The 455,661-nt window shown below is 59.5% G+C and carries 404 protein-coding genes, 1 other RNA gene and 6 pseudogenes (3 of these 411 cut by a window edge); 250 read left to right on the top strand and 161 right to left on the bottom strand.

What is annotated here, in order from left to right:
- The 5 genes from ACGSLL_RS08490 to ACGSLL_RS08470 form a co-directional block, all read right to left on the bottom strand.
- Positions 1 to 743 carry the 5' portion of a DUF2515 family protein gene (locus tag ACGSLL_RS08490; RefSeq protein WP_394504842.1) on the bottom strand. The gene continues 403 nt to the left of window position 1, outside the view, so the window shows 743 of its 1,146 coding nt (coding positions 1-743); its start codon is at positions 741 to 743; its stop codon lies off the left edge, out of view.
- Positions 744 to 760: 17 nt separating this feature from the next.
- Positions 761 to 1,258, bottom strand: a complete 498-nt coding sequence (locus tag ACGSLL_RS08485; RefSeq protein WP_394504840.1) for a PAAR domain-containing protein — start codon at positions 1,256 to 1,258, stop codon at positions 761 to 763.
- Between the two features lie 252 nt (positions 1,259 to 1,510).
- Positions 1,511 to 2,260: a TerC family protein gene (locus ACGSLL_RS08480; RefSeq protein WP_394504838.1), complete on the bottom strand. Its 750-nt coding sequence runs from the start codon at positions 2,258 to 2,260 to the stop codon at positions 1,511 to 1,513.
- Positions 2,261 to 2,345: 85 nt separating this feature from the next.
- On the bottom strand, positions 2,346 to 3,653 hold the full coding sequence (locus ACGSLL_RS08475; RefSeq protein ID WP_039757164.1) for a CitMHS family transporter: 1,308 nt from the start codon (positions 3,651 to 3,653) through the stop codon (positions 2,346 to 2,348).
- 396 nt (positions 3,654 to 4,049) lie between these two features.
- Positions 4,050 to 4,376, bottom strand: coding sequence for a DOPA 4,5-dioxygenase family protein (locus tag ACGSLL_RS08470; RefSeq protein WP_394504835.1), 327 nt, complete (start codon positions 4,374 to 4,376; stop codon positions 4,050 to 4,052).
- An 80-nt stretch (positions 4,377 to 4,456) separates the two neighbouring features.
- Between ACGSLL_RS08470 and ACGSLL_RS08465 the strand changes: the two genes are divergently transcribed.
- Entirely contained in the window at positions 4,457 to 5,119 is a 663-nt protein-coding gene (locus tag ACGSLL_RS08465; protein WP_258451049.1) for an NAD(P)-dependent oxidoreductase, read from the top strand.
- A 4-nt stretch (positions 5,120 to 5,123) separates the two neighbouring features.
- Here the strand turns inward: ACGSLL_RS08465 and ACGSLL_RS08460 are convergent, their stop codons facing one another.
- Positions 5,124 to 6,074 (bottom strand): choline sulfate utilization transcriptional regulator, encoded by a 951-nt coding sequence (locus ACGSLL_RS08460; protein ID WP_394504832.1) that lies wholly within the window; start codon positions 6,072 to 6,074, stop codon positions 5,124 to 5,126.
- A 114-nt stretch (positions 6,075 to 6,188) separates the two neighbouring features.
- Here ACGSLL_RS08460 and betC point away from each other — a divergent pair, with 114 nt between their 5' ends.
- The 3 genes from betC (at position 6,189) to ACGSLL_RS08445 (ending at position 10,378) form a co-directional block, all read left to right on the top strand.
- Positions 6,189 to 7,703, top strand: coding sequence for a choline-sulfatase (gene betC, locus ACGSLL_RS08455; protein WP_394504829.1), 1,515 nt, complete (start codon positions 6,189 to 6,191; stop codon positions 7,701 to 7,703).
- Positions 7,704 to 7,718: 15 nt separating this feature from the next.
- Positions 7,719 to 8,639: a choline ABC transporter substrate-binding protein gene (choX, locus tag ACGSLL_RS08450; RefSeq protein WP_394504827.1), complete on the top strand. Its 921-nt coding sequence runs from the start codon at positions 7,719 to 7,721 to the stop codon at positions 8,637 to 8,639.
- A gap of 170 nt (positions 8,640 to 8,809) precedes the next feature.
- Entirely contained in the window at positions 8,810 to 10,378 is a 1,569-nt protein-coding gene (locus ACGSLL_RS08445) for a SulP family inorganic anion transporter (RefSeq protein WP_394504825.1), read from the top strand.
- Positions 10,379 to 10,493: 115 nt separating this feature from the next.
- On the opposite strand, the gene aroE is transcribed toward ACGSLL_RS08445, so the two are convergent.
- Positions 10,494 to 11,315, bottom strand: coding sequence for a shikimate dehydrogenase (gene aroE / locus ACGSLL_RS08440; RefSeq protein WP_394504823.1), 822 nt, complete (start codon positions 11,313 to 11,315; stop codon positions 10,494 to 10,496).
- 9 nt (positions 11,316 to 11,324) lie between these two features.
- Positions 11,325 to 12,239 carry an oxygen-dependent coproporphyrinogen oxidase gene (gene hemF, locus ACGSLL_RS08435; protein ID WP_394504821.1) on the bottom strand — a complete coding sequence of 305 codons (915 nt, stop codon included), beginning with the start codon at positions 12,237 to 12,239 and terminating at the stop codon, positions 11,325 to 11,327.
- A gap of 153 nt (positions 12,240 to 12,392) precedes the next feature.
- Between hemF and ACGSLL_RS08430 the strand changes: the two genes are divergently transcribed.
- Positions 12,393 to 13,370, top strand: coding sequence for an NADPH:quinone reductase (locus tag ACGSLL_RS08430; RefSeq protein ID WP_394504819.1), 978 nt, complete (start codon positions 12,393 to 12,395; stop codon positions 13,368 to 13,370).
- A gap of 64 nt (positions 13,371 to 13,434) precedes the next feature.
- Here the strand turns inward: ACGSLL_RS08430 and ACGSLL_RS08425 are convergent, their stop codons facing one another.
- The 4 genes from ACGSLL_RS08425 to ACGSLL_RS08410 form a co-directional block, all read right to left on the bottom strand.
- Positions 13,435 to 14,109 carry a hypothetical protein gene (locus tag ACGSLL_RS08425; RefSeq protein ID WP_394504817.1) on the bottom strand — a complete coding sequence of 225 codons (675 nt, stop codon included), beginning with the start codon at positions 14,107 to 14,109 and terminating at the stop codon, positions 13,435 to 13,437.
- A 240-nt stretch (positions 14,110 to 14,349) separates the two neighbouring features.
- Positions 14,350 to 14,907, bottom strand: coding sequence for an L-threonylcarbamoyladenylate synthase (locus ACGSLL_RS08420; protein ID WP_394504815.1), 558 nt, complete (start codon positions 14,905 to 14,907; stop codon positions 14,350 to 14,352).
- Positions 14,908 to 14,961: 54 nt separating this feature from the next.
- Positions 14,962 to 16,062 carry a DNA-processing protein DprA gene (gene dprA, locus ACGSLL_RS08415; RefSeq protein WP_394504813.1) on the bottom strand — a complete coding sequence of 367 codons (1,101 nt, stop codon included), beginning with the start codon at positions 16,060 to 16,062 and terminating at the stop codon, positions 14,962 to 14,964.
- 80 nt (positions 16,063 to 16,142) lie between these two features.
- Complete coding sequence (locus tag ACGSLL_RS08410; RefSeq protein WP_394504811.1) at positions 16,143 to 17,168, bottom strand: LysM peptidoglycan-binding domain-containing protein; 1,026 nt, start codon at positions 17,166 to 17,168, stop codon at positions 16,143 to 16,145.
- 161 nt (positions 17,169 to 17,329) lie between these two features.
- On the opposite strand from ACGSLL_RS08410, the gene def reads away from it, so the two are divergent.
- The 5 genes from def to ACGSLL_RS08385 all read left to right on the top strand — a co-directional run bounded on the left by def (position 17,330) and on the right by ACGSLL_RS08385 (position 22,024).
- Positions 17,330 to 17,836: a peptide deformylase gene (gene def / locus ACGSLL_RS08405; RefSeq protein ID WP_090287876.1), complete on the top strand. Its 507-nt coding sequence runs from the start codon at positions 17,330 to 17,332 to the stop codon at positions 17,834 to 17,836.
- A 57-nt stretch (positions 17,837 to 17,893) separates the two neighbouring features.
- A complete protein-coding gene (fmt, locus tag ACGSLL_RS08400) occupies positions 17,894 to 18,853 on the top strand; it encodes a methionyl-tRNA formyltransferase (protein ID WP_394504808.1) in 960 nt (319 codons plus the stop codon).
- Positions 18,850 to 20,160, top strand: coding sequence for a 16S rRNA (cytosine(967)-C(5))-methyltransferase RsmB (rsmB, locus tag ACGSLL_RS08395; RefSeq protein ID WP_394504806.1), 1,311 nt, complete (start codon positions 18,850 to 18,852; stop codon positions 20,158 to 20,160). The genes fmt and rsmB overlap by 4 nt, the downstream gene beginning before the upstream one ends.
- A 22-nt stretch (positions 20,161 to 20,182) precedes the next feature.
- Entirely contained in the window at positions 20,183 to 21,559 is a 1,377-nt protein-coding gene (trkA, locus tag ACGSLL_RS08390; protein ID WP_090287869.1) for a Trk system potassium transporter TrkA, read from the top strand.
- Between the two features lie 150 nt (positions 21,560 to 21,709).
- Positions 21,710 to 22,024: a tetratricopeptide repeat protein gene (locus tag ACGSLL_RS08385; protein ID WP_206414377.1), complete on the top strand. Its 315-nt coding sequence runs from the start codon at positions 21,710 to 21,712 to the stop codon at positions 22,022 to 22,024.
- A 3-nt stretch (positions 22,025 to 22,027) separates the two neighbouring features.
- Here ACGSLL_RS08385 and ACGSLL_RS08380 read toward each other — a convergent pair whose 3' ends face one another.
- The 3 genes from ACGSLL_RS08380 to ACGSLL_RS08370 form a co-directional block, all read right to left on the bottom strand.
- Positions 22,028 to 22,267: a PilZ domain-containing protein gene (locus ACGSLL_RS08380; RefSeq protein ID WP_394504803.1), complete on the bottom strand. Its 240-nt coding sequence runs from the start codon at positions 22,265 to 22,267 to the stop codon at positions 22,028 to 22,030.
- A gap of 82 nt (positions 22,268 to 22,349) precedes the next feature.
- Entirely contained in the window at positions 22,350 to 23,237 is an 888-nt protein-coding gene (locus tag ACGSLL_RS08375; protein ID WP_394504801.1) for a lysophospholipid acyltransferase, read from the bottom strand.
- 41 nt (positions 23,238 to 23,278) lie between these two features.
- Positions 23,279 to 23,836, bottom strand: a complete 558-nt coding sequence (locus ACGSLL_RS08370) for a DNA-3-methyladenine glycosylase I (RefSeq protein WP_394504798.1) — start codon at positions 23,834 to 23,836, stop codon at positions 23,279 to 23,281.
- 81 nt (positions 23,837 to 23,917) lie between these two features.
- On the opposite strand from ACGSLL_RS08370, the gene glyQ reads away from it, so the two are divergent.
- From glyQ to ACGSLL_RS08350, 4 genes are all read left to right on the top strand, one after another.
- Positions 23,918 to 24,871, top strand: a complete 954-nt coding sequence (gene glyQ, locus ACGSLL_RS08365) for a glycine--tRNA ligase subunit alpha (RefSeq protein WP_003187265.1) — start codon at positions 23,918 to 23,920, stop codon at positions 24,869 to 24,871.
- Positions 24,868 to 26,922, top strand: coding sequence for a glycine--tRNA ligase subunit beta (gene glyS / locus ACGSLL_RS08360; RefSeq protein ID WP_394504795.1), 2,055 nt, complete (start codon positions 24,868 to 24,870; stop codon positions 26,920 to 26,922). The genes glyQ and glyS overlap by 4 nt, the downstream gene beginning before the upstream one ends.
- A gap of 4 nt (positions 26,923 to 26,926) precedes the next feature.
- The gene (gene gmhB / locus ACGSLL_RS08355; RefSeq protein WP_394504793.1) at positions 26,927 to 27,466 is read left to right on the top strand and encodes a D-glycero-beta-D-manno-heptose 1,7-bisphosphate 7-phosphatase; all 540 of its coding nucleotides are present in this window, start codon (positions 26,927 to 26,929) and stop codon (positions 27,464 to 27,466) included.
- An 83-nt stretch (positions 27,467 to 27,549) separates the two neighbouring features.
- Positions 27,550 to 28,329: a lysophospholipid acyltransferase family protein gene (locus ACGSLL_RS08350; protein ID WP_394504791.1), complete on the top strand. Its 780-nt coding sequence runs from the start codon at positions 27,550 to 27,552 to the stop codon at positions 28,327 to 28,329.
- Between the two features lie 168 nt (positions 28,330 to 28,497).
- On the opposite strand, the gene ACGSLL_RS08345 is transcribed toward ACGSLL_RS08350, so the two are convergent.
- Positions 28,498 to 30,030, bottom strand: coding sequence for a sensor histidine kinase (locus tag ACGSLL_RS08345; RefSeq protein ID WP_394504789.1), 1,533 nt, complete (start codon positions 30,028 to 30,030; stop codon positions 28,498 to 28,500).
- 159 nt (positions 30,031 to 30,189) lie between these two features.
- Here ACGSLL_RS08345 and ACGSLL_RS08340 point away from each other — a divergent pair, with 159 nt between their 5' ends.
- Positions 30,190 to 30,909, top strand: a complete 720-nt coding sequence (locus tag ACGSLL_RS08340; protein ID WP_394504787.1) for a response regulator transcription factor — start codon at positions 30,190 to 30,192, stop codon at positions 30,907 to 30,909.
- 89 nt (positions 30,910 to 30,998) lie between these two features.
- Here the strand turns inward: ACGSLL_RS08340 and gyrB are convergent, their stop codons facing one another.
- The 4 genes from gyrB to dnaA are packed head-to-tail and all read right to left on the bottom strand — an operon-like array spanning position 30,999 to position 37,206.
- Positions 30,999 to 33,416 (bottom strand): DNA topoisomerase (ATP-hydrolyzing) subunit B, encoded by a 2,418-nt coding sequence (gene gyrB / locus ACGSLL_RS08335; protein ID WP_208939133.1) that lies wholly within the window; start codon positions 33,414 to 33,416, stop codon positions 30,999 to 31,001.
- 5 nt (positions 33,417 to 33,421) lie between these two features.
- The gene (gene recF, locus ACGSLL_RS08330) at positions 33,422 to 34,525 is read right to left on the bottom strand and encodes a DNA replication/repair protein RecF (RefSeq protein ID WP_394504785.1); all 1,104 of its coding nucleotides are present in this window, start codon (positions 34,523 to 34,525) and stop codon (positions 33,422 to 33,424) included.
- Between the two features lie 14 nt (positions 34,526 to 34,539).
- Positions 34,540 to 35,643: a DNA polymerase III subunit beta gene (gene dnaN / locus ACGSLL_RS08325; RefSeq protein WP_186546224.1), complete on the bottom strand. Its 1,104-nt coding sequence runs from the start codon at positions 35,641 to 35,643 to the stop codon at positions 34,540 to 34,542.
- 39 nt (positions 35,644 to 35,682) lie between these two features.
- Positions 35,683 to 37,206 (bottom strand): chromosomal replication initiator protein DnaA, encoded by a 1,524-nt coding sequence (gene dnaA / locus ACGSLL_RS08320; RefSeq protein WP_394504782.1) that lies wholly within the window; start codon positions 37,204 to 37,206, stop codon positions 35,683 to 35,685.
- Between the two features lie 566 nt (positions 37,207 to 37,772).
- Here dnaA and rpmH point away from each other — a divergent pair.
- From rpmH to mnmE, 5 genes are all read left to right on the top strand, one after another.
- Complete coding sequence (gene rpmH, locus ACGSLL_RS08315; protein WP_003213577.1) at positions 37,773 to 37,907, top strand: 50S ribosomal protein L34; 135 nt, start codon at positions 37,773 to 37,775, stop codon at positions 37,905 to 37,907.
- A 16-nt stretch (positions 37,908 to 37,923) separates the two neighbouring features.
- Entirely contained in the window at positions 37,924 to 38,325 is a 402-nt protein-coding gene (gene rnpA, locus ACGSLL_RS08310) for a ribonuclease P protein component (RefSeq protein ID WP_197677837.1), read from the top strand.
- Entirely contained in the window at positions 38,318 to 38,563 is a 246-nt protein-coding gene (gene yidD, locus ACGSLL_RS08305; RefSeq protein WP_010465488.1) for a membrane protein insertion efficiency factor YidD, read from the top strand. Before rnpA ends, yidD begins: the two co-directional genes overlap by 8 nt.
- A 2-nt stretch (positions 38,564 to 38,565) precedes the next feature.
- Positions 38,566 to 40,248: a membrane protein insertase YidC gene (yidC, locus tag ACGSLL_RS08300; RefSeq protein ID WP_258451071.1), complete on the top strand. Its 1,683-nt coding sequence runs from the start codon at positions 38,566 to 38,568 to the stop codon at positions 40,246 to 40,248.
- Between the two features lie 81 nt (positions 40,249 to 40,329).
- The gene (gene mnmE / locus ACGSLL_RS08295; protein ID WP_394504776.1) at positions 40,330 to 41,700 is read left to right on the top strand and encodes a tRNA uridine-5-carboxymethylaminomethyl(34) synthesis GTPase MnmE; all 1,371 of its coding nucleotides are present in this window, start codon (positions 40,330 to 40,332) and stop codon (positions 41,698 to 41,700) included.
- A 42-nt stretch (positions 41,701 to 41,742) separates the two neighbouring features.
- Here the strand turns inward: mnmE and ACGSLL_RS08290 are convergent, their stop codons facing one another.
- From ACGSLL_RS08290 to ACGSLL_RS08280, 3 genes are all read right to left on the bottom strand, one after another.
- Entirely contained in the window at positions 41,743 to 44,178 is a 2,436-nt protein-coding gene (locus ACGSLL_RS08290; protein ID WP_394504774.1) for a TonB-dependent siderophore receptor, read from the bottom strand.
- Positions 44,179 to 44,300: 122 nt separating this feature from the next.
- Positions 44,301 to 45,248, bottom strand: coding sequence for a FecR domain-containing protein (locus ACGSLL_RS08285; protein WP_394504772.1), 948 nt, complete (start codon positions 45,246 to 45,248; stop codon positions 44,301 to 44,303).
- A complete protein-coding gene (locus ACGSLL_RS08280; protein WP_394504770.1) occupies positions 45,248 to 45,754 on the bottom strand; it encodes a sigma-70 family RNA polymerase sigma factor in 507 nt (168 codons plus the stop codon). Before ACGSLL_RS08280 ends, ACGSLL_RS08285 begins: the two co-directional genes overlap by 1 nt.
- A gap of 569 nt (positions 45,755 to 46,323) precedes the next feature.
- Here ACGSLL_RS08280 and mnmG point away from each other — a divergent pair.
- The 22 genes from mnmG (at position 46,324) to ACGSLL_RS08170 (ending at position 68,528) form a co-directional block, all read left to right on the top strand.
- The gene (gene mnmG / locus ACGSLL_RS08275; protein WP_394504768.1) at positions 46,324 to 48,222 is read left to right on the top strand and encodes a tRNA uridine-5-carboxymethylaminomethyl(34) synthesis enzyme MnmG; all 1,899 of its coding nucleotides are present in this window, start codon (positions 46,324 to 46,326) and stop codon (positions 48,220 to 48,222) included.
- Positions 48,219 to 48,863, top strand: a complete 645-nt coding sequence (rsmG, locus tag ACGSLL_RS08270) for a 16S rRNA (guanine(527)-N(7))-methyltransferase RsmG (RefSeq protein WP_394504766.1) — start codon at positions 48,219 to 48,221, stop codon at positions 48,861 to 48,863. The genes mnmG and rsmG overlap by 4 nt, the downstream gene beginning before the upstream one ends.
- Positions 48,864 to 48,881: 18 nt before the next feature.
- Positions 48,882 to 49,679 carry a ParA family protein gene (locus ACGSLL_RS08265; protein ID WP_203420125.1) on the top strand — a complete coding sequence of 266 codons (798 nt, stop codon included), beginning with the start codon at positions 48,882 to 48,884 and terminating at the stop codon, positions 49,677 to 49,679.
- Positions 49,680 to 49,688: 9 nt separating this feature from the next.
- Positions 49,689 to 50,561: a ParB/RepB/Spo0J family partition protein gene (locus ACGSLL_RS08260; RefSeq protein ID WP_394504764.1), complete on the top strand. Its 873-nt coding sequence runs from the start codon at positions 49,689 to 49,691 to the stop codon at positions 50,559 to 50,561.
- A 148-nt stretch (positions 50,562 to 50,709) separates the two neighbouring features.
- A complete protein-coding gene (locus ACGSLL_RS08255) occupies positions 50,710 to 51,117 on the top strand; it encodes a F0F1 ATP synthase subunit I (RefSeq protein WP_090287824.1) in 408 nt (135 codons plus the stop codon).
- Positions 51,118 to 51,133: 16 nt separating this feature from the next.
- Positions 51,134 to 52,003 (top strand): F0F1 ATP synthase subunit A, encoded by an 870-nt coding sequence (gene atpB / locus ACGSLL_RS08250; protein ID WP_042607991.1) that lies wholly within the window; start codon positions 51,134 to 51,136, stop codon positions 52,001 to 52,003.
- A 133-nt stretch (positions 52,004 to 52,136) separates the two neighbouring features.
- Positions 52,137 to 52,394: a F0F1 ATP synthase subunit C gene (gene atpE, locus ACGSLL_RS08245; RefSeq protein ID WP_003097235.1), complete on the top strand. Its 258-nt coding sequence runs from the start codon at positions 52,137 to 52,139 to the stop codon at positions 52,392 to 52,394.
- A 59-nt stretch (positions 52,395 to 52,453) separates the two neighbouring features.
- Entirely contained in the window at positions 52,454 to 52,924 is a 471-nt protein-coding gene (locus ACGSLL_RS08240; protein ID WP_016772403.1) for a F0F1 ATP synthase subunit B, read from the top strand.
- A gap of 12 nt (positions 52,925 to 52,936) precedes the next feature.
- Entirely contained in the window at positions 52,937 to 53,473 is a 537-nt protein-coding gene (locus tag ACGSLL_RS08235) for a F0F1 ATP synthase subunit delta (protein WP_016772404.1), read from the top strand.
- Between the two features lie 21 nt (positions 53,474 to 53,494).
- Positions 53,495 to 55,039: a F0F1 ATP synthase subunit alpha gene (gene atpA, locus ACGSLL_RS08230; RefSeq protein WP_016772405.1), complete on the top strand. Its 1,545-nt coding sequence runs from the start codon at positions 53,495 to 53,497 to the stop codon at positions 55,037 to 55,039.
- A gap of 50 nt (positions 55,040 to 55,089) precedes the next feature.
- On the top strand, positions 55,090 to 55,950 hold the full coding sequence (atpG, locus tag ACGSLL_RS08225) for a F0F1 ATP synthase subunit gamma (protein ID WP_007911960.1): 861 nt from the start codon (positions 55,090 to 55,092) through the stop codon (positions 55,948 to 55,950).
- Between the two features lie 27 nt (positions 55,951 to 55,977).
- A complete protein-coding gene (gene atpD / locus ACGSLL_RS08220) occupies positions 55,978 to 57,357 on the top strand; it encodes a F0F1 ATP synthase subunit beta (protein WP_090287822.1) in 1,380 nt (459 codons plus the stop codon).
- Positions 57,358 to 57,402: 45 nt separating this feature from the next.
- Positions 57,403 to 57,828, top strand: a complete 426-nt coding sequence (locus ACGSLL_RS08215; RefSeq protein ID WP_016772407.1) for a F0F1 ATP synthase subunit epsilon — start codon at positions 57,403 to 57,405, stop codon at positions 57,826 to 57,828.
- Between the two features lie 118 nt (positions 57,829 to 57,946).
- Positions 57,947 to 59,314 (top strand): bifunctional UDP-N-acetylglucosamine diphosphorylase/glucosamine-1-phosphate N-acetyltransferase GlmU, encoded by a 1,368-nt coding sequence (glmU, locus tag ACGSLL_RS08210; protein WP_394504758.1) that lies wholly within the window; start codon positions 57,947 to 57,949, stop codon positions 59,312 to 59,314.
- Between the two features lie 208 nt (positions 59,315 to 59,522).
- On the top strand, positions 59,523 to 60,299 hold the full coding sequence (locus tag ACGSLL_RS08205; RefSeq protein WP_208939146.1) for a DeoR/GlpR family DNA-binding transcription regulator: 777 nt from the start codon (positions 59,523 to 59,525) through the stop codon (positions 60,297 to 60,299).
- 2 nt (positions 60,300 to 60,301) lie between these two features.
- Positions 60,302 to 62,134, top strand: coding sequence for a glutamine--fructose-6-phosphate transaminase (isomerizing) (gene glmS, locus ACGSLL_RS08200; RefSeq protein ID WP_394504755.1), 1,833 nt, complete (start codon positions 60,302 to 60,304; stop codon positions 62,132 to 62,134).
- 192 nt (positions 62,135 to 62,326) lie between these two features.
- A complete protein-coding gene (locus tag ACGSLL_RS08195; RefSeq protein WP_394504753.1) occupies positions 62,327 to 62,512 on the top strand; it encodes a hypothetical protein in 186 nt (61 codons plus the stop codon).
- A 123-nt stretch (positions 62,513 to 62,635) separates the two neighbouring features.
- Positions 62,636 to 63,307 (top strand): cysteine hydrolase family protein, encoded by a 672-nt coding sequence (locus tag ACGSLL_RS08190; protein WP_394504751.1) that lies wholly within the window; start codon positions 62,636 to 62,638, stop codon positions 63,305 to 63,307.
- Between the two features lie 17 nt (positions 63,308 to 63,324).
- Entirely contained in the window at positions 63,325 to 64,686 is a 1,362-nt protein-coding gene (locus ACGSLL_RS08185) for a purine-cytosine permease family protein (RefSeq protein WP_394504749.1), read from the top strand.
- Between the two features lie 111 nt (positions 64,687 to 64,797).
- Complete coding sequence (locus ACGSLL_RS08180; RefSeq protein WP_394504747.1) at positions 64,798 to 65,724, top strand: LysR family transcriptional regulator; 927 nt, start codon at positions 64,798 to 64,800, stop codon at positions 65,722 to 65,724.
- Between the two features lie 103 nt (positions 65,725 to 65,827).
- Positions 65,828 to 66,454 carry a glutathione S-transferase family protein gene (locus ACGSLL_RS08175; RefSeq protein WP_394504744.1) on the top strand — a complete coding sequence of 209 codons (627 nt, stop codon included), beginning with the start codon at positions 65,828 to 65,830 and terminating at the stop codon, positions 66,452 to 66,454.
- 43 nt (positions 66,455 to 66,497) lie between these two features.
- Positions 66,498 to 68,528: a pyridoxamine 5'-phosphate oxidase family protein gene (locus tag ACGSLL_RS08170; protein WP_394504742.1), complete on the top strand. Its 2,031-nt coding sequence runs from the start codon at positions 66,498 to 66,500 to the stop codon at positions 68,526 to 68,528.
- A 96-nt stretch (positions 68,529 to 68,624) separates the two neighbouring features.
- On the opposite strand, the pseudogene ACGSLL_RS08165 reads toward ACGSLL_RS08170, so the two are convergent.
- A pseudogene (locus tag ACGSLL_RS08165) lies at positions 68,625 to 70,000 on the bottom strand (glycosyltransferase family 4 protein).
- A complete protein-coding gene (locus tag ACGSLL_RS08160; RefSeq protein WP_394504740.1) occupies positions 69,997 to 70,425 on the bottom strand; it encodes a hypothetical protein in 429 nt (142 codons plus the stop codon). The pseudogene ACGSLL_RS08165 and the gene ACGSLL_RS08160 overlap by 4 nt, the downstream one beginning before the upstream one ends.
- Positions 70,426 to 71,133: 708 nt before the next feature.
- Between ACGSLL_RS08160 and ACGSLL_RS08155 the strand changes: the two genes are divergently transcribed.
- From ACGSLL_RS08155 to ACGSLL_RS08130, 6 genes are all read left to right on the top strand, one after another.
- On the top strand, positions 71,134 to 72,759 hold the full coding sequence (locus ACGSLL_RS08155) for a glycosyltransferase (RefSeq protein WP_394504737.1): 1,626 nt from the start codon (positions 71,134 to 71,136) through the stop codon (positions 72,757 to 72,759).
- The gene (locus ACGSLL_RS08150; RefSeq protein WP_394504734.1) at positions 72,753 to 74,057 is read left to right on the top strand and encodes a glycosyltransferase; all 1,305 of its coding nucleotides are present in this window, start codon (positions 72,753 to 72,755) and stop codon (positions 74,055 to 74,057) included. The genes ACGSLL_RS08155 and ACGSLL_RS08150 overlap by 7 nt, the downstream gene beginning before the upstream one ends.
- 163 nt (positions 74,058 to 74,220) lie before the next feature.
- Positions 74,221 to 75,375 carry an acyltransferase family protein gene (locus tag ACGSLL_RS08145; RefSeq protein ID WP_394504732.1) on the top strand — a complete coding sequence of 385 codons (1,155 nt, stop codon included), beginning with the start codon at positions 74,221 to 74,223 and terminating at the stop codon, positions 75,373 to 75,375.
- Positions 75,369 to 76,199, top strand: a complete 831-nt coding sequence (locus tag ACGSLL_RS08140; protein ID WP_394504730.1) for a class I SAM-dependent methyltransferase — start codon at positions 75,369 to 75,371, stop codon at positions 76,197 to 76,199. Before ACGSLL_RS08145 ends, ACGSLL_RS08140 begins: the two co-directional genes overlap by 7 nt.
- A 76-nt stretch (positions 76,200 to 76,275) precedes the next feature.
- Positions 76,276 to 77,460, top strand: coding sequence for a DUF3142 domain-containing protein (locus ACGSLL_RS08135; protein WP_394504727.1), 1,185 nt, complete (start codon positions 76,276 to 76,278; stop codon positions 77,458 to 77,460).
- Positions 77,447 to 79,585 (top strand): hypothetical protein, encoded by a 2,139-nt coding sequence (locus ACGSLL_RS08130; RefSeq protein ID WP_394504725.1) that lies wholly within the window; start codon positions 77,447 to 77,449, stop codon positions 79,583 to 79,585. Before ACGSLL_RS08135 ends, ACGSLL_RS08130 begins: the two co-directional genes overlap by 14 nt.
- Here the strand turns inward: ACGSLL_RS08130 and ACGSLL_RS08125 are convergent.
- Complete coding sequence (locus ACGSLL_RS08125) at positions 79,582 to 80,211, bottom strand: LysE family translocator (RefSeq protein ID WP_394504722.1); 630 nt, start codon at positions 80,209 to 80,211, stop codon at positions 79,582 to 79,584. The genes ACGSLL_RS08130 and ACGSLL_RS08125 overlap by 4 nt on opposite strands.
- Before the next feature lie 144 nt (positions 80,212 to 80,355).
- Between ACGSLL_RS08125 and ACGSLL_RS08120 the strand changes: the two genes are divergently transcribed.
- A complete protein-coding gene (locus ACGSLL_RS08120; RefSeq protein WP_394504719.1) occupies positions 80,356 to 80,829 on the top strand; it encodes an Lrp/AsnC family transcriptional regulator in 474 nt (157 codons plus the stop codon).
- 86 nt (positions 80,830 to 80,915) lie between these two features.
- Here the strand turns inward: ACGSLL_RS08120 and lpdA are convergent, their stop codons facing one another.
- Positions 80,916 to 82,316, bottom strand: coding sequence for a dihydrolipoyl dehydrogenase (gene lpdA / locus ACGSLL_RS08115; protein ID WP_394504717.1), 1,401 nt, complete (start codon positions 82,314 to 82,316; stop codon positions 80,916 to 80,918).
- A 208-nt stretch (positions 82,317 to 82,524) separates the two neighbouring features.
- Between lpdA and hflK (ACGSLL_RS08110) the strand changes: the two genes are divergently transcribed.
- The 5 genes from hflK (ACGSLL_RS08110) (at position 82,525) to cfaB (ending at position 89,875) form a co-directional block, all read left to right on the top strand.
- On the top strand, positions 82,525 to 84,486 hold the full coding sequence (hflK, locus tag ACGSLL_RS08110; RefSeq protein WP_394504714.1) for a protease modulator HflK: 1,962 nt from the start codon (positions 82,525 to 82,527) through the stop codon (positions 84,484 to 84,486).
- Positions 84,483 to 85,529, top strand: a complete 1,047-nt coding sequence (hflC, locus tag ACGSLL_RS08105; RefSeq protein ID WP_394504712.1) for a protease modulator HflC — start codon at positions 84,483 to 84,485, stop codon at positions 85,527 to 85,529. The genes hflK (ACGSLL_RS08110) and hflC overlap by 4 nt, the downstream gene beginning before the upstream one ends.
- Complete coding sequence (gene hflK, locus ACGSLL_RS08100; protein ID WP_394504709.1) at positions 85,526 to 86,575, top strand: protease modulator HflK; 1,050 nt, start codon at positions 85,526 to 85,528, stop codon at positions 86,573 to 86,575. Before hflC ends, hflK (ACGSLL_RS08100) begins: the two co-directional genes overlap by 4 nt.
- A complete protein-coding gene (locus ACGSLL_RS08095) occupies positions 86,572 to 88,479 on the top strand; it encodes a heavy metal translocating P-type ATPase (RefSeq protein WP_394504707.1) in 1,908 nt (635 codons plus the stop codon). The genes hflK (ACGSLL_RS08100) and ACGSLL_RS08095 overlap by 4 nt, the downstream gene beginning before the upstream one ends.
- A gap of 208 nt (positions 88,480 to 88,687) precedes the next feature.
- Positions 88,688 to 89,875, top strand: coding sequence for a C17 cyclopropane fatty acid synthase CfaB (cfaB, locus tag ACGSLL_RS08090; protein ID WP_394504705.1), 1,188 nt, complete (start codon positions 88,688 to 88,690; stop codon positions 89,873 to 89,875).
- Between the two features lie 31 nt (positions 89,876 to 89,906).
- Here cfaB and cls read toward each other — a convergent pair whose 3' ends face one another.
- On the bottom strand, positions 89,907 to 91,346 hold the full coding sequence (gene cls, locus ACGSLL_RS08085) for a cardiolipin synthase (protein ID WP_394504703.1): 1,440 nt from the start codon (positions 91,344 to 91,346) through the stop codon (positions 89,907 to 89,909).
- Between the two features lie 131 nt (positions 91,347 to 91,477).
- On the opposite strand from cls, the gene ACGSLL_RS08080 reads away from it, so the two are divergent.
- Positions 91,478 to 91,996 (top strand): DUF3617 domain-containing protein, encoded by a 519-nt coding sequence (locus tag ACGSLL_RS08080; RefSeq protein ID WP_394504701.1) that lies wholly within the window; start codon positions 91,478 to 91,480, stop codon positions 91,994 to 91,996.
- Positions 91,997 to 92,005: 9 nt separating this feature from the next.
- On the opposite strand, the gene ACGSLL_RS08075 is transcribed toward ACGSLL_RS08080, so the two are convergent.
- From ACGSLL_RS08075 to ACGSLL_RS08055, 5 genes are all read right to left on the bottom strand, one after another.
- The gene (locus ACGSLL_RS08075) at positions 92,006 to 92,881 is read right to left on the bottom strand and encodes a metal ABC transporter substrate-binding protein (protein WP_394504699.1); all 876 of its coding nucleotides are present in this window, start codon (positions 92,879 to 92,881) and stop codon (positions 92,006 to 92,008) included.
- Positions 92,882 to 92,892: 11 nt separating this feature from the next.
- Positions 92,893 to 93,759 carry a metal ABC transporter permease gene (locus tag ACGSLL_RS08070; RefSeq protein ID WP_394504697.1) on the bottom strand — a complete coding sequence of 289 codons (867 nt, stop codon included), beginning with the start codon at positions 93,757 to 93,759 and terminating at the stop codon, positions 92,893 to 92,895.
- Positions 93,759 to 94,427, bottom strand: coding sequence for a metal ABC transporter ATP-binding protein (locus ACGSLL_RS08065; protein WP_394504695.1), 669 nt, complete (start codon positions 94,425 to 94,427; stop codon positions 93,759 to 93,761). Before ACGSLL_RS08065 ends, ACGSLL_RS08070 begins: the two co-directional genes overlap by 1 nt.
- Entirely contained in the window at positions 94,424 to 95,320 is an 897-nt protein-coding gene (gene folE2, locus ACGSLL_RS08060) for a GTP cyclohydrolase FolE2 (RefSeq protein ID WP_394505018.1), read from the bottom strand. Before folE2 ends, ACGSLL_RS08065 begins: the two co-directional genes overlap by 4 nt.
- Before the next feature lie 107 nt (positions 95,321 to 95,427).
- Positions 95,428 to 95,805 carry a glutamine synthetase gene (locus ACGSLL_RS08055; RefSeq protein WP_394504693.1) on the bottom strand — a complete coding sequence of 126 codons (378 nt, stop codon included), beginning with the start codon at positions 95,803 to 95,805 and terminating at the stop codon, positions 95,428 to 95,430.
- 184 nt (positions 95,806 to 95,989) lie between these two features.
- On the opposite strand from ACGSLL_RS08055, the gene zigA reads away from it, so the two are divergent.
- Positions 95,990 to 97,195, top strand: a complete 1,206-nt coding sequence (gene zigA / locus ACGSLL_RS08050) for a zinc metallochaperone GTPase ZigA (protein WP_394504691.1) — start codon at positions 95,990 to 95,992, stop codon at positions 97,193 to 97,195.
- Positions 97,195 to 97,833: a DUF1826 domain-containing protein gene (locus tag ACGSLL_RS08045; protein ID WP_394504689.1), complete on the top strand. Its 639-nt coding sequence runs from the start codon at positions 97,195 to 97,197 to the stop codon at positions 97,831 to 97,833. The genes zigA and ACGSLL_RS08045 overlap by 1 nt, the downstream gene beginning before the upstream one ends.
- A gap of 4 nt (positions 97,834 to 97,837) precedes the next feature.
- Here ACGSLL_RS08045 and ACGSLL_RS08040 read toward each other — a convergent pair whose 3' ends face one another.
- Positions 97,838 to 98,194 carry an NADH:ubiquinone oxidoreductase gene (locus tag ACGSLL_RS08040; protein WP_394505016.1) on the bottom strand — a complete coding sequence of 119 codons (357 nt, stop codon included), beginning with the start codon at positions 98,192 to 98,194 and terminating at the stop codon, positions 97,838 to 97,840.
- Between the two features lie 27 nt (positions 98,195 to 98,221).
- Between ACGSLL_RS08040 and ACGSLL_RS08035 the strand changes: the two genes are divergently transcribed.
- The gene (locus ACGSLL_RS08035; RefSeq protein WP_394504687.1) at positions 98,222 to 99,187 is read left to right on the top strand and encodes a CobW family GTP-binding protein; all 966 of its coding nucleotides are present in this window, start codon (positions 98,222 to 98,224) and stop codon (positions 99,185 to 99,187) included.
- A 6-nt stretch (positions 99,188 to 99,193) separates the two neighbouring features.
- Here ACGSLL_RS08035 and ACGSLL_RS08030 read toward each other — a convergent pair whose 3' ends face one another.
- The gene (locus tag ACGSLL_RS08030) at positions 99,194 to 99,607 is read right to left on the bottom strand and encodes a DUF3301 domain-containing protein (protein WP_394505014.1); all 414 of its coding nucleotides are present in this window, start codon (positions 99,605 to 99,607) and stop codon (positions 99,194 to 99,196) included.
- 117 nt (positions 99,608 to 99,724) lie between these two features.
- Between ACGSLL_RS08030 and pdxY the strand changes: the two genes are divergently transcribed.
- Positions 99,725 to 100,597 (top strand): pyridoxal kinase PdxY, encoded by an 873-nt coding sequence (gene pdxY / locus ACGSLL_RS08025; protein WP_394504685.1) that lies wholly within the window; start codon positions 99,725 to 99,727, stop codon positions 100,595 to 100,597.
- Between the two features lie 110 nt (positions 100,598 to 100,707).
- Here the strand turns inward: pdxY and ACGSLL_RS08020 are convergent, their stop codons facing one another.
- Positions 100,708 to 101,190 carry an acyl-CoA thioesterase gene (locus ACGSLL_RS08020; RefSeq protein ID WP_016772447.1) on the bottom strand — a complete coding sequence of 161 codons (483 nt, stop codon included), beginning with the start codon at positions 101,188 to 101,190 and terminating at the stop codon, positions 100,708 to 100,710.
- A gap of 278 nt (positions 101,191 to 101,468) precedes the next feature.
- Between ACGSLL_RS08020 and ACGSLL_RS08015 the strand changes: the two genes are divergently transcribed.
- Positions 101,469 to 103,232 (top strand): cation:proton antiporter, encoded by a 1,764-nt coding sequence (locus tag ACGSLL_RS08015; protein WP_090287714.1) that lies wholly within the window; start codon positions 101,469 to 101,471, stop codon positions 103,230 to 103,232.
- A gap of 21 nt (positions 103,233 to 103,253) precedes the next feature.
- Here the strand turns inward: ACGSLL_RS08015 and ACGSLL_RS08010 are convergent, their stop codons facing one another.
- From ACGSLL_RS08010 to uvrD, 3 genes are all read right to left on the bottom strand, one after another.
- Positions 103,254 to 103,661, bottom strand: a complete 408-nt coding sequence (locus ACGSLL_RS08010) for an SMI1/KNR4 family protein (protein WP_003187120.1) — start codon at positions 103,659 to 103,661, stop codon at positions 103,254 to 103,256.
- A 140-nt stretch (positions 103,662 to 103,801) separates the two neighbouring features.
- A complete protein-coding gene (locus ACGSLL_RS08005; RefSeq protein WP_203420076.1) occupies positions 103,802 to 104,677 on the bottom strand; it encodes a Tim44 domain-containing protein in 876 nt (291 codons plus the stop codon).
- Between the two features lie 297 nt (positions 104,678 to 104,974).
- On the bottom strand, positions 104,975 to 107,158 hold the full coding sequence (gene uvrD, locus ACGSLL_RS08000) for a DNA helicase II (RefSeq protein WP_394504681.1): 2,184 nt from the start codon (positions 107,156 to 107,158) through the stop codon (positions 104,975 to 104,977).
- 256 nt (positions 107,159 to 107,414) lie between these two features.
- Here uvrD and ACGSLL_RS07995 point away from each other — a divergent pair, with 256 nt between their 5' ends.
- From ACGSLL_RS07995 to ACGSLL_RS07985, 3 genes are all read left to right on the top strand, one after another.
- A complete protein-coding gene (locus ACGSLL_RS07995) occupies positions 107,415 to 110,285 on the top strand; it encodes an EAL domain-containing protein (RefSeq protein WP_394504679.1) in 2,871 nt (956 codons plus the stop codon).
- A 126-nt stretch (positions 110,286 to 110,411) separates the two neighbouring features.
- Positions 110,412 to 111,278, top strand: a complete 867-nt coding sequence (hexR, locus tag ACGSLL_RS07990; RefSeq protein WP_007962240.1) for a transcriptional regulator HexR — start codon at positions 110,412 to 110,414, stop codon at positions 111,276 to 111,278.
- Positions 111,279 to 111,503: 225 nt separating this feature from the next.
- Positions 111,504 to 111,707 (top strand): PA3496 family putative envelope integrity protein, encoded by a 204-nt coding sequence (locus ACGSLL_RS07985; protein ID WP_203420073.1) that lies wholly within the window; start codon positions 111,504 to 111,506, stop codon positions 111,705 to 111,707.
- Here ACGSLL_RS07985 and ACGSLL_RS07980 read toward each other — a convergent pair.
- Positions 111,649 to 112,611, bottom strand: coding sequence for a LysR family transcriptional regulator (locus tag ACGSLL_RS07980; RefSeq protein WP_258451118.1), 963 nt, complete (start codon positions 112,609 to 112,611; stop codon positions 111,649 to 111,651). The genes ACGSLL_RS07985 and ACGSLL_RS07980 overlap by 59 nt on opposite strands.
- A 189-nt stretch (positions 112,612 to 112,800) precedes the next feature.
- Here ACGSLL_RS07980 and ACGSLL_RS07975 point away from each other — a divergent pair, with 189 nt between their 5' ends.
- Positions 112,801 to 114,216, top strand: coding sequence for an acetyl-CoA carboxylase biotin carboxylase subunit (locus ACGSLL_RS07975; RefSeq protein WP_090287702.1), 1,416 nt, complete (start codon positions 112,801 to 112,803; stop codon positions 114,214 to 114,216).
- Between the two features lie 11 nt (positions 114,217 to 114,227).
- On the top strand, positions 114,228 to 116,036 hold the full coding sequence (gene oadA / locus ACGSLL_RS07970; protein ID WP_394504675.1) for a sodium-extruding oxaloacetate decarboxylase subunit alpha: 1,809 nt from the start codon (positions 114,228 to 114,230) through the stop codon (positions 116,034 to 116,036).
- 652 nt (positions 116,037 to 116,688) lie between these two features.
- On the opposite strand, the gene ACGSLL_RS07965 is transcribed toward oadA, so the two are convergent.
- Both ACGSLL_RS07965 and ACGSLL_RS07960 read right to left on the bottom strand, forming a co-directional pair.
- Positions 116,689 to 118,992 (bottom strand): autotransporter outer membrane beta-barrel domain-containing protein, encoded by a 2,304-nt coding sequence (locus tag ACGSLL_RS07965; protein ID WP_394504673.1) that lies wholly within the window; start codon positions 118,990 to 118,992, stop codon positions 116,689 to 116,691.
- Between the two features lie 202 nt (positions 118,993 to 119,194).
- Positions 119,195 to 122,149 (bottom strand): autotransporter outer membrane beta-barrel domain-containing protein, encoded by a 2,955-nt coding sequence (locus ACGSLL_RS07960; RefSeq protein ID WP_394504670.1) that lies wholly within the window; start codon positions 122,147 to 122,149, stop codon positions 119,195 to 119,197.
- Positions 122,150 to 122,379: 230 nt separating this feature from the next.
- Here ACGSLL_RS07960 and ACGSLL_RS07955 point away from each other — a divergent pair, with 230 nt between their 5' ends.
- The gene (locus tag ACGSLL_RS07955; protein WP_394504668.1) at positions 122,380 to 123,729 is read left to right on the top strand and encodes a HipA domain-containing protein; all 1,350 of its coding nucleotides are present in this window, start codon (positions 122,380 to 122,382) and stop codon (positions 123,727 to 123,729) included.
- Entirely contained in the window at positions 123,726 to 124,004 is a 279-nt protein-coding gene (locus ACGSLL_RS07950; RefSeq protein ID WP_093096715.1) for a helix-turn-helix domain-containing protein, read from the top strand. Before ACGSLL_RS07955 ends, ACGSLL_RS07950 begins: the two co-directional genes overlap by 4 nt.
- A gap of 30 nt (positions 124,005 to 124,034) precedes the next feature.
- Here ACGSLL_RS07950 and ACGSLL_RS07945 read toward each other — a convergent pair whose 3' ends face one another.
- Entirely contained in the window at positions 124,035 to 124,871 is an 837-nt protein-coding gene (locus tag ACGSLL_RS07945) for an amino acid ABC transporter permease (RefSeq protein WP_394504665.1), read from the bottom strand.
- Complete coding sequence (locus ACGSLL_RS07940) at positions 124,868 to 125,689, bottom strand: ABC transporter substrate-binding protein (protein ID WP_394504663.1); 822 nt, start codon at positions 125,687 to 125,689, stop codon at positions 124,868 to 124,870. Before ACGSLL_RS07940 ends, ACGSLL_RS07945 begins: the two co-directional genes overlap by 4 nt.
- Before the next feature lie 114 nt (positions 125,690 to 125,803).
- Between ACGSLL_RS07940 and ACGSLL_RS07935 the strand changes: the two genes are divergently transcribed.
- Positions 125,804 to 126,706 carry a homocysteine S-methyltransferase family protein gene (locus ACGSLL_RS07935; RefSeq protein ID WP_394504661.1) on the top strand — a complete coding sequence of 301 codons (903 nt, stop codon included), beginning with the start codon at positions 125,804 to 125,806 and terminating at the stop codon, positions 126,704 to 126,706.
- Positions 126,707 to 126,827: 121 nt separating this feature from the next.
- Here ACGSLL_RS07935 and ACGSLL_RS07930 read toward each other — a convergent pair whose 3' ends face one another.
- The 3 genes from ACGSLL_RS07930 to ACGSLL_RS07920 are packed head-to-tail and all read right to left on the bottom strand — an operon-like array spanning position 126,828 to position 128,591.
- Entirely contained in the window at positions 126,828 to 127,499 is a 672-nt protein-coding gene (locus ACGSLL_RS07930; protein ID WP_394504659.1) for a GNAT family N-acetyltransferase, read from the bottom strand.
- An 11-nt stretch (positions 127,500 to 127,510) separates the two neighbouring features.
- Complete coding sequence (locus ACGSLL_RS07925) at positions 127,511 to 127,957, bottom strand: GNAT family N-acetyltransferase (RefSeq protein ID WP_394504657.1); 447 nt, start codon at positions 127,955 to 127,957, stop codon at positions 127,511 to 127,513.
- 10 nt (positions 127,958 to 127,967) lie between these two features.
- Positions 127,968 to 128,591 (bottom strand): FMN-binding negative transcriptional regulator, encoded by a 624-nt coding sequence (locus ACGSLL_RS07920; protein ID WP_394504654.1) that lies wholly within the window; start codon positions 128,589 to 128,591, stop codon positions 127,968 to 127,970.
- Positions 128,592 to 128,683: 92 nt separating this feature from the next.
- Between ACGSLL_RS07920 and pdxR the strand changes: the two genes are divergently transcribed.
- A complete protein-coding gene (gene pdxR / locus ACGSLL_RS07915; protein ID WP_394504652.1) occupies positions 128,684 to 130,237 on the top strand; it encodes a MocR-like pyridoxine biosynthesis transcription factor PdxR in 1,554 nt (517 codons plus the stop codon).
- Here the strand turns inward: pdxR and ACGSLL_RS07910 are convergent.
- From ACGSLL_RS07910 to ACGSLL_RS07900, 3 genes are all read right to left on the bottom strand, one after another.
- Positions 130,194 to 134,801 (bottom strand): dermonecrotic toxin domain-containing protein, encoded by a 4,608-nt coding sequence (locus tag ACGSLL_RS07910; RefSeq protein ID WP_394504650.1) that lies wholly within the window; start codon positions 134,799 to 134,801, stop codon positions 130,194 to 130,196. The two genes, pdxR and ACGSLL_RS07910, sit on opposite strands and share 44 nt — an antisense overlap.
- 152 nt (positions 134,802 to 134,953) lie before the next feature.
- Positions 134,954 to 135,979, bottom strand: coding sequence for a histone deacetylase family protein (locus ACGSLL_RS07905; protein ID WP_394504648.1), 1,026 nt, complete (start codon positions 135,977 to 135,979; stop codon positions 134,954 to 134,956).
- A 134-nt stretch (positions 135,980 to 136,113) separates the two neighbouring features.
- Positions 136,114 to 137,109 (bottom strand): AraC family transcriptional regulator, encoded by a 996-nt coding sequence (locus ACGSLL_RS07900; protein ID WP_394504646.1) that lies wholly within the window; start codon positions 137,107 to 137,109, stop codon positions 136,114 to 136,116.
- A gap of 380 nt (positions 137,110 to 137,489) precedes the next feature.
- Here ACGSLL_RS07900 and ACGSLL_RS07895 point away from each other — a divergent pair, with 380 nt between their 5' ends.
- The gene (locus ACGSLL_RS07895) at positions 137,490 to 137,921 is read left to right on the top strand and encodes a hypothetical protein (protein ID WP_394504644.1); all 432 of its coding nucleotides are present in this window, start codon (positions 137,490 to 137,492) and stop codon (positions 137,919 to 137,921) included.
- 71 nt (positions 137,922 to 137,992) lie between these two features.
- On the opposite strand, the gene ACGSLL_RS07890 is transcribed toward ACGSLL_RS07895, so the two are convergent.
- The 3 genes from ACGSLL_RS07890 to ACGSLL_RS07880 all read right to left on the bottom strand — a co-directional run bounded on the left by ACGSLL_RS07890 (position 137,993) and on the right by ACGSLL_RS07880 (position 142,576).
- Entirely contained in the window at positions 137,993 to 138,997 is a 1,005-nt protein-coding gene (locus ACGSLL_RS07890; protein WP_394504642.1) for an asparaginase, read from the bottom strand.
- Between the two features lie 170 nt (positions 138,998 to 139,167).
- A complete protein-coding gene (locus tag ACGSLL_RS07885; protein ID WP_336356531.1) occupies positions 139,168 to 140,616 on the bottom strand; it encodes an alanine/glycine:cation symporter family protein in 1,449 nt (482 codons plus the stop codon).
- A 535-nt stretch (positions 140,617 to 141,151) separates the two neighbouring features.
- Positions 141,152 to 142,576 carry an aspartate ammonia-lyase gene (locus tag ACGSLL_RS07880; RefSeq protein ID WP_093096767.1) on the bottom strand — a complete coding sequence of 475 codons (1,425 nt, stop codon included), beginning with the start codon at positions 142,574 to 142,576 and terminating at the stop codon, positions 141,152 to 141,154.
- A gap of 180 nt (positions 142,577 to 142,756) precedes the next feature.
- On the opposite strand from ACGSLL_RS07880, the gene ACGSLL_RS07875 reads away from it, so the two are divergent.
- The 5 genes from ACGSLL_RS07875 to ACGSLL_RS07855 all read left to right on the top strand — a co-directional run bounded on the left by ACGSLL_RS07875 (position 142,757) and on the right by ACGSLL_RS07855 (position 146,573).
- Positions 142,757 to 143,665, top strand: a complete 909-nt coding sequence (locus ACGSLL_RS07875; protein ID WP_258451135.1) for a LysR substrate-binding domain-containing protein — start codon at positions 142,757 to 142,759, stop codon at positions 143,663 to 143,665.
- Between the two features lie 336 nt (positions 143,666 to 144,001).
- The gene (gene purE / locus ACGSLL_RS07870) at positions 144,002 to 144,493 is read left to right on the top strand and encodes a 5-(carboxyamino)imidazole ribonucleotide mutase (protein WP_007954291.1); all 492 of its coding nucleotides are present in this window, start codon (positions 144,002 to 144,004) and stop codon (positions 144,491 to 144,493) included.
- 10 nt (positions 144,494 to 144,503) lie between these two features.
- Positions 144,504 to 145,586, top strand: a complete 1,083-nt coding sequence (locus tag ACGSLL_RS07865; RefSeq protein ID WP_394504638.1) for a 5-(carboxyamino)imidazole ribonucleotide synthase — start codon at positions 144,504 to 144,506, stop codon at positions 145,584 to 145,586.
- A gap of 111 nt (positions 145,587 to 145,697) precedes the next feature.
- A complete protein-coding gene (locus ACGSLL_RS07860) occupies positions 145,698 to 145,943 on the top strand; it encodes a GlsB/YeaQ/YmgE family stress response membrane protein (RefSeq protein WP_208939209.1) in 246 nt (81 codons plus the stop codon).
- Positions 145,944 to 146,036: 93 nt separating this feature from the next.
- Positions 146,037 to 146,573 carry a DUF3299 domain-containing protein gene (locus tag ACGSLL_RS07855; RefSeq protein ID WP_394504636.1) on the top strand — a complete coding sequence of 179 codons (537 nt, stop codon included), beginning with the start codon at positions 146,037 to 146,039 and terminating at the stop codon, positions 146,571 to 146,573.
- Between the two features lie 126 nt (positions 146,574 to 146,699).
- On the opposite strand, the gene ACGSLL_RS07850 is transcribed toward ACGSLL_RS07855, so the two are convergent.
- Together ACGSLL_RS07850 and ACGSLL_RS07845 are read right to left on the bottom strand one after the other, a co-directional pair.
- Positions 146,700 to 147,599 carry a D-hexose-6-phosphate mutarotase gene (locus ACGSLL_RS07850; protein ID WP_394504634.1) on the bottom strand — a complete coding sequence of 300 codons (900 nt, stop codon included), beginning with the start codon at positions 147,597 to 147,599 and terminating at the stop codon, positions 146,700 to 146,702.
- A 57-nt stretch (positions 147,600 to 147,656) separates the two neighbouring features.
- Positions 147,657 to 148,061: an acyl-CoA thioesterase gene (locus ACGSLL_RS07845; protein WP_003229628.1), complete on the bottom strand. Its 405-nt coding sequence runs from the start codon at positions 148,059 to 148,061 to the stop codon at positions 147,657 to 147,659.
- 377 nt (positions 148,062 to 148,438) lie between these two features.
- On the opposite strand from ACGSLL_RS07845, the gene ACGSLL_RS07840 reads away from it, so the two are divergent.
- From ACGSLL_RS07840 to ACGSLL_RS07805, 8 genes are all read left to right on the top strand, one after another.
- Entirely contained in the window at positions 148,439 to 149,737 is a 1,299-nt protein-coding gene (locus ACGSLL_RS07840; protein WP_394504631.1) for an MFS transporter, read from the top strand.
- 239 nt (positions 149,738 to 149,976) lie between these two features.
- Positions 149,977 to 150,975: a phosphate ABC transporter substrate-binding protein PstS gene (locus tag ACGSLL_RS07835; protein ID WP_090287642.1), complete on the top strand. Its 999-nt coding sequence runs from the start codon at positions 149,977 to 149,979 to the stop codon at positions 150,973 to 150,975.
- Between the two features lie 412 nt (positions 150,976 to 151,387).
- Positions 151,388 to 153,421: an ABC transporter permease subunit gene (locus ACGSLL_RS07830; RefSeq protein ID WP_394505012.1), complete on the top strand. Its 2,034-nt coding sequence runs from the start codon at positions 151,388 to 151,390 to the stop codon at positions 153,419 to 153,421.
- A gap of 16 nt (positions 153,422 to 153,437) precedes the next feature.
- A complete protein-coding gene (pstA, locus tag ACGSLL_RS07825; protein WP_394504628.1) occupies positions 153,438 to 155,108 on the top strand; it encodes a phosphate ABC transporter permease PstA in 1,671 nt (556 codons plus the stop codon).
- A gap of 182 nt (positions 155,109 to 155,290) precedes the next feature.
- A complete protein-coding gene (gene pstB / locus ACGSLL_RS07820) occupies positions 155,291 to 156,124 on the top strand; it encodes a phosphate ABC transporter ATP-binding protein PstB (protein ID WP_090287634.1) in 834 nt (277 codons plus the stop codon).
- Positions 156,125 to 156,235: 111 nt separating this feature from the next.
- Complete coding sequence (phoU, locus tag ACGSLL_RS07815; RefSeq protein ID WP_394504624.1) at positions 156,236 to 156,997, top strand: phosphate signaling complex protein PhoU; 762 nt, start codon at positions 156,236 to 156,238, stop codon at positions 156,995 to 156,997.
- A 177-nt stretch (positions 156,998 to 157,174) separates the two neighbouring features.
- Entirely contained in the window at positions 157,175 to 158,131 is a 957-nt protein-coding gene (locus tag ACGSLL_RS07810; protein WP_394504622.1) for a response regulator, read from the top strand.
- A 207-nt stretch (positions 158,132 to 158,338) separates the two neighbouring features.
- Positions 158,339 to 159,235 carry a peptidoglycan DD-metalloendopeptidase family protein gene (locus tag ACGSLL_RS07805; protein ID WP_208939218.1) on the top strand — a complete coding sequence of 299 codons (897 nt, stop codon included), beginning with the start codon at positions 158,339 to 158,341 and terminating at the stop codon, positions 159,233 to 159,235.
- A gap of 72 nt (positions 159,236 to 159,307) precedes the next feature.
- On the opposite strand, the gene ACGSLL_RS07800 is transcribed toward ACGSLL_RS07805, so the two are convergent.
- From ACGSLL_RS07800 to phoB, 3 genes are all read right to left on the bottom strand, one after another.
- Positions 159,308 to 160,648, bottom strand: a complete 1,341-nt coding sequence (locus tag ACGSLL_RS07800) for a hemolysin family protein (RefSeq protein WP_394504620.1) — start codon at positions 160,646 to 160,648, stop codon at positions 159,308 to 159,310.
- A gap of 123 nt (positions 160,649 to 160,771) precedes the next feature.
- Complete coding sequence (gene phoR, locus ACGSLL_RS07795; RefSeq protein WP_394505010.1) at positions 160,772 to 162,058, bottom strand: phosphate regulon sensor histidine kinase PhoR; 1,287 nt, start codon at positions 162,056 to 162,058, stop codon at positions 160,772 to 160,774.
- Between the two features lie 138 nt (positions 162,059 to 162,196).
- Positions 162,197 to 162,886, bottom strand: coding sequence for a phosphate regulon transcriptional regulator PhoB (phoB, locus tag ACGSLL_RS07790; protein ID WP_007896474.1), 690 nt, complete (start codon positions 162,884 to 162,886; stop codon positions 162,197 to 162,199).
- Positions 162,887 to 163,037: 151 nt separating this feature from the next.
- On the opposite strand from phoB, the pseudogene ACGSLL_RS07785 reads away from it, so the two are divergent.
- Positions 163,038 to 163,412, top strand: a pseudogene (locus ACGSLL_RS07785) (COG4315 family predicted lipoprotein); the annotation flags it as partial.
- A 126-nt stretch (positions 163,413 to 163,538) separates the two neighbouring features.
- Here the strand turns inward: ACGSLL_RS07785 and ubiA are convergent.
- Together ubiA and ACGSLL_RS07775 are read right to left on the bottom strand one after the other, a co-directional pair.
- On the bottom strand, positions 163,539 to 164,429 hold the full coding sequence (ubiA, locus tag ACGSLL_RS07780) for a 4-hydroxybenzoate octaprenyltransferase (protein ID WP_394504617.1): 891 nt from the start codon (positions 164,427 to 164,429) through the stop codon (positions 163,539 to 163,541).
- Positions 164,429 to 164,989: a chorismate--pyruvate lyase family protein gene (locus ACGSLL_RS07775; RefSeq protein ID WP_394504615.1), complete on the bottom strand. Its 561-nt coding sequence runs from the start codon at positions 164,987 to 164,989 to the stop codon at positions 164,429 to 164,431. The genes ubiA and ACGSLL_RS07775 overlap by 1 nt, the downstream gene beginning before the upstream one ends.
- Before the next feature lie 200 nt (positions 164,990 to 165,189).
- Here ACGSLL_RS07775 and ACGSLL_RS07770 point away from each other — a divergent pair, with 200 nt between their 5' ends.
- The 33 genes from ACGSLL_RS07770 (at position 165,190) to ACGSLL_RS07610 (ending at position 202,877) form a co-directional block, all read left to right on the top strand.
- On the top strand, positions 165,190 to 165,357 hold the full coding sequence (locus tag ACGSLL_RS07770) for a rubredoxin (protein ID WP_003177199.1): 168 nt from the start codon (positions 165,190 to 165,192) through the stop codon (positions 165,355 to 165,357).
- A gap of 20 nt (positions 165,358 to 165,377) precedes the next feature.
- Positions 165,378 to 166,526: an NAD(P)/FAD-dependent oxidoreductase gene (locus ACGSLL_RS07765; protein WP_394504613.1), complete on the top strand. Its 1,149-nt coding sequence runs from the start codon at positions 165,378 to 165,380 to the stop codon at positions 166,524 to 166,526.
- Positions 166,527 to 166,716: 190 nt separating this feature from the next.
- Positions 166,717 to 166,992 carry an HU family DNA-binding protein gene (locus ACGSLL_RS07760; protein WP_003213368.1) on the top strand — a complete coding sequence of 92 codons (276 nt, stop codon included), beginning with the start codon at positions 166,717 to 166,719 and terminating at the stop codon, positions 166,990 to 166,992.
- Positions 166,993 to 167,634: 642 nt separating this feature from the next.
- A complete protein-coding gene (tssA, locus tag ACGSLL_RS07755) occupies positions 167,635 to 169,197 on the top strand; it encodes a type VI secretion system protein TssA (protein WP_394504610.1) in 1,563 nt (520 codons plus the stop codon).
- Positions 169,198 to 169,229: 32 nt separating this feature from the next.
- A complete protein-coding gene (gene tssB / locus ACGSLL_RS07750) occupies positions 169,230 to 169,733 on the top strand; it encodes a type VI secretion system contractile sheath small subunit (protein ID WP_003229587.1) in 504 nt (167 codons plus the stop codon).
- A gap of 25 nt (positions 169,734 to 169,758) precedes the next feature.
- Entirely contained in the window at positions 169,759 to 171,234 is a 1,476-nt protein-coding gene (gene tssC / locus ACGSLL_RS07745; protein ID WP_016772499.1) for a type VI secretion system contractile sheath large subunit, read from the top strand.
- Positions 171,235 to 171,243: 9 nt separating this feature from the next.
- On the top strand, positions 171,244 to 171,651 hold the full coding sequence (gene tssE / locus ACGSLL_RS07740; RefSeq protein ID WP_090287609.1) for a type VI secretion system baseplate subunit TssE: 408 nt from the start codon (positions 171,244 to 171,246) through the stop codon (positions 171,649 to 171,651).
- 11 nt (positions 171,652 to 171,662) lie between these two features.
- Complete coding sequence (locus ACGSLL_RS07735) at positions 171,663 to 172,187, top strand: PAAR domain-containing protein (RefSeq protein ID WP_083353839.1); 525 nt, start codon at positions 171,663 to 171,665, stop codon at positions 172,185 to 172,187.
- A 12-nt stretch (positions 172,188 to 172,199) separates the two neighbouring features.
- On the top strand, positions 172,200 to 173,129 hold the full coding sequence (locus ACGSLL_RS07730) for a DUF6402 family protein (RefSeq protein WP_394504605.1): 930 nt from the start codon (positions 172,200 to 172,202) through the stop codon (positions 173,127 to 173,129).
- Between the two features lie 52 nt (positions 173,130 to 173,181).
- Positions 173,182 to 173,595 carry a hypothetical protein gene (locus ACGSLL_RS07725; RefSeq protein WP_394504603.1) on the top strand — a complete coding sequence of 138 codons (414 nt, stop codon included), beginning with the start codon at positions 173,182 to 173,184 and terminating at the stop codon, positions 173,593 to 173,595.
- 7 nt (positions 173,596 to 173,602) lie between these two features.
- Entirely contained in the window at positions 173,603 to 174,025 is a 423-nt protein-coding gene (locus ACGSLL_RS07720; RefSeq protein ID WP_394504601.1) for a hypothetical protein, read from the top strand.
- Between the two features lie 69 nt (positions 174,026 to 174,094).
- A complete protein-coding gene (gene tssF / locus ACGSLL_RS07715; protein ID WP_093096845.1) occupies positions 174,095 to 175,882 on the top strand; it encodes a type VI secretion system baseplate subunit TssF in 1,788 nt (595 codons plus the stop codon).
- Entirely contained in the window at positions 175,846 to 176,853 is a 1,008-nt protein-coding gene (gene tssG / locus ACGSLL_RS07710) for a type VI secretion system baseplate subunit TssG (protein ID WP_090287595.1), read from the top strand. Before tssF ends, tssG begins: the two co-directional genes overlap by 37 nt.
- An 11-nt stretch (positions 176,854 to 176,864) precedes the next feature.
- Entirely contained in the window at positions 176,865 to 179,522 is a 2,658-nt protein-coding gene (gene tssH / locus ACGSLL_RS07705; RefSeq protein WP_394504597.1) for a type VI secretion system ATPase TssH, read from the top strand.
- 10 nt (positions 179,523 to 179,532) lie between these two features.
- A complete protein-coding gene (locus tag ACGSLL_RS07700; RefSeq protein WP_394504595.1) occupies positions 179,533 to 181,053 on the top strand; it encodes a sigma-54 interaction domain-containing protein in 1,521 nt (506 codons plus the stop codon).
- Between the two features lie 93 nt (positions 181,054 to 181,146).
- A complete protein-coding gene (locus ACGSLL_RS07695) occupies positions 181,147 to 181,287 on the top strand; it encodes a hypothetical protein (protein WP_003229566.1) in 141 nt (46 codons plus the stop codon).
- An 18-nt stretch (positions 181,288 to 181,305) separates the two neighbouring features.
- A complete protein-coding gene (tagH, locus tag ACGSLL_RS07690; protein WP_394504592.1) occupies positions 181,306 to 182,502 on the top strand; it encodes a type VI secretion system-associated FHA domain protein TagH in 1,197 nt (398 codons plus the stop codon).
- Between the two features lie 5 nt (positions 182,503 to 182,507).
- Positions 182,508 to 183,008, top strand: coding sequence for a type VI secretion system lipoprotein TssJ (tssJ, locus tag ACGSLL_RS07685; protein WP_394504590.1), 501 nt, complete (start codon positions 182,508 to 182,510; stop codon positions 183,006 to 183,008).
- Between the two features lie 2 nt (positions 183,009 to 183,010).
- Positions 183,011 to 184,342, top strand: coding sequence for a type VI secretion system baseplate subunit TssK (gene tssK / locus ACGSLL_RS07680; RefSeq protein ID WP_090287582.1), 1,332 nt, complete (start codon positions 183,011 to 183,013; stop codon positions 184,340 to 184,342).
- 5 nt (positions 184,343 to 184,347) lie between these two features.
- Positions 184,348 to 185,223: a type IVB secretion system protein IcmH/DotU gene (gene icmH, locus ACGSLL_RS07675; RefSeq protein WP_090287580.1), complete on the top strand. Its 876-nt coding sequence runs from the start codon at positions 184,348 to 184,350 to the stop codon at positions 185,221 to 185,223.
- Positions 185,224 to 185,236: 13 nt separating this feature from the next.
- On the top strand, positions 185,237 to 188,776 hold the full coding sequence (gene tssM, locus ACGSLL_RS07670) for a type VI secretion system membrane subunit TssM (RefSeq protein WP_394504586.1): 3,540 nt from the start codon (positions 185,237 to 185,239) through the stop codon (positions 188,774 to 188,776).
- A complete protein-coding gene (locus ACGSLL_RS07665; protein ID WP_093096874.1) occupies positions 188,776 to 189,504 on the top strand; it encodes a PP2C family protein-serine/threonine phosphatase in 729 nt (242 codons plus the stop codon). The genes tssM and ACGSLL_RS07665 overlap by 1 nt, the downstream gene beginning before the upstream one ends.
- Positions 189,501 to 190,502: a serine/threonine-protein kinase gene (locus ACGSLL_RS07660; protein WP_394504584.1), complete on the top strand. Its 1,002-nt coding sequence runs from the start codon at positions 189,501 to 189,503 to the stop codon at positions 190,500 to 190,502. Before ACGSLL_RS07665 ends, ACGSLL_RS07660 begins: the two co-directional genes overlap by 4 nt.
- Before the next feature lie 28 nt (positions 190,503 to 190,530).
- Positions 190,531 to 192,609: a type VI secretion system Vgr family protein gene (locus ACGSLL_RS07655; RefSeq protein ID WP_394504582.1), complete on the top strand. Its 2,079-nt coding sequence runs from the start codon at positions 190,531 to 190,533 to the stop codon at positions 192,607 to 192,609.
- An 11-nt stretch (positions 192,610 to 192,620) separates the two neighbouring features.
- Positions 192,621 to 193,427: a DUF4123 domain-containing protein gene (locus ACGSLL_RS07650; protein ID WP_394504580.1), complete on the top strand. Its 807-nt coding sequence runs from the start codon at positions 192,621 to 192,623 to the stop codon at positions 193,425 to 193,427.
- Positions 193,427 to 193,984: a DUF3304 domain-containing protein gene (locus ACGSLL_RS07645; RefSeq protein WP_394504578.1), complete on the top strand. Its 558-nt coding sequence runs from the start codon at positions 193,427 to 193,429 to the stop codon at positions 193,982 to 193,984. The genes ACGSLL_RS07650 and ACGSLL_RS07645 overlap by 1 nt, the downstream gene beginning before the upstream one ends.
- Positions 193,969 to 194,526 carry a DUF3304 domain-containing protein gene (locus ACGSLL_RS07640; protein ID WP_394504576.1) on the top strand — a complete coding sequence of 186 codons (558 nt, stop codon included), beginning with the start codon at positions 193,969 to 193,971 and terminating at the stop codon, positions 194,524 to 194,526. The genes ACGSLL_RS07645 and ACGSLL_RS07640 overlap by 16 nt, the downstream gene beginning before the upstream one ends.
- A gap of 53 nt (positions 194,527 to 194,579) precedes the next feature.
- Positions 194,580 to 195,200, top strand: coding sequence for a DUF3304 domain-containing protein (locus tag ACGSLL_RS07635; protein ID WP_394504574.1), 621 nt, complete (start codon positions 194,580 to 194,582; stop codon positions 195,198 to 195,200).
- Positions 195,185 to 197,815: a T6SS phospholipase effector Tle1-like catalytic domain-containing protein gene (locus tag ACGSLL_RS07630; RefSeq protein ID WP_394504572.1), complete on the top strand. Its 2,631-nt coding sequence runs from the start codon at positions 195,185 to 195,187 to the stop codon at positions 197,813 to 197,815. The genes ACGSLL_RS07635 and ACGSLL_RS07630 overlap by 16 nt, the downstream gene beginning before the upstream one ends.
- A gap of 409 nt (positions 197,816 to 198,224) precedes the next feature.
- On the top strand, positions 198,225 to 199,592 hold the full coding sequence (locus tag ACGSLL_RS07625; RefSeq protein ID WP_394504570.1) for a lysozyme inhibitor LprI family protein: 1,368 nt from the start codon (positions 198,225 to 198,227) through the stop codon (positions 199,590 to 199,592).
- Between the two features lie 139 nt (positions 199,593 to 199,731).
- Complete coding sequence (locus tag ACGSLL_RS07620) at positions 199,732 to 200,187, top strand: cell division protein (RefSeq protein ID WP_394504568.1); 456 nt, start codon at positions 199,732 to 199,734, stop codon at positions 200,185 to 200,187.
- 4 nt (positions 200,188 to 200,191) lie between these two features.
- A complete protein-coding gene (locus tag ACGSLL_RS07615) occupies positions 200,192 to 200,779 on the top strand; it encodes a lysozyme inhibitor LprI family protein (RefSeq protein WP_394504566.1) in 588 nt (195 codons plus the stop codon).
- Between the two features lie 748 nt (positions 200,780 to 201,527).
- The gene (locus ACGSLL_RS07610) at positions 201,528 to 202,877 is read left to right on the top strand and encodes an NHL repeat-containing protein (RefSeq protein ID WP_394504564.1); all 1,350 of its coding nucleotides are present in this window, start codon (positions 201,528 to 201,530) and stop codon (positions 202,875 to 202,877) included.
- A gap of 107 nt (positions 202,878 to 202,984) precedes the next feature.
- Here the strand turns inward: ACGSLL_RS07610 and ACGSLL_RS07605 are convergent, their stop codons facing one another.
- On the bottom strand, positions 202,985 to 203,356 hold the full coding sequence (locus ACGSLL_RS07605) for a DUF6124 family protein (protein ID WP_394504562.1): 372 nt from the start codon (positions 203,354 to 203,356) through the stop codon (positions 202,985 to 202,987).
- 584 nt (positions 203,357 to 203,940) lie between these two features.
- On the opposite strand from ACGSLL_RS07605, the gene ACGSLL_RS07600 reads away from it, so the two are divergent.
- The 3 genes from ACGSLL_RS07600 to ACGSLL_RS07590 all read left to right on the top strand — a co-directional run bounded on the left by ACGSLL_RS07600 (position 203,941) and on the right by ACGSLL_RS07590 (position 208,783).
- A complete protein-coding gene (locus tag ACGSLL_RS07600; RefSeq protein WP_394504560.1) occupies positions 203,941 to 204,324 on the top strand; it encodes a helicase in 384 nt (127 codons plus the stop codon).
- A gap of 189 nt (positions 204,325 to 204,513) precedes the next feature.
- Positions 204,514 to 207,162, top strand: a complete 2,649-nt coding sequence (locus ACGSLL_RS07595; RefSeq protein WP_394504558.1) for a hypothetical protein — start codon at positions 204,514 to 204,516, stop codon at positions 207,160 to 207,162.
- A 259-nt stretch (positions 207,163 to 207,421) separates the two neighbouring features.
- Entirely contained in the window at positions 207,422 to 208,783 is a 1,362-nt protein-coding gene (locus ACGSLL_RS07590) for an NHL repeat-containing protein (RefSeq protein ID WP_394504556.1), read from the top strand.
- 56 nt (positions 208,784 to 208,839) lie between these two features.
- On the opposite strand, the gene ACGSLL_RS07585 is transcribed toward ACGSLL_RS07590, so the two are convergent.
- The 6 genes from ACGSLL_RS07585 to exbB all read right to left on the bottom strand — a co-directional run bounded on the left by ACGSLL_RS07585 (position 208,840) and on the right by exbB (position 215,683).
- The gene (locus tag ACGSLL_RS07585) at positions 208,840 to 210,240 is read right to left on the bottom strand and encodes an aminoacyl-tRNA deacylase and HDOD domain-containing protein (protein ID WP_394504554.1); all 1,401 of its coding nucleotides are present in this window, start codon (positions 210,238 to 210,240) and stop codon (positions 208,840 to 208,842) included.
- A 79-nt stretch (positions 210,241 to 210,319) separates the two neighbouring features.
- Entirely contained in the window at positions 210,320 to 212,395 is a 2,076-nt protein-coding gene (recG, locus tag ACGSLL_RS07580) for an ATP-dependent DNA helicase RecG (protein ID WP_394504552.1), read from the bottom strand.
- Between the two features lie 9 nt (positions 212,396 to 212,404).
- Positions 212,405 to 213,334, bottom strand: coding sequence for a hydrogen peroxide-inducible genes activator (locus ACGSLL_RS07575; protein ID WP_024014805.1), 930 nt, complete (start codon positions 213,332 to 213,334; stop codon positions 212,405 to 212,407).
- A 217-nt stretch (positions 213,335 to 213,551) separates the two neighbouring features.
- Entirely contained in the window at positions 213,552 to 214,298 is a 747-nt protein-coding gene (locus ACGSLL_RS07570; protein WP_090287542.1) for a TonB family protein, read from the bottom strand.
- The gene (gene exbD / locus ACGSLL_RS07565; protein WP_090287539.1) at positions 214,295 to 214,723 is read right to left on the bottom strand and encodes a TonB system transport protein ExbD; all 429 of its coding nucleotides are present in this window, start codon (positions 214,721 to 214,723) and stop codon (positions 214,295 to 214,297) included. Before exbD ends, ACGSLL_RS07570 begins: the two co-directional genes overlap by 4 nt.
- 6 nt (positions 214,724 to 214,729) lie before the next feature.
- On the bottom strand, positions 214,730 to 215,683 hold the full coding sequence (gene exbB, locus ACGSLL_RS07560) for a tonB-system energizer ExbB (protein WP_394504548.1): 954 nt from the start codon (positions 215,681 to 215,683) through the stop codon (positions 214,730 to 214,732).
- 188 nt (positions 215,684 to 215,871) lie between these two features.
- On the opposite strand from exbB, the gene ACGSLL_RS07555 reads away from it, so the two are divergent.
- Complete coding sequence (locus ACGSLL_RS07555; protein WP_394504546.1) at positions 215,872 to 216,729, top strand: SDR family oxidoreductase; 858 nt, start codon at positions 215,872 to 215,874, stop codon at positions 216,727 to 216,729.
- 136 nt (positions 216,730 to 216,865) lie between these two features.
- Here ACGSLL_RS07555 and ACGSLL_RS07550 read toward each other — a convergent pair whose 3' ends face one another.
- The 6 genes from ACGSLL_RS07550 to ACGSLL_RS07525 form a co-directional block, all read right to left on the bottom strand.
- Positions 216,866 to 217,606, bottom strand: coding sequence for a putative periplasmic lipoprotein (locus ACGSLL_RS07550; protein ID WP_394504544.1), 741 nt, complete (start codon positions 217,604 to 217,606; stop codon positions 216,866 to 216,868).
- A 69-nt stretch (positions 217,607 to 217,675) separates the two neighbouring features.
- Positions 217,676 to 218,056, bottom strand: coding sequence for a RidA family protein (locus ACGSLL_RS07545; protein ID WP_003229509.1), 381 nt, complete (start codon positions 218,054 to 218,056; stop codon positions 217,676 to 217,678).
- Between the two features lie 27 nt (positions 218,057 to 218,083).
- A complete protein-coding gene (gene spoT / locus ACGSLL_RS07540) occupies positions 218,084 to 220,189 on the bottom strand; it encodes a bifunctional GTP diphosphokinase/guanosine-3',5'-bis pyrophosphate 3'-pyrophosphohydrolase (protein WP_007920338.1) in 2,106 nt (701 codons plus the stop codon).
- 57 nt (positions 220,190 to 220,246) lie between these two features.
- Entirely contained in the window at positions 220,247 to 220,510 is a 264-nt protein-coding gene (gene rpoZ, locus ACGSLL_RS07535) for a DNA-directed RNA polymerase subunit omega (RefSeq protein WP_039757363.1), read from the bottom strand.
- Between the two features lie 168 nt (positions 220,511 to 220,678).
- Complete coding sequence (gene gmk / locus ACGSLL_RS07530; RefSeq protein ID WP_039757364.1) at positions 220,679 to 221,299, bottom strand: guanylate kinase; 621 nt, start codon at positions 221,297 to 221,299, stop codon at positions 220,679 to 220,681.
- A 13-nt stretch (positions 221,300 to 221,312) separates the two neighbouring features.
- A complete protein-coding gene (locus tag ACGSLL_RS07525) occupies positions 221,313 to 222,176 on the bottom strand; it encodes a YicC/YloC family endoribonuclease (protein WP_394504540.1) in 864 nt (287 codons plus the stop codon).
- Between the two features lie 268 nt (positions 222,177 to 222,444).
- Here ACGSLL_RS07525 and rph point away from each other — a divergent pair, with 268 nt between their 5' ends.
- The 3 genes from rph to gltS all read left to right on the top strand — a co-directional run bounded on the left by rph (position 222,445) and on the right by gltS (position 225,140).
- Positions 222,445 to 223,167: a ribonuclease PH gene (gene rph, locus ACGSLL_RS07520; RefSeq protein WP_090287527.1), complete on the top strand. Its 723-nt coding sequence runs from the start codon at positions 222,445 to 222,447 to the stop codon at positions 223,165 to 223,167.
- Between the two features lie 28 nt (positions 223,168 to 223,195).
- Complete coding sequence (locus ACGSLL_RS07515) at positions 223,196 to 223,564, top strand: DUF4870 domain-containing protein (protein WP_203420003.1); 369 nt, start codon at positions 223,196 to 223,198, stop codon at positions 223,562 to 223,564.
- Positions 223,565 to 223,931: 367 nt separating this feature from the next.
- Positions 223,932 to 225,140, top strand: a complete 1,209-nt coding sequence (gene gltS / locus ACGSLL_RS07510; RefSeq protein WP_394504537.1) for a sodium/glutamate symporter — start codon at positions 223,932 to 223,934, stop codon at positions 225,138 to 225,140.
- A 76-nt stretch (positions 225,141 to 225,216) separates the two neighbouring features.
- Here gltS and ACGSLL_RS07505 read toward each other — a convergent pair whose 3' ends face one another.
- The gene (locus tag ACGSLL_RS07505; protein WP_007920349.1) at positions 225,217 to 225,996 is read right to left on the bottom strand and encodes an exodeoxyribonuclease III; all 780 of its coding nucleotides are present in this window, start codon (positions 225,994 to 225,996) and stop codon (positions 225,217 to 225,219) included.
- Positions 225,997 to 226,078: 82 nt separating this feature from the next.
- Between ACGSLL_RS07505 and pyrE the strand changes: the two genes are divergently transcribed.
- On the top strand, positions 226,079 to 226,723 hold the full coding sequence (gene pyrE / locus ACGSLL_RS07500) for an orotate phosphoribosyltransferase (RefSeq protein ID WP_007920351.1): 645 nt from the start codon (positions 226,079 to 226,081) through the stop codon (positions 226,721 to 226,723).
- 183 nt (positions 226,724 to 226,906) lie between these two features.
- Here pyrE and argB read toward each other — a convergent pair whose 3' ends face one another.
- The 4 genes and pseudogenes from argB to coaBC form a co-directional block, all read right to left on the bottom strand.
- Complete coding sequence (gene argB / locus ACGSLL_RS07495) at positions 226,907 to 227,812, bottom strand: acetylglutamate kinase (protein WP_016772548.1); 906 nt, start codon at positions 227,810 to 227,812, stop codon at positions 226,907 to 226,909.
- 17 nt (positions 227,813 to 227,829) lie between these two features.
- Positions 227,830 to 229,206: pseudogene (locus tag ACGSLL_RS07490) on the bottom strand (phosphomannomutase/phosphoglucomutase); the annotation flags it as partial.
- Between the two features lie 264 nt (positions 229,207 to 229,470).
- Complete coding sequence (dut, locus tag ACGSLL_RS07485; protein WP_208939256.1) at positions 229,471 to 229,926, bottom strand: dUTP diphosphatase; 456 nt, start codon at positions 229,924 to 229,926, stop codon at positions 229,471 to 229,473.
- A 5-nt stretch (positions 229,927 to 229,931) separates the two neighbouring features.
- Positions 229,932 to 231,140: a bifunctional phosphopantothenoylcysteine decarboxylase/phosphopantothenate--cysteine ligase CoaBC gene (coaBC, locus tag ACGSLL_RS07480; RefSeq protein WP_394505008.1), complete on the bottom strand. Its 1,209-nt coding sequence runs from the start codon at positions 231,138 to 231,140 to the stop codon at positions 229,932 to 229,934.
- Between the two features lie 132 nt (positions 231,141 to 231,272).
- Here coaBC and radC point away from each other — a divergent pair, with 132 nt between their 5' ends.
- Positions 231,273 to 231,947 (top strand): RadC family protein, encoded by a 675-nt coding sequence (gene radC, locus ACGSLL_RS07475; protein WP_090287512.1) that lies wholly within the window; start codon positions 231,273 to 231,275, stop codon positions 231,945 to 231,947.
- Between the two features lie 77 nt (positions 231,948 to 232,024).
- Here the strand turns inward: radC and ACGSLL_RS07470 are convergent, their stop codons facing one another.
- Positions 232,025 to 233,614 (bottom strand): ABC transporter substrate-binding protein, encoded by a 1,590-nt coding sequence (locus tag ACGSLL_RS07470; protein ID WP_394504534.1) that lies wholly within the window; start codon positions 233,612 to 233,614, stop codon positions 232,025 to 232,027.
- Positions 233,615 to 234,061: 447 nt separating this feature from the next.
- Between ACGSLL_RS07470 and rpmB the strand changes: the two genes are divergently transcribed.
- Together rpmB and rpmG are read left to right on the top strand one after the other, a co-directional pair.
- The gene (rpmB, locus tag ACGSLL_RS07465) at positions 234,062 to 234,295 is read left to right on the top strand and encodes a 50S ribosomal protein L28 (RefSeq protein ID WP_007920377.1); all 234 of its coding nucleotides are present in this window, start codon (positions 234,062 to 234,064) and stop codon (positions 234,293 to 234,295) included.
- Between the two features lie 11 nt (positions 234,296 to 234,306).
- The gene (gene rpmG / locus ACGSLL_RS07460) at positions 234,307 to 234,462 is read left to right on the top strand and encodes a 50S ribosomal protein L33 (RefSeq protein ID WP_003177274.1); all 156 of its coding nucleotides are present in this window, start codon (positions 234,307 to 234,309) and stop codon (positions 234,460 to 234,462) included.
- Positions 234,463 to 234,666: 204 nt separating this feature from the next.
- On the opposite strand, the gene ACGSLL_RS07455 is transcribed toward rpmG, so the two are convergent.
- Positions 234,667 to 235,029: a cupin domain-containing protein gene (locus tag ACGSLL_RS07455; protein ID WP_394504532.1), complete on the bottom strand. Its 363-nt coding sequence runs from the start codon at positions 235,027 to 235,029 to the stop codon at positions 234,667 to 234,669.
- 234 nt (positions 235,030 to 235,263) lie between these two features.
- On the opposite strand from ACGSLL_RS07455, the gene ACGSLL_RS07450 reads away from it, so the two are divergent.
- The gene (locus ACGSLL_RS07450) at positions 235,264 to 236,757 is read left to right on the top strand and encodes an aldehyde dehydrogenase (protein ID WP_090287506.1); all 1,494 of its coding nucleotides are present in this window, start codon (positions 235,264 to 235,266) and stop codon (positions 236,755 to 236,757) included.
- A gap of 187 nt (positions 236,758 to 236,944) precedes the next feature.
- Positions 236,945 to 238,090, top strand: a complete 1,146-nt coding sequence (locus ACGSLL_RS07445; protein WP_394504529.1) for an MFS transporter — start codon at positions 236,945 to 236,947, stop codon at positions 238,088 to 238,090.
- Positions 238,091 to 238,210: 120 nt separating this feature from the next.
- Here ACGSLL_RS07445 and ACGSLL_RS07440 read toward each other — a convergent pair whose 3' ends face one another.
- Together ACGSLL_RS07440 and ACGSLL_RS07435 are read right to left on the bottom strand one after the other, a co-directional pair.
- Positions 238,211 to 239,779: a phospholipase D family protein gene (locus tag ACGSLL_RS07440; protein WP_394504527.1), complete on the bottom strand. Its 1,569-nt coding sequence runs from the start codon at positions 239,777 to 239,779 to the stop codon at positions 238,211 to 238,213.
- 61 nt (positions 239,780 to 239,840) lie between these two features.
- Positions 239,841 to 241,262: an aminotransferase-like domain-containing protein gene (locus ACGSLL_RS07435; protein WP_394504525.1), complete on the bottom strand. Its 1,422-nt coding sequence runs from the start codon at positions 241,260 to 241,262 to the stop codon at positions 239,841 to 239,843.
- A 175-nt stretch (positions 241,263 to 241,437) separates the two neighbouring features.
- On the opposite strand from ACGSLL_RS07435, the gene ACGSLL_RS07430 reads away from it, so the two are divergent.
- A complete protein-coding gene (locus ACGSLL_RS07430) occupies positions 241,438 to 241,680 on the top strand; it encodes a DUF1127 domain-containing protein (RefSeq protein ID WP_394504523.1) in 243 nt (80 codons plus the stop codon).
- Positions 241,681 to 241,816: 136 nt separating this feature from the next.
- On the opposite strand, the gene ACGSLL_RS07425 is transcribed toward ACGSLL_RS07430, so the two are convergent.
- The gene (locus ACGSLL_RS07425; protein ID WP_394504521.1) at positions 241,817 to 243,127 is read right to left on the bottom strand and encodes an NAD(P)/FAD-dependent oxidoreductase; all 1,311 of its coding nucleotides are present in this window, start codon (positions 243,125 to 243,127) and stop codon (positions 241,817 to 241,819) included.
- 145 nt (positions 243,128 to 243,272) lie between these two features.
- Here ACGSLL_RS07425 and ACGSLL_RS07420 point away from each other — a divergent pair, with 145 nt between their 5' ends.
- Positions 243,273 to 243,626: a YkgJ family cysteine cluster protein gene (locus tag ACGSLL_RS07420; RefSeq protein WP_090287488.1), complete on the top strand. Its 354-nt coding sequence runs from the start codon at positions 243,273 to 243,275 to the stop codon at positions 243,624 to 243,626.
- Between the two features lie 114 nt (positions 243,627 to 243,740).
- Here ACGSLL_RS07420 and ACGSLL_RS07415 read toward each other — a convergent pair whose 3' ends face one another.
- Complete coding sequence (locus ACGSLL_RS07415; RefSeq protein ID WP_010465173.1) at positions 243,741 to 244,229, bottom strand: Lrp/AsnC ligand binding domain-containing protein; 489 nt, start codon at positions 244,227 to 244,229, stop codon at positions 243,741 to 243,743.
- 154 nt (positions 244,230 to 244,383) lie between these two features.
- Here ACGSLL_RS07415 and dadA point away from each other — a divergent pair, with 154 nt between their 5' ends.
- The 6 genes from dadA (at position 244,384) to ACGSLL_RS07385 (ending at position 250,729) form a co-directional block, all read left to right on the top strand.
- Positions 244,384 to 245,688 (top strand): D-amino acid dehydrogenase, encoded by a 1,305-nt coding sequence (dadA, locus tag ACGSLL_RS07410; RefSeq protein WP_394504518.1) that lies wholly within the window; start codon positions 244,384 to 244,386, stop codon positions 245,686 to 245,688.
- The gene (locus ACGSLL_RS07405; RefSeq protein WP_034152045.1) at positions 245,660 to 246,013 is read left to right on the top strand and encodes a RidA family protein; all 354 of its coding nucleotides are present in this window, start codon (positions 245,660 to 245,662) and stop codon (positions 246,011 to 246,013) included. The genes dadA and ACGSLL_RS07405 overlap by 29 nt, the downstream gene beginning before the upstream one ends.
- A 94-nt stretch (positions 246,014 to 246,107) precedes the next feature.
- The gene (gene alr / locus ACGSLL_RS07400; RefSeq protein WP_394504516.1) at positions 246,108 to 247,181 is read left to right on the top strand and encodes an alanine racemase; all 1,074 of its coding nucleotides are present in this window, start codon (positions 246,108 to 246,110) and stop codon (positions 247,179 to 247,181) included.
- Between the two features lie 88 nt (positions 247,182 to 247,269).
- Entirely contained in the window at positions 247,270 to 247,818 is a 549-nt protein-coding gene (locus ACGSLL_RS07395; protein ID WP_016772566.1) for a cupin domain-containing protein, read from the top strand.
- 183 nt (positions 247,819 to 248,001) lie between these two features.
- Positions 248,002 to 248,415, top strand: a complete 414-nt coding sequence (locus ACGSLL_RS07390) for a c-type cytochrome (protein ID WP_332764899.1) — start codon at positions 248,002 to 248,004, stop codon at positions 248,413 to 248,415.
- Positions 248,416 to 248,806: 391 nt separating this feature from the next.
- Entirely contained in the window at positions 248,807 to 250,729 is a 1,923-nt protein-coding gene (locus tag ACGSLL_RS07385; RefSeq protein WP_394504513.1) for an acetyl-CoA hydrolase/transferase C-terminal domain-containing protein, read from the top strand.
- A gap of 132 nt (positions 250,730 to 250,861) precedes the next feature.
- Here ACGSLL_RS07385 and ACGSLL_RS07380 read toward each other — a convergent pair whose 3' ends face one another.
- Positions 250,862 to 251,434: a xanthine phosphoribosyltransferase gene (locus tag ACGSLL_RS07380; RefSeq protein WP_203419986.1), complete on the bottom strand. Its 573-nt coding sequence runs from the start codon at positions 251,432 to 251,434 to the stop codon at positions 250,862 to 250,864.
- A gap of 57 nt (positions 251,435 to 251,491) precedes the next feature.
- Positions 251,492 to 253,501: a DNA helicase Rep gene (gene rep, locus ACGSLL_RS07375; RefSeq protein WP_103302574.1), complete on the bottom strand. Its 2,010-nt coding sequence runs from the start codon at positions 253,499 to 253,501 to the stop codon at positions 251,492 to 251,494.
- Between the two features lie 271 nt (positions 253,502 to 253,772).
- On the opposite strand from rep, the gene ACGSLL_RS07370 reads away from it, so the two are divergent.
- Positions 253,773 to 255,446 carry a putative bifunctional diguanylate cyclase/phosphodiesterase gene (locus ACGSLL_RS07370; RefSeq protein ID WP_394504510.1) on the top strand — a complete coding sequence of 558 codons (1,674 nt, stop codon included), beginning with the start codon at positions 253,773 to 253,775 and terminating at the stop codon, positions 255,444 to 255,446.
- A 127-nt stretch (positions 255,447 to 255,573) separates the two neighbouring features.
- Here ACGSLL_RS07370 and ACGSLL_RS07365 read toward each other — a convergent pair whose 3' ends face one another.
- The gene (locus ACGSLL_RS07365; protein WP_394504508.1) at positions 255,574 to 256,968 is read right to left on the bottom strand and encodes a NorM family multidrug efflux MATE transporter; all 1,395 of its coding nucleotides are present in this window, start codon (positions 256,966 to 256,968) and stop codon (positions 255,574 to 255,576) included.
- A 156-nt stretch (positions 256,969 to 257,124) separates the two neighbouring features.
- Between ACGSLL_RS07365 and ACGSLL_RS07360 the strand changes: the two genes are divergently transcribed.
- On the top strand, positions 257,125 to 258,045 hold the full coding sequence (locus ACGSLL_RS07360) for a LysR substrate-binding domain-containing protein (protein ID WP_203419982.1): 921 nt from the start codon (positions 257,125 to 257,127) through the stop codon (positions 258,043 to 258,045).
- A 189-nt stretch (positions 258,046 to 258,234) separates the two neighbouring features.
- A complete protein-coding gene (locus ACGSLL_RS07355; RefSeq protein ID WP_394504506.1) occupies positions 258,235 to 260,211 on the top strand; it encodes a methyl-accepting chemotaxis protein in 1,977 nt (658 codons plus the stop codon).
- 119 nt (positions 260,212 to 260,330) lie between these two features.
- Here the strand turns inward: ACGSLL_RS07355 and ACGSLL_RS07350 are convergent, their stop codons facing one another.
- The 11 genes and pseudogenes from ACGSLL_RS07350 to ACGSLL_RS07300 all read right to left on the bottom strand — a co-directional run bounded on the left by ACGSLL_RS07350 (position 260,331) and on the right by ACGSLL_RS07300 (position 276,701).
- Positions 260,331 to 261,725 carry a VWA domain-containing protein gene (locus ACGSLL_RS07350; protein WP_394504504.1) on the bottom strand — a complete coding sequence of 465 codons (1,395 nt, stop codon included), beginning with the start codon at positions 261,723 to 261,725 and terminating at the stop codon, positions 260,331 to 260,333.
- A gap of 57 nt (positions 261,726 to 261,782) precedes the next feature.
- On the bottom strand, positions 261,783 to 262,289 hold the full coding sequence (locus ACGSLL_RS07345) for a hypothetical protein (protein ID WP_394504502.1): 507 nt from the start codon (positions 262,287 to 262,289) through the stop codon (positions 261,783 to 261,785).
- A 4-nt stretch (positions 262,290 to 262,293) separates the two neighbouring features.
- A complete protein-coding gene (locus tag ACGSLL_RS07340; protein ID WP_394504500.1) occupies positions 262,294 to 263,025 on the bottom strand; it encodes a hypothetical protein in 732 nt (243 codons plus the stop codon).
- Positions 263,026 to 263,060: 35 nt separating this feature from the next.
- Positions 263,061 to 264,605, bottom strand: coding sequence for an SUMF1/EgtB/PvdO family nonheme iron enzyme (locus ACGSLL_RS07335; protein ID WP_394504497.1), 1,545 nt, complete (start codon positions 264,603 to 264,605; stop codon positions 263,061 to 263,063).
- The gene (locus ACGSLL_RS07330; protein WP_394504495.1) at positions 264,595 to 265,818 is read right to left on the bottom strand and encodes an ABC transporter permease; all 1,224 of its coding nucleotides are present in this window, start codon (positions 265,816 to 265,818) and stop codon (positions 264,595 to 264,597) included. The genes ACGSLL_RS07335 and ACGSLL_RS07330 overlap by 11 nt, the downstream gene beginning before the upstream one ends.
- Positions 265,802 to 266,443: pseudogene (locus ACGSLL_RS07325) on the bottom strand (ABC transporter ATP-binding protein); the annotation flags it as partial. The pseudogene ACGSLL_RS07325 and the gene ACGSLL_RS07330, both read right to left, overlap by 17 nt.
- An 85-nt stretch (positions 266,444 to 266,528) precedes the next feature.
- The gene (locus ACGSLL_RS07320) at positions 266,529 to 268,520 is read right to left on the bottom strand and encodes a vWA domain-containing protein (RefSeq protein ID WP_394505005.1); all 1,992 of its coding nucleotides are present in this window, start codon (positions 268,518 to 268,520) and stop codon (positions 266,529 to 266,531) included.
- The gene (locus ACGSLL_RS07315) at positions 268,520 to 269,533 is read right to left on the bottom strand and encodes a hypothetical protein (protein ID WP_394504493.1); all 1,014 of its coding nucleotides are present in this window, start codon (positions 269,531 to 269,533) and stop codon (positions 268,520 to 268,522) included. The genes ACGSLL_RS07320 and ACGSLL_RS07315 overlap by 1 nt, the downstream gene beginning before the upstream one ends.
- A gap of 3 nt (positions 269,534 to 269,536) precedes the next feature.
- Positions 269,537 to 272,251, bottom strand: coding sequence for a putative virulence factor (locus tag ACGSLL_RS07310; RefSeq protein WP_394504491.1), 2,715 nt, complete (start codon positions 272,249 to 272,251; stop codon positions 269,537 to 269,539).
- A complete protein-coding gene (locus ACGSLL_RS07305; protein WP_394504489.1) occupies positions 272,248 to 275,313 on the bottom strand; it encodes a virulence factor SrfB in 3,066 nt (1,021 codons plus the stop codon). Before ACGSLL_RS07305 ends, ACGSLL_RS07310 begins: the two co-directional genes overlap by 4 nt.
- 17 nt (positions 275,314 to 275,330) lie before the next feature.
- Positions 275,331 to 276,701: an SrfA family protein gene (locus ACGSLL_RS07300; protein WP_394504487.1), complete on the bottom strand. Its 1,371-nt coding sequence runs from the start codon at positions 276,699 to 276,701 to the stop codon at positions 275,331 to 275,333.
- Between the two features lie 267 nt (positions 276,702 to 276,968).
- Here ACGSLL_RS07300 and ACGSLL_RS07295 point away from each other — a divergent pair, with 267 nt between their 5' ends.
- Positions 276,969 to 278,183 (top strand): aldose 1-epimerase family protein, encoded by a 1,215-nt coding sequence (locus tag ACGSLL_RS07295; RefSeq protein WP_394504485.1) that lies wholly within the window; start codon positions 276,969 to 276,971, stop codon positions 278,181 to 278,183.
- Here the strand turns inward: ACGSLL_RS07295 and ACGSLL_RS07290 are convergent.
- Entirely contained in the window at positions 278,180 to 279,673 is a 1,494-nt protein-coding gene (locus ACGSLL_RS07290; RefSeq protein WP_394504483.1) for a YifB family Mg chelatase-like AAA ATPase, read from the bottom strand. The two genes, ACGSLL_RS07295 and ACGSLL_RS07290, sit on opposite strands and share 4 nt — an antisense overlap.
- A gap of 324 nt (positions 279,674 to 279,997) precedes the next feature.
- Here ACGSLL_RS07290 and ACGSLL_RS07285 point away from each other — a divergent pair, with 324 nt between their 5' ends.
- Both ACGSLL_RS07285 and ACGSLL_RS07280 read left to right on the top strand, forming a co-directional pair.
- Entirely contained in the window at positions 279,998 to 280,276 is a 279-nt protein-coding gene (locus tag ACGSLL_RS07285) for a type II toxin-antitoxin system RelE/ParE family toxin (protein WP_331693068.1), read from the top strand.
- A 7-nt stretch (positions 280,277 to 280,283) separates the two neighbouring features.
- Positions 280,284 to 280,589: a HigA family addiction module antitoxin gene (locus tag ACGSLL_RS07280; protein WP_394504480.1), complete on the top strand. Its 306-nt coding sequence runs from the start codon at positions 280,284 to 280,286 to the stop codon at positions 280,587 to 280,589.
- Positions 280,590 to 280,699: 110 nt separating this feature from the next.
- Here ACGSLL_RS07280 and ACGSLL_RS07275 read toward each other — a convergent pair whose 3' ends face one another.
- From ACGSLL_RS07275 to ACGSLL_RS07265, 3 genes are all read right to left on the bottom strand, one after another.
- Entirely contained in the window at positions 280,700 to 280,909 is a 210-nt protein-coding gene (locus tag ACGSLL_RS07275; RefSeq protein WP_394504478.1) for a hypothetical protein, read from the bottom strand.
- Complete coding sequence (locus ACGSLL_RS07270; protein ID WP_394504476.1) at positions 280,906 to 281,436, bottom strand: BRO-N domain-containing protein; 531 nt, start codon at positions 281,434 to 281,436, stop codon at positions 280,906 to 280,908. The genes ACGSLL_RS07275 and ACGSLL_RS07270 overlap by 4 nt, the downstream gene beginning before the upstream one ends.
- Positions 281,437 to 281,851: 415 nt before the next feature.
- Complete coding sequence (locus ACGSLL_RS07265) at positions 281,852 to 282,112, bottom strand: accessory factor UbiK family protein (RefSeq protein WP_007920416.1); 261 nt, start codon at positions 282,110 to 282,112, stop codon at positions 281,852 to 281,854.
- A 415-nt stretch (positions 282,113 to 282,527) separates the two neighbouring features.
- On the opposite strand from ACGSLL_RS07265, the gene glnK reads away from it, so the two are divergent.
- From glnK to cysC, 7 genes are all read left to right on the top strand, one after another.
- A complete protein-coding gene (glnK, locus tag ACGSLL_RS07260) occupies positions 282,528 to 282,866 on the top strand; it encodes a P-II family nitrogen regulator (RefSeq protein WP_002555808.1) in 339 nt (112 codons plus the stop codon).
- A gap of 36 nt (positions 282,867 to 282,902) precedes the next feature.
- A complete protein-coding gene (locus tag ACGSLL_RS07255; RefSeq protein WP_394504473.1) occupies positions 282,903 to 284,240 on the top strand; it encodes an ammonium transporter in 1,338 nt (445 codons plus the stop codon).
- 215 nt (positions 284,241 to 284,455) lie between these two features.
- Positions 284,456 to 284,881, top strand: a complete 426-nt coding sequence (locus ACGSLL_RS07250) for a secondary thiamine-phosphate synthase enzyme YjbQ (protein WP_394504471.1) — start codon at positions 284,456 to 284,458, stop codon at positions 284,879 to 284,881.
- Between the two features lie 102 nt (positions 284,882 to 284,983).
- Positions 284,984 to 285,310, top strand: coding sequence for a transcriptional regulator SutA (gene sutA / locus ACGSLL_RS07245; protein WP_394504469.1), 327 nt, complete (start codon positions 284,984 to 284,986; stop codon positions 285,308 to 285,310).
- 359 nt (positions 285,311 to 285,669) lie between these two features.
- Positions 285,670 to 287,550 (top strand): acyltransferase family protein, encoded by a 1,881-nt coding sequence (locus ACGSLL_RS07240; RefSeq protein WP_394504467.1) that lies wholly within the window; start codon positions 285,670 to 285,672, stop codon positions 287,548 to 287,550.
- Positions 287,551 to 287,716: 166 nt separating this feature from the next.
- Positions 287,717 to 289,369, top strand: coding sequence for a hypothetical protein (locus ACGSLL_RS07235; RefSeq protein ID WP_394504465.1), 1,653 nt, complete (start codon positions 287,717 to 287,719; stop codon positions 289,367 to 289,369).
- Between the two features lie 102 nt (positions 289,370 to 289,471).
- Positions 289,472 to 290,074, top strand: a complete 603-nt coding sequence (gene cysC, locus ACGSLL_RS07230; RefSeq protein WP_394504463.1) for an adenylyl-sulfate kinase — start codon at positions 289,472 to 289,474, stop codon at positions 290,072 to 290,074.
- A 73-nt stretch (positions 290,075 to 290,147) separates the two neighbouring features.
- Here cysC and ACGSLL_RS07225 read toward each other — a convergent pair whose 3' ends face one another.
- Genes ACGSLL_RS07225 through lptM form a run of 6 tightly spaced genes read right to left on the bottom strand, consistent with a single transcriptional unit; the run spans position 290,148 to position 294,769 of the window.
- Entirely contained in the window at positions 290,148 to 290,870 is a 723-nt protein-coding gene (locus ACGSLL_RS07225) for an HAD family hydrolase (RefSeq protein WP_394504461.1), read from the bottom strand.
- The gene (xerC, locus tag ACGSLL_RS07220; protein ID WP_394504459.1) at positions 290,867 to 291,766 is read right to left on the bottom strand and encodes a tyrosine recombinase XerC; all 900 of its coding nucleotides are present in this window, start codon (positions 291,764 to 291,766) and stop codon (positions 290,867 to 290,869) included. Before xerC ends, ACGSLL_RS07225 begins: the two co-directional genes overlap by 4 nt.
- Before the next feature lie 2 nt (positions 291,767 to 291,768).
- Positions 291,769 to 292,494 carry a DUF484 family protein gene (locus ACGSLL_RS07215; RefSeq protein WP_394504457.1) on the bottom strand — a complete coding sequence of 242 codons (726 nt, stop codon included), beginning with the start codon at positions 292,492 to 292,494 and terminating at the stop codon, positions 291,769 to 291,771.
- Positions 292,495 to 292,507: 13 nt separating this feature from the next.
- Positions 292,508 to 293,338 (bottom strand): diaminopimelate epimerase, encoded by an 831-nt coding sequence (dapF, locus tag ACGSLL_RS07210; protein ID WP_394504454.1) that lies wholly within the window; start codon positions 293,336 to 293,338, stop codon positions 292,508 to 292,510.
- A 3-nt stretch (positions 293,339 to 293,341) separates the two neighbouring features.
- Positions 293,342 to 294,589: a diaminopimelate decarboxylase gene (gene lysA, locus ACGSLL_RS07205; RefSeq protein WP_394504452.1), complete on the bottom strand. Its 1,248-nt coding sequence runs from the start codon at positions 294,587 to 294,589 to the stop codon at positions 293,342 to 293,344.
- Positions 294,590 to 294,598: 9 nt separating this feature from the next.
- Positions 294,599 to 294,769, bottom strand: coding sequence for an LPS translocon maturation chaperone LptM (lptM, locus tag ACGSLL_RS07200; RefSeq protein ID WP_090287444.1), 171 nt, complete (start codon positions 294,767 to 294,769; stop codon positions 294,599 to 294,601).
- A 306-nt stretch (positions 294,770 to 295,075) separates the two neighbouring features.
- Between lptM and cyaY the strand changes: the two genes are divergently transcribed.
- The 3 genes from cyaY (at position 295,076) to rnk (ending at position 296,182) form a co-directional block, all read left to right on the top strand.
- The gene (gene cyaY / locus ACGSLL_RS07195) at positions 295,076 to 295,408 is read left to right on the top strand and encodes an iron donor protein CyaY (RefSeq protein ID WP_077575013.1); all 333 of its coding nucleotides are present in this window, start codon (positions 295,076 to 295,078) and stop codon (positions 295,406 to 295,408) included.
- A gap of 3 nt (positions 295,409 to 295,411) precedes the next feature.
- Positions 295,412 to 295,636: a DUF1289 domain-containing protein gene (locus tag ACGSLL_RS07190; protein ID WP_394504449.1), complete on the top strand. Its 225-nt coding sequence runs from the start codon at positions 295,412 to 295,414 to the stop codon at positions 295,634 to 295,636.
- 126 nt (positions 295,637 to 295,762) lie between these two features.
- Positions 295,763 to 296,182 carry a nucleoside diphosphate kinase regulator gene (gene rnk, locus ACGSLL_RS07185; protein WP_394504447.1) on the top strand — a complete coding sequence of 140 codons (420 nt, stop codon included), beginning with the start codon at positions 295,763 to 295,765 and terminating at the stop codon, positions 296,180 to 296,182.
- An 8-nt stretch (positions 296,183 to 296,190) separates the two neighbouring features.
- Here rnk and ACGSLL_RS07180 read toward each other — a convergent pair whose 3' ends face one another.
- The 3 genes from ACGSLL_RS07180 to ACGSLL_RS07170 form a co-directional block, all read right to left on the bottom strand.
- Entirely contained in the window at positions 296,191 to 299,034 is a 2,844-nt protein-coding gene (locus ACGSLL_RS07180; protein ID WP_394504445.1) for a class I adenylate cyclase, read from the bottom strand.
- Between the two features lie 181 nt (positions 299,035 to 299,215).
- Positions 299,216 to 299,461, bottom strand: coding sequence for a TIGR02647 family protein (locus tag ACGSLL_RS07175; RefSeq protein WP_101161561.1), 246 nt, complete (start codon positions 299,459 to 299,461; stop codon positions 299,216 to 299,218).
- Between the two features lie 257 nt (positions 299,462 to 299,718).
- Positions 299,719 to 300,009 carry a hypothetical protein gene (locus ACGSLL_RS07170; RefSeq protein WP_258451189.1) on the bottom strand — a complete coding sequence of 97 codons (291 nt, stop codon included), beginning with the start codon at positions 300,007 to 300,009 and terminating at the stop codon, positions 299,719 to 299,721.
- A 124-nt stretch (positions 300,010 to 300,133) separates the two neighbouring features.
- On the opposite strand from ACGSLL_RS07170, the gene ACGSLL_RS07165 reads away from it, so the two are divergent.
- Positions 300,134 to 300,793 carry a glutathione S-transferase family protein gene (locus ACGSLL_RS07165; RefSeq protein ID WP_394504442.1) on the top strand — a complete coding sequence of 220 codons (660 nt, stop codon included), beginning with the start codon at positions 300,134 to 300,136 and terminating at the stop codon, positions 300,791 to 300,793.
- 129 nt (positions 300,794 to 300,922) lie between these two features.
- Here ACGSLL_RS07165 and argH read toward each other — a convergent pair whose 3' ends face one another.
- On the bottom strand, positions 300,923 to 302,317 hold the full coding sequence (argH, locus tag ACGSLL_RS07160) for an argininosuccinate lyase (protein WP_394504440.1): 1,395 nt from the start codon (positions 302,315 to 302,317) through the stop codon (positions 300,923 to 300,925).
- Positions 302,318 to 302,787: 470 nt separating this feature from the next.
- Here argH and ACGSLL_RS07155 point away from each other — a divergent pair, with 470 nt between their 5' ends.
- The 7 genes from ACGSLL_RS07155 to rsd all read left to right on the top strand — a co-directional run bounded on the left by ACGSLL_RS07155 (position 302,788) and on the right by rsd (position 309,184).
- Positions 302,788 to 303,534, top strand: a complete 747-nt coding sequence (locus tag ACGSLL_RS07155) for a LytR/AlgR family response regulator transcription factor (protein ID WP_394504438.1) — start codon at positions 302,788 to 302,790, stop codon at positions 303,532 to 303,534.
- A 138-nt stretch (positions 303,535 to 303,672) separates the two neighbouring features.
- Complete coding sequence (gene hemC / locus ACGSLL_RS07150) at positions 303,673 to 304,614, top strand: hydroxymethylbilane synthase (RefSeq protein ID WP_394504436.1); 942 nt, start codon at positions 303,673 to 303,675, stop codon at positions 304,612 to 304,614.
- Complete coding sequence (locus ACGSLL_RS07145) at positions 304,611 to 305,378, top strand: uroporphyrinogen-III synthase (RefSeq protein ID WP_394504434.1); 768 nt, start codon at positions 304,611 to 304,613, stop codon at positions 305,376 to 305,378. The genes hemC and ACGSLL_RS07145 overlap by 4 nt, the downstream gene beginning before the upstream one ends.
- A gap of 16 nt (positions 305,379 to 305,394) precedes the next feature.
- Positions 305,395 to 306,537: a uroporphyrinogen-III C-methyltransferase gene (locus tag ACGSLL_RS07140; RefSeq protein WP_394504432.1), complete on the top strand. Its 1,143-nt coding sequence runs from the start codon at positions 305,395 to 305,397 to the stop codon at positions 306,535 to 306,537.
- Complete coding sequence (locus ACGSLL_RS07135) at positions 306,534 to 307,772, top strand: heme biosynthesis protein HemY (protein ID WP_394504430.1); 1,239 nt, start codon at positions 306,534 to 306,536, stop codon at positions 307,770 to 307,772. The genes ACGSLL_RS07140 and ACGSLL_RS07135 overlap by 4 nt, the downstream gene beginning before the upstream one ends.
- A gap of 218 nt (positions 307,773 to 307,990) precedes the next feature.
- Entirely contained in the window at positions 307,991 to 308,542 is a 552-nt protein-coding gene (locus ACGSLL_RS07130) for a disulfide bond formation protein B (RefSeq protein ID WP_394504428.1), read from the top strand.
- A 183-nt stretch (positions 308,543 to 308,725) separates the two neighbouring features.
- On the top strand, positions 308,726 to 309,184 hold the full coding sequence (rsd, locus tag ACGSLL_RS07125) for a sigma D regulator (RefSeq protein WP_394504426.1): 459 nt from the start codon (positions 308,726 to 308,728) through the stop codon (positions 309,182 to 309,184).
- A gap of 61 nt (positions 309,185 to 309,245) precedes the next feature.
- Here the strand turns inward: rsd and ACGSLL_RS07120 are convergent, their stop codons facing one another.
- Positions 309,246 to 309,911: an FKBP-type peptidyl-prolyl cis-trans isomerase gene (locus ACGSLL_RS07120; RefSeq protein WP_394504424.1), complete on the bottom strand. Its 666-nt coding sequence runs from the start codon at positions 309,909 to 309,911 to the stop codon at positions 309,246 to 309,248.
- 192 nt (positions 309,912 to 310,103) lie between these two features.
- On the opposite strand from ACGSLL_RS07120, the gene ACGSLL_RS07115 reads away from it, so the two are divergent.
- On the top strand, positions 310,104 to 311,363 hold the full coding sequence (locus ACGSLL_RS07115; protein ID WP_394504422.1) for an AlgP family protein: 1,260 nt from the start codon (positions 310,104 to 310,106) through the stop codon (positions 311,361 to 311,363).
- Here the strand turns inward: ACGSLL_RS07115 and ACGSLL_RS07110 are convergent.
- Positions 311,360 to 311,821, bottom strand: coding sequence for a TIGR02444 family protein (locus ACGSLL_RS07110; protein ID WP_394504420.1), 462 nt, complete (start codon positions 311,819 to 311,821; stop codon positions 311,360 to 311,362). The genes ACGSLL_RS07115 and ACGSLL_RS07110 overlap by 4 nt on opposite strands.
- A gap of 50 nt (positions 311,822 to 311,871) precedes the next feature.
- On the opposite strand from ACGSLL_RS07110, the gene ACGSLL_RS07105 reads away from it, so the two are divergent.
- The 3 genes from ACGSLL_RS07105 to rhtB all read left to right on the top strand — a co-directional run bounded on the left by ACGSLL_RS07105 (position 311,872) and on the right by rhtB (position 315,190).
- Positions 311,872 to 313,782, top strand: coding sequence for an ATP-binding cassette domain-containing protein (locus ACGSLL_RS07105; RefSeq protein WP_394504418.1), 1,911 nt, complete (start codon positions 311,872 to 311,874; stop codon positions 313,780 to 313,782).
- Positions 313,782 to 314,363, top strand: a complete 582-nt coding sequence (locus ACGSLL_RS07100; RefSeq protein ID WP_093097147.1) for a mechanosensitive ion channel family protein — start codon at positions 313,782 to 313,784, stop codon at positions 314,361 to 314,363. Before ACGSLL_RS07105 ends, ACGSLL_RS07100 begins: the two co-directional genes overlap by 1 nt.
- A 194-nt stretch (positions 314,364 to 314,557) precedes the next feature.
- On the top strand, positions 314,558 to 315,190 hold the full coding sequence (gene rhtB / locus ACGSLL_RS07095; RefSeq protein ID WP_394504415.1) for a homoserine/homoserine lactone efflux protein: 633 nt from the start codon (positions 314,558 to 314,560) through the stop codon (positions 315,188 to 315,190).
- A gap of 85 nt (positions 315,191 to 315,275) precedes the next feature.
- Here rhtB and ACGSLL_RS07090 read toward each other — a convergent pair whose 3' ends face one another.
- The 4 genes from ACGSLL_RS07090 to ACGSLL_RS07075 form a co-directional block, all read right to left on the bottom strand.
- Complete coding sequence (locus ACGSLL_RS07090; RefSeq protein ID WP_394504413.1) at positions 315,276 to 316,019, bottom strand: penicillin-binding protein activator LpoB; 744 nt, start codon at positions 316,017 to 316,019, stop codon at positions 315,276 to 315,278.
- Between the two features lie 3 nt (positions 316,020 to 316,022).
- Positions 316,023 to 316,610, bottom strand: a complete 588-nt coding sequence (lpoB, locus tag ACGSLL_RS07085; RefSeq protein WP_394504411.1) for a penicillin-binding protein activator LpoB — start codon at positions 316,608 to 316,610, stop codon at positions 316,023 to 316,025.
- Between the two features lie 36 nt (positions 316,611 to 316,646).
- Positions 316,647 to 317,027 (bottom strand): YcfL family protein, encoded by a 381-nt coding sequence (locus tag ACGSLL_RS07080; RefSeq protein ID WP_394504409.1) that lies wholly within the window; start codon positions 317,025 to 317,027, stop codon positions 316,647 to 316,649.
- Between the two features lie 113 nt (positions 317,028 to 317,140).
- Positions 317,141 to 318,547, bottom strand: coding sequence for a COG3014 family protein (locus ACGSLL_RS07075; RefSeq protein WP_394505003.1), 1,407 nt, complete (start codon positions 318,545 to 318,547; stop codon positions 317,141 to 317,143).
- A 180-nt stretch (positions 318,548 to 318,727) separates the two neighbouring features.
- On the opposite strand from ACGSLL_RS07075, the gene ACGSLL_RS07070 reads away from it, so the two are divergent.
- Together ACGSLL_RS07070 and ACGSLL_RS07065 are read left to right on the top strand one after the other, a co-directional pair.
- Positions 318,728 to 320,626: an FTR1 family protein gene (locus ACGSLL_RS07070; RefSeq protein WP_394504407.1), complete on the top strand. Its 1,899-nt coding sequence runs from the start codon at positions 318,728 to 318,730 to the stop codon at positions 320,624 to 320,626.
- Between the two features lie 95 nt (positions 320,627 to 320,721).
- Positions 320,722 to 321,177 (top strand): YaiI/YqxD family protein, encoded by a 456-nt coding sequence (locus ACGSLL_RS07065; protein ID WP_394504405.1) that lies wholly within the window; start codon positions 320,722 to 320,724, stop codon positions 321,175 to 321,177.
- Positions 321,178 to 321,306: 129 nt separating this feature from the next.
- Here the strand turns inward: ACGSLL_RS07065 and elbB are convergent, their stop codons facing one another.
- On the bottom strand, positions 321,307 to 321,975 hold the full coding sequence (elbB, locus tag ACGSLL_RS07060) for an isoprenoid biosynthesis glyoxalase ElbB (RefSeq protein WP_394504403.1): 669 nt from the start codon (positions 321,973 to 321,975) through the stop codon (positions 321,307 to 321,309).
- Positions 321,976 to 322,141: 166 nt separating this feature from the next.
- On the bottom strand, positions 322,142 to 322,801 hold the full coding sequence (locus ACGSLL_RS07055) for a DedA family protein (protein WP_394504401.1): 660 nt from the start codon (positions 322,799 to 322,801) through the stop codon (positions 322,142 to 322,144).
- Positions 322,802 to 323,009: 208 nt separating this feature from the next.
- Here ACGSLL_RS07055 and hemB point away from each other — a divergent pair, with 208 nt between their 5' ends.
- Entirely contained in the window at positions 323,010 to 324,023 is a 1,014-nt protein-coding gene (gene hemB / locus ACGSLL_RS07050) for a porphobilinogen synthase (protein WP_394504399.1), read from the top strand.
- Between the two features lie 18 nt (positions 324,024 to 324,041).
- Positions 324,042 to 326,267: a polyphosphate kinase 1 gene (ppk1, locus tag ACGSLL_RS07045; RefSeq protein ID WP_394504397.1), complete on the top strand. Its 2,226-nt coding sequence runs from the start codon at positions 324,042 to 324,044 to the stop codon at positions 326,265 to 326,267.
- Positions 326,268 to 326,534: 267 nt separating this feature from the next.
- On the opposite strand, the gene ppx is transcribed toward ppk1, so the two are convergent.
- The 5 genes from ppx to ACGSLL_RS07020 all read right to left on the bottom strand — a co-directional run bounded on the left by ppx (position 326,535) and on the right by ACGSLL_RS07020 (position 331,092).
- The gene (ppx, locus tag ACGSLL_RS07040; protein WP_208939308.1) at positions 326,535 to 328,037 is read right to left on the bottom strand and encodes an exopolyphosphatase; all 1,503 of its coding nucleotides are present in this window, start codon (positions 328,035 to 328,037) and stop codon (positions 326,535 to 326,537) included.
- Between the two features lie 208 nt (positions 328,038 to 328,245).
- On the bottom strand, positions 328,246 to 328,983 hold the full coding sequence (locus ACGSLL_RS07035) for an amino acid ABC transporter ATP-binding protein (RefSeq protein WP_394504394.1): 738 nt from the start codon (positions 328,981 to 328,983) through the stop codon (positions 328,246 to 328,248).
- A complete protein-coding gene (locus ACGSLL_RS07030) occupies positions 328,970 to 329,620 on the bottom strand; it encodes an amino acid ABC transporter permease (RefSeq protein WP_394504392.1) in 651 nt (216 codons plus the stop codon). Before ACGSLL_RS07030 ends, ACGSLL_RS07035 begins: the two co-directional genes overlap by 14 nt.
- Positions 329,617 to 330,285, bottom strand: coding sequence for an amino acid ABC transporter permease (locus ACGSLL_RS07025; protein WP_394504390.1), 669 nt, complete (start codon positions 330,283 to 330,285; stop codon positions 329,617 to 329,619). Before ACGSLL_RS07025 ends, ACGSLL_RS07030 begins: the two co-directional genes overlap by 4 nt.
- A 21-nt stretch (positions 330,286 to 330,306) precedes the next feature.
- Positions 330,307 to 331,092: a transporter substrate-binding domain-containing protein gene (locus ACGSLL_RS07020; RefSeq protein ID WP_394504388.1), complete on the bottom strand. Its 786-nt coding sequence runs from the start codon at positions 331,090 to 331,092 to the stop codon at positions 330,307 to 330,309.
- Between the two features lie 257 nt (positions 331,093 to 331,349).
- On the opposite strand from ACGSLL_RS07020, the gene ACGSLL_RS07015 reads away from it, so the two are divergent.
- The 7 genes from ACGSLL_RS07015 to ACGSLL_RS06985 all read left to right on the top strand — a co-directional run bounded on the left by ACGSLL_RS07015 (position 331,350) and on the right by ACGSLL_RS06985 (position 339,496).
- On the top strand, positions 331,350 to 332,057 hold the full coding sequence (locus tag ACGSLL_RS07015; RefSeq protein WP_394504386.1) for a FadR/GntR family transcriptional regulator: 708 nt from the start codon (positions 331,350 to 331,352) through the stop codon (positions 332,055 to 332,057).
- Positions 332,058 to 332,178: 121 nt separating this feature from the next.
- Positions 332,179 to 332,508, top strand: coding sequence for a thioredoxin TrxA (trxA, locus tag ACGSLL_RS07010; protein WP_003206727.1), 330 nt, complete (start codon positions 332,179 to 332,181; stop codon positions 332,506 to 332,508).
- Positions 332,509 to 332,755: 247 nt separating this feature from the next.
- Positions 332,756 to 334,015 carry a transcription termination factor Rho gene (gene rho / locus ACGSLL_RS07005; protein ID WP_003229334.1) on the top strand — a complete coding sequence of 420 codons (1,260 nt, stop codon included), beginning with the start codon at positions 332,756 to 332,758 and terminating at the stop codon, positions 334,013 to 334,015.
- A 138-nt stretch (positions 334,016 to 334,153) separates the two neighbouring features.
- Entirely contained in the window at positions 334,154 to 336,115 is a 1,962-nt protein-coding gene (locus tag ACGSLL_RS07000) for an acyltransferase family protein (protein WP_394504382.1), read from the top strand.
- Positions 336,116 to 336,195: 80 nt separating this feature from the next.
- Positions 336,196 to 337,662 carry a 4-hydroxy-3-polyprenylbenzoate decarboxylase gene (gene ubiD / locus ACGSLL_RS06995; RefSeq protein ID WP_008081413.1) on the top strand — a complete coding sequence of 489 codons (1,467 nt, stop codon included), beginning with the start codon at positions 336,196 to 336,198 and terminating at the stop codon, positions 337,660 to 337,662.
- Entirely contained in the window at positions 337,662 to 338,630 is a 969-nt protein-coding gene (locus tag ACGSLL_RS06990) for a CDP-6-deoxy-delta-3,4-glucoseen reductase (RefSeq protein WP_093097221.1), read from the top strand. The genes ubiD and ACGSLL_RS06990 overlap by 1 nt, the downstream gene beginning before the upstream one ends.
- A 197-nt stretch (positions 338,631 to 338,827) precedes the next feature.
- Complete coding sequence (locus tag ACGSLL_RS06985) at positions 338,828 to 339,496, top strand: gamma-glutamylcyclotransferase (RefSeq protein ID WP_093097226.1); 669 nt, start codon at positions 338,828 to 338,830, stop codon at positions 339,494 to 339,496.
- Here the strand turns inward: ACGSLL_RS06985 and glpT are convergent.
- The gene (glpT, locus tag ACGSLL_RS06980; protein WP_024014747.1) at positions 339,472 to 340,821 is read right to left on the bottom strand and encodes a glycerol-3-phosphate transporter; all 1,350 of its coding nucleotides are present in this window, start codon (positions 340,819 to 340,821) and stop codon (positions 339,472 to 339,474) included. The two genes, ACGSLL_RS06985 and glpT, sit on opposite strands and share 25 nt — an antisense overlap.
- A 320-nt stretch (positions 340,822 to 341,141) precedes the next feature.
- Here glpT and ACGSLL_RS06975 point away from each other — a divergent pair, with 320 nt between their 5' ends.
- On the top strand, positions 341,142 to 341,747 hold the full coding sequence (locus tag ACGSLL_RS06975) for an energy transducer TonB (protein ID WP_394504378.1): 606 nt from the start codon (positions 341,142 to 341,144) through the stop codon (positions 341,745 to 341,747).
- A 57-nt stretch (positions 341,748 to 341,804) separates the two neighbouring features.
- On the opposite strand, the gene ACGSLL_RS06970 is transcribed toward ACGSLL_RS06975, so the two are convergent.
- A complete protein-coding gene (locus ACGSLL_RS06970) occupies positions 341,805 to 342,782 on the bottom strand; it encodes an NADPH:quinone oxidoreductase family protein (protein ID WP_394504376.1) in 978 nt (325 codons plus the stop codon).
- A gap of 150 nt (positions 342,783 to 342,932) precedes the next feature.
- Here ACGSLL_RS06970 and ACGSLL_RS06965 point away from each other — a divergent pair, with 150 nt between their 5' ends.
- Positions 342,933 to 343,340 carry a flagellar basal body-associated protein FliL gene (locus ACGSLL_RS06965; protein WP_056791694.1) on the top strand — a complete coding sequence of 136 codons (408 nt, stop codon included), beginning with the start codon at positions 342,933 to 342,935 and terminating at the stop codon, positions 343,338 to 343,340.
- Positions 343,341 to 343,480: 140 nt separating this feature from the next.
- Here ACGSLL_RS06965 and ACGSLL_RS06960 read toward each other — a convergent pair whose 3' ends face one another.
- Positions 343,481 to 343,933, bottom strand: a complete 453-nt coding sequence (locus ACGSLL_RS06960; RefSeq protein ID WP_394504373.1) for an EVE domain-containing protein — start codon at positions 343,931 to 343,933, stop codon at positions 343,481 to 343,483.
- 197 nt (positions 343,934 to 344,130) lie between these two features.
- On the opposite strand from ACGSLL_RS06960, the gene ACGSLL_RS06955 reads away from it, so the two are divergent.
- Positions 344,131 to 344,286, top strand: a complete 156-nt coding sequence (locus tag ACGSLL_RS06955) for a hypothetical protein (RefSeq protein WP_090287349.1) — start codon at positions 344,131 to 344,133, stop codon at positions 344,284 to 344,286.
- A 39-nt stretch (positions 344,287 to 344,325) separates the two neighbouring features.
- Here ACGSLL_RS06955 and ACGSLL_RS06950 read toward each other — a convergent pair whose 3' ends face one another.
- The 4 genes from ACGSLL_RS06950 to ACGSLL_RS06935 all read right to left on the bottom strand — a co-directional run bounded on the left by ACGSLL_RS06950 (position 344,326) and on the right by ACGSLL_RS06935 (position 345,740).
- Positions 344,326 to 344,928 (bottom strand): 5-formyltetrahydrofolate cyclo-ligase, encoded by a 603-nt coding sequence (locus ACGSLL_RS06950; protein WP_394504370.1) that lies wholly within the window; start codon positions 344,926 to 344,928, stop codon positions 344,326 to 344,328.
- A 79-nt stretch (positions 344,929 to 345,007) separates the two neighbouring features.
- A non-coding RNA gene (gene ssrS / locus ACGSLL_RS06945) (6S RNA) lies at positions 345,008 to 345,186 on the bottom strand.
- Positions 345,187 to 345,216: 30 nt separating this feature from the next.
- Positions 345,217 to 345,534: a cell division protein ZapA gene (locus tag ACGSLL_RS06940; RefSeq protein ID WP_016772632.1), complete on the bottom strand. Its 318-nt coding sequence runs from the start codon at positions 345,532 to 345,534 to the stop codon at positions 345,217 to 345,219.
- On the bottom strand, positions 345,531 to 345,740 hold the full coding sequence (locus ACGSLL_RS06935) for a TIGR02449 family protein (RefSeq protein WP_007911197.1): 210 nt from the start codon (positions 345,738 to 345,740) through the stop codon (positions 345,531 to 345,533). The genes ACGSLL_RS06940 and ACGSLL_RS06935 overlap by 4 nt, the downstream gene beginning before the upstream one ends.
- Before the next feature lie 130 nt (positions 345,741 to 345,870).
- Here ACGSLL_RS06935 and ACGSLL_RS06930 point away from each other — a divergent pair, with 130 nt between their 5' ends.
- The 10 genes from ACGSLL_RS06930 (at position 345,871) to gcvP (ending at position 358,481) form a co-directional block, all read left to right on the top strand.
- A complete protein-coding gene (locus tag ACGSLL_RS06930; RefSeq protein WP_394504367.1) occupies positions 345,871 to 346,431 on the top strand; it encodes a YecA/YgfB family protein in 561 nt (186 codons plus the stop codon).
- Positions 346,432 to 346,458: 27 nt separating this feature from the next.
- Entirely contained in the window at positions 346,459 to 347,793 is a 1,335-nt protein-coding gene (pepP, locus tag ACGSLL_RS06925; RefSeq protein WP_336356432.1) for a Xaa-Pro aminopeptidase, read from the top strand.
- Positions 347,790 to 348,977, top strand: a complete 1,188-nt coding sequence (ubiH, locus tag ACGSLL_RS06920; RefSeq protein ID WP_394504364.1) for a 2-octaprenyl-6-methoxyphenyl hydroxylase — start codon at positions 347,790 to 347,792, stop codon at positions 348,975 to 348,977. Before pepP ends, ubiH begins: the two co-directional genes overlap by 4 nt.
- Positions 348,970 to 349,455: a DUF4442 domain-containing protein gene (locus ACGSLL_RS06915; RefSeq protein ID WP_394504362.1), complete on the top strand. Its 486-nt coding sequence runs from the start codon at positions 348,970 to 348,972 to the stop codon at positions 349,453 to 349,455. Before ubiH ends, ACGSLL_RS06915 begins: the two co-directional genes overlap by 8 nt.
- 9 nt (positions 349,456 to 349,464) lie before the next feature.
- Positions 349,465 to 350,682: a 2-octaprenyl-3-methyl-6-methoxy-1,4-benzoquinol hydroxylase gene (locus ACGSLL_RS06910; protein ID WP_394505001.1), complete on the top strand. Its 1,218-nt coding sequence runs from the start codon at positions 349,465 to 349,467 to the stop codon at positions 350,680 to 350,682.
- Between the two features lie 220 nt (positions 350,683 to 350,902).
- Positions 350,903 to 351,907, top strand: coding sequence for an extracellular solute-binding protein (locus tag ACGSLL_RS06905; RefSeq protein WP_258451221.1), 1,005 nt, complete (start codon positions 350,903 to 350,905; stop codon positions 351,905 to 351,907).
- Between the two features lie 164 nt (positions 351,908 to 352,071).
- On the top strand, positions 352,072 to 353,688 hold the full coding sequence (locus ACGSLL_RS06900; RefSeq protein ID WP_394504359.1) for an ABC transporter permease: 1,617 nt from the start codon (positions 352,072 to 352,074) through the stop codon (positions 353,686 to 353,688).
- 155 nt (positions 353,689 to 353,843) lie between these two features.
- Positions 353,844 to 354,926, top strand: coding sequence for a glycine cleavage system aminomethyltransferase GcvT (gcvT, locus tag ACGSLL_RS06895; RefSeq protein ID WP_394504357.1), 1,083 nt, complete (start codon positions 353,844 to 353,846; stop codon positions 354,924 to 354,926).
- Positions 354,927 to 354,974: 48 nt separating this feature from the next.
- On the top strand, positions 354,975 to 355,358 hold the full coding sequence (gene gcvH, locus ACGSLL_RS06890; RefSeq protein ID WP_024014734.1) for a glycine cleavage system protein GcvH: 384 nt from the start codon (positions 354,975 to 354,977) through the stop codon (positions 355,356 to 355,358).
- A 249-nt stretch (positions 355,359 to 355,607) separates the two neighbouring features.
- A complete protein-coding gene (gene gcvP / locus ACGSLL_RS06885) occupies positions 355,608 to 358,481 on the top strand; it encodes an aminomethyl-transferring glycine dehydrogenase (protein WP_394504354.1) in 2,874 nt (957 codons plus the stop codon).
- A gap of 188 nt (positions 358,482 to 358,669) precedes the next feature.
- Here the strand turns inward: gcvP and ACGSLL_RS06880 are convergent, their stop codons facing one another.
- From ACGSLL_RS06880 to ACGSLL_RS06870, 3 genes are all read right to left on the bottom strand, one after another.
- A complete protein-coding gene (locus tag ACGSLL_RS06880; RefSeq protein ID WP_258451532.1) occupies positions 358,670 to 358,990 on the bottom strand; it encodes a DUF2388 domain-containing protein in 321 nt (106 codons plus the stop codon).
- 66 nt (positions 358,991 to 359,056) lie between these two features.
- Positions 359,057 to 360,841 (bottom strand): GspE/PulE family protein, encoded by a 1,785-nt coding sequence (locus ACGSLL_RS06875; protein ID WP_394504352.1) that lies wholly within the window; start codon positions 360,839 to 360,841, stop codon positions 359,057 to 359,059.
- 93 nt (positions 360,842 to 360,934) lie between these two features.
- Positions 360,935 to 361,273, bottom strand: coding sequence for a hypothetical protein (locus tag ACGSLL_RS06870; protein ID WP_394504350.1), 339 nt, complete (start codon positions 361,271 to 361,273; stop codon positions 360,935 to 360,937).
- A 125-nt stretch (positions 361,274 to 361,398) separates the two neighbouring features.
- Between ACGSLL_RS06870 and ACGSLL_RS06865 the strand changes: the two genes are divergently transcribed.
- A complete protein-coding gene (locus ACGSLL_RS06865; protein WP_258451226.1) occupies positions 361,399 to 361,869 on the top strand; it encodes an Lrp/AsnC family transcriptional regulator in 471 nt (156 codons plus the stop codon).
- A gap of 219 nt (positions 361,870 to 362,088) precedes the next feature.
- Here the strand turns inward: ACGSLL_RS06865 and ACGSLL_RS06860 are convergent, their stop codons facing one another.
- A complete protein-coding gene (locus ACGSLL_RS06860) occupies positions 362,089 to 363,459 on the bottom strand; it encodes a CYTH domain-containing protein (protein ID WP_394504347.1) in 1,371 nt (456 codons plus the stop codon).
- A 158-nt stretch (positions 363,460 to 363,617) separates the two neighbouring features.
- Here ACGSLL_RS06860 and argE point away from each other — a divergent pair, with 158 nt between their 5' ends.
- Together argE and argA are read left to right on the top strand one after the other, a co-directional pair.
- Complete coding sequence (argE, locus tag ACGSLL_RS06855; RefSeq protein ID WP_394504345.1) at positions 363,618 to 364,772, top strand: acetylornithine deacetylase; 1,155 nt, start codon at positions 363,618 to 363,620, stop codon at positions 364,770 to 364,772.
- Positions 364,773 to 365,038: 266 nt separating this feature from the next.
- A complete protein-coding gene (gene argA / locus ACGSLL_RS06850) occupies positions 365,039 to 366,340 on the top strand; it encodes an amino-acid N-acetyltransferase (protein WP_016772647.1) in 1,302 nt (433 codons plus the stop codon).
- Positions 366,341 to 366,422: 82 nt separating this feature from the next.
- Here the strand turns inward: argA and tauA are convergent, their stop codons facing one another.
- Positions 366,423 to 367,412, bottom strand: a complete 990-nt coding sequence (gene tauA, locus ACGSLL_RS06845) for a taurine ABC transporter substrate-binding protein (RefSeq protein ID WP_394504999.1) — start codon at positions 367,410 to 367,412, stop codon at positions 366,423 to 366,425.
- A gap of 364 nt (positions 367,413 to 367,776) precedes the next feature.
- On the opposite strand from tauA, the gene ACGSLL_RS06840 reads away from it, so the two are divergent.
- The 8 genes from ACGSLL_RS06840 (at position 367,777) to ACGSLL_RS06805 (ending at position 375,117) form a co-directional block, all read left to right on the top strand.
- On the top strand, positions 367,777 to 369,120 hold the full coding sequence (locus ACGSLL_RS06840; RefSeq protein WP_203419917.1) for an OprD family porin: 1,344 nt from the start codon (positions 367,777 to 367,779) through the stop codon (positions 369,118 to 369,120).
- Between the two features lie 297 nt (positions 369,121 to 369,417).
- Positions 369,418 to 370,056: a peroxiredoxin gene (locus tag ACGSLL_RS06835; protein WP_394504342.1), complete on the top strand. Its 639-nt coding sequence runs from the start codon at positions 369,418 to 369,420 to the stop codon at positions 370,054 to 370,056.
- Positions 370,057 to 370,368: 312 nt separating this feature from the next.
- Positions 370,369 to 370,962 (top strand): NADPH-dependent FMN reductase, encoded by a 594-nt coding sequence (gene ssuE, locus ACGSLL_RS06830; protein ID WP_394504339.1) that lies wholly within the window; start codon positions 370,369 to 370,371, stop codon positions 370,960 to 370,962.
- Between the two features lie 89 nt (positions 370,963 to 371,051).
- The gene (locus ACGSLL_RS06825; protein ID WP_394504337.1) at positions 371,052 to 372,026 is read left to right on the top strand and encodes a sulfonate ABC transporter substrate-binding protein; all 975 of its coding nucleotides are present in this window, start codon (positions 371,052 to 371,054) and stop codon (positions 372,024 to 372,026) included.
- A 25-nt stretch (positions 372,027 to 372,051) separates the two neighbouring features.
- Positions 372,052 to 373,200: an FMNH2-dependent alkanesulfonate monooxygenase gene (gene ssuD / locus ACGSLL_RS06820; protein WP_394504335.1), complete on the top strand. Its 1,149-nt coding sequence runs from the start codon at positions 372,052 to 372,054 to the stop codon at positions 373,198 to 373,200.
- Between the two features lie 9 nt (positions 373,201 to 373,209).
- On the top strand, positions 373,210 to 373,992 hold the full coding sequence (gene ssuC, locus ACGSLL_RS06815; RefSeq protein WP_394504332.1) for an aliphatic sulfonate ABC transporter permease SsuC: 783 nt from the start codon (positions 373,210 to 373,212) through the stop codon (positions 373,990 to 373,992).
- Positions 373,989 to 374,795 (top strand): aliphatic sulfonates ABC transporter ATP-binding protein, encoded by an 807-nt coding sequence (ssuB, locus tag ACGSLL_RS06810; protein WP_394504330.1) that lies wholly within the window; start codon positions 373,989 to 373,991, stop codon positions 374,793 to 374,795. Before ssuC ends, ssuB begins: the two co-directional genes overlap by 4 nt.
- 106 nt (positions 374,796 to 374,901) lie before the next feature.
- Positions 374,902 to 375,117, top strand: coding sequence for a TOBE domain-containing protein (locus tag ACGSLL_RS06805; RefSeq protein WP_003229256.1), 216 nt, complete (start codon positions 374,902 to 374,904; stop codon positions 375,115 to 375,117).
- Between the two features lie 160 nt (positions 375,118 to 375,277).
- Here ACGSLL_RS06805 and ACGSLL_RS06800 read toward each other — a convergent pair whose 3' ends face one another.
- Positions 375,278 to 375,910, bottom strand: a complete 633-nt coding sequence (locus tag ACGSLL_RS06800) for a TetR/AcrR family transcriptional regulator (protein WP_394504327.1) — start codon at positions 375,908 to 375,910, stop codon at positions 375,278 to 375,280.
- 213 nt (positions 375,911 to 376,123) lie between these two features.
- Complete coding sequence (locus ACGSLL_RS06795; RefSeq protein ID WP_016772657.1) at positions 376,124 to 377,500, bottom strand: glutamine synthetase family protein; 1,377 nt, start codon at positions 377,498 to 377,500, stop codon at positions 376,124 to 376,126.
- 278 nt (positions 377,501 to 377,778) lie between these two features.
- Between ACGSLL_RS06795 and ACGSLL_RS06790 the strand changes: the two genes are divergently transcribed.
- From ACGSLL_RS06790 to ACGSLL_RS06755, 8 genes are all read left to right on the top strand, one after another.
- Complete coding sequence (locus ACGSLL_RS06790) at positions 377,779 to 378,135, top strand: glutamine amidotransferase (protein ID WP_394504324.1); 357 nt, start codon at positions 377,779 to 377,781, stop codon at positions 378,133 to 378,135.
- A gap of 94 nt (positions 378,136 to 378,229) precedes the next feature.
- Positions 378,230 to 379,588: a glutamine synthetase family protein gene (locus ACGSLL_RS06785; protein ID WP_203419909.1), complete on the top strand. Its 1,359-nt coding sequence runs from the start codon at positions 378,230 to 378,232 to the stop codon at positions 379,586 to 379,588.
- 56 nt (positions 379,589 to 379,644) lie between these two features.
- Positions 379,645 to 381,009 (top strand): aspartate aminotransferase family protein, encoded by a 1,365-nt coding sequence (locus ACGSLL_RS06780; RefSeq protein ID WP_394504322.1) that lies wholly within the window; start codon positions 379,645 to 379,647, stop codon positions 381,007 to 381,009.
- 171 nt (positions 381,010 to 381,180) lie between these two features.
- On the top strand, positions 381,181 to 382,293 hold the full coding sequence (locus ACGSLL_RS06775; RefSeq protein WP_258451233.1) for a polyamine ABC transporter substrate-binding protein: 1,113 nt from the start codon (positions 381,181 to 381,183) through the stop codon (positions 382,291 to 382,293).
- 187 nt (positions 382,294 to 382,480) lie between these two features.
- Positions 382,481 to 383,578 (top strand): polyamine ABC transporter substrate-binding protein, encoded by a 1,098-nt coding sequence (locus ACGSLL_RS06770; protein ID WP_090287290.1) that lies wholly within the window; start codon positions 382,481 to 382,483, stop codon positions 383,576 to 383,578.
- A 63-nt stretch (positions 383,579 to 383,641) separates the two neighbouring features.
- Entirely contained in the window at positions 383,642 to 384,784 is a 1,143-nt protein-coding gene (locus ACGSLL_RS06765) for an ABC transporter ATP-binding protein (protein WP_203419905.1), read from the top strand.
- A 35-nt stretch (positions 384,785 to 384,819) separates the two neighbouring features.
- Complete coding sequence (locus ACGSLL_RS06760; RefSeq protein ID WP_172833310.1) at positions 384,820 to 385,701, top strand: ABC transporter permease subunit; 882 nt, start codon at positions 384,820 to 384,822, stop codon at positions 385,699 to 385,701.
- Positions 385,698 to 386,588: an ABC transporter permease subunit gene (locus tag ACGSLL_RS06755; protein WP_332764376.1), complete on the top strand. Its 891-nt coding sequence runs from the start codon at positions 385,698 to 385,700 to the stop codon at positions 386,586 to 386,588. Before ACGSLL_RS06760 ends, ACGSLL_RS06755 begins: the two co-directional genes overlap by 4 nt.
- Before the next feature lie 138 nt (positions 386,589 to 386,726).
- Here ACGSLL_RS06755 and ACGSLL_RS06750 read toward each other — a convergent pair whose 3' ends face one another.
- Positions 386,727 to 387,368: an HD domain-containing protein gene (locus tag ACGSLL_RS06750; protein WP_394504317.1), complete on the bottom strand. Its 642-nt coding sequence runs from the start codon at positions 387,366 to 387,368 to the stop codon at positions 386,727 to 386,729.
- Positions 387,369 to 387,680: 312 nt separating this feature from the next.
- Between ACGSLL_RS06750 and ACGSLL_RS06745 the strand changes: the two genes are divergently transcribed.
- The gene (locus ACGSLL_RS06745; RefSeq protein ID WP_394504315.1) at positions 387,681 to 388,646 is read left to right on the top strand and encodes a GlxA family transcriptional regulator; all 966 of its coding nucleotides are present in this window, start codon (positions 387,681 to 387,683) and stop codon (positions 388,644 to 388,646) included.
- A gap of 114 nt (positions 388,647 to 388,760) precedes the next feature.
- On the opposite strand, the gene ACGSLL_RS06740 is transcribed toward ACGSLL_RS06745, so the two are convergent.
- Together ACGSLL_RS06740 and ACGSLL_RS06735 are read right to left on the bottom strand one after the other, a co-directional pair.
- A complete protein-coding gene (locus tag ACGSLL_RS06740; RefSeq protein ID WP_394504313.1) occupies positions 388,761 to 391,172 on the bottom strand; it encodes a penicillin acylase family protein in 2,412 nt (803 codons plus the stop codon).
- 103 nt (positions 391,173 to 391,275) lie between these two features.
- Complete coding sequence (locus ACGSLL_RS06735) at positions 391,276 to 391,854, bottom strand: DUF6436 domain-containing protein (RefSeq protein ID WP_394504311.1); 579 nt, start codon at positions 391,852 to 391,854, stop codon at positions 391,276 to 391,278.
- A 97-nt stretch (positions 391,855 to 391,951) separates the two neighbouring features.
- Between ACGSLL_RS06735 and bipL the strand changes: the two genes are divergently transcribed.
- Entirely contained in the window at positions 391,952 to 392,899 is a 948-nt protein-coding gene (bipL, locus tag ACGSLL_RS06730; RefSeq protein WP_394504309.1) for a phospholipase BipL, read from the top strand.
- 130 nt (positions 392,900 to 393,029) lie between these two features.
- Here the strand turns inward: bipL and ACGSLL_RS06725 are convergent, their stop codons facing one another.
- The gene (locus ACGSLL_RS06725; protein ID WP_394504307.1) at positions 393,030 to 393,761 is read right to left on the bottom strand and encodes a DUF2059 domain-containing protein; all 732 of its coding nucleotides are present in this window, start codon (positions 393,759 to 393,761) and stop codon (positions 393,030 to 393,032) included.
- Between the two features lie 108 nt (positions 393,762 to 393,869).
- On the opposite strand from ACGSLL_RS06725, the gene ACGSLL_RS06720 reads away from it, so the two are divergent.
- Positions 393,870 to 394,502 carry a 2OG-Fe(II) oxygenase gene (locus ACGSLL_RS06720; protein WP_394504305.1) on the top strand — a complete coding sequence of 211 codons (633 nt, stop codon included), beginning with the start codon at positions 393,870 to 393,872 and terminating at the stop codon, positions 394,500 to 394,502.
- 1 nt (position 394,503) lies between these two features.
- Positions 394,504 to 394,989: a 2-thiouracil desulfurase family protein gene (locus tag ACGSLL_RS06715; protein WP_394504303.1), complete on the top strand. Its 486-nt coding sequence runs from the start codon at positions 394,504 to 394,506 to the stop codon at positions 394,987 to 394,989.
- 256 nt (positions 394,990 to 395,245) lie between these two features.
- On the opposite strand, the gene ACGSLL_RS06710 is transcribed toward ACGSLL_RS06715, so the two are convergent.
- Positions 395,246 to 395,809 (bottom strand): transporter substrate-binding domain-containing protein, encoded by a 564-nt coding sequence (locus ACGSLL_RS06710; RefSeq protein ID WP_394504301.1) that lies wholly within the window; start codon positions 395,807 to 395,809, stop codon positions 395,246 to 395,248.
- A gap of 135 nt (positions 395,810 to 395,944) precedes the next feature.
- Here ACGSLL_RS06710 and ACGSLL_RS06705 point away from each other — a divergent pair, with 135 nt between their 5' ends.
- Positions 395,945 to 396,370: a DUF4399 domain-containing protein gene (locus ACGSLL_RS06705; RefSeq protein ID WP_123417776.1), complete on the top strand. Its 426-nt coding sequence runs from the start codon at positions 395,945 to 395,947 to the stop codon at positions 396,368 to 396,370.
- 148 nt (positions 396,371 to 396,518) lie between these two features.
- Here the strand turns inward: ACGSLL_RS06705 and serA are convergent, their stop codons facing one another.
- Positions 396,519 to 397,748: a phosphoglycerate dehydrogenase gene (gene serA, locus ACGSLL_RS06700; protein ID WP_090287262.1), complete on the bottom strand. Its 1,230-nt coding sequence runs from the start codon at positions 397,746 to 397,748 to the stop codon at positions 396,519 to 396,521.
- A 204-nt stretch (positions 397,749 to 397,952) separates the two neighbouring features.
- Here serA and ACGSLL_RS06695 point away from each other — a divergent pair, with 204 nt between their 5' ends.
- The 4 genes from ACGSLL_RS06695 to ACGSLL_RS06680 all read left to right on the top strand — a co-directional run bounded on the left by ACGSLL_RS06695 (position 397,953) and on the right by ACGSLL_RS06680 (position 402,281).
- Entirely contained in the window at positions 397,953 to 399,347 is a 1,395-nt protein-coding gene (locus tag ACGSLL_RS06695) for an FAD-binding oxidoreductase (protein WP_394504298.1), read from the top strand.
- Positions 399,348 to 399,388: 41 nt separating this feature from the next.
- Positions 399,389 to 400,054, top strand: coding sequence for a fumarylacetoacetate hydrolase family protein (locus tag ACGSLL_RS06690; RefSeq protein ID WP_203419893.1), 666 nt, complete (start codon positions 399,389 to 399,391; stop codon positions 400,052 to 400,054).
- A 268-nt stretch (positions 400,055 to 400,322) separates the two neighbouring features.
- Positions 400,323 to 401,246, top strand: coding sequence for an SdiA-regulated domain-containing protein (locus tag ACGSLL_RS06685; RefSeq protein ID WP_394504295.1), 924 nt, complete (start codon positions 400,323 to 400,325; stop codon positions 401,244 to 401,246).
- A 117-nt stretch (positions 401,247 to 401,363) separates the two neighbouring features.
- Positions 401,364 to 402,281, top strand: coding sequence for an SdiA-regulated domain-containing protein (locus ACGSLL_RS06680; RefSeq protein ID WP_394504293.1), 918 nt, complete (start codon positions 401,364 to 401,366; stop codon positions 402,279 to 402,281).
- 144 nt (positions 402,282 to 402,425) lie between these two features.
- Here the strand turns inward: ACGSLL_RS06680 and rpiA are convergent, their stop codons facing one another.
- The gene (gene rpiA / locus ACGSLL_RS06675) at positions 402,426 to 403,100 is read right to left on the bottom strand and encodes a ribose-5-phosphate isomerase RpiA (protein WP_007913886.1); all 675 of its coding nucleotides are present in this window, start codon (positions 403,098 to 403,100) and stop codon (positions 402,426 to 402,428) included.
- Positions 403,101 to 403,246: 146 nt separating this feature from the next.
- Here rpiA and ilvA point away from each other — a divergent pair, with 146 nt between their 5' ends.
- Both ilvA and ACGSLL_RS06665 read left to right on the top strand, forming a co-directional pair.
- Entirely contained in the window at positions 403,247 to 404,761 is a 1,515-nt protein-coding gene (gene ilvA, locus ACGSLL_RS06670) for a threonine ammonia-lyase, biosynthetic (RefSeq protein WP_394504290.1), read from the top strand.
- Positions 404,762 to 404,801: 40 nt separating this feature from the next.
- The gene (locus ACGSLL_RS06665; protein ID WP_394504288.1) at positions 404,802 to 405,215 is read left to right on the top strand and encodes a DUF2269 family protein; all 414 of its coding nucleotides are present in this window, start codon (positions 404,802 to 404,804) and stop codon (positions 405,213 to 405,215) included.
- A gap of 104 nt (positions 405,216 to 405,319) precedes the next feature.
- Here the strand turns inward: ACGSLL_RS06665 and ACGSLL_RS06660 are convergent, their stop codons facing one another.
- Positions 405,320 to 405,976, bottom strand: a complete 657-nt coding sequence (locus ACGSLL_RS06660) for a histidinol-phosphatase (protein WP_394504286.1) — start codon at positions 405,974 to 405,976, stop codon at positions 405,320 to 405,322.
- 143 nt (positions 405,977 to 406,119) lie between these two features.
- On the opposite strand from ACGSLL_RS06660, the gene ACGSLL_RS06655 reads away from it, so the two are divergent.
- Both ACGSLL_RS06655 and ptsP read left to right on the top strand, forming a co-directional pair.
- Positions 406,120 to 406,599, top strand: a complete 480-nt coding sequence (locus ACGSLL_RS06655) for an RNA pyrophosphohydrolase (protein WP_003229203.1) — start codon at positions 406,120 to 406,122, stop codon at positions 406,597 to 406,599.
- 22 nt (positions 406,600 to 406,621) lie between these two features.
- Complete coding sequence (gene ptsP / locus ACGSLL_RS06650) at positions 406,622 to 408,901, top strand: phosphoenolpyruvate--protein phosphotransferase (protein WP_394504283.1); 2,280 nt, start codon at positions 406,622 to 406,624, stop codon at positions 408,899 to 408,901.
- 95 nt (positions 408,902 to 408,996) lie between these two features.
- Here ptsP and ACGSLL_RS06645 read toward each other — a convergent pair whose 3' ends face one another.
- A complete protein-coding gene (locus tag ACGSLL_RS06645) occupies positions 408,997 to 409,758 on the bottom strand; it encodes an NRDE family protein (protein ID WP_394504281.1) in 762 nt (253 codons plus the stop codon).
- A gap of 132 nt (positions 409,759 to 409,890) precedes the next feature.
- On the opposite strand from ACGSLL_RS06645, the gene ACGSLL_RS06640 reads away from it, so the two are divergent.
- The 9 genes from ACGSLL_RS06640 to ACGSLL_RS06600 all read left to right on the top strand — a co-directional run bounded on the left by ACGSLL_RS06640 (position 409,891) and on the right by ACGSLL_RS06600 (position 421,198).
- Positions 409,891 to 410,673, top strand: a complete 783-nt coding sequence (locus ACGSLL_RS06640) for a sulfite exporter TauE/SafE family protein (RefSeq protein WP_394504279.1) — start codon at positions 409,891 to 409,893, stop codon at positions 410,671 to 410,673.
- Between the two features lie 70 nt (positions 410,674 to 410,743).
- Positions 410,744 to 411,559, top strand: coding sequence for a prolipoprotein diacylglyceryl transferase (gene lgt / locus ACGSLL_RS06635; RefSeq protein WP_090287239.1), 816 nt, complete (start codon positions 410,744 to 410,746; stop codon positions 411,557 to 411,559).
- A 50-nt stretch (positions 411,560 to 411,609) separates the two neighbouring features.
- A complete protein-coding gene (thyA, locus tag ACGSLL_RS06630) occupies positions 411,610 to 412,314 on the top strand; it encodes a thymidylate synthase (protein ID WP_394504276.1) in 705 nt (234 codons plus the stop codon).
- Positions 412,315 to 412,404: 90 nt separating this feature from the next.
- Entirely contained in the window at positions 412,405 to 413,652 is a 1,248-nt protein-coding gene (locus tag ACGSLL_RS06625; RefSeq protein WP_394504274.1) for a tyrosine-type recombinase/integrase, read from the top strand.
- Positions 413,649 to 415,997: a site-specific integrase gene (locus ACGSLL_RS06620; RefSeq protein WP_394504272.1), complete on the top strand. Its 2,349-nt coding sequence runs from the start codon at positions 413,649 to 413,651 to the stop codon at positions 415,995 to 415,997. Before ACGSLL_RS06625 ends, ACGSLL_RS06620 begins: the two co-directional genes overlap by 4 nt.
- Positions 415,994 to 418,063 carry a tyrosine-type recombinase/integrase gene (locus ACGSLL_RS06615; protein WP_394504269.1) on the top strand — a complete coding sequence of 690 codons (2,070 nt, stop codon included), beginning with the start codon at positions 415,994 to 415,996 and terminating at the stop codon, positions 418,061 to 418,063. The genes ACGSLL_RS06620 and ACGSLL_RS06615 overlap by 4 nt, the downstream gene beginning before the upstream one ends.
- The gene (locus ACGSLL_RS06610; protein WP_394504267.1) at positions 418,060 to 418,566 is read left to right on the top strand and encodes a hypothetical protein; all 507 of its coding nucleotides are present in this window, start codon (positions 418,060 to 418,062) and stop codon (positions 418,564 to 418,566) included. Before ACGSLL_RS06615 ends, ACGSLL_RS06610 begins: the two co-directional genes overlap by 4 nt.
- Positions 418,563 to 419,396 carry a thymidylate synthase gene (locus ACGSLL_RS06605; protein WP_394504265.1) on the top strand — a complete coding sequence of 278 codons (834 nt, stop codon included), beginning with the start codon at positions 418,563 to 418,565 and terminating at the stop codon, positions 419,394 to 419,396. Before ACGSLL_RS06610 ends, ACGSLL_RS06605 begins: the two co-directional genes overlap by 4 nt.
- Before the next feature lie 98 nt (positions 419,397 to 419,494).
- Positions 419,495 to 421,198 (top strand): Shedu anti-phage system protein SduA domain-containing protein, encoded by a 1,704-nt coding sequence (locus ACGSLL_RS06600; protein WP_394504263.1) that lies wholly within the window; start codon positions 419,495 to 419,497, stop codon positions 421,196 to 421,198.
- A 146-nt stretch (positions 421,199 to 421,344) separates the two neighbouring features.
- On the opposite strand, the gene ACGSLL_RS06595 is transcribed toward ACGSLL_RS06600, so the two are convergent.
- The 3 genes from ACGSLL_RS06595 to ACGSLL_RS06585 form a co-directional block, all read right to left on the bottom strand.
- The gene (locus ACGSLL_RS06595; protein WP_394504261.1) at positions 421,345 to 421,962 is read right to left on the bottom strand and encodes a hypothetical protein; all 618 of its coding nucleotides are present in this window, start codon (positions 421,960 to 421,962) and stop codon (positions 421,345 to 421,347) included.
- Positions 421,963 to 421,972: 10 nt separating this feature from the next.
- Complete coding sequence (locus ACGSLL_RS06590) at positions 421,973 to 422,200, bottom strand: hypothetical protein (RefSeq protein WP_394504259.1); 228 nt, start codon at positions 422,198 to 422,200, stop codon at positions 421,973 to 421,975.
- Positions 422,201 to 422,294: 94 nt separating this feature from the next.
- Positions 422,295 to 422,771, bottom strand: coding sequence for a helix-turn-helix domain-containing protein (locus tag ACGSLL_RS06585; protein WP_394504257.1), 477 nt, complete (start codon positions 422,769 to 422,771; stop codon positions 422,295 to 422,297).
- A gap of 176 nt (positions 422,772 to 422,947) precedes the next feature.
- Here ACGSLL_RS06585 and ACGSLL_RS06580 point away from each other — a divergent pair, with 176 nt between their 5' ends.
- From ACGSLL_RS06580 to ACGSLL_RS06545, 8 genes and pseudogenes are all read left to right on the top strand, one after another.
- Positions 422,948 to 423,682 (top strand): metallophosphoesterase, encoded by a 735-nt coding sequence (locus ACGSLL_RS06580; protein ID WP_394504254.1) that lies wholly within the window; start codon positions 422,948 to 422,950, stop codon positions 423,680 to 423,682.
- A gap of 75 nt (positions 423,683 to 423,757) precedes the next feature.
- Positions 423,758 to 424,075 carry a hypothetical protein gene (locus tag ACGSLL_RS06575; RefSeq protein WP_394504252.1) on the top strand — a complete coding sequence of 106 codons (318 nt, stop codon included), beginning with the start codon at positions 423,758 to 423,760 and terminating at the stop codon, positions 424,073 to 424,075.
- A 98-nt stretch (positions 424,076 to 424,173) separates the two neighbouring features.
- Positions 424,174 to 424,671 (top strand): hypothetical protein, encoded by a 498-nt coding sequence (locus ACGSLL_RS06570; RefSeq protein ID WP_175385222.1) that lies wholly within the window; start codon positions 424,174 to 424,176, stop codon positions 424,669 to 424,671.
- 81 nt (positions 424,672 to 424,752) lie between these two features.
- Entirely contained in the window at positions 424,753 to 425,382 is a 630-nt protein-coding gene (locus ACGSLL_RS06565; RefSeq protein WP_394504250.1) for an HAD family hydrolase, read from the top strand.
- Positions 425,383 to 426,168: 786 nt separating this feature from the next.
- Positions 426,169 to 428,043, top strand: a complete 1,875-nt coding sequence (locus ACGSLL_RS06560) for an AAA family ATPase (protein WP_394504247.1) — start codon at positions 426,169 to 426,171, stop codon at positions 428,041 to 428,043.
- Between the two features lie 1,367 nt (positions 428,044 to 429,410).
- Positions 429,411 to 430,583 (top strand): hypothetical protein, encoded by a 1,173-nt coding sequence (locus ACGSLL_RS06555; protein WP_394504245.1) that lies wholly within the window; start codon positions 429,411 to 429,413, stop codon positions 430,581 to 430,583.
- Positions 430,584 to 430,900: 317 nt separating this feature from the next.
- Entirely contained in the window at positions 430,901 to 431,701 is an 801-nt protein-coding gene (locus tag ACGSLL_RS06550) for an isocitrate lyase/PEP mutase family protein (RefSeq protein WP_394504243.1), read from the top strand.
- A gap of 101 nt (positions 431,702 to 431,802) precedes the next feature.
- Positions 431,803 to 432,893: pseudogene (locus ACGSLL_RS06545) on the top strand (bifunctional transcriptional activator/DNA repair enzyme AdaA).
- A 169-nt stretch (positions 432,894 to 433,062) separates the two neighbouring features.
- Here the strand turns inward: ACGSLL_RS06545 and ACGSLL_RS06540 are convergent.
- Positions 433,063 to 433,428, bottom strand: a complete 366-nt coding sequence (locus ACGSLL_RS06540; RefSeq protein ID WP_394504241.1) for an NIPSNAP family protein — start codon at positions 433,426 to 433,428, stop codon at positions 433,063 to 433,065.
- Between the two features lie 396 nt (positions 433,429 to 433,824).
- Here ACGSLL_RS06540 and ACGSLL_RS06535 point away from each other — a divergent pair, with 396 nt between their 5' ends.
- Positions 433,825 to 434,538, top strand: coding sequence for a hypothetical protein (locus ACGSLL_RS06535; RefSeq protein ID WP_394504239.1), 714 nt, complete (start codon positions 433,825 to 433,827; stop codon positions 434,536 to 434,538).
- 345 nt (positions 434,539 to 434,883) lie between these two features.
- On the opposite strand, the gene ACGSLL_RS06530 is transcribed toward ACGSLL_RS06535, so the two are convergent.
- On the bottom strand, positions 434,884 to 435,465 hold the full coding sequence (locus tag ACGSLL_RS06530) for a hypothetical protein (RefSeq protein ID WP_394504237.1): 582 nt from the start codon (positions 435,463 to 435,465) through the stop codon (positions 434,884 to 434,886).
- Positions 435,466 to 435,837: 372 nt separating this feature from the next.
- On the opposite strand from ACGSLL_RS06530, the gene ACGSLL_RS06525 reads away from it, so the two are divergent.
- Complete coding sequence (locus tag ACGSLL_RS06525; RefSeq protein WP_394504235.1) at positions 435,838 to 436,503, top strand: hypothetical protein; 666 nt, start codon at positions 435,838 to 435,840, stop codon at positions 436,501 to 436,503.
- Between the two features lie 460 nt (positions 436,504 to 436,963).
- Here the strand turns inward: ACGSLL_RS06525 and ACGSLL_RS06520 are convergent, their stop codons facing one another.
- From ACGSLL_RS06520 to ACGSLL_RS06500, 5 genes are all read right to left on the bottom strand, one after another.
- Entirely contained in the window at positions 436,964 to 438,172 is a 1,209-nt protein-coding gene (locus ACGSLL_RS06520) for a HEPN/Toprim-associated domain-containing protein (RefSeq protein ID WP_394504233.1), read from the bottom strand.
- A gap of 269 nt (positions 438,173 to 438,441) precedes the next feature.
- Entirely contained in the window at positions 438,442 to 439,530 is a 1,089-nt protein-coding gene (locus ACGSLL_RS06515) for a UvrD-helicase domain-containing protein (protein WP_394504231.1), read from the bottom strand.
- Positions 439,523 to 441,121 (bottom strand): ATP-dependent nuclease, encoded by a 1,599-nt coding sequence (locus ACGSLL_RS06510; protein WP_394504229.1) that lies wholly within the window; start codon positions 441,119 to 441,121, stop codon positions 439,523 to 439,525. Before ACGSLL_RS06510 ends, ACGSLL_RS06515 begins: the two co-directional genes overlap by 8 nt.
- Before the next feature lie 101 nt (positions 441,122 to 441,222).
- Entirely contained in the window at positions 441,223 to 441,975 is a 753-nt protein-coding gene (locus ACGSLL_RS06505) for a hypothetical protein (protein WP_394504227.1), read from the bottom strand.
- Positions 441,972 to 442,235, bottom strand: a complete 264-nt coding sequence (locus ACGSLL_RS06500) for a hypothetical protein (protein ID WP_305386850.1) — start codon at positions 442,233 to 442,235, stop codon at positions 441,972 to 441,974. The genes ACGSLL_RS06505 and ACGSLL_RS06500 overlap by 4 nt, the downstream gene beginning before the upstream one ends.
- Positions 442,236 to 442,799: 564 nt before the next feature.
- Here ACGSLL_RS06500 and ACGSLL_RS06495 point away from each other — a divergent pair.
- On the top strand, positions 442,800 to 443,429 hold the full coding sequence (locus ACGSLL_RS06495; RefSeq protein WP_305386852.1) for a sce7726 family protein: 630 nt from the start codon (positions 442,800 to 442,802) through the stop codon (positions 443,427 to 443,429).
- Here the strand turns inward: ACGSLL_RS06495 and ACGSLL_RS06490 are convergent.
- Both ACGSLL_RS06490 and ACGSLL_RS06485 read right to left on the bottom strand, forming a co-directional pair.
- A complete protein-coding gene (locus tag ACGSLL_RS06490; RefSeq protein WP_305386853.1) occupies positions 443,426 to 444,490 on the bottom strand; it encodes a beta family protein in 1,065 nt (354 codons plus the stop codon). The genes ACGSLL_RS06495 and ACGSLL_RS06490 overlap by 4 nt on opposite strands.
- 249 nt (positions 444,491 to 444,739) lie before the next feature.
- Complete coding sequence (locus ACGSLL_RS06485) at positions 444,740 to 445,798, bottom strand: hypothetical protein (protein ID WP_394504224.1); 1,059 nt, start codon at positions 445,796 to 445,798, stop codon at positions 444,740 to 444,742.
- Between the two features lie 300 nt (positions 445,799 to 446,098).
- Between ACGSLL_RS06485 and ACGSLL_RS06480 the strand changes: the two are divergent.
- Positions 446,099 to 446,416: pseudogene (locus tag ACGSLL_RS06480) on the top strand (thymidylate synthase); the annotation flags it as partial.
- 125 nt (positions 446,417 to 446,541) lie between these two features.
- Here ACGSLL_RS06480 and cadR read toward each other — a convergent pair.
- Positions 446,542 to 446,991, bottom strand: coding sequence for a Cd(II)/Pb(II)-responsive transcriptional regulator (gene cadR, locus ACGSLL_RS06475; protein WP_093097372.1), 450 nt, complete (start codon positions 446,989 to 446,991; stop codon positions 446,542 to 446,544).
- Positions 446,992 to 447,075: 84 nt separating this feature from the next.
- On the opposite strand from cadR, the gene ACGSLL_RS06470 reads away from it, so the two are divergent.
- Positions 447,076 to 449,385, top strand: coding sequence for a heavy metal translocating P-type ATPase (locus ACGSLL_RS06470; RefSeq protein WP_394504222.1), 2,310 nt, complete (start codon positions 447,076 to 447,078; stop codon positions 449,383 to 449,385).
- A 16-nt stretch (positions 449,386 to 449,401) separates the two neighbouring features.
- The gene (locus tag ACGSLL_RS06465; protein WP_101161791.1) at positions 449,402 to 450,265 is read left to right on the top strand and encodes a LysR family transcriptional regulator; all 864 of its coding nucleotides are present in this window, start codon (positions 449,402 to 449,404) and stop codon (positions 450,263 to 450,265) included.
- A 234-nt stretch (positions 450,266 to 450,499) separates the two neighbouring features.
- Entirely contained in the window at positions 450,500 to 451,576 is a 1,077-nt protein-coding gene (locus ACGSLL_RS06460; RefSeq protein WP_394504219.1) for a putative 2-aminoethylphosphonate ABC transporter ATP-binding protein, read from the top strand.
- Positions 451,576 to 453,300 carry a putative 2-aminoethylphosphonate ABC transporter permease subunit gene (locus tag ACGSLL_RS06455; protein ID WP_394504217.1) on the top strand — a complete coding sequence of 575 codons (1,725 nt, stop codon included), beginning with the start codon at positions 451,576 to 451,578 and terminating at the stop codon, positions 453,298 to 453,300. The genes ACGSLL_RS06460 and ACGSLL_RS06455 overlap by 1 nt, the downstream gene beginning before the upstream one ends.
- A gap of 38 nt (positions 453,301 to 453,338) precedes the next feature.
- A complete protein-coding gene (locus ACGSLL_RS06450) occupies positions 453,339 to 454,364 on the top strand; it encodes a putative 2-aminoethylphosphonate ABC transporter substrate-binding protein (RefSeq protein WP_394504214.1) in 1,026 nt (341 codons plus the stop codon).
- A gap of 165 nt (positions 454,365 to 454,529) precedes the next feature.
- Positions 454,530 to 455,661, top strand: partial view of a TIGR03364 family FAD-dependent oxidoreductase gene (locus tag ACGSLL_RS06445; RefSeq protein ID WP_394504212.1) — the 5' portion only. The gene runs 2 nt beyond the window's last position; 1,132 of the gene's 1,134 nt are visible here — the first part of the coding sequence; the start codon lies at positions 454,530 to 454,532; the stop codon is cut by the window's right edge — 1 of its three bases falls inside, at position 455,661.
- Positions 455,660 to 455,661, top strand: a 2-nt sliver of a protein-coding gene (locus ACGSLL_RS06440) for a phosphonate degradation HD-domain oxygenase (RefSeq protein ID WP_394504210.1). 556 nt of this gene lie beyond the right edge of the window; just 2 of its 558 coding nucleotides fall inside the window; only part of the start codon is in view: it crosses the right edge, with 2 bases visible at positions 455,660 to 455,661; its stop codon lies beyond the right edge, outside the window. Before ACGSLL_RS06445 ends, ACGSLL_RS06440 begins: the two co-directional genes overlap by 4 nt.

Below are 455,661 nucleotides of genomic sequence, written 5' to 3'. Positions count from 1 at the left end.
TCACTGACTTGCGACTGCACCAGCCCAAACTCCACTTTGCTGGAAATAGGCCATAGCACTTCGCCTTTGAGTTTATTGCGCAGCGGGAGACACGCTTGCATCTCTTTGAATCCCCGCACCATAAAAAACCGGTGCAACGGATAAACGTCGAGAAACAGCGACGTATTACCCAGCGCCAACATCTCATAGACATAGTCCAGTTGCTGCTGAACCACTGAACGTGGGTTGTCGCCGAAGGTGATGTCCTCGGTCGGCATCGGATTGGCCGCCCGAGCTTTTTCCAGCTCCTGTTCCGCCTCGGGATTGGTCCTGCTGAACTTGAACCCAAAGCCTTCGAACAGGGTTTCCGATGGCGCGGTTCGGACCTTCTCCTGCGCAGCAATGGCGGTTTGCAGTTTGGTGGCGTGGATCAGCCCACACCCCACCTGCTTCGAAGCAAACGCCGCCAACCCTGCCCACTGAAAGCGGTTATCCGCCAACCACAATTGCGCGTAAGCAGCGTTGATCTTGCGGTTGCGGGCCTGTGGGTCGGCGATCAGGACCCCGCCGGGGGCGACCCATTCTTCGGCTTCCTTCTGGAAGCGCCGCCACAGGCAATTGCAGGTCAGCAGCGGGACTTCGACGCGGGTTTTCGGGTTGGGGCCGGCGGTGCTGGTTTCCCGTTTGCAAGTGGGCAGCTCACAGGTGCTGTCCCAGAGTTTTTTCATGTCCAGGTCGTCTGGCGCGATGCATTGTGCAGTCATTGTTTCGTCCTTGAAGGTCAGGCGGTCCAGCGTACAACGGCGAGATCGGGCTGCTGGGTCGCGACGCTCTGGGTCATGCCCTGCGCATTGGTCAGGCCTTTGACAATGCGCCCTTCGGCGGTTTCGATCTCGTAGCCTTGTTCGGCGATGGGTTCGCCGTTGCCAGCGCTGACGGCTCTGAATTCGACCAGAGGCTGGCCAATGATCGGCAACGGCGGCACGAACGGCGCAGGGGTGTGCGAGCTGCCGATGATCACGTTACCGGAGCCACCCACCACGACGCCGCCATGGCTGGCGGTGCTGTCGAGGGTCATGGCGTTCTTGCCGTTAATGAACACTGTCGACGAAAAGGCGCCGCTCAGCGCTTGGCCGCAGGTGCATTTGTCGCCGAGGCGGGCAGCGGCGAGGCCGTTGAAAAAGACGTTCCCCGAACCGCTGGCAATCGGGTTGGTGCCGTGACCGGGAAGCGGGCAAGTGGTCGGGTCCGTGACGCGCGCGGCGGGTTTTCCAGACATGAACGTTGCTTGTATGTCGTTGAGGCGAGCGGGGAAGCTAACGGCCAGAGCCTTGAGCGTCAACCGTTGTGCCCGGTAGCAACGGTGGTCCTGGATAGCGCCACAGTCGAAATGGCCTTGCCCAGAAACAACTGTGGGAGCGAGCCTGCTCGCGAAAGCGGTGTGTCAGTCGGCAACAACCTTGACTGATCTACCGCATTCGCGAGCAGGCGCGCTCCCACAGGGGAATTACCGGATTGTGCGCGTCAGGTGCTAGCGCAGTTTCACCGGATCCTGCTGCTTTTTCTTGCGTGCAATCGCGCCGCGCATCTTGATGTTGATCGATTCGACCGCCAGCGAGAACGCCATGGCGAAGTAGACGTAGCCTTTCGGTACATGCACGTCGAACGATTCAGCGATCAGCACGGTACCCACCACCAGCAGGAACGACAGCGCGAGCATCTTCAGCGACGGGTGCTTGTCGATGAATTCGCTGATCTTGCCCGAGGCCAGCATCATCACCAGCACCGCCACGATGATCGCTGCGACCATGACCGGCACGTGGGAAACCATGCCGACGGCGGTGATCACCGAGTCCAGCGAGAAGACGATGTCGATGATCGCGATCTGGATGATGGTGTAGAGGAAATTGCCGCCCTTGCCCGAAGGCGCGTCGTCGCTGTCCTCTTCGCCTTCCAGCGCGTGGTACATCTCCTGCGAGCTTTTCCAGAGCAGGAACAGGCCACCGAAGAACAGAATCAGGTCGCGGCCGGAAATGCCCTGGCCGAACACTTCGAACAGGTCGGCGGTGAGGCGCATGACCCAGGTAATCGACAGCAGCAACAGGATTCGCGTGACCATGGCCAAGGCCAGACCGAAGATCCGGGTGCGCTGCTGCATGTGCTTGGGCATGCGGCTGACCAGGATCGAAATCATGATGATGTTATCGATGCCGAGGACGATTTCCAGGGCGGTCAGGGTGAAGAAGGCAACCCAGATTTCGGGGTTGGTCAGCCATTCCATGTGTATTCCTTTGAGCAATTGTTAAACCGAAAAAGGCCCGGGCTTCAAACCGCGAAGCCAGGACCCGAATCGGTGAGTCTTGGGCTTATAGAGTGCTGAACACCGGGAAAGTCCCCAACAGCAGCGCAGCAATCAGAATGCAGATACACACCAGGATCGCCCATTTCAAGGTGAAACGCTGGTGATCACCGAAATCGATACCCGCCAGGGCCACCAACAGATAGGTCGACGGCACCAGCGGGCTCAGCAAGTGGACGGGCTGGCCGACGATCGAGGCACGGGCCATTTCCACTGCAGTGATCCCATAGTGACTGGCCGCTTCGGCCAGCACCGGCAACACGCCATAGTAGAACGCGTCGTTGGACATGAAGAAGGTGAACGGCATGCTCACCAGCGCCGTGATGACCGCCAGGTACGGGCCGAGGAAATCCGGAATCACCGCCAACAGGCTCTTCGACATCGCATCGACCATGCCGGTGCCGGACAGGATACCGGTGAAGATACCGGCGGCAAAGATCAGCCCGACCACTGCCAGCACACTGCCGGAATGCGCCGCGACGCGATCCTTCTGCATCTGCAGGCACGGGTAGTTGACGATCATCGCAATACTGAACGCCACCATGAACAGCACCGGCAGCGGCAGCAGGCCGCCGATCAGCGTGCACATCAGGCCGAAGGTCAACGCGGCGTTGAACCAGATCAGCTTTGGACGGCGGGCGTCCGGGAATTGCGAGACGCTGATTTCGCTGTGATCAATCTCGTCGCCAACCAGATGCAGCTCACCGAGGCGGGCACGTTCACGTTTACCGTAGAAGTAGGCAATCAGCAGGATCGCCACTACACCGGCAGCCATCGCCGGGATCATCGGCACGAAAATGTCCGACGGATCGACGTGCAGCGCACTCGCCGCACGAGCGGTCGGGCCGCCCCAAGGGGTCATGTTCATCACACCACCGGCGAGAATGATCAGACCGGCCATGATCCGCGGGCTCATGCCGATGCGGCTGTACAGCGGCAGCATCGCGGCCACGCAGATCATATAAGTGGTCGCGCCGTCACCATCGAGGGAAACGACGAGCGCCAGTACGGCGGTGCCGACCGAAACTTTCAACGGGTCGCCCTTGACCAGTTTGAGGATCTTGCGCACAGCCGGGTCGAACAGGCCGGAGTCGATCATCAGGGCGAAATACAGAATGGCAAACATCAGCATCACGCCGGTCGGCGCCAGCTTGGTGATGCCTTCGAGCATCATCGGGCCGATCTTCGGCGCAAAACCGCCGAACAGGGCAAACAGGATCGGGATGATGATCAGCGCGATCAGCGCGGACAGGCGCTTGGTCATGATCAGGAACATGAACGTGATGACCATGGCGAAGCCAAGGAATGTCAGCATGGGAAATACTCCAGGCGCAGCGCGGCGAGTTGGTTGAGCGGATCAGGCGCGATCAGCGCAGAACGACAAACACGAAACGTACGGGCGGAGTGACAGCGAAGAGGCGGGTTGCAGAGGACATCAGAATCACCATTGTTGTTGTTAAATGGGCCGGGGCGAGCGAGTCATCGCAGGCATGGGCCAACCGGTCTGTTGCCGGGAGTGGGGCGATCCTAATCGGGGAAGCTTTCAGCTACCTTTCGCGGGTCAAAGCTTTGAATGAACGGTCATGCGCTCGCGGAAGCGGACTGTGAGCCAATAAACACGGGGGAGGGCACTATCAAGCGCCACTCCTGGCACAGCAGCGGCTGCCATTGCCGACACATCCGCTGATGTTTGAGTTGCGACCAGCGCTGTTCAAAAAACCGACAGGTTCAACGGCCGCATCGCGCCCATCCAGATCGCATGGTCGCTGTGATCGAGCAAATCATTGCCGGTGTCGGGGTGCAGAAACACCACCAGGCCATGGCGGTTGAGCGCTAGCCACGGCAGGACATCGCCGAGCAACTCAGGGCCGAAGGCCAACTGGCAGCTCCAGTCCGGGTGCGGGCCGACCGGCCGTTCGTGGACGCGGCCCATTTTCAACGCAAACGTCTGCGCGGCTTCTTCGCACAAGGCGCGCGCCTGGTCGATGGTATCGGCGTCGAAATAGACGTGGGCGTGGTAACCCTTGATCGCGTGCATCGCAAATCCTCTGATCGGTTCGAACCCTCGGCGTTTTCCACCGTCACAGGCCATATGGGCCCAGAACAAGGAAAACAGCCATGAAGAATGCCGAAACCCCGGCGGTAAAAGTGGTGCTCTATGGTGCCATGAGTAGCCTGGGCAGCGCGTTGATGGCTGAGCTGCTGCGGCGCCAGCACGAAGTCATTGCCATTCTTGACGATCTCACCGCACTGGCGCCACGCCCGGGTTTGCGTACCAAAACCGGCGACCTGTTCGATCCGGAGCGGGTCAACCAGAGCGTGGCCGGCAGCACAGCGGTCATCTGTCTACTGGATGCGCCGGGGTTGCCGTTCAGCAGCGATCACGTCGAGCGCTCGGTGGTACTCGGCCCGGTCGAACAAGTGCTGGCGGTGGACGCGCTGGTCGATGGGCTGCAACTGGCCAGTGTTGCACGGCTGTTTCTGGTGGGTGATTTTGCCGTGCTCGACGAGGCGGACGTCGATGATCGCCTGCAACGCCACGCTGCGGAAGAAATTCGCGAGGCGCTGCAAAGCAGCTCGTTGCAATGGACACTGGTCAACGCGCCCCATGGAGTGGCGGGGCTGACCATCGAACATTTCAGTCAGGTCAGCGGCAATCTCGAGCCGGGCCTCGCCGAGCCGCTGGAGCGCTTGAATCGCGCGGCGGTGGGGATTGCCGACGAGTTAAGGCTGAATCTGCATATCGGCGAGCATGTGAATTTTGTCGCAGCATCGGACTAGCGTCTCAGATGGCGATCGAAGGCAGTGCCAGTCCGTTGAACGAGGCGGCACTGCTGGCCTGTTCGGCCATCAACCAGTCGACGAACAATTGAATCAGCGCGCCGCGACGTTTGCGTGGCGGCAGTACGACGTAATAACCAAGGCGTGACAGGGTGGTTTCGGCGAGTGGGCGACACAACAACCCTTGCGTCAGCAAGTTATCCACAAGGTGCCGCCAACCGATCGCCACACCCTGGCCGCCAATCGCCGCCTGGATCAACAGCGTGTAATTATCGAAACGCAATTGCCCCGGTGCCGGTGCGGTGGCGATGCCGAGTTCGCGAAACAGGCCACTCCAGTCGAACCAGTTGCTGCTGTTCTCACCGCGCAAGTGCAGCAGCGGAAACTCCAGCAACGCCTGCGCCGGCAGCGGTAGCGGGCGCCCCTTGAGCAACAGCGGGCTGCACACCGGAAACACTTCTTCGCTGAACAGCCAATGGCTTTCACCCTGTTTGAAACGCCCGTCACCAAACAGCACCGCCACATCGATATCGGTGCGCAGCATGTTGTGGTTGCGCTCGCTGGTCACCAGGCTGACGTCGATATGCGGGTTGGCCTCGTGAAAACGGTGCAGGCGTGGCATCAGCCAATACGCGGCGAAGGCAAAATCCGTGGCGACTTGCAGCACTTCGTGTTGCTGCTGCGTGCTGATCGCGCTTAACCCCGCATCGATATTTTGCAAGCCGAGGCTGACCTGCTCGAACAGGATGGCGCCGACCTCCGTCAGCTCAATACCTCGATAGATGCGATCGAACAAGCGCGTGCCGAGTTGTTCCTCCAGCCGTTTGATCTGCTGGCTGATCGCCGGTTGCGTGGTGCCGAGTTCGACCGCCGCGGCGGTGAAACTGCGATGTCGAGCGGCAGCCTCGAAGGCGCGCAACAGGTCGAGCGACAGGTCACCGAGGGCTTCATACATAAGCTGTGTTTATCCTAGTCATTGTCTGGCGCAGGCTTTACCGAACAGAGCATGGACTCCATGCTCGATTGCAGCAATGTCGCATAAATATTCACTATGGAATGCCGCGATCACATGAAGCGCAAGAACATTCTTTTCATCATGGCCGATCAAATGGCCGCGCCAATGTTGCCGTTCTACGGCCCGTCGCCGATCAAACTGCCGAATCTGTCGCGCCTCGCCGAACAAGGCGTGGTGTTCGATGCCGCTTATTGCAATAGTCCGCTGTGCGCGCCGTCGCGTTTCACCCTGGTCAGCGGCCAGTTGCCGAGCAAGATCGGCGCCTACGACAACGCTGCGGATTTTCCCGCTGACATCCCGACCTACGCCCACTACCTGCGCCGCCTCGGCTATCGCACCGCACTGTCGGGCAAGATGCATTTTTGCGGCCCAGACCAATTGCACGGCTATGAAGAGCGCCTGACCAGCGATATCTACCCGGCCGATTACGGTTGGGCCGTGAACTGGGATGAACCGGATGTACGGCCGACCTGGTATCACAACATGTCGTCGGTCCTGCAGGCCGGCCCCTGCGTACGTACCAACCAGCTCGATTTCGATGAAGAAGTGGTGTTCAAGGCTCAGCAATATCTGTTCGATCACATTCGCGAGGACGGCGAACAGCCGTTCTGCCTGACCGTTTCGATGACTCACCCCCACGACCCGTACACGATTCCCAAGGCCTTCTGGGATCTGTACGACGATGCCGACATCCCGCTGCCCGCGACGCCGGATCAGCACGAACTCGATCCACACTCGCAACGCCTGCTCAAGGTTTACGACCTGTGGGACGAACCCTTGCCTGTGGATAAGATTCGCGATGCGCGCCGCGCTTACTTCGGTGCGTGCAGCTATATCGACGCCAACGTCGGCAAACTGCTGCAAACCCTTGAAGATACCGGTTTGCTGGAAGACACCATCGTGGTGTTCTCCGGTGACCATGGCGACATGCTCGGCGAGAAGGGCCTCTGGTACAAAATGCACTGGTACGAGATGGCTGCCCGTGTGCCGCTACTGGTCAGCGCACCGGGGTTGTTCGATGCTGGCCGCGTCAGCGCCGCGGTGTCGACCGCCGACCTGCTGCCCACCTTCGTCGAACTGGCCGGAGGCACGCTCGAACCGGGCCTGCCGCTGGATGGCCGCTCGCTGGTTTCACACCTGCAAGGGCAGGGCGGTCACGATGAAGTGTTCGGCGAATACATGGCCGAAGGCACCGTCAGCCCGTTGATGATGATCCGTCGCGGCGCCTACAAATTCATCTACAGCGAAAGCGACCCTTGCCTACTCTTCGACGTAGACAACGATCCGCGTGAACTGGAAGAGCTCAGCCAGTCGCCGGCACATCGCCAATTGTTCGAAGACTTTCTCGCCGAAGCGCGGGCCAAATGGGACATTCCGACGATTCACGGCCAGGTGCTCGCCAGTCAGCGCCGCCGCCGTTTCGTCGCACAAGCCCTGACCCTCGGCAAGCTGAAGAGCTGGGATCACCAGCCGCTGGTTGACGCCAGTCAGCAGTACATGCGCAACCACATCGACCTTGATGATCTGGAACGCAAAGCACGTTATCCACAACCCTGCCAAAACCAATAATGTAAGGGGAAGTCCATGGGCAAGTTATCCATAGTCGTAACGGTTGGTCTGATCGCATTGAGCAGCGCTTCGGCGTTTGCCGAACAGAGCTGCGGCACGGTGAAAATGGCCGATCCGGGCTGGAGCGACATCGCGGCGACCAACGCCATCACCGGGTTCCTGCTCGACGGCATGGGTTACAAAGCGAAGATCGACACCCTCGCCGTGCCGATCACCTTTGGCGGTCTGAAGGACGGCCAGGTGGATGTGTTCATGGGCAACTGGATGCCGGCACAGCAAGGCTTCTACGACAAGTTCGTCGCCACCGGTGATGTCACGCAGCTGACGAAGAACCTCGAAGGCACCGAGTTCACCCTCGCCGTGCCGGATTACGTGTGGGACGCGGGTGTGCATGATTTTGCCGACCTGAACAAATACGCCGACAAGTTCGACCGCAAGATCTACGGCATTGGCTCCGGTGCGCCAGCGAACATTTCCCTGCAGGAGATCATCAAGAAAAATGACTTCGACATGGGCCAGTGGAAGCTGATCGAGTCCAGCGAACAGGCGATGCTGGCGGAAGTCTCGCGTGCGGTGAAGAAGCAGAAGTTCGTCACCTTCCTCGGCTGGACCCCACACCCGATGAACGTGCAGTTGAAAATGCATTACCTGAAGGGCGGCGAGAAGTACTTCGGCAGCACCGGCAGCGTTTATACGCTGACGCGCAAGGGTTACGCCGAGGCCTGCCCGAACGTGGGCAAGTTGCTGACCAACCTGGCGTTCACTCAAGAGATGGAAAACAGCATCATGGCCGAGGCGGTGAACAAGAAGATCAGCAATGCCGAGGCGGCGAAGGCGTGGATCAAGGCCAATCCGGCGGTGCTGGATAAATGGCTGGATGGGGTGAAGACGGCGGATGGCAAGGATGCGTTGGCGGCGGTGAAGGCCAAGCTTTGATTTAGCGCGCACAGATCGTTCCCACGCTCCGCGTGGGAATGCCTCAACGGACGCTCCGCGTTCGGCTTTGAATGGGACGCAGAGCGTCCCGGCTGCATTCCCATGCAGAGCGTGGGAATGATCGGCGTAAGGGCTGATACCCTTGTTTAAAATTTCATCTGCGAGGACCCATGGCCTTCCCCAGCCGCCACTCTCTCTTTCCTTTCCTCACCTGGCTGCCACGGCAAACCCGCGCCAGCGTCGGACGGGATCTGATCGTCGGGCTCAGCGGGGCGATTCTTGCGTTACCGCAGTCGATCGCCTACGCGCTGATCGCCGGCCTGCCGCCCGAGTACGGTCTGTATGCAGCGATTGTCCCGGTGCTGATTGCCTGTCTGTGGGGTTCGTCCTGGCATCTGATCTGCGGCCCGACGGCGGCGATTTCGATTGTGCTGTTTGCCAGCGTCAGCCCTTTGGCCGTCCCGGCATCGCAAGACTACATCACGCTGATTCTGTTGCTGACCGTGCTCGCCGGGATCTTCCAGTGGCTGCTCGGCTTGTTGCGCTTCGGCGCGCTGGTGAATTTCGTTTCGCATTCCGTGGTGCTGGGGTTCACCCTCGGCGCGGCGGTGGTGATTGCCATCGGTCAGTTGCCGAACCTGCTGGGGCTCGAGTTGCCAGCCAAAGCCACGGCGCTGGCGAGCCTGCTCGATCTGCTCCAGCAACTGCAGGCGGTGGATAAACCTTCGCTGGTAGTCGGCGTGGCCACGGTGCTGGTCGGCATCGTGCTCAAACGCTGGCTGCCGCGCTGGCCGACGCTGCTGATCACCCTCGTATTGGCCAGTTTGCTGGTCTGGCTGTGGCCGGCGATGTTCGGCCATGTACAACTGGTCAGCGCCTTTGTCGGGCGTTTGCCGCCGTTCAGTGCCTTGCCGCTGGACCTTGACCTGGTCTTGCGCCTGCTGCCAAGCGCGGTGGCAGTGGGCATGCTTGGCCTGGTCACCAGCCTGTCGATCGCGCGCTCGATTTCCGCGCGGTCGCAACAGTTACTTGATGCCAACCAGGAAGTCCGTGCGCAGGGTTTGTCGAATATCGTCGGCGCGTTTTTTTCTGGCTCGCTGTCCGCCGGCTCGTTTACCCGCTCAGGCCTGAGTTATGAGGCAGGCGCCTGCTCGCCCTTGGCCGGGGTGTTTTCGGCGCTGTGGGTGGCGCTGTTTGCGATGTTTGGCGCAGGGCTGATTGCGCACATTCCGATCCCGGCGATGGCCGGGAGCATTCTGCTGATTGCCTGGGGCCTGATTGACCATCGCGCCATTCGGGCATTGCTGCGGGTCAGCCGCGCCGAATTCGTGGTGATGGCCCTGACCTGCCTCGCCACGTTGCTGCTGGAATTGCAGACCGCCATTTATGCCGGTGTGCTGGCCTCGCTGTTCTTCTACCTCAAGCGCACCTCGCAACCACGGGTGCAACACTGGCGCGACGGCGAAGACGATGTGCTGCGGGTCGGCGGGTCGATCTTTTTCGGCGCCAGCCATTACCTGCAAGTGCGTCTGCAACGCATGCACGGCGAACGGGTGGTGATCGAAGCGCAGCAGATCAATTTCATCGACTATTCGGGGGTGGAAATGCTGCACCAGGAGGCGCGACGCCTGCTGCGCCAGAACCGCAGCCTGACCTTGCGTCGGGCGCGGCCGCAGGTGGTGGAGGAATTGCGCAAGCTCGAAGGGCCGGAGAAGTGCCCGATCAGGTTTGAAGATTGACTTCGAGAACACCGAATAACCTGTGGGAGCGAGCCTGCTCGCGAAGACGGTGGCACATCCGCAGTCGATGTGTCAGATAGACCGCTTTCGCGAGCAGGCTCGCTCCCACAGGGGACTATTGCGCGAGCTGGCGGCGCAGTTCGGCCAGCACCGGCGCCGTGTCCGGGCGCACACCGCGCCACAGGTAAAACGCCTCGGCCGCCTGCTCAGCCAGCATCCCCAGACCATCCATCGACAGCGCGGCGCCATGTTCACTGGCCCAACGGCAGAAGGCGGTCGGCTCCTTGCCGTACATCATGTCGTAGCACAGGGTCTTGCCCGGTTCGATCAGGCTTGCGGCAATCGGCGGCACGTCACCGGTGAGGCTGGCCGAGGTGGCGTTGATGATCACGTCGACCGACTCGCGCAACCAGTCGAAACCGCTGGCCGACACCGGACCCAGATCGCCAAATGACTCTGCCAGCAACTCGGCCTTGTCCACCGTGCGATTGGCAATGATCAGCGACACCGGTTTTTCTGCCAGCAGCGGCTCCAGCGCACCGCGCACTGCCCCCCCGGCGCCGAGCAGCAGGACGCGTTTACCTGTCAGGCTGAACCCGGCATTCACTGTCAGATCGCGCACCAGCCCGGCACCATCGGTGTTGTCGCCGAGCAGCGAGCCATCGGCCAGTTTGCTCAAGGTATTCACCGCGCCGGCGCGTTGCGCTCGGAGGGTCAGGCTATCGGCCAGGCGATAGGCGTCTTCCTTGAACGGCACAGTGACGTTGGCGCCGCGGCCTTCTTGGAAAAACGCCATGGCGCAGCCGGAAAAGTCATCAAGCGGCGCCAGCAAGGTGCGGTATTCAAGTTGCTCGCCGGTCTGCTGCGCGAACAGTTGGTGAATCAGCGGCGATTTGCTGTGGCCGATCGGGTTGCCGAAAACAACGTAGCGATCCATCAGGGCTCCTCAGGCTTCGGCGAGCCAGTCGCGATCTTGCAGGAAGTACTCGGTCAGGCGCGCTTCTTCGCTGCCGGGCTCGGCCTTCCAGTCGTAAGCCCAGCGCACTTGCGGCGGCAGGGACATCAGGATCGACTCGGTACGCCCACCCGATTGCAGCCCGAACAACGTGCCGCGGTCGTAAACCAGGTTGAACTCAACGTAACGGCCACGACGGAATTCCTGAAATTCACGCTGTTGGGCGGTGAATGGATCATTTTTGCGGCGCTGCACGATTGGCAGGTACGCCTCGATGTAGGCGTCGCCGATGGCGCGCATGAAGGCGAAGCTGGTGTCGAAGTCCCAGTCGTTCAGGTCATCGAAAAACAGCCCGCCAATGCCGCGCGGCTCATGACGATGCTTGATATGGAAATAGGTGTCGCACCAGGCCTTGTAACGCGGATACACGTCAGCACCGAACGGCGCACACGCCTGTTCGGCAACGCGGTGCCAATGAATGCAGTCTTGTTCATTGCCGTAATACGGGGTCAGGTCAAAACCGCCGCCGAACCACCAGACCGGCTCTTCACCTTCCTTCTCGGCGATGAAAAACCGCACGTTGGCGTGGGAGGTCGGTACATGCGGGTTATGCGGGTGGATCACCAGCGACACACCGAGTGCTTCAAAACCGCGGCCGGCCAGTTCCGGCCGGTGAGCGCTGGCCGAGGGTGGCAGGCCGCTGCCAAACACATGGGAAAAATTCACCCCGCCCTTTTCGATCAGCGTGCCGTTCTCCAGCACCCGGGTACGACCGCCACCGCCGGCGGGCCGGGTCCAGGCGTCTTCGACGAAGCGCGTGCCGCCGTCTTCGGCTTCCAGAGCGGCGCAGATGCGGTCTTGCAGGTCGAGCAGATAGGCCTTTACGGCGTCGGTGCGGGTCGTCATGGCTTCACCTTGAATCGGGCGGCGCTCTCCGCAGGCGGGGCGGCGCAAATGGGCGCGTAGCATACCATCGCACAACGGCCCGCCGCAGTTGACGAAGATCAAGCATGGGAGTTGGATAGGGGGCTTACAAAAAGCCCCAAGGAGAGCAGGCAGATGGCAAAGCGTATCCAGTTCCGCGCCCACGGCGGTCCCGAAGTGCTCGAATATGTTGATTACGAACCCGCTACACCCGGCCCGAATCAGGTGCGGGTGGCGAACAAGGCCATCGGCCTGAACTTCATCGACACCTATTTCCGCAGCGGCCTGTATCCGCCGCCTGCCTTGCCGTCCGGGCTGGGCGCTGAAGGCGCAGGCATCGTCGATGCAGTCGGCAGCGAAGTCACCCGGTTCAAGGTTGGCGATCGCGTGGCCTACGGCACCGGCCCGCTGGGTGCTTACAGCGAATTGCACGTGCTGCCGCAGGACAATCTGGTGCACCTGCCCGACGACATCAGTTTCGAGACGGCCGCCGGCGTCATGCTCAAGGGCCTGACCGTGCAGTATCTGCTGCGCCAGACGTACGAACTCAAGGGTGGCGAGACCATTCTGTTTCACGCTGCGGCCGGTGGCGTCGGCTCGCTCGCCTGTCAGTGGGCCAAGGCGCTCGGAGTGAAGCTGATCGGTACGGTCAGCTCCAAAGAAAAAGCTGAACTGGCCAAAGCCAATGGCGCCTGGGCGACGATCGATTACAGTCACGAAAACGTTGCCCAGCGCGTGCTGGAATTGACCGACGGCAAAAAAGTCCCGGTGGTGTATGACGGCGTCGGCAAGGACACATGGCTGACCTCCCTCGACAGCGCTGCGCCGCGGGGCCTGGTGGTGAGTTTCGGTAATGCTTCCGGCGCGGTTGACGGGGTGAACCTGGGCATTCTTTCCGCCAAAGGCTCGCTGTATGTCACCCGGCCGACCCTGGCGACTTACGCCAACAACGCCCAGAACCTGCAGCGCATGGCCGATGAGTTGTTCGAGATGATCACCAGCGGCAAGTTGAGGGTGGACATCAGCCAGCGTTATCCGCTGGCCGAGGCGGCAAAGGCGCAAACCGAACTGTCGGCGCGGCGCACTACCGGCTCCACCGTTCTGCTGCCCTGAAAACACCTCGACGTTTTGCCAGCCGGGGTTTGGCACCACGGCTGGCAAGACAACGCGAGCGCCTTCAGAAACCTGGCGGATGACACGCCAACGGTTTCTGCACCACACGGCTAACCATCGCCTGATCCGGCTGCTGCACCGCCGCGAGAATCTGCCGCCACTCGGCTGACAACACCCAGTAATCGCCGCGTGCGCGCTGATCGATGTGCAGGGCGTTGGAAGCGATCGGCATCAGGCCGAAGCGTTGGTAAAAGCGCAGCTGCTGCGACCTGCACAGTGCCGTGACGCCCTGATAGCCATTCCTGATCGCCCACTCGGCAGCGGCTGCCAACAGGCCGTTGACCGCTATGGGCAGTTGATGAGTCGAGTATGAGATCAAGCGGCTGAATTCGATATGCCGCGACAGCGCCACCGTGGGCGATACATGTTGCTGCGCCAGCAAGGCCCATTCGAAGGGCGCCGGAGTGGCCCGCAGTACCGCCAGCAACTGGTCGTGGCGGTACAGAAGAAAGTGCGTACTGCGCGACCTGATCGCCAGTTGCGTTTCGAGCAGCCGCGCACGTGAGGACAGCATGTAATGCTGCAGCCGCAGCCGAAATTGTCGATCGATGAATCGATCAAAGTCCTGGGTATCCGATCCCGCTTCAAGCGTCACGATACGGCAACCCTCGTGATGACTCTTTAACGTCGCCTGAAGCGTTTGCAGGTAATCCGTGAGTTGCAAATCCGTAGTGTCCATTCTTTCTCCGCAGTCCTTACTTATCGAAGTGTTTCGAGTGCAGGGAAAGGATGGTTGCTTTTGGCGATTCCGCCACGCCAGGAGGTCTGATAATCAGGTGGGAAAAGTCAATGAATGCGGGCAGTTGGCGAATTTTCTAACACGAGAGCAAGCCCATGTTGCAGGAAAAATCGCAGGCATGCGTAGTACTCCTCGCCATCAAGCCGAGGAGTACGCACATTCATATCGTTTGAAGTCGGGTCAGTCGGGACGAATGACCTTGCCGCTCGCCAGGTCGCGGATCACGCTGGGGTTCTTGCGCCCACCCAGTTGCCCGCCAAGCACCAGGTCGATTTGACCACGGAAATACTGCTCGACACGCAGGCGCGTACGCGCAGCCGGACGCCCCTGCGGGTTGGCAGAGGTGGAAATCAGCGGCCCGACCATGGAACACAGGTCGCGCACTTGCGGATGATCACTGACCCGCAATGCCACGGTGTCGTGGATACCGGTTACCCATTCGGGCAGCAAGCCCTGGTGCGGCACCAGCCAGGTATTCGGCCCCGGCCAGGTGCTGGCCATGCGGTCGATCCACTCCTGCGGGAAATCCTCGAACAGGAAGTCGAACTGGCGAATGTTGTCGGCGACCAGAATCAGCCCCTTGATCACCGAGCGGTTCTTGATCGCCAGCAGCCGGTCCACGGCCTCTTCATTCCACGGGTCGCAACCCAGCCCCCAGACGGCTTCGGTTGGATAGGCAATCACCGCCCCGGCGCGAATCTCTCGCGCGGCTTGTTGCACACGCCAACTGTTGACCATGAAAAACTCTCCGCAATCAGGTTTCGCGCAGTTTACCTATCCTGCATGTAAAACCTAGCGTGCCCTGGCCAACCAACGACCGTTTTCGCAGACCGCCCGGCCGTCCATTTCCAGCTCGGTCAGTGCTGCCAACACTTTGGGCAAGGCCCAGCCACAGCTATCGGCCAGCGCTTCGCTGGTGTGCGGAGCGGCGTGAAGCAGGGCGAGCAATGGATGATCGGCGTTCGCTGGATCTGTGGATGGCGACACATGCTGCCAACCGCGCAGGGCTTCGAGGATGTGTTCGATGGTTTCCACCAGCACCGCGCCATCACGAATCAACTGATGACAGCCGCGAGCACCCGGATGATGAATCGACCCGGGAATCGCATAAACCTCACGCCCCTGTTCCGCCGCCAGCCGCGCGGTAATCAATGAACCACTGGCGACGCTGGCCTCAACCACCAGCACCCCCAGCGACAAACCGCTGATGATCCGGTTACGCCGTGGAAAGTTGCTCGGGGTCGGCCCGGCGTCCAGCGGAAACTCGGAAAGCACGGCGCTGCCGGACGCCATCATCGCCTCGGCCAGCCCCCGGTTTCGCTGTGGATAAAAATTTTCCAGGCCCGTCCCGAGTACCCCGACGGTCAGCCCGCCAACGTCCAGCGCCGCCTGATGGGCAGCTGCATCGATGCCCAGTGCCAGCCCGCTGGTGATGACAAATCCGGCCCCGGCGAGGCTACGGGAAAACGCCGCGGCGGTATCCATGCCCGGACGCGAAGCGCGACGGCTTCCCACCATCGCCAGTTGCGGCTTTTCCAGAATCTGCGCCTCGCCGGCAACGAACAACAACGGTGGCGGATCCGGGATCTGCGCCAGCAGCGCCGGATAATCCGCCTGGTCCCACATCAGTAAATGCTGGCCCGGCTGCTCTAGCCAGCGCATTGCATGGCTGGCACCGTCGCGAACCGTGGGACAGCGCCGAGCCTCAGCGCACGCCGCCGGCAAACCCAGCGAACGCCAGGCGCCGGCCGGCGCACTGATGGCTTTGGAGGCCGAGCCGAAGGCTTCGAGCAATTTGGCGAAGCGCTTGGGACCGACATCCGGCAAGCGGTGCAGGCGCAAGCGTGCTTCCAGCTCCGCAGGGGAAACCGGTGTACAGACAGGAGACATCATGGATCATCCTTGATCGATATAAGGCCCGAACCTTTTGGTACAAGCTGTGGATAACTCTGTTGGTAACTTGTTGAGCAAGCTTACGGATTACGCACTTTGTCGAGCACCGCCAGCGAGCGCGATGCGTTGAGCACCAAGCCATAGCTGAGTTTGTCGTAGGTGCGGAACACCATCAGCAACCCGGCGCGTTCGTCGGGAATTTTCAGCGGCTGGCCGGTGATCCGGTCGCGCACGGTTTCGCCGGTTTTCATCACCACCAGCACGTTGCCCTCGGCGAGGCCGTCGCGTTTACCCTTGTTCAACGTGACCACGTCCATCGCGCCGATCTGCGTAACGCCGCGCGGTACGTCGATAATCACCCCGTTGATATCGCGGGCGGGGGCGCTGGGCATGAAGGTCGAATTGATCGAGCGTTCTTCGCCGCTGAACAAGCGGTCACCGAGGCGGACTTCCTGCGTGGTGCGTAGCAGCGCGAGGGTGGCGACGTCGCCCTCGGTGGCGACGATTTCACCGCCGCCAATGTCGTCGGCGTTGATCCCGAGAAATTCCTGGGTCTGCGGATCGGTGTAGACCTTGCCCTGGCGGAAGATGCCATACACCGGTTGTTCCGGGTCGAAATGGCCACGGGCGAAGATGCGGTCACCGGTGCCGCTGAGCACGCGCTCGGCGTCGCCAGCGACGATGTACGGCGCCTTGTCGAAATCTTCAGCCTTGTCGACGATGCGGTTGCTCAGCAGAAAACTGTTGATGGACTTCAGCGGAATGCTCGGAATCGCCTCGGCCACCGGGCTGGTGCGGATGCGTGGCGAGAGTCTGATGGTGCCGCGCGACTCGCCACGGTTGACAGTCAGTTGCGGCTGGCCGTTGACGTAGCTGAGCGTCAGCGTGTCGCCGGGATAGATCAGGTTGGGGTTATCGATCTGCGGATTGGCCCGCCACAGTTGCGGCCATTGCCAGGGCTCGCGCAGGTATTTGCCGGAAATGTCCCAGAGCGTGTCCCCTGAAACCACCGTGTATTGCTGTGGAAAACCTTCCCTGAGTTGCACTTGCCCTTGCGCCGCGCCGGCCGAAGCCAGAAGCAGCAGGGCGAGTAGTGTTTTCCTCATGCCGTGAATCCCTTTATCATATGCGTTCGCGTGAACCGTCAGAGCCCCCGTGGCTCGCTTGGGCAAACTGCACAAGCTACGCTTCACAACGGTAGCCTGCATCTTCGGACCTGCCAGGCCATCGACCCGACTTTACTCAACGTGTGCAGCAATCAAAGCCTATGGCCATTTTAAACATCCTCGAATTCCCGGACCCGCGTCTGCGCACTATCGCCAAGCCTGTGGCTGTAGTGGACGACGAAGTGCGTCAGTTGGTCGATGACATGTTTGAAACAATGTATGAAGCGCCGGGCATCGGCCTTGCCGCGACCCAGGTCAACGTGCACAAACGCATCGTGGTCATGGACCTTTCCGAAGACCGGACCGAGCCGCGGGTGTTCATCAACCCCGAGTTCGAACCGTTGACCGAAGACATGGACCAGTACCAGGAAGGCTGCCTCTCGGTACCCGGTTTCTACGAAAACGTCGATCGCCCGCAAAAGGTCAGGATCAAGGCGCTGGACCGCGACGGCAAGCCCTATGAGCTGATCGCCGAAGGCCTGCTCGCGGTGTGCATCCAGCACGAATGCGACCACCTCAACGGCAAATTGTTCGTCGACTACCTGTCCACGCTCAAACGCGACCGGATCAAGAAGAAGCTGGAAAAGCTGCACCGCCAGAACGCTTGATGCCCCTCTTCAAAGGCTTGCTGCGGCAAGCCTTTTTCATTTTATGAGACGCCCTTCATGACTGAGCCATTGCGCATCGTTTTTGCCGGCACCCCGGAATTCGCCGCCGAGCACCTCAAGGCCCTGCTGAACAGCCCGTACGAGATCGTCGCGGTGTACACCCAGCCGGATCGCCCGGCCGGTCGCGGGCAGAAACTGATGCCGAGCCCGGTCAAACAGCTCGCCCTGGAAAACCATATCCAGGTGTTGCAGCCGCCGACCTTGCGCAATGCCGATGCTCAAGCCGAACTGGCAGCATTGCAGCCGGACCTGATGGTGGTGGTCGCTTACGGCCTGATCCTGCCGCAAGCGGTGCTGGATATTCCGCGTCTGGGCTGCATCAACAGCCACGCCTCGCTGTTGCCACGCTGGCGCGGTGCGGCGCCGATTCAACGCGCCGTGGAACACGGTGATGCAGAAAGCGGCGTGACCGTGATGCGCATGGAGGCCGGGCTCGACACCGGACCGATGCTGCTCAAGGTCGTCACGCCGATCAGCGCCGACGACACCGGCGGCACTTTGCATGATCGCCTCGCCGAAATGGGCCCGCCCGCCGTGATCCAGGCCATTGCGGGTCTCGCCGCCGGCACCCTGGAAGGCGAAGTGCAGAACGACGCGCTCGCCACCTACGCGCACAAATTGAACAAGGATGAGGCACGCCTCGACTGGAGCCGTCCTGCGGTTGAACTGGAACGTCTGGTGCGTGCCTTCAATCCATGGCCGATCACCCACAGCACCCTCAACGGTGAAGCGCTGAAAGTGCTGGCGGCGAATCTCGCCGAAGGCAAAGGAGCGCCAGGTGAAATCCTCAGCGCCAGCAAGGACGGTCTGGTCGTTGCCTGCGGCGAACAAGCCCTGTGCCTGACCCGCCTGCAACTGCCCGGCGGCAAAGCGCTGAATTTCAGTGACCTGTTCAACAGCCGTCGCGAGAAATTCGCCGTCGGCACCGTGCTCGGTGCTGCGGTGGACGCTCAATGAACCCGCGTCTGGCCGCCGCCAAGGCACTTGCCGCCGTACTCAGCGGCAAGGCTTCGCTGAACAGTTCTCTGCCGACGCAACTGGACAAGGTCGAGGATCGCGATCGCGGTTTCACTCAGGATCTGGCCTTCGGCACTGCGCGCTGGCAGCCACGCCTGTCGGCATTGGCCGAGAAGCTGTTGCAGAAACCGTTCAAGGCCGCCGACGCTGATGTCGAGGCGTTGCTGCTGGTCGGTCTCTACCAATTGCTCTACACCCGCGTGCCGGCCCACGCCGCCATCGGCGAAACCGTCGGTTGCGCTGAAAAGTTGAAAAAACCCTGGGCCAAAGGCCTGCTCAACGCCGTGCTGCGCAATGCCCAGCGCGAAAGCGCAACGATTTTCGCCGAACTGGAACGCGACCCGGTGGTGCGCACGGCACACCCGCGCTGGCTGCAAAAGTCCCTCAAGGCGTTCTGGCCTGAGCAATGGGAAGCGATTTGCGCGGCAAACAACGCACATCCGCCGATGATCCTGCGGGTCAACCGCCGTCATCACAGCCGCGATGCCTACCTCGGCCTGCTGACTGAGGCCGGGATTGCCGCAACGCCCTGCGTGTACAGCCGCGACGGCATCGTCCTCGAAGCCGCTGCCGATGTCCGCAGCCTGCCGGGTTTCGCCGAGGGCTGGATCAGCGTGCAGGACGAAGCCGCGCAACTGGCCGCCGAACTGCTCGATCTGGCGCCGGGCCAACGCGTGCTCGACGCCTGCTGCGCGCCCGGCGGCAAGACTTGCCACATCCTCGAAGCCGAACCGGCGCTGGCCGGCGTGGTGGCGGTGGATCTGGAAGCCAAGCGTCTGGTGCGGGTCAAGGAAAACCTTGAACGCCTCGGCCTCAGCGCTGAGCTGATCGCTGCCGATGGTCGTGATACGGCGAAGTGGTGGGACGGCAAACCGTTCCAGCGCATCCTGCTCGACGCGCCGTGCTCGGCCACCGGGGTGATCCGCCGGCACCCGGACATCAAGCTGACGCGGCAACCCGACGACATCGCCGCCCTCGCGCAACTGCAGGGCGAGCTGCTCGACGCGATGTGGCAAACCCTCGAAGTCGGCGGCATCCTGCTCTACGCCACTTGCTCGACGCTGCCGACCGAAAATACTGAAGTGATCGCCGCGTTCCTCGAGCGTACGCCGGGAGCACGGGAGCTGGACCTGGCCACTGCGGCCGGCATCAAACAGCCCCATGGTCGCCAATTGCTGGCCCAGCAGGGCGGGCATGACGGGTTCTACTACGCCAAGCTGATCAAGATCACTGCCGCGCGCGGCTAAACGGATTCAACGGAGTGACTGGATGAAAATCATCATCCTCGGTGCAGGACAGGTCGGCGGTTCGCTGGCAGAACATCTGGCCAGCGAGGCCAACGACATCACCGTGGTGGACACCGACGGCGAGCGCCTGCGCGACCTCGGCGATCGCCTTGACATCCGCACCGTGCAGGGCCGTGGCTCGCTGCCTTCGGTATTGCGTCAGGCCGGCGCCGACGACGCCGACATGCTGGTCGCGGTGACCAACAGTGACGAGACCAACATGGTCGCCTGCCAGGTCGCGCACACGCTGTTCCACACCCCGACGAAAATCGCCCGGGTGCGCGAAGCGTCGTATCTCAATCGCGAAGAGCAACTGTTCCAGAACGAGGCGATTCCGGTCGACGTGTTGATCAGCCCCGAGCAGGTGGTGACCAACTACATCAAGCGCCTGATCCAGCATCCCGGCGCCTTGCAGGTGATCGACTTCGCCGAAGGCGCGGCGCAACTGGTGGCGGTGCGCGCCTATTACGGCGGGCCGCTGGTCGGCCAGCAACTGCGCCAGCTACGCGAACACATGCCGAACGTCGAAACCCGCGTCGCCGCGATTTTCCGCCGTGACCGGCCGATCCTGCCGCAGGGCGACACGGTGATCGAGGCCGACGACGAAGTGTTCTTCATCGCCGCCCGTGAGGATATTCGCGCGGTGATGAGCGAAATGCGCCGCCTCGACGAAACCTACAAGCGCATCGTCATCGCCGGCGGCGGGCAAATCGGCGAGCGCCTGGCTGAAGCCATCGAAAGCCGTTATCAGGTGAAGATCATCGAGATGAGCCCGGCGCGTTGCCGTTACCTCTCCGATACCCTCGACAGTACTGTGGTGCTGCAGGGCAGCGCTTCGGACCGCGACCTGCTGCTGGAAGAGAACATCGCCGACGCCGATATCTTCCTCGCCCTGACCAACGATGACGAAGCCAACATCATGTCTTCGCTGCTGGCCAAACGGCTCGGGGCGAAGAAGGTCATGACGATCATCAACAACCCGGCCTACGTCGATCTGATTCAGGGCGGCGATATCGATATCGCGATCAGCCCGCAACTGGCGACCATCGGCACCTTGCTGGCCCACGTGCGCCGTGGCGATATCGTCAGCGTGCACTCATTGCGCCGGGGGGCGGCGGAAGCCATCGAGGCGATCGCCCACGGCGATGCCAAGTCGAGCAAGGTCATCGGCAAACCGATCGAGAAAATCGGCCTGCCGCCGGGCACCACCATCGGCGCGGTGATCCGCAACGAACAGGTGATCATTGCCCACGACGACACGGTGATCGAAGCGGGTGACCATGTGATTCTGTTCCTTGTGGATAAAAAGCATATTCGCGATGTGGAGAAGTTGTTTCATGTGGGACTGAGCTTCTTCTGAAATTTGCGTTGACGGCACTGGCCCCTTCGCGAGCAGGCTCGCTCCCACATTTGGAATGCGTTTCCTCTGTGGGAGCGAGCCTGCTCGCGAAGGCGGCCCCGCAGGTTTGAAGATGGTCCTGACGCGCCACAGAAAAAAGGAGATCAACGGATGCTCGAATCCCTGGAAAAAATGCTCGCCAAGGGTGTGGATAACGCTCTGCTGCGCTTCGGCCTGGGCAAGGGTTATCTGGATCTGGGCGAAAATGCCAAGGCCGCCGAGCATTTTCAGCGCTGCGTGGCATTCGATCCGAAATACTCGGCGGCGTGGAAATTATTAGGCAAGGCTCAATTGGCGCTGGGCGATTCTGCTGCCGCGCGGCAAGCCTGGGAACAGGGCCTGGAAGCGGCCCGCGCCCATGGCGACAAGCAGGCGGAGAAGGAAATGTCGGTATTTCTGAAGAAGCTCGAGCGCCAGGCCCGATAGATCTTACAAATAGCGCAAGCCGATCCCTTCAGCATCCACCGTGACCACTTCCATACGCACTCGCGGCGCACCTGTGGGTAAGTCTTGCACCTGACCATACACCACCGCCCCCTTGGGCAACGACGCCAGACGCGGATGCTGAACGTAAACGCCGGTGGGCGACAGGTTGCGCGTCTGCCCGAGGCATTCGCCCAAGCTGTCGTGGGTGATCTTGATACGAAACGACTTGCGTTGTTCGGACATCTGCTGCGCCCTTGAATGAACGGTTGTGGATAACTTCGATGCTGAGGTTATCCACAGATCATGCCAATCTCGTCTATCGTGCTCAGTACCAGCGCGCTTCGCCCGGTGGACGTTTTTTGAAGCGTTTCATGCTCCACATGTACTGGCTTGGATACGCCGCAACGTAGCGTTCGACCACTTTGCTCATGGCCGCGCAAGACTCAGCGGTATCCGTGCTGTACATGGCTTCGGGCGCGGCTTCGAGGATCACTTTGTAGCCAGAGCCGTCGGGCAGTCGCAGGGCATGCAGGAACACGCCGATTGCTTTGCCGCCAGCGAGCATGTTCGGTACGAACTTGCTGGTCAGCGCCTGGGTGGCGAAGAACGGCACGAAGATCCCGGCGGATTCGGCCGGTTCCGGGTCAGCCGGAATGCCTACTGCACCACCTTTGCGCACTTCCTTGATAACGCTGAGGATGCCTTCCTTGGTTGATGCAGCGACTTTGTTGCCCAGTTGCACGCGCTGTTTGCGCAGCAACTCGTCCACCGCCTTGAGCTTGGGTGGGCGGTAGAAAATGATCGGTTTGCACTGGCTGCAATAGAAGTGGTTGAGCACTTCCCAGTTGCCCAGGTGGCTGGTGATGCCGACCACGCCTTTGCCCGAGGCCAGCGCCTCTTTCAATACGTCGAGGCCTTCGACTTCACGGACCAGATCGATCGAGCGCTGCGCCGGCCAGATCCACGCGCAGGCACTTTCGGTCAGCGACTTGCCGATGTCCTTCAGGCTCTGGCCGACCAGACGCTCGCGCTCGGCCGGGTCCATCTGCGGAAAACATTTGGCAAGGTTGATCCGCACCACATCGCGGGAACGGTTGGGGGTCTTCCACATGATCCAGCCGATCGCCGAACCCACGGCCTGCACCGCCCGCCATGGCAGCAGGGCAAACAGCCGCAGAGCGCCTACCAGCAAGGCGCCTTTAAACTTTTCCACAGGTCACTCCTGATCTTTGTGCTGTGCGCGAGGCGGGCATTCTAACCGGCGTTGACCAACTGCGCGTAGCGGTCGCAGTCCTGGGTGTGGTCCATGACCATGCCCGAGGCCTGCATCAACGCGTAGCAAATGGTCGGACCGACGAAGGTGAATCCGGCCTTTTTCAGGGCCTTGCTCATCGCCAGCGCTTCGGGGGTGATCGCCGGGACTTCGCTGCGATCCTTGAAATGATTGATGATCGGTTGGTCGCCAACGAACGACCAGAGCAACGCCACCGGGTCCTCCAGCGCCAGCCAGGCCTGGGCATTACGGCGGGCGGCGTTGAGTTTGAGGCGGTTGCGGATGATCCCCGGATCGAGCATCAATTCGTCGATTTCGGCGTCGCTCATTTGCGCTACACGCTGCACGTCGAAGCCGAACAGCACCTCGCGATAACGCTCGCGCTTGCGCAGCACGGTGATCCAGGACAGCCCGGCCTGGAACCCTTCGAGCAAAAGCAACTCGAACAAACCCTGCGCATCGCGTAGCGGCGTGCCCCACTCCTGATCGTGATAAGCCATGTACAGCGGATCTTCGGTACACCAAAAGCAGCGTGGCATAAGGCTCCAGGGGGCGTGCGCAGCAACGAATCGGGTATACTCCCGCTCTTTAAATCGCAGCCCAAGAAACAGGTGAATTTCGTGAGCCAGCCTACGCCAGCCGTGCGTACCTTCCAAGACTTGATCCTCGCGCTCCAGCAATACTGGGCCGAGCAAGGTTGTGTGGTACTTCAGCCCTACGATATGGAAGTAGGCGCCGGCACTTTCCACACCGCGACCTTCCTGCGCGCCATCGGCCCGGAAACCTGGAACGCCGCGTACGTGCAGCCAAGTCGCCGTCCGACTGACGGCCGCTACGGCGAAAACCCGAACCGTCTGCAGCATTACTACCAGTTCCAGGTCGTACTGAAGCCGAACCCGGACAACTTCCAGGAACTGTACCTGGGCTCGCTCAAGCATGTCGGCCTCGACCCGCTGGTCCACGACATCCGCTTCGTCGAAGACAACTGGGAATCGCCGACTCTCGGCGCCTGGGGTCTGGGCTGGGAAGTATGGCTCAACGGCATGGAAGTCACTCAGTTCACCTACTTCCAGCAAGCAGGCGGCATCGAGTGCTACCCGGTAACCGGCGAGATCACCTACGGTCTCGAGCGCCTGGCGATGTACCTGCAAGGCGTGGATTCGGTCTACGACCTGGTCTGGGCTGACGGTCCGTTCGGCAAAGTCACCTACGGCGACGTGTTCCACCAGAACGAGGTGGAACAGTCCACCTACAACTTCGAACACGCCAACGTCGACAAGCTGTTTGAACTGTTCGACTTCTATGAAAGCGAAGCCAAGCGCCTGATCGAACTCGACCAGCCGCTGCCGTTGCCGAGCTACGAAATGGTTCTGAAGGCCTCGCACACCTTCAACCTGCTGGATGCGCGCCGGGCGATCTCGGTGACCGCGCGTCAGCAATACATTCTGCGCGTACGCACCCTGGCGCGTTCCGTTGCGCAAGCCTACCTGCTGGCCCGCGCCAAGCTGGGCTTCCCGATGGCGACCCCGGACCTGCGTGACGAAGTACTGGCCAAGCTGGAGGCTGCACAATGAGTGCGCAAGATTTTCTGGTTGAACTGGGCACCGAAGAACTGCCACCCAAAGCCCTGAACACCCTGGCTGAGGCGTTCCTCGCCGGTATCGACAAGGGCCTGCAAGCCGCTGGCCTGAACTACGAGAGCAAAACCGTTTACGCCGCACCCCGGCGTCTGGCTGTGCTGATCACCGCCCTGGCCACTCAGCAGCCGGATCGCAGCATCAACCTCGACGGCCCGCCACGTCAGGCCGCATTCGACGCTGACGGCAATCCGACGCAGGCCGCGCTGGGCTTCGCCAAGAAGTGTGGCGTGGAGCTGAGCGAGATCGATCAGAGCGGACCGAAACTGCGCTACAGCCAGAACATCGCCGGCAAGCCGACCGCGAGCCTGCTGCCGACCATCGTCGAAGATTCGCTGAACGACCTGCCAATCCCGAAACGCATGCGTTGGGGTGCACGCAAGGAAGAGTTCGTACGTCCGACGCAATGGCTGGTAATGCTGCTCGGTGACCAGGTCATCGACTGCACGATCCTTGCGCAGAAGGCTGGCCGTGACTCCCGTGGCCACCGTTTCCACCATCCGGAAAACGTGCGCATCGGTTCGCCCTCGAGCTACCTCGCCGACCTGCGTGCCGCCTACGTACTGGCCGATGCCAACGAGCGTCGCGAGATCATCAGCAAGCGCACCGAAGAACTGGCGACCCGCCAGGAAGGCACCGCGATCGTACCGCCGGCGCTGCTCGACGAAGTGACTGCGCTGGTCGAGTGGCCAGTGCCGCTGGTGTGCTCGTTCGAGGAACGCTTCCTCGACGTGCCGCAAGAAGCGCTGATCACCACCATGCAGGACAACCAGAAGTATTTCTGCCTGCTGGATGCCGACGGCAAGTTGCTGCCACGTTTCATCACTGTGGCCAACATCGAGAGCAAAGACCCGCAGCAGATCATCGCCGGTAACGAGAAAGTGGTTCGCCCACGTCTGACCGACGCCGAGTTCTTCTTCAAGCAAGACAAGAAGCAGAAGCTCGAAGACTTCAACCTACGCCTGCAGAACGTGGTGTTCCAGGAAAAACTCGGCAGCGTCTACGACAAGGCCGAGCGCGTCTCGAAACTGGCGGCGTACATCGCCGCGCGCATCGGCGGCAACGCTTCGTGGGCGGCCCGTGCCGGCCTGCTGTCGAAGTGCGACCTGGCCACCGAAATGGTCGGCGAGTTCCCGGAGATGCAAGGCGTCGCCGGTTACTACTACGCCCTCAATGACGGCGAGCCGCAGGACGTCGCGCTGGCATTGAACGAGCAGTACATGCCACGCGGTGCCGGTGCGGAACTGCCGGCGACCCTGACCGGTGCAGCGGTGGCGATCGCCGACAAGCTCGACACGCTGGTCGGCATCTTCGGTATCGGCATGCTGCCGACCGGCAGCAAAGACCCGTACGCCCTGCGCCGTGCGGCACTCGGCGTGCTGCGCATCCTGATCGAGAAACAACTGGATCTGGACCTGAACGACGCCGTGGCTTTCGCGGTGAACGCGTTCGGCGCCAAGGTCAAGGCTGCCGGCCTCAACGAAGCGGTGCTGGAGTTCATTTTCGACCGTCTGCGTGCGCGTTACGAAGACGAAGGCGTCGATGTTGCCACCTATCTGTCGGTGCGTGCCCTGAAGCCGGGCTCGGCGCTGGATTTCGACCAGCGTGTGCAAGCGGTGCAGGCATTCCGCAAACTGCCGGAAGCGGCAGCGCTGGCGGCCGTCAACAAGCGTGTATCGAACCTGTTGAGCAAGGTCGAAGGTTCGGTGCCGACCGAGGTGCAAGCCAAGTACTTCGACAACGCCAACGAGTTCTCGCTGTACTCGGCGATCCAGCAAGCGGATCAGGCGGTGCAGCCAATGGCCGCGGCGCGTCAGTACAACGAAACACTGGCACGCCTGGCGGCATTGCGTGAGCCGGTGGATGCGTTCTTCGACGCTGTGATGGTCAATGCCGACGACGCCAATGTGCGGGCCAACCGTTACGCGCTGCTGGCGCGTCTGCGCGGTCTGTTCCTCGGCGTTGCCGACATTTCGCTGCTGGGTTGAGGGATTGCTGTTGAAACTGCTGATTCTCGATCGGGACGGGGTGATCAATTACGACTCCGACGCTTACATCAAATCGGTGCAAGAGTGGATTCCCATTCCTGGCTCGATCGAAGCGATTGCGCAGTTGAGCAAGGCCGGCTGGACGGTGGCAGTGGCCACCAACCAGTCGGGCATTGCTCGCGGCTATTACGACCTCGCCACCCTCGAGGCCATGCACGCGCGCCTGCGCGAGCTGGTCGCGGAGCAGGGCGGCGAAGTCGGGCTGATCGTGTATTGCCCGCATGGGCCGGACGAAGGCTGCGATTGCCGCAAACCGAAACCGGGCATGCTGAAAACCATCGCCGCGCATTACCAGGTGCCGTTGACCAACGTCTGGTTCGTCGGCGACAGCCTTGGTGACCTGGAGGCTGCCAAAGCCGTCGATTCACAGCCAGTTTTGGTAAAGACCGGGAAAGGCGAAAAGACTCAGGGCAAAACCCTGCCGGTTGGCACTCTGATTTTTGACGATCTGGCGGCGATTGCCGCAGAACTTATCCACAACTAGAGTACTTCTGAATTTCCTGGCCAGGGATTGCTCGGGAGTGCGCTTGAACAGTCGGGCATTGCCCCGTAACGGTAACCGTCGCCATGTCGATACTGCGGGCCTTCAGAATCTTTGTTTTCTATCTGCTGCTGGGCACAACAGCGTTGCTGTGGTGCAGCCTGAGCTTTTTCATCGCGCCGTTTCTGTCCTTCAAGGCGCGCTATCGTTTCATCAACGTGTACTGGTGCCGTTGCGCCCTGTGGCTGACCAAGGTGTTCCTTGGCATCCGCTACGAAATCAAAGGCGCGGAAAACGTGCCTGACCGGCCCTGCGTGATTCAATCGAACCACCAGAGCACATGGGAGACGTTCTTTCTCTCGGCTTATTTCTCGCCATTGAGCCAAGTGCTCAAGCGCGAACTGCTGTACGTGCCGTTCTTCGGCTGGGCCATGGCCATGCTGCGGCCGATCGCGATCGATCGCGACAACCCGAAAGCCGCTCTCAAGCAAGTCGCGGCCAAGGGCGATGAGCTGCTCAAGGACAACGTCTGGGTGCTGATCTTCCCAGAAGGAACGCGGGTGCCTTACGGCACTATCGGCAAATTCTCGCGTAGCGGCAGTGCGCTGGCGGTGAATGCGGCGCTTCCGGTGCTGCCGATTGCGCACAATGCCGGGAAATTCTGGCCGAAAGTTGGCTGGGGCAAGAAGTCCGGGGTGATCACCGTGGTGATCGGCGAACCTATGTACGCCGAAGGCACTGGCCCCCGCGCGATTGCCGAGCTGAACGACCGGGTCCAGGCCTGGAATGAAAAGACGCAGCAGGAAATGGGCTCGCTGCCGCCGACGCCGCAAGCGCCGGTGACCAATGAGCAAGTGCCTGCCTGACATTTTGTGGATAACCTGTGTACGGTTTACTTTAAAACGCCATCAAGTTCGATGTAATACGTTGATTTAAAATGGTTTTTTTTACGATCGCCTAACATCGAAAACCGTGCATAAGTTTATTTTCGATGTAAAAAAACCGCCTGATATAGCCGGTTTTTTTGTGCCTGTTTATTCGGCAATCAACGGTAAATGCAACAGGAACGTGGTGCCTCGGTCGATCACGCTGTGGCATTCAATGCTGCCGCCGTGGTGATCGATCACCGCTTTGACCATCGACAGGCCCAGCCCTATGCCATCAATGCCCTGCGCGGAGGAAAAGCGCCGGTATTGGCTGAACAGTTCAGGCAATTCCTCCTCGGCGATCCCCTTGCCCTGATCGATCATTTCGCAACGCAGCCATTGCTCGTGGCAACTGACACGTAAATGAACCGCAGAACCTGCCGGGCTGTATTTGATCGCGTTTTCCAACAGGTTGAACAACGCGCGGGTCAGCAAGCCTTGATCAGCCATGACCAGGCGTTCCTGAGATTGCTCATCCATGGCATGCCGCAGTTCGATACGTTTTTGCTGAGCGATGGGCAGCGCTTGATCGAGCACGTCCAGCACCAGCATCGCAAACAGGCTTGGCTGAAACTGATAGGCCTCGGACTCCGCCCGTGCCAATAGAACGAAGCCGTCCGTCAGGTCCAGTGCGCGGCGGACCTGACGTTCGATCTGCTCGAACAGTGGCGAATCGACGCCGGCCTGATGGCGATGCACGTCGAGCAGCGCCAGGATGGCTGAATGGGGCGCACGCAAATCATGGGAGAGGAAGCGTAGCAAAACACTGCGTTGTTCTTCGGCAGCGCGTTCGGCGCTGAGATCGGTGAGGCTGAGCAGCCAACCAATGGGCGTATCGCCGTCGGCCGTCAGCAATGCCGCACGCTCCAGACGCAGGCTGCGCTCCTTGTGATCGCGAAATTCCAGCAGCGGCATAGCTGACAATGGCGGGCGCGGCATTGTGGATAATTCCGGGTAGCCCAGGCCGGCCAACTGATCGAGCACATCGTTGCCCACCAGATTGTTTTCGAATAGCTCGCGCGCTTTGCGGTTACCCAACAGAATTTGCCCCTTGGGGTCGCTGATCAGCGTGGCGACCGGCAGGTATTCGAGGCCATCGGCGATGAAGCGCCGGGTATCTCGAGTTCGGCTCATGGCTTGTTCCAGCGCCATGATCTGGCCCTGCAAGCGATCGGTACCGTTGAACTGCGAACGCCGCCGCTCCGGAAACACCTTTGGCTCGCTGTCCAACCGCGCCAGTTCCCAACCGAAGTAGGTCAGCACCACACTCAGGCGTCGCCAGTTCCAGATAAGATAACCGAACAACATGCCCAGCACGGTCGGCGTCGGCGACCACCAGCGTTGCGCCTGCGCCAGAGCGGCACTGAGCAACAGTGCGCAGGCCATGCCCGTCAGGGTGATCCACAACGCCCAGCGCGGGCGCCATAACAATACACCGAGAACGGCGGCCACCAGCCCGACCGATAACGACGCGCCCGTCGTCGGCGAGATCCCCTGCAAACTGGTCTGCGCGTGATAGGACAGCATCCCAGTCAGCGGTAACAGCACCAGGCTTATCCACAGCCATTCGCGTACCAACTGGCGAAACAGTCGTTGCACCTGACTCGGTATTCGGCTCTCGCGCCGACGATTATTGTTCATGGGAAGAGAGCAGGGTGAATGGTTTCATGGGCCACTGGTCTGAGACGTAGATCCGAAGAATCATAGCGGACGTCATGGACGAGGGTCGCTTACTTTCACCGCACTGGCCAAGCGACTACAGTTGACGCCAACTGCCCAAGCAACAAGGAGCCACCGCGTATGCGTGTTGCAATACTGGATGACGAACCCGCCGAATTGCGCCGGGTCGAGCAAACCCTGCAACAGATGGCTGAAGCTGGCGAACAACCGTGGTCGCTGCACAGCTTCGAGCGCGGTGAAGACCTGCTGCGGCAACTGCGCCGGGAAACCTTCGACCTGCTGATCCTTGACTGGCAACTGCCCGACCTCACCGGCCTCGCGCTGCTGCGCTGGACCCGCGAACACATGGATGCGCCTCCAGCGGCGATCATGCTGACCAGTCGCGATGGCGAGAGCGATATCGTTCAGGCGTTGAACGCCGGCGCCGATGACTATGTGAGCAAGCCATTTCGGCCAAATGAACTGAAAGCGCGAGTCGCAGCGGTACTGCGTCGGCATAGCCAGCCACGTGCCGCTGCCAACGAAGTGCTGAGCTTCAATGACCTGACTTTTGATGATGCCGAACTGACCGTCACCCGCGAGGGCAAGCCTATCCTCATGACTGAGCGCGAGTATCGGCTCGCCCGGTGCCTGTTCAGTAATCTGGGTAGACCGTTGTCGCGGGATTATCTCTATGAGCGATTTTGGCCACATGAAGAGATGGCCTCGTCACGACCGCTCGATACGCATATCTATCGGTTGAGGAACAAGCTTGGGCTGACCGCGGATCGGGGTTGGCAGTTGTTGACGATTTATGGGTATGGGTATCGGTTGGAGAGTGTGACATCTGCTGTCGAGTGAACCAGTGCGAGCCAGAAGACGCACCAGGCGTATGGAAATAAAAAAGGCCAACGCAATGCGTTGGCCTTTTTCGTTGACGTCAACCGGGATCAGAAATCCAGATTGGACACCGCCAATGCATTGCTCTCGATGAAGTCTCGACGAGGTTCGACCGCATCACCCATCAGGGTGTTGAAGATCTGGTCCGCACCGATGGCGTCTTCGATGGTGACTTTCAGCATGCGGCGCACGCTTGGGTCCATGGTGGTTTCCCACAGCTGATCCGGGTTCATTTCGCCCAGACCTTTGTATCGCTGGATGGTGTGGCGCTTGGTGCTTTCGGCCATCAGCCAGTCGAGGGCTTCCTTGAACTCGGTGACGGCTTTCTTGCGTTCACCACGCTGGATGTACGCGCCCTCGTCGAGCAGGGTGCTCAATTGAGCGCCAAGGGTGACGACGGTCTTGTAGTCGTTGCTGCCGAAGAAGTCGCGGTTGAACGTGACGTAGTTGGACAGGCCGTGGGAGATCAGTTCGACCTCCGGCAGCCACACACCGCGTTCGCGGTCTTCACGCAGACTGGCCTTGTAGACCAGGCCGGACTTCTCATTGGTGCGCAGACGAACTTCGTACTGAGCCAGCCAATCTTGCATCGCTGCATGGTCACCCAACGTCTCCAGGCTCACCGCAGGCAGGTAGATGAAGTGCTCGGTCAGTTCCTGCGGGTACAGGCGCGACAGGCGTTTGAGGGTCTTCATCACCATGCGGAAGTCGTTGACCAGACGCTCGAGCGCTTCGCCGGAAATACCCGGTGCGTCTTCGTTCAAATGCAGGCTCGCATCTTCCAGGGCCGACTGCGTCATGTACTCTTCCATGGCGTCGTCGTCTTTGATGTATTGCTCTTGCTTGCCTTTCTTGACCTTGTACAGCGGCGGCTGGGCGATGTAGATGTAGCCGCGCTCGATCAGCTCCGGCAACTGACGGAAGAAGAAGGTCAGCAGCAGGGTACGGATGTGCGAACCGTCGACGTCAGCATCGGTCATGATGATGATGTTGTGATAGCGCAACTTGTCGATGTTGTACTCTTCGCGGCCGATGCCGCAGCCCAACGCAGTGATCAAGGTGCCCACTTCCTGGGACGAGATCATCTTGTCGAAACGGGCTTTCTCGACGTTGAGGATCTTGCCCTTCAACGGCAGGATCGCCTGGGTCTTGCGGTTACGTCCCTGCTTGGCAGAGCCGCCCGCGGAGTCACCTTCCACCAGGTACAGTTCGGACAGCGCCGGGTCTTTTTCCTGGCAGTCAGCGAGTTTGCCCGGCAGGCCGGCGATGTCCAGCGCGCCTTTGCGGCGGGTCATCTCACGCGCCTTGCGCGCCGCTTCACGGGCACGGGCGGCGTCGATCATCTTGCCGACCACCAGTTTGGCTTCGTTCGGGTTTTCCAGGAGGAAGTCGGAGAAGTATTTGCCCATCTCCTGCTCGACCGCGGTCTTCACTTCGGAAGACACCAGCTTGTCTTTGGTCTGCGAGCTGAACTTCGGATCCGGCACTTTCACCGAGATGATCGCAGTCAGGCCTTCACGGGCATCATCGCCGGTGGTGGCGACTTTGTGTTTCTTCGCCAGACCTTCCTGTTCGATGTAATTGTTGAGGTTACGCGTCAGCGCCGAACGGAAGCCCACCAGGTGAGTACCGCCATCGCGTTGCGGAATGTTGTTGGTGAAGCACAACAGATTCTCGTTGAAGCTGTCGTTCCACTGCAGGGCAACTTCCACGCCGATGCCGTCTTCGCGCTGGATGTTGAAGTGGAACACCTGATTGACCGCGGTCTTGTTGGTGTTCAGGTATTCAACGAACGCGCGCAGGCCGCCTTCGTACTTGAACAATTCTTCCTTGCCGCTGCGCTCGTCCTTGAGGACGATGCCGACACCGGAGTTGAGGAAGGACAGTTCACGAATGCGCTTGGCGAGGATGTCCCAACTGAAGTGGATGTTCTTGAAGGTTTCGCTGGAAGCCTTGAAGTGGATCTGGGTGCCGGTGGTTTCGCTGTCGCCAACGATGGCCATCGGTGCCTGAGGTACGCCGTGGACGTAGGTCTGTTCCCAGATCTTGCCGCTGCGGCGAACGGTCAGGACCAGCTCTTCGGACAGTGCGTTTACTACCGACACACCTACACCGTGCAAACCGCCGGATACTTTGTAGGAGTTATCGTCGAATTTACCACCAGCGTGGAGGACGGTCATGATGACCTCGGCGGCGGAAACGCCTTCCTCTTTATGCACGTCTACCGGGATGCCACGACCGTTGTCTTTTACGGTGATGGATTCATCCGGGTGAATGATGATGCTGATGTCGTCGCAATGGCCGGCGAGGGCTTCGTCGATCGAGTTGTCGACCACCTCGAACACCATGTGGTGCAGACCGCTGCCATCGTCGGTGTCACCAATGTACATACCGGGACGTTTGCGCACGGCATCCAGGCCTTTCAGCACTTTAATGCTCGATGAGTCGTACGTATTTTCTTCGCTCAATGCCTTCACTCCCGATGGTCGTGGGTCTGGGTGATACGGCCCTGTTCCACGTGGAACAAAGCGACTGGCGTTTCCGTCTGCCAGCCTTCCCTCAATAATTCGTGATCTACACAGGTAATGAACACCTGGCAGCGTAAGTCTTCCAGCAAGCGGCAAAGCGCGCGGCGATGGCTCTCGTCCAGCTCGGACGGCAAGTCATCCACCAGATAAATACACTGACCGCGGCGGGCCTGGCTGACCAGGTGCCCTTGGGCAATCCGCAGTGCGCAGACCACCAACTTCTGCTGACCCCGGGACAATATGTCCGCGGCATTGTGTGCGCCCAATCTAAGACGCAAATCAGCGCGTTGCGGTCCGGCCTGGGTATGGCCCATCTGCTGGTCCCGTTGCACGGAACCGGCAAGTACGGCGCTCAACTCGCGGTCTTTGTCCCAGCCTCGGTAATAGCTGAGCGTCAAACCCTCGAGCTCAACCAGTTCGCTCAAGGTCTGTTCGAAGACCGGTTTCAAGGCGGTGATGTAAGCGCGGCGGTATTCATCAATTTCAGCGCTGGCCTGGCACAGTTCTCTGTCCCAAACCGCTTGCGAAACGGCGTCAAGTGTACCATGCCGCAGCCAGGAGTTTCTCTGGCGCAAAGCCTTCTGCAAACGCTGCCAAGTCGCCATGAACCGCGGCTCGACGTGGAACACACCCCAATCGAGGAACTGCCGGCGAATCTTTGGCGCACCTTCGAGCAAGCGAAAGCTGTCGGGGTTGATCAACTGCAGCGGCAGGATTTCAGCCAGTTGCGCAGCGCTACGGGCGTTCTGCCCATCGATGCGAATCTGGAACTCGCCTTGGCGATCGCGAGAAATCCCCAGCGCACTGTGCCCGCTTTCGGCCAATTCAACCTGACCAAATACCGTACAGGCGAGCTGCTCGTACTGGATGACCGGCAACAAGCGCGTGCTACGAAACGAACGGGCAAGCCCCAGCAGATGAATGGCTTCCAGAACACTGGTTTTGCCGCTGCCGTTGGCGCCGTAAAGAATGTTGATGCGGGGGGAGGGGGAGAAGGTCACCGGGTGCAGATTGCGCACCGCGGTGACCGAAACACGACTTAACGACATTCAGAATCAGCTGATTACAGACGCATCGGCATGACAACGTAAGCCGAGTCGTCATTGTCGGACTCTTGCACCAGCGCACTGCTGTTGGAGTCGGACAGGATCAGGCGAACCTGCTCGGTGGTCATCACGCCCAATACGTCGAGCAGGTAACTGACGTTGAAGCCGATTTCCAGCGAGCCGCCGTTGTATTCAACGCCCACTTCTTCTTCCGCTTCTTCCTGTTCCGGGTTGTTGGCCTGGATCTTCAACTGACCGCTGGCCAGTTGCAGACGGATACCGCGGTACTTCTCGTTGGACAGAATCGCGGTACGGCTGAACGCTTCACGCAGAGCCTGGCGATCGCCCAGTACCAGCTTGTCGCCACCCTTGGGCAGCACGCGCTCGTAATCCGGGAATTTGCCGTCGACCAGTTTCGAAGTGAAGGTGAATTCGCCGGTGGTCGCGCGGATATGGTGCTGACCGAGAACGATGCTGACATTGCCGTCAGGCTCGGTGAGCAGACGCGCCAGTTCGAGGATACCCTTGCGCGGCACGATCACCTGGTGGCGATCTGGCTGACCGATATCGGCCTGCATCGAGCACATCGCCAGACGGTGACCGTCGGTTGCCACCGCGCGGATGATGCCAGCGGACACTTCCAGCAACATGCCGTTGAGGTAGTAGCGCACGTCCTGCTGGGCCATGGCGAAGCTCGTACGTTCGATCAGACGACGCAGTTTGCTTTGCTCAAGGCTGCAGGTCAGCGAGCCCGGACCTTCTTCAACGGTCGGGAAATCGTTGGCTGGGAGGGTCGACAGGGTGAAACGGCTACGGCCGGCCTTCACCACCAACTTCTGCTCGTCGACCTTGATGTCGATCAGCGCATCGTTGGGCAGGCTTTTGCAGATGTCCATCAGCTTGCGCGCAGGCACGGTGATGGAACCTGTTTCGGCTGGCTCCTCGAGTTGCACGCGACCAACCAGCTCGACCTCAAGGTCGGTACCGGTCAGCGACAATTGCTGGCCTTCGACAACCAGCAGCACGTTGGAAAGTACCGGCAAGGTCTGTCGGCGCTCGACAACGCCTGCGACCAGTTGCAGGGGTTTCAACAGGGCTTCGCGTTGAATGGTGAAATGCATGGTCTAGTCCCTTGCCTTAATAAGCTGCGCTGGTGTTCATCAAGTGGTCAGTGTACGCAGCAGGTTCTTGTAGTCCTCGCGGATGTCCGCGTCGGATTCCTTAAGCTCGTTGATCTTGCGGCAGGCGTGCAATACGGTCGTGTGGTCGCGGCCGCCAAACACATCGCCGATTTCCGGCAGGCTGTGGTTGGTCAGTTCCTTGGACAACGCCATGGCCACCTGACGCGGGCGCGCTACCGAACGCGAACGGCGCTTGGACAGCAGATCGGAGATCTTGATCTTGTAATACTCGGCGACCGTGCGCTGAATGTTATCCACAGAGACCAGTTTGTCCTGCAGCGCCAACAGGTCTTTCAGGGATTCGCGAATCAGCTCGATGGTGATGTCGCGGCCCATGAAGTGCGAGTGGGCGATCACGCGTTTCAGCGCGCCTTCCAGCTCACGGACGTTGGAGCGAATACGCTGGGCGATGAAGAACGCCGCGTCGTGCGGCAACTCGACTTTGGCCTGGTCAGCCTTCTTCATCAAGATGGCCACGCGAGTTTCCAGCTCCGGCGGCTCGACGGCGACCGTCAGACCCCAGCCGAAACGCGACTTGAGGCGCTCTTCAAGACCCTCGATTTCCTTCGGGTAGCGGTCACTGGTGAGAATGACCTGCTGGCCACCTTCAAGCAGGGCGTTGAAGGTGTGGAAGAACTCTTCCTGCGAGCGCTCTTTGCGGGCGAAGAATTGAATGTCATCGATCAGCAATGCGTCCACCGATCGGTAGAAACGCTTGAACTCGTTGATGGCGTTCAGTTGCAGCGCCTTGACCATATCGGCCACGAAACGCTCGGAATGCAGGTACACGACCTTGGCATTCGGGTTCTTCTTTAATAGATGGTTACCCACCGCGTGCATCAAGTGGGTTTTACCCAGGCCGACGCCGCCATAAAGGAAGAGCGGGTTATAGCCATGCTTGGGGTTGTCCGCGACCTGCCACGCCGCCGCACGGGCGAGCTGGTTGGACTTACCTTCGACAAAGTTCTCAAAGGTGAAGGTGCGGTTCAGATAACTGGTGTGCTTGAGCGCACCCTCAACCTGCACGGTGCGCTGTTCGGCGCGAACCGGGGCTTGTTGCGACGCAGCACCGGCCATCGGATCGAAGCTGTCGCGAGACGGCTCTTCACTGATTTCCTCGGTTTTCTGCGTTGCACGCTTGGTCGACGCAGGCGCCGGAACAGGGGCCGCCGCGTTGGCAGGCGCTGCATTCGCCTGTGCCTGAGAAACCTGCGCCGCAGCGAGCGGTGCATTGGGGGCGGCCCGCGGAGCCGAGCTGCGTTTGCTGCCGATTAACAAGGACAGCGCCGGCGCCATGCCATTGCCGTGCTCATCCAGCAGTTCCATGACCCGGCCCAGGTACTTTTCGTTGACCCAGTCCAGCACGAAACGGTTCGGTGCGTAGACGCGCAACTCGTCGCCTTCGGCTTCGACCTGTAGTGGACGGATCCAGGTGTTGAATTGTTGGGCAGGCAGCTCCTCGCGCAAAAGCTCCACGCACTGCTGCCAAAGTTCCACTGACACGGATATCCCCTAAGTTGAAAGCCGGTGAGGCAAAAACAAGCGGCCATTGTAGCGGCGAGCCGTCCACTTATCCACACGCAGGTTGCCCGGCATTCATCAATTATCAGCTGGCAAGAACGCTAGAAGGCGACCAACGGTGTGTGAATAAGCTCTGTGGATAACCTGCCTTGAGGGCACTGGACAACTGGGGGTTGAACTCGGTGGATAACCTCACTGTGGATAACAGACCCTTTCACGCACAGGTTATCCGACAGCGCAGCACAGGCTGAACACGGTTTTCCACTGTAGTTGTCATTCTCTGTACATCAGATAAATAAAGGCGTCATGGCACTTATCCACAGAGTGGCCGCCCTCTAGCTTTAACAAGCTTTACAAAAAAGCTTTAAATAATTCCCTTCTTTATTTTTATGTCTGGCGAACAGTCTTTCAGACAGAAACGCCTTGGAGATCTATTTATAAGGAAACGCTGGTTGGAAATTGACCTGAAGGCTTGCTTTCTCTAGAATCCCCGGTCTCTTAAAACGGGGGCCATTCCGGCCCGTTGTGGACGAACCAGGTAACACGACATGAAACGTACTTTCCAACCAAGCACTATCAAACGCGCTCGTACCCACGGTTTCCGTGCTCGCATGGCTACCAAGAACGGCCGCGCAGTCCTGTCGCGTCGTCGCGCCAAAGGTCGTGCGCGTCTGGCAGTTTGATAATCCGGTACTGGAGGTGAGTCAGGACTTCAGTCGGGAAAAGCGTCTGCTTACCCCCCGGCATTTCAAGGCAGTCTTTGACTCCCCTACCGGCAAGGTTCCGGGGAAAAATCTCCTGCTCCTTGCACGCGACAACGATCTTGATCACCCCCGTCTCGGGCTGGTTATCGGGAAAAAGAGCGTCAAGCTCTCCGTTGAGCGCAATCGCCTCAAACGTTTGATGCGCGAATCGTTCCGTCTGCACCAGGATTCACTGGTCGGCTGGGACATCGTTATCGTCGCGCGCAAAGGTCTGGGCGATGTAGAAAACCCCGAATTGATTCAGCATTTCGGCAAACTCTGGAAGCGTCTGGCTCGTAACAAGCCGGTTCCGGCAGTCAAAACCGAAACTGTAGGGGTAGACAGTCCAGATGCGTAAACTGGCCCTCGTTCCGATCCAGTTTTATCGCTATGCCATTAGTCCTTTGATGGCCAGCCACTGTCGTTTCTACCCCAGTTGTTCCTGCTACGCGTATGAAGCCATTGAAAATCATGGCCTTCTGCGCGGTGGCTGGCTGACCTTTCGTCGTTTAGGTCGCTGTCATCCGTGGAATCCCGGTGGTTATGACCCGGTTCCGCCTATCCCTACCTCCCGTTCTTCTTCGATGGCCGAGTAATCATGGATATCAAACGCACGATCCTGATCGTCGCCCTGGCAATCGTGGCCTACGTTATGGTCCTTAAATGGAACCAGGACTACGGTCAGGCTGCCTTGCCGACTCAGAATGTTGCTTCCAGTACGACTACATCCGGTTTGCCGGACACCGCCACTGGCACCAATGCTGCCGCCAGTGACGATATTCCGCGTGCCGCCAGCGATACCAGTGCGCCTGCCGAAACGCCGGTAGCCGCCAGCAAGGATCTGATCCAGATCAAAACCGACGTGCTCGATCTCGCAATCGACCCACAAGGTGGTGATGTCGCTCAATTGACCTTGCCTCTGTATCCGCGTCGTCAGGATCGTCCTGATGTGCCGTTCCAGCTGTTCGATAACGGCGGCGAACGTGTTTATCTGGCCCAAAGCGGTCTGATCGGCACCAATGGCCCGGATGCAAATCCGGCCGGTCGTCCGGTCTACTCCTCGGAGAAGAAGACCTACCAACTGGCTGATGGTCAGGATCAACTCGTCGTTGACCTGAAATTCAGCAAGGATGGCGTCAACTACATCAAGCGTTTCACGCTGAAACGCGGCCTGTATGACGTAGCCGTTTCCTACATTGTGGATAACCAGAGCGCTCAGCCCTGGAATGGCGCGATGTTCGCTCAGCTCAAACGCGACGCGAGCGCGGACCCTTCGTCCACAACAGCGACTGGTACCGCGACTTACCTGGGCGCTGCCCTGTGGACAAGTTCGGAGCCGTACAAGAAAGTGTCCATGAAGGACATGGACAAGGCGCAGCTCAAAGAAACCGTCACCGGTGGCTGGGTAGCCTGGCTGCAACACTACTTCGTGACTGCGTGGATCCCGGCCAAGGGCGAAAACAACATCGTCCAGACCCGTAAAGACAGCAAAGGCAACTACATCATCGGTTACACCGGTCCTACGTTGACTGCTGCTCCGGGTGCCAAGGTTGAAACCAGCGCTGTGCTATACGCCGGTCCGAAAAGCCAGGCTGTGTTGAAAGAGTTGTCCCCAGGTCTGGAACTGACCGTCGACTACGGCATCCTGTGGTTCATTGCCCAGCCGATCTTCTGGCTGCTGCAACATATCCACGCGATCGTCGGTAACTGGGGCTGGTCGATCATCTTCCTGACCATGCTGATCAAAGGGATCTTCTTCCCGTTGTCGGCTGCCAGCTACAAATCGATGGCGCGCATGCGTGCCGTTGCGCCGAAACTGGCTGCGCTGAAAGAGCAACATGGCGACGACCGGCAGAAAATGTCGCAAGCCATGATGGAGTTGTACAAGAAAGAGAAGATCAATCCGCTGGGCGGCTGCTTGCCAATCCTCGTGCAGATGCCGGTTTTCCTTTCGCTGTACTGGGTTCTGCTGGAAAGCGTGGAGATGCGTCAAGCGCCGTTCATGCTGTGGATCACCGACCTGTCGATCAAGGATCCGTTCTTCATTCTGCCGATCATCATGGGCGCGACCATGTTCATCCAGCAGCAGCTGAACCCTACACCTCCGGATCCGATGCAGGCGAAGGTCATGAAAATGATGCCAATCATCTTCACCTTCTTCTTCCTGTGGTTCCCTGCGGGTCTGGTGCTGTACTGGGTTGTGAACAACTGCCTGTCGATTGCACAACAGTGGTACATCACGCGTAAGATCGAAGCGGCGACGAAAAAAGCCGAGGCGTAACTTGCACTGTGGATAACACCACTCAAAACGCCCCCTAGTGGGGCGTTTTGCTATCTGCCACTTTTGTCTGGATGCCGCTTTATGAGCACACCCCGTGAAACCATCGCCGCCGTCGCCACCGCACAAGGTCGCGGCGGCGTAGGCATCGTTCGCATTTCCGGGCCGTTGGCCAGCGTGGCGGCGAAAGCCATCAGCGGTCGCGAACTGAAACCGCGTTTCGCCCATTACGGGCCGTTTTTCAGTAACGACCAGCAAGTGCTGGACGAGGGCTTGGCGCTGTATTTCCCGGGGCCAAACTCGTTCACCGGCGAAGACGTGCTAGAACTGCAGGGTCACGGTGGCCCGATCGTTCTCGATATGCTGCTCAAGCGTTGCCTGGAACTGGGTTGCCGCTTGGCGCGTCCTGGGGAATTCAGTGAACGCGCGTTTCTCAACGACAAGCTCGACCTGGCCCAAGCCGAGGCGATTGCCGATCTGATCGAAGCCAGTTCTGCTCAAGCCGCACGCAATGCCCTGCGTTCATTGCAGGGAGCATTTTCCCAACGTGTGCATAACCTGACTGAGCAACTGATCGGTCTGCGCATCTACGTTGAAGCCGCTATCGACTTTCCGGAAGAGGAAATCGACTTTCTTGCCGATGGCCATGTGCTGAGCATGCTCGACAAAGTGCGCAACGAGTTATCCACAGTACTTCGCGAGGCCGGGCAAGGTGCCTTACTGCGTGACGGCATGACAGTGGTGATCGCCGGTCGACCCAATGCCGGCAAATCCAGCCTGTTGAACGCGCTGGCCGGTCGGGAAGCCGCCATCGTCACCGAGATCGCTGGCACCACCCGGGATATCCTGCGCGAACATATCCACATCGATGGCATGCCGCTGCACGTTGTGGACACTGCCGGTCTGCGTGATACCGATGACCATGTGGAAAAGATCGGCGTCGAGCGGGCATTGAAGGCGATCGGTGAAGCTGATCGCGTGTTGTTAGTGGTTGATGCGACCGCACCGGAAGCGCTGGACCCGTTTGCCCTGTGGCCAGAATTCCTCGAAACCCGGCCTGATCCGGCCAAAGTCACGCTGATTCGCAATAAAGCCGATCTGACTGGGGAGGCAATTGCTCTGGAAACCAGTGAAGACGGCCATGTGACCATCAGTCTGAGTGCCAAATCTGCCGGTGAAGGCCTGGATTTGCTGCGTGACCATCTCAAAGCCTGCATGGGTTACGAGCAGACATCGGAAAGCAGTTTCAGTGCGCGACGTCGGCATCTCGAAGCCCTGCGCCATGCCAGCACCGCACTGGAACACGGCCGCGCCCAGCTGACATTGGCCGGCGCCGGCGAATTGCTCGCCGAAGATTTGCGCCAGGCCCAGCACGCGCTGGGTGAAATCACCGGGGCGTTCAGTTCCGATGACTTGTTGGGACGGATCTTTTCCAGCTTCTGTATCGGTAAATAAAGGACGGGCCTGTGGACAATTTATCCACAGGCCTGATTCTTTTTACCAGTTGTAAGACACCGTACCGAGCATGGTGCGGTCTTCGCCCCAATAGCAGCGCCCGGCATCGTTGCAGCCTGATACATAGTCCTTGGCGAAAAGATTTTTCGCGTTGAGATCCACGCTCCAGTGGCTATCGATCTGATAACCGATCGCGGCATCGACCAAGGTGACATCGCCGGCATCCAGCTTGCCGTAGAGAGACGGCGAGGTGTAAGCGAACGCACTGTCGAAATAACGCACACCGCCGGCCACGTACAGGCCTTTCAGATCACCGTCGAGGAAGCGGTATTTGGCCCAGACCGACGCCTGATTGCGCGGCACGCCGGTCATCTGATGACCTTTGACCAGTGAGGTTGCTGCATCTTTGGTAATGCGTGCATCGGTGTAGGTATAAGCAGCCGTAACATTCAGGTTTTGGGTCAGATTGCTGTTGAGCTCCAGCTCGACACCTTTGGAACGGCTTTCGCCCACCTGGCGATAGCTCGACGTCGTCGAGTCGAAGTAGGTGTCGTCTTTTTTGCGCAGGTCATACACCGAAGCGGTAAATGCCGTATCCCAGCCGATCGGCTCGTACTTCAGGCCCACTTCGTATTGGATGCTGGTGATCGGGTCAAGCGGTGCGCCGGCGTTGGAAATCTGCTGCACCGGCACGAACGAAGTGGAATAGCTGACATAAGGCGTCATGCCGTTGTCGAACTGATACATCACGCCGCCCTGATAGGTGAACTTCTTGTCCTCGGAGCTGATGTTACTGCCCTTGGCCACCTTGTCGCGGAAATCACTGTCGACCCAGTCCTGCCGGCCACCGAGCAAAAACAGCCAATGGTCGTACTTGCTTTGGATCTGAGCATAAACACCTTTCATCTGTTGCTCGAGCAAGGTGTTTTGCACCGCAATCGGCGTGGTCGGGTCGCGCAGATAAACCGGGTTATACACATCGATCGGCCCGATGATGCCGGCGTTCCAGTTCTGATTGAACGAGGTGCGGTCGTAGCTTGCGCCGAACAGCACGGTGTTCTCCAGCCCCCCGACCTGGAACTTGCCTTCCAGTTGGTTATCCAGCGAATACACCATCGACTTGTTGAAGCGATCATACGCGGTCATGTTCAACCGCGTGCCGAACCCGCCGTTATTAAGGTTGCCCGGCCAGGTTTCATGCCGAGTGATGCGCGACTGCATATAGCGCGAATTCTGGCGGAACTGCCAGTCATCGTTGAACGAGTGGCTGAACTCATAACCGGTGCTCCAGGTTTCCCGTTCGAAGGTGTTCCAGTCCGGATCGCCGAGCATCGTGTCTTTGGATAACTGCCCGTTGGGGTTGCTCAGCAATGTCCCGGCCGCCGGCAGGCCAAGTTCCATGTTGGTGTGATCCTTCTGGTAGTTAGCCAGCAGCGTCAGCGTATTGAAATCGTCGAAGTTCAGGGTCAGCGAAGGGGCAATGTAGATTCGGTCATCCGGGACGTGATCGGTCTGGGTGTCGGACTTGCGCCCGAGCATCACCACACGTCCGAGAATATTGCCGGTGTCGTTGAGCGGCCCCGACACATCTACACCGATCTGCCGGCGATTGTTCGAGCCATAGCCCAGTTGCACTTCGCCCTGAGGCACAGCGGTCGGACGTTTACTGACCAGATTGACCAGACCGCCGGGAGCGTTTTCGCCATACAGCAGCGATGACGGACCGCGGAACACTTCGACTCGCTCCAGTCCGTAAGGCTCAGTGCTGGTGTCATAGCGATTGCCCTGTACGCGTAGTCCATCGCGCAGCAAACCGTAGCCGTAATCGGTGGCGTTGAAACCGCGAATGAAAAACAGGTCTCCCGCCAGACTGTCGCCTGCCGCAAATGGTGGGGCAAAAATGCCAGGGACGTAACCAAGCACTTCGGTGAGTGTCTGAGATTTCTGATCTTTCATGCGCTGGGCGGTGACGACAGACACAGAGCGCGGCGTTTCTGACAGCGGCGTACTGGTTTTCGTACCGATCCGGCTGTTCTGCGCCTTGTAGCCGACGTCGGCGGCGTAATCCAGGTCCATCGGGTTGGCCAACTGAGCGTTGATATTGGTCGGGGCCAGTTCCAGCGAATCAGCGCTTGGCAACGCTTGCAGAATGTAGCTGCCTGGCGCCTGCGGCGCGGCTTGCAGTCCTGAACCTTGCAATAGCTGAGCGAAGCCCTGTTCGACGCTGAAATTGCCGTTCAGTCCGGCACTGGATAACTGACTGGTCTGTTGCGGCGAGAACGACAGAATCACATTCGCCGCGGAGGCGAACTGGCTGAGGGCGTTATCCAGAGGGCCAGCGGCAATGGCATAACGCTGAGTGCTGCTCGCTGCGGCTGCGCCAAAGGGCATCACCAGACAAGACGCGGCGCTGGCCATCAATAGGCTGTAAGCGAGACAGTGGTAGGAGAAGCGCTGGCGATACGTAGGAAGACGCATGTGTGGATAAGCCCTGAAGGTGGCGACGAGCCGCGTTTATCGCGATTACCTGTAGGGCCGGTTCAGGGCAAAAAAAGATAACCCCGGTTTCGATTTATTTTTTTTCCCAGGTCTGGTATCGATCAAGCGCGGTGGCTGAGCGAGACCCAGTAACGGGTGAAGTAACGCACGTTGATCGGCAACGAAGCCTGTAGATTGGCCAAAACGGCGTCAGTGGAATCAAGTCGGAATGTGCCGGACACGCGAAGATTCCTGGCACCACCGTCGCAATGTAGAACACCGCGGCGATAGCGTTGCAGTTCTTCGATCACATCGCCCAACCGGGCATCAAGCACGATCAACTGGCCGTTGATCCACGCCACTTGCGCTGAGCTGAACGGCTGAATGAAACCGATATGCCGACGATCGAAATCTGCACCTTCACCTGCCTGCAAGATTCTCGCAGACGCTGAAACATCAGCGGGCTGAATACCGACCCGGTCTTCGAGCACGCCCACTCGGGTTGCGCCCGGTAACTGATGAACCGAAAACCGCGTGCCCAGCGCTTGAACCCGGCCATCATCGGTTTCGACAAAAAACGGCCGTGGATCGCCGAGCTTGCCGGTTTGAATCAGGATCTCGCCCGCGCGCAGGCGAATCAGCCGTTGTGTCGCATTGAAAGACACATCGATCGCGGTGTCGGTATTGAGCTGAATGTGGCTGCCGTCGACCAATGTCAGGCTGCGACGCTGGCCGACTCCGGTTTGGTAGTCGGCCCAGACATTCCCCAAGGATGTGTGTTGCTGAACATTCCAGCCGACGAACCCGGTACCCGCAGCGAGCAGCAACAACTTCAACACCTGGCGTCGTTGCTGCCGGCTATTCAGGGCGCGGCGTTTCAGATCCTGCGGCAAGGTGCCGAGGTTGCGCTGCAGTTGTTCCACTTGGTTCCATGCCGCCAGATGCGCAGGATCGCTATCTATCCACAGCTGCCAGGCGTTTTTTTCGGCCAGCGTTGGCGGCTCTGCCTGAAACTGCACATACCAGCTGGCGGCCGCTTCGAAAACCTCACGGTCGGGTGCGATGGCCATCAATGCTGCGCCATGATCAGGGCACATTCCGTCAGGGCGCGAATCATGTGCTTCTTCACCGTTGTCAGCGAAACCTGCAATTGCACGGCAATCTGTTGATAAGTCAGGCCTTCAATCTGAGAAAGCATGAAGATTCGTTGGGTTCGCGCACCTAGGCCTGCCAAGGCTTTATCCACAGCCATCAGGGTTTCGAAGATCAGCGCTCGATCTTCTTCACTGATTGCGCTGGCTTCAGGCCTGGTTGCGAGAGCCTGCAGGTAAGCGTTCTCGATGGCGCTTCTTCGATATCGATCAATCACCAGGCCGCGCGCAATGGTAGTCAGATAATCCCTTGGCTCGCGGATATGCGCCGCGTTGCGCGCAGCCAGAACCCGCACAAACGTGTCATGCGCGACGTCAGCCGCATCGCAGGCATCATTTAATCTGCCCTTGAGCCAACCGTAGAGCCACGAATGGTGTTGCTCGTAGATTTGCTCGATCGCAGCGGTATGGGCGAGTAGGGGCATGGGAGAAAGTGGTGAGTTAATGATAATGCCTATTATTAGCCCCTGTTACGTTCTCTCACAATAGCCCTTTCACTTCCTCCCCAATGGTTGCATGAGCGTCACTGCTATCTCGGTGGTGCCTTTTTAGCGTTCTGTATCCATCGTTTGGACGTTTTCTGTGGATTAAGCCCTGTGAATAACTGCCACTAAGGTCGGTTGATAACAGGGCTTCAAAACTGGATATAAACCCCTCTGTGGATAACCAACCCTTTCATCCACAGGCTTACAAGGCTTATCCAACGCCCTTATTGGCACATGAGCACAGGGTTTTGAATCTCTGTACAGCATATAAATAAAGGTCTGTAGAGATCTATCCACAGAAAACAGGGTCAGTAAGAATAAACATAAAAACAAAGGTTTTATAAATTTCTCTCTTTTTTATTCTTTTAACCGCAAGTTCTCCACAGCTGGTTAAATTTTGTGCAGAGGGTTCTTTAGGAAGGGCGAAGTCCCTATACTTGTCGACCAGGTCCAGAAACCTGAGCTCAACTATTTCCTGAATGACCTATTAAGCAGGCACGAGGTGCGTGGTGGATTTCCCTTCCCGTTTTGAAGTGATCGTCATCGGCGGCGGTCATGCCGGTACCGAGGCAGCACTGGCCTCAGCACGTATGGGGGCAAAAACCCTGTTGCTGACGCATAACGTGGAAACCCTCGGTGCCATGAGTTGCAACCCGGCCATCGGTGGCATTGGCAAAAGCCATCTGGTCAAGGAAATCGACGCCCTCGGCGGCGCGATGGCCATGGCTACTGATTTGGGTGGTATCCAGTTTCGCGTGTTGAACAGCCGTAAAGGCCCGGCCGTTCGGGCGACCCGCGCGCAAGCCGACCGCATTCTGTACAAAGCTGCTGTCCGCGAAATCCTGGAAAACCAGCCGAACCTGTGGATATTTCAACAAGCGGCGGATGACCTGATCGTCGAGCAGGAACAGGTCCGTGGTGTTGTCACGCAAATGGGTCTGCGGTTTCTCGCCGACTCCGTGGTGTTGACCACCGGTACGTTCCTAGGTGGACTTATCCACATCGGTCTGCAGAATTTCTCGGGCGGTCGCGCCGGTGATCCGCCGTCGATCGCGCTGGCGCACCGTTTGCGTGAACTGCCTCTGCGCGTCGGCCGCTTGAAAACCGGCACCCCGCCGCGTATCGACGGCAAGTCTGTGGATTTCTCGGTAATGACCGAGCAGCCCGGCGATACGCCGATCCCGGTGATGTCGTTCATGGGCAACAAGGAACAGCATCCACGCCAGGTCAGCTGCTGGATTACCCACACCAACGCCCGCACCCACGAAATCATCGCGGCGAACCTCGATCGTTCGCCGATGTATTCCGCCGCCGGCGAAATCGAGGGCATCGGCCCACGTTACTGCCCGTCGATCGAAGACAAGATCCATCGCTTTGCCGACAAGGAAAGCCATCAGGTGTTCATCGAACCGGAAGGACTGACCACCCATGAGCTGTACCCGAACGGGATATCCACAAGCTTGCCGTTCGATGTGCAATTGCAGATCGTGCAATCGATCCGCGGCATGGAAAACGCGCACATCGTGCGTCCAGGTTATGCGATCGAGTACGACTACTTCGATCCTCGCGACCTCAAGTACAGCCTCGAGACCAAGGTTATTGGCGGCCTGTTCTTTGCCGGTCAGATCAACGGCACTACCGGTTACGAAGAAGCTGGTGCACAAGGTTTGCTCGCTGGCGCCAACGCGGCGCTGCTCGCCAAGGGCAAAGAAGCCTGGTGCCCGCGCCGCGATGAAGCGTACATCGGTGTGTTGGTCGATGACTTGATCACATTGGGTACCCAAGAGCCGTACCGCATGTTCACTTCCCGCGCCGAGTACCGCCTGATCCTGCGTGAGGACAACGCCGACCTGCGTTTGACCGAAAAAGGCCGCGAGCTCGGTCTGGTCGATGACGCGCGTTGGGCGGCGTTCTGCAAGAAGCGCGAAAGCATCGATCTGGAAGAACAGCGCCTGAAAAGCACCTGGGTGCGCCCGAACACGCAACAGGGCGATGCGATTGCCGAGAAATTCGGCACGCCGTTGACCCACGAATACAACTTGCTCAATCTGCTGAGCCGCCCGGAAATCGACTATGCGGGTCTGGTCGAGGTGACCGGCAACGGCGCCGACGATCCGCAAGTCGCCGAGCAGGTCGAAATCAGGACCAAATACGCCGGTTACATCGATCGTCAACAGGATGAAATCGCCCGTTTGCGCGCAAGTGAAGACACGAAACTGCCTGTGGATATCGAATACACCAACATTTCCGGCCTCTCCAAGGAGATCCAGAGCAAGCTCGGCGCGACTCGTCCCGAGACGCTCGGGCAGGCTTCGCGGATCCCGGGCGTGACCCCGGCAGCCATTTCGCTGTTGATGATTCATTTGAAAAAACGCGGCGCGGGCCGTCAGTTGGAGCAAAGCGCTTGAGTTCTAAGGTCACTTCGCAACATGCCGAAGAGTTATCCACAGGGGCCCGCGCGCTCGGTGTCAATCTCACTGAAACCCAACACGACTTGCTGCTGGGTTATCTGGCTCTGTTGATCAAATGGAACCAGGCCTACAACCTGACCGCTGTGCGCGATCCGGACGAAATGGTTTCTCGTCATTTGCTCGATAGTCTGAGCGTGATGTCGTTCATCGAAAACGGCCGCTGGCTCGACGTCGGCAGCGGCGGCGGTATGCCGGGAATCCCGTTGGCGATCCTGTTTCCGGATTCGCAAGTGTCCTGCCTGGACAGCAACGGCAAGAAAACCCGCTTCCTGACTCAGGTCAAACTCGAACTCAAACTGGATAATCTGCAAGTTATCCACAGTCGTGTTGAGGCGTTCCAGCCCGCGCAGCCGTTCACCGGGATCATTTCCCGGGCGTTCAGCAGCATGGAGAACTTCAGTAACTGGACTCGCCACCTGGGCTATGCCGATACACGCTGGCTGGCAATGAAGGGCGTTCATCCGGCCGATGAGCTGGTAGCATTGCCGGCAGACTTCAAACTCGATAGCGAACACGCCCTGGCCGTACCCGGTTGCCAAGGCCAACGCCATCTGCTGATACTGCGCCGCACGGCATGATTGGGAACACAAGCAAGAATGGCTAAGGTATTCGCGATAGCGAACCAGAAGGGTGGTGTGGGCAAGACCACCACCTGTATCAACCTCGCAGCATCGCTGGTCGCGACCAAGCGCCGGGTGCTGCTGATCGATCTCGATCCACAGGGCAACGCCACCATGGGTAGCGGTGTGGATAAACATGGCCTGGAAAATTCGGTCTACGACCTGCTGATCGGTGAATGCGATCTGGGTCAGGCCATGCATTTTTCCGAACATGGCGGTTATCAGCTGCTGCCGGCCAACCGCGATCTGACCGCGGCCGAAGTGGTGCTGCTGGAAATGCAGATGAAGGAAAGCCGTCTGCGCAGCGCGCTGGCGCCGATCCGCGACAACTACGATTACATTTTGATCGACTGCCCGCCGTCGCTGTCGATGCTCACGCTGAACGCGCTGGTCGCCTCCGACGGGGTAATTATCCCCATGCAATGCGAGTATTTCGCGCTCGAAGGCTTGAGCGACCTTGTGGATAACATCAAGCGCATCGCGGAACTGCTCAACCCGAACCTGAAAGTCGAGGGGCTGTTGCGGACCATGTATGACCCGCGCCTGAGCCTGATGAACGACGTGTCGGCACAGCTCAAGGAGCACTTCGGCGAGCAGCTGTACGACACAGTGATTCCGCGCAACATCCGTCTGGCCGAAGCGCCGAGCTACGGCATGCCGGCGCTGGCGTACGACAAGCAATCGCGCGGCGCGCTGGCCTATCTGGCACTGGCGGGCGAGATGGTTCGCCGTCAGCGCAAAAATTCACGCATCGCCGCTGCCCAGCCAACTTAAGGAAACCTCATGGCCGTCAAGAAACGAGGTCTCGGACGTGGACTGGATGCACTGCTGAGCGGTCCGACGGTCAGCGCCCTGGAAGAACAGGCCGCGCAGGCTGATACCCGGGAATTGCAGCATTTGCCGCTGGACCTGCTTCAGCGCGGCAAATACCAGCCGCGTCGGGACATGGATCCGCAGGCGCTGGAAGAACTGGCGTCATCGATCAAGGCTCAAGGCGTAATGCAACCGATCGTGGTGCGCCCGATTGGCGAGGGTCGCTTCGAGATCATTGCCGGTGAGCGTCGTTGGCGTGCCAGCCAGCAGGCCGGGCAGGAAACCATTCCGGCCATGGTTCGCGATGTGCCCGATGAAACCGCGATCGCCATTGCGCTGATCGAGAACATCCAGCGCGAAGACCTTAGCCCGATTGAAGAAGCCGTCGCTCTGCAGCGTTTGCAGCAGGAATTCCAGCTGACTCAGCAGCAGGTGGCCGAGGCTGTGGGTAAGTCCCGCGTGACTGTGGCTAACCTGTTGCGACTTATTGCGTTGCCGGAAGTCATCAAGACCATGCTATCCCACGGCGATCTGGAAATGGGCCACGCCCGTGCCTTGCTCGGTCTGCCGGACCATCAGCAGGTCGAAGGGGCGCGACATGTTGTCGCACGAGGGCTGACCGTGCGCCAAACTGAGGCGCTGGTTCGCCAGTGGTTGAGTGGCAAACCGGAGCCTGTCGAAGCCGCCAAACCCGATCCGGACATTGCTCGCCTCGAGCAGCGACTGGCCGAGCGCCTAGGCTCTGCGGTGCAGATTCGCCACGGCAAGAAGGGCAAAGGCCAATTGGTGATTGGTTACAACTCGCTCGATGAGCTTCAAGGTGTGCTCGCACACATCCGCTGAAACATTTCCTCATGTAGCGCGCAGTCGGAAATCACTACCTGACAGTTGAATAGGGGCAGAACCGCCCCTATACTCTGCGCGCATTTTGTCGGCACAAATTATGCCAAGTTAGTGAATTCTGGCAGCCGACCATTGGAGAGCAAACGTGATGGAAACCCGCAAGCCAAACCGCCTGCCGTTCCATCGCCTGGCGGTTTTTCCGGTGCTGATGGCTCAATTTGTCGTTTTGCTGATTGCCGCGTTGGCGCTCTGGCAATGGCATGGAGTCGTTGCCGGATACTCGGGACTTTGCGGAGGCCTGATAGCCTTGCTGCCCAATGTTTATTTCGCTCACAGGGCATTTCGGTTTTCCGGCGCCCGAGCAGCCCAGTCCATCGTCCGGTCTTTTTATGCCGGCGAGGCAGGCAAACTGATTTTGACGGCAGTGCTGTTTGCACTGGTGTTCGCAGGTGTGAAGCCACTGGCGCCGATCGCAGTATTCGGCGTGTTCGTGCTGACGCAGTCGGTCAGCTGGTTCGCTCCCCTGCTGATGAGAACAAGACTTTCGAGACCTTAGGGCGTTTGAGGCAACCATGGCAGAAACAACCGCTTCGGGCTATATCCAGCACCACTTGCAGAACCTGACCTTCGGTCAGCTACCCAACGGCGGCTGGGGCTTTGCCCACACCGCAGCAGAGGCCAAGGAAATGGGCTTCTGGGCTTTCCACGTCGATACCCTCGGCTGGTCGGTCGCGTTGGGTCTGATCTTCGTGCTTCTTTTCCGCATGGCGGCAAAGAAAGCGACTTCGGGTCAGCCGGGTGCTTTGCAGAACTTCGTTGAAGTATTGGTCGAATTCGTCGATGGCAGCGTGAAAGACAGCTTCCATGGCCGTAGCCCGGTGATCGCACCGCTGGCACTGACCATCTTCGTCTGGGTGTTCCTGATGAACGCCGTCGATCTGGTACCGGTCGACTGGATTCCTCAGCTGGCCATCCTGATCTCCGGCGACCACCACATCCCGTTCCGCGCCGTGTCGACCACCGACCCGAACGCGACCCTGGGCATGGCGTTCTCGGTGTTTGCGCTGATCATTTTCTACAGCATCAAGGTCAAGGGCATCGGCGGCTTCATCGGCGAACTGACCCTACACCCGTTCGGCAGCAAGAACATCTTTGTTCAAGCGCTGCTGATCCCGGTGAACTTCCTGCTGGAATTCGTGACCCTGATCGCCAAGCCGATCTCTCTGGCTCTGCGTCTGTTCGGCAACATGTATGCCGGCGAGCTGGTGTTCATTCTGATCGCTGTGATGTTCGGCAGCGGCCTGCTCTGGCTGAGCGGCCTGGGCGTTGTTCTGCAGTGGGCGTGGGCAGTGTTCCACATCCTGATCATCACGCTGCAGGCGTTCATCTTCATGATGCTGACCATCGTCTATCTGTCGATGGCGCACGAAGAAAACCATTAAGACCAGTCTCGACTAGTCTGATGTCCCTCCCGGTCAAACGGGAGGGGGCTCTTCACAGGGCACCTGAAACGATTTGTTTTACCGCTTTAATCTAAAAAACCTAAACCATACGACGTAAAAGTCGGGAGGAAAGATGGAAACTGTAGTTGGTCTAACCGCTATCGCTGTTGCACTGTTGATCGGCCTGGGCGCACTGGGTACCGCAATTGGTTTCGGCCTGCTGGGCGGCAAGTTCCTGGAAGGCGCAGCGCGTCAGCCAGAAATGGTTCCAATGCTGCAAGTTAAAATGTTCATCGTTGCCGGTCTGCTCGACGCCGTAACCATGATCGGTGTTGGTATCGCTCTGTTCTTCACCTTTGCGAACCCGTTCGTTGGTCAGATCGCTGGCTGATTACCCGGAGTCTTCCGAGTAATCTGGTGTGATGGACAACGTAACTGCGAGGTGTTGGCGTGAACATTAATGCGACCCTGATTGGCCAGTCCGTTGCGTTCCTGATTTTTGTACTGTTCTGCATGAAGTATGTATGGCCTCCGGTCATCGCTGCTCTGCACGAACGTCAAAAGAAGATCGCTGATGGTCTGGACGCTGCCAGCCGTGCAGCTCGCGACCTGGAGTTGGCCCAAGAAAAAGCGGGTCAGCAACTGCGCGAAGCGAAAGCTCAGGCAGCTGAAATCATCGAGCAAGCCAAGAAACGCGGTAACCAGATCGTCGAAGAGGCTGTTGAAAAAGCCCGTATCGACGCTGACCGTGTGAAGGTTCAGGCTCAAGCCGAGATCGAACAGGAACTGAACAGCGTCAAAGACAAGCTGCGTGCCCAAGTGGGCTTGCTGGCTGTTGGCGGCGCCGAGAAGATCCTGGGTGCCACAATCGATCAAAACGCGCACGCAGAGCTGGTTAACCAACTGGCTGCTGAAATCTAAGCGAGGGCGATCATGGCAGAACTGACCACGTTGGCCCGACCTTACGCTAAGGCGGCCTTCGAGCACGCTCAGGCCCACCAGCAACTGGCCAATTGGTCAGCCATGCTCGGCCTGGCAGCAGCGGTGTCGCAAGACGACACCCTGCAGCGCGTGCTCAAGGCCCCGCGACTGACGAGCGCAGAAAAGGCCGCCACGTTCATTGACGTGTGCGGCGACAAGTTTGATGAAAAAGCACGCAACTTCATCAACGTCGTTGCCGAAAACGACCGTCTCCTGCTTCTGCCGGAGATCGCCGCTCTGTTCGACCTGTACAAGGCCGAACAAGAGAAATCGGTAGACGTTGAAGTGACCAGTGCTTTCGCATTGAACCAAGAACAGCAAGACAAACTCGCCAAGGTTCTCAGTGCACGACTCAACCGGGAAGTGCGCCTGCAAGTTGCGGAGGACGCTGCCTTGATTGGTGGTGTCGTGATCCGCGCCGGCGACCTGGTTATCGATGGCTCGATTCGCGGCAAAATCGCGAAACTTGCCGAAGCATTGAAATCTTGAGTTTGAAGGGGCAGCAGAGCAATGCAGCAACTCAATCCTTCCGAAATAAGTGAAATTATCAAGGGCCGCATCGACAAGCTCGATGTGACCTCCCAAGCCCGTAACGAAGGCACTGTCGTCAGCGTATCTGACGGCATCGTGCGGATTCACGGTCTGGCCGACGTCATGTACGGCGAGATGATCGAGTTTCCGGGCGGCGTCTACGGTATGGCCCTCAACCTGGAGCAGGACTCCGTAGGTGCCGTGGTATTGGGCTCCTACCAGTCGCTGGCTGAAGGCATGAGCGCCAAGTGCACCGGCCGCATCCTCGAAGTTCCTGTTGGTAAGGAATTGCTGGGCCGCGTAGTCGATGCACTGGGTAACCCTGTTGACGGCAAAGGTCCACTGGGCAACACCGAGACCGACGCGGTCGAGAAAGTTGCTCCAGGCGTGATCTGGCGTAAGTCGGTAGACCAGCCTGTACAGACTGGCTACAAGGCTGTCGATGCCATGATCCCTGTCGGCCGTGGCCAGCGTGAGCTGATCATCGGCGACCGTCAGATCGGCAAGACCGCTCTGGCAATCGACGCGATCATCAACCAGAAAGACAGCGGCATTTTCTGCGTCTACGTAGCCATCGGTCAGAAGCAATCGACCATCGCCAACGTGGTTCGCAAGCTGGAAGAAAACGGCGCCCTGGCCAACACGATCATCGTGGCTGCCAGTGCTTCGGAATCTCCTGCGCTGCAGTTCCTGGCACCGTACTCCGGTTGCACCATGGGTGAATTCTTCCGCGACCGCGGTGAAGACGCGCTGATCGTTTATGACGATCTGTCCAAGCAGGCAGTGGCTTACCGCCAGATTTCCCTGTTGCTGCGCCGTCCACCAGGCCGTGAAGCTTACCCAGGCGACGTGTTCTATCTCCACTCCCGTCTGCTGGAGCGTGCATCGCGCGTTTCCGAAGAATACGTCGAGAAGTTCACCAACGGCGCAGTGACCGGCAAAACCGGTTCCCTGACCGCACTGCCGATCATCGAAACCCAGGCTGGCGACGTTTCCGCGTTCGTTCCGACCAACGTGATTTCCATCACCGACGGTCAGATCTTCCTGGAATCGGCCATGTTCAACTCGGGCATCCGCCCTGCAGTGAACGCCGGTGTTTCGGTATCCCGTGTGGGTGGTGCCGCTCAGACCAAGATCATCAAGAAGCTCTCCGGTGGTATCCGTACCGCTCTGGCTCAGTACCGTGAACTGGCGGCATTCGCCCAGTTCGCTTCTGACCTGGACGAAGCGACCCGCAAGCAACTTGAGCATGGTCAGCGCGTTACCGAGCTGATGAAGCAGAAGCAATACGCACCAATGTCGATCGCTGACATGGCGCTGTCGCTGTATGCCGCTGAGCGTGGGTTCCTGACTGACATTGAAATCGCCAAGGTCGGCAGCTTCGAACAAGCGCTGATTGCTTTCTTCAACCGCGATCACGCCGATTTGATGGCGAAGATCAACGTTAAAGGTGACTTCAATGACGAAATCGACGCTGGCATGAAAGCCGGTATCGAGAAGTTCAAGGCCACCCAAACCTGGTAAGCCGCAGCGGGAGCCGCGAGGCTCCCGCTTGCTAACCTGATAGGTGTTACATGGCAGGCGCAAAAGAGATTCGCAGTAAGATTGCGAGCATCAAAAGCACGCAAAAGATTACCAGCGCCATGGAAAAAGTGGCGGTCAGCAAAATGCGCAAGGCACAAATGCGCATGGCTGCTAGCCGTCCTTATGCGGAGCGTATCCGCCAGGTAATTGGGCATCTGGCCAACGCCAACCCGGAATACCGCCACCCGTTCATGATCGACCGCGAAATCAAGCGCGTCGGTTATGTCGTCGTGAGCAGTGACCGTGGTCTGTGCGGCGGCTTGAACACCAACCTGTTCAAGGCCCTGGTCAAGGACATGGCGGTAAACCGCGAAAACGGCGTCGAGATTGATCTGTGTGTCGTTGGTAGCAAGGGTGCGGCCTTTTTCCGCAACTTCGGCGGTAACGTCGTTGCAGCTATCAGCCACCTGGGTGAAGAGCCGTCGATCAATGATCTGATCGGCAGCGTCAAGGTGATGCTGGATGCCTACCTGGACGGCCGTATTGACCGCTTGTCCGTGGTGTCCAACAAGTTCATCAACACCATGACGCAACAGCCTACCGTGGAGCAGTTGATTCCACTGGTGGCCACCCCGGATCAGGATCTCAAGCACCACTGGGACTATCTCTACGAACCGGACGCCAAAGAGCTGCTTGACGGCTTGATGGTCCGTTACGTCGAGTCGCAGGTCTACCAGGCGGTGGTCGAGAACAACGCGGCTGAACAAGCTGCGCGGATGATCGCGATGAAGAACGCTACCGACAACGCCGGTGATTTGATCAGCGATTTGCAGCTGATCTACAACAAGGCGCGTCAGGCTGCGATCACCCAAGAGATCTCGGAAATCGTCGGCGGCGCTGCCGCGGTTTAACGGTTCAAATATTCAGAGGATCCAGCTATGAGTAGCGGACGTATCGTTCAAATCATCGGCGCCGTTATCGACGTGGAATTTCCACGCGACAGCGTACCGAGCATCTACAACGCGCTGACTGTACAAAGCGCGGCCGCAACCACTCTGGAAGTTCAGCAGCAGCTGGGCGACGGCGTGGTTCGTACCATTGCGATGGGTTCCACCGAGGGCTTGAAGCGCGGTCTGGAAGTCAGCGACTCTGGCGCAGCCATCTCCGTACCGGTCGGTAAAGCGACCCTGGGCCGGATCATGGACGTCCTCGGCAACCCGATCGACGAAGCTGGCCCGATCGACACCGAAGAACGCTGGGGCATTCACCGTCCTGCGCCTTCCTTCGCGGAACAAGCGGGCGGCAACGACCTGCTGGAAACCGGCATCAAGGTTATCGACCTGGTTTGCCCGTTCGCCAAGGGCGGTAAAGTCGGTCTGTTCGGTGGTGCCGGTGTAGGCAAAACCGTAAACATGATGGAACTGATCCGTAACATCGCCATCGAGCACAGCGGTTATTCCGTGTTCGCCGGTGTGGGTGAGCGTACTCGTGAGGGTAACGACTTCTACCACGAGATGAAGGATTCCAACGTTCTGGACAAAGTGGCACTGGTTTACGGTCAGATGAACGAGCCGCCGGGAAACCGTCTGCGCGTAGCCCTGACCGGCCTGACCATGGCCGAGAAGTTCCGTGACGAAGGTAACGACGTTCTGCTGTTCGTCGACAACATCTATCGTTACACCCTGGCCGGTACTGAAGTATCCGCACTGCTGGGCCGTATGCCTTCGGCAGTAGGTTACCAGCCGACCCTGGCTGAAGAGATGGGCGTTCTGCAGGAACGTATCACTTCGACCAAGGAAGGTTCGATCACTTCGATCCAGGCGGTATACGTACCGGCGGATGACTTGACCGACCCGTCGCCAGCGACCACCTTCGCCCACCTGGACGCCACCGTCGTTCTGTCCCGTGACATCGCTTCCCTGGGTATCTACCCGGCGGTAGACCCACTGGATTCGACTTCGCGCCAGCTGGACCCGAACGTGATCGGCCAGGACCACTACGACACCGCTCGCGGCGTTCAGTACGTTCTGCAACGTTACAAAGAACTGAAGGACATCATTGCGATCCTGGGTATGGACGAGCTGTCGGAAGCCGACAAGCAGTTGGTAAACCGTGCTCGTAAGATCCAGCGCTTCTTGTCGCAGCCGTTCTTCGTGGCTGAAGTCTTCACCGGTGCTTCGGGTAAATACGTTTCCCTGAAAGACACCATTGCTGGCTTCAAAGGCATCCTCAACGGTGACTACGACCACCTGCCAGAACAAGCGTTCTACATGGTTGGCGGCATCGAAGAAGCGATCGAGAAAGCCAAGAAACTGTAATCCCGGCGCCCGGCAACGGGCGCTAATTTAGGTTGAGGCAATCAGATGGCTATGACAGTCCATTGCGATATCGTCAGCGCGGAAGGGGAAATCTTTTCCGGCCTGGTCGAGATGGTGATTGCGCACGGTGCACTGGGTGATCTTGGTATCGCTCTGGGTCACGCGCCGCTGATCACTAATCTCAAGCCGGGTCCGATCCGCCTGATCAAGCAAGGCGGGGAAGCCGAGGTGTTCTACATCTCCGGTGGTTTCCTCGAGGTTCAGCCGAACATGGTCAAGGTGCTTGCCGATACTGTGCAACGTGCCGCCGACCTGGATGAAGCTCAGGCTCAGGCAGCGCTCAAGGCTGCCGAGAATGCCCTGAACGAAAAAGGCGCGGACTTCGATTACGGCGCCGCCGCCACACGTCTGGCCGAGGCTGCAGCCCAGCTGCGCACCGTCCAGCAGATCCGCAAGAAGTTTGGCGGTTAATCCGTCAGCCGCTTGTTGTGCGATTGATAAAAAAGGGTAGCCTCGGCTACCCTTTTTTCTTTTCCGAATTCCCGAAACCCGGTCGCAGTCGCTGACCACCCAGGATTGGTAGCCAGTCATGTCTCTTGAAATCGTTATCCTCGCGGCCGGCCAAGGCACCCGCATGCGTTCGGCCCTGCCGAAGGTGCTGCACCCGATTGCCGGCGATTCCATGCTGGGCCATGTTATCCACAGCGCCCGTCAGCTCGACCCACAGCGCATTCATGTGGTGATCGGGCACGGTGCCGATGTGGTGCGTGAACGTCTGGCGGCCGATGATCTGAATTTCGTCCTGCAGGACCAGCAGCTCGGTACCGGCCACGCCACGGCGCAAGCGGTGCCTTTCATTACCGCCGACACAGTGCTGATCCTTTACGGTGACGTGCCCCTGATCGAAGTCGAAACCCTGCAGCGTTTGCTCAAGCACATTGTCCCGGGCCAGATGGGTTTGCTCACCGTCGAACTCGACGATCCGACCGGTTATGGTCGCATCGTTCGTGATGCTGATGGCAAGGTTGCCGCCATCGTTGAGCATAAAGACGCCAGCGAAGCCCAGCGCACGATTACCGAAGGCAACACCGGCATTCTCGCCGTGCCGGGCAATCGCCTCGCCGACTGGATGAGTCGTCTGTCGAACAACAACGCCCAGGGTGAGTACTACCTGACCGACGTGATCGAAATGGCGGTCAGCGATGGTCTGGTGGTGGCCACCGAACAACCACATGACCCGATGGAAGTGCAGGGCGCCAACGATCGCAAGCAACTGTCCGAACTGGAGCGTCACTATCAGCTGCGCGCCGGCCGTCGTTTGATGGCACAAGGCGTGACCCTGCGTGATCCGGCACGTTTTGATGTACGTGGTGAAGTCACCGTCGGTCGTGACGTGCTGATCGATATCAACGTGATCCTCGAAGGCAAGGTAGTGATCGAAGATGACGTGGTCATCGGCCCGAATTGCGTGATCAAGGACAGTACCCTGCGCAAAGGTGTGGTGATCAAAGCCAACAGCCACATCGAAGGCGCGATTCTCGGCGAAGGCAGCGATGCCGGCCCGTTCGCGCGTCTGCGTCCTGGCACTGTGCTTGAAGCGCGTGCGCATGTGGGTAACTTCGTCGAGTTGAAAAACGCCCACATGGGTGAGGGTGCGAAAGCGGGACACCTGACCTATCTGGGCGATGCCGAAATCGGTGCACGCACTAACATCGGCGCCGGCACCATCACCTGCAACTACGACGGCGCCAACAAGTGGAAAACCGTGTTGGGTGCGGATGTGTTCATCGGCTCCAACAATTCGCTGGTTGCGCCTGTGGATATCTCCGACGGTGCAACCACGGCGGCCGGTTCTACGATCACGCAGAATGTGGATAACGCGCAGTTGGCCGTAGGTCGTGCGCGACAGAAAAACATCGACGGCTGGAAGCGGCCGGAGAAAATCAAGAAATCCTGAGTTATCCACAGTCCTCTTTGTGGGAGCGAGCCCGCTCGCGAAAGCGTTTGATCAGGTGTAGCGATTAGCCTGAGTGACCCCTTCGCGAGCATGCTCGCTCCGATACGAATCGCTTCATTTTCTGAATTTTTCTCGCGACAGCTTGACGGCATTGTTTCGATAGGTTTTGATTGCTTACGTTATCTTTCGAATCGAAACATAAGCCGCCATGTCGAAACGCAACACGCCCCAGCGCCGCCACAACATCCTCGCCTTGCTAACTGAGCGGGGCGAAGTCAGTGTGGATGAATTGGCCAAGCGCTTCGAAACCTCCGAAGTTACGATTCGCAAGGATCTGGCTGCGCTCGAAAGTCACGGTCTGTTGCTGCGCCGTTACGGCGGAGCGATCAGCATGCCGCAGGAACTGGTCGCAGAAACTGCGCAGAGCGTCTCCAGATACAAACAGGCGATTGCTCGCGCCGCGGTGAAACGCATCCGCGAACATGCACGGATCATTATCGACAGCGGCAGTACCACCGCCGCCATGATTCCCGAACTCGGCCAGCAGCCGGGGCTGGTGGTGATGACCAACTCCCTGCACGTCGCCAATGCCTTGAGCGAGCTTGAACACGAGCCCGTACTGCTGATGACCGGCGGCACCTGGGATCCGCATTCGGAATCCTTCCAGGGTCAGGTCGCCGAGCAGGTACTACGCTCCTACGACTTCGATCAGTTGTTCATTGGCGCCGATGGCATCGATCTGGTGCGCGGGACGACCACCTTCAATGAACTGCTCGGCCTGAGCCGGGTGATGGCTGAAGTGGCACGCGAAGTTATCGTTATGGTTGAGGCCGACAAGATCGGCCGCAAGATTCCCAACCTGGAGCTGCCGTGGAGCAGCGTCCATACCCTCATTACCGATGATCGCCTGCCCGATGAGGCCCGCGATCACCTTCAGGCCCGCGGTATCACCGTGATTATTGCGGCTGTCAGTCAGGAGAAATAAACATGTGTGGAATCGTCGGCGCAGTGGCTGAACGTAATATCACTGCCATCTTGCTCGAAGGCCTCAAGCGCCTCGAGTATCGCGGCTATGACAGCGCGGGTGTTGCGGTGTACACCAACGACGCCACCCTCGAGCGCGTGCGTCGCCCGGGCAAGGTCAGTGAGCTCGAAGCGGCGCTGGCCGAACAGCCACTGGTCGGCCGTCTCGGCATCGCCCACACGCGCTGGGCGACTCACGGCGCGCCGTGCGAACGCAACGCCCACCCGCATTTCTCCGGTGACATTGCGGTGGTGCACAACGGCATCATCGAAAACCACGAATCGCTGCGCGAACAACTGAAAGCGCTCGGTTATGTGTTCACTTCCGACACCGACACCGAAGTCATTGCCCACCTGCTCACCGAAAAGCTCAAGCAGCAGCCGGATTTGAGCGCTGCGCTCAAAGCCACCGTCAAGGAACTGCACGGCGCTTACGGTCTGGCCGTGATCAATGCGCAGCAACCGGATCGTCTGGTCGCTGCGCGCAGTGGTAGTCCGTTGGTGATCGGCTTGGGTCTGGGCGAGAACTTCCTCGCCTCCGATCAACTGGCGTTGCGTCAGGTCACCGACCGCTTCATGTACCTGGAAGAGGGCGATATCGCCGAAATTCAGCGCGACAGCGTGCAGATCTGGGACGTCGACGGTAACGCCGTCGAGCGTCAGACTGTGCAGTACACCGATGGTGCCGAGGCCGCCGACAAAGGCGAATTCCGCCACTACATGCTCAAGGAAATCCACGAGCAGCCAGCGGTGGTGCAGCGCACCCTCGAGGGCCGCCTGAGCAATGATCAGGTGCTGGTGCAGGCTTTCGGCCCGCAAGCCGCCGAGCTGTTTGCAAAAGTACGCAATGTGCAGATCGTCGCCTGCGGCACCAGTTATCACGCCGGCATGGTTGCGCGGTACTGGCTGGAAGAACTGGCCGGCATCCCGTGCCAGGTCGAAGTCGCCAGCGAATTCCGCTACCGCAAAGTGGTGGTGCAACCGGATACGCTGTTCGTGACCATCTCGCAATCGGGCGAAACCGCCGACACCCTGGCCGCGCTGCGCAACGCCAAGGAACTCGGCTTCCTCGCCAGCCTGGCGATCTGCAACGTCGGCATCAGTTCGCTGGTGCGCGAATCCGACCTGACCCTGCTGACCCAGGCCGGCCGCGAAATCGGCGTCGCCTCGACCAAAGCCTTCACCACGCAATTGGTCGGCCTGCTGCTGCTGACCCTGTCGCTGGGCCAGGTTCGCGGGACTTTGGCCAAAGGCGTTGAAGCCACGTTGGTCGAAGAACTGCGTCGCCTGCCAACCCGTCTGGGCGAAGCCTTGGCGATGGACAGCACCGTCGAAAAAATCGCTGAACTGTTCGCCGAGAAGAACCACACCCTGTTCCTCGGTCGCGGTGCGCAATTCCCGGTGGCGATGGAAGGTGCCTTGAAACTCAAGGAAATCTCCTACATCCACGCCGAAGCCTACCCGGCCGGCGAGCTCAAACACGGCCCGCTCGCGCTGGTGGATAACGACATGCCGGTGGTCACCGTTGCGCCGAACAACGAACTGCTGGAAAAACTCAAATCCAACCTGCAGGAAGTGCGCGCCCGTGGCGGTGAACTGATCGTCTTCGCCGATGAAAAAGCGGCGATGACCAACGGCGAAGGCACCCACGTGGTACAGATGCCGCACATTCACGACATCCTCTCACCGATCCTTTACACGATCCCGCTGCAGTTGCTGTCGTACTACGTCGCGGTGCTCAAGGGCACGGACGTGGATCAGCCGCGTAATCTGGCGAAGTCGGTGACGGTGGAATAACACGCACGTTTGGCACGACGGGTAGCAAGTCGTACGCCGTAGACGTTACTGCTGGTATCACCATATTACGGTATACCACAGTGACGTCTTTTACATTCAGTTTGTCTGTGACTGAAAGCCCCTTTCCAGAGGGGGTTAGCGGTTGGCTTGGAATTTGCTGGCAAGGGATAACGTCTCGAAGAGTACCTTGCGATGATCATCTTCCCGTCAGCCTTGGCTAATGCACACAACAGGCGTGCCTGTTCTGCCAGTGCGTTGCCAAGCGACGCGATGAAAGGTTATCTGCGCCGATCCCCCGCACCGTCACAGGTCGAGCTCAAACGCATGCCCGCGTGCGTGGCCGCCAAGCAGAACGGCTTCTGGCAGCCCGTCAACTGATCCCTCCTGGCGAGCATCCGCCTCGCTTCCCCCCAGCGCCTTATCAAAGGCCGCTGAACTCTTTTGATACCTCCACGGTGAGCATATTGGCCCACCGGGGGTAGTTGCAGCCGGAAAAAACCGATGAGCAAAGATACTGCCTTACTGATTATCGACCTGCAAAAGGAAGATTGCTTCGCACTTGAGCGTTTTGACCACGTCGTCGAGAACGCGGCCGCATTGACAGACAACGCACGAACATTGGGAATTTCGCTGTTTTACACCCGCCACATCAATGAAGCCCATGGGGCGGACTTGATGCTTGGCGAGCCAGTGGACAACTCAGGCCAACCCACCTCGTACCTCGACGGCACTCGCGCGATCGAGATTCTCGATGCGCTTGCCCCGTTTGAGGGTGACATCGTGCTCGACAAGTATCGCTATAGCGCGTTTCACGGAACCCGTCTGGCGCAAATGCTCAAGCGCAGGGATATCAAAAACCTGATCGTGATCGGTGTCTTGACTGACGTGTGCGTGATGACCAGCGTGTTCGATGCCTACCAACACGACTTCAACATCACCATCGTCAGTGATGCCTGCACGGCCACGACCCTGGCGGCGCACTATTCTGCGTTGTTCATTCTCTCCAATTGGGTATACGGCCTGAAAATCGTAACCACAGCGCAGTTGCTCAAGCGTTGGCGGGGTCAGCCAGCGACCTGCCTGGTGACTGAAAAACCCGACCACCTTGCCTTCCAGCCCGAAGCGTTTGTCGAGGCCATTCAGCGCCTTGAAAACAGCCTAGATGAACGTTGATTGGAGCGATGACCATCATGAAAGTTGAAAACAGAAGCATCGATTTCGTTCCCGAAGACGAGCGCTACGGTAAGCCTCGTTCCTTGTTCTTTGTATGGTTCGGCGCGAACGCCAACATCACGACCATCGCAGCCGGTGTATTGCCGGTCAGTCTGGGGCTCAATCTGTTCTGGAGTGTGGTTTCCATCCTGCTCGGATCGCTGATCGGTGCGATCTTCATGGCTTCGCATTCCGCTCAAGGGCCAAGGCTCGGTATTCCGCAGATGATTCAAAGCCGGGCGCAGTTTGGTGTGTTCGGGGCGATTGTTCCATTGCTGTTCGTCATGCTGATCTACCTCGGTTTTTTTGTCAGCAACACGCTGCTGGCCGCCCAGGCCATCGCCAAGGCCAGCCCGTTGAGCAATGGCACCAATATCGTGCTGCTCGGCGTCGTGTGCTTTCTGGTAGCGCTGTTCGGGTACCAACTGATTCATCGCTTCCAGAAACTCCTGTCAATGGTCTCGATTGTTGTCTTCAGTATCGCGAGCTACTTCGCCCTGACGATGTCGATCGAACCCGGGCAATGGACGACTCAGGGATTTGGCTGGGTAAGCTTTCTGGCTTGCGTGAGCATTTCAGTCACCTGGCAGTTGTCCTATGCGCCGTATGTGGCTGACTATTCACGCTACTTGCCCACCGAAACGTCGAGTCGCCAAGTCTTCTGGTACAGCTACCTGGGGACTGTGGTTGGTGGAAGCTGGATGATGATCCTCGGGGCGGTAATGGCCAAAGGCATGTCCGGGTTCGCTGACAATGTCGGTCTGAATCTGGTCACCGTGCTTGGCGGCGGCACCTTGCTGACGTTTGCGTTTGTGCTCTACGGCCAGGTAGCCATTAACGTCTTCAACCTCTACGGCGCGTTCATGTCGACGGTGACGGTGATTGAACCTTATGCGGCCATGAAGGTGACGCCGCGTGTAAGGGCTGGCTTTATGCTGGTCATCTGCGCAACGGCAACAGGCTTGTGTACGCTGGCCCAGGATGATTTTTTGCAGTTTTTTCTCAACTTCATTTTCTTCATGAGCTACTTCCTTATTCCCTGGACAGCGATCAACCTGGTGGACTACTACGTGCTGCGTAAAGGGGTTTATCGGATTGCGGATATCTTTGATCCGAATGGGATTTACGGAAGAGTCAACTGGATAGCCGTCAGCATTTTCATTGTGACGATCATCCTTGAAATCCCGTTCATGAGTACCACGCTCTATGTCGGCCCGATAGCTACAAAACTGGGCGGCGTCGATCTGGCGTGGGCTGTCGGCCTGATTTTCCCTGCGATCGCCTACTGCACACTGATGCGTCGACGGCAGACGGTAGTTTCAGCGTCGGCGAAAGCCTGAGTAACGGGCTGTTTGCCGCGAACGCTCTTATCGTGTAATCCAGCACAAGGAAATCGCAGCTTCGGCTGCGATTTTGCCAGGTGACTTCCGATATCCGAACCGGGGAATCCCATGGACCGCTTCCAGGAAATGCACATCTTCACCACCATCGCCCAAGAGCAGGGCTTCTCCGCCGCTGCGCGGCGGCTGGGGTTGTCGGCGGCGAGTGTGACGCGGGCGGTGGCGGCGCTGGAGTTGCGGATCGGTACGCAGTTGCTGGTACGGACCACGCGCAGCGTGCATCTGACCGAAGCCGGTCAGCGTTATCTGGAGGACTGTCGGCGGATTCTGCTGGAGGTGCAGGAGGCTGAGGATTCGGCGGCGGGCAGTCATGCGCAGCCGCGCGGGCAATTGACGGTGACGGCGCCGGTGTTGTTCGGCGAGCTGTTCGTTACGCCGCTGATGGCGGCCTATCTGGCGCAATATCCGGACGTTACGATCAATGCGCTGTTGCTCGATCGGGTGGTGAGCATGGTCGAGGAGGGCATTGATGTGGCGGTGCGTATCGGTGAACTGCCGGACAGCAGTCAGCACGCGATCCGCGTCGGTGAGGTGCGGCGGGTAGTGTGTGGTTCGCCGCAATACCTGGCGCAGCATGGTCGGCCGCAACATCCGCAGGCGCTGTGCGAGATGCCAGTGGTGGCGACGTCGGCGGTCGGGCAGTTGCGCAACTGGCCGTTTCTGGAACACGGCGAGCCGTTGTTCGTGCGCCCCGAGCCGCGACTGGTGGTGACCGCCAATCAGGCGGCGATCACAGCGGCCTGTCTGGGTCTGGGACTGACACGAGTGTTGTCCTATCAAGTGGCGAGCAAGGTCGCAGCCGGCGAACTGGAGATCGTCCTCGCCGACTTCGAGTTGCCCGCATTACCCATTCACGTTGTGTATCAGGGCGGGCGCAAGGCAGCGGCGCGGGTGCGCAGCTTTGTCGATTTCACCGTGCAGGCCTTGCGCGAGCATCCGTCTCTGCAGAACGCAGCGTTATTGCAGCCAGTGAAATAATTGATTGCGGTTGCTGGTTATTCTGTTGTTTTACCGATCCGTGGAAGATCGCTGCCATCGGTGACGTCAATTCAGACGACACCCTCACCCAGCGGAGTCGACCATGCAAGCGATCAAACTCTACAACTTCCCGCGTTCCGGCCATGCCCACCGTGTCGAGCTGATGTTGTCCCTGTTGCAGTTGCCGACCGAGCTGATTTTCGTCGACCTGGCGAAAGGCGAGCACAAGCAGCCGGCCTATCTGGCGATCAACAGTTTTGGCCAGGTGCCGGCCATTGATGACGGCGGCGTGGTGCTCGCCGACTCCAACGCGATTCTGGTGTACCTGGCGCAAAAGTACGGCAACGGGCGCTGGTTGCCGGCCGACCCGGTCGGTGCGGCGCGCGTGCAGCGCTGGTTGTCCGCCGCCGCTGGCCCGATTGCTTTTGGCCCCGCGGCCGCGCGATTGGTGACAGTGTTTGGCGCCCAGTTGAACGCTGAAGAAGCAATCGCACGTGCGCACAACCTGCTCAAGGTTATGGACGTCGAGTTGGGCCAAAGCGCTTTCCTGGCCGGCGACGAACCGAGCATTGCCGACGTATCCGCCTACAGCTATATCGCCCACGCACCAGAAGGCAACGTCTCGCTGGATGATTACGGCAACGTGCGCGCCTGGCTGGCCTGGGTCGAAGCCTTGCCCGGTTTCGTCGGCATGCCGCGCACGATTGCCGGTCTGCAAACCTCAGCCTGACAGGCGCAACCGCACTGCGCCGCTGGCGCAGGGGAGAATCGTGATGGAACGTTCACCTTGGCACGTCGGCGAGCAGCAGTTGCAGGCCCATGTAGGGGTGGCCGAACGCATGGAGGCGTTTGGGCGCAAAGTCATTCGCAGCTGGATGCCCGATCAACACCGCGAGTTCTACCGGCAATTGCCATTCATGCTGCTCGGCGCGGTCGATGCGCAAGGGCGGCCGTGGGCCAGTGTATTGGAGGGCGAGCCGGGCTTCGCCGATTCGCCGGATCCTGAGCATCTGCATTTCACCCGCCGGCCGGCCGCTGACGACCCGGCGCAACTGCGCGACGGCGAGCCGATCGGTCTGCTGGGTATCGAACTGCACACGCGGCGACGCAACCGGCTCAACGGGCATGTCGGCAACCTGACGGCTGACGGCTTCGAACTGAGCGTCGACCAGGCGTTCGGCAACTGCCCGCAATACATTCAGTTGCGCCAGTTTCAGCGTGTGCCGCTGAGCGATCCGCAGACGCGCCCGGCTCAGCATCTGAACAGTCTGGATGAGGCCGCTCGCGCACTGATCGCCGGCGCCGATACGTTTTTCGTCGCCAGCTATGCCGACGTCGACGGTCAGCGCTCGGTGGACGTTTCGCATCGCGGTGGTCAGGCCGGTTTCGTGCGCATCGAAGGCAATCGCCTGACCATCCCGGATTTTGCCGGCAATCTGCACTTCAACACCTTGGGCAATCTGCTGCTCAACCCCAGGGCTGGCTTGCTGTTCATCGACTTTTCCACAGGCGATCTGCTGCAACTGAGCGGGCGCACCGAGATCCTTCTTGAAGACCCGCAGATCGAAGCGTTTCAAGGCGCGGAACGGTTGTGGACGTTCGAGGTGGAACAGGTCGTGCGGCGTCCGGCGGCGTTGGCGTTGCGCTGGCGCTTCGACGGCATGTCGCCGACCAGCCTGCTCACCGGCAGTTGGGCCGAAGCGGACGCGCGTTTGCAGGCCCAGGCACTGGGTAATCAATGGCGGCCGCTTCGAGTGGCGAAGATCGAAGCGGAGAGTCGTCATATTCGCTCGATTTATCTGGAGCCGGTCGATGGCGCCGGGCTGCCGGTATTTCTCGCCGGCCAGCATTTGCCGCTGCGTTTTATCTTGGACGGCGAAGTGCATATCCGCACCTATAGTTTGTCTAGTGCACCGTCGGACGGTTTCTACCGCATCAGCGTCAAACGTGAAGGCCTGATTTCATCGCACCTGCACCAGCAGATACAGGTCGGCGATGTGCTGGAAGCGCGGGCGCCGCAAGGGCACTTCACCGTAGCGCCGCTGGCACAACGGCCGTTGGTGTTATTGGCAGCGGGCGTCGGGATCACGCCGTTGCTGTCGATGCTGCGCGAGGTGGTCTACCAAGGACTGCGCACGCGCGGGATCCGCCCGACGTTATTGCTGCAAAGTTCGCGCAGCCTCGCCGATCAGCCGTTTCGTCAGGAGCTGGACCGCTTGCTCGAGCGCTCCGGTGAGGCCGTGCGGGTCCTGCGCTTGCTCAGCCAGCCGGAGGCCGATGCGCGCGAGGGTGAGGATTTCGATCTGACCGGGCGCATCGACGGCGCCGTGCTGCGCAATCTGCTCGATGTCGACGATTTCGATCAGATCGACTTCGTGCTCTGTGGTCCCGGCAGTTTTACTCAGGGGTTATACGACGTCCTTCGTGAATTGGATGTGCGTGACGCGCAGATTCATGCGGAAACCTTTGGCCCGTCGACCTTGAAGCGCCAGGCTGATGCGGATGCGATCGTCGTCGAACAACCGCCAGCGGCGACCACGTCGGTTGCGGTGGTGTTCGAGCGCTCGGCAAAGGAGGCGCGTTGGCAGCCAGAAAGCGGCAGTCTGCTCGATCTCGCTGAAAGTCGTGGATTGCGACCTGAGTTCAGTTGCCGCGGCGGTTCGTGTGGCACCTGCAAGACCCGTTTGGTCAGTGGCGCGGTGAATTATCCACAGGCGCCAGCGGAGATTCCCGAACCGGGGCAGGTGCTGATTTGCTGTGCGGTGCCGGCGCAGAGTGCGCAGCCGCTGGTGCTGGAGCTCTGATCAAGCCCTGCCGGCGTGATCCTCCACGGATCGCTGCGCTGCGGCAGCGCGAGTTAATGGCCGATGTTGGAGCGCGGAGCCTGGAGGACTTGGGCCTCAGGAGCAACGCGCATGCTGATTCTCGCCACAGGCAGCGGTGCGTTCAGATTTCGTACGATGCGCTCCACCAGTTGCGCGCTCGCGTCCCGCCAGCTAAGCCAGTGCCAGTGTTGGAGATCCAGCGGCGCCGGAAAGATCGCGGAACGTTCCATACCGGTCACCAGATCAGTCAGACTCTGCGGGTTCGTCAGGTCGAAGTAAGCCATGTAATCGCCGCCAATTTCGTGGAACACCGGAATGTCGCTGCCCATGGCCGGCAATCCGCGTTGCATGGCTTCCACCAACGGCAGACCGAAACCTTCGACATGCGAAGGGAATACCAGCGCGGTGGCATGAGAGTAAGCATATTCAAGGCTTTTGTCGGACAGTGCGTTGTACATGAACAGGTGTCGGTTCAGTTCAGCATGCTTTTGAATGCGTTCGATCAGTGCTTCGCACTTCCAGCCGATCTTGCCGACAATGCACAACCTGGCTTTCGACCCGCCAGCCCAGGCACGTTCGAACGCATCGAGCAGGTACGCATGATTTTTGCGCGGCTCAATGGTGCTGACCATGAGGAATACCGGTTCAGCTGTACGGAACAGCCGTTGCAGGTCGCGATCGACTGCGGTGTCGGCTTCGCTCAGGTCCAGTTCGGAGCCCAAATGAAAGTAGTCGAACCAGCGCTGGCCCACCTGGTGCGCACCGATCCGGCGCTGCATCTCCTCGCGCACCTGATCGCGAATCGTCGTCGAGATCGCGACATAACCGTCGGCTGTTCGTGCAATCCAGTCGAACCAGTCGTTGAACACCCGGACCAGCCCCGCGTCGCAAAACTGCGGATGGGTCAGCGGAATCAGGTCATAGATGACTGAAACGATGCCAACGCCATCGCGCTTGAGTTGTTCGGCAAGGGGAAAAAAATTGGCGTGCCAAGAGGAATCGAGCAGCACCAGTTGATCGCCGGCACGGTGGGCCAGCGGCACGCAGCGCCTGGGAATGGGGTTGCGTTCTATCTCGCGATCCAGCAGGCGCATCGGCAAGCTGTAGCAGACGAATGCCGTGAGCCGGCAGGCGACATACAGAACCCGACGGGTAAAATGCGAGCGGTTGAACGGCCAGCGCCGCTCAAGGGTGCGGTGACGCAACCAGAAAACGTTGGCCCATTGCTCCAGCTTCACCCGCCAGCTTTTCAAATCGATCTTCGGCGGTTTGAGCGGCGCCAGCCTTTTCACTTCATAAAGGCCCCCATCGATCATCACCACGGGGATGCATTCAACGTTGTCATCGGCGGCCGGTAAACGCTGGATGACGTTGCGCACCACCCGCTGGATCCCTGAATTGTCATCGGGATGTTCGAAAACGTAAGTGCACTCTATCAACAGGCGGGTCATCGCAAGCTCTCCGTGTCAGGCAACTGGAGGAGGGTGTAACTGGCACGGGTCATGTCGGTCTGCGATGGCAGCCAGGCGCAGTCGGCGAAGTCTTCCTGGCGATCGTTGATCACCTGAAAGCTCAACCCGTAGTCGCGCCATTCGACATGGCGATCCGGGGGCGAGTCCTGTCGCAACCGGCACAGGGCTACCGAATCGTTATCCTTGACCGCAAAGCCGAGAATCAATTGCGATGCGACACCTGTTTTCGGTAGTGCCGGACAGGGCGCGATCCTGTCGCCAGCGTCGAAAAAATCACCACTCACGGCAATGTCGCCGACTTTCGGTTGCAGCGCTTGCCGCTCGGTGATCGGCAGAGCGCCGTCGCCGACCTGACCGTAGAAATGGGCGCAGCTGACACCGGAGGAAGGAGCCCGCGAAGCCATGGACCTTGAGCGCGTGTACCAAATTCACGGGGGCTGAACAGCTTGATTTGCGGGGCGCGCGCCTGATCGTGAAAGGTTCTGGAAACGAAGGTGTGCCCGGTCAGATGAATCTTCGCGTCGGGCGTCTGTGGCCACAGATCACTCAGGCTTCGCGCATCCACAAGGTCATGAGGTACTGCGGCAGGCAGCAACTCCCACGCCAGATCGGGCGTGGCCAGACGAGACTGGGGAGAGTGTCCCACGAGGCCCGTAAAGCCCGCGACAAACAGACGGTTTTTCAAGCAATGACCCCTTGGTCTTGAACTTGCGCCGCATTCCCACAGGCTTTAAGGAGACGTCTGTCAGACCGATGGAAAAACCGGATGAAAGACGGGCGAAGTTCGATGTTGTAGTTGTTTGTGCCCAATCTGTGCCAATTGCGCGGCAATTTCAACAGGGCAAACCGTGACCGGTCAGTTCTCGTCAGCGTAGCCGAATTTATTCTTGGCGGACGGTTCCCGGAGGCCTGATGGATGTGTTTAGAATGGCCCTCGGCGCCATTCCCCAGGTTCGCCCGGGAGATCGCGCGACGGGGTGAAGCCAACCACTAAAACAAGAACGAAGACGTGTTCGAGGAGGCGGGCCAGCGGCGGCATGATGCTGACTGGGACCACTGCCCGGCCGTCACAGCATGGGGTTGCCGGGACGGCTGCTTCATTGTGGGATGCCATGAATTTCATTCTCTACTCGGACGTCAACGATCGCTCCATCAGTCAAAGCCTGGGGCGGCCGGAATACAGCTACTACTTCGTACTCAAGGCCTATCGTCCAGTGCTGGAAAGCCTTGGCCAGGTGCATGTGGTGGCCTCGCCTGACGACGTCGATCCGCTGTATCTGCAATTGCGCCAGGCCGGCCAGGACTGCCTGTTCCTGTCTTTTGCGCCGCCGCACAAGACCCCGACCGACCTGCAATGTCCGATGGTCTGCGTGATTGCCTGGGAGTTCGACTCGATCCCCAGCGAATTCGCGACCGGCGATGAGCGCCAGGACTGGCGCCAGATGCTCGCGCGCCATGGCCGGGTGGTTACGCTTTCCACCCACACCGCGCAGGCAATCCGCCGCAGCCTCGGTGAAGATTTTCCGGTACTGGTGTTGCCCACGCCGCTGTGGGAGCGCTTTGCTCAAGTGCGCCAGAGTTACCCCAGTGTCCCGGTAAACCCGGGCAGCACCTTGCAGATCAAGGGTTGCATCATCGACAGCCGCGCATTGGGCTTGTCTGCCGACGGTCTGATTGCGCCGATCCACAATGAACAGGAACTGGAAATCCGCGGCCTCGCTGAGCAACCCGATGAGCCGCCGCAACCCGAACAACTGTCCCGGCTGACCCTTCGGCGAAGGCTTTTGATCAGCAAACATTATCTGCGTGAAGGCTTCCGGGCGCTGACTACGCGCTCCGAGCACAGGCTACCGTTTCTGCTCAAGCACAATTTGTTGCAGTGGTATCGCGAAGCGGTCAGCGATCTGGTCCCGGAGACCTTTCGACGCAAGCTCGCCGGATTGCGCAAACCCGCAGCTGAAATCCTCCCGGTGACGGTTGCACAAGCGTTGGAGCAGGCCGAACACCCGCAAGCCGTACTGCCCGACACCAATGCCCAGGTACAGATCGACGTCAGCGGCGTGGTGTACGTCAGCGTGTTCAACCCCGAGGATGGGCGCAAGAACTGGCATCACCTCATCACTGCGTTCTGCTGGGCCATGCGCGATGTCGAAGATGCCACGCTGGTGCTGAAAATTACCCAGCACGATCTGTCGACCTACTACGTTCATCTGATCACGTTGCTCTCGCAACTGTCGCCGTTTGCCTGTCGGGTAGTGGTGCTGCACGGCTATCTGGAGGACGAAGAGTTTGCCCGCCTGTATGGCGCTGCCAGTTTCTACGTCAACGCATCGCGCTGCGAAGGTTTGTGTCTGCCGTTGATGGAGTTCATGTCCTGCGCACGGCCGGTGATTGCGCCTGACCACACCGCCATGAGCGATTACATCGACGAACGTGTCGGTTTCATCGTCAAGTCCAGCCGCGAGCCGACCATCTGGCCGGAAGACGTGCGCATCCTCTATCGCACCCTGCGCCATCGCCCTGACTGGGGCTCTTTGAAAGCCGCTTACGAGGACAGCTACGCCATGGCCAAACGTCGTCCAGAGGCTTATCAGGCGATGGCGGCCGCGGCCAGTGAACGCATGCGCGAATACTGCGGTTTCAGCTCTGTACAGCAGCGCGCGAAGACGTTTTTCGACTTGCAGGCGCCGGATGAAATCGCGCCTGTGGCGTTCAAGAGCGGGGCGACCTCATGCTGATCATCATTCATTCGGAAACCAACAAGAGCAATATCCAGCAGAACCTGGGGCGGCCCGAGTACAGCTATTACTTCGTGCTCAAGGAGTTCCGCCCGGTGCTGGAACGGATAGGTCAGGTGATCGAAGTCAGCAACCCCGACGAACTGGTCGATCGCTTGTATTTCGACTGCCTGAGTCGCGGCGAAGACTGCGTTTTCCTGTCGTTTTCGCCGCCACATCGCACACCGATTCATTACGCCTGCCCGACCATTCCGGTGTTCGCGTGGGAATTCAGCACCATCCCCACCGAGAGCTGGCAGGGTGAGTCGCGCCATGACTGGCGCGTGGTCCTGCAGGCGTGTGGGCGGTCGATCACCCATTCGACATTCACCGTCGACGCCGTGCGCGACGTGATGGGCGCCGACTATCCAGTGCTCGCGATTCCCGCCCCGGTGTGGGACCGTTTCGCCGCGCGCGGCGAGGCGTTGCTCAAGCGCCCGGTGGTCGAGGGCGTTACGCTCAATATTCGCGGGTTGCTGATCGACAGTTGCGAAGCCGATCTGCGCCCGTATGGCCCACCGGACTTGTGCGAAGGCATACCGATATCCTTTGACGCACCGGCGCAGGATTGCCCGTTGCATCTGCAGGGCGTGGTCTACACCTCGGTATTCAACCCTTACGACGGACGCAAGAACTGGCAGGACATGATCAGCGCGTTCTGCACCACGTTTCGCGAGGTCAGCGATGCGACCCTGGTGCTCAAACTGACTCACCATGACATCGCCAACGCGCTGACCGACATGCTGCACCACCTGTACAAGAATCAGTTCTACAAGTGCCGGATCGTGCTGATCCACGGCTACCTGGCTGACGCCGACTACGAGGCGCTGGTGCAGGCCACCAGTTACGTGGTCAACAGTTCCTACGGCGAAGGCCAATGCTTGCCGCTGATGGAGTTCATGTCCTGCGGCAAACCGGCGATTGCCCCGGTGAACACGGCGATGGCCGATTACGTGACTGGCGATAACGCATTTCTGGTCGATTTCACCGAGGAACTCACGGCCTGGCCGCATGATCCGCGCGCGGCCTACCGCACCTTGCGTTACATCACCGACTGGGACTCGTTGTGCGTGGCCTACCGCGACAGCTACGAGGTGGCGAAAAGCGACACGCAGCGTTATGCCAATATGTCCGCTGCGGCAGTGCGGAGCCTGCAACGTTTCTGTAGCCAGGCCAGCACCGAGCAGCGCTTGCGCACCTTTCTCGAACTGCCGCAGCCAGCCAGCGGGCTGTTGCCCGCGCCCGTATCGCTGGCATGATTGGGCGACTGCTCGCGCGGTGGCTGCCGACATGCGCGGCGCAGCATATGGCTGAGCCGTCAGCAACGCTATCGCCTCGCTACGACAGCCGCGAATTGCTCCGCTTCCTGTCCGGAAGCCAGGTGATCGTCGCTCGTAACCCATTGCACGCCGGCAACGCGCCATGAGTGGCAAACGCATCATGGATATCGAAGTACTGCGCGCCATCGCGGTACTCGGCGTGCTGTTTCATCATTTGCAGGGCAGTCTGTTTACCGATGCCGTGCCGCTGCTGACACAAATTCACGCCTGGGCGCAGCCGTGGTGGGGCGTCGATCTGTTTTTCGCCATCTCCGGTTTTGTCATCGCGCGCAGCCTGATCCCGGCCTTGCAAGACTGCGCCAGTCGCCAGGAGCTCTGGCAGCAGACGCGCAACTTCTGGTTGCGCCGCGCCTTTCGTTTGTTGCCGTCGGCCTGGCTGTGGCTGGCGCTGATGTTGCTGGCGTGCCTGTTCGTCAATCGTTCGGGAGCGTTCGGTACGCTGTCGGCTAACTTGCAAGCGACGCTGGCCGGGGTCTTTCAATACGCCAACTTTCGCTTTGCCGACAGCTTCTTTCGCTATGAATACGGCAGCAGTTTCGTCTACTGGAGCCTGGCGCTGGAGGAGCAGTTCTACCTGCTGTTTCCGCTGTTGATCGTGCTCTGTCGCAAGCATCTGGTGTGGGTGTTGCTGGCGCTGGTCGCGGTACAGGTGTTCACGATGCGCACGCCGTTGTTGATGGTCGTGCGTACCGATGCGCTGGCCCTCGGCGTGCTGCTGGCGATGTGGAGTGGGCAACCGGGTTATCAGCGCTGGCGACCGGAGGTGCTAAGCCGGCCGTGGCTGGGGATAGGCGCGTTGATCCTGATCGCTGCGCTGCTGAGTTTCATGGCCACCGACCGTTTCACTTTCGCCTGGTATCGCATCGGTTCGATCGCCGTGCTCAGCGCGGTTCTGGTGTGGATCGCCTCGTACGATCGAAACTACCTGATGCCGGCCGGTGCGCTGCAGCGCCTGCTGGGATGGATCGGCAGCCGTTCCTATGGCATCTATCTGATCCACATTCCGGTCTATCAACTGGTGCGAGAGCTGATCTTTCGTTTGCAAAGCGCCGGTCTGCCCAGCCCCGCCGGCCACCCGGTCCTGACGCTGCTGATTGCCTTTGGCCTGATCGTGCTGCTCAGTGAACTGAATTACCGTCTGGTCGAAATGCCTATGCGCAACCGCGGTGCCGCAATGCTGCAACGCCTCGGCACCGCGCGATCCGCCGCACCTGCCTCTGGAGCCACCTCATGCTGAGCCTGTTGAAAAAACTCACGGCGATGGCGACGCCAGCCCCGGCGCCGACGCAACCTGTTGCACCGGTCGCCAGCAAAGTCGATCCGTACGCGCTCGGCTTGTACGATGCCAAGCTCAGTGGCTGGTTCAACCAGGAGACTAACGAGCTGTTCAAGGGCTTTGAGGTGTCTGCTCAAGACACCTTGCTCGACGTCGGCTGTGGCGACGGCGGCAACGTGCATTTTTGCGGCATGCGCGGGGCGAAGATCATCATCGCCGACATTGATGCTGCCAAGGTCGATGCGACCCGTCAGCGTCTGAGCGATACCCCGGCGCGCGAGGTTGAATGCCATGTCACCGATTGCAACCCGCTGCCGATTGCCGATGCGACGGCTACGCGCGTGGTATCTACCGAGGTGATCGAACACGTCGACGATCCCGCGCAGTTTCTCGCCGAGCTGGTGCGCGTCGGCAAATCGGGTGCGTTGTACCTGTTGAGCGTGCCGCATCCCAGCTCCGAAAACTTGCAGAAAGATATCGCCGCGGCGGAGTATTTCCAGAAGCCCCACCACATCCGCATCCTAAGCGAAGAGCAGTTCAAAACGCTGGTCAGCGACGCGGGGCTGGAGATCATCAGTCACAGCCAGTACGGTTTTTACTGGTCGATGTGGATGCTGCTGTTCTGGGAGGCGAAAGTCGACTTGAGCAATCCGGACCATCCGTTGCTCAACCACTGGGCCGAAACCTGGCAAGCGCTGATGGCTTCGCCGCGTGGCGCACAGATCAAGCAGGCGCTGGATGCGGTCGTAGCGAAAAGCCAGGTGATAATCGCGCGCAAGCCCTGACCGACATTCCAAGGAGTGAGCCTGCTCCATGGGTTTTGTGTAACCTTGCGGCCTCGTTCTCAAGGATCTGCAAGGTATGCGGCGTCTCGTCGGCCTATGTATTTTGATGCTGCTGTCTGCCTGCAAACCGCAGGATGCGCCGCCCCTCGACCAGCAACTGTATGTCTGGCAACGCCAGTGGACACCCGCCCACGAGGCGGCGCTGCGTGACAGCCGCGCTGATTTTTCGACGCTGCGGGTGCTGGCGCTGCAAGCCTTCCCGAACGTGGGATGGAGCCGGGCGCGGATCGATGCGCCGTTGCTGAAGGCCGATGGCCGGGCGTTGATTGCGGTGATACGGCTCGACGGCCAACTCAAGGCGCTGGACCAGCAACAGGTCACCGCTCAGATTCTGCAGGTGCTTGCCGATTGGCAGGCGCAAGGCCTGACAGTGAGCGGCATCGAGATCGATCACGATGCCGGTATCGCGCGCTTGCCGGCCTATGCTGATTTCCTTGACCAGTTGCGCTCGGCATTGCCGCCGACGTTGCCGCTGAGCATCACCGCGCTGCCGGCCTGGCTCGACAGTCCGCAACTGCCCGCACTGCTGCAAACTGTCGACAGCAGCGTGCTGCAAGTGCATGCGGTCAGCGATCCTCGGCGCGGTCTGTTCAATCCCGAGCAGGCGTTGAAATGGGTCAACGCCTGGGCGCGCGTGACTGATAAGCCGTTCTATCTGGCGCTGCCGGCCTATGGCGTGGCGTTGTTACCGGATGACGGTGGTGCTCCGGTGGTGGAAAGCGAGGTGCAACTGGAGCGGGGCGGTCAGCGGCGAGAACTCCTTGCCGATCCGCTGCAATTGAGCCAGCTCGCTCAATCGTTTCGCGACGATACCCCAAAAAATCTGGCCGGACTGATCTGGTTCCGCCTGCCGCTGGCCAATGATCGCCGCGCCTGGAGCCTGACCACGCTGGCTGCGGTTGCCCGTGGCGAGCAACTGGTCAGTCGCCTGGGCGTGACATTCAGCGAACACGCCGGTCTCTACGACATTCAGCTCGAAAATTCCGGCAACCTCGACAGCGCCTGGCCTGCGCAAATCACCCTGAAGGCAAAAAACTGCGAGGGCGCCGATGCGCTCGCCGGTTACTCGTTGCAACAAAGTGCCGATCTGCTTACCTTCACCCGCCTGCGCGACGGCCGCTTGCCAGCGGGCGGACGACGCGCCATCGGTTGGGCGCGTTGCGCCAATATTGATCAAGGAGGTTCGCATGTTGTCCCGTAACTGGCCGCGTCATCTGCTTTGCCTGAGCCTCAGCCTGCCGCTGGGTTCGGCGCTGGCCTGCGGGCCGGATTTCCCGATGCGCCTGCTCGACGATCGCGGTCAGACCCTGGCCGATCTGCCCGAAGGCAATTTCAATTTCGAACTCAGTCGCCTTGGCAAAACCATTGCCGGACTGAAGAACGCAACCGCCGTCACGCACAATCCCAACGACCTCTACGGTGAAGAAAACGCTGCCGCCGTCGCTCGCGAACAAGCCGAGCAGGCAGGCCTGAGCGCCGAGCAGCAAGCCTTGGTCAAACAACTGCGCGGTTTGACCGATGCACAGCAGGTCGAGGTGCAGGGTTCCAGTCTGCCTGCGGAAATCCGTTGGTACGTCGCTGGCGCCGTAGCCTTTGCGACCGGTGATCATCAACAGGCGATCGAATACTTCAACAAAGTGCTGGCACTACCGGCCGATCAACGTCCGTTGCGCAGCACTTGGGCGGCGTATTCGCTGGGCCGCTCATGGCTGGCGACGAGCGCTGAGGCCACTGATGCGGTTTCCGCACAGGAGCAGGCGCGCGCGGCGTACCGTCAGGCGCGGCAGTTGAGCATCGATGGCTTCAGCGATCCGCTGGAACTGGGCGTGGCCAGCCTTGGCGAAGAGGCGCGGGTGTTGCGCAGCGCCGGTGACTGGAGCGGCGCCATCGAACTGTATGAAGCGCAGAACCTGCACGGTTCGGCGGTGGGCTACACCTCGCTCAAGCAAGTGATGAACGAATTGGCGGAGCTGCCCGAAGATCAACTGGCAAAACTGCTTGAGCATAAAGCGGTGCAGCAACTGGTCACGGCATCGCTGGTCAGCCGCCAGGGCTGGTCATTCGGCGATCAGCCGCCGAACGAAAAGAAACTGGTGAAGCTGCTGCAAAACATCACCCGTGGCAGCCTCGACAATGCTGATCGTCTGGCGGCGATCAGTTATCAACAGGGGGATTACGCGGGCGCCAAAGCCTTTCTGAAAAATGCTGGAGACGGCGGACTGGCCTGGTGGTTGCGGGCCAAACTGGCCGTGCGTGACGGCGACAGGAATGCCGCTGCGGCGGCGTATGCCAAAGCCGCGCAAGCCTTTCCGCAGACCGAGGACTGGGGTTACCGACGCACTCCAGACTGGGCCTTTGAGAGCGTGCAGCCGAAGTGCCGGGTCGAGGGCGAAAGCGCGATCCTCGCGTTGCAGCGCGGCGAGTACCTGCAAGCCTTCGTGCAGTTGTATCGCAGCAACAGCGTCTATTGGTTCGATGCCGCGACTGTCGCCGAACGCGTGCTGACGGTTGATGAGCTGAAACGCTACGTCGACGAAAACGTCCCTGCGCCGCCCGCGTTGACCCAGCAGGAGCGCGACAACTATGTGCCGCTGCCGGTGGCGGCCAACCTGCGCAATCTGCTCGGTCGGCGCCTGCTGCGCGAAGGCCATTACCAGGAGGCGGTGGCTTATTTCGACAACCCGGACCTGCAGAACAAGGCGCGCCTGTACGGCGAACAACGTCTGAAGGCTGACGCCGCGTGGTGGCCGACCCAACGTGCCAGTGCCTTGTACAACGCCGCGTGGACAGCCCGCGAATGGGGCATGGACATTCTCGGCTACGAAATGGCCCCGGACTACGCCACCTTCGGCGGCAACTACAGCCTGGAAAGTGCTGAGCTGAAGGTCGGCCCGCTGATGTCCGAAGCGGAAGTGCAACGCCAGCGGGCCAGCGCTGCGCAGCCGGACCAGCGTTACCACTATCGTTTTGTCGCCACCGAATTGGCCGGTCGCGCTGCCGATAATCTGCCGCACAGCAGTCAGGCCTTTGCCGCTGTTCTGTGCAATGCGGCCGGCTGGAACAGCAGCCTGCAAGACCAGAGCGCGCTGTATCAGCGTTACGTCAAGCAAGGCCCGTACGTGCCTTGGGCGGTGGACTTTGGCAATCAATGTCCATACCCGGATTTTGAAAACGCCGACAAGCGTTACGTGACTCAAGTCACCGATGCCGTACGTTCGTCGCTGCGGCCGTACAAGTGGCCGGTGCAGATCGGCGCGCTGGGGCTGGTGGTCGCTGCGGCGTTGCTGCTGATCAGCCGCCGCCGGCGCAAGGCGGGTAAAGGCTAGGCCTGCTGGACAAAGGTCAGGCGCACGGCGAAGCCGATCAACAGGCTGCCGAACAGCCACTGCTGCACGCGCTGGGCCGTTGGATGATGTTGTAACCAACGACCCAGCGCGGCCCCGGTCAAGGCATAAGCGCTGTCGAACATAAAGCCGATGCCGACCAACAATGCGCCAAGCACGGCGAACTGGCTGAGCACCGGCGTACCGTCATTGACGATGAATTGCGGCAACAGCACCGAGCAGAACAGCAACGCCTTGGGGTTGAGCAGGTTGGTCAGCAGGCCTCGGCGAATGGCCGTGCGCCATTGCCCGTTTCGATCGGCGCCTGCTTCAGCGTTCAGCGGCGGCAGCAAGGTGCTGCGCATGCAGTGCAGGCCGATCCATAGCAGATACGCCGCGCCGGCCAGGCGCACCACCTCGAAGGTCCACGGCGCTGCCTTGAACAGCGCCGCCAATCCCAATGCGGCGAGCGCTACATGGCAAGCGCGAGCGCCGCCCAAACCAATGGCGGTGGCCAGTGCCGGGCCGCGACCCTGACGGGCGCCGGTCTGCAGCAACAGAATCATGTCCGGGCCGGGCAGTAAAAGAACCACAGCCAAAGCCAGGAAAAACAGCCAGAGATTGGTCATGTTGCAGCCCTTGCGCAGCGGATTCGGTGGGCCAATTCTAGAGCCGAAGGCGGGCGCAGGTGCTTGCGTAGTCAGCTTCAAAAGCGCTCAGTTTTGGCATAACCTGCTGGCTTTCCACGCCAAAACCATCGGGATCTGCCAACCATGAAACTCGACGCTTTCGATCGCAAGATTCTCGCCGCGCTGCAACGCAACGGCCGCCTGAGCAATGTCGAGCTGGCGGAGGAAATCGGCCTGTCGGCCTCGCCATGCCTGCGCCGGGTGCGCATGCTGGAGGAGGCGGGGGTGATTCGCGGGTATCAGGCCAACATTGATCGCGATGAAGTCGGGCTGGGGCTGACGGTGTTTGTCGGGGTCAAGGTCGAGCGGCACAACGAAGAACGGGCCAATGCGTTCTATGCCGCGGTCACCGCATTGCCGGAAGTGATTTCCGCGTTTCTGGTGTCGGGCGAGTCGGATTTTCTGCTGCAAGTGGTGGTACCGGATCTGCGTGCCTACGACCGTTTTGTCAGCAGTCATCTGCTGAAACTGCCGGGAGTCAGCGACATTCGCAGCAACTTCGCAATTCACACGGTTAAGACGCCCGGGCCTTTGCCGCTGGGGCATCTGCCGGTTTGAGAATGGAGTGCCTTCATCGCTGGCGGGGCTAACTCCCACGACATTCACGGTGGGAGCCAGCCTGCTGGCGATAGCCCGTTCAGCGCTTACATCTGCGTCGCCATCCCCTCAACATTCATCGCCGCCTGGCGCAACGCCTCGGAGCGGGTCGGGTGTGGGTGACAGGTCAGGGCAATGTCTTCAGCCGAGGCGCTGAATTCCATCGCCACGCAAAACTCGCCAATCATCTCGCTGACGCTCGGGCCGACCAGATGCACGCCAAGCACTTCATCGGTGCGCTCGTCGGCGAGGACTTTGGCAAAGCCCTCCGTTTCGTGATTGATCTTCGCCCGACTGTTGGCGGTGAAGGGGAATTTGCCGACCTTGTAAGCGCGACCTTCAGCTTTCAGTTGCTCCTCGGTTTTGCCGACGCTGGCCAGTTCCGGTTTGGTGTAGATCACGTTGGGAATCAGCTCGTAATTGACCTCGCCGGCCTTGCCAAGGATCTGCTCGACACAGGCCATGGCTTCGTCTTCGGCCTTGTGCGCGAGCATCGGCCCGGACGTCACGTCGCCGATCACCCAAACGCCGGGAGCCTCGGTGCGGTGTTGTTTGTTGGTGAGCATGCCGCGCTTGTCGGTGCTCAAGCCGACGTTTTCCAGGCCCAGACCGTGCGTGTAGGGGCGACGACCGATAGCCACCAACACGTAATCGGCCTCCAGCGACTCGGCGCTGCCGCCGGCGGCGGGCTCGACAGTGAGTTGCACGCCGCTGGCGGAGGGCGTGGCGCCGGTGACTTTCGAGCCCAGTTTGAAGCTGATGCCCTGCTTGCTCAGCGCGCGTTGTAGGGTTTTACCGGCCTCAGCGTCGACACCGGGGCAGATGCGGTCGAGGTATTCGATCACCGTCACTTGCGCGCCCAAGCGTCGCCAGACTGAGCCAAGTTCCAGACCGATCACGCCGGCACCGATGACCACCAGGTGGCGGGGCACTTCACTCAAGGACAACGCGCCGGTGGAATCGAGGATGCGCTGGTTGTCGATCTCGACGCCGGGCAGGGGAGTGGGCTCTGAACCGGTAGCGATGATGATGTCTTTCGCGGTCAGTTCGAGCTTGCTGCCTTGATGATCAGTCACGCTGACTTTGCCGGGACCGTCGATGTGGCCCCAGCCCTTGATCCAGTCGACTTTGTTTTTGCGAAAGAGAAACTCGATGCCCTTGGTCAGGCCAGCGACGCTTTCGTCTTTCTGTTTCATCATTTGCGCCAGGTTCAGCGTCGGTTTGACCTCAATGCCGAGGTTGGCGAATTCCGCACCCATCGCCGCGTCGTACAGTTCCGAGGCGTGCAGCAAGGCTTTTGACGGCATGCAGCCGACATTAAGGCAGGTGCCGCCGAGCGTTGCGCGCCCTTCCACACACGCAGCCTTGAGGCCCAACTGACCGGCGCGAATCGCCGCGTTATAGCCACCGGGGCCACCACCCAGAATTACCACGTCATAGTTGCTCATGCGCTTGCTCCTGATCGATGGATGCGGACCGCTAACGTTAGCTACCCGTTAAAATTATGGGCGTAATATGTGCGCGTTCTAACATTTCGGTCAAGGCTTCAGGTAACCGACAGGTCCGGCCTCTTTGAATAAACGCGAGTGGACGAATATTTCACGCTTTTTGTTATATCGTAACGACACGAACGCGGGCCAATCAGTTTGGGGTGATATGCAAGTCGATCTGCAGGTTGAGGGCACGCAAGTGGCCGGACTGCCACGGTTCCAGCAGGCGGCCGTTCAGGGCCGGCGGCTACGGCGTTGGGCGCTGGGTCTTGGTGGGCTGGCGGGGGCGGGCGTGGTGCTGGCGCTGTTTGTCGGGTTGTTCGCGCCGCAGTCATTGTGGCAACCGTTGTTGCTCAATCAAAGTGCCGCGTTGCTGGTGTTGGTCGCAGGCTTGCAATCGGCCTGGTGGCTGACGCAATGGCGTACACGCGCGATCAATCCAATGCCCCCAACCGCGCTTGCAGACGAAGAACTCGCGGCACCGGAAGGCTGGTACGAGCGATTGCTCGATCGCCTGAGCCAGCGAGGTCTGCATCTGCTCGGCCAGATTGGCGCGGCGACGTTGTGGTTGGCCGGCTGGGCGTTGCTGACGATGCTCAGCGTTGATCAAGCGTGGAACCTGACATTGCCGAGCGCGGCGATGGGCCTGTCCGCCACCGTGGCGGCAGCGCTGGGGTTGCTGTTGGCGTTCGGTTTGCTGGTGTTCGAACGGCAACTGGCCCAAGAACACCCGGTGCAATGGCCGGAAGCAGGGTCATTGGCGCAACTGACGCGGGTGGCGATCATCACGCTGATATTGAGCGCGCTGTGCTTGTTGTTCGCGGGCGAAAACGCTGTGTGGCCGGTGCGTGTCGCCGTGCTGGTCGGATTATTGCCGGGTCTGGTCGCGGTGGAGTTTTTATTGCGTGCCGTGCTGTCGCTGTTCAGCCCACGCCGCGAGCAGCTCGAACCGACGCTGCTGGCACGCAGCTTTGTCGCCGACATGCTGCGCTGGCCGCCGCAACCCTTGCTCGCCTTACAGCACGAAATGCACAACCGTTTTGGCATCGATCTGCGGCAGATCTGGGCGTTCAGTTTTATGCGCCGGGCATTGTTGCCGGTGTTAGCGTTGGTGGCGGTGGTGGGGTGGCTACTCACCGGCATTCATGAAATTCCCTTGCAGGGCCGGGGTATCTACGAACGTTTCGGCAAACCGGTGCAAGTGTTCGGCCCCGGTTTACAGGTGGGTTTGCCTTGGCCGCTGGGGCGCGTGCTGAGCGTTGAAAACGGCGTGGTGCATGAGCTGGCGACCAGCGTCGGCGAGAACCCGGCACCGCTGCAAGCCGACCCTGCCGAAGGGCCGGCGCCGGCCACAGCCAACCGCTTGTGGGACGCCAGTCACGTCAACGACAAGTCGCAGGTCATTGCCAGCCGTCGCGGTGAGCAGCAGAGCTTCCAGATCGTCAACATGGACGTGCGGTTCGTCTATCGCATCGGCTTGAGCGATCAGGCCGCGCTGGCCGCCACCTATAACAGTGCCGATGTGCCGACGCTGATTCGCAGCACCGCCAGCCGGATTCTGGTGCACGACTTTGCCTCGCGTACGCTGGACGGTTTGCTCGGTGAGGACCGCGTCGACCTGGCCGGGGAGATCGGTCGCGCGGTGCAGGGCGATCTGAATGCACTCAGTAGCGGCGTGGAGATTCTCGCCACGGTGGTGGAGGCGATTCATCCGCCGGCTGGTGCGGCCAATGCCTATCACAGCGTGCAAGCTGCGCAGATCGGTGCGCAGGCGTTGATTGCCCGTGAGCGGGGTGCCGCTGCACAGGCGAGTAACCAGGCGCAATTGCAGGCCAGTCTTGCGCGTGATCTCGCCACTGCTAGCGCGCGGGAAATCGGTGCCACCGCGCAGGCAGCGGATTCGAAATTCAACGCCGAACAGAAAGCCTACGCAAATGCCGGTCAGGCCTTTGTACTTGAGCAATATTTCAGTCAGCTCAGCCAAGGCCTGAGCAAGGCGCGGCTGCTGATCCTTGACCACCGACTGGGCGGCACGACCAACGCACCGACCATCGATTTGCGCAATTTCACGCTGCCGGCTGACCCGACGCCCGCGCGCACCAACGCTCAACCAGGAGTTGCCCATTGAGCCAGTCGCCTACTCACGATTCGCACGACCACAGCGGCCACGATCACGGCCATGGCGGGCACCACCACCATCACGGGCATCACCATCACCACCACGGCGCGCCGCAAGAGGCTGGGCCGTTTCCGTGGCGGCGCATGGGTTGGGCAGCGTTGCTGGTCATATTCGCGGTTGCAGCGGCGAGCCTGGTGCAAGTGCGCTCCGGCGAAGCGACTGTGATCACGCGCTTCGGCAATCCCTCGCGCGTCTTGCTTGACCCGGGCCTGAGCTGGCGCTGGCCGGCGCCGTTTGAAGCGGCGATCCCGGTAGACCTGCGTTTGCGTACCACCTCCAGCGGTTTGCAGGATGTCGGTACTCGTGACGGCCTGCGCATTATCGTGCAGGCCTACGTGGCGTGGCAGGTGCAGGGCGACGCGGACAATGTGCAGCGTTTCATGCGCGCCGTGCAGAACCAGCCGGACGAAGCCGCGCGGCAGATTCGCACCTTCGTCGGCTCGGCGCTGGAAACCACGGCGAGCAGTTTTGACCTGGCGAGTCTGGTCAATACCGATGCCAGCCAGGTGCGCATCGGCGACTTCGAGGCGCAGTTGCGTCGACAGATCGATCAGCAATTACTTGCGACTTACGGCGTTCGCGTCGTGCAAGTCGGCATTGAGCGGTTGACCTTGCCATCCGTCACACTCACCGCCACGGTCGATCGGATGCGCGCAGAGCGTGAAACCATCGCCACCGAACGCACAGCGATCGGTAAACGTGAAGCGGCGCAAATCCGATCCGCCGCCGAACGTGATGCGCGCATCGTGCAGGCTGATGCGACGGTAAAAGCTGCCGACATCGAAGCGCAATCCCGCGTCGAAGCGGCGCAAATTTATGGCCGCGCCTACGCCAGTTCGCCGCAGCTATACAACCTGCTGCGCTCGCTCGATACGCTCGGCACCATCGTCACGCCGGAAACCAAACTGGTTTTGCGAACCGATGCAGCACCGTTTCGTGTGTTGGTTGACGGGCCACCAGCGCTCGACAACAAAGCCGGATTGCAGCCATGACTGATGACGTTCCACGTGGAACACAAACATTGAATGGTCCCTGGATTCAGGCCGGGCGCTTGGCATTTCTTGCCTTGTATGCGGTGACGGTATTGGCCGCACTGGCTTGGGCGTTTTCCAATGTGCGGCAAATCGATCCGCAGAATCGCGCTGTGGTATTGCATTTCGGTGCGCTGGATCGTGTTCAGAATGCCGGCCTGCTATGGGCCTGGCCGCAGCCTTTCGAACAGGTGATCCTGCTGCCGGCAGCGGATCGGGTGATCGAGCGGCGCGTGGAAAACCTGTTGCGCAGCGATGAAGCATTGAAGGCAGATCGCGGCGCTTCGTTTGCCACGCCGTTGAGCGATGCGTTGGCGGGCTCGGGTTATTTATTGACCGGTGACGCCGGTGTCGTGCAACTGGATGTGCGGGTGTTCTACAAGGTCAGTGATCCGTACGATTTCGTCCTGCAGGGCAATCACGTGTTGCCGGCGCTGGATCGGCTGGTGACGCGCAGTGCGCTGGCACTGACCGCCGCGCGTGATCTGGACACCATTCTGGTTGCACGTCCGGAGCTCATCGGTGCGGACAGCCAGGCCGCCGAGCGCCGTGAGCGGTTGCGCGGTGATCTGGTCCGCGCGATCAATCAGCGCCTGGCTGAACTTAAAGCAGGCGGGCAGGGCATTGGCGTCGAAGTAGCGCGGGTCGATGTGCAATCGAGTCTGCCCGAGCCGGCGGTGAGCGCTTTCAATGCGGTTCTGACCGCCAGCCAGCAGGCCGATAAAGCCGTCGCCAACGCGCGTACCGAGGCCGAAAAACTTACCCAGACTGCAAATGAACAGGCGGACCGGGCACTGCAGATTGCCCACGCCCAGGCCGGCGAACGGTTGGCCAAAGCGTCGGCAGATACTGCCACGGTCGCGAGCCTGGCCAAGAATGCCGACCCGCAGTTGCTCTTGCGCCTGTACCGCGAGCGCATGCCAAAGATTCTCGGCCAGGCCGGCTCGGTGACCACGGTCAACCCGAAAGACGATTCCCGCCTGATCATTCAGGGAGCCAGCCAATGACTGCGACTACCGCCACGCCGAGCCTGTTGTCTTCGGCCGAACAACGCCGCGCCGCGCGGCAACTCACCCTGGCCATGCTTGCACTCGGTTTGCTCGGGCTCGGCCTGATCTGGCGTTGGTGGCTGCCGGAGCAATCCGGGGTCAGCCAATTGCTGTTGGGCTTTGCGTCATTAATGGTTGGGGTGTCGGTGATGCGCTCGGCGTGGTACAGCCTGCGCTATCCGAGCCTGCATGGCATTACCGATCAATTGATTGCACTGGCCATGCTTGGCGCTTGGGCAACAGGCGATCTGCTTACAGCGGCGTTGCTGCCGATCATCATGATCTTCGGCCATGTGCTGGAGGAACGCAGTGTCATTGGTTCGCAGGAAGCGATTCACGCCTTAGGGCAACTCACGCGCAGCCATGCGCGCAAAATCCAGGCGGACGGCTCGGTCATCGAAGTCGACAACGGCACCCTCAAACCGGGCGATACCGTTGAGGTGCGGGCCGGTGATCGCGTGCCAGCGGATGGCCGGGTTCTCTCCGGTCAGGCGAGCCTTGATACAGCGTCGATCACTGGCGAATCCGTGCCGGTCGAGGCGGGCGCCGGCATGAGCGTATTTGGCGGTGCGATCAACCTCGACGGATTGTTGCGCATCGAAGTGACGCGCACCGGTGACGAGTCGACGTTGGGCAAAGTCATCGCCCTGATGCAGAACGCCGAACGCTCGAAACCGCCGATCACCCGGCTGCTTGAACGTTACGCCGGCAGCTACATGATCCTGGTATTGCTGCTGGCCGCTGTGACCTGGTTCATCACCAACGATGCGCAAGCGATGCTCGCAGTGCTGGTTGCCGCTTGCCCATGCGCACTGGTGTTGTCGGCACCCGCCACGGCGATTGCCGGCGTCGCGGTGGCGGCGCGTCACGGGATATTGATCCGCAGCTCGGCGTTCCTTGAAGAGCTGGCCGATCTGACTTCCTTGGTGGTCGACAAGACCGGGACGCTGACCTACGGCACCTTGCGTCTGCAATCGATCGACGGCGCAGCAGCGGGGCATGCGGCGGCGAAGGCGTTGGCGGCCAGCCTCGGCGCAGCCAGCAGTCATCCGGTAAGCCGCGCCTTGGCCGGCCTCGTCAGCGCGCAAGATTATCTGCCCTTAAGCGAGATCCAGGAGCGGCAGGGTCTGGGTGTTGTCGCCATGACCGCGAAGGGCGAAGCGGCGCTCGGGCGCCCGGAGCTGTTCGCGCAGCTGGGCATCAGCACCACGCCAGTCCCAGACCACGATGGGCCGATTGCCGGGCTGGCCTTGGACGGTGAGTTTCTCGCCTGGCTGTTGTTGGCTGACAGCGTCAAACCAGAGGCACGCTTTGCTCTCAGTGAGTTGCGTGAGTTGGGTCTTGGCCGGCAGTTGTTGTTGACCGGTGATCGTCAAAGTGTCGCGAACACGCTGGCGCAGGAGGTCGGCTTGCACGAGGTCGAAGCGCAAGCCTTGCCGGAAGACAAGCTCAATCGTGTGCTCAAGGAAATCGACAGCGGCTTCCGGCCAATGGTCGTCGGTGACGGCATCAACGATTCGCTCGCACTCAAGGCCGGTGTGGTTGGCGTGGCGATGGGCGCGGGCGGTGCGGACATCGCACTGGCCTCGGCCGATATCGTGCTGATCGGCAGCGATTTGCGCCGGCTCGGTACTTGTGTGCGGCTGAGCCGTCAGTGCCGCAGAACATTACAGGTCAATGTGATCATTGGCTTGGGCTGGACGCTGGCAATCGTCATGTTCGCGGCATTTGGCTGGCTCGGTGCAGCCGGAGCGATGATCGCTGCACTGCTGCACAATCTGAGTACCTTGCTGGTGCTCGGCAACGCCGGCCGCTTGCTGCGGTTTCAGGAACCGTTGACGAAAATGAATGATGAGCTTTGAAACGATTTGTAACGAACTGCCGGCCAAGTTAGCAGTCATTGGAAAAGAGGGCGCTCCATTTCAAGCCGTCATCGGCTGGAAGTCGTGGGTGCAGGATGGCCTGTTGGAGCGTCTGCGACGATAGTTACGGCTTATCACTTCGATAGCCTGCTATTTTTCCGCGATGGTCTACCCTCAGATCTGACGTCTGAAACAAGGGGGGATTTCCATGCTCGCGCAACTTCCACCGGCCTTACAGAACCTGCAGCTTCCGCTTCGCCTGCGACTCTGGGACGGCCATGAATTCAATCTGGGGCCGACGCCCAGCGTCACCATCGTGGTCAAGGACCCACAGATGGTCACCCAGTTCACCCATCCAAGCCTCGATGCGCTGGGAGCGGCATTCGTTGAAGGCAAACTTGAACTGGAGGGCTCGATCAGCGAGGTCATCCGCGTCTGCGATGAGCTGAGCAGCGCATTGCTCGACGAAGAGGAAGGCAGTCAGCCGGTGCGTGCAGTGCACGACAAGGAAACCGACGCCAAGGCCATCTCTTATCATTACGACCTTTCCAATGCCTTCTACCAGCTGTGGCTCGACAGTGACATGGTCTATTCCTGCGCCTATTTCGAGACCGGCAGCGAAACCCTCGAGCAGGCGCAGCAGGCCAAATTCCGCCATCTGTGCCGCAAGCTGCGCCTGCAGCCGGGCGAGTATCTGCTGGATGTCGGCTGCGGCTGGGGTGGCCTGGCGCGATTCGCCGCACGGGAATTCGGCGCCAAGGTTTTCGGCATCACGCTGAGCCAGGAGCAACTGAAGCTGGCGCGCGAGCGGGTCAAGGCTGAGGGACTGGAAGATCAGATCGAACTGCAACTGCTCGATTATCGTGATCTGCCTCAGGACGGGCGCTTCGACAAGGTCGTCAGTGTCGGCATGTTCGAACACGTCGGCCACGCCAATCTCGCCGAATACTGCAAAACCCTGTTTGGCGCGGTGAAGGAGGGTGGCCTGGTGATGAACCATGGCATCACCGCCAAGCACACCGATGGCCGGCCAGTAGGACGCGGCGCCGGCGATTTCATCGAGAAGTATGTTTTCCCCAATGGCGAGCTGCCGCACCTGGCAATGATCTCCGCCGAGATCAGCGAAGCCGGGCTGGAAATTGTCGATGTGGAAAGCCTGCGCCTGCATTACGCGCGTACGCTGGACCATTGGAGCGAGCGTCTGGAGGACAACCTCGAAGCCGCTGGCAAACTGGTGCCGGATCAGGCGCTGCGTATCTGGCGTCTGTATCTGGCCGGCTGCGCTTATGCGTTTGCCCGTGGCTGGATCAATCTGCACCAGATCCTTGCGGTCAAAGCGCACGCCGATGGCAGCCATGAACTGCCGTGGACTCGCGACGACATCTATAACCCGTGAAAGTCAAAGGCGTCCTCGCGCGTGGACGTCTTTACAGAATCGGTGAGATCAGCCGGGCGATCCGCATGCCGACTTGTTGCAGGCGGTGGATTTCCCGGCTCTCTTCCTTGGCGATTTCGTAAGCCTGGGCGAAGTCCGCTTCGAGCATGTGTTCCACGCTGGCAGCGAAGGCGCTGTCGACGGTCAGCAGCATGACCTCGAAATTCAACCGGAACGAGCGGTTGTCCAGATTGGCGCTGCCGATCGCGCTGATCTCGCTGTCGATCAACACGACTTTCTGATGCAGGAATCCGGGCTCATAACGGAACACCCGCACGCCTGCGCGCACCGCTTCAAACGCATACAGACTGGAAGCTGCATAGACGATGCGATGGTCTGCGCGCGACGGTAGCAGCAAGCGCACATCGACGCCGCGCAGCACCGCCAGTCGCAGTGCGGCGAATACCGCTTCATCCGGGATGAAATAAGGGCTGGTGATCCATACCCGCTCGGTGGCGGCATGGATCGCCTCGACAAAAAACAACGAGCAGGTTTCATAGGCATCGGCCGGGCCGCTGGCGAGCAACTGGCAGAGCACACCATCCTCCGGGTACGCGTCCGGCAGGATCAGCGGCGGCAGGGAGCGCGCCGCCCAGAACCAGTCTTCGGCGAAGGATTCCTGCATGCTCGCCACGACTGGGCCACGGACTTGCACATGGGTATCGCGCCACGGTGCCAGCGGTGGTTTCTCGCCCATGTACTCGTCGCCGACGTTGTGCCCGCCGACAAAACCGACGATGCCGTCGACCACGACGATCTTGCGGTGATTACGAAAGTTGACCTGGAAGCGGTTGAGCCAGCCACTGCGGGTGGCGAATGCTTTCACCGCAACGCCGCCGTCGCGCAATGCCTGCACATAACTGTGTGGCAGGGCGTGGCTGCCGATGCGGTCGTAGAGCAGATGTATCGTCACGCCTTCGGCGGCCTTTTTCAGCAGCAAATCGCGCAAGCGTTGTCCGAGCCGATCGTCGTGGATGATGAAAAACTGCACCAGCACCGCTTGTTTGGCCTGCTCGACCGCACTGAAAATTGCCTCGAACGTTGCCGCACCGTTTACCAGCAGCTGCACTTCATTGTTGGCCAGACACGGCATGCGTCCGAGTTTTGGCATGGCGCGTAAGGATGCGTACGCATTGGAGGCGCGTGCAGCGAGGGCTTCCTCGACCCATGGGCGCCAGTTCAATTCCGAGATGGCCACACGCATCTGTTCGTTGGCCTGGCGCCGCGCCTTGATGTAGCCGTCGAAGGTGCTGCGACCGAACACCAGATACGGAATAAGCGTGAGGTAAGGAATGAAGATCAGCGACAATGCCCAGGCAATCGAACCTTGCGCGGTGCGCACGGTGAGTACCGCATGTATCGCGGCGATCGATCCGAGGGTGTGAATCAGCGCGATCAGATAACCGAAAATGTGCGGTCCAAAATAATCCATGGGGCAACCTTGCTCCGGAAGATGCAATGCTTAACAGACCATGTTCTGCGGTGAATGTCGCTATTTAATTGGCCCATGAACCGAAGCAACCGGCCGGCGTCTAACGGCCACAACTGATCAGGAGTTTGTCGATGAACGTTCGTCTGCTGGGTATGGCGCTGGGCCTGGGTTTGGCATTGCCGGTGGTTGCGCAAGCGCAGATGTTGCAGCCTGGGCTGTGGGAAATGACCTCGAGCAATTTGAAAGTCGACGATCAAGCGATGGATGTGCAGTCGATTCTCGGCCAGATTCAAGGCCAGATCACGCCGCAACAGCGAGCGGCGCTGGAGAAGAACGGCATCAACATCGGCGGTAAGGGCATTCGTGCCTGCCTCACGCCGCAGCAAGTGGCGACCAACGATATCCCACTGGCCGACCCACAATCGGGCTGCAAACAGCAGATCACCGAGCGCTCCGGCAATCAGTGGAAATTCCGTTTCAGTTGCCCGAAAGCGCAGGGCACCGGGGTCGCGACCTTCCTCAGTGATCGGGAATTCACCACCGTGGCCAATGGCACGTTCAACGCGATCGGGATCAACCAGAAGGGCAGTCTGGAAACCCGCGCGGTGTGGCTGGGTCAGGATTGCGGGACGGTAAAGCCCCGCGCTTGATGCCTCGCCTCAGGGCTGGCGCAACGCCTCGTACAGCGTGTTGAGGTTGTACTCGAACAGGCCGGTGAAGGTGCTCGCCGGCCCGCTCGCGGCGAGCGCGTCCGAGTACAACGTGCCGCCAATATGCGCGCCGCTCTCTTCGGCGATCTGCTTGAGCAGGCGCACGTCCTTGATGTTTTCCATGAACACCGCTTTGACCTTGGCCTGACGGATCTGGGTAATCAGCGCGGCAACCTCAGCGGCTGACGGCTCGCGCTCGGTGGACAAACCTTGAGGCGCGATGAAGTCGATGCCGTAGGCCTGACCGAGGTAACCGAACGCATCGTGGCTGGTGACGATCTTGCGGTTGCCCGCAGGCAGCGAACCCAGTTTGCTTTTGGCTTCGGCGAGCAGGGCGTAGATCTGCTTCAGATAGGTTTGGCTGTTGCGCTCGTAGTCGACCTTGTTCGCCGGGTCAGCCGCTATCAACGCCTTGGTGATGTTGGCGATGTACAGCTCGGCGTTGGCCAGATTGTGCCAGGCATGCGGATCGGGAACGGTTTCGCCATCCTCATCCAGTGATCGCGGAATGACCCCGCGGCTGGCAGTGATCAGCGTTGCCTGGGTGGCGGTGCTGGTGACCAGGCGATCCAGCCATGGCTCGAAACCCAGTCCGTTTTTAATGATCAGTCTCGCTTTGAGCAGCGCTTTGGCATCATCCGGCGTTGGCTCGTAAGTGTGTGCGTCGGCATCTGGACCGACCATGCTGGTGATCTGCACATGGTCGCCGCCAATCTGGTGAACCATGTCGGCGAGGATGCTGAAGCTGGTAACTACGGGCATTTTTTCCGCCGCCGACAATGACATCGACAGCAACAAGCTAAACAGCACGAGTAGGGCGCGCATCGGGAAACACCTCATTGGGATGTGAGCAAAGGCGGACGGCGCAGCAGACCATGGACCGGCCCGACGATCACCGAGAACAGATAACCGGCGCCAGCGACCAATACGATCGCCGGACCGCTGGGCAGCGAGTAATAGAACGACAGTAGCAATCCCAGCCACACCGACAGGCAGCCGATCACGGCCGCAACGGTAATCAGGATCGGCAGGCGGCGGCTCCAGAATCGCGAAGCCGCAGCGGGCAGCATCATCAGGCCGACCACCATCAAGGCGCCGATGGCCTGGAAGCCGATGACCAGGTTGAGCACCACCAAGGTCAGGAATACTCCGTGCGCCAGCGGGCCGAGACGGCTGACGGTTCGCAGGAACAGTGGATCAAGGGTGTCGAGTACCAGCGGTTTATAGATCAGCACCATGGCGATCAGGCTGCACACCGAGACCCACAGCATGCCTTGCAAGGTGGATCCGTCGACGGCCAAGGCTGAACCGAACAGCAGATGCAGAAGGTCGAGGCGCTTTCCGGCGATACCCAGAATCAGCACGCCGCTGGCCAGTGAGATCGGGTAGATCGCGGCGAGGCTGGCGTCCTCGCGCAAGCCTGTGCGCCGAGTAATCCAGGCCGCCAGTCCGGCCATGCCCAAACCTGCGCCGAGGCCGCCGAAGGTCAGCGCCGGTAAACTGAGCCCGGCGAACCAGAAGCCCAGCGCAGCGCCGGGCAAAATTCCATGGGCGACCGCATCGCCGATCAGGCTCATGCGCCGCAGAATCAGGAACACCCCTAGCGGCGCCGTGCTGCAGGCCAGCACCAAGCCGCCGAGCAGCGCTCGACGCATGAACACGAATTCGTGGAACGGTTGCCAGAGTTGGCTGACGGCGAGCATCAGGCCACCTGCGTGTGTGGCGTTTGTGCAATCAGCTCCGCGCTCGCCGCCAATCGGCACTCGCGGTGCTTGATCAGCAACGTGCTGGGAATGTGCTGGCGTACCGCCGCGAGGTCATGACACACCACCAGGAGCGTCCGGCCTTCCCCGTGCCAAGCGTGGATATGCTGCCAGAGCAGTTGCTGACCGAGCTCATCGAGTGCCGCATGGGGCTCATCGAGCAGCAACACGGGTGCGTCGGTCAGGCTCAAGCGCGCGAGTAGAGCGCGTTGCAACTCCCCGCCGGATAACGCCATCAGCGGACGCTGTTCGAGTCCGTGCAAGTGCCAGTTTTCCAGTGCGGCTTGTAGCCGTTGCGCGCGCAGTTGCGTTGATAACCGACGGCCCCAGAATCCCGCCGCCACCAGTTCTTGCAAATTGATTGGAAACTGACGATCGAGATGCTGCTGTTGCGGAAGAAAAGACACTCCGCTTTGCCGTGGAACACCGAGAGCGACCTTGCCTGCAAGTGGCTTTTGCAGGCCGGCGATGACTTTGAGCAGACTGCTTTTCCCGCAGCCATTGGCACCGATGATTGCTGTGAGTGAGCCACTGGCGAGCTGCAGGTTCAGCGGCGAAGTCAGCGGTTGGCCCGGAGCCCCCCAGCTCAATGATTGGCAACGAATCATGCCGACTCCCGCTGCCATTTGCTTTCGGCGACGGCATCGTGCGCATGCAGGCTTTCGGCATGGACAACGCGCAAATGGAACGCGCTGACCCCACGGATGCGGCGTAGCGCCAGATTCAAGCGGCGAGCGGCGTCTTCGCAAAACATCAGATTCTGACCATTGGCGAGGGCGAAGGCTTGCTCGTCGGCGCGCTTCACGGCGGTCTGCACGGCTGTGCCGAGCGCAGCTTCGGCAGCGTTGATGATCGAAATCAGAGGCAACTCGTCGATGGATTCATCGAGATGAAGATGCAGTTGTGCGGTACTGCGCTGGCTATGAGGCGTGGCGACGATGCCGCGAGTAGAACCGAGCCATGCCAGCACATCGGCGTGTTGCAACGGCTGGTTGGCAAAGTCATTGATGAATTGTTGCTGGATCAGTTGTCTGGCTAATGCTGCCGAACAGGGACAGGTCGAGGAATAGGGCAATTCAAGTTTTAGTTCCACGTGGAACACTTGCTTTTTAAGCGTGGCGGCAACGCTGATTGGATAGGCTTTCCAGCCGGCCAATGGGCTGATCAGCGCAGGGCGTTTCAACAGCAATTCAGTATGCAGCCGGAGATAAGCGCAGTTAGATAAGCCTTCATGGCTATCGAGAAATTGGCTAAGTACTCGACGCAGTAAAGAAGGCGAAAGCTCCTTCTGTTCAAGTGCATCCAGTGCCAGGTACAAGCGCGACATATGAATGCCCCGCGCTTCGCCATCATCGAGGCTTACCCCAGCGTCTGCCTTGGCGCTCAACGGCTTTCCTTGCAGGATGATCGGCAAAGCGATGCCCTGCATGCCTACCCATTCAAGCGGCAAATTTTCGCGCAGCGCCTCTGCGGCTATATCCGGCATTGTCATTGAGTTCATGTTTGTAAAACCGTCGATTTGAACGAATCGAATGTTACAGTATAACAATGCGCGCGCCATTGCTTGTTTCATGAATGAATTTTTACCGAAGCAAAAAACACGCGTGCTCAGCACCCGGTAATTCGGCTACAGGTGAATTTTGAGCTCCCTCCGCCCGAGCTCGAAAAACGATTGATCGTGGTCCAGCCCACTCGACGGGTGTAACCCACCCAAGCCTCTCCGTTCGAAGCGATCCCTGTGAAAAAGGTGAGCTGGCCGAAGCGACTGTTAGTTTGCGCCCAATAGCGATGCCCGTCTTTTTCAAAGCCGCGTAAATAGAGCGTGTTGCCCAGGGTGTTCACGCTGTAACTGTTGCCGTCCGCGTCCGCGCAAGCCAAAAGATTTGCACTGCGTGTGCAGGTAGCAGGTGACCCTGGCTGCGCAAGGATGCTTATTGCAGGCAGCAGAGCGCAGCTCAGCACAACGCCACGCAGCGCGTTTTTCATCATGGTTCGTGTCAAGCGCGAGCACCTCAGGCGAAACAAAAGCTGGTTTGTTTTATGTGTTATAACATAACATAAAACGGCACCTGCCCCGGTCCATGATTTTGGTTTTTCAGATGCTTACGTGGAGCGATGGGTGAACAGCAATGGGAATGCGCCAATTGCTCACAGAAGACAGGATTATCCAATGTCAGAAAAACTGCCCGTCACCGTTCTTTCAGGATTTCTGGGCGCCGGAAAAAGTACGCTTTTGAATTACGTACTACGTAATCGAAACGGAATGCGCGTAGCTGTCATCGTCAATGATATGAGCGAGATCAACATTGATGGCAGCGAAGTCCAGCGTGATGTCAGCCTTAACCGCGCTGAAGAAAAAATAGTCGAAATGAGCAACGGCTGTATCTGCTGTACGTTGCGCGAGGACCTGCTTGAAGAAGTCAGCAAGCTCGCCGGCGAAAACCGCTTCGATTATCTGCTCATCGAGTCCACCGGCATTTCCGAGCCGCTGCCCGTAGCGGAAACGTTCACCTTTCGCGATGAACATGGCCAAAGCCTGTGCGATATCGCCCGTCTCGACACCATGGTGACGGTGGTCGACGGCGTGAATTTCCTCGCCGATTACCAGGCGGCAGAAAGCCTGGCTTCTCGCGGTGAAATACTGGGTGAGGAGGACGAACGCTCGATCACCGACCTGCTAATCGAGCAAATCGAATTCGCCGACGTGCTGTTGATCAGCAAGATCGATCTGATCAGCCAGCCTGAACGCGAAGAATTGATTGCCATCCTCAAGCGCCTCAATGCTCAGGCCGAAATCATCCCGATGGTGATGGGCGAGGTGCCGCTGGAGAAACTGCTGAACACCGGCCGTTTCGACTTCGAAAAAGCCGCGCAAGCGCCAGGTTGGCTCAAGGAGCTACGCGGCGAACACATCCCAGAAACCGATGAGTACGGCATCGCTTCGACGGCGTACCGCGCTCGGCGGCCTTTTCACCCGCAGCGCTTCTTCGACTTCATCAACCGCCCGTGGCGAAACGGTAAATTGCTGCGCTCCAAAGGTTTTTTCTGGCTGGCAAGCAAACCTACAGACGCCGGGAGCTGGTCGCAGGCCGGTGGCTTGATGCGCCACGGTTTTGCCGGGCGCTGGTGGCGGTTCGTACCGAAAGACCAATGGCCACAGGATCAGGAAAGCAGCTCAGCCATCCTGGAAAACTGGACGCCGAGCGTAGGAGATTGCCGCCAGGAGCTGGTATTCATTGGCCAAAACATCGATTTCCCACAGCTGACTGCCGAGCTGGATGCCTGCTTGCTCAACGATGATGAAATGGCGCTTGGTAGCGAAGGCTGGCGATCGCTCGCGGACCCATTCGGTCCGTGGTACGAAGAGGCTGCCTGATGCCTGCAATCCAGAGGCTAAAAAACCGTCATCAGCACCACGGCCCGACCCCGCAAGCGCTGACACGAATTCTCGAAGATGACGTCAATCTGGCCGCCTGGCAGCGACAATTGCCGTTGCACATCAGCCAGTTTGCCGATGTCCTGCTGTCGCTTAACCAGCCTTTGGCACAGTCGCTGTGTCTGGAATTGCCCGAAGAAGACGCCGAGCCGGATCTCATCGGGCTGGCTGCGGAGTTTCGCGATGTACAAGGTTACGAAAGCTTTATCGCTGATATGCAATGGCTGGTCAGTGCCTTTGCCTGCCTGCTCGGCGCGCGGCGGATCGGCCTGCGCCTGCGGACTCTGGACAAAGCCATGTGCCCGCGCTTCCACGTTGATCACGTACCGGTGCGGCTGATTACGACCTACGCCGGCGTCGGCAGCCAATGGCTTGCGGAGGGTGCGATGGATCGCCGTCAACTCGGCCAGGCCAACGCCGAACCCCAGGCGGATATTCAGCAACTCAACAGCGGCGACGTTGCGTTATTGAAGGGCGAGAAATGGCATGGCAATGAAGGTTTCGGCTTGATCCACCGCTCGCCGCAACCGCCACCGGGCGAGCGCCGCTTGATATTGACCCTCGACTGGCTCGGCTGATAGTTCAAGGCTTGAGCCACGACCCCTGGCTCTGAGTTTCGCAATACGGCTTAAGGTACGCCGCATCAGTGGCCACACCGTAATAGTGGATGTCCTGGCGATAGGGCATATTGGCAACTTGCGCGTTGCTGCACACGCCAAACGCACCGCTCGGGCACTGATCGACATATTGCACTTGGACTTTTTGCCCGGCCAGGGTCGGCTGGCAGAAGCCGTCATTGAACAGTTTCTCGGGAATGTTGCGGTTTTGCTGACAGACTTTGACGTCAAGCCGCTCGCCCTGACTGTGCACCACACAGGCTTGGGCCCACGCTTCGCTCGACAGCAGCGCCAACAGCAACGACCATCCCATCCAACGCATCATCCAATCTCCGAAAAACTTGCCGCCATGTTGCAGAACATTCCCACCCATGTCATTGCTGGCCCTTTGGGCGCTGGCAAAACCAGTCTGATTCGTCAGCTCATGGCCCAGCGTCCAGCAGGTGAGCGTTGGGCGGTACTGATCAATGAATTCGGCCAGATCGGCCTGGATGCCGCGTTGCTGAGCCGCGACGCAGCGGGCACCGACCTGGCCGAAGTCGCCGGCGGCTGTGTGTGTTGCGTCAACGGTGCGCCATTCCAGATTGGCCTCGCTCGGTTGCTGCGCAAGGCGCAGCCGGATCGCTTGTTCATCGAACCGTCCGGGCTGGGCCATCCGCTGCAGTTGCTCAGGCAGTTGAGCGAGGCGCCGTGGCAAGGTGTATTGGCGGTGCAGCCAAGTGTGCTGGTGCTCGATGCTCGGGCACTGCATGCAGGACAAGCACTGCCAGCAGCGCAACAACAGGCGTTGAGCAGTACCGGTATGGTTTTGATGAACAAAGCCGAAGGCCTTGATGAGGACGAACGGCAGAAAATCGCCAGACAGTTGCCGCCGGTCAGGCTGATCTGGACCAGCCAGGCGCAATTGTCTTTGGGTGATCTGCCGGGCTTGTCCACGCAAGCGATGAGCGGCGCAAATAACTTGCGCATGCCTGAAGGGCCGACGCAGCTTCCGGCAGTCTGGAGCGATCCGACCGTGCCGATCTGCCTGAGTCAAGCGCAAGAGGGCGGCTGGAGCATCGGTTGGCGCTGGCATCCGCACCAGACGTTCGACAAACAGCGTGTCGCAGATTGGCTGAAGGGCCTTCACTGGAAGCGGGCGAAACTGGTGATCCACAGCGCAGATGGCTGGGTGTCGGCGAATGTGCTGGATAACGCCAGTCTCGAATGGCAAACCAGCGAATGGCGCAAAGACTCGCGAATCGAGCTGATCTTTGCTGAGCTACAAAATATCGATCAATTGCAGGCGGGATTGGCGCGGTGTCGGCTGCTGTAAGTCAGCTCACGGCTTCCACTTGGTGTGTTCCTGGCGCCACTGACTCAGCTCGATCACTTCGGCGCGCGGCTTGGTGACTTCCACCACTGGCGGGGTATCGTCAAACGGTGCGGGGTAGGGCGCCAGTTCGATCTGCGCACTGTGCGCACCAAACTGAGTGATGGTGCCGTTGTGCCGGGTTTCGCCGGTCACGGTGAACTCGAAGTTGTAGACCCGCGCCAGGCGCCGTCGACCGCTGGCATCCTTGATCAGGCCGATCTTCTTCAACGCGACGTTGCCGTCGAGCAATTCGACGCCGACGTTGGTGCAATGTTGCTTGACCCGCTCCAGCGCGCGCTCGCGCAAGCCGTGGTTATGCCACAACCAGGCGCCGGCAGCGGCGAACAGCATCAGCACGAAGATGTTTTCCAGGGTCAGCATCAACATCGAACTCCAAAAGATGGCGTCAGCTTAACTGTGTCGCCGGTCTGTCGTACAGGCTGCGTTTCGTCGCATACTGCGCGGCTTGAATTTCAATCGTTTTACGGAATGACCCGAATGAAACGTACGCCTCATCTGCTCGCCATCCAGTCCCACGTGGTGTTCGGCCACGCCGGCAACAGCGCCGCGGTTTTTCCGATGCAGCGGGTCGGCGTCAACGTCTGGCCGCTCAACACCGTGCAGTTTTCCAACCACACCCAATATGGGCAGTGGGCGGGTGAAGTGCTGGCGCCGCAGCAGATTCCCGCGCTGATCGAAGGGATTGCCGCCATTGGTGAACTGGGCAACTGCGACGCCGTGCTCTCCGGCTACCTCGGCAGCGCCGCGCAGGGACGGGCGATTCTCAGCGGCGTGGCGCGCATCAAAGCGGTCAATCCGAAGATGCTGTATTTGTGTGACCCGGTGATGGGGCATCCGGAGAAAGGCTGCAGCGTGCCGACCGAGGTCAGTGATTTCCTGCTGGATGAGGCGGCAGCGGTGGCGGACATCATGTGCCCGAACCAGTTGGAGCTGGACAGCTTTTCCGGGCGCAAGCCGCAGTCGTTGTTCGATTGCCTGGCGATGGCGCGGGCGCTGCTGGCGCGCGGGCCGAAAGCGGTGCTGGTCAAGCATCTCGACTATCCGGGCAAACCGGCCGATGGCTTCGAAATGTTACTGGTGACAGCTGAGGGCAGTTGGCACCTGCGCCGTCCACTGCTGGCGTTTCCGCGTCAGCCGGTGGGCGTGGGCGATCTGACCTCCGGGCTGTTTCTGGCGCGAGTGCTGTTGGGCGACAGTCTGCTCGCCGCGTTCGAGTTCACCGCAGCGTCGGTGCATGAGGTGCTGCTGGAGACTCAGGCGTGTGCCAGCTACGAGTTGCAACTGGTGCGGGCGCAGGACCGGATTGCGCATCCGCGGGTGAAGTTCGAAGCGACGGCGATCAGTTTCTAAGACCGCGTCGCCTTTATTCGCGAGCAGGCCCGCTCCCACAGGAAATGCATTCCAAATGTGGGAGCGAGCCTGCTCGCGAAAGCTATCTAACCAGCAATATCAAAGGATGATCAGGCGTCGCCCTTGATCTCCTGATAACGCTTTTCCAGCTCCTGACGAATCTGCCGACGTTGCTGTGCCTGCATGAAACGACGCTTGTCTTCGCTGTTCTGCGGTTGCAGTGGCGGTACGGCGGCGGGTTTGCGCTGGTCGTCCACGGCCACCATGGTGAAGAAACAGCTGTTGGTGTGACGCACCGAGCGCTCGCGGATGTTTTCGGTGACCACTTTGATACCGACTTCCATCGAGGTATTGCCGGTGTAATTGACCGACGCGAGGAAGGTCACCAGCTCGCCGACATGGATCGGCTCACGGAAAATCACCTGGTCCACCGACAGGGTCACCACGTAGCGGCCGGCATAACGGCTGGCGCAGGCGTAGGCCACTTCGTCGAGGTATTTGAGCAGCGTACCGCCGTGGACATTGCCAGAGAAGTTGGCCATATCGGGGGTCATCAGTACCGTCATCGACAGCTGGGCGTTTCCGGGTTCCATAACGTTCTCACGGGTCAAGGCGGGTGGCTGAAAGCACCTCTGCGGGTGCCTGGTCGCTTATCGAAAGCACCGTTATCGGGACGCCGGGCGCAGGCTCGTCGTCACGCCGGAATCGATCTGTTTCCTTATATTGCACCGGCTTTCAGAAAGAAGTCGCGGTGTTAACCTGCAAAAGCCCTGCCCAAGGGCAATTCCTACAGCCGAAGCGGATTTTTACCCAGCCTGCGCAGATGCTTCTGACGTCTGTCCGCGGCCTCGTCATCAAGGAGCCCCACACCATGCATGCCATCAGTTTCATTCAGGATCTGGCAGTGATCATGTTGGTCGCAGGTGTGGTGACCGTACTGTTTCACCGTTTCAAGCAGCCAGTGGTGCTCGGCTACATCGTTGCTGGCTTCATCATCGGCCCGCATACCCCACCGTTCGGCCTGATCCACGACGAAGACACCATCAAGACCCTCGCCGAGCTGGGGGTGATCTTCCTGATGTTCTGCCTCGGGCTGGAGTTCAGCCTGCGCAAGCTGTTCAAGGTTGGCGCCACAGCGTTCATCGCGGCGTTTCTCGAAATCATCCTGATGATCTGGATTGGCTATGAAATCGGTCGCTGGTTCGACTGGAACACCATGGACTCGCTGTTCCTCGGCGCGATCCTGGCGATTTCCTCGACCACCATCATCGTCAAAGCCCTCAACGATCTGAAGATGAAGAACGAGCGCTTCGCGCAGTTGATCTTCGGCGTACTGATCGTAGAAGACATCCTCGGCATCGGCATCATCGCGTTGCTGTCGAGCATTGCGGTCAGCGGTACGGTGAGTTCGGGCGAGGTGTTTTCCACTGTCGGCAAGCTGTCGCTGTTCATGATCGTTGCGCTGGTCATCGGCATCCTGCTGGTGCCGCGCCTGCTGGCCTATGTGGCGAAATTTGACAGCAACGAGATGTTGCTGATCACCGTGCTGGGCCTGTGTTTCGGCTTCTGCCTGCTGGTGGTGAAACTTGAATACAGCATGGTCCTCGGCGCCTTCCTCATTGGCGCGATCATGGCCGAGTCGCGGCAATTGCTGAAGATCGAACGGCTGGTCGAGCCGGTGCGTGATCTGTTCAGCGCAATCTTCTTTGTCGCCATCGGCCTGATGCTCGACCCGATGATTCTGCTCGAATACGCCTGGCCGATTGCGGTGATCACCGTGGCCGTAGTGCTGGGCAAAATGCTGTCCTGCGGCCTCGGTGCTTTTATCGCTGGCAATGACGGACGTACCTCACTACGAGTGGGCATGGGTCTGTCACAGATCGGCGAATTTTCCTTCATCATCGCCGCACTGGGCATGACGTTGCAGGTCACCAGCCATTTCCTCTATCCGGTGGCCGTGGCGGTGTCGGTGATTACCACGTTGCTGACGCCGTATCTGATTCGCGCGGCCGATCCGCTGTCGATCAAGTTGTCCGCCGCCATGCCCAAGCGTCTCGGTCGGGTGCTGGGCATGTACGGTGAATGGCTGCGCAGCATTCAGCCGCAAGGCGAGGGCGCGATGCTGGCGTCGATGATCCGGCGGATTCTGTTGCAGGTGGGAGTCAATCTGGCGCTGGTGATCGCGATTTTCATCGCCGGGGCTTACTTCGCCGAGCGTCTGTCCGTATGGCTGCAGGATTGGATCGGTGATCCGAGCTGGCAGAAGGCGTTGATCTGGGGCGGCGCGTTGCTGGTGTCGCTGCCGTTCCTGATCGCTGCTTATCGCAAGCTCAAGGCGCTATCGATGCTGTTGGCGGAGATGGGGGTCAAGCCGGAGATGGCCGGGCGGCACACGCAGCGAGTGCGCCGGGTGATCGCCGAAGTGATCCCGATTCTCTCGCTGCTGGTGATTTTCCTTCTGCTGGCAGCCTTGTCGGCCAGTATCCTGCCGACCAACAAGTTGCTGGTGCTGATTGCCGTGGTCGCGGCTGCCGTGGCGGCGCTGCTCTGGCGCTGGTTCATCCGCGTACACACGCGGATGCAGGTGGCGCTGCTGGAAACCCTCGACAATCACAAAGAGTCGTCAGGGCATTAAGCCGCCGGGGCGGCTGGCCGATCAGCTTTCCAGCCAGACGTCCCGCGCCCAGTGCCACACCGATTCCCAGGTTTCTTCGGCAATCAGTTCTTCTTCGGCCTGCCAAAGCACCACGGTGCCGTCTTCTTCGACGCAGTAATAGTCATCGCCGTCCTGACAGATCGGGATCAGGCTGCGATCAACCCCTGCATCCCATGCGTTGGCTGCGACATCCGGCAGATAGGTGTGGGATTGCGGGTCGGTGACGGTGACCGGTTCGAGACTGCCATAGACCACATCGCTGACGGTCAGCAAAAATTCCCTGAAGACAAAGGGAATGTCGATGAACAGTTGTTCTTCGATTTCGACCAGCAGGTCTTCGTCAGGCAATTCCAGGGGAACCGGTACGGGTTCGTTGGCTTCGCGTAGTTGTTCGATGATTTCTTCCACGTCCGGGGATCCTCTTGCTTGAATGGCGCGGTTTATAGGGGCCGGTTTATACAGTAGCTCGCTATAGATGCAACTGCGAAATAGAAAACCCCAGCCGAGGCTGGGGTTTTTTATTACCGCAAGTGGAGCACAGCAGGCAATCAGCCGTTCTGGCGGATACCGGCGACCAGCCAAGGCTGGTTGTCGCCCTGCGGACGTTCCATGTTCCAGCTTTCGCTGAACACTTCGCCTTGGTCGAAGCGCGAGGTCTTCGATACGCCGGTGAAGGTCAGAGTGGCAATGGTCTTGTCGGCGCGATCATCGACGCCGTCCAACTGAACTTGCAGATTGTCGATGTAGGTCGACTGGAAGCCATCACCCAGGTCGGCGCGCTCACGCTTGAGGAACTCAAGCATTTGCGGGGTCACGAACTCGGCGATCTTGTCCATTTCGTTTGCGTCCCAGTGCTGCTGCAGCGACTGGAAGTGGCTGCGCGCAGCTTCAAGGAAGCGCTGTTCGTTGAACCAGGCCGGTGCGTTGATCACCGGGCGGGCAGCGGCCGGAGCGGCCGAACCACCGAAGATCGAACCCATGGCAGCAGGCTTCTGTTCGAACACTTCGCGCTGCATTGGCGCGCCAGCCGGAGCGAACTGCTCCTGCTGCTTGCGACGACGGGCGGCAATGAAGCGGAAAATCACGAACGCGATCAGCGCCATGATCAGGATGTCGAAGATCTGCATGCCCTGGAACCCGCCGCCCATGAACATGGAAGCGAGCAGGCCACCGGCGGCGATACCGGCCAGAGGGCCGAGCCACTTGGAAGCACCGCCGGCCTTGGCCGCAGCGCCCGCAGCACCGGCAGCGCCAGCGGTCGCAGCCGCGCCGCCCACGCCTGGAGAAGAAGGAGCCATCTGGCTGGTCTGGTGCGTCGGCGCAGCGCCGGCGCTTTTGCCACCACCAAAGCGCTTGGCGTTGGCGTCGAGGCTCATCGTCAGGCCGATGCACAACGCCATGGCGATGCTAAGAAAACGTTTCATAAAGGGTATTCCCGTTTTGTGGAGACACGCGCGCCATGTTGCACAGCTGAAGTGTTACTGGCTAGCGAGAGAGTGTTTCCGGCTTTTGCCTGACAGGTTGCGTTCAGCTTGGCGAGGCAATCAGCCGATGTACTTTTGTGTGTAGGAAAAGGCGATAGGTTCAGAGGGATTGATGTGCCGGCGCCGCATACCCTGTGGGAGCGAGCCTGCTCGCGAAAGCTGCACCGCGGTCTATCAGATCAACCGCGGTGATTTCATTCGCGAGCAGGCTCGCTCCCACAGAAAAGCGAATCGGCGTCAGATCGCTTCAAGCTTGGCGTAGCCGAGCATCAGCCACTTGCTGCCTTCGCCGAAGTTCACCTGCACCCGGGCCTGCGCGCCGGAGCCTTCGAAGTTGAGGATCACGCCTTCACCGAAGATCGAATGGCGCACGGCCTGTCCAAGGACAAAACCGGTCTCCGGTATCTCGCTGCCGCTGAACAGGTTGCTGCCGCTCATTGACTGGTTGCCGCCGAAGGGGCGGCTGACGCTGTTCGACAAACGCACTTCCTGAATCAGACCTTTCGGCACTTCACGGACGAAACGCGACACCTTGTTGTAGGTCTCGCTGCCGTACAGGCGGCGGGTTTCCGCGTAAGTCATCACCAGATTCTGCATCGCCCGGGTGATACCCACATAGGCCAGACGCCGTTCTTCTTCAAGACGCCCCGGTTCTTCGAGGCTCATCTTGTGCGGGAACAGGCCTTCTTCCATGCCCACGAGAAACACGTAAGGGAATTCCAGGCCTTTGGCGCTGTGCAGGGTCATCAACTGAATGCTGTCTTCGTGTTCGTCGGCCTGGGTGTCGCCGGCTTCCAGCGATGCATGGCCGAGGAATGCCGCCAACGGCGTCAGCTCTTCGTCTTCTTCGGTGTTTTCGAAGTTGCGCGCGGCGCTGACCAATTCTTCAAGGTTTTCTACCCGAGCCTGACCTTTTTCGCCTTTTTCCGCTTCGTGGTAGGCGATCAGGCCGGACTGCTCGATGACGGTCTGGGTCATCAAGTGCAACGGCATCTCGGCGCACTTGGCGGCGAGGTTTTCGATCAGTTCGATAAATGCACCGAGCGCACTGGCGGCGCGACCGGTCAGGCCTTTGTTGGCGACCAGCTGGCGCATCGCTTCCCACATCGACACATCGCTGTGCCGGGCGTGCTCGCGAATGGCTTCGACGGTTTTCTCACCGATGCCGCGGGCTGGCACGTTGATCACTCGCTCCAGTGCCGCATCGTTGCCGCGACCTTCGAGCAAGCGCAGGTAGGCCATGGCGTTCTTGATTTCGGCGCGTTCGAAAAAGCGCTGGCCGCCGTAGATACGGTACGGAATGCGCTCGCGCAGCAAGGCTTCTTCGAGCACCCGCGACTGGGCGTTGGAGCGGTACAGGATCGCGATTTCGCTGCGTGCCAGGCCGGTCTTTAGCGCGCTTTCGATGGTTTCGACAACGTAGCGTGCTTCGTCGTGTTCGTTGAATGCGGCGTACAGGTTGATCGCTTCACCATCGCCGCCGTCGGTCCACAGTTCTTTGCCCAGGCGCCCGGTGTTGTTGGCAATCAGCGCGTTGGCCGCCTTGAGAATGCCGGCGGTGGAGCGGTAGTTCTGCTCCAGACGAATGGTCTCGGAATCCGGGAAGTCGGACGAGTACTGGTGGATGTTCTCGATCTTTGCGCCACGCCAGCCGTAAATCGACTGGTCGTCGTCGCCGACCACCATCAGGCTGTCGCCGCCCTTGCCGAGCAGGCGCAACCAGGCGTACTGCACTGCGTTGGTGTCCTGAAACTCGTCGACCAGAATGTGCCGGAAGCGCTTCTGATAGTGCGCCAGCAGGCCCGGATGATCGCGCCACAGGTCGAGGGCGCGCAGCAGCAATTCGGAGAAATCGATGACCCCGGCGCGCTGGCACGCCGCCTCGTAGGCTTCGTAAATGCCACGCATGGTCGCCAGGTACAGATCGCCGCTGGCCTGAATGTGTTGCGGCCGCAGACCTTCGTCTTTCTGCCCATTGATGAACCACTGTGCCTGACGCGCTGGCCAGCGTTGCTCATCCAGCCCCAGCTCGCGGATCACTCGCTTGACCAAGCGTTGCTGGTCGTCGCTGTCGAGAATCTGGAAGGTCTGGCTCAGGCCGGCTTCCTGCCAGTGCGCCCGCAGCAAGCGGTGCGCCAGGCCGTGGAAGGTGCCGACCCACATGCCCGCCGGGTTGATGCCCAGCAACTGCTCGATGCGGTGACGCATCTCGGCAGCAGCCTTGTTGGTGAAGGTCACCGACAGGATGGAGTGGGGCGAGGCGTTTTCGACCTGGATCAACCAGGCGATACGGTGCACCAGCACTCGGGTTTTACCGGAGCCAGCACCGGCCAGGACCAACTGACGGCCAACAGGGGCCGCTACGGCCTGGCGTTGGGCATCGTTGAGGGAGTTCAGCAGAAGGGAGAGATCATCGCGCATCGGGGCATTCTAGGGTGCGCCGCAGGCCCGGGCAAACCGCGTGTTGCATTAGCCGATGAAAGTGCTGCCGATGACGACCGGTCGGTCACCGCTGCAGGCTTCGGCCCGCCTCGCTTGAGCGATTGCAACGGTGCCGGGACAAGGGCAAGTTTCGGCGCAATTGTGACCTGCAGCAGTTTGGCAACCGGAGCGGCTTGTGTATGCTCCGTCGACGTTTCGGGCGCAGGCCCTCCTTATAAGAACAAGAACGTTGCCCATGATCCTCAGCGCCGAACTGTCGGGACCCTCTGTGGAACCCCGGGTCATCCGCAAGCATTATGCCGTCGAAATGGCGGTCGAGCGCACGCGTCTGCTGTATCAGGGCTCGTTGTTGCCGACGCTGTTCATGTTGATCAATGGCCTGGTCTGTGCGGCGTTGCTCTGGAGCCCGCAGCGTTACTTTGTGGTCAGCATCTGGCTGGTGTGGCTGTTGTCGCTGGTCGCGCTGCGCGTCATCCAGGTCGCGGCGTTCGATTCGGCGATACCGGATCGCCAGGCCCAGCCGATCTGGCGGCGCATGTTTCTGCTCGGTTCGACCATGACCGGCCTGACGCTCGCCGGTGCTGGTATCGCGCTGGTGCCCGCCGACAACTTCATGCAACAAGCCTGGGTGTTCGGCCTGATCGGCGCGGCGACCCTGTCGGCCAGTGTCGCTTACGCCGTAAGTCTGCCGGCATTCCTGTCTTTCACCTTGCCCTGCCTGCTGCCAGCGATCGGCTACCTGTTCTGGGGTGGCGATGAGCAGGCGCGGGGTTGGGGCTGGCTCGGCTTGATCCTGCTCGGCTCGCTGAGCGTGGTCGCCTGGCAGGTCAATCGGCTGATCGATCGCGGTTTGCTGCGACGCTTCCAGAATCAGCACCTGATCGAGCACTTGCAGCAGACCCAGGTACGCGGCGAGCAGCTCAATCAGGAGTTGGCCAGGGAAATCGAGCAGCGCCGCTGTGCCGAGGGCAAGCTGCGCGAGGCTCAGGTCGAACTCGAAGATCGCGTCGCCCAGCGCAGCCGCGAACTGGACGCGGCCAATCAGGCCCTGAGCAAAAGCGAGGCGCGTCTGGCGCTGGCGTTGAAGGCCAGCGAGCTGGGGCTGTGGGACTGGAACCTGCAGACCGACGAAGTCCATCACACGCAACTTCAGGAGCTGTTCGGCCTCGCCCCGGAATACGTCACCGCGCTGCTGCGCGATCTCAAGCCACGCTTGCATCCCGAAGATCTGCCGACGCTCAAGTACGCGTTGATCGAGCATCTGAAGGGGCGCAGCGAGGACTACCAGATTGAATATCGCGTGCGTCACGGCGACGGCCATTGGGTCTGGATCGAAGACCGTGGCCGTGCGGTAGAGCGCAGCGCCAATGGGCGAGTGATCCGCATGGTCGGTACCCGCCGCGACATCAGCGCCAGCAAGCGTCTGGAAGAGCAGCAACGGCTCGCGGCGACGGTGTTCGAAGCGGCCAGCGAAGGTATTGTGATTCTCGACCCGAACTATGCGCTGATTGCGATCAACCAGGCCTTTAGCCGGGTCACCGGCTATGACATCGACGACATGCTCGGGCGCAACGTCGTCGAGCTGCCGTGCAGTCGTGATGCCCGCCGACATTACGGGGTGATTCGACACGCGCTGGAACAGCACGGCAGCTGGCAGGGCGAACTGGTGGAAACGCGCAAGAACGGCGAGCTGTATCCGCAGTGGCTGCAATTGAATGCCGTGCGTGACAATCGGGGCAATGTCAGCCATATCGTCGGCTTCTTCGCCGATCTGTCGGCGCGGCGCGAATCCGAAGAGCGCATGCGTTATCTGACCCACTATGACGAGCTCACCGGTCTGGCCAACCGCTCGCTGTTTCGCGAACGCCTGCACGAAGCGCATCAGCGCTCGCGGCAGAGCCGGCGCAGCCTGGCCCTGCTGCACATCAACCTGGACCGCTTCAAGCTGCTTAACGATAGCCTCGGGCATGAGGTCGCGGACCAGTTGCTGCAGAAAATGGCACGGCGGCTGGTCAACGCCTTGCCGGAAGCCGACACGATTGCGCGCTTGTCCGGTGATGAATTTGCGGTGCTGTTCGATGCCTACGGCAGCCTGTCGAGCCTGGCCCGCGTCGCTACGCGCTTGTCATCGAAGCTGCGTTTGCCGCTGACGGTGGAAGGGCACGAACTGGTGGTCAGCGCTTCGATGGGCATCAGTCTGCTGCCGGACAATGCCCGCGAGATTTCCACGCTGGTCAGCCAATCGAACATGGCCATGCAGCACGCCAAGCATCTGGGCGGCGACAACTTCCAGTTCTACACCGACAGTTTGCAGGCCAGCACCCTCGAGCGCCTGCAGTTGGAAAACCATCTGCGCCGGGCCATCGAAGAGCAGCAGCTGAGTGTTTTCTATCAACCCAAACTGTGCCTGCAAACCGGCCGCCTGAACGCGGCGGAAGCGCTGGTGCGCTGGGAGCATCCGAGCATGGGTCAGGTGCCGCCGGCCGACTTCATCGGACTGGCCGAGGAAACCGGGCTGATCGGGCCGATTGGCGAGTTCGTCCTGCGCCAGGCGTGCTGGCAGGCCTGCGAATGGCAGCGGCAGGGGCTGGCACCGATCCGCGTGTCGGTGAACCTGTCGGTGCACCAATTGCGCCAGGGCAAACTGGTCAGCCTGGTGCGGCAGGTACTCGAGGAAACGGGGCTGGCGCCGCATTGCCTGGAGCTGGAACTCACCGAAAGTCAGTTGCTCGACAGCGTCGAGCACATCATCGCGACGTTCCAGCAACTGCGCGATCTGGGCGTGAAACTGGCGATTGACGATTTCGGTACCGGCTATTCGTCGCTGAGTTATCTCAAGCGCATTCCGGTGGATTACGTGAAGATCGATCAAGCGTTCATCCGGGGGTTGGGCGAGGGCAGCGAGGACGCGGCGATTACTCGCGCGATCATTGCCATGGCCCATGGCTTGTCACTGAAAGTCGTCGCCGAGGGCGTCGAGTGCCCGGAACAACTGGAGTTCCTGCGCAGCGAAGGTTGTGACGAAGTGCAGGGTTATCTGGTCAGTCGTCCGGTAAATGCCGGCGCGCTGGCCGCTCTTTTGCGCGAACAGGAAAAACCGCTTTAAGGGCTACATGCAGGTCATCGCGCCAAATAGCGGGACATTGAGTTACGCATTGAGCAGGCAAAATGCCCATTCATGTAGTATAACTACAAGCTTGCTACATCCTTGCCCACAAGAAGAGTCCAGCCCTTGAATCTGCTGCAACACATTGCCCAGTCACGTCACCTGTTACGCAAGTCGGAGCTCAAGGTCGCCGACCACGTGCTGCTTGACCCTGCGGCGGTGATGCACAGTTCCATGGCCGATCTGGCCCACAGCGTCGGCATCAGCGAACCGACCATCGTGCGCTTCTGCCGCGCCATCGGTTGTTCCGGTTTTCAGGATCTGAAACTGAAACTGGCGCAAAGCCTGGCTGCCGGTGCCAGTTTCGGCCAGTTCGCGATCCACGAAGACGACTCGGTCGCCGATTACAGTCTGAAAATTTTCGACACTACGCTGCACACGCTGATGGAGGTTCGCGAGAAGCTCGATCCGGTGGAATTGCAGCGCGCGGTGACGTTGATGTCGCAGGCGCAGCGTGTCGAGTTCTATGGCTTTGGCGCGTCTGGCGCAGTGGCGGCGGACGCTCAACACAAGTTTTTCCGCCTGCTGCTGACCGCGGCGGCGTATTCCGACCCGCACATGCAGGCGATGTCGGCGGTGACCCTGAAGCCGACTGATGTGGCGATCTGCATTTCCCAGTCGGGGCGCTCCAAGGATCTGCTGATTACCGCCAACCTCGTTCGCGAAAGCGGCGCCTCGTTGATCACCCTGTGCCCGAGCCAGACACCGCTGGCCGAGCTGTCGACAGTCAATCTGGCGATTGACGTGCACGAAGACACGGAAATCTACACGCCGCTGACCTCACGCATCGCCCACCTGGTGGTGATCGATGTGCTGGCGATGGGCGTGGCCATGGCGCGCGGGCCGAGCCTGGTCAATCACCTCAAGAGCGTGAAGCGCAGTTTGCGCAGCTTGCGCTTGTCGCCCAAAGCGGTGAAAGCCCTTGATGACTGAAGTCATCCAGGGTCGTTCCGACCTTGATCGCGGGCAGGCTCGCTCCCACAGGGACTTCCTGTAGGCATCACACTTGGCTCCAATGTGGGAGCGAGCCTGCTCGCGAAGGCGTCCTCAACAACACTGAAAATCCGAAACTTTCATCAGTCTGTAACCCCTGCGCAGCCAAACCGTCATCCCCCGCGCCTATCGTGAAACTCCCGTACTCGCCTTGGGAGAATCGAAATGGCTCAGCCCTACGAAGAACGCAACAGCGCCGCGAAAACCCGTCGTCAGCAGGAAGACCAGCGCCGCATGGAATTCCGCCGCGCCATCGAAGATCGCTTCGAACTTCGCCAGCTTCAAGCCGAGATCGGCGATTTTCCCGAGATCAATCTCTGGCAGGCAGCGCCCGCAGCTTCCCGTCGAAACGCTCAACCAGCGCGCTGATCTGCGCACGCTCGCTGCGGATAAACGCCAGGAAGGCGTGCGCCACCGGTGACAGGCGTTTGGCTTTGGCCTGCACCAGACACCAGCTACGCAGCAGCGGCAATTCCTCGACCGGCAGCTCGACGAGCCCGCCGGTCGCCAGCTCCAGGTTCAGGGCGTGACGCGTCAACAGCGCCACGCCCAGACCCGCCAGCACGCACTCGCGCTGAGCCTCGGCTGAGGCCACTTCCTGAGTCTGGGTGAAGTGCACGCGTTTCTCTTTGAAATATTCTTCGCACGCCAGTCGCGTGCCCGATCCCGGCTCGCGGATCAGCAATGTATAGGGTTCAAGATCCTGCAGGCGCAGCGGGCCCAAGTGCGCCAACGGATGATCGGGCCGTGCGACCGCAACAATCGGATTGTTGAGAAAAGGCAGGAATTCCAGGCCCATGTCCTGTGGCACCATCGACATGATCACCAGATCATCGCGGTTGTCCGACAGCCGGCGAATGACCTGACCCCGGTTGACCACGGTCAGTTGAAGGTTGACCTCCGGGTGCTGGCGCTTGAATGCCGCGAACAGGTGCGGGACGAAATATTTGGCGCTGGATTCCACCGCCAGTTTCAACTGACCCTGCAGCGAGCCCTGCATGTCCGACAGTTGCATATCGAGGTTTTCCAAGCGCCCGAAAATGTCGCGGCTGGCGCGCTGCAGCGCTTCGGCGGCCTCGGTCATGTAGAGTTTTTTGCCGACATAGTCGAACAAGGGCTGGCCAATCAGCTCTTCCAGCTGACGAATCTGTAGGCTGACGGCCGGTTGTGTGAGAGACATTTCGTCAGCTGCGCGGCTATAGGAACGCAGATCACACACTTCGTTGAAGATCTGCAACTGACGCAATGTCATACGCATCAAGGACTTACGCATTTTTGCAGGCTCTGAGATTCGGTCGATGTTTCAACTATAAGTCTTTACTTATGCCTGACCCAATTTTTATTCATTTTTGTTAATCCCTTGCGAGCGCTAGTGTGGACCTGCGACCGAATTGAAACATTTGGTCACGCGTCGACCTGGGTCTAGCAGGTCGTGGTGCCACCGGCTCAAGGGAACCTCCAAGTGATAACAAAGATCCTGATCGCCAACCGTGGTGAGATTGCCGTACGAATCGTACGAGCCTGCGCCGAGATGGGCATTCGCTCGGTAGCGATTTTTTCCGACGCCGACCGGCATGCCTTGCATGTGAAGCGTGCGGACGAAGCTCACAGCATCGGCGCCGAACCATTGGCCGGTTACCTCAACCCGCGCAAGCTGGTTAACCTGGCCGTTGAAACCGGCTGCGATGCGCTGCACCCGGGCTACGGCTTCCTGTCGGAGAACGCCGAACTGGCGGAGATCTGCGCCGAACGCGGGATCAAATTCATCGGCCCGTCGGCGGAAGTCATCCGGCGCATGGGCGACAAGACCGAAGCGCGCCGCAGCATGATCAAGGCCGGCGTGCCGGTCACGCCGGGCACCGAAGGCAATGTCTCGGGCATTGAAGAAGCCCTGGCCGAAGGCGACCGCATCGGTTACCCGGTCATGCTCAAGGCCACTTCCGGCGGTGGCGGTCGCGGTATCCGTCGCTGCAACAGCCGCGAAGAACTCGAACAGAATTTCCCCCGGGTCATTTCCGAAGCCACCAAGGCCTTCGGCTCGGCGGAAGTGTTCCTGGAAAAATGCATCGTCAATCCCAAGCACATCGAAGCGCAGATTCTGGGCGACAGCTTCGGCAACGTCGTGCACCTGTTCGAGCGTGACTGCTCGATCCAGCGCCGCAACCAGAAGCTCATCGAAATCGCGCCGAGCCCGCAGCTGACTCCGGAACAGCGTGCCTACATCGGCGATCTGTCGGTGCGCGCGGCCAAGGCCGTGGGCTACGAGAACGCCGGCACCGTGGAGTTCCTGCTCGCCGAGGGCGAGGTGTACTTCATGGAGATGAATACCCGCGTGCAGGTGGAGCACACCATCACCGAAGAAATCACCGGCATCGATATCGTTCGCGAGCAGATCCGCATCGCTTCCGGCCTGCCGCTTTCGGTGAAGCAGGAAGACATCCAGCACCGCGGTTTCGCCTTGCAGTTCCGTATCAACGCCGAAGATCCGAAAAACAACTTCCTGCCGAGCTTCGGCAAGATCACCCGCTACTACGCGCCCGGTGGTCCGGGCGTGCGCACCGACACGGCGATCTACACCGGTTACACCATTCCGCCGTTCTACGACTCGATGTGCCTGAAACTGGTGGTCTGGGCATTGACTTGGGAAGAGGCGATGGACCGTGGCTTGCGCGCGCTGGACGACATGCGTCTGCAAGGGGTGAAGACCACTGCTGCCTACTACCAGGAAATCCTGCGCAACCCGGAATTCCGCAGCGGCCAGTTCAATACCAGCTTCGTTGAAAGCCACCCGGAACTGACCAACTACTCGATCAAGCGCAAACCCGAAGAGCTGGCCCTGGCCATCGCCGCCGCCATCGCCGCCCACGCAGGCCTGTGAGGAATACAAGAATGAGCAAGAAGATCTTCGTTACTGACACCATCCTGCGCGACGCTCACCAATCGCTGCTCGCCACCCGCATGCGCACCGAGGACATGCTGCCGATCTGCGACAAGCTCGACAAAGTCGGCTACTGGTCGCTGGAATGCTGGGGCGGTGCGACGTTCGACGCCTGTGTACGCTTTTTGAAAGAAGATCCGTGGGAGCGTCTGCGCCAACTGCGCGCGGCGCTGCCTAACACGCGTCTGCAAATGCTCCTGCGCGGGCAGAACCTGCTGGGCTACCGCCATTACAGCGACGACGTGGTCCAGGCCTTCGTCGCCAAAGCCGCAGAAAACGGCATCGACGTATTCCGTATCTTCGACGCCATGAACGACGTGCGTAACCTGCGCGTGGCCATCGAAGCGGTAAAGGCTGCCGGCAAACATGCGCAGGGCACCATTGCCTACACCACCAGCCCGGTGCACACCATCGACGCGTTCGTGGCGCAGGCCAGGCAAATGGAAGCCATGGGTTGCGACTCGGTGGCGATCAAGGACATGGCCGGTCTGTTGACTCCGTACGCCACGGGCGAATTGGTCCGCGCACTGAAAGCCGAACAGTCGCTGCCGGTATTCATCCACTCCCACGACACCGCAGGCCTGGCGGCCATGTGTCAGCTGAAGGCGATCGAAAACGGCGCCGATCACATCGACACTGCGATCTCCAGCTTCGCCTCCGGCACCAGCCACCCGGGCACCGAGTCGATGGTCGCGGCGCTCAAGGGCACCGAATTCGATACCGGCCTGAACCTGGAACTGCTGCAAGAGATCGGCCTGTACTTCTACGCCGTGCGCAAGAAGTACCACCAGTTTGAAAGCGAATTCACCGCAGTCGATACCCGTGTGCAGGTCAACCAGGTTCCGGGCGGGATGATTTCCAACCTGGCTAACCAGTTGAAAGAGCAGGGCGCCTTGAATCGCATGGGCGAAGTGCTGGCGGAAATTCCGCGGGTGCGTGAAGACCTCGGCTTCCCGCCGCTGGTGACCCCGACTTCGCAGATCGTTGGTACCCAGGCGTTTTTCAACGTGTTGGCAGGCGAACGTTACAAGACCATCACCAATGAAGTGAAGCTTTACCTGCAAGGCGGTTATGGCAAGGCTCCGGGTGTGGTCAACGAAAAACTGCGCCGTCAGGCGATCGGCAGCGAAGACGTCATCGACGTACGCCCTGCCGATCTGCTCAAGCCGGAGATGGCCAAGCTGCGAGCCGATATCGGCGCTCTGGCGACCTCGGAAGAAGACGTGCTGACCTTCGCCATGTTCCCGGACATTGGCCGCAAGTTCCTCGAAGAGCGTGCCGCCGGCACCCTGACGCCGGAAGTGCTGTTGCCGATTCCTGAGGCGGGCGCTGTTGCCTCGGCAGGTGGTGAGGGTGTGCCGACCGAGTTCGTCATTGATGTGCACGGGGAAACCTATCGCGTCGATATCACCGGTGTGGGCGTCAAGGCTGAGGGCAAGCGTCACTTCTATCTGTCGATCGATGGCATGCCGGAAGAGGTGGTGTTTGAACCGCTCAATGAGTTTGTCAGTGGTGGCAGCAGCAAGCGCAAGCAGGCGTCGGCGCCGGGGCATGTCAGCACGACCATGCCGGGCAATATCGTCGATGTGCTGGTCAAGGAGGGCGACACCGTCAAGGCGGGTCAGGCGGTGCTGATTACCGAGGCGATGAAGATGGAGACCGAGGTTCAGGCGGCGATTGCCGGGAAGGTCGCTGCGATTCATGTGGTCAAGGGCGATCGGGTGAATCCGGGTGAGATTTTGATTGAGATCGAAGGGTGATTTAGCGCTTTGATGTGATGGTTTTAACCTCGGGGGGGCATGTGCTCCCCTTTTTTTTGCTGGTTGCCTTGGCGGCTTGTGGGCCGACCAGGTTCTTGGGGTTTTGGGTGAATATCCGTTGTTTCGGGTGTTGCGGCTGGCGGTTTCGCCCTTACGGCGAGTCCCTTTTTCAGACGCCAAAAAGGAACCAAAAGGCTTTGCTCCTACGTACGGCCCTCGCAGGCTCGGGTCCCTTCGCTGCGGGATCGCTCCGGGCGCAGCGGCTACGGTTTGCTTCGCTGCACCTACTTCCGCTGTGTCTGGCTGCGCCAGACGGTCGCTGCGCTCCCACGCCCGGATCAATCCCTCCACTCAGCCTTCCGATGTCGCCGGTTAGGCAAGATCAAGATCAAAAGCACGCGAGCTAACGCTCATTGTTGAGTGGTTAGAAGCGGGTGGTTGGCTTTGGATCTGGGTGTATTCGCCCCTCTCCCCAGCCCTCTCCCTAGGGAGAGGGAGCCGATCTGTGTTGGCTTTGAAATCGTGTACGACTCGGTATTTCGCGTCGGCGCAGTTTTTGTATCCACCGCGGTCAGTCCCCTCTCCCTTCGGGAGAGGGCTAGGGTGAGGGGCTTTTTACTGAATCACTGCATTCAGGCTGATCAACTATCCATCAAAACGCCATGCGCCACTGTCCCATCACGCCGTGTGTCCGGCTGTCATTGCCCGCTTCGGCTGTGAGGCTGACGCCGACGGTGTGGTTGGCGGCGAGGCCGAGGTCGAGTCCGGTGTCGAGGGACAGGCTGTTGCGGTCCAGTGCGGCGCCGGCGATTTCGAAGCGTTTGCCGCCTTTGATCAGTTGTTGGCGGGTGTCGTTGTCGATTTCGCCGAAGGTGTGTTTCCAGCCGGCGCTGAAGCGCGGAGTCAGGCTCATGCCGTTGTCCAGGCGGGTGGTGTGGGCGGTGCGCAGGCCGAAGGTGCTGCTGAGGTTGTCGCGGGTTTGTCCGAACACTTTCAGGGCTGCGTCGCCGCCTTTCTCGCGGTAGCTGTCGCGCTGGTAGCGTTGATAGCCGAGGCTGGCGAAGGGTTCGAGGGTGGCGTTGTGGCGGCCGAAGTTGTAGCCGAGTTCGGCGAAGGCTTGCTGGGTGTTGGCGTTGTAGTTGCCCTGCAGACGATCACTGAAGCCATTGAAGGCGACACGGCGTTTGCTGCTGCCTTCGTGGCTGGCGTGCGTTGCACCGAGGCGCAATGCCAACGGGCCGTCCTGGCGCACGGCGTAGGCGCCGAGGTGCCAGCTGTCGAGGTCGCCGTCGTAGTGGCGGGCGTCGAGTCGGGTTTGCGATTTACCGCCGATCAGCCCGACATGCCATTGCTCATCGAGCCGCCAGTCGGCGCCCAGGACCAGGCCTTGGGTAGCGTGCTTGAGGGTGCTGTCGGCATCGCGATCGACCTTGCCGCCATGGCCGAGCGCCTGAATCCATACCCGGCCGGTGTCGGCAGCGGCGGATGCCTGGCGAGGCGAGTTGGCAGATGTGTACATCGAATCGGGATGATTGCCCAGTTGCTGCATCGCTGAGAGCATGCTGGCGCTCACGGGCGTGATGCTGCTCAGTGTGGCTTTGGCGAGGTTGGCGTTGCTGCCGGCGGCAAGTTGTTCGAGGGCGATGGGGGCGGTGGTTTTGTCGCTGGCGATTAATGCCGTGACGGCGGTGTTAACGGGCTTGGTAGCTTGTGGCTCCGCCGGAACCGAGGTAGAAACACGGGCGACCATTGATGGCGTGGCAGACCCTGCTTCAACAATGCTGTCAGCGACCGAACGGCTGTTACGGTTTTTTGCGAGGTTCACCAGCGCTACGTCGTTACGGGTGTATTTCAGGTTCACCTTGTGCTCTTCATAGGACAAGGTCGGAGTCATAAAGGCGAGGTTGGTGGTGACCTCGCCGAACTCTCCTTCAATTCGGTTGGCGGTCAGAATCAGGTGTTCCGTGTTGTTCGCATAGTTCCCGGGCGCTCCGTGAACCTGAACCTGAGCGCCTCCCAATATCGCGGTGCCGTTGACAACCACAGGGTCTGATCCGCTTTCAGCCGTCACACCATAGGAAAAGACTGCGTCTTCGCTGAACTCAAGGTCGCCTTGTATATCCGGGGCTCCGTACAGCCGAGTCGCCGCCAGCGATCCGGCTACATACAGGTTGGCAACCTGGCCAGAGCCACCGAACACAGCGCCTTTGTCTACCGTAACTCCGCCAATTGATCCGGAGTTGACCAAGGCCGCTCCCGCTTTGATGTCGGCGTCTCCGTCGAATGCATGGCTGAGTGTCCAAAGGCCACGCGCTACACGCAGGCTTGAAAAGTTGCGCGTCTGGCCTATTTCACCGCCTTCTGTTGCATTGAGTTGCAGGCCGTTAATGCCAGCACCGCCGTCCAGGCGTCCACTCCAGCGAGCGCCGTTGTTGATCACCAGTAAATCGTCACCCGCGCCCAGTTGTACGGATACTTCATTAGCGCTTTCAACCGCAGAGGAAAGAAATGAAGCGGCCGTCGTGTAGGCGTACATGTCCCGGTCAAAAGGATCAACCAGGTCGAATTCGGCATCATCCTGTTCCTCCAGTGCAATTTCGGGGAACTCGAGATCTGCATAAAAAGCCTCATCGAACTCAAGCGTAGCCATAGGCCTTGTCGCCGTTTCGGTCAGAGGTGCATCAGTAATCTGCAGAGCAGGCGCAGAGGTATGTTCGAGCGGTCCAATAAATTCCTTGATCGCAAAGAGATCGTCGATCGGCCCATTCATATCAACTGCAAGGGTCGGCGCAACTGTCTTGGGTGCCTTGGGTTTTTTTACTCGCGGTTTGCTGCGTTCCGTTTCTGCAGTGACCGGTGTTTCCAGCTGTTGTGCAATCGAGGCCTCTACGCATCCGATTGCCAGTGCAATCGCCAGAGCCAGATGTTTAGGTTTGCATGGGTATTGAGCGGGCATTGAGTCGAGCCTCTTTTACAGGAGACTCAACTCTATGGATGCCCTCAAAAATCCGCTGTCGGCTGCGTCCCGTACGCGTGCAGGCGACGTCGGAGCGTATCGGAAGAAAAAGTCCGGCAGATTCGAAACCGGACATCTTTTACCCAGTGTGATCGGCGCTTTTTCCTACAGCCAGGCTGGGCTGCCATGGCGGTCGAGGTGCTTAAAAGCTCATCTGCCATTGCCCGATCAGCCCGTGGTTACGGCTGTTGCTGCCGATCTCGCCGCTGTAACCCAAACCCAGCGAATGCCGTGCCGAGACCCCAACATCCAGCCCGGCTTCCAGCATCAGGCTGTCACGATCCAGCGCGCTGCCCTCGACATTGAACGCCGTGCCGCCGGTTACAAATGCCTGGCGCGTCGAGCTGCTGACGTCGCCATAGGTGTGTTTCCAGCCGAGGGCCATGCGTGGGGTGACGCTCATGCCGTTGTCCAGGCTGCTCAAGTGCGCCAGGCGCAGACCGAGCGTGCTGCTGAAATTATCTTGGGTCTGAGTGTCGACTTGCAGCGCCGCGGCGCCACCTTTTTCCTGATAGCGGTCGCGGTGGTAGCGCTGGTAGCCGACGCTGGCAAACGGTTCGGCGCTGAGCCGGCCGCTGCCCATGGCGTAGCCGAGTTCGGCGAAGGCTTGTTGGCTGTCGGCGTCGTAGTCGCCTTTCGGACGATCACTGAAACCGTCGAACGCAATGTGGCGCTGGCTCTCGCTTTGATGAGCGCTGTACGCCGCCCCGAGGCGCACGGCGAGCGGGCCGTTCTGATGCAGCGCATAAACACCGGCGTGCCAGCTGTTGACCTCGCCATCGACGCCGCTGGCATCCAGATCGGTTTGCGAATAACCGCCGAGAACGCCCACGCGCCAGGCCGGGCTCAGCGCCCAGTCGGCACCGAGCAAGCTGCCCTTGGTGCGCTGCTCCAGACCAGCGCTGCCGTGTTCGCCATCAAGCTTGCCGTAACCGCCGATGCCTTGCAGCCAGAGCCGGCCGCGCGCGTTCGGATCATTGAGATTGCGTGCCGCCGCTGGCACGCCACTGGCGGCCAGCACCGGTGTGTCGCGCTGATCGAGACCGACCAGCAAACCCGGCGCCGCCATCTGCTGCATCGCTGCGAGCATGCTGCTGCCGACCTGACTGCTGGCGCTGAGCGTGGCGCTGGTCAGACTGGCATTGCTGGCGCCGGCCAGTTGTTCGATTGCCGCACCGGCAGTGCTTTGCGTGGTGTTGAGCAAGGCGTTGTACAGCGCATTGTTTTTGCCGATCGAGGCCAGGCTGTTGGCGGCATTGTTGCCATTGGCAGTCGTGGCCAACTCATTGAAGGCTACATCGTTGCGGGTGTAGGTCAGGTCGACCTGAGTCGGCGTGTAGGCGAGGGTTGGCGTCAGGAACGCGTAGTCACTGCTGACCTCGCCGAAGGTGCCGTTGACCTGCGCAGCTTGCAGCACGGTGTAGTGACTTTGCCAAGGGTAGCTGCCGCTGCCGGGATTCACCGCGAGCGTCGCGCCGTTGAGGTTGGCGATACCGCCGACCACTACCGGCGCGCTGCTGCCATCAGCGTTGACGCCGTAGGCGAGGGTGGCAGTGCTGGCCATGTTCAAGTCGCGAACAATGGTCGCGCGCCCCAGGCTGGTGTCGGTGCGCAGGGTGCCGTTGACGTTGAGACTGCCTACCGAGCCGCCACCGGCATAGGCGCCGCCGGCATCGACAGTCAGGGTGCCGGCGATACCGCCGTGGTTGATCAGGGTGGCGCCATTGCGCACCGCGCCGCCATCGCTGAAATCACCGCTGCCGTTCAGCGTCCAGGCGCCTTGGCGGACCTCCAGCCACTCGAAGTTGCGGCTGGCGCCGAAATCGCCACCGAGCGCATCGTCCATGACCACCTGATCGGTGCCGCTGCCGCCGTCGACGATGCCAATGAAGCGGCTGGCGTTGCGCAGCGTCAGGCGGTCATCGCCGCCGCCCAGATCCAGCGCCAGGCCATTGCTGCCGCTTATGGTGCCACCGTTGATGACACTGTCGGCGAAATCGCCGACGAACTTCACGCCAAAACCGTTCAGGCCCTCGATGCGACCGAAGTTTTCCAGCGTGGTCGCGGCCAGCCCCGAATTACCGCTGCCGTCGTCGACCAGAATCGCGCTGTCGGCACCGCTGATCAGCGCGCCGCTGGCGTTGAGAATGGAGCCGCCACCCAAAGCGATGCCTTCGCTGCCATTGGCAAAGCCGGCCTTGTCCACACCCCCGGCGCCGACGCCTCGAATGGTGCCGTAGTTTTCGATGTGGGCGAGGTTGTCGATGTCCACGCCATCACCGTCGCCGTTCGCTTGCAGGCCCGAGTACGCACCGGTGATGGTGCCATGGTTGATCACCGTGCCATCGCCATCGGAGCCAAACCCGGATCCGTTGCGCCCAGTAATCTGCCCGTAGTTGATCAAAGTTGCGCCGAGGTCGGTGGTGATGCCATGACGGCCACCGGAAATCACCCCGTAGTTGCTGATCGTCACGCCGCTGGCAGTATCGATGTCGACGCCGTCGAACTTCTCGTCGGCATTGTGCGAATCGCCGGTGGAGATCTCACCGTAGTTGGTGAGGGACGCGTTGGCGCCGGTTTTCATACCGTCGCTGGCCTCGCCGCGAATCAGCCCGCCGGCGCGATTGATAATGGTGGTCTTCACCGCCTCGCTGCGCAGCGCGTCGAGATCCAGGCCTTGGCCAGTGGTCGAACGAATCACCCCGCTGTTGTCGATCAACAGGCTGCCGCTGACGAAGTTGCTGTCGATGCGCAAGGCATCGTTGGCACCGAGAATCTGCCCGCCACTGCGGTTGTAGATCGCGTAATTGCGCGCCTTGCTCTCATCGCCACTGCTGTCGATGGCGCGGCCACCGCTGGAGACGATCTTGCCGGCGTTATCGATCACCACACCGGCACCGCTGGTGCTGTCTTTGAGGCTCACGGCCTTGCCGCTGTTGGTGATACTGCCCGGCGCCGAAATCGTCAGCGTGTCGCTGCCGCCCAGCGTTTGCGAGGCGGTGGTGGCGGTGTCGATCTGCACGGTTTTACCGTGAGCAGCAGTGGCGGTGATCAGCAGGGCAATGGCGAGAGACAGGCGCTGTGGCGGAAACGGCATGAAGGGACGGCCTTTTTCTTATGGACGGGCCGTCCTGTATAGCGAGGGGTTTTTACAGAATGATGTCGGAGGCAATCTGCATTATTTTGCGCGCCATCTAAGCTGGCGACGTCATGATCTCCATTTTATTGCAGTTTCTGCGTCCCCAATTGCTTCTGAAATGCACTATATTGCGTTCACAGACAAAAAAACGCTGAAGTAAATGCATCTAAATGCAGACAGGCGAAACCATGTACAACCTGACATTACAGATTTTCACAGCCGGTATCTGGCACGACGCGATGGCTCTGAGCTTCGATGATCCTGAAAAGGGTTTCGCGAGTCGCTGCAGCTTCGGCTATGAGACGGACTACCTCGCAGAAAACATCGACGCCATAGGCTCGCCTTTCTCCAGCGCGGTGAGTGCTCTGTATCCGCTGGACTGGAACGGTCGGCGCTCCGAGACACCGGCATTTGTCCACGACATTGCCCCCGCAGGCGCAGCCAAGCGGTTCCTGCTTGCACGTCTGGGACAGGAAAAACCGGCGGATATCAGCGCCGATCTGTATCTGCTCGGGCGCAGCACCCCGGCACCCATCGGCAACATGCGCATCAAGGAGTCTGCTGCGGCTGTGGATGAACGCAAGCCTATCGGCTTCAAGCGTGAAGACGTCATTCACCGTGACCAGCGCTTTCTTGAGTATGCCTACGAATTGGGCGCGGCAATCGGTGGTGCTACCGGGGCAGGTGGGGAAGCGCCGAAATTATTGCTGGTCGAAAATCACGCGGGTCTGTTGTACCCCGACGCGGTATTGAGTGATGAGGACGTCACACAGCATTGGTTCGTGAAGTTTGCCCGCAACCGAGGTGGGCTGACCGATCAGGACATCCTGCGTAGCGAATTCCATTACTACAAGGCGCTGCAGACGCTGGGCATCGACACGATCGCGGAGAAAGGTCTGGCACTGGAGGAGGCAAACAAACCGAGTTTGTGGATGCACCGCTTCGACCGTAGTGTCGAGGACGGCGAAGTCAGCCGTTTTGCTGTCGAGTCGATTTATTCGCTGGCGCAGGTGACGACACCGGGCAGCGCAATGAACCATCTGGAGGTTATCCGTCTGCTAGCCGGTCTCTGGCGTACAGCGGGGCAAGCCAGCCAGATCCCTGACCTTGTCCTGGATTATTTGCGTCGGGACCTGATCAACAAGATCCTCGGTAACTCGGATAACCATGGTCGCAATACCGCAATCATTCGCGAGGCAAACGCCTTTTGCCTGGCGCCGATTTATGACCTGGCGCCGATGGTCATGGACGATGAAGGCGTGACCCGTACGACGAAATGGCCAAGAGAGCTGGAGAGGGCGGGAGACATCGATTGGCGAGGCGTGTGCCGCGCACTGGTGGATATTGCCGAGCCAGGCGCCCCGTCGGCAGTGAGTGACGAGTCAATGCTGTTTGAGCGCTTGCGCCAAGAGGCTCAACGCCTGTCGGCGCTGCCGGATATTCTGGCTGACAGCGGTCTGCCAGCCAGAACAATGAACCATCCCGGCGTCCACCTGAAAAATCTGCAGCAACGCTTGAATGATTGGGGATTGAAATGAGCCTGTCTGTGGCTGAGCGCACGGCGCTCATCGAAAGCATCCAGCAAGCCCTGGCCCAAGGCACGCTGGACATCGGCGAAGCCGTGCGTCGACTACGGGTGGAAGTGACCGGTTTGCATCAGACCCAGTTCGCGCGGATGTGCAAGATCTCGGTGCGGACGCTGGTGCATATCGAGCATGGCGAAGGCAATCAGACACTCAAATCGTTGAATGCCGTGTTTCGTCCGTTTGGCATGAAGATGGGGGTGGTGCGGATTCGCCAGGACAACAGCTGAGCCCCCCACGCCGAACTGGGGCTTGCTGTTTCAACTGCGCCGCACGTACGCCTTGCCGTAATGCCGCTCCATCTTCGCCTGGATCAATTCCAGCCCGATCGACATCAGCCAGTAGATGATCGCCGCGGTGGTGAGCATTTCGATGTAGCGATAGCTTGAACGGCCGTACGACTGGGCGAGGAACATCACTTCCCAGACGCCCATCACCGAAATCAGTGACGAGTCCTTGAGCATCGAAATGAACTGATTGGTGGTCGGCGGGATGATGGTGCGCATGGCCTGGGGCAGGGTGATGCGCCAGAAGATCACCGTTTCACGCATGCCTAGCGCCAGCGATGCTTCGCGTTGGCCGTGGTCGACGCCGAGGATGCCGGCGCGAAAGATCTCGCTGAGGTAGGCGCCATAGTTCAGCGACAGGGCGATGATGCCCGCGACGATCGCACCGGGGACGAGGCCCAGTTGCGGCAGGCCGAGGTAGATCAGCAGGATCTGGATCAGCAGCGGTGTGCCGCGAAAGAACGAGGTGTAGAAACTGGCGATGCCGAACGCCACGGCGCTGCTCGACAGACGCGCCAGTGCCGTGACGAAGCCCAGCAGCGACGAAGCGACAATCGAGCACAAACACAGAAACAGCGTCAGCGCCGCGCCTTGCAGAAAGCCGTTGGGTGCCAGGTGCAGGCCCACCAGGTTAGGCAGCTTGTCGAGGATGATCGAGAACTTCAGGTCGAAGCTCAGAAAGAATCCGGCGAACAGGCAGAACAGTGCGGCCCAGGTCAGGTACAGCCGTGTGCGAAAACCGAACAGGCGCTGCAGGCGTGTTTCAGCCACCGGTTGTGGTGGCTGTGGCGGTGTCGGAAAAGAAGTCATTGACTGATATCGGCGCCGATCCATTTCTGCGACAACTGGCTCAGGGTGCCGTCCTGCTTGAGCTGCGCGAACACCTCACGGACTTTCGCGTCCCACTGCGCATCGCCCTTTTCGATGGCCACCGAATTCGGCTCGGAGTAAAGCGCCGCGCCGGCCAATTTGAAGCGTTTGTCCTGATTCAAGCGTGGCTGCGCAGTGACCAGGTTGGTGAGGATTGCATCAAGGCGCACGCCGGCGCCGAGCCCCAGATCCTGAAACGCGACGTTGTCGGTGTCGTAGGGGGCGATCTGCACATCCTCGAACGGATACTGCAGCTGCGTGTCTTCGGCACCTTCGATGACCAGGTTCTTGTTCAGGTAGCTTTCGTAACTGGAGGCGCTGGTCAGGCCGATTTTCTTGCCGCTCAGGTCCTTGGCGCTGTGAATCCGCTCATCCTTGGCGTTGACCACGATCACCGCTGGCGAGGCGTAGTACTCGACCGGGAAATCGAAGACTTCGGCGCGGGCCTTGCTCGGTGTCATCGAGCAGATGCAGATGTCGTAACGCCCGCTCCAGCGCCCGGCCGCAATGACATCCCAGGATGGCGTCTCCAGGCGCAGTTTGACGCCCAGTTTGTCGGCGACGGCTTTGGCGACATCGACGTCGAAACCGTCGAGCTGGTTCTGCTCATTGAGAAACGAAAACGGTGGATAGCTTTCCATCAGCACGCCGACCAGTTCTTTGTTCTGCTCGACGCGATCCAGAGTGGCGCCGGCAAGAGCTTGTGTCGAAGCGGCGAGCAGGGTCAGGCCCAGAGCCAGTAATGGTTGCAGTTTCACGGGCGATCCCTGAGCAAAAAAAGAGGTTGTCATTAACCGAATGGTGAGCATTAAATAGTTATAACAAAGACTCTGGTAGTGAGTTTTTTTCATAAGCATATGAGTGAAAAGCATATGGGCGCAGCAAGCACAGTGATTCTCGATGGCGGCATGGGCCGTGAGTTGCAGCGCGCCGGGGCGCCGTTTCGCCAGCCTGAATGGTCGGCGCTGGCGTTGAGCGAAGCACCGCAAGCGGTCGAAGCGGTGCATGCGGCCTACATTGCCAGCGGCGCCAATGTGATCACCACCAACAGTTATGCCGTGGTGCCGTTCCATATTGGCGAAGCGCGCTTCGCCGCGGAAGGGCAGGGGCTCGCGGCGCTGGCCGGTGAACTGGCGCAACGCGCGGTGCACGCCTCGGGCCAGTCCGTGCGCGTGGCGGGTTCATTGCCGCCGCTGTTTGGCTCCTATCGCCCGGATCTGTTCGAGGCCTCGCGAGTCAGCGAGTTGCTGACGCCATTGGTTCAGGGCCTGGCGCCGCACGTGAATTTGTGGCTGGCGGAAACCCAGAGTTCGACCGTTGAAGCCCGAGCCATCCACGCCGGATTACCGAAGGATGGCAAGGCGTTCTGGCTGTCGTTTACCTTGAAAGACGAAGACTCCGACGAGGTGCCGCGCCTGCGTTCCGGTGAGCCGGTCGCTGAAGCGGCGGCGGTGGCGGCTGAACTGGGCGTCGAGACGCTGCTGTTCAATTGCAGTCAGCCGGAAGTGATTGGCGCAGCGATTGACGCGGCGCGAGCGACCTTCGAGCGTCTCGGGGTGAGCATCCATATCGGCGCCTACGCCAATGCGTTTCCGCCACAGCCCAAGGAAGCCACAGCCAACGATGGGCTCGACCCGTTGCGCGAAGACCTCGACCCGCCGGGTTATCTGCAATGGGCGAGGGATTGGCAGCAGCGCGGCGCCAGCCATTTGGGCGGTTGCTGTGGCATCGGCCCGGAACACATCGCGGTGCTGGCGCAGCAACTGCCTCGTTGAGCCATAACTAACCAATTGTGGGAGCGAGCCTGCTCGCGAAAGCGCTGGGTCAGTCGATGCAAAGATGACTGATCCGCCGTCTTCGCGAGCAGGCTCGCTCTCACTGGGGCGCCTGTGAAGACTAGGTTCGGCACTCGGCCAGACCTTTGACCTGACCGGTCGGCGTCTGATTGTCATCGCTCAACCAGCGTTCGAAGCCTGCGCCAATCGCCGGCCATTCCGAATCCAGAATCGAATACCACGCGGTATCGCGGTTCTGGCCTTTGACCACCATATGCTGGCGGAACACCCCTTCGAAGCTGAACCCCAAACGCTCGGCCGCGTATCTGGAGCGGGCGTTGCCGTTGTTGCATTTCCATTCGAGACGGCGATAACCGAGCTCAAAGGCGTATTGGCCCAGCAGATAAACCGCTTCGGTGCTTTTCGGCGAGCGCTGCATTGGCGCACCGAACGTGACGTGGCCGATTTCGATACGGCCCTGCGCCGGAACGATTGACATCAGGCTGAGAATGCCCTGCACCTGACCGGTTTTACGGTCGATGACGCTGAAGAAATACGGGTCGCTGTTGGCCGCGTGATTGTTCAGCCAATCGTTGAATGCGCTGAGCTCGGGAAACGGACCGTACGGCAAATAGTCCCAGAGTTTCGGGTCGGCACCGGGCCCTTCGAGGGCGGCGTACAGCTCATCGGCATGCCGCGCCGGGTCAAGTTTTTCCAGGCGGATGAAGCGGCCTTCGAGAAGGGTGGCGGTGGGGGCGGGGACGCCTTTCCAGTCAGCGAGTGAAGCGGTCATGGGCGCATCTCCTAAAGGGCTTTGCGAAACTGGATGAAGCCCGGGCGTTCGGCGATCCGTTCGTAGAGCTGGATCGCGGTGGCGTTGGTTTCGTGGGTCAACCAATGGACTTTGCCACAGCCGTCGGCTTTGGCAGTGGCGTAGACGTGTTCGATCAGCAGCCGGCCGACGCCAGTGCCACGGGTTTCAGGGACCACCAGCAAGTCTTGCAGGTAGCAGGAGTTTTCGATGCTCCAGTTCGAACGGTGATAGATGTAATGCACCATGCCCACCGCCTTGCCGTCGGCCCAGGCCAACGCGGCATGGGTGGGTTCGTTCGGATCGAGAAAGCGCTGCCAGGTGCTTTGCGTCACCGTGTCCGGCAGTTCGGTGTTGTAGAACCGCAGGTAGGCCTGCCACAGCGGCAGCCACGCGGCATGGTCGGCGGCGCTGACCGGGCGAATGTCGATCTGACTCATGGTGATTTCCTTAACGCATCAAGCGGGCGAGGGTTTGATCATTGGCGTCCGGGCTGGCAGCGAGGCCGTCGCGCACACCGGCAATGTCTTCGGCACTGCGGTTCTGGCTGAGCTTGCGTTTGCCTTCGAGACGCTCGATCGGAATGGCGAAACCGACGATGGCCTTGAGCATGCCGTCGATGTAATCGGCCGGTGCGTCGGCGACGGCCCAGGGTTGCGCCCGCCCGGCTTCGTGGCGGTCGGTGAGAGTGCTGACGATGTCGAGCAGGCGCCCGCCATCGCTGAAGGTCTCGGCATGCCCGTAGGCGTGGACGGCGATGTAATTCCAGGTCGGCACGACTTTGCCGTGCTCGGCCTTGCTGGGGTAGAAGCCCGGGCTGACGTAGGCGTCGGCGCCGGCAAAGATCAACATGGCTTCGGCACCGTCGCGCAAGTCTTTCCACTGCGGGTTGGCCTTGGCCAGATGCCCGTACAGCGTGCCGTATTCGCCTTGTTCGCGATGCAGCAACACCGGCACGTGGCTGGCCTGCAGGCCGTTTTCACCATGGCTGACGAGAATGGCGAGGCGGGTGGCGAGGATCAATTCGTGCAATTGGGACAGATCTTCGATGGCAAAAGCGCGAGGTGTGTACATGGACAGAATTTCCTTGGCGAATGCCTGCATCCTAGGCAGGCTATTGGTCTGTTGTAAGAGCCATTGCCGGCCAATTTCATAGGTCCATTGTCATGCCTGATTCAGCGCCGTTGTCCATGCCGTTCAATCCGGCCGGTATCGAACTCGATCGCCGGCAGGGGCTGAGCCGTCAGCTTTATCAGGCTTTGCGCCTACGGGTTCTGGACGGGCGCCTGGCGAGCGGCACGCGGTTGCCGGCCAGTCGCGATCTGGCGGCGGCGCTGGGCATTTCGCGCAACAGCGTGGTGCGCGCTTACGATCAGCTGTATGCCGAAGGCTTTATTGAAGGGCGCGTGGGCGACGGTACTTATGTCGCGCAATTGGTGCCTGCGGCAACGCCGTCGAAAAAACTATCCACAAAACTGTCCACAGGGTTTTCAACAGGCTTACCCACAGCCTTATCCACAAATTGGCTGGATTTACCTGTGGTTTCATCCAGTGAAGTTATCCACAGCAGCAGTTTTTCGCGCATCGAAAGCAATCATTTGCCGCGACCGCCGAGTGGTCCGCCCCGGGCATTTCGGGTCGGTGTGCCGGCGTTCGATCTGTTTCCGTTTGACGTGTGGGCCAAGCTGAATGCGGCTTTCTGGCGCAAGCCGGACCTGGAGCAGTTGTGCTACGGCGATCCTTCTGGTGACCAGCGTCTGCGCGCGATGATCGCTGCGTACCTGCGCAGCTCACGCGGCATGCAGTGCTCCGCTGAACAAATTGTGATCACCAGCGGTGCACAACAGGGCATCAGCCTTTGTGCACAGTTGCTGGTGGAGCCGGGCGACAGTGTCGCGATCGAAAATCCGGGTTACCGCGCAGCCGGTCACGCCTTCGCCGTGGCAGGCGCTCGATTGCAGGGGATCGCCGTGGACGCAGAGGGCATGGACAGTTCGGCGTTGGCGGCGAGCGGTAACTGTCGCGTGGCTTACGTGACGCCCTCCCACCAGTACCCGACCGGCGTGGTGATGAGCCTGGCGCGGCGCCTCGAACTGTTGGCCTGGGCCGAGCGCAGCCAGGCCTGGATCGTCGAGGATGACTATGACGGCGAGTACCGTTACACCGGAGCGCCGCTGGCACCGTTGGCGGCACTCGACCGCCAGGGGCGCGTGCTGTATGTCGGCACGTTCGGCAAGGTCGCGTTCCCGGCATTGCGCCTCGGTTATCTGGTGCTGCCGCCAGCATTGGTGAATGCCTTCTCGCAACGCCGCGCGGTGGACGTCCGGCACTCCGAGGTGAGTACCCAAGCGGTGATGGCTGAATTCATGGCGGCCGGGCATTTTCAGCGGCATATCCGGCGCATGCGTCGGGCCGCATTGAGCCGGCGCAATACGCTGTTCGACGGCTGGCCGCGTGAGATTGAAGGCGTGGGCGAATTGCCCGCCGTCTCGGCCGGGCTGCATTTGACCGTGGCCGTCGATAGCCTCGAACGCGAGCGGCAATTGATTGAACAAGCTGCCCGCGTCGAGGTGGAGATCAATGCCTTGAGCGGTTACTGGCTAGCGGACTCCAGCACCCCGGCGGATCAGCGTGCCGGGCTGGTGCTGGGTTTTGCCGCTGTGCCGGAACCTGCGATCAAAGCGGCGCTGATCCGCTTGCGACAGGCGTGGCGGGCGTAGAAAACAGTGCCAGCGCAGACGTGCTGGAAATGTTGCTGCGATGGATATCGATCAGTGCCTGGTCACCGAGCAAGCGTGGCTCATAAGCGCCGCGCATAAACCGCTGCCCGACAGTTTTCATGTGGCCAGGGGGGAACGGTGCTGCGGGTGCCTGCGCGCTGCTGTAATGGAAATGTGCATAACACAACGCCTTGTGGGTCTTGACGTCGCGTATTTCATATTCATCGAGAAAATCCGGGGTCTTGCCCTTGATGCGATGACGAATCACCGTCTGGGCAATTGTGACTTCCCCCTGGTCTTTGAGCCATTGAACGCCAGCGGCTGTCGGCGCTTGTTGCTTGACCATACTGATGCGCGTTCGGGTGCCTTTCTCTATCAGGCCGTTGGCCGCCTCGTCCAGTTGGTGGCCGAGCGCCTCGGTCGGTTTTTTCAGATCGGCGGTCAGGTTGCTGGCAGTCAAGGCTTCATCGATGGCCGCGTTCGCTGCGCGCAACACAGCAGCGTGGTTGTGATATTGCTCCTCGGCTTCGACAGGAATGCGCTGACCTCGTTTGAGCCGAGCCTCGACCCCTCGGTGAAAAGCGGCGAGACCGTCGATCAGCGCCTGGCCCTCACGCATACTCTTTTTCAAATCAGGGCTGGCCTGGGGCGGTGCAGGTCTGACGGTGCGCTGTTCGACCCAGACACCGGGTGATTGCTCTTCGAATGTGGCGATGACGCCGGTCAGGGTGGTGCGTATTTCCACCAGACCGGTGTCCTCACCGTCGAGGCTCTTCTTGCGTTCGCCGACCAGCGTGCCCTGTGATCGGGTCTTGATGATCCGTCGCGTTGATGTCGCGGCGGATGGTGGCCGTGACGGGCCGGGCATCGGTTCCAGCAAATGTTTGAAGCGCAGCAGTTCCACCAGTTTTGCGTCGGCACGGGCCTTGAATTCGTTGACGCGTTTACGCACCAGTTGCAGGCGCTCGGTATTGATCTGCTCGGAGTGGTCAATGAGCAGATCGCCAAAGCGCTGATCGACGGAAGTGAACCGTTCGGCCGCCGTGCTCAGCACATCGATGCGCTCGCGCAAGTTGTCGAGGCTTTCGTCAGCGGTCAGGTTCAGCGTGCTCTGGATATTCAGCGCCGCCTCTTCGACCAAAGTGCTCAGCGCCTGGTACACGTTGGTGTGGGTAACGGTGTCGCCTGGCTTGACGCAGATCTCCTGACCGAGGCTGATCTGTAACAGCTTCAGGTCGTTGAGATCGTAGCCGGGCAATGCATCACGATAGGACTTGATGACCTCGACTGCGTCGTTGCCGATCAGTGTCAGCTCATCGAAACGGTTCTGGGCCAACTCCATTTTGTCGATGATGGCCTGGGTCTGATCGGTCATCTTCTCGAAGGTCTGCACAAACGCTTCAGCCTCGAAACGGGACTCCTCCGCCAGCATGGCCTGGATGGTTTCCAGGCTGGACTGAAAATCCTTCGAATGCAGTTCAAGCCATTCCTGGCCGAGAAACAAACGCATTTCCAGTCGCTCCTTCATCACCGTGCGGTAATTGGGAATGGGTTGCTTTTGATTCAACGCCTTGATCTGTTCGATGTTCTTGCCGTACGCCTGGTTTTGCGCGTCGAGCGTCGCCAGATAACGCTCGCGAGCCGCTGTGCGAGTCGCCGGTAACGCCTCAAGGAACGCGGTGTGGTCGGCGTTGCGCTGTTGTCGCTTGGTGTCCATGGTCTTGTCGAAAGCGCTGATTTCGGCGGTCAGCTGTCGCGCGCCCATTTTGTTGACCTTTTGCAATGCCTCAAGGGCGCTGTCGAGTCCGCCACCGCGCAGGCGCAAGCGCAGGTCAATCACCCATTCGCCGTTGGCCGTGCGGCTGATGAGCGGCCCGATCCGCGCGGCTTTCTGACGCGAGTCGATAATCTGGACATCGCCGTGCTCATTGATCGTGACTTCGAACCAGCGCTTGCCGACAGCGGCAAACCATTGTTTCTGGCGCGGATAGAGGTGCCGGTATGCACCTTCGCTGGCAGCCATGCCAATGCCCCTGGGTTTGGCGATCTGAAAACTGTCGAGCACCGCCGTCAACGCAACGGGCGAACGTTTCAGTGGGGTGAAGCGGTTGACCGATATTTCATGGCTGATCGGCAATGCGCCATCGACGACATCAGGCAACTGCGCGGGTTTGCTGGTGGGTAGCTCGACTGTGGGTGTGGTTGTTGGCGGTTGTTCCTCGATGATCGACTCACTGTGCGGCCGATCGCCAACCGCCGCACGATGGGCCAGGACCATGCCCAGCGCCAGCAATATATCGGCAAGCGCGGCCCAGGCGGTCTTGCCGGATTGCTGATTGGCCACGTCGCTGATTTCTTGCAGATCATCCATGATCTGCCAGACCCATGCCGCTGCACCGAGGCTGCGGCCCAGGAACGGCAACGCTGCATTGAACAGCAGCCAGCCGCCGTGTTTCAGCGTCGCCCAGCGCGCCTCGGCATCGGACACCGATTGGCGATCGGCCTGAGTAATGACCGCCTGAACATTGCGCTCGTGCAGTGTCGCCAGCAGCGGGGTTGCAATGGTCGCCTTTGCCAGCGCGACGGCGCCGGACATGTCGAGGGCCGTGGTGGGATTGACCAGCAACTGCGGAATTGTCCATACCGAAGGCAGGCTGGCGGTGAACACGAACTGGCTGTAATTGAAGCGCACGTCATCCGCCAGCCAGGCCAGTACTGACTCGCGCAACTCATGCGAATGCTGGATCTGGTAGAGCAAGTTGGCGTGAGAAGGAAATTGCATCAAGGCCATTTCGAACAGCGGCCGGTAGAGCACGCACGGCCCTTTGCTCACCTCGCGTGGGCCGATGATGAACATGTTTTCAACGGTGTCTGCCTTGGCGCTGGAGCGATGGGCGATGAATGCCAACGGACGGATGACGATTTCATCGCGGTCGACGTACCGTTCATCCTCCGTGCTGGCCAGCGCAGCAACGACATAGCGATAACCCTGCTCGGTGATGCCGGCCTTGCCTTGTATCTTGTGTTGCAGCGCCAGTAGCGGCAGCTCGATGGGCAGTTGGCTGGTGTAGAGTCCTTGCAGCGCTGTGGCCTGCTCGCTGTCGTCGATCAGCAATTTCTGCAGGTGCGCGGGGTAGGTTTTGCCGATATCGACGCTGCCCACCAGTTGTTCCAGATAACTGGCGGTCATCCATTGCGGCACGGCACTGCCATCCTGGTAACCCACGGTCTTGTTGCCAATCGGCTGTCCCGCAAGATTCTGCAACGCCAGCTCGACCAGCGACAGCGTGTGGGTCTGGGTATTGCCCGGCAAGACGAACGTGCCCCAGACCACCAGGCTGGTGATGGTGATTTGAATGTCTTCAATCTTCACTTCCCCGGCCTTCGGATGGTCCTTGAGCATCTGTTGTTTCAGGGCATTGAGGGTGAACGCGTGCAGGCTGGCGACTTCGCTCTGGAAGGTTTTTCCCAGGTTGGTATGTTGTACGGTGGCCAGGTCCAACAGATGTCGGCTGTAGCGGGTTTGATCGGCTGCCGGTGCGTTGTCCAGCCACGCAGGCAACATCGGCCGCAGGAGCTCCATATGCGGTTTCAAACGCGGCGTCGGTGCGTGCGGATTACCCGCCGTTCCGGCATGCGGATAGCTATTGCGCAGGCTGGCGCCCTGAAAAAAATTGATCGAGCCCAAGGCGTCTGCTTCCAGAGCAATCAGCGCACACGCCTGGTAATCGAAGAAGTCGCCCTGCGGCTCGACCAGTCGCCATTTCAGATCGGTGCTCGCGGCGGCGTCCCAATAGCGGCGCGGCAAGGACTCGCCGAGCTCTTCCAGCGACTCGAAGTTTCTGAAACCGTGAATCACCGAATGGGTCATGATCACGATGCGCTTGTCATCGTTGCCAATCAGTACCGCGGTGTCGAGCAAGGTCAGATGTTGCTGCGTATCGCCTTCGCCTTGGTCCACATCGATCAGGCAGGCGCGGGTCTTGTATTTGTCGTTGGGCAGTCGTCCGGCCTTGTCGGGATGGTGAGAAACCGCTGCAACCATGGCCTGCTGAACGGTGTCCCGGTCAGGGGCCGCGTCGCTGGTCCACAGATTGCGCAGGGCTTGCGACATCTGTTGCCAGCGTGGCTGGCCGGGGTAAGTGAAGTCGTCCCAGTAACGCACGTGCTGCTCCTTGTAGGCGATGAACAGCAACGGTGCCAATTGATTGAGCAACAGGCCGATGGCACTGATCTTGACCGGTAACTGAACGGCGGATCGCTGGTCGGGCTGCAAGGTCAGGTAATGTTCGCCGTCGAGGTAGGTCACGGTGGTGCCGGAAAGCGCCAGACGCACCAGGGTGTCAGTCAACGATTCGACGAGATGGCGGCCGGGGACCACTTGATCGGCCTGAAGGTGCCATGTGGGTCTGACGACCATGCTCGACTGCGGGTCGATATCCTGATCCGGGTAAAGTTTTTTCAAGGCTGGGCGTAAGGTTTTCGAGGCGACTTCTCCCAGTGACGGGCCGGTGACCAGTTGCGTAACGACATCGACAGCGCTGGGCGAGGGGATTTCAGACATGGGCAACTCCTGCTCTGATGGCCGCGCGCCGGAAGGGCGGCGGTGCCGGGCAAGGTAGCGGGGGGCGGCGCAGGGTCTGCGGTAGATACCTATCGCGGGGCAAAAAAAGACCCGCGCCGGCGGGTCGTTTGTCGTGGAAGACTGCCGGGTTTTTATTGCTCGAAACCTTCCAGCACGTTCACCGCATTGATGCCGATTTCTTCCACGGCATAGCCACCTTCCATGACGAACAGGGTCGGCTTGCCAAGGGCGGCGATGCGTTTGCCCATGGCCAGGTAATCGGGGCTGTCGAGCTTGAATTGCGAGATCGGGTCGTCCTTGAAGGTGTCGACGCCAAGCGACACGACGATGATGTCGGCGCCATAACGCTCGATTTCCCCGCAGGCCTGCTCCAGCGCGGCGCTCCAAACATCCCAGCCGGAACCGGCCGGTAATGGATAATTGAAGTTGAAGCCTTCACCGGCACCTTCGCCTCGTTCGTCGTCATAGCCGAGGAAGAACGGAAACTCCGCTTCCGGGTGGCCGTGGATCGAGGTGAAGAGTACGTCGCTGCGCTGATAGAAAATCGATTGGGTGCCGTTGCCGTGATGGTAATCGACGTCAAGGATCGCGACCTTCTGGTGGCCCTGATCGAGAAAAGCCTGCGCGGCGATGGCGGCGTTGTTGAGGTAGCAATAACCGCCCATCAGGTCGCTGGCGGCGTGGTGCCCTGGTGGCCGGCACAACGCGAAGGCCGCGCGTGCGCCACGCTGGATTTCTGCTTGCGCGGTCAGGGCCACTTGCGCCGCACTGTACGCCGCTTGCCAGGTGCCGGCAGTGATTGGCGCGCCGCCATCGAAACTGTAATAACCGAGCTGGCCATGCAGGCTGGTCGGCTTGATCGCGCGCAGTGTGCGCGCCGGCCAGGTGTACGGCAGCAAATCGCCGTCGGTATTGAATTCGGTCCAGCGCGCCCAGGCACCTTTGAAGAACTCCAGATAATCGCGGTCGTGGATGCGTGCGATCGGCTCCAGACCGAAATCCTGCGGTGCTTCGACCGGGCCGAGACTCTGGCTTTTCACTCGCTGCAAAACGTGGTCGGCGCGTGAAGGCATCTCGAAGCAGGGTTTGAGCTGTCCATCGATGAGCTCGCAGCGGCCATGGTGCAGGTGGTGATCGTCCGAGTAGATCGTCAGCATTTGTTGTTCTCCGCAAGGCTGGTTCGGTGGCCTTCAGTGTTGCGGGGCGAGGTGAAACGGAGAACGGCAGGAAAGGCCAAAAGGGGATGCATCTGGCCAAAAGCTGTGTCCGCAATTCGCCCCCACACGGGCATTCAGTGTGGGCGGAACTGACTCGGTGCGACACCGCTCCAGCGCACAAACGCATGGCGGAAACTTGCGGTCTCGCTGAACCCCAAAGTCTCGGCGATGCGGTAGATCGGCAACTGATCCTCACACAGCATCTGCTTGGCCCGCTCGAAACGCAGCTCATCGAGCAGTTCCTGATAGCTGCTGCCCATGTCCTTGAGATGCCGGCGAAGGGTACGCGGCGAGCATTTCATCTGCTGTGCCAGACCCTCCAGGCCCGGTGCCGCATTTAACTGCGCGCTGAGCAACTGCCGAATCCGCCCGAGCCAGGCCTGGCGTCCGGTGAATTCAAGGTTCTGCTTGCGACAGCGCTCAGCCATGGTTTGATGGGTGATGCTGTCGGCCAATGGCAATGGTTGATCCAGCCATTGGCGCTCGAATGCGAACGCGTTGTCCTTGGCGCCGAAGTGCAGCGGCGCATCGAAGTGCTCAGCGTAACTGTCACGGTAGTCCGGCGCGGCATGTTCGAAACGTGTAGCCAGAAGTGGCAATGGATGCCCAAGCAGGTCATCACAGATGAGTTTCAGCGATACCAGACAGAACTCGGCATTGAACACCGCCATCGCCGGGCTTTCACGATAATCAGCGGCGGCGAACCAGATGCGTTCGCCATCATCTTCAAGGCTCAATTCAAAAAGTGTTCCCAGCAGCGCCGGATAACGGATCGCCAGACGCAGTGCGTCACCAAAGGTGGCACAGGTGAGCAGGGCGTAACCGAGCATGCCGTAGCAGGAAACATGCATGCGTCGGCCCAGTTCCAGGCCAATGTCACGCTTGAGCGCGACCGCGTTGGCGCAGACCTGCATCTCCTGATTGGTGGTAATGCGCGTGTCGGCACGCTGCAAATCTGCCGCGGTGATGCCGCTGCCGGCCAGCAACGCCTCGCTCGACAAGCCTTCGGCCTTGAAGGTGTTGAGGATCAGTGAGACCGCATTGAGGGTGGTGAGGTGGGAGTGAAGCATAGGAGGTTTTCCGAACTTGGATGGGATACCACAGCAATTTATGTGCCGCTCAAAATTGTAATATCGAAAATATATCGAAAGTTAAACTTTCATCCACTGGATAGAGATAATAAATTTAAAATTTATTATTTTTAAGGTAACGATAGAGCTTTAAGTGATACGAGCAGAACAAGACGCATGCCAATTTTAAAATTTAAGCTGCGCTTGGTCTACTGTCAGAAATTACAGTTTTTGGCTCGATATTGACCGTTTGTCGAATGTTTTTATTTGTAAGTGTTTTTTTTGACAGCTTCATATGTCGGGTCTAGTTTGCCAGTGGCTGTTGCAGTTTTTTCAGTAAATATGAACTTTGACTTAATGTATCGCCAAGGAGCTTTAAAATGAGCCATTCACAAGCTAAAGAATTTTCGCTGGAATTATTCAAAGGCAGCAAGAAAGCACTTCAAGGCCAAATCACTGTTGAGGTTGACGGTCAAAAGCAAACATTTCCTGTCATTCACGCTGAAGTCCGTACAAATGATATTGTTTTGGACTTCGATATGAGCGGCGGAGATCCGGACCGCAATAATATTATTGGCGTGGTAATCGGCAAAGATTATTTGAATATGAAAGTGGAATTTGTAAGGCACGGCGACCCTGCTTATTTATTGTTTCAGGATTCTGTGCAAGAGTGGGTGGCGACAAAGGGCTGGATTCGAGTGGAATGGCGAGAGGGCAGTAAAGAAATCGCTGGATTGCTGGATAATGTGCAGGGCGACAGAGACGATAACTCCAAACTCACCGCCGGAAAGTTTGAAGTTACATTGAATTGATTGTTTAAACCTTCCTGCATTCATTTGCAGGAAGGTTTATTTATGACCAGAGGTGTACTGGCCAGCGCTGTTCAGACAAGCTCGCCACACAGGTCGAGCTCAACCAGTTGACGAACTTCCTGTGTGTCAAGCCCTGCCCCCAGCAATCCATGCAACTTGCCAAACGCCGCTTCCCGGGTCATGCCACCGCCGGACAATACGCCGACACCGCGCAGACGACTGCCCGCTTCGTAGACATCCAGCTCAACACCGCCTTCATGGCACTGTGTCACGGCTACGACCACCACATCGTTGTTCTGTGCGCGGCCAAGGCTGGCGAGGAATTGCGGATTGTCGCTCGGCCCGGTGCCGCTGCCGTAGCACTCCAGCACCAGACCTTTAATGCCGCTATCGAGCAGGCCGTCGAGAATATCGGCGCTGATGCCGGGAAACAGCGGCAGAACGGCAACCTGGGCCAGTTGTTTTGGCTGGTTGTAGTTGAGCGCGGCAGGCATCGAAGTGGCTTTGACGCCGCCACCCTGACGCTCCAGACGTTTGAACGGATGCCGCCCGAAGCTGCGCACTTTGGCGCAACGGGTCGGCGCCAGCAGTTCGCCGTGGAAGTACAAATGCACGCCGGGGGCCAGGCCCTGGCCGAGCGCGACCAGTGCGCCACTGAGGTTTTCCCAGGCATCGCTGTCGGTAACGCCGGCGGGCAGCATCGAGCCGGTGAAGCACACGCGAGCCTGCAGGCCGAGCAACTGGAAACTCATCGCCGCCGCGCTGTACGCCAGCGTGTCGGTGCCATGCAGGATCAATACGCTGTCGCAACCCTGCACGTCGACGGCATCGACCACCGCTTCGCGCAGTTGCTGCCAATAGGCCGGGGTCATGTTGGCGCTGTCGATCAGCGGCGACATCTCGCGAAAGCGCCACTGCGGCACGACCAGCTCCGGCTGGCTGTGCAGATAGTCACGCATGCGCGCTTCGAAACCGGACGCCGGGGCCAGACCGTTGGCGCTGGCCTGCATGCCGATGGTGCCACCGGTGTAAAGCACCATGACGTGTTGGGCAGCGGGATAAGTCGACGAATTCATGGGATTCTCCGAAACGATGAGGGCCCTGTGGGAGCGAGCCTGCTCGCGAAAGCGATGTGTCAGTCAGCCTTGTATCAACTGACGGATAGCATTCGCGAGCAGGCTCACTCCTACAAGTTATTGCACCACAATAACTGACGGGCGCAGGGGATGCGCCCGTCATTCACCGGTCAGCGTTGCGCTGCAGGTACGCCTTGCGGCTCGGCTTCGGTCTTGCCCGCAGCTGCCGGCGGGTTGGCCGGCCAGGCGTTGCGATCCAGATCCAGATCGAGGAACTTGCTCGAGTCGAACACGGGCTGTTTGACGCCGGCGCGGCGCTGCTCGTCGTAGTCGCGCATGACGCGCATGCCGACCTTGAACAGCATGGCCAGGGCCACCAGGTTAACGAACGCCAGACAGGTCATGGTGATGTCGGCAAAGGCGAACACGGTCGTGAGGTCCTGCATCGAACCCCACACCACCAGCGCCAGCACCAGACCGCGGAAAATCATCAGTGCGGCGCGGTTGCGGGTGAGGAATTGCAGGCTGTTCTCGCCCAGATAGTAGTTGTAGAGAATGCACGTGAAGACGAACAGCGACAGGGCGACGCTGACGAACATGCGACCCCAGTCACCGACCACCGCGGCCAGCGAGTTCTGAGTCAGGACAATGCCGTCACCTTCGAAGCCCGGGGTGTAGAAACCCGACAGCAGGATCAGCAGCGCGGTGCAGGTGCAGATCACGAAGGTGTCCAGGAACACGCTGAAGGCCTGAACCACGCCCTGCGCGCCCGGGTGCTTGACGGCCGCCACGGCGGCGACGTTCGGCGCACTGCCGAGGCCCGCTTCGTTGGCGAATACGCCACGCTTCACACCCATGACAATCGCGCTGCCGAGCAGGCCGGCAAAGGCCGGGTCGAGACCGAAGGCGCTTTTGAAGATGGTTTCCAGCATCGCTGGCACGTGTTCGATCTGGGTGCCGATCACGTACAGGGTCACGCCGATATAGGCCAGCGTCTTGATCGGTACCAGCAGGTCGGACACCGAAGCGATGCGCTTGATGCCACCGATGAAGGTGATAGCCAGCAGCACGGCCAGAACGATACCGGTGTGTTGTGGATTGAACTCAAAGGCGTTCTGCAGTGAATGCGTCACGGTGTAGGACTGCAGACCAATGAAAGCGAAGCCATAGGTGACCAGCAGCAGGATGGAGAACACCACCGCCATGCCTTTGAGCTTGAGGCCGTGCTGGATGTAGTACGCAGGGCCGCCACGGTACAGACCGTCACCATCGGCGCGCTTGTAGACCTGGGCGAGGGTGCATTCGAAGAAGCTGCTGGACATGCCGACCAGCGCGGTCACCCACATCCAGAACACCGCACCCGGACCACCGAGGGTCACGGCGATGCCGACACCGGCGATGTTGCCGGCACCGACGCGGCCGGCGAGGCTGAGCATCAAGGCCTGGAACGAGCTGAGCTGCCCGGCGCTGCCTTTGAGGCTGTCGCGGAACACCGCGAACATGTGGAAAAAGTGGCGCAGTTGAACGAAACGCGAGCGAATCGTGAAGTAGCTACCGAGCCCGACAATGAGCACGATCAGTACTTTCCCTGAGAGGAAGTCGTTAATGACTTCGAGCATGGATTTTTCCTCGCTGTTTTTTGTGAGAGCAAATGCTGGATCGGAGAAACATCGTGTTACACCGCGGTGCGCACGGCACAACGGGTGAGGCGAAGGTTTCGTCCCGGATCCATATCGCGGGTTTTGTTATTAGTTCGGGTTTCGCATGGGTTATGGCCTCGTTACTGACGACCGCTCACGCGAAGAGGGGCGGCACTATACCGATCAGTGGCGCGCCCGTCTGCACGGTTGTGGTGCAAGCGACGAAACGAAGCGTTGAAACACCCGGCGTTACCGGCGCCGGGCTTATGCAGGGACTGAGCTTCTGTGGGAGCGAGCCTGCTCGCGAAAGCGTTGTGTCAGACAACGCAATGGCGCCTGACAAGGCGCGTTCGCGAGCAGGCTCGCTCCCACATTGTTCAGTCCCGAGGCATTCGGGGTCTCAGGGTCAAACAGTTAAAAAAAAGGGCTCGGGGACCAGGTCCCCAAGCCCTCAAAAGGTGAGAGGTGTCTAGTCCCTCGACCTGGTGAGCGGTGCTACAAGTTACGTGTCGGTTCAGGCTTTGAGCGGAACCAGACGCGGGGCAATCATGTTTTCCGGACGCAGGATGTCGGCGAGCATGGCTTCGTCGAGCAGGCCTTCTTCGCGTACCAGTTCCAGCACGCCGCGGCCGCTTTCAAGGGCGAGGCCGGCGATGCGCGTGGCGTTTTTGTAGCCGATGTACGGGTTCAGTGCGGTGACCAGACCGATCGAGTGTTCGACCAGTTCGCGGCAACGCGCTTCGTTGGCGGTGATGCCGACGATGCAGTGCTCGCGCAGCATGTCCATGGCGCGTTGCAGCAGGCGGATCGAGTCGAAGATCTTGAAGGCGATCAGCGGCTCCATCACGTTCAGTTGCAGTTGGCCGCCTTCGGCTGCCATGGTCAGCGCCAGATCGTTACCGATGACCTGGAACGCCACCTGGTTTACCGCTTCCGGGATCACCGGGTTGACCTTGCCGGGCATGATCGAGCTGCCTGGCTGACGCGCCGGCAGGTTGATTTCGTTGATGCCGGTGCGCGGACCGCTGGACAGCAGGCGCAGGTCGTTGCAGATCTTCGACAGCTTGACCGCGGTGCGCTTGAGCATCCCGGAGAACAGCACGAAGGCGCCCATGTCGGATGTCGCTTCGATCAGGTCGGCCGCCGGCACCAGCGGTTGACCGCTGATCAGCGCCAGACGCTGTACTGCCAGCGCTTGATAACGCGGGTCGGCGTTGATGCCGGTACCGATCGCAGTGCCGCCCAGGTTCACTTCGGTGAGCAGTTCCGGGGCCAGCGTCTTCAGACGGGCCAGGTCTTCGCCCATGGTGGTGGCGAAGGCACGGAATTCCTGACCGAGGGTCATCGGCACGGCGTCCTGCAGTTGGGTACGGCCCATTTTCAGGACGTGATCGAACTCTTTGCCCTTGGCCGCGAACGCCTGGATCAAGCTGTCGAGGCTGGCCAGCAGAGTGTCGTGACCGAGCAGCAGACCCAGGCGGATGGCCGTCGGGTAAGCGTCGTTGGTCGACTGCGCCATGTTCACGTCGTCGTTCGGGTGCAGGTACTGATACTCGCCTTTCTGGTGACCCATTGCTTCAAGCGCAATGTTGGCGATCACTTCGTTGGCGTTCATGTTAGTGGACGTACCGGCGCCACCTTGAATCATGTCGACCACGAACTCTTCGTGGAAATCACCGCGGATCAATCGGGCGCAGGCTTCGCTGATGGCAGCGTGCTTGGCTTCGCTCAGGTGACCCAACTCGCGGTTGGCGTCAGCGGCGGCCTGTTTGACCATCGCCAGGCCCACAACCAGTTTCGGGTAATGCGAAATCGGAACGCCGGAGAGACGGAAGTTATTCACCGCTCGCAGGGTCTGGATGCCGTAATACGCTTGCGCCGGTACGTCGAGGGCGCCAAGCAGGTCGGTTTCTGTGCGGAAAGATGCAGCGGAGGACATGATGGAAATCATCTCGATAAGGACCCGGTCTGTGCCGGAACGCTGCGAATGCTAGGCTTGTGGGGATTTTTGGGCCAATGCTGTTAAGCGCTGGCCTATGCACATTCGGCATAATGTCGATGTGACGCCGCTGGTGCGGCAAACGTGTGACCTGTTTTGGTGCGTGTCCGGGAGGACGTGATGAATCTGGAAAGCAAATGGCTCGAGGACTTCAGTGCTCTGGCCGCCACCCGCAGCTTCTCGCAGGCGGCCGAACGGCGTTTCGTGACCCAGCCGGCGTTCAGTCGGCGGATCCGCAGCCTTGAAGCTGCCCTGGGCCTGACGCTGGTCAATCGCTCGCGTACGCCGGTCGAGCTGACGGCGGCGGGGCAGCTGTTTCTGGTGACCGCACGCACCGTGGTCGAACAGCTCGGTGAAGTGCTGCGCCATCTGCATCATCTGGAAGGCGGGCAGGGCGAAGTCATTCAAGTCGCGGCGGCGCACTCGCTGGCGTTGGGGTTCTTCCCGCGCTGGATCGCGCAGTTGCGCAATGAAGGCTTGAATATCGCCACGCGGCTGGTGGCGACCAACGTCGGCGACGCGGTGCACGCCTTGCGCGAGGGCGGTTGCGATTTGATGCTGGCGTTCTACGACCCGGATTCGGCGATGCAGATGGACCCGGAAATCTTCCCGTCGCTGCATCTGGGCCAGACCGAAATGCTCCCGGTGTGCGCAGCGGATGCCGAGGGCAAGCCGTTGTTCGATCTGGAGGGCGAGGCGAGTGTGCCGCTGCTGGCCTACAGCGCTGGCGCGTTTCTCGGGCGCTCGGTGAACGGTCTGCTGCGCCAGCGCCAGTTGCGCTTCACCACGATCTACGAAACCGCCATGGCCGACAGCCTGAAAAGCATGGCGCTGGAAGGCCTCGGCATTGCCTGGGTGCCACAACTGAGCGTGCGCGCCGAACTGGCTCGCGGCGAACTGGTGGTCTGCGGCGGCCCGCAATGGCATGTGCCGCTGGAGATTCGCCTGTATCGCTGCGCCCTGGTGCGCAAGGCCAATGTGCGGCTGCTGTGGCGCAAGCTTGAGGGCGGCGCCGCACAAAGCACCTGAAGCCTGATGAAGACCAAATGTGGGAGCGAGCCTGCTCGCGAAGGCGTCGTGTCAACAAAATTGATGGCGACTGATTCAACGCTTTCGCGAGCAGGCTCGCTCCCACAGAAGGGGATTTGCGGTGTTCTGTCGCTGACCTTAAGGTCAACAAAACCGGGCTTTTGCGGCAGAAGACAGATGGTCGCGCGGGGGGCTGTTTATTGCTTTCTTTGCGGTATACTGCGCGGCCTTCGGCCGGCACGTCCGGCCATTTTTCGTACAATCAAGCCACGCAACCTGCGTGGCTTGTTGTTTTATGACGCGCCTGCGGGCGCTCCTGAGAGAAGAGGCGCGACGATGAGTGCACTGGTTGGCGTGATCATGGGCTCCAAGTCCGATTGGTCCACCCTTAGCCACACCGCCGATATGCTGGAAAAGCTCGGCATCCCGTACGAGGTCAAAGTGGTCTCTGCCCACCGCACCCCGGATCTGCTGTTCCAGTACGCCGAAGAGGCTGAAGGCCGTGGCATCGAGGTGATCATTGCCGGTGCCGGTGGCGCTGCCCACCTGCCGGGCATGTGTGCGGCCAAGACCCACCTGCCGGTACTGGGCGTGCCGGTGCAGTCGGCCATGCTCTCGGGCGTCGATTCGCTGCTGTCGATCGTGCAGATGCCAGCAGGCATTCCGGTCGCCACCCTGGCTATCGGCAAGGCCGGCGCGATCAACGCAGCCCTGCTCTCGGCGAGCATTCTCGGCGCCAAGCATCCGCAGTTCCACGCGGTACTGAAAACCTTCCGTGCCGAGCAGACAGACAGCGTCCTGGACAATCCAGACCCACGTATTGCCTGAGGTTGTTGAGATGAAGATCGGTGTAATCGGTGGCGGCCAGTTGGGTCGCATGTTGGCCCTGGCGGGTACTCCGCTGGGGATGAACTTCGCTTTTCTCGACCCTGCGCCGGACGCCTGTGCCGCCGCGCTGGGCGAACACCTGCGGGCCGATTACGGCGATCAGGATCATCTGCGCCAACTGGCCGATGAAGTCGATCTGGTGACCTTCGAATTCGAAAGCGTCCCGGCCGAAACCGTGGCGTTCCTCTCGCAATTCGTGCCGGTCTACCCGAGCGCCGAAGCCTTGCGCATCGCTCGCGACCGCTGGTTCGAAAAGAGCATGTTCAAGGATCTCGGCATTCCGACCCCGGCTTTTGCCGACATCCAGTCGCAAGCCGATCTGGATGCCGCTGTCGCTGCGATCGGCCTGCCGGCCGTGCTGAAAACCCGCACCCTGGGTTATGACGGCAAGGGCCAGAAAGTCCTGCGTACACCGCAAGACGTGATCGGTACGTTCGCCGAACTGGGCAGCGTCGCTTGCTTGCTCGAAGGCTTCGTGCCGTTCACCGGTGAAGTCTCGCTGATCGCCGTGCGCGCGCGCGATGGCGAGACGAAGTTCTATCCGCTGGTGCACAACACCCACGACAGCGGCATCCTCAAATTGTCGGTGGCCAGCACCGATCACCCACTGCAGGCGCTGGCGGAAGACTATTCCAGCCGTGTGCTCAAGCAGCTCGACTATGTCGGCGTGATGGCGTTCGAGTTCTTCGAAGTCGACGGCGGCCTCAAGGCCAACGAAATCGCCCCGCGCGTACACAACTCCGGGCACTGGACCACCGAAGGCGCCGAGTGCAGCCAGTTCGAAAACCACCTGCGCGCCGTTGCCGGCCTGCCGCTGGGTTCGACCGCCAAGGTCGGCGAGAGCGCGATGCTCAACTTCATCGGTGTGGTCCCGCCGGTTGAGAAGGTCATTGCGATCGAAGACTGCCACCTGCATCACTACGGCAAAGCCTTCAAGGCCGGGCGCAAGGTCGGTCACGTCAACCTGCGTTGCGCCGACATGGCCACGCTGCAGGCGCAGATCGTCAAGGTCCAGGCGTTGATCGCCGAGTAAGACAGTTTCATGTGACAACGGCGGAACCATTCAGGGACCGTCGTTCTCTCATGGCAGGATGCGAAACTCTGACTAGGCTTTCGCATATCTACCAAATCAGAGGGAAATGTCATGGGAATTATCGGAACCATCTTTATCGGCTTGATCGTCGGCCTGCTGGCGCGGTTCCTGAAACCGGGCGATGACAGCATGGGCTGGATCATGACCATCCTGCTCGGTATCGGCGGTTCGCTGGCAGCCACCTACGGCGGCCAGGCTCTGGGTATTTATCAGGCGGGCGAGGGTGCCGGTTTCATCGGTGCGCTGGTTGGCGCGATCGTGCTGCTGGTGATCTACGGCCTGATCAAAAAGAACTGATCCAAAGCGACAAAGCCCTCTCTGCCAAACTGGCCGGGAGGGCTAGAATGCTCGGCGATTCAACGTTCCTTCCTTTCTATGCCGAGCACCTTCATGCGCCGTCTTTTGTTGACTCTCCTCTTGCTGGGCAGCGGTTTGGCCCACGCCGGCGAACTGCCGGAAACCGACTGGCTCGAACTGATGCCCAAGTCGGACCAGAAGGCCCTTGAGGCCATGCCTGAAATCGATCACAACACCCCGGAAGCCACCGGCACCTTCACCGAGAAGGGCGGGATGAAGCAGGCCAAAGGTCTGCCGGCGGTGATGTACTCGACGAAAACCGTGGCAGCCATGAACGACAAGCACATCCGCATCGGCGGTTACCCGGTGCCGCTGGAGTCGGATGCCAAGGGTCGCAGCACGCTGTTTTTCCTCGTGCCGTATCCGGGCGCGTGCATCCACGTGCCGCCACCGCCGCCGAATCAACTGGTGCTGGTGCGCTATCCGAAGGGTTTGAAGCTGGACGATATCTACACGCCGTTGTGGGTGACCGGCACGCTGAAGATCGAAAAGGTCAGCAATGACCTGGCCGATGCAGCGTATGCGCTGGAGGCGGACAAGGTGCGGGTGGTGCAGGAGGCTGATCTCTAATAGTCACCACGAAGCAACTGTGGGAGCGAGCCTGCTCGCGAAAACGTTGTGTCAGACATTTGAATGTTGACTGATACAACGCCTTCGCGAGCAGGCTCGCTCCCACATTTTGTATTGCGGTGCTGGTTAGAGCGGTTTGCTGGCAACGCTGACGCCCATGGTATGGTTCGCCCCCGGCGCCAATGTGATGATGTCATCCATCACATTCGCCGTCTCGATGCAGAGCATGCGCTGCCAGCCGTCATTGTCCATGTCCGGCAATGCAGCGGCGCGGTCGATCCATGGGTTCCAGATCACCGCCGTGCGCGAGCCCGTCGAGGTCAGCACGATGCGGCGTTCCCAGGTTGGATCGACGATGCTCAGTTGCGACGGAGCGTCGAGGTAGATGCGGTCGGTTTCGCCGGCAAACTGCAGATCACCTTGCTGGCTGGCGGTGTTCCAGTCGTCCAGGGTCTCGATGTAATTCAGCCCGGCGACACCATCAACGTGCACGTTACGCACATCACTGACGGCGAAATACGTGTGCAGCGCCTGGCTGAGGGTCACGCTGTCGGCGCCACGGTTGTGGCTGGTCAGGCTGTAGCTCAACTGATCTGCCAGATGCAAAGTCAGGGTCAGATCGACTTCGTGGGGCCAGCCCGGCAAGCCGCCTTCAGGGTACGGCAGCTTGAACTCGACCTTGATACCGTCAGCCTCCGACTCGATGCCGCCCAGTTCCCAATCCATCGCCCGCACCAAACCGTGCGCGGGGGCCGGTTGTGCGCCGGTGTACATGGCTTGCACGCTCTGCGGGTTGCGTTCGAACTTGCCGAACCACGGCCAGCACACCGGCACGCCGGCGCGGATGCTTTTGCCGGTCTTGAAGTCGGCCTTGTCGTTGAGCCAGATGATCGGCGGCTGGCCGTCGACCTGATAACTGAGGATGTGCGCGCCTTGCTGGGCCACCAGCACTTCGGCCTTGCCGTGGCGGATGCGCCAGCAGTTCAGTTCATCCTGTTTCACGGCTTCAACGTTGGGCGTGTTCATGGGCAACTCTCGATCAGACACTGGGGACGACTATCGACCGCAAAACGGCCGCGAGGTTTAACGCGCGCGTGGCGGCACCGAACGCGTGCGACCGCTGCCGTCGATGGCGACGAACACGAAAACTGCTTCGGTGACCTTGCGCCATTCGCTGGAGAGTGGGTCATCGCTCCACACTTCGACCATCATCTGGATCGAGCTGCGGCCGATTTCCAGGGTCTGGGTATAAAAGGACAACTGCGCGCCGACCGCCACCGGCACCAGAAACGCCATACGGTCGATGGCCACCGTGGCGACACGGCCACCAGCAACGCGACTGGCCATGGCGGTGCCGGCCAGGTCCATCTGCGCTACCAGCCAGCCGCCGAAAATATCGCCAAAGCCGTTGGTTTCGCGTGGAAGTGCGGTGATTTGCAGGGCCAGGTCGCCCTGCGGGATCGGATCTTCTTGTTCGAGCTCTATCATGCCGAGGGGCCTCTGACCCGTGACTCTTCGTGGGTATTGCGGGTGGTAGCCGTCTTCAAGAAAAACGATTCAACACCGAACACACTGCGTTCGTCACGTTTTCCATCAGGCGCCTAAAGGGAAACTCTGCGAAAAAGGCTAAATCCCGAGCAAAGGGCGGGCCAACAACGTTTTCGCACAGCAACCTCTTACAAAACCTGCGCAGGTGGCGAGTATATCGGTCGGTAGACTCCACGACGACCGTCCGGTTCTGATTTCGACCGTCAATTACGCGCCTCTATGTGCTTTTTCGAACAATTTGCTATGGTGCCGAACCTGTCCGAGCCACCGCCAGCGTTGTTGTGGCGACAGATTCGACTATAAGAGAAGCCCTTGCCATGACCACAGCGCCTTCGAGCCTCGCGCAGCCCGAGCAACCCGTACGACCGTTGACCCGCAATGACTACAAAACCCTGTCGCTGTCCGCCCTCGGCGGGGCGCTGGAATTCTACGATTTCATCATCTTCGTATTCTTCGCCACCGTGGTCGGCAAGCTGTTCTTCCCGGCCGACATGCCCGAGTGGCTGCGGCTGATGCAGACCTTCGGCATCTTCGCTGCCGGCTACCTCGCCCGGCCGCTGGGCGGCATCGTCATGGCGCACTTCGGCGACCTGCTGGGGCGCAAGAAGATGTTCACCCTGAGCATTTTCATGATGGCCGTGCCGACGCTGATCATGGGTTTGCTGCCGACGTATGCGCAGATCGGCATCTGGGCGCCGATCCTGCTGCTGTTGATGCGCGTCATTCAGGGCGCGGCAATTGGCGGGGAAGTGCCGGGAGCGTGGGTCTTCGTTTCCGAACACGTCCCGCAAAAACACATCGGCTATGCCTGCGGCACGCTCACCAGCGGTTTGACCGCCGGCATCCTGCTCGGCTCTCTGGTCGCCACGGCGATCAACAGCATTTATACCCCGGCGGAAGTTTCCGATTACGCCTGGCGGATTCCGTTCCTGCTGGGCGGTGTGTTCGGCCTGTTCTCCGTGTACCTGCGCCGCTGGCTGCACGAAACCCCGGTGTTCGCCGAGCTGCAACAGCGCAAGGCATTGGCTGAGGAAGTACCGCTGCGCGCGGTACTGCGTGATCACCGTGGCGCGATCGCGATTTCGATGCTGCTGACCTGGTTGCTGTCGGCCGGCGTGGTCGTGGTCATCCTGATGACCCCGACCGTGCTGCAAACGGTCTATCACTTCTCGCCGACCACCGCGTTGCAGGCCAACAGCCTGGCCATCGTCTTCCTCAGCCTGGGTTGCATCGGTGCCGGTGCGCTGGCCGATCGCTTCGGTGCCGGTCGCGTCTTCGTCTTCGGCTGCCTCGGCCTGCTGATCAGCTCGTGGACCTTCTATCACAGCCTCGCCGACCACCCGGGCTGGCTGTTTCCGCTGTATGCACTGACCGGTCTGCTGGTCGGCACCATCGGCGCGGTGCCGTATGTGATGGTCAAGGCATTCCCGCCGGTGGTGCGCTTCAGCGGCTTGTCGTTCTCGTACAACGTTGCGTACGCAATCTTCGGTGGCTTGACACCGATGGTGGTGAGTCTGCTGCTCAAGGAAAGCGCGATGGGGCCTGCTTATTACGTAGCGGTGCTGTGCGGGATGGGGATTCTTGTAGGTGCGTGGTTGTGGAGGAAGGGGCGCTGATTTTTCCTTCCGCCTGATCGTTCCCACGCTCCGCGTGGGAATGCATCCCGTGACGCTCTGCGTCACCTCTCGAAACGGACGCAGAGCGTCCCTGGCGGCATTCCCACGCAGAGCGTGGGAACGATCTGTCTCGACATGCTGGCCTTTCATCCAATTGTCATATTTCAGCCATAGAGTGTTCACACGGCCCGCTGATACTTGGCCCCGACTTAACACACCCTATCTGCTAGGAGTAAGGCATGAAACTGAAGCGTTTGATGGCGGCAATGACTTTTGTCGCTGCTGGCGTTGCGACTGCCAACGCGGTTGCCGCTGTTGACCCTGCTATCCCGAGCTACACCAAGACCACTGGTGTGTCGGGCAACCTGTCCAGCGTCGGTTCCGATACCCTGGCCAACCTCATGACCCTGTGGGCCGAGAACTACAAAAAAGAATACCCGAACGTCAACATCCAGATTCAGGCCGCCGGTTCCTCCACCGCGCCACCTGCACTCACCGAAGGCACCGCCAACCTGGGCCCGATGAGCCGCAAGATGAAGGACAACGAGCTGCAGGCTTTCGAGCAGAAGTACGGCTACAAGCCGACTGCCATCCCGGTTGCCGTGGATGCCCTGGCCGTATTCGTGCACAAGGACAACCCGATCAAGCACCTGACCATGGCTCAGGTCGATGCGATTTTCTCCTCGACACGCCTGTGCGGTGCCAAGGCTGACGTCAAGACCTGGGGTGACCTCGGTGTGACCGGCGACCTGGCCAACAAGCCAGTGCAACTGTTCGGCCGTAACTCGGTATCTGGCACCTACGGCTACTTCAAGGAAGAAGCCCTGTGCAAAGGCGACTACAAGCCAAACGTCAACGAACAACCAGGTTCGGCGTCGGTGGTGCAGTCGATCAGCAGCTCGCTTAACGGCGTTGGCTACTCAGGTATCGGCTACAAGACCGCCAGCGTGAAAACCGTTGCCCTGGCCAAGAAAGAAGGCGGCGAGTTCATCGAAGACACCGAAGAAAACGCCCTGAACGGCAAGTACCCGTTGTCGCGCTTCCTCTACGTTTACGTCAACAAAGCCCCGAACAAGCCTCTGGCCCCGCTGGAAGCCGAGTTCGTCAAACTGGTGCTGTCGAAGCAGGGCCAGGAAGTGGTGGTGAAAGACGGCTACATCCCGCTGCCAGCCAAGGTTGCTGCAAAAGCACTGGCTGACCTCGGTCTGCAGGAAGGCGGCTCTGTCGCCAAGCAGTAACAAATCGAGCCTGGCGTAACGCCGGACTCTTTGTGGGAGCGAGCCTGCTCGCTCCCACAACTACCAAATTTCGACTCCGCTGCCGGGCCTTCCGGGTGGCGGATTTGCTGCGTCACTGCATTGTCATCTTTCTGTCATACAGGATCGCTAGGGTGTGCGCATGAATGATCTGGCCAATTCCCCAATGACTACGACTTCCCCTCCCAAGCGCATTGATTTCAATACGCCTGAGCTGCAACGCAAGCGCCGCATTCGCGCGCTCAAGGATCGCTTCACCCGTTGGTACGTCCTCGTTGGCGGCCTGGCGGTGCTCGCGGCCATCACCCTGATCTTCTTCTTCCTCGCTTACGTCGTTGCGCCATTGTTTCAAGGTGCCGACCTGACCGCGAAGGACTCGATCACCCCGGCCTGGATGCAGGACGCCGGCAAGCCGCTGATGATCTCGCTCGAAGAGCAGAATCAGGTTGCGATGCGCGTCTCCGACAAGGGCCAGGCGTTGTTCTTCGATATCGACAGTGGCGCTGAACTCAAGCGCGTCGATCTGCCAGTGCCCGCCGGCGCCAGCGTGACTTCGATTGGTGAAGACCAGCCGGGTCATCCGCTGGTGGCCGTGGGTCTGTCCAACGGTCAGGCGCTGGTGTTCCGTCACACCTACAAAGTCAGCTACCCCGATGGCAAGAAAACCATCACGCCGGCCATCGAGTACCCGTACGGTGAGACGCCGATTGCGCTGAACGAAAGCGGCGGTGCACTGGAGCATGTCAGCCTCAATGCCACCGATACGACCCTGATGCTGGTCGGCTCTACCGGTTCGCAACTCAATGTTCTGTCGCTGACCAGCGAAGAAAACCTGATGACCGGCGAAGTCACCAACGAGCAGCAGCGTATCGATCTGCCGCAGATGACCGAGCCGGTGAAAAACATCTTCGTCGACCCGCGCCAGCAGTGGCTGTACGTGGTCAACGGTCGCGCTCAGGCCGACGTCTTCAGTCTGCGCGACAAGAGCCTCAACGGTCGCTACAAGCTGCTGGAAAATGCAGACGCCGAAGTCACCGCGACCACGCAACTGGTCGGCGGTATCTCGTTGATCGTCGGCGACTCCAAGGGCGGTCTGGCCCAGTGGTTCATGGCCCGTGACACCGATGGCGAGCAGCGCCTGAAGCAGATTCGCACGTTCCAGATGGGCACTACGCCCATCGTTGAAATCGCCGCCGAAGAACGCCGCAAAGGCTTCCTCGCCCTCGACGCCAGCGGCAAGCTCGGGGTGTTCCACAGCACCGCACACCGCACGCTGCTGGTCGATCAGGTTGTCGACGGCCAGGGCCTGTTCGGTCTGTCGCCGCGCGCCAACCGGGTGATCGTCGAAGCCGGCGGCAAGCTGCAACCGCTGCTGCTCGACAACCCGCACCCGGAAGTGTCGTGGAGCGCGTTGTGGAGCAAGGTCTGGTACGAGAACTACGACGAGCCTAAGTACGTCTGGCAATCGACCGCGGCCAACACTGATTTCGAACCGAAACTGAGCCTGTCGCCACTGACCTTCGGCACCCTGAAAGCCGCGTTCTACGCGATGCTGCTGGCCGCGCCACTGGCCGTTGCCGCCGCAATCTACACCGCGTACTTCATGGCCCCGGGCATGCGCCGCAAGGTCAAACCGGTGATCGAGCTGATGGAAGCGATGCCGACGGTGATCCTCGGTTTCTTCGCCGGTCTGTTCCTCGCGCCATATGTGGAAGGACACCTGCCGGGCATCTTCAGCCTGCTGATGCTGTTGCCGATCGGCATCCTCGTCGCCGGTTTCACTTTCAGCCGCCTGCCTGAATCGATCCGCCTGAAAGTCCCGGACGGTTGGGAAAGTGCGCTGCTGATTCCGGTGATCCTGTTCGTGGGCTGGTTGTCGCTGTACATGAGCCCGTTCATGGAGAACTGGTTCTTCGGCGGCGACATGCGCATGTGGATTTCTCACGACCTGGGCATCACCTACGACCAGCGCAACGCTCTGGTGGTCGGTCTGGCCATGGGTTTCGCGGTGATCCCGAACATCTACTCGATCGCCGAAGACGCCGTATTCAGCGTGCCACGCGGCCTGACCCTCGGTTCTCTGGCCCTCGGTGCCACGCCGTGGCAGACCATGACCCGCGTGGTCATCCTCACCGCCAGCCCGGGGATCTTCTCGGCGCTGATGATCGGCATGGGCCGCGCCGTCGGCGAAACCATGATCGTACTGATGGCCACCGGTAACACCCCGGTCATGGAAATGAACCTGTTCGAAGGTCTGCGCACCCTGGCCGCCAACGTTGCAGTGGAAATGCCCGAGTCGGAAGTTGGCGGCAGCCACTACCGCGTGCTGTTCCTCTCGGCGCTGGTGCTACTGCTGTTCACCTTCGTCATGAACACCCTGGCAGAACTGATTCGTCAGCGTCTGCGCAAGAAATACTCGTCGCTTTAAGCAAAGGTAGAAGTCTGTGAAACAGAACTCCCTGAAAGGATGGTTCAAGAGCGGCGCCCCAGGCGTCTGGATCAGCGGTGGCGCGGTGTCCATCGCGGTCATCATGACCATTGGCCTGTTGGCGGTGATTGCCGTGCGCGGTCTCGGTCACTTCTGGCCGGCGGACCTGATCCACGCGCATTACGACGTGCCCGGCCAGGCCAATCACCTGATCGTCGGCGAGGTGGTGCAGAAAGAAGAAGTGCCGCGTGCCCGTCTCAAGAGTGCCGGCCTGCCAGTGCCTGACGAAGGCCCGGAATTCATGACCCGCGAGCTGGTCAAGGTCGGCAACCGTGACCTGAACGGCAACGACTTCACGTGGATTGTCGGCGACTGGCTGACCAAGCAGACCACGCCGCCCGAATTGATGGCGATCGAGCGCCGCGAGTGGGGCAATTTCTATGGCTACCTGGTCAACGTCAAACAGGACGGCAAGGTCATCGCCGAAGGCGAGGCCGCATGGCCTGAGCTGCAAGCGCGCATCGATCGGGTCAACGATCTCGCGGCTCAACTGAAGACACTGGAAAAAACCGACATCGGCGCGATCAACGCCGGCCTCGAGCGCATCCGTCTGCACGGTCGCAAGCTCGAGCTGGAAGGCAAGCTCGACGCCACCGCGCAAGCGGACATGGCCTCCGAGCGCGCCGAGCTGGACGCACGCTACAAAGACATCGAAGCACGTCTGTCTGATCTGCATGCACAGTTCAACCGCGACGCCTTGACCGCCCGTGACGCCAACGGCAAGGAAATTGAAATCGGTCTGGGCAAAGTCGTGCATGCGTACCAGCCAAACGGCATGAGCACGGTGACCAAGGTCGGCTTCTACTTCAGCAAGATCTGGGAATTCCTCTCGGATGACCCGCGTGAAGCGAACACCGAAGGCGGGATCTTCCCGGCGATCTTCGGCACCGTGATGATGACCCTGATCATGGCGATGATCGTGACCCCGTTCGGCGTACTGGCGGCGGTGTACCTGCGCGAATACGCCAAGCAGAACACCCTGACGCGTGTGATTCGTATCGCGGTGAACAACCTTGCCGGTGTACCGGCGATCGTTTACGGCGTGTTCGGTCTGGGCTTCTTCGTCTACGTGCTCGGCGGTTCGGTTGACCGCTTGTTCTTCCCTGAAGCACTGCCAGCGCCGACCTTCGGTACGCCGGGTCTGCTTTGGGCCTCGCTGACGCTGGCCCTGCTCGCGGTGCCGGTGGTGATCGTGGCGACCGAAGAAGGTCTGGCGCGAATCCCGCGTACCGTGCGCGAAGGTTCGCTGGCACTGGGCGCGACCAAGGCGGAAACGCTGTGGAAGATCGTCATCCCGATGGCCAGCCCGGCGATGATGACCGGCATGATCCTCGCCGTGGCGCGTGCCGCTGGTGAAGTGGCGCCGCTGATGCTGGTGGGCGTGGTGAAACTGGCGCCGTCGCTGCCAGTGGATGGCAACTACCCGTACCTGCACCTGGACCAGAAGATCATGCACCTGGGCTTCCACATCTATGACGTCGGCTTCCAGAGCCCGAACGTCGAAGCGGCCCGTCCGCTGGTGTACGCCACGGCGCTGTTGCTGGTGCTGGTGATCGCGACGTTGAACCTGTCGGCGGTGTATATCCGCAACCACCTGCGCGAAAAATACAAAGCTTTGGACAGTTAACACAAACCCTGTGGGAGCTGGCTTGCCAGCGATGGCATCACCGCGGTGTAACTGAAACACCGCGTCGCCTGCATCGCTGGCAAGCCAGCTCCCACAGGGGCCGCGATAACACTGAATTTGCGTTACCCGCTGGCCAGGCCTGCGGCTCAACAAACCGAATTTGTCAGCACAGGGAGCCTCCCATGCAGCACGAAACACACAGCCACGGCATCAACATGTCTGCCCTGGGCCGCGACAAGCAGAGCCTGAACCTCGAACAGGAAACCGTGGCCATCGAAGTGCCCGGCCTGAGCCTGTACTACGGCGAGAAACAAGCGCTGTTCGACGTCAGCATGAATATTCCGAAGCAGCGCGTGACCGCGTTCATCGGCCCGTCCGGTTGCGGCAAGTCGACCCTGCTGCGCACCTTCAACCGCATGAACGATCTGGTTGACGGCTGCCGCGTTGAAGGCGCAATCAACCTGTACGGCAACAATATCTATCGCAAGGGCGAAGACGTTGCCGAATTGCGTCGTCGCGTCGGCATGGTGTTCCAGAAACCCAACCCGTTCCCGAAGACCATCTACGAAAACGTGGTGTACGGCCTGCGCATCCAGGGCATCAACAAAAAGCGCATCCTCGACGAAGCGGTCGAGTGGGCATTGAAAGGCGCTGCCCTGTGGGACGAAGTCAAAGACCGTCTGCACGACTCGGCGCTTGGCCTGTCCGGTGGTCAGCAACAGCGTCTGGTGATCGCCCGTACCATCGCCGTTGAACCGGAAGTTTTGCTGCTCGATGAACCGTGCTCGGCCCTCGACCCGATCTCGACGCTGAAAGTCGAAGAACTGATCTACGAGCTGAAATCCAAGTTCACCATCGTCATCGTCACGCACAACATGCAGCAGGCGGCACGGGTGTCCGACTACACGGCGTTCATGTACATGGGCAAACTGGTGGAATTCGGCGACACCGATACCCTGTTCACCAATCCGGCGAAGAAGCAGACCGAAGACTACATTACCGGTCGCTATGGCTGACCGAACAGCTGCAAGCCGCAAGCTTCAAGCGGCAAGAAAGAGCGGTTCGAGTACGACACAAATCAGCTTGCAGCTTGTAGCTTGCAGCTCATGGCTTTTGCGGAGCAAATCATGATTTCGAAGGAAGGTTTAACCCATCACATTTCCGCGCAGTTCAACGCCGAACTGGAAGAAGTGCGCAGCCACCTGCTGGCCATGGGCGGGCTGGTCGAGAAACAGGTCAATGACGCCGTCACGGCGCTGATCGAGGCCGATTCCGGTCTGGCTCAGCAAGTGCGCGAAATCGACGACCAAATCAACCAGATGGAACGCAACATCGACGAAGAATGCCTGCGCATTCTTGCCCGTCGTCAGCCGGCAGCGTCGGACTTGCGTCTGATCATCAGCATTTCCAAGTCGGTGATCGACCTTGAGCGCATCGGCGACGAAGCGACCAAGATCGCCCGGCGTGCCATCCAGTTGTGCGAAGAAGGCGAAGCGCCGCGCGGTTACGTCGAGGTTCGCCACATCGGCGACCAGGTGCGCAACATGGTCCGCGATGCGCTGGACGCCTTCGCGCGTTTCGACGCCGATCTGGCGCTGTCGGTGGCGCAGTACGACAAGATCATCGACCGCGAATACAAAACCGCCCTGCGCGAGCTGGCGACCTACATGATGGAAGATCCGCGCTCTATCTCGCGGGTGCTGAGCATCATCTGGGTCCTGCGTTCGCTGGAGCGCATCGGCGATCACGCGCGCAACATCTCGGAACTGGTGATCTACCTGGTGCGCGGCACCGACGTGCGGCACATGGGCCTCAAGCGCATGAAGGAAGAAGTTGAAGGCACCAGCGACGAAACCGCTAATGTTCCGGGCGAAGCTGACGATAAGTAAGATTGCCTGAGAAAAGCGCCCGGCCCTTTGGCCGGGCGTTTTTGTTTGTGCTTTTCATGGGCAGATTCGAATTAAAAAGCAGCACCCGCGAACGAAAAGTCCCGGCGTGACTGAAGAGTTTTGGCAATGTGCCATCAGCCAGCGTTATGCTTGCCGGGATTTTAATAGGGGTGTTGGATGAGCAAGATCAGTGTGTTGGTCGTGGACGATGCTTCGTTCATTCGTGACCTGGTGAAAAAGTGCCTGCGTAATTACTTCCCGGGGATCCGCACCGAGGACGCCGTGAACGGCAAAAAGGCCCAGGCCATGCTGGCCAGAGAAGCCTTCGACCTGGTGTTGTGCGATTGGGAAATGCCGGAAATGTCCGGTCTCGAACTGCTGACCTGGTGCCGCGAGCAAGACAATCTCAAGACCATGCCGTTCGTCATGGTGACCAGCCGGGGCGACAAGGAAAACGTCGTGCAGGCGATTCAGGCCGGCGTTTCCGGCTACGTCAGCAAGCCGTTCACCAATGAGCAGTTGCTGACCAAGGTCAAGCAGGCGCTGAACAAGGTCGGCAAGCTCGACACCCTGATGAACAGCGCGCCGACCAAGATGAATTCGGCGTTCGGCAACGATTCGCTGAGCGCACTGACCGGCGGCAAACCTGCCGTGGTCGGCGCCGCCCCGACCGCTGCGGCGGCCAACCCGTTTGCCAAGCCTGCTGCAGCAGCGCCGGCCGCTGCAGCAGCGCCATCGCGCGGTTTGCTCAACGCGCCGCCGGTGCAGGCACCTGCCGCGGCGAAAGCGCCGGTCGGTGGTCGCGGTCAGGGCCAGTTGCGCCTGCCGAGCGGCACCCAGCAATGCGTGATCAAGGCGCTGAGCATCAAGGAAGCGCTGCTGGTGGTGAAGCGCACCGAGACCCTGCCGCAGGTCCTCGACAGCGCCGTGCTCGATCTGGAGCAGGGCGACAATGCCGAAGTCGCGCGCCTCAACGGTTACCTGCACGCCGTGGTTGCGGTCGAGCAGAAGCCAGACAGTGAATGGCTGCAACTGACCTTCCGATTCGTCGATCAGGACGCGCAGAAGCTCGATTACATCTCGCGCCTGATCGCCCGTGGCACGGCGCAGAAGCATTTCGTGCCGGGCGCGTGATCTTCCTCGCCTGACACACCGCCTTCGCGAGCAGGCTCGCTCCCACCCTGGAATGCATTCCAAGAGTGGGGGCGAGTCTGCTCGCGAAGGGGCCATCACCCACGACATCCATTTTCCAGACTGCCAATTTGCAACATCTGTCGACTAGCCTGGTCTGCTTCACCTGCTAGGCTCATTTCCAGGCCTCCTTTCGACAGATTCTTGCCCATGCTCGCGCGCCTGCTGTTTCTCTGTGGTCTTTTCCTCGCCTGCACCTCGGCAGTGGCCATGACCATCTACAAATCCACCGATGCCAACGGCGTGGTTTCCTACAGCGACCGGCCGAGCAAAGGCGCGCAGGTGTTCGTGTTTCAGGACCGCATGGTCGAGCGCCTGGAGCGCCAGGTCTACCTCGATATCAAAAAGCAGAAAGGCACCGACGTGGTGTTCGTGCGCAATGATCTGTATGCGCCGGTCGAGATTGCCTTGGCGTTTACCGGCCTGAGCAATGTGCGCGGCGCGCCGGCGCAGACCATTCGCCGGGTGCTGCCGGCGCGCAGCAATACTCGGCTGGCGCTGCTGACGGCGATCTCCGCCGGCAAGCCGCTGGTGTATTCGCCGCAATTCCATTATTCGCTGGGCGACCCCGCAGGTGCGGCGCAGAGCTATCGTTATCCGCTGCCGTGGCGTGGCGGGCCGTTTCGCCTGAGCCAGGGCGCCAACGGCCAGTACAGCCACTACGGGCCGAAGAATCGCTACGCAATGGATATCGCCATGCCGGTGGGCACGCCGATCATCGCCGCGCGGGCCGGCGTCGTCGTGAAGACTGAAAACTCCCAGAGCGGGCGCGGCACCGATGCGTCTGGCAATTTCGTGCGCGTGCTGCACGATGACGGCACGATGGGCGTGTACCTGCACCTGAAACAGGGCTCGGTGAGTGTGCGTGAGGGGCAGCGGGTCAAGGTCGGCAGTCCGCTGGCGCTGTCGGGCAATACCGGCAACAGCAGCGGCCCGCACCTGCACTTCGTGGTGCAGCGCAATACCGGCGAAGGGCTGGTGTCGATTCCGTATCAGTTCAACCAGCCACTGGGGGCGTTGCCCAACTTTGCGTTGGGCAAGCAGTAACATCGGCAAATGCATTCCAGGGTGGGAGCGAGCCTGCTCGCGAAAGCAGCGACGCGTTCCCGGATCAGCCAGTTAATCCAGCATCAACACCTTGGCCAGCACGATCTTCGGCCCTTTCATCTTCTTGATGATGATCCGCAGGCCTTCGACTTCCAGTACTTCTTCCTCTTCCGGCACGCGTTTGAGGGTTTCATAGACCAGCCCGGCAAGGGTTTCCGCTTCGATGTGGTCCAGATCGATGCCCAGCAGGCGTTCGACCTTGAACAACGGCGTATCGCCACGGACCAGCAGCTTGCCCGGCTGATAGGCGAGAATGCCGCGCTCAGCCTTGCGGTGTTCGTCCTGAATGTCGCCGACCAGCACTTCCAGTACATCTTCCATGGTCAGGTAGCCGATGATGTTGCCGTCAGCCTCCTCAACTACGGCGAAGTGTGAGCCGCCCTTGCGGAACTGTTCCAGTAGCTGCGACAACGGCATGTGCCGCGACACACGCTCCAGCGGACGGGTCAGCTCGGCCAGATTGAACGACTCGGGGATGTGGTCCAGCGCCGCCAGTTCCAACAGCAGGTCCTTGATGTGCAGCAGGCCGACGAACTCCTGGCGCTCGCTGTCGTACACCGGATAGCGGCTGAACTTGTGGCGACGGAACATCGCCAGGATTTCCTTCAGCGGTGCGTTGAATTCGAGGGTGATCAGGTCTTCCCGGGAGTTGGCCCAGTCGACCACTTCCAGCTCGCCCATCTCCACCGCCGAGGCCAGTACGCGCATGCCTTGGTCGCTCGGATCCTGGCCACGGCTGGAGTGCAGGATCAGTTTCAGTTCTTCGCGGCTGTAATGGTGTTCATGGTGCGGGCCGGGTTCGCCTTGCCCTGCGATACGCAAAATCGCGTTGGCGCTGGCGTTGAGCAGGTAGATCGCCGGGTACATCGCCCAGTAGAACAGGTACAGCGGCACCGCCGTCCACAGCGACAGCAGTTCCGGTTTGCGGATCGCCCACGACTTCGGCGCGAGTTCGCCGACCACGATGTGCAGATAGGAAATGATGAAAAACGCGGTAAAGAACGACACGCCTTTGACGATCTCCGGCGAATCGACGCCGACTGCGCTCAACAGCGGCTCGAGGATGTGCGCGAACGCCGGCTCACCGACCCAGCCCAGGCCGAGGGAGGCGAGGGTAATACCCAACTGGCACGCCGAGAGGTAGGCATCGAGCTGACTGTGCACGGTGCGCAGGATATGCCCGCGCCAGCCGTGCTGCTCGGCGATGGCTTCGACCCGGGTCGAGCGCAATTTGACCATGGCGAATTCCGCCGCAACGAAGAAGCCGTTGAGCAGGACCAGGATCAGAGCAAAAAGAATCATGCCGAAGTCGGCGAAAATGGTAGCGAGGGACAAGCCAGGGGAAGGGTCCATGATGGAGTTTTGCAGGTTCCGTTTGATTCGAAAGTAAGGGAAAGCAGCGCCTGAAAGGCAGGCACAAGTCAGCCAATGTAGCGGCTGACTGGGCAATTGCCTAGTGGCGTGTGCCGGGCGGCGTCACTCGGCGGCGCTGATCGCCCGTGCGCTGGCCACCTGGGCCGGGGCGAAGTGGCAGGTGAACGTGCTGCCGTGGCCGGGCACGCTGCTGATCTCCATGCGCGCGCGATGGCGCAACAGCACGTGTTTGACGATCGCCAGGCCGAGGCCGGTGCCGCCGGTGTTGGAGTTGCGGCTGGAATCGACGCGATAGAAGCGTTCGGTCAGGCGCGGCAGGTGTTTGCTGTCGATACCGATGCCCGAATCCTGCACGCTCAGGTGCGCGCCCTGATCGTCGCCCCACCAGCGAATCCGAATGTTGCCCTCGGCCGGCGTGTACTTGACCGCGTTGAACACCAGATTGGAAAACGCACTGCGCAACTCCGCTTCGCTGCCCTTGAGCAGCACGCCAGCATTGGCTTCCAGCGTGATGTGCTGATTCTTAGCGCCAGACAATTGCTGGGCGTCGCTGGTGATCGACTGCAACAGCGCATCGATCTGCACCGGCTGGTTGTCCGACGGGTAATCGGTGGCTTCGAGCTTGGCCAGCAGCAGCAAGTCGTTGAGCAGCGTCTGCATGCGCCCGCCCTGTTGCTGCATCTGTTGCAGGGCGCGGCTCCAGCGCGGGTTCACTTCCTCGACGTTATCGAGCAGGGTTTCCAGATAGCCGCAGATCACCGTCAGCGGTGTGCGCAATTCGTGGGAAACGTTGGCGATGAAGTCTTTGCGCATCTGCTCCAGTTGATGGATGCGCGTGACGTCGCGCACCAGCATCAGGTGCTCATTGTTGCCATAACGGGTCAGGTACAGCTGAATGCGCACGCGATCGTTGGTCGGTGAGGGGATTTCCAGCGGCTCGGCGAAGTTGTCCTGCTCGAAATATTCCTTGAAGCGCGGATGCCGCACCAGGTTGGTCACCGGTTGGCCACTGTCTTGCGGGGTCTTGAGGCCGAGCAGGGTCTCCGCGGCGCGGTTCCACCATTCCAGGTTGCCGTCGCTGTCGAGCATGATCACCGCGTCTTTGAGCGCCGCGGTGGATTCCTGCACCCGATCGATCACCGCTTGCAGCCGCCCGCGCACGCGTTGGTCACGGCGTTGCAGGTGGTAGATGCTGTCGAACACTTCGCCCCACAGACCGTAGCCATCGGGCGGCGCTTCATCGGGCTGGTGCTGGCGCAGCCATTCGTGCAGACGCAGCAATTGCTTGAGCGTCCAGGCCAGATACAGGCCCAGGCCCACCGCGAGGCTCCAGCCGTAATAACCGCTGATCAGCCCGATCACCAGGCACGCGGTGACCAGCAGCAGCATGTGGCGAATCAGGGTGCCATGCCAGTTTTGATTCACAGAGGCGTCCTTAGCCGCAGCTTCAAGTGTCAAGCTGCAAGCTACAAGTTGAAGCGGCGCGCTGTGTCTTGCCGCTTGTAGCTGAAAGCTTGCAGCTGTTCTTTATGCCTTCGTAGAGAACCGATAGCCCGTACCGCGCACGGTTTGTACCAGATTTTCGTAGGCATCGCCGAGGGCCTTGCGCAGCCGGCGGATATGCACGTCGACGGTGCGCTCTTCGACATAGACGTTGCCGCCCCAGACCTGATCCAGCAACTGGCCGCGGGTGTAGGCGCGTTCCTGGTGGGTCATGAAGAATTGCAGCAGACGATATTCGGTCGGGCCCATCTCGGCCGGTTTGCCGTCGATGGTCACGCGGTGGCTGATCGGATCGAGGAGCAGGCCACCCACTTCGATCGGCGCTTCGCCGTCGGTCGGGCCGGCGCGGCGCAGCACAGCCTTGAGGCGGGCGACCAGTTCGCGCGGGGAGAACGGTTTGGTGATGTAGTCGTCGGCGCCGACTTCCAGGCCCTGGATCTTGTTGTCCTCTTCGCCCTTGGCGGTGAGCATGATGATCGGGATGTCGCCGGTCAGCTCGTCACGCTTGAGGCGTCGGGCCAGTTCGATGCCGGACGTGCCCGGCAGCATCCAGTCGAGCAGGATCAGGTCCGGCTTGCGGTCGACGATGATGGCGTGGGCCTGCTGCGAGTTCTCTGCCTCGAGGCAGTCATAGCCGGCCATTTCCAACGCCACGGCGATCATTTCGCGAATGGGCGCTTCGTCGTCGACGATCAGAATGCTCCTGCCAACCATGCCTTAATCCTCTTGTCATTTAACTGTCTTGCGCCGCATTAGATAACGGAATTATTGCAGTCGTGTGACAGTATTTCAGCGCGACGGCGTTTATACCGATCCTGAACTAAGCTCTAAGTCCGAATCCTGACAACCACAAAAGAAGGTTTCCATGACTGCGATGACTGTTTCTTTCAAAGCCCTGCTGATGGCCGCTGCCCTGACTTTGCCTGGATTGGCCATGGCTGCCGAGCCGGCGATGGAGAAGGACGGCATGTTCACCGACCATAAAGGCATGACCCTGTACACCTTCGCCAAGGACTCCGCCGGCAAGTCCGCGTGCAATGACAAATGCGCAGCGAACTGGCCGCCATTGATGGCGCAGGCGGGTGACAAGTCGATGGGCGACTGGACGGTGGTCAAGCGTGACGACGGCTCGATGCAGTGGGCTTACCAGGGCATGCCGCTGTACACCTTCGTGATGGACAAAAAGGCCGGCGACATGACCGGCGACGGCAAGATGGACGGCGCGTGGAAAGTTGCCAAAGCCAAAGAGCCGGCGCCCAATACCCTGGGGGAGCGCGCGTGCGCGGTAACGCGGTGTGTCAGTTATTAAATAGGTTGACTGACACGACGCCTTCGCGAGCAGGCTCGCTCCCACAGGTTCGAATGTTCAGCGCAGTGCGTAATCCAGCACGATCCCGACAAAAATCGCCAACCCGGCCCAGTGGTTGTGCAAAAACGCCTTGAAGCAACGCATCCGGTCGCGATCGCGGGTGTACCAGAACTCCCACGCATAACAGCCAGCGGCCACTAGCAAGCCGAGGTGAAACCACATCCCCAGTTCGAATTTCGAACCCGCCAGCATGAGGCAACCCAACGACAGCGCCTGCAGGCTGAGGATGATTACCCGATCCGCTTCACCGAACAGGATCGCCGTGGATTTCACCCCGATCTTCAGGTCGTCATCGCGGTCGGTCATTGCGTAGTAGGTGTCATAACCCACCGTCCACAGCAGGTTGGCGATCCATAGCAGCCATGCCGCTGCGGGCAACTCGCCGGTCTCGGCAGTGAACGCCATCGGCATGCCCCACGAAAACGCCGCGCCCAGCACCACTTGCGGGTAATAGGTGTAGCGCTTCATGAACGGATAGGTACAGGCCAGCGCCAGACCACCCAGCGACAGCCAGATGGTCGGCGCGTTGGTGCACAGCACCAGCAGAAAACTGACGCCCATCAGCACGGCAAAGAACACCAGCGCTTCTTTCGAACTGATCTTGCCGCTGGCCAGCGGGCGCTGTGCAGTGCGTTTGACATGGCCGTCGACCTTGCGATCGGCCCAGTCGTTGATCACGCAACCACCGGCGCGGGTCAGCACTACGCCAAGAACAAAAATCACCACGTTGGCCAATGACGGCGAGCCCTTGCCGGCAATCCACAACGCCCACAATGTCGGCCACAACAGCAGATAGATGCCGATCGGCTTGTCCATGCGCGTCAACTGAATGAAATCCCAGGCGCGCGGGTTCAAGCGGTTCAGGGACTTGAGCAGGCTCTGATACATCAGCAGTTCTCCGGATGGGCGTGGGCGGCGCGCCACAGGCTCGGCAGGAAGATTTCCGCGACCAGCACGCTCAGCGCGCCGCGGTCGAAACGCGAGCGCCGCCCCCACAGCGCGGGCGCTTTGGCTTCTGCCGGCAGCCAGTCTTCAGGGTAATGGCAAACTTCAATGGCGCGGCGCTGAAACGCCTGATCGCAAAACAGCAGCTCGCCCAGCGAGCGGCTGCCCAGTTCATCCATGTGCAATCCGTCGCCCTGCAATGCCGCACGCGAGGCCACGCTGCGGGCGAACACCCAGGCCTCACCGTGGCCTCGCAGATACACCTCGCGCACCCAGCCTTCGCTGCCTTCGGCCAGTTCCAGCGCCGCGCATTCGTCGCTGCGCAGGGTGGCCCAGCCTTCGAACAACGGCGTCACGCTGAAGCCATCGCAGGACAGCCGCGTCAGGCGGCGAGTCAGCGAGCCTTCGTCAAACAACCAGTCCAGGGTCAGCGAATCGGGTCGGGGTGTCAGTCGGCTTTGGGTCAGCCAGAGCGGGGCGGGGCAGGCATTTGTATGTTGCACAATGAGTCATTATTGGCCGCAAATGAGGCGGCGAGCTTACCATGGCGGGCGGTGAGATTGATCGATCCGGGTGGCCGTTGCGCCGAACAGGCTTGCATCTGCCGGGCACCCTCAGTACAAAACGCCCTGAGCCGGATGGCAGCGCAACACCCATCGACCGTCCGCGCCAGCAATCGCCTGAACCTTGAGGAAGTATCCGAATGAAAAAGTGGCAATGCATCGTCTGTGGCCTGATCTACAACGAAGCCGACGGCTGGCCGGATGACGGCATTGCGCCGGGCACCCGCTGGGAAGACGTGCCGGCAGACTGGCTGTGCCCGGACTGCGGCGTCGGCAAAATGGACTTCGAAATGATCGAAATCAACTAAGCAAAATCAAGGAGCAAGGCATGAGCGCACCTGTCGTCATCATTGGCACTGGCCTGGCGGGCTATAACCTGGCCCGTGAGTTTCGCAAGCTCGACAGCGAAACCCCGCTGCTGCTGATCACCGCCGATGACGGCCGCTCGTACTCCAAACCGATGCTGTCCACCGGTTTCGGCAAGAACAAGGACGCCGACGGCCTGAGCATGGCCGAGCCGGGGGCCATGGCCGAGCAGTTGAAGGCCGAGGTGCGCACTCACACGCGCATTAGCGGCATCGATGCCGGGCACAAGCGCCTGTGGATCGGTGAAGAAGCGGTGTACTACCGCGATCTGATCCTCGCCTGGGGCGCGGAAACCGTGCGCGTGCCGGTCGAAGGCGATGGCGCCGAGCTGGTCTTTCCGATCAATGATCTGGAAGACTACGCACGGTTTCGTGCCGCCGCAGCCGGCAAGCGCCGCGTGCTGTTGCTCGGCGCCGGGCTGATCGGCTGCGAGTTCGCCAATGATTTGATCCTCGGCGGCTACGAAGTACAACTGGTTGCGCCGTGCGAGCAGGTCATGCCGACCCTGTTGCACCCTGCCGCTGCGGCCGCCGTGCAGGCCGGGCTGGAAAGTCTCGGCGCAAAATTTCACCTCGGCCCGGTGCTCACCCGGCTGCAGAAAGTTGCCGATGGCCTCGAAGCGCACCTGTCCGACGGTCAGGTCATTGCCTGCGACGTGGTGGTCTCGGCCATTGGCCTGCGTCCACGCGTCGATCTGGCAGCGGCGGCGGGCATCCAGGTCAATCGCGGTGTCATGGTTGATCGGCAGCTTAAAACCTCCCACGCCAATATTTACGCCCTGGGCGATTGCGCCGAGGTCGACGGGCTGAATCTGCTGTACGTGATGCCGCTCATGAGCTGCGCGCGAGCGCTGGCCCAAACCCTGGCGGGAAACCCGACGGCGGTCAGCTACGGCCCGATGCCGATCACCGTGAAAACCCCGGTGTGCCCGCTGGTGGTCTCGCCGCCGCCGCGTGGCAGCGAAGGCGTGTGGACGGTGGAGGGGCAGGGCGCCGACATCAAGGCGCTGTGCCGCAATGCCGAGGGTCAGTTGCTCGGTTATGCGCTGACCGGTGCTGCGGTCATGGAAAAACTTGCCCTGAACAAACAGCTTCCGGCCCTGCTGGCGTAAATGCCGGTCGTTCTGTCGTAAACACCCCGCTTTTGCCCCGACAAAGGTCGCGGGGAGACTGGCGTCGCCCGTATCCGCGTGCCATTCTCACTCCCGTCTGCCGCAGAGTAGAGCCTGCGGCGCCTTGGGCGCTGTTCCAACGAGAACAGCACGGACATAACAACAAAAAACCGTCAAAGGGGCTTCACTAATGCGTAAACCAGAACTCGCCGCCGCCATCGCGGAAAAAGCGGACCTGACCAAAGAACAGGCCAATCGCGTCCTCAACGCCGTTCTCGAAGAAATCACCGGCGCCCTGCACCGCAAGGACAGCGTGACGCTGGTCGGCTTCGGCACCTTCCTGCAACGCCACCGCGGCGCCCGCACCGGCAAAAACCCGCAAACCGGCGAACCGGTGAAGATCAAGGCCAGCAACACCGTTGCGTTCAAGCCAGGCAAATCGTTGAAAGACAGCGTTAATCCGTAATTGCAGCGAACCTCCTGAATAAAGGGAGAACCGCTGGGAAAAATGGGCATATCGATTGCGGTCGAATGCCCATTTTTTATGTCCGCCAATTAGTGAACAAGGCGCGCTAATGCCAAAGGTATTAATAAGGGCGTTTGATTAGCGCGACGGCTTTGCATACCTTCAGGCGATTAATAATTTTTTATAAATGCTATCAAGATGATGGCACTTTTAATGTTGTTTTGTTGTCCCGCAGCGATGCGTTGAAACAATACCGAAGTCTTTCGGAATCATCCTACATCCGAATTTTTCAAAAGCGGTCATGCTCCGAGCCGTCTTTGCCAGCGCGCTCCGTGGCGTTGCGGGTTGGTGAAACGGACGCTCTGGATCGTGGGTTTCAGGCGTGTCTGGGGAGAATGCACAGACGAAGGGCGTATCAGGGATACCCTGACTAGATATAAGGAAACCTCCTACAACAAACAAAGAACACTTCGTCTTGTTGTTTAATCAGATGCTTGCTAGTGGCCATCATTGTGATTACGATGCGCCCACTTGAAAGAGCACATCTCAATTGGATGAGTCGCTGAACTGCTCTTCGATACTGTCCCGCGTGGCTGACACTCTATTCGCCCGCACGACTGTAATCCTTAATAAAGGCCATGGATGTCCTACTCAAGCAAACTTTCCGCCCATTACCTCGAACTCGCAAAAGTCTCTGTTTCCAAAGAGAATTTCGCGGGCGAAGACGTTCGTTTTTCGAGCGAATTCGAGGCGCTGGAAAGCGAGCTGGCCAAAGCCTCGTCGATGCACGAAAGCGGGCAGATCGACTGGCTGAAAATCCGCGAAAACAGCGAAAACCTGCTGCGTACCCAATCCAAGGATCTGCGTGTCGGCGCCTGGCTGACCTGGTCGCTGTATCAGCGCGAATCCTTCCCTGGGCTGCTTGCCGGCCTCGGTCTGCTGCACCATTTGTCGGAAAACAACTGGGCCGACGTCCACCCGCTCAAACCGCGCACCCGTGCCGCCGCCATTGGCTGGCTGGTGCCGCGTCTCGAGCAGGTCATTACCGAAAACATCGCGATCAAAGAGCAGTTGCCGATGTTCCGGCAGCTCTCCGAGCACCTGGCCGGTCTTGAAGCCGCTTGCACTGAACATCTGGGCGATGACGCGCCGCTGCTGCTGCCGATCTCCCGTCGCCTGAAAACCATGATCCAGCGCGCTGCCGACAACCAGCCGGCCCCCGGCGTGGTCGGCGCGGCAGTGGCGCAGGTCAAGCAGGCCGCGACCCAGTTGCTCACTCCCGGCGCACCGATCGACAACGAACGCGATGCGCACAAAGCCCTGCGTGCCCAGCAGGAAAGCGCCCGGCCGTTGTGCGCCTGGTGGCTGAAACAGAAAGCCACCGACCTGCGCGCGTTGCGCCTCAACCGCACCTTGCTGTGGATGACCATCGACGCGGTGCCCGAGCGCAACGCCGAGCAGATCACCGTGTTGCGCGGCCTGCCGCTGGAAAAGCTCAAGCTCTATCAGGACCGTTTCGATCAGGGCAAATACGCCGACCTGCTGGTGGAACTGGAGGCGAGCCTGGCGAAGGCGCCGTTCTGGTTCGATGGCCAGAGGATGGTCTGGGAATGTCTCCAGAACCTCAACGCCGAATTGGCCATGCGCGAAGTGGAAATCCACTTCGCGCTTTTGGTTCAGCGCCTGCCGGGCATTGTCGAGTTGCGCTTCCATGACGGCGCGCCGTTCGCCGATCCGTCTACCCGCGCGTGGATCGCCGCCAACGTCATGCCGCACCTGCAGAGCGCCAGTGCGCCGCGCAAGGTCGAAAGCGAAAACGTCGAAACCCAGCCCGCTTGGGAGAAAGCGCTCGAGGAGGTCCTGCCACTGCTGCGCAAGGAAGGCCTCAAGCCCGCCGTGCAGACGCTCAAGCAGGGGCTGCAATCAGCCCACGGCGGGCGCGAACGGTTTTTCTGGCAGTTCGCCCTCGCGCGGCTGTGCTTCATGGCCAAGAAATACGAACTGGCCAAGAACCAGCTGGAAACCCTCGATCAGACATTACAGGACTCAGGCCTGCACGCCTGGGAGCCCGATCTTGCATTGGAAGTGCTGCACCTGCTGCACAGTTGCTGCGAGTTATTGCCGCAGAACCATGCCGTACGTGAACGCAAGGAAGAGATTTATCGCAGGCTGTGCCACCTCGACCTCGAAGTGGTACTCGAATAGGCCCCAGGGCCACAACCGCAAGGAGAAAAGCCATGGCCAAAGAAGGCTCGGTAGCCCCCAAGGAACGCATCAACGTCACCTTCAAACCCGCCACCGGCGGTGCTCAGGAAGAGATTGAACTGCCGCTGAAACTGCTGGCAATCGGTGACTACACCCACCGCAAGGACGATCGCAAAATCGAAGATCGCAAGCCGATCAGCATCGACAAGATGACCTTCGATGAAGTGTTGGCCAAGCAAGAACTGGGTCTGACGCTGAGCGTGCCGAACCGTCTGCAGGAAGATGGCGAGGCCGACGAGCTGGCTGTGCAACTGCGCGTCAATTCGATGAAGGACTTCAACCCGGCCAGCCTGGTCGAGCAAGTGCCTGAGCTGAAAAAACTGATGGAACTGCGCGATGCGCTGGTGGCCCTCAAAGGCCCGCTGGGTAACGCGCCTGCGTTCCGTAAAGCGATCGAAGGCGTGCTCGCCGACGACGAATCCCGTGGTCGCGTACTCGGTGAGCTGGGCCTGAACGCCGCAGCCCCGGACGCCTGAGACTCTTGCCAAGGAAGCCAACACAATGAGCACTAGCGCAGCACAAGAGAAGAGCGCCGCCAGCGGCGAATACAGCATTCTCGACAGCATCATCGCCGAAACCCGTCTGACTCCGGACGACGAAGCCTATGACATCGCCAAGCGCGGCGTGTCGGCGTTCATCGAAGAACTGCTCAAGCCGCAGAACAACGGTGAGCCGGTCAAGAAGGCCATGGTTGACCGCATGATCGCCGAGATCGATGCCAAGCTCAGCCGTCAGATGGACGAAATCCTGCACCACCCGGATTTCCAGGCGCTGGAATCGTCGTGGCGTGGCCTGCAGTTGCTGGTCGACCGCACCAACTTCCGCGAAAACATCAAGATCGAAATCCTCAACGTCTCCAAAGAAGACCTGCTGGACGATTTCGAAGATTCGCCGGAAGTCATGCAGTCGGGCCTGTACAAGCACATCTACACCGCTGAATACGGCCAGTTCGGTGGTCAGCCTGTGGGCGCGATCATCGCCAACTACTACATGTCGCCAAGCTCGCCAGACGTCAAGCTGATGCAGTACGTGGCCAGCGTTTCGTGCATGTCCCACGCGCCGTTCATTGCTGCCGCCGGCCCGAAATTCTTTGGCCTGGAAAGCTTCACCGGCCTGCCGGATCTGAAAGATCTGAAAGACCACTTCGAAGGCCCGCAATTCGCCAAATGGCAGAGCTTCCGTACTTCGGAAGACTCCCGCTACGTTGGCCTGACCGTGCCGCGTTTCCTGCTGCGCAACCCGTACGATCCGGAAGAAAACCCGGTCAAATCGTTCGTCTACAAGGAAACCGTTGCCAACAGCCACGAGCACTACCTGTGGGGCAACACTGCGTACGCGTTCGGCACCAAGCTGACCGACAGCTTCGCCAAATTCCGCTGGTGCCCGAACATCATCGGCCCGCAGAGCGGTGGCGCGGTTGAAGACCTGCCGTTGCACCATTTCGAAAGCATGGGCGAAATCGAAACCAAGATCCCTACCGAAGTATTGGTTTCCGACCGTCGTGAATACGAACTGGCCGAGGAAGGCTTCATTTCCCTGACCATGCGCAAAGGCTCCGACAACGCGGCGTTCTTCTCCGCCAGCTCGGTGCAGAAGCCAAAGTTCTTCGGCATCAGTGCAGAAGGCAAGGCGGCAGAGCTGAACTACAAGCTCGGCACCCAACTGCCGTACATGATGATCGTCAACCGCCTGGCTCACTACTTGAAAGTGCTGCAGCGCGAGCAACTCGGTTCGTGGAAAGAACGTACCGACCTCGAGCTGGAACTGAACAAGTGGATCCGTCAGTACGTCGCCGACCAGGAAAACCCGAGCGCCGAAGTGCGTGGCCGTCGTCCGCTGCGCGCTGCGCAGGTGATCGTCAGCGACGTTGAAGGCGAGCCGGGCTGGTACCGCGTGAGCTTGAACGTGCGTCCGCACTTCAAGTACATGGGTGCCGATTTCACCCTGTCGCTGGTTGGCAAGCTGGACAAAGAGTAAGAGCGACTCATGGACGGATACGGCAGCCTGTTCGAACGCCTCAACGGCGACGCACAACTACGCAATGGCAAGAGCCTCGAGGTTTCTGCCATGGCGTCGGTGGCTGCCCATCTGGCCAAAATGCTCAGCACCCGGGCCGGCAGCGTGCAAACGCTGGCCGACTACGGGTTGCCCGATCTCAATGACATGCGCCTGAGCCTGCACGACTCGCTGAGTCAGGCCCGCCTGGCCATCGAAAGCTTCATCGAAGCCTACGAACCGCGCCTGAGCAACGTGCGTGTCATTTCCCTGCCGCGTGACCACGATCAACTGCGCCTGGCCTTCAGTATCGAAGGTTTGCTGGAAGTTGAAGGGTTCAAGCGTCAGGTCAGTTTTTCCGCGCGCCTGGATGGCAGCGGTCAAGTCAAGGTCACCTAAGGAGATCCCCGATGTCTGGCAAACCCGCAGCACGCGTATCCGACCCCACCGCTTGCCCGCTCCCCGGCCACGGCACCAACCCGATCGCCGCCGGTTCCGGCGACGTGTTCTTCGACGGCCTCGCGGCCGCCCGCCAAGGCGATGCCTCGGCGTGTGGTGGTGCGTTGGTCGGCGATCTTGCCACTACCGTGTTGATCAACGGAAAACCGGCTGCCACGGTCGGTTCGGTTGGATCTCATGGCAATAAAGTAACGGCTGGATCGGGGACGGTGATTATCGGCAATTCGCATTCGCCGGCGCCGTTTGTGCCGCCGTTGCCGGTAGAGATCAAATGGCCGTTTAACGAGCACTACGTCATCAATTGTCAGGACTCTGGGAAGCCACTGGCGGGAGTGGCATACAGCTTCAAAACAGCCTCGGGGAAAGTTATCAGTGGGGTCACGGGAGCCGACGGGAAGACGCAAAAAATCTCGTCCTCTATAGCGGAGTCCTATGAGTTGACTATTGAACAGCAATCTGAAGTCGTAATTGGATAAAAGGATTTTGTTATGGCGGATACGAAAATAGCATCAAGTCTGACGCCGGCCAGTAACCAAACTGGTAAGTCTGCAGCTGTCCGTCAATTCAAAATCACAGACATACCTGATGCGATGGATAAGATGAAATGGCCAGTTGCTGCGAAGCTTATGCGCCACTGGTTTGATGGCGCGCCATGGCCAACCGCCGATGGTGCGATGAGTAAAGAGGTCAAAGACCATATTGCTCTTGCTGACATCGCCTACGTGAATGACACTATCGTAAAAATGGACTGGTTGATGCAGTTTGAACCTGCGAAAGCTGTCATTGAAGAGCTTAAGTCTGCTTGGGATAATACTGCAGGTCGTAATAATATAAGCAAGAAGATTAAAGATAAGTATCTTGGCTCGGCGCCGGGTGTCTATCCTTTTAAGTTTGCGGGCGCTAGGAAGGTTGAAGAGTTTGGATACAGTAATAATCGAGCAGTTAAATTTGGCCTGATAGAGAAAACTGATGAGTTGCGAGCTGCGCTGGCAAACTTTAATGTCCGCGTATTTCCAGAAGGAAAACTGGTGATTTCCGTAGATAGCATTCAGCTGTTTGTGGAGCGAATTGGGTTTTATGCTGAGGACGCGTATGACTTCAATGACTCACCGGATGACAATTTCAGTCAGCCATTGGGGTTCTGGAACTTTGATGGTATAGCCAACCCTGCCTATGCGGCCACCGCAAATGCCGGTGCAGCGCAGATGAAGTCAGACATCGCTTCAAACCCCTATATCAGTGCGGAAGATTCTCAGGCGATGTTTAGGGAAATAGAGAGCTCGCGTTATTTCTATATTACAAATTCTCACTTTGTAAAATATCGGATGGAATTTAAAAAAGGCGGTGATTTCCAGGTTCTGTCTGATGTTCAATATCAAAACGTTCCCGCGACAGTTATTAATGTTTGGAATAAATGATGCGCATTTTTACTCATGTACAATCCGCTGTCGAACTGGGTGTGGCGAAAAAATGACTACGCTTAAAAAGAAATGGCTAGTGCCTATCAGTTTGCTCTTGGTGTTTATAGCATTGCTCGTTTATTGCTTGAACGCAATGCTGGACTATCCTGCAAGTACAACTACAGCTAGTCCCTCGGGTCGCTACACAATTGAGAATGTACGTGTCGGCAGGATCTTCATGCTTGGTGGTATGGCGTATTTAAGAGTTATCGATTCAAAAGAGCCGGGAAAGGTATATCGAACCCCGCTGTATGATACTCAGTCATTGGACATGCGTACATTTGAAGATGATGCTGAGGTTGGAATTACTTGGATCGCCTTCGAAAAGAAAGATAAGGCTTTTGTAATTTCCATGCCGCAATGGGAAGAAAGCTGGCTGAATATTTTCATCAGTAATACACCCTACGAGATTCTGGAAAACTGATAGAAGTATGAACAGCTACGTCCGTCTCGCCCTATGTTTATCAACCCACGCCCTCGGATGCGTGGCTTATGCATTTTTGAATTACGCGGTTGTGCATGCTTACAAGCTTTTCAACGGCGGATTTACCTCCCATGGCGTCGCCATCGGCATTGCGACTTACGCACTGTTTTACATTTTTCTGAGCGTCAATCTGATCGTTGCGCTGACTCCAAATCTGGTTGCCAAGCTGGTCATCCTTTTTCTGATGGTGGGCTTCATCCTGCTCTGGATGCTACCCGACAACCCGTTAAGAGCCCTGTTCTACGGCGTGGCCCAAGGCTGCGTCACGTTGCTGGCGATCCTCGCCACTCAAGTCATCGAGTTGCGCTGGGCTTTGCGAAACATCACAGGTCGCATTCAGCCAAGTCGGCCTGCAGGTGCAATCCAATGACCAAGTCGGGCGTTGAACGTAATTCACAGGTCGGTATTTCCATGAGCTCCATTACCAGGCAGGTACCCCGTGTCCTTTAACCACTACTACCAAAGCGAACTCACCGCACTGCGCCAGCTCGGTCGCCGTTTCGCCGAGCGTAGTCCGGCGCTGGCGCCGTATCTGGGCCAAGCCGGGCGGGATCCGGATGTGGAGCGGTTGCTCGAAGGCTTTGCGTTCCTGACCGGGCGCCTACGGCAGAAGCTCGATGACGAGTTGCCGGAGCTCAGCCATTCGTTGATGCAGCTGCTGTGGCCGAACTACATGCGCCCGCTGCCGGCGTTCAGCATTTTGCAGTTCGACCCGCTCAAGCGTTCCGGGCCGGCGCTGCTGGTCGAGCGCGATACGCCGATCGAGAGCAAGCCGATCGAAGACGTGCGCTGCCGTTTCCGCACTTGTTACCCGACCGAAGTGCTGCCGCTGGATCTGGCGGCGCTGAACTATTCGGTGAAGGGCGATGGCTCGCTGCTCAGTCTGCGCCTGGAGATGAGTGCCGACGGCCATCTCGGCGAGCTGGAGCTGAGCAAACTGCGCCTGCACTTTGCCGGCGAACGCTACATCAGCCAGATGCTGTACCTGAGCCTGCTGCGCAATCTTGATGGCATCGAACTGATCCCGCTTGACGGAGCCGGCAAGCCGATCGATGGCGTCAGCGGCAAGCCGATGGCGTTCAAGATTCCCGGCGACCGCGTGAAACCCGTGGGCTTTGCCGAAGAAGAAGCGTTGATCCCGTATCCGCTGAACACCTTCCGTGGCTATCGCTACCTGCAGGAATACTTCGCCTTCCAGGACAAATTCCTTTTCGTCGACGTCAACGGTCTGGACATCCTCAAGGCGCTGCCGGAAGACACGCTCAAGCAGATGCGCGGCCTCGAACTGCGTTTCGATATTCGCAAGAGCGGCATCATGCGCATGCGTCCGACGCTGGATAACGTCAAGCTGTTCTGCACGCCGATTGCCAACCTGTTTGCCCACGACGCACTGCCAATCCGTCTCGACGGCAAACAGGACGAATACCTGCTGCTGCCGGCGGAATACGATCTGGAAAACTGCGGTGTGTTCTCGGTGGAAACCGTGACCGGCTGGAAGCCCGGCGGCCTCGGTTATCAGGAATACGTGCCGTTCGAATCGTTCGAGCACGACCCGAGTTTCGACGTCCCCAACAGCCGCCCGCATTACAGCATCCGCCAGCGTTCGTCCCTGCTGCACGACGGCCTCGACACCTACCTGAGCTTCGGCATCCGCCACACCGAAGCCCACGAAACCCTGTCGATCGAGCTGATGTGCACCAACCAGAACCTGCCGAAAAAGCTCAAGCTCGGCGACATCTGCATGGCTTGCGAAGAGACGCCGGAGTTCCTGAGCTTCCGCAACATCACCCCGGCCACCCCGAGTTTCGCGCCGCCGCTGAATCGTGACTTCCTGTGGAAGCTGATCAGCAACATGTCGCTTAACTATCTGTCGCTGGCCGACGTCAATGCGTTGAAGGTGATTCTGGAAACCTACGACTTGCCGCGCTACTACGACCAGCACGCGGAGAAGGTCAGCAAACGCCTGCTCGGCGGCCTCAAGCACATCAAACATCACCACGTCGACCGCTTGCATCGCGGCCTGCCGGTGCGCGGCTTGCGCACCGAACTGACCATCGACCCGGAAGGCTATATCGGCGAAGGCGACCTGTTCGTCTTCGCTTCGGTTCTCAACGAGTTTTTCGCGCTTTACGCCAGTCTCAATTCATTCCATGAGCTGCGGGTAAAAAGCACACAGGGAGAGGTGTACCAATGGACACCACGTATGGGCCTGCAGCCCCTGCTCTAAGCGGGCTGACCAAGGTAATACGCGAGTACTCGCTGTTTCAGGCCGTGCTGCTGGTGATCGACCGGCTGCGCGAGGCCCACCCGCACCTGAGCGAAGACGATCTGTACGATCAGGTCGAGTTTCAGGCCAACCCGAGCCTGGGCTTTCCGCGCAGCGACGTCGATCGCGTCGAGTTTTTCGAAGAGCACGGCAAGATGCGCGCGCGCATGCGCTTCAACCTGATCGGCCTGGTCGGCTCCGGTTCGCCGCTGCCGGCGTTCTACGGCGAGCAGGCGCTGGGCGACAGCGAAGACGGCAACCCGACACGCAATTTCCTCGACCTGTTCCACCATCGCCTGCAACGGCTGATGCTGCCGATCTGGCGCAAGTACCGCTACCGCGCAAGCTTCCAGAGCGGCGCGGTCGATCCGTTCTCGGCGCAGCTGTTCGCGCTGATCGGTCTGGGCGGCGACGAGATCCGCAAGGCCAAGGAACTCAATTGGAAACGCCTGCTGCCTTACCTCGGCCTGCTCAGCCTGCGGGCGCACTCGGCGGCGCTGATCGAAGCCGTGCTGCGTTACTACTTCAAGCACGAAGACCTGGTCATCGAGCAGTGCATCGAGCGCCGCGTGGAAATTCTCGACGAGCAGCGCAATCGTCTGGGCCGCGCCAACAGCCTGCTCGGCGAAGACCTGGTGCTCGGCGAACACGTGCGCGACCGCAGCGGCAAATTCCGCATCCATATCACCGAACTCGACTGGCAGCGCTTCCACGAATTCCTGCCGATCGGTTTCGGTTACCAGCCGCTCTGCGCGCTGGTGCGGTTCACCCTGCGTGACCCGCTCGATTACGACATTCGCCTGGTCCTGCGCCAGGAAGAAATCCGCGAACTGCGCATCGGTGAGCAGAACGCCTGTCGCCTTGGCTGGACCAGTTGGCTGGGCCGCGAGAAAGCGGACGGCGTGGTGACCCTGGGCAGCAAAATTCATTAAGGACGTGAGCCATGATCAACGTAGACCTGCAACAACTCATCCAGGCGCTGGACGCCGAAACCCGTCGTGATCTGGAGCGTTCGGCCGAGCGTTGTGTGGCTCGGGGCGGTAGCAAGATTCTCGTCGAAGACCTGCTGCTGGGCCTGCTGGAACGTCCGAACGGCTTGCTGTCGCGCGCCTTGCAGGATGCCGACGTCGATGCTGGTGAGCTGAGCGCCGCGCTGCAATCGCGGGTTGAGCACAGCGCTTCGCGCAACCCGGTGTTCGCCCCGGAACTGGTGCAGTGGCTGCAAGACGCACTGCTGGTGGCCAACCTTGAACTGGGCCAGACCCAGGTCGAAGATGCCGCGCTGATTCTGGCTTTGCTGCGCAACCCGATGCGCTACGCCGGCAGCCGTTATCAGCCGCTGCTCGCCAAGCTGAACATCGATCGCCTGAAGGAATTCGCCCTGTCGCAACAGGAGCAACCGGCGGCCAATGGCAAACCGGCCGCACAAGGCGAATCGTTGTTGCAGCGATTTACCCACAACCTGACCCAGCAGGCCCGCGACGGCAAACTCGACCCGGTGCTGTGCCGTGACGGCGCGATCCGCCAGATGGTCGACATCCTCGCCCGCCGCCGTAAGAACAACCCGATCGTCGTCGGTGAGGCCGGTGTCGGTAAGACCGCCATCGTCGAAGGTCTGGCCTCGCGCATCGCCGCCGGTGAAGTGCCGCAGGTGCTCAAAGGCGTTGAATTGCTCTCGCTGGACATGGGCCTGTTGCAGGCCGGCGCCAGTGTCAAAGGCGAGTTCGAGCGTCGACTGAAAGGCGTGATCGACGAAGTCAAAGCTTCGCCTAAGCCGATCATTCTGTTCATCGACGAAGCCCACACGCTCATCGGCGCGGGCGGCAATGCCGGCGGCTCCGACGCGGCCAACCTGCTGAAACCGGCACTGGCCCGCGGCGAATTGCGCACCATCGCCGCGACCACCTGGGCCGAATACAAGAAATACTTCGAGAAGGACCCGGCGCTGGCCCGTCGTTTCCAGCCCGTGCAGCTGCACGAACCGACTGTCAGTGAAGCGGTGACCATCCTGCGTGGTCTGGCTCAGGTCTACGAGAAGAGCCACGGCATCTACCTGCGCGATGACGCGGTAGTCTCCGCAGCCGAATTGTCCGCGCGTTATCTGGCCGGGCGACAACTGCCGGACAAAGCCGTCGACGTTCTCGACACCGCATGCGCCCGCGTGCGCATCAGCCTCGCCGCCGCCCCGGAAAGTCTCGAGCGCCTGCGTGGCGAACTGGCGGAAGGCGGCCGCCAGCGTCAGGCCCTGCGCCGCGATGCCGAGGCCGGTCTGCTGATCGACCACGAAGCGCTGGAGGCACTGGAAGCGCGTCTGGACGAAGCCGAAAGCGAGATGGTCGCGCTGGAAACCCTGTGGACCGAGCAGAAAGCATTGGCCGAGCGCCTGCTGGAATTGCGTCAGCAACTGGCCAAGGCCCGCGAAGCTGCGGCTGTCGAGCCGACTGTCAGCGTTGAGGAAGACGCCGAAGGCACGGTGATCGAAACTCACGCCGCCGAAGTCGAAGAAGGGCAAAGCGTCGAAGCACTGGAAGCGCAGCTGCACGAAACCCACACGGCGTTGACTGCTGCGCAGGTCAAAGAGCGTCTGGTCAGCTTCGAAGTGTGCCCGCGACTGGTTGCCGAAGTGATCAGCGCCTGGACCGGCGTGCCGCTGGCGCAACTGGCCCGCGAACACAACGCCAAGGTCGCCAGTTTCGCCACCGATTTGCGCACGCGCATTCGTGGTCAGGAACAAGCCGTGCACGCGCTGGATCGCTCGATGCGCGCCACTGCTGCCGGTCTGAACAAGCCTGACGCACCGGTCGGCGTGTTCCTGCTGGTCGGCCCGAGCGGCGTCGGCAAGACCGAAACCGCGCTGGCCCTGGCTGACCTGCTGTATGGCGGCGACCGTTTCATCACCACCATCAACATGTCCGAATTCCAGGAGAAGCACACCGTCTCCCGCCTGATCGGCGCGCCGCCGGGCTACGTCGGTTACGGCGAGGGCGGCATGCTCACCGAAGCCGTGCGCCAGAAGCCGTACTCGGTGGTGCTGCTCGACGAAGTCGAAAAGGCCGACCCGGACGTGCTCAACCTGTTCTATCAGATCTTCGACAAAGGCGTGGCCAACGACGGCGAAGGTCGCGAGATCGACTTCCGCAATACGTTGATCCTGATGACCTCGAACCTCGGTAGCGACAAGATCAGCGACCTCTGCGAGAACGGCGCGCGGCCAACCGCCGAAGTGCTCGAAGAAACCATTCGCCCGGTGCTCAGCAAACACTTCAAACCGGCGCTGCTGGCGCGGATGAAAGTGGTGCCGTACTACCCGGTCGGCGGCCCTGTCTTGCGCGAGCTGATCGAGATCAAACTCGGTCGTCTGGGCGAGCGCCTGAATCGTCGTCAGCTGGATTTCACCTGGTGCCAGAACCTCGTCGATCACCTGTCCGAGCGCTGCACGCAAAGCGAAAGCGGCGCGCGCCTGATCGACCATTTGCTCGACCAGCACGTATTGCCGCTGGTGGCTGATCGTCTGCTCGATGCGATGGCCACGGGTGAAAGCCTCAAGCGCGTGCACGCCACGCTCGACGGCGACGCCAGCGTGACGTGCGAGTTCGCCTGAGGTGGGTGTGATGTTCACTCGAGTGCCGCAGCCACTGGTCTACGCCGAAGCGTTGCTGGCGCAGTTCGCCAGTCTTTCGCGGGCGGCGGACGGTGCTGCGCTGCTGGGTGACTTCGTGCGCGGGCTGGCCGAGCTGAGCGGTTGCGAACTGACGCAGCTGTACCTGCTCGACGCCACTCACACTTGCCTGGGGATGAACGCCGAATGCCTCGATGGCGCGCTGCAACCGCGCCAGGCAGCGAGCCTGCCTGCCGATTACAACGGTGAACAGCTGCTGCAATTCGCCCTGTGCCAGAACCGCGTGGTGTGCCTCGACGATTTGAGCGGCAGCTTGCACGAGACCAGTTTTCTACCGGCGACCTCAAGCGCCTGGCAATCGTTGCTGTGCGTGCCGCTGGTCAACAGCCACAAAGCGGTCGAAGGCTTGTTGCTCTGCGCCAGCCGTCGTCGCACCGACTTGCAGGGCTTTGCCGATTCCCTCGGACAGCTCGGTTCGTTCGTGCTCGGCCAGTTGCATTTGCTGCAACGTCTGCGTCAGCCATCGGCGGAATCGGCCACCGCAGTGCGCAGCGTGCCGAGCATCAGCGGCTACGGCCTGATCGGCAAAAGCGCAGCGATGCGCCAGACCCATTCGCTGATCAGCAAAGTCCTGCACAGCCCGTACACCGTGTTGTTGCGCGGCGAAACCGGCACCGGCAAGGAAGTGGTTGCGCGGGCGATCCACGATTGTGGCCCGCGCCGGTCCCAGGCGTTCATCGTGCAGAACTGCGCGGCGGTGCCGGAAAACCTGCTTGAAAGCGAGTTGTTCGGCTATCGCAAGGGCGCTTTCACCGGCGCCGATCGCGACCGCGCCGGTCTGTTCGATGCAGCCAATGGCGGCACGCTGCTGCTCGACGAGATCGGCGACATGCCGCTGTCGTTGCAGGCAAAGATTCTGCGCGTGTTGCAGGAAGGCGAGATTCGTCCGCTGGGTTCCAACGACACGCACAAGATCGACGTGCGCATCATCGCTGCGACGCACCGCGATCTGGCGGCGCTGGTCGGCGAAGGCAAGTTTCGCGAGGACCTGTATTACCGCCTCGCGCAATTTCCGATCGAGTTGCCGGCGCTGCGGCAGCGCGAGGGCGACATCCTCGAACTGGCGCAACACTTCGCGGAAAAAACCTGTGCCTATCTGCAGCGCGATCCGGTGCGCTGGTCGAGCGCGGCGCTGGAGCACCTGTCGGGTTACACCTTCCCCGGCAATGTGCGCGAACTCAAGGCGCTGGTCGAACGTGCCGTGCTGCTGTGCGAAGGCGGCGAACTGCTCGCCGAGCATTTTGCCCTGCGCATGGAGCCGATCCTCGAGGACAACAGCCACCTGAACCTGCGCGAACGCCTGGAGCAGGTCGAGCGCACCTTGCTACTCGATTGCCTGCGCAAGAACGACGGCAACCAGACTCTCGCCGCCCGCGAACTGGGGCTGCCACGGCGCACGCTGCTGTATCGGCTCGGCCGTCTGAACATCAATCTGGGGGATTTCGATGGCTAGGCAAAAACGCATCGATCCGCCCCGAAAAATCTATTTCAGCGCCGCCCGCAAGGGTCGGCGCTTTGTGCTTTGTCTACACCTGGAGACCCTCTGATGTCTGTTCGTCACTGGCACGCTGTCCTGCTGACCCTCGTCGTTCTATGCGGCCTTGGCGGCTGTAGCGGCAATTACAAATTCAACGACAACGACTATCGCCCGTTGGGTGATCCGCAAGCGGTCAATCGCGGCAAGTGACCGCAAGGAGCATCAAACATGGAATTGGTTTTCGAAATGCTGAACACCAAGCAGTTCGTGCCCACCGAATTGTGCCAGCGGACCTTCAAACAGGCCGGCGGCGTGATCGGGCGGGGCGAGGACTGCGACTGGATCATCCCTGACCGCAAGCGTCACCTGTCCAATCATCACGCGATTGTCAGCTACCGCGATGGCACGTTCTTCCTCACCGACACCAGCAGCAACGGTGTCCAGGACGGCAGTAGCCACGCGCGCCTGCACAAGGGCGAGCCGGTGCGCATCGAGCACGGCAGCACCTACATCCTCGGCGACTTCGAGATTCGCGCGCGGCTGGTGCGCGACCCGGCGACCTTCGACGGTGAAGTCGGGCGCCCACGCGCCGCTGGCAGCATCATTCCGGACGACGCGTTCCTCGATCTCGACCCGCTCAATGCGCTTGAGCAGCAGGAGCGCGTGTACTCGGAAATCGACGAGCTGCTGGCGCCCACGGCCAAACCGGAAGATTCGCGTCAGCGTGCCGACTACGCGCGCATCGACATGGAAAGCCTGCTGGTGCCGGAGCTGATCGCCGCCCCGGTCGAACCCGAGCCCGCTCCGGCCCCGAAAGCCGTCGAGCGTCAGAGCGACGGCTTCTGGGAGCATTTCGGCGCGGCGCTGGGGGTCGACGTCAAAGGCCTCAGCCACGACGAACGCGAGGCCATGGCGATCAATGCGGCGCGCCTGTTGCGCCAGAGCGTCGGCGGTTTGCAGCAGAGCCTGCGCACCCGCTCGGAGCTGAAAAACGAATTGCGTCTGGCCCAGACCACCGTGCAAGGCACCAACAAGAACCCGCTGAAATTCGCCGTTGACCCGAGCGAAGCGCTGGAGATTCTGTTGCAGCCGAGCAAGCCCGGGCATCTGCCGGCCGAACAGGCGATCTCCCGCGCGTTCCGTGATCTGCAGGCGCATCAAGTGGCCTTGCTCACCGCCAGCCGCGCCGCCGTGCGCGGCACGCTGGAGCACTTCTCGCCGGAGCAACTGACCCTGCGTTTCGAGCGCGACAACAAGCCACTGATCGCCACGTCGGGCGGACGCTGGAGAGCGTTCGGCCGTTATCACCAGGCGCTGCGTCAGGACGATGACTGGAGCGAGCGCCTGCTGGCCCGCGACTTCGCTCAGGCCTACGAAGAACAGATCCGCCTGATTTCCACCCTCCACACCGACCACCAAGGATGATGCGCATGTCTCGCCGCTCGACCGCTTTTTTCCAGACGCTGACTGCGCTCACCCTGCTGGTGCTGCTCGCCGGTTGCTCGTCGCTGTCGCCGTACTCGAAAGTGACCAAGATCAACCTGAAACTGACCGGCAGCGATCAGCTCAACCCGGACCTCAACGGGCGGCCGTCGCCGATCGTGGTGCGCCTGTTCGAACTCAAGCATCCGGTGACTTTCGAGAACGCTGATTTCTTCAGCCTCTACGAGCGCGCCAAGGAAGCCCTCAACCCGGATCTGGTGGCCAGTGAAGAACTTGAGCTGCGCCCGGGTGAAACCGTGGAGCTGAAGCTCAAGGTGGAAGAGGGCAGCCTTTATGTTGGCGTTCTCGCCGCTTACCGCGACTTGCCGGACACCCAATGGCGCCACACGGTTCAGATCACGCCGCTGGAAGTCACCGAAGTCGATCTGACGCTGGACCAGACCGGCATCCGTAACACCCATCAAGTGCTCGCCAAGGCGGATGACTGAACATGAATACCCATAAAGTCATTTGGCAGGAAGGCATGCTGCTGCGTCCGCAGCACTTCCAGCACAACGATCGCTATTACGATCACCAGATGAAAACCCGCACGCAATTGCTCGGTGGCTACACCTGGGGTTTTCTCAATCTGGAAATCGATTTGCAGTTCCTTAACATGGGCAAACTGGTGATCAGTGAAGCCTCGGGGATCCTGCCGGACGGCAGCCTGTTCGAGCTCGGTGGTAACACCGAACCGCTGGCACTGGACGTGCCGCCGAACACCGGCAACACGCCGATCTATCTGGCGCTGCCGCTGGTTACCGGCAACCACATCGAGGCCCGTCGCCCGGAGCAATCCGACGTGCTCGCGCGCTACACCGCGTACGACGCCGAAGTCGCTGACTCCAACGCCGGCGACGATTCGGCCAGCCAGGTCAGTTGCGGTCGCCCGGACTTCAAACTGTTGCTCGGCGAGCAGCAGAGCGATCAGGCCTACGTGAAGCTGAAGATCTGCGACGTGCTCGACACCACGCCCGACGGCGTGATCAGCCTCGACCCGGATTTCGTGCCAACCTACATTCAGGCCCACGCGTCGAGCTACCTGCTGTCGTGCCTGAAAGAAGTCATCAGCATGCTCAGCCACCGTGGCGACACCATTGCCGAGCGGATTCGCTCCAACGGCAAGGTCGGCGGCGCCGAGGTTGGCGACTTCATGATGTTGCAACTGATCAACCGCACCGAACTGCTGCTGCGCCATTATCTGGGGCTGGAGCAGGTGCATCCGGAAGAGTTGTACCGCACGCTGCTGACCATGCTCGGCGATCTGGCGACCTTCTCCGGCGAGAGCAAACGTCCACGTCTGGACAGCCGTTATTCCCACGCCGATCAGGGCGCCAGCTTCCGCAAACTGATGGAAGCGATTCGTCAGGTGCTGTCGATGGTGCTCGAGCAGCACGCCATCGAACTGATCCTGCAAGCGCGTCAGTACGGCATCATCGTTTCGCCGTTGCACGACCACAAACTGCTCGGCTCGGCGTCGTTCGTGCTGGCGGCCAGTGCCGACTGCGACTCCGAAGAACTGCGCCAGCGCCTGCCGGCGCACCTCAAGGTCGGCCCGGTGGAGCGCATTCGCCAACTGGTCAACCTGCACCTGCCGGGGATCAAGGTCAAACCGTTGCCGGTGGCCCCGCGGCAGATCGCGTTCCACTCCAACAAAACCTATTTCATTCTCGAACTCAGTTCCGAAGACCTGGCACAACTGGAGCGCTCCGGCGGTTTCGCGTTCCACGTGTCCGGCGAATTCGCCAATCTTGAACTGAAATTCTGGGCCATCAGGAACTGACCGACATGATCAAGGAAACGGATTACAGCCAGGACGACAAAACCGTCCTGCTCGATCGCCAGGGCCACGGACCGGCGTCGAGTCCATTGACCGACTTCGCCGCGCCGCCGCGTTTCGAGCAACTGGAAGAACGCATGATCTACGCCGCGCGCCTGCGTCCGGCCGAAGCGTTCAACATCAGCCTCAATTCGCTGGTCGCGGCCTCGTCGGAACTGCTCTCGGAAGTGGTGCGCCTCAAGCACAGCGAGACCCGCGAAGACCTGTACGCGCTCAATGAGCGCCTGACCGCCGGGCTCAAACTGTTTGAAGTACGCGCTCTGCACAACGGCGCTGAAAGCAGCCAGGTGATGGCCGCGCGTTATGTGCTCTGCACTGTGGTAGACGAAGCCGTCGTGACCACGCCGTGGGGCAACGAAAGCGAGTGGTCGCAGATGAGTTTGCTCAGCAGCTTCCACAACGAAACCTTCGGCGGCGAGAAATTTTTCCAGCTGCTCGATCGGCTGTCGAAGAACCCGGTCAAGCACCTGCCAATGCTCGAACTGATGTACCTGTGCCTGTCCCTCGGTTTCGAGGGCAAGTACCGCGTGCAGGCGCGCGGCATGCTCGAACTCGAGGGCATCCGTGACGCCTTGTACCGGCAGATCCGTCAGTTGCGTGGCGACGTGCCGCGCGAGCTGTCGCCGCATTGGGAAGGCCTCAACGACCAGCGCCGCAATCTGGTGCGCATCGTGCCGGCGTGGATGGTGGTGCTGTTCACGCTGGTCTGCCTTGTGGTGATGTATTCGGGCTTCGCCTGGGTCTTGGGCGAGCAGCGCGACACCGTTCTGCAACCTTATCAGCCGCTTGATCCGGCCGCGGTGCAACCGCAGTCGCAGCCGTAAACAGGGACGTGTGATGAAAAAGTTTTTCAAGAAAGTCGGCGCCTTCCTGCGCCAGGCCTGGGTCTGGACCCTGCTGCTGGTGCTGTTTTTGGCGCTGCTGGTGTGGTTCGCCGGTCCATTGTTGGCGGTTGACGATTACAAGTTCTGGGAAAGTCCGACCTCGCGTCTGCTGACCATCGCCGTGCTGTTCCTGATCTGGGGCCTGACTATGGTCTTCGTCAGCTGGCGCGCCGGGATTCGCAAGAAAGCCGAGGAAGCCAGCGAAGACGGCCAGGACCGCATTCGCCGCGAAGAGCTGATCGACGAAGAGCAGAAAGAGTTGAAGGCACGTTTCAAGGACGCGCTGAAAACCCTGAAGACCTCGAGCCTGTATCGCGGCCGCAGCGAGCGCTGGCGCAGCGACTTGCCGTGGTACCTGCTGATCGGTCCGCAGGCTTCCGGCAAGACCAGCCTGCTGGACTTTTCCGGCCTGGAATTCCCGATCAACAAGATCGACCGCAAGCTGACCCGCGACACCCTCGGCACCCGTCACTGCGACTGGTATTTCGCCGATCACGGCGTGCTGATCGACACTGCCGGGCGCTACATGACCCAGCCCGACGCCGAAGTCGACGGCAACGCCTGGAGCACCTTGCTGGAGCTGCTGCGCAAGCGTCGTCGCGGGCGTCCGTTGAACGGCGTGCTGGTGACCATTCCGGTGGAAACCCTGCTCGGCGGCAGTGAGCAGGACATCGATACGCTGGCGCGTCAGGTGCGTGGGCGTTTGCAAGATGTGCATCAGAAACTGCACGTCGATGTGCCTGTGTATCTGGTGCTGAGCAAGGCCGACAAGCTGCTTGGTTTCGACGAGTTCTTTGACCAACTGACCCGCGAAGAAAGCGATCAGGTGCTCGGTACCAGTTTCCGCAAGGATCAGGTCGGCACCGACGTCGCTGTGCTGCGCAACGAGTTCGAAGAACTGCTGCGTCGTCTCAACAGCCAGGTGATCATGCGCATGCACTCCGAGCGCGATACCCAGCGCCGTGGCCGCATCCTCGATTTCCCGCATCAACTCGGGCAGATCGGCGAGCGCCTGTGCCTGTTCGTCGACATGGCGTTCACCGGCAACCGCTATCAGCGGGCCACGCAACTGCGCGGTTTCTACCTGACCAGCGCGCCGCACCTGACCCAGGAAATGGATTCGACCACCGCCGGTATCGGCGCCAGCCTCGGCATGAACGCCGGTGTGCTGCCGACCCTGCGCAGCGGCCGTTCGCGGTTCATTCATCACCTGTTCAGCCAGGTGATTTTCCCCGAAGCCGATCTGGCCGGTCTCGACAAGCGCGAGCGCAGCCGCATTCATTGGGGCCAACGGGCTCTGTACGTTGGCGCACTGGCGGCACTGGCGCTGTTCGGCATGCTCTGGGCTGGCGGTTTCTCGGCCAACTACGAGCGCCTGGAAAACCTGCGCACGCTGGCGCAGAACTGGACCCAGCAACGTGCGGCGCTGTCGCCACGCGATGACGCCATGGGCGTGCTGAAAACGCTCGACACCAGTTACGCGGCGACGCAAGCGTTCCCGAAAAAAGGCGACGTGTCGTATCACGAACGCGGTGGGCTGTATCAGGGCGAAGACGTCAATCCGGTGGTCAAGCAAGCCTACGAGCATGAGCTTGAAGCGCAACTGCTGCCACGGGTGGCGACCATGCTCGAAGGGCAGATTCGCGCCAACATGAAGGACCGCGATCGCCTGCTCAACAGCCTGCGCGCGTACCTGATGCTGAACATGAAGGACCGTCGCGATGCCGTCTGGCTCAAGGACTGGATCGCCACCGACTGGTCGCAGCGCTACACCGGCAACACGGCGGTGCAGAACGGTCTGAATGCGCACCTCGATCGTTTGCTCAAGCAACCGTTCATCTATCCGCTCAACGATCAGTTGGTGACGCAGGCGCGTCAGGTCCTGCGCAGCGAATCGCTGGCGACCGTGGTGTACCGCATGCTCCGCGAGCAGGCGCGCAACCTGCCGGACTACCGTTTCAGCCAGCACCTCGGCCCGCAAGGCTCGTTGTTCATCGGCACGGAATACGTGATTCCGGGCTTCTACACCCAGAGCGGTTATCAGCAGTACTTCTCGGTGCAGGGCTCGGCGCTGGTCACCGACATCCTGCGCGACAACTGGGTGCTGGGCGAAGGCGCGGGCATCAGCGACATGGACTTGCGTCGCCTGATGGTCGAGCTTGAGCAACTGTACTTCCGCGACTACGCCAACTACTGGAGCGAAGCGGTTGGCCAGGTTGCACTGCCGCCGATCAGCGACGCCGGCGAAGGCGCCGAGCAACTGGCGGGCCTGACCTCGGCCAACTCGCCGGTGCTGGCGCTGCTCACCGAAGTGCGTGAGAACACCCGCTTCGAAGCGACGGCTGATGCGGTCGAGGAAGCCGGTGATGCGGCCGATGCGCTTGCTGACCAGAAAGGCAAGCTGGGCAAGGTCGGCAAACTGGCGTCTGCCGTGGCGGACAAGGCCTCGGCGTTGAAGGTCGCGAAGAACCTGCCAGACACCGCGAAGAAATCGCTGCAACGCCGCTTCGAACCGTTGCACCGTTTGCTCGATGACAACAACGGCCCGGCGGCGGACCTGACCCCAGCGCTGAGCGCGCTCAACGACCTGCAGCTGCAACTGGCCGGCCTGGCCCGTTCGAGCACGCCGGAACAAGCCGCGTTCGAACTGGCGAAAACCCGCATGAGCGGCCAGCGCGATGCGCTGACCAACCTGCGCAATGCGTCCGGGCGTCTGCCGCGTCCGCTGAGCGTGTGGTTCAACGTGCTGGCCGAAGACTCGTGGCGCCTGGTGCTCAACGATGCCTATCAATACCTGAACGGTCGTTATCAGAACGAGCTGTACAGCGTGTATGGCAAAACCATCAGCAAGCGTTATCCGTTCAGCGCCACCAGCACCAGCGACGTGGCGATCAGCGACTTCCGCGAGTTCTTCAAGGCGCAAGGCATCGTCGACCGCTTCTTCGACAACTACATGCGTCCGTTCGTCAGCGGCGATCCGGGCAACTACCGCATGCGCAGCGTCGACGGTCACAGCCTGCCGGTGTCCAAGGTCTACCTCGATCAGATGGCTGCAGCCCTGACGATTCGCCAGAGTTTCTTCTCGATCAACCCGGCCGAACCGACCGTGCAGTTCAAGCTGGAGCCGTACACCCTCGACCCGGCCGTGAGCCGTTCCGAGTTCAAGTTCGGCGACAAGACCATGGAATACCGCCACGGCCCGATCCTGCCGATGTCGTTCAAATGGCCGACCGATGCTGAAGACGGTCGCACCAGTCTGGTCATGGACAAAATGGCCGGGCGCCCGATCGGCATCGAGAAGAACTCCGGCCCATGGTCGCTGTTCCGCCTGTTCGATCTGATGCAGACCGAGTACATGACCGGTCGCGATGTGCTGGTGCTCAAAGCCGACGTGGGTGGCCTGCGTGCCAACTACCTGCTGACCAGCCAGCGCACGCCGAACCCGTTCGACATGGGCGTGCTGCGCACCTTCCGTATGCCGGTGCAGCTCTGATGCTGGTGGCCAGTGCCTGGCGCAGCGCGGCGCGTACCGACCCGGGCAAGGTGCGGGCGCGCAACGAAGATGCCTTCCTCGACCTGCCACAGCATGGGCTGTGGGTGGTCGCGGACGGCATGGGCGGTCATCAGGGTGGCGACATTGCCAGCCAGTTGATCGTCGCCAGTCTGGCTGAACTGCCGCAACACGAGGACTTCGACGAACGCCTCAAAGCCATCCGCCAGTGCCTGCACTGGCTGAACCGGCGTTTGGGACAAGAGTTGACGGTCACCGCCGGGCGTCACGACAGCATCATGGGCAGCACCGTCGTCGCGCTGCTGGTGGAAGGCAATCGCGCGGCCTGCATCTGGGCCGGCGACAGCCGTTGCTATATGTGGCGTGGGCAGCGTTTGTATCAGCTGTCCAAGGACCATTCGCTGCAACAGCAATTGATCGACGAACAGCAAATGAGCGTCGAACAGGCGGCAGCGCATCCGGCGGCTCAGGCGTTGACCCGAGCCGTCGGCGCCGCCGAAACACTGACCCTGGATGTGCTGGAACTCGAGGTCTATCCGGGCGATGCGTTTTTGCTCTGCAGTGATGGTTTGTACCAGGGGCTGAGCAGCGATGCCCTCGGCAACGCCCTCAGCCTCAGCGCGCCGCATGTGGCGCTGGAACGTTTGTTCGACGGCGCCCTGCGGGGCGCCGCGCGTGACAACCTGACTGCCGTGGTGGTCCGCCAATGAGTGAACTTGAATCGCCCATCGATGACCTGCTGATCAGCGAAGAGCAGGCCAACAACCTGACCTATTTCGCTTTTGCCAAAGGTCATCAGGCAGAACCGTTGCTGGCGCCGACCAAGGCCAGCATCGGCGCACTGCCGGATGTACTCGCTGGTCGCTACCACCTCGAGCGTCTGCTCGGGGCCGGTGGCATGGGCGCCGTTTACCGGGCGCGGGATCTGCTGCACGAACAGTTCGGCGATCCCGACCCTTACATTGCGCTGAAAATCCTCAGCGAAGAATTTGCCGAATCGCCGGACGCCAGTGCCTTGCTCTACAGCGAATTTGCCCTGACCCGGCGCCTGCGCCACGACAACGTCGTACGTGCGCACACCTTTGAAGTCGACACCGACTGCCAGCGGGCCTTCATCACCATGGAATACATGCGTGGCCTGACTCTGGACAAATTGCTCTGCGAGCGGCCCCTCGGCCTGCCGTGGAAAGAACTGCGCGACATCGTCCTGCCGCTGCTCGACACGCTGGCCTACGCCCACCGTCGCGGCGTGCTGCACGGTGATCTGAAGCCAAGCAACGTCATGCTCAGCGAAGACGGCCTGCGCCTGTTCGACTTCGGCCTCGGTCAGGCAGAGCAGGGCACCTTGTCCGGCCTGCCGCACCTGAGCCGCGAACGCTTCAACGCCTGGACCCCGGGCTACGCCGCCCCCGAACTGCTTGAGGGCCAACCTTTGTCGGCCAGCGCGGACGTGTACGGCGTGGCCTGCGTGATCTATGAACTGGCGAGCGGCAAACACCCGTTCCGCCGCTTGCCCTCGACCCAGGCTCGCGACGAGCATCTGGAGCGCGAGCTGCACGCACCGAAAAATCTACCCCAACAAGGCTGGCAAGCGCTGCGAACCGCGCTGAGCTTCAACCCGGCAGAACGCACCATCACTGCCCAACAATTGCGTGACGCCTTGGGCGCCACTTCGTCCTGGCTGCAACGTCTGCGACTTCGGGCGTAACGGATGACATTCGAACAGGGAGCACACGATGTTCAACTCAGCTAACGAAACCCACTTCAGCCTCAAGGTCGAAGACTACGTCGGCGACCTGCAAGTGCTGTCGTTCACCGGCACCGAAGGCATCAGCCAGGCGTATCGCTTCGACCTCGAACTGGTCAGCGAAAACCCGGATCTGGATTTGGAACAGCTGCTGCACAAGCAGGCGTTTCTTGCATTCGATCCACAGGGCTCGGGCATCCACGGGCAGATCTACCGCGTCGCCCAGGGTGATGCCGGCAAGCGCCTGACCCGCTACAAAGTGTCGATCGTGCCGCAACTGCAATACCTGCATCACCGCACCAACCAGCGCATCTACCAGCAAATGTCGGCGCCGAAAATCATCGCGCTGATCCTTGATGAGCACGGCATCAAGAGCAACGCCTACAGCTTCCAGCTCAGCCAGCCGTGCCCGGACCGCGACTACTGCGTGCAGTACGACGAAACCGACCTGCATTTCGTCCAGCGCCTGTGCGAAGAAGAGGGCATTCACTACCACTTCCAGCACAGTGAAAAAGCTCACCTGCTGGTGTTCGGCGACGACCAGACCGTATTCCCCGACCTCGGCCAGCCGACCGCCTACGTCCAGGGCAGCGGCATGGTCGCCGACGAACCGGTGATCAAAGCCTTCAAACTGCGCCTGGAAACCCGCACCACGCGCACCACGCGCCGCGACTACGACTTCGAAAAACCGCGCCTGCAAATGGAAGCCGCGTTCAAGCCCGAAAGCGGGTCGGACAGTGACAGCAGCGAACCGGATCTCGAAGACTACGACTACCCCGGCCGCTTCATCGACCGCGCGCGCGGCAAATTCCTCAGCCAGCGCGCCCTCGAACGCCATCGCGCCGATTACCGCCAGGCCGAAGGTCGCGGCGACCAGACCAAACTGGTCAGCGGCCACTTCATGGCCCTGTCCGACCACCCGCGCAGCGAGTGGAACGACCTGTGGCTGCTCACCGAAATCTTCCACGAAGGCAAACAGCCGCAAGTCCTCGAAGAAGGCGTGACCAGCGACACCACCGACAACAAAGACGACTTCCACCAGGGCTACCGCAACACCTTCCTCGCCACCCCGTGGGACGTGTTCTACCGCCCGGCCCTCGAACACCCGAAACCGCGCGTGCTCGGCAGCCAGACCGCCATGGTCACCGGCCCCAAAGGCGAAGAAATCCACTGCGACCAATACGGCCGCATCAAAGTGCAATTTCACTGGGACCGCGAAGGCCTCGCCGACGACAAAACCAGCTGCTGGCTACGCGTCTCCAGCGCCTGGGCGGGCGACCGCTACGGTGCAATCAGCATCCCGCGCATCGGCATGGAAGTCCTCGTCACCTTCCTCGAAGGCGACCCCGACCAACCCCTCGTCACCGGCTGCCTGTACCACAAGGAAAACCCGGTGCCGTATGCACTGCCGGCGAACAAAACTCGCAGCGTGTTCAAAACCCTCAGCTCACCGGGTGGCGGCGGGTACAACGAACTGCGCATCGAAGACAAGAAAGGTGCGGAGCAGATCTACATTCATGCCCAGCGCGATTGGGATGAAAACGTTGAGCACGACCAGAAGATTCGGGTCGGGAATGAACGTCACGACACGGTGGTGAAGAACACTTACACCGAGTTGAAGGCTGAGGAACACCGCACCACGATTGCCGACCGCAAGGTTGAGGCGAAGCTGGATGATCATTTGACGGTTGGGCAGAACCAACATGTGAAGTTGGGGACTGCGCAGCTCACCAGTGTGGGCAAAGAGATCCACCTCAAGGCTGGGGACAAGATCGTTATCGAGGCGGGGACGGAGCTGACCATCCAGGGGGGTGGGAGCTTTATCAAGCTCGATGGCGGTGGGGTGACGGTGGTTGGGCCGGTGATCAAGATCAATGCCGGTGGTTCGGCTGGCTCCGGCACAGGCATCGGCATCAAACCGCCGATATTGCCGGGCGCTGCCGACAAGGACATCGCGGGCGCGGTGCCACCGCAGGCACTGGGCAACGCACCGAAACCGCCACCGCCGGTGTGCAAGGAATGTCTGGCCCGGGCCAAACGTAACGCTCAAGCCTTGGCCGCACGATAAAGGATGACTTCATGAAACCAAGCAATGCGCGCTGGATCGACGAGTTGTGGGTCAATGCTCAACAACTCAAGCAGCAGCACCTCGACGTGCTGGTCGATGCCACCAGCCTCGACTACCCGTTATTGCAACAGCTTGCCGAACAGCCCGACGCGGCAAAGCTGGCCAAGCTGTTCGAAAAAACGCCCGAAGTCGCCATCGCCGACTTCGGCCCGCTGCTGCTGCGCGTCGACATCGCCCAACGCGACTGGCTGAAAACCTTCATCAACGCCGTCGACTGCAACAAACATGTCGTCGTTGTATTCAGCCCATGGCAATTCGAAGCGCTCGCCGATCACCTGCGCGGCTTCCTTCAAGCCCAATGGAACCAGGGCCGTTCCGAAGGCGTGCTGCGCTACTACGACCCGCGCATGCTGCTGCCAGTCGCCGAAACCCTGACCCCGGCACAAAGCAACGCCTTCCACGCCGCTGTTATCTCGTGGCACTGGCTCGACCGCGACCAACAACCGCAAAGCCTGCCCGGCAACTATGTCCGCCACGCCCAAGTACCCGCCGCCGGCCCGGTAATGTTCGATCACCCGCAAGTGGCCAACTTGCTCGCGTGGACAGAAGCAGATGCCTACCGCGTCGATCGTTGCGCAGTGCCACAGAACTATGGCTTGAGTCGTAACGAGAGTTTGATTCGGCACTTGTATCGCAGCCAGTTAGCGGCGAATCAGAAGGGCTTGAAAGAGCCGGAGGAACGCGAGCCGTTTATTGAACAGTGGTTGGTGGAGAACTCGTCGTTTGTGATCGATGAGCCGCCGAAGGCGTTGATTTGATGAATACGATTGCGCGGGGGGCGGTGCGGGGGGCGATGTCTTCCGGGCTGGTCTGTGTGTGGGTATTGGTGGGGGCGGCGGCGATTAGTGGGTGTCGTGGTGGGCCGGAGATGGTGAGTGCGCCGGTTACTGGCTATAACCACACGTCTGCAGAAATTATGCGATTCAGTATCAATGGCGCTGGCGGCCCCAGGATTCCACCAAATAGTGGCGGGGGCGCTGAAGTTTGCTGCGGTTTACTGCCTGTCCAGTGGAACCCCATGCTGAGTGCGGAAATCGAGTGGGATAAAGATCCAGAACCTTACGGCAACGTGGAGCGTGATCTGTTCGGTCAAATAACAAAGGAGTCCAGGATTCGTCATGCTCTTGGTTACTCGCATCATACTGCGAAAGTTAGAATTCCTAAGTACGCTGAAGAGGTGTGCGCATTGCAAGTGCATTTCCTACCGTGCGATCGAGTGAGGGTTTCTACTACTTGTTTTCTTCCAGAGCATCCGAGTTATCCCGATAAAGCCTATTTCGAAGTCAAGGAGACGGATAAATGTCCCGTTCCTTGAAAGTCATAGAGAACAGTCTTGGAGTTTTGCGAAGTATTAGATTCTTACTGTGCGTGAGCTTGGTAAGTTTATACGGCTGCCATACAGCGCCGGAGATGGTGTCAACGCCTGTAACAGGTTTCAACCATACTTCAGCTGCTATCAATCGATTCAGTGTGAACGGAGCCGGGGGGCACCCTGTGTCAGCCTTTCAAGGTGGTGCAACTCAAGTTTGCTGCGGCCTGCTTCCTGCTCAATGGAATCCAGACCTTCGAGCCACCATCGAGTGGGAGAAAGATCCTAATCCGCGAGACATGATAAAACGCGATAAATATGGGCAGTTTGATAAGGAAGACTATAAGCGGCATGCTGCCCGTTACTCTCGTCATGAGGCGACTGTTGAAATACCAAAATACGGTAGCGATTTCTGTGCGATACAGGTTCATTTTTTGCCTTGTGATCAAGTCAAAGTGTCCACTACTTGCTATACAAGATCGCATCAGAACTATCCTGATCTTGGCTATTTTGAAGTCAGAGAAACCGCGAGCTGTGAGCCCCTTTGAAAATATTGATTGCTCGCTTTTTAGACAAGGTGAGCATGAAGTAGCCGAAAAATATGGAGATTCTGAATAAGATGGTTAACAAAATTCGCTTTTGCTTTGGTTTGTCGCAGGATGCTTTTTTTCAGATGTTGAGTTTTAGACTAAGACAGATTTGTTTGGAATCAAGATGCAAAGCTGTAATGTTAAGTTTCGGTGTGTTCAGTGTTGGCGCCTGCAATGCGGGCCCTGAGATGGTGTCAGCACCGATTACCGGTTATAACCATACGTCTGCCTCGATCATAAGATTTAGTGTTAATGGTGCGGGGGGACCTCATATTCTGCCAAATCAAGGAGGTGGCGAAGTATGTTGTGGGGTGCTTCCTGTTCAATGGAAGCCCGGTATTAGAGCGATTATCGAGTGGGATAAGGATCCAAATCCCTATAAAAAGCTAAAGCGTGATAAATATGGGCAGATCATAAAGGAAGAGGGTGTTCGGCATGCCGCCAATTATTCCCACCACTCTGCTACGGTCGAAGTTCCTAGGTATGCAGAAAAAGTTTGCGCATTGCAGGTGCATTTTCTCCCTTGCGATGATGTAAAAATTTCTACTACTTGCTTCACACCGGGAAATCCGAATTATCCAGATAAAGCATACTTCCAAATTAAGGAGCCGGCTTCATGTTCGAATCATTGATAGGAGGGGATGCTCCTTCTCCAGAAAGTGCACTGGTTGCACCGAGGTTCCCTCTAACTCGGCGGCTTCCAAATGAGCCAGGACAGTTGTCGAAAAATATTCAACAGCAGAAAAAGGATGAGCGGAATTTTGGAGAAAAGCACCGGAACCTTTTACAGGTAAAAGGGCAAGCAGATAGTGGAACACCTTGCTGCAAAACAATACACATAACACTTGCATTTGATGGAACTAACAATAACGACCAGGCAGACGGTTCAACTACGCCTAACTCGCGCAGTAATATTGCGCGACTTTTTCATGCCAGTTTAGGATCCACGCCGGCCATGGAGGAAGAGGGATTCCAAAAATATTACTGCCCCGGTGTGGGAACGGTCTTTCCTGATGTGGACGAATATATTCCAGATCAAAAAGGTCTCGTGGGCGCTAGTGGCGGTGAGAACCGTATTAATTGGGCGCTGACAAGGCTGCTCGATGCGCTGCAACGAAATCTTGGCGAGGAAAGGTTAGATATTAATGCGACGAAAGCGTTGCTAAAGACCATGGCTACTAATTGGTTTGGGAATGTTCTGAGTGCAGGCCTATTAGAGGATGGCGAAAAGAAACGCGAAGCCACGTTGCGACCTGAAATTATAAAGCTAGAGAATAAAATCAAAGAGAAATTTGAATCAGAGGAGAAACCGCATTTATTGGCGTTGAGACTATATGTGTATGGTTTTTCGCGCGGGGCGGCTGAAGCAAGGACGTTCGTCAATTGGTTGCAAGCACTGGTTCGTTGCCAAGGTGAGAATGGCGAAGTCGAGTATCGTTTTGCAGGGTTGCCAATTTCCGTTAACTTTCTAGGCGTCTTTGATACCGTTGCGGCTGTTGGTCTCGCCGACAGTGCTCCCTTTGCTGCAGGGCACATGGACTGGGCTGACGGTACCATGCGACTACCGGATGAGGCAGCTTCCGTTTGCCAGAGCACGGCATTGCCCGATGACTGCTCTTTTCTAAAAAGATGCGTTCATCTGGTTTCTGGTCATGAGCAACGGGCAAGTTTTCCACTGGATTCAATAAGACGGCGCCCAAAATCGCCCGATGGGAGCCGTGATAAGAGTAAGGCATCCGGTTATAGACCAGGAACGGTTGAATACATTTACCCAGGTGTTCACTCTGATGTAGGTGGAGGATATGCTCCAAATGATCAGGGTAAAGCTACAGCCGGTTCAGACCATGTGTTATCACAGATAGCTTTACAACACATGTATGCCGAAGCTTTTATGGCTGGCGCGCCACTGTTGGTTCCCGAGACTGCTGTCCAGGAAGGGGTTCACGACAAGTGGCGAGCTATGGATGCTGAAATCGAGCTCGACTTTTTGATTTCGGAAACACTCATTAATCGATTCAACGCCTGGCAGGCACAAGGCCAAAGCGGACCCTTAGAAGAAATGATGAAGCGTGAACACGCTCTGATCACGGGGTGGAGAGTCGACAGATATGCAGGAGGCTTAGAAAAACAGTCATTCCTGAAGAATGCCGCTCCGGATATGCCGCAAGCAAAAATAGATGCTTGGAAGGAGCTGGAAAAGCGTCGCAACGCCGAAACTACCGCTGCTTCAGAAGGTAAGCCTGCGCCGACGTATACCGATGAACAGGAAAAAGAGCATCAGCTGAATATTCAAATTGTCGGCAAGGATAAATATGAAAATGCGCGTTGGGAAAAAGCCTTCGAACCACCGCTAGATCATCGACAGTTGCTAGGTGCCGCAGCGGAGTTCCGTCATGATTATCGAAGAGAATGGGGCTTGGTCGGGGATGGTCATACTGACGTCGCCGTAATCGATATGTTGCTTGGCGGCACGGTGTACCTGATTAACGAAGAGGATGAAGCAGAGGAGTATGCATACCTCTATAAAGAGGGTACGGCTCGCTATGAAAAAATGTTCAGCGCACCGAACAAGCCTAGAGCGGGTCAGGAAGATCTTGTAGCGCTCTTTGACGATCAGGTTCACGACTCTCGTGCTTGGTTTATGAACACATCCGGAATCGTACCCCGCGAGCCCTTTACAGACTACTTCCGCATCCGGCTGGTGCATTTTGATAACGAGTCGAACAAACAACTGTCTTTGCTGGCTACAGCGGGCAGGGTGATTGGGCTCGGTATTGCTGTCGCGAGTGTGGGTTTGAGTATCAAGAAAAAAGACCCTCGCATGCTGTTGGGGCTGTTCCTGCCGTCGCTCGCGCTTCCAGTGCTGAGCGGCAAAGCGGGTGTAGCTATGTCGGAGCTGCCAGAAATCAGCGCATTCGATCCGCTTACAGGGATTGCACTGCCAATGCTCAATAGCGTCGACTCGATACGCGCGTTTACCAAAGAACCAGGCGATATGGTCGCCAAAGTCGCCGCCTTGCCTCCGCTTAAACCGTTGAGCGAAGCCACTGCCAACACCCCGGCACTACAGAAAATCCTGGTTGCCCATCAAGCGGTGGAAGCAGCCGAAGCTGCGCGCAAGAAGGACTTCGGTTCATTGGCCGGTATGGTGGCGGAAGCCGCTAATGATGAAGACAAGCCCGGTGGCTGGATGGACTTGGTGGCCGAACAGGCCGGCAATCTGAAGGTGTCCGAGAAGAAGGTGTAACCGAAAACGATAAGGGCGGCTCTTCATGAGTTGCCCTTTAAGTTGAGAAAAAGCCATCGATGACATTGTCATTTTTTTGATGAAAGACATTGGCTTTTTTGGCATCTCGTTTTTGGTCGCCTGTTGTACTCCGTTGATATGCTCGCTACATCTGTGACGGGTTACAACCATTCTTCTGCGCCATCAACCGCTTCACCATCTACGGCGCAGTTGGACCGACCCTAGGTCCGCATCGAGATGTGGGCGGCGAGCGGGCTGCAGCATCGTGCCGAGAGTATGGGAGCTGGGACCTGGGGCTGTTGTCGAGCGATCAGGTTGGTGTGTCTGCTGGCAACTTAAATGTGGGTCCCGTCTTACTCCTTTAACTCACCACCAAACGCAAATCCTGAATGACTCAAGGACGAACATAGTGAACCGTTTTGTTTTTACGTTTCTGGCCGCGCTGTTACTGCCGGCCTCATTGGTATACGCGCAGGACGACTGCAGCAATGTCACCTCAAGCCTGGAAATGGTGCCCTGCTCGGAGGCGGCGAAGAAGGCTGCCGATGCACAGTTGAATGTCAGCTACAAGCAGTTGATGACGCGGCTTGAGTCTGACTATCGGGCAAATCCGGCATTGGGCGTGGAGTACGCAGCGAAGGTTAAAGAGTCGCAGCGTGCGTGGTTGAAGTTGCGCGATGCGAACTGTCCTTTGGAGGCGTTCGAGATCGAGACGGGGATGCCGGCGCATGTGGTCGCCGTTAACTCGTGCATCGCCAGAATGAGTCGCGAGCGCTCGGCGTATCTGGACAAGATTGTCCCTGCGCTTGCATCCGACGAGAGCGCTTCGACGGCGCCAATCAGCGATAACTGTCCCTCGGAGGAGTTCGCGCCTTTCCTGACGGCGTTTTCCGCTAACGGCGAATCACAACGCCGTCTCACTGCGATGACGGTTAAGTCGCTGGTTTTGAAACCGGTGGCGGGAAAGGATCGAATTACCTTTGAGCCTTCGACCTCGGGTGTCAGTGGAACAACGTTCACCTATCCGCTGATGGCTGCAACCACACCCGGCAAAACACCTGGAGTTGAAATCCAAGAGGTAGACGACAGTCACGTCAACGTCGTGGATAAACGAGCGGGCAACAGCAATGTGAAAATCTTCAACTTCTCTCGTCAGGCGTGCTGGGTGCTAGAGGGGATAGAGGACTGGTCGATCAGTGAGAAGGATTTGGTCGCAACACGTAACCCCGGAATGAGCCGCGCTGAAAATTTCTGTGAACAACGTGCTGAAGCTTTAGGAGGGCTGGGATTTCTTGAGCAATATCCACTGACAGCGGAATTGATTGAGGCGTCTCTGGAAAATTATGTATGTGCCGCGGAGTCGGGTGATGCACAGGCGAGCCTGTCGGCGGCAAGCCTTAGTCTTTCGCAAATGGCATCTCAGTTGGAAACCCCTAAGGTTGAGGCTTTGTTCAAAGCGGCTTCGAAAATACCAAAGGGTGCCCTGGGCTATGCGACGTTTCTTTGTTCAGGAAACTCCACTGACTATAACGGCCCTTGCCTTCATCCCAAGCAGGCAGAAGAGCAGGTTATTCGGGCGATTACCATGGGCTCCACGGACGCTATGAATTACCTGGCCTCTACCTTTGAGGGTGGGGAGTTGGGAACGAAGGATATGTCTCGGGCGTTAGCCTGTTATCAAATGGCGGCTGACAAAGGCGATCAGTTGGGCCTCTTCAACGTGGGGCGATTGGGATCGTCAGCCACGGCGCCGATCAAAGCTAGCCACTGCATTTGAATTTCGAGGGGCTGTTTGAGGCGGTTTTGCACAAGTTTTGTCTGAATCCCTCACGCTAAAACCTTTAACGCTTGAGCATCTGACGTCCCCGATTTTCCTTTAAACTCCCCACCCTCAAGGAACGCGCTCAGGACACGGAATGCCAGCTTCTTCTTCCTCGCTTCGCCCAGCGTTGGTGCTTTGGCTATATGCCGCTGCGATCACGCACATCCTCGCCGGTCTTACCCTGACCTGGGCTGGTGACACCGGCTTGCTCGATGGCTACCTGCAAGTCCTCGAACTGTCGTTCTGGGGCACCGATGCGGTACCCGCCGCCGGCCACGAACAACAAGTCTGGTGGCTCGCGCTGTTCGGCGCGACGCTGCAAAGTTATTCGCTGTACATGCTCGCGCTGGTGCACTTGGGTAATCGCTTGAAAGTCCCGGCAGTCTGGGGCTGGTTGATCGCCGGCATCCTGTTATGGGCGCCGCAGGACATGTGGCTCTCGGCGCAACAGCAGGTCTGGTCGCACGTGTGGCTTGATAGCTTTGCGTTGCTGGTGTTGTTGCCGCCACTGTTTTGGCTGTACAGACATGACCGTCAAAGGAAGGAGTGACAGCTTGAAAGGATTTTCGATTCTTCTCGGTTGCTTGATCTCTGTTGCTTCATCCGCATTGTTTGCTGGAGAAGCGTGCAACCCAGACAGCTTTTCCAATCCGGATTTGATCACCTGCGGCCAGCAAACCTTCAAAAAAGTCGATGGTGTCTTGAACGAGCAATACAAAAAAGCGCTGTCGACTCTGACTTCGGCGGAGCAAAGCCATCTGAGAGAAGTGCAAAAGAACTGGGTGCGCTTCAAAGAGTCGTTTTGCGAAGAGCTTTATCAAGCCGCGTTGCCGGGCGCCGAGGCGCCAATCGAGAAGCTCGGGTGTCTGGTGCAGACGACCAATGCTCGGCTGGGAGAGTTGATCGCTCTACAGACGGGTTTACCGCTGGACGGTTTTTACAAAGCCGCATCCGCGATTGCGGGGAAGGATCGTGAGAGAAATTTAGCGGCCACGATTGAACGGCTGGGAGGGGATCAGTTCGATGATCCGCTTTGGATGAAGTACGCAGAAGGGCACTGCGAGATGGCTAGCCGTCTGTTGCGTGAAGACGTCGCCTACTGCGTGGTGAGGATGCGCTTTCAATTACCCATGAACCGCTAAAAGGAATCATCAATTTGGAAACCCTCATTCGCGTTTTCTCTGCGTTTCTTCTGCTGATTCCGTTGACGGTCCGCAGCGAGGTTACCACCGAGGTTTCTTGCTTTCGTTCATTGGAGGGCAAGAATACAAATTAGAGTTTCGATCCTATTACGACACGGTCTCTCGCTGGAATGGAGCAGGGGTAAGGTACACAAAGTCGAAAAAGGTAATTCCCCTCGTCTATCGGAGTACCGAAGAGGTAGCCATGGCAGAAGGGCGGCCCTCTCAGTTCAAGACAGTTTGGGTTAAGGTCTCCGAAAGCTCGCTGACGGGCGAATATGAAATGGTCAGTCAAGGTGCCCGCATCTACGGGCTGACCTACACAATCCGGGAAGAAGTATTCATTCGATCAGGACATCACCATGGATACGTCGCCAGAGAAAGGCTGTGAGTGGTGAGCCTGACTCAAAATAAAAGGGTTTAACGTCTCCTTTCCGTAAATCCCGCTAGGCCCTTCACCTCAATATGGTTGGGCGTCCCTTCCAATGAATCTAACCGCATCCGCCATGCTGCTCGGGGCCATTGCAACCGAGTGGCGCTAGAACTAGACGTCGATAAATTGAGCGGAGGCATGTGGCTCTTTAAGCCGGTTATTTGGCCCGCGAAGATAGTTTGACTGTCATTTATTACAGGTGTGCGGATCGTTGGTTCTTGCTCTACTAGGGTGGTGATTCCCGTGGGAGCACATAATTTTAAATGGAGTTTTATTATGAGCAAGTCAATCTCGAATGCAGGCACCCTTGATCCTGCTTTTAATAAGGGTGGTGTTTTATATTTCAAAGTTCCGGGCATATTCGGGCGGCCTGACGCACTTCTTGCGTTGCCGGACAATAAAATACTTATTGCGCGTGGATCTATTTCTGAAAGCGATGGGTTCATGCTGGGACGCTTGTTGGAGGATGGAACCCCTGATTCCTCCTTTGGCCCTTCCCGTAACGGTTTCATAAAAGTGCCTGTGAAGAACATGCAGGTAACAATTAGAAGCCTAAAGCTGCTAGCAAATGGTGGATGGTTGATTTCTTCAGATTATTACGTAGATTTGGATAGTCATGGGTTGCTAATCGTTCGCATGCTTGCAGATGGTCGATTAGATGAGTCTTTGAATGGAAGTGGCTTGCTATTTATTGATTCTCGGGATCTTCCTGGTCTGTCTCCAGACATACAGGTGTGTAATACGAATTTCAATAATGAGCCGGCGTCAATCATGCAACATAAATCTGCGAATGCGACGGGGGCAAGCGTAGCCGAGCAATCAGGTGGAAAGTTCTTGATCTTCGCTGATACTCGTATGAACGGTAAACGTCAAGGAATGATTCTGAGGCGTAATGCCGATGGTTCAAGTGACGAAACCTTCGGCGGAGGTTTTGTCATCGTCGATCTCCCTGGCATCAAGTACGAATGGAATCAACTGGATGGAATAGCCACTCAAGTTAGTGGACAAATTCTTGTCGGCGGTACATATAAACCCGAGAACGGTTCATTAGATGAGAGAGGCGTGTTTGTAACGCGCTTTACTTCCTCCGGTCAAATTGATATGGAATTTAACAGAGGACTTCCAGTGGTCATTCCTAATAATGATCGGATAGAACTCCGAAACATTACTGTGGATGGTAAAAGCGGAAGGATTCTTGCGGTGGGAGTAGCAATTCGGGAAAGAAATCCGAATGGACTAATCGTCGTGTTAAAAGAAGACGGGTCTTATGATCATTCATTCAATAAGGGTCGGCCGCTGCTGTCTAAATTAGGGCCTTTGGGCGAGGGGTGGAAACGTGGAATATTGCAGCCTGATGGGGCAGTTGTGGTGAGTGGGTATACAGGAAGATTTACATTTGAATTGACAGCGGTGACGGCGCGCTTCCTTAAGGACGGAGGTCTGGATGGCGCGTTTAACTCGGGACAAGGTTTTGCGATATTCGACGACGAAAAGGGTTGGGAAGAGATCGCAGATTTGGCACAGATGGACGACGGCCGGATTGTTGTTTGCGGCCATTTTTGGAATACCAAGGATAGCGGTATGAACGGAGTTGATGGTGGTTGGGTGCTTCGTTATCTAGCATGAGTGCCCTCATCAAGGCGGATTTTGTTGCAGTATGATGAATAGAGATATGTCTCAAGTTAATCGCGGAAAGGGGACTTAGCGTCCCCTTTTGCTGTACGGAAGTATTGCTACGGCTTCGCCGCCGCGCTCTTCACCTCAATATGATCAAGCGTCCCTTCCACCATCAATCGCACCCCATCCGCCATCCTGCTCAGGGCCAGTGCCACCGAGCGACGTGAGCCGTGGAGGTCGTCGGCGAGGTCGCAGGCGATGGCACTGATGGACAGCAGGTCTTCGGAGGCGTTGGCCATGAGGGCTTCGGCGTCGGTGCCGGGGGAGAGTTTGAAGAGGCCGGTTTCGCGCTTGGAGTGCGGTTCGGTGGGCGGTTTGAAGTGGTGGTCGAGGGCGCGCTCGGCGGCTTCGTGGAATTTCTTTGATTCCAGAGATTCGTAGGGCGATATGTCCGGGGTTTCCGGGGGGTTGGGTGTTGGTTTCTTCATTCGGTCTTACTCCAGTTTCAGGAGCTGGCACCGTTTCGCTCGCACTTCGAAAGGGGTGGCAGCTGTGCATAGGTGTGCAAGACCGGTGGAGTCACCCGGCAGACCCGAAGGCCTCCCATACACAGCAGCCATAACGATTCGCGAGCATAGGAAAACGCTCGGCGAATTGCCATAACCAATGTGTACTCCCGCCGGACTTGCACGTCCGTATCGCCGATTTTGCGGCGACACACAAAGCCTATCCCTCACGACCAATCCCGCCTAGTTCACGGACAGCCCGGCACTTCGCAGGAAATTTCCCATAGGTCTGCGGGCCGGTAGATCAAAAAATCGCAGGCTTCGCCAACTCTTACAGGGATGTGTTTCAACAGGTGTAGGAAAGGTGAGTGGTGAGACGCGGAGCGTCTCCGGATGCATTCCCACGCGGAGCGAAGGAACGATCAGGGGAGGACGAAGAATCGTGACTTGGCGGTCATCGTGCGGGAATTGGCCTGCATCCTCTTTCAACAGTGTCAGATACTGGCGTTATCGTTCGAATCCCTTACACTGCCCCGGCCGTTCATTTTCCTTTTGAGGCTGTGCGCATGAAATTTCGTTTTCTCCTGTGGATGATGGGTTTGTTGATGGCCAAGGCCAGCCGGACAAATCCTGCGTTCCAGCAGCAGTTGGGTGACAAGGATCTGGTGTTTCAGTTGCAGACGCTGGATGGGAAAGTGGCGCGGCATTTCGTGGTCAAGGATCAGCGCATCACCAGCAAGTCTGGCGTGGTGGCGGAGCCGGCGTTTGCGATTGCGTTTAAAGATGCCGGTTATGGTTTTGCGACGATGCAGGCCAAGAACAAGCAGCTGGCGTTTATGCAGGGCATTCAGGACAAGTCGATCCAGCTCAAGGGTAATCCGGCGCTGGTGATGTGGTTTCAGGGCTTGATGAAATATCTGAAGCCGCGGAAGGCAAAGGCCAAAGCATAAAAAGTCGCTGCCGAATAAACCCACGCAGGCGCGCTGAACAACGGCGCGCTTTGTCTTCCAAAACCAGCAATCAGGCTTGTAAAGACACTCGAACTGTCATTTCTATCAGGTGTTTCTGCCCCCCGCTCGGTGCTCTACTCAAGTACCAGTCCTGCACAAAGGACTTCACTGACTTGATGGAGCAAGCATATGAGCCTGGCAGAGAGCATCTGGACCCCCAAGTTTCTCGACCCCACATTTGCCCAAGGCGGCGTGTTGACGTTGCCGATCCCCGGCATCGTGGGCGACGTAGCGGCCGCCGTACTGGCGCTTCCCGATTCAAAATCGCTCGTTGCTGTTCCGTTAAGCGGAGCAGACGCCCCGGTTGCCATCGCGAGGTTGAATGAAAACGGTTCGCTGGACGAAACCTTCGGTCCAGCGCGCAAAGGTTTCGTTGAAATAACCCTGGAGAGCGCTCGAATCAGCCATGTGTACAGTTTGGCTGCCCTTATCGATGACGGTTGGCTTGCACTCGTTCAGTACGTCTCGACGATCTCCAGTGACATTGGCCTGGCGCTCGTCCGCCTGAAAAGTACCGGGGAACTGGACCTCTCGTTTGGCACCAATGGCTCAAGGTTGATCTCCCATCACGGCATTCCTGAACCTGCAAGCGCGCCGCGTACGGTAAGCCATTCGAATATGGAGGCTGCTCAAGTTGCGAGCGCTTCATTACCGTCAGCGGCTCTGCAGGCGGATGGCAAAATCATCCTGCTCCATTCGATTTTTGTGGATGAGGCATCTCCACTGCCTGTGTCCGTTGTGATTCGTCTTTTGGCGGATGGCTCACTCGATCCATCATTCGGCGATTCAGGTTACTTAGTGGTCGATGTCCGCACCACTTCGAGCGTCACATTCGGCATTGCTGTTCAAACCGACGCCAAGGTACTCATCTGCGGTACATACCGGGACGGATCGGGAGGCAATGGGGTTTTTCTGGCGCGTCTGGATGCAAGTGGCGCGCTGGACAGTCAGTTCAATCCACTCACAGCACCGAACAGTAAGGTCACCACCGGTGGGGTCGTGCTGATGCCCGACGATATAGGCGAGAGCCATCTGCAAGCGGTCTCGGTACGTGAAAGCGACGGCAGGATTATTGTTGCTGGCCGAGCGCTGCGTGATGGTGGCGATGTCGGGTTGATCGCTGCGTTCACGACCAACGGTACCGCCAATCTTGTGTTCAATGGAGGCAAGCCGCTTTTATCGCCATTGGTTAACGGGTTGTCGTGGGCGCATGTCTCGCAGAAGGAGGGCTCGATCATTGTGGCCGGTCAGGGGCACTCCGTCGCGGTCACAGCACGCTTGCTCGCTGACGGAAAACCGGATAAGAGCCTCAACGGTACGGGACATGCGCTGTTTGGCGACAGCACGGGCGACGCCAGCGCGCGAGGTCTGGCGGTGCTGGACGACGGTCGGATCGTCGTGTGTATCGGGGTGTCTGATCTTGCTGATCCATCCAAAGTGAAAGGGCGGATCGTGCGTTACCTGGCCGGCCCAGCGATTCAAAATAACGACCCGACATTCGGCGATGGCGGCATCCTCAGATTTCCATTTCCCGGGTTCACAGGGTACGACGTGCGGGCGCTGCTCGCGTTGCCGCAAAACAAACTGCTGGTTGCCGTTCGCTTGTCGACGGAGGGCGCGCCCACGCAGATCGTCCGTCTGCTCGAGAATGGTTCTCTGGACAGCGCCTTTGGCGAGCAGAGCAGCGGTTACGTTGAGATCAAGCTTAAAGATGATTTGTTCATGAGCCGCATCCTCGGCTTTACACCGCTTGGCGATGGCGGCTGGCTGGTGGTGGCTCAGTACAGCGTGGAAGGCGAAAATTACTCGACGGGCCTGGTGCTGGTCAGACAGCGCGAGAACGGGCAACTGGAGCCGTCTTTCGCAGAGCAGGGACTGCTTTACCTGGCCTACGAGGACATGGGGGGCGGCGGATATATCGGGTTGGCGGAAGTATCGCCGAACGGTGCTACAGCTGCTGGTGCTGCTCGGACGGTCGCCCAACAAGCGGACGAAAAAATCGTCGTGGTCACTACCGTTGAGATCACTGCCGGGCGCCCAAGAGGTATCGTTCTGCGGTTCGATTCGAACGGCTTGCCTGACACAACATTCAATGGTGCAGGCTTTGCGTTTGTGGAGCTTGCGGGCATTTCACCTGCGGACACTATCGGACAATCCGTGGCAGTCCAGGCCGACGGTGGCGTGGTGGTCTGTGGCAATTATTTCGCCACGAGTACCCACGGTGGCTATGTTATTCGCTTCACCAATTCAGGCCAGGTTGACACCGGCTTTGGAAAAAGCGGTGTAGTGAACATTCCCGGTGATCAATGGATCAGCCTGGATGTCGCGGCGATAGTCGGCGACAAAATCGTTGTGGCCGGCGGTGCGCAAGTGCAGGGGGTCAATCAGGGCTTGGTTGCCGTGCTCAATTACAGCGGTGAGTACAACCGTATCTTCAACGGTGGTGATCCACTGATTGATTCACCTGTTCCCCAAGGCGTCAGATGGTTGCATTGTGTGCCGCAGGCGGACGGGTCAATCATCGTTTGCGGCAGCAGTGGCAGTGGCGCGTTTGACGATGACCTGAGTGCAGTCACCGCACGTATTCTGCCGGATGGCTCCCCAGACACCTCATTCTTCGGCACTGGATTCACCGTCTTCAATGAGGGCGAGGGTTTCGAATACCCTCACGGCATGGCCGTGATGGAGGACGGCCGCATCCTGGTAGGCGGCGTGTTCTTCACGGATGCGGGATATGAGAAGGGTTGGGTGATCCGTTATTTGCATAAATCGGCTTAGCTGGGAACGGCTGGAAATATTACGGGCAAGCTTTACTTCAATTGGCGTCGCGTGAACTGCGCAGCCAATTAAAGCAGGCGGCAGCCTCTTTACTCCCCAATTTCCCCTTTGCCTTATTCCTCCATCCACTTTAACTTGGAAAAGCTGCGTTTTTTCTCATAAAAAACTGACAGATCTGACAGGTGTTTTTTTTCAATGCTTGAGGCTTCATGAGGTTGGTCCAGCAGTAAAGGGACTTGCCTGGAATGGAGAACTCAATATGACAGTACGAGCAGGTGAGCCTGATTCAACTTTCAATGGTGACGGCAAGCGCGATTGGACGTTCCCTGAGTTTGTGAGCACTGCCCCTCAGGTTGTTCTTTCATTACCTGACGGCAGAATGCTCGTCGTGGCGAACGAGAGAGGGGTGTTCGCTGGTTTTGTAATCGCCCGGCTCACCGAAAGGGGGCAGCTTGACGTTGGCACCGGGTTCGGCGAGAACCAGCAAGGGTTCGCGCGAATATCGACGCCAGGAAAGGAATTGTCGGGAAAATTTGGCGCCAGCTTGCTGAGCAATGGTGGCGTGTTGATAACTGTCGATTACTCTGAGCGAGCACCGAATTATGAAAGCGGTGTTGTTGCTATCCAGCTACTGCCAGACGGCCGACTCAACGACAGGTTTGGTGAAGGCGGTGTGGCGACGTTCGCTTATGGTTCAATACCCGTAACGTTCATCAGAGCGCTCAAAGCTGCCCGAGCCCGCCGAAATGTACAGCAGAATGGGGGCACTGCGATCCAGAGCAGCGCTCATTCTGGAGCGTCTGGTATTGAGCTTTCAGACGGTAAAATCGCTCTGACCTATTTTGGCTTTGATCAGGTTGCACAGCAAACCAAAGGCTTGGTGATTCGGCTCAATTCAGATGGTACGTATGACGACACCTTCAATAAAATCGGTTCGGCCTGGGTTAATTTGACTGAATTGAGCCCGGAAGGTGATAACGCCGCCCGTGGAGCCGCAGCCCAAGCTGACGGTGGCCTGGTGGTGTATGGCGACTTCCATGATGACGGTATCTTCGGCACCTATGCCGTTCGCTTCACCAAGAATGGAGTGCGGGACGACACGTTCAAGACAACGATCGTGTCATCGGATCGGTTGCCGATATTTCGTGATATCGCTGTGAGAAAAAAGGATGGAATGATCGCTTTGGTTGGAGGCCAGGACGGTGAAACTATGTTTGACGGTAACGGGGTGATTGTTGTGCTGCGTGCGGATGGCTCACCTCATCCCCTTTTCAACAATGGCCAGCCGTTAATCTCCAAAGTTGTGCCTGAAATTGGCCAAAATTGGTCGAGCTGCGCCTTTGGTGATGCGGATGAAAGCAAATTGATTGTCGCTGGCACCAGTGGTGGGGGTTTTGCTACTGATGAAATGCATGCCGTCTGTGCACGTTATGGCCTTACCGGCGAGCTCGATTCGATGTTTAACGGTACTGGTTGGGTATCCTTTGATCAAACTGACAAACTGGAAAATAGTTTAGATATGCACGTCACCGCGCAAAATAAAATTGTTATCTGCGGCGAGTATTGGAAAGACCGGTTGAGTTTTGCTACAGGCGGATGGATAGCGCGCTTCATTGCTTGATCAATAAACAAAGATGTCCGCTCTCACGAATGAAGTGATCCGTGAGAGCGGTTTTTTTATGCCTGGCTGAATTGCGAAGCCAGTTCCCGCAGCAGCACTTCCGCCTCAAGCACTTTGCTGACCACATCATTGGCTTTATCGCGGCTCAGGCCGACACGCTCAAGCAGCGCGTCGGGGATGTCTTCATCCGGACCGGAGCCAATCCCGCGGCTGCGCAACAGGCGCACGGCCAGGCAGACGAGGTTCGGGTATTCGGCGTAGGCGCCGTCGTAGCTTGGGTCGTGCTGGAAGCGCAGGGCGGTGGCCAGCTCGTCCGGCATGTCCCAGTAGCGCATCAGCCACGAGCCGATCTGTTCACGGCTGATACCGAGCAGGTGTTGCTCGATGTAGCTGTGGCACAGGTGCGGGTTGACCTCCAGGTGGCGGCAGATCAGCGAGAAATGCGGCGGGAACACGTGGGCCAGCAGCAGATAGCCGAAGTTGTGCAGCAGACCGGCCAGATAGGTCAGGCCGGCTTCCGGGCGCTGGGCGCGCGGCATGGCGCGGGTCAGCCCTTCGATGACGGCGGCGGTGTAGATCGACTGCTGCCAGTACGGCGTGGTGTGTTGTGGATGGTCTTTCGGCAGGCTCAGGGTCTTGCCGAGGGCCAGGCCCAGCGCCAGGTTTATCACCAGATCGAAACCCAGCACGCGGACGATCGCGTCTTCCACCGAACGAATCTTGCCCGGCGAGGCGTAGTACGGCGAGGCCGCCCAGCTCACCACTTGCGCGGCCAGCGCCGGGTCGGTTTCAACGACGCCGGTGATGTCGTCGATGGTGGCGTTGGGGTCGACGCGCAGCTTGATGATTTTTTGCGCGGTTTCGGCCAGCGGCGGAATTTCAATGGTCGCTTCCAGACGCTGCTGGATGCGCCGCGCGGTAAACGCCTGCACGGCCTGGGTGATTTCCTCGCGGTCATCGTCCGGGCGGTCAAGGTTGGGGCGGATGCTGCTCAGGGCTTCGCCGAAATTGGCGGCGCTGGCCTTGGTCAGCATGGTCTTGAAGTCTTCGCTGGCGATTTCCAGCAGCACGCCCGGCTCGCCGGAATTGATCAGCAGCTTCGGCTCGCGCAGCAGGCTTTCTTCGTAGAGGCAAGGCGAACTGGTCAGCGCCGGCAGGCCCGGAAGCAGGCTCAGGCTGTGTTTGCCGAGCATTTTTTCCAGGCGCTCGGTGGACACGGCAGTCAGGCGGCGGCCGGTGAGTTCGGCGAGGCGATTGAGATCCAGCAACTGGCTCTGTGGAAACAGCACCATCAACGCGCCGACGGCGTCGTCCAGCAACACCGCCTGCACCTTGCGCGACGCATTGAGGCCGTGGTGGTCGAGCACTTCTTCGTAGGCAACGCCCAGCTTGTTGAGCAGCAGCCGAATAACAGACGGAGCTTGCGGAGATTCGGGGACGAGAGCAGCTTCGGTCATGGTCTGTATCCGTTTTTGAAACAATGGCAGGAGTATAACCACCTCTGCCGGAACGAGCTGTCGGAAACTGCGACAGTGCTCACACTTGGCCGTATTGCTGCCCATGCCGCAGCCAGCGATCCAGCAACGGGCTGACGTGGGTCGGCCAGCGCTCCAGCAGGGCTTGCGCAGCGTCGCGCACGGCGGGCAACAGGTCGGCATCGCGCATCAGGTCGGCGACCTTGAATTGCAGCAGACCGGTCTGGCGGGTGCCGAGCATTTCCCCGGGGCCGCGCAGTTCGAGGTCTTTTTCGGCGATGACGAAACCGTCGTTGGTCTCGCGCATGATGCCCAGGCGCTGACGACCGATTTGCGACAGCGGCGGATGGTAGAGCAGCACGCAATGGCTGGCGGCGCTGCCTCGACCCACCCGACCGCGCAACTGGTGCAGTTGCGCAAGACCCAGGCGTTCGGGGTTTTCGATGATCATCAGGCTGGCGTTGGGCACGTCGACGCCGACTTCGATCACCGTGGTCGCGACCAACAGTTGCAGGTTACCGGCCTTGAATTCGGCCATGACGGCGGCTTTCTCGACGGGTTTCATGCGCCCGTGTATCAGCCCGACTTTCAGCTCGCCGAGGGCGAGGGTGAGGTCTTCAAACGTGGTTTCGGCGGCCTGACAGGTCAGCTCTTCAGATTCTTCAATCAGCGTGCACACCCAATAGGCCTGACGGCCCTCGGCGCAGGCACCGCGCACCCGTTCGATGACTTCGACGCGGCGGGTGTCGGTGACCAGCACGGTGTTGACTGGGGTTCGACCCGGCGGCAGTTCGTCGAGGATCGAGGTGTCGAGGTCGGCGTAGGCGCTCATCGCCAAGGTCCGAGGAATCGGCGTGGCGGTCATGATCAGTTGATGCGGGCACATGCGCCCGCCGACGCCTTTCTGCCGCAGCGCCAGACGCTGTTGCACGCCGAAGCGGTGCTGTTCGTCGATGATCACCAGCGCCAGGTTCTTGAACTGCACCTCGTCCTGAAACAACGCGTGGGTACCGACCACCATCGGCGTGCCGCTGGCGATCTGTTCCAGCGCGGCGACGCGGTTCTTGCCCTTGAGCTTGCCGGCCAGCCACGCGACGTCGATGCCCAGCGGCTCGAGCCAGCGCTTGAAGGTGATGAAATGTTGTTCGGCAAGAATCTCGGTCGGTGCCATCAGCGCGACCTGATAACCGGCCTCCAGAGCTTGCAGTGCAGCGAGGGCGGCGACCACGGTTTTGCCCGCGCCGACGTCGCCCTGGATCAGTCGCAGCATCGGTTCGTGCTGGCTGAGGTCGTAGGCGATTTCGTTGCCGACCCGTTGCTGCGCGCCGGTCGGGCTAAAGCCGAGGTTCTTCAGGTACTTCGGTGGCAGCTTCGTGGCTTTCGGCATTGCCGGCGCGCGTAGCGAACGCAGGCTTTCGCGCAGGCGCTGTTGCGACAGTTGATGGGTGAGCAGTTCTTCGAACGCCAGACGATGCTGCGCCCAGTGATGACCGAGGGCGAGCTCATCGACATCGGCATCGGCGGGTGGGTTGTGCAGGTAACGGATGGCATCGGCCAGTGGCGCCAATTGGTAGTCGCGGGCCAGTTCGGTCGGCAGCCAGTCGGGCAGGGTCGAAGGCTCGAGCAGGGTTAGCGTCTGCATGCACAACTGGCGCAGACGCTGTTGGGTCAGGCCTTCGGTGAGGGGGTAGACCGGAGTCAGGGTTTCATCCACTGGCGGCGGTTCGTCGCCGGTGATCGCGCGGTATTCCGGGTGGTAGATTTCCAGGCCTGAGGCGCCGGGCCGCGCTTCGCCGTAGCAGCGCACACGCGTGCCACGCTTGAGACCTTCTTTCTGCGCGTTGCTGAAATGGTAGAAGCGCAGACTCAGGCCGCCGGTACCGTCCTGCAAGCGCACGACCAGGCTGCGACGTCGCCCCATGACCACGTCGGCACCGCTGACGGTGCCTTCGACCACGGCGTCCTGCCCCGGCCGCAGCGCGCCGATCGGCACCACACGAGTGCGATCCTGATAGCGCAGCGGCAGGTGAAACAGCACGTCCTGCAGGTTTTCCAGACCGACCTTGGCCAGCTTCTCGGCCATGGCCTCGCCGACACCCTTGAGTGCCGTCACTGATACTTGCGACAGCTCCGTCATGACCCTGGCTTAACCGGCCGTAACCGGCGCGGCAGGCTTGGCCACCGAGCACAGGCGAATGGAGTCGGCGAGGATCTCGATGGCTTTCGGCCGCGGGAAACTCGCGCGCCAGGCAATCGCCACGGTGCGGAACGGCACGGGCGCGGTCAGCGGACGCACTTCAATTACGCCCGGGGCGTAGTGATGGCTGTCCACTGCCGACAACGGCAGGATCGAGATGCCCAGGCCGGAGGCGACCATGTGCCGAATGGTTTCCAGCGAGCTGGATTCGACCGTGGTGTGCTTGGCGCCGTCATTGCCCTTGGTCAGGGTCGGGCAGGCTTCAAGCACCTGATCGCGGAAGCAGTGACCTTCGCCGAGCAGCAACAGGCTCTTGTCGTTGAGCAGACCAGCGTCGATGGATTCTTTCTTGGTCCACGGATGCTGGGCCGGCATCAGGACGTAGAACGGTTCGTCATACAGCGGCAGAGTCAGCACGTCGGCTTCGTTGAACGGCAGGGCGATGATGATCGCGTCGAGTTCGCCGTTGCGCAGTTTGTCGCGCAGCACGTGGGTGAAGTTTTCTTCGATGTACAACGGCATCTGCGGGGCGACCCGGTGCAGTTGCGGAATCAGGTGTGGGAACAGGTACGGGCCAACGGTGTAGATGGCGCCGACTTTCAGCGGTGCAGTCAGCTGATTCTTGCCGGCCTGGGCCAGCTCGCGGATGCCCTGGGCCTGCTCCAGGACTTTCTGCGCCTGGGCGACGATGCCTTCGCCGACCGGGGTCAGGCGCACGGCGCTTTTGCTGCGCTCGAAAATCAGCACACCGAGTTCGTCTTCAAGTTTCTTCACGCCCACCGACAGCGTCGGCTGGCTGACGTGGCAACGCTCGGCCGCGTGGCCGAAGTGCTGCTCTTGGGCGAGGGTAACGATGTAGCGTAATTCTGTGAGGGTCATAGCAAGCGTCCATGAAGTTGCGCGCCAAGCATACCGGCTGCAATCGATAGACGCACGTTATCAGACTGAGGGCTGAGTGCGACACCGGGCGATGCCGGTTTGCCGCAGGCAGATACGCCAAAGGCACCTTTCGGTGCCTTTTTGGCTTGGTTCTCTCGGCTGGCGGAGAACCTTGTGGGAGCTGGCAAGCCAGCTCCCACAGGTATCGCGATGTTGCTTAGCGGCGGCGTTCGAGCGAATAAACAAACGGCGCAACAATTTCGATCGAGCCATTGTTGAGCATGTCGGCCGGTGGCTTGGGCAGCGGTTGCGCGCGGCGGATCATGTCCAGGGTAGCCCGGTCCAGATCGGCGTTGCCAGAGCGGCCCACCAGTTCGAACGACAACACGTTGCCTTCGCCGTCGACCACGAAACGCAGACGGTTCAAACCTTCCTTGCCCCGTGCCTGTGCGCTTTGCGGGTATTTCTTGTACTTCTGCAAATGCGCGAGCAGGGTGCCTTGCCAACTGGCCTTGGCTGCCAGTTGCGCTGGCGATGGGCCCGGTGCCGGCTGGGCGGATTTCTCCGTCGGCGCTTGGGTCGGTTGGGTGTCGGCTGGCTTTTCCTCGGAAGGCTTTTCCTTCGGCGGGTCAGGCAGCTTCTTCTCGACCGGCTTCGGCGGTTTGGGCTTTGGCTTGGGCTTGGGTTTCGGTACCGCGATTTCCGCTTTCGGTGCTTCGGCCAGTTTCGGCATCGGCAGCTCTTCCACCGGAGCCGGTGGTTGTGGCGGTGTGACGACTTTCGGCGGAGCGGGCGGTGGCGGGGCGGGCACTGGTGCCAGCTCGACCATCATTGCCTGCGGCGGCAATTCGATGGGCGGGCGAGTGGTCCAGTTCAGCGCCAGCGCGATGGCCAGCGCGTGCACGCCCAGCACCACGGCCAGGCTACCGCTGTAACGCGTCAGCTTATGGCGCGTGTTGATCATTTCTTGGCTGCCGTCTCGAGACCGACCAGACCGACCTTCAGGTAACCGGCGGCGCGCAGGTTATCCATCACGCTCATCAGGTCACCGTAATCCACGCCCTTGTCGGCCTGGAAGAAGATGGTGGTGTCTTTCTTGCCCTGGGTCTTGGCGTCGAGCGTGGCGCCGAGTGCTTCGGCTTTCACTTCGTCGTCGCCGAGGAACAGGCGCTGATCAGCTTTCACACTGAGGAACACCGGTTTCTCTGGCCGCGGCGCCGGTTTGGCGGTCGAGGCGGGCAGGTCGACTTTGATGTCCACGGTGGCCAACGGTGCGGCAACCATGAAGATGATCAACAGCACCAGCATCACGTCGATGAACGGCGTGACGTTGATTTCGTGGTTCTCGGCCAGATCGTCGTCTGCGCCTTCTTTCAAATGCAGGCCCATGGCCGATTACCCCACTTTGACCATGTGCGGCTGCGAGCTGCGCTCAGGCTGGTGGTCGAGGTCGCGGCTGACCAGCAGCAACACCTCTGCCGACGCATCGGATACCTGCGCCTTGTAACCGGCGATGGAGCGGGCGAAGACGTTGTAGATCACTACCGCGGGAATCGCAGCAACCAGACCCAGTGCCGTGGCCAGCAGCGCTTCAGCGATACCCGGCGCGACGACGGCGAGGTTGGTGGTCTGGGTTTTGGCGATGCCGATAAAGGAATTCATGATGCCCCACACGGTACCGAACAGGCCGACAAACGGCGCTGTGGAACCGATGGTGGCGAGTACGCCGGTGCCGCTGCTCATGTTGCGACCGCAGGCTGCGACCAGACGCTCGAGGCGGAAGCTCACGCGCTCCTTGATGCCTTCTTTCTCGCGGCTGTTGGCCGACAGGCGCATTTCTTCGAGCGCATCGTGTACCAGCAGATTGGCGAGGGTGCCTTCCTTCGCCGCAGTGGCGCTGGCTTCCTTGAGTGTGGCGGCTTTTTTCAGCGCAGCGATTTCGCCACGCAGACGACGCTTGGCGCCCATCAGCTCGAAGCCTTTGGCGATCCAGATGGTCCAGGTGATGATTGACGCGATGGCCAGACCGATCATCACGATTTTCACGATGATGTCGGCGTTCTGGTACATGCCCCATGGCGACAGGTCGTGGGCCATGCCCAGGCTGTTGTCGGCTTCAAGGACTTCAGGTGCGTCGACGGCTTGCACGGCCTGTACCGGGTCGGTGGCGGTCGGTGCAGCGGGCGCGGCGGCTGGGGCGTTCTGCTCGGCAGCGGCTGGCGTGGCCGGAGCCTGGGCGTCAGCGAATGCAGCGGTCGGTGCCAGCATCAGGCTGAGCAACAGAGCCGCCACCGCGCTCCAGGCGCGAGGTCGATTGGTTGGCGAAGCGGGAGTTTGATTACGTGTCATGCTGGCCGGACCTGAGATTGAAAAACGGTAATGCTCTTCCAGGCCTCGTGAGGCCGAGAACAAAAGTGGCGTGCATTATTGCAAGTAATTCTTGTTAACAAAAGTAATAGAGTATCTTTTTTTCCTTCATTGCTAGCCGTTCGTCCTCTGCCGACGCTAGTCTGTGCCTTTCCGATGGGAGTTTTCTGATGTCCTCGCCTTCTGTTTTGATTGCCGGTTGTGGTGATGTCGGCAGTCGTCTGGCCAAGCAATTGTTGGCTGCCGGCTGGGACGTATTTGGTCTGCGGCGCAATGTGTCGCGACTGCCGGACGGCGTAACTGGCGTCGCCGGCGACCTGTTCAGCGAGGAGTGCCCGGCGAACTGGCCAGTCGGCGCGATTGACTACGTGGTCTATTGCGCCGCGGCGACTGACCATGACGAAGAGGGATATCGCCAGGCTTACGTGCAGGGTCTGCAGAACGTGCTCGGTTGGCTGAATGACTACGGGCAAGCGCCGGAACGCCTGGTTTTCGTCTCCAGCAGCAGCGTTTACGGGCAGCAGGGTGGGGAGTGGGTCGACGAGTCGTCCGAGACTGCTGCTTCTGGTTATTCCGGACGTTTGATGCTCGAAGCCGAGCAGGTCGCGCTCAACAGCGGCATCCCGGCCAGCGTGCTGCGCCTGACCGGCATTTACGGCCCGGGCCGCGAATGGCTGCTGACCCAGGTGCGTCGCGGTTATCGCGTGGCGGTCGAGCCGCCGCTGTATGGCAACCGCATCCATGCCGATGACGCGGCGGGGCTGCTGGCGTTTCTGTTGGAAAAGGATCGGCAGGGCGTGAAGCTGGAGGACTATTACATCGGTGTCGACGATGCGCCGGCGCCGTTGGCAGAAGTGGTGGGCTGGTTGCGCGAATATCTGGGTGTGACTGAATGGGCGGACGACGCCAGTGTGCGGCGCACCGGCAGCAAGCGTTGCAGCAATGCTCGGGTTAAGGCGTTGGGATGGCTGCCGACTTATCCGACCTACCGCGAAGGCTACGCGGCGATCCTTGAAGGGAAATGCTGACGTCCTGACCACACAAAACACTGTGGGAGCCTGCTCGCGAAGAGGCCGTAACATTCAACATCATCATTGAATGTAAAACCGCTTTCGCGAGCGGGCTCGCTCCCACATTGAATCTAAAGCGTTGTTGAGATCGGGGTTACTGCTTCTCCAGCAACCACTTGCGCTCGCCCGCGGCAAACTGCGGCTGTTCATCCGCCAGCGCGGCGTTCACCGCCTGCAGGATTTCCAGCTCCTTGCCCTTGCGCACAAAGATCCAGTTGTTGCCCTGGCCATTGAGCTGCAGCCACATGCTGTCGTTGCCATTGCTCATCGACGCGCAGTCACCCGCCAGGCACAAGGCGTAGCGGTCGGCGCCCGGCAGTCCGGAGACCTGGCCGTCCGCCTGAAACTGCACGGTGGCGCCTTCGCCCTCACCGCTGACAATTTTCCAGTTGCCGCCCATGTACGCCGAATACAGTGCGCGTTCGAAGCTGGCGCCAATCGGTGCGCCTTCCGGCACGGTGATCGGCGCACGGTCGAACAGCTGTTCCGGTTCATTGTCGCTGGCAGCTTGCTGCAGTTGATTGCCGTCGCGTTTCAGCTCGCTGGCGGAGCTGCCATAGAAGTCGACTTTCCAGGCGCCGGACTCTTCGCCCAGCAGCCGTCCTTCGACGTTCTCAAAACCGTTGGTGTAACGGGCCTGACCGGCCTTGGTGTTGACGTCCCATTCCAGATTCGGGCCGTAGGCCTGCAGCGCTTCGCGCAGAGGGCCACCTTTGGCGGCGGCATCGATCGCCACCTGGTTGATCCAGGTGCCGCTGATGTCACGGTCGGCAGGGTCGCTGGCGCAGCCGCCGAGGAATATGGCGAGCAGCGAGAGAGCTAGCGCTTTGCGCATGGTGGAATCCTTTCAAAACCTTTTCTTGCACAGCAATCGGCGCGGCGTTTGATGGCCGCGCCGTGCGCATCACTCGATGACCAGAATGGCATCCATTTCAACCTGCGAACCCTTTGGCAGGGCTGCCACGCCGATAGCGGCGCGTGCCGGGTACGGCTGGTCGAAGTACTTGCCCATGATCTCGTTGACCTTGGCGAAGTGGCTCAGGTCGGTGAGGAAGATGTTCAGCTTGACGATGTCCTTGAACGAACCACCGGCGGCCTCGGCCACGGCTTTGAGGTTCTCGAAGACCTGAACGGTCTGGGCTTCGAAGCCCTCGACCAGTTCCATGGTTTTCGGGTCCAGCGGGATCTGGCCCGACATGTACACGGTGTTGCCTGCCTTGATGGCCTGGGAGTAAGTACCGATGGCGGCCGGGGCCTTGTCGCTGGTGATGACGGTTTTGGTCATGTAGGACTCCTCGTAATAATAGGCAGGTTATGCACGCATGCGGGTGATGCGGATCACTCCGGTCAAGGCGCGCAGTTTCTTGATTACACGGGCCAGGTGCACACGGTCGTGGACGCTGACCACCAGTTGCACGACGCTGATGCGACCATCGCGTTCGTCCATGCTGATTTTTTCGATATTGCCGTCGGCCGCGTTGACGCTGCTGGCCAGCAAAGCGATCAGGCCGCGCTGGTGCTCCAGCTCGACACGCAGTTCGACATTGAATTCGCCGGTGACATCCTTGGCCCACGAGAGCTGGATGCATTTTTCCGGGTTATGCCGGATTTCGCTGATGTTGCGGCAGTTGTCCAGGTGCACGACCATGCCTTTGCCTGCCGACAGGTGGCCGACAATCGGGTCACCCGGGATCGGCGTGCAGCATTTGGCGTAGCTGAGTACCAGGCCTTCGGTGCCGCGAATCGCCAGCGGGCCTTCCGGGCTCGGCAGTTGCTCGCCTTCGCCGAGCAGGCGACGGGCGACCACGTAGGCCATGCGATTGCCCAAGCCAATGTCTTCGAGCAGGTCTTCGATCAGTTCGAGGCGGTACTCGGTGAGCATCGCCTTGACGCGTTCGGCCGGAATCTTCTCCAGCGAGCTGTCGAAACCGTTGAGGACCTTGTTCAGCAGGCGCTCGCCGAGACTGATGGACTCGGAGCGGCGCTGCAATTTCAGCGCATGGCGTATGTGCGTGCGCGCCTTGCCGGTGACCACGAAGTTGAGCCACGCCGGGTTCGGCCGGGCGCCGGGAGCGCTGACGATCTCGACCGTGGAGCCGCTTTGCAGCGGTTCGGACAGCGGTGCGAGACGACGGTTGATCCGGCAGGCGATGCAGCTGTTGCCGACGTCGGTGTGCACCGCGTAGGCAAAGTCGACCGCCGTGGAGCCTTTTGGCAGCTCCATAATCCGGCCCTTGGGCGTGAACACGTAGACCTCGTCCGGGAACAGGTCGATTTTTACGCTTTCGATGAATTCCAGCGAATTGCCGGCGCGTTGCTGCATTTCCAGCACGCCTTTGACCCACTGACGGGCACGGGCATGCGTGCCTTTCGGCTGCTCGTCACCGCTGGATTTGTACAGCCAATGGGCAGCGATGCCGTTGTTGGCCATCTCTTCCATTTCGCGGGTGCGGATCTGGATTTCGATCGGTACGCCGTGCATGCCGAACAGTGTGGTATGCAGCGACTGATAGCCGTTGGCCTTGGGGATCGCGATGTAATCCTTGAAGCGCCCCGGTAACGGTTTGTACAGATTATGCACAGCACCGAGCACGCGATAGCAGGTATCGACCTTGTCGACGATGATCCGGAACGCGTAGACGTCCATGATCTCGTTGAAGGCCCGGCGCTTGCCGCGCATCTTCTTGTAGATGCCGTAAAGGTGTTTCTGCCGACCGCTGACTTCACCCTGGATGCCGTCGATGGCGAGGCAATGGCCGAGGGATTCTTCGATCTTGTTGACGATTTCCTTGCGATTGCCCCGGGCGCGCTTGACCGCCTGGTAGATCCGCGCGGAACGCATCGGGTGCATGGCCTTGAAGCCGAGGTCTTCGAATTCGATACGAATAGCGTGCATGCCCAGGCGGTTGGCAATGGGCGCGTAGATCTCGAGGGTTTCCTTGGCGATGCGCCGGCGCTTTTCCCCGGACAGCACTTCCAGCGTGCGCATGTTGTGCAGGCGGTCGGCAAGCTTGACCAGGATCACGCGAATGTCGCGGGCCATGGCCATGGCCATTTTCTGGAAGTTTTCCGCCTGGGCCTCGGCTTTGGTCTCGAAGTTCATCTGGGTCAGTTTGCTGACCCCGTCGACCAGTTCGGCCACGGTTTCACCGAACTGCGCTTGCAGCGCCTCTTTGGCGATACCGGTGTCTTCGATCACGTCATGCAGCATCGCCGCCATCAGGCTCTGATGGTCCATGTGCATGTCGGCAAGAATATTCGCCACCGCAAGAGGATGCGTGACGTACGCCTCGCCGCTGCGACGGCGTTGACCGTCATGGGCTTGTTCGGCGTAGAAATACGCTCGGCGGACCAGGTTGACCTGGTCGTTGCCGAGGTAGGTCGATAAGCGATCGGCGAGGGCGTCTATGCTCGGCATGATAAATCCTGCCGCAAGCTGTGATCCCGCGCCGTGCTACGTCGACCAGGCATAGGCTTAGACGGCCTCGTTGGACTCGTCCTCGAACGCTGCGAACAGCGGCTCATCCTGGACGATTTCCTGCTCGGCGATGTACTCGTAGCTCATCACGCCTTCAGCAATTTCACGCAGCGCGACAACAGTCGGCTTGTCGTTTTCCCACTGAACCAGTGGCTCTTTGCCGCCGGTGGCCAGTTGACGGGCACGCTTGGTAGAGAGCATGACCAGCTCAAAGCGGTTTTCCACGTGTTCTAGGCAGTCTTCAACGGTTACGCGGGCCATGGTATTCCTCGGAGCGAATGCAATATGCGCGCTGCCCGAATGGGCAAGCGGACTCAGCAGTTTAAAAAATCACCAGCGATTAGGGAAGCGCTGATTTTTTGACCAAGCCCTTCAACGCGCTGCAAGCACCAATGTAAAGCGCTTGCAGGCGTTTTGGGAAGTGCTGTTTTAACCGAGCAGTTCAGCCAGCAATTTGCCGAAACGCACCTGTTGGCGCTTCTGTTGCAGCTGATTGGCGCGGAAAATCGCCTTCAGATCGTCCAGCGCGTGGGCGAAATCGTCGTTGATGATCAGGTAATCGTAATCGACGTAGTGGCTCATCTCGCTGACCGCTTCGCGCATCCGCCCGTCGATGATTTCATCGCTGTCCTGGCCACGGTTGGTCAGGCGCTGGTGCAGGGCTTGCAGCGATGGCGGCAGGATGAAGATCGAGCGCGCTTGCGGCATCAGCTTGCGCACTTGCTCGGCGCCTTGCCAGTCGATTTCCAGAATCAGGTCATGGCCTTCGTCCAGCGTCTGCTGCAGGCGGCTTTGCGAGGTGCCGTAGAAGTTGCCGAAGACTTCGGCGCGTTCAAGGAAATCGCCGTGCTCGCCCATTTTCACGAACTCTTCGCGGGTCACGAAGTGATAGTTCACGCCGTCCACTTCGCCCGGGCGCATGGCGCGGGTGGTGTGGGAGACGGAAACGCGAATCTCCGGGTCAGCGTCGGTCAAGGCCTTGACCAGGCTGCTCTTGCCCGCGCCCGATGGCGCGGAAATGATGTACAGGGTGCCGGTGTGTTGGGTCATGTCGGGGGTAGCCTTACTCAATGTTCTGCACTTGTTCGCGCATCTGCTCGATCAACACTTTGAGGTTGACGGCGGCCTGGGTGCTGCGCGGGTCGAAGGCCTTGGAGCCCAGTGTGTTGGCTTCGCGGTTGAGCTCCTGCATCAGGAAGTCGAGGCGGCGTCCGGCCGCGCCGCCGGACTTGAGCACCCGGCGCACTTCGATGATGTGGGTGCTCAGGCGATCCAGTTCTTCGGCGACGTCGCTTTTTTGCGCGAGCAGGACCATTTCCTGCTCCAGACGCTGCGGATCCAGCTCGGCCTTCATGTCAGCGAAGCGGTCGAGGACCTTCTGGCGCTGGGTGGCGAGCATTTGCGGGACCAGCTCGCGCAGGGTCACGACGTCTTCTTCGATTGAGGTCAGACGATCGTTGATCAAGCGGGCCAGCTCTGCGCCTTCGCGCTCGCGGCCGGCCTTCAACTCCTTGAGGCCCTGATTGAACAGCGCCAGGGCCTCGGCGTTCAGCGCTTGTGGGTCAGTCGCATCACCCACCAGCACGCCGGGCCAGGCCAGCACTTCCAGAGGGTTCAATGCCGCAGGGTTGTTGATCAAGCCAGCGATGGCTTCGGCAGCAGCGACCAGTTGCGCCGCGCGCTCGCGGTCGATCTGCAGCGCCTTGCCAGTGCTTTCTTCGGTGAAGCGCAGGGTGCATTCGAGCTTGCCCCGCGACAGGCCCTGGCGTAACGCTTCGCGCACGGCGCCTTCGAGGTCGCGAAACGACTCCGGCAGACGCAGGTGCGGTTCCAGATAGCGGCTGTTGACCGAGCGCAGTTCCCAGCTCAGGGTGCCCTGGGCGCCGGCTTTCTCGACGCGGGCGAAGGCGGTCATGCTGTGCACCATGGCGGTGACCTCGCAATGCAGATCGGCGCAGCAGGGGTTCCGCAGGCGCGATATCAATGAATGTAAGCCGACTGGCAGCAAAGGCGCAGGATTGTAGCGCAGTGCGGCGAATGCGCCCAAACACACGGTGTGACAAAGCGCTGCAGCCCGTCGGTAACGTGCGTTTCACAACCTTCACCGGTCGCCCCGGTTTTTTAACCAGTGCCCAGGCGCGGTGCACCGCTCTATAATGCTCGGTAGTTTTCCGTCCTCAGTACAGGTATTTCCTATGAAACGTCCAAGTGGTCGCGCTGCCGATCAGCTCCGCTCGATCCGCATTACCCGCAACTACACCAAACACGCCGAAGGATCGGTGCTGGTCGAATTCGGTGATACCAAAGTCATCTGCACCGTCAGCGTCGAAAACGGCGTGCCGCGTTTCCTCAAAGGGCAGGGCCAGGGCTGGCTGACGGCTGAGTACGGCATGCTGCCGCGCGCTACCGGCGAGCGTAACCAGCGTGAAGCGAGCCGCGGCAAGCAGGGCGGCCGCACCCTGGAAATCCAGCGCCTGATCGGCCGTTCCCTGCGCGCGGCGCTGGACATGTCCAAGCTGGGCGACGTGACCCTGTACGTCGACTGCGACGTGATCCAGGCTGATGGCGGCACCCGCACGGCATCGATCACCGGCGCCATGGTTGCGCTGGTCGATGCACTTAAAGTGATCAAGAAACGTGGCGGGCTGAAGGGCGGCGACCCTCTCAAGCAGATGATCGGCGCGGTATCGGTCGGCATGTATCAGGGCGAGGCGGTGCTGGATCTGGACTATCTTGAAGATTCCGCTGCCGAGACCGATCTGAACGTGGTGATGACCAGCACCGGTGGTTTCATCGAGGTGCAGGGCACCGCTGAAGGCGCGCCGTTCCAGCCTGAAGACCTGAACGCCATGCTGGAACTGGCGAAGAAAGGCATGAACGAAATCTTCGAACTGCAAAAGGCTGCATTGGCCGACTGAACAGGTTTCCAACCGCAAGGAGGACGCGATGAGTGATGAGCAAGAGCTGCTGCCCAAACCGAGCCATGAGGTTCGCCAATGGGCGATGTTTTGTCACTTGTCTGCCTTGCTGGGGATCTGGATTCCGTTCGGCACGCTGATCGGGCCGCTGATCCTGTGGCAGATGAAGCGCGAGATGGACCCGTTCATTGATGCCCAGGGCAAGGAAGCCTTGAATTTCCAGATCACTGTGGCAATCGCGTCGGCTATCTGTTTTTTGCTGATGGTGCTGATCATCGGGTTCTTCCTGTTTGGCCTGCTGGCCATTGCTGCGCTGGTGTTGACGATCATTGCCGGGGTCAAGGCCAATGAAGGCTTCCCTTATCGATATCCGTTCACCTGGCGGTTGATTAAGTAAGCGGACGCTGGATCTCGATTAACGCCCTAAGTTATCAGGGCGTTTTTTATTTGTGCAATACCATTAGTTTCCTTTTGTCGTGGGAATAGTCTTTTTTTGACGGGTGGTGCTTCTATATTAATAGATGTTTCGTATATACATCTTTCGTCACAACTACTTTGCATAGAATCTGCTCCAGTTCTTGTTATTACCTGGAGTCGATTGTTAAAGTTGCCCGGCGTCATGTTTCTGTTGAAACATCTCGATATGTTCAAGCCATCGAAGGCTCTTGAATTTTCCAGTAATCAGTGTTGAGAAAATCAGCCGGTTCACGAGTCGAGCCCAGGTACACGCTCGCCTCCTGAATACATAGCCAAGAATAATCCACATGATTCAGCTCGATTTTTACGGCACGCTCGTGGCCGCTTCATTAGTGTTACTGCTGGGGCGCGGACTTGTTGCGCGTGTCGGCTTTTTGCGAAGTTACAATATTCCCGAGCCGGTGGCGGGCGGTCTGGTCGTCGCCGTGCTGTTATTGATACTGCGCACGTTTGATATTGAAGTGCGCTTTGATACTTCCCTGCAAACGCCGCTGATGTTGGCGTTCTTCGCGACGATTGGCTTGAGTGCGGACCTCGCCAGCCTGAAAAAGGGTGGCCGCGTAGTCGGGATATTCCTGCTGGCAGTTATCGGCTTGCTGGTGGTGCAGAACGCGATGGGTATCGGGCTGGCAACTCTGCTTGGGCTTGACCCTCTGATGGGTCTGCTGACCGGTTCGATCACTCTGGCGGGCGGGCATGGCACGGGTGCTGCCTGGGGAACGGTGTTCAGCGAAAAGTATGGGCTGGCGTTTGCCTCGGAACTGGCGCTGGCCTCGGCGACGTTCGGTCTGGTCCTCGGCGGACTGATCGGCGGGCCGGTTGCGCGCTTGCTGATCAAGCGTGTGCAAGTGCCCGGTTGCAATCAGGAGCAAGCTCCGCGACTGCCAAAAGGCTTTGAGCAGCCGAACAAGGAGCGCTCGATCACGCCATTTTCATTCGTCGAAACGCTGGCGTTGATTGCCGTCAGCCTGCTGGCGGGCAATCTGTTGAACGGCTTTCTGCAGGGCACGGCCTTCGAGCTGCCAACGTTTGTCTGCGTGCTGTTCGTGGGCGTCGTGTTGCGCAACGGCCTGTCGGCACTGGGCTTGTATCAGGTGTTCGAGCGTGAGGTTTCGGTACTCGGCAACGTCAGCCTTTCGCTGTTTCTGGCGATCGCTCTGATGTCGCTGAAATTATGGGATCTGGCGGCGCTGGCCTTGCCGATCTTTATCATCCTCGCTGTGCAGGCGCTGGTCATGGCGCTGTTCGCGATTTTTGTGACATTCCGGGTGATGGGCAGCAACTACGATGCCGCCGTACTGGCTGCGGGGCACTGCGGTTTCGGGTTGGGCGCCACGCCTACGGCCATCGCCAACATGCAGGCGGTGACGCAGCGCTACGGGCCGTCGCAGATTGCCTTCCTGGTGGTGCCGATGGTCGGAGCGTTTTTCATCGACATCATCAATGTCATCGTGATCAAGCTGTACCTGGCCTTGCCGTTGTTCGCCGCTGTCTAGGCCGCATCTTTGTTCGAGACGAAAAAAATGCCCGCATCTGACGATGCGGGCATTTTTTCTGGCGGCGATCCGACGCTTAGATGGTCAGCGTCCAGTCGTAGTCGACGATCAGCGGCGCGTGCTGCGAGAACCGTGGCTGACGCGGCAGGCGTGCGCTGCGCACGAAGCGCCGCAGGCCCGGTGTCAGGATCTGGTAATCGAAGCGCCAGCCCAGATTGAGCATCTCGGCCTGTTCGTTATCCGGCCACCAGCTGTACTGGTCGCCTTCGCGGCTGACTTCACGCAGCGCATCGACGTAGCCCATATTGCCGACAATCTCGTCCATCCAGGCCCGTTCCGGCGCCAGGAAGCCTGGAGATTGCTGGCTGTCGCGCCAGTTCTTGATGTCGAGCTTCTGCTGCGCCACGTACAGCGAGCCACAATAAATGTACTCGCGACGTTTGCGCCGCTGTTTGTCCAGGTACTTGCCGAAGTCGTCCATGAGCTTGAACTTCTGGTTCAAGTCCTCATCGCCGTTCATCCCCGAAGGAAGCAGCAAGGTGGCAATACTGACTTTGTCGAAATCTGCTTGCAGGTAGCGCCCGTAGCGGTCGGCCGTCTCGAAACCGAGACCGCTGATGACAGCCTTCGGTTGCAACCGCGAATACAAAGCCACGCCGCCTTGGGCAGGGACTTCAGCATCGCAGGCATAAAGGAAGTAGCCATCCAGTTGGAAGGCTGGGTCGTCCAGTTCAAAGGCGGAGGCACGGGTGTCCTGCAGGCAGATGACGTCGGCATTCTGTGCTTGCAGCCAACTGAGCAAACCACGCTCGACTGCCGCCTGAATACCATTGACGTTCACACTGATGATCCGCATAAATGGCCCCAAAAATCGCGTGCGTGTATGATACACGGCGTCAAGCTAATTAGCTAAATCCGTGGTATTTGGGGTTTTTTTCATGCAAGCGTATCAGCGCGATTTCATTCGTTTTGCCATCGATCGCGGCGTTTTGCGCTTCGGTGAGTTCACCCTGAAGTCCGGGCGCACCAGTCCCTACTTCTTCAACGCCGGCCTGTTCAACTCGGGCTCGGCCTTGGCGCAGCTGGGGCGTTTCTACGCCGCCGCCATCGCCGAAAGCGGCATTCCTTTCGACGTTCTGTTCGGCCCGGCCTACAAAGGCATCCCGTTGGCCGCGACCACTGCCGTGGCGCTGGCCGAACATCACGGCCGCGACCTGCCATGGTGCTTCAATCGCAAGGAAGCCAAGGCGCACGGCGAAGGTGGCAGCCTGGTCGGCGCGCCGCTGACCGGTGACGTGCTGATCATTGACGACGTGATCACCGCCGGTACCGCAATCCGCGAGGTGATGCAGATCATCGCCTCGCAGGAGGGCGCCAAGGCCGCCGGCGTACTGATCGCGCTGAATCGTCAGGAGCGCGGCAACGGCGAACTGTCGGCGATCCAGGAGGTCGAGCGCGATTTCGGTATTCCTGTGATCAGCATTGTTTCGCTGAATCAGGTGCTGGAGTTCCTCGCTGACGATCCGCAGCTCAAGCAGCACTTGCCGGCCGTGGAAGCGTATCGCGCCCAGTTCGGCGTTTAAGCGCCGGCTTTTGTGGGAGCGAGCCCGCTCGCGAAAGCGTCCTGACAGTCGACATCACTGTTGAATGGAAGTCGGTATTCGCGAGCAGGCTCGCTCCCACATAAGTTCTTCCACTAGGGTTTTGCAGCGAAAAAAAGCCCCCGCTCAGCCAGACTGAGCGGGGGCTTTTTTTTGCGCGACTGCTTACGGACGCTTGCGATTGCTGATCAGGGTACCCACACCGGTGTCGGTGAAGATTTCCAGCAGAATCGCATTCGGCACGCGGCCGTCGATGATCAACGAACTGCCGACACCGCCCTGAACCGCTTCCAGCGCGCAACGGATCTTCGGCAGCATGCCGCCGTAGATGGTGCCGTCGGCGATCAGGTCGTCGACCTGTTGCGTGCTCAGCCCGGTCAGCACGGTGCCCGACTTGTCCATCAGGCCGGCGATGTTGGTCAGCAGCATCAGTTTCTCGGCCTTCAGCGCTTCGGCAACCTTACCGGCCACCAAATCCGCGTTGATGTTGTAAGACTCGCCGTTCTCACCCACACCGATCGGCGCGATCACCGGGATGAAGTTGCCTTTGACCAGCAGGTTCAGCAGCTCGGTGTTGATCCCGACCACTTCGCCGACGTGACCGATGTCGATGATTTCCGGTTGGGTCATCTCCGGGGTCTGGCGCGAAACGGTGAGCTTCTTCGCACGAATCAGCCCGGCGTCTTTACCGGTCAGGCCGATGGCGCTGCCGCCGTGGCGGTTGATCAGGTTGACGATGCTCTTGTTGACCTGACCACCCAGGACCATTTCCACCACGTCCATGGTCGCCGCGTCGGTCACGCGCATGCCGTCGACGAAATGGCTCTCGATCGACAGGCGCTTGAGCAGATCACCGATCTGCGGTCCGCCGCCATGTACCACCACCGGGTTGATACCCACGGCTTTCATCAGCACGATGTCGCGGGCGAAGCCGGTTTTCAGCTCCTCGCTTTCCATCGCGTTGCCGCCGTATTTGATCACCAGGGTCTTGCCGACATAACGTCGGATGTAAGGCAGTGCTTCGGACAGGACCTTGGCAGTGTTGGCGGCGGCTTCGCGTTCGAGGGTCATTCAGGGCTCCGGGTGGATCAGAACGGTAGTTGGAGATCAGGTGCAACGCGTTTCAGTTGGGCGTGAAACACATCCTTGATGCGCTGCAATTCAGCCTCGTCATCGGCCTCGAAGCGCAGCACCAGCACCGGAGTGGTGTTGGAGGCGCGCACCAGGCCCCAGCCTTTGGCGTAATCGACCCGCACGCCGTCGATGGTGGTCAGGTCAGCGCCTTCACCCCACTGAGCATCGTGCAGTGCATCAATGATGCTGAATTTGCTCTCTTCGGTCACATGGATATTGATTTCCGGCGTAGAAATATCGTTCGGGAAGGTCGCAAACAGCTCTTCCGCAGTGGATTTTTCCTTGCTGAGGATCTCCAGCAGGCGTGCAGCGCTGTAGATGCCGTCATCGAAACCGAACCAGCGTTCCTTGAAGAAGATGTGCCCGCTCATTTCCCCGGCCAGCAATGCGCCGGACTGTTTCATTTTCTTTTTGATCAACGAGTGACCGGTCTTCCACATTAGCGGCCGACCGCCGTATTCCTTGATCAGTGGCACCAGGCGGCGGGTGCATTTGACGTCGAAGATGATTTCCGCGTCCGGGTTGCGTGCCACCACATCACGGGCGAACAGCATCAGCAGGCGATCCGGGTAAACGATGCTGCCGGTGTTGGTTACCACGCCGACGCGGTCGCCGTCGCCGTCGAAAGCCAGGCCGATATCGGCGTTGGTTTCCTTGACCTTGGCGATCAGGTCGACAAGGTTCTCCGGCTTGCCCGGATCCGGGTGATGGTTAGGGAAGTTGCCGTCGACTTCGCAGAACAACGGAATGACTTCGCAGTTCAGCGCTTCGATCAGTTGCGGGGCGATCACGCCGGCAGCACCGTTGCCGCAGTCGACCACGACTTTCAGGCGACGGGCCAGTTTGATGTCCTGGACGATTTCGGTGTTGTAGCGGTCGAGAATTTCAACCTGGGTGACGCTGCCCTGGCCGCTGCTCAGGTCGTTGTTCTTGATGCGCTGGTGCAGTACTTGAATTTGCTCGTTGGCGAGGGTGTCGCCGGCGATCACGATCTTGAAGCCGTTGTAATTCGACGGGTTGTGACTGCCGGTGAGCATCACGCCGGACTTGCCGGCCAGCACGTTGGCCGCGTAATACAGCGCCGGTGTCGGCACCAGGCCGACATCGCTGACGTGGCAACCACTTTCGGCGATGCCGCGAATCAGCTCGGCAACCAGCTCCGGGCCGGACAGGCGGCCGTCACGACCGACCGACACATTCGGCTCGCCCTGGGCCAGGCTCTGCGAGCCGATGGCGCGGCCAATCCAGTAAGCGGTTTCACCGTTGAGAAAATCCGGCACGGTGCCGCGAATGTCATAGGCGCGGAAAATGCTCTCGGGGAGGGTCGGGGCGATCTTGGCTGGAGTGCTCATCTGCACAAATGCTCCATCTGGAAAGTGGCGGGACAGGCCGACGAATCGTTCGACGGCAGGCTCAAACTGAAGGGTATGACGGCGTTTTCCACAGAGAGTTCGTGCTATGAAAGGGCCATGACACCCCGTGCAGCAGGGCTTTGGCCGGCCAATGCCTTGATTTACCGCGCTAAACCTTGCAGATGACAATTTCGGTTTGTGGTGCGCCAGCGAGCTGGCTCACCACAGGATCAGCCGACCGGATCACTTCGTTCCGGTGTGCCCGAAGCCGCCGGTGCCGCGTTCGGTTTCGACGAACTCCTCGACCATTTCGAAGTGCGCCTGCACCACCGGCACCAGCACCAGTTGCGCCAGACGTTCGCCAACGGTCATGGTGAAATCGCTCTGGCCACGGTTCCAGCAAGACACCATCAGCGGGCCCTGGTAGTCGGAGTCGATCAGGCCGACAAGGTTGCCCAGCACGATGCCGTGTTTATGGCCCATGCCCGAGCGCGGCAGGATCAGCGCGGCCAGGTTCGGGTCGCCGATGTAGACCGACAGCCCGGTGGGGATCAGCACGGTTTCACCCGGCTTGATCACGGTGTCCTGATCCAGCATGGCGCGCAGGTCGAGGCCGGCGGAGCCCGGGGTGGCGTATTGCGGCAGCGGGAAGTCGGTGCCGATGCGTGGGTCGAGGATCTTGGCTTGCAAAGCGTGCATGTAAATTAAACCTGGTTCAGACGTTCGGCGATAAAAGTGACCAGCTGGCGAGCGATCTTGCCCTTGCTGGTCTGGGCGAAAACCGTGGCGTGCAGCTCACGGTCGATGACGCTGCAGGCGTTTTCTTCGCTGTTGAAACCGATGCTCGGGTTGGCGACGTCGTTGGCGACGATCAAATCGAGATTCTTGTCCTTCAGCTTGCGTGCAGCGTAGTCGAGCAGGTGTTCGGTCTCGGCAGCGAAGCCGACACTGAACGGACGGTCGGGACGGGTCGCGATGCTGGCGAGGATGTCCGGGTTGCGCACCATTTGCAGGACGAAACCGTCACCGCTCGCAGGGTCTTTCTTGAGTTTTTGCGGGGCGACGACTTCCGGGCGGTAATCCGCCACCGCTGCCGAAGCAATGAATACGTCGCACGGAATCGCCGACTCGCAGGCGGCAAGCATGTCGCGGGCGCTGACCACGTCGATCCGCGTGACGCGATCGGGGGTTGGCAGGTGCACCGGGCCACTGATCAGGGTGACGCGGGCGCCGGCTTCTACCGCTGCTTCGGCGAGGGCAAAGCCCATTTTTCCCGAGCTGTGGTTGGTGATGTAGCGCACCGGGTCGATGTTTTCCTGGGTCGGGCCGGCGGTGATGACGACGTGCTTGCCGGTCAGCGCCTGACGCTGGAAACAGTCGGCGGCGAGCAGCGCCAGATCGGTGGCTTCCATCATGCGGCCCATGCCGACGTCGCCGCAGGCCTGGCTGCCTGACGCCGGGCCAAAGGTCTTCAGGCCGCGGCTTTCGAGCAGTTGCAGGTTGGCCTGAGTCGCCGGGTCGCGCCACATCGCTTGATTCATTGCCGGTGCGACGGCGACGACGGCGTCGGTGGCCAGCACCAGCGTGGTCAGCAGATCGTTGGCGATGCCTTGTGCAAGGCGTGCAATCAGGTCGGCGGTGGCCGGGGCGATCAGGACCAGATCGGCCCACTTCGCCAGCTCGATATGGCCCATCGCGGCTTCGGCGGCCGGGTCGAGCAGGTCGAGATGCACCGGGTGGCCCGACAGGGCCTGCATGGTCAGCGGGGTAATGAACTCGGCGCCGCCATGGGTCATGACCACGCGCACTTCGGCGCCCTGGTCGATCAGGCGGCGAACCAGATCGGCGCTCTTGTAGGCCGCAATGCCGCCGCCGACGCCCAGAACGATGCGTTTCCGATACAGCCGCTGCATAGGTCTGCCTTTCATTTCGTTGATGACTGCGCGGCGAGCCCCTCCCCAGGGTTGAATCGCGCGCAAAAAAGATGGGCTACGATATCACAGCGACCGCTACGGAACAGCGGCGCCCACAGACAGGGAGTGTGTATGAGTATTCGCGATTGGCCGGCGGCGGAGCGGCCGCGGGAGAGGTTGTTGGAGCACGGGGCAGGGAGCCTTTCGGACGCCGAGTTGCTGGCGATTTTTCTGCGCACCGGGGTACCCGGAACAAGCGCCGTGGACTTGGCGCGACATCTGCTGAAGCAATTCGGCAGCCTGCGTTTACTGCTCGAGGCCGATCAGGACGCATTCAGTAAACAAATGGGGCTCGGGCCGGCGAAGTATGCGCAACTGCAAGCCGCACAGGAAATGAGCAAGCGCCATCTGGCCGAACGGTCGAGGCAGAAACCGGCACTGGAAAACCCGCAAGTCGTGCGCGACTACCTCAAAGCGATGCTGCGGCACGAGCCGCACGAAGTGTTTGGCTGCCTGTTTCTCGATTCCAAACATCAGGTGCTGAATTTCGAAGCACTGTTTCGCGGCTCGATCGACAACACCAGCGTGCATCCCCGGGAAGTGGTGAAGCGCGCACTGGCCAATAACGCGGCGGCGGTGATCCTGTGTCATAACCATCCCTCGGGCAATACCGACCCCAGTCAGGCGGATCGGCTGCTGACCAAGCGGCTGCAAAAGACTCTGGAACTGATCGATGTGCGGGTGCTGGATCACTTCATCGTCGGCGATGGCGAGCCGCTGTCGATGGCGGAGTGTGGCTGGATGTAAAAAGGCAGCTGCAAGTATGCAGCTACAAGCGGCAAGCTAGAGCCGTGCGCGTTCGGCTCTAGCTTGGGGCTTGCCGCTTAGGGCTTGAGGCTGATTCTGGAGTAGTCCTGGCGGCCGAACGGGCTGACGGCATAACCCTGCACGTCCTTGCGCGTCAGCGCATAGGCGGTCGGATGCGCCAGCGGCAGCCACAATGCCTGCTGCTGAATCTGCGCCTGCGCCTGTTCATACAGTTTGGTGCGCACGCCTTGTTCGCTGGTGGTCTTGCCCGCGCTGATCAGCTTGTCCAGATCGGCATTGCAGTAGCGGGCGAAGTTGGTGCCGGACTTGACCGCCGCGCAGGAAAACTGCGGCGTGAGGAAGTTGTCCGGGTCGCCGTTGTCACCGGCCCAGCCCATGAACAGCAGATCGTGCTCGCCAGCCTTGGCGCGGCGAATCAGCTCGCCCCATTCGATGACGCGGATTTCCGCCTGAATGCCGATTTCAGCCAGGTCCGACTGCAACATCTGCGCGCCGAGGCTCGGGTTCGGGTTGAGCAGGCTGCCCGATGGCCGCGTCCAGATCGTGGTCTGAAAGCCATCCTTCAGCCCGGCCTTGGCCAGCAGCGCCTTGGCTTTCGCCGCGTCGTGCGGGTAGCCCGGCAGGTTCTTCGCGTAGCTCCAGGTGTTCGGTGGATACGGGCCATTGGCGGCTTCGGCGGTGTCTTCGAACACGGCTTTGATGTAGTTCGTCTTGTCGAAGGCGAGGTTGATGGCCTGACGCACTTCCGGCTTGTCCAGCGGCGGATGCTGACTGTTGATGCCAACGAAAGCGGTCATGAACGCGTCAGTCTTTTCGACTTTCAGCGTCGGCTCTTTCAGCGCGGCTTGTACGTCGAGTGGTTTCGGCGACAGGGCGATCTGGCATTCATTGCGCCGCAGTTTTTGCAGACGCACGTTGGCGTCCGGGGTGATGGCGAAGATCAGCGGATCGACCGCAGGCTTGCCACGGAAGTAATCCGGGTTGGCCTTGTAGCGGATCGCCGCGTCCTTTTGAAAGCGATTGAACACGAACGGGCCGGTGCCGATCGGCTGGCTGTTGAGCTTGTCGGTCGCGCCGGCTTTCATCAGCTTGTCGGCGTACTCGGCCGAGTAGATCGAAGCGAAGCCCATGCTCAGGGTGGCGAGGAAAGTCGAGTCCGGGTGATCAAGGGTAAAGCGCACGGTCAGCGGGTCGAGTGCATCGATTTTCTTGATCAGCGCCGGCAATTGCATCGACTGCGCGTGGGGGAAGCCGCTCTGCGCGACTTTGTGCCACGGGTTGGCCGGGTCGAGCATACGGTCGAAACTGAATTTGACGTCTTCAGCGGTCAACTCGCGGCTCGGTTTGAAATAGTCAGTGGCATGAAACTTCACTTGCGGATGCAGCTTGAACACGTACGTCAGCCCGTCGGTGCTGACTTCCCAGCTGTCGGCCAGGCTCGGCACGACCTTGCCACTGGCAGTGTCGAAATCCACCAGGCGATTCATCAGCACATCGGCGGAGGCATTGGTGGTGGTCAGCGAGTTGTACTGCACCACGTCGAACCCTTCGGGGCTGGCCTCGGTACAGACGCTCAGCGCGGCGGCCTGGACCAGAGGGCTTAGCAACAGCGGGGCGAGCAACAGGGGTAGGGCAGCGAGGCGCATGGTCGGTTTCCTTTACAGATCGAAGGCCCATCTGCAAGTGCAGTCTGGAAAAGTCCTACCCTAGAGGTCTGAATTGCAAATGACTATCCCCTTTTTGCAATTTCCAGGCACCGCGACGACACTGTTTCAAGTTGCGGTGCTCAGGGAAAAGTCTGAAATGCCGTTGCAGGGGATTTTCTACGACGAGTGGTAAAAACCGCCGTCAGCCTTTATTCAAGGCGTCCGCCGGGTGAAAAAACGCCTTTTTGCCGATTGATTGCACACCGATTGTTGTTGCACCCCGGTCTTTCTGGTATAAAGCAGCGCTCTTTTCTAGGGGCCCGGTTCCTTCACTGTAGGTGTAGCCGGTAAGACCTCTAAAGAAACGCGGCGCCTGGCGCCAAATGACTGAGAGATTAAGCGGCCAACCCATGCCGGGTTGGGCATGTGGTTTTAGAGGGCTGAGGCATGTCGAGAGTATGTCAAGTTACCGGTAAGGGTCCGGTGACTGGGAATAACATTTCCCACGCAAACAACAAAACCCGTCGTCGTTTCCTGCCGAACCTGCAGCATCACCGCTTCTGGGTTGAAGAAGAGAAACGTTTTGTGCGTCTGCGCGTATCTGCCAAAGGCATGCGTATCATCGACAAGCGTGGCATCACTGTCGTGCTCGCCGAACTTCGCCGCGATGGCAAGATTTAAGGGAGCTAATCATGCGTGAATTGATTCGTTTGATCTCGAGCGCCGGTACTGGTCACTTCTACACTACCGACAAGAACAAGCGTACTACCCCGGACAAAATCGAGATCAAGAAATATGATCCGGTTGTTCGCAAGCACGTGATCTACAAGGAAGGCAAAATCAAGTAATTGATTTTTCCCGACTTACGAAAAAGGCCCGTATCTCACGATTCGGGCCTTTTTTGTGCGCTTGAATTTTGTAGTGCCGGCGCGGGCCTCATCGCTGGCAAGCCCTCCCACAGGTTTTGTGTATGACACAGAATCTCTGAGCGCCGGCAATCACTGTGGGAGCTGGCTTGCCAGCGATAGGGCCGGATCAGCCGACGAAAATTTTCAAGCCTTCTGTTCAAAGATCACATAGATCTTGCGGCACGCTTCCAGCACTTCCCAGGTCCCGCGAAACCCCGCTGGAATCACAAAACGATCGCCGACACGCAAGGTCTTGGCATTGCCATCGCTGTCACGCAGCACCGAAACGCCCTGCAGAATCTCGCAATACTCATGCTCGGTGTAATTCACCGTCCACTGACCCACCGCACCTTCCCAGACGCCCGCGCCCATTTGTCCGCAGGGACTTTCGTATTGATGGAACACGGCCTGTTCCGGGTCGCCCTTGAGCACTTTGGCCGGGTCGGGGCGATAGCGTTCGGCTTCGCTGCCGGTCAGGCTGATGTCGACGACGTTCTGGATGTTCATTGTTGTTTTCTCCCGTGATGACGGCGCGTTGACTGGAATGGGCGAAAGTCTATGTTTATTAAATTGAACACTGCAAGGCCGTATGGCCGGCTTATGTCAAATATATTGAAACAACCCCGGCCGCTGGTTTAGGGTGGCGGGTGCCTTGGGCCGATATGCAGGCTGGCCGGGCAGTATTCTTGATGAACGCCGCAGCGCTTGCGGGGTTCGTATTCAATAGAGGAGGACACCCGAATGACCACCCTGACTCGTGCCGACTGGGAACAACGCGCCCGCGACCTGAAGATCGAAGGCCGCGCCTACCTCAATGGCGAATACACCGACGCCGTTTCTGGCGAAACCTTCGAATGCATCAGCCCGGTCGATGGCCGTCTGCTCGGCAAGATCGCCAGCTGTGACGCCGCCGACGCCCAGCGCGCTGTGGAAAATGCTCGCGCCACGTTCAATTCCGGCGTGTGGTCGCGCCTGGCGCCAAGCAAACGCAAAGCCACGATGATCCGTTTTGCCAGCCTGCTCAAGCAGCACGCTGAAGAACTGGCCCTGCTCGAAACTCTCGACATGGGCAAACCGATCAGCGACTCGCTGTACATCGATGTCCCGGGCGCAGCGCAAGCGCTGAGCTGGAGCGGCGAAGCGATCGACAAGATCTACGACGAAGTGGCCGCCACGCCGCACGATCAACTGGGACTGGTGACCCGCGAGCCTGTTGGCGTGGTGGGCGCCATCGTGCCGTGGAACTTCCCGCTGATGATGGCGTGCTGGAAACTCGGCCCGGCGCTGTCGACCGGTAACTCGGTGATCCTCAAGCCATCGGAAAAATCGCCGCTGACCGCCATCCGCATCGCCGCGCTGGCCGTCGAAGCCGGTATTCCCAAAGGCGTGCTCAACGTACTGCCGGGCTATGGCCACACCGTCGGCAAGGCGCTCGCGCTGCACAACGATGTCGACACGCTGGTGTTCACCGGGTCGACCAAGATCGCCAAGCAACTGATGATCTACTCCGGCGAATCAAACATGAAGCGTGTCTGGCTGGAAGCCGGCGGCAAGAGCCCGAACATCGTGTTTGCCGATGCACCGGATCTGCAAGCCGCTGCCGAATCCGCTGCCAGCGCGATCGCCTTCAACCAGGGCGAGGTCTGCACCGCCGGTTCGCGTCTGCTGGTCGAGCGCTCGATCAAGGACAAATTCCTGCCGATGGTCATCGAGGCGCTGAAAACCTGGAAACCGGGCAATCCGCTGGATCCGGCTACCAACGTCGGCGCACTGGTCGATACCCAGCAGATGAACACCGTGCTGTCGTACATCGAATCCGGCCACAGCGACGGCGCCAAACTGGTCGCGGGCGGCAAGCGCATTCTGCAGGAGACCGGCGGCACGTACGTTGAACCGACGATTTTCGACGGCGTGAGTAATGCGATGAAAATCGCTCAGGAAGAGATCTTTGGCCCGGTGCTGTCGGTCATCGCTTTCGACAGCGCCGAAGAAGCCATTCAGATCGCCAACGACACGCCATACGGTCTGGCCGCTGCGGTGTGGACCCAGGACATCTCCAAAGCACATCTGACCGCCAAGGCTCTGCGTGCCGGTAGCGTGTGGGTCAACCAGTACGACGGCGGCGACATGACTGCACCGTTCGGCGGCTTCAAGCAGTCGGGCAACGGCCGCGACAAGTCGCTGCATGCGTTCGACAAATACACCGAGCTGAAAGCGACCTGGATCAAGCTGTAAGCCGTTAACGGCAGCCCGGACACACCGGGCGGCCTGAGGAAGCGGAGATCCCTTGTGGGAGCGAGCCTGCTCGCGAAAGCGGTGTATCAGTCAGCCAATGTGCTGAATGTGAAACCGCATTCGCGAGCAGGCTCGCTCCCACAATGGTTTCGTGGTGCACATAAAAATATCCACAGGAGCGTGGAACATGCGGTGGGCGACGTATTTCGCCGTGTTGGCGTCTGTCTTGAGTGTCGGCCTGGCCCTGGGCGTGAGCATGCCGTTGGTATCGCTGCGTCTTGAAGGCTGGGGCTACGGTGCTTTCGCCATCGGTGTGATGGCGGCCATGCCGGCGATCGGCGTGCTGCTGGGGGCGAAGGTGTCCAGCCATCTCGCCGCGTATTTCGGCACGGCGAATCTGATGCGCTTGTGCCTGTGGGCGGGAGCCTTGTCGATCGGCCTGCTGGCGTTACTGCCGAGTTATCCGGTCTGGCTGCTGCTGCGCCTGCTGATCGGGGTGATTCTGACCATCGTGTTCATCCTCGGCGAAAGCTGGATCAATCAACTGGTGGTCGAGCAGTGGCGCGGGCGCCTGGTCGCGTTGTATGGCAGCAGTTATGCGCTGAGCCAACTCTCGGGGCCGTTGCTGTTGGGTGCGCTCGGCACTGAGCATGACTACGGTTTCTGGGTCGGGGTTGGCTTGCTGACCGTTTCGCCATTGTTATTGCTGGGGCGCAGCGGCGCGCCAAGCAGTGAAGCGAGCAGCGTGACTTTCGTCGATCTGTGGGGCTTCGCCCGCGAACTGCCGGCGATTGCCTGGGCGGTGTCGTTGTTCGCCGCGTTCGAGGCGATGATCCTGACGTTGCTGCCGGTGTATTGCCTGCAACAGGGTTTCACCGCAGAAATCGCCTTGGCCATGGTCAGCACCGTGGTGGTCGGCGATGCGCTGCTGCAATTGCCGATTGGCGCCTTGGCCGATTACCTGTCGCGGCGCACCTTGTTTGCTGGCTGCGCGGTGGTGCTGATGCTCTCGAGTCTGGCGATTCCGCTGCTGCTCGACACGCTGCTGATCTGGCCGTTATGGGTGCTGTTTGGTGCGAGTGCCGGCGGGCTGTTCACCCTGTCACTGATTCTGATCGGCGAGCGTTATCGCGACGATGCGCTGGTGCGCGCCAATGCGCACATCGCGCAGCTTTGGGGTATTGGTTGCCTGGTCGGGCCTTTGGCGGCGGGGGCGGGGAGTCAATGGATCAATGGGCATGCGTTGCCGCTGTTGATGGCGGTGGGGGCGTTTGGCCTGGTGCTTTTGTTGTTGCGCCAAGGCGCCTTTGGCACAACGGCGGAAGCAGCCTGAGCGCATTCTTGTGGGAGCGAGCCTGCTCGCGAAAGCGGTGCGCCAGTCAGCTCATTTGCTGGATGGGAAACCGTTTTCGCGAGCAGGCTCGCTCCCACAAGGGATCATCAACACACGGGCTTACAACATCCGCTCCAAGCCAACGTTGGTGCTGAACCATGAGTTGAAGCGCCGCCACCAGCTCCCCGGTTCCTTGGTCAGCGTGTGCATCTGGCCGTTGTCCTCGGTGACCCAGACGACCTTGCCGTTCTCCAGTTTCGCCTGATAGCTCAGGTTCGGCGCCATGCCTTGCAATGCCAGTGCGCGGACATGCTCGGCCAGTTCCGGGCTGTCGACCAACACGCCGACTTCGGTGTTCCACAGTACCGAGCGCGGGTCGAAGTTGAACGAGCCGATAAACGATTTGCGTCGATCAAAGATCATCGCCTTGCTGTGCAGGCTGGAATCCGAACCGCGAAACGACTTGCTGTAGAACACCCGCGGGCCACTGCCGTAGTTGTCCCCAGGCTGGCGCCGCAGTTCATAGAGTTTCACCCCGTGCTCCAGCAACGCCTTGCGATACGGCGCGTAACCGCCATGCACCGCCGGCACGTCGGTGGCTTCCAGCGAATTGGTCAGCAAATTCACCGAAACCCCGGCGTCGGCGCGTCCGGTCAGGTAGACCAGCCCCGGCTGACCCGGCACGAAATACGCCGAAATCATGATCAGCTCTTTGCTCACTCCGGTCAGTTCCGGCGCCAGTTGCGTGGTCAGCAGCAGGTGCGGATCAGGCTCGCCCTTGGACAGCACCTTGCTCGGTGCATCCCACAACGCCTGATTCCACGCCCAGATCAGCTCTTTGCGCCAGATGTCCATGCGCGGGTCGGTCTTGAACTTCATCAACTGTTGGTACAGCGCGTGATTCTGTTTGCGGGTTTCTTCCAGCGACTCTTCCAGGCGCGTGCGGGTGTTCTGCAGGTCGGCAGCGCTCGGTCTGGCGGAAAGAAATTCCTCGATCGGCTTGCTCAGCGCGCTGTTCCAGTATTGGTCGAAACTGTGCCCGAGCTGCTCGGCGACCGGGCCGATGCTGAGCATGTCGATGTCAGTGAAGTTCAGGTTGGGCTCGGCATCGAAATACTCGTCGCCCAGATTGCGTCCGCCGACAATCGCCGCGCTGTTGTCCGCCAGCCATAACTTGTTGTGCATGCGCCGGTGTTGCACGGACAGGTTGAACAGCCGTCCCGCCGCCCGCGTGACGCCGGTACTGCGGCCCAGATGCAAAGGGTTGAACAAGCGAATCTGAATCTGTGGATGCGCCGCCAGGGTGGCGATGATCTGATCGAGGCCGTCGCTGGTGGTGTCGTCGAGCAGAATACGCACGCGCACGCCACGGTCGGCAGCCTTGAGCACTTCCTCCACCAGCATGCGGGTGCTGATGCCGTCGTGAACGATGTAGTACTGCAAGTCGAGGCTGACCTGGGCGTTGCGAATCAGTTCGGCACGGGCGGTAAACGCCTCGCCGCTGTCAGACAGCAGGCGAAACCCCGACTGCCCCTGATAGGGCGCGGCCTGAGCCTGAATCGAACGACCAAAAGCGGAGTCCGCCGCCGGCAAGGCCTGGCTTGGCTCGCGCGGCACATCGAGGCTGGCGCAGCCGCTCAGGAACGAGGCGAGTAACAGCAAAGCGAGTAGGGGCTGTCTGAGGCTCACGTAGGATCGTTCCGGTTGGCGGCTAAGGTCGGCATTTTGGACGCCGGGCGCGCGAAAAAGGTCAGTCGCTCTCGGCAAGCAATTTGATCGCGGCGGCGCCGACCCGGCGCACCGCTTCTTCGATCTGTGCCGTTGGTTTGGCAGCGTAGTTCATCCGCAGGCAATTACGGTATTTGCCCGAGGCGGAAAAGATGCTGCCGACGGCAATCTGTACGCCTTGATCGTGCAGGGCTCGATTCAGTTTCAGCGTGTCGAAACCTTCCGGCAGTTCCACCCAGAGCATGAAACTGCCCTGCGGGCGACTGGCGCGGGTGCCGGCGGGAAAATAGCGGGTCACCCAATCGATCATCGCATCGCGATTGCGCTGGTATTGCATGCGCATACGCCGCAAGTGCGGTTCGAAGTGGCCGGCCTTGAGAAATTCGGCGATGGCAATCTGCGGCTGTGGCGCAGTCGAGCCGGTGCTAATGTATTTCATGTGCAGCAGCCGCTCCAGGTAGCGGCCGGGTGCGACCCAACCAATGCGCAGCCCCGGCGCCAGGGTTTTGGAAAACGAACTGCACAGCAGAACACGGCCGTCTTCGTCGAAGGATTTGATCGTGCGCGGACGCGGATAGGAATACGCCAGCTCGCCGTACACATCGTCTTCGATGATTGCCACATCGAAGCGCTGGGCCAGCGTCAGCAGCGCACGTTTGCGCGACTCGGGCATGACGTAGCCGAGCGGGTTGTTGCAGTTAGGCGTCAGCTGTATGGCCTTGATCGGCCATTGTTCGAGTGCCAGTTCCAAGGCGTCGAGGCTGATGCCGGTGAGCGGGTCAGTAGGGATTTCCAGCGCCTTCATGCCCAGGCCTTTGAGCGTTTGCATGGCGCCGTGAAAGCTCGGCGAATCCACCGCGACGATGTCGCCCGGTTCGCAGATCGCATGGATGCTCGTGGACAGCGCCTCGTGGCAACCGGTGGTGATCACCAGATCGCTGGCGCTCAACTGGCAGCCGGAATCGAGCATCAGCCGCGCGATCTGCTCACGCAGTTCGAGGTTGCCGTGGATGTTGTCGTAATACAGGCCGGGCATGTCCTGCCGGCGACTGATCCGCGCCAGGCCGCGCAGCAGCGGTTTCATCGTCGGCGAGCCAACGTCGGGCATGCCGCGCCCCAATTGCACGACGTCCTTGCGCGGCACCGCGCGGATCAACTCCAGCACCTGATCCCATTGCGAAATCTCCACCGGCCGTTGCGCCGGGCGGCCCACTGCGGGCAACTCCGGCAGCTCACGGCCGACCGGGACAAAGTAGCCGGACTTGGGTTTCGGCGTGGCGAGGCCGCTGTCCTCGAGCATGCGATAGGCCTGCTGCACCGTGCTCAGGCTCACCCCGTGCTCGACGCTCAAGGCGCGCACCGAAGGCAAGCGGTCGCCGGGCCGATAAAAGCCCTGTTCGATGCGGGTGCCGAGCAATTCGGCGAGATTTACATACAGAGTCATGGTGGCCTCGGTGCGTCTTGGTGAAAACCAGTACAGATGCGGCAAAAATCAGTCATTCAGTCGGCAAATCGGCAAATCTGTATGGAGTTAATACAGGTTCTTTGAGTCTGTAATGGTTTTGCTCGCCCGCGCATCATGGAATCTCTGGCTACCCAAGTAAACAGGAGCAACGAAAATGAACGGCTTGAGCGATGTGCGGCTGACGTTACACAGTCAGGAACTGGCGGTAGGGCTGAACGAGCGGGCGCGCAATGAACTGCGCAATGCCCCTTCCGGCCTGAGTCGCTGGGGTCTGTTGTGGCATCGTCTGCATACGCGCAAGGCGTTGCTGGCGCTGACGACCGATCAGCTCAAGGACATCGGCCTGACCCGTGAGCAGGCACTGGAAGAGGGGTTGAAGCCGTTCTGGCGGATCTGAGATCTGTATCGTCCGTCACAGATCGTTCCCACGCTCTGCGTGGGAACGCCGCCCCCGGACGCTCCGCGTCCGCTGTGACGCAGAGCATCACTGGATGCATTCCCACGCAGAGCGTGGGAACGATCTCTTAAGGCATTCAGACCAGCTCTTTCAGCCGATGCCACAACATCCCCAACGCCAATAACGGCGAGCGCAAATGCTTGCCGCCGGGAAAGGTGATGTGCGGCACTTTGGCAAACAGATCGAAGCCACCACCCTGCTGCCCGCTGATCGCCTCGGCCAGCAGCTTGCCCGCCAAGTGTGTGGCATTCACTCCGTGCCCGGCGTAAGCCTGGGCGTAATACACATTCGGTTGATCGGTGAGGCGGCCAATCTGCGGCAAGCGGTTGGCGCCGATGCCGATCATCCCACCCCACTGGTAATCGATCTTCACCCCGGCCAGTTGCGGGAACACCTTGAGCATCTTCGGCTGCATATACGCGCCGATGTCTTTCGGATCACGGCCCGAGTAATGGCAGGCGCCGCCGAACAACAGGCGTCGATCAGCCGAGAGCCGGAAGTAATCCACCGTGACACGCTGGTCGCAGACCGCCATGTTCTGCGGCAGCAGGCTGTACGCCTGCTCTTCGCTCAGTGGTTCGGTGGCAATGATATAGCTGCCGGCCGGCAGGACTTTGCCGCTGAGTTGCGGGTTCAGATCATTCAGATAGGCATTGCAGCCGAGCACCAGGGTCTTCGCCCGTACCGAACCTTGTGCGGTGTGCACCTTCACTTCGGTACCGTAATCGATGCGGATAACCGCCGATTGCTCGAACAGCTTCACCCCCAATTGCTGCGCCGCTGCGGCTTCGCCGAGCGCCAGATTCAGCGGGTGCAAATGCCCGGAGCCCATGTCGATCAAACCGCCAACGTAGCGTCTGGAGCCGACCACGGTGTGCATCTCATTGGCTTGCAACAGCCGGGTTTCGTGGCGATAGCCAAGGCTGCGCAGCTCTTCGGCATCCTCGACAAAGCCCTGCAGATCAGATGGCTTGTTAGCCAGGTCGCAGTAACCCCAGGTCAAATCGCAAGCGATCTTGTAGCGCTCAACGCGCTGGCGAACGATTTCCACCGCTTCCAGGCCCATGAGTTTCATCGCCCGCACGCCGTCGGTGCCGACGACGTTGGCAAATTGATCGAGGCCATGACCAACGCCGCGAATCAGCTGCCCGCCGTTGCGCCCGCTGGCGCCCCAACCGATCCGGTGTGCCTCCAGCAGGACGACGCTGAAGCCGCGTTCAGCCAGCTCAAGCGCGGTGTTCAACCCGGAAAACCCGCCGCCGACCACACAGACGTCGGCCAGCACTTCACCTTGCAGCCGCGGATGGTCTGGCTGCGGCAGGCTGCTGGCGGCGTAGTAAGAGGCGGCGTGGGGTAGGCTCGCGGAAGTGGGGGCGCGGGCGGTCATGGGCGTCATCCTGAGGCGGTGTCGAGAAAATTTGACGGAGCATAAGCCGCATGGCTGAACACGGGCAACATTGGTCGGCATACGGTGTCTGGCTCAAGTCTTTTGCGGCACAATTGCCGTCCATTTCCCCACGGTCACCGTTTCGATGAGCTGCAACAGCCAGAAAATCCGCACGTTGCGTCAGCAGATTCCCTCATTCGAATGCGTCCCCGGCTGCCACGACTGCTGCGGGCCGGTGACCACGTCGCCCGAGGAAATGGCCCGGCTGCCGCGCAAGACCCGCGCCGAGCAGGACGCGGCGATGCAAGAGCTGAACTGCGTACACCTGGGGCCGAATGGCTGCACGGTGTACGAAGAACGGCCGCTGATTTGCCGGTTGTTTGGTACGACCAAGACGTTACCCTGCCCGAATGAGCGGCGTCCGGTGGAGCTGATTCATCCGCGGGTGGAGAAGCAGATTTTCGAGTACATGGCGGCGAATCGGCAGGTGTTGGTTTGACTGTCGTGTTCACTTGAAACCGAGTCGCGGCCTTCGCGAGCAGGCGCGCTCCCACAGGGGATCGCATTTCAAATGTGGGAGCGAGCCTGCTCGCGAAGGGGGCGTCGCCGGATTTCAGTCAGGAATCGGCAGGCACAGGCTCTCTTTGACTTCTTCCATGACGATGTAGCTCTTCGATTCGCGCACATGCGGCAGCTTGAGCAGGATGTCGCCGAGCAATTTGCGGTACGAGGCCATCTCGGAAATCCGCGCCTTCACCAGATAGTCGAAATCCCCTGACACCAGATGACATTCCAGTACATGGGGCAATTTCAGCACCGCACGTCGGAACTCCTCGAAAGTGTCGCCGGATTTGTAGTCGAGGCTGATCTCGACGAACACCAGCAGGCTACCCTTCAAATGCTGCGGATTGAGCCGGGCGTTGTAGCCCATGATGATTCCTTCGCGCTCCAGACGCCGCACGCGCTCGGTGCAGGGCGTGGTGGAGAGGCCGACCTTTTCCCCGAGTTCAGTGAACGAAATGCGCCCGTCCGCCTGCAGGATCCGCAGGATGTTGCGGTCGATCTTGTCCAGTTCGCGCTTGGTCTGGGTGTTGGTCCGCATAGGGGATGCGCCTCCGTGAAAAGGGTTTTTGCCGAGAATTGTCGCCAAATATAGGCGCTTATATAGTGAAAAGCACTGGCATTTCTTTTTTACACTGCGCGCATCATTGCTCGAACAACACAGCTCGGCACACAGCCGCGATGAGGGATTGAAAATGCGCGTCATGGTCTTGGGTAGCGGCGTCATCGGTACCGCCAGTGCTTACTATCTGGCCCGTGCCGGGTTTGAAGTGGTGGTGGTCGACCGGCAGCCCGCCGCGGCCATGGAGACCAGTTTCGCCAACGCCGGCCAGGTCTCGCCGGGCTACGCCTCGCCGTGGGCCGCGCCGGGCGTACCGCTCAAGGCGATCAAGTGGCTGCTGCAACGCCACGCACCGCTGGCAATCAAGGCCACCGCCGACATCGACCAGTACCTGTGGATGGCGCAGATGCTGCGCAACTGCACCGCCAGCCGTTATGCGGTGAACAAGGAGCGCATGGTGCGGCTGTCCGAGTACAGCCGCGACTGCCTCGACGAACTGCGCGCCGAGACCGGCATTGCCTACGAAGGCCGCAGCCTCGGCACCACGCAGTTGTTCCGCACCCAGGCGCAACTGGATAACGCCGCCAAGGACATCGCCGTACTGAAAGACTCCGGCGTGCCGTTCGAAGTCCTCGACCGCGCCGGCATTGCCCGCGTCGAACCGGCGCTGGCCGGCGTCACCGATATTCTCGCCGGCGCCCTGCGCTTGCCGAACGACCAGACCGGCGATTGCCAGATCTTCACCACTCGTCTCGCCGACATGGCGCGCAAGCTCGGTGTGGAATTCCGCTTCGGCCAGGACATTCAAAAGCTCGATTACGCCGGTGATCGCATCAATGGCGTGTGGATCGACGGCAAACTGGAAACCGCTGACCGCTACGTGCTGGCGCTGGGCAGCTACTCGCCGCAATTGCTCAAGCCGCTGGGCATCAAGGCCCCGGTATATCCGCTCAAGGGTTATTCACTGACCGTTCCGATCACCAACCCGGACATGGCGCCGACGTCGACCATTCTCGACGAAACCTACAAGGTCGCAATCACCCGGTTCGACAACCGCATCCGCGTCGGCGGCATGGCCGAGATTGCCGGTTTTGACCTTTCGCTGAACCCGCGTCGGCGCGAAACCCTGGAGATGATCGTCAACGACCTTTATCCTCAGGGCGGCAATCTGGCCGAGGCGAGTTTCTGGACCGGTCTGCGCCCGACCACGCCGGACGGCACGCCGATCGTTGGCGCCACGCCGTTCAAGAATCTGTTCCTCAACACCGGTCACGGCACCCTGGGTTGGACCATGGCGTGCGGTTCCGGGCGTTTGCTGGCCGATCTGATGGCGAAGAAAAAGCCGCAGATCAGTGCCGAAGGCCTCGATATTTCCCGTTACGGCAACCAGACCCAGGAGTCCGCAAAACATGTCAATCCAGCGCCAGCTCACCAATGAGCGCATGAGTCAGATCGTCAGCCACAACGGTACGGTGTACCTGGCCGGGCAGGTCGGCGACGACTTCGATGCCGGGATTGAACAGCAGACCCGCGACGTACTGGCCAATATCGAGCGTCTGCTCGACCTGGCCGGGACTGACAAACAGCATCTGCTCTCGGCGACGATCTACCTGAACGACATCGAGGCGCACTTTGCCGGGATGAACTCGGTGTGGGACCAGTGGCTGCCTAAAGGCGCCGCGCCGGCTCGTGCCACTGTCGAAGCGAAAATGGCCAAGCCGAGCATCCTTGTCGAGATCTCCATCGTCGCTGCGCTGCCGTAAGCCGTAACAAGGATCCCTCTCCCGGTGCTGTTGGCGGTTCACGCCGCCAGTCGGCGCCGGTTTTTCTTCCATGACTGCCTAGAAGTCCGCCGCCATGCGTCCTGCCCGTGCCCTGATCGACCTTCAAGCCCTGCGCCACAACTACCGAATTGCCCGCGAAGTCACCGGCGCCAAAGCGCTCGCGGTGATCAAGGCTGACGCCTACGGCCATGGCGCGGTGCGCTGCGCCCAGGCGCTGGAAGCCGAGGCTGACGGGTTTGCCGTGGCGTGCATCGAAGAGGCGCTGGAGCTGCGCGCGGCCGGTATTCGCGCGCCGGTGTTGCTGCTGGAAGGTTTCTTCGAGGCGGATGAGCTGGCGCTGATCGTCGAGCATGATTTCTGGTGCGTGGTGCATTCGCTGTGGCAGCTCGAAGCCATCGAGCAGGCGGCGTTGAACAAACCGATCTCGGTGTGGCTGAAGCTCGACTCCGGCATGCACCGTGTCGGCCTGCATCCAAAAGACTACCCGGCCGCCTATCAGCGCCTGCTGGCCAGCGGCAAAGTGGCGAAGATCGTGTTGATGAGCCACTTCGCCCGTGCCGATGAACTGCACGCGCAAAGCAGTAGCGAGCAGGTAGCGGTATTCGAAGCGGCGCGTCAGGGCCTGGCGGCGGAAGTCAGCCTGCGCAACTCGCCAGCCGTGCTCGGTTGGCCAGAAATCCAAAGCGACTGGGTACGCCCCGGCATCATGCTCTACGGCGCGACCCCGTTCGAAGAAGCCAACGCCGTCGCAGAACGCCTGCAACCGGTGATGACCCTCGAATCGAAAGTCATCAGTGTCCGTGAGTTGCCGGCCGGTGAGCCGATCGGTTACGGCGCAAAGTTCATCACCGACAAGCCGATGCGCATCGGCGTGGTCGCCATGGGTTATGCCGATGGCTATCCACGTCAGGCGCCGACTGGCACGCCGGTGCTGGTGGCTGGCCAGCGCAGCCGTCTGTTGGGGCGCGTGTCGATGGACATGCTGTGCATTGACCTCACCGACGTGCCGGAGGCTGGCCTCGGTTCGACCGTCGAGCTGTGGGGCAAAAACATCCTCGCCAGCGACGTAGCGCAGTGGGCGGATACCATTCCCTATCAGATCTTCTGCAATCTGCGCCGGGTGCCGAGGCTCTATTCCGAGGCTTGACGCGAGCGCGGGGGCCGAGTGTTGTAAATACTGAACGCTGTCGCCATGATAACGCTCAATATTCTTACAACATCAGGAGGCTCCCGCCTTGGACGTCGGTGAACGACTGCAATCGATCCGCAAGCTCAAAGGGCTTTCCCAGCGCGAACTCGCCAAACGCGCGGGCGTCACCAACAGCACCATTTCGATGATCGAAAAGAACAGCGTGAGCCCTTCGATCAGTTCGCTGAGAAAAGTGCTCGGCGGCATTCCCATGTCCATGGTCGAGTTCTTTTCCGAAGAGATCCTGCAAGACCAGCCGACCCAGATCGTCTACAAGGCCAACGAGCTGATCGACATTTCCGACGGCGCCGTGACCATGAAACTGGTCGGCCGCGCGCACCCCAGCCGGGCCATCGCCTTCCTCAATGAAATCTACCCGCCGGGCGCCGATACCGGCGAAGAAATGCTCACCCACGAAGGTGAGGAAACCGGGATTCTGGTCGAAGGTCGGCTGGAACTGGTGGTCGGCCTGGAAACTTTTATCCTCGAAGCCGGCGACAGCTACTATTTTGAAAGTACCAAGCCGCATCGTTTCCGTAATCCGTTCGATGTGCCTGCGCGACTGATCAGCGCAGCCACACCGGCGAATTTCTAGAGCAAGAGGCGCCAGGGCCCTGATGGCCAAGGCTCCCGAACCGTTTGACCGATGCGCAACAAGACCCCTTTAAAAATGGGGTTGTTTCAGTGTGGCGGGCTACCCGCTATACTTGCGCCCGCCTGCGAACCGTGGCCGCAGGCGTGAATAGCCACCATTGAGGGTGAACGCGTGAACCTAATTATGAAAATGCTGGCTGCACCAGCAACCGTACTGGCCCTCTGGGCTGTCAGCGCTCAAGCTGCGACTAACGACGACATTGCCAAACGCCTCGAGCCGGTCGGCCAGGTGTGTGTTCAGGGGCAGGAATGCAAAGGAATGGAAGTGGTTGCAAGCGCTGGCGGCGGTGGCGGAGCCAAGGCGCCTAAAGACGTGATCGCCAAGCACTGCAACGCATGTCACGGCACCGGCCTGCTGGGCGCGCCGAAGATCGGCGACAAGGCGGCCTGGAAAGAGCGGGCCGATCACCAGGGTGGTCTGGACGGTATCCTCGCCAAAGCGATTACCGGCATCAACGCCATGCCGCCAAAAGGCACCTGCGCCGATTGCACCGATGATGAGCTCAAGGGTGCGATCAAAGAGATGTCCGGTCTGTAATCAGCGGCGCTCTCGTCAAAAAAAACCGTCTTCGGACGGTTTTTTTGTGCTTGTGGTTTTTGCTCTTTCGATTAATTCAAAACCCTGATCCCTCACCCCAGCCCTCTCCCGGAGGGAGAGGGGGCCGATCGAGGTGTCTGGCACTCTACATCGACCTGAATGACCTTAGCGATTATGGATTCAGCACATCATTTTCAAGTCGGTGTATCTCTCCAATATCCCCCATTCAGTCCCCTCTCCCTCCGGGAGAGGGCTAGGGTGAGGGCAAGCGATCTCCAGCTATAAAGAACTCCCGTGGCCGACAATCGTCCAGGACTTTGGGCTGTCCTTTGCAGCAAACTCAAGGCAATCTCGGTCTACCCCTATCAACGGAACGGGCGGGAGGCTTCAGATGGTGCAGTTGTGTTCGATCGAACAGGCAGTGGACGACGTGCTCGCACGCTTGCCGGCGCATATCCACATGGGCCTGCCGCTGGGGCTGGGCAAGCCCAACCACTTCGTCAACGCGCTGTACCGGCGGATCAAAGACCTGCCCGAGCGCCAGCTGACGATCTACACGGCGCTGTGTCTGGGACGGCCGAGTCTGGGTGATGGTTTGCAGAAGCGCTTTATCGAACCCTTCGTCGAGCGGGTGTTCGGCGATTACCCCGAATTCGATTTTCTCGCCGATCTGCAGCGCGACAGCCTGCCCGCCAACATCCGCGTGCAACAGTTCTTCATGCAGCCCGGCAGTCTGCTCAACAGCGCCCCGGCCCAGCAGGATTACGTCAGCAGCAACTACAGCCACGCCGCCCGCGACATCAACGCCGCCGGCCTGAACCTGGTGGCGCAGTTGCTCGCCAGCAGCAGCGAGCACCCGGACCGCCTGAGCCTGAGCTGCAACCCCGACATTACCCTCGACTTGTTGCCGATGATCGCCAGACGCCGCGAAGCCGGAGAGACGATTGTGCTGGTCGGCCAGGTTCACACCGATCTGCCGTACATGCCCGGTGACGCCGAAGTCGATATTGACACGTTTGATCTGCTGATCGACGAGAAGGACAGCAGCACGCTGTTCTCGACGCCCAACATGCCCGTCGGTTTCCAGGATCACTTCATCGGTTTACATGCCAGCACCCTGGTGCGCGACGGCGGCACGCTGCAGATCGGCATCGGTTCGATGGGCGATGCGCTGACCGCGGCGTTGCTCGCGCGTCAGGCCGACAATGCGGGTTATCGGGCGCTGCTCGATGACGTCAATCTGAGCCAGTGGGCGCAACTGATCGAGCGCGAGGGCGGCACCGCGCCTTTCGCCAAAGGTTTGTATGGCTGCAGTGAAATGTTCGTCAACGGCCTGCTGGTGCTGGCGGAAGCCGGGATCATCCGGCGCAAGGTCTACCCCGACGTGCCGACTCAGCAGCAGGCCAACGCCGGTACCCTAGACGAGGCGGCGCAGCCCGACGGCATCTGCGTGCATGGTGGCTTCTTCCTTGGCCCGGGCAGTTTTTATGAGCGCTTGCGTGAGTTGCCGCAAAGCAAATTGCTCGAATTCAACATGACCCGTATCAGCTACATCAACGAGCTGTACGGGCAGGAAGAGCTCAAGCGTTTGCAACGCCTCGACGCGCGATTCATCAACACGGTATTCACCATGACCCTGCTCGGCGCCGGGGTGGCTGACCAGTTGCAGGACGGGCGTGTGCTCAGCGGCGTCGGCGGGCAGTACAACTTCGTCGCCCAGGGCCATGCTTTGCATGATGCGCGTTCGATTCTGATCCTGCGCAGCTGGCGCGAGTCGGGCGGCGAGGTCAGTTCGAATATCGTCTGGGAATACGGTCATTGCACGATTCCGCGGCATTTACGCGATATCGTCGTTACCGAATACGGCATCGCCGATCTGCGCGGCAAACCCGACGCGGCGGTGATCGAGGCGCTGCTCAATATCAGCGACTCGCGCTTCCAGCCGGGGCTGATCGAACAGGCACAGAAGGTCGGCAAACTGCCAAAGGACTTCCGCATCGATCCGCGTTTTGCCGACAACACGCCGCAACGCTTGCAGGCGATCGCCGCACGGCATCCGAATCTGTTTCCGGAGTATCCGCTGGGCTGTGATTTCACTGCGATCGAGCGCGATCTTCTGCGTGCGCTGAACTGGCTGAAGAGCAAGTTCAAGCTGACCGAGATACTGGAACTGGGCAAGGCAGCGCTGGATGCGCCGGAGGCTTCGTCGTTCCCGGAACACCTGGAACGGATGCAGCTCACAAACCCCGAAGGCCTGAAAGAAGAGCTTTTCCAACGCCTGCTGCTTACCGGCCTCAAAGCCACCGCGCAATAACTGCCCAGCGCAAAACCCACTGTGGGAGCGAGCCTGCTCGCGAAAGCGGTGTATCAGTCAACCAAGATGTCGACTGACCCTAAGCATTCGCGAGCAGGCTCGCTCCCACAGAGATATTGCGGTGCTGCTGGTTTATTCGATGAAGGTTACAACGCCATCCTTCAGCGACTTGACGCGGGCCAGTGACTCGACGCGGTAACCCTGCGAATCCAGTTCGGCGCGGCCGCCCTGGAACGACTTCTCGATGACGATGCCCAGACCGGCCACGGTGGCGCCGGCCTGTTTGATGATCGAGATCAGCGCCTGCGACGCCTTACCGTTGGCCAGGAAGTCGTCGATGATCAGCACGCGGTCGCTGCTGGTCAGGTGGCGCGGGGAAATCGCCACGGTGCTTTCGGTCTTCTTGGTGAACGAGTAGACGGTCGCCGACAGCAGGTTTTCAGTCAGGGTCAGGGACTGCTGCTTGCGGGCGAAGATCACCGGCACGCCGAGGTTCAGACCGGTCATGATCGCCGGGGCGATGCCCGACGCTTCGATGGTGACGATCTTGGTGATGCCCGAGTCCTTGAACAGCGCGGCGAATTCGTCGCCGATCAGCTTCATCAGGGCCGGGTCGATCTGGTGGTTCAGGAAGGCGTCGACCTTCAGGACCTGGTCGGAAAGCACAATGCCTTGTTCGCGGATTTTCTGCTGCAATGCTTCCATGAAGCTGTCCTCATTTGGCGCCTGGTGCGCCGAAGGTCTAGTAAAAAGGGGTCAATTCTAGCGCTTTAACATCGCGCGTATGTCGGCCAACGCGTTATTGCCGCGCACGGCTTTGACTTCGGTCGGGGTGTCGTCGTTGCCTTCCCAGGCGAGGTCGTCTGGCGGCAGCTCGTCAAGGAAGCGGCTCGGCGCACAGTCGATGATCTCGCCGTACTGCTTGCGCTTGGCGGCGAAAGTAAACGCCAGAGTCTGACGCGCGCGGGTGATGCCCACGTAGGCCAGGCGGCGTTCCTCTTCGATGGTGTCGGCTTCGATGCTGGAGCGGTGCGGGAGGATTTCCTCTTCCATGCCCATGATGAACACGTAAGGGAATTCCAGCCCCTTGGACGCGTGCAAGGTCATCATCTGCACGCCTTCGGCGCCGTCCTCTTCTTCCTGCTGGCGTTCGAGCATGTCGCGCAGCACCAGTTTGCCGATCGCATCCTCGACGGTCATTTCGCCTTCTTCGTCTTTTTCGAGGGTGTTTTTCAACGCCTCGATCAAGAACCAGACGTTGCTCATGCGGTAGTCGGCGGCCTTGTCGCTGGAGCTGTTGGTGCGCAGCCAGTTCTCGTAGTCGATGTCCATGACCATGCTGCGCAGCGCCGAGATCGGGTCTTCACCGGCGCATTGCTCGCGGACCTTGTCCATGAAGCGCTTGAAGCGCGCCAGGCGATCGGTGAAACGGCTGTCCAGATGCTCGCCGAGTCCGATTTCGTCGGTGGCGGCGTACATCGAGATCTTGCGCTCGGTGGCGTAATTGCCAAGTTTTTCCAGGGTGGTCGAGCCGATTTCACGGCGCGGCACGTTGATCACGCGCAGAAAGGCGTTGTCGTCATCCGGGTTGACGATCAGGCGGAAGTAGGCCATCAGGTCCTTCACTTCCTGGCGACCGAAGAAACTGTTGCCGCCGCTCAGGCGATACGGCACCTGATGGTGCTGCAGCTTCAATTCGATCAGTTTGGCCTGATAGTTCCCGCGATAGAGAATCGCGAAATCGCTGTACGGGCGGTCGGTGCGCAAGTGCAGGCTGAGGATTTCCATGGCCACGCGCTCGGCTTCGGCGTCCTCGTTGCGGCAGCGAATGACGCGGATCTCGTCGCCGTGGCCCATTTCACTCCACAGCTGTTTCTCGAATTCGTGCGGGTTGTTCGAAATCAGCACGTTGGCGCAGCGCAGGATGCGACTGGTCGAGCGGTAGTTCTGTTCGAGCATCACCACTTTCAGCGACGGGTAATCGTCCTTGAGCAGCATCAGGTTTTCCGGGCGCGCGCCGCGCCAGGCGTAGATCGACTGGTCGTCGTCGCCGACCACGGTGAACTGGTTGCGCTTGCCGATCAGCATCTTCACCAGCAGGTATTGGCTGGCGTTGGTGTCCTGATATTCGTCGACCAGCAGGTAACGCACCTTGTTCTGCCACTTTTCGAGGATGTCGGCGTGTTCCTCGAAGAGTTTCACTGGCAGCAGGATCAGGTCGTCGAAGTCCACCGCGTTGAACGCCTTGAGCGTGCGCTGGTAGTGGGTGTAGACGATGGCGGCGGTCTGTTCCTTGGGATTGCGCGCGTTTTCCAGCGCCTGCGGCGGCAGGATCAGGTCGTTTTTCCAGGCGCCGATCATGTTCTTGATCTCGTCCACGCCGTCGTCGCCTGCGTATTCCTTCTGCATGATGTCGGTCATCAGGGCTTTGACGTCGGTCTCGTCAAAGATCGAGAAACCGGGTTTGTAGCCCAGCCGCGCATGCTCCTTGCGGATGATGTTCAGGCCCAGGTTGTGGAAGGTGCAGACCGTCAGGCCGCGGCCTTCGCCGGCACGTAGCAGGGTGCCGACCCGCTCTTTCATTTCGCGCGCGGCCTTGTTGGTGAAGGTCATGGCGACGATGTACTGGGCGCGGATGCCGCAGTTCTGGATCAGATGCGCGATTTTGCGCGTGATCACGCTGGTCTTGCCGGAGCCAGCACCGGCGAGCACCAATAGAGGGCCGCCGACGTAGTTCACGGCTTCTTGCTGCCGGGGATTGAGTCGGGACATACGAAAATTCGGGAGTCGTTGACGAAATGGGCCGGCATTTTAACAGGCTCAGCGAATTGTGCTGCTCTGTCCGACTTGTGACGTAGCACGCGATGCGGATTTGCCGGTTTTGTTACTTTCACGCAGGATGCGCGGTGATTTTGCGGCTAATGTTCTCGTTTGTGACCAAAGTTAACGTTTTGTCCGGCTTTGGTGGTCATGTTCATTGGTCAATGTTACGCACAACGGCATAATGCCCAGCCCACATCATTGCAGAGTCTAGGGAGTCAGCTTGTCTACGCCTGTCGAGCCCTTGCGTTTGCTGTTACTGGCCGAAGAGCCAGCGTGGACAGCGTTATTGCGCGAGTGTCTGGCGCCCATGGGGAGCGCGGCGGTGCTGATCAGCGCGCCGAGCTGGGAGTCGGTCAGCAGCCTGTTCGAAGACAACCGCCACGCGGTGTTGTTGACCATTCCGGCGTTGCAACCGGCCCCGGGCCGTTGCAGCCTGCCGACGGTATTGCTGCTCGATCACGAACCGGCCACCGCGCCGGACGGGGTCAGCGACTGGCTGGCATTCGATGCCCTCGACGCCGGCATGTTGCGCCGTTGCCTGCGCCATGTGCGCGAGCGCGGCGTCCTTGAAAACACTTTGCAGCGCCTGGCCGAACAGGATCCGCTGACCGGTATCGCCAATCGCCAGGGTTTCCAGACCCTGCTGACGGCGCGTCTGGCGGAAAACGACGGTCGTGGACTGGCCCTCGGGCATCTCGACCTCGACAACTTTCGCCACGCCAACGATGCCCTCGGCCATCAGGCTGGCGACCGGCTGATCCTGCAAGTGGTCGCACGGCTGAAAAACCAGCTTGAGGCCGGTGATCAACTGGCGCGCCTGGGCAGCGATGAATTCGCCTTGCTGATCGACACCCGCCGCGCACCCGAGCGGGCCGAGTGGATGGCCGAGCGCATCACCGAAGCGCTGGCCGAACCGTATTGGGTCGATGGCGAAAGCCTGCTGATCGGCTCCAGCCTCGGCATCGCCCACGCCCGCGCGCAGGCCGGTGCCGACCCGCTGATGTGGCATGCGCACATCGCCATGCAGCAAGCCAAAAGCACCCAGGGCTGCACCTTTCATATCTTCAACGAACGGATCAACCGCAACGCGCGGAGCATGGCCGATCTGGAAAGCGAGCTGCGCCGGGCGCTGCGGCGCGATGAGCTGGAGCTGCATTACCAGCCTCGGCTGAATCTTGAAGATGGCCAGATCGTCGGCCTCGAAGCCCTGGTGCGCTGGCGTCACGGCGAACGCGGCCTGCTGCCGCCGAGCGAGTTCGTGCCGCTGGCCGAGCAGAGCGGTTTGATCGTGCCGCTGGGCTACTGGGTGATTTCCCGTGCCCTGCGTGACATGCAGGCGCTGCGCGAGCAAGGCCTGCCAGCGCTGCACATGGCGATCAACCTGTCGTTCCGGCAGTTTCAGGACAGCCAGTTGCTGCCGACCTTGAGCCGGCTGATTCTCGAACGTGGGGTCGAGGCGCAATGGCTGGAATTCGAACTGACCGAAACCGCAGTGATGCGCCGCAGCGATCTGGTCAAGCAGACCATGGACGCCCTCGGCCGCCTCGGCGTACGCTTTTCACTGGATGACTTCGGCACCGGGTTCTCCTCCTTCGTGCACCTCAACAGCCTGCCGATCACCTTGCTGAAGATCGACAAAAGCTTCGTCGGTGGCATGGAACAGCGTGAAGAGAACCGCAAACTGGTGCACGCGATGATTAATCTTGCGCACAACCTGCAGCTGGAAGTGGTGGCCGAAGGCGTGGAAACCACCGAGCAGCTGCAATTGCTGCGCGGCTTTGGCTGTGATCAGGTGCAGGGTTACCTGATCAGCCGGCCATTGCCGCTGGCGGAGCTGGTGGAGTACCTGGTGTCTGGATCGAATCAGCAGCCAGTTCTCGAAATAGTGAGCTAAACACGATCCCGGTTGTAACCACTAACCCTGTGGGAGCGAGCCTGCTCGCGAAAGCGGTGTGTCAGGCAAAAGGTATTTGACTGACCGATCGCATTCGCGAGCACGCTCGCTCCCACAGAGGTAAATATCATTCAGGCTGAGGAATGTTGAAGCCCTGAGATTGCGGCTCGCGCCGTATCATCCGCTGCATCTTCCACTCAAACGCCAGCGTCAGGCTCACCGCCGCACACGCCAACCCGAGCGCCAGTCCCCACCAGACCCCGGTCGGCCCCCAGTCCAGGTGAAACGCCATCCACCACGCCGCCGGCGCGCCAATCAACCAGTAGCAAGCGAGCCCGACCAGAAACGTGGTCTTGGCGTCCTTGAGCCCGCGAATACAGCCCATGGCGATTGTCTGCGTGCCATCGAACAGCTCGAACCAGGCCGCCACGGCCAGCAGGCTTACCGCGAGGCGGATCACCTCGGCAAACGCCGGGTCGTCATGGTCAAGGAACAACCCGACCAGTTCGTTCGGCAATAGCCAGAACACCAAGGCAAAACCCAGCATCACCACCGCACCGAAGGCGATGCCGACGCGACCGGACATACGCGCATCGAGCAGTTGCCCGGCGCCGTAATGCTGACCGACGCGCATGGTAATGGCGTAGGACATGCCGGCCGGCACCATGAACGCCACCGAAACGATCTGCAGCGCAATCTGATGCGCCCCCATCTGCGTACTGCCCATGGTGCCCATGCACAGCGCGGCGAAGGCAAACAAACCGACTTCCACCGCATAGGTGCCGCCGATCGGCAGGCCGAGGCGCCACAATTCCTTCAGGTATTGCCGGTTGGGCCGCGCCAGCCCGGCACGCAGCGGGTAAGCGTCGTACGCCGGATGCCGACGAATGTGCCAGGCCAATGCCAGCGCCATGCAGTTGGCAACGATTGCCGTGACCAGACCGATACCGGTCAGCCCGAGTTGCGGCAGGCCGAACATGCCGGTAATCAAGGCGTAATTGAGCAGGAAGTTCGCCACGGTGCCGGCAAGGCTGATGACCATCACCGGCGTCGCCCTCCCGATGGCGCTGGTGAAACCGCGCAAGGCCATGAAGCTCAGATAACCCGGCAGGGCGAAGGGCAGGGCGATCAGAAATTGCCCGGCGGCATTGACGTTGGTTTCAGTCTGGCCGAACAGCAACAACACCGGTTTGAGGTTCCACAGCAACAGCCCGGCGACCAGCGCCATCAGCCACGCCAGCCATAAACCGGCCTGAGTCAGGCGCGCCGCACCGATGATGTCGCCGGCACCCTGACGGATCGCCACCAGCGTGCCGACGGCGGCGATGACCCCGATACAGAAAATCGATACGAACGAGTAGCTCGCCGCGCCCAGACCGCCACCCGCCAGGGCTTCGGGGCTGAGGCGCGCCATCATCAATGTGTCAGTCAGCACCATCAGCATGTGCGCCAACTGCGAAGCGATCAGCGGCCCGGCCAGCCGCAAAATGGCCCAGAGTTCGTTACGCACAGGATGCTGCATGTCATCACCACTCGATTCAGAGGGAACAGAAGAACGTCGATTCTCGGCGTGTGAGCTGGAATGCACAAAGGGATAAAAAGGATGGGTGGCATGATTAAAACTCATCCTGCACCAATTCTGCTAAGTTGGCCGCATCCCGCCACCGGAGCTATCTGCATGTCCCGTCGCCTACCACCGTTGTATGCCCTGCGCGCATTCGAAGCGGCGGCGCGGCATAGCTCGTTCACCCGCGCAGCCGAAGAGCTGTCGATTACCCAGAGTGCAGTGAGTCGACATATCCGCACCCTCGAAGAGCACTTCGCCTGCCGGTTGTTTCAGCGCAGCGGGCGCAATCTGCAACTGACCGAAGCCGCACGGCTTTTATTGCCTGGCATTCGCGAGGGCTTCACCGCGCTGGAGCGCGCCTGCAATACCTTGCGCGCCGAGGACGACATTCTGCGCATGAAGGCGCCATCGACCCTGACCATGCGCTGGCTGCTGGCGCGCCTGAGTCGCTTCCGCCATCTGCAACCAGGCAACGAAGTGCAACTGACCAGTGCGTGGATGGACATCGATTCGGTGGATTTCAATGACGAACCGTTCGATTGCGCCGTGCTGCTGAGCGACGGCCATTTTCCGCCGGACTGGGAGGCCAGTCTGTTATTCGCCGAGGAGCTGATCCCGGTCGGGGCGCCCAATCTGCTCAACGATCAGCCGTGGGACGTGGCGCGTTTGGCCAGTACCGAATTGCTTCATCCGACCCCCGACCGTCGCGACTGGCGCAGTTGGCTGGAATGCATGGGGTTGTCGGACCAGGTGTCACTCAAGGGCGGGCAGGTGTTCGATACCCTGGAGCTGGGGATGATTGCAGCGGCGCGCGGCTACGGCGTGTCAATGGGGGATCTGTTGATGGTCGCCGAAGATGTCGCCCAGGGGCGCCTGAGCCTGCCGTGGCCGACGGCGGTCGCCAGTGGCCTGAATTATTACCTGGTGTGGCCGAAAACCCGTCCGGGAGGCGAACGTTTGCGCCGCCTCAGCGATTTTCTGCAAGGCGAAGTCCGCGCCATGGAACTGCCAGCTGTGGCGCGCTTGAGCTGAAACGTTGGAGCGGCCACAATGCAGGCCTTAAGCCATACCCACGTTGCGCGCTCAAGTATTCGGATTCACCGCCGACTATGAGCAAGTGGAACCGTCGTGCCGGTTCCGCGCTGCACCCCCATTATTAGAATATTTTTCCGGGCATTACCGCGATCAAGGAGGATTCGGTGGCTCGGCCAGGAGCTGTTCATGTCTCAACCTCGTGCTCGGATCGCCTCGCAGCTGGGCCTCGCCCTCGCCGTGATACTGGCGATTGTCATCAGCGGCAGTACGGTGTTCGCCCTGCGTTCGCTGGATTCTGCCAACCTCGCCACCCGTGAAGAGCATCTGGCCAGTGAGGCGCGGCTGCTGGCCGACCAGCTGAGCACGTTCCACGGCACGCTGCGCGAAAGCACCCTGCGCCTGAGCGGCTTGTTCGAAAAGCGTTTCGGCGGCGGCCTGAGCGTGCACCCTGACCAGCCCGTGACTGTGGCCGGCGTGCAGACCCCGGGCCTGCATCTGGGCAACGAAGTGCTGAACAACAACTTCAAGGAAGTCGACGAGTTCAAGCAGATGACCGCCGGTGTGGCCACGGTGTTCGTGCGCAGCGGCGAAGACTTCATTCGCGTCAGCACCAACGTCAGCAAGCAGGACGGCACCCGCGCCATCGGCACCGTGCTCGATCATGCCAACCCGGCTTACGCGAAGTTGATGGCGGGGCAGAGTTACGTCGGCCGCTCGCTGCTGTTCGAGCGCTATTACATGTCGCAGTACACGCCTGTGCGCGATGGCAGCGGCAAGATCATTGCTGTGCTGTACGTCGGCTTCGATTACACCGATGCGCAGAACGCCCAGTTCGCCAACCTCAAGCGCTTCCGCATCGGCCAGACCGGCTCGCTGGCCTTGCTCGACGAGCAGAACAAATGGCTGGTGCCGATCGCCGGTGTAGAGTCGCTGGACCAGGCAGTGCCAGCCATCAATGCACTGGTGAAAACCCCGGGCAAGGGTGAGTTCTGGAGCGACAAGGGCGAAGATTTCTACAGCATTGCCGTACCGTTCGAAGGCGGCCCGTGGTCGGTGGTGGCGAGCATGCCGAAAGCCGAGATTCGCGCGGTGACCTGGAGCGTCGGCACGCAACTGGCGATTGGCAGTCTGCTGGCGATGTTGCTGGCCGTCGGTTCGGTGGTCTGGCTGCTGCGCAGCAAACTGGCGCCGTTGAGTGATCTGGTGCGTCAGGCTGAAGCCTTGGGCGCGGGCGACTTGAGCGTACGTCTGAACGTGTCGAGCAACGATGAAATCGGTCAATTGTCGCGCGCGTTCAACCAGATGAGCCAGGCCCTGTCGACCATGGTCGAGCACATCCGCCGCTCTTCGGAAGAGGTCAACAGTCGCGCGCAGGCGTTGTCCGGTTTGTCCGGCGGTGCCTATGACGGCATGGAGCAGCAGTCCGGCGAAATCACCAGCATGGCCGGCGCGGTAGAAGAATTCAGCGCGACCTCGCTGAACATCGCCGACAACATGAGCGCCACCCAGCGTCTGGCCCAGGAAAACGCTCAGCAAACGCAGATCGGCCGCAGCTCGATGGAAGAAGCCTCGTCGTCGCTTGAGCAAATCGCAGGCGCTCTGAACAGCACCGCGACGGTGATCAACACCCTCGGTCAGCGTTCCCAGGAAATCGGCGGCATCGTCGGCGTGATCACCTCGATCGCCGAGCAGACCAACCTGTTGGCACTTAACGCTGCGATCGAAGCGGCACGTGCCGGTGAGCAAGGTCGCGGCTTTGCCGTGGTCGCCGACGAAGTGCGCAGCCTGGCCTCGCGTACTCGTCAGGCCACTGATGAAATCTCCAGCATGATCCACAGCATCCAGCAGGAAACCGGCAACGCGATCAGCACCATGGAGCAGGGCAACGTGCTGATGCAGGAAGGCCTGTCGCGCAACGCCAATGTCGCCTCGGCGCTGGCGCGGATCGATGAGCAGAGCCGTTCGGCAGGCCAGCAGTTTGCGGCGATCACTACGGCAACGCAGGAGCAGAGCAGCACCGCAACGTTGCTGAGCAGCAACCTTCAGAGCATTGCTCTGGCTAACAGCGAACAACGCGAAGTGGTTTCCAACCTCGCAGTGACGGCCAAAGAACTGGAGAAACTGGCGGCGGATCTGCGTTCCGAGGTTGATCGCTTTCGTTGATGTGCGCCTGAAATAGCTATCGCGAGCAGGCTCGTTCCAGAGTGTCCGGTCCAATCACAGGTTTTGTGAAGCCCGGGAACCGAAGTGGGAGTGAGCTGCTCGCGATTGAGGTACCTCGATCAATTACATTTGGCGCTACTGGATACTTCCTTGCTCGCCAGTTTCAGCTGCTTGGCGAGTTCCGCCGCGTTGGTGCTCGAATAAACCCGGCCCCCGGTGTTTTTTGCAATGCACTGCGAAGGTCCGCCGGCGCCGATGCTCACCACATTGACCCGTAACCGCGGTTGCTCCTGGGCGATGCGTCGGGACACTGCGCACACGTCCTTCTGGCAACCGTCCTCGCCGTCGATGAACATCACGATCACCGCGTCGTTGTTGCGCCCGTCAACCGTGCTCGCCGCCTTGGCCAGGCTATCGGCCAAGGGCGTGCCATTGTTGGGCACCAGCCCACGAATCCCGTTGATCAGGCGCTGACGGTCGCCGAACTTGAACACCCCTTGGTCAGGCGTGCTTTCGCAACCGGCGAAGGTGATCAGGCGTGTGTCGATCTTCGGATCCAGCGCGTTGATCATGCCGGCCAGCGAATCCTGCGCGACGTTCATGCGGCTCGGTTTTTCGAAGATTCGTATCGTGCGTTCCGGGTCGGTGTACTTGTTGAGGTTGTTGCCAAAGAACCAGTCTTCGTCAGCTTTCACCGCTTTGGTATTGAGCTCCATCGACCCCGAGGTATCGAGAACTACGACGAATTGCGGAACCACCACATTCGGTGCTTTTTTACGGCAAGCGAAATTGTCCAGTGTCGGGGGCGGGGCCACGACGACCGGTTTTGGCGGCGCAACAGGTGTTGGTTCCGGTACAGGTGCAGGCACGGGTTCTGGAGCAGGTTCCGGTTGCACGACGGGCTCGGGCACTGGCTCGACCGGTTGTACCACGGGGGCCATGACCGGTGCTGCCGGTGGCACTGCGACGACGACGGGCTCTCGGTGCAGGTACCACCACAACCACAGCGCCAGAAGCAGCAACAACAGCGCCAGCAAGGCGGCGGCAATCCACCAGCCACGGCGTGAGGGCGGTACGACTGGCGCCAATGGCACCGGCGGAACAACCGGCGGGACCGGCCTTGGCGGGCGCTGGTTCCAGCGCACCACCAGTGGCTCGCCGTTCAGGCTGTAGAGCTTGTCCAGCTCAGGGCTGCCCAACAGGCTGCGCAAATCATCGGCTACCGCAGGCTGACCGCGTTTATGCAGCTCGTCCGCGAGTTGTTCAAGCGAAGTCTGGCGCGTGTCATAGGTCTGCAGCAAACGACGCTGCGCGTCTTCATTGAGTTCGGCATAGGGCGTGGGTTGCCCGCCTAGTCCGGTCCACCATTCCAGCACCTCGCCACTGCCCATCCGGGGTATGGCGAAAAGGCTGGCGGCGGTAGGCGGAAAGTGTTTTTGAATGAGGGCGACTTTGGTCTGCAGCGCACTCATCCCCTCCGGTGTGGCGTGCGCATCCCTGATGACCCGCTGCATGACGACTATTCCTGAAAAAGCTGCAGGCCTTCAACGGAAGGCCTGCGGGGGTGAAAATTACTCTTCGTAACCGAGACTGAACTGCAACTGATTGACCTTCTTTTGCAGGACCTTGAGCTGCTCCTGCTTGGCGGCCAGCGTTGCCGGTGAGGTGCTCGCGATCGGCGCAGCCTGTGAGGTCTTGAGCTGCTGCTCCAGATCGGCGATCTGCTTCTGCACCTGGCCCTCATTGCCACGTCGCCCCTTGAGCGAAGTCAGCAGCTTGCCCAGTGACTGATTCAGCTCGGCCTGGGATTTCTGCTGACTGGCCAGGTCGGTGCGGGTGCTCAGTTGCTGCGCCTGGATGTTTTCGTAGACCTGGCGGAACATGGCGTTCTGCTGACGGGAATCGGCCAGCGCCGATTCCTTCTGCTTGACCTGATCACTGTAGCCACCGGAGTAGTCACAGCTCATCTTGGTCAGCATGCTGCTGTCGCGATTGCTTGCATCGCATTCGCCAGGCCGGGTTGCGCAGCCGCTCAAGGCGAGGACGGCGGTAAGGACCGCCAGCTGTTTTAGGGTCATGTGCTTAACCCAGGGTGATCGCAGAGCGCTGGCTGTAGAGACCGTCCACTTCCTTCTGCAGGGCGGCGACCTTTTCATTCATCTTCAGAATGTTGATGTCCACTTGCTTGATTTCCGCACCGGCGCCCTGTGCACGTTCAGCATCGGCCACTTTGGTGTACTCGGTGACTTTGGTGCGCATGTTGCCGAGGTCTTTGCGCAGGCGCGCGATGTTCTGGTCGATTTCGGCGATCTGCGCCTGGGCCTTGGCCTTGTCGACCTTCTTGTTGGCGACGTCTTTCTTGATCTGGGCGATACGCGCTTTGTCGTCGTTGATCACCTGTTGAGCGGTGGAGGTACGGGCGATGACGTTCTGCGTGTCTTGCTCGACATCGCTGTTCATCTTCGCCAGGCGCGTGGTGGTGTCTGCGTATTCGCTGCGACGCTGATCCAGATAATAGTTGGCGCCCATCGCCACACCGCAGGCGGTGATCCCGGCGGCAATGGCGCAAACGGCCTTGTTGCTGCTATTGGACAATGCGCAACCGAGAATACCGACGCCGGCACCCACGGCACACGCCTGGTATCCGGATTTGCTGAAAAATTGTGCGTCGCTGCCCTGCGTCAGACGAGGATCGGCGCCATCGCTGCCGCCAAGCATCGAGCTGCCGGTGTTGGCGCAGCCGGTGAGCAGCAGGCTGCCGGTGAGGACGAAAGCAATTTGTAGCTTGAAGCGAGTCCAGAGGCTGCGCGACATGGTGAAGCTCCTTGATGACAGTGTTGTGTGCGTTGTTATTGGGAAACGGTTTTGCAACTGCTCAGCCAAGCGTCGGTATCGATCTTCTGTTTTTGCAGAAAAGCCTTCTGATTCGCCCAGTGCGTACGCAAATAAGGTTTGAGGTCTTGCAGTTGTTTGTTGCGGGTGATGATTTCTTCCATCACCGGAACTTGTGCCTCAAGCAGCGGCTGGCCATATAGCGTCGCCGATTCCACCAGACTGCTGGCGTAGTAGCGGCTGAGTTTGTGCAGGCGATCCTTCTGTTCGTCGAGCTTGGCTTTGCGCATGTCGCAACTGGCGTCCTTGTCGGCGGACTCGCAGTTGAGCTTGAAATTCTTCTGCAGGAAGTCCACGTACTGACCGTCGTCGAGCATCTTGGTGCAGAGGAACGCACCGAGGTTGAGGCTGGCGCGAATCGCCTGATCGCGAGTTTCTTCCTGCTGCTGGTTACTGGCACGCAGCTGGTTTTCCAGGGCCTGGAGTTTTTCCTTGAGGGCTTTGTCTTCGACGCCCGAGGCGAGGGTGTTGAGAGACTGCACCGTGCCTTTATCCGCTGACGCGTTGTCTTTGCCGCCGGTGCCGAGGGTCTTCCAACTGCTCTCGATACTGGCCACGCGCTCACGCGAAGTCAGGGTCGGCGAGACCATGACCAGACGCAGGCCAGTGGTTTTGTTTTTCACTTGGCCATCGGCGTTGTAGTACGGCTCTTCCTTGCGCAGGGCGGTGCGCAGGTCGGCCTGGGCGGTCAGGTAGTTACCGCCGCGCACCACGTAGCCACCGGCCTGACCATGCTGGCGGTCGAGTTTGTTCAGGCGAAACGGTTCGAACATCATTTCGTCGGCATTGCCGAGCATGTCATGCAGGCCCAGCGGATTGGGTTTCTGCAGGCCACTCAATTGCAGTTTTCCGTTGGACGACTGCGCCCCGGCGAACCACTCGTAGACGTTGAGGCCCTCAGGCATGGGATAGCGCGTGTCGCGAAACTCTGCCGCACCGACCTCCAGACCGCCTCGAGCTGCAAATTCCCATTCGACTTCCGTCGGCAAGCGCAAAAAACCCAGCGCGCCATCTTCTTTCGGCAACTTGTCGGCGGCGTTCTTGCGCAACCACAGGTTGTAGCGGTCCGCGGCATCAATGGCCTGCACCCAGCTGACGGCGACTTGCGGCAGGCGCATTCTGGTTGCAGCGGTCGGGCATGCGTCCTCGGTGAGTGCGGCATATTGCAGCTGACTCATCTCGTACTTGGCCATCAGGTAATAACGTGACTTGTCTTTCTTGCCACCGGTGAAGCTGCCGGCAATGAAGGTCGGTCGGGTTTGCTCGACATAACCGTATTCGGCGCCGTCCTGACCGATATTGATGGGGTAGTCATCCAGCGGGCCGGCGACTGGAATGAACACCTTGCGAAACACCATCGAGCCTTCACAAGGCATCGGCAGCACGACATCGCTGGCCTCGGGCATCGGGTTGTAATACTTCTCTTCCCAGCCCGCCGCCGACGCATCGAGCAGGTAGCCGAGGCTTAAGGGCAACAGCAAGCCAAAATGTTTATAGCTCACGCAGACTCTCCGCAGGTTGGATACTGATGGCTCGCACGGCGCCGATCACGGCCACCAGTGCAGCGACCAGAAAGGTCAGGAGCAGGGCGGCGAAGCCGTGCCAGAAAGTGATGTGGCAAACGAACGTGCCGGTGGCCTGGCTGCTGCCGAGCAAGTAGTCGAACAAGTGGCTGCCGACTGCATAAAGCCCAAGACCGCCGAGATAACCGGCCAGCCCCAGAAGCAGCGCCTGGGTGATCACGAAACCACCGACTGCGGTACGGTTGAAACCCAGCAGCCGCAACACCGCGAGACTTTTGCGCTTGCGGTCAATGTTGGCCAGGAATGCCCCGACCATCGACGCCACGCAACCGATCAGCGCCGCCAGGGCAATCACGCCGAAGATCAAACCGAGCACGTGGTTGATGGCTTTGACGTTGTCGATGTCGGCCAGTCGGCTCGAGGTTTCGATGTGTTGCTCGTTGAGCCAGCGTTCCAGCGGTGCGACCTGATCAATGTCACGCGCATACAGCCGAGCACGGGCGTACAGCGGTTGCAGGTCGCCCTGCGGCTTGCCGGTCGGGATGCCGAACGCCGCCACCTGAAAGCCGTCGCGAAAGCGTTCGAGGTCCAGCAGCAACGACGGCGCGACAAACCCTGCGGCGCGGCCGAAACGCGCGCCATCGAGCACCGCGAGGACGCTCAGGCTGATTTCGCCGCGCTCGTTGACGCCTTCCAGCCGACGCAGCACCCGCAGTTGCACGCGGTCGCCGGCCTTGGCCTGTAAACGTTGTGCGGCGCGTGCGCTGAGAATCACTTGATTGTCGACCGGGTTGAGTCGCGGCAGGTTCAGCTGTGGATCGCCGGGTTCGGTGGCGATGATCTCCGCGCCCTCGACAAACCGTTGCATGCCCATCACCAAGTCGGCCTGGGTGTTGAGCGAGCGGGTCTGACCGAGGGCAAATGCGGTTTCCGGACGCTGACGCAGGCGTTCGATCCAGGCGCTGTCGTAGTTGCCGTTGCTGAGCATCTTCACTTCAAGATTGCGCGGATCACGCAACAGTTCTTCCTGCAACTGGCTGACCACGCCGTGCTTGAGCCCGAACAACAGCAGCAACGGCGCGATCACCGCCACCAGCGAGGCGGCGATACACAGCGACACCTTGCGATCATGCCAGAGGTCTTGCAGGGCCAAGAGGATCAGCAGGCGCAAGCGGTCAGTCCATTGGTTCAAACAAAGTCTCTCCCTCACGGCTGATCGCCCCGAAACGTGGCAAACCGAAATCCTTGAGCAAGGGCCAGTCGTGCGATACCACCAAAGCACTCAAGCCCATGCTCGACACCAGGCTCAGCAACAATTCGAACAGGCGTCGTGCGTTGTGCGGATCGAGGGCGGCGGTCGGCTCGTCGGCCAGCAGCAGCAGCGGCTCATGAGCAATTGCGCGCACGCAAGCGACCCGTTGACGCTCGCCGATCGACAAGGCTTGCGGTTTTTTCTCCAGCAGCCCTTGCAGGCGCAGCACCTCGACCGCGTGGTCCACATGCGCGCTTGTCAGCTGCATGCCCAGCAAGCGACGCGGCAGACAGATATTGTCGCGCACACTGAGAAATGGCAGTAAGCCGCCACTTTGCAAGATGAAACCCAGATCCCGCGAACGCACCGCCGCCAGCCCTGGCTGGTCATCGCTGGCCAGCAGGCGTGCAATGTCCTGTGCCGGTTGTGTGGCCGATAATGTTTTGCCCAGGCGAAAGCATTCGAGCTCGACCGGCTTCAGCAGCAGGCCGATGGCTTCGAGCAAGGTGCTTTTGCCGCTGCCGCTCTCACCGGTGATGGCAAGAATTTCCCCGGCACCGAGCTGCAACTGTGGCAGACGCACGTGATGCGCCAGTGCGCCTTCACCGCGGCGCACCAGCAGATTTTTAATATCGAGCATCGGCGTCTCGTCAGGGCATCATTTCCAGAGGAACGGGGTAAACGTTGTCCCGCGCGTCGCTGTCCTTGGCCAGCGCTACCCAACGGTCGACGTCAGCGTTGTAGCGCTGGTAATGACGCAGTTTGGTGTTAAGCGTGCGGATGAATTTTTCCTGTGCCAGACCGTCCCAGCTCTTCCACGTTTCTTCGTCGAGATTGAGCACTTCGCTCTGATAAGGCAGGTCTTCGAGGTACTCGCCAAATACGCCCATGTCGGCCAGCCTGGCGTCGCCGTTCTGCTTGAGCTGGTTCGGGTCGGCACCCATGGTCGCGGCGACCGAGCGCAGGCGATCAAACATTTCCGTCGGCGAAATCAGACCTTCGTTGGCCGCGTCGAGGATCTGCTTCATGACATCGCTCAAGTCGCTGAGCTGGGATTTGGTCAGCAGCACGCGCACGTCGGTGGTCGGGATGTTCTGCTTGATCAGGTCACGGTCGGTGATCCAGGCCTTGAATACCGGTGGCGCCTTGCTGTTGGTCTTCTCGCCCAGATACGCCAGTTGCATCGCATGGCCGATCAGTGCTGCATCGTCGAGCATCTTCTTCTCGGCCGGATCCTGCCTGGCGTTCACCGCGCTACCGATGGCATCTTCGCCCATGTAGGCGGCCTTGACCTGCGAAGTGATGGCGGTGGCGAGGGTGTCGACCTTGCGTCCGAACTCCTGAACATCGCCAGCGTTCACCGGGTAATACAGTGAGGTGTTGGTGCCCGGATAAGTCGACAGGTTCTGGTACTGCCCCTCGGCTTTGGCGTGGTCCTTGATGCCCGCCGGGGTCTTCAGATGCAGGGTGTAGATCGCCACGCCCGGATTGGCGGCTTCGAGGCGCACCTGTGCCGCGCTCAAACCGGTTTTCGACAGTTTGTCGTCGCCTTCGATGGCGCCGGCATCGGTGATCAGAATCACGTACCGCGCGCCAAACTGGCTCCAGTCGACCTTGTCGATACTGTGCATCACACCGGCATAGGCATCTTCGTCAAAGCTGCTGCTGGAGACCTTGGCTTGCTTGAGGTCGGCCACCTTGGCGAGGAAATCTGCGCTGTCCTTCACCTTGGTCGGGTCAGCGTACATTTTGGTGGTGTATTCCAGCCCCGGCACCGCATCGGTGCTGGAACGGAACGCAACAAGGCCGAACTTCACTTGTTTGCCGAGGTTCTGCGATTCGATCTGCTGATAGACCTTGCGGATCGCCTCGCGGGTGCGGTCGATGTACGGGTCCATCGAAATCGTCGAGTCGATGACGAACACCACGGCGGCACTGAATTCCTTCAGTTGGCTGCTGGCCTTGTCCTCGGCTTCCTTGCCGCCGGACGCGCCCTCAGCGGCTGCGCCTTTGGCGTCTTTGTGCTCGGCTTTGCTCACCGATGCGACATTGAGCAAGCGCGTGCGAAAGCCCGCCTCGGTCATGACTTCTTCGCCGCTGAGTACCGGTAGCAGGTAAAACTGCTTTTGCAGGTCGACGAAATATTCAGGTTCTTCGGCAAGCACGCCGGGGGCCTGTTTGCCTTTTTTCAGAGTCGCTCGCAGCGGAGCGACTTTGCTCACCGGGTCCGGCGCATCGAGAATCCCTTCAACCGTGGCGCGTTCTTTGAAAAACAGCAGGCGGTCGCGGTTGGCCGGGTTGGTGAAAGCCAGAGTCAGCTGCATTTTCCAGTCGGTGGTGCAACTGGCAGGCAGCCAGCCGATGGTGTTGCCGTAACTGTCGGGGCCTACTTTCAGCCATTCAGCGTCGCTCGCCTGGGCGCGCTCGTACACATAGAAGCGGCTGAACACCGGTTGCTCCTCGCCTGCCGCGCCACCGGCCGTCGGGCTGATTTTGCAGCCAGGGGTGGTCAGTACACGCTGGAACAAGGTTTTTTTGCCGGCCTGGATCAATGGCTTTTCATTCGCCGTTGCCAGCGGACCGACGCACAGTGCCAACAGCGCAGCGGCGCTCAACAGAAAACGATTCACGGAGGTACGCATCACTTCTGCAGCTCCTCGAAACGCTGCCTGGCTTCGGCGTTGTTCGGGTCTTGAGTCAGGATCGTTTCGTACCAGTAGGCGGCGGTGGCGTTATCCGCCGCCGGGAAACAATCGCTGGCTTGCAAGTACTTCGGATCGTATTCATGGGCGTAGGCGTTGGCGATCAGTGCGTCACCGGCCTGGGCGCGGTTGGCGTACAGGCGCTGGGCGACGCCACAGTGTTTGCCGGCCTTGGCCTGATTGATGATTTCCAGCAGTCTGGCACTGTCCGGGGCCGCCTTGATGCAGGTCTGGACGAACGTCAGCTCGGGCAGGCTGTTCATGCTTTCCACGGTGCAGGCTTCGGCATCGGCTGTCGGGGTCGCGGCGACTGCCGGTGCGGCAGGTGCCGGAGCGCGTTTAATCAGCCAGAAGCCGACCGCTGCGGCGATCAGCAGCAACACCACGATGAGCAAACCGATCAGGCCTTTGTTGCTCTTCTTCGCCGGCGCCGGCGGCGGGGTATAAACAGGCTCCGCAGCGAGCGGCTCCGGTTCGGCTGGTGCTTCTGTCTCAGGCAGCACCAGCTCTGGCAGTTCGGGAATCTGCGCTTGCGGAGCAATCGGTGTACTCAGTTGAGCTGCACCGTAAGTCGAGCGCGTTTCCCCGCCAGCCGTGGAAGGCAGCAGTCCCATGCCCGGACGAACCACGCCGACATCGCTTTGTCCCGGACCCTGCTCGCGCAGTTCGATGCGATATTGCGAATTGGCGCCGCCTTCCAGCAACGGATCGACCACTTCCGGCCCGACTTGCGCCTCAAGCGCTTCACCGCTGGCAGCAACGCTGAATCGCGACACCTGAAACCAGAACGGATTGTTGCTCCAGACTTGTCCTTCCTGAAGATAAAAATGGTCCTGGTTGCGCTGAATGGAAAATTCCAGGTGCTCTTCAGCGCCTTGCCATTTCTTCACAGTGAGGCAGGCCTGACCGGGTAAATTGGGCTCTAACGCGAGCAGGTCGACACGAATTGGCATGGCTTATCTCGCGGTGAAGGCGGCGAGCACTTGGCCCAGCCGTTCATTCTGTTCAGGGGTGATTTCACGACCGGCGCCGTGGCCGGCGTTGTCCAGCGTGATGTAGGCCAGGCCCGAGAGCCAGTCGCCGAGAAACAGCTGGGCCTGATTGGAGGGCTGTGCCGGCAGCACCGGAACCTGTCCTGGACCGATATCGGCGTAGAACGAAAACAGCGGCGCCTTGGCACCGGCGCGGCTGTTCGGACGTTCACTCACCGGCTTCTGGATATAGCCGAACCAGGAGACAAAATCGCGCAGTACACGTTGCACCTCCAGCACTTGCCTCTCGACCAGTTGATCGCGACGGGCGCCGCTCTGCGCACGTTTGAGTACGGCACGGCTGAGTTGTCCGGGAAGGTCATGGCGGTAACCGGCAGTGATCAATTCGTCGACCACGGCTTCCAGCAAGGCTTTTTCCAGCCCGAGCAGATTGAGCAGGCTTTGTCGGGTGGTCAGCTCACGCAGGTGGGCGATCCAGGCTTTGAAAGCCGCTTTGGCGAAGCGGTGCTCGTTGCTTAGCAGTTCCGGCGCCGTGTTACCGGTATTACTGCTCACGGGCGCGCTGTCATGGCTCAGGTCGCCACCGAAATCGAACTCGAAACCGGCATCGTTGCCGTAAAGGCTCTGGCTTGGTGGTGTATTGACCGGTTGTTCTTCGGCGTTTGGTGCGTCATCGGTTTCGTAGACACCGCTGAGGTACAGATCGCGCACCTCTTCACTGCGCATGTCGAGCTGATCGATCAGTTCGCCAAGCACCGCCGGGCGCTTGCCCAGCCCCGACAGAATCATTTGCGCCTGAGCCTTCTTGGCCGCTGTCGCACCGTCGCCGTCAGCGTGATACCAAGTGCTGAGGCCATGGGTAGTGAGGCCTTCGAGGCATTCGTCGAGTTGCTCGCGGATGCGCTGCAATTTGAATTCGATATTGGCGACGCCCGTGAAGCTGCCGCTGAAATGGCTGATGCCGCCGTCGTCATTGCGCAGCATTTCTGCCCAGGCTTTTGCCGGATCGGCAACGTGCTTGCGCACTAGTGCATTGCTGGCGAAGCTGCGGCCCAGCGCCTCGACGCGTGCCTGATAATTACTGCTCAGACCCGTTTCGGCACCGCTGGCGTCCTGCACGATGAACGCTGCGTCCATTCGCGGCTTGCGCACCAGAAAGGTGTTCTGGAACGGTGTGCCCGCCCAGTCGTTCATCCAGCCGAGGCTGCCGAAGCGTTCGAGCATGGTCAGTTTGACCATACCGTTCCAGCTCTCGTCGTATTGATCGGCGGTCAGACTCAGCGAGTTGGTCACTCGCAGGTCAAGCATGGTCAGGGCCCAGATCAGCCCGGTCTCGCGCTTGCTGCGGGCCGCCGCATCGGCGCCCTGAGTCTTTTCGATCCAGCGCGTCAGCACCGGGCCGACGTCATTGACGTCACTCTGTTTGGTCGAGCCGGTGCACACCACCAGCGCGTTCATTTCCTGATTGTCGGTGTAGCGTTCGAACAGGTAGGCGACCTTGCCGCGCAGAATCAGTTGCGAGACCGAATTGTCCTTGGTCGCGGATTCCGGATCGCTGGAGTCGGCAATCTCGTGGAGTTTTTTGCGCCCGCGATAGCCGGGAAAGTCGAGCAGGTCGACCTGATTAACGATGTCGTCCGCCGGCGCTTCGATCAGGCCGAAGGTCATCTCAGCGGTCAGCGCTGCCAGTTGCGCGACCGGGATGCCCTGACTGTTGTGCAGGCGGCCGGCGATGCGTGGACGCACCTCGATCGGCAAATCAGCCGGGCTGCCGAAGCGTTCCAGAATGTCGACGTTCATGATGCTGTCGCGCTGGCTATAAGTGTCGTTTTCGAACGTTACGAGGGCTTTCAGCGGCGCGAACACGGTCTCTGGCAAGCCGAGCTTATGCAGCGCTCCGGCCAGTTGCTGATAGACACGCGTCAGTTCACGCTGCTCACCCCAAAGGATGGCGAACAGCTCGGCACGCTCCTGGACGTTCAGGCGTGGCGCCAGTACCAGCGCCTTCGGCCAGTACAGGTGCTCGAGTTTTTTTACCGAATTGCGGAAATTGTCCCGCAGGTAGTCCCACAGCGACACCAGGTCATCGGCATTGACCCCCGGTTGCAGGGGCCCGTTTTCGCGCCCCTCGAACGGTTTCAGTACGCGCTGAATGCGCTCTTCATCGATCTCATAGGAAATCCGTTCGAGGTCGAAGTCCTTGAACCAGGAGTTGGCGAGAATTTTCGCCAGCTCGATTTCCTTGAACAACGTCAGCTCCACCGGAAACTGTGGGTCCTCGCCCGGCGTGGCGCGGCGGCTGAAGCGCGTCACCAGACCGGTCGCTTCCTTGCCGCCGCCGACCGGGTTGATGTGGCGAATGAAATCCAGGCGCTGGCCACCGTAATCGGTCTCCAGTTTGCCGTTCTGACCGGCCGCCAGGGCCGAAATCAGGTAGGACTTGCCGGCCTGGGACAAGCCGAAAAAGCCGATGGTCATCGGCGTGCAGGCCACGCGACCAAGGCTGTGGGCCAGATTGCGGGCACGGTGCAGCCGGATGTTCAGGTTGTCGGCTTCGCTGTCCAGACGCGGCGCGTTGCCGCGTGTCTGGCCAATCCAGTCCAGTGCCTGACCGGCACCTTCATAAACCGCAGCCCACTGGGCAGAGAGCTGATGTTGAGCGGGGGTCAGGTCGTTCATTTGCGTTTCACACTTCCACTGTCGAGCCAGTACTTGGTCTCGCTCAGGCCGGCATCGAGCATGGTATTGAGTTCCAGTTCGAGGTCGCTGCGCGGGTTGAAGCTGACGTTGTTGCTGTTGGATTCGATGTCGCGTACCGAGAGTCGGTCGCTGACCAGATCCTGCTTTTTCGTGTACTTGTCCGCAGGCTTGACCTCGAAGCGCACCTTGAGCAAAGGCGCGCTACCGTTTTCACCCACTGCGCGGGAGAATTTGTCACGCCCGGCCTTGGTGAATCGCAAGGTGTACAGCGGCGAGGCTGACCAGCGATCGGCAGCCAGCTGGCGGAAACCCAGACGCAGATCACCACGCATTTCCAGCTGCGGTGTATCGGCGTCGTCGCCGGTGCCGATTTCCGGCAGCTTGATCTTGTAGTCTTCAGACTGGATGTCGCGGTACAGCACGTCGGCATCCTTGATCACGTTATTGAGGTCGATGACGCCGATGTGCTTGACCGTCGAATACGGTTTGAGCGCTGAAGAACGGAAATAGAAATTCGGCACGCTGTGGTTGGCGCACAGCAGGCAGAGCATGGCGCCGACCGATGCGGTACTTTTCGGGTCGTCGATGCGGCCGTTCTTGTGGAACGGGTACCAGCCGCCGGTGCGGTAATTCTGCAGGGCCAGAATGCGCCCCGGAGGCAGCGGCAAGACCTTGCGGATAAACGCCTGAATGCCCGGCAGGCGCGATGGCCGGCCCGTCAGCAGCAAGACGTCGCACGGGTACTGGGCGACCACTTCACACAGTGCACCGAGGATCTTGGTGATGTTGATCTGATCGTTGAGGAACGCGGCGTGAAGCTTTTGCAGGTCGAAGCTGATCTGCGCCTCGTACAGATCGAAATTGCTCTGCCCGCCAACATCGCGGCGCACGGCGGCATTGACGTATTCGAGCACGGTCAGGCTGATCGCATGGTCGCCGAGCAACTGCCGATAGCTCTTCGGCGTGACTTCCTGCGGGACTTGCGGATCGTACTGTTCGTAGGCCTTGAGCAACGCCAGGCCGAGGGGCGAGAACACTTGCAGGTTCAGTTGCTGGCGCAGGATCACGTCCTGAGCGCTGACCGATTCGTCGCCGCACAGCCGTGACATCAACGAGTCCGGGGCTTTCACCCCGGCGTTCTGCAGGGCTTTTTCGAAGCTCGGCAGAATGAAGTCCTGAATCACGTCGAGCAGAATGTCGTCACCGGCCACTTTGAAACCGTCGCGAAAACGCTGCTCGGGCACGATGTGCACGTTGCTGCCGCTGCCGGTATTGCCGGCGCGGTCGAGGCGGTAATCCGTGATCACCAGGTCCGTGGTGCCGCCGCCGATATCGATGGTCGCCAGTGTGATGCGCTCGCGATCAGTCTTGTCCGGTCGGGCAATGGTCTCGAAAAACTCTTCCGGATGACCGGCGAAGTTCTCGTTGACCTCGGTGTACAGGTAAACCAACTGTCCGCAGGAGGCTTCGTCCCATTCAACACGAATGCTCGGGATCGGCGTGCGCGGACTTTGCGCTGCTTCCTGATGGGGATCTTCTTCGCCCGCGTGCCAACCGAGGCTTTTCCAGACCAGTCCGATGGCCTGCAGCATGCGTTCGTTGAGGATGCTGCGCTCGGCCTGAGGCATCCCGGGCGGCACGGTCAGGGTGATGCTGTTGAGCTGGCGCGGCGAGCGGGTATGGCCCTGGCGCGAGCGCTGGGCAGGGCTGTTGATCTGCGACAGCGCTTGTGCCAATACCTCGGCGAGCATGAAGGTCATCAGCGAACTGCGCGAGTAGCGCGGCATGAACACCGGCAAACGGTCATCTTCGTCGAGGCTGTAAAGCGCCTCACCGGTTTCGTTGATCAAATGGGAAAACGGCGCGGCGGTGGCATAGGGCTCGTTGTCGGTTTTGACGTAGGAACAGTTGAAACGCCAGCCGGGCGCGTAGGCTTTTTCGTCCCACAGATAACGTTTCGGGCTCGACAGTCCGGTCGAGCCCTCGGTGCCGCGCCGACGACTGGCAAGGCGCCCGGCCTCGTTGCCCACACGAGCGATGGTCGCCCACTGGAACGCATCGTGCCGGCCGCTTTTGACCGAGCAATGGTCCTTGCCGAAATTCGCCTGGGCGAACTCGACACGGCTTTCGAATGGTTGATTGTAAGTGTGCTCGGGGGTAATCAGGTCACGCAGTTCCAGCACGTAATTGTGCTTGAGGCCTGAACCGGCCTGACCATGGTTTTCGATGAGGATGCCACAGGTGCGCGAATTGCCGACGTCGAGGACCAGATCAACCAGGATCGGTTTGACCAGGCCGTTGCTGTCATTGGCGACCACTTTGAGCTCGGGGATATCGACTTTGGGTCTGGCCGTCGATTGCATAGCCGTCGACGGTTTGCCCAGCAGGCTCAGTACGTTGAGGTAATGCGCCAAATGATGATTGGCACGAATGTCGATATCGAGTTCTTCGCGCGAGCGATGACCGTTGCCTTCGTTGAACAGTTCGAGCAGCCATTCATTGACCCAGGGCTGGGTCAGAAACCAGCGGGTTTCGCTGGCCTTGGTCGCCAGTTTGAAAGACACACCTGAGCTGATGTCTTCCTCGTTCGGCGCCAGATAAGCGGTGCCGTCACGCTTGGGCATCACGCGGCTGTCGAAAGCCATGGTCAGACGATGGGTGTTGCCATCAATGTCCGGTGCGCCCAGTTTGACCAGGCGCATGCGAGACCAGTTGCACGGGCCTTCATCGAAGCGATGCGGCGGCATGAAGCGGAAAAACGGAATGGGCAGCCAGACGCCATTCAGCAGGTCGAGGCTGCTTTTCATGTCGATGCTGAAGGCCGGCCTGGCTTTTTCGATCTTTTCCGGCTCAGGTTCGTAGAAGTAGAAGTCTTTCTCTTCGTTGTACATCAACCGGCAGACCAGCCCACTGATCATCGGCGCGAACTCGCCCGCCGGTTCCTTGCGCGGATCCAGGCGCAGGGCAAAATCCATGAACTGAATACCGGTGTCGCTGACGAGCGTGACGGTGTCTTCGAATTGGGTGACTTCAGGCAACATTTCGCTTTATTCCGTACTTATTCGCCCATCTGCCGCATGGACATGGGGAATTGATCTTTGCCATAACCGCCGGTGCAGTCAGCGACAGAGGTCGCTCCCTTGCGGCAGTTGACCTTGGGCATGTCGTAGGTGCTGCCATCGCCGCAAACGGCCTGGCCCTGACTGTCGATAGCGAGGCTGCCGCCCTTCATGGAGGCGGCGACCGGGCCGCTGCATTTCGAGCCATCGGCCTGATGCACCGTCACTTCGCCCTTGCCGTCCTTGAACTGGTATTCCAGGCGCAGCGGTTTGCCGGTGCGGCGGTCTTGAATGCCAGCGCCGGCGCGGTATTGGCCATCAAGGAAATTGGCGGCGCCGTCAGCGGCGTCGGGCGGAATGCTAAGGGCCGGGCCTGCTTTGGCGGCGGCGGCTTTGGCAGCCTCTGCCTGTGTCGGGACAGGTGACGCAGTCGGGTTTTCCGCAGCATTGGCAGGCGTTTCGGCCGCCGGATCCTGGCTCACGCCTGCGTTCTCTGCGGCTGGTTCGTTGCCGTCGAGCGCCGGGACTTCTGCCCCTTGTGTGCCCTCTGTTTCGAGCACGGCGGCGCCGGTGTCGATGCTCGCGCCAGTGCCGGTCACCGGGACGCCATTGAGCGTTGTCGCGGCGCCGACGGGCAGCGGTTCAACGGGTCTTTCTACGGGCACGACGCCCTCGGGCAGCAAGTCGACGGCCACCAGTGGCATCGGCACGCAGCCGCGCAAGCCAAGCAACAGCCACAACAGCAGCAACAGGAATGGCAGCAGCAACAGCCACCACCACCAGCGTCGCCACCATGGGCGCGTCACGACCGGAACCACCGGCGTGATCGGAGCCGCTACCGGTGCTGGAGTCTCGGGAGGCAAGGTGAAAACGGGCGGAACCTGATAAAGGCAGTGCAGTGGATCACGGTTGCGATCGGCGCCTGCGTGCTCGAAACCCCAGAAGGTAAGCACGGGTTTGCCTTGCACCAGATAAACGAAGTTTTCGTCGGGGAAATGGATGACGCGCTTGAGCAGCTTGCCGAACACGGCTTTGTCGCCCTGTTGCGGCTCGTCCGAGTCAGTGCCGAGGAAACGCTGGCTCAATTCTTCGAGGGCAGTTTTCAAGGCTTCAAGTTGGCGACGGGCAGGCGCGCGCTCTTCTTCGGTCGCGCTGCTCCACGGGATTACATCGCCGTTGAGGCCGCTGTACCAGTCGATCTGGTTGCCGAGTTCATCGCTCTGAGGAATGGCCAGGTGATCGACCAGGTCGGGATTCTTGCGGCGAATCGCTTCGCGCAACTGCAGCGCCGCCCGGTAAACCGGTTGGCCTGTTTCGCCCAAGGCAGTGAATGAACCGCTCTTACCGCTGCGTAGTAGTGCCCCGCGCATCCATACTCCATATGTTCCGTTGCGCAATGACAGGCGGAACTGCCTGTGCCTTGCTCCTGCATTTAGCTGGCGACCTTAATGTCATTATGATGTCGCCGTCAATCAGCCGATAGGCCAAAACCGAACGAGGCTAGCTGAAGAATGCCGATCTCGCTCGGGATTATTTTGCCAGTGACTGAAGAGCGAGATGGATAAGGTTTTTTTACACTTGCTGAAACGATTCATCAGCGCTATAAAAAACTTACAAATCCAATAAAAGGCACGCTCATGACTTCGCTCAAACTCGCTGTTGCCCTCGCTACGATGGCGGCGGCTTCCCAGGCCATGGCTTGGGATTACGTCCTGCTCGACACCGACAAACCCGCGCAAAACTGGTCCATTACCAGCGAGCAACTGGGCGTCAAAACCGACAAAGCTTTCTCCGTTACCCTGCGCAACCTGCACGGCGGCCGGCAGGAAGGCGTCAGCATCATCGATATCGATAACGGCACCATGAAACTCTCCGTAGTGCCGACCCGTGGCATGAACGTCTTGCAGGCGTCCGTCGGCGACGTGCGCATGGGCTGGGATTCGCCCGTCAAAGAGGTGGTCAACCCGGCCTTCATCGAACTCAACGGACGCGGTGGTCTGGGCTGGCTGGAGGGCTTCAACGAGCTGGTGACCCGCTGTGGCTACGAATGGGTCGGCCATCCGGGCATGGACAATGGTGAACTGCTGACTTTGCACGGTCGCGCCGCCAATATCCCGGCCAGTACCGTCACCCTGCACATCGACGAACAACCGCCCTATGCCATCAGTCTGCGTGGCGAGTTGAAAGAGCAGGCGTTCAAGAAAGTCGATTTCTCCGTCGCCACCGAACTGGTCACGGTTCCAGGCAGCGCCGCCTTCAGTCTCAACGATACGCTGACCAACAACGGCGATTACCCGAAGGAATATCAAGCGCTGTATCACAGCAATTTCAGCACGCCGTTTCTTGAGCAAGGCGCCCGCTTTGCCGCGCCGGTCAAACAGGTCTCGCCGTTCAACGACAAGGCCAAGGGCGATCTGCCCGACTGGCAGACCTATCGCGGGCCGACCAAGGACTACGACGAAACTGTCTACAACGTCGTGCCCTATGCCGATGCCAAAGGGCAAACGCTGACTGTGCTGCATAACAAGGCCGGTAGTCTTGGCGTCTCGGTCGGCTTCAATACCTCGCAGTTGCCGGTGTTCTCCCTGTGGAAAAATACCGATACCCAAGGGCAGGGCTATGTCACCGGTCTGGAACCGGGCACCAGTTTTTCCTACAACCGCCGCTATCAGCGTCCGCTGAAGCTGGTGCCAACCATTGCACCGAAAGCCAGTCAGCAATTCCAGATCAGTTACAGCCTGCTCGCGGACAAGGGTGCTGTGGATAACGCCCTGAAGCGTGTGACCGAGATTCAAGCCGGGCGCGAAACCGAAGTTCGGCAGACGCCTCTGGTTGACCTGACCGCGCCTTAAGGCGTCGCCGGCCGATATTGCAGCGCCTCGGCCAAGTGCTCGCGTTTGATGGCGTCGGCTTGCTCGAGGTCCGCCAGCGTACGGGCGACCTTGAGCAAGCGATGCGCCGAGCGTAGCGACAGGGTCAGGCGTTCGCAGGCGGTTTCCAGCCAGATTTCATCGGCTGTGGATAACTCGCAATGGCGTTTCAGTCCTGGCAAATCGAGAAAGGCATTGGCACAGCCCTGCCTTTTTTGCTGTCGCTCACGGGCCTCGGCAACCAACGCGGCAGCGCTGGCACTGTCTTCGCCCGGCTTCACCTGCGGGTTCAATGCCGTCGCCTCGCGCGCCACCGTCAGGTGCAAATCGATGCGATCGAGCAGCGGGCCTGACAGTTTGTTGCGATAGCGCTGGACCATGTCCGGTGTGCACGAGCACTTGCCGCTCGGTTCGCCAAGATATCCACAGGGACAGGGATTCATCGCCGCCACCAACTGAAACCGCGCGGGAAACCGCACGCGATCCTTGGCTCGGGCAATCACGATGTGCCCAGACTCTAACGGCTCGCGCAGGACCTCCAATACCTTGCGATCAAATTCTGGCAGCTCATCCAGAAACAGCACGCCGTGATGGGCGAGAGTGATCTCTCCAGGTTGCGGTTTCGAGCTGCCACCGACCAGTGCCGGCCCGGATGCCGAATGGTGCGGCTGGCGAAAGGGGCGCTGCGGCCAATGGGTCAGCGGCGCACCGCTGGCGACCGACTGGATCGCCGCCACCTCCAGCGCTTCACTCTCGGCCAGCGGCGGCAGAAGGCCCGGCAGACGACTCGCCAACAACGTCTTGCCCGTTCCCGGCGGCCCGCTGAACAGCAGGTTATGCGCCCCCGCCGCAGCAATCAGCAACGCACGTTTGGCTGCCATCTGACCCTGCACTTCATTCAAGTCGGGATAAGGCTTGCTGGCAAGCATCAAGCCGTCAGAGACATAAGGCTCAACCGGCGTATGCCCATTAAAATGCGCCACCGCTTCCAGCAAATGATCCACCGCAAAGACCTTCAACCCCGAGGCCAGGCACGCCTCCTCGGCATTCGCTCGCGGCACCACCAGCGCACGACCCGCCTTGCGCGCCGCCAGCGCTGCCGGCAGGACGCCACGCACCGGCCGTACCGCGCCGGACAACGCCAGTTCGCCCAGGCATTCAACCTCGTCCAGCGTCAGGCACGGCACCTGCACACTCGCCGACAGAATCCCCAAGGCAATCGCCAGATCAAACCGCCCGCCATCCTTGGGCAGATCCGCTGGCGCCAGATTCAATGTGATCCGCCGCGCCGGAAACTGCAGCCCGGAATTGATGATCGCGCTGCGCACCCGATCCTTGCTCTCCTTCACCGCCGCCTCGGGCAGACCGACCATGGTCAGCGACGGCAGACCGTTGGCCAGATGGACTTCGACGGTGACAGCAGGGGCTTCCACGCCAATCTGGGCGCGACTGTGGACGATGGATAGGGACATGGTCGTTCCTTGAGCTGAATCGGGGGCCGCTTCCTGCGGGTTTTTGAAGGGTAGTTGGAAGAGGACGCTTAAGCGGGTCGAGCGGAGCGCGAAAATTTCTCAGGATGTTGCTGGAACAAATCGCAAGGAATCTATCCAGTACTGCAAGCGGACATACGAGTTATTTATGTAGGAAAAAGCAACGGATTCGGTGAGGATGCGGGCCGCGTGAGTAGTCCATTTCTGAGAGTCTTGAAAGAACACCCAAATCACAGGATGGACTGTTTGCTTTGATGACTTCCGCGAATACACTCAGGATTAATGCATAACGTTAAGCTTTAACCTATGATCGTTAGCTTCGGATGTTCTGAAACCGAATACCTGTTCCGCAGCGGTAAAACCCGTTTCTGGTCAGCCATATTGAGTGTCGCGGAACGCAAACTGACGATGCTTGATGCGGCGGCGGTATTAGCTGATCTCCGGTCTCCTCCGGGAAATCGGCTCGAAGCTCTGGAAGGAGATCGAAAAGGGCAATTCAGCATTCGGATCAACGCCCAATGGCGAATTTGCTTCGTCTGGGGGCTTAATGGTCCTGAGGGTGTGGAAATCGTCGATTATCACTGAGGTGACTATGACTAAGAATGGTATGCGTCCGGTTCATCCCGGTGAGATCCTCAAAGAGGAGTACCTGGAGCCTTTGAGCCTTACAGCAGCTGCGTTGGCGAGAGCACTAAATGTGTCGACTCCGACGGTGAACGATATTGTTCTACAGCGGCGAGGTGTCAGCGCTGATATGGCGTTAAGGCTTTCTATCTGCCTGGACACCACCCCTGAATTTTGGCTGAACCTGCAATCTGCTTACGATTTGCGAAAAGCTGAAATTGAGAAAGGAGCTTCCATCCGTGATCAAGTTGAACGGCTGGCACATTGCGCTTGAATCCGAATTCAAGGTCGGACGGTTAGGAACTCAAGAGTTGCGGTAACTATTTCTCAGAGAACATTTGTAAGGCGTCCTTTGGACGCCTTTTTTTTGCTATCTAGCCAAATTCAATGTCTTCTTCCAGCCAGCAGGCCACTTGGCTCAAGCTCTGGCCCACACGTCACGGCAACTTCAATAAACCTCAGTTGATTGGCTGAAGGGCGCACGCTCAAACTAAGCATTTCCGCGCGCAGTTCAAAAACTTTAAGCAGCTTTGCTTTTCGCTTTTTTAGACTCATACGGACCTTGTGCTTTTGGCATTTTGATTGGGTATTCATATCAACTGCAGCGCCTTTTTCCACCAAGAACCTGCTGTTCCTATCGGACGTTTTACCTGCTCTCGCTCCACCACCATCAGCGGCACATCCTGCAACCGTATCCACGGCTGGTTATTCCAGTGCAACAAACTCAACGTCATGTCCGGCCAACTGAGCAAGCTGAGGTGTGGACGTTCGCTTGTGGTGGGGTGTTGGGCGTCGCGCAGGGTTGGGATGACTTGGTGGGTGAGCCATTCGCGTAGCGCTCGGTATTCGGGGCAGTAGTGGTAGACGAGGAGGGCGTAGATGCCGGATTCGCTGATCAGCAGGGTGTTTTCGATCTGGTTGTGGATCAGGGTTTTACGGGTTTGGTATTGGTCGAGGTCGAGGTCGAGTTTTCGCAGCATGCGTTCGTTGAGGTAGATGTGCAGCAGGCGGCTCAGGTCTCGGGCGCAGAACCAGGGTTGGTTCTGGATGAGGAGGGCGTGGAGGGGGAGTTTGTGGCGGGTGAAGATGTGCGGGGTCAGATAAGTCTCTTCTTGATTCATTGAGCAGTTCCTCTTGCTTAAGGGGCTGCCCTCAATCGTCGCCAAACGATTGGGTGGCAGTTGTACGCGGGTTGGCGAACCGGAGCAAAAGGAACCCGGCAGACCCGAAGGTCTCCCACGCACAACCGCCATGAAACGATGTGGCGGTAAAATGTAGCCGCCATCATGGTTGTCGTGCGCCTTAAGCTGTCCAGGTCGCCAAACCCGGTGCTGAACATTCAGCATCGGGTGAGCTTAGAAACCTGGGCTTTTCGGCGCAATCGGACGGCGGTGGTGCAGTGTGTAGGACGTTGCCGGGATTGTTGCAGGGCTGCGCATCAAAAGATCGCAGCCCGCGCCAATTCCTACACATGAAGCTGAAGGTCGTGCGTACCTTCAATCGCTAGCAGGCTAGCTCCCACAGGGGATTGCGGTGTTATTCAGCAGGCGGCGTCAGCTTCGCTTCCATCTCGGCAACCTTCGCTTCAAGGCTCTCAAGACGTGCACGCGTTCGGGCCAACACCACCATCTGGCTATCAAATTCTTCACGGCTGACCAGGTCGAGTTTGCTGAAGGCGCTTTGTAGCAGCATCTTGAACTGGCTTTCGATTTCGGCTTTCGGCAGCGGGGTGTCGCCGCTGAACAGGCGGGAGGCGGTGCCGCTCAGGGCGTCGAGGAAGTCTTTGGGCGCGAGCATGGTGGAGGTCCTGGAAACAATGGCCGGCAGTGTATCACGCAGTGTCTATAGTCAATCCCGTGGTCAGGGATGCACGCTTTTCGCGCAGGCGGACGGACGGCAGCGCACCGTTGTTGTGCGTATCGGCGCGGCAGTTTGCGCGAGAGGGCGTGCGGTAGCGGCCAAGGGATTGAAGTCAGGGGATTTTGGGCGAGATGGCAAGGTTTCTGCTTAGTCACCCTCGACCCATGCACTGATGCAGTCGCTGTGACGAATGCAGTGCGGCAGACGGAGCGGGGAGTTTCGTCTGGATGCGGTTAGCTGGCGTCAGTCGGGCAGGCAAGGCCGACGATGCGTTACAAAGCCAGGCACTGCGCTTAGACTTGAGTCGGGTTTGTTTTCCTGGGGCAAGTCCACCAATTCGGGAGAGAGTTTCATGAAGCTAGTCACTGCCATCATCAAGCCGTTCAAGTTGGACGACGTGCGCGAGTCGCTGTCCGAAATCGGCGTGCAGGGCATTACCGTTACTGAAGTCAAAGGCTTCGGCCGGCAGAAGGGTCACACCGAGCTGTATCGCGGCGCGGAATATGTGGTCGATTTTCTGCCCAAGGTGAAAATCGACGTGGCCATCGACGACAAGGATCTGGACCGGGTTATCGAAGCGATAACCAAGGCCGCCAACACCGGCAAGATCGGTGACGGCAAGATCTTCGTGGTCAATCTGGAACAGGCGATCCGCATCCGTACCGGCGAAACCGATACCGACGCGATCTAAGCCGCCACAAACCCCAACGCCCCAGGAGAAAACAATATGACTCTGCGTAAATTCGCAGGGCTAGGAGCCCTGTTGTCCCTCGTAATGCCAAGCCTTGCAATGGCGGCAGACGAAGTGGCGGCCCCAGTCCTCAATTCCGGCGACACCGCCTGGATGCTCACCTCGACAGCCCTCGTGCTGTTCATGACCATTCCTGGCCTGGCGCTGTTCTATGGCGGCATGGTCCGCTCGAAAAACATTCTTTCCGTGATGATGCAGTGCTTCGCCATTACCGGTCTGATCAGCATCCTGTGGGTCATCTATGGCTACAGCATTGCGTTCGACACCACCGGCATGGAACAGGGCGTCGTCAACTTCAATTCGTTCTTCGGTGGCATGGGCAAGGCGTTCCTCGCCGGTGTCACGCCTTCGAGCATCACCGGCCCGGCGGCGCTGTTTCCTGAAGCAGTGTTCATCACCTTCCAGATGACCTTCGCGATCATCACCCCGGCGCTGATCGTCGGTGCTTTCGCCGAGCGCATGAAGTTCTCCGCGATGCTGATCTTCATGGGCATCTGGTTCACCCTCGTTTATGCGCCGATTGCGCACATGGTCTGGTCCGGCAACGGCGGCCTGATGTGGGACTGGGGCGTACTCGACTTCGCTGGCGGCACCGTGGTGCATATCAACGCCGGTATCGCCGGTCTGGTGGCGTGCCTGGTACTGGGCAAGCGCAAAGGCTTCCCGACCACCCCGATGGCTCCGCACAACCTCGGTTACACGCTGATGGGTGCGGCCATGCTGTGGGTCGGCTGGTTCGGCTTCAACGCTGGCTCCGCTGCGGCCGCCAACGGCACTGCCGGCATGGCAATGCTGGTGACCCAGATCGCCACCGCCGCTGCGGCACTGGGCTGGATGTTTGCGGAGTGGGTCACCCACGGCAAGCCAAGCGCGTTGGGCATTGCCTCGGGTGTGGTTGCCGGCCTGGTGGCAATCACTCCGGCTGCTGGCACCGTGGGCCCGATGGGTGCTCTGGTGATCGGTCTGGCCGCAGGCGTGGTGTGCTTCTTCTGCGCCACCACCCTGAAGCGCAAACTCGGTTATGACGATTCCCTGGACGCGTTCGGCGTGCACGGTATCGGCGGTATCCTCGGCGCGATCCTCACCGGTGTATTTGCAGCTCCTGCACTGGGCGGCTTCGGCACCGTGACCGACATCGGCGCACAGGTCTGGATTCAGATCAAAGGCGTCGGCTTCACGGTGATCTACACCGCGATCGTCACGTTCATTATCCTCAAGGTCCTGGACGCGGTGATGGGTCTGCGCGTGACTGAGGAAGAAGAATCGGTCGGCCTCGATCTGGCACAACACAACGAACGCGGCTACAACCTGTAAGTACGCGCAGCAAAAAAATTGCCCGGCTCGCCGGGCATTTTTTTGTCTGTGATTTGTCACTGTGAGAGCAGCTGAAAGGATTTTTCGTACGGCTTTGGTCGTGTTTACCCGTGGCGTTTTTACCCGGCGAATGGCTTACATCATTGCGGGAATATTAGGGCCTTTGTTTTTTCCCAGAGCGCGCTAGAATGCGCCCCGAACGTGCGGAGAACTGTATGTGGCAACAGACTCTGATAACCCTGCGGGCACGGCCCCGGGGCTTTCATCTGGTGACGGATGAGCTGATCGAAAACCTGCCTGAACTCAGGAAGTGTCGGGTCGGTCTGTTGCATTTGTGGCTGCAGCATACCTCGGCGTCGTTGACCATCAACGAGAACGCCGATCCGGCGGTACGTCGCGACTTCGAACGATTTTTCAATCGTCTGATCCCACAAGGAACAGACGGCTATGAGCATAACGACGAAGGCCTGGACGACCTCCCGGCGCACTTCAAGGCCAGCGTGCTTGGCTGCCAGATCAGCCTGCCGGTATCGGCAGGTCGCCTGGCACTGGGAACCTGGCAAGGCGTTTATCTGGGCGAGCACCGTGATCATGGCGGTGCCCGTAAAGTCCTCGCCACCTTGCACGGTGAAGGGGCATGAACCGTTGGTCATCAATGGTTACCGATTTTTTTCCGGCGACTTTCGACAGTCGCCAAAGCTGGTCTATAACTAATCTGCTTTTCGCAAGTCATGAGGTAGAACATGAGCGACGATGATCTGGAAAACGACGACCTCGAAGTAGGCGACGAAGACGAGGCCGAAGAAGGTCTGGAAGCAGCAGCGGAAGACGTTGCTGAAGACGACAGCGGTGACGATACGCCGGCCCCGGCTGCCAAAGGCAAAGCCAAGGCTGCGGTGTCGGTGGATGAGTTGCCGAGCATCGAAGCCAAGAACAAGGAGCGCGACGCCTTGGCCAAGGCCATGGAAGAGTTCCTTGCGCGCGGCGGCAAGGTGCAGGAAGTGGAGGCCAATGTGGTCGCCGATCCGCCCAAGAAGCCGGACAACAAGTACGGCAGCCGCCCTATCTGAGGCGTTTCGCTCGCTTGCTGAAAAAGCCCGCCGTCGCTGCGGGCTTTTTCATGTCTGTGCAATGACAATAAAGAGGATTTACGCACCCAACAACCGCAGACGCCGTTGAACGGCCTGAGTTGTAGCAGTCAATGATTTTTCTTTTTACAGTTTCAAACGCTAAAAATGTTATAAGATTTCGGCAAATTTTGCGGCTATAGACTGCTATGGGCTGTTTGCCAAAAATAACATAAGCACGAAGGTGGGACGCTGAAATAGCCGTTGTCCGGTTGTCTGCGGTATTGTCGGTAGTGTTTAAAAAAATAAATCATACGGAGCTGATTTGGCGTGAACAAATGCTCTGAGAAGGTATGTAAGCAGTGTTGACATACAGAAGAGAAATTGACGGCCTTCGCGCCCTCGCAGTAATACCTGTAATTTTGTTTCACGCTGGCTTTGATATATTCAAAGGAGGCTTCATTGGTGTCGATGTTTTTTTCGTTATCAGCGGGTATCTAATTACATCAATCCTTGTTTCCGAAAAAGAACGGGGCACTTTCTCTTTGCTTAAATTCTACGAGCGAAGAGCGAGACGTATTTTGCCCGCACTTTTCGTCATGCTGGTCGTTTCGATGTTTTTCGCATGGATGTGGTTGCTTCCCAGAGATATGAAGGATTTCTCAGGCAGTCTGGCGGCAGTTTCCATTTTTTCGTCGAACATATTTTTCTGGAATGCAAGTGGCTATTTTGATACCGCTGCTGAGCTTAAACCGCTTCTTCACACGTGGAGTCTGGCGGTAGAAGAACAGTATTATTTGTTGTTTCCGGTCTTCCTCATGGCGACTTGGAAGCTGGGCAAAAAATTTATCGTCATTGCATTATTGGTAGTTTTTTTTGCCAGCTTGCTCATCGCGCAGATATACGTCAAGGAGTTTCCGGCTGCTACCTTTTATTTGTTGCCTGCACGAGCCTGGGAGCTTGTAATCGGCGCGCTCATGGCGTTCTATCTTTTTCTCGGCAAAGATAAGCAGCTGGCGCAGCTCACAAAGCAGTTGGGTTCTAGCGTTGGCCTTATGCTGATCATCTTCTCGGCGATTTATTTCGACAAGAATACGCCATTTCCCAGTTTTTATGCTCTTGTGCCAACAGTGGGTGCGGCACTTATCATTCTTTGCGCAACGCCGACAACCTTGGTAGGTAAACTTCTTGGGATGAGGGTATTTGTCGCTGTGGGCTTGGTCAGCTATAGCGCCTATTTATGGCATCAACCGTTGTTCGCCTTCGCCAGGTATAAAATCTCCCCAAACCTTGGTTTGGAGGTGGTCGCTATTTTGCTTCTGCTAACCGCTGTCTGTGCCTACTTAAGCTGGCGGTTTGTTGAGGGGCCTTTCAGACAGGCGCGGGTGTTTAGCCTCAAGCAAGTGGCTTCATTCAGCGCACTTACACCGATTTGCTTTTTAACATTTGGTTTTTTTGGATACGCAACAGAAGGGAATTTTGCCAGATATGACTCTGCAGCCATGGAGATTCTTGCTTTTACTGAAGAAAAGGGCGATTTCGTCTGGACCAAGGCAGATCAACTGCGTTTGAAGGATTTTAACGGTAGCGCTGGTCATAAAGTATTAGTGATTGGTGACAGCATGGCTGCTGACTTTGTTAATGTGCTAGACGAAACAGAGTACGCCGAGAAACTTGATCTTTCCTTTTACCGGATTGAATACGCTTGCGGAAATCTGTATCTCGATGAGAGCTTCATAGACAAGGTTGATAAAGACCATCGACAGATATGCCTGAACGGCAACTGGTACGGCAATGCAAAACTCAAGCGTTTGCTTACCGAAGCGGATCGAGTTGTCCTCGTATCGGTTTGGGTCCCATGGCAGGTCGAGTTGCTGAGGCAGAGCCTGGATAATCTGGGCCGAGAATTTGGCAAGGATAAGTTCTTTGTAGTCGGCAGAAAGTTCTTCGGAGCGGTTGACTTGCTTAAGCTTAGCGGTCTGGATTTTGATCGCAGAATATCCTATCGCTCGCCACAGGACGCTGGGATCACAGATATAAATAAACTTCTGGCTTCGGCAGTGCAAGAAAATCGCTTTATAGATCTGGAACCAAACATATGCAACCGAGGTCAGTGCTCTTTGTTTGATATGAACGGCATGCTCATGTCTTACGATGGCTCGCATTTGACGCCCGCCGGGGCGAAGTATGTCGCTGAAAAAATAGCGACCCTTCCGGCCTTTAAATTATTGATGAGTGACTGAATGTGCAGAGTATGCAGGTACACAGAACAACCTGGTTTCAGGCTGTTCTGTGTACCTTCGTACTAATTCGCATAGGGGAGTGCTTTTGTAACTCTGACAGGTTGCACCAGTTAGCAGTTATGTAGTTGAGGTCTGTACGGCTTGATGCTCGATCCGAATTTGAAAGATGCTTCGAGCGAAGCATTTCTTGCTGTGTTGTTACAATGGCCAACAAGCTATTTTTATTTCTGTTGGTGTATTGATTAATTTAATTGATTTGTTTAAATTCATTTCGCGAATGAAGGCGCGCAATCAAAAAAGATGCGACGACGCCAACATGGGGTGCTTAGGGGGAAAAATAGTGGATCCAATATATGCCATTGTTGGTACAGTCGGGCATTTGCTGCTGGTTGATTTGAACTCCAAAAGAGTCATCCCTCTCGAGAAGAATCGCTCAGAGTATTACGGTATCAGCTGGTTCCCCGATGGGCATGAATTGGTGCTTTCGCATTCAGGATTGGATAACTCCAAACTGCATGATATTCACGCCTACGCCAACTCTGAGCTTGGTTGGATCTCCCACGGCCAGCAATGCACTGAGCCGTTCCTGTCGGCGCCCCATCAAATCCTTTGTGCATCTGATGGTCGCGTCGTCAGCACCAACACGGGCAGAAATGCCATAACCGTGGTTGATTTAAAAAAGCCAGGTTTCTTTCAGGAAAAGAGACTGTCAGACGCCCGCTGGGACCGATTATCCATTCACGAAATTACCGGCGATCATTTAAATTCCGTATTTGAAAAAGACGGGCATTTATACGTAGTGGCCCACGGGCATCATCATGGCTCGTTATTGGCTGTTCTTTCTTATCCGGAGCTGGAGCTCATAAGCCTGAAGCCGCTTGAAGGAAGAACCGGCTTGCATAATATATGGTTGTCGGATCAGGGGCAGAAGATCGCCTGCCACAGCAATATCGGCGCATTGATCGACGTTGACGAAAACAGCATCATATGGGAAGCAGGCAGTCCGATTTTTACTCGTGGACTGGCAGTGTCTACGGATTTTATGGTTGTCGGTGAGAGCCAGATGACCGGGCGTGATCTGCGTCGTAGTTCAATGAGCGGTTTGTGGATTCTGGAACGCGATACCTTTAACGCGTTGGACTATATTTGCCTCGGACCATACGGTGCAGTCAATGAGGTTCGCTTGTTGAATGTTGTTGACCTGGCACATCATGGGCATGTTTTCTCTAATGTATCGGCGCTCATTGAGAACAACTTGTTCAAGCGCGAATCCGAAGAGCGCCTGGCTGCCAGTCAACGGTTGTTGAGTGCGAAAAGTCAGTGGGCGGATATGGAACTCATCTACGGTAGCCCGACACAACTTTCAGATGGTGGCAAAGAGGCAAAGCCAGATACACTTTGCTTGATCAAACAACTTGGCGATTCAGAGAAGTCTGAAAGGTCTCTGGAGTTCAGCTACACGCTGGGCAGCACTTCGAGCGATGCCCATGCCGGCGTCGTTACCTATCAGGGTAATGGTGGTGACACCGATATGCATGCCTTGTTGATTCACCCCACCGATACGGGTGAAGCTGGCCTCGTGCTCTGGACCCATAATGGTACCGAGTGGGTTCAGGAGTCGGATGTTGACGTGCCGGGCCTGCCGTTCTCTGGGGTCATTCGGGTGACGACCAGCAATGAAGGGTTGTCGTTTCATGTGGATTCCAAGGTTGTCCTCAGTCTGGAAGCCAAAAGGCTGCCCTATCTGATGGGACCACTGGGCATACGTTGGGTCGGCTCGACCATCAGGCGTGTCGACAACAGCGTTGGTACGATTTGATGTTCTATTGTCACATTGTCTGATGAAACTGAATGAAGGGGGCGCAAAAGCACCCCTGATCAAATTCAGGTTCGGACTTTCTGTACTGTGGAGGTATCTGTTATGAACAAAACAACAACGGATATCAAGGACGATGTGGTGTGGCACGCAACTGAAGTAACGTCTGACAAGCGTGGACTGCTTTCAGTACATAAGCCTTTGACGATATGGCTCACTGGCCTGAGTGCTTCGGGCAAGTCAACGCTGGCATTCGCTCTGGAAAAAATGCTTGTGGAAAGTGGCGGATCTGCCTTTGTGCTAGATGGCGACAATGTGCGGCATGGACTGTGCAAAGACCTCGGATTCACTGCGCAAGATCGTACTGAAAATATTCGTCGTATTGCTGAGGTGGCAAAACTGATGAACGAGGCCGGGGTGATGGTCATGGTTGCCTGTATCTCCCCCTGCACAGCGGATCGCGATAACGCCAAATCGATAATTGGCGAAGAGCGGTTTCTGGAGGTGTATCTGAATACGCCGTTGAGCGTTTGCGAGCGACTTGATCCGAAGGGACTTTATCGCAAGGCCAGAACGGGTGAAATACCGAATTTCACGGGGGTCAGTGCCCCTTATGAAGTTCCTGTAGCGCCAGCACTTAAACTGGATGCGAGTGAACTGAGCGTGGACGATTGTGTGCAGGCGATTCTTTCCAGAGTCGCCATATAGTGCAAATACGAATGGATACTCGACGAGGTTGCGGTGTTCATCACATTCGTACTGTGCCCAGACCTCTTATGGCTTAAGACGATTTATCGCCAACGCCGGCAGTATTCCATTGAGCGAGTAATCCTGGCAGTTCGCTCAGGCTACGGATTTCGGCATCCGGCAGGCGATCGGCCTCCCAGGCTTTACCCATCGGGTTAAACCAGATCGCCCGCAACCCGGCCTGCTGAGCGCCGGCAATGTCATCGCCCGGATGATCGCCGATATGCACCGCCGCCTCGGCACTCACGCCGCCGCGCTGCAACGCCTCATGAAACAGCCGCGCATCGGGTTTGGCAATGCCGATGTCTTCGGCGCACAGGGCAAACTTGAAAAAATCCGCCAGCCCCAGCCGGCGCACGTCAGCATTGCCGTTGGTGACCACGCCCAACGCGTACTGATTGGCAAGGATTTCCAGCACCGGTTGGACTTCGGGGAACACTTCAATCTGATGCCGAGCGTGCAGAAATACTTCAAATGCCTTGTCCGCCAGCGTCGACGCCTCGCCGTGCGCGTAACCGGATTCTTCCAGCGCATGGAACAGCACGCGCCGACGCAGGGCGCTGATGCGATGTTTCAGCCCAGGCTCGCTGCCCAGCACGCGTTCGCGAATCGCCCACAGATGCTCGACCGGCACCGCGCCCAGATTCGCTGCGTGTTCGGCGAGCCATTCGCGCAGAACGTTTTCGGCGCTGGCGATCACCGGCGCGGTATCCCACAAGGTGTCGTCGAGGTCGAAGGTGATCAACTGAATGCTCATGAATCATCGCCTTTCATGCGTTTGGCCCGAGGGTGGGCACTGTCGTAGACCGCGGCCAGGTGCTGGAAGTCCAGGTGGGTATAGATCTGCGTGGTCTTGATGTCGGAGTGGCCGAGCAGTTCCTGTACGGCGCGCAGGTCCTGCGAGGACTCCAGCAAGTGGCTGGCGAAAGAATGCCGCAACATGTGCGGATGCAGGTTCTGCCCCAGTTCGCGTTCGCCGGCCAGTTTGACGCGGACCTGAATGGCTCGCGGACCGAGGCGCCGGCCTTGCTGGCTGACGAACACAGCATCGTCCGCCGGGTTGGTCATCGCACGCAATGGCAGCCATTGTTCGATCGCTTCGCGGGCTTTTCTGCCCACTGGCAGCAAGCGGGTTTTACTGCCTTTGCCGAGCACCTGAACCATGCCGTCGGCCAGATCGAGTTGATCGAGATTGAGCCCGGTCAGTTCGGAAAGGCGCAGGCCCGAGGAATAAAACAACTCCAGAATCGCCTGATCGCGCCGCGCGAGAAAATCATCTTCGACCGCACCTTCGAGCAGTTGCAGGGCGCGGTCGGTGTCGAGAGTTTTCGGCAACCGACGCTCACCTTTCGGTGGCGCCAGACCCGTGGCCGGGTCGTGATCACACAGGCCTTCACGGTTGAGGTAGTGATAGAGCCCGCGCACGGCCGAAAGCAGGCGGGCGAGGCTGCGCGAGGACTGGCCCTGCGCATGCAGGCGGGCGATCAGGCTGCGCAGGCGCTGGATATCCAGCGCGGCCCAGCTGTCGATGTTCTGTTTGATGCACCAGCCGAGGACTTTATCGAGGTCGCGGCGGTAGGCCGACAGCGTGTGCGGCGACACCTGGCGCTCACTGCGCAGGTGTTCGCAGTAAGCGTCCAGTTGCCGTTCCATGTTCAGCGTACCGAGCGCAGCGAGCTGTTGACCCGTGGCAGCACCCGGCCCATGACTTCGGCGATATAGCTGAGGAACAGCGTGCCGACCGAGCTTTTGTAATGCTGCGGATCACGGCTGGCGATGGCCAGGATGCCGTGGATGCCTTGATGGCTGACCGCGACTACGGCGGTCGAGCCGATCTGCTTGCGCTGTTCTTCCCCAAAGAGAAAATCCAGCTCATGTTCACGCAGACTGCCGCTGACACTTTTGCCTTCGGTGAGCAGGCCGCCGATGGCGACCTGAGCGTCGGCGTGAGTGACCCAGCGACCGACCGGTGCCGGATTGTCGCCGAGCAGAATCAGGCTGACAAACGGCACCTGGAAATCCTGGCGCAGACTGTCTTCAACACTCATCACCACGTCTTCCAGGCTTGAAGCGTCCATCAGAGCGAGGATCAGGCGGCGGGTCTTGTCGAACAGACGATCGTTGTCACGGGCGACGTCCATCAACTGCGAGAGGCGGTGACGCATCTCGATGTTGCGATCGCGCAGGATGGTCATCTGTCGTTCGACCAGCGACACGGTGTCACCGCGACGGTGCGGGATGCGCATGGCCGGCAGCAGTTCTTCGTGCTCGACGAAGAAGTCCGGATGAGCCTCGAGGTAGGCGGCGACTGTTGCCGCTTCCAGATTCGCGGACGCGGATTCGTCGGACTGTCGGGCGGGTACCTGAGGCTTATCGGTCATGGTTTCTGCTCACTCAAAGACGCACTTGTCCTTCATATACACGCACTGCCGGGCCGGTCATCAGCACCGGTTGGCCGGGGCCGGCCCACTCGATGGACAGACGCCCGCCGGGCAGGTCGATCAACAGCGGCGAATCCATCCACCCCTGGCTGATGGCCGCGACGGCCGCCGCGCACGCGCCGGTACCGCAGGCCTGGGTTTCCCCGGCGCCGCGTTCCCATACGCGCAATTGCGCACGGTGGCGGTCGATGACCTGAAGGAAACCGACATTGACCCGCGCCGGAAAGCGCGGATGGTGTTCGATTTTCGGCCCCAGCTGATGCACCGGTGCACTGTTGATGTCTTGCACGCGCAGTACCGCGTGCGGGTTGCCCATCGACACGGCCGCCAGTTCGACGGTGGTGCCGTCGACTTCCAGCTGATAGCTGCTGGCCTGCGCTGGCGCCTCGAACGGAATATCCGCAGGCACCAGGCGTGGCGCGCCCATGTTGACGCCGATCTGGCCGTCGTTACGCACGTCCAGTTCGATGATGCCACCCTTGGTCTCGACGCGGATCTGCCGTTTCGCAGTCAGACGCTTGTCGAGCACGAACCGTGCAAAGCAGCGCGCACCGTTGCCGCACTGCTCGACCTCGGAACCGTCGGAGTTGAAGATCCGGTAACGGAAATCCACGTCCGGGTTGCTCGGGGCTTCGACGATCAGCAACTGGTCGAAGCCGATGCCGGTATGGCGGTCGCCCCATTGCTTGGCGTGTTTGGGCTGAATGTGCGCGTGCTGGCTGACCAGGTCGAGAACCATGAAGTCATTGCCCAGGCCGTGCATTTTGGTAAAACGCAGCAGCATGGGTTACTCCGGCAGCAGGCTTTCGCCGGCAAACAGCTCGGCCACGGTTTCGCGGCGGCGCACTTCAAAAACCTGATCACCGTCTACCAGCACCTCGGCGGCACGGCCGCGGGTGTTGTAGTTGGAGCTCATGACGAAACCATAGGCACCGGCCGAGTGCACCGCCAGCAAGTCGCCTTCGGCCAGCGCCAGCTCACGGTCCTTGGCGAGGAAGTCGCCGGTTTCGCAGATCGGGCCAACGATGTCATAGGTGCGGGCGGCGGTATCACGCGGCTTGACCGCGGTGACGTCCATCCACGCCTGATACAGCGCCGGGCGGATCAGGTCGTTCATCGCCGCGTCGACGATGGCGAAATCCTTGTGTTCGGTGTGCTTGAGGTACTCGACCTGGGTCAGCAGTACGCCGGCGTTGGCGACGATGAAACGGCCCGGCTCGAACACCAGCGCCAGATCGCGGCCTTCGAGGCGTTCGCGGACAGCTTTGACGTAGTCGGCGGCCAGCGGCGGCTCTTCATCGCGATAGCGCACACCCAACCCACCACCGAGATCGATGTGGCGCAGGTGAATGCCGCAATCGCCGAGGCGGTCGACCAGATCCAGCAAACGGTCGAGTGCATCGAGGAACGGCGGCAGCGTGGTCAGTTGCGAGCCGATGTGGCAGTCGACGCCGACCACTTCCAGGTTCGGCAGATGCGCGGCGCGCACGTATACGTCTTCGGCGTCGGCAATGGCGATGCCGAACTTGTTCTCTTTGAGACCGGTGGAAATGTACGGGTGGGTGCCGGCATCCACGTCCGGGTTGACGCGCAGCGACACCGGCGCACGCACGCCCAGCTCGGCGGCGACCACTTGCAGGCGCTCGAGCTCGTCGGCGGATTCGACATTGAAGCAATGCACGCCGACTTCGAGGGCGCGACGCATGTCGTCACGGGTCTTGCCGACGCCGGAGAAAACGATCTTGTCGGCGCTGCCACCAGCGGCCAGTACGCGTTCCAGCTCGCCACGGGAGACGATGTCGAAACCGGCGCCGAGACGGGCCAGGACATTCAATACGCCGAGGTTTGAGTTGGCCTTGACCGCAAAGCAGACCAGGTGCGGCATGCCGGCCAGCGCATCGGCGTAGGCCAGATACTGGGCTTCGATGTGCGCGCGCGAGTAGACATAGGTCGGGGTGCCGAAGCGGTCGGCGATGGCCGACAGCGCCACACCTTCCGCGAACAGCTCACCGCCGCGGTAGTTAAAAGCGTCCATGGCGATCCCTTAGTAAACGTCGTGCTTATGTGCTTTGGACGGCTGCTTTTGCGACGATTGGGCTTGTTCGGCCGGGTCCTGATTGTCATCGGGCAGGTACAGCGGGCCTTTTTGACCGCAGGCCGAAACGAGGCAGGCAACCGCGACGAGCGCAGCAAGGGAAGAGATCAGGCGCTTCATGGCGAAATCCTTGAAAATGCGTTAATTGCGCCGGAGTATACCGGCCACCCGGCAGCTTGCCTATGTAATGGCCCTCCCGTCTGGCGGGGTACCCAAGTCAGCCGCAGCGTCCCTGTGGGAGCGAGCCTGCTCGCGAAGGGGCCGGTAGATTCGACACCTTCAGCGCCTGACACCGCGCTTTCGCGAGCAGGCTCGCTCGCACAGGGAGGCGCTGCAGGCGCTTGGTCGTTATCCTTTGCAATCGGCCGGCAGCGTCCGTATCTTTCGGCGCTTGAGCCTGATCAGACAATTTTTGAGGTTGCCGCAATGAGTTTGTCCGAAGCCCGTTTCCACGATCTGGTCGATGAAACCCAGGAAAAACTGGAAGACATCTTTGATGAAAGCGACCTGGACATCGACCTGGAAAGCTCGGCCGGTGTGCTGACCGTCAAGTTTGAAAACGGCAGCCAACTGATTTTCAGCCGCCAGGAGCCGCTGCGTCAGCTGTGGCTGGCGGCAGTGTCCGGCGGCTTCCACTTCGACTACGACGAAGAAAGCGAGCGCTGGATGTGCGACAAGAGCGAAGAGCAGTTGGGCGAAATGCTCGAGCGCATCGTCAAGCAGCAGGCTGGCGCTGAATTCGATTTCGAAGGTCTGTGATTCGTGACTGATGCAGCGCCTGTTCGACCGCCAAAACCGCTCTACAGCAACGTCAGTCCGGCGGTGCCTTCGCCGTGCACGGGTGTGTGTCGACTGGACGACCATAAAGTCTGTCTCGGCTGCGCGCGCCACGTCGAAGACATTCGCGAATGGCGCTCGGCGGATGACCAGCGGCGCCGGGTGATCGTCGCCCAGGCGTCACAGCGCAAGCAATCCAGTGGGACGTGACTTGTATATTTTTTGAGCTGTGATAGTGTCCGCGAACGCCTCAAACCACCGAGGCCTGGTAAAAACCCCGTCTTTTTTGGCGGGGTTTTGCTTTTTTTGTGCAGAAGAAAGGAGTCTGCCCGGATCATGACCGCACCTTCCATCACCCTTACCCGTCTGGACGTGCAACGTCTGGAGCGCTTGATCGATAGCCTGAGCGAGAAAGACCAGGCTGCGCCGGGCGTGATCGCGCTGCAAACCGAGCTGGATCGCGCCGACACCGTGGTCGGCCACGATGAAGTGCCGGCGGACGTCGTGACCATGAATTCCCGTGTGCATTGCCGCGAAGAAGGCAGTGGCAAGGATTACCACCTGACGCTGGTCTATCCCAAGGATGCCAACGCTCTTGAGGGCAAGATCTCCATTCTCGCGCCGGTCGGCAGCGCGCTGCTGGGCCTGAAGGTCGGGCAGCACATCGACTGGCCGGCACCGGGTGGCAAGACCCTCAAGCTGACCCTGCTCGAAGTCGAGTCGCAGCCGGCCAACGGTGGCGCTTTTCCCGAATAAGCCCCGCGTCAGACCTGTTCAAGCGCCTCGTTCAGAGCGCGCTCCAGGTCAGCTTTGTAACGCAAATACAGATTGCTCGAACTCTGCCCGTCACCGAGCAGGCCCGAAAGGTCGAGATCGGTGATGTAGCAACGGTAGCGCTCGGCTTCGCGGCGCTGCCCGACGATCTCGCGGGCGACCACGCTGAACAACTGGTCGCCATGCTCCAGCTCGCTGAATTCCCGTTGATTGCAATACAAGGTGACCTGCACTTCGCCCGGCGCAGCTTTGCCGACGATCGCCTGCACGTCGTAGAACGGCTTGTTGACCGGCGTCTGCGGCGCGGGCCGCGTTTCGACCCGGCGTGCGCGTGCCGGACCTGAAGGCAACAACTGGTAATACAAAATTTCCAGGCGACTGTCGGAGCCGGCTTCCATCGGCAGCACGGCTTCGCGGCGGAACAGAATCGACTGCAGGAAACGCTGCAACGGTACCAGCAGGCTCTGCTCGTCGTGGTACGGCAGATGTTGCTGCCACAGCGCATTGAACTCATCGAGCACGTACAGCTCGGCGGTGTGTTCGGTGATGCGGTAGAACACCTGAATGCATTCCGGCTGGCCCATCGGCAGGATCAGCGCGAGGTCGTGCTCCTCAAGCGCCATCGGGTCCAGATGCAACGGGCTGTAGCGCGGCTGTTCTTCGCCGAGGTAATCGAGCAGCGCTGGCAATGTTGCGAGGGCGACATGGTTGACCTGGCCCGGCACCAGTTCCAGCACGTGATAGTGCTGCTGCACTTGAATCAGGTAGCGATGGTTCAGTTCGCTGAGCAGCAGGGTCTGCGCGGTGTCGACGATTTCTTCAACGCGACGGGCAATGAACTGCGCGCGGTTGTGGCAGAAGCAGCGCACTTTCAGCGACGGCTGCAACGGCCCACGCGGCAGGTTGTTGAGGTAATCGCGCAGGCAGTCGAGCAGGGCGTGCGGCCCGTCGAAGCGGTTGACCAGCACTTCGTTCCAGCTGTTGAGCGTGACCTGATCCAGCGTCAGCACGAGGTTTTCGCGCACGCCGGCATAGCTCAGCGAGTCGGTGCGCTCGGTGGTCATCAGGATATTCAGATCGCGATGATGTTTGAGCGGATCTATCCCGACGTTGACCAGCATCAGCACCTCGCTCGGCACGGCGGCGCGCAGCAGCGCTTCCTCGGCCACGGTGGGCAAGGGCAGGGCGATGCACTGTTGCAGGCTGCCGAGCAGGTTGAACAACTCGAACTCGCTCAGGTCGCTGCTGCCCGGATGCAGGGCCAGCCGCGTGCTGCTGTCGATCACGCCGTTGCGGTGGCACCAGGTCAGCAGTTCGAGCAGTTCGCGGCTGCGCTTGATCGGCGCGAAGTGTTCCCACTCCAGCGCAGTCAGGCTACCGTTGTACAGGCCCCACTGGGTTTGCCCCGGCTCCTTTTTGTTGCGCGATTGCACCAGGGTCAGGGTGTCTTCGGCCAGATCCGGGGCAATGCCCGGGTTGATGAACTCGACCTTGTCGGCCTTGCGCTCGAACGCCGCGTACAGGCGACGACCAAGAACGTTCAGATCCCGTTTGTTGATCAGGCTGACGGTCTGCTCGGTGCGGGCAAACTGAGTCAGGAAGCGATAGCTGTAGTTCAGCTCATTGACCAGCGCGCGACGTTCGGCGCTGACCTGGCGGACTTTCCACTGGCTGCGGCTGTCGAGCAGAGTCAGTTGCCGCTGATCCCAATGCCACTCGTTGGCCAGTCGCTCGAGCAGCGAGCGTTGCCAGCTCTGGGTGCGGCTGTTGCCGGTGAGCTTGCGGTTGACCTTGAGGTACAGCGCGCGACGCACCAGCTCAAGGCGTTCCGGCTCGTTGCGGGCGATCAGGTATTCCTCGATGCGCCGATACACGACCATGTACGGGTCCAGCTCATCAAGGTCCAGTTGATGGGCGAACACGGCTTTCTTGAAACGCAGACTCAGGCACTGCACTTGCGGGTGTTCGCTGGCATAGACCTCGGTCAACAGCAGCTTGAGCACCGATTTGTACGGCGACTCGATGCCCTTGAACAATTGCCACAACCCGGCACCGATGAACTCCCCCGGCGGGATGGTTGCCATGGGCCCGAGGTCGAGGGTTTCGTCGGCACGAATAAAGCGTTTGGACAGCAGCGTGTGGGTGTAAGCGTCGTAGGCGGACTCTTCATACACCGGCACCAGCCACCAGATCGGCGTGCGCCCGGCCAGCCAGATGGCGGTGCGGTAGAACTCGTCAAGCAACAGAAAGTGCTGTGTGCTGCCGCAGTTTTCCGAACTGAGCTGCGAATCGCGTTCACCTTTGACGAAACGCACCGGGTCGATCAGAAAAAAGTGCGCCTCAGCCCCTTGGCTCGCGGCCCAGGCTTCAAGCAGCTGGCATTTTCGCTGCAGTTCGGCGAGTTCGCTTTCGCTCAGATCCGGCGCGTGGCACACCCACACGTCCATATCGCTCTGATCGGCCTGGGCCAACGTGCCGAGGCTGCCCATCAGAAACAGGCCGTGGATCGGTCGCGGCGGGTTGCTGCCGTGGCGCGGCTTGTAGGAAAACGAGCGGGTCAGGCGCTGGGCTTCGGCGAGGGTGTCGGTGTCCGGCTCGTAATTCGACAGGCCGGCCGGCGTGCTGCCTGAGACATAACCAGGTAACAGCGGGTGATTGACGTGAAAGAACAGCGGCAGCAGCGTCAGCACGCTCTGTTGCCGGGTCGATAGACCTTCGAGGGCGCGGCCGAGGCGGCCTTCATTGAGTTTGAGGAAACGCGCGCGCAGTTGGCTGAGCGTCTTGCGGTCAATGCCCTCGTCCAGGTCGGGGCGGATTTCATGGGTGCGCGTCATGTCAGCTCAAACCGGCTCGCAGGCTCGGACGTAGAGGGTCTCGGAATGGGAGGCAGTTTAGCCGTAGCGCAGCGGGAGTTTCAGCTGAATTTGTTTTTTGACGTCAGGTTTCTATCGCGGAACAAAATGGCTGGCCCGCGGAAATCCCGTGGCAGGAGTTTCCGTGGGCGAAGTCAGGGAATCAGGCGGTTTCCTGCTCTTTCAAAATGGTCAGCACGGTTTGCACGTTTTGCGCGGCATCGCGACCGAGGCTGGTCAGATAGCCGCCATCGGGCTGATCGGTGAGGTCTTTTTCAAACAGGCGCTGGGCAGCGGCGATGTGTTTCGGGGCAGCGGTCTGATGAATTTTCAGACCTTCCTGGGAACTGTCCAGGGGAAAGAGTGCGAGGACTTCCAGTTCGGCAACCAACTCAGGGGTAAGCGACATAAGGACTCCAGACTTTCTAGGAATTGGACGACAGCGCCCCTAAGGTGAACCCGCGGGTGCGGCATGTCCAGTGCTCAGATCAAGGGATTTTGTCTTGAGACGGATTCCAGTGTAGTCGGGGCTCGGCCGCAGGCCGAATAGATGGGTGACAAATTGTGTGGGAGCGAGCCTGCTCGCGAAAGCGGAGTGTCATTCAGCGTTGTTTCGCTGGTGTACCGCTTTCGCGAGCAGGCTCGCTCCCACAGGATACGGTGCTGTTACTGCTTTTCTGGTGGCAGCTCAGGCAATTTACGCAGCGCCGCTTCGTACCATTCGGTATCGAACGCGCGGTCTTCATCCAGCATCGCGTCAATCTCGCAAGCCAGCACATGCGCCATCAGTTCGAGGATCTCTTCGCGCTCGACACCCACCAACGTCAGCTTGTTGAACGTCGCTTTAGCCGCCGGCGGGTTGCCGCTCTCGATCTGGTTTTCGATGGCTTCGATCAGCGTTGCCTCGGTGAATGCTTCTTCGTCGTCATCGTTGACGATATCTGTCGGCTCGCTCATGGCAGGCTCCTCAAGGAAAGGCGCCCAGTTTACCCGCATTCAGCGGCGTGATGCTGCTGGCGGGAATCACCGTGGCGATCTATAAACAGGCACTGCCCACCCCGCACGGCCTGGAGGCTCTGTGATGTTCAAGCTCTACGGTTTCTCTGTCAGCAATTACTACAACATGGTCAAACTGGCGCTGCTGGAAAAAGGCCTGCCTTTCGAAGAAGTGACGTTTTATCCGACGCAAACCGCAGAATCGCTGGCCATCAGCCCGCGCGGCAAGGTGCCGGTGCTCGGCGTCGACGCCGGTTACATCAACGAAACCGCGATCATCCTCGAATACCTCGAGCAGACTCAGAAAGGCACGCCACTGTTGCCGAGCGACCCGTTCGAACGCGCGCAGGTACTGGCGATCGCCAAGGAAATCGAGCTGTACATCGAACTGCCGGGCCGCGCCTGTTACGGCGAAGCGTTTTTCGGCATGCCCCTGCCGGACGCGATCAAGGACAAGACCCGCACTGAGCTGCAGCTGGGTTTTGCCGCGCTGGGCCGGCACGGCAAGTTCGCCCCGTATGTAGCGGGCGACAGTTTGAGCATGGCGGATCTGTATTTCCTCTACAGCGTGCCGCTGGCGTGTGCGGTCGGGCAGAAGCTGTTCGGGATCGATTGGCTGGCAGACATGCCACAGGCGAAGGCGCTGCTGGAGCGGCTTGAGCAAAATCCGCATGTGCAGAAGATTGCCGCGGACAAGGATGCGGCGATGCCGGCGTTTTTGGCGATGATTGCCGCCAAGAAGTGAGATTTTTAGCGCTCTGAGGAAGCCTTCGCGAGCAGGCTCGCTCCCACATTTGGATTTTTGTTGAACACAAAATTTGTGGCCGACAAAAATCCCCTGTGGGAGCGAGCCTGCTCGCGAAGCTTTTGGCTTTTAGCGGCTGGCCAGCAGGGCCTGACCGCGCGCCACCGCTGCCTTGACCTGCGCCGGCGCAGTCCCGCCGATATGGTCACGGGCATTTACCGAGCCTTCCAGGGTCAACACGGCAAACACGTCCTGCTCGATCTGATCGCTGAACTGGCGCAGCTCTTCCAGGCTCATCTCGGCCAGATCCTTGCCGGTATCGACACCATATTTCACCGCGTGGCCAACGATTTCGTGGCAGTCGCGGAACGGCAGGCCACGGCGTACCAGGTAGTCGGCCAGATCGGTCGCGGTGGAGAAGCCACGTAGTGCCGCTTCACGCATGATCGCGTGCTTGGGCTTGATCGCCGGGATCATGTCGGCAAACGCACGCAGCGAATCACGCAGGGTGTCGGCGGCGTCAAACAGCGGTTCCTTGTCTTCCTGATTGTCCTTGTTGTAGGCCAGCGGCTGGCCTTTCATCAGGGTCAGCAGGCCCATCAACGCGCCGAACACACGGCCGGTCTTGCCACGTACCAGTTCCGGCACGTCGGGATTTTTCTTTTGCGGCATGATCGAGCTGCCGGTGCAAAAGCGATCTGGCAGATCGATGAACTGGAACTGCGCGCTGGTCCACAGCACCAGCTCTTCGGAGAAGCGCGACAGGTGCATCATCGCGATGCTCGCGGCCGAGCAGAATTCGATGGCGAAATCGCGATCGGAAACGTTGTCCAGCGAGTTGCCGCCAACGGCGTCGAAGCCCAGCAGTTGTGCGGTGTATTGGCGGTCGATCGGGTACGTGGTGCCAGCCAGCGCGGCGCTGCCCAGCGGCATGCGGTTGGTGCGCTTGCGGCAGTCGACCAGACGCTCGTAATCGCGGCTGAGCATTTCGAACCAGGCGAGCATGTGGTGGCCGAAGGTGACCGGTTGCGCGGTCTGCAGGTGCGTGAAGCCCGGCATGATGCTCGCGGCTTCGCGCTCGGCTTGCTCCAGCAGGCCTTTTTGCAGGCGGGTGATTTCGGCAAGGATCAGATCGATTTCGTCACGCAGCCACAGGCGGATATCGGTGGCGACCTGGTCGTTGCGGCTGCGCCCGGTGTGGAGCTTCTTGCCGGTCACGCCGATGCGATCGGTCAGGCGCGCTTCGATGTTCATGTGCACGTCTTCGAGGTCGACGCGCCAGTCGAACTGGCCGGCCTCGATTTCGCCCTGAATGGTGTTCAGGCCGTCGATGATGCTGTCGCGCTCGGCATCGGTCAGCACGCCGACCTTGGCCAGCATGGTGGCGTGGGCGATCGAGCCCATGATGTCGTGGCGATACAGGCGCTGGTCGAAGGTGACGGAGGCGGTGAAGCGGGCGACGAAGGCGTCGACGGGTTCACTGAAGCGGCCGCCCCAGGACTGATTGGTCTTGTCAGTGCTCATGAATTCGCTCGTATCGGCTTGAAGAAAGAAGGCGTGAAACGCTGGCGCGGATAATAACAGGGTTGCCAATCCTGTCGCTGACACCGGTCGATACGTTTTTTTCGGCGCATGTCGGCCGCGGTTGGCGCTGCCCGCCGGGAATTTGCGCAAGGATATTTTTCGATTGAGCAATATCGCTCCGACGAACGTCTACAGTTGGACGTAAGGGTTGGCGTGGCTTTGTCTCGCGCAAAGGGCAGGGCGCCGACTATAAGAAGAGGGGGTGGGTGGATTGTCCTTCGGCAAACCCCGTGAAAAACGCAAGAAACAGCGGGCTTCGAGCAGTACGACCCGGACACTGGCAAATATTGCTGGCCGACGTACGGCACTTTTTGGCGCTCGGGCTAGTCTTAGCGTGGATCGCGGTGACGGACGTCACTTCACCTGTCTAGCTATCCTTGTGCGAGACTCACGCAGGAATCCAGCGCAATATGAATGTCCTGATCGTTGATGACGAACCACTGGCTCGCGAGCGCCTCAGCCGAATGGTGAGCGAGCTTGAGGGTTATACAGTTCTGGAGCCCAGCGCCACCAATGGCGAGGAGGCGTTGGCACTGATCGACAGCCACAAGCCGGATATCGTCTTGCTCGATATCCGCATGCCGGGCCTCGATGGCCTGCAGGTGGCTGCCCGACTGTGCGAACGCGAAACGCCGCCGGCCGTGGTGTTTTGCACCAGCCCCGATGAATTTGCCGTGGAAGCCCTGCAGGCCAGCGCCGTGGGCTATGTGGTGAAACCCGTGCGAACCGAACATTTGCAGGAAGTCCTGAAGCGGGCTGACCGCCCCAACCGGGCACAACTCTCGTCGCTGACCCGTCCCGCTGCCGAAAGCGGCAACGGCCCACGCAGCCATATCAGCGCCCGCACTCGTAAAGGCATCGAGCTGATCCCGCTGGATCAGGTGGTGTACTTCATAGCCGATCACAAATACGTGACCTTGCGCCACGAGGCCGGCGAGGTGTTGCTGGACGAGCCGCTCAAGGCGCTGGAAGACGAATTCGGCGAGCGCTTCGTGCGGATCCACCGCAACGCGCTGGTCGCCCGCGACCGCATCGAGCGTCTGCAACGCACGCCGCTCGGGCATTTCCAACTGTTTCTCAAAGGCCTCAATGGCGATGCGCTGATCGTCAGCCGTCGCCATGTCGCCGGCGTACGCAAAATGATGCAGGGGCTTTGACCCGGTTACTCCGGGCGGCTGCAGTTTGTTGAAACCGGGCATCACAGGCCAGGGAGGCCGCGTCGTTTCTGATTCAGGTCAAAGTGGATTTGACTGAGCTGTTATTATCCGCCGTATCTATTCAGTACGGATTGATCCATGTCCTCTCGCGAAATCCGCATCGCCACCCGAAAAAGTGCGCTGGCCCTCTGGCAGGCCGAATACGTCAAAGCCCGTCTGGAAGCGGCCCATCCCGGCTTGCAGGTAACGCTGGTGCCCATGGTCAGTCGCGGCGACAAGCTGCTCGACTCGCCACTCTCGAAAATCGGCGGCAAGGGCCTGTTCGTCAAGGAACTGGAAACCGCGCTGCTGGAAAACGAAGCCGACATCGCCGTGCACTCGATGAAAGACGTGCCGATGGACTTCCCCGCGGGCCTCGGTCTGTTCTGCATCTGCGAGCGCGAAGACCCGCGCGACGCCTTCGTTTCCAACACCTATGGGAGTCTCGAAACATTGCCTGCCGGGAGCATCGTCGGCACTTCCAGCCTGCGTCGTCAGGCGCAGTTGCTGACGCGTCGCCCGGACCTGCAGATCCGTTTCCTGCGTGGCAACGTCAATACGCGCCTGGCCAAGCTCGATGCCGGTGAGTACGACGCGATCATCCTCGCGGCGGCCGGTCTGATCCGCCTCGGCTTCGAAGAACGCATCACTTCGGCGATCAGCGTCGATGACAGCCTGCCGGCCGGTGGTCAGGGTGCGGTGGGCATCGAATGCCGCAGCGCCGATACGCACATCCATGCGCTGCTGGCGCCTTTGCATCACGCCGACACCTCGTCGCGCGTCAGCGCCGAACGTGCACTCAACAAACATTTGAATGGCGGCTGCCAGGTGCCGATCGCCTGCTATGCCGTGCTCGAAGGCGAGCAATTGTGGCTGCGCGGTCTGGTCGGTGAGCCAAGCGGGGGTAAGCTGCTCAGCGCTGAAGCCCGTGCGCCACGCGACGATGCCGAAGCGTTGGGTGTGCAGGTCGCCGAAGACTTGCTGCGCCAGGGCGCCGACGACATCCTCAAAGCGGTGTACGGCGAGGCAGGCCACGAGTGACCGGCTGGCGCCTGCTGCTGACACGCCCTGCGGACGACTGCGCGGCGCTGGCCGAGACGTTGGCCGCGCAGGGGATTTTCAGCAGTTGCCTGCCGCTTTTGGAAATAGCTCCGCTGCCGGTGTCTGCCACAATCCGTCAGGCGCTGGAGCGGTTATCCGATTGCAGCGCGGTGATTGTGGTCAGCAAGCCGGCGGCGCGCATTGCTCTGGATCTGCTTGATGCGTACGAGCCGCAGTCGCTGACGATGCCGTGGTTCACTGTCGGCTCGGCGACCGGCGAGATTCTCCGCGAGCATGGCCTGGACGTGCATTTCCCGGAGGCTGGCGATGACAGCGAAGCCTTGCTGCAATTGCCGCGTCTGCGTCAGGTGCTCAGCGAGTCTGGTGCGCGGGTGATGATCCTGCGTGGCGAGGGCGGGCGCGAGTTGCTCGCCGAGCGTCTGCGCGAGTCAGGTGCTAGTGTCGAGTATCTGGAGCTGTATCGACGCGAGCTGCCGAGCTATGCGCCGCAAGTACTGCCACAGCGGATCGAAGCGGAACGCTTGAACGGCCTGGTGGTCAGCAGTGGACAGGGTTTCGAGCACCTGCGCCATATGGCCGGTGCTGCCTGGCCAGGCATCGCGCAGTTGCCGTTGTTTGTACCAAGCCCGAGAGTCGCCGAGCTGGCACGTGCCGCCGGGGCTCAAACAGTTGTGGATTGCCGCGGCGCGAGTGCCGCGGCTTTGCTGACGGCGTTACGGGAACATCCCGTGGCCGTTCTCTGATGCAAAGGATGGATACGTGAGCGAAACAGCCTTGCCTAAAGATGATGTGCAACCTGTGACCGATACCCAGGTTGAAACTCCACCGCCGGCCATAAAGCCGCGCCGAGGCAATGGACTGGCCATCGTCGCCCTGTTGCTTGGCGCCGCCGGTGTCGCGATCGGCGGCTGGGGTGTCTGGCAGGTCCGTCACCTGCAGACCAATACTCAGCAACAGTCCGCTCAGGTGCAGGCGTTGAACGATCAGGCGCAGAGCCTGAAGCTCAACGAGCAGCGCCTGACCGAGCGCCTCGCGCAACTGCCGGGGGCCGACGAACTTGCCGAACGCCAGCGTCTGGTGACGCAGTTGCAGGGCGATCAGCAGCGCCTCAACCAGCGTCTGGAAACCGTGCTGGGCGCCAGCCGCAAGGACTGGCGTCTGGCCGAAGCCGAACATTTGCTGCGTCTGGCCAGCCTGCGCCTGTCAGCCTTGCAGGACATCAGCAGCGCTCAGGCGCTGGTGCAGGGCGCCGACGAAATTCTTCGCGAGCAAAACGACCCGGGTTCGTTCGCCGCGCGCGAGCAAGTGGCGAAAACCCTGGTGGCGCTGCGCAGCACCGAGCAGCCGGACCGCACCGGGTTGTTCCTGCGCCTGGGCGCGCTGCGCGATCAAGTGATCAATCTCACCGAGCTGGCGCCGGAGTACAAGGACCGCGGCGAATCGCTGCTGGGTCTGACCGCCGACGGCGACGGCGCGAGTCGCTGGGCGCAGTGGTGGGACAAGGTGTCGCGCTATATCCGCATCGATTTCAACGCCGACAAGAATGTGAAGCCGTTGCTGGCCGGGCAAAGCCTGAGTCAGGTGCGTCTGGCCCTGAGCCTGGCGCTGGAGCAGGCGCAGTGGGCAGCCCTCAATGGGCAGGCGTCGGTGTATACCCAGGCGCTGGCCGAGGCGCGTGATGTGCTCAAGGGCAATTTCAATCCCGACAATCCGCAAAGCAAGGTGATGCTGGAGCAGGTCGGCGAGCTGAGCAAGGAACCGGTGACGGTCGTGACGCCGGATCTGGCCGGCACCCTCAGCGCGGTGCAGGCCTATCTTGAGCGACGCAACGTCAACGCTGAAGAGTCGGTGAAACCGTTTGCCAAGCCTGCTGCCAACGCTGCGCAGGAGGCCACGCCATGAAACGCCTGTATGTGATCGTGTTTCTGGTGATCGCGGCAACAGCGGCGCTGGGGCTGGCGATTGCCGAGCATTCCGGTTACGTGCTGGTGGCTTACAAGAGCTTGCGCTATGAATCGAGCCTGTGGGCAACGCTGGCGGTCATCGCCGTGTTGTGGCTGATCGTCTGGGGCATCAAGGTGCTGATCGAATTGATCATGACCTCCAGCGGTGTGGTCAATCCATGGTCGCGGCGTAACCGCAGCCGGCGCGTGCAGGTGGCGATCGAACATGGTCAGCTGGATCTGGCCGAAGGCCGCTGGGCCAGCGCGCAGCGGCATCTGTCGCGAGCCGCCGAAGCCGAGCGCCAACCGCTTCTCTACTACCTTGGCGCCGCCCGCGCGGCTAACGAACAAGGTCATTACGAGGAATGCGATCGGTTGCTTGAACGCGCTCTGGAACGTCAGCCGCAGGCGGAACTGGCGATCGCCTTGAGTCACGCGCAATTGCAGACCGACCGTGGCGATACCGACGGCGCCCTGGTGACTTTGCAAGCGATGCACGAGCGGCATCCGCACAATGCGCAAACGCTGCGCCAGTTGCAGCGTTTGTATCAGCAGCGCGGCGAATGGTCGGCGGTGATCCGTCTGCTACCAGAGCTGCGCAAGGACAAGGTCCTACCGCCGGCGGAGCTGGCTGAACTGGAGCGTCGTGCCTGGGGTGAAAACCTGTCGCTGGCCGCGCAGCGCGAAGAAGACGGCAGCGTGGGCCTGCAATCGCTGACTCGCGCCTGGCAGCAACTGACCTCGGCGCAACGGCAAGAGCCTTCGCTGGTGCTGGCGTATGCCGAACAACTGCGCCAGTTGGGCGCTCAGATCGAGGCCGAAGAGGTGCTGCGCACCGCGCTCAAGCGCAAATACGACAGCCATCTTGCCCGCCTCTACGGTTTGGTGCGCGGCAGCGATCCGGCGCGTCAGTTGCAGACCGCCGAAGGCTGGTTGAAGGACCACCCGAACGATCCGAGCCTGCTGCTGACCCTGGGCCGTTTGTGTCTGCAAACCAGTCTGTGGGGCAAGGCGCGGGATTACCTGGAAAGCAGCCTGCGCATGCAGCGCAATCCGGAAACCTGTGCCGAGCTGGCGCGGCTGCTGGCGCAATTGGGTGACACCGAGCGCAGCAATCAGTTGTTTCAGGAAGGCCTTGGTCTTCTGGATGAGCGCTTGCTGGCGGCGCCGTTGCCGGTGTCGACAGCGGTCTGAAATGGGTGAGGGAGGTGTCTCCCTCGCTACCGCTTACTGCTGCAATTCGATCTTCAGTGGGGCTGCGGGGCAAAGTCCTACAGCGCGCTTCATCAATTCCTATTGAACCTGTCGGGTTTTCCCTACACCTCTGGTGAACTGTCCGCAGGGCCCCGCCTTGAAAGGCTGACACGCTTTCCTCTACCGTAACCGCCTGTCTCTACTGTTACGGAATAGCCATGTCGTTGGCCTGCTCACGCTCCTTGTTCTTCATGGCTTTCATTGCGGGGGCCATTGCTCTGGGAGCCTCCTATTATCTTGAATACGCGGTCGGCCTGGCGCCTTGCAGTCTGTGCCTGGTGCAGCGTCTGTTCCTCACGTTGCTCTGCGTTTGCAGTGGTGTGGCCGCAGTGCACGGCCCCAAGCGCGTCGGCCTGGGGTTGTACTGGCTGCTTACCTTGGGCGCGAGTCTGGGTGGCACCACGGCTGCCTGGCGGCAAGTGTTGATCCAGAGCGACCCCGTGCTGCAATTGCACCATTGCACAGCGGCTCCCGAGTCGTTTCTCGGTGGGCTGTCGTGGCTCTGTGCGTTGCAGCAAATGTTTACCGGCGGCGCCGAATGCGCAGAAATATCCTGGACGCTGTTTGATCTGAGCATTCCGGAATGGAGTCTGCTGTTCTTCGTTGCGGTATCGATTCTGGCGGTGTATCAATTGTTGCGGCTGGTCTGGAGTGCTCTGCAACGCCCGCTCAGCGGCGAAGCGTCGCACGCGCTGCTGCTGCGCGATTAAACACTTGTATGAACTTTATCTCCTGCGTACCTTGAAGCCATAAGCGCGCGGGCATAATCTGGCCCGCACGTGTCATTGGAATTATGTTGCTCGATGACGCTCTGCCCGACCGTCCCCCCAATCCAGACCAGAACAGGGATGCGGGTGTAGAGCAGCATGACCCACAAGGGAAGAGAGATCGCCATGCTCGAAAGTTGTCAGAATGCTCAGGAACGCTGGGGTGGAGTTCATCTGCTGATCGACCGCTGGTTGCAGGAGCGTGAAGAACTGATCGGCGCCTATGACAAGCTGGGTGCGCAGCCTGAAGCCCTGTCGGAAAGCCGCAAGCCTTTGCAGGAATTCTGCGGTGTGCTGGTTGATTACGTTTCGGCCGGCCACTTCGAAATCTACGAACAGCTGACCGGCGAAGCCAAAGCGTTCAACGACAAGCGCGGCCTGGAACTCGCCGAGACGATCTATCCGCGCATCGACGTCATTACCGAGAAGCTGCTTGCGTTCAACGATCTGTGTGATGAAGGCAAATGCGTCGCGGAGAAATTCAAGGAGCTGGGCGGTCTGCTGCACGAGCGCTTTGAGCTCGAAGACTGCCTGATCGAAGTGCTGCATACAGCGCACAAAGCTGAGGAGCCGGTTCAGGCCTGATTATTGAAAAGCCTGAGCAAATAAAAGGTGCGCCCGAAAGCGCACCTTTTTTTATACCTGATCAGCTCGTCGCACCGCGCAATTCCACCTCGAACACCAGCGGCGTGAACGGTGCGATCAAGTCGCCGGCGCCGTCAGCGCCATAAGCCTGATCCGATGGAATCACCAATCGCCATTTCGCCCCGACCGGCATGTTTTGCAACGCGGTGCGCCAACCGGCAATCACGCTGTCGAGGTTGAACCATTGCGGCTGAGTGTTCTGATCGAACACGGTGCCGTCCGGTAGCTTGCCGACATACAGCACCTGCACTTTTCCATCGGGACCGGCCTTCGCGCCGTTACCCGGAACAAGTTCAGTCAGCAGGATGCCGTCGGCCAATTCCTTCACGCCGGGTCTGGCTTTTTCAGCCGTCAGAAAACGCTGTTCGTTTTCCATCGCAGCGTCGCTCGAATGCAGCGATGCCTGCTCGGCATTCTTCGATTCGTGGTCAGCCAGAATCTGCTCGATACGCGCTTCACTCAATGCCAGTGGCTTGCCTTGATAAGCCTGTTGCAAGCCTTCGATCAGCGCTTGAATCTGCAACTGCGGAACCTCTTGACGCAGGCGCTCGCCAAGACTCGCCCCAAGGCTGTAAGCCAGATCATGAGCATCATTCGCAGCGTTTTTTTCGTCGGCATGGGCGACAGAAAAAAGCACGCAAAGGGATAATAAAACGTAGCGCGACATGGGCACTCTCCGACCTGAGATGTGCTGGATTATGCCAGCGCAAAGCGCTGCATCGGTTAACTGCTTTGGTTTTCATGCAAGACATTTTCGCTTCGGTGCAACGCAACGGTTTCGATACTGTCAAGATGCCCTAGCGGCGGTATCAGCAGAGGTCTAGTATGAGCCGCACTCACGTCAGCCAGGAGGTAAACCATGTCGGCCACCAAGAAGCCTGTAAATACTCCGTTGCACTTACTCCAACAACTCTCGGGCAGCCTGCTCGAGCATTTGGAAAACGCTTGCTCGCAAGCCTTGGCTGATGCTGAAAAACTGCTCGCCAAACTGGAAAAACAACGCGGCAAGGCGCAGGAAAAACTGCACAAATCGCGCACCAAATTGCAGGACGCAGCAGCGGCCGGCAAAGCCAAGGCACAGACCAAAGCCAAGGGCGCGGTGAAAGAACTGGAAGACCTGCTCGATGCGCTGAAAGATCGTCAGTCCGAGACGCGCAGCTACATTCTGCAGCTCAAGCGCGATGCCCAGGAAAGCCTGAAACTGGCGCAGGGTGTCGGTCGTGTGCAAGAAGCCGTAGGCAAAGTCCTGTCCACCCGCGCAGCCAAACCAGCCGCCACGCCAGCGAAGAAAGTCGCCACCAAACCGGTTGCCAGCAAGACTCCAGCAAAAATCGCAGCGGCTAAACCTGCTGCTAAAACGGCAGCCAAACCTGCTGCCAAGGCTGCGGTGAAAGCTGCGGCCAAACCGGCTGCCAAAACTGCGGCGAAACCTGCGGTGAAAAAACCGGCTGCCGCGAGCGCAGCAAAACCGGCGGCGAAAACCACCGCTGCCAAACCTGCTGCCGCCAAGCCTGTCGCTAAAGCTGCCGCTACCAAGCCGGCTGCGAAACCAGCCGCGAGCAAAGCCGCTCCAGCGAAAACCGCAGCTGCCAAACCGGCTGCTAAACCTGCGACGAAAGCTGCGACGAAACCCGCCGCTAAACCTGCCGCCAAAACCGCAGCTGCCAAGCCAGCCGCAAAACCGGCTGCTGCAAAACCAGCTGCAAAACCAGTTGCAAAAGCTGCCGCCAAGCCAGCTGCAAAACCAGTTGCAAAAGCTGCCGCCAAGCCAGCTGCAAAACCAGCAGTAAAAGCCGCCGCAAAACCGGCAGCCAAGCCAGCCGCCGCTGCTAAACCGGCCACCGCCGCTGCCAAGCCTGCTGCTGCAAAAACTGCTGCCAAGCCCGTTGCAAAGCCTGCCGCAAAACCCGCCGCTGCCAAACCAGCCGCTGCCAAACCAGCCGCTGCCAAACCAGCCGCCGCCAAACCGGCCACCGCTCCAGCGGCCAAGCCTGCCGCGCCAGCCACTCCGGCCACGCCAGCCGCCGCTGCACCTGCCGCTACTACCTCGATCCCGTCGACTGCGCCATCGCCAGCCGCTGCATCGAGTGTCAGCAACAACCCGACCAGCGCTTCCTAAGTGCCGGTTGCCGCGACGCGCAGCACTTGCAGCGCGTCGCGGTTCGGGCTGGCTGCGGCGCCAGCCAATCCTTCAAGCCAGGTGGTCGAACCGGCGGCGTTTCGCGCCCACGCCTGCGCTACACCCTCAAGCCGTGACAGCAATGCTCGCTCAGCCTCGAGCTCAAGTGACTTGATCTGCTCGCGCATCCCTTTCAACACGGCATCGTCGACCGCCCGGGTTTTCCAATGCATCCGCAGTGTTCGCAGCGGCTGCACCACCTCTGCATCCCAAGGCTCGGTCAGCGTCTTCAGCTGGCTCAAGCGTTGTTCGTCACACGCTACCGCGCGTTGTTCCAGCCACACACCACACAGCAACAGGCAGACATTGGCACCCGCTGTTTGCAGTTGCAGGCAGGCATCTTCCACGCCCGCTTGGGCGTAGACGTTCAGGGCAAAGCTCCACAGGTCAGAGGACATCGTGCTACTCGCGCCAGTTGTGAGCGAAGCTGGTAGACTCCGCCGCCATTATGATCCGACTTCAGAACCTGACTTTACAGCGTGGCCCGCAACGTCTGCTAGAAGACGCCGAGCTGACCCTGCACGCCGGCCACAAAGCCGGCCTCATCGGTGCCAACGGCGCCGGCAAATCCAGCCTGTTTGCCTTGCTGCGTGGCGAGTTGCACCCGGATTCGGGCGATTGCCTGCTGCCGGCCGACTGGCGCATCGCGCACATGCGCCAGGAGGTCGATACGCTTGAGCGCCTGGCTGTCGACTATGTGCTCGACGGCGACCTGCGCCTGCGCGAAGTGCAGCGCGAGCTCGCCGCCGCCGAGGAAGCCCACGACGGCACCGCGCTGGCGCGCCTGCACGCCGAGCTCGACAGCGCCGACGGCTACACCGCCGATGCGCGGGCGCGCAAACTGCTCGCCGGTCTCGGGTTCAGCAACGAGCAGATGGATCGTCAGGTCGGCGATTTCTCCGGTGGCTGGCGGATGCGTCTGAACCTGGCGCAGGCCCTGATGTGCCCATCGGACCTGCTGCTGCTCGACGAACCGACCAACCACCTGGACCTCGACGCGATTATCTGGCTCGAAGAATGGCTGAAAAGCTATCCGGGCACCTTGCTGCTGATTTCCCACGACCGCGATTTCCTCGATGAAGTGGTCGATCACGTGGCCCATGTCGACCAGCGCAAGCTGACTCTCTATCGTGGCGGCTATACCGCCTTCGAGCGCGCCCGTGCCGAGCGTCTGGCCCAGCAGCAACAGGCCTACGAGAAGCAGCAGGCGCAGCGTGCGCACATGGAAAGCTACATCGCCCGCTTCAAGGCACAAGCGACCAAGGCTCGTCAGGCGCAGAGCCGGATCAAGGCCCTTGAGCGGATGGAAGAACTGTCGGCGGCGCATGTCGACTCGCCGTTCGATTTCGTATTCCGCGAGTCGAGCAAGATCTCCAGCCCGCTGATCGACCTCTCCGATGCGCGTCTGGGTTATGGCGACAAAACCATTCTGGAGAAGGTCAAGCTGCAACTGACTCCAGGCGCACGCATCGGTCTGCTGGGTCCGAACGGTGCGGGCAAGTCGACGCTGATCAAGAACCTCGCCGGCGAACTCGAACCGCTGGCCGGGCGCCTCACCCGCGGTGAAAACACCGTGGTCGGCTACTTTGCTCAGCATCAGCTCGATTCGCTCGATGCCAAGGCCAGCCCGTTGCTGCACTTGCAGCGTCTGGCACCGACCGAGCGCGAACAGACCCTGCGCGATTTTCTCGGTGGTTTCGACTTCCGCGGTGCGCGCATCGATGAGCCGGTGCTGAATTTTTCCGGCGGTGAAAAAGCCCGTCTGGCGTTGGCACTGATCGCCTGGGAACGGCCGAACCTGTTGCTGCTCGACGAACCGACCAACCACCTCGATCTGGAAATGCGCCTGGCGCTGACCATGGCCCTGCAGGAATTCAGCGGCGCGGTACTGGTGGTGTCTCACGATCGGCATTTGCTCAAGAGCACCACCGACAACTTTTACCTGGTCGCTGACGGCAAGGTCGAAGAGTTCGATGGCGATCTCGAAGACTACGCGCGCTGGCTGGTCGAGTATCGCCAACGCAACGCGCCGGTGAGCAACACCCCGGTGAACCCGGACAAGACCGACAAGAAGGCTCAGCGTCAAGCGGCTGCGGCGCTGCGTCAGCAGCTGGCCCCGCACAAGCGTGAGGCCGACAAGCTCGAGGCCGAGCTGGGCAAGCTGCACGAAAAGCTCGCCAGAGTCGACGCGAGTCTCGGCGACAGTGATATCTACGAGCCGGCGCGCAAGAACGAACTGCGCGATCTGCTCGCCGAGCAGGCCAAATTGAAAGTTCGCGAAGCCGAGCTTGAAGAAGCCTGGATGGAAGCGCTGGAGACTCTGGAAAGCATGCAGGCGGAGCTGGAGGCGCTGTCCTGATGGAGGCGTTCAAACTGCCGCTGCCGGCCATGTGGATCGAGCCGATCTGGCTCGGCGTGCAGATTCTGCTGATCCTGCTCGCCGGCTATCTGACCCAGCGCGTGGTCGCCAGGGGCCTGACCCGTCTGGGTGAGCGCTATCCGTTCCCGCCGCAACTGCTGATGCCGCTGCGCGGTGTGTTGCGCTGGCTGATCATGGGCAGCGCGGTGATCTTCGTGCTGGAACGGCTCGGGGTTTCGGCGACGGTGCTGTGGACCGCACTCTCCGGGTTCGTCGCGGTGGCGGCGGTGGCGTTCTTCGCCATGTGGAGCGTGTTGTCGAACCTGCTCTGCGCAATCCTGATCTTTACCGTCGGGCCGTTCCGCCTCGGCGATGTCGTCGAGCTGGTCGACACCACTGACAAACCGGGGGTCAAAGGCCGGGTGGTGGCGATCAATCTGCTCTACACCACCTTGATCGAGGCCGAAGAACTCGGCACCGGCAGCGCCATGGTCCAGGTGCCCAACAGCCTGTTCTTCCAACGCTCGGTGCGGCGCTGGCGCGGGACGGATGTGTTTCCGTCGAGCGGGTTCGAAAAGTAATTTTTGCGGCGCCTGTTCCGACGCTTTCGCGAGCAGGCTCGCTCCCACATTGGAATGCGTTCTCCCTGTGGGAGCGAGCCTGCTCGCGAAGGGGCCGTCAGCCGCACCTGCAACATTCAGCAAGAAATCGGTAGTCATCCACACGAAGCCGCATTAGCTTAGGCATTTGTCACAAGCATCAGTCGAGGTGTGCGATGGAGCTTCAAACATGGCTGGCGTTTTTCGCCGCCTGCTGGGTGATCAGTCTGTCGCCGGGTGCCGGCGCCATCGCGTCGATGTCCAGCGGTCTGCAATACGGTTTCTGGCGCGGTTACTGGAACGCCCTCGGCCTGCAGATCGGTCTGGCCGTACAGATTGCGATTGTCGGCGCCGGGGTCGGCGCGATCCTCACGGCTTCCGCCACGGCGTTCCATGCGATCAAATGGTTCGGCGTGGCCTATCTGGTTTATCTGGCGATCAAACAGTGGCGTGCGCTGCCCATGGACATGAGCGATGACGCCGCAGTGCGGCCGATCGGCAAGCCGCTGGCGCTGGTGTTCCGCGGGTTTCTGGTGAACATCAGCAATCCCAAGGCGCTGGTGTTCATGCTCGCGGTGCTGCCGCAGTTCATCAACCCGCATGCGCCGTTGTTGATTCAATATCTGGTGATCGGGGTGACGATGATCCTCGTTGATCTGATCGTCATGGCGGGCTACACCGGCCTGGCTTCGAAAGTGCTGCGTTTGCTGCGCACGCCGAAGCAGCAGCGCCGCATGAACCGCACGTTTGCCGGGCTGTTCATCGGTGCGGCGGCGTTCATGGCGACGTTGCGCAAAGCGGCGGTGTAAACCGCGCAGGTACAAAATAGGCGACCGTTGCCGGTCGCTTTTTTCGTGCCTGGGCGCAGAGCAAGGACGCGAGCGAAAGCCCGCGTCAGCGCAGGATCACCGGCGCGGTATCGGGCGGCAGATTATTGCGCTGCGGTTCTTCGCGCGGCGGCTCGTAACCTTCGCCACCCAATTGCAGGCTTAGCTGCCCGGCTACATCCTCACCCAATGCCTTCGATACCTCACGTACCACTCTTGGCCGGTTCAGCGAGACCCTGACGTCGCGGGCGTTGACCAGTCGGGTATCCTGCGCTTCACCCATCGCGGTAAATGCCGAGGTTATTTCAAAGGTCTTGGTATTGATCAGGCTGAAGTCTGCCACGAGGGTCAACGCCAGCACCGCCGAATAGCTATCGGTGTGCGCGAGTTCGTTCATGTCCTGAGTGAACTCGATGTCGGACACCGTACCGAACAGCACATAGTCGGCGCCCTTGAAATTGCCAGCCCTGATGCGCTTGATCACATCGTACACATCGCCCCTCGACGAGGCGGTGTGCGGCGTGCCCTGCACCAGCCGGAACAGGCCGGTGCGCAGCATTTCACCCTTGATGTCGCCGGTGAACCGGCGCAGTTCGCCTTGCTCGATGTAGCTGCTGGTCGCTTCGCTCTCGTTATAGTTCGAGGAGCCGCTGACGCTGTAATCGTCCTCATAGTGGTGGTCTTGCGCCGATACGCTGTGAATGTATTGTTCCACGCGTTGCTGATACGCCAAATCCATCACCGCAACTTTCGGTGCTGCCTGCACGCTGAGAGCGCAAGCCAGGGCCATCATGCCGATCCAAATGCGCATTGCTCAACGCTCCGTGGTTTTGCGAATCTCTTTTTCGTCCATCCACTCGGCCAGACCGCTTTCGACATCGATCAATTGCAGGCTGAATTTGTAGAAGACGTCCTTGTAATCGCTGCTGCGCTTGACGATCGAACTGATCGATCCTTCGATGCGGTATTTGGCGGCGATCATGTTCCCTGTCTTCGCCACGGTGCTTTTCTTGTAGAGGCCACTCTGATTCTGCAGCTTTAGCTGGTCAATCTGACTTTGCATTGCATTATTGTCGCTGGTGAAGCGGGCAACCCCGGTCTTCATCAGTTGCGTCTTGATGCTGTTGGTGATATCGCGGGTGTCGATGTACTCGCTGGTCTTGTTCTTCACATCGTAGACCTGAACCACCGGGCGGCCTCGCAGGACGCCGGATTGGGCCAGCGAGCGGGTCATCGATTCGGCAATCATTTGCAGATCGGTCGAGCCGAATTCATTGGTCACGGTTTCCACCGCCTTGGTGTCGCCGTAGGTGATGTAACGGCTCCCCAGGGTCGGCGAAGTATCGGCGCAACCGGAGGCCAGCAAGGCGATGACAGCGATGCAGGAAAAGCGTGCAAACATGGCAGTGCTCTCTGAAGCAGAAATGGGGTGGCGCCGTTAAGGTGTCTTCAGTTCAAGGCGGAAGTCCACGGCTTTTGGCGTTGGAGCGATGCCCTGGATGAAGCGATTCTGGGAGGCGTACAGGACCTGGCTTTTCCAGACTTCCTCCTCGGCGACCGGGAAACCTTCCGCACCAAGCCAGGCGAAGCGGTAATACAGCGTCTTGTTTTTCTCTGCGGAGTTGCTCAATTGCACGTCGACTAACATGAAGCCGTTTTCGCGGGCGACACGCATGGCCTCGACGACGATATATTTCTGCGGGCCCATGACCATGACTTTGCTTGCGGCGCTGCCAGGTGCGGGTACAGGTGGCTGCGGCGAGGCACAGCCGCTTGCCAGCAAAGCGATGGCGACGACCGCGATGAGTTTGAAATCCATGCAAAGACTCCGATTTTCAAGGGATGCAGGTGATTGACGTCATGTGTTTGCCGATTACGTGGGGCGTTGCTGAGACTTGACGCAGGCGCGGGTTGGCTGCCATTAAGGTGCCATTACTGCTTCGGCATGTCGATCCTCTCGGTGGTGGCGTTATCGGTTAGCACTTGCGCGGAGCCTACGTAAAATGTCTGCTCGGTGATAACCCGCAAATCAATTACCTGATGGCTTTGATCGACGCGTACCGTGAACGCGGCACCTTCGTAGTAAAACGGAAAACGCACACGGTGCAGACCTTTTTTCAGGCGTAGCCGGGTGACCAGGGTTTGGTCTGGCAGCGTGCGCCAGGTACGCGTGTCGGCTTCTTCAAAAGGGTCTTGAGCGGTGACGACCAGCGAAGCATGGGCTGGATCACTTTGATTTTTCTGCGCTTGACCGATGGCCGCCATGTTCGCCCGGAACATGGCACGAGCAATGATCTGAGGCATGTCATCGCGCAAGGTACGCATGGCCATGTCGGTTGTGCTGCTGATCATGGTCAGCGGATATGTGCGGCCATCGACGACAATCTTCGAAACGTCGCGCTTGATCACGTTCGGTAGCAATACCGGGAATGAGATGGGTGCGATGATCGTAAGGTTCTCGTTCACCCGCACCGGGATTGGCACTTTTACCGAGCTGCGTGTTGGCGCAAAACCGCTTTGCACCACGATCAGCACATCACTTTCGTCGCTGCCCGGTCCGGGCTTGTCCAGGTTGCGCAGCGCCTTTTCAAGCGCCGGCAGGTCGGGGCGCAGCTCGATAGCCTGACGGTAACCCGGCGCGGCGAGCGTGCGCTCACCCAGGGCTTCGTAGGTGAAACCTGCCAGATAATGGCTGAATGCACTCTGGTAGCCATTCCTCAGCTCGACCACTTGCGGGGCGTCAAGGATTGCCACTGGATAACCTTCAAGATCTTTGTAATGCAGGGTGATGCCCTGACGTTTGGCTTCTTCTTCAGCTTGCGAGTATTGCTGTTCTCGCTGGCGGGCGATGAGGGCTTCACGTTCATGGGTTTTGCGAATGTCGGCGCGGGCGCCGTCGAAATCATTGCTCGCCAGTTGGTTTAGAGCCATCTGAGTGGTCAACATGACCTTTTCGTAGTCGTAACCTTCATAGCGCAGCAGCTTGTCATTAACGAGCGTCGTGCCCATTTCATCGGCGAATCGAGCCAGCAACTTCATCGGCGCCGAAGGGATGGCGTCTTCGCGCTGAACAATTATCTGCTCAGCGGCCCGCCAAGCTGCCTGGCTTTGCGGCAGAGCATTGCCGGCGCTGAGAATGGCGCCGCGCTCCAGGTAATAGAGCAGATCCTTGTTTTCCCAAGGGTTGTTCAACTGCAGCAGGTACAGCGCTTCGTTGAGATTGCCCTCCGCTATCCGATCGATGGTCCGCTGCATTTCCTGATCGTAGTCACGATAGGCGGCGCAACCGCTCAATTGCAAAACGGCACTGATCAGCAGAAACAGCAAGCGTTGGCGCATGGAAACGAGTTCTTCCTTGAACGGCAGGGCAGGGGAGATGACGCAGTATAAGGGCGATTCGATCAGCGTCTGAAATTGCCATTGCATCAGTCTGAGATCACTTTGCAAGCGACAAAGCTTGAGTGAAACGTCTGCGAAGTGAACAATATGTAACTTCGCATTTCCATTTGAGACTCGTTCATGACTGCCTCGTCCCGATTGCTGGCCTGGCTGCTGTTCCCGTTGTTTGCCCTGAGCAGCCTGCCGCTGCTGGCCGATACCGTGGAAGGCGCGCCGCAGGCGTTGCACCTGCTCGATTACATCAGTGCGGATTACCCGCCAACGGTCGAGGCCGGGAAAGTCGTCGATGACGCCGAATATCGCGAGCAACTGGAATTCACCCAGGCGCTGCAAGGGTTGATTGCCGGCATGCCGGCCAAACCGGAAAAAGCCGCACTGGAACAGGGTGTCGGCGCTCTGCACGCTGCAATCAGCGCCAGGCAGGACGGTGCAGAGGTGGCGCGGCAGGCGCGGCAATTGGGTGCGCAACTGGCGGTGGCATACGAAGTCAGCCAGGCGCCGATCATCACCCCCGACCCGACTCGCGGCGCACCGCTGTATGCGCAGAACTGCTCGGTGTGCCACGGCGATAGCGGTGCCGGTGACGGCCCGGCCGCGCTCGGCATGTCTCCGGCGCCCGCGAATCTGCGCGATGCGGCGCGGATCGATCACCTGAGTCTGTACGCGATCTACAACACCCTCGGCCAGGGCGTCGAAGGTACCGATATGCCGGCGTTTGCCGATCAGCTCGACGATCGGCAGCGCTGGGATCTGGCGACCTACATCGCCGGTTTCAGTGCCGATGCTACGGCTGCAAAAGCCGACAAGACCTACAACATCGCCGACCTGGCCCGCCAGACCCCGGCCGAAGTGCAGGCCGCCGAAGGCCCGCAAGCTGCGGCGACGTTCCGTGCACAACGGGCGCAGCCGCCGCAGGTCAAACGTGGCCCGGCGCAGTTGCTCGACTACACCGCGGCGACGCTGGAAAAGAGTCTGGCGGCCTACCGCGCCGGTGAGCACGATCAGGCTTACGATCTGTCGGTGGCGGCTTATCTGGAAGGCTTCGAGCTGGTTGAAAGTTCGCTGGATAACGTCGATGCCAACGTACGCAAGGACACCGAAAAATCGCTGATGGCGTATCGGCAATCCTTGCAGGACGGTCTGTCGGTCGAACAGGCCGAGCAACGTCTGGACGCGGCCAGGGCCAAACTCCAGGAGTCGGCCGGTCTGTTGGGCAGCAGCGATGGCCTGAGCTGGTCGCTGAGCTACATCTCCGGGCTGCTGATTCTGCTGCGCGAAGGCCTGGAAGCGATTCTGGTGCTGGCGGCCATCCTCGCGTTCCTGCGCAATACCGGCCAGCAATCGGCGGTGCGCAGCGTCAACGTTGGCTGGGGGCTGGCATTGCTGGCCGGTCTGGGCACCTGGGCGCTGGCGGCGTACGTGATCGATGTCAGCGGTTCGCAGCGTGAATTGCTTGAGGGCGCGACGGCGCTCTTCGCCAGCGTCATGGTGTTGTGGCTCGGCGTGTGGATGCATGACCGTCGGCATGCGGCCGCGTGGCAGGATTACATCAAAAGCAGCCTGGTCGGCGGTGGCGGGCGTTTCGGCTTCGCAATTCTCGCGTTCTTCTCGGTGTATCGCGAGCTGTTCGAAGTGATCCTGTTCTACGAAACCCTGTGGTTGCAGGCCGGACCTGCCGGGCACAACGCGGTGCTGGCGGGCGGGGCGACGGCGCTGGTGCTGCTGGTCGGGCTGGCCTGGGTGATCCTGCGCGGTTCGGCGAAGCTGCCGTTGACGTTGTTCTTCAGCATCAACGCGGCGCTGCTGTGCGCGTTGTCGGTGGTATTTGCCGGGCATGGCGTAAAAGCCCTGCAAGAGGCCGGGATCTTCGGCACACGGCCGGTGGCGTTTTTCGACTTCGACTGGCTGGGTATTCACGCCGATGCCTATTCGTTGGCGGCGCAGGCAGTGGCGATTTTGGCGATTGTGGTGCTGTATGGGCGTAGCTGGATGGCTGAGAAACGCCGCGTCGCCGCTTAACAGGCATTCGCTGGCGCTCACTTCGCGAGCAGGCTCGCTCCCACAGGGTCGGTGTGTATCCTGTGGGGGCGAGCCTTTGTTTTTGGAGAAAGAAAATGCGTGTCTGGATCGATGCCGACGCCTGCCCGCGGGCGGCGAAGGATCTGGTGGTGAAGTTCGCCCTCAAGCGCCAGTTCGAAGTGGTGCTGGTGGCCGGGCAGCCACAAACCAAGCCGGGGCTGGCGATCGTCAAACTGATCGTGGTGCCGAGCGGGCCGGATGCGGCTGACGACTATCTGGTCGAGCATGCGGCGCCCGGTGAGCTGGTGATCTGCAGCGATATCCCGCTGGCCGACCGCTTGGTGAAGAAAGGCGTGGCAGCGCTGGATCCGCGCGGCAAGGAGTTCGATGCACAGAACATGGGCGAGCGCCTGGCGGTGCGCAACCTGTTCACCGACCTGCGTGAACAGGGCCAGCTCAGCGGCGGGCCGGCGCCGTTTGGCGAACGGGAGAAGCAGGCGTTTGCCAATGCTTTGGACCGGATTCTCACCCGTCTCACCCGCAAACCCTGAGCCCTACACAAGTCCCTGTGGGAGCGAGCCTGCTCGCGAAGACGGTGGGTCATTCAACACAGAGTTGCCTGATCCAGCGCTTTCGCGAGCAGGCTCGCTCCCACAGTCGGGTTTGCATGCAGGCAATGATCAGGCGTCGTTCTCGTGGGTCAGCTCGAGCACGCGGTCGACCAGTTTGTTGATGCCCGACGCCGCTTCACTGATGGTCTGCGCCAGCATGTAGGCGGGAGTTGTGACGAGTTTGCGCGCCTTGTCTTCGACGATATCGGTGACCGCGCACTCTTCGTGGGTCGCGCCCATTTTGCTCATCGCCGCGGCGGTATCGGCATCGTTACCGATGGTGCAGGTCACGCCGGGGCCGTAGATCTTCGCTGCCAGTGCCGGAGAAATGCAGATCAGCCCGACCGGTTTGCCGGCTTCGGCAAACGCCTCGGCCAGCGCCAGTACTTCAGGCTGTACGCTGCAGCCAGCGCCTTCGATGGCGAAGTTCGAGAGGTTTTTCGCCGCACCGAAACCGCCCGGCACGATCAGCGCGTCGAACGCCTCGACGTCGGCGTCGCGGATATCCTTGACGTTGCCCCGGGCAATGCGTGCCGATTCCACCAGCACATTGCGCGACTCGGGCATCTCCTCGCCGGTCAGGTGATTGATCACATGCAATTGCGCGATGTTCGGCGCGAAGCACTGCACCTGCGCGCCACGTTGATCGAGGCGCAGCAGGGTGATCACGCTTTCCTGGATTTCGGCGCCATCGTAAACGCCACTGCCGGACAGGATCACTGCAACTTTTTTGCTCATGGGCTTCTCTCCAGATTCATGGCGCTCAATGTCCTCTAAATCGCCGCGGGTTGCCATAGGGCACGGTCGGCGGCTCGCGGGGGCAGAGCGCTCTCTCAATGGATCGCAACGACGGCGGGGTGTTCATTATTTGCTGGGCGGCGCGGGGCGGCCGTCAGCGAATGGATTATTCGGCTGGCGTTTTCGGCTCGGCAGGATTCGTCGCTTCGGCCCTATGCAACTGCTCGGCCTCGGCGGCTTTGGCGATCTGCTCGTCCTGATAGATTTTCTTCGCCAGTTGCGCATTCTTGAAGCGACGACGCAGCCAAAGGCCCAGCCCGAGGATCAGCAAGGCGCCGAGCACCCACAGCTCGTACTTTTTGATACTGCCAAGCATGCCTTCGAGCACCGCACCGAAGTGATACGCCGCCGCTGCCAGTGCCGTGGCCCAGATCGCCGCACCAATGCCGTTGAGCAACAGATAACGTCCCGGCGGATAACCCGACAGGCCGATCGCCACCGGCATCACCGTGCGCAAGCCATAGACAAAGCGGAAACTCAGGACCCAGATGTCCGGATGCTTGCGGATGTGCTCCAGCGCGCGGTCGCCCATCAGCTGCCAGCGTGGTTTGCGCGCGAGCAATTTGCGCCCGTGCTTGCGGCCGAGGAAGTACCACAGCTGATCGCCGGCATAACTGCCGCAGAAGGCCACGACCACCACCAGGTTGATGTCCATGTATCCGCGGAACGCGAGGAAGCCTGCGAGCACCAGAATGGTTTCGCCTTCGAAGAACGTGCCGAGAAACAAGGCAAAGTAGCCAAAGTCATGCAGAAATTGTTGGAGCATTGTCTGGGTGCTGGCGAAATGAACGCGCAGCCTAACCCTTCGGACACATTCATGAAAGTGTCCAAATGTGTCTCGACGTGAACATTTCCTACGCTGACAATGGAATGCGGCTACGTGACACGGGGCACACATTACTGTCATCTGTTGGTCATAATGGCCGTCTATAACTGTCACGCTCGCCCGTTTTGCCCGGGCTCAGGAGTCCGCCGTGAGCTTTACCCCCGCCAATCGCCTGTTCCCAGCCACTCGTCTGCGTCGCAACCGACGTGATGATTTTTCGCGTCGGCTGGTACGGGAAAATGTGCTGACGGTCGATGACCTGATTCTGCCGGTGTTCGTGCTCGACGGGGAAAACCGTCGCGAAGCCGTGGCGTCGATGCCTGGCGTGGAGCGGCTGACGATCGACTTGCTGCTCGAAGAAGCGGCCAAGTGGGTGGAGCTGGGGATTCCGGCGCTGGCGCTGTTCCCGGTCACTCCACCGGAACTCAAATCCCTCGACGCTGCCGAAGCGTGGAGCCCTGAAGGCATTGCCCAGCGTGCTACCCGCGCGCTGCGTCAGCGTTTTCCGGAACTGGGCGTCATCACCGACGTGGCGCTGGATCCGTTCACCACCCACGGCCAGGACGGCATCCTCGACGAAGACGGCTACGTGCAGAACGACATCACTGTCGACGCACTGGTCCGCCAGGCGCTGTCTCATGCCGAAGCCGGTGCGCAAGTCGTAGCACCGTCGGACATGATGGACGGTCGCATTCAGGCCATTCGTGAAGCGCTGGAAATTGCCGGCCACGTCAACGTGCGGATCATGGCCTACTCGGCCAAGTACGCCAGCGCCTATTACGGCCCGTTCCGTGATGCGGTCGGCTCGGCCAGCAACCTCGGCAAAGCCAACAAGGCCTCCTACCAGATGGACCCGGCCAACAGCGACGAAGCGCTGCACGAAGTCGGTGCGGACCTGGCCGAAGGCGCGGACATGGTCATGGTCAAGCCCGGCATGCCGTACCTGGACATTCTTTTTCGGGTCAAAGATGCCTTCAAGGTGCCGACCTTCGTCTATCAGGTCAGTGGCGAGTACGCCATGCACATGGCCGCCATTCAGAATGGCTGGTTGAGCGAAGCGGTGATTCTTGAATCACTGACCGCCTTTAAACGTGCCGGCGCAGATGGCATCCTGACTTACTTTGCCGTTCGTGCCGCTCAATTGTTACGAGAGCAGAAATAGCCCTCCCAGGAACATGCGATGAATACCGAAGGACTCACTGAAGTTGCCGTAAAAGAAGCTCAACCGGTGGTCGAGCAGATCGCCGAGACCCCGCCGGAACTCGAGCCTGCGCCACCCGCGCCGGTCGCCGAACCCGCAGTGGCGGTGCCGGCGATCGCTATCCCCGGCCTGGATGACAGCAGCCTGTACATCCACCGCGAGCTCTCGCAACTGCAATTCAACATCCGCGTGCTCGAACAGGCGCTGGACGAGTCCTACCCATTGCTGGAGCGGCTGAAGTTCCTGCTGATCTTCTCCAGCAACCTCGACGAATTCTTCGAAATCCGCGTCGCCGGGCTGAAAAAGCAGATCACCTTCGCCCGTGAACAGGCCGGCGCTGACGGCTTGCAGCCGCATCAGGCGCTGGCGCGGATCAGCGAGCTGGTCCACGGTCACGTTGATCGTCAGTACGCGATCCTCAACGACATCCTCCTGCCGGAGCTGGAAAAGCACCAGGTGCGCTTCATCCGTCGGCGCAACTGGACGACCAAGCTCAAGACCTGGGTACGCCGCTATTTCCGCGACGAGATCGCGCCGATCATCACGCCGATCGGCCTCGACCCGACGCACCCGTTCCCGTTGCTGGTAAACAAGAGCCTGAACTTCATCGTCGAGCTCGAAGGCATCGACGCCTTTGGTCGTGACTCCGGTCTGGCGATCATCCCGGCGCCGCGTCTGCTGCCACGAATCATCAAGGTACCGGAAGAAGTCGGCGGCGCCGGCGACAACTATGTGTTCCTGTCGTCGATGATTCATGCGCACGCTGATGACCTGTTTCAGGGCATGAAGGTAAAAGGCTGCTACCAGTTCCGGCTGACCCGGAACGCCGACTTGGCGCTCGACTCCGAAGACGTCGAAGACCTGGCCCGCGCGCTGCGTGGCGAGTTGTTCTCGCGGCGCTACGGCGACGCGGTGCGTCTGGAAGTTGCCGACACTTGCCCGAAACACCTCTCGGACTACCTGCTCAAGCAGTTCAACCTGAGCGAGACCGAGCTGTATCAGGTCAACGGCCCGGTCAACCTGACGCGGCTGTTCAGCATCACCGGTCTGGATAGCCACCCGGAGCTGCAATACACGCCGTTCACCCCGCAGATCCCGAAACTGCTGCAGAACAGCGAAAACATTTTCAGTGTGGTCAGCAAGCAGGACATCCTCTTGCTGCACCCGTTCGAGTCGTTCACCCCCGTTGTCGACCTGCTGCGTCAGGCGGCAAAAGATCCGCATGTGCTGGCAGTGCGCCAGACGCTGTACCGCTCGGGCGCCAACTCGGAAATCGTCGATGCGCTGGTGGACGCCGCGCGGAACGGCAAGGAAGTCACGGCGGTCATCGAACTGCGTGCGCGGTTTGACGAAGAGTCCAACCTGCAACTGGCCAGCCGCCTGCAAGCGGCCGGTGCGGTGGTGATCTACGGCGTGGTCGGCTTCAAGACCCACGCCAAGATGATGCTGATCCTGCGTCGCGAGGCCGGCGAAATCGTGCGTTACGCCCACCTCGGTACCGGTAACTATCATGCCGGTAACGCCAAGCTCTACACCGACTACAGCCTGCTGACTTCCGACGACGCCTTGTGCGAAGACGTCGGCAAACTGTTCAGCCAGTTGATCGGCATGGGTAAAACCCTGCGCATGAAAAAGCTGCTGCATGCGCCGTTTACCCTGAAGAAAGGCATGCTCGACATGATCGCCCGCGAGACGCAATTTGCGCTCGACGGCAAACCGGCGCACATCATCGCCAAGTTCAACTCGCTGACCGATCCGAAGATCATCCGCGCGCTGTACAAGGCCAGCCAGTCGGGCGTGCGCATCGATCTGGTGGTACGCGGAATGTGCTGCCTGCGGCCGGGCATCGCCGGGGTTTCGCACAACATCCATGTGCGCTCGATCATCGGCCGATTCCTCGAACACACGCGGGTGTTCTACTTCCTCAATGGCGGCGACGAGCAGATGTTCCTCTCCAGCGCCGACTGGATGGAGCGCAACCTCGACAAGCGCGTCGAGACTTGCTTCCCGGTGGAAGGCAAAAAATTGCTGACCCGAGTCAAGAAAGAGCTGGAGCTGTACCTGACTGACAACACCCACAGCTGGAGCCTGCAGTCAGACGGCCGTTACATCCGCAACACGCCGACCGGCAACCAGAACCCGCGCAGTGCGCAGGCGACGTTGCTGGAGCGGTTGGGCAGTCCGATTTTGCCGGTGAGCAGTTGAGGCCTTGAAAATCAAAAGCCCCTCACCCTAGCCCTCTCCCAGAGGGAGAGGGGACTGACCGAGGTGTCTTTTCGAGCTACGCCGACCTGAAGCATCGAGTCGAACTCAGGTTCTGAACTGCACGCGGTCGGCTCCCTTTCCCCCTCTCCCCTTGGGGGAGAGGGCTGGGGTGAGGGGGATCGATCCAAAGCGCACCGCCAAAATCCAGCCGTGCAGCCAATAAAAAGGCGATCCCAACGGATCGCCTTTTTTGCACCTGCCCGCTAATCAGTGAACTGTCAGCACAATCCCCACCCGCGTCAGCCAGTCCGCCTCAAGCCCGAAATCCGCCTGGGTCAGCTGATTTTCATCCAGCCAGTTCTCCGGAAATTCCACCTCAAGGCTGTCGCCATTGGCATGCAGCACTACCTGCGGCATCGCCTGCGTGCCGCGAATATGGTGGAACAGGATGGCAAAGCGCAGCAGCACACACAGGCGAATCAGCTTGATGCCGTCATCGCCGAATTCGGCGAACTTATCCTTGGGAATATTGCGCCGGTGGCCACGTACCAGCAGGGCGAGCATTTGCTGGTCTTCGCGGGAGAACCCGGCGAGGTCGGAGTGCTCGATCAGGTAGGCGCCGTGCTTGTGGTAATGGTAGTGAGCGATATCGAGGCCGACTTCGTGGACTTTCGCCGCCCAGCCGAGCAGTTCGCGCCAGATGCCGTCATCCAGCTCCCAGTCTGCCGCGACCTGATCGAATGCGTGCAAGGCTTTGCGCTCGACCCGCGCCGCTTGTTCGAGGTCAACGTGGTAGCGCTCCATCAGCGAGGTCAGGGTGCGTTCGCGCACATCCTCGTGGTGATGGCGGCCGAGCAGGTCATAGAGCACGCCTTCACGCAGGGCGCCTTCGCAGTGATCCATGCGTTGCAGTTCGAGGGCGTCGAAGATTGCTTCGAGAATTGCCAGGCCGGCCGGGAAGATCGCGCGGCGGTCAGGTTTGATGCCTTCGAAATCGATCTTGTCGACATCGCCGAGCTTGAACAGCCGGCGCTTGAGCCAGGCCAGGCCTTCGGCGTTGACTTCACCGGTACCGTGGCCGCCGGCCTTAAGCGCCAGGCCGATGGCGCGGATGGTGCCCGAGGAGCCGATCGCTTCATCCCAGGTCAGGCGGTGCAGGGCGTGCTCGATGCTCATGATCTCCAGCCGCGCCGCGGTGTACGCCTGTGCGTAACGGGCCGGGGTGATCTTGCCGTCCTTGAAATAGCGCTGGGTGAAGCTCACGCAGCCCATCTGCAGGCTTTCGCGCAGCAGTGGCTCGAAACGCTGGCCAATGATGAATTCGGTACTGCCGCCGCCGATGTCGGCGACCAGACGTTTGCCCGGTGTGTCGGCGAGGGTGTGGGAAACGCCGAGGTAGATCAGACGTGCCTCTTCGCGGCCGGAGATGACTTCCACCGGGTGGCCGAGGATTTCTTCGGCGCGGTGGATGAATTCGATCCGGTTGCGTGCTTCGCGCAGGGCGTTGGTGCCGACGATGCGCACGGCGCCCAGCGGCATGCCGTTGATCAGTTGAGCGAAGCGCTTGAGGCAGTCGAGACCGCGCTGCATGGATTCTTCGTTGAGCTGGCGCGCGTCGTCGATGCCGGCGGCCAGTTGCACCTTTTCGCCGAGGCGCTCGAGGATGCGGATTTCGCCGTTCTGGGCCTTGGCCACGACCATATGAAAGCTGTTGGAGCCCAGGTCGATTGCGGCGATCAGGGACAGATTCTTGGCTTGGGATTGCGGCATGGTCAGGGGGTCTCGGTCGATAACCCTGCCATCGTGCCACGATCACACGCTGACGCCAACGCGCACGGTTCAAACCGTTGATCCCGCGCAGAAAAGCTTGAGACCGCGGCGCGACCATTCGCGAGCAGGCTCGCTCCCACAGGTGACCGCGTTCCAATGTGGGAGCGAGCCTGCTCGCGAAGGCGACAGCCCCGACGACGCGGAGCCTTCAGGCAGTCGCTTCGACGCTACCAATAAAGTTCGCCAGCTCCGCCGTCTGCGGGTTGGCAAACAACACCTTCGGATCGCCCACTTCATGCACTTTGCCGTGGTGCATGAACACCAGTTTGTCGCCGACTTCGCGGGCAAAGCGCATTTCGTGGGTGACCATGATCAGCGTCATGCCTTCTTTGGCCAGTTGCCGGACCACGGCGAGGACTTCGTTGACCAGTTCCGGGTCGAGCGCCGAGGTGATCTCGTCACACAACAGCACCTTCGGCGACATCGCCAAGGCCCGGGCGATCGCTACGCGCTGCTGCTGGCCGCCGGACAGCCGATCCGGGAATGCATCGAATTTCTCGCCCAGGCCGACTCGCTGGAGCATTTCGCGCGCCAGCTCGGCCGCTTTGGCCTTCGGCACTTTCTGCACCACCTGCGGCGCGAGCATGACGTTTTCGCCCACGGTCAGGTGCGGGAACAGGTTGAACTGCTGAAACACCATGCCGACTTTCTGCCGCAGGCTGCGCAGGTCGGCGCGGGCGGCGTCGAGGTATTCGCCGTCGACTTCGATCACGCCGTCATTGATCGACTCCAGACCATTGAGGGTGCGCAACAGGGTCGATTTGCCCGAGCCGCTGCGGCCGATGATTGCCACGACCTGGCCTTCCTCGACGCTGAGGTCGATGCCTTTGAGAACGTGGTGATCGCCGTAGTATTTATGCAGGGCGGAAATTCTAAGCAGAGGCATGCAGTCTCCTTTCCAGGTAGCGCGCACTGAGGGACAAGGGGTAGCAAAGGAGGAAGTAGCCGAGGGCGACGAGGCCGTAGACCATGAACGGTTCGAACGTGGCATTGGCGAGCATGCCGCCGGTCTTGGTCAATTCGGTAAAGCCGATGATCGAAGTCACTGCAGTGCCTTTGACCACCTGCACCGAGAAGCCCACGGTCGGCGCCACGGCGATGCGCAGCGCCTGCGGCAGGATCACGTAACGCAATTGCTCCAGCGGATTGAGCGCCAGGCTCGCCGAGGCTTCCCACTGGCCGTTGGGAATCGACTCGGCGCAACCGCGCCAGATCTCCGCCAGATAAGCGCTGGTAAACAAGGTCAGGGCAATCGCGGCGGCCATCCACGGCGAGATTTCGACCCCGGCCAGCGCCACGCCGAAAAACACCAGAAAAAGCTGCATCAACAGCGGCGTGCCCTGAAACAGCTCGATCCAGGTGCGGGCAATGCTGCTCGGCAGCGAGTTTTTCGAGATGCGCATGATCAGGATTAGCAACCCGACGATGCCGCCGCCAATGAACGCCACCAGCGACAGTGCCAGCGTCCATTGCAGGCCGGTAAGCAGGTTGCGCAGGATGTCCCAGAAAGTGAAGTCGCTCATGCCCGGCTCCTGCTGATATAGCGCCGGCCGATCCAGTTGAGCAATTGGCGGATCAGCAGCGCCATGCACAGGTAGATCAGGGTGGTCAGCGCATAGGTTTCAAAGGCGCGGAAGTTGCGCGACTGAATGAAGTTGGCGGCGAAGCTCAGCTCTTCGGTGGCAATCTGCGAACACACCGCCGAGCCGAGCATGACGATGATGATCTGGCTGCTCAGCGCCGGCCAGACCTTGCCCAGCGCCGGCAGCAGCACCACATGGCGGAACGCCTCGAAGCGACTCATCGCCAGCGCGGCAGCCGCTTCCAGTTGCCCGCGCGGAATTGCCTGAATGCCGGCACGGATGATCTCCGTCGAATAAGCGCCAAGGTTGATCACCATTGCCAGCACCGCCGCCTGCCACTCGGAAATCTGCACGCCGAGGGACGGCAGGCCGAAGAAAATGAAGAACAACTGCACCAGAAACGGCGTGTTGCGGATCAACTCGACGTAGACGCCGAAGATCGCCGCAAACGGGCGGATGTTCCACGCTCGCACCAGTGCGCCGACAATGCCGACGCCTACCCCGAGCAGCGCGCCGATGGCGGTCAACTCAAGAGTGAACAGCGCCCCGCGCAGCAGCAGGTCGGTGTTTTCCACCACCGGCAAGAAATCGAACTGATAAGCCATGAAAGTCTCCCGCGTCGTCGATCAGAGATCGGCCGGCAGCGGTTCTTTCAACCAGGTCTGCGCATTCTTTTCCAGCGCGCCGTCAGCCTTGGCGGTGGTCAGGATGTCGTTGACCTTGGCCAGCAACGCGGCTTCGTTCTTGTTCACGCCGACATACACCGGCGAATCCTTGAGCTTCACTTTCAGCGCCGGCACGCGTTTCGGGTTCTTCTCGCTGATCGCGACCATCACCACGTTGCCGCTGGCGATCAGGTCGACTTGCCCTGCGAGGTAGGCGGCGATGGTCGAGTTGTTGTCCTCGAAGCGCTTGATGGTCACGCCTTCGGGGGCGACTTTGCTCAGTTCGATGTCTTCGATGGCGCCACGGGTGACGCTGACGGTTTTGCCTTTGAGGTCGTCGAGGCTGCTGATCGCAGCGTCTGGCGGGCCGAACACGGCGAGGTAGAAGGGGGCGTAGGCGCGGGAGAAGTCGATGACTTTCTCGCGCTCGGGGTTCTTGCCGAGGCTGGAGATCACCAGATCGACCTTACCGGTGGTCAGGAACGGAATGCGGTTGGTGCTGTTGACCGGAGTCAGCTCAAGTTTGACCTTGAGCTGGTCGGCCAGCAGTTTCGCGGTGTCGATGTCCAGGCCACGGGGTTTCATGTCCGGGCCGACCGAACCGAACGGCGGGAAGTCCTGGGGCACCGCGACTTTCAGCGTGCCGCGTTTGACCACGTCGTCCAGACCGTCGGCGTGAGCGGGAGCCTGGCACAGCAGCAGGCCGGCAAACAGGGAAGCGAGGAGGGCGCTGTAACGCTGGGTCATGGACAATCTCCGGATCGGCGGGAAGTGATTTCTGCGATCAGACAGAGCATGGGCCGTGCCAAGACTGCGCTTTCATTGCGCCAGGCCGCGGTTTCAGCGGCTTCGTTCGGTCTTACTGGTCTGAACAGTCGGCAGGCTTTTCGCACCCCGATGGCGCATCGCTGGTGCGCACCGAACCCCGCTGGGGCACGACTTGCCGGGCCCGCCGAATAGCTTTACAACTAGCCGCACATTGACCCTGGCGCGTCCGAAAAACCATGAACTCGATTTCCCGTGCGGTACCCGAAGTGGCGCTGCAAGCGATCCGCAAACTGATCACCGAACAGGGCTTCAGCGCCGGCGATGCCTTGCCGTCACAACGGGATCTGGCCTTGCAACTGGGCGTCAGTCGCGCGTCGTTGCGTGAGGCGTTGTCCTCGCTGAGTGCGCTGGGCGTGGTCAGTATCCAGCCGGGCAAAGGGGTGTTCGTGCAGGCACCGATGGAACTGGCCAATGGCGACAGCGCACCGGGATGGGCCTTTGCGGCGCAGGCCTCGCCGCTGGATATCTTTCAGTTGCGCTATGCGCTGGAAGGATTTGCGGCAGGGTTGGCAGCGGTAACGCTGAGCACGTTCGACCTGGATGCACTCGAGGACAACGTCGCGGCGATGCGTGAGCAATTGCGCGCCGGCGATTTCGAAGCGGCGGCAAAACTCGACTTCGAATTTCATCGACGGATCCTGCTGGCCAGCGGCAATCAGGCGATGCTGAGCATCCTCACCGCCAGCGCCGAGATCTTTCTCGAAAGCCAGAAACTGCCGTTCATCCGCGCCGAGCGGGCCATGGAAACCTGGCAGGAACATCGCAAGATTCTCCGCGCCCTGGCCCGCCGCGCGTCGGCTGCGGCGCAAAAAGCCATGCAGGAACATGTGCGCAACGCGGCCCTGCGCACTGGAATCGCGTTTATCGCCCCCGCCGCCGGCTGACTTGAACCATACCCAAACTCAATCAGTCACCATAGCAAGACTCAATCAACTGCGGCTTCCTGAACACGGGAAGGGCGGCTATGATGGGCCACGTTTTTTTGCTTACAACCTGGAGAATTCCATGAGCAGCGATCTGATCAAACACGTTAGCGACGCTAGCTTCGAAGCCGACGTACTCAAGGCCGAAGGCGCTGTCCTGGTCGACTACTGGGCTGAATGGTGCGGCCCTTGCAAAATGATCGCACCGGTTCTGGACGAGATTGCCGAGACCTACAAAGGCAAGCTGACCGTCGCCAAACTGAACATCGACGAAAACCAGGAAACCCCGGCCAAGCACGGCGTGCGTGGTATCCCGACGCTGATGCTGTTCAAGAACGGCAACGTTGAAGCGACCAAGGTCGGCGCACTGTCGAAGTCGCAGCTGGCGGCTTTCCTCGACGCCAACATCTGAGCGTCACGGTAAATCGTTGAAAAAAAGCCCCGCAAATCGCGGGGCTTTTTGCGTATTCAGGGCTAGACGCTCCGAAACTCAGGTGGTACATTCGGCCCCGCACTGGTTTCTCCACTGCCCCCTGCTAGCCGTCGCCGACGCACTCCTTTTCGAATTAGTTCGCGATCCTGTCGCCTTCTCCGCGGCGCGGCCTCATTAAGCCAAAAGCTTAATTTCCCCCCTCCATAAATGATTACGTCATTCCTATATGAATCTGACTGAACTCAAGCAAAAGCCGATTACCGAACTGCTCGAATTAGCCGAACAGATGGGCATAGAAAATATGGCCCGTTCGCGCAAGCAGGACGTGATTTTCTCCCTGCTGAAAAAACACGCGAAAAGCGGCGAGGAAATTTCCGGTGATGGCGTGCTGGAGATTCTCCAGGACGGCTTCGGCTTCCTGCGCTCCGCAGACGCTTCCTACCTGGCCGGCCCGGACGATATCTACGTCTCGCCGAGCCAGATCCGCCGCTTCAACTTGCGCACCGGTGACACCATCGTTGGCAAGATCCGCCCTCCGAAGGAAGGCGAGCGGTATTTCGCACTGCTCAAGGTCGACACGATCAACTTCGATCGTCCGGAGAACGCGAAAAACAAGATTCTCTTCGAGAACCTGACCCCGCTGTTCCCGACCGTGCGCATGAAAATGGAAGCCGGCAATGGTTCCACCGAAGACCTGACCGGTCGGGTGATCGACCTGTGCGCGCCGATCGGCAAAGGCCAGCGTGGTCTGATCGTTGCGCCGCCGAAAGCCGGCAAGACGATCATGCTGCAGAACATCGCGGCGAACATCGCGCGCAACAACCCTGAAGTGCACCTGATCGTGCTGCTGATCGACGAACGTCCGGAAGAAGTGACCGAAATGCAGCGCACCGTGCGCGGCGAAGTGGTTGCCTCGACGTTTGACGAGCCGCCGACACGTCACGTCCAGGTTGCCGAAATGGTGATCGAGAAGGCCAAGCGCCTGGTCGAACACAAGAAAGACGTGGTGATCCTGCTCGACTCCATCACCCGTCTGGCCCGTGCCTACAACACCGTGATCCCGAGCTCCGGCAAGGTTCTGACCGGTGGTGTCGATGCCCACGCCCTGGAGAAACCGAAGCGTTTCTTCGGTGCCGCGCGGAACATCGAAGAAGGCGGCTCGCTGACCATTATCGCCACCGCGCTGGTTGAAACCGGCTCGAAGATGGACGAAGTGATCTACGAAGAGTTCAAGGGTACCGGCAACATGGAACTGCCGCTGGATCGCAAGATCGCCGAAAAGCGTGTGTTCCCGGCCATCAACATCAACCGCTCCGGCACCCGCCGTGAAGAGTTGCTGACCGCCGACGACGAACTGCAGCGCATGTGGATTCTGCGCAAGCTGCTGCACCCGATGGACGAAGTCGCTGCCATCGAATTCCTGGTCGACAAGCTGAAAACGACCAAGACCAACGACGAGTTCTTCTTGTCGATGAAGCGCAAGTAACACGCAAGCCGTTGAAAGGAGCGCTCCGTAAGGGGCGCTTTTTTTTGCCCGCGATTTATTTGTGTCTGGATTGAAGTTTGCCCGACTGATAACTTCGCGCCTTCAAGGGACTTTGTATCCAGAACAGGTAAGGTTTTCATGCACACGTTTGGCAATCGCCGTGATATCGACGGTTTACGCGCACTCGCGGTTCTTCCCGTCGTGCTGTTCCATTTCGGATTCAATACATTCAGCGGCGGCTTCGTCGGCGTCGACGTTTTTTTCGTCATCTCCGGTTTTCTGATCACCTCGATCCTGTTCCGTGAAATCAGTGCCCAGCGCTTCAGCTTCCTCGATTTCTGGGGGCGTCGCGCCCGACGTATCCTGCCGGCATTGACCGTGGTCGTGGTGGTGACGCTGGCGCTGGGCTGGTTGTTACTGACTGCCAAAGACCTGTCCGATCTGGGGCGGACGATCCGTTACCAGTCGCTGTTCATTTCCAACATCCTGTTCATGCGCGAGGACGGCTACTTCGAGCCGGCCTCCGATCTCAAACCCTTATTGCATACCTGGTCGCTGGCCGTCGAAGAGCAGTACTACATCTTCTTCCCGCTAATGATGGTGCTGTTGATGCGCTATGTCCGGCATTGGCGCTGGATGCTGTTCGCCGTGCTGCTGGTGTCGTTCGGGCTGAACATCGTCTACATCGAGCGTCGCCCGGAATTCGCCTTTTTCTCCCTGCCGACCCGCGCCTGGGAATTGCTCTGCGGCGCCATGCTCGCGGTGCTGCCGGCGGCCAAGCATGCGCCGCGGCTGTGGGTCCGGCAGGCGGTCGGCATGGCCGGGCTGGCCGCGGTGCTGCTGGCGGTCTTCACCTTTGACAAATCCACGGTGTTCCCGGGCTGGGCAGCCTTGCTGCCAGTACTCGGTACGACTGCCTTGATCTGGGCTGGCGCACGCGGTCCGACACTGGCCGGCCAGTTGTTGAGCCTGCGGCCGATGGTGTGGATCGGTCTGCTGTCGTACTCGTTGTATCTCTGGCACTGGCCGATTTACGTGTACGCCAACGCGATCTCAATCGATGGCATCCAGCCGCTTGAAGCGCTTGGCTGGATCGCCCTGGCCGTGGCGTTGGCGTGGCTGAGTCTGCGTTTTGTCGAGCTGCCGTTTCGCGAGAAACGTGTGTTTGCCAGCCGGAACTCGGTGCTGGTCGGTGGCCTGGTGTCCATCGCCGCGCTGGCGGTGGTTGGCTCGGCCATCCGTTCGGCCGACGGCGTGCCGCAACGTCTGAGCGGCAAGGCACTTGAGTATGCGCAGTCCCAGGAGTGGAACGCCGGGCAAATGAAGTGCATGCACATGAGCAAGGACAAGACCCTGGACAAGGCTTGTCGCGTGGGCGGTGATCAGCAGATCGCGCCGACGAAAATGTTCTGGGGCGACAGCCACGCCGCCGCGCTGCTGCCGGCCATCGAAGGCAATAGCCAGCGTGATGGCCAGCCGGTGTGGCTGTACAGCCTGACCGGATGCCCACCGATCATCGACGATGCCCTTCGTGCGCAGTGCAAGCAGTTCAACCAGCGCAACATGCAGCTGGTGCGTGATCTGGGCATCAAGGACGTGGTGCTGGCGGCGAACTGGAGTCTGTACGTCTACGGCCGTGAGGACGGCGACGGCGACAAGCAGTTCCTGCTCGATCCCTCACGCAATGTGGCGCAATCGGAGACACGCATGGCGGCGGCGATCAAGGCGCAAGTCAGCGAACTGCGTGAGGCGGGCGTGCAGGTCTGGTTGTTCAAGGAAGTGCCATTGCAGCACAAGAGTTACATCAGCCGCCTGACCAGCCTTGCGCGGGTTGGCCGCTCGGCCGAAGGCCTTGGTCGGCCGTTGGCTGAGCATCTGGCGCGGCAGCAGTTTTTCACCGGTCTGTTCGGCTCGATGAGCGCTGCCGATGCTGGAATTCATGTGATCGACCCGACGCCGCTGATGTGCAAGGACGGCCTGTGCATGATCGATGTCGACGGCCATTCGCAATACAAGGACGCCGATCATCTTTCCGACGCCGGCAGCGCCCGTTTGAGCCCGTTGTTTGCGCCGATGTTGCTGGGCACCAGCCGCCAATGATCGATGCCCGGCACTGACGGGCTGCTGTTTGCCCGTCAGAGCAGGTAGGATGTACGCCTATTTTGAGGGTGCCATCGTCAATGAAATTCAAGGATCTTCGGGATTTCGTGCAGCAGCTTGAGCAGCGCGGAGAGTTGAAACGCATCCAGATTCCCGTCTCGCCGGTGCTGGAGATGACTGAGGTGTGCGACCGCACGCTGCGGGCCAAGGGCCCGGCGCTGCTGTTCGAGAAACCCACCGGCTACGACATTCCGGTGCTCGGCAACCTGTTCGGCACCCCCGAGCGGGTGGCCATGGGCATGGGCGCCGAGTCGGTCAGCGAGCTGCGCGAGATCGGCAAGCTGCTGGCATTCCTCAAGGAGCCGGAGCCGCCAAAGGGCCTGAAGGACGCGTGGTCGAAACTGCCGATTTTCCGCAAGATCATTTCGATGGCGCCGAAAGTCGTCAAGGACGCGGTGTGCCAGGAAGTGGTCATCGAAGGTGACGATGTCGATCTGGCGATGCTGCCGGTACAGACCTGCTGGCCCGGTGACGTCGGCCCGCTGATCACCTGGGGTCTGACCGTCACCAAAGGCCCGAACAAGGAACGCCAGAACCTCGGTATCTACCGTCAGCAAGTGATCGGCCGCAACAAGGTGATCATGCGCTGGCTCAGCCACCGTGGCGGCGCTCTGGATTTCCGCGAATGGTGCGAGAAACATCCGGGCCAGCCGTTCCCGGTGTCCGTGGCCCTCGGTGCCGACCCGGCGACCATTCTCGGTGCGGTCACGCCGGTGCCGGACAGCCTCTCCGAATACGCCTTTGCCGGTCTGCTGCGCGGTAACCGCACCGAACTGGTCAAGTGCCGTGGCAACGACCTGCAAGTGCCGGCCACCGCCGAGATCATCCTCGAAGGCGTGATCCATCCGGGCGAAATGGCCGATGAAGGCCCGTACGGCGACCACACCGGTTACTACAACGAAGTCGACAGCTTCCCGGTGTTCACCGTCGAGCGCATCACCCACCGGATCAAGCCGATCTACCACAGCACCTACACCGGCCGGCCGCCGGATGAGCCGGCGATTCTCGGCGTGGCATTGAACGAAGTGTTCGTGCCGATCCTGCAGAAGCAGTTTCCGGAGATCACCGATTTCTACCTGCCGCCCGAAGGCTGCTCGTACCGCATGGCCATCGTGACCATGAAGAAGTCGTATCCGGGGCATGCCAAGCGCGTGATGCTCGGTGTCTGGTCGTTTTTGCGACAGTTCATGTACACCAAGTTCGTTATCGTCACCGACGACGATATCAACGCCCGTGACTGGAACGATGTGATCTGGGCCATCACCACGCGCATGGACCCCAAGCGCGACACGGTAATGATCGATAACACCCCGATCGACTATCTGGATTTCGCCTCGCCGATTTCCGGCCTGGGCTCGAAGATGGGCCTGGATGCCACCCACAAGTGGCCGGGCGAAACCACCCGCGAGTGGGGCCGCGTGATCGTCAAGGACGACGCCGTGACTCAACGGATCGATGCCATCTGGAATCAGTTAGGAATAGATTGATGCGTGTAACCCTGCAGCCTTCCGGAGCAGTGCTCGAGATACAGCCCGGTGAGCGGATTCTCGACGGCGCGCGGCGCCTGGGTTTTGATTGCCCGCAAAGCTGCCGCAACGGCAACTGTCACGTGTGTGCGGCGCTGCTGGTCGAAGGTCGCGTCGAGCAGAATGGCCAGGTCCATGATCATGGCGAGTTCTACACCTGCATCGCCGAGCCGCTGGAAGACTGCGTGCTGCTCTGGGATGGCGTCCTCGCGCTGGGTGAGCTGCCGGTGCGCAGCCTGTCGTGCCAAGTCATAGAGTGCCGCGAAGTCGGCGGCGACACCTGGCGTGTGCGTCTGCGCGCGCCGGCCGGCAAGCCACCGCGCTATCACGCCGGGCAATATCTGATGATCGAACGTGAGAACGGCGAGAAATCGGCGTTCTCCATGGCCTCTGCGCCGCACGGCGGGCGTGATCTGGAAATCCATGTGCTGGCGCGCGAAGCCAGTGCACTGAGCCTGATTGAGCAGCTGCAACGCAACCCGATGGTGCGCGTCGAGTTGCCGTTCGGCGACACCCATCTGGCCGAACTGCCTGACGGTCCGTTGGTACTGGTCGCCGCCGGTACCGGCATGGGCCAGATTCACAGCCTGATCGAACATTGCCGCGCCAACGGTTTCAAGCACCCGGTGCATCTGTATTGGGGTGTGCGCCGTCCGGAAGATTTCTACCAGATCGAACATTGGGACGAATGGTTGAAACTGCCCAACCTGTTCCTGCACAAGGTCGTCAGCGATCAGTGCGGCTGGGAAGGGCGCTGCGGCATGCTGCACGAAGCGGTGTGCGAAGACTTCGCCGATCTCAAGCCTTTGCACGTCTACGCCAGCGGTTCACCGGCCATGGTCTACGGCACCCTCGACGCGCTGGTCGAGGCGGGGATGGATGCCCATCAAATGCGCGCGGACGTATTTGCCTACGCACCGCGTTCCTGATATCCATATAACTTCGTATATAGCCGATCGGTATTTATGTATTGGCGTAAATATCGGTAGGTTATATATCCATCAAGCAATTAAATAATCTTTGTGCCATGGCACTTAATTTGCCTGAAAACATATGTGCCTTATTGTTACAGCGGTGCGTTCTATTAAGTAATTCTTCACCCGCGGGGAGCTGAACGCTATTCGCCATGAGCGCCATTGAAAACGCTTTTCTGAACCTGGCTTACCCTCCGCGGCTCGAACTCGGGCCGCAGCTGACCCACGAGCAATTGCTCGCCTCCATGCAATCGACCATGGCGCGCCACAAGGGCGGGCCGGTGTGGCTATTCGCTTACGGTTCGTTGATCTGGCGCCCGGAATGCACGGCGGTCGAGAGGATGCGCGGTCGCGTGCACGGTTATCACCGTGGCCTCTATTTGTGGTCGCATGAACATCGCGGCACGCCGGAGATGCCCGGGCTGGTGTTCGGTCTGGATCGGGGCGGTTCATGCAGCGGCTTCGCCTATCGGCTGCCCGAAGACAATCTCGATACCGCGCTGTACGCCTTGTGGAAGCGCGAGATGCCGGTGCCATCGTATCGGCCGCACTGGCTCAACTGCCGGCTCGAAGATGGCACTCAGGTGCAGGCGTTGGGCTTCGTGCTGGAGCGGCACCTGCCCAGCTATGCCGGCAACCTGCCGGACCATGTGCTGAGCCAGGTATTCGCCAGCGCCAGCGGGCGTTACGGCACCACTCGTGATTATGTCGAGCAGACCGCACACGCCCTGCGCAGCCACGCCATGCCAGACCGTAATCTGGAGGCGCGGCTCAAGCGCTGTCAGTCAACCTGCGATCAGGCGACCGCTTCGCGGCTCTGACTGGCGACTTGCTTGTGCCATAGCGTCGGGGCCAGGAAGGCCATTGCCAACAGGCAAGCGCCGACAAGCAACACGAAGCCGCCGTCCCAGCCGAAGTGGTCGACGGTGTAACCCATCGCTGCACTGGCCGCCACCGAACCGCCCAGATAACCGAACAGCCCGGTGAAGCCCGCGGCAGTCCCGGCGGCTTTCTTCGGTGCCAGTTCCAGCGCCTGCAGACCGATCAGCATCACCGGGCCGTAGATCAGGAAGCCGATCGACAGCAGGGCGATCATGTCGACCATCGGGTTGCCGGCCGGATTCAGCCAGTAAACCAGCGTCGCGACCGTCACCAGGGCCATGAACACCATGCCGGTCAGGCCACGGTTGCCACGGAAGATCTTGTCCGACATCCAGCCGCACAGCAGCGTGCCCGGAATGCCTGCCCACTCGTAGAAGAAATACGCCCACGAGGTCTTATCCACGGTGAAACCCTTGGCTTCCTTCAGGTACGTCGGCGCCCAGTCCAGCACGCCGTAGCGCAGCAGGTAGACGAAGACGTTGGCGAGGGCGATGTACCAGAGCATTTTGTTGCGCAGCACGTATTTGACGAAGATTTCCTTGGCGCTGAATTCGTCTTCGTGGCTGGCATCGTAGCCTTCCGGGTAGTCGTTCTTGTACTGCTCGATCGGTGGCAGGCCGACCGATTGCGGGGTGTCGCGCATGGTGATGAAGGCAAACACCGCCACGCCCAGCGCCACCGCCGCCGGCACGTAGAACGCCGCGTGCCAGTCGTTGAACAGGCCCATGCCGATCAGGAACAGCGGGCCGATCAGGCCGCCACCGACGTTATGCGCCACGTTCCACACCGAGACCACGCCGCCACGTTCCTTCTGCGACCACCAGTGCACCATGGTCCGCCCGCTCGGCGGCCAGCCCATGCCCTGCGCCCAGCCATTGATGAACAACAGGATGAACATCATGGTCACGCTCGACGTTGCCCATGGCGCGAAACCGAAAATGAACATCACCCCGGCCGACACCAACAGGCCGAACGGCAGGAAGAAGCGCGGGTTGGAACGGTCGGACACCAGCCCCATGAGGAACTTCGACAGACCGTAGGCGATGGCGATCGCCGACATCGCCAGGCCCAGATCGCCGCGGCTGTAGCCCTCGTCGATCAGGTAGGGCATGGCCAGCGAGAAATTCTTGCGCAGCAGGTAGTAACCGGCATAACCGATGAAGATACCGGCGAAGATCTGCCAGCGCAGGCGTCGGTAGGTGCTGTCTATTTTTTCTTCAGGCAAAGGAGCCTGATGTGCGGCGGGACGAAAGAAAGCAAACATTCAAGAGCTCCAGTTTTCTTGTTTTGACTGCGGATGCGAATGTTACAGTTTCGTTACCGAAAATAGCACCGCTTCACGTCGGCAAAAAAGCGGAAATTGGGGCCGTCGGGCGTTCCTTTATGAACATGTCGCTCAGACGTAAGAGAAGGGCGCTGTGGGAATAGTTACCGCGGACGGTTTCTGCGGTTTTTCGGAACAAGTTAGGCCATGTCTTTCGGAAATGTCCTGCGCGTGAACAGGACGTCAGCAACTGCTCAAGCCGGCGACGACGCCCTAACCTGATTGCTTTTCCAGGCTCGAACCGAGCGCAAGGGAGCGATATGAACTGGATAGGCATGCTGTTGTTGGTGTTAGCCACTACGAGTCAGGCAGGGGAAGTGTTTCTGATCCCCGAGTCCAATTCCGGTCCCGAGTATCCGCGAGTATTGCAGCGGGGCGGGATTACCGGAGACGTGAGGGTCTCATTCACCGTGAATGCCGATGGTTCGGTGAACAAAGTCAGTGTCCTGCAAAGTGATCATCCGGCGCTGGCTGAGTCCGCCCTGGCGGCGGTCAAGGGCTGGCGATTCAAACCGTGGACGGTGGAGGGCGATAAACCGGCCGAGCAGGAGGTTCATGCACCGTTGGCGTTTCGCATGCAGGCGCCACCCGGCATCAATCAATGGATCAAGGCGCTGCCGTGTCGAGAGGTGAATGCCTACCTGGCGAATGTGGCGGAATATTCCTGGATCGATTCCCTGCCGTTCCATTACACACGTGGCTACCTGTCGAATACTTTCTTCCAGCATCAGTTATCGAACGAGCAACGTTTGTCTCTTATCGCCAAGCTCAACCGGAGGGTATCTGACATCGTTGTACGGTGTCGGGAGCGGCCGGTGAGCAAGTTCATGACTTTTCTACCTGAGGACATTCGCCAGCTTTTATGAGCCGCGGCCTCAAGCGCCAGAGCGATCCGGGCGAGTGCCCCGGATCGCTTTCTGGGCTCAGCGCACCTGCACCACGACCTTACCGACCGCCTTGCGCTGCCCCAGATCATTGATCGCCTGCGCTGCATTGCTCAGCGGATAAACCTGTGACACCAGCGGCTTCAACTTGCCCTCGGCGAACCAGCCGAACAGTTGCGCAAAGTTGGCCGCGTTGTCCTGCGGCTGGCGCTGCGCGAACGAGCCCCAGAACACGCCGAGCACGGCCGCGCCTTTGAGCAGGGCGAGGTTGACCGGCAGCTCCGGTATGCGCCCGCTGGCGAAGCCGACCACCAGCAGCCTGCCGTTCCAGGCGATGGCGCGGATGGCTTGATCGAACAGGTCGCCGCCGACCGGGTCGTAGATCACGTCGGCGCCCTGGCCGTCGGTGAGGCGTTTGATTTCATCCTTCAGATTGGCTTCGCTGTAATTGATCATCTCATCGGCGCCAGCGGCTTTGGCTACTTCGAGCTTTTCGGCGCTGCTGGCCGCCGCGATGACCCGCGCACCCATGGCCTTGCCGATTTCCACTGCCGCCAGACCGACACCGCCGGAGGCGCCGAGCACCAGTAAGGTTTCACCCGGCTGCAGGTTGGCGCGTTGCTTGAGCGCGTGCATCGAGGTGCCATAAGTCATGCTGAACGCGGCGGCCGTATTGAAATCCATTGACGGCGGAATCGGCAGTACGTTGTAGCCGGGCACCGCGACCTGCTCGGCAAAACTGCCCCAGCCGGTCAGCGCCATGACCCGGTCGCCGACCTTGAGGTGGCTGACCTTTTCCCCGATTTCGCGAACCACGCCCGCCGCTTCACCACCCGGCGAGAACGGGAAGGGCGGCTTGAACTGGTACTTGCCCTCGATGATCAGCGTGTCCGGGAAGTTGACCCCGGCGGCGTGCACGTCCAGCAGGATTTCATTCTTCTTGGCGACAGGACTGGCGACGTCTTCCAGCACCAGCGATTCGGCAGGGCCGAAGGCTTTGCACAGCACGGCTTTCATCAGGGCTATTCCTTTGGGAGTGATGGCCGATAAGTGTAGGTGTGTGAATCAACGGGTCAACGAGCATGCCCGGCCCTGATAGTCAGGCATAAGCTTGTGCTTGTGCGGCGGGTCGTTATGCTAGGCCGCAAACCGGATAAGGAGCGAATTGTGAAAGCGTGGATCATGTTGTTGCTGGCCCTGTCTCTGCCTGTGGCAGCGCTGGCCGAAGAAGCCAAAGAAGGCGAGGCGCCGAAGGTCAATTACATCACCCTGAGCCCGCCGTTCGTCGGCAATTACGGCCTCGACGGCACGGCCAAGCTCAAGGTCTACAAGGCCGATGTCGCCTTGCGCGTAACCGGTGAAGAAGCGACCAAACTGGTCAAGGCCAACGAGCCGCTGATCCGCAATCAACTGGTGGCGCTGTTCACGCAGCAGAGCACCGAAGCGATGGGCAGTATCGAAGGCAAGGAAAAACTGCGTCAGGAAGCGCTGAAGCAGACGCAGCAAGTGATGAATGACGAGACCGGCAAGCCGGTGGTTGAGGATCTGTTGTTCAACAACCTGATCATTCAGTAAGGCTTCTGCTGTCCGGGCTCGCCCCATCGCTGGCAAGCCAGCTCTCACAGGTTTTGCGGTGGTCACAAATTATGTGCCTACTAAAAACCCCTGTGGGAGCTGGCTTGCCAGCGATTGCATTTTGGCAGGCGCCAAATGAATCAGGGCTTGAGCGCAATCACCGCCGCCCACTGCTGCGCTGTCACCGGCATCACCGACAACCGCGAGCCCTTCTGCACCAGTGGCATCTCGGCCAGCGCGGTTTGCTGCTTCAGATAATCCAGTTTCAGCACTCGCGCAAACGTCTCGACGTGCTCGACATCAATCGCGCTCCAGGCGTTTTTCTCCGCCGTAGCCTTGGCATCGAAGTAATGACTTTCCGGCTCCAGTGCGGTGGGGTCCGGGTACGCCGCTTCGATGATCCTGCCGATGCCGGCAATCCCCGGCTCCGGGCAACTGGAATGGTAAAAAAAGAATTCATCGCCTACCGCCATCGCCCGCAGGAAATTGCGCGCCTGATAATTGCGAACCCCGTCCCAGCGCGCCTTGCCGAGCTGCTCCAGGCCTTTGATCGAGAGCTCGTCGGGCTCGGATTTCATCAGCCAATAGGCCATGTTGGGTGCTCCTGAAACGGTCGTTGGGCAGGTTGTCAGGCAATTTTATGACAAACCGACAGTCGGTTGACGTCAGCGTTTGCGCACAGGTTCACGTTGCCGCAAAATGCCGGCCTTTAAAGCTTGACGCTGCTGCACGGCCTACACACGGAAACCGCTGCTGTCATCGTGATGATGTGCCTTGAGGGGGGCAATCGATGAAACGCAAACCGGATTTACTATGGACTTTGGTAATTTTGTTCGGCCTGGGCGTCGTGACCACCGGTTACGCGCAGAGCCTGTGGGCGAACAAGGCTGATGCACCGATTGAAATTGCGCAACAAGTGCAACAGTCGACGGCCTTCAAGCGCTGAAACTGTCTTCTTCGACGCCGCTGTTCTGGCGGCGTCCTGTCACGCGAAATACCACGCCTTGTCGGTGACCGTGCCCTGTAACGGTACATCCCAGCTCGCCTGCGCCAAACGTTCGACCTTCTGACATTCATGGGCCAGGCCCAGCAGCGTCGGCTTGCGCCAGTTCTGGCGTCGGGCCAGATAGGCGAGGCTGCGATCGTAGAAACCGCCGCCCATGCCCAGCCGACCTCCGACATCGTCGAACCCCACCAGCGGCAACAGCACCAGGTCCAGTGCCCAGACCTTGCGCTGCAGAGCCAGATTGGCCCGCGGTTCGAGAATGCGAAAGCGATTGGGTGTGAGCTTTTCGCCGGGACGCACGCGCTGGAAAACCATCTTGGTCCGCGGCCAGGCGCTGAGCACCGGCAGATAGGTCGCCTTGCCCCGGCGCTGGGCTTCGCGCAGCAGAAGCCGCGGATCAATTTCGCCGTCGGTGGGCAAATAAAGAGAGATATGTTTTGCCCGGCGAAAGTGCGGGTCTTGCGCCAGTTGCCGGAACAGGCCTTTGGCAGCCTGATGTTGCTCGGCTTTGCTCAGCGAGCGGCGCGCCTTGCGCAGCAGGCGGCGGAGTTGCGGGCGGGGCAGCAGCGCGGGTTCGGTCATGGTTCGGCTTCGGCAGGGTGGACGAAAACGTACGCATAAAAAATCCGATGTCGGCATAAACCGACATCGGATTCGAATCAGGCTCCCCGGATGTACCGCTGTCAACTCAGCCCTTGAACCCGAAAGTTCAAGGTGGAAGAAGCAGTAGACTTTAAGGCTTTCCGTCTAGCGGACATGCACACCAGCCCAACGTGCAACTTCCAGGGTAGTGCGAATCGGCTCCGGGACATCGTCAACTGGCAAGCACCCCAGGGAGTGCCGCGAGTATACCTCAAGCTGCCAGGCGAATCAGCCCTTGGCGGTGTTCTGATCGTCGGCCAGGACCAGATCGACACGATCGAGCAAGTCGCGCACCTGTTCGCGGGTCGAACCGCTGGCCTGGATGTCCGGGCGCTCTTCTTTGTGCAACAGGTCATGGGTGATGTTCAGCGCGGCCATCACGGCAATGCGATCGGCGCCGATGACTTTGCCGCTGCTGCGGATCTCGCGCATCTTGCCGTCGAGATAGCGCGCGGCACTGACCAGATTGCTGCGTTCTTCCGGCGGGCAGATGATCGAATACTCTTTGTCGAGGATCTGCACGGTGACGCTATTGCTTGAACTCATGAGTCTTGCTCCAGGGCCTTGAGGCGCGAAATCATCGATTCGACCTTACGCCGGGCGATTTCGTTTTTTTCAATGAGGTGAGCGCGTTCCTCGCGCCAGGTCTTTTCCTGAGCTAGTAAGAGTGCGTTTTGACTCTTTAGTTGCTCGACTCGGCCAATCAGCAGTTCGAGTCTGGCCATCAGCGCTTGCAGGTCGGTGTCTTCCATTGTGTCCACTGGGTTGGAGTCTGTCTGATGGGATAGCTGGCGGACAGCCTTTAATAGTCTTGGCGAGTCTGTCGATGTAGGATACAAGGCCTTCATTCTAGACATAGCGCCGTCTGGCGCCTAGCTGCCCATGACCATTGCGAATTCCCCGTACCAAGCCTTTGCCACTCTGCTGACTGCCAGCGGCCACAACGTCTCGCCTGCCGAACTGCACGGCCTGCTGCTCGGGCGCAGTTGCGCCGGCGCCGGCTTCGACCACGAAGGCTGGCTGATCGACGCCGCCGAACTGCTCGAAGGCGACATCCAGGACAACGTCCGCAACGCCCTGATCGGCCTGCAGGAGATGGTCAAGGGCGAGCTGACCGGCGACGACGTTACCGTCGTTCTGCTGCTGCCGACCGATGACGCACCGCTGCCGGACCGCGCTGCGGCGCTGGGCCAATGGTGCCAGGGCTTCCTCAGCGGTTTCGGCCTGAACTGCCGCGACAGCAGCATGCTCAGCACCGAAGCCACCGAAGTGCTGCAGGATCTGGCGGCCATCTCCCAGGTGCAGGACGCACTGGAAGAATCCGAGGACGGCGAGTCCGACTACATGGAAGTCATGGAGTACCTGCGCGTCGCGCCGCTGCTGCTGTTCTCGGAAACGAAGAAGGCCGATACGGCGCCTGCCGCCAAGCCGTCGCTGCATTAATCGCGTGCCAGGGAAAGCCATCTGCCCATGACCCATATCCCCAAAGCGGAATACAGCCGGCGCCGCAAGGCGCTGATGGCGCAGATGGAACCCAACAGCATTGCGATCCTGCCCGCCGCGGCGGTGGCCATCCGCAACCGCGACGTCGAGCACGTCTATCGCCAGGACAGCGACTTCCAGTACCTCAGCGGTTTTCCCGAGCCACAAGCCGTCATCGTGCTGATGCCCGGTCGTGAGCACGGCGAATACATCCTGTTCTGTCGTGAGCGCAACGCGGAACGCGAATTGTGGGATGGCCTGCGCGCAGGGCAAGAAGGCGCGATCCGCGAGTACGGCGCCGACGATGCCTTTCCCATCACTGACATCGACGACATCCTGCCGGGCCTGATCGAAGGGCGCGACAGGGTGTATTCGGCGATGGGCAGCAACCCCGAATTCGACCGGCACCTGATGGACTGGATCAACGTGATCCGCTCCAAGGCCCACCTTGGCGCGCAGCCGCCGAACGAATTCGTTGCCCTGGATCATCTGCTGCACGACATGCGCCTGTATAAATCGGCGGCAGAAGTGAAGGTGATGCGCGAAGCCGCGCGAATTTCGGCGCAAGCGCATATCCGCGCGATGCAGGCCAGTCGTCCGGGGCTTTACGAATACAGCCTCGAAGCCGAGCTGGATTACGAGTTCCGCAAGGGCGGGGCGAAGATGCCGGCCTATGGCTCGATCGTCGCCGCCGGGCGCAACAGCTGCATCCTGCATTACCAGCAGAATGACGCGCTGCTCAAGGATGGCGATCTGGTGTTGATCGACGCCGGTTGCGAGATCGACTGCTACGCCAGCGATATCACCCGCACCTGGCCGGTCAATGGCCGGTTTTCGCCAGAGCAGAAGGCGATCTACGAATTGGTGCTGGCTTCGCAGGAGGCAGCCTTCGCTGAAATCGCCCCGAACAAGCACTGGAATCAGGCGCATGAAGCGACCGTGCGAGTGATCACCACGGGGTTGGTGAAACTCGGTTTGCTGCAGGGCAACGTAGACGAGTTGATCGCCAGCGAAGCCTACAAGGCTTTTTACATGCACCGCGCCGGCCACTGGCTGGGCATGGATGTGCATGACGTCGGCGAATACAAGGTCGGCGGCGAATGGCGGGTGCTGGAGGTTGGCATGGCGTTGACCGTGGAACCGGGCATCTACATCGCCCCGGACAATCAGAACGTCGCGAAGAAATGGCGCGGCATTGGCGTGCGCATCGAGGACGACGTGGTGGTGACCCGAACCGGTTGTGAAATCCTCACCGGCGGCGTGCCAAAGACTGTCGCTGAAATCGAAGCGCTGATGGCACAGGCAAGGACACACGCGGCATGAGTCGAGTCAATCTGGCAATCATCGGTGGCGGCCTGGTCGGCGCCAGTCTGGCGTTGGCCCTGCAGGCCGGGGCCAAGGCCCGTGGCTGGAAAATCGTCCTGATCGAACCGTTTGCCCCCGGCAACAGCTGGCAGCCAAGCTACGACGCACGTTCATCGGCGCTGTCCTTCGGCTCGCGGCAGATTTATCAACGGCTGGGCGTATGGCAGGAAATTTCCCGCCGCGCCGAGCCGATCAAGCAGATTCACGTTTCTGATCGCGGGCGCTTCTCCACCGCACGTTTGTCGGCGATGGAAGAGGGTGTGCCGGCGCTCGGCTATGTGGTGGAGAATGCCTGGCTCGGCCAGTGCCTGTGGCAGCACCTCGATAAAGACGTGATCACCTGGCGCTGCCCGGCAGAAGTTTCGCGCATGGAGCCGCTGCCCGACGGCTATCGCCTGACGCTCAACGATGAAACAACCCTTGAATGCGATCTGGCGGTGCTCGCCGATGGCGGTCGCTCCGGGCTGCGCGAGCAGTTGGGCATCAACGTGCGCACGCGTTCGTACAACCAGAGCGCGCTGATCGCCAACATCACCCCGAGTGAAGCGCACAACGGCATGGCGTTCGAGCGCTTCACCGACGAAGGGCCGATGGCCTTGCTGCCGTTGCCGGACAACCGTTGCGCGTTGGTCTGGACCCGTCTGGGCATGGACGCGCAGCGTCTGGCCGAGTTGAGCGAACGGGATTTTCTCAGCGAATTGCAGGGTGTGTTCGGTTACCGCCTCGGCACGCTGAAGCAGGTCGGTGCGCGGCATCTGTATCCACTTTCGCTGGTTGAAGCCGAGGAGCAGGTGCGTTCGCATCTGGCCGTGCTTGGCAACGCCGCGCACAGCCTGCATCCGATCGCTGGCCAGGGTTTCAACCTGTCGTTGCGTGACGCCGATGCCCTGGCCGCCGCGTTGCTGGCCAGCGATAAAGCGCTGGGCGACTTCGCCACGTTGCAGGCCTATCGCGAACGCCAGCGGCTGGATCAGGACCTCACCGTAGGTTTTTCCGATCAGGTCACACGCCTGTTCGGCAGCACCCAGCCGCTGGTCTCGCTGGGGCGCAATATCGGCCTGCTCGGCCTTGAACTGCTGCCACCGGCCAAGCGCTGGTTCGCTCGTCAGGCCATGGGCCTGGGAACGCGTCCGGATGCTTAAGTGGTTGATCGCCAGGTTCGGCAAGGCGCGGCTGATGCGCTGGGCGATGACGTTCTACCCGCCTTATCTGGGCGCCGGGGTGCGGGTTCGGCAGATCAGCGATGACTTTCGCGACATTCAGGTGTCGATGGGTTTGGGCTGGTACAACCGCAACTACGTCGGCACGCAGTTCGGCGGCAGTCTGTATTCGATGGTCGATCCGTTCTTCATGCTGATGCTCATGGAAAACCTCGGCTCTCGCTACATAGTCTGGGACAAGGCCGCTGACATCGATTTCATCGCGCCGGGCAAAGGCCCGGTGTTCGCCCGGTTCACCATCGACGAGACGTTGCTCGCCGAGATCCGCCGGCAGACCGCCGATGGCGAAAAATACCTGCCGCAGTTGCAGGTCGATATTCATGACGGCGCCGGCCATCTGGTGGCGCGGGTCGGTAAAACCCTTTTCGTGCGGCTCAAGCCGCAAGCGAGACAGGCTTAAAGCATGGAAATGCGCGCAGATCTGCTGATTGTCGGAGCCGGAATGGTCGGCAGCGCCCTCGCGCTGGCGCTGCAGGACAGCGGCCTGGAAGTGCTGCTGCTCGACGGCAGCCCGTTGAGCGTCAAACCGTTCGCGGCCGAGGCGCCGTTCGAGCCGCGGGTGAGTGCGCTGTCGGCGGCCAGTCAACGTATTCTCGAACGCCTTGGCGTCTGGGACGGCATCGTCGAACGGCGCACCAGCCCGTACACCGACATGCATGTGTGGGACGGCAGCGGCACCGGGCAGATTCATTTTTCGGCGAGCAGCGTGCATGCCGATGTGCTCGGCCACATCGTCGAAAACCGCGTGGTGCAGGATGCCTTGCTCGAGCGCTTGCACGACTGCGATCTGGGCCTGCTGGCCAATGCGCGACTGGAGCAGATGCGTCGCTCCGGCGATGACTGGCTGCTGACCCTGGCGGATGGGCGCAAGTTGCGCGCGCCGCTGGTGATCGCCGCGGACGGCGCCAACTCGGCGGTACGCCGCCTCACTGGCGTAGCGACCCGCGAATGGGATTACCTGCATCACGCCATCGTCACCAGCGTGCGCAGCAGCCAACCGCATCAGTTGACCGCGTGGCAGCGCTTCACCGATCACGGGCCGCTGGCGTTTTTGCCGCTGGAGCGTGACGGCCAGCAGGACTGGTGCTCGATCGTCTGGTCGACCACGCCGAGCGAAGCCGAGCGCTTGATGGCGCTGGATGAAGTTGCATTCTGTGCTGAGCTGGAGCGGGCTTTCGAAGGGCGCCTCGGTCAAGTCATCAGCGCCGATCCGCGCGTCTGCGTGCCATTGCGTCAGCGTCACGCGAAACGCTACGTGGCCGAAGGCCTGGCGCTGATTGGCGACGCTGCGCATACCATTCATCCATTAGCGGGGCAGGGCGTGAATCTGGGTTTCCTCGATGCGGCGGTGCTGGCGGAGGTGTTGCTGCAAGCCCACGAGCGCGGCGAACGCCTGGCGGATATCAAAGTGCTGAGCCGCTACGAGCGTCGGCGCATGCCGCACAATCTCGCGCTCATGGCGGCGATGGAAGGCTTTGAGCGGTTGTTCCAGGCGGATCCGCTGCCGCTGCGCTGGTTGCGTAATACCGGGTTGAAGCTGGTCGAGCGGATGCCGGAGGCGAAGGCGCTGTTTGTGCGCGAGGCGTTGGGTTTGACGGGTGACCTTCCAGTCCTGGCCAAGCCCTGATTTCTCATCGGGGCTGATACCGCCTTCGCGAGCAGGCTCGCTCCCACATTGGAATGCGTTGCCCCTGTGGGAGCGAGCCTGCTCGCGAAGGCGTCAATCCAGTCACCGCAACATTCAACCTGTGCAACATCTGGTAACGCCTTCCCCCAGTGTTCGATTGTGATGGTAAATGTGAGTCCTTATCATTTGGCCCACATTTCCGGACCGAGAGACCACTCCCATGTTGGCACCCAAGCGTCTTCTGACCGCACTGGCCCTGACCCTGATCGGCAGCACCACCGCCCAGGCCGCCGATGAGGTGGTGGTTTACTCGTCGCGCATCGATGAGCTGATCAAACCGGTGTTCGATGCCTACACCGCCAAGACCGGGGTGAAGATCAAGTTCATCACCGACAAGGAAGCGCCGCTGATGCAGCGCATCAAGGCCGAAGGCGAGAACGCCACTGCCGACCTGCTGCTCACCGTCGACGCCGGCAATCTCTGGCAGGCGGAGCAGATGGGCATCCTGCAGCCGTTCACTTCGAAAACCATCGACGCCAATATCCCGTTGCAATATCGCTCGTCCACGCATGCCTGGACCGGTCTGAGCCTGCGCGCGCGGACCATCGCCTATTCCACCGAGCGGGTGAAACCGGGCGAACTGACCACCTACGAAGCCTTGGCCGACAAGAACTGGGAAGGCCGCTTGTGCCTGCGCACGGCGAAGAAGGTCTACAACCAGTCGCTGACCGCCACCATGATCGAAGTCCACGGTGCCGAGAAAACCGAGAAAATCCTCAAGGGCTGGGTCAACAACCTGTCCACCGATGTGTTCTCCGATGACGTTGCCGTACTCGAAGCGATCAGCGCCGGGCAATGCGATGTTGGTATCGTCAATACCTACTACTACGGACGCCTGCACAAGCAGAAGCCGGAGTTGCCGGTGAAGTTGTTCTGGCCGAATCAGGCCGATCGTGGCGTGCACGTCAATCTGTCGGGCATCGGCCTGACCAAGCATGCACCACACCCGGAAGCGGCCAAGGCCTTGGTTGAATGGATGACCACGCCTGAAGCGCAGAAGATTTTTGCTGACGTGAACCAGGAGTTCCCGGCCAACCCGGCGGTGGCGCCTTCCGAGGAAGTGGCAGCGTGGGGCAAGTTTGTTGCCGATACCCTTCCGGTGGAAGTGGCGGGCAAGCGTCAGGCTGAGGCGATCCGGATGATGGATCGGGCGGGGTGGAACTGACCCGGCGTTTATACTGCGCCATGCGACATTGATCGTTCCCACGCTCCGCGTGGGAATGCAGCCCTCGACGCTCTGCGTCGTGCCGCTGAAAGCGTGACGCAGAGCGTCACAGGATGTGTGCCCACGCAGAGCGTGGGCACAATCATTTAAACGAGATTGTCTTCTTGGCCCACCCCGCCCAACGCCGCTGGTACCCCATCGTCTTTACTATCGCCGCGCTGGTGCTGTTGCCCCTGAGCGTTCTGCTGCTCTCGTGGCAGACCATCGATCAGCAGATCTGGGCGCACCTGTGGCAAACCCAGATGCCGCGCCTGCTCGGCAACACGCTGACGCTGGTGCTGGGCGTCGGTTTCGGCGTAACGCTGCTCGGCGTCAGCCTCGCCTGGCTCACCAGCCTGTGTGAATTCCCCGGTCGGCGCTGGCTCGACTGGGCGCTGATGCTGCCTTTCGCCATCCCCGCCTATGTGCTGGCGTTCGTGTTCGTCGGCCTGCTCGATTTCGCCGGCCCGGTGCAGAGCGTTTTGCGTGAGTGGTTCGGTAGCGGCCTGCGTCTGCCCAGGGTGCGCTCCACCGGCGGGGTGATCATCGTGCTGGTGCTGGTCTTCTATCCCTATGTTTACCTGTTGGCGCGCACCGCGTTCCTGGCTCAAGGCAGAGGTCTGATGGAAGCCGCGCGTGTGCTTGGCCAGTCGCCATGGCAGGCATTCTGGCGCGTCGCACTGCCGATGGCGCGACCTGCGATCGGCGCGGGGGTGGCGCTGGCGTTGATGGAAACCCTGGCGGATTTTGGTGCGGTGTCGGTGTTCAACTTCGACACCTTTACCACGGCCATCTACAAGACCTGGTATGGCTTCTTCAGCCTGTCGAGCGCGGCGCAACTGGCCAGCCTGTTGCTGTTGGTGGTGATACTGGTGCTTTACGGCGAGCGTCGCGCCCGTGGGGCGAATCGGGCGGGCAACGAACGGCCGCGGGTCAAGGCGCTGTATCACTTGCGCGGGCTCAAGGCCTTCGCGGCGATGAGCTGGTGCGGTCTGGTGTTCGCCTGCGCCTTCGTGATTCCGCTGCTGCAACTGGTGGCGTGGTTCTGGCAGCGCGGGCGCTTCGATCTCGACGAGCGTTACGCCGGGCTGATTTTGCATACGTTGTACCTGGGCGGCATGGCCGCGTTGATCACGGTGAGCGTCGCCTTGCTGCTGGCGTTCGCCCGACGGCTGGCGCCGACGCCGGCGATCAATGCCGGCGTCGGTCTGGCCAACCTTGGCTACACCTTGCCGGGTTCGGTGCTGGCAGTGTCGATCATGCTCGCCTTCAGTTATCTGGATCGCGAACTGGTGATTCCGCTTTCGGGCTGGTTGGGCGGTGCGGGCAAGCCCCTGCTGCTCGGCAGTCTGGCGGCATTGCTGATGGCCTATCTGGTGCGTTTTGTGGCCGTAGCTTACGGGCCGCTGGAAAGCAGTCTGGCGCGTATACGGCCGTCTTTGCCCGAAGCGGCACGTAGCCTGGGTGTCAGTGGGCCGCGACTGTTTTTCAAAGTGTATCTGCCGTTGTTGCTGCCCGGCACGCTGAGCGCGGCGCTGCTGGTGTTTGTCGATGTGCTCAAGGAAATGCCCGCAACCCTGCTGATGCGCCCGTTTGGCTGGGACACGCTGGCGGTGCGCATCTTTGAAATGACCAGCGAAGGCGAGTGGGCGCGGGCGTCGTTGCCGGCGCTGACGCTGGTTCTGGTCGGCTTGTTGCCGGTCATCGGTCTGATCCGTCGTTCCGCGCACCGAAACACTTAGTAGTGAGTCCTACATCATGCGGCTACAATGCGCGGCATTCGGAGCGGTCCGTCTGACAGACCCGTACGCTGGAATCGGCTGAAAACCCTGTTCATCAAGGCTTTCGTCCGCTTGGCGGCGGTCCGCACCTTCGCCACGCCCGGAAGGAGAAACCCATGGGACAGCGTACGCCTCTGTATGACCTGCACCTCGCCCTTGGCGCGAAGATGGTCGATTTTGGCGGTTGGGACATGCCACTGCATTACGGCTCGCAGGTCGAGGAGCACCACGAGGTGCGCCGCGATTGCGGGGTGTTCGATGTTTCCCACATGACCGTGATCGATGTCAGCGGCACCCAGGCCAAAGCCTGGCTTCAGCATTTGCTGGCCAACGATGTCGACCGCCTGCACCGTCCCGGCCGGGCGTTGTACAGCACCATGCTCAATGAGCGCGGCGGCATCGTCGACGACATGATCGTCTACCGTCTCGACGACGCGTACCGGCTGGTGTTCAACGCCTCCACCCGCGATCAGGATCTGGCGTGGATGAATGCCCAGCTCGGCGGTTACGACGTGCAACTGCACGAACGCAGCGAGCTGGCGATGCTCGCCATTCAAGGCCCGCAGGCCCGGCACAAGATTGCCGAACTGGTGACTCAGTCCCGTGCGACCCTGATCCAGCAGCTCAAACCCTTCGAAGGCTACTGTGACGGCGACTGGTTTATCGCTCGCACCGGTTACACCGGCGAGGATGGCCTGGAAATCTGCCTGCCGGCCGATCAGGCGCCGGGTTTCTTCAACGATCTGGTCGGCGCCGGGATATCCCCGATCGGCCTTGGCGCCCGCGACACCTTGCGGGTCGAGGCCGGAATGAACCTCTACGGGCAAGACATCCATCAGGACGTTTCGCCGCTGGCCTCGAACATGGCCTGGAGCATCGCCTGGGAACCGGCCTCGCGTCAGTTCATCGGTCGTGCGGCGCTGGAAGCCGAAAAATCCGCCGGTGTCGCGCACAAACTGGTCGGCCTGGTGCTGGAAGAACGCGGTGTTTTGCGCGCTCATCAGGTGGTGCGTATCGCTGATGTTGGCGAAGGGGAGATCACCAGTGGTAGTTTCTCTCCTACGCTGAGCAAATCGATTGCCCTGGCGCGTGTACCGATGGCGACTGCCGACCGCGCCGAAGTGGAAATCCGTGGCAAGTGGTACCCGGTGCGAGTGGTCAGACCGACCTTCGTGCGTCATGGCAAGACTTTGATCTAACCTTTTCCGGCGGGCCTGACCGCTGACCAATTCCTGAGGACACTGAAGATGAGCGATATCCCTGCCGAACTGCGTTTTGCCGAAAGTCACGAATGGGCGCGTCTGGAAGCCGACGGCACCGTCACCGTGGGCATCAGCGATCACGCGCAGGAAGCGCTGGGTGATGTGGTATTCGTTGAATTGACCGAAGTGGGCAAGGTGTTTGCCGCGGGCGATCAGTCCGGCGTGGTTGAGTCGGTGAAAGCCGCTTCCGACATCTACGCCCCGGTCAGCGGTGAAGTCATCGCGATCAACGAAGAGCTGGGCGGTTCGCCCGAGTTGCTCAACTCCGACCCGTACGGCGCGTGGATCTTCAAGCTCAAGCCAAGCGACAAGGCCGAACTGGACAAGCTGCTGGATGCGGCGGCATACAAGGCTGCCATCGGCGAGTAAGTCGTGAGCAATACCCAAAGCCCCGATTCGTCGGGGTTTTTTGTGCCCGACGAACCATCACTTGCGAAAAAACCTTGTGGGAGCGAGCCTGCTCGCGAAAGCGGTTTAGCAGTCACATTTGAATAGACTGACATGACGCCTTCGCGAGCAGGCTCGCTCCCACAGGGACTGTGTGAGCTTGAAAAATCGCCTGCTATGCTGGTTTGACCGTGTTGCATTGACGCCCAGCACCCGCCAGGAGAGCCCGTCATGTCCCAGTTGCCGTCCCTGCGCCAGTTACGCGATCCCGATGCCTTTGCCCGCCGTCACCTTGGTCCGGATGCCGCCGAGCAACAGGCGATGCTCGACAGCCTCGGCCTCGGCAGTCGGGTCGAATTGATCGAGCAGACCGTGCCGCCGGCGATTCGCTTCAACCGTGCGCTGGACTTGCCGGCGGCCCTCGACGAACCGGCGGCGCTGGCGAAACTGCGCGGCTATGCCGAGCAGAATCAGCTCTGGACCAGCCTGATCGGCATGGGCTATCACGGCACCCTCACGCCAGCCGTCATCCTTCGCAACGTGCTGGAAAATCCCGGCTGGTACACCGCGTACACGCCGTACCAGCCGGAGATCGCTCAGGGCCGGCTCGAAGCGCTGTTGAATTTCCAGCAACTGACCATTGACCTCACCGGCCTCGAACTGGCCAACGCTTCGCTACTCGATGAAGCCACGGCGGCGGCTGAGGCCATGGCGCTGGCCAAACGCGTGGCGAAGTCGAAGAGCAATGTGTTTTTCGTCGATGAAAACTGCCATCCGCAAACCCTTTCCGTGGTGCAGACCCGCGCTGAAGGGTTCGGCTTCGAGCTGATCGTCGACGCTGTGGATAACCTGAAACAACACGATGTGTTCGGCGCGCTGCTGCAATACCCCGATACCCATGGCGAGATTCGCGATCTGCGACCGCTGATCGACCACTTGCATGCGCAGCAGGCGCTGGCTTGCGTCGCCACCGATCTGTTGAGCCTGTTGCTGCTGACGCCACCGGGCGAACTGGGCGCGGACGTGGTGTTCGGTTCGTCGCAGCGATTTGGCGTGCCAATGGGTTATGGCGGCCCGCACGCGGCGTTTTTTGCCAGCCGCGAAGAATACAAGCGGGCGATCCCGGGGCGGATCATCGGCGTCTCGAAAGATGCTCGGGGCAACGTGGCGCTGCGCATGGCCCTGCAAACCCGCGAGCAACATATCCGCCGCGAAAAAGCCAATTCGAACATCTGCACCGCGCAGGTGTTGCTGGCCAATATCGCCAGTTTCTATGCGGTGTATCACGGCCCGGAAGGTCTGCGGCGAATCGCCCAGCGTGTGCATCGGCTGACCTGCCTTCTCGCCACGGGGCTTGAGCGCCACGGGATCAAGCGCATCAATGCGCAGTTCTTCGACACGCTGACGCTCGACGTCGGCGGGGCACAGACCGCGATCATCGACAGTGCCAAGGCGGCGCAGATCAATCTGCGCATTCTGGGTCGTGGCCACCTCGGTCTGAGCCTCGACGAAACCTGCGACGAAAGCACTGTGGCGCGGCTCTTCGATGTGCTGCTCGGCGCCGATCACGGGCTGGACGTCGACGCGCTGGATGCCGAAGCAATCGCCTCGGGAATTCCTCAAAACCTGCAACGCACCGCGCCGTACCTGCGTCATCCGGTGTTCAACGCTCATCACAGCGAAACCGAGATGCTGCGCTATCTCAAGCAACTGGAGAACAAGGATCTGGCGCTCAACCAGTCGATGATCCCGCTGGGCTCCTGCACGATGAAACTCAACGCTACCAGCGAGATGATCCCGATCACCTGGCCGCAGTTCGCCAACCTGCACCCGTTCGTACCGCGCGAGCAGGCGGTGGGTTACACATTGATGATCGAAGAGCTGGAGCGCTGGCTGTGCGCGATCACCGGCTTCGATGCGATCTGCATGCAGCCCAATTCCGGCGCGCAGGGCGAATACGCCGGGTTGCTGGCGATCCGCAAATACCACGAGAGTCGCCAGCAGGGCGCGCGCGACATCTGCCTGATTCCGGCATCAGCCCATGGCACCAATCCGGCGTCGGCGCAGATGGCCGGCATGCGCGTGGTCATCGTCGAATGCGACGAGGCCGGCAATGTCGACCTCGATGATCTAAAAGCCAAAGCCGCTGAAGCGGGGAACAAGCTGTCGTGTCTGATGGCGACCTATCCGTCGACCCACGGGGTGTACGAAGAGGGCATCAGCGAGATCTGCGAGGTGATTCATCAGCATGGCGGTCAGGTGTACATGGACGGCGCTAACCTCAATGCGCAGGTCGGCCTGGCGCGGCCGGCGGACATCGGCGCTGATGTTTCGCACATGAATCTGCACAAGACCTTCTGCATCCCCCATGGTGGTGGCGGGCCGGGCATGGGGCCGATTGGTATTCGTGCGCACCTGGCGCCGTTCGTGGCCAACCATCCGGTGGTGCCGATCGACGGGCCGCTGGCGCAGAACGGCGCAGTCAGCGCCGCGCCGTGGGGCAGTGCGAGCATTCTGCCGATCAGTTGGATGTACATCGCCATGATGGGCCCGCAACTGGCCGATGCCAGTGAAGTGGCGATCCTGGCGGCGAATTATCTGGCCCAGCATTTATCCGGCGCGTTTCCGGTGCTGTACACCGGGCGTAACGGGCGGGTGGCGCATGAGTGCATTCTTGATCTGCGTCCGCTGAAAGCGCAGACCGGCATCAGCGAAGAAGACGTGGCCAAGCGCCTGATGGATTACGGTTTCCACGCGCCGACCATGTCCTTTCCGGTGCCGGGCACGCTGATGGTCGAACCGACCGAAAGCGAATCCAAGGCTGAACTGGATCGCTTTATCGGCGCCATGCTGAGCATTCGCGCCGAGATCAACGAGGTGCAGAACGGTAACTGGCCGGCGGAAGACAACCCGCTCAAGCGCGCGCCGCATACCTTGGCCGATGTCACCGGCGTCTGGGAGCGGCCCTATAGCATCGAACGGGCCGTCACCCCGGATGCGCACACCAAGGCGCACAAGTATTGGCCGGCGGTGAATCGGGTGGATAACGTTTACGGCGATCGCAATCTGTTCTGCGCTTGTGTCCCGGTGGACGATTACCGCTGATTCCCCGGCAAGCACACCTTCCCCTGTGGGAGCGAGCCTGCTCGCGAAAGCGGTGATTCAGTCACCGAAAGTGTTGAGTGAAAGATTGCTTTCGCGAGCAGGCTCGCTCCCACAGGGATATGGGGTGGGACTGAAATCCGGGCAAAAAAAATGCCGCTCATCGAGCGGCATTTTCATACGCGAAAGGCTTATTCGGCAGCCACGGCATTCTTCGCCAGGATCGCGTTCGCCAATTCCATGTCCGACGCTTGCAGGCCCGGATTGTCGGCGCGGACTTTCTGCATCGCCGCTTCCAGGTACGGGCCACGAATGCCGCCGTCGCTGGCGACGAAGCTGCCGGCGTCGTCCTGAGCGGCAACGATCAGCTTGTGATCCTTGAAGGTCAGATAGGTGGAGCCGGTGGTGGCACCGGACGAGATGACGTTACGCCAAAAGCTGTCCGCCATGGCCGAACCGACGGGAAGGGACAACAGGGCCATGGTGGCGACAGCAAGTTTGAGACGCATGATGAGGTGACTCCTGGGGGATTAACTACGGCGTTGGATCGTCGTTCCGGGATCCGGTTCCGTGGTGGACTACCTCTGCTCGCTTTGCGGTGTCACGCGCAACACTTCCTCAACCGTGGTCAGCCCCGCCGCGACTTTCTGCGCGCCGGACAGGCGCAGGCTGCGCATGCCTTCCTTGAAGGCCTGACGGCGGATCGCCGTGAGATCGGTGTCCGGGGTAATGAACGCCTTGAGGCTGTCGCTCAATTGCATGATTTCGTAAACCCCGGCGCGGCCGCGATAACCGGTGTCGCGGCATTCGACGCAGCCGATCGCCCGTTGCGCATGGCCCGGCAACGGCGCCTGCCATGGCCGGGTCAGCGTCTGCCAGTCGTCCTCGTCCAGGGTCTGCGGCGCCTTGCAGTGCGGGCACAGGGTGCGCACCAGACGCTGGGCCATGACGCCGAGCACCGTAGCCTTGATCAGGTAATGCGGCACGCCGAGTTCGAGCAGACGGCTGATCGCGCTTGGCGCATCGTTGGTGTGGAGGGTCGATAGCACCAAGTGCCCGGTGAGCGCGGCCTGAATCGCCATTTCTGCGGTTTCAAGGTCGCGGATCTCGCCGATCATGATGATGTCCGGGTCTTGTCGCATCAGCGCACGCACGCCGGCGGCGAAACTCAGCTCGATGTTGTGCTGCACCTGCATCTGGTTGAAGGCCGGCTCGACCATTTCGATCGGATCTTCGATGGTGCAGAGGTTGACCTCGGGCGTCGCCAGTTTTTTCAGCGTGGTGTACAGCGTGGTGGTCTTGCCCGAACCGGTTGGCCCGGTGACCAGAATGATGCCGTTGGGCTGGCGGGTCATGTCCTGCCAGCGGCGCAGGTCGTCGGCGCTGAAGCCCAGTTGATCGAAATCCTTGAGCAGCACTTCCGGGTCGAAGATCCGCATGACCATTTTTTCGCCGAACGCCGTAGGCAGCGTCGACAGGCGCAGCTCCACCTCGCCGCCGTCCGGGGTCTTGGTCTTGACCCGGCCGTCCTGCGGTTTGCGCTTTTCCGCAACGTTCATGCGGCCGAGGCTTTTCAGGCGACTGACAATCGCCATGGTCACCTGTGGCGGGAATTGATAGACGTTATGCAGCACGCCGTCGATGCGAAAACGCACGGTGCCTTGCTCGCGGCGCGGTTCGATATGGATATCGCTGGCGCGCTGCTGAAAGGCGTACTGGAACAACCAGTCGACGATATTGACGATGTGCGCATCATTGGCGTCTGGCTCCTGATCGCTGGCGCCGAGGTTGAGCAGTTGTTCGAAATTTCCAAGGTTGCCGCCCTGCGCATCGGCATTGCTGGCGCCGCTGACCGATTTCGCCAAGCGAAAGAATTCGACGCTGAAACGCTGGATGTCCGCCGGGTTGGCCACCACCCGTTTGATCGGCAGCTTCAGCACATGGGTCAGGTCAGCCTCCCAACCGGTGACGTAGGGCTGGGCGCTGGCGACGGTCACCGAGTCGCGGTCTACGGCGACGGCGAGAATCTTGTGCCGCTGGGCGAAGGCGTAGGACATCAGCGGCGTGATCGCCGCAACGTTGATTTTCAGCGGATCGATACGCAGGTACGGCTGGCCGGCCTGTTGCGCCAGCCACAAGGTCAGGCTTTCCAGGTCCAGGTGCTTGCCCGGACGGCTGAGGTCGTCGAGCTGCTGGCTGGCGATGAATTCCAGCGGATGCTTCTGCGCGTGCGCCGCGTGACGGCGACGCGCATTCAACGCCTGCTCGGCGGCGTCCTGGCAGATAAAGCCCTGCGCGACCAGCTCGCGCAGCACTTCATTGAGGTCCAGCCAGCGGTCCTGAAGAGCGAGTTGAACGGACATGCGGGCTTCCTTTTCAAGCGACAGTGCGCAAAAGAATAGCCGTGGCCCTGCTGACCGTTGGGCCACTACCCGACGAAGCCGTTGCCGGGTTTGTCAGCCGGTGGCCTGTGCCGGGGCATCCCAAGCGCTGTCGGCGTTTCGCAGATCGACCGAGCAGACGCTGATCAGGTTACGAAGTTTTTCCGCGATCACTTGTGCGCGGTGCCAGCTCAGGCCGCCGATGACCAGGTCGATCGACAGCAGATCATCCGTGCGCTGCACATTGACCTGCTCGGGCGTAAGGCACTGGAGTGCGAACAGGTTCAGCACCCGCACCAACAGATCCGGCTCGGCCTCGGCGAGAATCTGATACTGCGCCAGGCAATGGGCATTGCTGACGTTCCACACGTCGGCGCGGGTCGGGGCGCTGTTTACGGCTTCAAGGTGCGGCATGGCAAGTCTCCAGATCACTGAAGAAATTTTTACATTCGCTGGCGGGTATTTCTTGGCTAAGATCGGCGATATTGGCAATTGATCGACGTGATCAATTCGCATTATTTAGTTTCTGAGGTTTTTCTATGCACAGCGAGCTGGACGCCTACGACCGCAAGATACTCGCCCTGCTGCAAGAGGACGCTTCGTTGTCCAGTGCACAGATCGCCGAGCAGGTCGGTCTGTCGCAGTCGCCGTGCTGGCGGCGGATTCAGCGAATGAAGGAGGAGGGGATCATTCGCGGTCAGGTGACCTTGCTCGACCGCAAGAAGATTGGTCTGAACACGCAGATCTTCGCCGAGATCAAACTCAACGCCCACGGGCGTTCGAATTTCACCGAGTTCACCGAGGCGATTCGCGGCTTCCCGGAAGTGCTGGAATGTTATGTGTTGATGGGCGCGGTGGATTTTCTGTTGCGCATTGTCGCGGCGGACATCGAGGCGTATGAGCGGTTTTTCTTTGAAAAGCTGTCGCTGGTGCCGGGGATACAGGAAGTGAATTCGATTGTCGCGTTGTCGGAAATCAAATCCACCACCAGCCTGCCGGTTCTACCCTGATCCTTCCTACGCTCCCGCGTGGGAATGCCTCAACGGACGCTCTGCGTCCGCTTTGGGACGCGGAGCGTCCCGGGCTGCATTCCCACGCGGAGCGTGGGAACGATCAATCCATCACCAGCCTGCCGGTCTGAGGTGAGGCGGCGGGCCTCTTCGCAAGCAGGCTCGCTCCCACAGAGGATTGCATCCAATGTGGGAGCGAGCCTGCTCGCGAATGCGGTATTACATGCGCAACAGCATTTTCCATGCGCGATTCTGGTAAACCGCGATCGCCTGCTGCTTGCGCGCGTCGAGCAGTTCGTCGGTGATGGTCGGCTCGTTGGCCAGTTGCGCCAACTTGTTCAGCTCGCCGTAGAGGCGATCCATTTCCGGGATTTCCAGTACGTTGCGCGCGTGGTGCAGCCAGACCTGAATGCGCTCGATGCGCGGCAGTTGTTCGGCGAGGTCTTCCGGCTGCTGTTGATAGCGCTGCAGTTGCAGGGCCGTGGCTTCTTCGCCGAGCAGGCGCGGCAGCCAGCTGTGCAGCTGCGCGCCGCCCTGACGATTGCCGCGCACGTTGCGGTCGGTGGTCCAGGTGCGGGCCAGCAACCAGCGCGACGTGCTCAGCGAGAACAGGCCCCAGCGCGGATCTTCGAGTTCTTCGAGGAACTGCTCCGGTGCGGCTTTGCGCACGTCTTCGTCTTCGATGCCGACCTGCACCAGCGGGCGCCAGTCTTCGAGCAAAGCATCCAGCGCCACACGCAGGTCGTGCGTCGACTGACGCGGCGCGGCCTGGCCGAGGCTGCTGAGCAGGGCGCGCATTTCTGCGAGGTTCTCGACCCAGTCCTGCAGCAGGCGCCAATGGCCGTTGAAACGATACTGTTCGGCCAGACGCTGGCTGCTGCCGAGCAAGTGCCAGCTCAGCGCGGCGAAGGCGTCGTCGAGTTGGGTTTCCGGGGTCAGCTCCGGTGCCGGCAGGCTCAGCGAATAGCTGTTGGCGTCGTACAGGCGATAACCGCGCTCGGCCTTGCTGATGTCGCACGGCATCAAGGCGAGGGTTTCGGCCAGTTCGGCGGCCAGTTCGAGCAGCGCGGCAGGCTCGCCTTCGCGCAGTTCCAGTTCCAGCTCGCAGATTTCTTCTTTCTGCTTGCCGACCACCACGTGACCGAGGTCCAGTGCGGCCTCGATGACCACTTTGGTCTTGCCACGGCCCCAGGCGATTTCGGCGCGCTCGCGGACGAAGTCGGTGGTGAAGATCGGCTTGAGGGTTTTCTTGTCCAGCTCGGCCAGCGACTCGGGCCAGCATTCGCCGTCGAGTTTCTTCACATCGAGCTTGGCTTTCGGCAGTTTCCAGTCGTACTCGTTACGCTCGGACAGACCGGCGACGCTGTGGCCGCGAGTCTTCAGGGTCTGAATGACTTCGTCGCCATCCTTGCGCAGGCGCAGGGCGACTTTGGCCTGGGCCAGATCGCGCTCCGGGGTGTCGAAGTACTGGTTCATCAACTCACGGCGTTCCCAGCCACTTTTGTTGCGTTTCTTCAGCAGCGGGTGCTCGCGCAGCGCGGCGAGGGTTTCGCGGCTGACGCGGAGTTTGATTTCGGTTTCTTTCTGCATGGCCGGAAAATCCAGAGTATCGGGAGCGCAGCCGGGGGAATGTGTGGCTGCCAAGGCCGTGCAGTGTACAGGAGTCAAACTTCCTACGCCCTGCGGCGGTTTATTCCGAGCGCCGGATGGTTCTATGATGGACCTCAATCCGGGAGTTGGAGTCAGCGATGCCTTTGCCATCCATGCAAGACCAGTTCGCTGCGCTGATTGCCGCGCCATCGGTCAGCTGCACCCAACCCAGCCTCGATCAATCCAACCGGGCGGTGATCGACCTGCTTGCCGGCTGGCTGGGCGATCTGGGTTTTTCCTGTGATATCCAGCAGGTCAGCCCGGGCAAATTCAACCTGCTCGCCAGCATCGGCAGCGGTCCCGGTGGGCTGGTGCTGGCCGGGCACAGCGACACGGTGCCGTATGACGACGCCCTGTGGCAGACCGATCCGCTGAAACTCACCGAAGTCGATGGCCGCTGGGTCGGCCTCGGCAGTTGTGACATGAAAGGCTTCTTCGCACTGATCATCGAGGCCGTGCAGCCACTGCTCGATAAACCGTTCAGGCAGCCGCTGCTGATCCTCGCCACCTGCGATGAAGAAAGCTCGATGTCCGGCGCCCGCGCGTTGGCCGAGGCCGGGCAACCGCTGGGCCGCGCGGCGGTGATTGGCGAGCCGACCGGGCTCAAGCCGATCCGCATGCACAAAGGCATCATGATGGAGCGCATCGACATTCTCGGGCAGAGCGGGCATTCGTCGGACCCGCGCCTCGGCCACAGCGCCCTCGAAGCCATGCACGATGCGATCGGCGAGCTGCGCGGCCTGCGCCTGTTGTGGCAGCGCGAATTCAACAATCCGCAATTCAGCGTGCCGCAGCCGACCCTGAACTTCGGCTGCATCCATGGCGGTGATAACCCCAATCGCATCTGTGGCCAGTGTTCGCTTGAATTCGACCTGCGCCCGCTGCCGGGCATGGACCCGAAGGTCCTGCGCGCGGAAATCCTGCGCAAGCTCAACCCGGTGGCCGAGCGGCATCAGGTCAAGATCGACTACAAACCATTGTTCCCGGAAGTGCCGCCGTTCGAGCAGAGCGAAGACGCTGAATTGGTGCGCATCGCCGAAAAGCTCACCGGCCATCGCGCCGAAGCAGTGGCGTTCGGCACCGAAGCGCCTTATCTTCAGCGCCTCGGCTGCGAAACCATCGTGCTCGGCCCCGGCGACATCGCCTGCGCGCACCAGCCCGGCGAATACCTTGAAATGTCACGTTTGCAGCCTACCGTGCAGCTATTGCGGCAGTTGATTGAACATTACTGCCTGACGACTGACGAACGATGATGCCCCCTGTGGGAGCGAGCTCGCTCGCGAAAGCACCCTTTCAGACGCCTCAACGTCAACTGATAAACCGCTTTCGCGAGCAGGCTCGCTCCCACAAGGGAACTGTGTTTTATCCGCACAAAGACTGTAAATTGCCATCACCCCAACCCGTATTCATGAGGAGAGCGCGCGTGTCGCCAAGCCTGTTCCGACGATAACCATCAGCCCGCTGTGCGTTTTTTCGTTTCGCCCCTTTTTCGGCTGCTCTTTATTACAGGCCCAGGTTCATGCCCGAATACGTTAATTGGCTTCGTCACGCGTCCCCTTACATCAATGCCCACCGCGATTGCACCTTCGTCGTCATGCTGCCCGGCGACGGCGTTGAGCATCCGAACTTCGGCAACATCGTCCACGACCTGGTCCTGCTGCACAGCCTCGGCGTGCGCCTGGTGCTGGTGCATGGCTCGCGTCCACAGATCGAAACCCGCCTCGCCGCGCGCGGCCTGACTCCGCATTACCACCACGGCATGCGCATCACCGACGCGGCAACGCTGGAATGCGTGATTGATGCGGTCGGTCAGTTGCGCATTGCCATCGAAGCGCGGCTGTCGATGGACATGGCTTCCTCGCCGATGCAGGGCTCGCGCTTGCGCGTGGCCAGCGGCAACCTTGTCACTGCACGGCCGATCGGCGTTCTCGAAGGCGTTGATTATCACCACACCGGCGAAGTGCGCCGGGTCGACCGCAAGGGCATCAACCGCCTGCTCGACGAGCGCTCGATCGTGCTGCTGTCGCCGCTGGGCTACTCGCCGACCGGTGAAATCTTCAATCTCGCCTGCGAAGACGTCGCCACCCGCGCCGCCATCGATCTGGGTGCGGATAAACTGCTGTTGTTCGGCGCCGAGCTCGGCCTGATCGACGAGAACGGCAAACTGGTGCGCGAACTGCGTCCGCAACAAGTGCCGGCGCATTTGCAGCGTCTGGGCATGAGCAATTATCAGGCGGAGTTGCTCGACGCGGCTGCAGAAGCCTGCCGCGGCGGTGTAGCGCGCAGCCATATCGTCAGCTACGCCGAAGACGGCGCGCTGCTGACCGAACTGTTCACCCGTGACGGCGGCGGTACGCTGGTCGCGCAGGAGCAATTCGAGCTAGTGCGCGAGGCGGCGATTGAAGATGTCGGCGGCTTGCTCGACCTGATCAGTCCGCTGGAAGAGCAGGGCATTCTGGTGCGCCGTTCACGCGAAGTGCTGGAGCGCGAGATCGAGCAGTTCAGCGTGGTCGAGCGTGAGGGCATGATCATCGCCTGCGCGGCGCTGTATCAGATTGCCGATTCCGATGCCGGTGAGCTGGCGTGTCTGGCGGTGAACCCGGAGTATCGTCATGGCGGCCGCGGTGATGAACTGCTTGAGCGCATCGAAACCCGTGCACGGGCGCAGGGTTTGAAGACCTTGTTCGTGCTCACCACGCGCACTGCGCACTGGTTCCGTGAGCGTGGTTTCGAGCCGAGTAGCGTCGAGCGCCTGCCGGCGGCGCGGGCTTCGCTGTACAACTATCAGCGCAACTCGAAGATCTTCGAAAAGACGCTGTAATCGCGTCACGCCATTCGCGAGCAGGCTCGCTCCCACATTTGTTCAGTGAACTCTGTGGGAGCGAGCCTGCTCGCGAAGCTTTTTATTGCGCGACAAACTTCGCACTGACATACGGCGAATAATCCGTCAGCACCGTTTCGACCTTGCCCTGTTCCTTGAGAAACTTCGCTGTCTCGCCAATCGCCTTCGCCGTGCCGCCGTCCAGCAGCGCTGTGGTTTGCTGCGCCTTGGCATCCGGGAATGTCGAGCCGGCGAGCAGTTCCGGTACATCGGCGGCATTGGCACCGGTCAGTTTGGCGATTTTCTGTACCGGCACCGAGTCGGCGGTCCAGCTGCCTTTTTGCGCGGCGTAATCGGCGAACGAGTCCAGCGTGACCTTGGCGAATTTCGCCACGACGTCCGGGTGCTTCTCGGCAAAATCCTTGCGCGCAACCCACACTTCAAAGGTCGGCGCGCCCCACTGGCCGACCTGCGCGGCATCGGTCAACGTCTTGCCGGTCTTGCGGATTTCACCCAGCGCCGGCGACCAGACAAACGCTCCGTCGATGTCGCCACGTTTCCACGCGGCGGCGATCTCTGCCGGTTGCAGGTTGACCACTTTGACTTGCGAGGTTGTCAGGCCCCAGTGCTTCAATGCCCCGAGCAAGCTGTAGTGAGAAGTGGACACGAACGGCGTGGCGATGGTTTTGCCGACCAGATCCTGCGGTTTATCAATGCCACTGCCATTGCGCACCACCAAGGCTTCGGCGGCATTGATCTGCGCCGAAACGATAAACGCCACGATCGGCAGATTGCGTGACGCGGCTGCGGCCAGAGGGCTCGAGCCAAGGTTGCCGATCTGCACGTCACCCGAAGCGATGGCTGTCACAATTTCCGGGCCGCTGTTGAAGCGACGCCAGTCGATCTTCTCGCCGATGGTCTTCTCATAGACGCCGTCCGCCTGGGGCACTTTGCTCGGGTCGATGCCGGTCTGATAGCCAACGGTCAGACCAGCGGCATGTGCGGAAAAAGAAATCAGTGCCGACACACAAACTGTAACAAATTGACTTGATAGTGCGCGTTTCGCCATGATGCGTCGCCTTTTCGATGGGTTTTGACGTGTTGGGAGCACGCCAAAGCTAATCGATCTAAAAAAAGGTCAGCAAATACCATTTAGGAATGAGCTTAGTTGCCGATACGCTGTCTCCCGCAGGAGATGGCCATTATTGGGCCATATGCCCGAATGGTATGAAAAAGAACGAATAAATTCTTTTTGGCTTTATCAGGAAATCTTTACTCTGCAGGGACCCAATCACTGGCGATTAGACGTTGGTCGTAGACACACAAGGTTACGATTGACTTGGCAGTCACGGTCTGGCGCTAATCGCGCATCTTAGGATTCAGGGCAAAACGACCCCGAACCAGGAACACAAGAATTAGAACGAGAGGAGCGATACATGAACAAGTCCACCTTGGCCCTGGCCGTGGCTGTTGGGGTTATGGCGCAGCAAGCAGGCGCCGCCGGTTTCATTGAAGACAGCAAGGCAACTCTGGGGCTGCGCAACTTCTACATCAACACCGACAACCGTGATGGCGCTGGCGCCAACAAGAACGAAGAGTGGGGCCAAGGCTTCGATCTGCGTTTCATCTCCGGTTACACCCAAGGCACCGTCGGCTTCGGCCTTGACGCCATCGGCCTGCTGGGCATCCGTCTGGATTCGGGCGGCGGCACCAACGGCAACAGTGGCACCGCTTACGGCGGCACCGTGTTCCCGAGCGAGTCCAACGGCAAAGCCGTGGACAACTTCTCCAGCCTGGGCCTGACTGCCAAAGCCAAGATCTCCCAGACCGAACTGAAGCTGGGCACTCTGCAGCCAAAACTGCCGGTCATCGTGACCAACGACGGTCGTCTGCTGCCACAAACCTGGCAGGGCGGCCAGATCACTTCCGGCGAGATCAAGGACCTGACCCTGGTCGGCGGTCAGATCGAAGCGGTAAAAGGTCGTAACTCCAGCAACAATGAAAACCTCTCGATCGGTGGCGCCAACTCCCGTGGCACGGCGTTCCGCGACAGCAACAAGTTCATCTACGCCGGTGGTGACTACAAGATCACCAAAGACCTGACTGCCCAGTACTACTACGGCAACCTGGAAGACTTCTACAAGCAGCACTTCCTGGGTCTGGTACACAACTGGTCGATCGGCCCGGGCGTCTTGAAGTCTGACCTGCGTTACTTCAACAGCTCCGACGACGGCAAGAACGGCACCGACTCGGCTTACTACAGCTCGGGTAACTACACCGGTTTCCGTAACGGTCGTGGCGAAGTCGACAACAACCTGTACAGCGGCCTGTTCCTGTATACCGTTGCCGGCCACACCTTCGGCGGCGGCTACCAGGTTTCCAACGGCAGCAGCGACTTCCCTTGGCTGAACCAGGGCGACGGTTCGTCGAACTACACCATCACCGACATGCAGATCCAGAAGTTCGGCCGTGCCGGTGAGAAAACCTGGCAAGCTCGCTACTCCTACGATTTCGCCAAGGTTGGCGTACCTGGCCTGACCGCCGGTGTGGTTTACCTGAAGGGCGACAGCATCGACACCGTTGGCAGCAACGGTCGCGAAAGCGCTTCGAACCGTTCCGAGTGGGAACGCGACTTCACCATCGGTTACGTCGTACCGGAAGGCCCGTTCAAGAACGTCGGCCTGATGTGGAAAAACGCTGTGTGGCGCACCGACCTGCCGAACACCCGTTCGCAGGACGAAAACCGCCTGATCGTCAGCTACTCGATCCCGCTGTTGTAATAGCGCGGCTCGATTCGCAGACGTAAAAAAAGCCCCGTCCGGCATTGCGCCGGACGGGGCTTTTGCGTTTTCGAGTCAGGCCCACCCCCGTAAGCCTGTCTCGAAGTTTCCCTCTTACTGCAACTCAAGGCCTTCTCGAACCTTGATGCCGATGTTCGACGCGATCTCGCCAAGGGTCCAGTGAACAGATTTTTAATATTCAATAAAGATCTAGATATCGCTTTATTTAATCTTTTTCATGAGCGCAAATCCCGAGCTACAGTTGAGGTCTCCAACAACTCCAACAGGAGCTGCATCATGAGCCTCAGACTTGGCGACATCGCCCCCGATTTCGAACAGGATTCCAGCGCCGGCAAGATTCGTTTCCACGAATGGCTGGGCGATAGCTGGGGCGTGCTGTTCTCTCATCCGGCAGACTTCACACCGGTATGCACCACTGAACTGGGCTTCACCGCCAAGCTCAAGGACGAATTCAGCCAGCGCGGCGTCAAAGCCATTGCGCTGTCAGTCGACCCGGTGGATTCGCACCACAAGTGGATCGAAGACATCAATGAAACCCAGAACACCGTGGTCAATTTTCCGATCCTGGCCGATGCCGATCGCAAGGTTTCCGATCTCTACGACCTGATCCATCCGAACGCCAGCGATACCTTGACCGTACGTTCGCTGTTCGTCATCGATCCGAACAAGAAGATTCGTCTGACCATTACTTATCCGGCGAGCACCGGGCGCAATTTCCACGAGATCCTGCGGGTAATCGACTCGCTGCAGCTCACCGACAACTACAAGGTGGCCACCCCGGCCAACTGGCAGGACGGTGAAGACGTGGTGATCGTGCCTTCGCTCAAGGATGAAGACGAGATCAAGCAGCGCTTCCCGAAAGGCTATCGCGCGGTGAAGCCGTACCTGCGTCTGACGCCGCAGCCGAACAAATAATATTCGCGGTCTAGCCACCACCGCTTTCGCGAGCAGGCTCGCTCCCACAGGGATCGCATTTCAATGTGGGAGCGAGCCTGCTCGCGAAGGCGTCAGCCCAGGCACTTGAGAATCCAGAATGACAACGCAGGGGAATTTCGGCCGTTTCGACGGCCTTTTTTTTGTCCAAATAAAGGCAGTTGATATATCTCTAAAACGCATAACCAAATGAATAAATATGATTTATGGATATATAAATCTGCTGGTAAGGTCATTCCATTGAAGCGAGATCGCAACCTGCGAATCGCCGCTAACGTTTAAGGAATCGTCTCAATGCTGGTCGTCTCACTGGGTGGCAGCCCCAGCCTGCGCTCCCGCTCCGCGGTGCTGCTGGAGCGTTCGCAACGCTGGCTGCAACAGCACGGAGTGGAAGTGGTGAGTTATCAGGTGCGGGACTTCCCGGCCGAAGATTTGCTCCACGCGCGCTTCGACAGTCCCAAGGTTCTCAATCTGTTGCAACAGATCGAAAACGCCGACGGCCTGCTCATCGCTACGCCGGTATACAAGGCGTCGTTTTCCGGCGCACTGAAAACCCTGCTCGATCTGCTGCCCGAATGTGCACTGAGCCACAAGATCGTCTTGCCGATGGCCACCGGTGGCAGCATCGCCCACATGCTGGTAGTCGATTACGCCCTCAAGCCAGTGCTGTCGGCGTTGAAAGCCCAGGAAATGCTCCAGGGGATTTTTGCCGAGGACAGCCAGATCGCTTACGGCGAAGGCAGTGCCGATGCGCAACTGGCGCCGACCCTGGAATTGCGACTGCATGAAGCGCTGGAGCAGTTTGTCGGAGCCATGGCACGCCGGCCGAAACCGCTGGAGCCGGGCCTGTTGAACGAACGTTTGTTGAGTGCTCGCTGGAGCATTTGAGTCTCATCGAAATTTGAAGTACTGGCCTTACTCGCCCGCCAACGGGCAAGCAGGTGCAGCCACAACCCAACAGCAAAAAGGAGAGCGCCATGCGCCCTGTATTTTTGCGTCGTGGTCTGGTCGCTCTGTTTGCTGCGGCTGTGTCCATCGGCGCTATTACCCAAGCTCAAGCCGAGACCTTGCGGATCGGTTATCAAAAGTACGGCACGCTGGTGCTGCTCAAGGCCAAAGGCACGCTGGAGAAACGTCTGGCCGCCCAGGGCGTCGACGTGCAATGGACTGAATTCCCCGGCGGCCCACAACTGCTCGAAGGTCTCAATGTCGGTTCGATCGACTTTGGCGTGACCGGCGAAACCCCGCCTGTGTTCGCCCAGGCCGCTGGCGCCGATCTGCTCTACGTGGCTTACGAACCACCCGCGCCGCACAGCGAAGCGATCCTGGTGCCGAAAGATTCGCCGATCAAATCGGTGGCCGATCTCAAAGGCAAGAAAATTGCCCTGAACAAAGGCTCCAATGTTCACTACCTGTTAGTGCGCGCGCTGGAAGATGCTGGCCTCAAGTACAGCGACATTCAAACCGTTTTCCTGCCACCGGCCGATGCCCGCGCAGCGTTCGAGCGCGGCAGCGTCGACGCCTGGGTGATCTGGGATCCGTATCAGGCCGCGGCCGAGCAACAACTGCAGGCGCATACCCTGCGTGACGGCAAAGGCCTCGTCGACAACCATCAGTTCTATCTCGCCACCAAACCTTACGCGCAGAAAAATCCCGAGGTGATCAAGACCCTTGTCGAAGAAGTGCGCGCGGTCGGCGAATGGTCGCAAGCCAATCCGCAAGACGTGACCCAACAGGTGGCGCCACTGCTCGGTCTGCCGGCAGACATCACCCTGACCTCGGTGAAACGCCAGGGCTATGGCGCGCTGTTCCTGACCCCGGAAGTGGTCGCCGCGCAACAGAAAATCGCCGACACGTTCTACCAGCTCAAGCTGATTCCCAAGCCGCTGAGCATCAAGGACGTGATCTGGACCCCGCCGGCCGCTGTGGCCCAAAGCTCCCCAGCGCAGTAATTCGAATCCACAAGGAGACCACTCCATGAGCCTCAATATTTTCTGGTTCCTGCCTACCCACGGCGACGGCCATTACCTTGGCACCGCTGAAGGCGCCCGCGCGGTGGATCACGGTTATTTGCAGCAAGTCGCGCAAGCGGCGGATCGCCTTGGTTTTGGCGGTGTGCTGATTCCCACCGGGCGTTCCTGCGAAGACTCGTGGCTGGTGGCGGCGTCGCTGATTCCAGTGACCCAGCGCCTGAAGTTTCTGGTCGCCCTGCGCCCCGGGATCATTTCCCCGACGGTGGCGGCGCGACAGGCAGCGACCCTGGATCGTCTATCCGGCGGTCGTGCGTTGTTCAATCTGGTGACTGGCGGTGACCCGGAAGAGCTGGCTGGCGATGGCCTGTTCCTCAACCACGAAGAACGCTATCAGGCCTCGGTGGAATTCACCCGCATCTGGCGCCGCGTGCTGGAAGGCGAAACCGTTGATTACGATGGCCAGCACATCAGTGTGAAGGGGGCGAAGTTGCTCTATCCGCCGATCCAGCAACCGCGTCCGCCGCTGTATTTTGGTGGCTCGTCTGAAGCGGCGCAGGATCTGGCCGCCGAGCAAGTGGAAATGGTCCTGACCTGGGGCGAGCCGCCAGCGGCGGTGGCGGAGAAGATTGTACAAGTCCGGGCCAAAGCCGCCAAACTCGGCCGCACCGTACGCTTCGGTATTCGTTTGCATGTGATCGTCCGTGAAACCAATGCCGAAGCCTGGCAAGCGGCGGATCGGCTGATTTCGCATTTGGACGACGACACCATCCAACGTGCGCAGGCTTCGCTGGCGCGCTTCGATTCGGTCGGCCAGCAACGCATGGCCGCGCTGCACGGCGGCAGCCGCGACAATCTTGAAGTCAGCCCGAACCTGTGGGCCGGCGTCGGTCTGGTGCGTGGCGGCGCCGGCACGGCGCTGGTCGGCGATGGCCCGACCGTGGCGGCGCGGGTCAAGGAATACGCGGATCTGGGCATCGATACGTTCATCTTCTCCGGTTATCCACACCTCGAAGAATCCTATCGGGTCGCCGAGCTGTTGTTTCCGCACCTCGACGTCGAGCGCCCGGAATTGCCGAAAAGCGCCGGTTACGTCAGCCCGTTCGGCGAAATGGTCGCCAACGACATCCTGCCCAAAGCCGCATCGCAGAGCTGAGGCGCGGCCATGAAGAAATTTATCCACAGCCTCGCGCCCTGGGCGTTGCCGGTGTTGCTGCTGGCGGTGTGGCAGTTGTCGGTGTCGGCCGGTTGGTTGTCGACCCGGATTCTGCCGGCGCCGGTGGCGGTGCTCGAAGCCGGCGTCAGTCTGGTACGCAGCGGCGAAATCTGGACGCACCTGGCCATCAGCGGCTGGCGCGCGGCACTCGGTTTCACCATCGGCGGCAGCATTGGTCTGGTGCTGGGCTTTATCACCGGCCTGTCGAAGTGGGGCGAGCGCCTGCTCGACAGCTCGGTGCAGATGATCCGCAACGTGCCGCATCTGGCGCTGATTCCGCTGGTGATCCTGTGGTTCGGCATCGACGAGTCGGCGAAGATTTTTCTCGTGGCGCTGGGCACGTTGTTCCCGATTTATCTGAACACTTATCACGGCATCCGCAACGTCGACCCGGCGCTGGTGGAGATGGCGCGCAGTTATGGTTTGAGCGGTTTCAGCCTGTTCCGCCAGGTGATTCTGCCCGGCGCGCTGCCGTCGATTCTGGTCGGCGTACGCTTTGCCCTGGGCTTCATGTGGCTGACGCTGATCGTCGCTGAAACCATTTCGGCCAGCTCGGGCATCGGCTATCTGGCGATGAACGCCCGTGAGTTTTTGCAGACCGACGTGGTGGTGCTGGCGATCCTGCTTTACGCCGTGCTGGGCAAACTGGCCGACCTCGCCGCCCGTGGGCTTGAGCGCGTGTGGTTGCGCTGGCATCCGGCCTATCAGGTAGCCAAGGGAGGTGCGGCATGACTGCTCAACAGCCGCCACGCTTGCTGCGCGGTATTCCGCTGGCCCTGCGCAACCTGCAGAAAACCTTCGGCACGCGCCAAGTGCTGCGCGACATCGATCTGCACATTCCGGCGGGGCAATTTGTCGCCGTAGTCGGGCGCAGCGGTTGCGGCAAAAGCACCTTGCTGCGCTTGCTCGCGGGGCTTGATCAACCGACTGGCGGCGACCTGCTCGCCGGTTCTGCGCCGCTCAGCGAAGCGCGCGATGACACTCGCTTGATGTTTCAGGAAGCGCGCCTGCTGCCGTGGAAAAAGATCATCGACAACGTCGGCCTCGGCCTCAAGGGCAACTGGCGGCCGCAAGCGCTGGACGCGCTCGAAGCGGTGGGCTTGGCCGATCGCGCCAATGAATGGCCAGCGGCGTTATCCGGCGGCCAGAAGCAGCGTGTCGCCCTGGCTCGGGCGCTGATTCATAAACCGCGCCTGCTGTTGCTCGACGAACCACTCGGCGCGCTGGACGCCCTGACCCGCATCGAGATGCAGCAACTGATCGAACGCCTGTGGCAGCAACACGGCTTCACCGTGCTGCTGGTGACGCACGACGTGAGCGAAGCGGTGGCGATTGCCGACCGGGTGATTCTGATCGAGGACGGCGAAGTCGGCCTCGACCTGCACGTCGAACTGCCGCGCCCACGCGTGCGTGGCTCGCATCGCCTGGCCGCACTGGAAACCGAAGTGCTCAACCGTGTTCTGTCCCTGCCCGGCGAACCGCCGACGCCGGAACCTGTTTCACCCCTGCCTACGCAATTGCGTTGGGCGCAATGACGCAGCTGCAAGCTACAAGCTGCAAGCTACAAGTAGAAACACTGTGCTTTTACTTGCCGCTTGTAGCTTGCCACTTGCAGCTTATTTCGACCTCAGGAGAAATATCATGACTATCAAAGCCATCAACGTGCGCAACCAGTTCAAAGGCTCGATCAAGGAAATCGTCCTCGGCGACGTGCTGTCGGAAATCGACGTGCAGACCGCTTCGGGCATCGTCACTTCGGTGATTACCACTCGCTCGGTGAAAGAGCTGGAACTGGTGGTGGGCAGTGAGGTAATTGCCTTTGTGAAATCCACTGAGGTGTCGATCGCCAAGTTGTAAACCTGTGGATAAACAACAGCCCCGAAGGGTGTGAGCCCTTCGGGGTTTTCTGTGCCTGGCTTGAAATCGGCAGTGCGGCCTTCGCGAGCAGGCTCGCTCCCACAGGGGAATGCATTTCAAAGGTGGGAGCGAGCCTGCTCGCGAAGAGGCGGTGAGGACGCTAAAGATTTCTCTTCGGCAGATAGGGCGGCAGATACAACCCGATATAGGCATCGAACACACGCATCCCTTCCTCGGCCATGCGCGGCGTGATCTGCCCATGCTGTTGCACCGAACGTGCATAAACGCGGTCGCCCAGTTCCATTGCCAAGGCAAACACATCGACATCGTCCGGCAGCTTGGGCAATTCAAAGTGATGGTCGAACAGTTTGTGCATCAGCTCGCCCAGTTCCAGATCGTGCTGGCGGTCCGCCTGGGTCACTTCCGTCAGCCCGTGCTGGGCGAGAATCAACTGGCGTGCCGCGGCGTCTTCGCCGTAGATCTCGAGCATGCGCTGCTCGACCAGTCGCGACAGATCGCGCCAGTCGCGCAAGGCCTCATGATCGATCGGCGCTTGCAGGCAGGCGCGAAAGGCCGCGTGTACGTCGGCGGTCAACGCTTCGAGCAAGGCCGGGACGCTGGCGAAGAAATGATAAACGGAGGAGGGCGGAATCTGCGCTCGCTCGGCCACGCTGTAGATCGACAGGCTCGCCACGCCCTCGGCGGCCAGCAGCGTGCGCGCGGCGTCGAGGATCGAATCGATCCGCGCCTGACTGCGGGCACGGGGTTTGCGGACGGTGGCGGGACGCGTCATGAAAGTCTCCTGCGGGGCAGCGGGCATTGTACGAGCAGGCTTGTGTGTTGTCTGCCATGACGCCTTCGCGAGCAGGATCCGCTGCGTACACAAAGTCATCGTTCACTGGAGATCAATTGTGGGAGCGAGCCTGCTCGCGAACCGCCGCAGGCGGCCATAAAAAAACGCCGCTGGCTGAATCAGCCAACGGCGTTGTTTTGAAGTTGCAAACACTTAAACCGTATGCAGATACCAGTTGTACTCAAGGTCGGAGATGGAGTGTTCGAACTCCTCCAGCTCGCTTTCCTTGCAGGCGACGAAGATATCGATGTACTTCGGATCGATGTACTTGGCCATCACCTCGCTGTCGTCCAGCTCGCGCAGGGCATCGCGCAAGTTGTTCGGCAGGCTTTGCTCGTTCTGCTCGTAGCTGTTGCCTTCGACAGGCGCGCCCGGCTCGATCTTGTTGACCAGACCGTGATGCACACCGGCCAGTACCGAAGCCATCAGCAGGTACGGGTTGGCGTCGGCACCGGCAACGCGGTGTTCGATCCGCACGGCATCGGCAGAGCCGGTCGGTACGCGAATCGCCACGGTGCGGTTGTCCAGACCCCAGCACGGCGAGTTCGGTACATAGAACTGCGCGCCGAAACGACGATACGAGTTGACGTTCGGGCAGAGGAACGCCATCTGCGCGGGCAGGGTCTCGAGCACACCGCCGATCGCGTGACGCAGCGCGGCGTTCTGCTCGGGATCCTCGCTGGCAAAAATGTTCTTGCCGGCCTTGTCCAGAATCGAAATGTGTACGTGCAAACCATTGCCTGCCTGGCCCGGATACGGCTTGGCCATGAAAGTGGTGTCCATTTCATGGTCGTAGGCGATGTTCTTGATCAGGCGCTTGAGCAGGACCGCGTAGTCACAGGCCTTGATCGGGTCGGCGACATGGTGCAGGTTCACTTCGAACTGCGCCGGGGCACTTTCCTTGACGATCGCATCGGCCGGGATGCCTTGCTCTTTGGCACCTTCCAGAATGTCCTGGAGGCAGTCGACGTATTCGTCGAGGTCGTCGATCAGGTAGACCTGAGTCGAGTGCGGGCGTTTGCCGGAGATTGGCGAGCGTGGCGGCTGCGGACGGCCGTTCACGTTTTCCTGGTCGATCAGGTAGAACTCGAGTTCGAAGGCGGCGCAGATGGTCAGGCCCAGTTCGTCGAACTTGGTCACCACCTGGCGCAGCACTTCACGCGGGTCGGCGAAGAACGGGTCGCCTTCGAGTTCGTGCATGGTCATCAGCAGTTGCGCGGTCGGGCGCTTCTGCCACGGCTCGTTGCACAGGGTATCGGGGATCGGATAGCAGATACGGTCGGCGTCGCCGATGTCCAGGCCCAGGCCGGTGCTTTCCACCGTCGAACCATTGATATCCAGAGCAAATAGAGAGGCCGGCAGGTTGATGCCTTTCTCGTAAACCTTGTGGAGGCTGGTGCGTTCGATGCGCTTGCCGCGCACCACACCATTCATATCCGCAATCAGAAGGTCAACGTACAGAACCTCAGGATGTTCCTTAAGGAACGCGTTCGCTTCGTTAAGCTGAACGGCACGCGGGGGTACCGACATGATGCAACACCTTTGTTGTTAAAAATATCAATCATTGATCTTTTCTGGTTTCAGTCAACCCGAACAGCCTGCCGAAGTCAAGCGAGGCCTTTTTTGCCCTAAAAAAGCGCCGTGAGGGCATTTATGGGGCATTTCCGGGCGTTTTTGCGCCGTGTACATGGCGGGCACCCGCAGGCTTGAGCAGGCCGTGTTGTATTTTTTACGGGGGTGTTGTGTAAAAAAATGAACAAGGCTAAGCTCCGATCAAACCCATAACAGCAATAATACCGGGGTGCTTCATGTCTCGCCTGCCGTTAATCGGCGTCACCGACTGCTCGCAACAGTCCGGTCTGCATGCTTATCACATCAGTGGCGATCCATCCGTCCGTAACGCGGCCATCAAGGCTTGCGGTTTGCCGTCGCTGCACTGCGCAGCAGCCTGCCAAGCGACAGCGTCCGATATTCTGGACGCAGACGACAGCATCCTGTTTATGGCGTCTCCTTTCAATATAGATCGCTTTCATCGTCACAGCCTGTGCCGCTTCCACAGCCGTGCTCACGATTCTGCACGCCTTGAATGTGCACAGGAAATGCAACGCCAGCGTCAAGGGCAGGTAAGCTCCTCGTTCATTGTCTATGCGCGGTGCCAGGCGTAAGCCGGCACTGCGCGAGCAAGCCCCCCTTTAACGCGACGCTCTCAGCGTCAAACTTGCCTGACATCGCGTCAGGAGACTCAGCCCAGAGGCATTTATGAGTACCAACCTCGACCAGCTCACCGATTGGTTGAAAGACCGCAAGATCACAGAAGTCGAATGCATGATCGGCGACTTGACCGGCATCACCCGCGGCAAGATCTCCCCGACCAACAAGTTCATCGCCGAAAAAGGCATGCGTCTGCCGGAAAGCGTGTTGTTGCAGACCGTGACCGGCGACTACGTCGAAGATGACATCTATTACGAACTGCTCGATCCGGCCGACATCGACATGATCTGCCGCCCCGACCAGAACGCCGTGTACCTGGTGCCTTGGGCCATCGAGCCGACCGCGCAGGTGATCCACGATACCTACGACAAGCAAGGCAACCCGATCGAGCTGTCGCCGCGCAACGTCCTCAAGAAAGTCCTCAAGCTGTATGCCGACAAGGGCTGGCAGCCAATCGTCGCGCCGGAGATGGAGTTCTACCTGACCAAGCGCAGTGACGACCCTGACTATCCGTTGCAGCCACCGATTGGTCGCTCCGGTCGCCCGGAAATCGGTCGTCAGTCGTTCTCGATTGAAGCAGCGAACGAATTCGATCCGCTGTTCGAAGACGTTTACGACTGGTGCGAATTGCAGGAGCTGGACCTCGACACGCTGATCCACGAGGACGGCACGGCGCAGATGGAAATCAACTTCCGTCACGGTGACGCACTGTCGTTGGCCGACCAGATCCTGGTGTTCAAACGCACCATGCGCGAAGCCGCGCTCAAGCACGACGTGGCTGCGACGTTCATGGCCAAACCGATGACCGGCGAGCCGGGCAGTGCCATGCACTTGCACCAGAGCATCATCGACATCCACACCGGCAAGAACGTTTTCTCCAATGAAGACGGGACCATGAGCCAGTTGTTCCTGCACCACATCGGTGGCCTGCAGAAACTGATCCCGGAATTGCTGCCGCTGTTCGCTCCCAACGTCAATTCGTTCCGCCGCTTCCTGCCGGACACCTCGGCACCGGTAAACGTGGAGTGGGGCGAAGAAAACCGCACCGTCGGCCTCCGCGTACCGGACGCCGGCCCGCAGAACCGCCGCGTGGAAAACCGTCTGCCGGGGGCCGACGCCAACCCTTATCTGGCGATTGCCGCGAGCCTGCTGTGCGGTTACATCGGCATGGTCGAAGGCCTCAACCCGAGCGCGCCAGTGGTGGGTCGTGGTTACGAGCGCCGCAACCTGCGCCTGCCGCTGACCATCGAAGACGCGCTGGAGCGCATGGAAAACAGCAAAACCGTCGAGAAATACCTCGGCAAGACTTTCATCACAGGCTACGTCGCGGTCAAGCGGGCCGAGCATGAAAACTTCAAGCGCGTGATCAGTTCCTGGGAGCGTGAGTACCTGCTCTTCGCCGTCTGATACGCCGGGCGCGCCGCGCAGGCGGCGCGCCTTCACCGATAACAAGGAGAATTGGCATGACCAGCAACAACCCGCAAACCCGCGAGTGGCAAGCACTCAGCAGTGATCACCACCTGGCCCCGTTCAGCGATTTCAAGCAACTGAAAGAGAAGGGCCCGCGGATCATCACCAATGCCAAGGGTGTTTATCTGTGGGACAGCGAAGGCAACAAGATCCTCGACGGCATGGCCGGGCTCTGGTGCGTGGCGATCGGTTATGGCCGCGATGAGCTGGCCGACGCTGCCGCGAAACAGATGCGCGAACTGCCGTACTACAACCTGTTCTTCCAGACCGCACACCCGCCGGCACTGCAACTGGCCAAGGCGATTGCCGACGTTGCACCGGAAGGCATGAACCATGTGTTCTTCACCGGTTCCGGCTCCGAAGGCAACGACACCATGCTGCGCATGGTTCGCCATTACTGGGCGATCAAAGGCCAGCCGAACAAGAAAGTCATCATCAGCCGCAAGAACGGTTATCACGGTTCGACCGTGGCCGGCGCCAGCCTCGGCGGCATGACCTATATGCATGAGCAGGGCGACTTGCCGATCCCAGGCATCGAGCACATCGCGCAGCCGTACTGGTTTGCCGAAGGCGGCGACATGACGCCAGAAGAGTTCGGCATCTGGGCGGCCAATCAGCTCGAAGAGAAGATTCTCGAAGTCGGCGTCGACAACGTCGGTGCCTTTATTGCCGAGCCGATTCAGGGTGCCGGTGGCGTGATCATTCCGCCCGACACCTACTGGCCGCGCATCAAGGAAATCCTCGCCAAATACGACATTCTGTTTGTGGCCGACGAAGTGATCTGCGGTTTCGGCCGCACCGGTGAGTGGTTCGGTAGCGATTTCTACGACCTCAAACCCGACATGATGACCATCGCCAAAGGCCTGACCTCCGGCTACATCCCGATGGGTGGCCTGATCGTTCGTGACAGCGTGGTGGCGGTACTCAACGAAGGCGGCGATTTCAACCACGGCTTTACCTATTCCGGGCATCCGGTGGCAGCCGCGGTGGGCCTGGAAAACATCCGCATCCTGCGCGATGAAAAAATTATCGAGAACGCCCACAACGAAACGGCACCGTATTTGCAGAAACGTCTGCGCGAGCTGAACGATCATCCGTTGGTGGGTGAAGTTCGCGGCGTCGGTCTGCTGGGGGCGATCGAGCTGGTGCAGGACAAGGCCACGCGCAAGCGTTACGAAGGTAAGGGCGTGGGCATGATCTGCCGGCAGTTCTGCTTCGATAACGGCCTGATCATGCGCGCGGTGGGAGACACGATGATCATCGCGCCGCCGCTGGTGATCAGCAAAGCCGAGATCGACGAGCTGGTTACAAAGGCACGCAAGTGTCTGGACCTGACCCTCGGTGCGCTGCAGGGCTAAGTGCTAGGCTTTGAGCGAGCAGGTTGCGGCTCGCTCGTTCAAAGCTGTCAGAAAGGCCGGTCTTTCCTTGAAAGACCGCCTCGGATCTTGCCAGACTAGCCGCGGTTCCAGTTGTCCGGGTTCGGCCGCTGAACAATGTGGTTCAAAAAAGAAAAATTTGGAGCATGACGCATGAAGGCATTAGGTAAAAAGCTTGCTGGCAAGACACTTCTCGCGCTGTCCGTGGCGGGCATGATGGCGGGTGCGGTTCACGCGGACGACAAGGTACTGCACGTTTACAACTGGTCCGATTACATCGCGCCGGACACCGTGGCCAACTTCGAGAAAGCCACCGGGATCAAAGTCGTCTACGACGTCTTCGACAGTAACGAAACCCTGGAAGCCAAGCTGCTGGCCGGCAAGTCCGGTTACGACATCGTGGTGCCTTCCAACAACTTCCTCGCCAAGCAGATCAAGGCCGGGGTTTACCAGGAGCTGGACAAGTCCAAGCTGCCGAACTGGAAAAACCTCGACGAAGACCTGCTCAAGGCCGTTGGCGACGCCAGCGACCAGGGCAACAAACACGCCTTCCCGTACATGTGGGGCTCGATCGGCATCGGCTACAACCCGGCCAAGGTCAAGGCTGCGCTGGGCATCGACAAGATCGATTCGTGGGACGTGGTGTTCAAGCCTGAAAACATGGAAAAGCTGAAAAGCTGCGGCGTGAGCTTCCTCGACGCTCCGACCGAGATGATTCCGGCCGCGTTGCACTACCTGGGCAAGCCGACCAACAGCAAGGACAAGGCTGACCTGAAAGCCGCCGAAGACCTGTTCCTGAAAATTCGTCCGTCGGTTGCCTACTTCCACTCCTCCAAGTACATCTCGGACCTGGCCAACGGCAACATCTGCGTCGCTGTCGGTTACTCGGGTGACCTGGAGCAATCCAAAACCCGCGCCCAGGAAGCCGGTGACAAGGTCAAACTGGCCTACACCATTCCAAAAGAAGGCGCCGGTACTTTCTACGACATGGTCGCCATTCCCAAGGATGCCGAAAACGTCGAAGCCGCCTACAAGTTCATGAACTACCTGCTCGAGCCGCAAGTGATGGCCGGCATCACCAACGCCGTGCGTTTCCCGAACGGCAACAAGGCGGCCACGCCACTGGTGGACAAGGACATCACCAGCGATCCGAGCATCTACCCGTCGGCTGAAGTGAAGAAACAGCTCTACGCGATCAGTGACCTGGACGCGGCGACCCTGCGCCTGATCACCCGCAGCTGGACCAAGATCAAATCGGGCAAATAAGCCGGTTTTGTCGCAGCAACCGCTGGCCGTCGTTTCCGCGATGGCGGCCAGCGGGGCAATTAAATGACAGAAAGTTTTGCTGGATCGGTTTTTCGAGGGTAAGTTGCGCGCCGGTTTTGTTGTCGGGCAGCCATGGCTGTCACGCAGCGCGGGCAACTTGGGCCCAATCCATTTAGAGGACCTCCACTTGCCTGTATTTTCTTCTTTGCGCAAAGCCCTGCTGGCCGCTGCCGGCCTGACCCTCGCTGTCGGAGCCCAGGCCGCCGGTACGGTGCATATTTATAACTGGTCCGATTACATCGGCGAATCGACCCTGGCCGACTTCGAAAAGGAGACCGGGATCAAACCGGTCTACGACGTCTTCGATTCCAACGAAACCCTGGAAGGCAAACTCCTCGCCGGGCGCACCGGCTACGACGTGGTCGTGCCGTCGAACCACTTCCTCGGCAAACAGATCAAGGCCGGCGCGTTCCAGAAACTCGACAAGGCGCAACTGCCGAACTATTCCAATCTCGATCCGGTACTGCTCAAGCGTCTGGAGCAGAACGATCCGGGCAACCTGTATGCCGTGCCGTACCTGTGGGGCACCAACGGCATCGGTTACAACGTCGACAAGGTCAAGGCTGTGCTGGGCATCGACAAGATCGATTCCTGGGCCGTGCTGTTCGAGCCGGAAAACATCAAGAAGCTGCACAGCTGCGGCGTGGCGTTCCTCGATTCGGCCGATGAAATGATGCCGACCATGCTCAATTACCTGGGCCTGAACGCCAACAGCACCAACACCAAGGACTACGAAAAAGCCACTGCCAAGCTGCTCGCGGTGCGTCCTTACGTGACCTATTTCCATTCCTCGAAATACATCGGCGATCTGGCCAACGGCGACATCTGCGTGGCGATCGGTTTCTCCGGTGATATTTTCCAGGCGAAGAACCGTGCCGAGGAAGCCAAGAAAGGCGTGAACATCGCCTACTCGATTCCGAAAGAGGGCGGCGCGCTGTGGTTCGACATGCTGGCGATCCCCAAGGACTCGTCCAACGTCAAAGAGGCTCACGCCTTCATCAACTATTTGCTGAAACCTGAGGTGATCGCCCAGGTCAGTGATTACGTCGGTTACGCCAACCCCAACCCGGGTTCGGACAAGCTGATGGAACAATCCATCCGCACCGACGAAGCGGTTTACCCACCGCAAGCAGTCCTCGACAAGACCTACGTGTCGACCGAGTTGCCAGCCAATATTCAGCGTTTGATGACCCGCAGCTGGACCAAGGTCAAGTCGGGCAAATAACGCACAAACTATCCAGTGTTCGTCTTGCGTGGCGAACCGCTGCTTCTGTTGGGAGTTTCGTAAATGGCAGTTGCCTCCGGCGCCTACAAGAAAGCCCTCGAGGGCGACCAGACACCAAAACAGGTGCTGGTCAAAATCGACCGGGTCACGAAGAAGTTCGACGAGACGATTGCCGTGGACGACGTGTCCCTGGAAATCAAGAAAGGCGAGATCTTCGCCCTGCTCGGCGGTTCGGGATCGGGCAAATCCACCCTGCTGCGCATGCTCGCAGGGTTTGAACGGCCCACGGAGGGGCGCATTTTCCTCGACGGCGTCGACATCACCGACATGCCGCCGTACGAACGTCCGATCAACATGATGTTCCAGTCGTACGCCTTGTTCCCGCACATGACCGTGGCGCAGAACATCGCCTTCGGCCTGCAGCAGGACAAGATTCCCAAGGCCGAGATCGACGCCCGCGTGGCGGAAATGCTCAAGCTGGTGCAGATGAGCCAGTACGCCAAGCGCAAGCCGCATCAGCTCTCCGGTGGCCAGCGTCAGCGCGTGGCACTGGCGCGTTCCCTGGCAAAGCGGCCGAAGCTGCTGCTGCTCGACGAGCCGATGGGCGCTCTGGACAAGAAACTGCGTTCGCAGATGCAGCTGGAACTGGTGGAAATCATCGAGCGCGTCGGCGTGACCTGCGTGATGGTGACCCACGACCAGGAAGAGGCCATGACCATGGCCGAGCGCATTGCGATCATGCACCTGGGCTGGATCGCGCAGATCGGCAGCCCGATCGACATCTACGAAACCCCGACCAGCCGTCTGGTCTGCGAATTCATCGGCAACGTCAACATTTTCGAAGGCGAAGTGATCGACGACGCCGAGGGCCACGCGACCATCACCTGCAAGGACCTCGACCGGCAGATCTACGTCGGCCACGGTATCAGCACCTCGGTGCAGGACAAGTCGGTCACCTACGCGATCCGTCCGGAGAAGCTGCTGGTGACCGCGGAGATGCCGACCTGCGAGTACAACTGGTCGAGCGGTAAAGTCCACGACATCGCCTATCTGGGCGGTCACTCGGTGTTTTACGTCGAGTTGCCGAGCGGCAAACTGGTGCAGTCGTTCGTGGCCAACGCCGAACGCCGTGGCGCACGTCCGACCTGGGGCGATCAGGTCTACGTGTGGTGGGAAGATGACAGCGGCGTGGTACTTCGCTCATGAACATGCGCAAATTCAAACGCCGCATCAACCGGATCATCCCCAATGGCCGGCAACTGGTCATCGGCGTGCCGTTCATCTGGCTGTTCCTGTTCTTCATGCTGCCGTTCTTCATCGTCCTGAAGATCAGTTTTGCCGAAGCCGACGTGGCGATCCCGCCGTACACCGAGATCTACACGTTTGCCGAGCAGAAGCTGCAATTGCTGCTCAACCTGGGCAATTACGCGCTGCTGGGCGACGACGAGCTGTACATCGCCGCCTACCTCGGCTCGCTGAAGATGGCCTTCATCAGCACGCTGCTGTGCCTGCTGATCGGCTATCCGATGGCCTACGCCATCGCCAGTGCGCGCAAAGAGCTGCAAACGGTGCTGGTGCTGCTGATCATGATGCCTACCTGGACGGCGATTCTGATCCGCGTTTATGCGTGGATGGGCATCCTCAGCAACAACGGCCTGCTCAACGGTTTCCTGATGAGCATGGGCCTGATCGACGAGCCGCTGCAGATCCTCAACACCAACCTGGCGGTGTACATCGGCGTGGTCTATTCGTACCTGCCGTTCATGATCCTGCCGCTGTACGCCAACCTGGTGAAGCACGACAACAGTCTGCTCGAAGCGGCCTCGGACCTCGGTTCGAGCACCTTCAACAGCTTCTGGAAAATCACCATTCCGCTGTCCAAGAACGGCATCATTGCCGGCTGCATGCTGGTGTTCATTCCGGTGGTCGGTGAGTTCGTCATCCCGGAACTGCTCGGCGGTCCGGAAACCCTGATGATCGGTAAAGTGCTCTGGCAGGAATTCTTCAACAACCGTGACTGGCCGGTGGCGTCCGCGCTGGCGGTGGTGATGCTGGCGATCCTGATTGTGCCGATCATCCTGTTCAACCGCAGTCAGGCCAAGGAAATGGAGGGTAAAGAATGAAACGCTTCCGTTTCTCCAGCCTGATGCTGGTACTGGGTTTGATCTTCATCTATCTGCCGATGCTGATCCTGGTGATCTACTCGTTCAACGCATCCAAACTGGTAACGGTGTGGGGCGGCTGGTCGGTGAAGTGGTACGTCGGCCTGCTCGACAATTCGCAACTGATGGGCTCGGTGCTGCGCTCGCTGGAAATCGCCTGCTACACGGCGGTGGCGGCGGTGGCACTGGGTACGCTGGCGGCGTTCGTGCTGACCCGCATCACGCACTTCAAGGGCCGCACGCTGTTCGGTGGCCTGGTGACGGCGCCGCTGGTCATGCCGGAAGTGATCACCGGTCTGTCGCTGTTGCTGCTGTTCGTGGCCATGGCGCAGATGATTGGCTGGCCGCAGGAACGTGGCATCGTCACTATCTGGATCGCTCACACCACGTTCTGTGCGGCGTATGTGGCGGTGGTGGTGTCGGCGCGTCTGCGTGAGCTGGACCTGTCGATCGAAGAGGCGGCGATGGATCTCGGCGCGCGGCCGTGGAAGGTGTTCTTCCTGATCACCATCCCGATGATCGCACCGTCGCTGGCAGCGGGCGGGATGATGTCGTTCGCCCTGTCGCTGGATGACCTGGTGTTGGCAAGCTTCGTCTCCGGGCCGGGTTCGACGACCCTGCCGATGGAAGTGTTCTCGGCGGTGCGCCTGGGCGTGAAGCCGGAAATCAACGCCGTGGCCAGTCTGATTCTGCTGGCGGTGTCGCTGGTGACCTTCCTTGTCTGGTTCTTCAGCCGCCGCGCCGAAGAAGCGCGCAAGAAAGCCATCCAGCAAGCCATCGAAGAAAGCGCAGCCGATTCATGGAAGCAACCGGACGCGCGTCGCGCACCTGCGCCGCAGGCCGTTTAGGCCAACCGGGTTGATTGCGGTGCTGCGATCAACCCCAATCCCTGTGGGAGCGAGCCTGCTCGCGAAGACGGAGTGTCAGTCAACTCAAATGTTGCCTGGTACACCGCTTTCGCGAGCAGGCTCGCTCCCACATTGGTTCTAGGTTCTCCAGGGAGACTGGCGGATCACTTCAACGAAGTTCAGCGGTTTGAACCCCGGCTCCTGATCCACCAGCACATCAGTCTTCACATTGCCAAACGTGGTCTGCGGGCGGTGACGCAAGCCATCGGCAAACGCGCAGATGATGCATTCCTTGAAACCTTCGCCGCGTGGATGCGCATGCACCACCGCTTCGCGCTGCACGCTGCTGAACGCCGCGTAATCCATGCCCAGCACATCCATTTCCACTCCCGCAGTGACCAGCGCCACGGTCGGACGCAGATGCTTCGGCACACCCGGTGTCGTGTGCAAGGCGATCGATAGCCAGACCTGCTCGATATCGTCGTCGCTCAGTCCGTACGGTTTGAGAAACGCTGCTGCCGCATTCGCACCATCCACTTCGAAACGTTCTTCATCGCTGCGATGACCTTCGACCAGGCCGAGGTCGTGGAACATCGCGCCGACGTACAACAGCTCCGGGTTGTAGGCCAGTTGCTGGCGCTCGCCACTCAGGGCGCCGAACAAAAATACCCGGCGCGAGTGGTGATAGAGCAGGTCGGACTCGATGTCGCGCATGTACTCGGTGGTGGCCCGGGCGAGGGCGCTGTCAGGGATCTTGATGCCGGCGATAGTGGTGCTCATAACGCTTTCCTCGTCGAAAACGCCGTGATGGCGCTGATGAGAAAAGTCTGTTCCTCGCGCGGAAGGCGAACAATCGAAGCGTGGCTGCGATCCTTGCCAATCGACCTGCAAATCGTGCCAACCTCGCTTGTTGGGTATGGATTGGCTAGGGTTGACGCGATCACCAAGTCAGACACGGCCCATGTGGGAGCGAGCCTGCTCGCGAAAGCGGTGTGTCATTCGACAGCCAGGTTGCGTGTGATGGCCTCTTCGCGAGCAGGCTCGCTCCCACAGGTTTGGGTGTTTGTCACAGGTATCGAGGACGTTTGAATCATGAACAAAACCGTCGCCATCGTGGTGTTTGCCGGCGTGCAGTCGCTGGACGTCAGCGGGCCGCTGGATGTGTTTGCCGAGGCCAATCGGTTCCTCGCGCCGCAGGACCACTATCGGCTACAAGTGATCGGCGTCGAGCACGGGGCGATGGCCTGCTCCAACGGCCTGAGCGTGACAGCGCATCGGCATTTCAGCGAAGCGCTCGAGACCTATGACCTGTTGTTGGTCGCGGGTGGGCCGCAGTTGCCGTTCATGGATTTCGGCAGCGCATTCGATGGCTGGTTGCGCGATGCCTGCGCGCGGGCGCAGCGTTTCGGTTCGATCTGCAGTGGCGCGTTCATGCTGGCGCGGGCGGGGCTGCTGGGCGGGCGCACGGTGACCACTCACTGGAACGATGCCGAGGCCTTGGCGCAGTTGTGCCCGACCACGCAAGTCGAGGCTGATCGCTTGTACGTCGAGGATGGGAGGCTCTACACCTCGGCCGGGGTCACGGCGGGCATCGATCTGTCGTTGTATCTGCTGGCGCGGGATCACGGCGCCGAGGTGGCGCTCAGCGTGGCGAAACGGCTGGTGGTGTTCACCCAGCGCTCCGGTGGGCAATCGCAGTTCAGCCCGTTCCTCACCCCGCACGCCGAGCCGACATCAGCGGTAGCGATGGTGCAGTTCTATGTGCTGGCCAATCTCACCGGCGATCTGACGATTGCCGATCTGGCCAATGCGGCGAACATGAGTGCGCGCAATTTCTCTCGGGTGTTTGCCCGTGAGGCGAAAGTCACGCCGGCAGAGTTCGTTGAGCGGGCGCGGGTTGACGCGGCGCGGGTGATGCTGGAAAGCACTGCCGCGCCGCTGAAGACCGTGGCCTATCAGTGCGGGTTTCGCGATGCGCAACATATGCGCAGCGTGTTCAACCGGCGGCTGGGGGTGACGCCGCAGCAGTTTCGGATGAATTTTGCTGTGATGCTCTGAGATTGACGGTGCTGCTGATGGCCCTTTCGCGAGCAGGCTCGCTCTCACAGGAGTACGCATTTCGAAAGTGGGAGCGAGCCTGCTCGCGAAGAGGCCGGTGCAGGCGATACAAATCTATCGGGCCCCCCGCGCCGGCAACAACTTCAAGGTGCTACGCGTATTCGCCGTCACCTCTTCCTCGCTGAAATGCGCCTGCACATAAATCCCCTCCACATACGCCTCAGCCTGATCGTCGTAGTGACTGTCGAACGGCACGCCGCTCTGACCCACCGGGTTGATCGTCAGCCCATGCGCCGGATCAGCGAAATCCACCAGTCGCCGTGTCGACGGCCCGTAGGTCACCGGCCACGGCGCCGGGCCGATCTTCGCTGAAAGATTGTTCGGCACTTCATGGCTGCCCGGCGCTGCGAACGGCCCGACGTTGAACAGACGATCCAGCGGTTTTTGCTGGCCCAATGGATGGCCATGGGTCAGGGTATGTGCCGCGCCCCATTGCCACGCTTCAACATCGTCGCCCAGGGTCAGCTTCAAGTGCTGCAGGCTTGCCTGCCACGCCGCGCGGACGCTATCGGCGCGAGTCTCCTTCGCAGGCGTGCTGCGGTTATCCCACCACGGCGAATCGGCATTCGCCGCCAGCCTCGGCAGCGCTGAATCGATCACCCGCGTCGACAGCAGCGTGTCGAAAAACTCGTTGCCCAACTCATCGCGCATCGCCGCATCGGCCAGGTCATAGACGAACTGATTGAACAGCGTCGCACTGACCGAATCCAGCGGATAGTCACCGGGCCACTGCGCCAGTTGCTCGACCCGTTTCAGTTGCGCCGGATCGCTCACCACCTGGCGCAACACCGGCAGCAGCGGTGCGAGCAAACGCGGGCCGTAGCCGGTCGCGGTGCCCAGTTGCAGCTTCTGATTGGCTTCGTTGCTCCACTTCACGCTCTTGTCGCTGAGCTGACGATTGAGCTGCTGGCCGCGATCGGCAAGGTTGTAATAACCGGGAATCGGCATGCCGGTCGGCGACACGGGTTGGAAGTTCGCCGAGACGATATAGCCGCGCGGCGGGTTCTCTTCCTGCGGGTTGGCGCTGAACGGATAGTAGCCGTCCTTGTCCGCCTGGTTTGTACTGCCGTCGAGAATGAATTCCGGCCTGACCCCGGCCGGGCGCTTGGGCAGCAACGCCGAGGCCCACCAGGCGATATCGCCCTTGGCATTGGCATAAACCAGATTCAGCCCCGGCGCCTGGACTTTCGCGGCAGCGGTGCGGGCCTTGGCCAGGGTGTCGGCGCGGTTGAGCTGATAGAAACCTTCAAGGATCGGGTTCGGCGTTTCGAGAAATGCCCACCACATGGCGATCGGGGTTTTGCCGGCCGCCGCACCCAGTGCGTCGTTGACGATCGGACCGTGGGGCGACTGGCGCAGGGTGAGGGTCACCGGTGCCTGGCCTTTCACCTTGATCTGCTGTTCGCTGACGAGCAGGTCGGCCCACTGGCCGCGATACCAGATCTGGTTGGGATTGTTCGGGTTGACCTTCTCGGCGATCAGGTCCAGATCGTCGTTCTGGAACATGGTCAGGCTCCATCCGAACTCCATGTTGTGGCCGAGAAACGCGAACGGCACCAGCGCCTGATGATGGCCGTACAGCTCGAAACCCGGCGCCGACAGCTGCGCCTCGTACCACACCGACGGCACCGAAAAACGGATGTGCGGGTCACCGGCCAGCAACGGCTTGCCGCTCTGGCTGCGATTGCCGGCGATGACCCAGGCGTTGCTGCCTTCGAACTGCGGCAGGCCGTTGTCGATCAGCGCCTGCTCACTGAGGCGGGCGAGGGCGTTGAGGTCTTTCCAGTCACCAGCGGCGAGGGCGGGCGCGGCGTGGTTGTGGTCGTTGGCGAGGACGCCTTTGCCTTGCCAGTCGAGGTCGAACACGTTGAGGTAATCGGCGCCCAGTTGATCGCGCACGAACGTCAGCAGCGGCTCGGTGCGAAACGCCGCGGCGAAACTGTAAGCCATGTAACCGGCGACGCTGATGCTGTCTTCGGCGGTGAAAGGCCGCTTGGGGATGCCCAGCACGTCGAATTCGATTGGCGCAGCGTGGCTGTCCTGATATTGGTTGATGCCATCCAGATAGGCTTGCAGGCCCTTCCACGCCGGCGACTGTTTATCCAGGCTGGCGACGTAACTGGCGGCGCGCTCACGAATGCGCAGGCTGCGAAACAGTTTGTCGGTGTCGAGCAGTTTCGGCCCGAGCACCTCGGCCAACTCGCCACGGGCGAGACGGCGCATGGCTTCCATCTGGAACAACCGGTCCTGCGCGTGTACGTAGCCGAGTGCACGATAAAGGTCGGTTTCGTTCTCGGCGCGAATGTGCGGCACACCGCGCTCGTCGTAGCGCACGGTCACCGAGCCCTGCAGATCGCGCAGCTCGACCTGGCCCTGGCGCGTCGGTTGTTTGCTGTAGACGTACCAGCCCAGGGCGCCGAGCAGGGCGACAATGAGCAAAGCGAGAAGGGTGAGCACGCGCTTCATGGTGACTCCTTGTGCAGGCGGGAGTTGCCGCCCGTCGGGCTGCAAACAATTAGCACAAAGGCTCTGTGCCGTGCAGCGCAATCCTTTAAATGTCCGGAATGCCTTATTTCGCCTCCACCGGCCACGGGCAATAACAACCCACCGCCAGCGTATGCGTGGCATTGACCGGGCGATCTTCTGTCAGGGCATGCAGGATCGGTTCGATGAAGCTGTTGCTGGAGTTGCAGGTCAGGCCTTCGCTGTAAGGGCCGAAGTAGGCCAGTTTGCCGCTGCGGTCCCAAATCGCCACGGCCGGGCTGGCCGGAATCTGTTCAGAACCCGGCAGAACGACAATGGTTTTCAGGCTGGAAAGGGTGGCGGGCAACTGGCCGTGGCTGCCGGGTTTCTGCACGGCGAAGAACTCCACACCGCGGGCGCCGAACTGCTCGACCATCTCGCTCAGGTGCTGTTGGTTGCCGACGTTGCACGGGCAGGCCGGGTCCCAGAAATGCACGAGGCGGATGTTGCCCGGCCCGGCGAGTTCATCCGGCAGGCGCAGCGGATCGCCGGAAAACACTGCCGTATGCTCGCTGAATGCGCGCAGATAACGGCCCTGAAACCAGTCATACGCGGCCCACAGCACGCCGGCGCAGATCAGCACGAGCAGGCTGGCGAACAGTGCGGTGCGGTAGGGCGAACGCATGGATTTGGTTCCTCAGAGCCGGCTAGCTTGCCATGCTTGTCGCGACAGATGAATATCGCAGGCCGATAAAGTCTGATTACCGTTCTGGAATTCCCGCATGCCTGACACTTTCGACCCCGATCAAATCCGCGCGAGCCTCAAGCCTCTGGCCGAGTGGCAGCCGTTGTCGGACGAGGCGAAGGCGTATCAGCGCTTCTACCAGACCGATTTTCCCGAACGCGACGTCTGGCGCGGCATGGGCCGTTTCGAAGTCGATGGCTACGAACTGGTCAGCCATTGCTGGTGGCCGGAGAAGGTCAAGGCGACGCTGTTCCTGCTGCATGGTTATTACGATCACACAGGGCTCTATCGGCATGTGATCGAGTGGGCGCTGGATCAGGATTTTGCCGTGATCGCCTGCGACTTGCCGGGGCATGGCCTGTCGAGCGGGCCACGGGCGAGCATTCGCGATTTCGCTGAATATCAGCACATGCTCCAGGCTTTGTTCGCCGAAGCGCAGTCGATCGCGCTGCCGCAACCGTGGCACTTGTGCGGGCAAAGCACCGGCGGGGCGATTGTAGTCGATCATCTGCTCAACCATGGCGAGGGCAGCCCGGCGCAGGGCCAGGTGATTCTGCTGGCACCGCTGGTCCGACCGCGGGCGTGGGGCTGGTCGCAGCTCAGTTATTACCTGCTCAGGCCATTCGTCCGCGGTGTCGCGCGGCGCTTCAGCGAGAACTCCAATGACCCGGATTTTCTGCCGTTCCTGCAGGCCGATCCGTTGCAGCCGCGACGCTTGCCGACCCAATGGGTGGGCGCTTTGTCACGATGGATCATTCGCGTCGAGCACGCAAAAAAAAGCCCGCGACGGCCGCTGATCATTCAGGGGCAAGCGGACATGACGGTGGACTGGCAGCACAACCTGCAAGTGTTGAAATGGAAGTTCGACCGGCCGCAGATCCTGTTGCTGGCCGAGGCACGGCATCATCTGGCCAATGAAACGGCGGAGATGCGCGAGGAGTATTTCGAGTTTCTGAGCAAGCGCATCAGGGGGCGGAATCTCTAGCGACTGTGAGGGCCTCTTCGCGAGCAGGCTCGCTCCCACAGGGGACTGAGTTGTTCACAATCTCGTGTCCACTGAAGATCTACTTTGGGAGCGAGCCTGCTCGCGAAAGCGGTCTGTCAGGCGCCGATGATCACTGGCCGACCGCAAGCCCTGCGCGAATCGCCGCCAGCGCCGCCTGGTAATAAGCCTTGCCCTCAGCCGACTCGGCAAAGGTCGCAAACTCTTCCAGCTCTTCATCCGACAGGTCGCGATAGACGTACAGCAGCGTGTTGTTCAGGTCAGCGCCGATCTGATCCATCAGACGCTGGCGCTGCCCGTTCAACATGCCCTGCGCCTGACCGCCACCGAGCAGGCCGGGAATCATCGAACTGAGACTGTCCGCCGCGACGCCGGCAATCGCCAGGCTGACCTCCGCGCCGGCTTCACGCGCCGGCAAGGCTTGGGCGAGGTGGCCGATGATCAGTTGGCGGTTGTCGCTGACCTGCATTTTCGGCAGGCCCTTGGCGTTTTTCGCCAGTTGATCGCGGCGGGTCGCGAGCAGTTCGGCGGCGACGATTTTCTTGCCCAGCGGCGACTGGAAGAAGCTCAGCGCCGGTTTCGGGTCGGCGAGCTTCTGCCGCAGTTGCGCCTCGGCGCGTTGATCCACGGCCTGCGGGGCAAAGCGCTGGTTGCTGTTGTTGACCAGCGCCTGAAACACCGCCGGCGGCAGGCTGTTCTGATAGCGCTGCTGCGCGGCACTCAGGGCGTCATTGAAATGCGCACGTTGATCTGGCCAGCCGGCGACCTTGTACAACTGGTCGTAGCCGTCCGCCCAGGCGGGCAACACACAGAACATCAACAGTGAAAAAAGCAAACGGCGCATAGGGACTCCTGTCAGCAGCGGACTATTCTCCGTGCGGTGCCGGTACTTGTCGAGAATTCGTATCAAGCCGCTGCGTGGCTCTGTCGGATTTGTTGCCGCAGGCATACTATGCGCGCCATGCCAATATCCTCTGAACACCCACTGCTGTTACGCATTGTCGACGACCTGGCCGAGCATGGCTGGTCGCAGCAGAACATTTTCCTGCCCACCGGTCTGACCCGCGAGCTGGCGGCCGAGTGCCGCAAACGTGAAGCCGAGGGTGAGCTGGCGCCGGCGGCGGTCGGGCGCGGGCCGTTTTCAGAGATTCGCGAGGGCATTCGCGGCGACCATATCCAATGGATCGACCCGGGCCAGGCCGCGGCCAGCGACCGCTATCTGAACCTGATGGAGAGCCTGCGCGAAGCGCTCAATCGCGGTTTGTTCCTCGGTCTCGAAGATTTCGAATGCCACTTCGCGCTGTATCCGCCCGGCGCGTTTTATCGCCGGCATGTCGACCGTTTTCGCGACGATGACAAGCGCATGGTTTCGGTGGTGGTCTATCTCAACGATGGCTGGCTGCCGGAGGATGGCGGCCAACTGCGCATGTATCTGAATGAAGACCGCGTGCATGACGTGCAGCCTACCGGCGGCTGTCTGGTGGTATTTCTTTCCGGCGAAGTGCCGCATGAAGTGCTGCCGGCCAACCGCGAGCGGCTGTCGCTGACCGGTTGGTTCCGCCGCCGCGGCAACGAGCCGTTCTGACATGCACAAGCTTTTGGTCAGCCGCTGCCTGTTGGGCCATCGCGTGCGCTATGACGGCGGGGCCAGCGGGCCGTTTGATCTGCTTGAACAATGGATTGCCGAAGGGCGAGTGGTGCCGTTGTGTCCTGAGGTCGCAGGCGGACTGCCGACGCCACGGGCGGCGGCGGAAATTCCGGGTGGGCAGGGTGGTGAGGTGCTGGATGGCATTGCGGCGGTAATCACCACTGAGGGCGAGGATGTCAGCGCGCAGTTTCTCGACGGTGCGCGGCAGGCGCTGGAGCTGGTGCGCAGGCATGACATTCGGGTGGCAGTGCTCAAGGCCAACAGTCCTTCGTGCGGGAATCTGCTGACGTATGACGGCACGTTCAGTGGCGTGAAAGTCTCCGGTGAGGGCGTAACGGCCGCATTGCTCAAGCGCCATGGTGTGCAGGTGTTCAGCGAGCTTGAATTAGCTGAGGTCGCGGTGGCCTTGGCGAGTTTGGACTGATCCGCAATCGTTGCCCTCACCCCAGCCCTCTCCCAAGGGGAGAGGCGGCCGACCGAGTTGTCCGGCGCCTTGCATCGACCTGAAAGACCTTTTCGACTATGGATTCAACACAGCCATGACCGATCGATTATGGCGTCGACGAAGCCATGGTCAGTCGATTTCGGATTCGGTATAGCAATCCCAAATCGGCGTATTTCTAAAGCATCCCCCATTCAGTCCCCTCTCCCTCTGGGAGAGGGCTAGGGTGAGGGGGCTTTTAAGGTTTCAACCACTTTTCGGACAACGCCGCCAAACGCCCATCCGCCTTGATCCGCTCCAGCGCACTTTGCAGGCTGGCCTGAAACGCCGGATTACCCTTCTGAAACGGAATCGCCAGCTCCACCGGCTCAAGCGCCTTCGGCTGCTCTGGGTTCAGCGCCTGCACCAGTACCATCGGCCGCGGCGTCTCATCCTTCTTCGCCAGCAACTGCCCGTCGACCTTGCCGTACGGCGCGCTGAAGTCGAAACGATCCTTGAGTTCGGGTGTCAGTGCTATGTGATTCAGCGCGACGTCGTACTTGCCGCTCTCGACGCCCTGGAGCAGATCGCCTGCGTCGGTGACGATGAAATCGGCGCGCACATCCAGCTCTTTGGCGAGAAGTTGCCCAAGCTCGACCTCGAACCCCGTCAGGGTGTCGCCTTCCTTGTAATTGAAGGGCGGTGTATTAGCCTCAAGGGCTATGCGCAGCTCGCCACGGTCGTTGACGTCATCAATCAGTTCGGCATGGGCCAGCGGGCTCAGAAGGGGTAGCAGACAGATCAGGCCAGGCAGAAAGCGCATGGTCACTCCTTTGAAATCATTATGGCGATGCTCTGATTCAGGCTCGCTTTGCTATGGTTGTCGAGTGCCTTCGACAACGAATGGTCATGAAGTTGTCATGACCGTGCGGATTTTACGGAAAAACTGGAGAAGAAAATGAAAAGCTTTATGTCACGTGCAGCGTTGGCCGGTGTGCTGATGGGTGTTTCGGTGCTGGCCAGTGCGGCGACGCCGGCGCCGAAGGATGCTGAAGTGTTCATCGTTTCGCCCGAGGACGGGGCTACGGTTTCCCAGACCTTCACCGTCAAGTTTGGTACCAAAAACGTCGCGCTGGCACCTGCCGGTGATGTCACCAAGAACACCGGGCATCATCACCTGCTGATCGATGCCAAGGAAATCGTGCCGGCCGGTTCAGTGGTTCCTACCGACGCCAACCATATGCACTTTGGCAAGGCGCAGACCCAGGCTGACATCAAGCTCGCTCCGGGCAAGCACACCTTGCAGCTGGAACTGGGTGACAGCGGCCACATGGCGTTCGACCCGCCCATCGTCTCGAAGAAAATCACCGTTAACGTGGAATAAAAAAAGGGAGCCCTGCGGGGCTCCCTTTTTTATCGCTGCAAGCTGCAAGCTGCAAGCTTCAAGCTTCAAGCTTCAAGCTACGAGCTTCAAGTAAAAGCAAAAGCGCTTTTCCCTTGCCGCTTGAAGCTAGTAGCTTGCCGCTGCTTCTTTAGAAAAGAACACGGCTACGGATAGTACCGTTGACGTGTTGCAGCTTCTCTTGCGCCAGCTCCGAGTATTCGGCGTCGACGTCGATCACCACGTAGCCGACCTTCTCGTTGGTCTGCAGGAACTGACCGGAGATGTTGATGCCGTTTTCGGCGAAGACCTTGTTGATCTCGCTCATCACACCTGGGATGTTCTCGTGGATGTGTAGCAGGCGGTGCTTGCCCGGGTGAGCCGGCAGGGCCACTTCCGGGAAGTTGACCGACGACACCGACGTACCGTTGTCGCTGTACTTGACCAGTTTTTCCGCCACTTCCAGACCGATGTTGGCTTGCGCTTCGGCGGTCGAGCCACCGATGTGCGGGGTCAGGATGACGTTGTCGAGGCCACGCAGCGGGCTTTCGAACTCTTCGTCGTTGGAACGCGGCTCGACCGGGAACACGTCGATGGCCGCGCCGATCAGGTGCTTGTCCTTGATCGCTGCCGCCAGGTGGTCCAGCTCGACCACGGTGCCGCGCGCGGCGTTGATCAGGATGCCGCCCTTCTTGATTGCACGGATCTCCTTCTCGCCGATCATCCACTGGGTCGCAGCGGTTTCCGGAACGTGCAGGGTGACGATGTCGGACATGCCCAGCAGCTCGTGCAGGTTGTTGACCTGCGTGGCGTTGCCCAGCGGCAGCTTGGTCACGGTGTCATAGAAGAACACCTGCATGCCCAGACCTTCGGCCAGAACCGACAACTGCGTGCCGATCGAGCCGTAGCCGACGATGCCCAGCTTCTTGCCACGGATCTCGAAGGAGTTGGCCGCGGACTTGATCCAGCCGCCACGGTGGCAGGAAGCGTTTTTCTCCGGGATGCCGCGCAGCAGCAGGATCGCTTCGGCCAATACCAACTCGGCGACCGAGCGGGTGTTGGAGTACGGCGCGTTGAACACGGCGATGCCGCGCTCGCGGGCTGCGCCCAGGTCAACCTGGTTGGTGCCGATGCAGAAACAGCCGACCGCGACCAGCTTCTTCGCGTGATCGAAGATCTCTTCGGTCAGTTGCGTGCGCGAACGAATGCCGATGAAGTGAGCGTCAGCGATCTTTTCCTTGAGCTGGGCATCCGGCAGAGAACTGGTGTGGTACTCGATGCTGGTGTAGCCCGCCGCCTTGAGGACGTCGACAGCCGATTGGTGGACGCCTTCGAGAAGAAGGAACTTGATCTTGCTCTTATCGAGAGAAGTCTTGCTCATCTGCGTAAACCTGTATCCCGGAGAAAAATGGCAGGGAGGGAGCAGCCTGGAGCTGACCCGCACGGCAACAAAGCCGTCACCGCGGTCAGGCCTTGGGCACTGTCCTGCGGGGTCGGTATGCTAGCATAGCCACCCCGCTAAACACTCATTCCTGCGACGTGAAGCGTTCTCAGGATGACCATGAATTGTTCGAGAGTTCTGTCGATGACCAATCCTGCGCTGATTGATGAACTGAAGACCCTGGTCGAGCCTGGCAAGGTCCTGACCGACGCCGACTCCCTGAATGCTTACGGCAAGGATTGGACCAAGCACTTCGCCCCCGCGCCGAGTGCCATCGTGTTTCCCAAAACCGTCGAGCAGGTGCAGGCCGTGGTCCGTTGGGCCAATACCCACAAGGTCGCGCTGGTGCCATCGGGCGGACGCACCGGGCTGTCCGCCGCCGCAGTCGCCGCTAATGGCGAAGTGGTGGTCTCGTTCGATTACATGAATCAGATTCTCGACGTGAACCTCACGGATCGCACCGCCGTGTGTCAGCCGGGGGTAGTCACCGAGCATTTGCAGAACGTCGCCGAAGAAAACGGCCTCTATTACCCGGTCGATTTTGCCTCCGCGGGTTCCAGCCAGATTGGCGGCAATATCGGCACCAATGCCGGCGGGATCAAGGTGATTCGCTACGGCATGACCCGCAACTGGGTGGCTGGCATGAAAGTGGTCACCGGCAAGGGCGATGTGCTCGAACTGAACAAGGACCTGATCAAGAACGCCACCGGTTACGATCTGCGCCAGCTGTTCATCGGCGCCGAAGGCACCCTCGGTTTCGTCGTCGAAGCGACCATGCGCCTCGATCGCGCACCGAAAAACCTCACCGCCATGGTCCTCGGCACTGCCGATTTCGATTCGATCATGCCGGTGCTGCACGCCTTCCAGGGCAAGCTCGACCTGACCGCGTTCGAATTCTTCTCCGACAAGGCCCTGGCCAAAGTCATGGGCCGCGGCGATGTGCCGGCGCCGTTCGACACCGACTGCCCGTTCTACGCCCTGCTCGAATTCGAGGCGACCACCGAAGAAGTGGCCAACAGCGCCCTGGAAACCTTCGAGCACTGCGTCGAACAGGGCTGGGTCCTCGATGGCGTGATGAGCCAGAGCGACACCCAGCTGCACAACCTGTGGAAGCTGCGCGAGTACATCTCCGAAACCATCTCGCACTGGACGCCGTACAAGAACGACATCTCGGTCACCGTTTCGAAAGTCCCGGCGTTTCTCAAGGAAATCGACGCGATCGTCGGCGAGCATTACCCCGACTTCGAAATCGTCTGGTTCGGCCACATCGGCGACGGCAACCTGCACCTGAACATCCTCAAGCCGGATAACCTGAGCAAGGACGAGTTCTTCGCCAAGTGCGCCACGGTCAACAAGTGGGTGTTCGAAACCGTCGAGAAGTACAACGGTTCGATTTCCGCCGAGCACGGCGTCGGCATGACCAAGCGTGATTACCTGACCTACAGCCGTTCGCCGGCCGAGATCGAGTACATGAAAGCGGTCAAAGCGGTGTTCGACCCGAACGGCATCATGAACCCGGGCAAGATTTTCGCGGTTTGATCAGCAATCTCTGATGAATCAATGAACGCAGGAGTCGGTAAATGAGCTATCAGCACCAGTACGTCGACGGCACGCGCATCCACTTCCCGATCGGGAAAGTCGTGTGCATTGGCCGTAATTATGCCGAGCACGCGAAGGAGCTGGACAACCCGGTCCCGACCGAGCCGCTGCTGTTCATCAAACCGGGCAGTTGCGTGGTGCCGCTGGAAGGCGGTTTCAGCATTCCCACCGAGCGCGGTTCGGTGCACTACGAAGCGGAAATCGCCGTGTTGATCGGCAAGCCGCTGTCGACCAAGCCGAGCCGCGAAGAAGTGCTCGATGCGATCTCCGGTTTCGCCCCGGCGCTGGACCTGACCCTGCGCGACAAGCAAGCGGAGCTCAAAGCCAAGGGCCTGCCGTGGGAAATTGCCAAGTCGTTCGACGGCGCAGCGGTACTGGCGCCGTTTGTGGTCGGCAGCACTTTCCCCGACCTGACCGACATTGGCATCCGCCTGACCATCAACGGCGAAGTGCGCCAGGATGGCAACAGCAGCGCCATGCTCAACCCGATCGTGCCGATGATCCAGCACATGGCCGGCTGCTTCTCGCTGCAGGCCGGTGACGTGATTCTCACCGGCACGCCGGTGGGCGTCGGCCCGCTGAACGTAGGCGACGACATTGTCCTCGAACTGGTAGGCGCGAGCCGCTTCGAGAGCAGCGTGCGCTAACCGAACGATATCGCCACCCCACCGTACCCTGTGGGAGCGAGCCTGCTCGCGAAAGCGTCAGGTCAGTCGACATCATCGTTGACTGACACGCCGTCTTCGCGAGCAGGCTCGCTCCCACAGTGGTTTGTTACCTGCCCGGATAACCGGGCAATCGCGCCATTTGCCGTTTTTTTCACATCCTGTACGGATAATTCCGCGCATTCTGGCGTCTGAGCCGGCCTCTTTTGTGCTATTACCCATAGCCTGAATTTTCGGAACGCGTCCCTCGATGTCATCTCAAACTCAGCTCAAAACTCCCCGCCGCTCACGTTTTGCCCTGCGCTGGTATGTCTGGATGGTGCTCGCGCTGGGCGCCGCTTATGCGCTGGCGTTTGCCATGCACTGGGATGACCGCGGCGTGCTCTGGGTGCTCGAGCGGTTTGAAAGCAAAGCCGAACAGAAGGAGAGCATCTGGCTGCCGGATTTCCACGTGGTAATTGATGCCAAGCCGCTGCCGGGCCTGGAAAAGGACGAGGCCTCGGACCTGTCCTATAACCCGCTGAGCAAGACCCTGTTCTCGGTAATGGGCAAAAACCCGTTTCTGGTTGAGTTGAGCCTGCAAGGCGAGGTGCTGCGCAAGATGCCGCTGGTGGGCTGGAGCAATCCGGAAGGCCTGACCGTGATGGACAACGGCTTGATGGCGATTGTCGATGAACGCCAGCACACCCTGTCGATCGTCAAGGTCGATGCCAGCACCCGCGAACTGAACATCGCTGATTTCCCGAAATATGACCTCGGCCCGTCGAAAGACCAGAACAAGGCCTTCGAGGCGATTACCTGGGATGCGCGCAACCAGCAATTGTTGCTGGGCGAGGAGCGGCCGCCGGCGCTGTTCACCTGGAAAAGCGATGGCAGCCAGGCACTCAAAGGCGACAAGCAGAAACTCGCCAGCGATGAACTGGATATCCGTAACCTCTCCGCGCTGGAGATTGACCCGCGTACGGGTCATACCTTGTTGCTGTCCGCCGATTCGCACCTGCTGCTGGAGCTCGACGAAAAGGGTGGGCAAGTCAGCTTCATGACCCTGCTTGGTGGCTTCAATGGCCTTAAGGACACCATCCCGCGCGCCGAGGGCGTGACCATGGACGAAGCGGGGACGCTGTACATCGTCAGCGAGCCGAACCTGTTCTATCGCTTCGAAAAGCAGCGGTAACTTTGCCTACGATAATTGCAGACTTCTGCGGTTGTTCTCGAAGGCAAGTGGCCATTAAGCTTCAGTTCAGACAGGCGTGATATTTCATCCGCCTGTTCTGCTCCCGAGCCCATCCGAATGCGTCGACTTGCCCGTCCCAAGCCTCTGGTTATTTTCCTGTCGGTGATTGCCCTGATCGCTTTGATCGGCATCGGCCAGTACATGCGTCTGTTCGAGCGCGCCTGGTTCAACCTGCACACGTTGTGGCAGCCGCTGAGTGGCGAGGCCATTGGTCTGGATCAATATCGCGTGGACATCGAAGCGCGGGTGATCGAAGGCCTGGACGATGATGTGTCAGCGCTGACCTACGACCCGGTGCGCAAGAGCCTGTTCACGGTCACCAATAAAAATTCGGAGCTGATCGAGCTGTCGCTGCAAGGCCAGATTCTGCGGCGTATCGCTTTGGTCGGCTTCGGCGATCCGGAAGCTGTCGAGTTCATCAGCGCCGATACTTACGTGATTACCGACGAGCGCCAACAGCGCCTGATCAAGGTGCACCTCGATGCCGACACCACGTTTCTCGATGCCGACGATGCCGAGCAAATGACTCTTGGCGTGCACATGGCCAGCAACAAGGGCTTCGAAGGGTTGGCCTACGATTCGGTGGGCAAGCGTCTGTTCGTCGCCAAAGAGCGTAACCCGATGCTGATCTATGAAGTGCACGGCTTCCCGCATTTCAATCCGGAAAAATCCTACGCCGTACATGTGATCAACAACCCCAAGCGCGATGCAGGGATGTTCGTGCGCGATCTGTCGAGCCTGCAATACGACGAGCGCAGCGGCCACTTGCTGGCGCTGTCGGATGAGTCGCGGCTGATTCTGGAGCTGGACGTCGACGGGCGCCCGTTGAGCACCATGTCCATTAGCGGCGGTCGCCAGGGTTTGCAGAAAACCGTGCCGCAGGCCGAAGGCATTGCGATGGATGATGACGGGACGTTGTATCTGGTGAGCGAGCCGAATTTGTTTTATGTGTTCAAGAAACCGGCACAGCCCTGACCAACACCCAAAACACTGTGGGAGCTGGCTTGCCAGCGATGAGGCCATCACTTTCAACATCATTGTTGACTGACAAGCCGCTATCGCTGGCAAGCCAGCTCCCACAGGTATTTCATTTGCCCACACCAAGGTGGGCAGTCTGGCTTATTCAGCCTTCAGGGTCTTCACACCCTCACTGGTCCCGAGCAACAACAGATCCGCTGGCCGCGCGGCAAACAGGCCGTTGGTGACCACGCCGACGATCGCGTTGATCTGCGCTTCCAGCTCCACCGGGTTGGTGATCTGCAGGTTGAACACATCAAGGATGATGTTGCCGTTGTCGGTCAGCACACCTTCGCGGTAAACAGGGTCGCCGCCGAGTTTCACCAGTTGACGCGCCACGTGGCTGCGGGCCATCGGGATCACTTCGACCGGCAGCGGGAACTCGCCCAGCACCGGTACCAGTTTGCTGGCGTCGGCGATGCAGATGAAGGTCTTGGCCACGGCCGCGACGATCTTCTCGCGGGTCAGCGCGGCGCCACCGCCCTTGATCAGGTTCAGGTGCGCGTCGCTTTCATCGGCGCCGTCGACGTAGAACTCCAGGTCGCTGACGGTGTTCAGCTCATACACCGGAATGCCGTGGCCCTTGAGGCGCGCGGCAGTGGCTTCGGAGCTGGCAACAGCGCCATCGAAAGCGCCCTTGTGCTGGGCCAGGGCATCGATGAAGCAATTGGCGGTGGAGCCGGTGCCGACGCCGACGATGCTCTTGTCGTCGAGTTTCGGCAGGATGAAGTCGACGGCGGCCTGGGCCACGGCCTGTTTGAGTTGATCCTGGGTCATGCGGGCTCCGAAGCGGGCAAGGGGTGGGCAGAAAGGCCGGCATTATAGCCGCAAGCGTGGCTAAAACCTCTGGATTCGTGTGGTCGCATCGGCAAAAGCCGGGTTAGACTCCCGGGTCCCGCCCAACCGCTCAGTGATGCTTTCCGATGCTTGAACAGTACGTCAAAAAGATCCTCACCTCGCGCGTTTATGACGTTGCCGTAGAAACCCCGCTGCACAACGCCCGTCAGCTCTCCGAGCGGCTGGGCAATGACATCTGGCTCAAGCGTGAAGACTTGCAGCCGGTGTTCTCGTTCAAGATTCGCGGGGCCTACAACAAGCTGACGCAACTGAGCGACGAAGAACGCGCCCGCGGCGTGGTCACCGCGTCGGCGGGCAACCATGCGCAGGGCCTGGCGCTGGCGGCGAAAGTGCTGGGCGTCAAAGCCACCATCGTCATGCCCAAGACCACCCCGGAAATCAAGGTCGAGGGCGTGCGTTCGCGCGGCGGCAAAGTGGTGCTGCACGGTGACTCGTTCCCGGAGGCGCTGGCCTACTCGCTGAAACTGGTCGATGAGAAAGGCTACGTCTACATCCATCCGTACGACGACCCACACACCATTGCCGGGCAAGGCACCGTGGCGATGGAAATCCTGCGTCAGCATCCGCAACCGCTGGACGCGATTTTCGTTCCGGTGGGCGGCGGTGGTCTGATCGCCGGCATCGCGGCGTATGTGAAATACCTGCGCCCGGACATCAAGATCATCGGTGTCGAGCCGGACGATTCCAATTGCCTGCAAGCGGCGATGGCGGCGGGCGAGCGTGTGGTTCTGCCGACCGTGGGCATCTTTGCCGACGGCGTGGCGGTGGCGCAGATCGGTCAGTACACCTTTGAAATCTGCAAAGACTACGTCGATGAAGTGATCACCGTCAGCACCGACGAGATCTGTGCGGCGATCAAGGATATCTACGACGATACCCGCTCGATCACCGAACCTGCCGGCGCGCTGGGCGTGGCCGGAATCAAGAAGTATGTCGAGCAGCGCAGTGTCAGCGGGCAGACCTTCGTCGCCATCGACTCCGGTGCCAACGTCAACTTCGACCGCCTGCGCCACGTCGCCGAGCGCGCCGAGCTGGGTGAAGGCCGCGAAGCGATCATCGCCGTGACCATCCCGGAGAAGGCCGGCAGCTTCAAGGCGTTCTGCGAAGCCGTCGGCAAACGCCAGATCACCGAATTCAACTACCGCTACAACACCGGCAGCGAAGCGCACATCTTTGTTGGCGTACAGACGCACCCGGACAACGACCCGCGCAGCGCACTGCTGGCGAGCCTGACCGAGCAGGGTTTTCCGGTGGTTGACCTGACCGACAACGAACTGGCCAAGTTGCACATTCGCCACATGGTCGGCGGGCACGCCGCGCATGTCATCGATGAGATGGTGTTCCGCTTCGAATTCCCCGAACGTCCGGGGGCGCTGTTCAACTTCCTCAATAAACTCGGCGGGCGCTGGAACATTTCAATGTTCCACTACCGCAACCACGGCGCCGCCGATGGCCGTGTGGTTGCGGGCCTGCAAGTTCCCCATGACGAGCGCCATCTGGTGCCAGCGGCACTGGCGGAAATCGGCTACCCGTACTGGGATGAAAGCGAGAACCCGGCCTATCAGCTGTTTCTTGGCTGAGCGGCTACGCTGAAGGGCATGGCCCAAGGAAGAGAAACGCATGGAAACCCTGACAACCCTGAAGGTCCTTCACGTCGTCGCGACCGTGGTCATCCTCGCGAGCGGGCTGTTGCTCGCCGTCCTGACCTGGCGTAATCGCAGCGAAGGGCCGGCCACGACGATGCGGCGGCCCTGGCTGTTTATCTGGTGCCTGATGTTGATTGGTATCCTCAGCATGCCGTTTACCGGCTGGTGGCTGGTGCACCTGACTGGCTGGCCACTGGGACAATTGTGGATTCTGGGCTCCAGCGTGATCTATGCCGTGGCCACGTTCAGTGCGGTCTGGCTGCTGGTACGGCTTGATCGGTTGTGGACAACCGGGGTGGGCAACCGCACATTCAATCTGGCGCTGGCGATTGTCAGCGGAGTTGGATTTCTCGCCATCGCGGGGTTGATGGGGGCCAAGCCGGTTTAGGGCTTCAGACCGCGTCGACGCTATTCGCGAGCAGGCTCGCTCCCACAGGGGATTGTGAACGACACAGATCCAGTGTGGGAGCGAGCCTGCTCGCGAAGGCGATATCAGCCGCGCAACGAAATCACCGGCCAACCACGCTTCTCGGCCTCGGCGCGCAGATTCGGGTCCGGATCAACCGCCACCGGATTCGCCACCTGCTCCAGCAACGGCAGATCATTCATCGAATCGCTGTAGAAATAGCTGCCTTCCAGCGAGTGTCCGGTCTCTTCCAGCCAGCGATTCAACCGCGTCACCTTGCCCTCACGAAAGCACGGAATGTCAGTGCTGCGCCCGCTGTAGCGGCCGTCGATCATTTCGCATTCGGTGGCGATCAGGGTTTCCACGCCCAGGCGCACGGCAATCGGTGCGGTGACGAAGCGGTTGGTCGCGGTGATGATCACCAGTTTGTCACCAGCGTCGCGGTGTTTTTTCAGCAGCTCCAGCGCCTTGGGTAACATGATCGGTTCGATGCAGTCGCGCATGTAATCGCTGTGCCAGGCGTCCAGCACGGCCATTTCCGTACGGCCAAGGATCTCCAGGCAGAAATTCAGGTACGCCGCGTTATCCAGCTTGCCGGCCAGGTAATCCTGATAGAACTCGTCGTTGCGCGCCTTGTAGGCGATCGGATCGAGGAAGCCGCGCTCGCACAGATAGTCGCCCCAGGCGTGATCGCTGTCGCCGCCCAGAAGGGTGTTGTCCAAATCGAATAGAGCCAGGCGCATTGCAGTTACCCGCTGAAAAGTCAGTAAAAAGGCGACAAGAATACGGTCTTTTCACAAGAGTGCACATAAGCTCGGAAGCTTCGTTGCCGCCTGATCAACCTTTGTGGAACAATGCGGCGACATGCGTTTGCGAGGTTGTTGCCGTGATCGACCCCGATGGTTTCCGTCCCAATGTCGGGATCATTCTGACGAATGACGCCGGCCAGGTGCTATGGGCTCGCCGTATCAATCAGGACGCCTGGCAGTTTCCGCAAGGGGGAATCAACCCTGAAGAGACGCCGGAAGACGCCTTGTACCGCGAGCTGAACGAAGAAGTTGGCCTGGAACGTGAAGATGTTGAAATACTGGCCTGTACCCGAGGCTGGTTGCGCTATCGTTTGCCGCAACGCCTGGTGCGTACCCACAGCCAACCGCTGTGCATCGGCCAGAAACAGAAATGGTTTCTCCTGCGCCTGATCTCCAACGAGCAGCGGGTGCGGATGGATTTGACCGGTAAACCGGAATTCGATGGCTGGCGCTGGGTCAGCTATTGGTATCCGTTGGGCCAGGTGGTGACATTCAAGCGCGAGGTGTATCGACGCGCTCTCAAAGAGCTTGCCCCGCGCCTTTTAGCGCGCGACTGACGACGGAGTTCGACCCCGAGCCATGCTCAATACGCTGCGCAAGATCGTCCAGGAAGTTAACTCCGCCAAGGATCTCAAGGCGGCGTTGGGGATTATTGTGTTGCGCGTCAAAGAGGCCATGGGCAGCCAGGTCTGCTCGGTCTACCTGCTTGATCCCGAGACCAATCGCTTCGTCCTGATGGCCACCGAGGGCTTGAACAAGCGCTCGATCGGCAAGGTCAGCATGGCACCCAACGAAGGTCTGGTCGGTCTGGTCGGCACGCGTGAAGAACCCCTGAACCTCGAAAACGCTGCGGATCACCCGCGCTATCGCTACTTCGCTGAAACCGGTGAAGAGCGCTACGCCTCGTTCCTTGGCGCACCGATCATTCACCACCGCCGCGTCGTCGGCGTGCTGGTCATCCAGCAAAAAGAACGCCGTCAGTTCGACGAGGGCGAGGAAGCCTTCCTCGTGACCATGAGCGCACAGCTCGCCGGCGTAATCGCCCACGCCGAGGCTACGGGCTCGATCCGTGGTCTGGGCCGGCAGGGCAAGGGCATTCAGGAAGCCAAGTTCGTTGGCGTGCCGGGCTCGCCGGGGGCGGCGGTCGGTACCGCGGTGGTGATGCTGCCGCCGGCGGATCTGGACGTGGTGCCGGACAAGACCATCACCGACATCAACGCCGAGCTGGCGCTGTTCAAGACCGCCATCGAAGGCGTGCGTGCCGACATGCGCACGCTGTCGGCCAAACTTGCCACGCAGTTGCGCCCGGAAGAACGTGCGCTGTTCGACGTCTATCTGATGATGCTCGACGATGCCTCGCTGGGCAGCGAAGTCACCACCGTGATCAAGACCGGCCAGTGGGCGCAGGGCGCGTTGCGTCAGGTGGTCACCGATCACGTCAACCGTTTCGAACTGATGGACGACGCCTACCTGCGTGAGCGCGCCTCGGACGTCAAAGACCTTGGCCGCCGCTTGCTGGCCTACCTGCAGGAAGAGCGTCAGCAGAACCTGGTCTACCCGGAAAAAACCATTCTGGTCAGTGAAGAACTGACCCCGGCGATGCTCGGCGAAGTGCCGGAAGGCACGCTGGTCGGTCTGGTGTCGGTACTCGGTTCGGGTAACTCCCACGTCGCGATCCTTGCGCGGGCCATGGGTATTCCGACGGTAATGGGTCTGGTCGACCTGCCGTACGCCAAGGTCGACGGCATCGAAATGATCGTCGACGGCGTACGCGGCGAGGTCTACACCAACCCGAGCGAAGTGCTGCGCAAGCAGTTCGCGGAAATCGTCGAAGAAGAGAAACAACTGGCGCTGGGCCTTGATGCCCTGCGTGATCTGCCGTGCGTGACCCTCGACGGCCACCGCATGCCGCTGTGGGTCAACACCGGCCTGCTGGCGGACGTGGCACGGGCGCAGAAGCGTGGCGCCGAAGGGGTTGGTCTGTACCGCACCGAAGTGCCGTTCATGATCAACCAGCGCTTTCCGAGCGAGAAGGAACAACTGGCGATCTACCGTGAGCAGCTCGCCGCGTTCCATCCGCAACCGGTGACCATGCGCAGCCTCGACATCGGTGGCGACAAGTCGCTGTCGTACTTCCCGATCAAGGAAGACAATCCGTTCCTCGGCTGGCGCGGCATTCGCGTCACCCTCGATCACCCGGAAATCTTCCTCGTGCAGACCCGCGCAATGCTCAAGGCCAGCGAAGGCCTGAACAACCTGCGGATTCTGCTGCCGATGATCTCCGGCACTCACGAACTTGAAGAAGCCCTGCACCTGATTCACCGGGCCTGGGGCGAAGTGCGCGACGAAGGCACCGACGTGCCGATGCCGCCGATCGGCGTGATGATCGAAATCCCCGCCGCGGTCTACCAGACCAAGGAGCTGGCGCGGATGGTCGACTTCCTCTCGGTCGGTTCCAACGACTTGACCCAGTACCTGCTGGCGGTCGACCGTAATAACCCGCGGGTGGCCGATCTCTACGACTACCTGCACCCAGCGGTGCTGCAAGCCCTGCAAACCGTCGTGCGTGACGCACATGCCGAAGGCAAACCGGTGAGCATCTGCGGCGAGATGGCCGGTGACCCGGCGGCAGCAGTGCTGTTGATGGCGATGGGGTTCGACAGCCTGTCGATGAACGCCACCAACTTGCCGAAGGTCAAGTGGATGCTGCGTCAGGTCAATCTGAGCAAGGCGCAGGAATTGTTGGCGGAGTTGATGACCATCGATAACCCGCAAGTTATCCACAGCTCGCTGCAATTGGCGCTGAAGAATCTTGGGTTGGCGAAGATGAATGCGCCGGTGGTTAACAAAGCGCTCTGAAAGGGCTGACGGCCCCTTCGCGAGCAGGCTCGCTCCCACAAGAGATTTGTGTCGATCACAAAACCAGTGTGGGAGCGAGCCTGCTCGCGAAGGCGTCAGTCGACACACCGCTCAAGCAAGACTTCAACTTCGCCAAGACGTCCGCCATACGGCCCAAAACTGCGCTCAACCATCCGCCGCGTCCCATCCGCCTGCACCACCAGCGCGGTACTCGCCCGCGTCCCGTAACTCTGGCTGGCAATAAACACACTCGACAGCAGCGCTTCAGTCGCCATGCCCACCCCGGTATCCGGCAACTCGGCTTCGGGCGGCGTCTGTGCGTCACTCAATAATTCCAGCAACCGCTCAGGCTGCGGATCGTCCAGCACGGCGTTCAGCGCCGCTTTGGCCTTGAGCAGCTTCGGCCAGGGCGTATCGAGCCCGGCGTTGGACAAGCCATAAACCCCCGGAGCGAGCATCACCGGCTCGGACGCTCGCGCATTAAAGTGCCACAGCTCATGATTGTTGCCGAGCAGCAAGTTGAACCCGGCATATTCCCCGGCGCGGCCAACCACATCGCTCAAATAATCATCAATCGACGCATTGCCGCTGAGAAATTGCGCCACCAGTTCCCCGCGCGACTTCAGCGCCGGCTGCTGCTGCGGATCGCGGATGTTGGTCAGCGCGGCAAAGCGCCCGTTGGTGCCAATCCCCAGCCAGGTGCCGCCAGCCTCCAGATCCCGTCCGGCGTGGACCTGCGGCGCCTCTGGCCACGGCGCAAGTGGCAGGCTCGGCCGGGCGTAGAACTCGTCTCGGTTGGCCGCGACGATCAGCGGCTGGGCATGGCCCGGGCGCCAGGCGAAAACGATCAGGCACATAAGGTGGTCCTTGTGTGATTTTTGCTCACTCTACGCATCCGGCGTCCGTGCATCCATCGCCAGTGGAGCCGAAGGGTGTGCATCCGTTACCATGCCGCTCCTGTTTTGCGGATGCGGTCTGGGGAGACGCTCGTGGAATTTCTGCTCTATCTGGCGCTGGGCGCCTGTGCGGGCGTGCTGGCCGGGCTGTTTGGCGTCGGTGGCGGGATCATTATCGTCCCGGTGCTGGTGTTCAGTTTCACCCTGCAGGGTTTCGATCAGTCGATCCTCACGCATCTGGCGGTCGGCACGTCGCTGGCGACGATCATCTTCACCTCGGTCAACGCCGTGCGTGAGCATCACCGCCGTGGTGCGGTGCGCTGGCCGATTTTCATGTGGATGACCGTCGGCATTTTGCTCGGCGCCGGTTTCGGTGCGCTGACGGCCGAGGCGATTTCCGGGCCGAACCTGCAGAAGATCATCGGCGTGTTCGCTCTGTTGGTCTCCGTGCAACTGGCGCTGGACGTCAAACCCAAGGCCAGCCGAACGGTGCCGGGTAAACTCGGTCTGACTGCGGCGGGCACGCTGATTGGTTGGGCCTCGGCGATTTTCGGTATTGGTGGCGGCTCGCTGACCGTGCCGTTTCTGACCTGGCGCAGCGTGCCGATGCAGCAGGCCGTGGCGACGTCATCGGCGTGTGGTCTGCCGATCGCTTTGGCCAGTGCGGCAAGTTTCATGATTCTGGGGTGGCACGATCCGTTGTTGCCACCGCATAGTCTCGGTTTTGTGTATCTGCCGGCGTTGTTGGGCATTGCCCTGACCAGCATGGTCTTCGCCCGTCTCGGCGCGCGTCTGGCGCACAGGTTGTCGCCGCGCTTGCTGAAACGGCTGTTCGCCGCTTTGCTGTTCAGCGTCGGGTTGAGCTTCCTGCTGTAAAAATCCTGGCTTAATCCTGTGGTGGCAGCGTCGCCCGGGAATTCTGGTTTCACTCTTACGAGGAGTCGCAATGCTGCCTTACCCGCAGATCGACCCGGTGGCCCTGGCCATCGGTCCGCTGAAAATCCACTGGTACGGGCTGATGTACCTGATCGGCATCGGCGGTGCGTGGCTGCTGGCGTCGCGCCGGCTCAACCGTTTCGACCCGACCTGGACCAAGGAGAAACTTTCCGATCTGGTGTTCTGGCTGTCGATGGGGGTAATCGTCGGTGGGCGCTTGGGTTATGTGCTGTTCTACGACCTGAGCGCTTATCTGGCCAACCCGACGCTGATTTTCGAAGTGTGGAAGGGCGGCATGTCGTTCCACGGCGGCTTCATCGGTGTAATGCTCGCGGCCCTGTGGTTCGGCAAGCGTAACGGCAAGTCGTTTTTCCAGTTGATGGACTTTGTTGCGCCGATGGTGCCGATCGGTCTGGGCGCCGGGCGTATCGGCAACTTCATCAATGCCGAGCTGTGGGGCAAGGCTACCGACGTGCCATGGGCGATGGTGTTCCCGCCGTTCAGCGACCCGGCGCAACTGCCGCGTCATCCGTCGCAGTTGTACCAGTTCGCCCTCGAAGGCGTGGCGCTGTTCCTGATCCTTTGGCTGTTCTCGCGCAAACCGCGGCCAACCATGGCAGTGTCGGGGATGTTCGCGCTGTTCTACGGCATCTTCCGATTCATCGTCGAGTTCGTCCGCGTGCCGGATGCCCAGTTGGGGTATCTCGCGTGGAACTGGCTGACCATGGGCCAGGTATTGTGCGTACCGATGATCGTCGGCGGACTGTTCCTGATCTGGCTGGCCTATCGTCGCGCCCCGGCAGCGCCGCTCGCCCCGACGGCTTAAACTACGAACCCCGGCGCGCGACGCCGGGGCTCAAAGGACACAGGTAACTCATGAAGCAATATCTCGAACTGGTCTCGCACGTCATCCAGAACGGCACCAAACAGGCCAACCGCACCGGCATCAACACCATCAGTTTTCCGGGGGCGATGCTGCGTTTCGATCTGCAGGAAGGCTTCCCGGCGATCACCACGCGCAAAATGGCCTTCAAGTCGGCCATCGGCGAGATGTGCGGCTTCCTCCGTGGGGTGAACAACGCTGCCGAGTTTCGTGCGCTGGGCTGCAAGGTCTGGGACCAGAATGCCAACGAAAACGCGCAGTGGCTGGCCAACCCGTTCCGTCAGGGTGACGACGACCTCGGCGAGATCTACGGCGTGCAATGGCGCAAATGGCCGGCGTACAAGCAGATCCCGCTGAGCAACACCGCCGCCATCGAACAAACCCTGAGCAACGGCTACAAGCAGATCGCCCAAGGCGAAGAAGACGGCCAGGCCTACGTGGTGCTGTACAAAGCCATCGACCAGGTGCGCCAGTGCGTCGACACGATCATCAAGGATCCGGGCAGCCGCCGCATTCTGTTCCACGGCTGGAACGTCGCTCAGCTCGATGAAATGGCCCTGCCGCCGTGCCATCTGCTGTACCAGTTCCATCCGAACGTCGAGACCAAAGAGATTTCCCTGACGCTTTACATCCGTTCGAATGACCTGGGCCTATTATACCCCCTCGAAGAATCCGCACAGTACGCAATGGCTGCGTAGTAAGGCTTTACCTTCCAAGCTCATTTATTGTGCCCCGGTACGAAATGCACATTGTGTATAGTACGGGCCGCCTTGAGGAGAATGGAAGCAGTGAAGGTCATCGCAATTAAGGGCAAACCCCTAGATTTCAGAGAGTCCCCAACCAGGCGGGACGATCCATCCGAAGAATCCCCGTTCCAGGAAGCCGTGAACGTCACAGGGACAGCCGTCTTTGATGACGATGAGCGCCTCATGCCCTTGATATCGAGTTACCTATCCCACGCGCTCCGGGAAGCCGATATATCCCAGCAGACGGCCATCACCTATGGTCGCAACCTTGGGTACACCTGCGAGTACCTGATGAACCGCCGTGAGTTCCGTGATTGCGAGCGTGACTCAGCGTTCTTGGAAATCCGCACCCACGTGATCGAGGAGTACTTCGCTCACCTGCGCGAGGCAGAAGGCCTTTCCAAGAAGACGGTGCGCAACCGGGATTCGTCTTTGATGGCGTTTTTCAACGATTCTCTATGCCGGGGAGTGGACGACGTACCTGCGCCTCGTACCGCGCCTAACCCTTACACTGCCGGGTACCTATCTCCCCGTCCTAACAAGAACTTGGTGGTGGCCTGTTCCCTGAATAATCTTAGAGAGCTCATCCTGGCCACGCAGAGTGAGCGTGAGCGTTGCTTGCTCCAGTTCATGTACGACGCAGGCGTGCGCCGCTCAGAAGTCCCGCGAGTGACCCTCAAGGCCATCGATGATGCCCTTCAATTCCAGGACACGTTGTTCATCTCGCCTGGTGTTTCAGAACCGGTGAACGCGGACTACTGCCCGCTGCATATTGATGGAAGCAAAGGCCCTGCGGACTCCTTCAAACCCCGTCAGACGTTGGTCAGCCGCGCCACGCTGCTGCGCATCAAAAAGTACCATGCTTCGCCGCTGTACAAAATGACTAAGCGTCAATTCAAGGGGGCTGAGAACACCCCTGCTTTCCTGAATGCGGAGGGGGGTGAGTACACCCCTCGCTCGATCTCCAAGCTCTTGGAGCGCACATCCGAGCGAGCGCTGAACCTGCTGAAAATCGACAGGATGATTTCTCCCCACAAGTTGAGGCACGGGAACGCCTATGCCCTGTTGAGGACGCCAGACATTGGTAGTGATTACCTTGACCGGCTAGTGACCGTGCAAAAGACGCTGGGTCACTCGCGCCTCAGCACTTCGGAAACCTATACCCAGATCCCCTACGACCTCTACCAGAAACTCGTACGCCCCGGAACTGAAACCAAGACGAAAGCAGGCGAGATGGCTGAGCTTTCCCAACAGACGCGCCTGAGAATTGATGCGGGAGATATGAAATGAGTCGGCTGACTAAGGATCAGGCAGACGCCGTCATTGAGTCATTTGTGGCTCGCGCTACTGATGATCGGGAGTCGTTGCTGAAGGTATGTCTGAGTAGGGGAGACGAATTGGCGGTGGCTCCTAAATACGTCATCGAACAAACCAATCTAAACCCCGCAACGATTTCGAAGCGTGCCCCAAGCTTTGAGCCGATCTTCGATGCGATGCGCGCCGAAGGCATCATTGTCCCAGGTCATTCGTCGAACGCTTGCGATTGGCGCCGTAGGCTGCTTGCTTGGTATGAAGGCATGCCTATGGAGGAGAAGTTGGCCATACCGGTGTTTGGCAACAGCATCAAAGATCGAGGCTTCTTGAGCGAGATCCCTGAGTTATCAGGCTTCAATGGAGCGAGAACGAGATATGAACTCGTGAGGATGACATTCGAGGAGATCCTCGATGACCTCCGAAAGCTCGGCGTTCTTGATTCCAGCTACCAAACTGTTGAGCAACGGGTTGCCTCGAAAACAGAGAGCAAACCCACTGAATCTTTGCGAGACGTCTTCAACGCTTTGCGCTCAGTCCGCATCCATCGCCTGTCTGACCTCGCAAGCCCGGAAGCGGAGCGTCCCTTCCAGCACTTGCTGCACCTCTTCAGCGCTTCATCAATGAAGAGCAGTAGCACTTCTGGTCAGAACAATTTCATCGAAGCTTTCAAACACTACCGAGCCTATCTCACGGAGGCCAACTACACAGGCCTGGAGGATATCCGGGAGCTGGTAACGCCGTACTCCCTTCCTAAGTTCAGGGGCTATCTCCAGGACAAGATCCTGGAGCGTTCGCTATCGACCAGCCACAGCAGCACCCTGATGAGCTCTGCTCGGAAAATGATGGCACGCGCAATCCAGATTGAGGGCCTGGGGCTGACCAGTTTCGTCGGTGCTACAGGGTTTGATACTGAACGTGAGACTGACCAGTACAAGCCTTACCCCCAGTCTGTGCGAAACCGAATCTCGCGAGTCATTGAGCAAGAGATTGAGGAAACCAATCGCTTGGCCCAGCCTTACGTTCCAAGCCAGGCAGGGGAAAATCCGCTGAACCCTGACGGAAAAGTACGCCGAGGCTTTAACACTCTCGATAACGCGCGGTGGATTTTTGAGAACAAACTCGACTGCAAGCCCCTGAACTTCGAATCCGTAGATAAAAAAGACCCCTATCAACGGGCGTTCATGTCGATTATTTCGGCTTCGTCGATTTCGATCTTCGAGGTTTATAAAAGCTGGGGCGTGCAGTATCAGGTTGATGGTCGAGTCATTGCGCCGTACATCGCTCGACTTGCCCAGGTCACCGGGATGAACGCTGACTCGCTGCTGGGACTGGAGCTAGATGACTTCATTGAGCGCCATGATTTAACCGATCGCCCTTGCTTGCTGTATTGGAAAGAGCGTTCTGAAGGCGCGAAGATGCTTCATCTCGATATTTTCCATGCGGAAATCTCTTGGCTGACGACCTCCCAAGGCCGTGTGGTCAAGCAGATCTTTGACGATGTGAAGCATCTGACCCGTGAGATCCGCTTGAATGCGCCTGTCGAGGCTCAGAACAAGCTCTTCATCTACCGTTCAAGCTCTCCCAGGAAATACGGGGTTGTGGATTCCTTTGAGAACTCTGGTGGCAACCAGCTCAACAAGACCTTGGATAAGCTCTCTCAGGATCATGGGCTGCTTGACGAAGATGGCAATCCTCTCAAGCTCTCTCCGTCACGTTTCCGACCAAGCTTCGTGAGCGAGCTGATCGAGCGCGGCGTCTCTCCACGTGAGATTCAAGTGCTTCTGGGACATAAGAACCTCAGCACCACCATGGCCTATCTGGATCAGATGGACTTCAACCCCATGGCGCGCCGGATGCTGAATAAGGTTCTCCATGAAATGCAGCAAGACACGCTGGAGGAGGCTCCGAAGCTCATCCCGACCAAGACTATCGAGTCCACGCCCGAGGCGATGCCGCTGCGGTCTGGCCTGGCCACCTGCATGAACGTTTTTGACCCGCCTGCTTTCATCAAGGCTTTGGCAAGCTACGACCCCAGCAAGCCCTGCACGCTGTTCAACATGTGCCTTTCATGCAGCAACAGCATCATCACGGTATCGCACCTGCCGGAACTCTTCGCCATGCGGCGCGACTACCAACGGATGATTGAGGTCAACCGGGTGCTCGATACGCCCTACGGAGCCGTCATCCTGGACAACCTTGATGTGCTCAACAACCTCCTTGATCAGGAGACTTCGGACTTTTCCGTGGAGGAGCTGACCAAGGCTGAGCGCCTCTCTGAAAACCTGCAGGTCAGTATTTTGACCGAGGGAGTAACGCTGTGAACGATGCTCTGATCCCTGAACTCGCTGCGTACAAACAGTGGCGTACAGCTGCTCACACCCTGCTGCTTGAGTTGCGCAGGAACATCGCCGATCCGACTCCTGTGTCGCTGGAAGCACTCTCTTGGTACCAAGCGCTGATGGCGTTGCCTGTCAGTAAGACATCGGTCTTGGGCGACGCCGTCTGGGACTTCAATGAAGATCATCCGAACGCCGCCAGGAACGTCCAAGGAGCCAAACTACGGCTCAATTTTGAATCGTATCCATTGCTCAATCAGTCTGCGGTCTTGGAGGTCAAGGTGGCCCTGTATTGCTGGCTGAAGATGCCGGCGGCAACGCGCTCGTTTGCCTCGCCAACGAACATCAAGGCCAACACCGCCATTTCGTGCATGAAGGCTGGATTGAGCTTCCTGGATACGATGTCAGGGCAGGCGCGTCAGTTGATGACGGATGAGTTCTTCGAGGTTGGACACCATGGTCTGACGTACTTCGACGCGGGTATGTACCGGGAGGCAGCGCTCATTCATCCGTACGCCTTTGGCCCTGATCTCAAGAAGTTCTTTACCTTGGTCAGGTCGCCATTTTTCCAAGAGCAAATTTTCGATAAGCCATTAGCCCACGTCGAACTGGAGTCACTGGCTTGGGCCAGGGTACTCAAGCATGTCCCTGCTTCCGAGCGAACGTACCGGATTCTGCCGAACGATGTATTCGAGAAAGCTTCTCGCGAGGCGTCGTTCGCGGTTGTCGACTTCCTAAGCACCCTCAGAGAGCCTGTCGATGACCTAGTCGCCCTGACTCGCCAGAACGCCAGTGGTTATTCGTTGGCAAGGGCCCAGGAGCTGTCGCGGTACAACTTCGATCTCTACGTAGCTCTGCGGCTCCGCAGGAAAGGCTACGAGTCCGGCGCGATGGCTGAGGCGTTAGATGAGGTTCGATCTGAGTACCTGTCGGAAATTGGTCAGCATGATTTCAAGGCACCTGTAACCTTGGTCAAGCTCACCAGTGCGAAATTGGACGATGAGTTTCGTCGGTACGTCAATTTCGTCTCGTACAGTGCCTGCTATCTTGTGGCGCAGTACACAGGCATGCGGCCTTCAGAGCTTTCAGAGATCCTGGTCGAGTCATGCATGGAGCAGGAGAGCGATTACTGGTTGCTGATCAGCAACGTGATCAAACATCGCCAAGGCTTAGCAAAGCTGTTCGACGACAAGTGGATCGCGATTCCCATCGTGCGTGACGCTATTCGTGCTGCTTGCCTCATCGCTAAGGTGAAGCAGAATCCTTACTTGTTCTCCAGTGTGGATACCGTCGCGCAGGACGCCGAACCTAACTCAATGTCCTCGCTTGGTATCACTCACCAGTTCAGAGCTTTCTTCGAGGAGATTCTGACGGATGAGGAGTTCGAGTCGCTGGAGTTCTCGCCTTACACGTTGCGACACACCCTGGCCTATCAGACGGCCAGGGCTGAGCTTGGGCTCCCATTCATCTCTCACCAACTAAAGCACTTTGGTGACCTTATCGGTGGTGCTGGCCAGAACAAGGCGTTCAGTGCGGTGACGCTTGGGTACGGAGCGATCGCTGAGATCTTGTCCAAGGGTGGGCGTTCATCTAGCAAGACGCCGACGCAAATGGCAGAGGAGGAGTACATCCTGAGCTACTGCGATCCTGACGGGAACTACGCCGGCCCCAATGCAGAGAGCCACAAGGCGCGGATGAAGAAGGTGTTCAGCGGGTACATGGCGGCTGGCTACACCAAAGAGCAAATCATCGCCCAGATGGCCAAGAAGCGCATGGCGATCATCAATGTGGGGCAAGGCTTCTGCTACGGCGGTCAGCGCGAGGTATTTGACGAGTCTCTGCCCTGCATCGGATCGCTGCGTTGCAATCCGAATCGGTGCAAGAACGCCGTCGTCACCAAGGCTCACGCTCCTAAATGGCGGGAGATCTATGTGCAGAACAGCTTGGCCTTGAGCTCTCCGAACTCAGCAGGCGCGGAGGAGGAATTGCGAGCGGCGATGGAGGAAGCCAAGGGTGTGTTGGAGCATCTTGGTGAGGAGGTTGAGGTATGACAGGCCAGGCGTTTGATGCCAAGAATAAGCTCGACTACGACCGGAACACTGAGCTGCTGGCTCAGGGGCTTATGCAGATTGCCTCTGATCCGAACTTGAAGCCGACGATGGCGGAGCTTAGCCGTATCACCGGCATTCATCGCAATACCATTCGCCAGCGCGACTTTCCGTCGCAGCGGCTTGAGGCGATCAAGGACAACCGCCGCCTTGCAGTGCTTGCGCAAAGGGTCAAGGCCGAGAAGAAGCAGGATCCTAAGACGATTCTGATGCAACGCCTTGAAAAGAGTCGATTGGAAGTGCTTTATTGGTTCAATAGGTATCAGGAATCTGAGAACTCTTGTGCAACGCTCGATAAGAGATTGGACACTGTCCGCGAGTCTAGGGACTACTTCGTCCAGGTCGCAGATGAGCTGCGTAAGAAGATCAAAGAGCAAGAGACTGAAATTTTGAAATTGCGTGACGCGCTGGATTTGGTCAGCGCGAACCTTGAGGAACCGAAATGAAGATGTACCACGATTTGCTGGCCGACGTGCTAGAGAATGGCGTCGAAAAAGGCGATCGCACCGGCACAGGCACGCTGAGTGTCTTTGGTCGTCAATTCCGCCACAACCTGGAAGATGGCTTTCCGCTTCTCACCACCAAGAAGCTGCATTTCAAGAGCATCATCAACGAGATGATCTGGTTCCTGAACGGTGATACCAACACCAAATGGCTCAAAGAGCATGGTGTCAGCATCTGGGATGAGTGGGCGACTGAAGACGGTGACCTGGGCCCAATCTACGGCAAGCAGTGGACGGCCTGGCCTACCCAGGACGGCAAGACCATTAATCAGATTGACTACGTCATCAACACGCTCAAAACGAACCCAAACAGTCGTCGCATTCTTTTCCACGGGTGGAACGTTGAGTACCTTCCGGATGAGTCGGTAAGCCCACAAGAGAATGCGCAGAACGGGAAGATGGCACTGCCACCTTGCCATTTGCTCTATCAATTCTATGTGGCAAATAATAAGTTGTCCGCGCACTTATATATTCGGTCTAGTGACCTATTGCTTGGGAATCCCTATAATTTGGCTGGAGTTAGTTTTTTAACTCATATGTTGGCGCAGCAGTGCGATTTGGGAGTTGGCGAAGTTGTAGTTACCATGGGTGATGCGCATATTTACTTGAATCATATTGAGCAAGTAAAGCTGCAACTTACTCGTGAGCCACGCCCTCTTCCGAAGTTGGTGTTCAAGCGTAAGCCAGCTAGCATCTACGATTACAAATTTGAGGACTTTGAGATTGTAGGGTACAATCCTCATCCTCATATTCCTGCTCCAGTATCCATTTAATTTTCTGAAGATCAGATCCAGATAAGTCGAACATGACAATTTCCCCTGTGTCGACTTTCTGGATTGTTAGGTATTGTCTCGATTCTTAGGGGCGCTATATGTATGAGCAGGTCGATTACGCAAAAGCTTTTTCTGACTTTCGGAAACTGATCGCGATTACCAAACCGTGCAAAGAAAAGCTGAGCGCCGCAACACCCATAAAAATATCAAATGCTTATCGAGTGAGAGGGGAAGAGTTTAAGGGGCGCCGAACGGTATCTAAAGGTGAGGAGGGTCGTGCTAAGCAACTCAAAGAGGCGCACCATGAAAAACACCTCCATCAGGCCATAGTCAAGCACCCATTTTTGCTTCATACCCCAGAGCTTTACGCGGGTGGCCTATATCTTGAAACTCTAATAAATAAGTTTTCCTTGCATAAGGGCCATATAACAGATTTTTTGTATGTGACAGTGCAGGATTGCACGATTCGAGTGACGTTGGTAGAGATCGAACAGGCTGCTTGGCGTATTTTCGATAAGGATGCTTTAGGTAAGGTGACTTTTCACGCAGAGACTAAAAAACCTTTTAGTCAAGTTGCTGATTGGCAGAAGGAACTTTCCAGCAGTTTTGGCCGAGAAGCGCTGCTGTGGAAGCTTCAAAGCATTTTCAAAGGATATCCGTACCCAATCTTCAGTCAAGGGAAAAATTCCAAGCTTAGTGTTCGTTTGGATATAGGTTACGTCTTGATTATGGGTAATGAGCTCCCTAAGTCCCAAGAGCAACAACAGCTCATTGATCAGATGTACCTAGATAATAATATTTTGTTCATGACGTACCCAATGATGCTTGCGGAGTCAGAACGACATGTTTCTGCAAGAAATGTAATCTCTGTGGGGACGTACGGGCCGACAGTGAAATCCGCTTGCAATCCGGACGCTTTGCACCCGGTCTTTTCTTTCCCTGGTGGTGATTCTTTTGACCCTCATGGAATCAAGAGGTATGGGCTAGGCCATCCCAATGCCTCCCATCCCAGTTCGATTGCTCAGCCGCGTCAGCTTAAGAAGGCGTTTTATCGATCACAAGGCTTGTGCGAAAAAGATGGATGCGTGGCTTCTTTGTTTGAAGCAGGAGAGTTTGTAGGGGATGTTGTTTGGATTTTTAATCAGATAAGTTCCGACTATAATACGAGGAAAAGACAGAAGCCATCTGATGACCTAGATCATTGTGCTCTCGCCTGTCCATTGCATAGCGGCATGCTCTCATTCAATGATGGTCAATGGCGTTACTTGGGTGAGCCGCATCCCCAAAAGAGCCAGATGAGCTATCGTCGGGCATACCGTGCCGACCTAGATACTGCTTCACAAAATTTTGTACGCCGACGCGTAAAAAACATATCTTCTGATATTGTCGAGGCGCTTGAGATAGATCAGCTCAATGAGCCCGATCTTGCAGATCAAATTCATCGTTGTGCTTTGGCGTTGAGAAGCCTGCCATTTTATAGCAAGATCCTTATTCGAGAGATATTGAAAGATCACTATAAGTCTCGTTGCGCTTCGCGGGTAGATCGGTCGGTAGAGATCGCAGGGAAAAGTTTGGCGTGGTTTTTTTTGCGCACCTTCGGCCTAGTCGAATGCAACCCCTCCGCTGAGCGTTACAGGCAGATGGAGCCAACTATCTTTAGCAAGTCTCTAATAGATAGGATCGACCTGCTATTTAGCAGTCGGGAGTTTTTTGCTTTTGCGGAGCTTTGCAATGCCAGTGCTGATGGTCTGCGCCGTGAACTCAAAAGAGCAAGGGATGAGTCTGTGAAAGACAGTTGTTGAACGGCTAAGTAATGGTGCTGAGGCAAAACTTTTATTGTGAGGTCGATCAGTTCAAGTGGCGATTGAGCGAGCTGTTCGGCCAAGGCAGTCTTCCACAGCGATGGTGAATGAGGTGGTGCGACCTGGCCTTGAGCCGGGCACTTGAGCTATCTCATGTACATCTGTTTGGTGCGAGTCATGTTGATTCGATAACTGTCAGCGAACAGGCCATTGGTCTCCAGTACGACTTCGTTCTTTTTCGTACTGCGGATGTCGTATCGCTGGGACTGAGCCATGAGGAGACCATGCTCCAACTCGGTTTCCTCAGCGCTTGGAGGGTGCGAGGTGTCAGGGATTTTGAGGGTCATGCCAGCCAGCAATCTGGAGGCTACACGCATTCTTACGCTCAGCAGTTTGATGACCAGCTCATCGTCGGAGGCTTGCCACTCTCCATTGCCATCGAAGTTATAGATCGTGGTGTAGGGAGAGAGCGGGACAGGAAAAAAAGTAGTGCTCTTCAGAAGGCCATTGATTCGGTATGTCCTGTTACGAAAGAACTCTGTAGTGCCCTCAAAGCCAACAACTCCATTGCGTTGAGGGTATTGGTATTTTTCATACCACAAGCCCAGCAGTTTTGGGTTCAGACCATCGGGTGTGCTCGGCTGAACCATGTAGGGTGCCAGTGGCCCTAGTATGGTTGATATGTCTCTGAGGTGCGGAATGAGAAAAACGATTCCCGCCACGATGCTTGCCCACCAGCCGACATGGGACTTACTCAATTTCATACCGCTTTACTCACCATGCAGAAACTCCTTGTTCGACCGGTGGTGAGGAGTCCCACACGTCCAATTTACGGTGCCACAGGTCGTGCGCTGCCTGTTTAGAAAACCCAAATTTTTCGGTGATCTGCTTCTGGCTGAGACCTTCAGCCTTGAGCTGGTGCACCTTTCTCAACCTGCCCTCGTCGATGAGTTTGCCGGGCTTTCGCGGCGATAAACCCCGGATTACCTCGGTTAGCTGCATTAACAACTCCGATGGAACATTTCGTGGATAACATTCTACCGAATCGAAACGTTCGCTATAGACCTGTGAGATCCTATTCGTGACTTCTGAGGGGTTATCCAGGCAGATCTTTGAGCCAATAACGCCTGACACTCGCTTCAGGTATAGCAAGCACCCGGCTCACCTCCGCCTTCGACATGCCACTGGCCTTGAGCTCTAGCACAGCTCGGATTCGATCTGGGCTGCTGGGTTTGCCTCGCGTGCGCTTTACCAGCCCTTCACCAGCGTCCCAGTGCTTCTTCAGGCCCTGCAAGCCTCCCAGGGCTATGAAGCCCTCCAAATCCTGCGAAGCCTTCGCCATGACATCGATAGGTGATGACCCATCTTGGAGGGCCTGACACAGTGCGACCAGAGCCACGAGGTCGAAATCTAGGGTCAGCGCGATCTTGCTCAGCTTGACCAAAGAGACCTGCGTTTTCCCTTGCTCCAATCGCGACAGATTGGCTTGGGAACTGATCTCGGCGAGCTCCTCCTGGGCCGATCCTCTAAGGTCGCGCAGAGCTCGGACTATTGCTGCTATCTCGTTCTGCATGCTGAGCGCTCAAAACGAAGAATAGGGCCACAGCGCCATGCGTCGATAAATATCGAAAGATGGCAATAATGGCGCTTATCGTTTATCGTGGGCCTACAGATGACAGCCTCGCCGCGTCCGGGCGACCGGCCAGGGAGTGATCAATTTATTAGAAAGTCGACGTCAGCAGGCTAGGGATGAAGCTTCACATACTGTCTGATTTACATTGTGAGTTCGCCGATTTCGTCCCCCCTGTGGTGGACTGTGACGTGGTCGTATTAGCCGGCGACATCCATGTGAAGTCCAGGGGGGCCAGATGGGCCAGCCAGGCCTTCAGCACGCCTGTCGTCTACGCCATGGGCAATCATGAGCACTACAACGGGAATATAGATCGAACTCACAGCAAGCTGCTTGACGCTGCTGAGGCGCACGTCCACGTCTTGGAAAATCAGGTTTTAGAGTACGGTGATGTGCAGTTTCTCTGTGCTACGGCTTGGACAAGCCTGGCCGCGACCGGAGACCCATTAGCTGCTTCTTGGTGTGCTCGTGACTCACTGAATGACTTTCGCGCTATCCGTGTCGGTGAACAGTATCGGCGTTTGCGCCCTGACGACCTGATCGCGAGAAATCGAGAGACGAAGGAGTGGTTAGAGGCTCAGCTGTCGCTGCCATTCAACGGTAAGCGTGTAGTTGTGACTCACCATCCGCCTCTTATGAAGTTCGTGAGTGACCAAGGAGCCGATCCTCACTTGCGAGCAGCCTATGGAAACAATTGGGATGGCCTGATGGATTTCAAGATCGATCTATGGATCTTTGGCCATACCCACGAAGCAGTGGATGAGGTTGTTAATGGCGTCCGGTTTGTGAGTAATCCTCGTGGTTATCCCACCGAAGAAACTGGCTTTCGGCCAGACCTAGTTGTCAGTGTATGAAGACTGATTGGGCTGCCGTCGTTTAGCTTTTTCAGTAAGTGAGTAGGTTTCAAATTCGAACGTGATGGAGAATCCATGAGTTGTCTGAATTCCCAGGACTGGGTGGTTGAGGGCGTAATACGACTGCCCAGTCTGGTGTCAGCTAAGTTGGCGATCGCGCAGGCCCATGATTGGGGTGCACTAGTGGACGCGTACCTGGTAGATGCAGCTGAAGTTGGCGATCGTTTCGTTGCGTATGTGTATGGCGATCTTTCAGGGCAACTGGTTGATGGGATGACAATTGTCACACCACCTAGTGAGGTGATAGCGGAGGTTGAAGGCATGGCGTTATTGCGGACAGTGTCAGGCAACGATCATTACGTCATGGTCAGCCGATTGCCTGCCGCCGCTTGAGTGCCCCCGCGTCGTCGAGGCCGCTGTCTCAGCCTGCTTCATTAGGCCCCACCGTCATCTACTCCATTAATAGTTAATGTGTGTTTAAGGGAAGAAGCATGTCCGAGTTAAAGAAATTGACATTGACTGTTAAGAACTATGATGCTCAAGCGAGCGGTGATCTAGACGCTCTCTATCGACGTGTTAGATATGAAGATGAGCACGGCGCTACTCTCTATTTCAAAGAGGTTGTGATGCTGAAGTACCTGGCGAAGCATGGTGCTTTGGCGACTGATGTTCCGCGAACTTGGTACTATAAGCATGCCTCAAAGAAATCGATAATTGTTGTCGCTTTTGAGAAGGCTGGTGGGAAAGTTGAGTGCGACTTGGATGATCTGCGAATTATTGCAAGGTCGACTTTGGTAAAGGGTGTGGTTATTTCGCTAGCAGCGGTTCCAGCTGGGATTATTGCTGCAACGGCAACCTTTGGAGTTGGGCTTGTCATTATTCCTATGTTTTTGTGGTATGGGTACAGGAACGTCTTCAAGCTTCCGAAAATGCTGGGTCGAAAAACGCTGGTGGATGAATTTTCAAAATTTGGCGTTACTCTTCGGTAGCTTGGTTTTTTGGTTGTTGAACTTGATTCTCGTTAGAGTGGCTGGCTGTCTTGCGGACGCTGAACAGCGAAGGAAACTCAGATGAAGACCAATGCCGTTATCTTTGACGCCTTCGGAACGCTGGTCGAGATACAGCAGCCGACACATCCGTTTCGACAGTTGCTTCGAGAGGGGCGACGCCAAGGCCGCTTGCCTCGCGCTGATGACATTCGAACGATCATGACCCGTTGCCTTTCTCTAAGCGAGGCTGCGCTGGCCTTTGGTATCAAGATCTCGCCCTCCCAACTCGCATTTCTTGATCAATGCTTGGAGGAAGAGCTGGCAAGCATTCAGCCTTATCCAGACGCGGTTGAGGCCGTTGGGCTACTGCAAGCTGCGGGGGTGAGACTGGCCGTATGTTCAAATCTGGCAATGGCCTACGGCCCCGTAGTGGAAAGGATTTTCCCGCACCTTGGGGCCTATGGTTTCAGCTATCGCATTGGTGTTATGAAACCGCAAGCCGCCATCTACCAGCACACCTGCGATCTGCTTAATGTCCGGCCAGAAAATGAGCTCAGCGGTCAGAGGCGGATCGTCATGATTGGCGACTCAGAAAGGTGTGATCGGGATGGGCCTGGCCATGTTGGTATCAAGGGTTACCTGTTGCGCAGGAATGGAGACGGGGCTTCCAATCTTTCCCACTTTGCACGATCAGTGCTGAGTGATAGGTAGCTGCGAGCAGATCTTCAATTCGATGGTAAGCGTTGCGTCTGAGCTAATGGGCCGTGCTAGGAGGTGGCCCTGTCCATGCGTGCCAACGGTCAGTGGGTTGGGAGGCTTAGTTCCTAGAACGAGGCTTGAAAGAGCGCTGGTAGCCCCAGGCGTGGATCAGGGCCGCTACGATGCGCACCACTATGACTTCAACCAACAGCCAAGCCAGGACAATGAGTGTGTCTAGACCGCATGCGTGCAGATCATGGCTGTTCGGCACAATCGCTGAAGGGTTGAAGTCGATGGGTAATTGCACAGACTTGTCCACCCATTTGCATTCGACCTGACCAGTCATTTGCATCGGGCTTGACCAGCATAATTCGTAGACATGACCGGCAGAGATCGGCCGATTGTGTTGAAAAAGTCGGCTTTCCCGAAACACTCGAATATTTAGGGATGAAAACACCTCAGTTGCACGCGGCTATGCGAAATCCGAGTCCTGAGCCTTCTGCCAAAAATTCAGATTTCAATCTCAGGCGCGTACTTTTCTGGCGCGGAATTCGAAGCCGACTTTTTCAACAGAATCGGCCAATAGCGGACGGTGGCGCCGATGATGGCCTTCAAGCATTAGTGAAGGCATAGCTCGGAAAATCGATAAATCACGCTTCTTTGCTAGGGTATGAAAGAAGTACTAGCCTATCCCTCTAATACGCTGAACCATGGAGCCTTGTGATCAATTACCCCCTGTAACTCAACGCCACGACGCTGTGATATTGTAGTGATATCAAAGCCTGAGGGGATAGAGAAATGACTGGAGTTCGCGTTGATAAAATATACATCCAAAATTTTAAAAAAATTGAAAATCAGGAAATAGTTCTTAAACCTATCACTGTGTTAGTAGGGGGCAATACCAGTGGAAAAAGTAGTATTCTTCAGGCAGCACAGCTCTGCACGTCACTAATGCAATCTGCTTATATTGAGAATACAGGTCGAACTATTAGAAAGCTAAAAACATTAGCATTGGACGAGGTTTTTTATCGTCCTACCGAAAAGCTTTTGAGCTTAAGGCATGGAGATGCTGCTAGCCAAACCAAAGGTTTCAAGCTTGGGTTCGAGTGCACACTTTCTAAACAAAACGAAGAAGCCGAAACGCTTTCTCTATCAGTTGCTGTAACGAGAGGAAAAAATGCAAACCTCGCCTTAAAATACGAGGGAGATGACAAACTAATGCCCACCATTGGAGACAGGGATTTACCATTTTCCATTTTCACTCCTGGGCTTTCAGGCATTCCCCTAAAGGAGGAATGGAAAACTAGAGGTGCACTTGATGCCGCAGCTATGCACGGTGACGCAAATCTATATTTGCGAACTCTTCTAGACCACCTTCTACATAAAGATTTACCTGCTGATACAGTTTCAGAGTGGTGTAGGGGCGCCTTGGAAATTGAAGACCTACCTGAATCATCTTCATGGCGTGCCTTTTGTACTTTTTTAAATGACTGCTACCCTGGTGCTTATGTATACATTAAGCACAACAGCGCCAAGGATCGCTATATTGATGTAAGTGTGGAGTATAGAGGTTTGGAATTCACACTCGACTCCTCGTCAACCGGAATGTTGCAAGTAATTCAAATTCTTGCGTACGCGTGCTTCTATGCACCACCACTCCTTCTACTTGATGAGCCTGACGCGCATTTACATGCAGACAGTCAAACTCGTTTACATCGTGCACTGAAGGCGCTTACTACGAATACGACTACAAGAGTCGTATTGGCAACACATTCACCTCAACTACTCCAGTTAATGATGGATGACCATGATGTCAAAGTAATTTGGTTAGATTCCGGTAAAGAAGTATCAGTCCCAGACGGCCAACTCCCTGCGATCCCCATACTGATGGAGCTCGGAGCCCTTGCACTTGGTGCACAAGTATTTGACCCAAAAAACAAACTTATAGTTTTGACTGAAGACAAAGAAGCGGACTTTATAAAGGTTTTTGTTAAAGCCAACTACGAGGGGAGTTTTGCGTGTTTGTCCTATCATGGCTGCGGAAACTTATCCGGTGCGCGACAGCTTTCCGTATTGCTAAGTGAACTTAGACCTGACGCGAGAATTGTTATACACAGAGATCGAGACTTTAGAACTACCGAAGAAATGTCATTTGAGCTTGCACTGGCATCTGCGCGCTTTAAACTGGATGGATGCGAGAAAACCTTTGAAATGTTTACCCCTCTAAATGATATAGAGCACTCATTTCTGAATTCGCATCACCTTGAGGAGAGCCTAGCCAAGCTCGCCAATCCACAGCAGATCCAAGATGCACTAAGCAATGCTTTGGCAATAAAGCGCGATGAACTTACCGCAAAAATACATTCAGCTAGGGAAGTTATCAAAAGAAACTTGTATGATTGTGAAAGAATGAAGAAAAAGTTAGAGGGTAGAAAGTCTTCCGGCATCTCTCTAAAACCTCCAAAAAACAAAACATTTCTCCCTGAAGATGGAAGGCATCCCATCGAAATTTCTCAATGTCATGGAAAAATCGCCTATCGTTCGTTTATTGCAGAGCTTCACAAAATAATAAAAGGTGATAGCAGATCAATAGAGCCGAAGATTATGACCTGTACGGAGTTTCTTCGTGATAAAAGTTGGCACGAGCTTCTGAGTGGTAAAGCCGAAGGATAGTGCTCGCGCATTGGGCCATCACCTCTGCCTCTCTTCCACGTCATCGATACGACCTATGGCATGACCGAGCGGTGTTCCATTTCTTGACGGAGTCAGAGGATCGAGCCAAATACATTCAAGTCATGAACGCAAGCCTCAAGCCAGGCGGAATTGCGATCATCGGCACGTTCGCCGAAGAGGGGCCCAGTCAATGCAGCGGGCTACCAACCGAGCGCTACAGCGCTACAAGTTTAGTCACAATATTTGGTAGCCAGTATGAAGTGCTAGAGCATGCGTATGAAGAGCACTGCACACCCAATGGCGGCATGCAGAAATTCTTATACGTGTGTTTTAACAAGCTGCCCCACAATAAGATTTGACCGTGACACTGCTCAGGCCTTCCTGACTAGCCTTTAGCCGCGTCGCAAAATGTATGACGCTGCTGAACGTCTGCAATGGGTTGTTGGCCGCCTTCGCGACTGACCGCGACGAAAGCTACAGTTGGTGAACAGCAGCGATCGGCCGCAGGCGGACGCACCTTATCTAGGCGATAGTGCGAACGCATGGTTACATCGAATGCAGCCGGGATCATCAATTCTGCAATGAGACATCTTAGGTGAAATGAGTTCGCCGGGTGCTTACAAAATTCGGTCTGTAAACCAAATTTTTAAACTGTAAACCCCTGCGGTTAACACGTTAAAAAATTGGTTTACAGGTGCATCTGGATTCTGGCCGCGCTTGGGGCTATTTTGCCAATTTATTGATAATGCGAGCCCAATGACCCTACTGTCTGATGGTCAGCTCTGGTCTCTTGCCTGCAAAGCCTATGGGCATGATCTTGCTGGAATCCTTCGATCGATTGTGAGCGCCTACGAGCGTCGTCCGGGGCTGAGTAATTCTATCCGTGCTCACAGCGGTTATCGGCGTTGATGGCTTTACAGCGCTCCGAGAGGCCCTTACTACGCAGCGCTCTAGCTTCCATCAGCTCGAAGGTTACTTGGAGATCCGCGAGCCTCTGGCGTGGCATCTCGTACGCCATCTGCAGCATAAGCTGATAATCGATGGGCATGCCCCTGCTTCAATTCGTGATCAGTGTTTTGCGGGAGACCTGGGACTTTAATCTTGACCCGGTGAGGCAGCTAGTCGTGCACTTGGTGAAGACGAACCTGATCGTCATCAGTCGTGTCGGTCTCTCTGCCCGACTTCGATCGCTGCTGTTCGGACATCCACTTGACCGCGTCGCTTAAGTCTACTTTCATTCCTGCGAACTCCGTGGGCGTTAGCGGCCCAGAACCTTTCTTATTTTACATGGCGCTTTCTCATAGGCTCGGCAGCGCCCCATATCGTCATCGGTTAATCTCTACTGATCACAGAACGGAGTCGAGCTCGTGACTAGAAATCCAGTTGAGCGGGCCCTTATGGCACGAGGGGTAGACAGTGCGTTGGCCAGGAAGCTGAGGGAGGCGAAGTGGACGCTCGCGAAGCTCCAACTACAGCGTCCGGAGAAACTGCTCGAACTGGGGCTCAGTGAATCCCTCGTGCCCAAAATCCTCGGGAAAGGCAGGCCGCCGATACCGCTGGATGTCCTCATCAAGACCCTTTATGACAACCGCTGGGTTTGCTGTGTCTGTCGAGACGCTGAGCGCCCGGTAGTCGTTCACCACATCAAATCATGGGCGGAAAGTCGCGATCTCTCTCTGGCCAACCTCGCAGTCCTTTGCTCTATCCATCATGGGGAGGCGCATTCCACGCACGCTCTGGAGCTTACGCTCACCGCTGACCGGCTCAAGGCAATGAAGGCAGCCTGGGAGGATAAGGTCAGTCGTGACGATCCTCTGGCCATATTCAAGTCCACACAGCTAATGAGTTGCCAATGGTGGTACTTCAATCACCTCAGGGTTTTCGAAATCGCCGAACATGTCGGAGTAGAAATCACCCAGCTCAAGGGTTTCCAAGCCGCCCTACGGAATGGCGTGTGTGATGACGAAGGTTACCTCTGTTCCAGTGAAGGTCTCTTATACGTTGGTCAGGCTCGGTCACTCTCGCTGTATCGGTACATGAGCAACATGCTGAAGGCAGGCATTGAACATGCCTGCGTCCGTAACATTTCGGATGACCTAGATCGGGGCACACTCGATATTCTGGTCACACCTGGCGATCTGGTGTTTGTACAGGGTTCGTATCACTTCGCAGATATGCCTCCTGACGGTTCCGGCGCTGACATGGTTCGGGGGCGGCGGAGAGTCAACAAAGTCGAAATCACGTTCGTCTTTGACAGGAACGAAGGTACGTCCGGCTCAGCACGTACCGAGTGGCTTCTTGGAGTACGCTCTTTGGGGTGTTTGCTACGTGCGAACAAGCTAGAAAGAGACCTCAAGGGCACCTTGCATATCGAAGCTACAGTGCTGGCGATTCGCAGCGCCCATGAGGAATTGAAGACAAGGATGTATGACATTGGCCTCTATCAAAGCGGCCTAATAGGTTATGTGGTGGAGGATGAGGAATTGGAAGATTTCGATCCTGAGGACGACGAAGAGAGTGACGATGCGCTTCACTTCTAGCTCGGATAAGACCTAAGGCCAATCCTCGCCGGTCGCGACCTAAATCGACCGCTACGGGATGAAGGCGCAGTCTTCAGGCCAGGTTCGGCGTCGATCCGTAAGCGTCCGGAGAAGTCATCTACTCGATCCCTGCGATGACTGGATGTGTACGGCAACGTCTTTCAGCAGGCTTTTGAGTAGGTATTCACCCATCCCTAGCCCGCAAAACTATATTCGCTAGCTCTTAAATCACTGTCGATTTCTCGGTGGAGACGTCGGTGTAGTCAGCTTACGATGCCGCGATCTGCATCTGTCTTCTCTCACCGGGGTACCACTGAATGACGCCACTAAGTGCGGTTTTCCGCAACCTTCACCAAGATAATTTGTTGGTACTCGCCAACGTGAGCGATGCTGGCAGCGCACGTATTGTCGAGAGCGTAGGGAGTAAGGCAGTCGCAACCAGCAGCGCCGCCGTTGCTTGGGCGAATGGATACCAAGATGGCAATCAACTTCCCCTAAAACTGCTGACTACTACAGTTGAGTCAATGGTTCGAGTGCTTACAGTCCCCCTCACGGTCGATGTCGAAGGGGGCTATTCCGACGACCTTGACTGCGTAGTTAGGGCTGGAGCGGTTGGAATCAACATTGAGGACGGGACAGGTAGCACCGATCTGATTTTGCGAAAAATCGAAGTGGCAAAGAAGGTAGCAAACAAGCATGGAATCGACCTGTTCGTGAACGTACGAACTGACGTTTATCTGAGAAGTTTGGTAGAGCCAGCGCGACAATTGGCAGAGACCCTCTTCCGTGCATCGCTGTTCGAGCAAGCAGGTGCAGACGGCATTTTTGCGGCTGGAATGGTTGAGAAAAACGACATTGCTACACTGTGCGAGGCAACGTGGCTACCTGTCAACCTGCTTGCCTGGAACGGCCAACCCGGCATGGATGAATTAACGAGTCTAGGCGTCAAACGGCTAAGCGCCGGTTCCAGCATTGCTGAATTCTTATACGGCGCCAACAAGACGGTAGCCAAGAGTTTCTTGCGAACGGGAAAGCTTTTCGAGTATCCATTGGACGCATATACCTACAGCGACCTGAATAGCCTCATGGCAGCAAAAGAACACCTAGGCGAAAAGTAATCTTTGCCCTATTAATCTGTGATTCGCATGAAAATCGCCGCTGTTTTCCGCACCCTCGAAAGCGATTTTTCACACCCATTCGAGGACGAGGCTACGCTCTAATGAGATCTTACAATCACGCTCTTCCGCCCAGAAGCGAGATGGTAAATGCAATGCTATGCAGCGACACCGCCTATGAGGGCGTTTTTTTCACTGCTGTCAAAACTACAGGTATTTTTTGCCGCCCTACATGTGGTGCACGTAAGCCAAAGCCCGAGAATGTAGAGTTCTTTTCGCAGGCCAACGAAGCGATGGCAGCAGGTTATCGGCCTTGCTTACGATGCAAGCCATTGGATCTCGCGGCTTCCGCGCCAGATTGGGTCAAGGGGCTACTGGCCTCTGTATCTGCATCACCTGACGCTCGCTGGAGTGATGCTGAACTAACTACACGTGGTATCGATCCGTTACGCTTACGCAGGTGGTTCAAACAAAATTTTGGCATGACTTTTCATGCATGGATGCGTTCTCGAAGGCTCGGTGTCGCCCTAGGCAGGATTTCTTCGGGCGAAACGCTGGATAACACAGCATTTGACTTAGGATACGAGTCATTGAGTGGCTTTAGAGATGCTTTCAAAAAACATTTCAAATGCCCCCCGGTAAGGCAACTGAAACGTCGCTACTGCTTTATCGCCATCTGACTACACCGTTGGGCCCAATGATTGCCATGGCAGAGGAACAAGGTTTGGTACTGCTCGAATTTCTTGACCGACCGGCCTTAACCGCTGAATTAAACGAACTGCGTGGGCGTCATGGGTATTCAATTGCGCCTGGCGAGCATCTCTACATCAAGCAGATCGAAGCTCAGCTAAAACTTTATTTTGATGGAAAACTAAAAAGGTTTTCAGTACCGCTCCATATGCCAGGCAGCTCTTTTGACAGGCTTGTGTGGGCAGAGCTTCTAAAAATCGACTATGGAACCATTTCAACCTACGGAGCCATCGCTAGGGGCATCGGTAAGCCAGGTGCAAGCCAAGCAGTGGGCAATGCAAATGGACACAATCGCTTATCTATTGTCGTGCCCTGTCACCGTGTCATAGCGACAAATGGTGCACTCGCCGGATATGGCGGAGGACAGCCCAGGAAAGAATTTTTACTGCGTTTGGAGAAGACTGCTTTGCAAATGACCCAACAGAACGAATTCCTGTTGAATTAGTTGCTAAGCAGAATATACGCAGACACAACGTAAGCTTCGGGTAACACACCTTGCTTAGGTTTTTGCTGTTATTGCCTCAAGGCTGAGTATTATTAGCGTAACCGTTCGGCCAACACATCTTCCTGCCCCCTGCGCTTGGGGCTACGGGGTCTGCCTTTGTCGATGTCAGCTATGCGGATCGAGCTTCGGCTCTAGATAGATCTGCGGAAGCTCTGATGGCATCAACTGCGCCTTGAGCGAGCGCCATAACCGTCGTTGTACTGATTTCAATCCGACTGATAATGTCTTCTCTCGGGCCGTGTATCCAGGCAGCACTTGCGTAAAAAGCATCTTGAGACACTTGGCGATGGCTCTCGCTTTCATAGGAACGAATCAGGTGATAGCTGTCACAATCATGCAATGAGCAGCCATAAGAAACGACATCTATGCCAGCTTCAAAGTGACGTGGAACGCTCACATTCTGCATTATTTGATGAAAATCCAGTCCCGATCCTGGTTTTAAGGTGTACATCAGGATTTCAATAATTCGAGTCATTCCAAGTCTTCCAATGTGGAGTTCAATGTGAGCGTCCGTACATCCAACTTACTTTATTAGACGGTAGTCCAGCTAGATGACTTGGCCGGACGCATACGTCGATCCCTCTGTGCGCCTCGGTCAGTAGCTATCTCATCAAAAAATCGAAGTGATCTGAATCGGTGTTTGGCCCTCGGTTAGCGGCTGATAGGTAATGCGGGTAGCTCCTCATCACAGGCGCAGTACGCAGCCATATTCATACATCCGCTGTCTGCGCAGAGGATCCTGAGCTACTGGCGTCCCTCCCGAAAAGGGGCTTTCGCCGGCCTGCGGCCATGCTATATGGTGTCATCCTGCCAGCAGCTTAGCGTTGGAAGGGGAGAAATCCCTGCTCATTTCACAAGGATAGTTTTGGTCATGACCTACATTAACTTGCCCAGTAATCAGCAAGCTGCAATCAGCGACGTTGACGAGACGGTGCTTCGGGCAGCAGTGCGAAAGTGCCTAGATGAAGAGCGTATAGGGCCGATTCAGGGCCTCGGGCTCAGTGACTGTGGGCCCTACGTGGGCGCCAAGCTTCGTGCGTTTCACCAAGGGATCACTGAGTACAGCAAGTCCAAGGCCCATGCTAAGCGCGAACGGACTGGGCAAGATGCGCTGCGCGCCGGCAGTGACCTCGTTGATGCGGTGCAGCAAATGAAGGGCCGGCTCGAAACTGAGCGCCAAGAGGGGGAGCTGTTCTTCATCGATGATCAGATCAGGCCGCCTTTCCATCTCGGCAAGCGGCTATCGGTGCCTATCTCGTTTCGCTGGCGAGCGTCGCCATCTGCGGACTGGAAGCACGGCTATGTGACTTTCGTCTATGATTTCTCCCTTCAGCCGAGTTACACCTTGCCGCTGCCCAAGCGCAAACCCAGCGCGGCACAGGTAGAGAGGGATCTTGAAGACAGTCGCTACCGAGAGTGGGAGCGTTTGAAGGCTCAGGCGCTCTTCTCGATGAGGGAGTTCTTCCGCGATGGCGGCGATGGGGATGGTGTGCCAGAGCTATTCGCGGTGAGGCCTAGTCCCTACGGTGGGGGCTTGAATAACTTCAGCTGTAATTTCTGGCAGCCCGAGAAGCCGGCACCATAAATCTGGCAAGGCATCAGCTTCGGTAATTGGGGCAGATGTGTACAATCATTAGCGTACCAAGTCTGCGTGGGCCGGGAGCGCTAGGCGATTTTTGTCTCAACTGGAGTAGTTTTTGCCCCGGTTTTGTTGGCATACGCTTCATCTAAAATAGCCGATCCTCACTTCCCATCATGGGATTTCACCTTGTGTAACGCGGGTCGTGACGCTATAGTGGGTGTGCGGGAAAAATAAGAGCAGGGCTCCGAGATCATCAGGCGAAATTGGATCTGGAGTGTGGATTGCACGGAGACGCCATCCGTGTGGTAGCGGCATCAGACTTCGGTCTTTTGGCATGTGACCCAACCCCTAGGGGTTAGCTAAGCAAGCGCTGCGACTACCATCCCGCATATTTTCTTCAGTCAAGGGCGCCAAATCTGGCGCCTTTGGCGTTTCTGGGATTTGAAAACCCTCGATCACGCCCACTGCCTTCCCGTTCGGCGTACGGTTGCGATAAGCCGTCACCACGCTGTAATAGAGCTGGTCATCGCCGATAGGCCAAGCTGCTAATACTGCACACCCTTTGCGACCCCGGAGCACGATCAGTCGCTCGTTCCCCTTCATTGAGTCGAACTCACAAACGATGTTCGTTCCATGCACGATGATGTCAGACACAAAACGCGGTACGTCATAGACCGTTGGGTAGCCCCACTTTACAAGGTCATGCCCACGCTCTTGCCAGATGTGGCGTACACCGAAGCCTTTGTGGGGCCCGATATGCTTGCCCGCCCTGAGGTAGATATCCCCGCCAGGCTGCTGTAGCAACTGGCTGGTAACCTTCACCAATCCCCAGGATTCCAGGCCTGTGGTGGGGTGAGCTATGTTGAAATCTTCGTGATGGTCGAACTCGACCGGTATCGCCTGAGGCGGCGGCGCCTTGAAACGTGACATGCCAGCAATCCTTAACTACCTGATGGCTCCATTCTCACGTCACGACTGGCCGTGTCAGAACCGCACTTTCCCATTTTACAGAATTTAGTGATGCCGATGGTCATTGGGTGTCTGCGGCGAGGACACCGGATGGAGAAGCTGAGTCGGGATGATCCCGTGGGGGTTGAATGTCGTCATTCGTGAAGTCCTGTATGTGGGCTTGGCCCATTTTTTTGTGATTGGGTGATCCAGTCGTGGGGCTTGGCTCAGCTGCTCTGCCAGTGGAACACACGTTTGCGGCGTGGGCTCGACATCGGCGGGTGAAGCAACGATAATCGCTGTTCGTGGGTTTGTCACCTGTTTTAAAAAGTAAACGTACTGAGGTGTGTAAACGTGTCTGAGAGCAAGGTCAAAAAGGCAATCAGCGTTCGATTCGATCCAGTGGAGTATGCGAATTACTCAGCTATGGTCGAAGATGCGGGGGTAGCCGTAAGCGACGGCCTTCGCTATCTGGTCACGGAAAAGCTGCAGCAAGCGCAAGCAGCCGACATGAAGGAATTTCATATCAGCTTCGATTTTCGATGGAAGGAGCGTGACGTTGCTTTTCCTGAGCACATCGGAAATATGCTGGTGACGGTAACCCCTCCCCGCGAGCTATCGGTCGATTTCTTACAGCGGCTTATTTTTGTCATCCCAGAGTTTTGGGATGACTCTGGATCGGGATTGAAGGAGATGTTCCGCATCGACTCAGCCTATTTCCACAGAGTCACGGCAGATTCCCACCATAGAACGAGCGCCAAGGCCTCAAGAAATGTCCTGAGCTTCCATCTCCTCAAAAGCCGATGGAGAGCTGCCATATTCGACTATGGCAGCGCGTACAAAGCAGAGGAGCTAGAAGATCGAATTCGCTCAGCGGTTACGTCTCACTTTACCCAGACTATCCGGCTTTACCTCATCGATCATCTTCCGGCGTCTCGGGTGCTGCCAGAGGAACTGTTCAACGAGATGATGAGTTTTCGCGACGAAAGCACCCTCGATCAGATGATGGCTTTAGGGTAGATGTCGTTGGGTGTCGCGAGATGCTGTCCCTGGCCAGCGAGGTGTGTGTACCCGTGCCAAGGATGCATAGAGTCTCTCTGGTGTATTGAGCGCCCCTGCTAGAGGCTGCGTGTGGCCGCCACTAATCTATAGGACGCCAGCTCTAACGGATTCAGCTGTTACGCAGCCGGGTATCAATCTTGTGGTGTAGCGGCTGGAGAATTGCATTCCACTTGGCCGCCCGCTTGCATTACCACTGACCAGTCGTTTGCATTCGACGTGATCGGCGAACTGCATGCCTTCGACCGGCTGAAGTCGACCCATTGCAGCCGTTCGTGGCTCTACTCGACTTGGTGGCGGCGTTGAATACCCAGTTGGCATCACACACCCATGTTCCGAGTCCAACTCCAAGTCCAACGGATGCGGTGGCGTTTACTGCGTAGGCAGCTAGCGCGCTTGCTTGCTACGAAGCTCAAAGCAGTCACATCATGATAATTTGGAATCTCGGGTTTGGGCTCCAGTCGCTTTCATTATCATTTTCGTAGAAAAGCAAGTTGTTTCGGATTTGATCGTCAATTTTTTCCAGGAATGAAACAATCGACGATATAAGAGCAATAACGTTTTGCTCTGTTATATTGCGATACTCGCCTTTAAAAGTTTTGCCATTTCTGTGGACGATATCGTGCCGGATCTCAACAGCTTTCTTTAGTTCTAGCGTTTCTTCTCTAGGGAAGTTTACAATCAAAACGTTTTGATATAGTTTTGATGTTTCTTCGATGTTGTGAAAGCTGGTCTTGTCGAGCAATGCCGACACATCTTTTTCAAGCTTTTCAAGCGTCAGGTATATCTCACTAATCTTGATTTTTTTCTGAAACGAATCTTCAAATTCAACATACCTTCGGATTACTGCTTGATTATTAAATATTAATTTTCTCATTGTATCTGATAGATATGTTTCAAGCGCGGTGATAACACCTGCAAACAGAAGCTTTGCAAGTGTATTATTTACTTCGACCGTGTGCACAATGTTTTCTATTTCATGTATCGAAGTTTTAAAAATTTCATAAAGGTATGTGCGCGGCTGAAGGTACTCGATATACGTATCGAACGCAGCTATAGATCCTGCCTTGACGCAGTCTGTGCAGTCCATTATCACTTCGGCGTCGTCAGGAGTAACTTCTAACACTGCGAGCGTGTAGCAGTCGGGAGTAATGCAAGGGAAAGAAGTATATCGATTATCGCTGTTCCATTTGCCAACACTAGTCAAATAGTTTATTGCCGCATCCGTGTGCTGATAGTTATCATGTAGAGCGCGTCGATCTAGCTCCTCATTTACGATGACTTTTAATTTGGATAACCAGTCGTCTAACGTCATTCCGGTAATTGCGTTGCGAAGAGTGGCTACGTCGTCCGGGTAGTATTCTGTTGCAAATTCAAATTCTTTCTCAATATCTATAATGGCTCGCTCATACTCCGATTCTAGGAGACGTCTGTCGCACCCTTGGAGCGCTAGTCGACGACGGGCCGTCGCTGCGTCGGTCACATATAAATACCGCTTAGTACCAATGTTAGCTTCATTCCCTTCCCTAGTTATACGATCGGATTTTTGGAAATACCACTCCGAGAAACACTGACTAGAGTTGCTAAATACTTCGAATCCTTGAATTTTAATGTCATACCAGCTGGACATTACTGCCTCCTTATGGTTGCTAGATCGCGACGCCGGCCGACAAATGCTATGCGTCGATTGCAATTGCTTGCATATCTAACCTGGGCCAGTGTCGCTCGACGGAGCGCCCGAAACAGAGGAGACAGCCAAACATTAGCCTGAAGTTAGCATTTCGCCATTAAGTCGTCGAGCGGCTGCTTTTGGCCGATCAGGGGCGGCCAGCGGGCTGGTCAAATCCGACGCAAACGGCTAGTCAAGTCGAATTCAAATGGGTGGTCAAGTCCATGCAATTACTCAGCGGCGACAGTTGGATGCCAATAGGGGATCTGTGAGGCCCCTGGCTTATCCAAGACAATCGCCACACTTTGCTTGGCCCGTGTGACCGCTACATAAAAATCGGCTGCGGATAGGGGCAAGAGATACTCCCCTTTGCTGATGAACTTGCCGATAGGTTCGGTTGGATAAATCAGCACGCGGTTGAAGGTTTGCCCTTTGGATACCCCAAAGTTCATGTAGTTGAGGTCTAACTCCGTCCCCGAGCGAATGCTGTTGCGCAGGCACTGGGGTTGGAATGTCTCAACGTACTGACGGACGTGAGTCTTCTTCACGAGGAAAACGCCGTCGTGGGGTGTGATCGAGTGATTCTGTGAGGTCGTTTCCGGAAACTCCCAGATTGCCTCGAAGATGGTGTCGGAAAAGGTAGCTATTGTCTGGCAGCACCTCCACGTGACAGAGCTGTAGTTGATTTCCAGGCGGCCTGCTTTCTGCTGTTTTTTGAACCATGCAATGGATTTCGAGTAGGCAAAGGCCTTCTTCATTTGACCACGAGGATTGGTGGACAAGACTGCCTGCCGGACGTCCCCGACGAGCCGTATCTCAATGCGTGTGCCGAACAGCGCCTCCAGGATGTCCCAGTCGTAACCTGAAAGATCCTGAACCTCGTCGATGAGTATTTCGTCGTAAAGGCATTCGAGGCGTTGAATCAAGGCCCCGCCGCTTTGGCCAATCAGTTGGTGGGCCAAGCGTGCTAATTCCTTCGCATACACACTGTCCGACGAATCGAAAAATCGATTCTCACCGCTGGCATATCGTCCTGGATCACCTTCGAAATTGAAGCCCCTGCAGCGCTTGCCGGGGAATGCGAATGGGACGAAGGGTTTGACGAAATGACGCAGCAAAAAGCTGAACCAGCCGGAGACTTCCAAGCCGGATCGGTCTCCGGCATACCGCCTTACGCGCTCGCGCAACTCGATCTGATTGGCCTGGGCGAAGGTGATGAGCAGAACTTTGCGATCGGCTGCTAATGCTTTGCAATGTTCCACCAGGCCTTGAGTCTTGCGAGCACCCGCAACTGCCAGGGTCAGGTAGTTTTTAGCCATGAATGAACGCCGCAGCCGCAGCCATATATGGTGGCGGTGCGACCGTCTCCTTGGATTTGGCGATGAGAAGTGCTGCTTCCGTTTTTTCTCTCGACATCCATTTCTCAAGGCTGGCCCTATCAGTGGCCCCAAGAATATTGCGCAGAGACTCTTCGCTGTTGCACGCCCTCAATTGTGGTTCCAATGTCCTGCCCGCTTCCTTTGCACCAATAAAGAGTTCGCGCTTTCCTGTTTCGAGCAGTTCGCTGACAGTTTCCTTAAGGGTTTCTGGGTCTTCCCCGTCGTTGTCTCGAAGCACTGCAACTGGGCGATCAATGGCAGTACACAGTTCCAGGCAGCGCTTCAATGTCAGTCCGTGCATGCTCATCACATCAATCCCCAGCTCCATCGGGTGCTTACCGTAGAGGTCTTTGAAGAAGCGCTCAAACAAGATCTCGTCCGAGGGGCCTTCCACCAGGACGAGCTTGTGAGCCAGTACCATACGCAACGTGTCGAAGCCTGGCAGCTTTTGGAAATAGCCGACGGTGTCCGGATCAAGCGCCTCGATGTGAGATGCCTTGCCGCGATGCAGGAGGAGCAAGGAGCTCAGGCCGAGGCGATTCAGCACATAGGCACTGTGGGTCGAGATGAACAGTTGACGCTCACCTGCAGCCTCCTCGATGCGCGACAGCAGCGTGGTCAAGCTCGTATGCGACAGATGATTCTCTGGCTCTTCAATCATCACGATGCTGGTCTGCTCGGACAAGCGCTGCATGGCCAGCGAAATCTTGATCGAAGCCTGCTGTCCCTGGCCAGCCAAGGCGAACGGCACATGATCCACGTGTGGTGTGACCGACCCTTCCCAGGAGGATTGAGCACTTTGATCCATGGCCAAGGCCATCACCTGATTATCCAGTGGCGCTCGAATATTCTTGAGGCGATCATTCACGCCTCCCAGGGAGTTAGATGTCATGGACTCTTTGATCTCGCGGTAATGCTGGGAGATCTTGGCTTTCTCGACCGGCTCCAAATGGTCACTTAGGATTTGACGCAGGTGGTAGTCAACGCCTGAGGTCGAGCGGACGGTACGGGAATCGATAGTCGCAACGGCGAGCTGCCGGGGGCGCCTAGTCAGTACCTCATCCCCAAAGGTACGCCATTCAATCTTGTAGTACTCGACGGGGATCAGCGCGCTGGGGTTGATACGCCATTGGGTGAGTTCCTCGTCATACTCAGGGTTGGGAATGACCTTGAATGAGATGCCAGGGCAGGCATTTGTCTTCCTGTCGCTATTGATCGCGCCACAGAGAAATTGCAGCTCAGGTCGATTTTCAAGAAATAGCTCAATCAGGATTTCTGGCAGTGCTGGGTTATCATCCCAATCGCAGTCCTCCAGGAATTGATTAACGAGCTCTTTGTTGAACCAATAGGGGTTCAACTCCTCCTGAGCGGAGCGGCCACCGATACGTCCGTTTAATGCCAGACCAATCGCCTCCATCAGGGTCGATTTTCCCGCGTCATTACCGCCCACAAGGATGTTGAGATCTTTGTTTGGCAGCAGCGTGAAGTCGCCGTAGATCCGATAACCCTGGATTTTGATCTTCGTGATCATCTGCTGTCCTTAGGTGGTGGGTGGAGACCTGGTAGTTGTGGTGTTTTGATTTCGGATCTCTAATGTTCCCATGCGCTTTACAGGAGGTTTAAAAACCAGTGTCAAGAAACAGTTGCTTGAACAACCAAGTTTGCAGGACTGAAGAAGTACAACACTGCAAAAACAGCTAGAGCACCGCCAGCTCGTAGCCATTTTTGGAAGCGAACTTCCATAAAGCCTGGGATCACTGCGCCTATACCTGCGCCTGCCAAGGCTAGAATAGTCCTAAAGACGTTGTATTGGAAATCTGTCGGTGACGGGACAAATAGTGCGATTACCAGAATGGCAGTTAGGAAAATAGCGCCAAAAACAAACGCCAAAATTTTATCTACCATAATGAAGTTTTTTGCCTTCTGTTCAAAACCGTATACCGGGAGTTGGTTGTCTTTAAATTTATTATAAAGTGCTTCTTTTCTGTCGGGCGTAAGGTACAGGCAAACCATTCTTTGCATGTTAGCATAAGCTGTTGGTGTTGGCTCTATGCTGGAAAGATCATTCAGTCCGAGGTTTTTAAATTCAGTTCTAAGAAGCTCTAGGTGCTGTGGTATCGATTCGAGTATCGCAAAGCAATCTTCCGCAAAGCCCTGCGCCCAGTGTTTGCTTTCCCTTGCACCTAATAGTTCGCTATCGCCTACGAAAGTTTCAGCGCTGTTGAAGTAGGCTGTAGCTTTTCTCTGATAGGCTAGAAGAGCATCGCGTTTTTTAGTCTTGTTGGTTCTGTCTTCAGATAGAAAGCTATGTAGTGAAGTGATTAGATCGCTTCGAAACTCGCTGAGTTTTGCACGAATCCCAACTACCTCTAGCTCTTTGATCATCTTGAGGCTGCCTTGGCATCGGCAAGTGCCAAAGTTAGTAGTGTGTTGTAGTCCGAATTGTCGGCTCCACCAAGGGCTAAGAATTTGTGGGCAGGAAAATGCCGTTGAAAGATGATTAAAGCTTGTGTCTGTGTTTTAGGGGCCTTTTGAGAAAAATCTGCTGCCAGACGGGCCAGTTGATCTGGAGTCGGATTCCATTGCCACGGATGGAGAATTCTTTCGATCTTGGCTTTGAACGCCGCCAGGTTGTTGGCTTCCATGGCTAGCCCCTCCTCGCGTCGGCCAGTGCCAGCGCGAGCAACGTGTTAAGGTCTGAGTTATCCGCTCCCTTATATACCCATTCACCGAACCCAGGGCAGTAGCTCTTAACCACTTCAGCCCAATCCGTCTGATTGGCTGTCCGGCCTAGATCCCTGATCCGCTTGATTGCAGCTTTGATGCTGGCAAGCTGAGAGTCTGTAGGCTGGGTAGGTGGAAGGCCGAATCGCATACGCAGGGCGTGTGCTAGTTCTTGGTTTGCAGTCATAAAGCGTCCTTGTTCGATGTCATTCCCTAGATGCAAAAAACGGCAGCGAGGGATAGGTAGTGGGCTTCTACAGCGAGCAAAAGCAGACCTTTGGGCTTTTCCCGCAGCTAGTGCCATTATGATGGCAAATAATTTCGAATCAATGGCTCCTATGAGTCCAGCAATTTCGGCGCGAGCGTTCCATGCCTAGCGGTGCGCAGCATCACGGAGTAAGGTCGGCCAGGGATGAGCAGGTGAGGATAGTAAACACTGGCCCAAGCTTCTATCGGGCGCATCCCCAGCCTCTGGCAAGATGGTCATGATGCAGGTACGGGCTTGTGGCCGTCGACGACCGGATGCTTTTTCGCGTGAGAAGCTTCAACTGTCTGTCTATAATCCGCGCATGTTGAATCCAACCGAAATCCGCCCAATCCTCAAGCAGTGGGTCGCGAAAGCGATGCCCCATGAAGAGAGTGACGTCTTCATCGAGGAGTTGTGCTTCATCGATAAGGCCAGACGCGCCGATCTCGTTCATGCTAATGGGAAGCTAACCGCTTTCGAGATCAAGTCCCATGCTGACACCTTGACACGCTGGGAGGGTCAGCAGCGGGCCTATATGGCGTGCTTTGACGAAGTCTGGCTATGCTGCCATTCAAAGCACTTGGTAAAGGCTCTTGAGTCATGTCTGCCGCATGTTGGCGTACTCGTCGTCGATGACTATTCCGGCATGGCGATGATTCGAAAGGCGAAGCCCAACAAGCTCCAGGATAAATTCCACCTTACGGGGTTTTTGTGGCGTAGTGAGTTGGATGCACTCGCGAACCAGCATGGGGTGCCAACGAAAAGTCGCGACCTCATAAAAGAAGTGCGCCGCCAGCTCAGCGACGCCCTTCCCATGAATGTGATCAGGTCACATGTATTGGTCAGCCTGAAACAACGTTACCGTTAGAGCAAGTCATCGGCATCGAGGTCATCGATGTCGTCAGTATCTACGATGGACTGGATCATGGCGCAGATATGCTGATTGATCCTGTATCCATTCCATGTTCCGTTGTTCCCGTAGCCGGTAGATGTGGCGACAATTCTGCTGTACTCACGAGTAGCCCAGCAAAAATCATCACCGTGGTAACCCGGCAGCCCTCTGATTTCTTGGGCGATTTCAATGTACCGCACAAATTCCTTGTCCGAACCTTTGCGTCGTTGCCACCATTCTGTTGGTGTGTAATAGCAGGCGAAAGGAAGCACAGGCATGCCTCGTATGTATTCCATCGAGGCGGTTGGATTAGTGGCGGCGTAATCCCCATAGACAATATCCGACGCTATGCCGCTGGTATCGACCCTTGCTTGCCACGCAACGTCGTAACAGGCGGAGGAACGTGAAGTGTTTGAGGCCGGCTTATCGATAGGGAAGGAGGTGCTCATCAGCACCAGATTCGGTATCTGATAGGTATTCAGTTGACGCAGCGATACATTGAAATCCGAACCTGAGGCAGTATTGGCCGGGGCTGTGGCGCCGAAATCCAAAATCACCGTCGCGGTGTCTGGGCTTTCAAGAGCATCAAGGATTGATAGTAATCTGTTCCACGAAGTCGCAGTCGGGTTTTCCGGACAGGTAACCCTGATAGCTATATGTGGGAAATCGCGTTGAAGAGCGAGTGCACTTTGGATGACTGCTCGTTGGGGGTCATCATCAACCCAGGAAACCACTGGTATAACGTTCTGGTTGATGCCTGCCACATCTGAGAAGAATCGACGTTTGTTCTCAAACGCACCATGAGGATTATGCAGGTCATTCGTAGTAATGAAGGCCTCAGCAACGTCCTTCGCTACTCTTGAAACGTCCAGAAAAAAAGGATGCTCAGTCCAATTCGCCAGGAATGTTTGTAGGTGTCTGTCCTCGTCGCCTCGCATGTCCAACAGCGGAGCTACGACGTCCCGCCTGTGGTCTTCCAGATTTATCAGCGCCTTAACGTCATTCTGACCAACTCGTAAACAAGCCACGTATTGCATCTTGCACTCCTTGCATGCTGTGAAAAACGGCTTCGCCGTGACGCTGATTGCATAACGAGTAAAGGGCCCCGGCGATCAGCGAGCGTCGACATGCGGAACATATCGGTTTTGCTCACTGCCACTGGCCGACGTCATGCTTCCAGCGGGACGGCAGGTGGAGATTGGTAAGATATCACTTGGCCACTCAATAAAAGCTTTAATGCGCTGTTTTGGGATATGGGGTGCGCCTATGTCCGATAAGTCGGTGCGTTACTCGTAGTGGAGTTCACCAAACAGTCCGATCATGAGGTCACCATCCAGGATCTCAAAAGGGAGGGTGACGTACTGGCCAGGATGCCGAGGCAGCGCCTTTCCGTCGTGCGGTGCATTCTTCGTGTGCCCTTGAACCTTTTCCCCGTTCTCCTTGATATAGGGAAGCACGACGATCCGGCCATGGTTCTTGGATAGGATCGTTCCCTCGTGCCATAAGGTGTTTCCTTCTTCGCTGCTGGACTCGCCACCCGTGTTTTTCACCACCCACCGTGGCACCCCGTCGTCCTCATACCAGAACACGAAGCCAGCGCAGACCAGTACCCTCTGGCCGCGCATCCTTGCCTCAGCGAGCATTTGCTTGACGCTCGCTAGTTGCAGCAGCTGATTGGCTCGGGGTAGCAAGAGTGCGCGTATCTGCGCTTTAGTTCGTCCCCAGTGTTCAGCTCCCGAAAGACCAAACCCTTTGGCTGTCACTTCGCGCAGACAGATCTGCGAGCGTCTGGGAGACAGGGCTCCGATCTGTTCCCATGTCTGGTCATCGACACGGCGAAGGCACGTGTTGAATCTCGGTATGGCAACTATCTCTAGGTAAGGCACACGCTCAAGCTCCTCGTGGAGCGGTTGTCGCAAGCTTTCCATCGTATTGTGCAATTTCAACTCTTGCACTGAGGGCCGGGGTAGATGGGCGTTGCGCTTGATCGCCTCGCGCTCCATGAGCTCCTCCTCTCCCTGGATACGGCGCGCCGCCGTCAGTGCTTTCTCGACTTTTAGGGTGGTCGAGCTCTGAGGCACAGGATCCGGTACCGCCCGAGCTACCAGTTCACTGGTGCGGCTGTTGAATTCGTCCGCAGCTTCCATGGCCTCCTCGTAGGAGGTGAAAACAGCCGCCCTCGCATGGCCACTGCCGTTATCGTAGAAGTAACGCTTCCAGGACAGCTGGGAGTCAGGAAAGAGCTTGAGTGCCCGCAGCTGCCACGTCCATCCGATGCGGAATTGCCGGAACGGAAGGACGGCCAGGGTGGGCATTAAGTGGTATGGCATCTGATCTAAGCGCATCGATTCTCCCTGCTCTTTGCGCCTTAGCGTCTGCGGAAGCGCTGGAGCTTATCCTGGGGATATAGATTCCCCGACCTTATAGATGGCACATTGCCAAGATGAGTCAATTTCTTGGCTACAGGCCTCGTATTTCGGAGGCTTCAGGAGAAAGGAAGCTTTGAGTGGGTATTCAAAAACTGGTGGTTTATCCAGTATTAGGGCTTGCGTTTGGTAATGTGCTAAAGCTAAAATGCACATATAGCAAGTTGCTTGGAAGGCATTACAAGTCAACGTAATGTGCAGTAAGGTGGGGGGACGAGGGGCCTCGGCACGCCGTTCAACCTCACCGAAGGCGCCGCGCTGCTGAGCCTGATCGGGCGCCTGACCGGCTACACGCCGCGCTGGTTCACCTATTTCATCGGTGATGCGCACGTCTACGAAAACCATCTGGACATGCTCAACGAACAGCTCAAGCGTGAGCCGTTCGCCATGCCGAAACTGAAAATCTCCGACCGCGTGCCCGAGTTTGCCAAGACTGGCGTTTATCAGCCGGAATGGCTGGAACTGGTCGAACCGAGCGATTTTTCCCTGGAAGGCTATGAGCACCATGCGCCAATGACCGCGCCGATGGCGGTCTAAACCACACCGCAATATCCCTGTGGGAGCGAGCCTGCTCGCGAAGAGGGCGTGTCAGTCACAGATGTGTCGACTGATACACCGCTTTCGCGAGCAGGCTCGCTCCCACATTTGGTTGTGTGTTGGGCTCAATGGCCGTGGCTACGGCCGACGTGGGAGTGTTCGACTTCCGTCGCAACAACCCCGCCACTCACCTCCAGCCGCTGCAAAATTCCGCATTGATCGGCCTCCGGCCCTTCGCCACAGCGTTGGCGCAGGTCGAGCAGTTGCGTCTGCAACGCCATCAACCCATCAATCCGCGCCTTCACATGCTGAATGTGTTCGTCGATCAGCGCATTAACGCTTTCGCACTGGTCCTGCGGGCTGTCGCGCAGGGCGAGCAGGCTGCGGATTTCTTCGAGGGTCATGTCGAGGGTGCGGCAGTTGCGGATGAACGTCAGGCGTTCGGCGTGGGCCTGGGTGTAGACGCGGTAGTTGCCGTCGCTGCGGGCCGGTTCCGGCAGCAGGTTTTCGCGTTCGTAATAACGGATGGTTTCCACCGCGCAGTCGGTGAGTTTCGCCAGTTCGCCGATCTTCATGACGGCCATCTCCAAAAGGGTGCTTGACCCTATAGTGGCTACAGGGTCTTTACTTCGCAACAGGCACCTTCATGGACGCGACCAATGAGCGATTCCCTGCACACCCACAAGCCCGGCGACGGCCACGATCACAGTCATAAATTGCATCCTGTGCATCAACACGCACATGGCGGCGATGCCTGCTGCGGGTCGAAAGTCGCAACGCCTGCGCCAGTTCATGCGCACGCAGATGCCTGCTGCTCGTCGAAAGCCGCCGCGCCTGCCTTGGTGCAACTGAGCGAAACGACCAGCGCCGATGCGCAACTGAGCAGTTTCCGCATCGAGGCGATGGACTGCCCGACCGAGCAGACGCTGATCCAGAACAAGCTGGGCAAACTGCCCGGCATCCAGCAGCTGGAATTCAACCTGATCAACCGCGTGCTCGGCGTCACCCACAACCTGGCGGACACCGCGCCGATCGTGGACGCGATCAAGTCGATTGGCATGCACGCCGAGCCGCTTGAGGCGGGCGTCGAAGCGCCGGCTCCGGCGCCGGTGAAAAAACACTGGTGGCCGCTGGCGCTGTCCGGGGTCGCAGCGCTGGCTGCCGAAGTTATCCACTTCACTGATGCCGCGCCGACCTGGGTAGTGGCGATCATTGCACTGGTCTCGATTCTCAGCGGCGGCCTCGGCACGTACAAAAAGGGCTGGATTGCCCTGAAAAACTTCAACCTCAACATCAACGCGCTGATGAGCATCGCCGTGACGGGCGCGATCCTCATCGGCCAGTGGCCGGAAGCGGCGATGGTGATGTTCCTGTTCACCGTTGCCGAACTGATCGAAGCACGTTCGTTGGACCGGGCGCGCAATGCGATCAGTGGGTTGATGCAGATGACTCCGGAACAGGCCACGGTATTGCAGGCGGACGGAAACTGGGTCGAACAAGAGGTGAAAAGCGTCGAACTCGGCGCCCGCGTGCGGGTGAAGCCGGGCGAGCGTATCGCGCTGGACGGTGAGGTGGTCAGCGGCAGCTCGACCATCGATCAGGCGCCGATCACCGGTGAAAGCCTGCCGGTGGAAAAAACCGTCGGTGACAAAGTCTTCGCCGGCACCATCAATCAGGCCGGTTCGTTGGAATACGCGGTCAGCGCGGCGGCGAACAACTCGACCCTGGCACGAATCATCCACGCCGTCGAACAGGCTCAGGGTGCGCGTGCGCCGACTCAGCGTTTCGTCGATCAGTTCTCGAAAATCTACACCCCGGCGGTGTTCGTGTTTGCCCTGGCCGTGGCGATCATCCCGCCGCTGTTCATGGGCGCCGTGTGGTTCGAATGGATCTATCGCGCCCTGGTGCTGCTGGTGGTCGCATGCCCGTGTGCGCTGGTGATTTCCACCCCGGTGACCATCGTCAGCGGCCTCGCTGCGGCGGCGCGCAAAGGCATTCTGGTCAAGGGCGGTGTGTACCTGGAGGGCGGTTTCAAGCTCGATTATCTGGCGCTGGATAAAACCGGCACGATCACCCACGGCAAACCGGTGCAGACCGATTACCTGTGCCTGGAAGCAACCGCTGAGAGCACCGCGCCAGCCATCGCTGCGGCATTGGCCGGGCGCTCGGATCACCCGGTGTCGCTGGCCATCGCGAATGCCGCTGTGGATAAAAACTTCGCCGCGCCGGTTGTGGATAACTTCGAAGCGCTCGGCGGGCGCGGCGTCAAAGGCCAGATCAATGGCCAGACCTATCACTTGGGCAACCATCGTCTGGTTGAAGAACTGGGCCTATGCTCGCCGCAACTGGAAGAAAAACTGTTCGCGCTGGAGAAGCAGGGCAAGTCTGTAGTGCTGCTGCTCGACAGCGCAGGCCCCTTGGCGCTGTTCGCCGTGGCCGACACGGTCAAGGAAACCAGCCGTGAAGCGATTCGTCAGTTGCATGAGCTCGGGGTGAAAACCCTGATGCTCACCGGCGACAATGTGCACACGGCCGAGGCGATTGCTGCGCAGGTCGGTATCGACGAAGCCCGAGGCGATCTGCTGCCGACCGACAAGCTGCAAGCCATCGAAGACCTGTATAAAAAAGGCCATCGTGTCGGCATGGTCGGCGACGGCATCAATGACGCGCCGGCACTGGCCCGTGCCGAGATCGGCTTTGCCATGGCCGCTGCCGGTACCGACACTGCGATCGAAACCGCCGACGTTGCGCTGATGGACGACGATCTGCGCAAGATCCCGGCGTTCATCAGCCTGTCGCGCAACACCGCCAGCATTCTGAAACAGAACATCGCCCTGGCCTTGGTGATCAAGGCTATCTTTCTTGGGGTAACCTTCGCCGGGCTCGCCACCATGTGGATGGCGGTGTTTGCCGACATGGGCGTGAGCCTGTTGGTGGTGTTCAACGGTTTGCGCCTGCTGCGCAAGTAAGTGATGAGGGTGGGTTGTGCTGAGTGCCGAGCTGAAAGCGTTTTACATGGTCGCCCGCCTGGGCAGCATCACGCTGGCGGCGAAGAAACTCGGCCTCAGCCAACCGACCGTGACCACGCAGATCCGCAATCTGGAAAGCCAGTATTCGGTGGAACTGTTCTATCGCGGCGGCCGGCGTCTGAGCGTCAGCGACGAAGGCGCGCGGTTGCTGCCGATGGTCAAGACGCTGTTACAGCAAGAGGCCGACATCGAGTTCTTCCTGCGCAACAGCGGCCAGGTGCAAGGCACCTTGCGCATTGCCGCCACCGCGCCGTATTACATCCTCGATCTGGTGAAGACCTTTCGCGAACGCTTGCCGCAGGTGGAAGTGTCGGTGGAAATCGGCAATTCACAGCAAGTGCTCGAAGCGCTGGAAGATTACCGGGTGGACATCGCCGCGTCATCGCAGTTACTGGATGACGCGCGGCTGATCCGCCGGGTGCTCGGCACCGATCCGCTGGTGCTGGCCGTGCATCGCAACCATCCATTGGCGACGCAGACGCATGTGGCATTGACCGCACTGGCCGGGCATACCTTGTTGATGCGTGAGTCCGGCTCGACTACGCGACGCCTGACCGAAGAGTTGTTGGCCAGCGCCGGTGTGAGTTTCGGGCCGTTGCTGGAGATCGGCAGCCGCGAGTCGATCCGCGAGGCGGTGCTGCGCAACATCGGCATCAGCATCATTGCCCGCCAGGAGGTGCCGCACGATCCGCAGTTGCGCGTGCTGAGTATCGAGAATGCGCCGCAGATTCCGGAGTACCTGTATTGCCTGAAGGAGCGCAAAGGTGCGCGGTTGCCGGCGGCGTTTCTCGGCTTGGCACAAGAGATGTCCCCGGCCTGAGATCTCGGCTGCCCTTACTGGCCTCTTCGCGAGCAGGCTCGCTCCCACACTGGATCGTATTCACAACGCAAATCCCCTGTGGGAGCTAGCCTGCTAGCGATGGCGTCAGCCCGGGCAACACGGAATCCAGACCAAAATCCCTGAATATCACTATCGGCGGTTTTTGCCTCACTGCCACATGACGGACGCATTACAACCCTAGGATTGGCCTCATCCGTTTGATGAGGTCTGTCCATGAATCCTGCCATCGCAACTGCCCTGACCAATCCCGGTGCGCCGATGAAAGTGCGCGGCGTGCAGAAGCGCTTCGGCGCGTTTACCGCGCTGGATAACGTCTCGCTTGATGTCGCCGCTGGTGAACTCGTGTGCCTGCTCGGTCCGTCGGGCTGTGGCAAGACCACGCTGCTGCGCTGCATCGCCGGGCTGGAAAAACAGGACATTGGCGAGCTGTACCTTGGCGATCGTGACGTCTCGCACCTCGCCCCGCAAGCGCGGGACTACGGAATTTTGTTCCAGTCCTACGCGCTGTTCCCCAATCTGACCGTCGAAGCGAACATTGCCTACGGCCTCGCTGGCAGCGGTCGCGACGAAGTGCGTCGCCGCGTCGGCCAGATGCTCGAGCTGGTCGGCCTCACCGGCAGCGAGAAAAAGTACCCCGGCCAATTGTCCGGCGGCCAACAACAGCGTGTTGCGCTGGCCCGCGCGCTGGCGCCGGCACCGTCGCTGCTGTTGCTCGATGAGCCGATGTCGGCCCTCGATGCCCGTGTCCGTGAGCATCTGTGCACCGAGCTGCGCCAACTGCAGCGCAACCTCGGCATCACCACCCTGATGGTCACGCACAACCAGGACGAAGCCATGCTGATGGCCGACCGCATCGCGGTGATGAACAACGGCCGCGTCGAGCAATACGCCACCCCGCAGGAAATCTACAACCGTCCGGCCACGCCGTTCGTGGCCGAGTTTGTCGGGCAGGGCAACTGGCTGCCGTTCCAGCGCAGCAGCGACAGCCATGCCCAAGTCGGCGGGATGAATCTGCGTCTGGCCGATGGCAGCGTGCAGAGCGCCTCGGGTCGATTGTTCTGCCGCCCGGAAGCGATCAACGTCAACCCGCCGGTGCACGAAGAAAACCTGTTCCCGGCCAAGGTCCGCGAGATCACCTTTCTCGGCAACCGCTGCCGCATGAGCTTCGAACTCGATCAGTTGCCCGGCCATGCGCTGCTCGCCGAACTGGCACCTGAAGCGATGCCGCGTCTCGGTGCGCAGCAAATCATGGTGGCCTTGCCGCCGCGCAGTCTGCAGGTGTTTGCCTGATGAGCGCCGGGATTGCCTTGCCCTTGCCGACCAAGCAGGTACGGCAGACTTCCCGTGCCGAAATCGGCGATCGGATCTTTGTGCTCGGCGGCAAGGTCCTCTTGCTGCTGTTGCTTGGCGTCGCGGTCCTGCTGCCATTGCTGGCGATCTTCTGGCGTGGCTTCAGCAGCGAGGCCGGGCAGGGCGGTGGCTGGGTTGCGGCGCAGGAACTGCTGACCAGCGCGAATTTCCACTGGCTGCTCGGCAACAGCCTGAAGGTTTCCCTCAGCGTTGCGGCGATTGTCGTACCGCTGGCCTACCTGTTTGCCTACGCGTTGCAACGCACGCTGATTCCAGCGAAGGGCATCTGGCGCGGCATTTCTTTGCTGCCGCTGATGGCACCGTCGATGCTGCCGGGGATCGCGCTGGTCTATCTGTTCGGTAATCAGGGCATGCTGCGCGGGCTGCTCTCGGACAACATCTACGGATTCTGGGGCATCGTGCTCGGCGAGGTGATTTACACTTTCCCGCATGCACTGATGATTTTGCTGTCGGCGTTGTCGCTGGCCGATGCGCGCCTGTTCGACGCCGCATCGAGCATGGGCGCCAGCCCGGCCAAGGCGTTTCGCAGCATTACCTGGCCGGCGACGCGGCAGGCCGTGTTCGCCGCGTTCTGTCTGGTATTCACCCTGACTATCACCGATTTCGGTGTGCCGGTGGTGGTCGGTGGCGACTATCAAGTGCTGGCGCTGGAAGCCTACAAAGCCGTGGTCGGCCAGCAGCAATTCGGGCGCGGCGCGTTGATCGGCATGGTGTTGTTGCTGCCGGCGCTGTTCAGCTTTGGTGTCGATGCCTGGCTGCGCCGTCGACATGGCGACTCCATGAGCGGTCGCGCGCAGGTGTTCAAACCGGCACCGTCGACACTGCGCGACGGCTGCTATCTGGCGATTGTCGTGCTGATCAGCGCCGCATTGATCCTGGTGTTCGGCATGGCGGTGTTCTCATCCTTGGTGAAGTTCTGGCCGTACAACCTGTCGCTGTCGCTCAACCATTACCAGTTCAACGAGACCGCTGGCGGTGGCTGGCTGGCCTACGGCAACAGCTTGAAGATGGCGCTGGGTACGGCGCTGATTGGCAGTGTGCTGATTTTTACCGGCGCTTATCTGATGGAGAAAACCCGCACCCAGCGCGGTTTGAACCTGGCTTTGCGCATGCTTAGCTTCGTGCCAATGGCCGTGCCGGGGCTGGTACTTGGCCTGGGTTACGTTTTCTTCTTCAACCTCAGCGGCAACCCGCTGCACGTGCTGTACGGGACGATGACGCTGCTGATCATCTGCACCATTGCGCACTATCTGACCACCGCACAAATGACCGCGACCACCGCGCTGCGCCAGCTCGATGCCGAGTTCGAAGCGGCGGCGCTGTCGCTCAAAGCGCCGCTGTATCGGCATTACCTGCGCGTGACCGTGCCGATCTGCTTGCCGGCGCTGCTGGACATCGTGCGCTACCTGTTCGTCTCGGCGATGACCACGGTTTCCGCCGCGATCTTCCTCTACAGCCCCGACACCATCCTCGCCGCGGTCGCGGTGCTGAACATGGATGACGCCGGCAACGTCGGCGGTGCGGCGGCGATGTCGACCCTGATTCTGTTCACCTCGGCGGGCGTGTCCCTGCTGCTGGCGTGGGCTTCGCGCGGCTTGCTGCGCCGTTCCCAGGCTTGGCGGCAAACCGCGCCCGGTCACTGATTCCAACTGCCCTCAACTCAAAAGACAGGAAAACGATCATGTTCAAGCCTATGGCCCTGGCCGCTGCTGTGCTCGCTACTTTCAGCCTGAATGCCTTCGCGGCGAAAACCGAGTTGACGGTGTACACCGCCCTCGAAGCCGAGCAGTTGAAGTCCTACAAGGAAGCGTTCGAGAAAGCCAACCCTGACGTCGAGATCAAATGGGTGCGCGATTCCACCGGGATCATCACCGCCAAACTCCTCGCGGAAAAGGCGCGGCCGCAGGCTGACGCGGTGTGGGGCCTGGCCGCGTCCAGTCTGGCGATCCTCGATCAGCAAGGCATGCTGCAAAGCTACGCGCCGAAGGACCTCGGCAAGATCGGCGCGAACTACCGCGACGCCGCCAACCCGCCAGCCTGGGTCGGTATGGATGTGTGGGCGGCGACCATTTGCTTCAACACCGTCGAGGCAGAAAAACAGGGTTTGACCAAGCCAGTGAGCTGGCAGGACCTGACCAAGCCTGAGTACAAGGGCAAGATCGTGATGCCTAACCCTGCGTCGTCCGGCACCGGTTTCCTCGACGTCAGCGCCTGGCTGCAGACCTTCGGCGAGAAGCAGGGCTGGGCGTATATGGACGGTCTGCACCAGAACATCGGCCAGTACGTTCACTCCGGTTCCAAGCCGTGCAAACTGGCGGCGGCGGGGGAATTCCCGATCGGCATTTCCTTTGAATACCCGGCTGTTCAGCTCAAGCGCCAGGGCGCGCCGCTGGACATCATCCTGCCGAAGGAAGGCCTGGGTTGGGAGATCGAAGCGACAGCGGTGATCAAAGGCACGCCGCACGAAGAGGCGGCAAAGAAACTCGCCGATTTCTCCGCCAGCGCCGAGGCGATGGATTTGTACAAAGAGAACTTCGCTGTACTCGCTCAGCCAGGGATCGCCAAGCCGCAGACCGAACTGCCCGCCGATTACGAGCAGCGTCTGATCAAGAACGACTTCGCCTGGGCCTCGAAGAATCGCGACGAGATCCTGAGCGAATGGCGCAAGCGCTATGACGGCAAGTCCGAGAAAGTGGCTGCCAAGTAAATCTTCGCAAGCTGATAGGGCTGGCCCGCGCTAGTAGTCCTGAACCTGATCGTTCCCACGCTCTGCGTGGGAATGAATCCCGTGACGCTCTGCGTCACAAAGGACGCGGAGCGTCCTCGGCTGCATGCCCACGCAGAGCGTGGGCACGATCATTGAGGTAGCGACATGACACACCACAAAGACCTGCTCATCGTCGGCGCCGGCATCCTCGGCCTGTCCCACGCCTACGCCGCAGCCAAACGCGGCCTCAAGGTCGCCGTGTTTGAACGCACCGCCACGCCCCTCGGCGCCTCGGTTCGCAACTTCGGCCAGGCGCTGGTCACCGGCCAGCCGCCCGGCACCATGCTCGAACTGGCCAAGGCCAGCCGCGAGATCTGGGGCGACTGGGCGCAACTCGCCGGGCTGCAGATCAAGCGCAACGGCTCGTACCTGTTCGCCCGCAGCGAAGCCGAAGAGCATCTGCTTGAAGCGTTCTGCGCCGGTCGTGCACAGGAACACGACTACAACGTCGAGCTGCTGCACGGCGCTGCGTTGCGTGATCTGTATGGCGGTCAATTCAGCCACCATCGCGCCGCGCTGCATGGCCGGGACGATCAACAGCTGTATTCGCGTGAAGCGATTCCGGCATTGATCGATTATTTGCGCCGTGACCTCGGCGTCGAGTTCCACTTCTTCACTCTGGTACGCGACGTTGAGCCAGGGCGGTTGCACAGCACCGCCGGTAGCTTTACCGCGCCGCAGATCATCGTCTGCTCCGGCCACGATTATCAGACCTTGCTCGCCGAGCCGATTGCTGCGCTCGAGCCGCAGATCTGTCGCCTGCAAATGCTCCGCGCCAAACCGCACACTGAACTGAACCTGCAACACGCCTTGCTCACCGGGCTGAGCGGCGTGCACTACGGCGCCTTCGCCGATCTGCCCGAAGCGGCGGCGGTGCAGGCGCAGATCCTGCGCGAGCAACCACACCTGCACGACAACGGCGTCCACCTGCTGATCAGCCCGACGCCGTATGGCGAGCTGATCATCGGCGACTCGCACCATTACGGCAGCGATCCGTCACCGTTCAATGCTGAGCAAGTGGATAACTGGATGCTCGAACTGGCCGAGCAGACCCTCGGTTGCAAGGTGCAAGTGATCGAACGTTGGCAGGGTGTCTATGGTGCTCGCGGGCCGGGACCGTTTTCATTCCTGCGCCCGGCACCGGGTTTGAGCGTGGCGCTGATGCACACCGGCGTCGGCATGAGCGTCGGCCCGGCGATGGCCGAGCGCAACATTGCGCAGTGGCTGGAGGAGGCAT

It is taken from the genome of Pseudomonas retamae (genome assembly GCF_043496865.1).
GTDB lineage: Bacteria > Pseudomonadota > Gammaproteobacteria > Pseudomonadales > Pseudomonadaceae > Aquipseudomonas > Aquipseudomonas retamae.
The sequence above is the reverse complement of the archived record's forward strand: the minus strand, read 5'-3'. Positions and strand labels throughout refer to the sequence as shown.

What these genes read in the sequence shown, in the direction of transcription:
- ACGSLL_RS08485 (WP_394504840.1), bottom strand. Translation starts at nt 1,258, where the DNA reads ATGTCTGGAAAACCCGCCGCGCGCGTCACGGACCCGACCACTTGCCCG.
- ACGSLL_RS08480 (WP_394504838.1), bottom strand. Translation starts at nt 2,260, where the DNA reads ATGGAATGGCTGACCAACCCCGAAATCTGGGTTGCCTTCTTCACCCTG.
- ACGSLL_RS08475 (WP_039757164.1), bottom strand. Translation starts at nt 3,653, where the DNA reads ATGCTGACATTCCTTGGCTTCGCCATGGTCATCACGTTCATGTTCCTG.
- ACGSLL_RS08470 (WP_394504835.1), bottom strand. Translation starts at nt 4,376, where the DNA reads ATGCACGCGATCAAGGGTTACCACGCCCACGTCTATTTCGACGCCGAT.
- ACGSLL_RS08465 (WP_258451049.1), top strand. Translation starts at nt 4,457, where the DNA reads ATGAAGAATGCCGAAACCCCGGCGGTAAAAGTGGTGCTCTATGGTGCC.
- ACGSLL_RS08460 (WP_394504832.1), bottom strand. Translation starts at nt 6,074, where the DNA reads ATGTATGAAGCCCTCGGTGACCTGTCGCTCGACCTGTTGCGCGCCTTC.
- betC (WP_394504829.1), top strand. Translation starts at nt 6,189, where the DNA reads ATGAAGCGCAAGAACATTCTTTTCATCATGGCCGATCAAATGGCCGCG.
- choX (WP_394504827.1), top strand. Translation starts at nt 7,719, where the DNA reads ATGGGCAAGTTATCCATAGTCGTAACGGTTGGTCTGATCGCATTGAGC.
- ACGSLL_RS08445 (WP_394504825.1), top strand. Translation starts at nt 8,810, where the DNA reads ATGGCCTTCCCCAGCCGCCACTCTCTCTTTCCTTTCCTCACCTGGCTG.
- aroE (WP_394504823.1), bottom strand. Translation starts at nt 11,315, where the DNA reads ATGGATCGCTACGTTGTTTTCGGCAACCCGATCGGCCACAGCAAATCG.
- hemF (WP_394504821.1), bottom strand. Translation starts at nt 12,239, where the DNA reads ATGACGACCCGCACCGACGCCGTAAAGGCCTATCTGCTCGACCTGCAA.
- ACGSLL_RS08430 (WP_394504819.1), top strand. Translation starts at nt 12,393, where the DNA reads ATGGCAAAGCGTATCCAGTTCCGCGCCCACGGCGGTCCCGAAGTGCTC.
- ACGSLL_RS08425 (WP_394504817.1), bottom strand. Translation starts at nt 14,109, where the DNA reads ATGGACACTACGGATTTGCAACTCACGGATTACCTGCAAACGCTTCAG.
- ACGSLL_RS08420 (WP_394504815.1), bottom strand. Translation starts at nt 14,907, where the DNA reads ATGGTCAACAGTTGGCGTGTGCAACAAGCCGCGCGAGAGATTCGCGCC.
- dprA (WP_394504813.1), bottom strand. Translation starts at nt 16,062, where the DNA reads ATGATGTCTCCTGTCTGTACACCGGTTTCCCCTGCGGAGCTGGAAGCA.
- ACGSLL_RS08410 (WP_394504811.1), bottom strand. Translation starts at nt 17,168, where the DNA reads ATGAGGAAAACACTACTCGCCCTGCTGCTTCTGGCTTCGGCCGGCGCG.
- def (WP_090287876.1), top strand. Translation starts at nt 17,330, where the DNA reads ATGGCCATTTTAAACATCCTCGAATTCCCGGACCCGCGTCTGCGCACT.
- fmt (WP_394504808.1), top strand. Translation starts at nt 17,894, where the DNA reads ATGACTGAGCCATTGCGCATCGTTTTTGCCGGCACCCCGGAATTCGCC.
- rsmB (WP_394504806.1), top strand. Translation starts at nt 18,850, where the DNA reads ATGAACCCGCGTCTGGCCGCCGCCAAGGCACTTGCCGCCGTACTCAGC.
- trkA (WP_090287869.1), top strand. Translation starts at nt 20,183, where the DNA reads ATGAAAATCATCATCCTCGGTGCAGGACAGGTCGGCGGTTCGCTGGCA.
- ACGSLL_RS08385 (WP_206414377.1), top strand. Translation starts at nt 21,710, where the DNA reads ATGCTCGAATCCCTGGAAAAAATGCTCGCCAAGGGTGTGGATAACGCT.
- ACGSLL_RS08380 (WP_394504803.1), bottom strand. Translation starts at nt 22,267, where the DNA reads ATGTCCGAACAACGCAAGTCGTTTCGTATCAAGATCACCCACGACAGC.
- ACGSLL_RS08370 (WP_394504798.1), bottom strand. Translation starts at nt 23,836, where the DNA reads ATGCCACGCTGCTTTTGGTGTACCGAAGATCCGCTGTACATGGCTTAT.
- glyS (WP_394504795.1), top strand. Translation starts at nt 24,868, where the DNA reads ATGAGTGCGCAAGATTTTCTGGTTGAACTGGGCACCGAAGAACTGCCA.
- ACGSLL_RS08350 (WP_394504791.1), top strand. Translation starts at nt 27,550, where the DNA reads ATGTCGATACTGCGGGCCTTCAGAATCTTTGTTTTCTATCTGCTGCTG.
- ACGSLL_RS08345 (WP_394504789.1), bottom strand. Translation starts at nt 30,030, where the DNA reads ATGAACAATAATCGTCGGCGCGAGAGCCGAATACCGAGTCAGGTGCAA.
- ACGSLL_RS08340 (WP_394504787.1), top strand. Translation starts at nt 30,190, where the DNA reads ATGCGTGTTGCAATACTGGATGACGAACCCGCCGAATTGCGCCGGGTC.
- recF (WP_394504785.1), bottom strand. Translation starts at nt 34,525, where the DNA reads ATGTCGTTAAGTCGTGTTTCGGTCACCGCGGTGCGCAATCTGCACCCG.
- dnaN (WP_186546224.1), bottom strand. Translation starts at nt 35,643, where the DNA reads ATGCATTTCACCATTCAACGCGAAGCCCTGTTGAAACCCCTGCAACTG.
- rpmH (WP_003213577.1), top strand. Translation starts at nt 37,773, where the DNA reads ATGAAACGTACTTTCCAACCAAGCACTATCAAACGCGCTCGTACCCAC.
- yidD (WP_010465488.1), top strand. Translation starts at nt 38,318, where the DNA reads ATGCGTAAACTGGCCCTCGTTCCGATCCAGTTTTATCGCTATGCCATT.
- yidC (WP_258451071.1), top strand. Translation starts at nt 38,566, where the DNA reads ATGGATATCAAACGCACGATCCTGATCGTCGCCCTGGCAATCGTGGCC.
- mnmE (WP_394504776.1), top strand. Translation starts at nt 40,330, where the DNA reads ATGAGCACACCCCGTGAAACCATCGCCGCCGTCGCCACCGCACAAGGT.
- ACGSLL_RS08290 (WP_394504774.1), bottom strand. Translation starts at nt 44,178, where the DNA reads ATGCGTCTTCCTACGTATCGCCAGCGCTTCTCCTACCACTGTCTCGCT.
- ACGSLL_RS08285 (WP_394504772.1), bottom strand. Translation starts at nt 45,248, where the DNA reads ATGGCCATCGCACCCGACCGTGAGGTTTTCGAAGCGGCCGCCAGCTGG.
- ACGSLL_RS08280 (WP_394504770.1), bottom strand. Translation starts at nt 45,754, where the DNA reads ATGCCCCTACTCGCCCATACCGCTGCGATCGAGCAAATCTACGAGCAA.
- ACGSLL_RS08265 (WP_203420125.1), top strand. Translation starts at nt 48,882, where the DNA reads ATGGCTAAGGTATTCGCGATAGCGAACCAGAAGGGTGGTGTGGGCAAG.
- ACGSLL_RS08260 (WP_394504764.1), top strand. Translation starts at nt 49,689, where the DNA reads ATGGCCGTCAAGAAACGAGGTCTCGGACGTGGACTGGATGCACTGCTG.
- ACGSLL_RS08255 (WP_090287824.1), top strand. Translation starts at nt 50,710, where the DNA reads ATGGAAACCCGCAAGCCAAACCGCCTGCCGTTCCATCGCCTGGCGGTT.
- atpB (WP_042607991.1), top strand. Translation starts at nt 51,134, where the DNA reads ATGGCAGAAACAACCGCTTCGGGCTATATCCAGCACCACTTGCAGAAC.
- atpE (WP_003097235.1), top strand. Translation starts at nt 52,137, where the DNA reads ATGGAAACTGTAGTTGGTCTAACCGCTATCGCTGTTGCACTGTTGATC.
- ACGSLL_RS08235 (WP_016772404.1), top strand. Translation starts at nt 52,937, where the DNA reads ATGGCAGAACTGACCACGTTGGCCCGACCTTACGCTAAGGCGGCCTTC.
- atpA (WP_016772405.1), top strand. Translation starts at nt 53,495, where the DNA reads ATGCAGCAACTCAATCCTTCCGAAATAAGTGAAATTATCAAGGGCCGC.
- atpG (WP_007911960.1), top strand. Translation starts at nt 55,090, where the DNA reads ATGGCAGGCGCAAAAGAGATTCGCAGTAAGATTGCGAGCATCAAAAGC.
- atpD (WP_090287822.1), top strand. Translation starts at nt 55,978, where the DNA reads ATGAGTAGCGGACGTATCGTTCAAATCATCGGCGCCGTTATCGACGTG.
- ACGSLL_RS08215 (WP_016772407.1), top strand. Translation starts at nt 57,403, where the DNA reads ATGGCTATGACAGTCCATTGCGATATCGTCAGCGCGGAAGGGGAAATC.
- glmU (WP_394504758.1), top strand. Translation starts at nt 57,947, where the DNA reads ATGTCTCTTGAAATCGTTATCCTCGCGGCCGGCCAAGGCACCCGCATG.
- ACGSLL_RS08205 (WP_208939146.1), top strand. Translation starts at nt 59,523, where the DNA reads ATGTCGAAACGCAACACGCCCCAGCGCCGCCACAACATCCTCGCCTTG.
- glmS (WP_394504755.1), top strand. Translation starts at nt 60,302, where the DNA reads ATGTGTGGAATCGTCGGCGCAGTGGCTGAACGTAATATCACTGCCATC.
- ACGSLL_RS08195 (WP_394504753.1), top strand. Translation starts at nt 62,327, where the DNA reads ATGATCATCTTCCCGTCAGCCTTGGCTAATGCACACAACAGGCGTGCC.
- ACGSLL_RS08190 (WP_394504751.1), top strand. Translation starts at nt 62,636, where the DNA reads ATGAGCAAAGATACTGCCTTACTGATTATCGACCTGCAAAAGGAAGAT.
- ACGSLL_RS08185 (WP_394504749.1), top strand. Translation starts at nt 63,325, where the DNA reads ATGAAAGTTGAAAACAGAAGCATCGATTTCGTTCCCGAAGACGAGCGC.
- ACGSLL_RS08180 (WP_394504747.1), top strand. Translation starts at nt 64,798, where the DNA reads ATGGACCGCTTCCAGGAAATGCACATCTTCACCACCATCGCCCAAGAG.
- ACGSLL_RS08175 (WP_394504744.1), top strand. Translation starts at nt 65,828, where the DNA reads ATGCAAGCGATCAAACTCTACAACTTCCCGCGTTCCGGCCATGCCCAC.
- ACGSLL_RS08170 (WP_394504742.1), top strand. Translation starts at nt 66,498, where the DNA reads ATGGAACGTTCACCTTGGCACGTCGGCGAGCAGCAGTTGCAGGCCCAT.
- ACGSLL_RS08160 (WP_394504740.1), bottom strand. Translation starts at nt 70,425, where the DNA reads ATGGCTTCGCGGGCTCCTTCCTCCGGTGTCAGCTGCGCCCATTTCTAC.
- ACGSLL_RS08155 (WP_394504737.1), top strand. Translation starts at nt 71,134, where the DNA reads ATGAATTTCATTCTCTACTCGGACGTCAACGATCGCTCCATCAGTCAA.
- ACGSLL_RS08150 (WP_394504734.1), top strand. Translation starts at nt 72,753, where the DNA reads ATGCTGATCATCATTCATTCGGAAACCAACAAGAGCAATATCCAGCAG.
- ACGSLL_RS08145 (WP_394504732.1), top strand. Translation starts at nt 74,221, where the DNA reads ATGAGTGGCAAACGCATCATGGATATCGAAGTACTGCGCGCCATCGCG.
- ACGSLL_RS08140 (WP_394504730.1), top strand. Translation starts at nt 75,369, where the DNA reads ATGCTGAGCCTGTTGAAAAAACTCACGGCGATGGCGACGCCAGCCCCG.
- ACGSLL_RS08135 (WP_394504727.1), top strand. Translation starts at nt 76,276, where the DNA reads ATGCGGCGTCTCGTCGGCCTATGTATTTTGATGCTGCTGTCTGCCTGC.
- ACGSLL_RS08130 (WP_394504725.1), top strand. Translation starts at nt 77,447, where the DNA reads ATGTTGTCCCGTAACTGGCCGCGTCATCTGCTTTGCCTGAGCCTCAGC.
- ACGSLL_RS08125 (WP_394504722.1), bottom strand. Translation starts at nt 80,211, where the DNA reads ATGACCAATCTCTGGCTGTTTTTCCTGGCTTTGGCTGTGGTTCTTTTA.
- ACGSLL_RS08120 (WP_394504719.1), top strand. Translation starts at nt 80,356, where the DNA reads ATGAAACTCGACGCTTTCGATCGCAAGATTCTCGCCGCGCTGCAACGC.
- lpdA (WP_394504717.1), bottom strand. Translation starts at nt 82,316, where the DNA reads ATGAGCAACTATGACGTGGTAATTCTGGGTGGTGGCCCCGGTGGCTAT.
- hflK (WP_394504714.1), top strand. Translation starts at nt 82,525, where the DNA reads ATGCAAGTCGATCTGCAGGTTGAGGGCACGCAAGTGGCCGGACTGCCA.
- hflK (WP_394504709.1), top strand. Translation starts at nt 85,526, where the DNA reads ATGACTGATGACGTTCCACGTGGAACACAAACATTGAATGGTCCCTGG.
- ACGSLL_RS08095 (WP_394504707.1), top strand. Translation starts at nt 86,572, where the DNA reads ATGACTGCGACTACCGCCACGCCGAGCCTGTTGTCTTCGGCCGAACAA.
- cfaB (WP_394504705.1), top strand. Translation starts at nt 88,688, where the DNA reads ATGCTCGCGCAACTTCCACCGGCCTTACAGAACCTGCAGCTTCCGCTT.
- cls (WP_394504703.1), bottom strand. Translation starts at nt 91,346, where the DNA reads ATGGATTATTTTGGACCGCACATTTTCGGTTATCTGATCGCGCTGATT.
- ACGSLL_RS08080 (WP_394504701.1), top strand. Translation starts at nt 91,478, where the DNA reads ATGAACGTTCGTCTGCTGGGTATGGCGCTGGGCCTGGGTTTGGCATTG.
- ACGSLL_RS08075 (WP_394504699.1), bottom strand. Translation starts at nt 92,881, where the DNA reads ATGCGCGCCCTACTCGTGCTGTTTAGCTTGTTGCTGTCGATGTCATTG.
- ACGSLL_RS08070 (WP_394504697.1), bottom strand. Translation starts at nt 93,759, where the DNA reads ATGCTCGCCGTCAGCCAACTCTGGCAACCGTTCCACGAATTCGTGTTC.
- ACGSLL_RS08065 (WP_394504695.1), bottom strand. Translation starts at nt 94,427, where the DNA reads ATGATTCGTTGCCAATCATTGAGCTGGGGGGCTCCGGGCCAACCGCTG.
- folE2 (WP_394505018.1), bottom strand. Translation starts at nt 95,320, where the DNA reads ATGAACTCAATGACAATGCCGGATATAGCCGCAGAGGCGCTGCGCGAA.
- ACGSLL_RS08055 (WP_394504693.1), bottom strand. Translation starts at nt 95,805, where the DNA reads ATGAAAAACGCGCTGCGTGGCGTTGTGCTGAGCTGCGCTCTGCTGCCT.
- zigA (WP_394504691.1), top strand. Translation starts at nt 95,990, where the DNA reads ATGTCAGAAAAACTGCCCGTCACCGTTCTTTCAGGATTTCTGGGCGCC.
- ACGSLL_RS08045 (WP_394504689.1), top strand. Translation starts at nt 97,195, where the DNA reads ATGCCTGCAATCCAGAGGCTAAAAAACCGTCATCAGCACCACGGCCCG.
- ACGSLL_RS08040 (WP_394505016.1), bottom strand. Translation starts at nt 98,194, where the DNA reads ATGCGTTGGATGGGATGGTCGTTGCTGTTGGCGCTGCTGTCGAGCGAA.
- ACGSLL_RS08035 (WP_394504687.1), top strand. Translation starts at nt 98,222, where the DNA reads ATGTTGCAGAACATTCCCACCCATGTCATTGCTGGCCCTTTGGGCGCT.
- ACGSLL_RS08030 (WP_394505014.1), bottom strand. Translation starts at nt 99,607, where the DNA reads ATGCTGACCCTGGAAAACATCTTCGTGCTGATGCTGTTCGCCGCTGCC.
- pdxY (WP_394504685.1), top strand. Translation starts at nt 99,725, where the DNA reads ATGAAACGTACGCCTCATCTGCTCGCCATCCAGTCCCACGTGGTGTTC.
- ACGSLL_RS08020 (WP_016772447.1), bottom strand. Translation starts at nt 101,190, where the DNA reads ATGGAACCCGGAAACGCCCAGCTGTCGATGACGGTACTGATGACCCCC.
- ACGSLL_RS08015 (WP_090287714.1), top strand. Translation starts at nt 101,469, where the DNA reads ATGCATGCCATCAGTTTCATTCAGGATCTGGCAGTGATCATGTTGGTC.
- ACGSLL_RS08005 (WP_203420076.1), bottom strand. Translation starts at nt 104,677, where the DNA reads ATGAAACGTTTTCTTAGCATCGCCATGGCGTTGTGCATCGGCCTGACG.
- uvrD (WP_394504681.1), bottom strand. Translation starts at nt 107,158, where the DNA reads ATGCGCGATGATCTCTCCCTTCTGCTGAACTCCCTCAACGATGCCCAA.
- ACGSLL_RS07995 (WP_394504679.1), top strand. Translation starts at nt 107,415, where the DNA reads ATGATCCTCAGCGCCGAACTGTCGGGACCCTCTGTGGAACCCCGGGTC.
- ACGSLL_RS07985 (WP_203420073.1), top strand. Translation starts at nt 111,504, where the DNA reads ATGGCTCAGCCCTACGAAGAACGCAACAGCGCCGCGAAAACCCGTCGT.
- ACGSLL_RS07980 (WP_258451118.1), bottom strand. Translation starts at nt 112,611, where the DNA reads ATGCGTAAGTCCTTGATGCGTATGACATTGCGTCAGTTGCAGATCTTC.
- oadA (WP_394504675.1), top strand. Translation starts at nt 114,228, where the DNA reads ATGAGCAAGAAGATCTTCGTTACTGACACCATCCTGCGCGACGCTCAC.
- ACGSLL_RS07965 (WP_394504673.1), bottom strand. Translation starts at nt 118,992, where the DNA reads ATGCCCGCTCAATACCCATGCAAACCTAAACATCTGGCTCTGGCGATT.
- ACGSLL_RS07960 (WP_394504670.1), bottom strand. Translation starts at nt 122,149, where the DNA reads ATGCCGTTTCCGCCACAGCGCCTGTCTCTCGCCATTGCCCTGCTGATC.
- ACGSLL_RS07955 (WP_394504668.1), top strand. Translation starts at nt 122,380, where the DNA reads ATGTACAACCTGACATTACAGATTTTCACAGCCGGTATCTGGCACGAC.
- ACGSLL_RS07950 (WP_093096715.1), top strand. Translation starts at nt 123,726, where the DNA reads ATGAGCCTGTCTGTGGCTGAGCGCACGGCGCTCATCGAAAGCATCCAG.
- ACGSLL_RS07945 (WP_394504665.1), bottom strand. Translation starts at nt 124,871, where the DNA reads ATGACTTCTTTTCCGACACCGCCACAGCCACCACAACCGGTGGCTGAA.
- ACGSLL_RS07935 (WP_394504661.1), top strand. Translation starts at nt 125,804, where the DNA reads ATGGGCGCAGCAAGCACAGTGATTCTCGATGGCGGCATGGGCCGTGAG.
- ACGSLL_RS07930 (WP_394504659.1), bottom strand. Translation starts at nt 127,499, where the DNA reads ATGACCGCTTCACTCGCTGACTGGAAAGGCGTCCCCGCCCCCACCGCC.
- ACGSLL_RS07925 (WP_394504657.1), bottom strand. Translation starts at nt 127,957, where the DNA reads ATGAGTCAGATCGACATTCGCCCGGTCAGCGCCGCCGACCATGCCGCG.
- ACGSLL_RS07920 (WP_394504654.1), bottom strand. Translation starts at nt 128,591, where the DNA reads ATGTACACACCTCGCGCTTTTGCCATCGAAGATCTGTCCCAATTGCAC.
- pdxR (WP_394504652.1), top strand. Translation starts at nt 128,684, where the DNA reads ATGCCTGATTCAGCGCCGTTGTCCATGCCGTTCAATCCGGCCGGTATC.
- ACGSLL_RS07910 (WP_394504650.1), bottom strand. Translation starts at nt 134,801, where the DNA reads ATGTCTGAAATCCCCTCGCCCAGCGCTGTCGATGTCGTTACGCAACTG.
- ACGSLL_RS07905 (WP_394504648.1), bottom strand. Translation starts at nt 135,979, where the DNA reads ATGCTGACGATCTACTCGGACGATCACCACCTGCACCATGGCCGCTGC.
- ACGSLL_RS07900 (WP_394504646.1), bottom strand. Translation starts at nt 137,109, where the DNA reads ATGCTTCACTCCCACCTCACCACCCTCAATGCGGTCTCACTGATCCTC.
- ACGSLL_RS07895 (WP_394504644.1), top strand. Translation starts at nt 137,490, where the DNA reads ATGAGCCATTCACAAGCTAAAGAATTTTCGCTGGAATTATTCAAAGGC.
- ACGSLL_RS07890 (WP_394504642.1), bottom strand. Translation starts at nt 138,997, where the DNA reads ATGAATTCGTCGACTTATCCCGCTGCCCAACACGTCATGGTGCTTTAC.
- ACGSLL_RS07885 (WP_336356531.1), bottom strand. Translation starts at nt 140,616, where the DNA reads ATGCTCGAAGTCATTAACGACTTCCTCTCAGGGAAAGTACTGATCGTG.
- ACGSLL_RS07880 (WP_093096767.1), bottom strand. Translation starts at nt 142,576, where the DNA reads ATGTCCTCCGCTGCATCTTTCCGCACAGAAACCGACCTGCTTGGCGCC.
- ACGSLL_RS07875 (WP_258451135.1), top strand. Translation starts at nt 142,757, where the DNA reads ATGAATCTGGAAAGCAAATGGCTCGAGGACTTCAGTGCTCTGGCCGCC.
- purE (WP_007954291.1), top strand. Translation starts at nt 144,002, where the DNA reads ATGAGTGCACTGGTTGGCGTGATCATGGGCTCCAAGTCCGATTGGTCC.
- ACGSLL_RS07865 (WP_394504638.1), top strand. Translation starts at nt 144,504, where the DNA reads ATGAAGATCGGTGTAATCGGTGGCGGCCAGTTGGGTCGCATGTTGGCC.
- ACGSLL_RS07860 (WP_208939209.1), top strand. Translation starts at nt 145,698, where the DNA reads ATGGGAATTATCGGAACCATCTTTATCGGCTTGATCGTCGGCCTGCTG.
- ACGSLL_RS07855 (WP_394504636.1), top strand. Translation starts at nt 146,037, where the DNA reads ATGCGCCGTCTTTTGTTGACTCTCCTCTTGCTGGGCAGCGGTTTGGCC.
- ACGSLL_RS07850 (WP_394504634.1), bottom strand. Translation starts at nt 147,599, where the DNA reads ATGAACACGCCCAACGTTGAAGCCGTGAAACAGGATGAACTGAACTGC.
- ACGSLL_RS07845 (WP_003229628.1), bottom strand. Translation starts at nt 148,061, where the DNA reads ATGATAGAGCTCGAACAAGAAGATCCGATCCCGCAGGGCGACCTGGCC.
- ACGSLL_RS07840 (WP_394504631.1), top strand. Translation starts at nt 148,439, where the DNA reads ATGACCACAGCGCCTTCGAGCCTCGCGCAGCCCGAGCAACCCGTACGA.
- ACGSLL_RS07835 (WP_090287642.1), top strand. Translation starts at nt 149,977, where the DNA reads ATGAAACTGAAGCGTTTGATGGCGGCAATGACTTTTGTCGCTGCTGGC.
- ACGSLL_RS07830 (WP_394505012.1), top strand. Translation starts at nt 151,388, where the DNA reads ATGCAGGACGCCGGCAAGCCGCTGATGATCTCGCTCGAAGAGCAGAAT.
- pstB (WP_090287634.1), top strand. Translation starts at nt 155,291, where the DNA reads ATGCAGCACGAAACACACAGCCACGGCATCAACATGTCTGCCCTGGGC.
- phoU (WP_394504624.1), top strand. Translation starts at nt 156,236, where the DNA reads ATGATTTCGAAGGAAGGTTTAACCCATCACATTTCCGCGCAGTTCAAC.
- ACGSLL_RS07810 (WP_394504622.1), top strand. Translation starts at nt 157,175, where the DNA reads ATGAGCAAGATCAGTGTGTTGGTCGTGGACGATGCTTCGTTCATTCGT.
- ACGSLL_RS07805 (WP_208939218.1), top strand. Translation starts at nt 158,339, where the DNA reads ATGCTCGCGCGCCTGCTGTTTCTCTGTGGTCTTTTCCTCGCCTGCACC.
- ACGSLL_RS07800 (WP_394504620.1), bottom strand. Translation starts at nt 160,648, where the DNA reads ATGGACCCTTCCCCTGGCTTGTCCCTCGCTACCATTTTCGCCGACTTC.
- phoR (WP_394505010.1), bottom strand. Translation starts at nt 162,058, where the DNA reads ATGCTGCTGCTGGTCACCGCGTGCCTGGTGATCGGGCTGATCAGCGGT.
- phoB (WP_007896474.1), bottom strand. Translation starts at nt 162,886, where the DNA reads ATGGTTGGCAGGAGCATTCTGATCGTCGACGACGAAGCGCCCATTCGC.
- ubiA (WP_394504617.1), bottom strand. Translation starts at nt 164,429, where the DNA reads ATGTATCAGAGCCTGCTCAAGTCCCTGAACCGCTTGAACCCGCGCGCC.
- ACGSLL_RS07770 (WP_003177199.1), top strand. Translation starts at nt 165,190, where the DNA reads ATGAAAAAGTGGCAATGCATCGTCTGTGGCCTGATCTACAACGAAGCC.
- ACGSLL_RS07765 (WP_394504613.1), top strand. Translation starts at nt 165,378, where the DNA reads ATGAGCGCACCTGTCGTCATCATTGGCACTGGCCTGGCGGGCTATAAC.
- ACGSLL_RS07760 (WP_003213368.1), top strand. Translation starts at nt 166,717, where the DNA reads ATGCGTAAACCAGAACTCGCCGCCGCCATCGCGGAAAAAGCGGACCTG.
- tssA (WP_394504610.1), top strand. Translation starts at nt 167,635, where the DNA reads ATGTCCTACTCAAGCAAACTTTCCGCCCATTACCTCGAACTCGCAAAA.
- tssB (WP_003229587.1), top strand. Translation starts at nt 169,230, where the DNA reads ATGGCCAAAGAAGGCTCGGTAGCCCCCAAGGAACGCATCAACGTCACC.
- tssC (WP_016772499.1), top strand. Translation starts at nt 169,759, where the DNA reads ATGAGCACTAGCGCAGCACAAGAGAAGAGCGCCGCCAGCGGCGAATAC.
- tssE (WP_090287609.1), top strand. Translation starts at nt 171,244, where the DNA reads ATGGACGGATACGGCAGCCTGTTCGAACGCCTCAACGGCGACGCACAA.
- ACGSLL_RS07735 (WP_083353839.1), top strand. Translation starts at nt 171,663, where the DNA reads ATGTCTGGCAAACCCGCAGCACGCGTATCCGACCCCACCGCTTGCCCG.
- ACGSLL_RS07730 (WP_394504605.1), top strand. Translation starts at nt 172,200, where the DNA reads ATGGCGGATACGAAAATAGCATCAAGTCTGACGCCGGCCAGTAACCAA.
- ACGSLL_RS07725 (WP_394504603.1), top strand. Translation starts at nt 173,182, where the DNA reads ATGACTACGCTTAAAAAGAAATGGCTAGTGCCTATCAGTTTGCTCTTG.
- ACGSLL_RS07720 (WP_394504601.1), top strand. Translation starts at nt 173,603, where the DNA reads ATGAACAGCTACGTCCGTCTCGCCCTATGTTTATCAACCCACGCCCTC.
- tssG (WP_090287595.1), top strand. Translation starts at nt 175,846, where the DNA reads ATGGACACCACGTATGGGCCTGCAGCCCCTGCTCTAAGCGGGCTGACC.
- tssH (WP_394504597.1), top strand. Translation starts at nt 176,865, where the DNA reads ATGATCAACGTAGACCTGCAACAACTCATCCAGGCGCTGGACGCCGAA.
- ACGSLL_RS07700 (WP_394504595.1), top strand. Translation starts at nt 179,533, where the DNA reads ATGTTCACTCGAGTGCCGCAGCCACTGGTCTACGCCGAAGCGTTGCTG.
- ACGSLL_RS07695 (WP_003229566.1), top strand. Translation starts at nt 181,147, where the DNA reads ATGTCTGTTCGTCACTGGCACGCTGTCCTGCTGACCCTCGTCGTTCTA.
- tagH (WP_394504592.1), top strand. Translation starts at nt 181,306, where the DNA reads ATGGAATTGGTTTTCGAAATGCTGAACACCAAGCAGTTCGTGCCCACC.
- tssJ (WP_394504590.1), top strand. Translation starts at nt 182,508, where the DNA reads ATGTCTCGCCGCTCGACCGCTTTTTTCCAGACGCTGACTGCGCTCACC.
- tssK (WP_090287582.1), top strand. Translation starts at nt 183,011, where the DNA reads ATGAATACCCATAAAGTCATTTGGCAGGAAGGCATGCTGCTGCGTCCG.
- icmH (WP_090287580.1), top strand. Translation starts at nt 184,348, where the DNA reads ATGATCAAGGAAACGGATTACAGCCAGGACGACAAAACCGTCCTGCTC.
- tssM (WP_394504586.1), top strand. Translation starts at nt 185,237, where the DNA reads ATGAAAAAGTTTTTCAAGAAAGTCGGCGCCTTCCTGCGCCAGGCCTGG.
- ACGSLL_RS07665 (WP_093096874.1), top strand. Translation starts at nt 188,776, where the DNA reads ATGCTGGTGGCCAGTGCCTGGCGCAGCGCGGCGCGTACCGACCCGGGC.
- ACGSLL_RS07660 (WP_394504584.1), top strand. Translation starts at nt 189,501, where the DNA reads ATGAGTGAACTTGAATCGCCCATCGATGACCTGCTGATCAGCGAAGAG.
- ACGSLL_RS07655 (WP_394504582.1), top strand. Translation starts at nt 190,531, where the DNA reads ATGTTCAACTCAGCTAACGAAACCCACTTCAGCCTCAAGGTCGAAGAC.
- ACGSLL_RS07650 (WP_394504580.1), top strand. Translation starts at nt 192,621, where the DNA reads ATGAAACCAAGCAATGCGCGCTGGATCGACGAGTTGTGGGTCAATGCT.
- ACGSLL_RS07645 (WP_394504578.1), top strand. Translation starts at nt 193,427, where the DNA reads ATGAATACGATTGCGCGGGGGGCGGTGCGGGGGGCGATGTCTTCCGGG.
- ACGSLL_RS07640 (WP_394504576.1), top strand. Translation starts at nt 193,969, where the DNA reads ATGTCCCGTTCCTTGAAAGTCATAGAGAACAGTCTTGGAGTTTTGCGA.
- ACGSLL_RS07635 (WP_394504574.1), top strand. Translation starts at nt 194,580, where the DNA reads ATGGAGATTCTGAATAAGATGGTTAACAAAATTCGCTTTTGCTTTGGT.
- ACGSLL_RS07630 (WP_394504572.1), top strand. Translation starts at nt 195,185, where the DNA reads ATGTTCGAATCATTGATAGGAGGGGATGCTCCTTCTCCAGAAAGTGCA.
- ACGSLL_RS07620 (WP_394504568.1), top strand. Translation starts at nt 199,732, where the DNA reads ATGCCAGCTTCTTCTTCCTCGCTTCGCCCAGCGTTGGTGCTTTGGCTA.
- ACGSLL_RS07610 (WP_394504564.1), top strand. Translation starts at nt 201,528, where the DNA reads ATGAGCAAGTCAATCTCGAATGCAGGCACCCTTGATCCTGCTTTTAAT.
- ACGSLL_RS07605 (WP_394504562.1), bottom strand. Translation starts at nt 203,356, where the DNA reads ATGAAGAAACCAACACCCAACCCCCCGGAAACCCCGGACATATCGCCC.
- ACGSLL_RS07600 (WP_394504560.1), top strand. Translation starts at nt 203,941, where the DNA reads ATGAAATTTCGTTTTCTCCTGTGGATGATGGGTTTGTTGATGGCCAAG.
- ACGSLL_RS07595 (WP_394504558.1), top strand. Translation starts at nt 204,514, where the DNA reads ATGAGCCTGGCAGAGAGCATCTGGACCCCCAAGTTTCTCGACCCCACA.
- ACGSLL_RS07590 (WP_394504556.1), top strand. Translation starts at nt 207,422, where the DNA reads ATGACAGTACGAGCAGGTGAGCCTGATTCAACTTTCAATGGTGACGGC.
- ACGSLL_RS07585 (WP_394504554.1), bottom strand. Translation starts at nt 210,240, where the DNA reads ATGACCGAAGCTGCTCTCGTCCCCGAATCTCCGCAAGCTCCGTCTGTT.
- recG (WP_394504552.1), bottom strand. Translation starts at nt 212,395, where the DNA reads ATGACGGAGCTGTCGCAAGTATCAGTGACGGCACTCAAGGGTGTCGGC.
- ACGSLL_RS07575 (WP_024014805.1), bottom strand. Translation starts at nt 213,334, where the DNA reads ATGACCCTCACAGAATTACGCTACATCGTTACCCTCGCCCAAGAGCAG.
- ACGSLL_RS07570 (WP_090287542.1), bottom strand. Translation starts at nt 214,298, where the DNA reads ATGATCAACACGCGCCATAAGCTGACGCGTTACAGCGGTAGCCTGGCC.
- exbD (WP_090287539.1), bottom strand. Translation starts at nt 214,723, where the DNA reads ATGGGCCTGCATTTGAAAGAAGGCGCAGACGACGATCTGGCCGAGAAC.
- exbB (WP_394504548.1), bottom strand. Translation starts at nt 215,683, where the DNA reads ATGACACGTAATCAAACTCCCGCTTCGCCAACCAATCGACCTCGCGCC.
- ACGSLL_RS07555 (WP_394504546.1), top strand. Translation starts at nt 215,872, where the DNA reads ATGTCCTCGCCTTCTGTTTTGATTGCCGGTTGTGGTGATGTCGGCAGT.
- ACGSLL_RS07550 (WP_394504544.1), bottom strand. Translation starts at nt 217,606, where the DNA reads ATGCGCAAAGCGCTAGCTCTCTCGCTGCTCGCCATATTCCTCGGCGGC.
- ACGSLL_RS07545 (WP_003229509.1), bottom strand. Translation starts at nt 218,056, where the DNA reads ATGACCAAAACCGTCATCACCAGCGACAAGGCCCCGGCCGCCATCGGT.
- spoT (WP_007920338.1), bottom strand. Translation starts at nt 220,189, where the DNA reads ATGCCGAGCATAGACGCCCTCGCCGATCGCTTATCGACCTACCTCGGC.
- rpoZ (WP_039757363.1), bottom strand. Translation starts at nt 220,510, where the DNA reads ATGGCCCGCGTAACCGTTGAAGACTGCCTAGAACACGTGGAAAACCGC.
- gmk (WP_039757364.1), bottom strand. Translation starts at nt 221,299, where the DNA reads ATGACCCAACACACCGGCACCCTGTACATCATTTCCGCGCCATCGGGC.
- ACGSLL_RS07525 (WP_394504540.1), bottom strand. Translation starts at nt 222,176, where the DNA reads ATGGTGCACAGCATGACCGCCTTCGCCCGCGTCGAGAAAGCCGGCGCC.
- rph (WP_090287527.1), top strand. Translation starts at nt 222,445, where the DNA reads ATGAAACGTCCAAGTGGTCGCGCTGCCGATCAGCTCCGCTCGATCCGC.
- ACGSLL_RS07515 (WP_203420003.1), top strand. Translation starts at nt 223,196, where the DNA reads ATGAGTGATGAGCAAGAGCTGCTGCCCAAACCGAGCCATGAGGTTCGC.
- gltS (WP_394504537.1), top strand. Translation starts at nt 223,932, where the DNA reads ATGATTCAGCTCGATTTTTACGGCACGCTCGTGGCCGCTTCATTAGTG.
- ACGSLL_RS07505 (WP_007920349.1), bottom strand. Translation starts at nt 225,996, where the DNA reads ATGCGGATCATCAGTGTGAACGTCAATGGTATTCAGGCGGCAGTCGAG.
- pyrE (WP_007920351.1), top strand. Translation starts at nt 226,079, where the DNA reads ATGCAAGCGTATCAGCGCGATTTCATTCGTTTTGCCATCGATCGCGGC.
- argB (WP_016772548.1), bottom strand. Translation starts at nt 227,812, where the DNA reads ATGACCCTCGAACGCGAAGCCGCCGCCAACACTGCCAAGGTCCTGTCC.
- dut (WP_208939256.1), bottom strand. Translation starts at nt 229,926, where the DNA reads ATGCACGCTTTGCAAGCCAAGATCCTCGACCCACGCATCGGCACCGAC.
- coaBC (WP_394505008.1), bottom strand. Translation starts at nt 231,140, where the DNA reads ATGCAGCGGCTGTATCGGAAACGCATCGTTCTGGGCGTCGGCGGCGGC.
- radC (WP_090287512.1), top strand. Translation starts at nt 231,273, where the DNA reads ATGAGTATTCGCGATTGGCCGGCGGCGGAGCGGCCGCGGGAGAGGTTG.
- ACGSLL_RS07470 (WP_394504534.1), bottom strand. Translation starts at nt 233,614, where the DNA reads ATGCGCCTCGCTGCCCTACCCCTGTTGCTCGCCCCGCTGTTGCTAAGC.
- rpmB (WP_007920377.1), top strand. Translation starts at nt 234,062, where the DNA reads ATGTCGAGAGTATGTCAAGTTACCGGTAAGGGTCCGGTGACTGGGAAT.
- rpmG (WP_003177274.1), top strand. Translation starts at nt 234,307, where the DNA reads ATGCGTGAATTGATTCGTTTGATCTCGAGCGCCGGTACTGGTCACTTC.
- ACGSLL_RS07455 (WP_394504532.1), bottom strand. Translation starts at nt 235,029, where the DNA reads ATGAACATCCAGAACGTCGTCGACATCAGCCTGACCGGCAGCGAAGCC.
- ACGSLL_RS07450 (WP_090287506.1), top strand. Translation starts at nt 235,264, where the DNA reads ATGACCACCCTGACTCGTGCCGACTGGGAACAACGCGCCCGCGACCTG.
- ACGSLL_RS07445 (WP_394504529.1), top strand. Translation starts at nt 236,945, where the DNA reads ATGCGGTGGGCGACGTATTTCGCCGTGTTGGCGTCTGTCTTGAGTGTC.
- ACGSLL_RS07435 (WP_394504525.1), bottom strand. Translation starts at nt 241,262, where the DNA reads ATGACTCTGTATGTAAATCTCGCCGAATTGCTCGGCACCCGCATCGAA.
- ACGSLL_RS07430 (WP_394504523.1), top strand. Translation starts at nt 241,438, where the DNA reads ATGAACGGCTTGAGCGATGTGCGGCTGACGTTACACAGTCAGGAACTG.
- ACGSLL_RS07425 (WP_394504521.1), bottom strand. Translation starts at nt 243,127, where the DNA reads ATGACCGCCCGCGCCCCCACTTCCGCGAGCCTACCCCACGCCGCCTCT.
- ACGSLL_RS07420 (WP_090287488.1), top strand. Translation starts at nt 243,273, where the DNA reads ATGAGCTGCAACAGCCAGAAAATCCGCACGTTGCGTCAGCAGATTCCC.
- ACGSLL_RS07415 (WP_010465173.1), bottom strand. Translation starts at nt 244,229, where the DNA reads ATGCGGACCAACACCCAGACCAAGCGCGAACTGGACAAGATCGACCGC.
- dadA (WP_394504518.1), top strand. Translation starts at nt 244,384, where the DNA reads ATGCGCGTCATGGTCTTGGGTAGCGGCGTCATCGGTACCGCCAGTGCT.
- ACGSLL_RS07405 (WP_034152045.1), top strand. Translation starts at nt 245,660, where the DNA reads ATGTCAATCCAGCGCCAGCTCACCAATGAGCGCATGAGTCAGATCGTC.
- alr (WP_394504516.1), top strand. Translation starts at nt 246,108, where the DNA reads ATGCGTCCTGCCCGTGCCCTGATCGACCTTCAAGCCCTGCGCCACAAC.
- ACGSLL_RS07390 (WP_332764899.1), top strand. Translation starts at nt 248,002, where the DNA reads ATGAAAATGCTGGCTGCACCAGCAACCGTACTGGCCCTCTGGGCTGTC.
- ACGSLL_RS07385 (WP_394504513.1), top strand. Translation starts at nt 248,807, where the DNA reads ATGGTGCAGTTGTGTTCGATCGAACAGGCAGTGGACGACGTGCTCGCA.
- ACGSLL_RS07380 (WP_203419986.1), bottom strand. Translation starts at nt 251,434, where the DNA reads ATGGAAGCATTGCAGCAGAAAATCCGCGAACAAGGCATTGTGCTTTCC.
- rep (WP_103302574.1), bottom strand. Translation starts at nt 253,501, where the DNA reads ATGTCCCGACTCAATCCCCGGCAGCAAGAAGCCGTGAACTACGTCGGC.
- ACGSLL_RS07365 (WP_394504508.1), bottom strand. Translation starts at nt 256,968, where the DNA reads ATGCAGCATCCTGTGCGTAACGAACTCTGGGCCATTTTGCGGCTGGCC.
- ACGSLL_RS07360 (WP_203419982.1), top strand. Translation starts at nt 257,125, where the DNA reads ATGTCCCGTCGCCTACCACCGTTGTATGCCCTGCGCGCATTCGAAGCG.
- ACGSLL_RS07355 (WP_394504506.1), top strand. Translation starts at nt 258,235, where the DNA reads ATGTCTCAACCTCGTGCTCGGATCGCCTCGCAGCTGGGCCTCGCCCTC.
- ACGSLL_RS07350 (WP_394504504.1), bottom strand. Translation starts at nt 261,725, where the DNA reads ATGCAGCGGGTCATCAGGGATGCGCACGCCACACCGGAGGGGATGAGT.
- ACGSLL_RS07345 (WP_394504502.1), bottom strand. Translation starts at nt 262,289, where the DNA reads ATGACCCTAAAACAGCTGGCGGTCCTTACCGCCGTCCTCGCCTTGAGC.
- ACGSLL_RS07340 (WP_394504500.1), bottom strand. Translation starts at nt 263,025, where the DNA reads ATGTCGCGCAGCCTCTGGACTCGCTTCAAGCTACAAATTGCTTTCGTC.
- ACGSLL_RS07320 (WP_394505005.1), bottom strand. Translation starts at nt 268,520, where the DNA reads ATGCGTACCTCCGTGAATCGTTTTCTGTTGAGCGCCGCTGCGCTGTTG.
- ACGSLL_RS07315 (WP_394504493.1), bottom strand. Translation starts at nt 269,533, where the DNA reads ATGCCAATTCGTGTCGACCTGCTCGCGTTAGAGCCCAATTTACCCGGT.
- ACGSLL_RS07310 (WP_394504491.1), bottom strand. Translation starts at nt 272,251, where the DNA reads ATGAACGACCTGACCCCCGCTCAACATCAGCTCTCTGCCCAGTGGGCT.
- ACGSLL_RS07305 (WP_394504489.1), bottom strand. Translation starts at nt 275,313, where the DNA reads ATGTTGCCTGAAGTCACCCAATTCGAAGACACCGTCACGCTCGTCAGC.
- ACGSLL_RS07300 (WP_394504487.1), bottom strand. Translation starts at nt 276,701, where the DNA reads ATGCGCGGGGCACTACTACGCAGCGGTAAGAGCGGTTCATTCACTGCC.
- ACGSLL_RS07295 (WP_394504485.1), top strand. Translation starts at nt 276,969, where the DNA reads ATGACTTCGCTCAAACTCGCTGTTGCCCTCGCTACGATGGCGGCGGCT.
- ACGSLL_RS07290 (WP_394504483.1), bottom strand. Translation starts at nt 279,673, where the DNA reads ATGTCCCTATCCATCGTCCACAGTCGCGCCCAGATTGGCGTGGAAGCC.
- ACGSLL_RS07285 (WP_331693068.1), top strand. Translation starts at nt 279,998, where the DNA reads ATGATCGTTAGCTTCGGATGTTCTGAAACCGAATACCTGTTCCGCAGC.
- ACGSLL_RS07280 (WP_394504480.1), top strand. Translation starts at nt 280,284, where the DNA reads ATGACTAAGAATGGTATGCGTCCGGTTCATCCCGGTGAGATCCTCAAA.
- ACGSLL_RS07275 (WP_394504478.1), bottom strand. Translation starts at nt 280,909, where the DNA reads ATGAATACCCAATCAAAATGCCAAAAGCACAAGGTCCGTATGAGTCTA.
- ACGSLL_RS07270 (WP_394504476.1), bottom strand. Translation starts at nt 281,436, where the DNA reads ATGAATCAAGAAGAGACTTATCTGACCCCGCACATCTTCACCCGCCAC.
- ACGSLL_RS07265 (WP_007920416.1), bottom strand. Translation starts at nt 282,112, where the DNA reads ATGCTCGCGCCCAAAGACTTCCTCGACGCCCTGAGCGGCACCGCCTCC.
- glnK (WP_002555808.1), top strand. Translation starts at nt 282,528, where the DNA reads ATGAAGCTAGTCACTGCCATCATCAAGCCGTTCAAGTTGGACGACGTG.
- ACGSLL_RS07255 (WP_394504473.1), top strand. Translation starts at nt 282,903, where the DNA reads ATGACTCTGCGTAAATTCGCAGGGCTAGGAGCCCTGTTGTCCCTCGTA.
- ACGSLL_RS07250 (WP_394504471.1), top strand. Translation starts at nt 284,456, where the DNA reads ATGTGGCAACAGACTCTGATAACCCTGCGGGCACGGCCCCGGGGCTTT.
- sutA (WP_394504469.1), top strand. Translation starts at nt 284,984, where the DNA reads ATGAGCGACGATGATCTGGAAAACGACGACCTCGAAGTAGGCGACGAA.
- ACGSLL_RS07235 (WP_394504465.1), top strand. Translation starts at nt 287,717, where the DNA reads ATGCTTCGAGCGAAGCATTTCTTGCTGTGTTGTTACAATGGCCAACAA.
- cysC (WP_394504463.1), top strand. Translation starts at nt 289,472, where the DNA reads ATGAACAAAACAACAACGGATATCAAGGACGATGTGGTGTGGCACGCA.
- ACGSLL_RS07225 (WP_394504461.1), bottom strand. Translation starts at nt 290,870, where the DNA reads ATGAGCATTCAGTTGATCACCTTCGACCTCGACGACACCTTGTGGGAT.
- xerC (WP_394504459.1), bottom strand. Translation starts at nt 291,766, where the DNA reads ATGGAACGGCAACTGGACGCTTACTGCGAACACCTGCGCAGTGAGCGC.
- ACGSLL_RS07215 (WP_394504457.1), bottom strand. Translation starts at nt 292,494, where the DNA reads ATGACCGATAAGCCTCAGGTACCCGCCCGACAGTCCGACGAATCCGCG.
- dapF (WP_394504454.1), bottom strand. Translation starts at nt 293,338, where the DNA reads ATGCTGCTGCGTTTTACCAAAATGCACGGCCTGGGCAATGACTTCATG.
- lysA (WP_394504452.1), bottom strand. Translation starts at nt 294,589, where the DNA reads ATGGACGCTTTTAACTACCGCGGCGGTGAGCTGTTCGCGGAAGGTGTG.
- lptM (WP_090287444.1), bottom strand. Translation starts at nt 294,769, where the DNA reads ATGAAGCGCCTGATCTCTTCCCTTGCTGCGCTCGTCGCGGTTGCCTGC.
- cyaY (WP_077575013.1), top strand. Translation starts at nt 295,076, where the DNA reads ATGAGTTTGTCCGAAGCCCGTTTCCACGATCTGGTCGATGAAACCCAG.
- rnk (WP_394504447.1), top strand. Translation starts at nt 295,763, where the DNA reads ATGACCGCACCTTCCATCACCCTTACCCGTCTGGACGTGCAACGTCTG.
- ACGSLL_RS07180 (WP_394504445.1), bottom strand. Translation starts at nt 299,034, where the DNA reads ATGACGCGCACCCATGAAATCCGCCCCGACCTGGACGAGGGCATTGAC.
- ACGSLL_RS07175 (WP_101161561.1), bottom strand. Translation starts at nt 299,461, where the DNA reads ATGTCGCTTACCCCTGAGTTGGTTGCCGAACTGGAAGTCCTCGCACTC.
- ACGSLL_RS07170 (WP_258451189.1), bottom strand. Translation starts at nt 300,009, where the DNA reads ATGAGCGAGCCGACAGATATCGTCAACGATGACGACGAAGAAGCATTC.
- ACGSLL_RS07165 (WP_394504442.1), top strand. Translation starts at nt 300,134, where the DNA reads ATGTTCAAGCTCTACGGTTTCTCTGTCAGCAATTACTACAACATGGTC.
- argH (WP_394504440.1), bottom strand. Translation starts at nt 302,317, where the DNA reads ATGAGCACTGACAAGACCAATCAGTCCTGGGGCGGCCGCTTCAGTGAA.
- ACGSLL_RS07155 (WP_394504438.1), top strand. Translation starts at nt 302,788, where the DNA reads ATGAATGTCCTGATCGTTGATGACGAACCACTGGCTCGCGAGCGCCTC.
- hemC (WP_394504436.1), top strand. Translation starts at nt 303,673, where the DNA reads ATGTCCTCTCGCGAAATCCGCATCGCCACCCGAAAAAGTGCGCTGGCC.
- ACGSLL_RS07135 (WP_394504430.1), top strand. Translation starts at nt 306,534, where the DNA reads ATGAAACGCCTGTATGTGATCGTGTTTCTGGTGATCGCGGCAACAGCG.
- ACGSLL_RS07130 (WP_394504428.1), top strand. Translation starts at nt 307,991, where the DNA reads ATGTCGTTGGCCTGCTCACGCTCCTTGTTCTTCATGGCTTTCATTGCG.
- rsd (WP_394504426.1), top strand. Translation starts at nt 308,726, where the DNA reads ATGCTCGAAAGTTGTCAGAATGCTCAGGAACGCTGGGGTGGAGTTCAT.
- ACGSLL_RS07120 (WP_394504424.1), bottom strand. Translation starts at nt 309,911, where the DNA reads ATGTCGCGCTACGTTTTATTATCCCTTTGCGTGCTTTTTTCTGTCGCC.
- ACGSLL_RS07115 (WP_394504422.1), top strand. Translation starts at nt 310,104, where the DNA reads ATGTCGGCCACCAAGAAGCCTGTAAATACTCCGTTGCACTTACTCCAA.
- ACGSLL_RS07110 (WP_394504420.1), bottom strand. Translation starts at nt 311,821, where the DNA reads ATGTCCTCTGACCTGTGGAGCTTTGCCCTGAACGTCTACGCCCAAGCG.
- ACGSLL_RS07105 (WP_394504418.1), top strand. Translation starts at nt 311,872, where the DNA reads ATGATCCGACTTCAGAACCTGACTTTACAGCGTGGCCCGCAACGTCTG.
- ACGSLL_RS07100 (WP_093097147.1), top strand. Translation starts at nt 313,782, where the DNA reads ATGGAGGCGTTCAAACTGCCGCTGCCGGCCATGTGGATCGAGCCGATC.
- rhtB (WP_394504415.1), top strand. Translation starts at nt 314,558, where the DNA reads ATGGAGCTTCAAACATGGCTGGCGTTTTTCGCCGCCTGCTGGGTGATC.
- ACGSLL_RS07090 (WP_394504413.1), bottom strand. Translation starts at nt 316,019, where the DNA reads ATGCGCATTTGGATCGGCATGATGGCCCTGGCTTGCGCTCTCAGCGTG.
- lpoB (WP_394504411.1), bottom strand. Translation starts at nt 316,610, where the DNA reads ATGTTTGCACGCTTTTCCTGCATCGCTGTCATCGCCTTGCTGGCCTCC.
- ACGSLL_RS07080 (WP_394504409.1), bottom strand. Translation starts at nt 317,027, where the DNA reads ATGGATTTCAAACTCATCGCGGTCGTCGCCATCGCTTTGCTGGCAAGC.
- ACGSLL_RS07075 (WP_394505003.1), bottom strand. Translation starts at nt 318,547, where the DNA reads ATGCGCCAACGCTTGCTGTTTCTGCTGATCAGTGCCGTTTTGCAATTG.
- ACGSLL_RS07070 (WP_394504407.1), top strand. Translation starts at nt 318,728, where the DNA reads ATGACTGCCTCGTCCCGATTGCTGGCCTGGCTGCTGTTCCCGTTGTTT.
- ACGSLL_RS07065 (WP_394504405.1), top strand. Translation starts at nt 320,722, where the DNA reads ATGCGTGTCTGGATCGATGCCGACGCCTGCCCGCGGGCGGCGAAGGAT.
- elbB (WP_394504403.1), bottom strand. Translation starts at nt 321,975, where the DNA reads ATGAGCAAAAAAGTTGCAGTGATCCTGTCCGGCAGTGGCGTTTACGAT.
- ACGSLL_RS07055 (WP_394504401.1), bottom strand. Translation starts at nt 322,801, where the DNA reads ATGCTCCAACAATTTCTGCATGACTTTGGCTACTTTGCCTTGTTTCTC.
- ppk1 (WP_394504397.1), top strand. Translation starts at nt 324,042, where the DNA reads ATGAATACCGAAGGACTCACTGAAGTTGCCGTAAAAGAAGCTCAACCG.
- ppx (WP_208939308.1), bottom strand. Translation starts at nt 328,037, where the DNA reads ATGCCGCAATCCCAAGCCAAGAATCTGTCCCTGATCGCCGCAATCGAC.
- ACGSLL_RS07035 (WP_394504394.1), bottom strand. Translation starts at nt 328,983, where the DNA reads ATGCCTCTGCTTAGAATTTCCGCCCTGCATAAATACTACGGCGATCAC.
- ACGSLL_RS07030 (WP_394504392.1), bottom strand. Translation starts at nt 329,620, where the DNA reads ATGAGCGACTTCACTTTCTGGGACATCCTGCGCAACCTGCTTACCGGC.
- ACGSLL_RS07025 (WP_394504390.1), bottom strand. Translation starts at nt 330,285, where the DNA reads ATGGCTTATCAGTTCGATTTCTTGCCGGTGGTGGAAAACACCGACCTG.
- ACGSLL_RS07020 (WP_394504388.1), bottom strand. Translation starts at nt 331,092, where the DNA reads ATGACCCAGCGTTACAGCGCCCTCCTCGCTTCCCTGTTTGCCGGCCTG.
- ACGSLL_RS07015 (WP_394504386.1), top strand. Translation starts at nt 331,350, where the DNA reads ATGAACTCGATTTCCCGTGCGGTACCCGAAGTGGCGCTGCAAGCGATC.
- trxA (WP_003206727.1), top strand. Translation starts at nt 332,179, where the DNA reads ATGAGCAGCGATCTGATCAAACACGTTAGCGACGCTAGCTTCGAAGCC.
- rho (WP_003229334.1), top strand. Translation starts at nt 332,756, where the DNA reads ATGAATCTGACTGAACTCAAGCAAAAGCCGATTACCGAACTGCTCGAA.
- ACGSLL_RS07000 (WP_394504382.1), top strand. Translation starts at nt 334,154, where the DNA reads ATGCACACGTTTGGCAATCGCCGTGATATCGACGGTTTACGCGCACTC.
- ubiD (WP_008081413.1), top strand. Translation starts at nt 336,196, where the DNA reads ATGAAATTCAAGGATCTTCGGGATTTCGTGCAGCAGCTTGAGCAGCGC.
- ACGSLL_RS06990 (WP_093097221.1), top strand. Translation starts at nt 337,662, where the DNA reads ATGCGTGTAACCCTGCAGCCTTCCGGAGCAGTGCTCGAGATACAGCCC.
- ACGSLL_RS06985 (WP_093097226.1), top strand. Translation starts at nt 338,828, where the DNA reads ATGAGCGCCATTGAAAACGCTTTTCTGAACCTGGCTTACCCTCCGCGG.
- glpT (WP_024014747.1), bottom strand. Translation starts at nt 340,821, where the DNA reads ATGTTTGCTTTCTTTCGTCCCGCCGCACATCAGGCTCCTTTGCCTGAA.
- ACGSLL_RS06975 (WP_394504378.1), top strand. Translation starts at nt 341,142, where the DNA reads ATGAACTGGATAGGCATGCTGTTGTTGGTGTTAGCCACTACGAGTCAG.
- ACGSLL_RS06970 (WP_394504376.1), bottom strand. Translation starts at nt 342,782, where the DNA reads ATGAAAGCCGTGCTGTGCAAAGCCTTCGGCCCTGCCGAATCGCTGGTG.
- ACGSLL_RS06960 (WP_394504373.1), bottom strand. Translation starts at nt 343,933, where the DNA reads ATGGCCTATTGGCTGATGAAATCCGAGCCCGACGAGCTCTCGATCAAA.
- ACGSLL_RS06955 (WP_090287349.1), top strand. Translation starts at nt 344,131, where the DNA reads ATGAAACGCAAACCGGATTTACTATGGACTTTGGTAATTTTGTTCGGC.
- ACGSLL_RS06950 (WP_394504370.1), bottom strand. Translation starts at nt 344,928, where the DNA reads ATGACCGAACCCGCGCTGCTGCCCCGCCCGCAACTCCGCCGCCTGCTG.
- ACGSLL_RS06940 (WP_016772632.1), bottom strand. Translation starts at nt 345,534, where the DNA reads ATGAGTTCAAGCAATAGCGTCACCGTGCAGATCCTCGACAAAGAGTAT.
- ACGSLL_RS06935 (WP_007911197.1), bottom strand. Translation starts at nt 345,740, where the DNA reads ATGGAAGACACCGACCTGCAAGCGCTGATGGCCAGACTCGAACTGCTG.
- ACGSLL_RS06930 (WP_394504367.1), top strand. Translation starts at nt 345,871, where the DNA reads ATGACCATTGCGAATTCCCCGTACCAAGCCTTTGCCACTCTGCTGACT.
- pepP (WP_336356432.1), top strand. Translation starts at nt 346,459, where the DNA reads ATGACCCATATCCCCAAAGCGGAATACAGCCGGCGCCGCAAGGCGCTG.
- ubiH (WP_394504364.1), top strand. Translation starts at nt 347,790, where the DNA reads ATGAGTCGAGTCAATCTGGCAATCATCGGTGGCGGCCTGGTCGGCGCC.
- ACGSLL_RS06915 (WP_394504362.1), top strand. Translation starts at nt 348,970, where the DNA reads ATGCTTAAGTGGTTGATCGCCAGGTTCGGCAAGGCGCGGCTGATGCGC.
- ACGSLL_RS06910 (WP_394505001.1), top strand. Translation starts at nt 349,465, where the DNA reads ATGCGCGCAGATCTGCTGATTGTCGGAGCCGGAATGGTCGGCAGCGCC.
- ACGSLL_RS06905 (WP_258451221.1), top strand. Translation starts at nt 350,903, where the DNA reads ATGTTGGCACCCAAGCGTCTTCTGACCGCACTGGCCCTGACCCTGATC.
- gcvT (WP_394504357.1), top strand. Translation starts at nt 353,844, where the DNA reads ATGGGACAGCGTACGCCTCTGTATGACCTGCACCTCGCCCTTGGCGCG.
- gcvH (WP_024014734.1), top strand. Translation starts at nt 354,975, where the DNA reads ATGAGCGATATCCCTGCCGAACTGCGTTTTGCCGAAAGTCACGAATGG.
- gcvP (WP_394504354.1), top strand. Translation starts at nt 355,608, where the DNA reads ATGTCCCAGTTGCCGTCCCTGCGCCAGTTACGCGATCCCGATGCCTTT.
- ACGSLL_RS06875 (WP_394504352.1), bottom strand. Translation starts at nt 360,841, where the DNA reads ATGTCCGTTCAACTCGCTCTTCAGGACCGCTGGCTGGACCTCAATGAA.
- ACGSLL_RS06870 (WP_394504350.1), bottom strand. Translation starts at nt 361,273, where the DNA reads ATGCCGCACCTTGAAGCCGTAAACAGCGCCCCGACCCGCGCCGACGTG.
- ACGSLL_RS06865 (WP_258451226.1), top strand. Translation starts at nt 361,399, where the DNA reads ATGCACAGCGAGCTGGACGCCTACGACCGCAAGATACTCGCCCTGCTG.
- ACGSLL_RS06860 (WP_394504347.1), bottom strand. Translation starts at nt 363,459, where the DNA reads ATGCAGAAAGAAACCGAAATCAAACTCCGCGTCAGCCGCGAAACCCTC.
- argE (WP_394504345.1), top strand. Translation starts at nt 363,618, where the DNA reads ATGCCTTTGCCATCCATGCAAGACCAGTTCGCTGCGCTGATTGCCGCG.
- argA (WP_016772647.1), top strand. Translation starts at nt 365,039, where the DNA reads ATGCCCGAATACGTTAATTGGCTTCGTCACGCGTCCCCTTACATCAAT.
- ACGSLL_RS06840 (WP_203419917.1), top strand. Translation starts at nt 367,777, where the DNA reads ATGAACAAGTCCACCTTGGCCCTGGCCGTGGCTGTTGGGGTTATGGCG.
- ACGSLL_RS06835 (WP_394504342.1), top strand. Translation starts at nt 369,418, where the DNA reads ATGAGCCTCAGACTTGGCGACATCGCCCCCGATTTCGAACAGGATTCC.
- ssuE (WP_394504339.1), top strand. Translation starts at nt 370,369, where the DNA reads ATGCTGGTCGTCTCACTGGGTGGCAGCCCCAGCCTGCGCTCCCGCTCC.
- ACGSLL_RS06825 (WP_394504337.1), top strand. Translation starts at nt 371,052, where the DNA reads ATGCGCCCTGTATTTTTGCGTCGTGGTCTGGTCGCTCTGTTTGCTGCG.
- ssuD (WP_394504335.1), top strand. Translation starts at nt 372,052, where the DNA reads ATGAGCCTCAATATTTTCTGGTTCCTGCCTACCCACGGCGACGGCCAT.
- ssuC (WP_394504332.1), top strand. Translation starts at nt 373,210, where the DNA reads ATGAAGAAATTTATCCACAGCCTCGCGCCCTGGGCGTTGCCGGTGTTG.
- ssuB (WP_394504330.1), top strand. Translation starts at nt 373,989, where the DNA reads ATGACTGCTCAACAGCCGCCACGCTTGCTGCGCGGTATTCCGCTGGCC.
- ACGSLL_RS06805 (WP_003229256.1), top strand. Translation starts at nt 374,902, where the DNA reads ATGACTATCAAAGCCATCAACGTGCGCAACCAGTTCAAAGGCTCGATC.
- ACGSLL_RS06800 (WP_394504327.1), bottom strand. Translation starts at nt 375,910, where the DNA reads ATGACGCGTCCCGCCACCGTCCGCAAACCCCGTGCCCGCAGTCAGGCG.
- ACGSLL_RS06795 (WP_016772657.1), bottom strand. Translation starts at nt 377,500, where the DNA reads ATGTCGGTACCCCCGCGTGCCGTTCAGCTTAACGAAGCGAACGCGTTC.
- ACGSLL_RS06790 (WP_394504324.1), top strand. Translation starts at nt 377,779, where the DNA reads ATGTCTCGCCTGCCGTTAATCGGCGTCACCGACTGCTCGCAACAGTCC.
- ACGSLL_RS06785 (WP_203419909.1), top strand. Translation starts at nt 378,230, where the DNA reads ATGAGTACCAACCTCGACCAGCTCACCGATTGGTTGAAAGACCGCAAG.
- ACGSLL_RS06780 (WP_394504322.1), top strand. Translation starts at nt 379,645, where the DNA reads ATGACCAGCAACAACCCGCAAACCCGCGAGTGGCAAGCACTCAGCAGT.
- ACGSLL_RS06775 (WP_258451233.1), top strand. Translation starts at nt 381,181, where the DNA reads ATGAAGGCATTAGGTAAAAAGCTTGCTGGCAAGACACTTCTCGCGCTG.
- ACGSLL_RS06765 (WP_203419905.1), top strand. Translation starts at nt 383,642, where the DNA reads ATGGCAGTTGCCTCCGGCGCCTACAAGAAAGCCCTCGAGGGCGACCAG.
- ACGSLL_RS06755 (WP_332764376.1), top strand. Translation starts at nt 385,698, where the DNA reads ATGAAACGCTTCCGTTTCTCCAGCCTGATGCTGGTACTGGGTTTGATC.
- ACGSLL_RS06750 (WP_394504317.1), bottom strand. Translation starts at nt 387,368, where the DNA reads ATGAGCACCACTATCGCCGGCATCAAGATCCCTGACAGCGCCCTCGCC.
- ACGSLL_RS06745 (WP_394504315.1), top strand. Translation starts at nt 387,681, where the DNA reads ATGAACAAAACCGTCGCCATCGTGGTGTTTGCCGGCGTGCAGTCGCTG.
- ACGSLL_RS06740 (WP_394504313.1), bottom strand. Translation starts at nt 391,172, where the DNA reads ATGAAGCGCGTGCTCACCCTTCTCGCTTTGCTCATTGTCGCCCTGCTC.
- ACGSLL_RS06735 (WP_394504311.1), bottom strand. Translation starts at nt 391,854, where the DNA reads ATGCGTTCGCCCTACCGCACCGCACTGTTCGCCAGCCTGCTCGTGCTG.
- bipL (WP_394504309.1), top strand. Translation starts at nt 391,952, where the DNA reads ATGCCTGACACTTTCGACCCCGATCAAATCCGCGCGAGCCTCAAGCCT.
- ACGSLL_RS06725 (WP_394504307.1), bottom strand. Translation starts at nt 393,761, where the DNA reads ATGCGCCGTTTGCTTTTTTCACTGTTGATGTTCTGTGTGTTGCCCGCC.
- ACGSLL_RS06720 (WP_394504305.1), top strand. Translation starts at nt 393,870, where the DNA reads ATGCGCGCCATGCCAATATCCTCTGAACACCCACTGCTGTTACGCATT.
- ACGSLL_RS06715 (WP_394504303.1), top strand. Translation starts at nt 394,504, where the DNA reads ATGCACAAGCTTTTGGTCAGCCGCTGCCTGTTGGGCCATCGCGTGCGC.
- ACGSLL_RS06710 (WP_394504301.1), bottom strand. Translation starts at nt 395,809, where the DNA reads ATGCGCTTTCTGCCTGGCCTGATCTGTCTGCTACCCCTTCTGAGCCCG.
- ACGSLL_RS06705 (WP_123417776.1), top strand. Translation starts at nt 395,945, where the DNA reads ATGAAAAGCTTTATGTCACGTGCAGCGTTGGCCGGTGTGCTGATGGGT.
- serA (WP_090287262.1), bottom strand. Translation starts at nt 397,748, where the DNA reads ATGAGCAAGACTTCTCTCGATAAGAGCAAGATCAAGTTCCTTCTTCTC.
- ACGSLL_RS06695 (WP_394504298.1), top strand. Translation starts at nt 397,953, where the DNA reads ATGACCAATCCTGCGCTGATTGATGAACTGAAGACCCTGGTCGAGCCT.
- ACGSLL_RS06690 (WP_203419893.1), top strand. Translation starts at nt 399,389, where the DNA reads ATGAGCTATCAGCACCAGTACGTCGACGGCACGCGCATCCACTTCCCG.
- ACGSLL_RS06685 (WP_394504295.1), top strand. Translation starts at nt 400,323, where the DNA reads ATGTCATCTCAAACTCAGCTCAAAACTCCCCGCCGCTCACGTTTTGCC.
- ACGSLL_RS06680 (WP_394504293.1), top strand. Translation starts at nt 401,364, where the DNA reads ATGCGTCGACTTGCCCGTCCCAAGCCTCTGGTTATTTTCCTGTCGGTG.
- rpiA (WP_007913886.1), bottom strand. Translation starts at nt 403,100, where the DNA reads ATGACCCAGGATCAACTCAAACAGGCCGTGGCCCAGGCCGCCGTCGAC.
- ilvA (WP_394504290.1), top strand. Translation starts at nt 403,247, where the DNA reads ATGCTTGAACAGTACGTCAAAAAGATCCTCACCTCGCGCGTTTATGAC.
- ACGSLL_RS06665 (WP_394504288.1), top strand. Translation starts at nt 404,802, where the DNA reads ATGGAAACCCTGACAACCCTGAAGGTCCTTCACGTCGTCGCGACCGTG.
- ACGSLL_RS06660 (WP_394504286.1), bottom strand. Translation starts at nt 405,976, where the DNA reads ATGCGCCTGGCTCTATTCGATTTGGACAACACCCTTCTGGGCGGCGAC.
- ptsP (WP_394504283.1), top strand. Translation starts at nt 406,622, where the DNA reads ATGCTCAATACGCTGCGCAAGATCGTCCAGGAAGTTAACTCCGCCAAG.
- ACGSLL_RS06645 (WP_394504281.1), bottom strand. Translation starts at nt 409,758, where the DNA reads ATGTGCCTGATCGTTTTCGCCTGGCGCCCGGGCCATGCCCAGCCGCTG.
- lgt (WP_090287239.1), top strand. Translation starts at nt 410,744, where the DNA reads ATGCTGCCTTACCCGCAGATCGACCCGGTGGCCCTGGCCATCGGTCCG.
- thyA (WP_394504276.1), top strand. Translation starts at nt 411,610, where the DNA reads ATGAAGCAATATCTCGAACTGGTCTCGCACGTCATCCAGAACGGCACC.
- ACGSLL_RS06620 (WP_394504272.1), top strand. Translation starts at nt 413,649, where the DNA reads ATGAGTCGGCTGACTAAGGATCAGGCAGACGCCGTCATTGAGTCATTT.
- ACGSLL_RS06610 (WP_394504267.1), top strand. Translation starts at nt 418,060, where the DNA reads ATGACAGGCCAGGCGTTTGATGCCAAGAATAAGCTCGACTACGACCGG.
- ACGSLL_RS06605 (WP_394504265.1), top strand. Translation starts at nt 418,563, where the DNA reads ATGAAGATGTACCACGATTTGCTGGCCGACGTGCTAGAGAATGGCGTC.
- ACGSLL_RS06600 (WP_394504263.1), top strand. Translation starts at nt 419,495, where the DNA reads ATGTATGAGCAGGTCGATTACGCAAAAGCTTTTTCTGACTTTCGGAAA.
- ACGSLL_RS06595 (WP_394504261.1), bottom strand. Translation starts at nt 421,962, where the DNA reads ATGAAATTGAGTAAGTCCCATGTCGGCTGGTGGGCAAGCATCGTGGCG.
- ACGSLL_RS06590 (WP_394504259.1), bottom strand. Translation starts at nt 422,200, where the DNA reads ATGCAGCTAACCGAGGTAATCCGGGGTTTATCGCCGCGAAAGCCCGGC.
- ACGSLL_RS06585 (WP_394504257.1), bottom strand. Translation starts at nt 422,771, where the DNA reads ATGCAGAACGAGATAGCAGCAATAGTCCGAGCTCTGCGCGACCTTAGA.
- ACGSLL_RS06580 (WP_394504254.1), top strand. Translation starts at nt 422,948, where the DNA reads ATGAAGCTTCACATACTGTCTGATTTACATTGTGAGTTCGCCGATTTC.
- ACGSLL_RS06575 (WP_394504252.1), top strand. Translation starts at nt 423,758, where the DNA reads ATGAGTTGTCTGAATTCCCAGGACTGGGTGGTTGAGGGCGTAATACGA.
- ACGSLL_RS06570 (WP_175385222.1), top strand. Translation starts at nt 424,174, where the DNA reads ATGTCCGAGTTAAAGAAATTGACATTGACTGTTAAGAACTATGATGCT.
- ACGSLL_RS06565 (WP_394504250.1), top strand. Translation starts at nt 424,753, where the DNA reads ATGAAGACCAATGCCGTTATCTTTGACGCCTTCGGAACGCTGGTCGAG.
- ACGSLL_RS06560 (WP_394504247.1), top strand. Translation starts at nt 426,169, where the DNA reads ATGACTGGAGTTCGCGTTGATAAAATATACATCCAAAATTTTAAAAAA.
- ACGSLL_RS06550 (WP_394504243.1), top strand. Translation starts at nt 430,901, where the DNA reads ATGACGCCACTAAGTGCGGTTTTCCGCAACCTTCACCAAGATAATTTG.
- ACGSLL_RS06540 (WP_394504241.1), bottom strand. Translation starts at nt 433,428, where the DNA reads ATGACTCGAATTATTGAAATCCTGATGTACACCTTAAAACCAGGATCG.
- ACGSLL_RS06535 (WP_394504239.1), top strand. Translation starts at nt 433,825, where the DNA reads ATGACCTACATTAACTTGCCCAGTAATCAGCAAGCTGCAATCAGCGAC.
- ACGSLL_RS06530 (WP_394504237.1), bottom strand. Translation starts at nt 435,465, where the DNA reads ATGTCACGTTTCAAGGCGCCGCCGCCTCAGGCGATACCGGTCGAGTTC.
- ACGSLL_RS06520 (WP_394504233.1), bottom strand. Translation starts at nt 438,172, where the DNA reads ATGTCCAGCTGGTATGACATTAAAATTCAAGGATTCGAAGTATTTAGC.
- ACGSLL_RS06515 (WP_394504231.1), bottom strand. Translation starts at nt 439,530, where the DNA reads ATGGCTAAAAACTACCTGACCCTGGCAGTTGCGGGTGCTCGCAAGACT.
- ACGSLL_RS06510 (WP_394504229.1), bottom strand. Translation starts at nt 441,121, where the DNA reads ATGATCACGAAGATCAAAATCCAGGGTTATCGGATCTACGGCGACTTC.
- ACGSLL_RS06505 (WP_394504227.1), bottom strand. Translation starts at nt 441,975, where the DNA reads ATGATCAAAGAGCTAGAGGTAGTTGGGATTCGTGCAAAACTCAGCGAG.
- ACGSLL_RS06500 (WP_305386850.1), bottom strand. Translation starts at nt 442,235, where the DNA reads ATGGAAGCCAACAACCTGGCGGCGTTCAAAGCCAAGATCGAAAGAATT.
- ACGSLL_RS06495 (WP_305386852.1), top strand. Translation starts at nt 442,800, where the DNA reads ATGATGCAGGTACGGGCTTGTGGCCGTCGACGACCGGATGCTTTTTCG.
- ACGSLL_RS06490 (WP_305386853.1), bottom strand. Translation starts at nt 444,490, where the DNA reads ATGCAATACGTGGCTTGTTTACGAGTTGGTCAGAATGACGTTAAGGCG.
- ACGSLL_RS06485 (WP_394504224.1), bottom strand. Translation starts at nt 445,798, where the DNA reads ATGCGCTTAGATCAGATGCCATACCACTTAATGCCCACCCTGGCCGTC.
- cadR (WP_093097372.1), bottom strand. Translation starts at nt 446,991, where the DNA reads ATGAAGATCGGCGAACTGGCGAAACTCACCGACTGCGCGGTGGAAACC.
- ACGSLL_RS06470 (WP_394504222.1), top strand. Translation starts at nt 447,076, where the DNA reads ATGAGCGATTCCCTGCACACCCACAAGCCCGGCGACGGCCACGATCAC.
- ACGSLL_RS06460 (WP_394504219.1), top strand. Translation starts at nt 450,500, where the DNA reads ATGAATCCTGCCATCGCAACTGCCCTGACCAATCCCGGTGCGCCGATG.
- ACGSLL_RS06455 (WP_394504217.1), top strand. Translation starts at nt 451,576, where the DNA reads ATGAGCGCCGGGATTGCCTTGCCCTTGCCGACCAAGCAGGTACGGCAG.
- ACGSLL_RS06450 (WP_394504214.1), top strand. Translation starts at nt 453,339, where the DNA reads ATGTTCAAGCCTATGGCCCTGGCCGCTGCTGTGCTCGCTACTTTCAGC.